The organism is Shewanella sp. FJAT-51649 (assembly GCF_019457435.1).
In the GTDB taxonomy this organism is placed as follows: Bacteria; Pseudomonadota; Gammaproteobacteria; order Enterobacterales; family Shewanellaceae; genus Shewanella; species Shewanella mangrovisoli.
Genome location: NZ_CP080411.1, coordinates 3,747,864 through 4,209,236, shown reverse-complemented (window position 1 = coordinate 4,209,236; position 461,373 = coordinate 3,747,864). Strand labels below are relative to the sequence as shown.

Genomic DNA, 461,373 nt, shown 5'->3' with positions numbered 1-461,373 from the left:
TGGGTTATACCCCCTACGTGGTGCCTGGACTCTTCCTACTTATCCTGCATCAAACCCTGTTGATTGGGACTGGGATCTTAGGCGCGGGTCAGTGGCGCAGCCGCAGCTATTGGCAGCAGGTTTCGCCGCTGCAATTGGTCTGTGGCCGCATTCTTGCCTTTATGTTGATTTATATGGTGTTTACCAGCTTTTATGTGGGGTATTGCTACCACTGGTATAAGGTGAGTATTCAGGCGAGTCTTGGCCAAGTGGCGCTCTGGTTGCTGCCGTTTTTATTGGCGACGGCCGCGGCAGGGGTTGCGATGAGCACCCTGTTTAGCCGCCGTGACCTACCGACTCAAGTATTGCTGCTGATTTCTATGCCGATTCTGTTCGTCTCAGGCTTTGTCTGGCCGATTGCTTTAATCCCCGAGCCTTTGGTACTGGGTTCGCAGATTATCCCTGCGGTGCCTGCCATTATGGGGATGTTAGAGCTGAACCAAATGGGCGCCAGCTGGGCGAGTGTGCTGCCAAAATGGTTACAGCTTTGGGGGCTGTTTGTGCTGTTTTTTGGCCTTGCGATTTTAGGGATTAAACGTCGTGCGCGGGCATTAGCTGAACTCAGTACCTCTTAGGCGGTGCTGTTATTCGTACCGACAAAACACTGATTTTTGCGTTTGTATTAAATTTGTTATTGGATATTAGGCAGATATAGATATAATCGTCCGGCAAAAAATTAAACAGGGGCCGTTTAATTTCGAAGCAGTTGCTTCATTTTTTTATCGCATCAAAAGGAAGATGAAATGCGTAAAATTACTTTACTCTCTTTGGCCATGGGTTCTTGTCTGTTGGCCGCCTGCGCCGCTAAACCTCCCATCGTTGCACAAGAAAAAACCGTTGAAATCGATGGTATCAACCTCGTTTTTGGCGGTAGCTACGATACTGAACGCAAAAATATTTCACTGTCTGTGAATGGCGACTCAGTGATGAAAGGGACTTTCCCTCCTTACACGCCAACCCAAAACCTTAGCGGTAAATACAAGGGTTACACCATCTCTAGCCAATGCTATTTCGGTTCAGTGTTAGGCAGCCAAGGTGGCGCATTTGGCGCGATTGCTGGGGTGATCCAAGCGACGAAATCCAGCTCGGGCGATAAATGCGACATGCTGGTTAACGGTAAAATCGTCGAAAGCCTTTACTTCTAAGCATCTCACACATCGCTATCTGGCCCCTGTATCTTGTATGTGTTCCCTTGCGGATAGTTGTATCGAACTCGGTAGGCTGTTTAAAAAAAAAAGGGAGTACCCAAATAAGCGAGGTACTCCAAGAAAATAATGAGGGAGAAAATACTGTTAGAACTTGTAGTCTAAGGTGAGATAAACCTGCTGACTGTTGTTAATTTCATTGCCGTTTTCTTCATAGTCTTGGGCTAAATAACGGTAGCCAAGATCCGATGAGAAATGCTCGCTCCATTTGTATTGCACGCCCACTTGACCGCCATACACAAAATCGGTTGCCGATTTGCCTGAGACCTTGTTGTCGTTGGCGCCAATGCTGACCCCGGCGAACAGATTAACGTCTTTATGCACGGGTAACAGGTAGTCATAGGACACTAACCAGCTGTACTGTTCCTGTTTGTACTTGTCGTTGGCAAAGTTGAACTTATCTTCCATATAGCCAAACGTACCGGTAATGCGGTGGTTTTGCTCAATCAGCATACCAACGCGGGCTTGGTAGCTTAGATCTTCGGTATCTTTATTGATCACACCTTCAATTTCATCGGCTTGATAACCTAAACCCATACCTGCGAAGTAATCGATTTCGACGGCTTGAACGCTGCTACACAGTAAGGCTGCACCTGCTGCCATCATCATGGTTTTATTTAGTTTCATCATGGACTCCTAAGACTGCTAAGTCGTTTTATCAAAATAATATCGGGTTGATGGAACATACTTTACGGCAACCCCTCGGAGGGGATAAGCCCATAACAGCGTGTCTCTTTGTCTCAAAAATCGCGACAATCGGAGCTGTCTCACAGTGATAAGTACAATATTTGCGCGCTTTATTCGGGGCGAAATCGTTTCACTCCATGCCTGCCTTTATCCGCTCAGTCCAGCTTTACCGTACAGAGGACACAGATAGGCAACTTAATGCCCTTATTGGGTTGTCTTCGACGCGGTTTTGGGGGAGAATGCGCGCCGCAAAAATAACCGGGGTATTCAGTATCCCGGTTATTTTCTTTTTGAGCGTATGGGTTTTAAACCAATTGAGGCCGGTAAACATCCGGAAATGATATGAGGTTCGTTTGAACCTACTTTACTGAGGACAATTCAATGGGGCTGTTGTTTACCGGATGTTCGGTAGTTGCCGTAAATCAAGCTGTTGCGTTTGCAATTCCACCTGCTGCAAAAGGAGGTTGGATATGAGCCAACAAAATCCAGGCTTAAAGCAAAGCCTTAGTCTGTGGCAAGTGGTGGTGATGGGATTAGCCTATCTCACGCCTATGGCTGTGTTTGACACCTTTGGCATTGTCTCCGAGATCACCTCAGGCCATGTGGCCACCTCTTACCTGCTCGCGTTAGCGGGGATCCTGTTTACCGCCTTTAGCTATGGTCACTTAGTGCGTAAATATCCCTATGCGGGCTCGGCCTATACCTATGCGCAAAAAACCTTTAGTCCGAATGTCGGCTTTATGGTGGGCTGGTCATCGCTGCTCGATTATATGTTTATGCCGATGATCAATATGCTGCTGGCAAAGATTTACCTTACGGCCATGTTCCCTAACGTCGAGCCGTGGATTTTTATCTTTGGTTTAGTCGCTGTGATGACGGTATTAAACCTCAGGGGCATAGATTTAGTGGCGAATTTTAATGGCGTTATCGTATTCGCTCAGATAGCCATTATCTTAGTTTTCATTGGCTTAATGGCCCACAGTCTGTCCCTTGGCGAAGGTGAAGGTGTGATTGCCAGTGTGCGTCCATTCTATTCCGAAGAGATAAGCCTTGCGCCGCTGTTTACTGGCGCGACCATTCTGTGTTTCTCTTTCTTAGGCTTCGATGGCTTAAGTTCCTTGAGTGAAGAAACCAAGGACGCTAAGCGGGTGATCCCCCGCGCTATCGTGCTAACTGCTTTGATTGGCGGCGTGATTTTTGTCAGCGTGTCCTATTTCTTACAGCTGTTTTTCCCGGATATTTCTCGCTTCCAGCAGTTAGATGCTGTGCTGCCTGAGATTGCCCTGTATGTGGGCGGCAATTTATTCCAGTCAGTGGTGCTAGTGGCAACCACAATAGCAGTATTGGCCTCGGGCATGGCCGCCCATGCGGGCGTGGCACGTATTCTCTACGTGATGGGTCGCGACAATATGCTGCCCAATAAAGGCTTTGGCTATATTCACCCCAAATGGCGCACGCCAGCATTTAACGTGATTCTGGTGGGATTACTGGCGCTTTCGGCGGTGTCCTTCGACCTCGAAATGGCACTGGCGCTCGTTAACTTCGGCGCGCTGGTGGCCTTTACCTTTGTGAACCTGTCGGTAATAGTGCAGTTTTATATCAAAGAGAAACGCAACCAATCCTTGAAAGACCACTTTCAGTACTTCGCCTTACCCTTGTGCGGCGCGGCGACTATTGGCGTGCTGTGGATTAACCTTGAGCCTCAGTCCCTAGAGCTTGGCTTAATTTGGGCGGCTATTGGGGTCTTGTACTTGGCGCTGCGAAGCCTGCGTTTACGCAAGGCGGTAGAGTTACAGAATTAGCCAATAATTTGAGCTAGAAAGTAAAAGACCCGCCTTGGCGGGTCTTTTGGTTTTTACAGTGTCGGCACGGTAAAGCTGAGGGTGGTCTTAACTTGCTTGGGCGTAGTGGTCACGATACTGATTTGACTCCCTGCAGAGGCGGTGAAACTGAGCGGTGTGCCTAAGCCATTCTTGCCAGTGATAGTGTTGGCTACCTCAATGATATCTGGCGTACCGTTACAATCGACGCAGAGCTCGATTTGAGTCTTAGCAGGCATAATTTGTTTGGCACTGTCATGCACAAACACCACAAACTTAGACTCGCTACCTGCGGCAACGGGTTTAATATCATTAACGCTCGCGAGTAACACACCGTCTTGCTGCACACTGATATAAGCTTGCGAACCAGACATGCTTAACACCAAAGCCTTACGCACATAGGTTTTGTTGGCTTGACCTGTACCACAGAGGCTGCCTTCACATTGAGGGCCGTTAAACTTGCCATCGGCGACGGGATAGGTCTCGCGGGCGAGGTTATCGAAATAGCGCTCGCCACTGTCATAGCTGAAGTTTTCATTATCATCACGAAACGCCGTTGGTAAGTCGCTAAAACCGCTGCTGTGGAAGGTTTCCACATCCATACCATTACCGCTACAGCGTGTTGCGGCGCCATTGAATAAACAAGCGTTTGCGATAGCGCCACCATCGGCACTATCAAACTGATTGTTGCCGTTAGTGTCGAAGAAGGTTTCGTGACCCAAGGCGTAGGCCAAGATGGTAATACGGTGATCTTGAGGGCGATAATCGCTGGATGTCCAAGTCACGCTACAGGCGCCATTTTGTGTCAGACAGCTGGGGGTGATTTGGCCGCCTTCGGTGGTGAAGTTCACCGTGGTATCGTCGGGCGCTGGGTTTCCAAAACTATCGGATAGTCTGGCGGTAATAGTCGCGGTTTCACCGTTATAATCGCCCGCTTCGGGGTTAAATATTGTCGTCGAAAGACCAAAGCCAAGCTGTTGTGGCAGGCCAGTATTAACGGTTAATTGCTCAGATTGGCTAGTGATCACTTCCTTGGTATCGGCATCCACTGCGCTAGCGACCACGCGAACTGGGGTCGGCACAGTACCTGAGAGCACACGTACACTAGCAATGCCTTGGGAGTTGGTCAGGCTCTCGGCGCTGGCGCTGCCATTGGCAAAACTTAAACCGCCGACCACAGTATCTAAACTAAAACTAACCTTTTGCTGGGCTGCGGGCTGGCCATTGGCGCTGGTGACTTTAAAGCTCACCAGTGATGATTCGCTCGACCCAGTTCCGCCAGCGCCTTTAATGCGAATTTGGTTAGGTTCTGCCGCTTCAAAGCTCAGGCTAGCTAAGGTTTGACGTTGTAGCGTAAAGGGGAAGTTCGCCGTCAGCGTTTGATTACCTACCACTGTGGTCGCGACGATTTGATCGTTACGCTCGCTATTACCGCTGCAACTGGTGTCTTGGAAGGTCGAGCTGGCATTACCCGATAGCGTCGTGACAGGCGTGTCTAAGTTCGCATTATTGCTGGCGGTACAGTCAGAGCTGAAACTGATGGATGATGGCGTCTGTACGCGAGTGATAGTGCCATCGCTGGCCTCTAACACTAAGCTTGCGGTCACGCCAAAGCTGCCGCCCGCGCTGATTTTATAGCTGCCATCGGCCTGCGCCGTTAACGTACTCGCCAGTTTACCTTCGGTAAAACTGCTGCCAGTAAAGGAGCCTAATTTTAAGGTACCGGCTTCGTTAACGGCATCTTTGCTGAGCACTTCATACAAGCTGCTGCTTTGTAGCGATTGCCCTTGATAATCCACTGTTACCGTTAAGGCATTGGCGCCTAACTCGGTGGCACTAGGGGTATAACTGACTTGGGCAATACCTTGGCTATTGGTTAACGCACTGGCTGGGGTTAAGGTAGCCGACCCCGCACTAAAGGTGACCTTAGCATCGGCAATGCCGTTACTCTCGGCATCGAGGAAAATGGCTTGCAGTTGTACGGCTTCATCCACTTTAAAGCGAGTCACTACATTCGCGCCGCTTTGAATACTGGCACTCAGTTTTGGGGCGATGGAGGCACCAGTACCGTCGATAGTGCCTGTAAATTCAAAGTTGCGAGTCGCCGATAGCGCTGTGCTTGAGTCATTTGGGGTGGTGGTTGCTGTAATAGTGCCAGCATTGATAAGTAAATCTGGATTACTCACAATCACAACGGCTTCACCGTTGCTATCCGTGAGTTTGCTTTCCGGTGTTAACGTCCCAAGGTCGGTCGTAAAGTTAACTCTCTGGTTACTGACCTTAGCCGAACCTTTGTTTAACTTGGCGACAGCACAAAAACCTGCGTCTTTAGGGAAACTTTGAAGTGAGGTAAAACTGCCACATTGACTACCCGATAGGGTTTTAAAGTCGATAGACAGTTTGTAAGTACCGTCACTGGCATCTGTGCCACCGTTATCTTCGTCAGAAGGGCCGTTACAGCCCCAAAGTCCAAATAAGCCAATAGAAAGCAAAGTAAGATTGCAAAACGTGTTGCTAAATCGCATAAGCAAACATCCTTGTTGGGCTGAGTTGTTAGTCTTGGATTTCGCTGCGTAGGTATTTAAACAGCTCTTTAGATGATTTGGACTCAGGGCCTTTTGCCAACTCTTTTGTGGCTTGGCGCACTAAGGTACGCAGCTTCTGTCTGTCCAACTGTGGATAATGTTCCACTAAGGTTTGAATTTCGCTGTCGCCTTGGCTCAGTAAACGCTCGCGCATTTTCTCGAACATTTGCAGCTTAGCGGTCTCGTTGTTGTTTTTGTTCAGTACGATAGCGAGCGCGGCTTTAATCGGCTCCACATCGACGTTACGCATCAACTTACCGATATATTGCATATGGCGGCGATAGGCTTCGGTCTTCGGCTTAATCTTATGAGCTTGCTGGATGCTGTCGTATAAGTGCTCGTCCAGCTCGATTTTATCTAGCTGGGTCTTGCTGAGCGACACCAATTCCATACCGACTTTTTGAGCAGCTTCGCAGTCACGCTTGTCCTCGGTTTTGCTGACATACTCTTCGTCACTGTCATAGGGTTGTTTAAAATGCTCTGAATCACCAACAATCTTCATATAGATAAAACCTCAGTTAAATAACGGCCTAATAATAACATCTCCCGCCAAAAATCGCCTAACGAAAGCGCGTGCGCCATGGCTGAGAATGACGAAATAAGCGCGCAATAAATAATGAGAATGGCATGGGTGTTTGTTATGCTAACGCCATTGCCGACAACGAAAGAGTAGCTTTGTGTCTTTGAACAGAATCGATAGTGAATTGGCCGCGCTGAAAGATGCGGTTGCCGTGGCCCTCGAATATGCCAATAAATTAGGGACAAATGCCGCCGAAGTGGCGATCAGTAAACAACAGGGATTATCGGTTTCAACCCGCTTAAAAGAAGTGGAAACGGTTGAATTTAATAAAGATGGCGCCCTAGGGATTACGGTTTATCGTGATGGTTGCAAGGGCAGTTCATCGACTTCCGATCTCAGCCCCGAAGCCATTGCTCTGGCGGTGAAAGCGGCTGACGATATCGCCCGTTACACCTCGGCCGACCCCTTTAGCGGTTTAGCCGAGAAAGCCTTAATGGCGACCGAGATCCGCGATCTTAAGCTTTATTATCCTGAAGAGATTTCTCCCGACGAATTAGCCCAATTGGCGATTCGTGCCGAAACCGCGGCGCTCGATGCCGATCCGCGCATCAATAACTCCGATGGTGCCAGCGCAAACGCCCACACTTCGGTCAAAGTTTACGGTAATAGCCACGGCTTCTTAAACGGTTATTGCAGCTCGCGCTACAGCTTAAGTTGCAGCGTGATCGGTGAAGACAGCGACGGCAGCATGCAGCGGGATTACGATTACACTATCGCCCGTAAATTCAGTGAGATGTTATCTCCCGAATCCGTTGGCTTGAAAACCGCACAAAAGACAGTGAGTCGTTTAGGCGCGCGTAAGATTGCGACTTCGCGTTTACCTATTCTGCTTTCGCCTGAAATCGCCACAGGGCTTATCGGCCATTTAGTCGGCGCGATCAGCGGTGGCAGCTTGTACCGTAAATCCAGCTTCCTGTTGGATGCGATTCACACCCAAATCTTCCCCGATTGGTTCAACATTGAAGAGCAGCCGCATCTGCTGGGCGCGCTTGCCAGTGCCAACTACGATAGCGAAGGTGTGGCGACACAAGATAGACGCATCATCGACCGTGGTATGTTAGAAAGCTATCTGCTGACCAGCTATTCGGCGCGCAAACTAGGCTTAACCAACACAGGCCATGCGGGCGGCATCTACAACTGGACGCTGGCGCACACGGGCCAAAGTTTCGATGAGCTAGTCAAAGGCATGGGCACTGGCTTAATTGTCACTGAGGTGATGGGCCAAGGCGTGAATATGGTGACGGGGGATTATTCCCGCGGCGCTGCCGGTTTTTACGTGGAAAATGGCGAAGTGCAGTTCCCCGTCGAAGAGATCACTATCGCCGGCAATCTAAAGGATATGTTCCGTGGGATTCAGGCGGTCAGTAAGGACTTCGATTTACGTTCGTCTATCCGCACTGGCGGGATTTTATTATCCGAGATGAAGGTCGCGGGTAACTGATTGAGTTGACCCAATTGAGCCATTAAGTCTAACGGTTCGGCGTTAACGGAATGAGCTTTAAACAAAAGGGCAAATGCGTTCGCATTTGCCCTTTTTGATTTTATGTCGTTCTACTTTTTAGAAGCGATAGCTAGCACCTAATTCAAATGAGCGACCCGAGCCTGCGACTTGGCCAAAGCCACCCGTACTATCGGCCTTAAATTCGGCAAGGTTGACACCACCCAGCGGTAGTTCGTAGTAAGTATCAAACAGGTTGTTGATAGCAAAAGTTAAACTCAGCTCTTGCCATTTGATACTGCTGCTTAGATTTAACAGCGAGTAGCTGTCGGTCTCATTTTCTAAACGGCGATCATCGACCTTATCCTTAGTCGCTACCCATTGCCATGACAGGCGGTTTTCCCAATCACCCAGCTGATTGCTGAGGGCTAACTCGGTTTGTAGCGGTTTGATTTGATAAAGCGGCTCGTTACCCTCATCGCGCTCGCCACGGGTGATATCGAGCTTACCTTGCATCTGCCATTTACCGCTGTCGGTATCGGCTAATAGGTAGTTCGCACTCAACTTAGCGCCATATAAATTGGCATCTTCGTTGGTGAATTTAAGGATATTGCGTTTACCGTTGGCTAGGCCAGTACGGTTAAAACTGCCAATCACCTCGGCATCAATATAGTCGGTCACTGCGCTATACCAAGCCGTGGTCGAGAATTGCCATGCATCGCCATTAAACTTATAGGCCGCACTCAGGGTATACGCCGTTTCGGGCTTAAGATCGGGGTTGCCCACATAGCCGTTACCGTCGCCATACCAGCCAATCATTGTGGTTGCCATCACGCCACGGCCCCAGCTGTAACGCTCATACAGGTTTGGCGCGCGGTTTTTACGGGCTAAGCCAAATTCCAATTGTTGTTTGGCCGATAGCTGATAACGCGCCAACAGAGTTGCATCGATAAGGTTATCGTCTCGTCTTCTATCCATAGCATTAAAGGCTTTTGCTGCCTCGGCATCCATATTCGGCATGCCCATCATGGGCATATTGCTGTAAGCCTGCACTTCGCCCGTATCTGTGGTGACATATTCATAACGCATCCCGGCAGACAACCACCAGAGTGGCGTGAGGTTTTGCTGCCATTCGCCATAAACTGCGGCGCGGCGGCGTTCACCGTCGTTGATATTGATATAGTCATTGGGGGCCATCATAGTGCCGGGCACCGCTGGCCAAGTATCATCGAGTTGATAGCTATAAAACTCCTGACCGACGAGTAGCGTGTTGTTATCGCCCATAGGTAAGCGCCAATGCAGTTGGTAGCTGTAATCGCTGCCCTCTGTGTTCATCGGCATCTTGCCGGTTTTTTCTGGGGTGAAGAAGCCCATTTCATGCTTCACACTGTGCCAGTTTAACTGGGCGCTAAATTCACCGTCGTTGTCTAAATCTCGCAGATAGCGGACTAGGGCGCCGTAACTCTTGTTATCCGTCATATCCATGTATTGGTTCAGAAAACCTTGGAACGGGATAGCCTGGTGCGTTAGCTTAATCGCTAGTTGTTGTGTGTCATCGCGCCATGCCGCCGTTAACGCATGGTTTTGAGCGCGATAGAGGGTATCGAGCACTTTATCGCCGTGACCATCCTGGTAACTATTGGCATCTTCATAGGCGCCTTGATAGCTGAGACTTAAGTCCTTACTGGCAATCCCAGCTTTAGCACCGAGTAAGAAGGCATCGCTGGTGCTGCGGTATCCCGATGAGATTTCGCCGCTTTCGAAGCTGAGGTTGTCGCTGTCGCTAAATTTAGGATTAAGGCTATTAACCTTAATCACGCCGGCGATATTGTCGCCGCCCGCACTGACGGGGGACACGCCCGCGACCACTTCTACCGAGCTGATTTGATTAGCGGAAACGTAGGAAAGTGGTGGGGTCATTTGGTTGGCACAGGAGGTGGTGATATCCGCGCCATCGACTAACACTTTAATGCGATCGCCCATCATGCCATTGAGTACGGGCAAGGCGGAAACGCCGCCCGCTTCGGAGAAATCGACGCCTTGGTCTTTCAGCAAGGCATCGGCCGAGCCTAAGGTGTTACGGCCAATACTTTGCTCGCCATGGACTTGAATACGTTCAATTTGAGTCTGATTTGTCTCGTCGGCCATGGCCTGTGAGGCAACCGAAGCGCCTAATGCTAAGGTCAGCGCGCTGGCGATTGCGGAGCATTTAAAGCTGTGGGGGATAGTTGAAGGGTGTGCAGCCATCGTTTTGTCTTCCATTCACTCGGATAAATTGCGCTGCATTATAAAGATCATCGAAGTGTGACAGGTGCGGCATATTGTCGCAGAGCTTATAAAGACAAAGCTGAAATAACGGCTCTAAGTGCTAGCTAGCGCCAAGATAAGGATAAAAAGCGGCGCGGTTTAACACGCTTTTGGATTAACCGAAGTGATTAAAGTAAATACGTTGGGTTTCCCCTTCGGCATCCATGGCGGCGAGTGCCTTAGCAAACTCATAGGCCTTCGAATCTTCGGCGAGTCTGTTGGGGCTGTTATCTGGGCTGACGGGTAAGTCTGCACGGTAGTTTGGGTTATGTTGCCCGCGAAAATGGCGGCTTTTTTTCGAAAACCCCAGATACATGGCCTGAGGCTGCTGACAGCAATTAGGGTGCAGCTTAAATTGGCTCATGTCTCGCTGTTTAAGGTAGTAGCTGATGGTGGCCTGATCGTAGATAAAAAAATCCCCTTGGCTGGCAAGCAGGTAATCTAGGGCCTTAGGCACATCGAGTTCGGGCGGTTTACGTACCGACATGGTCTCGGGCAAGCCGTTAAAGTCGTAGCTGCCGGGGGCGATTAATAGTGTCATCCCACTCTGGGACAACTGCTCTAACGAACTGATATTGGCGGCTCCCGCACGGCTAATGCCGATAGCGCGCTCCGATAGGCCATTAGGGATAAAATAGGCAAATTGGGCGCGCTCTTCACTAAAACTCAGGCCTGGATAAAAGTCGATATTACCGAGTTTTAGATCCCGCAAAATCCGCATCTTAGGCGCCCGCGTGATCCTGAGTTTGCAACCAATCCGTTCGGCGGCGGCTTGATAGATGTCGTGGTAAAACCCTTGGTTATTTGGGTCGTGCTCGATAAAGGGAAGGCGCTCACTGGTGCGATACCCCATGGTAATGATGCACTCAGAGCTTGAAAAAGCCTGCGCTAGGCTGGGGAAGAAGCTGAGTAACAAGAAAACGAGGCTAAGCAAAGGCCGATAAATAACTGCAAACTGCAAAATGATCTCCTTATCCCGTGATTACAAAGGGTAATCTTGCCGCCAATGGGCGAGCTAAAAGTACAACTAAGGTGAAGGCTTGTTAGCCTAATGTATTATTTTTATTGAATTAATCTATCATACTTTTTGATAATAAAAAGAGAGATTCTTTGCACTACTGCACAAACTCTGTACATCCTGTCATATTGCGCTATAGTGTCGCCGCAGGTCGGGTGAGGTGCATTTGGCCTGTAAATATTAACTGAGGAGTTCCTATGGCAAAGCTTAAAGAGACTAGCGTGCTCGAACATGAAAATGGTCGCGGCACTATTACCGACAACGCACTCAAGGCAGTGGTGACAAGTTCACTGTTTAGAATGCGAACCGAAAAGCCGAAAAAGGGCAAAGGATCTTATAACCGTAAAGCAGCAAACCGAAAGGGGTATCAGCACAGGGGCGATACCCCTTTCGACTTTATGGGAGTTTGCCTTGCTGGAGCTTAGTGTAGGCCCCTTAACTTTACTCGCGCTGATTTGTTCTCCCTTAGCTCTGCTCGATTTCTCTTTGATGCTTATCCTGTAAACCTCTTAACGCGTCATTCCTGAATTTAATCCTCGACTGATTAGCTCTGCCATTTACTGCCGATATCCTTCAATGCCTATCACTAGGTCGGTAACGATTGCCCATAAAAAAGCGAGCCCTTGACTATTAGTATTAATATCAAGGACTCGCTATTTATGTTTTTAATCCGGCTAATCGACTGCTGAGGGCAAGCGCTTATGTAGCACGCTTAAGCCGAGTGCTTAGGCCTCAATATCATCTTCTGCATCGGCGTCGACTAACTCAGCCCACAGATCGTGCTCGTCCGAGTGAGTGATCACGGCGCGAACTAACATGCCGGGTTCGAGTTCGGTTTCACCGTTGATAAAGACCATGCCATCGATTTCAGGAGCATCGGCGAAGCTGCGGCCAATGGCGCCTTCTTCGTCTACGTCATCGATCAGAATATCCATAGTGCGGCCAACGAAACGAGCTAAACGCTCGGCGCTGATCTCGGCTTGGACTTCCATAAATCTGTGGTATCTGTCTTCCTTCACGTCTTCGCTGATAAGTTCAGCGATTGTGTTGGCTACAGCGCCTTCCACTTCTGAGTACTTGAAGCAGCCTACGCGGTCGAGACGCGCTTCACGCAGGAAGTCGAGCAGCATTTCGAAGTCTTCTTCGGTTTCGCCAGGGAAGCCCACGATAAAGGTTGAGCGGATAACCAAATCTGGGCAGATTTCGCGCCAGCGTTGGATGGCTTCTAACTGACGGTCAACACGGCCTGGACGCTTCATCATTTTCAGGATGCGAGGGCTGGCGTGCTGCATTGGAATGTCTAGGTAAGGCAGGATTAAACCTTCGGCCATTAATGGGATCAGATCGTCAACCCATGGGTATGGGTAGATGTAGTGTAAACGTACCCAAGCGCCCATCTTGCCCAATTGGCGGGCAAGGCTAGTGATGTCTTGCTTCACAGGCATACCGTTCCAGAAATCGGTACGGCCGCCCTTGTCTTTACCGTAGGCAGAGGTGTCTTGGCTAACGACTAAAATTTCTTGTACGCCTGATTCAACCAAACGCTTGGCTTCATCTAATACGCTACCCGCTGGGCGGCTGTCTAAATCACCACGCAGTGCAGGGATGATGCAGAAGGTACAACGGTTATCACAACCTTCTGAAATCTTTAAGTAAGCGTAATGCTTAGGCGTTAACTTAACCCCAGTTTGTGGGATTAACGAGGTAAATGGGTTGTGCTCTGGTTTTGGCACGTACTTGTGTACATGCTTTAACACGGCTTCGTAGCTGTGTGGACCGGTGATTTCGAGCACGTCTGGGTGCACTTCACGGATTTGGTTTTCCTTGGCGCCTAAACAGCCGGTCACGATCACTTTGCCGTTTTCTTCTAGGGCTTCGCGCACCGCATCTAAGGATTCTTCAACCGCCGCATCGATAAAGCCACAGGTGTTGACGATAACCAGATCGGCATTGTCGTAGCTGTTGGTGACTTCATAGCCGTCGATGCGTAATTGGGTCAGAATGCGCTCTGAGTCCACTAGGTTTTTTGGGCAACCCAAAGACACGAAACCGATGCGATTCCCGGTAGCACTTTCGGCATTAGCTAAGTCAGCACTCGCTGCTTCTAATGTCTTGGCTGGGGTCTCAAGCGTGGTTGTTTGCTTAGGATTAAAAGTTTCAACTGTCATGGTGTCTCGCTGATGCTGATAAAAGAGCGCCGTAAAAAGAGCGCGGATTATACCTGAAGTGATTAAAAGGTACAGTGTCTTTGGGTGAAAAGTGTACAGCCAAGAGGGCGTTTCTACCAGTTGTGGCGCGGTAGAGTCCGCGGCTCTGTTATCCCGCCGCATTTCATCTTGGGCGAATGGCTTTAAGGTTTGAATGGCGCAGTGCACTGCCGCTCGGCGCCGATTTAAAAAATTTTCAAAAAAATTAACCCTTTTTATTTTTGCCCGCGTTTATAGGGGTAGTTTGCATGATGCGTGGCTATCGCAACGGACGACAAATCGGGCTGTTACATATTGGTACAGTGAGTCGTACTTTTAGCCGATAGCCGCCGCGTCAGAACCACGGCAGTCTCGCCTTAAATGATTTAGTTGGAGTTAACAATGAAGCATTCTCTTTTAGCTGTATTAATGGCTGGTGGTCTTTTTTCTGGCGTATTTACCGCGAAGGCGATGGCCGCCGACGTGGATTTTCCCCATGTCGAAACCATGGGCGTGAGCCAAATTCAGGTTGAGCCGGATATGGCAGAGCTTAATGTCGAAGTAGCCGTTACTGAGAAAGAGGCCAAGGCCGCCAAGGATAATTCGGATGTCGCAGTGGCGAAATTTATCGCCCGTTTAACCGCCGCGGGTATTACCAAGGAGCAAATCCAAAGCGCTAACTTAAATCTGCAACCGCAATATGTGTATGCCCAAGATAAGGCGCCCGAGCTGAGTGGTTATACCGCGAGTCGTCAAATCACAGTCACTATTAGTGATTTAGCCCGCTTAAATACCATTCTGGACTCCGCCTTAGAGGAGGGGATTAACAGGGTTAACAATATCGCCCTTAAGTCGAGCAAAGAGGCCGAGTATGTGGCCAAGGCGCGCCAATCGGCGATTGTCGATGCAAAACAAAAAGCCGAAAGCTTAGCCAAGGGATTTGGGGAGAACTTAGGTAAGGTATGGCAAATTCGTTATTACGATCAACGCCCAGTGCAGCCCGTAATGTTACGTATGAATGCTAAGGCCGATGCCATGGGAGCCGCCGAAAGCTATCAATATGGTCAAGTCACTATCGAAGACAGAGTCGAAGTGGTTTATAAACTCAAATAAAACCGCAATGTGGGTATGACTCTCTATCGCAATGGGCTGCTCAACTGAGCAGCCCATTTTTATATGCTTGGCCGTAAAGGCATATTCCACTTAGCGAACCGAATTGAAGAAAACACCTGCCCCATCTTTATCCTAGTGGACTGTTTATTGAATAAAATGAATTCACGCGTCTTGTACTCGTATCTAGGGCGGAATTGCGTGTATCGGTTCTTAGCCAACTGATATATCATGCGCCACCCTTAATTGCCTATGGCTCCTGTTTGCCGCTATGTCTTCTAACGCGCTTTATACCGATCTCTCCGGTTATTACGATCTCATGTGCTCCGATATCAACTATCAACAACAGAGTGCGAGTATCCATCGATTGCATCAGTTCTTAGGCAATAATGGCAAGCAACACCTCGATCTAGCCTGCGGCACAGGCCCGCATGTGCGGCACTTTATCGACCTTGGCTATCAGTGCCGTGGTCTGGATATTAATCAACCCATGCTCGATATGGCCATGCGCCGCTGCCCTGAGGCGCAGTTTAATCTACAGGATATGACCGCCTTTTATCTCGAGCAGCCAGTCGATTTAATTACCTGTTTTTTATATTCCATCCATTACAGTGCGGGCATCGAGCGCCTTAAGAGTTGTATTGCCAGCGTGTACCGCGCCCTGAATGACGGCGGGATATTTTGTTTTAACTCGGTTGATAAGCACCGCATCGATAACCGCTTATCGATTAAGCATTTTGCCGAGTTTGAGGGGCACCATTTTGCCTTTGAATCTGGCTGGCATTACAGTGGTCAAGGCGAAAACCAGTCATTAAATCTGAGTATTGCAAAGAGTTTGCAACCTTTTACTCAACAGGTTGATGTTGACGCCGATGCTGATACATCTGTGCATCAGACTGAGTTATGGCAAGACCAACACACTATGGTCGCCACCAGTTTTGCGGAGCTGCAAGCCTTACTCGCGCCATATTTTGAAGTGCATATCTTTGAACACGATTATGAAAAAATCGTCCCATGGGATTTAAGCTCAGGTAATGCGCTGTTTGTCTGTGTGAAGATTTAACCTTGGGTTGAAGGTGTTACAACTTTCTTACTTTCATCAGTCTTCTTTAGCTTATTTAGACTGTTGATGGTTTCTTTATAAAATCAAAACCAAAGTCAAAGTCAAAGTCGTGGGGCTTCACCCCACACCCGACCAAAAGGGGAAAAGCGCCTGTTCCCCTTTTGGATATCCCCCGGCGTCCCCAACGGAGTTGAAAGCCCCTTGGGCATTAAGCGTTCTTATGCTATCGCGTCAGACGCTCGTCCCTGATTCGACTGACGCTATCTCGGCATCCATGCCTCGCTCACGCAACGAACACAAATGCCCTGCGGCAACTCCGAGGGGAGGATGAACTTCTGTAGCCTTGGCGTTGGCTGTTAAGCTCAAAAGAGTTATGCCTGTCCCATCTTTCGTTAATCAATGTGTAAATCAATATCTTATCTATCTTTACTGATTTTTTGGTGATAGGTTTGAAATATTAAAAATTTTATGAACTAGTTAGGGGGAGTTTTTAATGCAAGTCAATGAAGAACAGGGCAATACCGATAACTCCGATTTGGATAATACAGTTTTCGATGCAATAAAGTCGATTAATAGCAATAAGCTAATTAATGAGTGTGACCGTTTTCTTGAATTGTTAAACACCCAATACAACAAGTGTGATGCTGATTCTAGAGAGGTGCACTTTATTGGAACAGTTGATGAATTAGATGAGGACGAGCTTGCGAAAGTGCTCCCTTTTACAAATTACACTTCTGGCTCATTAGTTGGGGAAAGGGTTATATTATTCAGAAGTCCTCTTTTTGTGTCAGTAATTAGAACGAGTAAGATTCCGAATGATCGAAAGATGGGAGATGCTATCAGGTTAATATCTCACGCTGGGATAGATAAAAAGGTTAGTGGTAACCCCAAGTCTTTTCAGTTCACAGGTGAGCAACCTTATTCATCATTTGAAGTATATAGTGTTATTTTTGGTTTTATTTTGCCTAAATCTATAAACTTTAGATTTGCTATTTATTTAAATTTTAAGGAGTTATTTGAAGACCGTGAACTGTTGGAATCTCTAGCTGACAGCCGAGAAAGATTGAAAAAAACTGCTTTTGAATACAAAAAGATTGCTGAAAATAGCGTACGTATCACTAGTGAAGGGGTTAAGGCTCGGGCAAATGAATATAATGAAATAAAAGCATCTATTTCCATTCAACTCGATGAGCGAGCAAGATTGGCCGATTCACTTAACGAGAATATGGTGATTAGGGATAGATTGGAACGTGAAATAGCTACCGCAAACTCGAAGCTTTCTACAATCGAACAAAAACTTAAAAATAGCCAAGAAACCACTGACAACTTTAATCGAGATTTGATCGAGATTAAGAGTGAGTTAGATATTAGTAAAGATGAACTAAAGGGGATTACCTCTAAAATTGAAGTCGAACAAGCTAATTTAGAAAAGCGACAGGCAATGGTTAGAAAGACTCAATCTGAAATGGATTCATATAGTTTAGATATGAATGGATTTTCAAAGGCGTCAAGAATGCATATTTGGTTCTGCTATGCTGTTATGGCAGCTTTGCTAAGTACACTAACTAATATCTTTTTTATGATATACAGCAATGCTAATGACTTGATTAAGTTTATTGATAGCACTTCTAATGAAACATCAACTTTTAGCTATGCAGTTAACAAAACTTCGGTTCTTGACATTTTACTTAGTAGACTTCCTGCGATTACAGCTACAACCCTTATTATAGCTACTCTCTCGACACTGCTGTTCTTTCTAGTGAAGCATATAATAGCTTTGCACACTGATAAAATGAATATGCTAAAAGCTTCTATTCTTACAGAGCAAGTTACATATTCCCTGGACTGTGATGGAATGAAAGATTCAGATATTAAAGAGTTAAAGCGCAAGTCGAAAATTGAACTGCTAGTAAAAATTTTTGGTTTGAATGGTGCTTCTAGTTCAAGTTCAGATGCAATTGATAGCAATAAACAAATTGATTTAATCGCCAAGGTTGTCGAAACTTTAAAGCTAAAAAGTTAACTTGTATTCAACAACTGAGAAAGATCTTGGAAAGATCGGACAGGCATAATTTGAGTAAAGATGAGACATGCATATTTTTCAATAAACCGCAGATAACACAAAAGCTGAAGGAGTTCACCTTCCCCTGCGAAGTTGCCGCGGGGCGTTGGAATAAATTGTGTGAGTCCGGTCATGGATGACCGGCTAGCTTTCGCAGGTGCAGGGACGCATCCTTCGGAAGCGATAGCAATTTATCCATAAGACCAAGGCTAGTACCTAATGCATGTAACTTCGCTAGGGGCGTCTTGGAGCATCCAAGGAGGATAGGACGAGCAGTCTTCCTTGGTCGGGTGTGGGGTGAAGCCCCACGACTTTGACTTTGCTTTGATTTTTCTCAGATTAACATTTCAGAATTGAGTTAAATTGACTCATACAAATAAATCCAAACCCAGTTTGAAAAACAAAAAAGGCGCCTAAGCGCCTTTTCTACATTCTGAGGTTAAGGAAAACTCCATACCTCATCGAAATCTGATTAAACAATCAGATCATACTCTTCCCGTAGGATCTTAATAATATCTGCCTTTGGATTTGCTGGCAGCGGGATTGCCGCGCCAGTCACCTTCTCGGCGATGCCGGTGTAAGTGCGCGACACTTGCATCATCGCCTCTAATGGTAGGGCATTATCACGGGCGAGGGCTTCGCGCTCTGGCATTCTGTCCTTGTTGAGCAGAATATCCGGATCAGGGAAATGATTTAACAGGAACTGACGGAAGCCTTCCTTAGAGTTTTCAAGGATTTTACCATCGCGGTAGGCGGCGCCGTCCCAAATACGGGATGAGTCAGGGGTGCCCACTTCATCCATATAGATCAGTTTTGAGTTGCCGTTTTTATCGGTCACATAGCCAAACTCGAACTTGGTATCTACAAACACTTGGTCAAGGTCAGCTAGAGCCTTTGAAATCACCTTAAAGCCATCTTTTAACAGCTTCTCGTATAGGTCGATATCTTCTACCTTTTCAAAACCAAAGGCTTGATAGTTGGCTTCGATATCGCTGCGGCTGATGTTCACATCGTCCTGTGCGGGCACACCGGGAATCCCAGTTAAGATACCTTTGGTCGAAGGGGTGATCAGTAAATCCGGCAGCTTTTGATCTTTCTCTAAGCCTTCTGGCAGTGTGATACCGCAGAATACGCGCTCGCCCTTAGAGTAGGCGCGCCACATTGAGCCAGTGATGTATTGGCGGCAAATGGCTTCAACCTTGATTGGGCGGGCTTTTTGGACTATCCAAACGAAGGGATGCGGAATATCTAAAATGTGGCTGTCGGCTAAACCGTTTTCGGCAAATAACTTAAACCAATGATTAGAAATGGCATTTAATGCCGCGCCTTTACCAGGGATGCCTTTTAATCCGCCTTCACCGTGGAAGATGCAGTCGAAGGCTGAGATACGGTCGCTAATCACCATAATGGCAAGCGGCGTATCTTCTGGCACATTGTAGCCCTTGGTTTGAATTAAACGGCGGCTGTCGGCGTCGGTTAGCCAGTAAACGCTACGTACCTTGCCGCTATGGACTGGGCTGTCGGTGCGGATGGGTAAATCGTTGTTTACGGCTAATACGGAATCAGCAAGACTCATGACGAGTATTCCTTTGGATAGAGAGTGTAGGGACGAGTTTTTTATTCGTTGCGGTGTGCATAAGCCGTAAATGCTTTGCCACCTTTTTATTATTGACCAATAGCTTATTGCTCAGTGCGCACAAGAGATTGGTGAGGTTAAAACGTAAAGCGAATAGGATATTTTCGGGCGATAGGCTGGAGAGAGAAGGTCGGGATAAGGGGTAAAAATAACACGCAGAGCAAGGTTGGCGCCAGAAGGAATCTGGTCTGTTCAAGCGGGGGAACCCCGTGCCATTTTGCTCGAAAAGGCTAACCATTAATCCGAGAGAACCTTGTTAGACAGCCGCGAAAAGTGGCGCCATTTTACCTTTATTCGCAAAATTTTCCACGGCTATTTATGCACATCTGTGCGGCGTGTCGGTGTAAATTTGGGCAGGGTTCAATGTGGCAGCAGAAAATACTTCCCATAAAACTCGAGCCGAGGAGCAGGGAAGTTGAGTTTAAAGTGTGACTTGCTAAGCCTTAGAATGGCATTAATCCCAATATAGGCATGCAGTTAGCTCAGTAAATCGGGGTAATATAGGTGGTCTGAATAAAGCGAGGGCTAAGCAACTATACCGCGTGGCCTTTTGCGTTAAGGCCCATTTTTTGTGAATTGAAAAACACAGTTTGCCCATCAGCCCTTAGCCTCAGGCTGGGTTGGCACACATAGAGGTAGTCAATGACAGATGTAAAAACGCCGATGATGGCGCGCGCCACTGCCGAGGGGGGGGATTTTTTCTCAAAGCAATTTATCGCCTTAGCCGAGAGCCAAACCCAGTGGCAGGATCTGGAGTTTGAAGAGTGTGAATTCCACTATTGCCAGTTTAGCGACAGCACATTCCGTAACTGCAAGTTTATCGATTGCCGTTTTGTGGGCTGTAATTTGAGCCTGCTCAAGGTGCCCTTAAGCCAATTTAACGGCGTGAGTTTTGAAGAATGTAAGTTGGTGGGCATAGATTGGACCCGCGCCGCTTGGCCGAGATTATCCTTTGCGGCGCCTTTTAGTTTTAGAACCTGCATCTTAAACGACTGCTCTTTTATGGGGCTGCAACTCGATGAAATGGTGCTCGAGGGCTGTAAGGCGCAGGATGTGGATTTCCGTGAGGGCAAGTTTAATCGCGCCAACTTTAGTTACAGCGATTTTCGCTATAGCTTATTCGGCCGCACCGAGTTGATGGAAGCGGATTTCTCCGAGGCGACCGATTACGATATCGATATTTTTAACAATAAAATCAAGGGCGCTAAGTTTAGCCGTGACGAAGCGATTCGTTTACTCAATGGCTTAGAGATCACCCTAGTCGATTAAGTTGCCATTTTACCGAGCTTGTTTTGGTCATTTTTTTAGATTTTTTTAGCCTGTTTTTTATCTCAAAATGTTGGCGAGTGGTTCCCCAAATGGCTCGCCAATTCTATTGATCCTATTCACGAATTTTTAGACCATTTTTAACTTTTAGTTGCCGCAGATCACACTCAACTTGCCTATGTGGTTTACCACAATATCCGCTTACCCCTTTAGGGATAACAATCACTCTGGAACAGCAAAATGCCTGCGTGCCCAAGGTCATTGGTGCAAGTGCATTGGCGTAAATAACTAAAAACCTGTGAGCGAATTTAGCCTTTAACCGCAGCGGTGACAAAAGCCTAAGTTTGCGTGTGCCAAGTGGCGCATTAGGGTGGATGAGTGTGATGGAGGTAACCATGATTGAGCTTAATAGGCGAACCTTTTTAAAGGGCGCAGGGGCCAGCGGTGCAACGTGCGCCTTGGCTAGCTTGTTGCCAGGCAGCTTAGCGGCGTTAGAGAACAAGCAGCTAAAGGGAATGGGCAAAGACATTGCCAGTATCTGTGAGATGTGTTCGACCCGTTGCCCGATTTCGGCGCGGGTGATTGAGGGTAAAAACGTCTTTATCAGCGGTAACAAGGCGGCTAAATCCTTTGGTGGTAAAGTCTGTGCCCGGGGTGGCGCTGGCCATAGTTTACTTTACGATCCACAGCGGATTGTGAAGCCACTTAAACGGGTGGGCGAGCGTGGTGAGGGTAAATGGGCCGAGATCTCTTGGGATGAAGCCTACCAACTGATTGCCGATAATCTCAATAAAATCAAACAGGCTCACGGCCCCGAAGCGGTAGCGTTTTCCTCAAAATCCGGTTCGCAAGAAAAACACTTATTCCATCTCGCTACCGCTTTTGGCAGCCCTAATACCTTTACCCATGCCTCAACTTGCCCCGGTGGTTACGAGATTGCCGCTAAGGCCATGTTTGGTACTAAGGTGAAGCGCGATTTAAGCAACTCCAAATACATCATTAACTTCGGCCATAACCTGTACGAAGGCATCAACATGTCCGAAACCCGCGGCATGATGGCAGCGCAAATGGATAAAGGCGCCAAGCTGGTGGTGTTTGAGCCAAGATTCTCCATCGTCGCCGATAAGGCCGATGAATGGTATGCGATCCGCCCCGGCACCGATGTGGCCGTCGCTTTAGCGCTTTGCCATGTATTGATTGAAGATAATCTCTACGACAAGGCCTTTATCGAGCGTTATGTGGAAGGGTTTGATGCCTTCGCCGCCGAAGTGAAAGCCTACACCCCTGAGTGGGCCGAAACCGTTTCCGATGTGCCCGCCAAAGACATTCGCCGCATCGCTCACGAATATGCGGCCAAGGCGCCCCATGCTGTGGTGGATTTTGGTCACAGAGCCACCTTTACCACTGAAGAGTTTGAAATGCGCCGCGCCTTGTACGCTGCCAATATTTTGATCGGCAATATCGAGCGTAAGGGCGGTATCTACCTAGGTCAAAAGCCTGGCGACTATAACAAGCTGGCGGGAGAAAGCGTGGCGCCCGTATTGGGTAAACCCGGCGTAAAAGATATGCCTAAGCCTGCGGCGAAACGTATCGACCAAGTGGAAGAGCAGTACGCCATGATGTGGTCGTCGGGCGGGATTTACCAAACCATCCTCGATGCGACCTTAAGTGCCGTGCCCTACCAATTACATGGCTGGGTAATGTCCCGTACCAACCCCATGCAAACAATGACCGATAGGGCACGTGTGGTTGAAGCCTTGAAAAAGCTCGACTTTGTTGCCGTGTGCGATGTGTATATAAGTGAAACCGCCGCCTATGCCGACGTGATTTTACCCGAATCGACTTACCTTGAACGCGATGAGGAAATCGCCGACAAGTCGGGTAAAAATCCAGCCTACTATGTGCGCCAACGCGTGGTGGAAACTCTAGGCGACACTAAGCCCTCATGGCAAATCTTTAAGGATATTGGCCTTAAGCTCGGGCTAAGTGAATTTTACCCTTGGGACAACATGGAAACCCTGCAACTGCTGCAGGTGAATCGTGATACCGCACTGCTACGCCGCATTAAGGAAGAAGGTTTTGTTAGCTTCGGTAAGTCCATCATGCTGCGCGAACCTAAGATGGTGGCCGAGTTTACTAAGGCCTACGCCAATGCCAAACCCGTCGATGAAGATGGCACCTACGGCAGTTTACTCAGCTTTAAAACCCCAAGCGGCAAGATTGAATTGACCTCAGCCAAGGTCGAAGCCATGGCACCAGGGCGCGGGGTGATTAAGTTCCGTGAAGTGCATTTGAAGAAAGCCGATGAGCTGTACTTTATCCAAGGCAAGGTTGCCGTGCATACCAATGGTGCGACTCACAATATCCCCATGCTGGCTAACCTGATGTCGGATAACGCCATTTGGGTGCATCCCGTTACGGCGGGCAAGTTAGGCATCAGCAATGGCGACCCAATTCGGTTAACCAGCAGCGTGGGTAGCGAAGAAGGCCACGCCTTAGTCACCCCGGGCATTCGTCCCGATACCGTGTTTGCCTATATGGGCTTTGGCTCTAAAAACAAAGAGTTGGTTAGAGCGACAGGTAAAGGTATCCACTGCGGAAACTTACTGCCCCATCAAACAGCCCCTGTGTGTGGCATGAATATTCATACGACAGGCGTCACGCTGGCAAAACGCTAATTGGAGGCTCAAATGACGAAAAGATATGTGATGGTGCACGATGAGAACAAGTGCATCGGCTGCCAAGCCTGTAACGTGGCCTGCCGCAGTGAAAACGGTGTCCCCGAAGGCGTGACTCGCTTACAAGTGCGTGTTGAGGGGCCTTTCGGCGAGATGCCACACCTGCACTTTAAGTATCACAGGGTGTCGTGTCAGCAGTGTGAAGATGCGCCCTGTGTGAAGGTGTGTCCAACGGGGGCTGCCTATGTGGGCGAGGATGGCATTGTCTCCATCCACGGCGATAAGTGTGTGGGTTGTATGTACTGCGTGGCGGCGTGCCCCTACAAGGTGCGTTTTATGAACCCAGAAACCAAAGTGGCAGACAAGTGTAACTTCTGTAAGGACACGCGTTTGGCCCGGGGTGAAGAGCCCGCCTGTGTGACTGTGTGTCCGACCGATGCCTTAGTCTTTGGCGATGCCAACGATCCACAGAGTGAGGTCGCTATGCTACTCAACACTAAGATCACTTACCAAGATAAGACCCATTTAGGCACCAAGCCTAGGGTATATCGCGTTCCTACCAAAAGAGGGGGGATTTGATTATGAACAATACTTGGGGCGATATGGCGCAATATGATCCCGTCACTTGGCATTGGATCATCGCCGTGTATCTGTTTATGGCGGGTTTATCCGCCGGAAGTTTGCTGATTGGTATCGGTTTGCGTTGGTTTAATAAGGAGCAAGCGCAGGGTGAGACCAGTATTCTCAAGGCCGCCGCCATTATTGGCCCTGTGGCCATTTGCTTAGGCTTGGCATGCTTAGTGTTTGATTTAACGAAGCCTTTCCACTTCTGGCTGATTTTAATCAACTACAACTTCCAGTCTGTAATGGCGATTGGTGTCTTAGCGCTACTGGCTTACTCACCCTTGGCATTTGCCTACGCGATTCTTGTGCTGCGTGGTGAACTGCCAAAGTGGGGCTTAGGTTTCCTCGTGCCTATTGCTAAGCTGCTGATGCCCTTTAGAAAGCTGATTGAAGTGCTGCTGTTTATCCTCGCGATTGGTGTAGGCGCTTACACAGGCTTCTTAATTTCGGCCATGAATGCCTATCCGATGCTGAATACCGCGGTATTGCCGGCGCTGTTTTTAGTCTCTGGTTTATCGGCGGGCGCGGCGGCTAATGCGGTGCTGGCGCTGGTGATGTTCAAGACCGATAGCCACGACAAGACCTTAGCTAAAATGCATGGCTTAGAGCTGCCAGTGATGGCCATCGAAATCATGTTCCTGTTTATGTTGTTCTGCGCCTTGTACTTTAAGGGCGGTGCGGCAGCTGCGGCGCTGGCATCACTCACCTCTGGCGTGTGGGCGAGCGTATTCTGGATTGGCGTGGTCGGGATTGGTTTTGGTATTCCACTGCTGTTTATGCTGTTGCCTGCCGCGACTCGCCATAGCAAGGGCGCGATGATCATGGTGGCCTGCGCCAGCTTAACCGGCGTGTTAGCCCTGAGACACTTTATTGTGTATGCGGGACAAAGTTATCTAAGTTAGTGCTCTGGTTAACGGTAATATCGATGGGATAAGTCACACATCCCCTGCAAGCAAAAAGCACCGATTATCGGTGCTTTTTTATGGCTGTGATTGGCAGCGATTGGAAGGGGGTTATTGCGGTAATTATTGCGGCAATAGCTCAATCACTGATTTCACCGTAAGCACTAAGGCGCTGATAGCGCAGAGGGCTAAGGTTGCCATCTTGGTCTTGTGTTTATCCACATTCCCCACCAGTTTGCCCGCCACTAAATAGCCTAAAAAGACCGAGGGCAGCAGCATCAGGGATAACCATAAATGCTTAACTTCGAGTAGGCCCGTCACCCCAAGAATGACTAGGGCTATGGTCGAGCTGAAGATAAAGAAGGCCGAGAGTGCGGCGCGAAATTTTGAGGCATCCTTACCCGCTAACAAAATCGCCATCGGCGGACCACCAATGGCGGCAATATTACCGAAGATCCCCGATACCACGCCCGCGCCAAACAGAGTCGCTTTATTCACTGGCAGGCTGAATTTATACAGGCTCAGCACCACGGCGACCGCCACAATGCCAGCAATCGCCAGACCAAGAATCGGCTGCGGCGCAAAGAGCAACAGGCTGGCACCGATAAAACCTCCGGGCACTCGACCAATCAGCGCATATTGCAAGCCGTTGAATTCTAAATGGCCGCGCTCACGCAGTAGGGTGAGCAGGGCGATGGAAAAACCCATCACAATCACTGGGGCTGGCACTAATTCGGGGTCGACAATATACAGCAGCGGACTCGCCACCACAGCAAGACCAAAGCCAATCAGACTCTGGGTGAGGGCACCTAAAAACACAATCACAGACGCAATGGCGAGCGTTTGTGGATCTATCAAGGAGAACATAGGATTCCATCAAAAACAAAATAGGGATCGTTACTCTAACCCATCAGGCAAGATGAGTATTAACGATCCCTAATAATTAGTTACGGCAGGATTATGGACGCCTGAGCGTTATTCCATATCTTCCCACTCGATCCCCATTTCGTCCATCAACCGTTTCGCTTCGGCGGGAATGCTGTCTGGGCTATCTTTCGACAGATCGGCATCATTAGGCAGAGGCTGGCCGGTGTAGGCATGCAAAAATGCTTCACACAAGAGTTCGCTATTGGTGGCGTGGCGCAGGTTGTTCACCTGACGACGGGTACGTTCATCCGTGAGGACTTTTAGCACTTTGAGCGGAATAGACACAGTAATTTTCTTTACTTGTTCATTCTTCTTGCCATGTTCAGCATAGGGGCTGATGTATTCCCCATTCCATTCAGTCATTGACTCACCTGTTATAACGCTAAATTCGGGGCAGATTTTAAACCCTTACAGATAACAGTCAAATTATTGCTACTATTTCTTAGTGATTGCAAACAGATTTCTTTATGTTTAGACGTCTAAACGTCTTAACGCCTATTGACGATGCCACTGGGCTTAGGTACATTTAGACGTCCAGACATCTCTTTGCGAACTTAGGAGTTCCCGATGACCGCAGGCAAATTAGTGACCGAACGTCAATTAGCCACATTAGCAGTGCGTCAGGGTATCGAAAGCGATACTCAGTATGGCGCTGTGGTGCCGCCAATTTACCTGTCGACGAATTACGCCTTCGATGGTCATAAAAATCCTCGCGAATTTGATTACAGCCGTTCCGGCAATCCTACCCGCAGCATCTTAGGTGATGCCCTAGCTAAGCTGGAAAAGGGCGCAACTGGTGTGGTGACTTGCACAGGCATGGCGGCCATTACCTTAGTGACTACGTTGCTCGGCCCCGATGATTTATTGGTGGTGCCCCACGATTGCTACGGCGGTTCTTACCGTTTATTCACTAACTTGGCTAAAAAGGGCCAATTTAAACTGCTGGTGGTCGATCAAACCGACGCCCAAGCGCTTGAGCAAGCCATCGCCCAGCAACCTAAGATGGTGTGGATTGAAACCCCTTCTAATCCTCTGCTGCGAGTCGTCGATATCGAAGCTATCGCGAAGGCGAGCCACGCCGTGGGCGCTTTAGTTGTGGTGGACAACACTTTCCTCTCGCCAATTTTGCAGCAACCACTATTACTGGGTGCCGATATCGTTATCCACTCCACCACTAAGTACATCAATGGTCACAGCGATGTGGTGGGAGGCGCAGTGATCGCCAAAGATCCTCAACTCGGTGAGACCTTACATTGGTGGTCGAACACCTTAGGCTTAACGGGGTCAGCTTTCGATAGTTATCAAACCCTGCGTGGTCTGCGTACCTTAGCCGTGCGTATTCGTGAGCACCAAAGCAATGCCCAGCGTATTGTGGACGTGCTGACGAGCAGCCCTGTGGTGAGCAAAGTGTATTACCCAGGCCTTGCGGATCACCCCGGCCATGCCATTGCTGCCAAGCAACAAAAAGGCTTTGGCGCTATGCTGAGTTTTGAGCTTAAGGGCGGCGAGGCCGAAGTGGTCGCCTTTTTAGATGCCTTAAGTTTATTCAGCGTGGCCGAGAGCTTAGGTGGCGTTGAGAGTCTTGTGGCCGTGCCCGCGACTATGACCCACAGGGCGATGGAGCCCCAAGCGCGTTATGAAGCTGGCATTAAAGACACCCTATTACGTTTGTCGGTTGGTATTGAAGATGCCGACGACTTAGTTGCAGATATTCAAGCAGGATTGGCCGCCGTCGCGGCTTGTCAGTAGAGGAATTCGAGATGGCACGTTGTCACTTACATAAATTTGGTGGTTCCAGCTTAGCCGATGCCGATTGTTATCGCCGAGTCGCCCATATTCTGTTAACCCATGGTCATAGTGATGATCTGGTGGTGGTGTCTGCCGCGGGTAAAACCACTAACTTTTTATATAAATTATTGTCCCTGCGCGATAGCAACCAATTATGGCAGGAAGAGTTACAAGTCCTTATCAGCTATCAGCAAGGCTTGATTGAGCAGCTGTTATCCAATGAGCAAGCGCGGGATCTGCGTGAGCGTTTAACCACGGATAAGGCCCAGTTAATCAGTCTATTATCTTTAGATTCCCGTAACGATTACCAAATTAGCCATGTAGTGAGCTTTGGTGAACGTTGGTCGGCGCGCTTAATGGCGGCGCTGCTGCGTGAATCGGGTGTAGCAGCAAGCCACGTGGATGCCTGTTCGATTCTCGTGGCCGACGAGGCCGCCGTACCGCAAATTCGTGTGCAAGAATCCCGTACCAAAGTGCAAACCTTACTGGCCGCGCATCCTAACGAGCGTTTAGTGATCACTGGTTTTATCTGCGCCAACGAGCGTGGCGATACCTTGCTATTGGGTCGCAATGGCTCTGACTTTAGCGCCAGCCTAATTGCCAGCCTTGCCGACATTGAACGTGTGACCATTTGGACCGACGTTGAAGGGGTCTTTAACGCCGATCCGAATAAGATCAACGATGCGAAATTACTCAAGAGCATGTCCCTCGCCGAAGCCGACCGCTTGGCGCGTTTAGGCTCGCCAGTATTACATTCACGCACCTTGCAGCCGCTGTTTAACACTGAGGTGAGCCTGGCCGTGCGCTCAAGCTACGCCTCCCATACCGACTTTACCCTGATAGCGCCGCACAGTTCCTCGGCGAGTGCGCCCGTGGTGACTAACCTGAATGCCGTGGTGTTATTTGGCTTTAAGATCGCGGGCGATGTGGCCAGTCTGCTTGAGCAATTAGTCGAGGCAGGGTTAACGCCACTGGCCCATTGGGTATCGGCGCATCAACGACTCGAACTTGCCTATACCGCTGAAAACCAAAAACAAGTACAAAAGTTATTGGATGCACAGGCCGAAGCCCTCGGCATTAAAGATCTGCAAATTAATACCGAACTCGGTTTAGTGGCGCTTGTGAGTGCCGACGCCGAGCATTATCGCCGCAGTTTTGCCCGTTTACTGAGCCGCGACGCTAAGCCCTTGTTCAGTGGTGACTTAAGTCTGGTGACCTTAGTGCCACAGTCGCAGGTTAATCTGCTGACGCAAAAAGTGCATCGCCGCTGCGCTGGTCCACGTAAACGCATTGGCGTATTGCTGCTGGGCGTAGGCAATATTGGCGAGGCGTGGGTGAAGCTGTTTAAGTCAGTTTCTCCCTCGTTAAATCAAGAGCTTGAAGCGCGTGTCGAACTCGTCGGTTTAGTGAGTTCCAGCAAAGCCCTGATCAAATCAACGGCTGTGGATTTGGAAAACTGGCAACAGGAATTCGATGCCGAGGCAACACCTTGGCAATATGAACACTTATTCGAACAATTAGAACAACTTAACTGCGACGAACTGATTGCATTAGACATCAGTGCCAGCGCCAGTTTAACCCTACAATACCCAGAGTTTTTCGAGCGCGGCATCCATATGGTCAGCGCGAACAAGCTAGCGGGTTCTGGCCCGCTGCCGTTCTACCGTGAGCTGAAGGAACAACTCGGTTATCGCCGTCTATTCTGGCGTTATAACGCCAGCTGCGGCGCGGGTTTACCTATTCAACACGCCTTAAACGATCTGCGTAATAGTGGCGATACGGTTGAGGCCGTCGGTGGGATTTTCTCTGGCACCCTGTGTTGGTTATTCGAGAAATACGATACCAGCAAACCCTTCTCGGAATTAGTGGTTGAAGCGCGTGGTTTAGGCATTACCGAACCCGATCCCCGCGACGATCTTTCGGGCCGCGATATGCAGCGCAAGCTGCTGATTTTAGCCCGTGAAATCGGTCTGGAAATCGAGCTTGAGGATATTGAGCTGCGCTCCTTAGTGCCAGCCCATTTAGCGGATATTCCACTGGAGCAATTCCTTGCCCGTATCGGTGAGCTAGATGATGAATTGCAGCAACAATATGGCGCGGCGGCCGAGCAAAACAAGGTACTGAGATATGTCGCCTCCTTGGACAATAGCGGTGCGGCACTAAAAGCCGAGGTGGGATTACAGTGGATTGATGCGAATCATCCCTACGCTAACCTGACGCCTGGGGACAATGTGTTTGTGATCCGCTCAGCTTTCTACCAAGGTAATCCGCTGATTATCCGTGGACCGGGTGCGGGCCGTGAGGTAACTGCCGCGGCGGTGCAATCGGATCTGACCCAGATCTGTCGCGATCTTCTGCAAGAATAGTGATAAATCCAGACACTTGAAGAACTTAAACCCCGTATCTTCAAGTTGATTTGGCCTATATTCATAGACTTAAAGGACTCATTCGAGTCCTTTTTTGTTGGCTAAAATTAGGTCTAGGATCTAAGTGGCAAACAAGGGATAAGAAAATGCCGATAAGGGGGATTTTTTGGCTTGACTTAACCGTCAGTTTCTCTAGTATATGGACATATAGACGTCCAAACGTCCATACGGATTAAACTACTGCATCAATAAGTCGTACCAGCGCGATGGAGCGTCGCACTCGGGCGGTTGAGGAAATACACATGGCTTTTCATCACGCACAACATTCACATTCGCTAAACCAAAGTTTGTCTGAACTTAATGGCGATATTAATGTTTCTTTTGAGTTTTTCCCGCCATCAACCCCCGAAATGGAACAGATCCTGTGGAACTCTATTCGCCGTTTAGAGCCGCTGAATCCTAAGTTTGTTTCAGTGACCTATGGTGCAAACTCGGGCGTGCGTGACCGCACCCATGGCGTGATTGAACGTATTCAAAAAGAAACCAATCTGGTTGCCGCACCGCATTTAACCTTAGTGGATGCCAGCGACGAAGAATTGTTAGATCTGGCGAAGCATTACTGGAAATCGGGGATCCGCGACATAGTGGCTCTGCGTGGCGATTTGCCTGCGGGCAGCCCAAAACCAACTCGCTTTGCGGCGGATTTAGTGCGCTTACTGCGCTCAGTGGCCGACTTTGATATTTCGGTCGCCGCTTACCCAGAAGTGCATCCAGATGCGGCTAATGCTCAGGCCGATTTGATTAACCTCAAGCGTAAAATCGATGCCGGTGCGAGCCGTGCTATTACCCAGTTTTTCTTCGATGTTGAATCTTACCTGCGTTTTCGCGACCGCTGCGTTGCGGCGGGAATTGATGTCGAAATCGTCCCCGGCATTTTGCCTGTGACCAACTTTACCCAGTTAAAACGTTTCGCGGGCATGACCAATGTTAGCCTGCCGAGCTGGTTGCATAAGCAGTTCGATGGCCTTGAAAATGATGCTGGAACCCGTCAGCTGGTGGGCGCTAACGTGGCGATCGATATGGTCAAAGTGTTATCCCGTGAAGGTGTTAAAGATTTCCACTTCTACACCCTCAACCGCGCCGAGCTGACCTATGCGATTTGCCATACCTTAGGGGTTCGCCCAAAGGCGGTATAACGCAGTCAACATCCATAAAAAACGCCGCTATTTAGCGGCGTTTTGTTTTTGGCTAATTCCTAAATCCTAAATCTTAAATTGGGAGAGCAGAGTCGTTAAGCGCATTGAAAGCTGCGCCAGTTCATCACCCGCCCGTGCGGTTTGCACGGCACTCTCGGTCGCGTTGGTCGCAATATCATTAATATTATTGACGTTTTTATTAATTTCCGCCGAAACGGCGCACTGCTCATTGGCGGCACTGGCGATTTGAATGTTCATTTGGCTGATGGTAGATACCGCTTGGGTAATGGCCTCGAGGGCAGAACCCGCCTCATGCACCAGTGATACGCAGCTCTGTGTAGTGGTCGTGCTGGTATTCATGCTACTGACCGTGGCCTTGGCACTCTGTTGCAACGTTTCTATCATCTGCTGAATTTCTGTGGTGGAAGCCTGAGTACGGCTGGCGAGTGTGCGTACCTCATCCGCCACCACGGCAAAACCACGGCCTTGTTCTCCGGCACGGGCGGCCTCAATCGCCGCATTGAGGGCGAGTAAGTTGGTTTGATCGGCAATATTGCGGATAACGACTAATACCGAATCAATTTGCGTGGTATTGCGCTCTAGCTCGTTAATGGCATTGGCGGCCTGGGCAATTTCATTGGCGAGCAAGCTAATGGTCGATATGACTTTTTCGACCAATAGTTTGCCCTGCTCGGTAGACTCGCTGGCATGGGTTGCAGCATCGGCGGCGTCGGTGGCATTGTGGGCGACCTCTTGCACTGTTGCCGCCATTTCGTTCATTGCGGTGGCAACCTGTTCGGTTTCGAGGTGTTGCCGATTCGCCATTTGCTGGGTTTCATGGGTGATGGCGGACATTTCTTCGGCCGATGTCGCGAGCAAGCTGGTCGAGTCTGATACTTGGGCCACAGTGGCGTGGATTTTCTCTGCGAACCGGTTAAAGGCCTGGGCAAGTTGGGCCATTTCATCCTTGCTCTTCACTTCGATACGACGGGTTAAATCGCCTTCACCTTCGGCAATATCATTGAGTGCGTCAGTGGTTTCGGCAATAGGGCGGGTAATACTCTTAGCGATAAACCACGCGATTGCTGTACCGATTAAGAAGGCTATGACTCCTATCATGATGAGTTTTAAACGAATATCGGACATTGCTTGCTCTGAATGGCTTCTGTCGAGCGCAATATCTAATACCCCGAAGGTTTTACCCGAATAGTCCTTCATTCCATGGCGATAGAGCGCAAAGCTCTTGCCATTTAAATCTATGGTGCGGATCACTTCGTCGCCTTGCATAACGCTCTTAAGTTCGCTGGCGGCGCTGGTGTCTGTGGTAAACGTGCCACCGAAGGGGACAAAGCCGCCATCTTTTGGAAGCAGAAGACTGATCTCGGCCTGATAAGCATTTTTAAAATGATCGAAGAAGGTTTGGCCAAAGGACATGCCAAATTCCACCGAGCCCGTATGCTGCCCTTGGTAATTCATCGGCACTAGCCCGCGGATCCCTAAGCCTTCCACGCCATATTCTAAGCCGCTAAGTGGTTGTTTTTGCGTGTTAGTTTCGACAATGGTTTTACGGATCGCTGTGAGGTCGTCACCATATTTCTCAGGGCGGTGCAGGCGTAAAAACGACGTGGCAGGCGGGGTGTGGAACTGAAACTGCTGCACGGCAAAATCTTGTTTCAGACGGGTAAATAGCGGCAATGTGCGTTGCAGTAATTCATCACGGTCGCGTGCGGCAAAGCTGCTTTGGATCTCGGGGGTTAAGGAGATTAATGTCGCCATCGCCTGCGCCCTTTGTCCCGATGAGGCGATATTGGCGACTGCGGTTTCGTACAGTTTGTGCAGTTCTCGCTGCTCGGACTCGCGAATTTGGCGACTGAATTCCGATAGCACCAGCGGCATGATAAAGCTCATCACCGCAAATAGTAGTAGGCTGATCCCTAACACTATCCTAGTGCTAATGTTTAAATTCTTCACAGTTAACCTCCAAATATCCGTATGCCTGCCTAATTATCTTTTTGAATATTATAGAGATACTGCTTTTTAGATTTGGGAGCGGCTTAGCCTTTTTCAGTTGTTTTCCGTTTTTTTGTAGATTTCGTGGCAGCGTGCACAGATCTTTTTTTCATGACGAATATTTACTTAGCCTGCTAACTAAGTATAATGCTTAGCAGGCTAAGTAAATGAGTAAGCATGATGCAGAAAGAATTAGAGCGATTGAAGGAATTATCCCTAGCGGAACATTTGGGCCGCTTGCACCGACTATGGCGCACCGTGGCGGATGTGGAATTAGCGCCACTCGGGTTAACCCATCCTCGCTGGACGGCATTGTGGAAGTTATTGCGTCTGGGCGACAACGTGAGCCAGAAGGTGTTGGCGGATGCGCTAGAAATTGAATTGGCTTCTTTGATGCGCACCTTGGGGCAGCTTGAGGAGCAAGGTTTAGTCGAGCGTCACTGCTGCACTAAAGATAAGCGCGCCCGAATCGTATCGCTAACGCCCGCGGGAAAGGACGTATTAAAGCAAGTCGAAGCACGGATTATTCAAGTGCGCGCTGAGTTGTTGGCAGGGATCAGCGCCAGCGAGCTTGGTGAGTTTGAACGCATCATTAGCCTAATCAGTGATAACGCCTTAGCCAAGTTGGCTAAGAGCACAGAAATTCTTGAGTGAGAAATAAGATGACACCGGATCAACAATTTGCCCGCCTCGTAAAAATCGCCATGCTCGGTTTTGTGGCTGTGTTTGGCTATTTTATGTTTGCCGACGCTATGATGCCCTTGACCCCACAGGCCATGGCAACCCGTGTGGTGACTAAGGTGACTCCGCAGATCAGCGGTAAGATTCAAACCATTAATGTGAAGAATAACCAAGTGGTCGCCAAGGGCGATTTACTGTTTCAAGTCGACCCCGCCCCCTTTGAGTTAGCCGTGTCTCAGGCCAAGTTGGCCCTAGAGCAAGTGCGTCAGGACAATGCCGAGTTAGATGCTTCCTTGTTAGCCGCCAAGGCGGAAGTAAATGCCAGTACCACTACGGCCCAACTAAAACGCCGCGAAGCCAAACGTTTAGATGCACTGTATGCCACCCATGGTGTGTCGCAGCAGCAACGGGATCAGGCCGATAGCGATGCGGATGCTGCTGAGGCTAATCTGTTAGCCGCTAATGCTCGCCTCGATAAACTCAAAGTCAGCCGTGGCCTCTATGGCGAAGAAAACCTCAGAGTGCGCCAAGCGAAAAATGCCTTAGAGCAAGCCGAGCTGAACCTGTCTTACACCCAAATTCGTGCCGACCAAGATGGGGTGGTGACCAACCTGCAACTCGAAGTGGGCAGTTTTGCCGCTGTGGGCCAGCCGCTACTCGCCTTAGTCTCTGATAAATTAGATATTATTGCCGACTTTCGTGAAAAGACCTTACGTGGCGTTAACGCATCTTATCCAGCATTAATCGCCTTCGACGGTGAGCCTGGCCGTTTATATCGCGCCCAAGTGAGCAGTGTCGACGCCGGTGTGAGTGCAGGGCAGTTTGATGCCAATGGCCGCTTAGCTGCGCCGCAGGAGTCGGACCGTTGGGTGCGTGATGCGCAGCGCTTAAGACTGCATTTAGTATTAGACGACAATGCGATGAACAACCTGCCAGCAGGTGCGCGTGCCACTGTGCAATTGCTGCCTGACAATACGCTGTTTAGCCTGCTAGCCAAGGTGCAGATTAAGGTCATTAGCCTGCTCCATTACATCTATTAATCTCAAGGCCATTCGCATGTTGTTACGCCACAACCCTTTAACCACCAATGATTTACGCCAGTGTTTGCGCATTGCCACTGGCGGCACCATTGGCTTTACCCTGTGTAAGCTCTTTGGGTGGAGTAATGGGGTGTTTTTTACGGTAACCCCAATGTTATTGCTGGGACTCGTCCCTGTGATGAGTGGCCATGCGATGCGGCAGTTGCTGGCCTCATCGGCCATGGCGGGACTTGAAGTCGGTCTGCTCGGAGGTTTCTTCGGTAGCCACCCCGGATTGATGACGCCGATTGTCTTTTTACTGTTTTTATATCGTTTTGCGGCTATGTCCCGCGGTAGTCTGTTTCTGTTTGGTGCCAATGGTGTGCTGAGTTTGAGCATTATGCTGCACTTTGCCAGCTATCCGGGCACAGATCTCAATGACTTAATCTTCAGTAATTTCTGGGCGACGGGATTGTCCGTGGTTATCGCCTATCTGATGACGGCACTCTGGCCGGATGTCGAGCCTCGTCCTGCCTACAAACCCGGCCCTAAGGCGCCGCACCGTATGCGCCACGAGGCTTTACTCGGTGCCAGTATTGCCACGCTCTCTTTCTTAGTGTTTCAGATTTTCGATTTGCGTGACTCTATGTCGGCACAGGCGACCACGCTGTTACTCCTGTTCCCTATGCATTGGAACGGGGCGCTGGATTATGCCCGCAAACGCGCGCTGGGCACTCTGCTTGGGGTGTCGTTTGGGGTAATGGTGCAACTCTTCCTCTACGACTGGTCAGGATTGCTGATCCTGATTGTGCCGCTGCTGTGGATTGGGCTTATGTTGTTTGCGCAGGCCCATGTGAAAGAGGCGAGTGGCTCAGGTGTAGGGTTTGGTGCCATGACCACCTTAGGGATTTTGTTTGGCCAATATTTAACCCCTGGTAACGACCTGATTTTTAGTGCGCTGTACCGGGTGAGCAGTATTTTTGTGGCGATTGTGGCGACGTTATTCCTCTGTTACCTGCTTCATAAGTTATTGAATAGCTTTGAAGCGACTCGATTTGGTTATTAATAACTTAATATTAGATTTTTTTAATACTTGTTCAGTGGAGATTCGAGGAGTAAGGTACAAACTCGTTTAGTGTGGGCTAAACGTGTGAACGCAAAACTCAAATTATCTCTTTTTAACGACCTAGGTTTAGGACTTGGCTATGCACTTGAGCCGTTTAAGTTCTATTCAAGGTATGTTCAAGGATAGAAAATGAATATTAAAATTAGAACATTAGCCAAAGGCATCGCGCTGATCTACGGCTGTGCCTTGACCTCTGTAGCCATAGCCAATCCAACCCCAGTCCCGCCAGCGGGACAACTCTGCGTGACCTGTCACGGCGCCGAAGGCGAGGGCATTGAACCCCTCGGCCCCCGTCTCGCTAGACTCTCGAAAGAATATATCAGCACCCAATTACAACATTTTCAGGCGGGTGTACGCCAAAACGCGACCATGATGCCGATGGCGATGACACTGCAAGGTGACGGCATCGACCAAGTGGCGAGTTACTTCTCCGCCAAATCACCTAAGACTGAGGTCAAGCCCGTGATCCGTGGTGAGCAGGTGACCTTTAGCGACGATACCGCGCGCTTAGCCTATCAAGGCGATTGGTCTCGCGGTTTACCAGCTTGCGTGACTTGCCATGGCCCCTCGGGTTTAGGCGGAGGCCTGTTCCCACGTTTAGCGGGTCAGCAGGCCAGTTATATCAAGACGCAACTCTTGGCGTGGCAAGCTGGCACTCGTAAGGGAGATGTGGACGGCATGATGGCTAATGTGGCTAACAAGCTGACTGCCGCCGAGGTGGATGCCTTAGCGAACTACTTTGCGAATTTGAAATAAGGAGCCGGCCATGAAATCTTCTGCCATCTTACTATTGGCCGCAATGGGCGTGCTAACATCTCAAGTGCAGGCTGCGAATGAGTTACCCGACAAACAAGCGCCATTGCCCTCAGTCCCTAAAAACCCTGATCAAACCTATCTTACGCCTAGACCCTTAAGTGCGATTCCCGAAGGTGCCTTCGGCGATAAAGTACGCTTGGGTTATCAATTATTTGTGAATACCCAGCAGCTGAGAGATAAGTATGTGGGTAACGAGCTAAACTGTGCCAACTGCCATATGGATGCGGGCCGTAAAGCGAATGCGTCACCGCTTTGGGGCGCCTATTTTGCGTATCCCGCGTATCGTAAAAAAGACGATAAAGTAAACACCTTTCAAGAAAGGGTACAAGGCTGTTTTAACTATTCCATGAATGGTAAAGCCCCCGCAGCGGGCAGCCCCGAGCTGGTCGCGCTATCGGCCTATGCCTACTGGTTAGGGATGAGTGGCTTGATGGATGCGGCTAACCTTGATGGTCCAGTGCCAGAACTTAGCGATGCCGAGTTGGTAAAAGGCGCCAAACGTGAGGATTTTCCGCTACCAGACACACTAGCCAAAGCCATGACAGTGGAGCAACGCGCGAATCTGCCTGGCCGTGGTTATCCTGAGATCCCCAAACCTGAACTTGCGTTCTCACCCGAGCGCGGCAAGGCCGTGTATACCGCCCACTGCCAAGCGTGCCATGGCGCCGATGGTCAAGGCCAAGCGATTGCGGGTGTTTACTCTCTGCCACCATTATGGGGTCCTAAGAGTTACAACTGGGGCGCAGGTATGCACAGGGTCAATACGGCCGCATTCTTTATTTATGAAAACATGCCCTTCGCTAAGAGTATTCAGCTGACTCACCAACAGGCTTGGGATGTTGCGGCTTACATTAACTCCCATGAACGGCCACAGGACCCCCGCAATAAGGGCGATGTGAAACAAGCGCAGGAGAAATACCATAACGACAACGATTACTACGGTGTCGAAGTCGATGGCAAAGTGCTTGGCACCGCCTCTTATCCGGTGTTTCCGAAAAAGTCTTAGTTGAGTCGCTTTGATTCACTGTTTGCGTGGTGAAATAAAGCGAGTGAATTAGTTACGCAGAAAGCCAGCAAGCATTTAGCTTTGCTGGCTTTTTTATTGGGTAAAATATGTTGGGGGATTTTACTTAAAGCTATTTAATATCAGAGTATTAGCCCCTATTGATTTAGCTTGTGAGCATCGGGTTAGTGTCAGCAGGCATGTCTCAGCATATAGGCTTGTCATGGCATTCGCTCACCGACTCGCAGCGAGTCCATCCGTGGATGCTCGACCGCCCCGTCCTTGGGGCGGACGGTCGTCTCGCTAATCACCATAACTCGCCTTTCGGGCATAAGTGTGGTCTGTTGGTTTCAAAACAGAGCTTGAATACATGAAACGTATCGAGGGAGTCGAACCCTCTCTACGTTTTCTAAGAAGCTGATTTACGCTGGTTTTTGGTCAAAGGAAACAAACTCTTGTTACACCTTACTGTATTTCCTAAGTAAGAGGAAATACCAAATGATATCCACCTCTTTTTTAACAAACCAAAATGCTTCTCGGTTAATAGGGACTCGATTTTTCAGGATGAAAAACGTTGATACCATACTGAGGTTGATGCTAACTTATTAGAATAATTAAATTATTTACTCAGCTAATTCCAATGTTCAACTCTATTCGTTGGTTTCTAGTAGAAGAGCGGGTAATGCACTGTTAGGTGTTCTTATGAGTATGATGTCACAGGTGGCAGCATTCTGCAGAGAGGTGTACAAGACGAAACTGCTTTGGACTATTGAATTTGAAGATGGATCTTTATTGCAGTGGTTTGAAGAAGATGGTTCACAGGTACTTCCATTTTGGTCTTCTGAATCCAGAGTAACAAAAGTGATTGAGCTGCTTAAAGATTTTGATAGCGGAGTACCGACTTCAATAGAACTCGATGAATTTGAAGCTGAATGGGTACTTGATTTGGTTGCGTCAAATATACGTATCGGACCAAATTGGACAGGAGAAAATCTTTCGGGTACTACGTTCGAAGCAAATGAAATGATTCGGCGTATCTATCGACAAGGAAAGCAAACTAGTAAAAACACCTAACGAGCGCATTAAGAGGCGGACATAAAAAGCTTGGCTTGTGCACGTTCCTCTCAAATTATAGCCAAGCATTTTGCCCCGTTTATGCGGGCGTTAGCTATACAGGGAGTTCTATGAGCGATCCGCAAAAAACTTGGGAAGAATATTACGCCCGAATCAAAAACAGAAAAATAGATGAAGCAACTCAATTATGGAATGCTGTTGTAAGCTCTGGAGCAAATGAGGAAACAGTTTTCGCTATGGATTTTTCTCATTTTTGTGACGTTTCATCGAAGTTAAATAAATTAGCCCAACAGCTCAGCGAAAACTATGAAATAGAGCTGAGTGAGGTTGACGAAAAAGGGTATCAATTCTTAACTGGAACAACTCGCCCTTATGGTAATGAATTGAGTGAAGAAGACTTCATAAACTGGGTATCTTTTATGTGTGACGTAGCTCAGTCATACACTTGCGTATTTTCAGAATTTTCTCTGGAAAGTCCAGAGCTTGGTTTAGTATGGTCAAATACAGAATTTGAATCGGAAAAGTACAGCTAACAAGCACATTAAGTGCAGGGACTGCTAAGTGCTTGCTCAGTTTCGCTTCGTTATTTTTGCAAGCTATTATCAGCCCCTTATGCGGGTGTTAAAGCATTCGTCTAAATAAAGACTTCATCTATTCAACATTCGGATGAACAATAAATTGAATTCAGCATGTATGAATCTGTGAATACACTTGCCACAGCTTAGGAATGCGGCTTACTGAGCTAAATGAATACACCAAATATGGTTTCAGTTAGATACCACTTGATGAATACAGCTAATTAAGGCCAATAAAGACCTAGGTGTTTATTGGCACGCTGAATCGATATTAGTGCCTTGATGATGGAATGATTATTCCAACGTTAATGAAAAAACAATTATTATCTCTGCGTTATAACTCCGATGCCATAAGGATTACCGTGCCTCAGCCATTACCCGAACCTCAGCTCGATGCCGAGCAGTTGTGCCCTTTATGCCAAGGGGCGAATCAGTGTGCTATGACTCTTGGTGCAGATATCAGTGACTGTTGGTGCACTAAGCAGGCGTTTCCAAAGTTGACTCAATTACTATCTGGCGATTTGGCGGTAGGTTTATCGACAGGCGATGCAGCGGGGCTGAGTGCCGATAAGTTAGCACAACTATTATCGCAGCCAGCGATGGCTTGTATTTGTGAGACTTGTTTAAGCCGGATAAAGCTAGTGCTAACTGCTTCAGTTACTTCAGAAGATAAAAACAGCCCATCGGGATTAGGCGATGGGCTGGGATATGAGGTGAAATAGCGATTAAGACTTATCGGTGAAATAGTCTATACGCACAGTCGTTTGTGCTGGTACGGGCTTGCCATGTTCAAACTTAGGGGCATAGCGCCATTCTTCGATCATTTTCAGTGTGGATTTCTCAAATAGCACACCGCCTTTGGATTCGAGCACTTCAGGTTTTTTCACAAATCCCATCTCATCAACAGTGAAGTTAAGGGTCACGTAGCCGCTTTTACCTTGTATGAGGTAGGACTTGGGGTATTTGGGTGTCGTACGAAACAGCGGTTGTTGTTCCTGAGTGTCGGCCCATGGGCGCATCTTGCCGATGGCGATACAGTGGGCGGTGGACTCTTCGCGTTTTCCTTGGCGTTCATAAAGTTCGACTAAATAAGCGTGGGCACTTAAGGCGTAGGGATGGCTAAACTTAAGGGCTTCAAACTGCTTAACCACTTCTAACAGTAATGGAATCGCCTTGTCATCATGCTTTTCAGCATATTCAACTGCACCCACTATATAGGTAGCTTTGACTCTGTCTAGGGCATTTTCGGGCAGGATCTCTTTGTAAGTTTCATAGGCCTCGAAGGCATAGTCCCTTACCTGAGCCGTGTACAATCCTGTATTGGTGAGGCGATCAAAGGTTGCTATCTTTACATCGGCCAACAGCTTTTTATTTGCTGTTTTTTCAGCAATTTCAATAGCATTTTCAAAAAGCTCTTTCGCCACGGTCAGTTTAGGTGAGGTTTCCGCTGCGCCGAGTAGCGGGTCGATAAGCTCAGCTGCATGCTCGCCGTAATGCTTTTTATAATTGCTTAATGCGAGTTGATATAACTCATAGGCCTTGGCCGTTTTCGCCGCATTATCTCCCTCAAAGAGATTCGGCATAGCCACCTTTTTTAGCGCGCCAGCCCAGTTCATGGCGAGGTTCGCTAAATCGACACTGTCCTTGGCATATTGAGCTTCGCCCAATTCAAAGGCCCTTTTGGCACTGGCTTCTATTTGGGCGTCATCACCCTGTTTGAGTGCAGCTTGGTAGTCACTGTAGGCTTGGGAAAAAGTGTTTTCCGAGGCATTTAAGGGTAACGAAGTACTTAAGGCTAAGGCAAATAGACTTGCTAAAGGCAACATTTTTCCGTCTAACATCTTGTATATCCTTATATTTAGTTCTATCGGATAGTACAAATGTTTCACTCTTGATACAAGCTTGTTTTCGCTCTGTTGGTCTGCAGGGGATTGTAGAAGGTAAGCATTTGCCTACCTTCTTACTTTGCTTGCTAGCTTGGCACTCTTTAGGCTGTACTTATTTAGCCACAAACTGCAAGCCAAACTGGCCTAAGTCGCCGTAGTGGAATTGGCAGTGCTGATTGAGTGGCAAATCTAATACCCCCGCATAGGAGCCTGTGATCACATATTGCCCTCGGGTTAAGCCAATTCCTTGGGCAGATAAGAAGTTGACCAACCAATAAAGCCCAGCTTTAGGGAAACCATTTGGATGAACCGCGGCTTTTTGTAGCGTCTCACTTGCTTGCTGTCCGCTTGCGGCGATTTCAACATTTAGGTCGAAATGGCTTGTTTCTATCTCGGCTGGTGTAAGCAGCTCAGGCCCTAACCATAAACCTTGATTGACTAAGCCATCGGCGAGGGCGTCGAAGTGATTGGCTTCGCTTGGGTTTTGATAACGACTTTTGATAAGTTCTAAGGCTAGGCGCGTTTTACCGAGGGCTGCGTCGATTTCGGCTTCCGAATAAGGCGTGGCTCGTGGTGATAAATCGCTGCCAATTTCAAAAGCGAGCTCGGGCTCGACACGGGCAAGCCCTTTGCTCGAAGGATAAAGCGGACACTCGGCGGTTTCGACGTACACATCTTGTTGATAGATAGGCGCTACCACGGTTTTTTCTGCGGTTGGGAGTAGGCACTTCCACCCCGCAATCGGGTTGCCTTGGGCGCTAAACTGCTGCGCAATGGTTTGCTGGATGGCAAAGGCCTGAGGGAAATCTTTTGGTCTTAGCGCTTCTTCCAACAGCGCACCCGCTTCACCCTTGGCGCGTCGCTGGACGAGTTCTTGTGCCGCTGCGTTAATCGACTCAAGCTGTGTTTTAGCGTCGGTCTGTGACATGTGTAATCCTAACTAACTTATTTAAAAGGCTTATACAGAGTGGTTTATGCCGCAATAACTGAGCGCATAAGGCATAAATCGACTCTGTAAATCCAATTTGAGCTAAAAGAGAAATAGCGCTCAATATACCTTTTTGTGCTGCTAAAGGCTTGATAAAACTTAGCTTGAAGTGCTCTGCATTTATCGTTGGGCAAGATTGATTTAGTGTCAGCTTAACTATCCAATCCGGCGGATAAGTTAATCGCTTTTTAGGCTAGATCTTAGCGCGCCTCAGTGCCAGAATGGCGTTCCTTTCTGCGGTACTACTGGGACTTTTCCGTGAATCAAAGCCACTCTGGATCCTTGGCAACTAACCATGCTCAATTAGGATTATTGTTTATTTCTGTCGCCGTGCTGTTTTGGGGCATGTTACCCATAGCGCTTAAGCTGTCGGGGAGTTTTATCGATCCTGTGACTTTGACTTGGTTCCGTTTTTTAGTGGCGCTCTTGGTTAGTATTTTGGTGCAGTGGAGTGCGGGGAGTTTGAAACAGTTTGCGGCGCTCGATGCCAAGGTTTGGCTCAGGCTTATCCTCGCCGGACTGTTTTTAATGCTTAACTATGTGTCATTCGTGTATTCCCTCGACTATCTGGCACCGGGGGCCGCGCAGCTTAATTTTCAAACCTCGCCATTTTTCCTCGCTTTTGGTGGCGTATTGTTTTTTAAAGAACGCTTGAATGCGGTGCAGCTCAGTTGTTTTGCCAGCTTAGCTTTAGGGATGTTGATGTTTTTCCATCCCTATTTAGATTTTTCCGCCACCGATAACCATGAGATCTGGCTTGGGGTGATGATAGTGCAGTTTTCGGCATTATCATGGACTACCTATGCGCTGCTACAAAAGTCACTGTTGAACCGTTTATCCCCCGCGAACGTACTCTTAGTCATCTATGCCCTAGGGATCTTTGCGATGGCGCCCTTTAGCGACTTTAGCCAGTTTACACAAATGGATAGCTTTGACTGGCAAGTGGCGCTATTTTGCGCCGCCAATACCTTGATTGCCTACGGTTGTTTTGGACAATCGATGAAGTACTGGCCGACGGCGCAGGTGAGCGCCATGCTGGCGTTAACGCCGGTATTTAGCTTTAGCGCCACAGCATTAGTGGTGAGTCTTGGTTGGTGGCCAGATGTATTTAAGGCCGATAAATTAGATGCGCTATCGCTATTCGGCATAGGTGTGATTATTGTGTCAGTGATGGTCGTGCAGTTACTGCCCATGTATCGCCAGCGCCGCGCACGACGTTTGCAACCCGCTTCACAGACTACTGAATAGGTACCCGAGTGATTACACGCCTGACCGATATGCAACTTGAACAGATCCGCGGGGTTATCTTTGATCTCGACGGTACGCTTGCCCATTCAAACCCCGATTTTAAAGGCTTAAGGGCGGCATTAGGTATTGGATCGGGTACCGATATTCTAGAGCATATCCATAGCCTTGAGACAACAATGGCCAAGATGCAGGCGCTCGAAATTGTCCATGACTATGAGCTTGAAAGTTCGCGTCAGGCGAGCTGGATTGAAGGTGCGCAGGCCTTGATTGCGTTTTTAAAGACGCGGCAACTGCCGCTGGCGATTTTGACCCGCAATATGCCCGAGGCGGCCAAAATCACCATCGAAAAACTCGGTATCGATATCCCTTTAGTGCTGACCCGTTACGATGCCGAGCCTAAACCTCACCCGCAGGGTATCCACTTGATTTGCGAGCAATGGCAGTTGAGTCCGGCGGATATCTTGTACGTGGGGGATTATCTATTCGATCTGCAAACCGCGCAAAACGCCGGTAGTCGCTGCGCCCTCTATTGCCCAGAAGAGGTACCGGACTATGCCCAAGCGGCGGATTTGCTTATCGCCAATTATCAGAGCTTTATCGACGCTTGGGCATTAGAAACTAAAGGCTAACTCAAGCGCGCTCGATCTAATCCCAATGTGGGGCAAAGTCAGGATTTGCGACCCTATGATTGCGATCCAGTTGATTGATTTGCTCGATTTCTGCTGGTGTTAAGTTAATGCTTGCGGCCGCTAAGTTGCTGCGAACATTGTCTCTTTGGGTTGAGGAGGGAATGGTGGCAAAACCTAATTGTCGCAACCAGGCTAACACAATTTGTGCGGGAGTGGCTTGATGCACTGATGCTAAGTTGACTATGGTTTCATCCTGCAGCACTGCGCCATAGGCAAATGGCATATATCCAGTTACTAATACATTGTGTTGCCTGCAAAAATCCGTCACTTTGCGATTGATGAGATAGGGATGCACTTCTACTTGATTGGTATAAATAACGCCTTCGCCTAAGATGGCAATCGCTTGCGCGAGTTGTGTATTGGTAAAGTTTGATACGCCAATGCGACGAGTCAGGCCTTTATCTAATACTGCTTTCAGCTCTGAGAGATACTCGACCATACTCGGCTCATCGCTGTTCAACGGCCAATGGATGAGTAACAGGTCAAGATACTCGGTTTGCAGCGCCGTTAGACTGTCGATAACGCTAGTCTCAAAGCGTTCCTTGGTCAGGTTTTCAGTCCATACTTTGGTCGTGATAAACAGTTCTTGGCGTGGGATCTCTGAGGCGTTAATCGCATCCCCGACCGCCTGTTCATTGCCATAAATCTGCGCCGTATCGATATGGCGTGAACCTTCTTCGAGTGCCATCAACACGGCATCGAAAGCGGCGTTATCTTTAAGTCTGAAGGTTCCTGTGCCCAGCATCGGCATAGCTGTCAGAGGCGCTTGGTTAGATGCTGTCGCATTGGTTTGAGTCATATTCTTCCCCTTATTCTGTGGATAGGGTAACTGTCGCCGATCGTGCTTTGTCGATAAAGAGGCTAAAGCACAAATGATTTTTGCTATTACCGCAACAATCGACTGCACTTAACGCCCTAATCACTTGCATATTTATAGTGTTAGCCGAGGTTGAATAAAATCGATAAAGGCGGAGATCCGCCGAGCAACGGTTGAGGTCTTGTAATAGACGGCATTGACTTGTTCCCGCTCTATGTTTGCGACTCGCTCGTTTTCAAGTAAAGGCAATAAACGTCCGTTAGCAATATCATCGCTGACCATAAACCCTGATAGGCAGGCGATGCCGTTACCCGCGAGGGCTAATTGACGCACGGTTTCGCCATTGCTTGCCCGCATAGTGGGGACGATTTGCTCCAATCCTTTGAGTGGCCATTGATTCAAGACCTTAGCGCCCGTAAAACCGATAAGGCTGTGATGGCTTAGCTCGCTGACATTTTTAGGTAAACCGCGTTTGGCGAGGTATTCCTTAGAGGCGACGATATGCAGTTTACTCTTACCTAAGGGCCTAGCGTGCAGGGTTGAGTCGGTGAGTTTTCCGATACGAATCGCCACATCGGTGCGCTTTTCAATCAAGTCCACAAAGCCTTCATTCGAGGTGAGTTCCAGCTCTATCTCAGGATAAAGCTGTTTAAACTCATGCACTAAGGGGACTATTTGATGTAGCACAAAAGGGCTGGCGGCATCGACTCTAAGCTTACCCTTAGGTTGTTTCCCTCGACTCATAAGCTCTTCTTCCGCTAACTGTATGGTTTGCAGCCCAAGCCTAACTGCATCGACAAACAGGCGTCCCTCATTGGTTAATTCGACTCGTCGAGTGGTGCGGTTTAGAAGGGTAACTTGTAGTTGACTTTCAAGTTTGGTCACGGCTCTTGAAACCCTCGCGACTTGAATATCGAGCGCTTCGGCCGCCGCGGAAAATCCACCACTATCGACCACTGTGAGCAGTATCTGTAAGTCATCTGAGCGAGTCAGCATGTCAGTCTCCAACGAGGTAATTAGTTACATTTATAGCAAAAATCATTTGTAAAAATCACTCTTTTTGACAATAAACTTTATCGTCAAGATAGCGCCATCTGAAGTTAAGCGAGCTGGTTTAACTTCAGCTCTATTAGCCCTTATCGAGCTTGTCGCTCGTTTAATACAGGATGGACGCCATCATGCCTTTAGCTTTACTCGCATTGACGCTAAGCGCCTTTGCTATTGGAACGACAGAGTTTGTTATTGTGGGATTAATTCCCACTATGGCGCAGGATTTACAGGTTTCTCTCCCCTCGGCGGGATTATTAGTGAGCCTCTATGCCCTTGGGGTAGCCGTTGGCGCCCCAGTATTAACGGCGTTAACGGGGCATTGGAATCGTAAACATGTGTTATTAGCGGTAATGACGCTATTCGTCGCGGGGAATGTGCTGGCGTGGCAAGCTCCGAGTTATGAAACTCTGATCGCGGCGCGGGTGATCACTGGTTTAGCCCATGGGGTGTTCTTTTCGATTGGCTCAACCATTGCCACGGGACTGGTACCAAAGGAAAAAGCGGCCAGCGCCATTGCGATTATGTTTACAGGACTGACCGTCGCACTGGTAACAGGAGTGCCCCTAGGGACTTATATCGGCCAGAGTTTTGGTTGGCAGTCGACTTTTTTCGCCGTTGCTCTGCTTGGTCTTATCGCTTTGATAGGCAGTGCATTCTTAGTGCCGAACAATCTTAAGCAGACCCGTGCTGCCAGTTTACTGACCCAAGCTAGAGTGTTGACCGAGCCAAGGCTGCTACTGGTATTTGCCATTACAGCAATTGGGTATGGCGGTACTTTTGTCGCCTTTACTTTTCTCGCACCGATTTTACAGCAGATCAGTGGCTTCGATGCGAGTGCGATAGGGGTGATCATGTTGGTGTATGGTGTCTCGGTCGCTATAGGCAACATCTGGGGCGGTAAGATGGCCGATAACATGGGGCCAATCAAAGCGCTAACTTATATTTTTACTGGGTTAGCCGCAGTGCTGTTTATCTTTCACTTTACGGCGTTAAACCCGATTACCGCAGTGTTAACCATACTCGTTTGGGGCGCTTTCGCCTTTGGTAATGTCCCAGGGTTACAGGTCTATGTCGTCAAACTGGCTGAAACCTATGCCCCAACCGCAGTAGATGTGGCCTCGGGATTAAATATCGCCGCCTTCAACATAGGGATTGCCTTAGGTGCTTGGGGTGGCGGACTGATTGTCGAGCAGATGGGATTAATGCAAACCCCATTGATTGGTGCGCTAGTGGTGATTGCGGCGCTGCTACTAACTCGCCTGAGTGGCTATTTGGATACTCGAACTGAGCCTGCTGATACGTCAGTCGATGGTGTTAAGCAATAGGTTATCGTTGCAATATGGGTTTGCTGGCCACAGTGCTTGCAAGCCCATTAAAGTATCTAGTGAATCTAATGCCCAGCTGTATTCGTAGTTAAGGCATCTTGTTTATCTTGCTTAAGCCCAAGGCGAATACTGTCGAGCAATGCCACTAACCAGCATAGCAAAAAGCCATAGAGCAGCTCATTGGCATTGGCCATGGTGGTTTGGGTTTGTTGGGTAATTTCGGCGGATATCACCCCGACATCTAGGGGGAGGGTACCATTTTGGATCTCTAAGGCGATCACTTGCGCTACTTGATAGATTTGCATAAGCAACAGCATAAGGCTGATGACAGCTAAGCAGAAAAAAACCAGCGCCGAACGTTTATGTTTAAGGTAAAAGTGGCCGCTGCCGGGGGCGATAAAGGCGGATAGCAGGCCAGCGGTGAGGGCTTTTTTCATCGAAATACACTAATTGTGTTGCTAAAGACTAAGCCGACACTAATAGACCTATTGGCTTAAGTGCAAGTTAATTTGCCATGGTGACTAACATTCTAATAAAGCCTGCAAACAGAATACAACCGACAAGTACCATGATTAATAAGGTTTTATCTTGGCGGCATGACTTAGCCAGTGCTGGAAGTGTGGGGTTAAATAGGTCGGCTATCAGTACTAAAAAATCCATTTAGTGTCCTTAAGTTAGGCATCCATCGATTGACTATTCCTGCTCGAAATATCAACTGGCCAGTAAAGTTTGAGCGGGAGCGATTTTAAGATAATAAAAAAGGAGCCTGGGCTCCTTTTTTAATGCGTTTGTTTAAATCTGCTTAACCTAACGACTTAGGTTTGGCGATTACTCTTCGCGTGGTTTACGTGGTCTACGCTCGCCGGCAGGCTTGTCTGAACGTGGTTTGCGGTCAGCAAACGGCTTGTCACCAGAGGCTGAACGTGGTTTACGCTCACCCATTGGACGGTCACCACGTGGACGACGGTCGCTACGTGCGCCACGGCCAGAGTCTACGAAAACTTGATCGCCAGCTTCACGGATGTTCAGTGGCTTGCCACATACGCGCACTTTCTTCAGGTGCTGCAGCACTTCTTTTGGCATGCCGTCTGGCAGGTCAACGGTAGTCACTGCGTCGTATAGTTGGATGGCGCCGATGTAACGGCTGTCGATGTTCGCTTCGTTTGCAATAGCGCCAACGATGTTGCCCACACCCACGCCATTGTCACGACCTACGTCGATAACGTAACGGCACATCTTCAGATCTGGGTTATCTTTTAACGCTTCAGCACTACCAAGGCTTGCTGGCATTGGACGTGATTCACGGCTACGGCGTTCACCGCGCTCGCCACGTTCAGCACCACGTTCGCTGCGCTCATCGCGAGTACGTTCTTGAATCGCGGGTAATTGCAGTGGGCGCTCCTGCTGAACTTGGTGCAGCAGAGCTGCAGCCAGCAGATCGGTATCCACTTCCAGTTGTTGACATAACTGGGCAACCGCTTCGCGCATAAAGTCCAGATCTTGAGTCATGGTTTGCGCTAACTGCTCACCTAAGCGAGACAGACGACGTTCTGCAACTGTCTCTGGGCTTGGCACTTTCATTGGCGAAATACGGCTGTTAGTTGCGCGCTCGATGGTGCGCAGCATACGCATTTCACGGCTGGTGACGAACAGAATCGCCATACCCGTACGGCCAGCACGGCCAGTACGACCGATACGGTGTACGTAAGCTTCAGTATCGTAAGGGATATCGTAGTTAACTACGTGGCCGATACGCTCAACGTCTAGACCACGAGCCGCAACGTCGGTTGCGATCAGAATGTCTAGCTTGCCGCTTTTCAGCTGTTCAACCGCACGCTCACGGGCTTGCTGGTTCATATCACCGTGCAGTGGTGATGAGGCGTAGCCGCGTGCTTCAAGTTTTTCTGCTAATTCAACGCATGAGTTACGGGTACGAACGAAGATGATGATACCTTCAGTATTTTCAACTTCTAATACGCGAACTAAGGCTTCTAACTTGTTGTGCTGAGACACTTGCACGAAACGTTGTTCGATAGAGTCAACTGTGGTGTGGCTCGCAGCGATGCTGATGTTAGTCGCATCTTTTAAATGCTTGTTGGCAACGCGCTTGATTTGTTCTGGCATAGTGGCCGAGAACAGTGCCAGTTGGCGTTGTTCTGGGGTGTGTTCCAGAATCCATTCGATATCGTCGATAAAGCCCATTTTTAACATTTCGTCGGCTTCGTCGAGTACCAGCGCTTGCAGGGTTTCCAGCTTTAAGGTGCCACGGCGCATATGGTCCATAACACGGCCCGGGGTACCCACGATAACCTGTGGACCACGCTTCAGGGCGTTTAATTGCTGATGCATGCTCTGACCGCCATAGATTGGCAGTACATGGAAACCTTTCATAAATTTCGCGTAGCTGCTGAAAGCTTCTGCTACTTGCACCGCTAATTCGCGGGTTGGCGCTAATACTAAGATTTGTGGAACAGCTTGGCTGGTCACTTTGTTGAGCAGGGGCAGGGCGAAGGCGCCAGTTTTACCTGTACCTGTTTGTGCCTGACCTAAAATATCTTTGCCAGCCATTAATGGGTCGATACTGGCTGATTGGATTGGCGTTGGGTTTTCGTAACCTAGCTCGTCAAGAGCACGCAACAAATTCTCGGACAAGCCGAGTTCACGGAAAGTTCTTTCACTGGATGACATTGGGTTGTAGCCTTGTGGATGCGCCCGGATTGGCGCTTAAGTTTCACAGACAGAAAATCAACCCCGTGTCGATTTCCCGCACCGAAAACGCCAGATTATAGCAGCATTTTAGCCGCTTTACCAAGTGACTCTGGGATAAATACAGGGTTTTGCGTGGATTTTTTGCCAAAACTGAGCAAGAAACGCGCCACTTCGCTTAATTTTTCAAAAAGTCGCCATTGAGTCGTAGGATTTTGAAGGCGGATTCCGTTACCGCCGCGAGAAACACATAGTCCAAAGTGTCGGGGGTATCTTCCGGGGTATGGTATTGCGGATGAGTGGGAACGCCAAAATAGAGCCAAGGGATCTTAGCTTTATGGAAAGGATAATGATCCGAGGCTCTCAGCCAATCTGTGCTCTGGATGCTTCGTCCCACGGGTTTGGGATGACTCAACTTAATGCAGAGGCGATTATTCGCGTTTAGCATGGGTCTAAGTTGCTGAAATTGATAGAAGTTGCGGCTACCCTCGAGGTAAATGGCGTAGGGGCGGCTCGGGTGGCCAATCATATCGAGATTGAGCATCAGTTCAAATTGCGCTTCTGGCATGCGCTGCTTGAGTTGCTCAACGAGGGCCGTACTGCCAAACAGCCCAGGCTCTTCGGCATCGGTCGCGACAAACATTAAGTTAATGTTGGGCAGGGAATCGGGGGCGGCGCTTAGCTGCGCTTGCCAGTGGGCGGCGAGAGCCAACAGGGCGGCAACACCTGAGGCGTTATCATCGGCGCCATGGTAAATCTTGCTGCCACTCATGCCGAGATGGTCGTAGTGAGCCACCACAATACGCCATCGATGAGTGGGTTGGCGTGCGGGGACTAACGCCACCATATTGCTTCCTGTCTCTTGGCTAAAAAGCGTGGCATATTCGAAGGGTACCTCGAAAGTCTCTCCCCAAGGAGTAAGCCCAAGTTGTTGAAACTGGCTGTGCAGATAGTCGCGTGCCTTGGCAGCTCCTTCGGTTTGGGTTTTACGCCCCATTAATTCTGCGGCGCTGAGGACTGTTACTGTTTGCTTAAGAGCTTCAGGCTCGGCCCAATTCAATCGAATTGCCTCAAGTGAGCAAGTGTATTCGGCGGGTTGATTGGCGCAGGCGGCAAGGCTTAAACACAAGCTAAGGATAAACAAGCGCAATAAGCTCAAGCCTATGCGGTGAGGCTGGGGGCAAGTGATTGCTGTGACTGGGTGCGCCAAATTGCCCATGGCTATCCTTAAAATTGGCAATAGGATGATCAATCCTAAGCCTAACAGGGATTTAGCTTGGCTGCATGGGCCGTAATGCTGAATTAGTCTAAGACGCGGATCTCGGGGGAGAGTGTCGCCTCTTGATGACGGCTTAAATGAAAGTGCTCCAAGCCAGAGACCAAATGGGTTCGTGAGCAAATAGTGACTTGAGCGTTTTTGGTGAGACCGCCTTGATCTAAGGTGGTGATCCGGCCATCGGGCAAGGCGAGTAGGCTACTATTGTCTGAGCTGTCTAACACTGTCACTTGTAAACGTGTGGGTTGACCAATAAGCGGATCGACAGCGGCGATAACCAGCGCCACAAGCGTTAACCCCAAGCAGGCAATCAGCAATACATTAGCGCGACTTAAGCTCGTCAAACTCGGGCGATGTGTTGGCAACATGTTCTCCTCGATTGATAACGGCGAATGGCTTGCCTGAGAGGGTTCTTATACAGCAATAAATTTTAATCACAGCGCCTTGGTGATGCCCAAGGCGCTGTTAAGCTTATCGCTATGACTGCTTGGCTAGCTTAGCATCCCGTTCCAGCAGCGGCTTTAAGAAGCGCGCGGTATGGGATGTTGGATGCTGCGCCACATCTTCTGGCGTGCCAGTTGCTAGAATAGTACCGCCACCGCCGCCGCCCTCAGGGCCTAAGTCGATAATCCAGTCTGCGGTTTTAATCACATCCAAGTTATGCTCAATCACCACAATAGTATTACCGTGGGATTTGAGGCGATGCAGTACATCGAGCAGCAATTGGATATCGGCAAAGTGCAGGCCCGTTGTCGGTTCATCCAAAATATACAAGGTCTTACCCGTATCACGCTTAGAGAGTTCCTTCGCGAGCTTCACCCGCTGGGCTTCACCGCCCGACAGTGTGGTCGCGCTCTGGCCTAAACGCACGTAGGACAAACCTACATCCATCAGGGTTTGCAGTTTACGGGCAATGGCTGGCACGGCATCGAAAAATTCCCGCGCATCTTCCACTGTCATTTGCAGCACTTCGTGGATGTTCTTGCCTTTGTAGCGTACCTCTAAGGTTTCGCGGTTATAGCGTTTACCCTTACAGGCGTCGCAGGGCACATACACATCGGGCAGGAAGTGCATTTCGACCTTAATTAAGCCATCGCCTTGGCAGGCCTCACAGCGACCGCCTTTCACGTTAAAGGAGAAGCGGCCCACCTGATAACCACGGGTACGGGATTCCTGCGTCGCGGCAAAAATCTCCCTGATAGGCGTAAAGATGCCAGTATAAGTGGCGGGGTTAGAGCGCGGAGTACGGCCAATCGGGCTTTGGTCGATATCGACCACTTTATCGCATTGCTCCATGCCGACGATGCGATCGTAGGGCGCCGGCTCATCGACAGTGGCACCGTTGAGTTGCTTATGGGCAATTCTAAAGAAGGTGTCGTTAATCAGGGTCGATTTGCCCGAGCCCGATACTCCAGTCACGCAGGTGAATAATCCCACAGGGATGGTTAAATCCACATTGCGCAGGTTATTGCCGCGGGCGCCATAAAGCTCAATCACTTGTTTGGGATCGTATGGCGTACGTGGGGTGCTGATATGGATATTGCGTTTGCCCGAAATATATTGGCCAGTGACGGACTCGTCGCAGGCGACAATTTTCTCTAGCGGGCCGTCGCAAATCACTTCGCCGCCGTGTACGCCAGCGCCGGGGCCGATATCGATAATATGATCCGCAATGCGAATCGCATCTTCATCGTGCTCCACTACGATCACTGTGTTACCTAAATCCCGCAGGTGGATTAAGGTCTGCAATAACCGCTCGTTATCCCGTTGGTGCAAGCCGATTGATGGCTCGTCGAGCACATACATCACGCCGACGAGTCCAGCGCCGATTTGGCTGGCGAGACGAATACGCTGCGCTTCACCGCCGGAGAGGGTTTCTGCCGAGCGTGACAGGCTTAAATAGTTGAGGCCGACGTTAACGAGGAAGCCTAAGCGATCGCGCACTTCCTTCAGTACCTTCTCGGCGATCTGTGCCTTTTGGCCGCTGAATTCGAGTTTGTCGAAGTATTCGAGGGCTTCACCTATCGACCAAACGGTAAGTTTTGGCAGGTTAAGATCGCCAATAAACACGTTACGGGCTTCTTCACGTAGGCGTGAGCCGCCACAGCTTTGGCAAGCTTGAGTGTTGATAAACTTTGCTAATTCTTCGCGCACCGCGTTGCTTTCGGTCTCGCGGTAGCGCCGGTCCATATTATTTAAGATGCCTTCGAAGGGGTGATTACGCACCACCACATCGCCACGGTCGTTGATGTATTTGAAGGCGATGCTGTCTTTGCCCGAGCCGTAGAGGACGATTTTTCTCACCTTATCCGACAGCTGTTCGAAGGGGACTTCGACATCGAACTTATAGTGGTCGGCGAGCGAACTCAGCATCTGGAAGTAATAGAAGTTACGTCTATCCCAGCCGCGAATCGCGCCGCCCGCAAGGGATAGCTCAGGATTAGTGATCACTCTGTCGGGATCGAAAAATTGTTGTACCCCTAAACCATCACAGGTTGGGCAAGCGCCCGCCGGATTGTTAAAGGAGAAAATCCGTGGCTCAAGTTCGGCCATCGAATAACCACAGTGCGGACAGGCGAAGTTAGCCGAGAAGATTAACTCTTCCGTTGCGCCTTCATCCATGCTGGCGACCACGGCAATCCCGCCGGAGAGCTCGAGCGTGGTTTCAAAGGATTCGGCGAGACGTTGCTGAATATCGCTGCGGACTTTAAAGCGGTCGACCACCACTTCGATGGTGTGCTTAACGTGTAAATCGAGTGCTGGTGGGTCGGTTAAGTCGCAGACTTCGCCGTCGATTCGGGCGCGGATATAGCCCTGCGCCGATAAGCCCTCGAGTAATTTTACGTGCTCACCCTTACGACCGTTGACTACGGGCGCCAGCAGCATCAAGCGGCTGTCTTCGGGCATTTCTAACACTTTATCGACCATCTGGCTTACGGTTTGCGCCGCCAGCGGTTGGCCGTGAGTCGGACAGCGTGGTTCACCCACGCGGGCAAACAACAGACGCAGGTAGTCGTAAATTTCGGTAATCGTTCCGACGGTGGAGCGCGGGTTATGGGACGTCGATTTTTGTTCGATGGAAATCGCCGGGCTCAAGCCTTCGATATGGTCGACATCGGGCTTTTCCATCAAGCTTAAGAATTGGCGGGCATAGGCAGAAAGAGACTCAACGTAACGACGTTGGCCTTCGGCATATAAAGTATCAAATGCTAGGGAAGATTTGCCTGAACCCGATAACCCTGTGATAACGATTAACTTATCCCTTGGGATAGTCAGGTTGATATTTTTGAGATTGTGGGTCCGTGCGCCGCGTATTTCAATCTTATCCATCTATCGCTCAAGTCTTATGCTTAAAAAAATGAGCCTAAGTATCGCACAGTTCGGCGGCCGAGTTTAGTCGATTCTGTGATCTTGCTGACATGCCGATTGGGCGCGGTTGTGGGGCTGGTATTGCTGATAAAAGGTGATGCAGTTAGCGGATTAACTAAGATTAATCCGTATAACGACTTTGAACTTACCCAAGTTCTGTAAGCATCGAGTTAACTATTTGTAGCCAATGGGCTTTTAGATAAGCCTTAAAAATAAAGGCCTAAGCGTACGCTAAGGTGCAAGCATCCGCATTGGCGCGGGGCAAAATCCGCTGTTTTACACTCACGGTATGGGCGGTTTTTCCTTTTGAGCAAACGCTTTTGGGTGTGTTAACATGCGCCCCCTAAAAGACTTCAATCCAGGGCAAAATCATGGGTAACAACGGACTTTCAGGAACCGAGAAAAAAGTCGCGTTTTCTTTAGCCAGCGTATTTGGTTTACGTATGATGGGCTTGTTTATGATCATGCCCGTCTTTGCACTCTATGGTCAGCATTTAGAAGGTTTTTCTCCCCTTTGGGTGGGGATTGCCATTGGTGCCTATGGCTTGACTCAGGCCGTTTTGCAGATCCCTATGGGGATTTTATCCGACAAGTATGGTCGTAAACCTGTCATCCTCGCTGGATTGGTATTGTTCGCCATCGGCAGCTTAATTGCCGCCAATGCCGATACCATTTATGGCGTGGTATTTGGCCGCGCCGTGCAAGGTATGGGAGCGATTGCCGCCGCCGTGTTGGCCTTAGCGGCGGATTTAACTCGAGATGAGCAGCGCACTAAGGTGATGGCCATTATCGGCATGTGTATCGGCGGCTCCTTTGCCCTGTCGTTACTCGTGGGCCCAATTGTGGCGCAGCATTTAGGCTTATCGGGTTTATTCCTGCTAACGGCTGGCCTTGCGGTACTTGGCATGTTGATTGTGCAGCTATTAGTGCCAAATCCGATTTCCCATGCACCTAAGGGCGATACCTTAGCGGCGCCCGCTAAGCTCAAGCGTATGTTGACCGATCCGCAGCTGTTTAGGCTCGATGCGGGGATCTTTATTCTGCACTTAGTGTTAACCGCGGTGTTTGTCGCCTTGCCGCTCGATTTAGTCGATGCGGGTCTGGTGAAAGAAAAACATTGGATGCTGTATTTCCCCGCGTTTGTGGGCGCATTCTTCTTGATGGTGCCGTTAATCATCATCGGGGTGAAGCGTAAGAATACTAAGGCAATGTTCCAAATTGCTTTAGTGATCATGATGTTTGCACTGGCTGCCATGGCTATTTTTGCCAACAACCTCTGGGTATTGAGCGTGGCGGTGCTGCTGTTTTTTACCGGCTTTAACTACCTTGAGGCGTCGCTGCCGAGTTTGATTGCAAAATTCTGCCCCGTGGGTGAAAAAGGCTCGGCCATGGGGGTCTATTCTACCAGCCAATTCTTAGGCGCCTTCTGTGGCGGTATGCTCGGTGGTGGTGCGTTTCAATTAGTCGGCGCCGTGGGCGTGTTTATCGTCGCGCTGGTATTGATGGGCGTTTGGTTATTATTGACCCTAGGGATGAAAAATCCTGTGCTGCTCAAGAGTTACACCTTAGAGGCTGAGGTTAAAGACAAAGCCCAAGCGCGGGATATGGCGTCGCAGCTGTCACAATTGATGGGTGTGGTCGAAGCGATTGTGGTGCTAGACGAGAAAGTTGCTTATCTCAAAGTTGACGAGCATTTCGATTTAAGAGAAGCCCGAGCTGTGTTAGGCTCTGCTCAATAATATGTGTTATTGCCGCGAGTTTTAGGGAAGCGGATTTTCCCTTGCGGCAACAATTATAAACAACATACTGAATTAATAGATTATTTAAAGAATCGCAGGAGATTTCAATGGCCAGTCGTGGTGTTAACAAGGTAATTTTGGTTGGCAATTTGGGACAAGATCCAGAAGTACGTTACATGCCAAACGGTAACGCAGTCGCTAACATCACAGTAGCGACCAGCGAATCGTGGAAGGACCAACAAGGTCAACAGCAAGAGCGTACTGAATGGCACCGTGTGGTTCTGTTTGGCAAGTTGGCTGAAATTACGGGTGAGTACCTGCGTAAAGGTTCACAGGTTTACCTCGAAGGTAAACTGCAAACGCGTAAGTGGAAAGACCAAAGCGGTCAAGATCGTTACAGCACTGAAGTGGTTATCGACCAAAGCGGTAGCATGCAAATGTTAGGCGGCCGCAATCAAGGCCAAAGTCAAGGTCAAGGCCAAGGTGCTCCTATGGGCGGCATGCAACAAAACGCGGGTTACCAAGCGGCTCCTGCTCAAACTGCGCCAGCGCAAAACCAATACGCGCCCGCACAGCAAAGTTACCAAGCACCTGCACAGCAGCCACAATCTGGCTACAATCAGCAGCCTGCTCAGCAAAGCTATGGCCAGCAACAGCAATCCCATGCTCAGCCACAGCAAGGTGGTTATGCGCCTAAGCCTGCTGCACCAGCCTATCAAGCACCAGCAGCACCTGCACAACGTCCAGCGCCACAGCCACAACAAAACTTCACCCCAGATTTGGATGACGGTTGGGACGACGATATCCCGTTCTGAATGACATAAAGTAATTATTGTTAACTAATTCTTAAATTGTTCTAGTTAACTAATTGGTTTTAAAAAATATAAATGAAAATTTAAGCCCTTTAAGTGTGTAAGCATTTGAAGGGCTTTTTCGTTTTATGTGACTTTGTGTTTTTATAAAATCGTATAACTTTAAAAGTTGTGAAGATAAAAGTTTGTAGCTACTCTTATTTTGTCAATAAGGGTGGTGCAATGAAAATAGAGCTAGTCACACACGAAACGGGCGAACAGATACCAATGATGCTGGATGATTCTGGTATGCCAGTTGTCTTACCTAATGAGTTTATTCTTGCCAGACGCTCCCTCAGTACAAATACATTGGTTCGGAATTTGAGAGAGCTTTCAGTGCTCTATCGCTGGCTGGATAAATCGAATTGTGACCTATCTACGAAATTGATGGCTCAGAACTCATTCAACGAAGCAGAATTAAGAGGTGGATTGGTCGAAGCGTTAAGAATTGATCAAGCCAATGGGCGTATAAATGTTGTAGCACCTAATACCTTCAATCAACGGTTAACGACTATCAGACAATTTATTAGTTGGTGCATGGATGTATTGATAAGTCAGTTGCCGTTGTCTTCCCTAGACTATGAACGTTTGAGAGAGCGAAAGTCATTTTTTCTAAAAATGCTGGATGGTAGCTTTATGTCTGCTACACCAATGAAAAAAAGTCTTCGTAAGGGGTTAAATGAGTTAGAGGTTGACTTCCTGCTTGCCGTGTTGCATCCCGATGCTGAGCAGGGATTTGGACGAGATCCTGCTGTAAAGTTTAGAAATTATGTATCTGTAGGGTTAATGTTATTTTGTGGTCTAAGGCCTGGTGAGTTGCTTAGCCTCAGGGTAGAAGATGTTCAAGTTGGTGCGATTTCGGCGATACAGGTTGAACGTAGGCCATCGGACCCCCTAGATGTAAGACGACCCAGGCCTCAAATAAAGCGTAATGGTAGACTTATTCCGATTGAGAGTCGGCAGTTTGCTTTTGCATTAAATGAGTACATTGTTACCTGGCGTGAAGTGCTTGAAAGCAAAAATAACTACGAATCAGACTATTTAATATTGAGTGATGAGGGAGCGCCCTTGTCACAATCCTCAATTACACAGTTTTTCCAGTTATTGCGAACGCAATATGTTGACCGTCTTCCCGAAAACTTAACGGCCAAGTCTCTTCGACATACATTCTCATCCCGGCTTGAGAGGGTTCTTAGAGCTTCAGGAGTGGATGAGCAGCGTAGACGAGAAGCGCTGGCCTTTCTGCGTGGCGATAGTAGTTTAGATTCACAAGACATTTATATTGCCCAAGAAGTGGAGGAGCAAGCGGTTAAGTCATTGAGGCGGTATCAGGCAGATATGATGTCCGAGAGGTAGCCAAAGTGAACACGAAATTATCGAAAACACAAGCTGTAGAGCAGTCTTGGTCTGAGAAGCAGGTCCTAGTTACTCGAGAGGGGAAAACAATTGATATATCAGGCGATAAATGGTTGCTCCCCATAGTGATTCGTGCCCACTCAACTCTCGATTTTGGCAAAATCTCAAATTTACAGCTGAGAAATGCGTTGAAGCACTATGTATCTGACCAGGTTAGGCGTATTTCAACATCCGCTGGATACAGCGTTTTTCAAGTTGTATGGAGGCTAGTTCTTAGGGATTGGGGAAAAGATAATCAACCGGAAAGTGCTAAAGAACATCTTATTGGTTTATTTGAGAAATCTATCAACATTCAGCGCTCTCGGCACAAACTTTGGACGATATATGAGCCAATTAGGTGGTATATCTGGTGTTCTGACAACATTTCAGATAGTACATTTTCAGATGCGTATGCGGCTGAACTTGAGGCAATGGTTATACCCGGAGGTCCAAAGGGCGAGGCAGTTAGGATGTCCGATCCCGATATGGGGCCATTACATAAATCATTAGAGCTCTCTCTTTTGATTGCTGCGCTAAAAGAAGACAAGAGCCTAGAGTTTGAGCATCTCCAGCAAAAGGTTGTTATGGCTTTGTCACTAGCTTTCGGCCGAAACCCTGCAAACCTGACATATCTGAGGGAGAGCGATCTCGTTAAGCTTGATCCATCGAACGAAGACCCCTGTTATATCATTCGGATGCCGCGTATTAAGAAGAGATTTGTTAATCCCCGCGATGACCTGATGGATGAATATTTAGATCCCTATTTCGGAAGAATTCTAGAAAATCTTGTCGAGCAAAATAACTTATTGCCTCTTAGCTTTAATGGTACAGACTTCTCTACCCCAGATAATCGACCTCTTCTAATAAAAATAAGTGGTAACCGCGTTGCCATGTGTTCTCTAGATTCAGAGAATATTTTCAATATGACGAGCGGTGATATATCTCGTTTAATTACAGCCTTTATAAAACGTCATAATATCATTTCCCCTCTTACTGGTGAATTAATGCATGTCACACCAAGGAGGTTACGATATACCTTGGCAACAGGCCTGGCGACAGAGGGAATCAGCAGGCGTGAGCTAGCCAGGATATTAGATCATACGGATACTCAGTATGTAGGGGTCTATTTTGATGTTGCGGGAACTGTAGTTGAGCATCTCGACAAGTCGATGGCAAAAGGATTCTCGAAGTACCTCAATTTCTTCAAAGGTAAGCTTATTGATAGTGATGAAGACGCTATCAATGGTGAGCGAGATGACAAGCACCTGACGTTTGTCGATGAGCAAAATCCAGATGATCAGTCTGATATTGGTGTGTGTGGGGAGTCCAGTGTCTGCCACCTTGATCCTCCTTATTCATGTTATTTGTGCCCTAAATTTCAGCCTTATCGTCATGCTGCTCATGAGCATGTCTTGGAATGTTTGCTGGCAGGCCGTGAAGAACGTTTAAAAAAATACGAGAATGCGCGATTGGGTATACAGCTTGATGAGGTAATCGCTGCGGTCGCACAGGTAACTCAGCTTTGTGAAGAAGGGGGCCAGAATGTCTGATGGTCGCTCCAATCGGAAGGCCAAGGTTATCCCCTTCATTGATCGTCTTGAGCGCGATAGAAAGGCAAATACCCAAGCTTTGATCGATAAAGCTAAGCTAATGAAGCTAGAAGGGTTTGAGTCGGTTTTTTGGGGTAATCCTGTGTGGCAAGTGAATGCTGGCCGCCTAGTCAAGCTTACGGGTAAAAACGCCAAAACTGCGTCGTTTGCTTTTACGCTTCCCCCTAAACTTGGCTCAGAACCTCTACGTCATGAATGGGAGGAGGTTGCCAAGGCATTACTGATTCTTCGATTCCACAGAAAACATCAATCAACACCCAATCAGCGTAACTTCATTACCGCTGTTGGGTATATCTCATTTGCAGCTAACCAACTGGGGCAGGAACTGACCAAACTCACGCCAGAAGCGCTAGACGATGCGTGTGGATTAATTTCAAAACACTACAGTGACACCACTGCCTACAGCCTTCACAAGCATGTTGCAGAGTTCGCTGCACACTGTGATGCTAATGGTTTGTGCAGGGTGATGTTGCAATACAAATATTCGAAGATGGTGCGCCCAGTTAATACTGGAGGTCTGAATCATAAAAGGCTGGATGATCCTGACGTTCTGGAGACCATATCCGAGAAACTTGTTGATCCTACCGTGTTTCGGGTTATCGGTGAGCTCTATTTGACGGTTCCAAAAGAACATAAATACAGATTCTATGTCCTGATATTGACTCTGCTTGCTTGTACTGGCCGCCGCTTTAGTGAGATTTCATTACTTCCGCTTCAAGAAGTTACGTTAGACGAAGACCAAAAAGCCTTCATAGAATATTTCCCTCGAAAGGCTAGTCTCGGTGATCTATTTACACCTAAAAGAAAACTCTACTTGCCGTCAGAGGTCGTAACAATAGTTAAAGATGTACTTGATGAGGTACGCGCGGCAACAGATTCGGTGAGAATTACCGCAGAGGAAATGCATCGTTCTCGCGGCCCCGACATTCGTTTTTTGAATAAAATTCCAGAGAAAAGAAAGTTATACATTGATGACCTGTTAAAAATGGGGATAAGCAGCAATACGATTTGTTCTACTGGATGGATTCGAAAGATTGGTCTTGTTTGGCAGGACCATGAGCGAGTGACCAAGCAAGGGAAAAAGCCCAATAACCCTATTTGCTACACAAATAAGGACGCTGTCAAAGCGTATTGTTTTAGAGACTTTTCTGAAAAACTACTACGAGCATTCCATATTGATCAATTTGGTAAAGAATACTATCTGAAAGATCTTTTATTTATTCGCTCATTGGGACTTTCTACTGGAAGCTATGCTCACTGGTTAGCTACAAGCTGTAGCCAGTCTATGTTCACCACATTTCTCCGTTATTTCCCTGCCCTTGCTGCTGAATACGCTTCCAATAGTATCGAGGTAGATTTTACCAGTCACCACTTCCGCCACACGCTCAATACTTTACTTGATGAAGGTGGGTTAAGTGATCTTATGCAAACCGAATGGTTTGGGCGAACCAATCCCAGGGACACCAAAGCCTATCAGCATACATCCCGAGAAAAACGTGCACTGATGCTCCGCGAAGATATCAAAAAAGGCTTGGTCGGTGGTCTATTGGCTGAGCAACTCAAAGTAGTTCCGGTAGAAGTGCAGGATACCATTCTTAAAGCACGCATTCAGGCTGTGCATGATGTCGGTACAGGTATTTGCGTCCACAACTTTTCTCAAACACCCTGCGAGCGCCATTTACAATGTTCGGCAGATTGTAAAGACTACGTGTGGGTCAAGGATGATAAGGGTAGGCTGGACGAGCAGAAGCGCCAATATGCCCTTACCGCATTGGCCCGAAAAAATGCTGAGAAACAGTTAAGTAGTAACAAGCCCAAAAAGAGCGCTGATTGGATAGCTCATAACGATAAAAAACTCAAAACGCTGGCTGTGCAACTGGCTGATAACGGGGTGGAGCACTTTGATCCCGAACAATATTTAAACGAGGTAGAGCATGGTTAAGCGCTTCAGACGCATGTCCGATAGTGACATCAATACAATCGTAGCTGATTTGGATCGCTGGGCACTTGGCGAGCTTGGAGCAAAACTCACCTGGGCTGTTCTAGAAGAACGTTTTGGCTTTAGTCGTCAGTCACTCCAAGCCAAATCTGAAATTAAAGCCGCTTATGACAATGCCAAACAAGCATTGTCGGGTGGTCTCGTGAAAACCAAAGCGCAGGCAACGAAAGAGGCGGAAGAGCTTCAGGTAGAGGTGGATCGCCTCAAAGCAGAACTAGAAGCCTACAAGCGAAAAGAAGCTCAATGGTTACGCCGCTGGCAGCAAATCGCCTTTCATGTGCGGCAAAAAGGCATACAGATGGCTAGCGTTGATCAAACTCCGCCAAAAGGGGGAGATCTTCCTTCAAATACTGAGGTAGCTCGAATATTACGTCCTTTCGACAAAAAAATGCCGCCTTCGGGAAGAACATAATGTTAACTATTGATGAGGTTTACTTTTGGAGTGGAAAGGATGATTTATTGAATAAGGAGTGTTTTCGAGTCTTATGAAAGTTAAAAATTCTGCGATTATCTATACGGGATATGATTATCAAACGCTGCAGGGAGTTAAACTGCTTGCGGAATGGCTTCATAGCCCTACTCAGTATGCCAGGGGTGGCATTTGAAGCCGACACAGATAGCAATGAAACACCTGAAGGTATAGATGATGTTGTGTGTGAACGACCAAATGGCATTAAAGATTTTTGGCAAGTTAAATTTACCCCTTCTCCTGAGAAGGATGAAAACTGCCTTACGTGGGATTGGTTGTTAAAAATCTCAGGTAAAACAGCTAGATCTCGTTCCATTCTTAAAAAGCTCTACAATGCCATTAATGCTGTGCCAGCTGAAAAGCTTGGGGATGTTGTTCTATTGACCAATAAGCGGCCGGACAGATCTATGGAATCCTGCCTGCGTGGTTCTAAAATAGACTTTAATCAGGTTGATGATGACTCACAACAAGAGATCATCCGACAATTAGGAAGCCACGAAGCCGCTATATTTCTTTTTTCGAAGTTGACCGTCCAACATAGTGATGGAGACTACCTTACGATAAAGCGTAGTGTTCGAGCTGAGCTTTTGAAGTTTTCCGACGATACAGGCGTTGAGCGGCTTGTCGCAAGAGCACGTGAATGGGCAATGTTTCAGAATAATCCTCCAGAAAATGGTTGGATTTATCTTCATCATGTTAGAGAAGTTTTATCGCCAAAAAGACCGGAGCCCATACCTGAAATATTCTCAGTACCTGAGGATTATTGCCTCCCTGATTCAGATTTTCACAATGATCTACTTGCTCGAATTAGCCGTTCAAAAGGCGAAGTCATTACGTTAACGGGCAAGCCTGGTGTTGGAAAAAGTACGTATCTATCGTTTCTATGTCAAGAATTGGAAGATCAGGAAATTCCGCTATTACGTCATCACTATTTTTTATCGTTGGTAGATACAACTGAAGACAGACTAAGCCCAAGAATCGTTGCTGAATCCCTGCTACATCAAATCAATAGCTTTCACAAAGAAGCCAATGCAAGTACATCTCATCCTGAAAACCTGCGTGATGCGCTGGTAACCTGCGCAAGTTATTACAAACAAAAGGGGAAACCCTTTGTAGTATTAATTGATGGGCTGGATCATGTGTGGCGAGACAATGCCAAAAATAAAAAGCCATTGGACGAAACCTTCAGACAATTGCTACCTACAACAGAAAACTTAGTGGTACTTGTTGGAACGCAACCAGTTGACGATGAATTACTCCCTCACACATTGCTTACTCACTCACCTAAGAATGAGTGGCACTGGTTGCCTGAAATGTCTGGAAATTCGATATACGAGTATTTAAAACTTCATATTGAATCTGGTCGATTATTCTTAAACTGTCATGAGGATCATGTGGATGAAGAAATTCAGAAAAGTGCCGGCGCGTTATTAGAAGCTACAAATGGCTATCCTCTGCATGTGATCTACTCATCTGAGTATCTGTCTCATCATGGATTAGCACTTTCTTCCTGGCAGATTGAGAAGCTTCCTCCATGCTCCGATGGCAATATTATTACTTACTATTCCGAGCTTTGGCGTAACCTAAATTATAGACAAAAGGATGTCCTTCACCTGTGCAGTGGTTTTCAGTTTGCGTGGCCGAGACAGGCAATTGGTACTGTTGTAAAAGATAATCACGAATATGCACCGAGTGTAGATGCAGTTGCACACATGCTGTCAGAAGGAGTTTGCGGCGTAAGGCCTTTCCATGAAAGTCTAGTGGTATTTGTGCGAAATCAGGAGGAGCATCAGGAGCGAATAAACGCATTACTGCCATGTGTCTGCGAATGGTTGAGTTTGAGCGCCCCACTACATCTCAAAGATAATTGGCTTTGGTCGAGTTTGGCTCGGAGAGGCGACTCTTCGGAGTTACGACAGGGTGTTACTCGAGACTGGGTACTTGATAAGCTTATTATTGGAATGCCGGTGAAATCATGCATTCGACTATTATCTGAGGCAGAAAATTATGCATTTCAGGATCTTGAGTATGCAGAGGCATATCGGCACAGAGCACTAAAAACTAGGCTTATCAACGGTCCTGAGTTTCAGACATGGGATTCCACTAACCTGGAAACGTTCTCTCTAGTAATCGCTGACCAGCCGTCTCTGAATGAAATAATCTCTGGACAAAATGAGTATTCACCAACCAAATTATCAATATTGGCAATTGCATTATGGTATAGAGGGGCTGTTGATCAAGCAGAGCTATTATCGCAGAAGGCTATTGATCGATATCGGGCTAGAACTAAACTTTTGTCTTCACGACACTCTCAAGATAACGAAGCTGAAGCTGCTATATTGATAAAAGCAGGAGTATTAACTGACAGCCTTAACTACGATTTGATTTTTGAAGCAGGAAACTTCTCTAATTGGCCCGATGGATATGTGGCTAGTTTTAGACGTGCATGCCGTACAAAAAAAGAGCTAGGCCTGCTCTTCAGGGCTTGGCAATGTTTACCCCGTAATTCAAATCATATCGGTCAAATCGAACTCGATGCAATTAGATTAAGCATTATAGAGGGGGCGGATATTGCTCGTAGGCCAGAATATAGCGCTTTTTCCTCACAGATGTTATCTCAGTTTTTAGATATATTCTCTAAGAAAAAATTTGCCAGTATTAAGACTCACCATTTTGATGGCCCGTCGGCAACAGTCTTCAAAGTTGAAAATACTGGCGGTTATCATAGCTGGTTTTTTTCTTCACTTAGTATCAGGTTAAGTGCGGAAGGCGACTTCTCTTGGTTACCAGTTAGTGCAACATCAGATCGAGCGGATGTGTCAGATCATTATGAATTTCTTAATGAGCTTTCAGATTTGATCGCAAATGAACTTTTAGCAGGGAACACATTAAACTTTGATGTAGTTTGTGCGATGTTTCCGTCGGGGCCAATATTAGATGATGTTCATTGGGAGACACGAAAAGCTGATATAGCTCTAAAGCGCGATTGGATTGAAATTGCGGCCGATTGTCACCTGATAACAACCAAATCTGAAGTTTCGCGTAATGAGTTAAAGCAAATCATTGACTCTGGTGTGTTCAGAGTTGACTGGCTGCGGTTATGGTATAAGGAGGTAGGTCTCAAACTGTTAGACGATGATGCAGTTGTACTGCTCATTGAACTCGAAGAGGATCGACAGTTAAATGAGCTAGAAGAAACAATTGAGAATTCTAATGCTTACCTTGAACTCGCTCAAATAGCATTCCAACACGATAATCTAGCCCTTTTTGAAAGGTGTTTGAGAAAAACATGGGATTTTGTGCTCGGTTACGGGCATCACAAAGATCCTACCATATTTGATGTTTTGACTGCTGTGGAATACCTTTCTGAAGCTGATCCTGATTCTGCGTTGGAAATATTAGAGCGTATATCATCGATAGTTTTCAATATATCCAAGTTTACCGACGGGGATGAAACTAGGCACTCTAAGCACTCTATATCTTCGTTGTTAGCAAGATTAAACCCACAATCAGCTGCTTCAGTTTATGAGCAGGAGCTCAGTGATGGCGAGTGGTATTATGCTGAAGAGACAATTTTAAGATTGCTTGAAAGGTGTGACTTTTCTTCGCCCATAACTAAACATTTATATCTGACAGGATTGCACTCGAGCTGTTACCAAATTCTTAGAGCAAAGATTGAACAAGGAAATCCACAGGCCTTTCATATCAGTGATGAAATAGAGAGCTTACTTGGTATTAAAGTTCAAAACATGACTGAAGATAAGCGTTCATCAACTGATGAGCTTGATGAAAAAATTTCGTTGCAGCCATCGGATTATCCGCCTGACAAGTTTGAAGAACTGACTGCGGCACTCAAGGGAAAACTCAGTACTGGTGAATTTTGGAAGACTTGGTACAAATATTGGTGTACTCAAGGTAAGGAACCTGATTTATTAAAGCTGCTCATTCCACAGGCATATAGTTTTATTGATCGTTTTGATGAAAAGCGATATTTGTTAGATCTTCTTTTTTTTAGCGCGAGAGAACTAGAAGGTAAAACGAAAGCCTTTGATCTTTTGGTTGCGGCTCATAAGGCAATGGGAGGGTGGTCTGATTGGTATGAGAGTTCAGAAAATAGTCTCAATCGACTTAAGATTGTTGCAGAACAATACCCTAAAAAAATCGACGAATTTATTAAATTAACAACATCACAACCGAATAATTGGAATGATAGGTTTGGCAAGTTAATTATTCCGAATGATAAGTTAGTTTTTTTGCTTTCTCATGGTGGCAGGAAAGATGAGGCACTTAAGCTTACGTTAGATATGGTTACAAGTTTAGAAGAGAGCGTCCGTAATCTTCAACTTGCAAAGCCAGCTTGGGATTGGCGTCGCGATGACTCTCTCGAAGAAGCGATGCTCAAAACTTTAGTTTCAAGGCTTAAGCTACCTATACCTTCTGTAAAACTATGGGTGATAGAACAGCTTTCACGACTTCTAATAGCTCAACATCCAAGAGTTGAAGAATTATTAAAGGAAGACTTAGCAAGTAGGAAGCAAGAGTCTGAGTGCGTAGAAGTATTGTGTGTATTTTTTATTGCGAAGTGTAAGGGGTATATTTGCCCAAATAATCTCGGAAACTACATAAAAGCAAGGTCCGTACTGTCAGATATAATATTATCTGAATTGCTACCTACCTCAGTTGAGCGCGGACAGTATGCTTATCCATTTGCTCCTTTTGTTATTTTGGATCATGACAATAATAGATTCGAGTATTATCAGGGAAGTCATGTTCCTCGTGTTTACTATTCTTGGCTGAAAAAAGAAACAAAAAGAACCAGTTTACCTTTAATAGAGCACTACCAAACTGAGTGGAACAATACATTCGAGTATCAACCATCAAAAGCAACAACCATTGATTACTTTTTTAGCGCTGATAGACAACGGTCTACTGGGCAATTCTATACACAAGCAAGTCATCGAGGTCGTTCCGCATATCTGAGAACAATAGACCTAGCCAAAGAATTTTACGGAATGCCTGATTCTTATGCGGAATATCTTTCCATACCAGCACTCCCCATTGAGCCTGCATATATGGATCTTCGTCCTCAAAAACCAAAATGGTTACCGGTTTGGAATAATCATAATTCTCCAAATGAAACTAATTTGATCAACTATGTTAAAGAGGGGTTATCTAATTTCAAACAGATAGATGACACTAATGACCTTTTAGCATTTTCATTACCTATAAGAATTGACGGCAATAATTGGGTTGATCTGACGGTTGTAAAGGTGACTACAGAAATTGATCTTACGCCTGATATACAGGTAAGAGAGCGCTCCGGTTGCTTGGCTGTTGGTGATCTTTTGAATAATGAACTGTCTTATGAATTTGATGATAGTCAGATGTCCGTAGTTCCTACAATGGCTGTCACTACGTTTCCGTTTATGAGGTATGGACATTGGCACTCCGATCTTGAATCACGAGGGTTCTACATTCCAAAATGTAACATTGATGGTAAAAAAATTGTTGGTTCATCTTCCGATGGTTTGTTTACTTACTTTGTCCATGAATCTCAAGTTGGTTTTTCATCTTTCTGGTATAACGATTGGCAACCTATTCATCCCAAAGGAATTCGTTCATTTTGTGGCTCTTATACCGTAGTAAACAAGGAAAGAATCGAAGAATGGCATAGCTCAAGTGAAACAGAACGTAAGAGTTGTTATTTATGTAAGGCGATTCTGCTTACAGCTGAAGATAACTTTAGGGAGTTTAATGAACAAGAGATTGAGTTTTTTATATGTTGATTTATATAACTCATATTGCACTGCTATATTGGCAAAGTTGTCGAAGCCTTGGCCGAGGTCATGTGATACTCAGATCTATATACTTTGTCGGATTTAGGAAGCAACACCAGCTTGACTGAAGCTTAAGCAGAGAAGCATTAACTTTCACATGTGAAAGTTATAGAGTAACAACTTAAGTCTCTGGTGTGAGCTAGTAAATATGATCCGCATGACGGATGGTCAGAGAGACGAGGTGGAGTTTGTCTCCACCTTTCTAAAAACTGCTTTGTCGCGAAAGTGGTTCAAGTAGAATCAATGGTGCCTTGAGGTCTCTCCTCAATGAGGCCTTCTCAAACCTTGGACAAGTTCTATAATTGTCGGTTTTCATACGGGGAAAAAACCTAATCGGCCAGGGATACCTTTAGAACCAACAAATTCAGTAAAATTCAATATATTTAAGGTCTCTAAACTTGGTTCTTCATTCTCTAAAATAAGAATCTGTCCTGGTTCGGTACGGTTTGCTAACCAAGCATAAAAGCGGTCTTTAACACTTTCATCAAGAAGTTCTTCGCCGTCACTGTTAGTTCCATGCTTGGGATCTTTATACGTCACTACTGGAGAGTCAATAATAGTAAAACCCAGATGTGGATGTCCGTTCACCATAGCTCTCTCCATTAATGCAACCATATAAGCTGTTAGAAAAATACCTCTCTTTCCTTTTCCATAGGATGTACGTCTACACTGATTAATATCAATGTCAGACAGGCTATCATCAAAATAAACAGAATCTACGCTAGGCACCCCCCAAGTATCTAATAGTGTTTTGATTCTTTTGCATAGTACTGTCGAACTTTCTGACATATTTCTATTAACAGTTTGCTTTTTGCGCTTACTTTTTTCTTTCATCTCAGCCAGCCGAATCTTAAGGTTTTCAACCCTTAATAAATCAGCAACCGCCATAGACAGTGTTACTTTACGATCTGAAAGAGTCTCTAAGCCGTACTTTATATTAAGACTTTGTGGCGATAGAAGTGCTTCTTGTTTTTGTTCATTTTCTAGAGCTTCTCTAGAATTTCTTTGCAGTGCGTTAGATATTTCATCAAGTCTTATGAGAACATCATTTAAAGCCTCCTTCAATCCATCACGTAATCCTGAGATTTTTTCATTCTCTGCATGTGCAGCTAAGCGAAGCATTGGTGTCTGAGTATCTTTATCTTTGTGACGTAACTGGTGTTGGATGTCTGTATAGCAAAGAGGACATGGTCGAATATCAAAACTATCAGCTATTGATGCGGCAGTTGATATAGCTTGTAGTCGTTGTTGATCGCTTACATATTTTTTATCAAGCAACTGAAATCTATTTTCTGCCTCTTTTAATGCTGCTAACTCCTGAGATAGTTGTCGCCTTTCTTTATCAATTATTAAGCGGTTATTTCTAAGCTCGGCAAGTTCGGAGGCATGACCTCTTATATGAGCTGTGATGACCCCAATCTCAGCTGTCACTTTAAGCAAACTTTCCTGAGCATCTTTCAGTGATAGGTCATTAGGTATGTCCGCAAGTAAGTTATTGATCTGTTGGTTAATTGCCTCGGCATGTCCTTTTGCAATATTCCGATCGTTTGTTGATGCAGGAAGAACCATTTCGGAATCATCTGAACCACTTAATATCATAGCTAGTGCAGACTTGTTTCGAGTTTTCAGATTGGTATCTTTACCTTCAAATGAAACATTGTCTAATGTTTCAATCTCATCAAATATGCTAACGCGACGAAGATCTCCTGCCGTCAAATTGCCAAGCTTTCCTGCCTTAATCAGTATCTTTACTCCTGCAGTTCCACACCATGTCTGAAGCAGGTCACTTATATTTTTTTCAATTGCAATTTCACCTTGAGGAGGATTCTCATGCAAGCCCTCATACACAGCTTCTTCACCATTAAGTAGGTCTCGAAATAATGTGAAATAGTCGCCATTGGATAGTACGATTTGAACTGCTGCCCTAGTATATCCATCCGAGAAGCCAACACCTTTAGGCTTTTGACCTCCACCAAAGCAATATCTAAAACATTCGACAATGTAAGATTTTCCTGTATCAGTGGGACCAAAAACTAAATGAGATTTTCCATTTAGTGTAAGTTTTGCCGGCACTTTTCCTGGCCCAGTCACCACCAATTCATGAATACTAATTGTCATAGAGCAGTTCCTTTGTTTGTTATTGGAAGGAACTCTGCGCCCCATAAGGTGCCGCGCATTCCAAATATTTTTTCGAGATTTTTCTCATCCATATCACCTAACGCAGACGCTACCCATTCACAGCGCTTGTATAATTCTCGAGAGTATTCTCCGCCAATCAGACCAACTAAGGCCGGACCATTCTCACCAAGCTGGAAACTAATACCACCATCATCAGCCTGTACATCAATGAATGACCGTTGCGCCATCAAATATAACCCTTCTTCAATTATCTCTCTCCTACTGGCGTATTCTCCACCTCGCAGCGGAACTGGCGTATGTAGGCTTTCTGGGCCGTTTAGATCTGCCGAATAGATTGCGGCATAATCGAAATAAACTAGGCGCTGTAAATCAACTTTTTTAGGATATAGAGCCATCAACAAATGCACCATTCTGAGTCCAAGCTCAAATGGAGTATTAAATACATCACTCATCTTCATCCACCCATTTTACTCTACCCTGATTTGCAAGATGGTGGCAGGTTCCTCCGAGGTCGCCTGCTTGTAATCGCCCACTTAAAGGGTTAGAGGTTACCTGTAATGTGTTTGCAGTATTTAAAACCTCTTTTAGTCTTGTGAGGCCATTCTCATGCGGATAATTTAAGGAGCTACCTATCCCTATCTCGACTTGGTTCTTCAAATCATCAAATGCTCCTGGAAGCTTGTCTCTACTAAAACGGTTAAGACCTTCCGCGCTGTAAAAAAGCATTCGCTGTGCTTTAAAATGTGATTGATACCTTTTAGGAATGTCAGTCAGATGAGATAGTTCAATGTGATCTAACTCCTGATAGACATCAAGAAGTGCTTTGACGAATTGATGCTCATTGGTGTCAGGATTTTTTGGCATAATTGGGTTGGGCTGTCGAGCAGGTAAAACGCCAAACATCTCCCAGTGTTTGCATGATCGAGAGTGTATTTCTAACAGATCAGCGGATGGCTTTACCTTGAAAACCTCAAAAGGAAAGTTCTGAATAAATAGATCTAGTTCTGGAGTGAGATCTTTTTTGAATGTTACGAAATTTCCAGACTTATCTTTCCATTCCTGAAGCATCCAAGCTTTAAACCTTTCAGGATTTAGCGTGTAATCAAGCAGTGAGGGACCAACTTTGAGCGCACATATATAGTAATTTAAAGGACGCGTGTATTCCTTGGAGAAGACGTACCATAAGAATTTTGCAAGGTCAGGAGCAAAAGCACTTGGAGATAGCGTTCCTGCATAGTATTTCCCCTGATACAGGTCCCAAGTATCCTCTTCAGGCAATTGATGTAAATAGCCGCACACGTCTCTGCCTTTATCACCCGCACCACCAAGTCGATGCACATGAGTGTATTTCCCTTCTACTTGCAATTGTCTGGCGCACTGTTCTATAAACATCTCCCACTTCACATCATTGAATAAAAGTAGTCGTTGTTCCGGTGTTGGTTGTTCCGGTCCTGGGTGATAGAAATGTGTGCTCATTAGTTTCCATCTATAAGCGCTAATAACAAATTGAGACTAAAACAAAAAATGCTCAATGTGAATAGTAACGGAAGATTTGAAAGCCTGAGATTACTTGGTTGAGCAATAGCACACATTAATGCTCCTAAGTTCAATTAGAATTGAAGTTCGAGAAAAAGTAGCTTCCCAAGTTTCTTGTTTTAATGTGGTACTTTTGAGTATTCAGGTCACAGCTTAAAACCGTGATGTGAACCATCCGGTAAGTCGACATGAAGGCGAAGTCTTCCTCCTGCTGATGCAACAAGCTGCTTCAGTCTCTGTAGGCTATCGATTGTGCAGTTATCAATGTGGCAGCCTGCATCAGCCCCGATACGTTCAAGTAACTCGATTAAATGGATATGGATTAGCTGTTTTGAAGCTGTTTCCTGAGCAGAATCAACGAGATTTTGAGGTTGCTCTGCAATAATATCTTCCAGTGTTCTGCCCATTTTTGCTCCTTTGGAGTTGAGCCGCAAAACTTTCACATGTGAAAGTTTTTCCTAGATCTTTATGTTTGGATAGTTTAACCCACTCATAAGTGAATCATCATACTTCTCATCCTATCCTTTGCTTAGGAAAACTTGTCTTTTGCACCTTAAAAGGGCAATTACAGAGTTTTATCCTTTTTGGTCCCTGTCATACTCTTTACTCACTGTCAGCTCTCGCTGGCTATAGCGGTAGCTGGCCCTAAACAGCAATACCTTACCCTCGGGAGGCTATCTCTCAAGGTACTCCTCCATAATCACAGGAGATAATTATGGCCCACTCGATATTCCAAGATCCAGTTGGCGTTTTGTTGATTAGGTGCTGTCGCCGAAAGTGTCAAGATGCTATCTTTACGCTTAGCGGCGAACACTCCATAGTTCTTGCTCAAATCGTTGACAATATTTGAGTTTAACTTAACAAAGTTGGCTTTTTTTACAATAAAAGGCAATACTTTTAATAGCTTGAATGGCTTTTGGCATAACTTTATGTGAACTGCCATTCTAATTTTCCTACTTTTACAGTGTAAATAATCGTTTTTTAAAAGCCCTGCCATATTGTGCAGGGCTTTTTGTTTATATATGGCTGTCTGTCCTTGAATAATTTTCTTTGCGTAGTTGTTAACAGTTGTTATGATTTAGGGTGGATTGTTTGGGTTCACTAAAGGACTCTAACTTTTGAAAATAAATTAACGTTATGACAATTACTAAAAGAAAGGAATTCTTCCATGGAAGATGTAATAAGTCAGGAAAGTAATCCATTAAAAAGTGATGAAAAACAAATAACAGTAGATAGCAATATTCAGAGAATTCCACTGTTTCACGTTTCTCTTGCTAAATTGACAATTATGTTTGTTGCCACCTTTGGTCTATATCAAATTTATTGGTTTTATAAGCAATGGCAGGCATTAAAAGAGTATTATGATTTAGATGCATGGCCTATTGCTCGATGCATTTTTACGGTATTTTATACACACTCTTTGTTCGTTTATGTTAATGAATATATTAAAGAAGATAATAGAAGCTATCGTTGGAATCATTCAGCTTTAGCGACAGCTTACGTTTTACTTATCGTAGTCTCTAGTATTCTTAATAAAATTGAAGTTTTACCAACATTTTTTATTTTAATTTCTATTTTTATACCTTTAGCAGTTTTGTATCCATTGTATGAAGCTCAAAAAGCAATTAACTTTGCGCTTGAACCTTTAGACTATGAGGATAATTCAAGTTTAACTTGGTTGAACTGGATCTGGATTGCTCTTTTGGGTTTCTATTGGGCTATGGTTATCTATGCATTAACTGTGTTAGTCAGACTTGCTTAATTTAGAATAAAACAGGCTTTAATTAAGCCTGTTCTGAATTGCCAATGTGTGGCAGTGTGACAGAGGAATATTTTTATAAAGTTAACAACGAGTTTTCCCTCATATACTTTCAAGCTCTAATATTATTTTTTCTTATTGATTCATGGTTTTGATATTTTTGGTACGGTGTAAGGTATTGATTTTGTGACTTAAAGCATTTTAGCGGCTATAGTAAAAAGTCAATTTATCAGTACTGAGGTAAGCATTTTCTCCGGTTAATGAACCCAATTGGGGGGAGAAAATGAATTTTTATGAATAATTTCAAGCGAATCCAGTTTAAACACCTGTGGCTATGGCTGCTATTTATCAGCGTGGCCTTCCCCTTAAGGGCGGTTGAAGCGCCGCTGTGGCCTGAGTCGGCCGATTTACCCTTAAGTCCGCGAGTACACACAGGCACCCTGGCTAATGGGCTGCACTATCTGTTGGTAAACAACAAAACTCCTGAACAGGCGGTTATCGTCCGTATGCGGGTGGATGTGGGATCTGTGGTGGAAACGGATGCCGAGCAAGGTCTAGTGCATTTTTTAGAGCATATGGCATTTAATGGCTCTACCGGACTCGCGGCGGGGGAGATGATCCCAACCTTACAACGCTTAGGCTTAAGTTTTGGGGCCGATACCAATGCGGTGACTGAATTCCAGCAGACGGTTTATCAGTTTAATTTACCGAGCAATAACCAAGATAAAGTCGATACCGCTTTGTTTTTAATGCGCGAAATTGCCAGTAACCTGTTGCTGGATCCCGCCCTTATCGAGCGTGAAAAGGCGGTGGTATTGTCTGAACTGCGTGAGCGCAGTAGCGCCGATTTAGAAAACTATCGCCACCAGTTAACCTTTTTAATGCCGCAAACCTTGCTGTCGCAGCGCTTTCCTGTGGGAGAGGCGACGAGCATTCAAAATGCGAATCGTGACAAGTTATTGTCTCTCTATCAGCGTTTTTATACGCCATCCCGCACCAGCTTAATTGTGGTGGGGGATATAGATGTTGATCGTATCGAGCACAAGATCAAACAGCAATTTACCGACTGGCAAGCCGCGCCGCAGGCTGTTGGGGTGAAGGCACAATCCATAGGCACGGTACAGGCTAAAACCACTGTTGAGGCGGCGGCATTTTTTGACCCAAGCCTGCAAACCTCGGTTTCCCTCGGGCTGTTAAAACCGCAAACCCCTAAGCCAGATACGATTGCGCTGCGTGAGCAGGAGATTTTATTAGAGGTTGCCCATGGTATTTTGTATCGCCGCCTAGAATCACAGTTGCTACACAGCCAAGGCTTATACGGCGTAAGCTTACAAATCGGCCCGCAATACGATATTGCCTACGGCACGCAAATGACCTTGGGGACGCAGGAAAACAACTGGCAGCAAGGACTTGCACTATTAGAGCAAACCCTGCGTCAGGCGCTGGAATTTGGTTTTAGCCAACAGGAAATTGACCAGCAACTTAAACGAATGCACAAGGGTTATCAGCTCAGTGCCGCTGGCAGTAACACAATCCACAGTGTCAATATTGCCGAAAGCCTAGTGAATACGGTGGCGAGCCGACGTGTGCCAGTGGAACCCGCATGGCAATTGGCGCTGTTTGAAAAGCTGATGCCAAGCATCACGCCGCAAAAACTGCAGCAGTTGTTTAAACAGGCTTGGGAAGGGACACCTTATCTGTATCTCACCAATAACAAACCCATTGAAAATGTTGAAAAACAACTCTTAGTCGCCTACAGCTCGAGCCAAAAGCAAGCCGTAAAAGCGCCCGAAACCAAGAGCATTGCGGAGTTTGCCTATAGCCAATTTGGTGAGCCGGGGCAGATTGTTGCCGATCAGCGCGATGTCGCAACTGGGATCCGTAAGCTAGAGTTTGCTAACGGTGTGCGCCTCAATGTAAAACCTACCCCCTTTAATCAGGGGATGACGTTGGTGAGTCTCAATATCGGCTTTGGCGAGGTGCCATTCCCTGAGCTAGATGGTTTGTCTTACCTGTTTAATAGCGCCTTTGTGCAGGGGGGGTTAGGGCTGCACGATTGGGACAGTTTGCAGGATATTTTTGCTGGTCAAGATATCTCGGTGGGCTTGAGTCTGCGTGAACAGAGTTTTGGCGGCGAGATCAGCACCAATGCTGCCGAACTTCGCACCCAATTAGGCGTGCTAACGGCTTACCTAGTCGATCCCGGGATGGATCAACAGGCCGAGCAGTTATTCCGTGAGCAAGTGATAGCCGAGCAGCAGAGCATTCATAGCAATCCGCAACTGGAGTTTTCGAATCAGTTTGCCCGTATTGCCCATAATGGCGACAAACGTTATGGCTACGGTAATCCAGGTGAAATCCTCAAGCGGCAGTTTGCTGAACTCGCGCCTAGCTTCCATTCTGCCGTTCAGCAGGGGGCGCTTGAACTGGCGATTGTTGGGGATTTTGATGAAGACAAAGCGATTGCCGAGGTTGCACAAACCCTAGGAGCCATTGCGCGACAGCCGATCCCTAAGGGGCAGACTATCGTACCTGTGTTTCCTAAAGTGCCAGCACAAATGAGCCTGACCCATTATGGTCAAGTCGATATGGCGGCACTCGCGCAGGTATGGCCGACGACGGATATGAGCAATCCCCGTGAGCTGGTGGGTTTAGGTTTACTCGAGCAGGTACTAAACATCCTACTCACTGAAAATGTTCGCGAAAAAGTCGGTGCGAGTTATTCACCCTCGGCATTTTCATACAGTGACTTAAACCCAACGGGTTATGGTTATCTTGGCTTATTTAGCGTGACAACTAAGGCTATGTTGCCTGAAGTGGCTAAGTATTACGCCGCCGCAGTTAAGCAAGTCAAAACGCCTTCGGGGATCAGTGAGGATTTACTCAATCGCGCCCGCCAACCTGTGTTGGAGTGGATGCATATAGCGCCGCAAAGTAATAACTTTTGGTTAGATTTGGCTTCAACCGCCCAAAGCCAACCGGAGCGTTTTGCTGGCTTTAACCAACGATTGGCACTGGTACAGCAAATAACCCCCGCCGAGTTAAGCCAATTGGCGCAGAAATACCTCAAAGATGATAAGCGTTTAACCATCGAAACCTTACCTGCACCCATCACGGCTCAGTGAGCGATTAAACCATAATCCCTCTGAAGATCTCCCTCCTGTGATACTCGTGTCACAGGAGGTTTGGTTTTATTGATCATTGCAATACCACTCGGTCGCAATTGGAAATCGCTGTTGTCGAAAATGCCACTCACGTTTAAGCCGCGCTCATATTAGGCTAAACGCAACTTTTTGCAGGGTGTTCATGTCATGTTTCGATATCTTTTATGTTGCTTTGGTTTAGTCCTAATGTACCCGACAGGGATAGATATGTACTTGGTGGGATTGCCACAAATCGCCAATCAACTTGGGGCAACTGAGGCGCAGCTGCACATTGCGTTTTCTGTGTATCTTGCGGGCATGGCGACGACTATGCTGTTTGCGGGCAGTTTAGCAGATAGGATTGGGCGTAAACCTATCACGCTCTTTGGTGCCTTACTGTTTGCGTTAGCCTCCTATTTTGCGGCGCGCTCGCAAAGCAGTGACCTGTTTTTAGTCGCTCGCTTTGTGCAAGGAGTCGGGGCGGGGTGTTGTTATGTTGTCGCGTTTGCGATTTTGCGTGATGTCTTAGACGATAAGCGCCGCGCTAAAGTGCTCTCAATGGTGAATGGCGTGACCTGCATTATCCCTGTGATCGCGCCTGTAATTGGGCATTTGATCATGCTTAGGTTTCCATGGCCGAGTTTGTTTTACACTATGGCGGTAATGGGATTGCTGGTGTTTGGACTATGTCTGTTCGTCTTGCGTGAGACTTATTCTAAAGCGTCATTTCACAGTCAAACTTTGCCTAGAGTACAAACTGAATCCTTTAAACAAGGCTTTTTTATCAGCCGCGTGGTCATAACGACCTTAGGCGTAACCACGATTTTAAGCTATGTGAATGTGTCTCCCATGCTGATTATGGGGCAGATGGGGTTTGACCGAGGTCAATATTCCAACACTATGGCGATGACTGCATTGGTAAGTATGCTGGCCTCATTTTCGACGCCCTTTTTGCTTAACCAGTTTAAAGAAAAATCGCTAATTTTGTTCTCTCAGACATTATTTGCCGCAGCAGCGCTGGTATTCATCTTGACCCAATTGGGCTGGTTGGGTCAGTTATTCAATCTGCTCGGTTTTGGTTTGGTATGTTCAGGGTTTGCGATTGGATTTGGGGTGACCATGAGTCAGGCGCTCAGTCCATTTGTGGCGCGGGCAGGGGTGGCTAGCTCATTACTGGGGATAGCCCAAGTCTGTACTTCGGCCTTGTATATTTGGGTGATGGGGCTGCTCGAAGTGAGTGCGATTAATATATTATTAGCTATCCTCGCCGTTGGAGCGCTGATAAGTATCACGCTAATGTTAGCTGTGCCTAAATTGTCGGAAATGGTAGCGAATGAGCAAATCCCTGAGTCGGCTTGACCTCAATCTGTTGTTTACTTTTCAGTTGTTATCGCAGGAGCGGAGCGTATCTAAGGCCGCCAAAAAGCTCAATGTGACGCCATCGACCGTGAGTAAATCGTTGGCGAAGTTGCGCGATTGGTTTGACGATCCGTTATTCATTAAAACGCCTCAAGGATTGCAGCTCACACCATTAGCCCAAAGCATGGAGCAGGACTTAGCCGATTGGTTGCAAATGGGCAAACAGCTCATGGGTAAGCGCGGGGATGATATGGCGAAAGGGCTCAGCTTCGAGCTGATGCTTGAGTCTCCTTTGTCGCTCATTATGCTTAATCAGTTAACGCAGGCCATTTACCTGCACTACCCAGATGCAAAAGTGAAGGTGCGTAATTGGGATTATGATTCACTCGAGGCCATCATTCGCGGTGAGGCCGATATGGGGTTTACCGGTCGAGAGAGTCATCCCCGCTCGAAGGAATCCCTTGATTTATTGCCTTATTTTATTGATTTTGAGGTTTTATTTACCGATCTCCCTCGGGTGTACTTACGCCGCGATCATCCCGCTTTACAAGAAGAGTGGAACATAGATACTTTTCTTAAATATCCGCATATCAATATCTTGTGGGAAAAGAGTGAAACCTGGGCCTTGGATGATGTACTTATCGAACTTGGGTTAACTCGCAATATAGTGCTGACCTTAGCCAGTTTTGAGCAGTCACTGTTTGTCGCGGCAGAGCCTCACCACAGCATGATGGCGGTAGCGCCGCAATATTGTGAGCAATATGCTCGTCAATTACACCCTGATTTAGTGAGTCGCCCGATCCCGATAAGTGGCGAATATCTTGATAAACTCGCCATTCCTTTTACCTTAATTTGGCATAAGAGAAACAGCCATAACCCCAAAATCACTTGGCTGCGAAACAGGATAAAAGCCATTTTTCAGCCACAGACGCAGAATTAAAGCTGATATTTACCGTGTTTACTTTATTGAGCAATGTCTAACTGCTGGCACAAAGGTTGTTTGGAGAGCATTAATTGTTGGTGCCGCTGACGGGGATAAATTCTATCTCGGTATGCTGCAGGCGTTTATAGATATCAATATCGAAAGTTCGCCGACGGCCCTGATTGTCGGTTAAATATTGCTCAGTAGTGGCTAGTATCACAGCATATTCAATTCACATGCTTAAACAACATAGGCTCATCAGACGATACCGCCTTTGTCTTCAATCTTATTTGTATCAATTAAACGCCTAAAAAATGTGATTTGTATCAACTTTGGCGTTGTTGCTGAAATGTTTGTTAAGTTATTGAGTTTGTGAAATATTTGTTTTTGTTTTGAGTGGAAATTGCCATTGTTGTCATTGTATAACTGCGTAGACTGAACTGAATTTTTTGTCTGCTAATGAGGGATACGATGCTTAACAATCAACTAAAAGGATTCGCGGTTTTGACTTTCGCCTGTTTGGGCGTGACCGCTTGTGGTGGCTCCGATAATAAAAAGGATGAGGACACCTCGAAGACCGATACCTATGTGCAATTTTACAATGCTTCGGCTGGAAGTACGGCTACCGCACTGAAGATTGGTGATAAAACCTATGAGAGCGTGAACTACGCCGATACGATGCCAAGGTTCACTTCAACGCCTGGCGTCAGTGCCGTCGAGGTGATGGGTAAAGATGCATCGAACAAGGATATCTCGCTCTACAAAGAGGACATCGATTTAAAAACAGCGACAGACCATTTCTTTGTCTTACATGGGGATTTTGCCTCGCCATCGCTGCTGAATATCAATTACTCCCGCACTGAGTTAGATAAGCAAAACGCCGAAGCGGACAAGAGTAAAATGCAGTTATTGATCGCCCATACGGCGATGAATGCGCCTGCTTACGATGCCTATATTGCTAAAGCTGACCAAAGCTTTGCCGATGCGGTGATGCTTGGCAGTGTCTCCTACGGTGAGGTCTCAACACCGCAGATTTTGGATACTGGGGATTACAAGGTTTACCTCGCACCAGCGGGAACCACTAATGTGAGCTACACCACGGCAAGCATTAACTTTAAGACTAAGGTGCCCTATAAGTTGATTTTACGGGAAAGCTTTGGCGCTTCGGATGCCAAAATCAGCTTAGATAGCGTCGATTCGACCACCAATGTGCGTAATCATGTCGCCCTCGAAAGCAGCGTCGATTTTAGGGTATTCAATGGCTTGGCAACGCACAATGTCGATGTCAAAGTCGTGAGTAATAAACAAGAAGCGCTATTTAGCAATGTGGCTCCCTTTGGCGTGACTGCTTATCAAGGCGCTGAGTTTAATGACTTTGGCGTGAGCGTATTTGACCATACTAGCCAAGCCAAATTGCTCGACAATGTGTTGATCACCCTTAATCAGGACGATATCAAAACCATCTTCATCTACGAGCAAACTACCGAAGAAGGTAGCCAAGTGAAGGCGATGGAGATGAAACAAACGCAAACGCCGAGTCCCTACAGCTTTAAGTTTGATATCGTCAGTTTTGCCGACAAGAGTAACCTGACGCTGTACTTCTTAAAGGCGAACGACACCATCGAAACTGCAAGCTATAAGATCAGTGCGGTTAACCCTACGGCGCCGCAGTCGTTAGTGGTGCCAAAAGGTGAGTATTCCATCAAGGTGATCGCGGTGGAAAATGGCACTAAAACCGTGGTTTATGCATCAGAGATGATGGATTTTAATAACGAAGATAATGTCACTATGGTACTGAATAAGGACGCTTCAACCAGCTTTGGCTATAACCTCGTTAAGCTTTAATCGCTTAGGCTGGGTTCAATAGATTGGGCAATAAAAAAGCACTACCAAGGTAGTGCTTTTTCGTATTATGCGGCGTTATTCCGACAGTTTTAACTCTTGGCCAGGCTTAATAATGCTCTTGGCATTCAGCTGGTTCCATTTCATTAAATCCGCGAGTTTCACTTTGTTTTTACGCGCGATTTTATCTAACGAGTCACCGGACTTCACCTTGTAAGTGCTGGCTTTCGCCGCTGGCTTGTCAGCGGTTTTACTGCTGGTTTTAGCCTTTGCCGCTTGAGACGTTGTTTGAGCTTTGCTCTGCTTTGGCGTCTCGGTCGAGGTGTTATCTTCGCTGCTCATCGGCGTTAGCAGGGTCAACTCTTGACCGATTTTAATTCTATCGGAGCTGAGGTTGTTTGCCTGTTTTAACTCTTTGACTGAAATGTCAAATTTCGCGGCAATTGTGCCTAGGCTATCACCGGATTTCACAATATAGCTCTGGCTGTCGTAACGTTTCTGCGCGGACAGCTGGTGCTGATTCTCTTGATATTGGCCGATGTTTTCAATCGGTAGGGCGATTTGGTATTTGCCCTTACTTGGGATCACGCTTTGACGATAACCTGGGTTATAGGTTTTAAACTCCGCCTTAGTGAGCCCTGCAGCATTGGCGATTTGGCTTATTTCAACGCCATTGGGAGCAGGTAAACGCTCTAAAAATGGGCGGTTGGCAATCGGCATCACCTTGAGATTGTAATGGCTAGGTGCGCGGATAATTTGAATAAAGGCGAGCCACTTAGGCACGGTTTGTACTTGGCGCGCTGGAATATTCAGCGACCAGAAATCCGTGGGTTTGCCCTTAGCTTTGTTTCTATCGATAGCGGCTTTGATCACTAGCTCGCCACTGTTATAACCTGCAACGGCGTTGATCCAGTCGTTACCTAAGGTGTCGTGCAAGTGCTGCAAATAGTCGAGCACGGCATCGGTCGAGGCCAGTGCATCTTTACGGCCATCGTAGGCCGAGTTGATGGTGAGGCCAAAATTACGTCCCGTCGCAGGGATCATTTGCCAGAGTCCGGCGGGGCCATTTGCTTGAGCGAGCGGGTTATAACCACTCTCAACAATTGGCAGGAGTGCCAGTTCGAGCGGCATGTTGCGGGCTTCGAGTTGGCTGACAATATAATATAAAAATGGCTCGGCGCGCTGGGTCACCTGAGTCATAAACTTTTGCTTATCATCGAAAAAGTTACGCTGCTTGCGGACTTCGGCATCGTCATGCACATCAATAGTGCGGGCGTGTTGGATTTTTTCCCACACATCGGTATAGCGCTCGTCGATAACGTCCGTTTCAACATGCTGAGGTTGTGCTGTGTGTTCGCTATTGCCTTCGGCTTCTGGCAAGGCTGCGGCGTATTCCGTAGGCGAAGTTTGCGCCGACGTGGTTGCACAGCCACTGAGCTGGCCCATCAAGATGGCGACCACGAGCGCAGCTAAGGCATGGGGTTGGCGAAAGGTTTTCCGCATGATTGTCCTGTAATCTGTGATGACTTGGTATTCCATGATTTGGCACATGCTAATCTGTTTTCGCATTTGTGAATAGCTTTGCTGGAAATTTGACCACTTAGGTCACATTTAGATTTAGCCTCAAATGGGCTAAGATAGCGGTGATTTTTCATAGCAGTGGGTTACAGAGTGCAGACGTTAGCGCAGTTAAAAGCGGGACAATTACAAGGGATTACTCGTTTACAATTGGTTGAGAACTTAACCGAATTTCCGCGGGAGATCTTCGACTTAGCCGATACGCTCGAGATCCTCGACTTATCCAATAACCAGCTCAGTTCACTGCCCGAAGATTTACCTCGCTTAACCCATTTGAAGATTTTGTTTGCTTCGAATAACCGCTTTGAAGTGCTGCCAGAGGTGTTAGGCCAGTGTCCGAAACTGGAGATGATAGGCTTTAAAGCCAATCAAATTCATTCGGTACCTGAGGCGTCATTGCCCTTGCATACCCGTTGGTTGATCTTAACGGATAACCAAATTACCGCCTTACCGGAGCGTATGGGGCAGTTGTATCGTCTGCAAAAATTAGCCTTAGCGGGCAATCGCTTAACCTCGCTGCCTGCATCCATGGCCCAATGCCATAACTTAGAGTTAGTGCGTTTATCGGCAAATGCCTTAGCCGCGCTGCCGAGTTGGTTGCTTAAGCTCCCCAAACTTACTTGGCTGGCGTTTGCGGGTAATCCCTTTAGCCATACGCTGGTCGATCCCCATGCCGATGTGGCCAGTGTGCCCAATGTGACACTAGCGGACATTGAACTCGGAGAAAAACTCGGTGAAGGTGCCTCCGGTATTATTTACCAAGGACGTTGGTTAAATCCTGCAATGGTTGCCGCAACTGGGTGTGAGCAGATCGCGGTGAAGTTATTTAAGGGTGAGGTGACCAGTGACGGTTATCCTGCCGACGAATTGGATTGTTGTTTAACCACGGGGGAGCACCCAAATCTTATCAAAGTATTAGCACACATCAGCCAACAGGATCAGCTAGGGCTAGTGATGGCGTTAATTCCCCAAGGATTTTATAACTTAGGCTTACCGCCCTCCCTCGAATCCTGCACCCGCGATACCTTTAAGGCGGGGACCGAATTCAGCCTTAAGGACATAGTTAAGATAGCCTTGCAGTTGGCCGAGACTCTCGCGCATATGCACGCCCAGCATATCAGTCATGGGGATGTGTATGCGCACAATATGATGATTAATCAACAAATGTCACTGCTGTTCGGTGACTTCGGCGCCGCCTCAAACTTAGCAAAATTATCTACATCGGAACGGGATGCCATGCAGGCCATTGAGGTGCGGGCGCTGGGCTGCTTGATTGATGATTTATTGCCCTTTGCCGGTGCTGATAGAGCTGACGCGCTGCGAGCTCAATTGCAGCAGTTAACTGATTTATGTATGCAACCTGAGTTATCTTGCCGTCCAGCTTTTAGCGATATCGCGAAGTTATTAGCCAGATTGTGGCAAGCTCAAGCATGCGAAGTGTAGGAAAACTCAAGGGGTGGTTCCATTGGTGAAAACCGATGTAGAGACATTACAGCAAGAGCGATGGTATCTCATCAGCAATGGAGAGCTGGCATTATGAGTTCGATTTCAAAACTGTTTTGGCTAAGCCTATGCTTAAGCGCGTTGCTCTCTGTATCCGTTTGGTTGGGATTTGGGGATAAGTTATGGCAGCGGGAACTGCCCGTTGACCAAACTACGCCGCCCAACACCGCGCAGCGTTTCGAGTTTACTGGGACCTTACCCGCCCACACTCAGCTCGAATTAGTGGGTTATTACACTTCCTCCGTGTGTACCCGCAAAGAAATCCGTTTCCCGAGTGGTGATATTGCCAACCCCTATCGCGCTACGCTGAATAAGAGTTCGGTTCTGCGACAATCCCTCGATACGACCGATAATGCCAAACCTTTCAATCTGACGTTAGCCCTGCAAGGCGGTGGAGATTGCGACTGGCAGTTAGAGGATTTAGTCCTAGACCTTACCCTGCTGCCAAGTCATCCCATCTGGCAAAAGGTGAAGTCATTAAAAGATGACTATTTACATACGTCACCGCTATTAACATCGAGCGAACCCGCAACTAAAGCCTCACCCCATGATGGGTTTTATTTGAGTCAGGAACTGACTATCGAGCCCGTGCTTGCTGGCAGTGAGGAAGATACCTATCTGGTAGCGGCGTTGCCGCTTAGCCTCAATCCCGTGTATTCCCCTGTGGTGATTTACAGCCCCAAGACCGACAGCCCCTTTGAGGTAAAGCTTAAGAGTAATCTGCAATCGAGCAGCCGTTTATGGTCAAGCGCGGCGACACAAATGGTGCGTTTCGATAAGGAGGCCGTGCTGCGGGTGCAGTTTAATCCTGAAATTCTGCCAGATTATCAAGTGAATGTGTGGCGACAGCCCGAGCAGATCTCGGTTCATTATCCCGATGGCACTGAGTATCGTTATCCACGTGGGGATGTGCACCTCTATGCCTATGGTAAGCCTGAATCTATGCTCAATACCTTAAGTGCGAGCACCAAGGCTGAAGATAAGCGATTGTTAGCGCAAATTTATTGGGCAGGTCATGCGCTGGCGAAGGATGAAGAAAAAGCGCGCAAATTCTACCGAGAGGCGGCCGAGGGCGATGACTTGATTGCTATTCAGTGGATGCAATCACAAGCTGCCTATGCGGGCGAGGTTGAGCAGAGCCGTTATTGGCTACAACGCGCGGCAAGGCTTGGAAATATGGAAGCTAAACTGGAGCTTATTCGTCAACCACTTGAGGTTATCCTGCGTGGTAAATTGAATACAGCCGAAGCAAAAAGCGTGGAAGTTAAGGCTTGGGAACAATTAAATGTCTTAGTTGATCAAGGTGTGCCAGAGGCCATAAGTATGATGGCGTTGTACCAAGTATTACCTTGGTCGCCCTACCATGATGCAACGGCGGCATTAGCCAATTACCGTTTGAGTGTGCAAGCTGACCCCGCTTTGGCCCATAGCGCCGCCAGTGATTACTATTATTGGCTCGAGGATTTTGCACAAAGCCAAGAGTTTTGGCAGATTGCCGCCGAGCGCGATCTCTATGTTGCCGCCGAGTATGCGGATATTCTGTTAAAACCCGATACGTGCGATGCGTACCAAGCGCGCATCTGGCTCGAAAAAGTGGTTTCGCAGGGTGATAAACAAGGCATGCAGCGGGGCGTGTTGGGTCGTGCCTATTTTCAGCTTGCGAGCCTACTCGATGAGGGCGAAGGGGGTAGCGTTGAGCCAGAGCGTGCCCTTGCGCTCTATCAGCACAGCATTGAACTGGCTAAATCCTTTACGAATGATTACGAAGCTAAGGCCAAGGCTAGAGTACAAGCGTTGGAAAAGCTTTGAGAGTCATGTCTGTTTTAGTGTTTGAACTTGGGATAGTCTAGCCCTATCAAAGCTTTGATTATCGTTTATCCCCATGTCCAGCTATGCCTGAAATGGCCGCTAACACGTGCAATCTAGACTACTTTGTTAGCGGCTGTATTCTGTTTTATCGATAGGACCCGATTAGGAGCCCGTTATGTCCGCATTACCCCATGATTACACGCATATTTATCTTGAACAGCCCGGCGAGCCTGAGGTGATGCAGCTGACACGCTCGCCATTGCCCGTACCGAGTGCAGGCCAAGTCTTAATTCGTAACCGCGCCGCCGGGGTGAATGGACCCGATATCAAACAAAGGATGGGAGTATATCCGCCACCACCTGGAGCATCTTTGATAATTGGACTAGAAGTCGCTGGGGAAATTTGTGCCTTAGGCGAGGGTGTGACCCAATGGCAATTAGGGGATAGGGTTTGCGCCTTAGTGCCCGGCGGTGGCTATGGCGAGTACAGCTTAACCTATGCCGAGCATTGTTTACCGATCCCACAGGGCTTTTCTGAGATGCAAGCGGCGGCGTTGCCCGAAACCTTTTTCACTGTGTGGGGCAACCTCTTTATGCGCGCGGGACTCAAGGCGGGTGAAACCGTGTTGATCCACGGTGGTTCGGGGGGCATCGGCAGCACGGCGATTTCCCTTGCCAAACATCTTGGTGCGACCGTGATTGCTACCACGGGACAAGATGCCAAGCGCGACTATTGTGCCGGATTAGGCGCCCATCTGGTAGTGAATTACAACACCCAGAACTTCGTGGAAGAAGTCATGGCCTTTACCCAAGGTAAGGGCGTCAACGTGGTGTTTGATATTGCTGGTGGCGACTTTATCAACTTGAATCTTCAAGCATTAGCGCTAGATGGTCGCATGGTGTCTGTATCGACCCAACGTAGCGGCAAGGCAGAGGTGAACATTCTGCAGTTGATGGCCAAACGTATTGTGTGGACGGGATCAACCCTAAGGCCGCAGAGCGTTGCGGCAAAAGCCGAAATCGCCAAGCAATTACGTGAGCGGGTTTGGCCTTTACTCGATAGCCAGCAAATCGTGCCGCATATCTGTGCCACCTTCCCACTGGCCGAGGCGGCCAAGGCCCATGCACTGATGCAGTCGGGAGAACATAGAGGCAAAGTCGTATTAACCTTGTGATCCCGCCTAGCTACATCTGTGTAAACGCACTCGCCTCAATCCTTTGATGGAGGCGGGCTGCCGAATTAAAACTTGCTGTGATGTTTTTTTAGACTAAAGTCGTTAATGACAAAATTTTTTAGAGACTTTGGCCGAAATTAATGCGTAATAAGTGAAAATTTCATGGTATGAGGCATTGATTATCGGAAATATTCTGTAAAAATACCCAGTTGAAAACGTCAGAGACTTTCCGGCGCGATTCGTGGATCAAAGCAAGCGACGCTTCGCTTATTCAGACTAAAAAACTCATAGTGTATGTGTTGATTTAAGGGTATTGGCATATATGTATAACACAGCAAAGAAACAGGTTTGGTATGGTGAGCTGAGAACATCGAAGGGCACCGCGATTGTCGTCCATGACAACCAGCTGCCAGAGGCTTCCCCTGGACGAATCTACCTCTACAATACCGAACGTGATGCTATTGTTGAGTATGTAGAAGACATCGTAAAAGTGAACCTACATGACTTAGATGATGCAGCGGTAAAAGCGGCTGAAGCTAAGTTTAGCGGCGCATGGAAAGCAGCTCGAGCTCAATTTATGGGCAAGCATCAAGCTCGTATCGATCTGAACAATGTGAAAGATTCAGGCCCTGTTCGTAAGGCTAAAGCCGAAGTTGAGCCTGAAATTGAAACCGATGCCATTGGCGCCGATTTTGATGAAGATTGGGGCGATGATTTCGACGATTAACACTGAGTTTGCCTAGGGCAAATTGAGTTAGGGTAAGGAATAAACCACTTTATTCCTTACCAGCTTTTCCTTCCTTTATTCGACAAACTTATCCCCAAACGCACTCATTTTAGCCTTCAATATCAAATTGATAGCGGCTGATATGATGGTAGATTTTCCCAGGTACTAACCAAGCGTCATCACCCAATTGGGGCTGATTCGGCGAGTCAGGCAATTTTTGCGGCTCAATACACACGCCTTGATACTGATCCAAGCTTTGTTGGTTTCGCCCTAGGGTTCCCGCTAAAAAGTTAGCGCAGTAGAGCTGCACGCCGGGCTGATTGGTAAAGACTGTCATGGCACGACCACTGACGGGGCTCGATAGGCAGCCAAAGCGGCGCAGCGCGCCATCGGGATTATCCAGCAGATAACAATGATCATAACCCTGGGTACTGGCCAGCGCCGGATCTTGGAGTTTGTCCCCAAGAGTAACGCCCTGAGTTAAATCGAAAATACTATTTTTAACCTCGGCAATCCCCGTAGGCACGCCCACCTCATTCATGGTGAGGTAGCGCGTAGCATCGATTTGCATCCGATGCTGATGATTATTCGCCAGACCATCTAGGTTGAAGTAGGAATGCTGCGTCAGACTGACGGGGCAAGGTTTATCCACCGAGGCGAGGATTTCCACATAGAGATTATTGGCGGCGAGGCGATAGTCTAACTGGACAGTGCAATTGCCGGGGAACCCCATGTCGCCATCTGGGCTGACTAACGATAAACGCACACCGTCGGGAAGTTGGCCTAAGTGCCAGTTTTTTCGATTAAAACCTTCGCGGCCACCGTGCAAGCAGTTACTGGCCTGATTGATATCCAGTTGATACTCTTGCCCTTGATATTGCAGCTTGCCCATCGCAATACGGTTGGCAAAGCGCCCAGCGATAGCGCCGAGGTGGGCGTTTTGAGTTAGATAATCTTCGGCACTGTCGCAGCCAAGCACGATATTGGCACGCTCTCCCTGTTTATCGGGCGTCCAAAGTGAGCGAATAATGCCACCTAAACTGAGCACTTCTAAGGCGATGATGCCATTGTCTATCCGCACACGTTCGATTTCACCGCCGCGGGGATCGGTCCAAGGATCTAGTACACTGAAACGCACCATTTAGCTTCCCTCTAATGTGATTTAACCGCTTGATTTTGCCTCTTAAAAACAACAAATACCATAGGATTCAAGGTTGAATTCGTATGGTATTTGTCTGGAAGAATGGATAGAGGGTGATTGACGGATTAGCTGTCGATGCGCCCCGCGCCAGCACTCGCCGAGCAGAGATACACTGTGGCATCGATTCCGGTCTGCTCATAAAATGCATGCTCGACCGCCGATACCACGGCATCGGTGAGTTCGTGATCCACTAAGGCGACAACACAACCGTCGGTCATGCGAATGCCGCCACGCTCTCCAATCACTTGGCTGACGATATCTACCAAAGTGTCAAATTCGGGCAACGTCACCTCAAAATCATCCCGTAGAGATTGATGGGACTGTGCCATTAACAAACTGAATTTAGATAGATTATTTTGCTCTAGCGCCCGAGCGGCACTCTGGGTGCGCTTGTTTTCGGTGACAACGTGTTTGGCACGGCGATACAGGGTGTCATCCAATTGATCTTTAGCACTTTCGAGCTGGCGCATGTCGAGGTGGCGCAGGGCATCGAGGCCAAAAAAGTCGGCGGCCTGTGCGCATTCTTCGCGGCGTTGTTGATTTATCGCCGCTAAGCGTTGTTTCTCGATATGGGCATCGATAATGATCAGGCTAAGGTTTTCAGGGATCGCAATAGGTTCGCTATCCAAATCCAGACAATCGATGAGCAAGGCATGATCCGGTTCGCCCATGGCGCAGACCATATGGTCCATAATGCTGCAAGCTAATGATACATAACGATATTCACCGCGCTGAGCAAGCTGTGCCACCGCCATAGGAGATAGATGCAGTTGGCTGCTGTCGCTGATAGCAGTACCAAAGGCGACGACTAAGGCGCCGGAGGAAGACAGACCCGCGGCTAGCGGCACATCGCCCACGACCGCTAAGTCTAACCCTTTAGCGATAAGGCCAGTATTGGCCATGGCCACCGTCAGGCCCTTGAGATAATTGACCCAGCCATCTTCGGGATTGATTTCAGTGTCTTTACCGAAGCTCCATTCTTTGATTTGTCCAGGGAAGGCGTCGGCAACGGCGCGAAACTTATTGTCCTCTCGGCGTTTTACTGCAATGACCGTATGAAAATTAATGGCGGCGGGCAACACGAAGCCGTCGTTGTAATCCGTATATTCACCGATCAAATTCACCCGACCTGGGGCTTGGTATAAATCATCGGCTTTAGTGCCAAAGGTTTGGACAAATAACTTAGTGGCGCGCTGCGCAGGGTTCGACATGCTGGGAAGACTTCCAAAAAAGCTGGGCTAAATTGCGTTCTTGTCTTCGATTTATATCACGACTAACTCAGTGTTGTAACTGAGATTTTGTAGGGCATAGACGATAGTCTTGTCAGGGAAAATCGATACAGAACAAGCAACCAATTATCTCCCGCTATCGCATACTTGCAATTGGTTGATTTTGATTGCTTTTAACATTTAGAGGGGAGGAATAAGTTGGCTCAGGAGGTTTGCTTTCCTGAGCCAACATCAGCTTAAATAAGATGAGTTTTATTCATCACTAAAATCAGTGACTGCTGAACTAAAGCCTATTCAGCAACACCATTTTTAGGCGAGGGCAGAGCCTTGTTTTTGAGTCTCTTCCTGAGCTTCGGTATCGGCCTTAGTTTCAGAGTCTGGTAATAGCTCATGAACCACATGGTCGACAAAACCCGCACCCGCCGCTTCGTACAAGTTATACACACTGTGCACGCCTGAGCTTCTCAGTGATGCGGCATCATCGCCGTATTGCACAATGGCGCTGAGTTTGCCTTGATAATTTAGCTTCTTGAGCTGCTCAACGGCGAACAGATTCCCCGCATGGTGTGGCATCGCCAGCAGAACTAACTCAAGGTTTGGTGCTCTATCGAGCTTCTCCCAAAAGTCGGTATCCGAAGCATCCCCTTGCACCACGTTGCGGCCATTGGCGCGGTGTAAATCGACCAATTCCTGCTTGTGTTCAATCCCGAGGATTTCACCGTCGAAACGGGCGCGCAGTTCGTCGTAGGCACCGCTACCAATACGACCCATACCTAAGATTAAAAAGCGTGGATTGCCAATAGCAATCGGCCTGTCTTCTGGGTGCAGTGGTGGCTTCTCGAGTCGTACCAGACGTTGTTGGAATCGTTGGTAAATATTCCCCACCGCCGTATTGAGTGGCGCGGCAAATAAGAAGCTGAAACTTAAGGCAACGGCGATAATCACCAGCCATTGTGCTGGTAGCCAACCTTTGCTGGTGGCGACCGCTGCGACGATAAGGCCGAACTCAGAGAAGTTACCTAAGTTAAATGAGGCCAGCATAGAGGTGCGCGAACGCAGTTTAAATCGCGTCAGAAGGTAGACGAATAACAGGATTTTTAACGGCACTAACAGCACTAATAAGGCCGCGAGCACCACATCGGATACCGTAGGTAAGCCATTGAGGCCAATGGTTAAGAAGAAGGCGACAAGGAAGAGTTCTTTAAAGTAGAACAAGGATTTAGCCAGCTCGGAGGCCTTTTTATGCCCTGCGAGTAAAATACCTATGATAAGCGCGCCAAGATCCGGTTTAAGCCCTACAGATTCAAACAACCAAGCGCCGACAACCAGCGCCATCACTAATCCGAATAACACTAAGAGTTCGCCGTGACCAACACGGTCGAAGGCTTTGTAAATCAGTGGTTTTGCTAGAGGTAACAGCAATAACGCCAGTGCCCAAACCGATGGAACAGCGCCCTTAGAAATGGTTAAGAAGATGACGGCAAAAATATCCTGCATAATCAGGATACCAATGGCAACACGGCCATAGAGGGACTGCACGTCACCTTTATCTTCCAATACCTTAATCGCGAATACCGTACTGGAGAAGCTGAGCGCAAAGGCGATTAATGACAGTTGTGCAATGCCTAAACCATCGAGTTGGCTAAGGCCAATAAAGCCGAAGATTTTGAGGATAGGAATAAACAGCACCATGGAGAGCACTAAATGTATGCTCGACCCGGCCCAGACTTCGGCCTTAAAGAGGCTGCGAATATCCAGTTTAAGACCAATGGCAAAGAGTAATAAGGTGACCCCGAGGTTAGCGAGTTCTTGCAGCAGGGGCAGGCTTTCTTTCTCAATACCAAAAACAAAGAGTACAAAGCCTGCCACTAAGTAGCCGATCAGGGGAGGCAGCCCTATGCGGCTAACCAGCATGCCGCAGATAAGTGTAATGATGAGAATAGCCGGTTCCATAATGCTCCAATCTAAAAAGTCCACGTTAAACAGGGATTGTATAAGAAATCGATGACAGCGTGATAAAAAAGCGGACTTTTAATGAAAAAAGTCCGCTTTTTATTGGTTTTACGCTAAAACGGCGCAGAGATAAATTGGCGTTTTAGCTGAGATTATTTCACTAAGTGATCTAAATGGGCGGCAAATTCCTTCGGTCCCATAAAGCCAGTCACTCTTAAATCTTCCCTCTGCTCGCCTTGCTCGTTAAACATCAGCAGCGTCGGTAGGCCCAGCACATTGTATTTCTCTAGCAGTGCCACATCCACGGCATCGCTCTTAGTCACGTCGGCCTGTAATAACACTATCTTGTTCATTCGCACTAACACTTCGGCGTCCTTAAAGGTGATGGCCTCAAACTCTTTACAGGCCACACACCAATCGGCGTAGAGATCCAGCATCACTGGCTTACCCGCAGCGGTCGCTGCGGCGATTTCACGGTCTAAATCTTCAATAGATTTAATGCGTTTAAAGCCGTGCTCCTGTTCGGTTGTCGCCACAGTGCCCATTGGCGCATGGGTAAAACCAAAGTGCCCCATAACCGCTTGGAAACCGTAGGAGAAACTGGCCAGCAGTGTGAGCGTGAGCAGCACTGAGCGCACGGTTTGTTTCCAGTTGAAGGCACTGAGTTTGTTTTGGTGCATCAGATAACCGGTGAAGCTAATGCCCCAGAGCGACCAGAGCACATCGGAAACCACACCCGTCCAAATACGACCAAGCATCACAATCGATACCGCAATCAGGAGGAAACCGAACACGGTTTTAATGATGTTCATCCAAGCGCCAGCGCGTGGCAGTAACTTACCACCCGAGGTACCAATGATGAGTAGCGGCACGCCCATACCCATGCTCAGCACGTAGAGCGCGAGGAAACCTTGCAATAAATCACCGGTTTGCGCCACATAGACCAGGGCGCCTGACAGCGGGGCCGTTGTACAAGGTGAGGCCACTAATCCTGAGATCACCCCCATCAAAAACACGCCTACTAAATTGCCGCCCTTTTGATTGTTGGAAATCGAGTTCATCTTCTCCTGCCAGCTAGAAGGCAGTTTGAGATCGTACAAACCGAACATGGATAAACTGAGTACAAAGAATAGGATAGCTAAAAAGATCAGCACAGCGGGATGTTGAAGCGCCGCTTGATATTTCATCCCCGCAGAGGCAACCACTAGACCTAAAATCGAGTAGGTGATCGCCATACCTTGCACATAGGCCATCGACAGGGTGAAGGCCTTGGCGGTCGAGAGTTTTTGCCCTTGGCCAACAATAATGCCCGATAGGATCGGATACATGGGGAAGACGCAAGGCGTGAGCGCCAGACCAATCCCTAGGCCGAAGAAGATCACTAAGGTCCAGAGCAAACTGTCGTTAGACAGCATCTGGCTTAGGCTATCCTGCTGGGTAATAGGTTGGCTTGGGGCGCTGCCTGTTTGCTTAGCGTCAGCAGTGGCGGCAGACTCAGTATTTTCGCTGCTGTCTGTACCAGTCGCGATTTGGCCATCATTGGCCGCGACGGCTTTTAGGGTGACATCGCGCTTGGTCGGTGGATAACAGAGTTTGCCCTCGGCGCAGCCCATAAAGGTCACGCTTAAGGTGCCGTTATCATCGGCTTGTTTCAGGCCCACGGGAATATCGATATAGGTGTAGTACACCTCTTGCTCACCGAAATATTCGTCGTTGTGGGGTTTGCCCTTTGGCAGGTCGATGGTGCCAAGTTCGGCGCCATTGACACTAAACTTAAGCTTATCCCGATACATGTAGTAGCCGTCGGCAATCACCCAATTGAGGGTGACCTTATTGCCTTCCTGCTTAAAATCGAAGGCAAAGGCTTGATCGACAGGCATTAACTCTGGCTCACTTTTTAGAAAACCGAAGCTATTAGCGAAGACATTGCTACTTTGAGTTAAGGGCGCAAGCAGCAGTAATGCGGTGAAGATAAAGCTAAGTAGTTTTTTCATGGCTGAGTGTTATCTTTTATCCAATCTAAATAGGCTGGTAGCCCGTGAGTGACGGGTACGGCAATAATTTCAGGCACTTGATAAGGGTGGAGTTGAAGCATAAGCTGTTCTAACTCGGCATAGCGGCTTTGTAAACATTTAATGTGTAAGCTAATTTCTTGCTCCTCACAGATTTTTCCTTCCCATGCATACACTGAGCGGATCGGCGCCGAGATATGCACGCAAGCGGCGATACGCGCTTCCACTAAGGCGTGGGCGATGCGCTTTGCCTGAACTTCATCTGGGCAACTGGTGCTGACCACTAAATACTGAGCTTGCATAGTGTGAGGTATCGTCCCTTAACAATCTTAAACTTCGCTTAAGCCTATTAGGCTAAGCTACTTTACGTGCTTTTATGGTCTCATACATTAACCGGGTAACAAAAGAGTGAGCTAAATATCAGAAGTTTCACTCCTTTACAGACAGCTCCTGCCGAATGACTTGAATTAAGACCGGATAGCCCCCATTTAGTTTTCAAGTAAGCGAGATAAATCTGAGGTCGGTATGTTTTTAATCCTGTTTTTATTATTTGTGCTGATCCCAGTTGTCGAACTGTCAGTGTTAATCCGCGTGGGCGAAGTGCTCGGCACTTGGACTACTATTGGTCTGGTATTATTCACCGCCGTATTGGGTGTGTCCCTCGTGCGTAGCCAAGGGCTGAGCACGCTTATGCAAGTACAGCAAAAACTCACGCGAGGCGAGGCGCCGGGGCAGGAAATAGTCGAAGGCATGATGTTGGCTATGGCGGGGGTATTGCTGGTTATCCCAGGCTTTGTGACTGATTTTATTGGCCTACTGTTACTCACTCCCTTAACGCGTCGCCCGATTGCCGCCTTAGTGTTTAAGCGTATGCAGCTGCGGGTAGTATCCGGTTTACAGGGCGGAATGCACGGTGGTTTTGGTGCAGGCCCATTTGGACCGCATTCCGGCTCGCAATCGAATCCATTTGGGCAGAATCCCTTCGAGCAACATACACACTCCGACGGCAATGTGTACGAAGGAGACTTTGAGCATAAGGCTGATCCGAGCGATAAACGTCCCGAGAGTCATCAATTAACGGATAGAGACGGTGACGCGAAAGTGCATGAGCCTAACGACACTCAGCCCAAAGATCCAAAATCTTAACCATTGATCCTGACAGATTAAGCCGTTACTCACGCAATATTCTACAAGCTCCCACTGGTGCAAACCTCTGGGAGCTTGTTTTTATGCGCGTTGTCGCAATAGTTGTAGTGGGTAGCTTAAGTCGGTTTGCTTCAACTTAGCGACGTACTATAGTAAAGCTCGAACATATTATTCATGGAGGTTGAATATGAGTCTGACTAAGTTAAAGCTGATTTCGGGATTGTTGTCTGTCGTAACTTGCTCGCTGATTACCTATAGCGCAGTCGCAGGCCCCTTAGATCCTAATTGCGACCCTGAAAAAGTCGCCAAGAATGCGGCGGTTAAGGCGACTACGGGCGTGAGCGGACGTTGTACACCAGAAAAAGCCGCCGAACGTACGGCGAAAGATGCTAAAGATGCCGTTGGTGATGCCAAGGATAAAGTCACTGATTCGGTCAGTGATAAGGTCGATGATATCAAACCCGACGATAAGTTATCCGACAAAGCCGCCGATGCGCTAAAGCAAGACAAGCATGATAAAAAAGAGGGGGTCGATGCCAAGAAAGTAGTGAAAAAGGTCGTCAACTAACGTCTAACGCTATCGTCATCCGCCCTTACTGCGCCTAGATTTTTGTCGATAACCAAGATGAAATCTGGGCGTTTTTGTTTTTGAGGTTAAGTGGTTAATTTAAGGGAAGAAAGGGCCAATCGATGAGTCATACCACATCGATCGGCCACGCCGGGAAGCGTTTAGGGGGAGTGGCGGGCTAGTGATGCTCGCTCGCCACCGCATTCGGTTTGATATTAAAGGCCAGGCTGTACATCACTGGCAGCACAATAAGGGTCAGCAGCGACGCAAAACCTAAACCAAAAATGATAGTGATCGCCATCGAGCCGAAAAAGGCGTCTGGGATCAGCGGGATCATCCCGAGCATGGTCGTGATCGCTGCCATCATCACGGGGCGTACACGGCTGACACTCGAATCGACTAAGGCGATATAGGCTGGCTTGCCTTCGTCAAGTTCTAGGTTGATTTGATCGACTAACACAATGCCGTTTTTAATCACCATGCCCGATAGACTCAGCAGCCCCAGCAGTGCCATAAAGCTAAAGGGCGCGTCGAAAATCAGTAATCCTGCTGAGACACCTATCAAGGCCAGTGGCACGGTAAACCAAATCACTAAGGGTTGGCGTACCGAGTTAAACAGGAACACTGTGATTAAAAACATCGCCAAGTAGCCCAATGGAATCGAGCTAAATACCGCAGTTTGGGCTTCGCCAGCGGTCTCATACTCGCCGCCCCATTCGAGGTGATAACCAGCGGGGAGACTGATGGCTTCAACCTTATCCTTCACTTTACGCAGGACAGAATCGGCGGTCTCATCGCTGCCCAGTTTAGGATCGGCCAGAACCGCTAACATCCGCATCCGGTCACGACGTTTCACTAAGGGGTTTTCCCACTGGGTTTCAAACTGGCTCACTACTTGGGTTGCAGGCACAAAGGTGCTGTGCTCACTACTCCAGATTTGCAGTTTCCACAGGCTGTCCGCCTGCAAACGCTCTTCGGCGGGGGCACGGGCAACGATGGGCAGTAAATGGCTGGTTTCGCGGTAAAGGCCAATCTGTTTGCCGCTAAAGTTAATTAACAGCGCATTATCCAGATCCTGTTTACTGATCCCGGTTTCCCTCGCCTGCGCATTTTGCAGCTGTGGGCGGATTAACGGCACTTGGTTGCGCCAATCATGGCGAACGCCATCCATACTCGGCTCAGCATGGAAAATCGCTTCGGCTTGAGCGCCCAGAGCACGCAGCACTTCAGGATCATCACCGTAGAAACGCGCCTCAATCTTCGCGGCCGGAGACGGACCGTTTTCCATATTCTTGAATCGATATTGCGCCTGTGGGAATCGTTGATTTAGCTGTTTTTCTAACTCAGACACATAGACTTTGAGCGACGTTAGATCCTCCATCTCGATGATCAACTGGGCAAAGGCGGGGTAACCTTTTTCCGGTTGATAGGGCAGGACGAAACGCTGCGCACCTTGGCCAATCACTGTGGTTAAGTGTTTAAGGCCACTGTGTTGCTCCTCCGCTTGCTTGAGTAGCAGCTGCTCAATATCGGCGGTAAAGCGTTCTGTACCTTTGATATCCGTGCCTTCAGGCATCCATATATCGACAAAGAAGATTGGCGTGTTAGACGCTGGGAAGAACACATTTTTGATATGACCAAAGCCAATCACCGCAGTAACGAGCATGGCGCCGACCAATAAAATGCTGGCTATTCTAAAACGTAGGGCAAAGGTTAAACTCGCGCGGTATAAGCTGAAGAACCAACCCTTGTAAGGATCCTGCTCTTCATCGTCTGCTGGGGCGTCTTTAAACAGCAAGTGACAGAAGAAAGGTGTCAGGGTGATCGCGGTAATCCAACTGATAAATAAAGAGATCATCAACACTTGGAACAGCGAGCGACAAAACTCACCCGCGGCATTTTGCGATAAACCAATCGGCGCGAAGGCGATAATCGCGATCACTGTGGCGCCAAGCAGCGGCCACTGGGTTTGCGTCACAATTTGTTTAGCGGCTTCGAGGCGAGTCTTACCCCGGCGCAGGCCAATCAAAATACCTTCCGTCACCACAATGGCGTTATCGACCAACATACCAAGTGCAATAATCAGGGCGCCGAGGGAGATCAGTTGCAGCTCAATACCCAGTACTTTCATCACGATAAAAGTGCCGAGAATCGTCAGCAGCAGGATTAAGCCCATCAGTAAGCCTGAGCGCAGGCCCATAAACAGCAGCAGTACGGCAATAACGATGGCGATTGATTCTAATAGGTTGATCAAAAAGCCATTTACAGTGTCATCCACCGCCAGGCTTTGGTTATAGACCGTATCTAAGTTCATCCCAATTGGGCGTTGTGACTCCAACTCGGCAAGGCGCTCACTAACGCTTTTACCTACTTCGACTACGTTGACGCCACTCGAAAACGAAATCCCCAAGGAGAGGGCGGCTTCGCCACGGTTGTGATAGAGCACATCTGGGGTTTCATCGTAATCTTTTTCTATATGGGCAATGTCGCCAAGATAGATAAGCTCGGTGCTGCCGGGCGGGCTGACGATCAGACGCGCAAGATCCTGCACACTGCTAAATTCGCCCGTGGGATGAATGCGAATACGATTATCGCCAACCACTAAACTGCCCGCATTAGAAACCACGTTCTGATTGTTAATCAGGCCGTAGATATAGCTTTGATCTAACCCCAATGCAGAGAGTTTTTGTTGTGATATTTCAATCACTACCTGTTCGGTAACGCTGCCCGCGACAGAGACTTTTTTGACCCCAGGTACCAGTACCAGTTCGCGGCGCAAATAGTCGGCATAGTTGCTTAATTCGCGGTTGCTATAGTCAGGCCCTGAGAGATTAAACAAAATGCCGTACACGTCGCCAAAGTCGTCATAAACCTTGGGCGTACTAGTGCCGGGAGGCAGTTGTCCTGCGGTGTCGTTCACCTTACGACGCACCTCATCCCACACCTGTGGCAGGCTGGTTTTATCGTAGGTTTCTTTGATCTCTATTTGGATCTGCGACAGGCCCGCACTATTGATTGAGGTCACGTGCTTAACCGCATCGAGTTGCTGCAGTGCATCTTCGAGGGGAAGGGTGACTTCTTCTTCCACTTGCTCGGGTGAGGCCCCCGGATAGGCGGTGATCACTAGGGCTTCTTTAATGGTAAATTCTGGAAATTCTAATTGCCCAAGACCGGTAAAACTCACACCACCGCCCACGAGCAGCAGTAGCACAAACATCCAGCTAATCACTTTGTGGCGGATGGAATACTCAGCAATGTTCATGAATTACACTCCGCGTTGCCAGCGTAGTGGCTTCACTTTCATTCCGTCGGATAATTGGGATACCCCCGCGCTGACAATCAAGTCACCTTTGTTGATGCCGCCTAAGACTTCAATGCCTTCGGTGGTGACTCGGCCTAAGGTCACTGCCGTGGGTTTAACTTCGCCCGATTGCGCTTGATAGACCCAGACTTGAACTTGGCCATCCTGATCGCGTTTATCGATGGCGGTCACTGGCACTATGGCCGATGCGGTTTGATCTAGGGTTTTCACTAAGGCGAGGGTTAACTCGGCGCTCATGCCCGGAAGTAATTGAATATCTTTGGGTTGGGGTAAGGAAAACACCACTTCATAGGCCTGAGTGCCTGGGGTCACTTGGGTCGAGTATTCCTTGAATTTCGCGTCAAACTCCATCCCTGCTAATGCGCTAAAACGCACCTTAGCGGTAAAGTTTTGCTGCTGAATATAGTTATTTAAGCTCGCCGCCATCGCCTCGGGGACTTGAATGCTGACATCGAGCAAGCTGTTGTTTTGCAGTGTTAAAATCCCTTGGTTGGCCTGTACGATTTGGTGGTTATCCACTAAACGTTTGGCCACAGTGCCACTAAAGGGAGCGATAAGCTTGGTATAACTCAACTGGTCGCGGGCGGCGGCCAAGGCCGCTTTGGCCGATTTAAGTTGCGCTTGGGCGCTATCAAACTCGGCTTGGGAAATTAACTTGCGCTTGAGGAGTTCGGTTTTACGCTGAAAATCCGCCGCCAAGAGTTCATGCTCGGCTTCGCGGGTCATTAAATTGTTATAGGCATCCCTGTCGTCGAGCTTAGCCAAGAGGCTGCCTTGGCGGATCTGTTGCCCTTCCACTAATGCGAGATCTGTCAGCTCGCCTGAAATCCTAAAGGATAACTCGGCGCGGCTATTGGCACTGACGCGCGCAGGAAATGTCCTAAAATCTCCCCCTTCGAGCTGCATCACCTCAAAGAGTTTAACCGGACGAATAGCACTCGCCTGTACTGAGCTTTCCGCGGGGGTACAGGCCGTCAGTAGGGCAGGCAACAAAGCCGCCAAGGGGAACAGTCGATATGATTTCATGGTAGGGGAGTCCTCGATAACAATTTATCAGCATTTCAGGGGCGCGAAGATAACAGCTAAATTTGTTGCAATAAACGGGATACTTTGGGATTATGAATCCCACATAATGAGATTGAAATTAAGTTAAAGATGAAGACAGAGGACTTAGCGTTATTTCACCGCATAGCCGAAACCGGCAGTTTGATCGAAGCTGCTGATTTGCTTAACTTACCTAAATCGACCGTGAGTCGCCGCTTGCAGGCGTTGGAAGATGAACTGAATATCAAGCTATTCCACCGTCAGAGTCGTTCGATGACGCTCACCTCCGCGGGGAGCCATTTTTATCAACGCTCGTTAAATATCTTGGCGCAGCTCGATGAAACCCTGTTCGAGATGACCAATGATGATGCCGAGATCAGCGGTCATCTGCGGATCCAAATGTTCCCTATCCACAGTATGAATGTGTTGATGCGGGCGATTTTCCGCTTTATGGATTTACACCCAAGATTGACGGTGGAAGTGATTAATAGCGCCGAATCCGTCGATATGGTGAAGAATAACCTCGATGTGGCCTTTGTGGTGGAACCCGCGCTAGATACCTTAGACCTAGTCGTGCGGCCTATCTTCACCACGGATCTGCGCTTCTATGCCAGCCCTGAATACCTCGCCGAGCACGGTACGCCGAGAACTCCGCAGGAGATTGAGTCCCACAATGTGTCTTTGTTTAGGCTCTCAAATGGCAAAATCTTCAATGAGTTATGGATTGGTGCCGAGCAGGAAGTGAGAGTGAGAGGCAATTTTTGCTCTAACAGTGTCGAAGTCGCGGTGGAGTTTGCCCTGCAGGGGCGAGGCATAGTGTATGCCCCGACCGAAGTGGTGGCCGAGTATGTGGCAGCAGGGCAGCTAGTGACCCTGTTACCCGAGATTGACCCACATCCTGGTGAATGTTATTTAGCTTATCCATCAAGACGTTATGTTAGTCTTGCCAGCCGTCGATTTATTGATTTTATCTTGCAAGAACTCGCGCCTGGCGGCGTGCCCACCAATATGAGTCAAGAGGGGATCGCCACTCGCCGAGTCTGTAAGGCCTCCGAAGAACCCTTCCTGCAAAATGATTTACGCTTTCGCCAAAAAAGCACGTCTTAAATCGCGTCGGCGGTCGTCACCTTAGCGGGTTCGCAAATGCGCTGTGCCAGATAATAACAAGCAATCCCCATCAAGAGGTTGGTGATGGGGAGCGCGAGCAACAAGCCTTTCACCCCATCGATATAAGACCCCAGCGCCGCCAGCGGCAGCATCAGCAGCACTAAGCGGCACAGGTTAATTACTAACGAGCTCATGGGTCTGTGGTACGCATTGAGCGCCGTGGCAAAGATGATCACTATGCCGAGCGGGCCATAGGCGCAGGGTAAGACCAGAATATAAAAACTTAACCACTCTAGCACCTGCGGATCGGTACTGAATAAATGGGCAAGTGGCTGGGCGAAAAAAGCCAGCGGAATATAGAGTAAGGTTTGGAATACAAAGATAAATTTAAGCGATAATAGCAACGCCTGTTTCGCTCTTTGAGTTTGGCCTGCCCCTAGGTTTTGCGCGATAAACGGCATTAGGCTCGACGAGAGCGCCATCACCACAATCAAGAGCACCGACTCTAAACGGGTGCCCGCACCAAAGGCCGCGACGGCACTGTGGTCGATATGCGCCAGCATCGCCATAATCACTGCATTGGCGAGTGGGTTGATTAAATTCATCAGAGCTGCGGGCTGGGCGATATGGGCGAGTTTACTCCAGTTGGCGCGCATTCTATCTATATCAAATGCCGCCCATTCCAACATATTGCGCTTAATAATCAACAGATAACCTGAGAGCGACAGGGCTATCAGCCAAGAGAACAGGGTTGCAATCGCCGCGCCTTGGATCTCTAAGCGCGGGAAGGGCCCAATGCCGAAGATTAATAAGGGGTCGAGAATTAAGTTGATGATCGCCGCCAGCGCCATAATCATCGCGGGGGAGCGAGTATCCCCGGTCGAGCGCAGGCCTTGATTGCCCACCATCAGTAGCACCAACAGCGGCGCGCCCACATACCAATACACCATATAGTCGTGGATCAGCGGCAAGCTGGTGTCATTGGCGCCAAGCAAACTAAAGAGCGGCTTAATAAAAATGCTACCTAGGGCGGATAAGCTGGCGATCAGGATAAAGGTCAGCAGCAGTGCATCGTGCAAAAACACCTTGGCACGTGGGGCATTGCCTGAGCCAATTAGCCTGCCAAGGTTGGTTGAAACCCCTGCACCAATCCCAATGGCAATGCTGGAAATAATCAAAGTCACCGGAAAGGTAAAACTGATCGCCGCTAAGGCCTCTGTCCCTAACTGACTGATGAAAAAAGTGTCAGCGAGGCTAAAACCTAGAATGGTCATAATGCCAATCAAGTTGGGGAGGCTCATGTTGAGCAGTACACGACCAATTGGCGCGCTAAGCAGCCCGTGTCTGTCTTTCATGGGGAAAATGGTGCCTTGTTTGCGAGCGGAGGCCGAATTCTAGCAGGATTGTGCCCGCTTGAAAAAACTGACATCAAAAATTTGAATTTTTTTTTGTAAAGGCACTTGGATCTGACGCGGGCTAACCCCATATCACAGACATCAAAGGGGACGGCGAAAACGCTTCCTCTTTTTCATCACAAAATCGCCTCGATTGTTGGGCATTAAATCATTAGGAGAGTTCATAGATGAATATTCGTCCATTACATGACCGCGTAATCGTTAAGCGTTTAGAAGTTGAATCAACTTCAGCGGGTGGCATTGTATTAACCGGTAGCGCCGCTGAAAAATCGACTCGCGGAGAAGTACTGGCAGTAGGCAACGGCCGTATTCTCGAAAATGGCACTGTAAGACCACTGGATGTGAAAGTAGGTGATGTAGTGATCTTCAATGAAGGTTACGGTGTGAAGAAAGAAAAAATCGACGGTCAAGAAGTCTTGATCCTGTCAGAAGCTGACCTGATGGCCATCGTAGGTTAATCCACGACATCAATTCGACATTCCAATTAATCATCAAAAATTTAAAGGATACTCAATATGGCAGCTAAAGAAGTTGTATTTGGTAATGACGCACGCGTAAAAATGCTGGCTGGTGTAAACATTCTGGCTAACGCAGTAAAAGTGACCTTAGGCCCTAAAGGCCGTAACGTGGTATTAGACAAGAGCTTTGGCTCACCACTGATCACTAAAGACGGTGTGTCTGTTGCAAAAGAAATCGAATTAGAAGACAAGTTCGAAAACATGGGCGCGCAAATGGTGAAAGAAGTTGCTTCTAAAGCCAACGACGCCGCCGGTGACGGTACCACTACTGCAACCGTTCTGGCACAAGCCATTGTGACTGAAGGCTTAAAAGCCGTTGCAGCGGGTATGAACCCAATGGACTTAAAGCGCGGTATCGATAAAGCCGTTGCAGCAGCCGTTATCGAGCTGAAAAACCTTTCTCAAGATTGCGCCGACTCAAAAGCTATCGCTCAAGTAGGTACTATCTCTGCTAACTCTGACGAGTCAATCGGCCAAATCATTGCTACTGCAATGGAAAAAGTCGGTAAAGAAGGCGTGATCACCGTTGAAGAAGGTCAAGCACTGGAAAACGAACTGGACGTAGTAGAAGGTATGCAGTTCGACCGTGGTTACCTGTCTCCATACTTCATCAACAAGCCAGAAACTGGCAGCGTTGAATTAGATCACCCATTCGTACTGTTAGTAGACAAAAAAATCTCTAACATTCGCGAACTGTTACCAATCCTTGAAGGTTTGGCAAAAACTGGTAAGCCATTACTGATCGTTGCCGAAGATGTTGAAGGCGAAGCCTTAGCGACACTTGTTGTGAACAACATGCGCGGTATCGTGAAAGTGGCAGCGGTTAAAGCACCAGGCTTTGGTGACCGTCGTAAGGCAATGCTGCAAGACGTAGCGATTTTAACTGGCGGTACTGTAATCGCTGAAGAAATCGGCTTAGAGCTTGAAAAAGCAACCTTAGAAGACTTAGGTACTGCTAAGCGTGTTGTGATCACTAAAGACAACACCACCATCATCGATGGTAACGGTGAGCAAGCGCAAATCGAAGCGCGTGTTAGCCAAATCAAGCAACAAATCGAAGAATCAACTTCAGACTACGACAAAGAAAAACTGCAAGAGCGTATGGCTAAATTAGCTGGCGGTGTTGCGGTAATCAAAGTCGGTGCTGCTACCGAAGTTGAAATGAAAGAGAAAAAAGCTCGCGTAGAAGACGCGCTGCACGCAACCCGTGCTGCGGTTGAAGAAGGCGTGGTACCAGGCGGCGGTGTAGCGCTGGTACGTGTAGCTTCTAAGATTGCTGACGTTGAAGTGGCTAACGAAGACCAAAAACACGGTGTGGTTATTGCCCTACGTGCAATGGAAGCGCCACTGCGTCAAATCGCAACCAACGCAGGTGAAGAAGCCTCTGTTGTGGCTAACACTGTGAAGAACGGCAGCGGTAACTACGGTTACAACGCGGGTAACGACACCTACGGTGACATGTTAGAAATGGGTATCCTTGACCCAACTAAAGTGACCCGTAGCGCACTGCAATTCGCAGCGTCTATCGCAGGCCTGATGATTACCACCGAAGCAATGGTAGCGGAGCTGCCAAAAGCTGATGCGCCAGATATGGGCGGAATGGGTGGAATGGGCGGAATGGGCGGCATGATGTGATCCTAGCTGGTTAAAATCGTTTATAGCTGCGTTACTTTGTTACTCGTGTAGAAAAACACTACACGTCGCAACAAAAAGCCTTGCTCTAAAACGATTTTTCCTGCGCTAGATTAGCAAAACATCTGCGGTCTCTAGCTTAATCGCTTAAACCCAAATAGTGATAAAAGAAAATGAAAACCCCGATACTGGCAACAGTATCGGGGTTTTGTTTTTGGCGCTGATTGCGCCAGAGTGCCTGATAGTTTCTTTTTGTATTTGTGTTGCTAATAACGTGCAGCATCGCTGCTAAGTTCAATATTTCCTAATTGCCTGCCGCAGGCTTTTGCACTGTTACACCAGTGACACGCCGTACTGATGTTTAAACAAGAGTCTCCCTGTAGGTTCTACTAAAACATTCATGTTTTAGAAGGTCAATGGTGCAAAAATGCTATATCTGGTGCAACGGTTTAGATTAGTTTTTGCATCCGAAGCGGGGAGAAGAGTTAAATCAAAGTCGTGGGGCTTCACCCCTGATTATTTATCAAGAGTCGACCAAGGAGGACTGCTCGTCCTATCCTTCTTGCCTATTGTTTTCACATTAGCCAAGACGCAACTAGCGAAGTTACATGCAGGACTTCGTGCTTATTCGAAAAGAGCTATATTTAGTTATCAAAAATTAATGGCGATCAAATTCTATAAATGCAAACAGCTTTAAATTTTTATGAATATGCTAAAAAACATACAAAAGTTTTTTATTTTTTGTTAGCATTGAGTGTAGATTTTTAGGACGAGTAAGTATTCACGGATGATACGAAAGATTACCCTTCTTTTGGTTATGGTGCTGTCTGTATTTTGTGGTGCAGTGCAAGCAAAAGTCATCTATAGATTTAACTCATCTTTGGATATTCAGCGTCAATACACGACTCAGATTATTCGTGAACTCAGTGAGAGTGAAATCGAAGTCATTGTATTTGATTCCAATTTGCAGCTTTTGTCACATAAGATTGTGACTGGAAATATGCCCGCAAATCTTTGTGCAGACAAGATTCTCACTGAAGACGTGACACGTTTTGGTCATGCTTATAAGTATTGGTTTAGCGAGCAGTTGCAGTACTGTGAAATTGACCCGAAAGCATTCCCCTATTCATATAATGCTGTCATTTCTGAACAATATATTGAACCCAGCATTATTGTTTTACATATTCCAAATGATATTGCCGCAGATCTTGAATTACCTGAGGGACAACTCATTCAGTATATTTTTCAGCTAATACCTATAGCTGAATTTTCGTCTTTATACCCTGCAATTTCAACACGGTTAACGAAGAACGGAACACTCGTTGTGAAAGAGGGTAAATACACCTTCCAATTATTATTACTTTCTAAAGGAGATATGAAGTGATACAGGAAAATAAACTAAGCAAGGTCGCAATCTGTGTAGGATTCGCTTTAACATCCAGTTCTGCTATGGCTGCAAACAGCTGGTTATCACGTGTAAACACTGTTACTGAACAGCAAGAAAAATCCATTGTTTCTGCTAATCATATGCAAGCTGTTTCAGCAATGAGTTCTGATTCATCGAATGCTGTTTTCGATATTACTGTATCTTTGCACAATAATCCCAAAGGTAATGAGCAGAAGGCTTACGAAGAGATTTTAGGTTATTTTGCAGATGGGGTATGTGAGCAATCCAATGGTGAGCATAAGCTCGGAAAAATAAGTATCTTCAGAGAAAATAAGCATAGATCTAAGTCGGATATTATTTGGGGCGATCGTGAATGGCCGCGTGCCAATACAGCGGGTTTTGGCGCCAATGGTATGCATATTTGGTTTGGTGATGTGTTCCCTAATGGGGCGGGACAAGGTAAAGACCACAACATGCTCACCGATCCCCTTGGAGCTGGCTATACCTTAGCGCATGAGTGGGGACACTATGCCTACGGTGTATATGATGAATATAAAGGTAATGCTGTTTCTGGGGCGGCAAATGCAACGCTCAGCACAGATATTGCCACTGATTCCATTATGAGTAATCAATGGCAAGCGAGAAACGGTGATATGAAATGGTTGAATCATTCGACCGCCAACAATATTGGTGATGTTAACCGTACCGCACAGGGGCGAGTCTATGGAAAGAGCGCTTGGGAAGTACTCACTCAGGATGTGAAAGATGACCCTAAATCTGGTCGAAAAACAGCCCAGCCCACTCGCACTCGATACACCACGTTAGCGAATAATGCACCCGATGCTAGCAACCCAGTCAAAACTGAGTTACCTGCAGCTCAGTCTAGCTGCCGTGATCAGCTGAAGTTTGTGTGGGTGGAAGGTGATATCGATATGCAGATCGTGATGGACAGATCGGGTAGCATGTATGGTTCGCCGATTAATAACGCAATTCAAGCGGCGAAAACACTTGTAGATGCTACCGCAGAAGGCAGTACTGCGATGGGATTGGTGTCCTTCTCCAGTCGCTCAAGCGTGAAGCAAGATTTTGCTGTGCAACAAATTCCTAAGCCGGATACTGGTATTAAACAAGCTCTGAAAGCCGCAATTGATAATATCTATGCCAGCGGTTCAACTGCACTATTCGATGGTAGCTCCCTTGCTCTTGATAATTTAATGACTTACCAAACCGCTGCTGCTAGTGGTGCTCCCGGTGTTGTTTTCGTACTCGCTGATGGTGACGACAATGACTCCATCAAAACAGAAGCTTCAGTCATCACTGCCTATCAAAATGCGAATGTGCCTATCTTTAGTTTTGGTTATGGTTCAGCTTCGCCTACAGGTCCTTTAGTGACTATGGCGAATGCAACGGGTGGGAAATACTTTTCTTCACCTACGACACTTGCGGAAATTATCGATGCGTTTTTACAAGCAAATGCCATCGCCACTGATAATCAAAACTTAGTGTCATCAACGGTTAATGTGGCAAATAATGCGAGCGCTACTCAGGGGATTCATATCGATTCTGGTTTAGATAATGTGAACATTTTCGTAAACCATAAAGGTAATGCCTCAGACCTACAACTCATGCTAAAAGACGCCTCAGGCAATCATGTAGCTGGAGTGTCGTTTGAGTGCGTGACGGTATCAGGCGGACAGTCTTGTTATGTCAATGTGCCTAATAGCGTTATTGCTTCGCTCGGTCATGGTGAATGGCAACTTGAGTTGAGCAATACAAATGTCAATCGTTCACTGGACGCGACAGTCAATGTGAGTGCAGAACCTAGTCTTGCGGGGAGTTATACCGTATCAGTTGAAGGTTTTGCAGGTAATGCAGTTACTTATCCAAGTCCGATGATTTTAACGACGGCGCTAACCAAGGATAAACTGATCACTGGTGCTAACGTTCTGGCGACCATCAAGGATCCGATGGGCAACACGACAAATCTGGAAATGTTTGATAATGGGCAAGGAGGTGATGCGGTCGCTGGTGACGGTATTTACTCAGCAGTTGCGCCATACAATCAGAATGGTATTTACCAAGTTGAAGTGAATGTTGATAACAAGGATAGCAAGGCGAGATATACCGCCACAGGATTATTTACACCAACATTGGACGGCTCAGAGCCAGTCCAAGAAGCGCTACCAACCATCACAGAGAACTTTGTACGTATTGCGAAAACTTCATTAGTTGTTAGCGACGTGCCCTATTATGACAGTGATGACAGTCATCATACTGCAATAAAACTCGAGACGACGAATGCAGGTATCAATGGAGTGATTGACCGTGCTGGTGACCTTGATTTCTATGTCTTAGAAAACATCGATATGAGTAAAGATCTCGTGGTGCGCGTGACTGATGCTAGCTTAGGTATGAAGCCTAAGTTAACTGTGTACAAATCAGACGCGTCTACGGCAATAGTGGATAATGTCACCCTAGCAACAAATCCATCCGCGACAAATTATGTGTTCTCAAAGTTAGCTAAGTCTGAATTGGAATCGACTCTATATGTTGTTGTTAGCCATGAAGATGACACTGCGGCTACGGGGGGATATCAAGTCAGTGCGGGTGAACCGTTAAACACTGACGTTCCGCCAAATAATGCGCCAGTGGCTAATTCAGATACAGTGACTATTTGGTCTGGCCAAAAAGTGACTATTTCACCATTGGCCAATGATACCGATGCTGATGGCGATACTGTTGTTATCGAGAGCGTGACGACGGGAGCAACTAAGGGAGCTGTTGCGATTTCAGGTAATGTTATCAACTATGACTCAGGTAGTGCTTTTGCAAATGAAACACCCGGTTCAACTGTATTAGACAGTTTTGGCTATATCATTACCGACAATAAAGGTGGCTTTGCAGAATCAACCGTTGATATCACCATCAAAATTAATACACCACCCACAGCGATGGCTGATGCTGTCAGTGTGAATGAGAATGCAACTGTTACCATCTCCCCATTAACCAATGATACTGATGCTGACGGTCATACTTTTACCCTCACAGCTAAACAAGCTAGTTTGAAAGGTAAACTGACAGATAATGGCGATGGTACGTTTGTCTATGATCCTAATGGTCAGTTTAACGGCTTGGCAAAAGGTGAAACAGCCAACGAAGTATTTAGTTACACCATCACCGATGAAATTGGTGCAACAAGCACGACGGAAGTGACCATTAGTGTTGTGGGTATTAATGAAGCACCTGTTGCTGTTGCTGACACAGCAGTAACGACTAAGTCAGGGAACATACAAATTGCCTTACTTGCAAATGACACTGATGCTGATGGGGATACGCTTACTATCACAGCAATCAATGTTGGCGCGTTAAAGGGTAAAGTTACCAATAACAATGATGGCACAGTGACTTACAGCCCTAATGGACAGTTTAGTCACTTATATCAGGGGCAATCCGCAACCGAGACTTTTACTTACACTATCTCGGATGGGGATGCAGAAATGACAGCCTCTGTAACGGTAACGATTAATGGCGAAGGCCAAGCGCCTGTTGAACCTGAAAAAGAAGGTTCATCAGGTGGTAGCTTGTCGTGGTTTGCATTACTACTCGCCCCATTCGCATTCATGCGTCGTCGTGTTAAATAACACGTATTAGTATGCCGCCAAAAGCAAGCTTAACCGCTTGCTTTTTTATTGCTTGAAATTTGATTTTGGGGTTCGGGCTTCTGTTTCAATATAAAGGTCAGTCAGAAGGTGTCTGAGGCGTAATCGAAATTTTGGTACCTATGATTAACAGTCATTTATTCACTATTGCTGATATAAAGCCTTTATCTTGGCTTTTATTTCTTCTCTGATTTTTTTATGCAGGGGATTTTTAATTTGTCGTTTGTGATACACCAAATGATAGGGAATTAAATCGGTATTAATGGGACAAGTTAATATTTGCAGATTTAATTTCGCCGCCCATTGTTCGGCAAAGGAGCGGGCGATAACGGCAATTGAATCACTCTGAGAAATATTCAAGGCAATGCTGGCAATCGAATGACAGATTAATGCCATTTTGCGTTCTTCAATGGGTTCGTTGGCAAAGAGTTCGAAGCCGCGGATCTTTTCCCACGTGCCGCTATAAAACACATGATCTTCACGATAAAAGGCGTCTTTGGTGATGCTTTGCTGAATCCGTGGATGGTCTTTTCGGCAAATCACTACTAAGGGCTCTAAGAGAATTTCCTCCACCATAAATGCACTGTCTCGAGTCAACATACTATCGACAATAATGTCGGTTTTCTCTTGGCGTAGGTGTTCAAACAGCTGGTTTTTCTCCGGTGGAGATTCTTGCAAGTTAATGTTATCAATAGGGAATAAGGTGTTGATCAGCGACTCATTACAGTAAACATTAAACTGCTTTCGCATATTCATCGCATTTTCGATAATACTGACAGCTTGACGAAATGCGGGGATAAGTTGCTGCCCTTTACTGGAGAGTTCTATGCCTCGTCCTTGCTTGATAAACAGATTTTCACCGTAGAGTTTTTCTAGTCGTTTAATGGCCGCGCTAATCGCGGGCTGGGTCAATTGCATACGTTCGGCAGCCTTGGTATAGGATTGGCACTCTGCCACCACTAAAAATGTACGTACTAAATTTAAATCCATAATCTTCAATTCATAAATTTGATTTATGTATCTTAAAACATTTTGATGATTGTTTCTTATACAAATTAGGACTAGCCTGAGTGAGATGTTTATTTTTTGTGAGATGAGATAACCACCCACCCTTAAAAATGGAGTCTTTATGAGTACAGGAAAACAAAGGCGCTCAAATAAGTTTGTGCTAAATGCCTGCACATTGGCTTTGAGCGCTGCGTCAGTGACAGCTTACGCTGCAGACAAACCAAACATACTAGTGATTTTTGGTGATGATGTGGGTTACTGGAACTTAAGTACCTACAATCAGGGAATGATGGCATATAGCACGCCCAATATTGATAGCATTGCGGCAGAAGGTGCCAAGTTTACTAACTTCTATGCCCAGCAGAGTTCTACCGCGGGTCGTAGTGCCTTTATTACTGGTCAAATGCCAAAGCGGACAGGCCTGAGCAAGGTGGGATTGCCGGGGGCGAAGGAAGGGATAAGTGAAAAAGACCCAACGATTGCTACCATGCTCAAAGAGTTAGGCTATGCCACGGGGCAATTTGGTAAAAACCACTTAGGCGATCGCGACGAGCATTTGCCCACTAACCATGGTTTCGATGAGTTTTTCGGTAACTTGTATCACCTCAATGCCGAAGAAGAGCCCGAAAACGTCGATTATCCTAAAGATCCTGCCTTCCGTAAGAAGTTTGGCCCGCGCGGTGTTATCCATTCCTATGCCGATGGCAAAATCGAAGATACAGGTCCACTGACCCGTAAGCGTATGGAAACCGTCGATGGTGAGTTCCTCGATGCCGCCGAAGGTTTTATTGAAAAACAAGTTAAGGCTAAAAAGCCCTTCTTTACTTGGTTTAACACCACGCGTATGCACAACTTTACCCATGTGCCGCCGGAATATGCGGGCAAAACTGGTGCGGGTTTCTATGCCGATGGTGTGAAACAGCATGATGATCAAATTGGTCAACTGCTGAAGAAGATTAAAGATCTGGGCGTAGATGACAACACTATCATCATCTACACCACAGATAACGGCCCTATGATCAACCTGTGGCCAGATGCGGGTATGACGCCTTTCCGCAGCGAGAAAAACACTGGATGGGAAGGGGCATTCCGTGTACCGGCAATGATCAAATGGCCGGGCCATATTAAGCCTAACACCACCTTCAATGGCATGATGTCGCTGGAAGACTTCTTCCCAACCTTAGTCGCAGCAGCTGGCAATGACAAAGTTAAAGACGAGTTGCTTAAGGGCAAGAAAGCGAATGGAATGTCCTATAAAGTGCATTTAGATGGTTATAACCAGTTGCCCTACTTGACGGGTAAGGCCAAAGACTCTGCTCGCAACGAGTTTGTTTACTGGAGCGACGATGGTGACTTGCTCGCGATACGTTATCAGCAATTTAAGTTCCACTTTAATGTTCAAGAGCATGAAACGGGCTTGGATATTTGGCAACAACCTTTTACACCATTGCGCGTACCTAAAATATTCGATCTAAGTATCGATCCCTTTGAACGTGGTGACACAGGGATGGGCTACAACATGTGGCAGTACGAGCGGTCTTATTTGATGGCACCTGCAATAGAAAAAGTCGGCGAAGTGATGGCGACCTTTAAAGAGTTCCCTCCTCGTATGGAAGCTGGTAGCTTTGTGCCTAAGTAGTCGTTATTGCTAGGTATGCAGTGGCGCTCTTCGGAGCGCCATATTTAATAAAGGAGTATGAATGACTAAAAGCACGATGCAGGCATCAACACAATTGGGGGTTGTGCCGTTAAAGACCGCCTATAAAGACTTGAGCGATAGCAAATCGGCTTACCAACGTCGTTTCCACGTGATGGCAAAGCCCGGTGGGGCGAAATGTAACATCGATTGCCAATATTGTTTTTATCTCCACAAAGAAGGTTTATTGCATCAGCCTAAGCAACCAGAGATGGATGATGCGACCCTCGAAGCCTTTGTTAAAGGTTATATCGAAAGCCAAGATGGCGACGAAATCGTATTCTCATGGCAGGGTGGCGAGCCGACCCTGTTAGGCGTGGACTATTTTCGCAAGGTAGTTCAGCTACAGAAAAAATATCGGCCCCTAGGCGTTAACATTGAAAACGATCTGCAAACCAACGGCATTCTATTAAACGATGAATGGTGCCAGTTTCTTGCCGAGCATAATTTCCTCGTGGGGTTATCCATCGACGGTCCCGAAGAACTCCACAACAAATATCGTGTGACCCGCAGCGGCAAGCCCACCTTTCATTTAGTGATGGCCGCGGTCGAAAAGCTCAAACAATACAAGGTGCGTTTTAATGCCTTAGTGACGGTTAACCGCCACAACGTAAAGTACCCGCTCGAAGTTTACCGCTTTATCACCAAAGAGTTGGGTGCGACCTATATCCAGTTCAATCCTGTGGTCGAACCCAGCGATTTTAAAACCACGGCGCCACAGTTTTGGAACAGCAGCATGATTCCCTCGGTCGGCAGTGAGCTGGCGAAACCTGGGCATCCTATGTCGGTAGTGACGGATTGGTCAGTCGATGCCGATGATTGGGGCAAGTTCCTCATCGTCACCTTTGAAGAGTGGATCAACAACGATCTTGGCCGAGTACTGGTGAATTTGTTTGAGACGGCGGTCGCCCAAGTGATGGGCAAACCGGCGCAGCTTTGTATTACCGCTGAGTTTTGCGGTAAGGGCTTAGCCATTGAGCATAATGGCGATGTCTTTAGCTGTGACCATTACGTTTACCCCGAATATAAGATTGCCAATGTGCACGAGCGCCCCTTAAATGAAATGGCGTTCTCGACCCGGCAATTAACCTTCGGCTTAGCCAAGCGAGATTCGTTACCCCAATACTGTAAACAGTGCCCGTATTTAAAACTCTGTTGGGGCGAATGCCCTAAAAATCGCCTGCTGAAAACCCCAGATGGGGAAGAAGGGCTCAATTATCTGTGTCCAGGGATTAAAGCATTTTTCGATTATTCGTTGCCGATTCTCACGGGATTGGCCGTATTGCTAGGACAACCACATGGAACCAATGGCTAACACACAAACGCGTGCCCACGGGGATATTCTCGCCTTAATTGAACAGGTTGAATCTCAAGTCGTTGGGCAACGCACAGTGATCCGCAGTCTGATTTTGGGCTTACTTTGCAGCGGCCATGTGCTGCTTGAGGGTTTGCCCGGAACGGCAAAAACCCGCTCAGTTAAAGCCTTGGCCAATGCCTTGGCGATTTCCTTTGGCCGGATCCAGTTTACGCCGGATCTCTTGCCTTCCGATGTGACTGGCACTGAGGTGCTCCACGAGGCTGAGGGTAAGTCGACACTCAGGTTTCAGCAGGGGCCAGTGTTTAACCAAATTGTGCTGGCCGATGAAATTAACCGTGCCCCTGCCAAGGTACAGGCGGCGCTGTTAGAGGCAATGGCCGAAGGCACTATTACCGTGGCGGGGCAAACCCATGTGCTGCCCGAACTCTTTATGGTACTGGCGACACAAAACCCCATCGAGCAGGAAGGCACCTATCCGCTGCCCGAAGCGCAGATGGACCGTTTTCTGATCAAAGCGTCGGTGGAATACCCCACAAAAGAAGCTGAGCGTGACATAGTGCGCCTCGTTCGCAGTGAGGAGAACGGCGTTTTTAGCGCCGACAAACCACAAACTATCACAATCGATCCCGCCAGTATTCTCAAGGCGCGGCAGCAAATTGCGGCCGTGACGCTATCGGATATGGTGGAGAACTATATTATCGATTTAGTGATGGCGACGCGCCAGCCGGAGCAATATCCTCAGTCCAATTTAGCCAGTTGGCTGATGATTGGCGCCAGCCCACGGGCATCGATTGCGTTGGACAAATGTGCCCGCGCCTTGGCTTGGCTCAATGGCCGTGACCATGTGCTGGTGGACGATGTGCGTGAGGTGGCGATTTTAGTGTTGAGCCATAGGTTGAGCCTCTCCTACGAGGCATTAGCGGACGGAGTCAATCAGCGCGATCTGGTGCACGAACTGCTCGATGTGGTCAGTATTGGATAACGGCTATGGCGCTCGCATCTCTGGCCGCATCCGCTCGATCTCAGTCGTCCCTATCCTCAGCTAAGCAAGAGGATCCCCGCATCTATGCCAGTTTGCAGCAACTGGTTAGATTGCAGGGTCAGACGACGCAAATCAAACTGCTTAGCCTGCGTTACTCTCGGGCGCATCTTTCTGGGCGTTATCAATCGCACCAACGGGGACGCGGGCTGAACTTTGAGGAGCTGCGCCACTACCAACTGGGTGATGATATTCGCCAAATGGATTGGAAGGTCACCCAGCGCACGGGTAAGCCCCATGTGCGCAGTTACACCGAAGAGAAAGATCGCCAAGTGATCCTCTGTGTCGACCAACGTAGCTCCATGTATTTTGGCTCGGTGAGCCATATGAAATCCGTCGTGGCCGCCGAGATTGCGGCCTTAATGGGCTGGCTCGCGCTGGCCAATAATGACAGGGTTGGGCTGTTGATATCTGCGACTCAGCAGCTGCATTGGTGCTCGGCAAAGCGTGGTACGGCGCATTTTTTAATGGGATTAGATAGGCTTATCCAAGCCAATCATTCCCTGAGTGCGGCGAGCCGAAATAGCAAACGGGTAAGCTTCGCCCAGTGGATGCAAATCTTAAGTCAGCGCCGCCTCAAAGCCGCAACGCTAGTGATTGTCAGCGACTTTGCCGATGCCGATAACCAATCCCTCAAACAGTTAAAGTACCTGCAGCAACATAATGACGTGCTGTGTATTTTTATCTCGGATCCGATGGAAACCCATGTGCCCGAGGACAGTGTCAGCAGCACTTGGGTGGTGGGTGATGGCCAATATCAGTTGGCATTACAGAAGGGGCAACAAACGGCCGAGGTAAACAAGGCGCTACAAAAACAATATCTTGAAAAACAAACCCAACTCAAAAATCTGATGGCGATGCAGCGTATGCCTTTTATTGAAATCGGCACTCAAGGCGATCATCTGCTGCAACTGGCTCGTACCCTGAGTGATATCCAATGATGGCAATCTTACTGCTTGGCGCAACTCAGTCTCCTCCTAGCAGCTACATGCTCAGGGAGTTAAAAGATGTGGCTCAGCCTGATCCTGTGAGCTGGTGGCCACAGACTCTAGGTTGGCAGATATTACTGCTGATGTTGCTGCTGTATCTGGGTTATCGACTGTATCTCAAGGGGATTTTCTGGTGGCGTAACCGTTACCGCCAAGAGGCGATAACGGCCTTGCAGAGTCTGTCGGCGGAGGATCCGCATTGGCCGACGCAGATGATGAAGATTATTAAAATCGTGATGGTTTACTTGGAGCCGAAAAACGCCTCCCTCTACGGTGCTCCCTTGCTCGATCAGATGGGGCGCTACCATGCAAAAGCTCACTTAGCGAACGATGAATCGTTTCAGCAGTGGCTAAAATGCCTTGAAGATCCTCATGCCGCTCGCCCTGAGTTTAGCGCTGTGCGCCAAGGGCTAAGCCAGTGGTTAAGCGGGCATCAATTGCCGGAGGCTCGCCATGGATCAGCTTGAGTTTGCCTATCCTTGGGCGTTTATCCTGTTGCCGCTGCCCGTGCTGGTGTACTGGTTTGTGCCCGCATATCGTAGCCGCGAAGATGCGATCAAAGTGCCGTTCTTTACCGAAATCCTACGGGCATTGAACGAGACTCCCAAAGTTGCCGCTGGCCTGCTTAGCCCAAAACATTGGCAGCGGGGCATGCTGATCCTCTCTTGGCTGTTGATTGTCACCGCATTGGCTAAGCCCAGTATCCTCGGCGAAGTGCAAACCCGCGAAGCCTTCGGGCGGGACGTCCTGATGTTGGTGGACTTGTCTGGCTCCATGGATGAGGCGGATTTTACCACCGCCGATGGCAATACCTTAACCCGCTTAAACGCGGCAAAAAACGTTTTAAAAATATTTATCGCCAAACGCAGTGGCGATAGATTTGGACTGATTTTGTTTGGGGATGCCGCCTTTATCCAAACGCCATTTACCGCCGATCAGCAGGTGTGGTTAAGCTTGCTAGAGGAGGCGCAAACGGGGATGGCGGGGCAGAGTACCCATCTTGGCGATGCGATTGGTCTTGGTATTAAAGTGTTCGAGCAAAATCCGCAACCATCGGAGCAGCAGGTGATGATAGTGCTGACCGATGGTAACGATACCGGCAGTTTTGTCGACCCCGTGGATGCCGCCAAGATTGCCGCCGCAAGGGGCATCAAGATTTACACTATCGCCATGGGCGATCCGACCCATGTGGGCGAGCAGCCAATGGATATGGAGGTGGTCCAAAGGGTGTCGCAGCTCACTCAGGCGCGCGCCTTTATCGCCATCGACCAAGCGGAATTGGATAAGGCGTATCAGCTGATCGATAAGCTGGAGCCGCAGCAATACAGCAGCGCCAGTTTCCGCCCGAAAATTACCCTGCATTACTACCTGATTGCCATCGTACTCGCCCTGCACTTGTTGATTTTCAGTTGGATGACGCTGCGGCAAATGTTTAGTCGCGCCGAGGTGGCCAATGAGTGATTGGCATTTAGAACTGCAAATGTTGGCGCAGTTTCATTTTATTCGGCCACTCTGGTTATTAACCCTCATTCCACTCGCCATTGTGCTGATGCTGCGCTGGCGCCGGGATGATGTGCAGCAGCGGCTGGTGTTTTTCCCCAATCATTTACGCAGTGCGCTCACGCTGAATCAAGGCGGTTGGCGCAGTCAATTACCGTTGAAAATCTTAATGTTATTGCTGTTATTGGCGGTGATTATCTGTGCGGGACCGACCTGGGAGCGCGAAGCGTCGCCCTTCGGCGAGGATGATGCCGCGCTTATGGTGTTACTCGACAGCAGTGAGAGCATGAAACAGCAGGACGTGGCACCGGATAGACTCAGTCGCGCTAAACATAAGATCTTGGATTTAATCGCAGCGCGAAGCGGCGGTAAGACGGGGTTGATGGTGTTTGCGGGCAGCGCCCATGTGGCTATGCCCGTCACCAGCGACGCTAAGGTGTTGCAGCCTTACCTTGAGGCGATCAGCCCTGAGGTGATGCCGTTATCGGGCAAGGCGGCGCAAGCAGCATTGAGTCAGCTCGCTGAGCAATTACCCGCGAATGCGGGCAACAGTGTTTTACTGCTCACCGACGGCGTTGACCAACTCACTATCGATGCGTTTGAGCGGTATTTTACCGAGCAGTTTGAACAGCCTCCCTATCAACTGTTGATCTTGGCGATCGGCGATCCCGATATTCAATCGCAGGTGCCGGTGGACTTTGACTCCCTTGCCAACTTGGCCGATAGCACGGGCGGTAGTCTGTATCGTCTAACGATAGATGATGCGGATATTCAGGCACTTGAGCGCAAAATTGAGCGCTTTAGCATGCTCAATAATGACTCCAGCATGCCTTGGTTAGATGAGGGCTATTGGTTGCTCTGGCCCTTAGCCTTGCTCAGTTTGCTGTGGTTTCGCCGGGGCTGGTTGGTGAAGTGGAGCCTAGTGTTAGTGTTAACGCTACCGAGTATTGCGCCGCAACAGGCCTATGCCGAAATCACCGTTTCTAAGGCGGCCACCGAAACCCAAGTGACACAAGTCACCATTGCCGAGCGGAGTTGGCAATGGTGGTTGGATTTGTGGCTAACGCCGGATCAACAGGGCGCGCTCTGGTTTAATCAGGGCGAATTTGCCAAGGCGGCAGCGGCCTACCATTCGGTGCTCAACAAGGGGATTGCCTACTACTATGGCGGTGAGTATAAGCTTGCCCATTCGGCCTTTATGCAGGTACAAACCGATGTTGGCGCCTATTATGCCGCCAGCGCATTAGCGCGGCAGCGGGAATATATCGCGGCGCGTAAGCTCTTGAGGACGCTGGCGAAAAAGCAAGATATAGCTCCCGAGCTAAAAGCCGATATCGAGCATAATCTTAAGGTTATTGAGGGACTTATAGATGAAATCAATCAAGCGAGTGCCTCCCAAGCCAACAGTATGGACGATCAGGAAACCTCCATCGAGTTGCCGGACGATCAGCCGCAGACCGCCGACGGCGCTGATGAACAAACCTCGCAGGATAAAATGCAGTCGCAAAATCTGACGGCGGAGCAGATGCTAGGCGATCCTAAATTGGCTGAAGTCTGGCTTAAGCGAGTCGAGGCCAATCCCGAACAATTTTTGCGGGCGAAGTTTCAGCTGCAAAATCTGCAACCTAAGGGCGAACAAGGTACCGATAACGCCAAGGGAGGATTGCAGCCATGAGTCATGCAATCAGTGCACTGAGCCGCGACAAAACGCTATCTGGCAGCAGAGTGCGAGTGCCGATAAGGCCTGTCATCGACGGTGTGAGATTGATGGCCAGAAGAGTCATCGCTTTGATGTTCATCAGCTTGATACTGAATGGTTTGCTGCTCGCAACCCATGCCCATGCGCAGATGGACGATGCCCTACCAACCGAGCCGGCCACAGCGGTCAAAGTGAAGGCCTGGTTGGGTGAAAAACCGGATGGAACTGAAAAGCTATGGGCGCCCACGGAGCAGATCTTGTTGCAGATTGAGGTGTCGACCAATCGTTGGTTTACCTCGGGCACTCAGATAAAGGGCATTGAAATCCCCAATGTGTTAGTGAAGCAACGCAATACCTTTGCCGTTAACTATACCGAGCAGGAAGACGGCCAAACTTGGTCACGGCAGCGCTGGGAAATCGCCCTCTATCCACAAACCAGCGGTGACTTTTCCGTGCCAGAAGCCACAGTGATTACTCAGGTGGCTGGCGTCAATGGCGACAAACAAGCAGTTACGCTCACAACGCCTGCAATGGGATTTCGGGTGGCTCTGCCCAGTGCCGAACTTGGGAGTCATAAAGCCTGGTTTGCGGCATCGAATGTCAAAGTGCAGCAGGAGTGGAGCCTAAATGAGGCTGAGGTGCTCAAGGTGGGTGATAGCCTAGTGCGCACCATAGACATTGAGGCCAATGATTCACTATCTGTGTTGCTGCCCAATCTTATGTCTGCGCAAGCTTCTCCCGATTGGAAGCTGTATCCCAGTTCGCCCGAGCTTGTGGATAAACAAAGCCGCGAGGGTTATGTGTCGAGCCGAATCGATAGTCAAACCTATGTACTGCAACATGGCGGCGATGTGAGCTGGCCCGAGTATCGGCTCTGGTGGTGGAACACCCAAAGCGGCCAGTTGGAGCAGATAGTGCTGGAAGGGAAGACGATTAAGGTCAAGCATACCCTGAGTTCTTGGTTGAAGTACCACGCATGGACATTGCTTACCCTGCTGTTAAGCGCGGCGGTATTGGGGTTATTGATGCGCTGGGGGAGAGCGTATTACCAAACCCATCCCATTCCTGTGTGGTTAGTGTTTTACCGCGCTCTGCGCCGCGGTGAGTGGCAAACCTGTAGGGCACTCTTGTACCGACGCTTACGTCGGCGCAAACACTTACTGTCGATGACAGCGGTATCGACAGAGCCAGATTGGCAAGCTGCGGCTTTGAGGCTACAAACCCATTCGACTCGTCGGGCTGATTTTATCTACCTGTGGAAGCGCATTAAGCGAGCCAGAATGGGATTGGCCTTACCTAAGGCGCTCGTCGCATTAGAGAAGCAACCCTTCCTAACCGAAAAAGTACCAGCTGGAAAAGCGTTATCTGAACCCAAAGCCTCTGAGTCATAGAGGGACATTACAGATCGTAATAAGGAGATACCCTGTGAGAATCATACGACTATACCGCAATTGGATATTGTTACTCGTTAGTATGTTGCTGGTGGGGCAAGCTTACGCCGCCCAGATTGACCCGTTGGCATCCTGGAACGATGGTAAGGCCAAGGCGGCGATTACCCAGTTTGTGCAGCAAGTGACGGATAAAAACTCCCCACATTTTGTGCCAGAGGCCGAGCGGATCGCGACCTTCGACAACGACGGCACCCTATGGTCAGAGCAACCTATGTATTTTCAGGTGTTGTTTGCCCTCGATCGCCTCAAAACGCTAGCCCCAAGCCATCCCGAATGGCAAACCGAGGAGCCCTACGCCAGCGTGCTTAAGGGCGATGTGAGTAAGCTGCATACCGAAGATCTGATCAAGATTCTCTATGCGACTCATACGGGCATGACTACAGATGAGTTCGATGCCATTGTGAAAGACTGGATTGCCACGGCCAAGCACCCCACCACAGGGAAAAAGTACACCGAAATGGTGTTCCAACCTATGTTAGAGCTGCTGGATTACCTGCGCGCTAACGGCTTTAAGACCTTTATCGTCTCCGGCGGCGGCACTGGTTTTATGCGGGCTTGGGTGGAAGGCGTTTACCATATTCCCCCCGAGCAAGTGGTGGGCAGCACCTTTGAGACCGAGTTCAGCTTGGTTGATGGTAAGCCAACATTAAAACGCATGCCAAATTTCTTGGTGAACGACGATAAAGAAATGAAAGTGCAGGAAATATATGAACGTATAGGCCGCAGACCCATAGCCGCTTTTGGTAACTCGGATGGCGACCTAGCCATGTTGCAATGGACCGCCGCTGGTGACGGCCTACGCTTACCTATGTACATCCACCATACCGATGACAAGCGTGAGTGGAAATATGACCGTGATTCCCATATTGGTCAGTTAAACAAAGGCTTAGATGAGGCAACCGCCAAAGGCTGGCCCATGGTCGATATGAAAGCCGATTGGAAGCGTATTTATCCCTAACGTCTCACATTGGCAGATGGGTTCTTAGACTCATTGCTTGAAAAAGTTCGCACTGAATGGGTTTATCCAATCGGGATAAACCCATTGTTTTTTGCGCCAGTGATTTTGAGCATCCACCTAAGGAGTATGGCGTGAACGCGCTATCTTCCCTAGAGTAGGCTAACTGAGATTGGATAACACAGGGATTGAATAAATGAATGATAAACAATACGAGAAAGGGTTAGAGGTGCGCCGCGCTGTGATGGGCGATAGCTTTGTCGATAATGCCTTGAGCAGCGCGACGGATTTTACGCGTCCATTACAGGAGTTAGTGACGGCAAACTGTTGGGGCGAGGTTTGGGTGCGTGAGGGGCTTTCTCGGCAAACTCGCAGTCTAGTGACCATAGCGACCCTCGCCGCATTAAAAGCGCCGACCGAATTGAAAGGCCATGTGCGCGGCGCATTGCGTAACGGTTGCACTGTGGAAGAAATCCAAGAAGTGCTTTTACATTCAACCCTGTATTGCGGTATGCCATCGGGCATTGAGGCCTTTCGGGCGGCAAAAGAAGTGATTGAAGAGTGGCAGGCTGAGCAGGCCAAGGTGTCGGGGCAGTCTTAATGTTTGCCCCCTGTGGCATGTATCCTTGAGTCATCGGGTGTCGAACCATCACCTGATGTGTGCGTACTTAGGATATTGCCAGAACGAGGGGATGCTATTCGCTCGATGTTCAATGTTCGAATTTGGCCTGAGTTTTTGGGTGTCGATTGTGACTCACGCTCAGGCCAACGCTTGTTAGAGTCGTGGATCCGCCGACTGACTCTCCACTTGGCCGATAACCGTGATGTCACTCAAACTCGACAGTGTACCCCACTGCTGAATGGTCATCATGCCTGTGATTTCCTGTGCGGTGAAACTGAGGCGTAGTCCGTCTTTGTGGTAATCCTGCGGCAGATTTTTCGGCAAGATTTTCTGACCGTTGTCGGCGATGATGCCCCAAAATCCACCTTCTAAATTCATATATCTTACAGTGCCTTGCAGCATTACGCCTTCTCCTTGTGGTGAAATACTTGGCTTGATAAAACCTTTGCCGGCAGAACTATGAAGCTGCGGACTATCGCGCTTATCCACAGTGACCGTTTTTTCCTCGGTGGTCACTTTTTTGGGCGTGTCAGTTTGAGCTGCGCTTGTTTGTGCAGTGTCCGTTTTGGCAGTGTTTTGCGCGGTGGGTTTGTTCACATTCGGCGGATTTTGCGCCTGAGTCTGCTCTTGGCAACCGAGCAACAATACGGGCAATAGTAGTGCTAATAGGGGAGTATGTGGGCGCATCTTGCTTCCTCGTTGTCACTTTTAGCCACTATGGCATGTCACAACACTCTAGCAAAGATTGTCCGCGAGGGGCGATAAGGTTTTTATATCTTTATGTAACAGCGTGGGATAGGAGATAAAGGTAAAGCGAACATCGCTTTACCTTTTTTAGCCCGTGTGCAGGGAGATATTACTTTTGTAGCTGTGCCTTGGCGGCTTCAACCTTAGCGAAATCGAGACCTAGCTCGAGTACGGCTTCTTTGATTAACGCAGGATTTTGCATTACCAACGCCATCAGTTGCTGCAGTTTTTCGGGCGGGATCCCAAGCTGACCAATAATGCCCATCGCCATGAGAGGATTATCGGTTAACGCTTGAAAAAGCTCGTTAATTTTTGCATCAGTGACATTGTGTTCTTTTAAGATGGCAATAATGGGATTCATTGCAATACCTTGTCGAAGTTAACAGAAAACGGCGGCCATTTTATCACAGTTACGCCTAAGTTGTGGTACGGCCGTAACGTCACGGCTTAATTGCTGTTTACCCCGATACCGCATGGATTGCCCTAAACCGGTATTTTGATAATCCTTTCATAAATTAACAATCGTTAATCTATTTTGGCGATTCCAATCATCGATTTTAATCATTTCATATAGTTAGCGCGCATCACTACACTTTCTGACATCGATTGTGGTGACGGTTTCATGCATTACCCGAGATTTACACAACGAGACATGGGGTTGATGTTTGCCCTAATGCAGCAAACAAACGACACACATCTGTGCAGGCAGATATGTCCTTAACGAGAAGAAATAGGTAATTATCATGAAGAAAAGCACTATTCCAAGCTTGTCAGCGCTGACTTTGGCGATGTCGTTGGCATTTGGTGGCACCGCTATCGCACAAGAGCAAGTCACGGGTAATCAATTTTGGTGGCCTGAACAGCTAAATTTAAGCTCGCTACGTCAAAATGCAGTTGAATCAAATCCTTATGGTAGTGATTACCACTACGCCGAAGCCTTTAAATCCTTAGATCTCGACGCCGTTAAAAAAGATATCAAAGCCTTAATGACTGAATCTCAGGATTGGTGGCCATCGGACTATGGTCATTATGGTCCTTTCTTTATTCGTATGGCGTGGCACAGCGCGGGTGTTTACCGGATTTTTGATGGCCGCGGTGGTGCCGCCGGTGGTCAGCAACGTTTCGAGCCATTAAATAGCTGGCCGGATAACGTGAACTTAGATAAGGCGCGTCGCCTACTGTGGCCCATCAAACAAAAATACGGTAGCAAGATTTCGTGGGGCGACTTAATGGTGCTTACGGGTAACGTGGCGCTGGAGTCTATGGGCTTTAAAACCTTTGGTTTTGCCGGTGGTCGTGTCGACGACTGGGAAGCGGAACAGGTGAACTGGGGTTCAGAGAAAGCCTGGCTCGATAGCAAACGCCGCAATGAAAAGGGCGAACTGGCTAAGCCTATGGGCGCGACCCAAATGGGCTTAATTTATGTTAACCCTGAAGGACCGAATGGTGTGCCAGATCCATTAGCCTCGGCGAAGGAAATTCGTGACACCTTTGGCCGTATGGCGATGAATGATGAAGAAACCGTGGCGCTGATCGCGGGTGGTCATACCTTTGGTAAGGCACACGGCGCGCATGATCCCTCTAAATGTGTCGGTGCCGATCCCGCCGCTTCGGGGGTTGAGGCACAAGGTTTAGGTTGGAAAAACAAATGCGGCAAAGGGCACTCGGAAGATACAGTTACCAGCGGTTTAGAAGGCGCTTGGTCTGTTAATCCAACGGCGTGGACTATGCAGTATTTAGAAAACCTCTATGGTTTTGATTGGGTACAAACTAAGAGCCCAGCAGGCCATATTCAGTGGATCCCTAAAGATGGCAAAGGGGCTAACTTAGTACCGGATGCCCACGATAAATCCAAGCGCCATGCGCCAATTATGTTCACTAGCGATATCGCGTTGAAGGAAGATCCAAGCTATCGCGAAATCACTACCCGTTTCCTTAAAAATCCAAAAGAGTTTGAGCTTGCCTTTGCTAAGGCGTGGTTTAAGCTTACTCACCGCGATATGGGACCCAAGGCAAGATACTTAGGTGCCGATGTACCAGCAGAAATGTTGATTTGGCAGGATCCGATCCCAGCCCTTGATCACCCAGTAATCGATAACGCCGATATTAAAGCCTTAGGTAACAAAATCTTGGCTTCTGGCTTAACTGTCCCCGAATTAGTGAGAACCGCATGGGCGTCGGCCAGCAGCTTCCGCGGTACCGATATGCGTGGTGGTGCAAACGGCGCGCGCATTCGTTTAGAGCCTATGATGAACTGGCAGGCGAACAATCCTAAAGAGTTAGCTAAGGTGCTGGCTAAATTGGAGAAAGTTCAAAAGGACTTCAACGGTTCACTGAAAGGTGGCAAGAAGGTTTCTTTGGCCGATGTGATTGTTCTCGGTGGTAGCGTGGCGGTCGAAAAGGCTGCGAAAGAGGCGGGTGTGGCTGTATCTGTGCCATTTACTCCAGGACGTATGGATGCGACTCAGGCGCAAACCGATGTGTCATCCTTTGCGGTTCTTGAGCCAACGGCCGATGGTTTCCGTAACTATTATTCGAAGGACAGCAGCCATTCTCCCGCCGAGATGCTGATTGAACGTGCGAACATGCTCAATCTGACCGTGCCGGAAATGACTGTGCTGGTGGGTGGTTTGCGTGCCTTAGACGCCAACAGCGCAGGCGTGAAACACGGGGTGTTTACCGATAAACCTGGCACCTTAAGCAATGACTTCTTCGTTAACTTGCTCGATATGTCGACCAAGTGGAGCAAGTCAGAGAAGCAAGAGGGCATCTACGAAGGGCAAGATCGTAAGAGCGGTAAATTGAAATGGACCGCAACCCCCGTCGATTTAGTCTTCGGTTCGCACTCAGAGCTGCGCGCCGTGTCTGAAGTGTACGGCGCCCAAGATGGACAAGACAGATTCGTGCAAGACTTTATCAAAGCCTGGAATAAGGTGATGAACGCCGATCGCTTCGATATCTAAGCGGCATTGACTCTGGGTTTCTTGCCCGCGAGTTCAGCTCTTATAAGTCCATCCGTGCCCTGTGCATGGGTGGACTTTTATCATTCTATCCTCACTTAACTTGAAATGAGTTTTCGCTGAAGACCTCGCTTGTTGGCCTTAGGCGTTTCCTTATGCCGCTTAGCCAAGTAGTATCGGGGGAAATCTCTTCACAGTGAAACGAATATGCTCTCAACATCTCACCCCCATTTGGCAAGGCCGCAGCGCCGCTCACATAAGCCCATTAGTTTGGGGCTGCGGCAACAGGGTTTTTCCGGTGTTCAAGTCTTGTTGATGATACTGGTGACCATAGTGCTCACAGTGGGGATTACCTTTTTTGTAGTTCGCAGTTATATCTTCCCTAAACCGTTGACGCCTGTGAGTTTATCAACCAAAGAAGAGGCCAAGCTTGAGGATAAACTGAGTCAGTTAGGTTGGCAGCCAGAGCGTAAGGCCTCGACTCAGGCAAAGGCTCCGACTAAGTCGTCCTCGAGTGACGATTTACAACCCGAACCCTACCGCGAGCGCGCTGAAGATCGGCAAGTGAGTTTTAGCGAGCGTGAAGTCAATGCCATCATTGGCCGCAACCCTGACTTTGCCCAGCGTATTGCCATTGATTTCTCAGATAATTTAGCCAGTGCCAAAATCCTCGTGCCGATCCCTAGGGACTTTCCTGTGATGGCGGGGGAGATTTTACGGGTCAATGCCGGACTCGATATCCATCTCGATGCCAATCGGCGCCCGAGTGTGTCTTTGGTGGGCGTAAGCTTGATGGGAGTGCCTATTCCTAACGCTTGGCTAGGCAATATGAAGAATGTGAATCTTGTCAGTGAGTTCGGCGACAGAGGCTTTTGGAATGCCTTTGCCGATGGCGTCGAAGATATTCAAATTCGCGAGGGCGAGTTGTATATCAAATTACGCCCCTAAACCGTTTTATATCTGTCCCTTTGCATAAAGTCGAAGGGACAAAAACGATAACAGCTTGTTAGACTTGGATAAAAATCATCCCAAAGGACGTATTCAATGCAGCATCACACCACAGACTCTCAGGCGATAGCCGTTAAGGGATTACGCTACGGCCGCGGTAATGAATTGTTAGTGGTTGAAGATTGGCAGTTAATGCCTGGGCAGCATTGGGCGATTTTTGCGACCGACAGCTATAGCGGCTCACTGCTTGGGCGAATATTGGCGGGGGATATTCAGCCCGATGCGGGGCAAATTACCGGCTTGCCCGCGCGAATTGGCTGGGTGTCACTCGGTTTGCAACAGGCGCTGCTGGAGCGGGAATTAGAAAAGGATGAACTCGATTACGGTTCGACGGTCGAGTCACTGGTGCTGGAATGCTGCCTTCACGATGAACACTTGGCACTTATTTTACAGAAAGTCGAATTAACGCATTTAAAGCATCGCGGGTTTCGGCAGTTATCGACCGGTGAAACCCGGCGGGTGATGTTGGCGCGGGCGCTGGCAACTGAGCCCAACTTACTGATTTTAGATGACCCCTACGCAGGGCTTGATATAGAACATCAACTTAGCCTGTCGCAGCTGTTGGTGGAGGTTGCTAAACATACGCAGCTACTCATTATCACCTCACGCCAAGAAGAATTGCCGCCCTGTATTAGCCATGTGGCGCTGTTTAATAGCGATATGCTCAAATCGGGTCAGCATGTGCATCAACTGAGCGCGCCCATGTCGATTGAGCAGTGGCATACACATCCTGTGATGGCGCAGCTTAATGCGCTTTCGGCCAGTCGCAGCGCCGAACTTTTGGCATTGATGGAGCGTCAACGCCACAATGCCGAGGCCTTTGATCCCATAGTCGACATTAAAAACGGCAAGGTCGAATATGTCAGCGGCTTGATTTTTAAAGGAGTGAATTGGCAGATTCGTGCGGGTCAGCATTGGCAAGTACGAGGCCCCAATGGCTGTGGCAAGAGCACTCTGCTCGGGCTGATTTTGGGCGACCATCCCCAGTGCTACAGCAATGACATTACCCTCTTTGGCCGGCCCCGTGGCAGCGGCGAGAGCATTTGGCAAATTAAACAACGGATTGGCATAGTGTCGTCGGCATTGCATTTACAGTACCGCGTCAGTTGCTCGGCGCTCGATGTCTTGTTATCGGGCTTTTACGATTCCATTGGCCTGTATCACAAGCCCACTAAACCCCAATTGGATCTGGCCAAGGAATGGTTAGCGATATTGCATATGAGCGAGTTTGCCAGCACAGGTTTTAAAAAACTGGATTACGGCCAACAGCGGCTATTGCTCATAGGTCGAGCCTTGATTAAACAGCCGTTATTATTGATTTTGGATGAGCCATATCAAGGGCTCGACTTTATCAATCGCACTTTAGTGATGCGGGCTTTGGACATGATTGCCGAGCACCATCTTAGCCAATTGCTGTATGTCTCCCACCATAGGGAAGATGCTTTACCCGCCATCAAAAACTTTGTCGATTTTATCAAGCAGGATGAAGGTTATTCGGTGGAGGTGAGTTATGGAGCTGATTCATAAGCGATTTCATCTTTCGAACTAAAACTCATCATTTCTATGAACAAAACTGTGATGACTCCCTCGGTTTAGATGCCCTAAATGACAATAATAGTTTTTGGCGTACGCCAAAAACTATTCGAGGTGAACAGACTATTACTTTCTGTGCACCGACATTTGCCCTGAGGTGCAATCACAGATGCCAAGACCCAAAAAGTGCCGTCAATTATCGAGTTGCGTGCCCTGTAGCCTGTTTAAACCTAATGGCATACTAGCGGCTAATTTATCCCAAATCCTTTTAGCTGCCGATGAGTTCGAAGCCCTAGAACTTGGCGATGTTCAGCGTCTGAGTCAGCTTGAGGCTGCAGCGCAAATGGGGATCTCACGGCAAACCTTTGGTTATCTACTCGCCAGTGCCCGTAAAAAAGTGGCGACCGCTGTCACTCAAGGGCTGGTGCTGAAGTTACCTGTTTCAAACGATAAGGACCCAGTATGATTATCGCCCTTCCTATTAGTCGTGGACGGCTTGCCAGCCATTTTACTAAGGCGCAGCAAGTGAGCTTTTACGATGAAAATCATCAGCTTTTACTTTCTATCCCTAATCCCGCCCTTGGCGGCAATTGCCAAGATAAAAAAGCCTTGTTAGATGCCATTCGCGCCCAGAAAACCGATATTGTGGTGGTGCAACATATTGGCGAGCGGATGTTAGGTAAATTGCTTGATGCCGGGATCAGCGTTAGCCAAGGGGATAATCAACTCTCGATAGTGGCTCTGCTCGCCCTGAGTCGGGACGTGAACTTGCGTTTAACTGCGGCATCACAGGGGCGTGCATCCCTAAAACATCTAGCCAAGGGCGGATGCTGTGGTACTAAAGGGGGCTGTGGTTGCAGCGGTAAAACCACTAACGCTAAGTTAAGTCCGGCAACGATGGGATTATCTTGCTTGACGCCGCCAATCTCTGACTCGCCCATTCAGTACAGTGGCTTTAGACAGTTACAAAAATAGCGCTAACCTAAGGCTGGTTCTCATCGATTAATCCATAGGGGCGGGCAATCGCCCCTTTGAGCTCGCCGAGGGAAAACACCTTCGAAAAACGCCCAAAACTTTTGCCGTAAAATACCGTTTCTACCACCGGCAAACTAAAGACATGGTAGCTGGCGGCAATCTCACCTTGGGCTTCACAATCGATATACGCTAGCACCATTTGGGGAAACTCCCTCGCCAACAAATCCGTAATCTGAGGCTTTAGGGCCTGACACACGCCACAGCTTGGCGCCCCAAAGAGGAGTAAAACTGCCGCATATTGCTTTAGTAGCGCGTCGAGTTGCTCGGACGTTTCAATGGTATGGATTTGGGCGTTAGGCATGGAGTGTCCTGTGGAATACGGCTTACAAACTGATGGGGATAACCATCCCAAGGTTACTACACTACAACGGCTAAATGAACTCAGAGCTGACAGGTGAAGCATAAGCAGTGCTGAGCTTTTCAACTCAGCGACTTAGTTTTTATTTGGTGTTGAGTCAGAGCCGGTATATCGCCTTCATGCATATTAAAACAAAGACTTACTGCACCACTGGCGCTCGCAGGGGAGCCCATCGCCATCACCGTCCATTTGCGTGTTCGGACAGTTCTTGATGTAAAACGTGGCTTCGGCGCAGGAGCGCATATGGCTGCAATGAGTTTTACCTGCCTCGCAGCGAAACTGAGCCTGAGGTGCTGACTGAAATTGAGTTTGAGGCTCATACAGGGGCGTTGTTTCTACCTCTGTGTCATTAGGTGCCTGAGCAATCTCAAATTCGGTATATTTTTTAAAACCAAATATCCCGATGCCAAAGATTAATAACAGTGGCAGCAGGGTATTTGATAGGGAGCGACTCGGGGGATTTGCATTGCGGCGTGGGCTTTTACTGGTGTTAGCTAAGACGGCGACCCCTTCGATAGAGGCCTTGATGGCTTTCACTTTGCCATCGTTTTGTACTTCGGTGCGATACAGAATGCTATCGCCAACCTGAGGTTTTCTCGCCATGTGTTTAAGCACGGTAATATGGATAAAGACGTCTTTACCCTGTTGTTCAGGTTGAATAAACCCGAACCCTTTTTCATCGTTCCAACGAACTAAAATGCCTCTTTCCATGAGTTTGCTCTAAGTGCTTATTTTACGTTCTTTATATGTGGGATTGACCTTAAGGTCAATGGTGATATTTGAGATGTGACAGAGATTATTGCACTAGCTTGTTGGCTTTTTTAACTACATACATGGCTTGATCCGCATAGTTGATCAGGCTCTTGGCATCGGTGCCGTGGCAGGGATAAATGGCCGAGCCTATGCTCACTCCGATGTGCAATTTATGTTTATGGATAATGTAGGGTGCCGTGAGTGCCTGGGTGATTTTGCGGATCAAAATGGGCACACTTTCCTCATTGGGTAAGTGTTCCAACAGAATCACAAATTCATCACCGCCTAGACGAGTGATGGTATCGATTTGCCGAATGCTACCTGTGAGCCGTTTGGCAACTTCCTGCAATAACTTATCGCCGACATCGTGGCCAAATTCATCGTTGACTGGTTTGAAGTTATCTAAGTCGAGAAACAGAATGGCAAAGATCCCATCGGATCGCTGCGCATGGACGATCGCCTGCTCCAATTTGGTATGGAATAACACCCGATTAGGAAGATTGGTGAGGGCATCGTGGTGGGCAATGTGGCGTAAATGTTCTTCTTCGGCTTTGCGCTCCGAAATATCGGTTATCACAATCACGAAGTGAGTCAGTCGGTTGTGCTCATTCCTTACCGTGTTTATCCGCACACTTAAGGGCAGATAACCCGATTCGGTTTCCTTGATTAGTTCACCCTGCCATTGCTCCCCCGGTTGTAGCAGATTGCACATGGCCTGATAGGCATCTTCATTCGGATGACCCGTATTAATAAAGCGTGAGGCATCTTGATGTAAACTCTGCTCAGTCAATCCGGTTATATCGGTAAATGCCTGATTGATAGAGATAATGCTCATCAGCGGATCTGTGATTATGATGCCGTCCGTGCTGGCATTAAACACGGTTGCGGCCAGTCTCAGTTTATCTTCGGCCTGCTTACTGCTGGTCAAATCCATAAAATAGGCGACACCTTCCTGGGTGCTGCTATTTAAAAAGCTTGCACCAAGCATGACGGGCACATGGGCACCCGTTTTGCTAATAAGCTGTTTTTCATACTGATGACAGTGGCCAAGTTCGATAAGCTCGGCGATTGCGATGTTATCCCTCGCCTCAAACTCTGGTGGCGTGAGTGAGCGCCAGTTGATCAGACCCGCGGCTAAGTCTTCACGGTCAAAACCTAACATATGGAGAAAATGATCATTGGCATCGTGGATGGTGCCATCGAGCTGCCATGAAATAATGCCTATGGTGTCGGAATTTTTAAGGCTGCTAAATCGTGACTCGCTGATTAATAGTTGTTTTTCAGATTTTGCAATGTTGCGGATGATCTGCCTGCTGACCAAAATACCTATGCTGATAAAGAGTAAGACGACTCCTAAGCTGATTAACCAGGTAATGCGTTTTACCCAGCGAGCGCCTTCGCTAAGCACTAAGGAGAATTCAATTTCTAAACTGAGCAGTTCTTCATTTAACTGGATAAGCTGCTGCCGATATTGGCTAAGGTCTGGTGGACTGCCTCCAAATTGGGAAACCTCATCGTGCATCGAGTCTGCCAATAACATCATAGTGTTAAATCTTTCGTCGGCGAGGGTCCAAATCTCTACTGCCCGTTGCATATAATGAGTGCGGTTAAAATGCCGAAAAAACCAAATTAAAGACTCAGTATCTCTTTCATCATTCAAACCTTGGATAAAGCCTTCTTTGGCCTTTAACTCATCGATTGGCGAGGCGAGTAAGGCCTCGCGAGCTTGCCTGTCGCCTAGCATCACAGCCGTTGCTGCAAGATAACGTTGATAGTCGACTTCGTTTTTGTTGTAGGAATAGTGGATAAGGTAAAACGTGGCATCTTTTTGCGCTTTGGCCCAGAGTCCTTCGCCCCTGACATAGGTGCGCACCCCATCGAAAATATTGCCCTGAATATAGACGAGGACGACGAGGGTGATGCAGATCCCGATAAACATGCCAATAATCAACAGTACCTTAGCGACGGTAGAGCGCGACTGTTGCTGCAATGTACCTATGAGTTGCCTTAACTTGCCACTCATCCAGAACTCCTAGCGCCACGGCTGGGTTGGCGAGGAAAAGATAGGCGCATGTTAAGTTGAAGATGGTTATTAACCTGTTGGTTTTTCATCTGTTCCTTGGATAGTCTTTATCGCAGTACGCGATAGTGGTCCCCATAATTAACTAATTTTGTCTCCCTATTTCGTAGAATTAAGTATGACTGTAGCAAAGGCTAAAGCACTTTCAAGTTAACCAAATGAAATACTGTAATTTATAAGCGAGTTATCTATTGTTCGTGGGCAATGCTTTGGTCGATTTCAGTATGGGCCTGCTGTTTGTAGCGTTCGAACAGACCTTCCTGCTTCATTTGTTTGAGGGTCGCGCTGAGTTTCACTGCCAGTGGTTTATGGCGTTTATGCAGGTAACCGAAGCTGATGAGTTCCTCCAACTCACCCACGGGGTGAATTTTACTGTGTTGGAATTCAGCATGTTGCAATACGTTTTCCCCAATCGCTTCGGTATCTATGTAGATATCGATTCTGTCTCGCTGCATCCGGCGAAAGGAATTGATGGGGGAAGAGGAAGTGGTTAGCCGATCCGCTGGCACCAGTCCCTCAAGTTTCTGCTCGATATAGAAAATTCCTCGATAATATTCAATTCGGTAGGGATGATTGAGCAGTGACCCCCAGTCCGTTAGTTGGATATTGGGGTTGATGGCATAGGCGGTGAGTTTACTTTCGAGTATGGGTTCTTCTACACGAATTAAATTCTTATATTTCAACCCGTAGGCAAATACTCTGGCGGGTTCCCCATCGACTTTCCCTGTATCGGCCATCATGCTGGCGCGTATGGGCGGAACCACTTGATAACGAAATTGATAACCTAGGCGAGCAAAGGCCTCGGTATAAATTAATTCGCCCCAGCGAAAATACAGGTTATCGGAGGGATCTTCATAAAACGCCATGGTGATAGTGGGCAGATTGCCTGTGGTGAGTGTCTCGGTGTTGGTGTTGTCGTTCGCCTTAATTGGCAAGCACAAGGCTAGACTCAATGATATCCCCAGCAGCATCTTTAACAGATAAGCCATGTTTCCCTCGGCGTGACTAGGTGTCTCCATACGGCATCCTTAACCTTTTTAATTGCTTAAAGTATAGCTAGTCCTACTTTTTCGGTTCAGGGATTTTTACCTCTTGTCGATTGCCTCCATGGCCGAAGCAATGGCGCGAGTGGCGCGAAGTAGGTAATAACTGTGATCTCGATACGGACATTTTGTCCTTTTGCTCATAATAACGTGCGATATGGCACATAAATTTGAAACATAACTGCTGGCGGTGATTTTTTATTCAGCAGAGTTTGAGCTCGATCCGCTTTTTATCTGTGAAGACAGCGTTAAATCCGCGTCATCAATTCGTTGACTCGGGAAGGAAAAATGAAGCCGCTCCAGACAGTAGCAGGAAAGCGAGCCAAGGTTTATTTATCAGGTATTTGGTTATTACCCCTCTGTGGTTTATCAAACCAAGCCATGGCCGACAGCGCGGATAATATCGAGCGTTTAGAAGTGCGTGGCAGGCAAATTAATACCTTAGGCCATAGTACTTCGGCGTCGGAAGGGATAGTGGGTGCGGCGGAAATCGAGAGTCGCCCGCTACTGCGCACGGGGGAGATCCTCGAGTTTGTCCCAGGGATGATAGTTACTCAGCACAGTGGTTCGGGTAAGGCGAATCAGTATTTTCTGCGCGGCTTTAACTTAGACCATGGCACAGATTTTAATACTCGTGTCGAAGGTATGCCGGTCAATATGCGGACTCACGGCCATGGTCAAGGTTATACGGATCTTAACTTTTTAATCCCTGAGCTATTAGGGGAAATCCGTTATGCCAAAGGGGCTTATTATCCTGAAGTGGCGGACTTTTCCGGCGCGGGTGCGGCGCAAATTCAGCTAGCCGATGAACTCGCTTATCGCCAAGTTGGGGTGACCTTAGGGGAATACGGTTATCAACGGCTGGTGGCCACTCAGGATATGAAGACCGAGGTCGGCCGATTTATTTTAGGGACAGAATTACAGGCTTACGATGGCCCTTGGAGTGATATTAAGGAAGATGTCAGCAAAATCAATGTGGTAGGCCGCTATCTTGCCAAGCTTAATGGCGGGGACTTTAGCCTCACTATGATGGCCTACGACAATAGCTGGAATTCGGCGGATCAAATTCCGGCGCGGGCGGTGGAGTCTGGGCTGATTGATTTTTACGGTTCACTCGACACCGATGTGGGCGGTGAGGCCAGTCGTTACAGCATTTCGGCGAATTATGACGCCGGTAACTGGCAGGCCAATGCCTATGCCATACGCTCGACCATGGATCTGTTTTCAAACTTTACCTACTTCTTAAACGATCCCATCAATGGCGATGAATTTGAGCAGGTCGATGAGCGCACCATTTGGGGCGGCGATGTTAAACGCGACTGGCAGATGAGTCTGGCGGGGACACAAATCAATTACAGTCTAGGTGCCGATGTGCGCTACGACGATATTGGTGCCGTGGGTTTATATAACACTAAAGCACGGGAACGCCTCAGCACTGTGAGGCTCGATGAAGTGCAGGAACTCTCTACGGGATTATTTGGCAAGCTAGAGTGGTTGCCTGCTGACCAATGGCGTTTAAATTTAGGCTTGAGATATGACTATTTCGATGTACAGGTGGATAGTGATAATCCTCTCAACAGCGGCGATGCTTCCGATGGCATGTTGAGCTTAAAGGTGGGCGCTTCCTACCTAGTAAACGATAATCTGGAACTCTACATGAATGCGGGGCAGGGATTGCATTCTAACGATGCCCGCGGTGCAACCATTAAGGTCGACCCTGTCACGGGCGATCCGGTTGAAAAGGTCGATTTGTTGGTGCGCTCCAATGGCGGTGAGTTTGGGGTCAAATACTATGATCGCGACTTTATTAACTTCTCGGCGGCGCTTTGGTATTTGGAACTCGACTCTGAACTACTCTTCGTCGGCGATGCGGGCAATACCGAACCCAGCCGTGCCTCTGAGCGTTACGGCGTTGAAGTCACAGCCTATTATTGGCTTAACGATGACTTGAGCTTAGATATGGAACTGGCCTGGACCCGTGCCCGTTTTACCGAAAATGAACTCGATGAAGGCAAATATGTCGATGGTGCAGTGCCCTTTGTTGGCAGTGCGGGCATTACCTATCGTCCCGATTGCGATGGTTGGTATACCAGTGTCAGGCTGAAATATTTAGGTGAGCGAATTCTCGATAGTTTTGATGAACATAAAGCCGATGACACCACCTTAGTGAACCTGGCCCTGGGTTATCAGTTATCGGGCTTCGATACTAAACTCGAGCTATTGAATATATTTGATAGCAAAGACCACGATATCGATTATTTCTACGAGTCTCGCCTAGCGGGTGAGTCAGCTGAAGGCGTGGAAGATTTGCATTATCATCCCGTGGAGCCGCGCATGGTGCGGGTGAGTGTCAGTTATCGTTTCTAATTTGAGTGACCATTCTCGAGTGACCATTGCTAGCACCAGTCTATACGCTAAGCTTATTCCGCAACGAGGATAAGCTTAGCGTTTTCTATTCTGTTTACTGCAATCATTTCGACATCTTGCTGCAATAAAAACGCCATTAAAATCACGCCAGTTCGTCATATAAAGTATTGAAAATGTGGGCGCCTCTTAAGGGAATACCCTCATACACTCAATAATAAAATCGGTGATGAACGTGATGAATATTAAACGGATCGCTGCAGCTATCTCCTGCAGTTTAATGACGGTTGTAGCCCACGCTGCAGTCTTACCCGCAACCCAAACTGACAGTCAGTGGTTTAAAGACAGTGCAGCCAATGTTGCGGCTAAAGCGCAGGTTGAAACCAAGAAAACAGCTAAAAACGTGATTCTTTTTGTCGGCGACGGCATGAGTATTTCAACCTTAACTGCCGCCCGTATTCTGCAAGGACAGCAGCAAACGGGTAACCAAGGCGGTGAAGAAAACTTCTTAAGTTTCGAGCAGTTTCCCCACACGGCGTTAGTGAAAACCTACAACACTAACCAGCAAACGCCCGACTCCGCAGGTACCATGACCGCCATGGCGACTGGGGTAAAAACCAAAGCCGGTATCATCTCGATTTCTGACACCAGTTTACGTGGTAACTGTTTGTCTTCTAAAGGTAATGAACTCGTTTCTCTGGTCGACCTTGCCAATGCCAAAGGCTTATCGACCGGGATTGTCACGACTGCCCGTTTAACTCACGCGACGCCTGCTGCGACTTACGCTAAATCGCCAGAACGCGATTGGGAAGGTGATTTTAACCTGCCAGCCGAAGCCGTTGCGAATGGCTGTACCGATATCGCCAGCCAACTGGTAATGCGCGATGAGGCCAACTCACTCAGCGTGGCACTGGGTGGTGGTCGCAGCTACTTCTTACCGAAAGAAGTCACTGACGGTGAGAACAAAGCTGGTAAACGTAAAGACGGCAAAGACCTGACTAAAGCGTGGGTCGAAAACTTCAGCAAAGCGGCTTACGTGTGGGACAAAAAAGGCTTCGATGCTATCGATGCCGCCAATACCGATCACTTACTTGGCCTCTTTAACCCATCCCATATGGAATACGAAGCGGACCGCGCCGATGACGTTGGTGGTGAGCCATCACTTTCAGAAATGACCGCGAAATCCCTCGAGATTTTAAAGAAAAACGATAAGGGCTTCCTGCTGATCGTGGAATCGGGTCGTATCGACCATGGTCACCACGCGGGCAATGCTAGCCGCGCCTTGACCGATGCGGTTGAGTTATCTAACGCCGTGAAAGCCGCAGTAGATGCAACCAGCAGCGATGACACCCTCATCATGGTAACGGCTGACCACAGCCATGTCTTTACCATTGCAGGCTACCCAAAACGCGGTAACCCGATTTTAGGTTTAGTCCACGATGTGGATGGTTCGTTAGCCCTCGCTAACGACGGCAAGCCTTACACTACGCTGGCCTACACCAACGGCCCAGGCGCTGTGGTTGGCGTGCGTGACGACTTAACCTCAGTCGATACTCAAGATAAAGACTTCATGCAACAAGCACTTATCCCAATGGAAAGTGAGACACACGCCGGTGAAGACATCAGCTTACACGCAATGGGTCCAGGTTCGAATCTGGTACAGGGCGTGATTGAGCAGAACGTGATCTTCCACATTATCAACCAAGCCCAGCAGCTTGGCGGCACTAAGTACTAATAGGTCGGCTGCGACCTACAGTTCTCACTTTTGGAGTTAAAAATGAATAAGAAATTACTGGTACTCGCAATCTCTGCCATGCTGGGTTTAGCCGCATGCGGTAGCGATGGTGACAACGGCGCGGCAGGTACGCCGGGTTCGAATGGTTCTAACGGTTCCAATGGCAGCGACGGTAAAGACTGGACCGCAGTCAACCAATGGTATGTCGATGCACAGGCTCGCGTGACTAAGGCCGATGGCCTGAGCGTTAACAACGATGTGGGCGCGGCGAAAAACGTGATCCTATTTGTCGGCGATGGCATGGGTGTCTCGACTATCACTGCGGCGCGTATTTTAGAAGGTCAATTAAAGGGCAAAACGGGTGAAGAAAACTCTTTATCTTTCGAAACCTTGCCTTACGTCGGTTTATCTAAGACCTATAACGTCGATGGTCAAACACCAGATTCTGCGGGCACTATGTCGGCGATGATGACTGGGGTGAAAACCGATGTCGGCGTGATTTCACAGGCCGAAGGCGTAGTGCGTGCTAACTGCGCATCGACCAAAGATCAAAACTTAGTGACATCACTGGAACTGGCCGCCATGGCGGGTATGTCTACTGGTGTGGTGACTACGGCGCGTTTAACCCACGCAACGCCTGCGGCAACTTATGCCCACGTGCCAGAGCGTGACTGGGAAGCCGACTCAAACCTGCCTGCCGAAGCCGTGACCAATGGTTGTAAAGACATCGCCGCGCAAATGCTCGACTTTAACTATGGCAATGGCTTAAACGTGATGATGGGCGGTGGTCGCCGCAGCTTTATCCCCAAAACCTTGATTGATCCAGAAGGTAAAGCGGGTAAGCGTAACGATGGTCGCGATCTGACTGCCGAATGGTTAGCTAAGTACACTAATGCTGCCTACGTTCAGGATAGAGACGGCTTCCTCAATGTGGATGTGAAGAGCACTGACCATTTATTGGGTCTGTTCAACTCATCCCATATGGAATACGACTACGACCGTACCGAAGCGGGCGTAACGGGTGAGCCATCGCTCGCAGAAATGACTGCTAAGTCGATTGATATTCTTAAGAAAAACACCAAAGGTTATGTGCTGATCGTCGAAGCGGGTCGTATCGACCATGCGCACCACGCGGGTAACGCCGCTCGTGCCCTGTACGACACAGTTGCGCTTTCAGAAGCAGTCCGTGTTGCGATGGAAAAAACCTCGGCAAACGACACTCTGTTAATGGTGACGGCTGACCACAGCCATGTGTTCACCATCGCAGGTTATCCGACCCGTGGTAACCCAATCCTAGGTCTGGTGAAGAGTAACGATGCGAACGGTATCGCCGAAGTGACTAACTCAACCGATGCTAACGGTTTACCTTACACGACAGTAGGTTATGCCAACGGTATGGGTTATGCGTCATTAGCGACGGGTGGCGATGAGCGTTATAACTTCCCAGTGGATTCAGGCCGTAAAGACTTGAACTTTGTGGATACGCAAAGTGCTGGTTTCCATCAAGAAGCGTTAGTGCCATTAAGCGATGAAACCCATGCGGGTGAAGACGTGGCGATTTTTGCCCGTGGCCCCAGCTCGGATCTGGTCCAAGGTACGGTTGAACAAAACCATATCTTCCACGTGATGAACCGTGCGGCAGACTTAGTCGCGAAAGCGGAAGCTGCAATGGCGGCGAAGTAAACCAAATGCCGATGGCGGGCTGTCCTGCCATCGGCATTTATCTAACTGTCTGTAAAGACATTAGTCAGTAATGCGAGTTATAAAATTAGCGTGTAAGTGAGAAATAACATGAATAAACTCCTCTTAGTCACTCTGGTATCGACGTTAGCCTCCCCTGTGATGGCCTTAGCCACTCCCGTTAGCGCTGCTTCTGCCAATCAGGCCAATGCACAATGCGCAACACTTGAGGCCAGCCATTTAAAAGCCCAGTACCAAGTCACCAATGCTAAGGGGCAAAGCTGGCAGATGACCCTGCTAAGAGACGGACAAGATTTTATTATTCAACGGGATAACACCACATTTGAACAATGGGCACCCAATGGCGAATATGTGCGTTATTTCCCCGTTGAAAAACGCTCAGTCACCTATCGCAAGGGCGACTTAAGGGCGCTAAATATTCAGCACGACCGCGAGCAGTTGTACCATGTAGTGTCTCCTGCATTGCCTGCTAACTTGGCAAAAACTGAGCTAAAACAATTGCCTTGTTTTGCGGCTCAAGGCTTCGAAGGTAAGGTGAATGGCATGGACAGCCAGCTCGACTGGATTGCCAGCATTGAGCTGCCACAGCAATTTAATTTAGGTGAAGTTTTAAGTTATCAGTTGCTCAAGGTTGAGCCTTACAGCCACGAAGCATTTGCTGCTTTAACCCAGAATTATCAAGACATTGATTTTGCCGATGTGGGCGACAGTGAGTCCGACCCCTTTATCGCTAAGATGATCAACCAAGGCTTTATCGAACACGGTAGCAGTGGTTTTTATAACAGCGAAGGCCATGCCATTGAGGCGCAAGGCGGCCACGGCAGTCATTCGCACTAATCCAGCATGTTGGTTTTCACAAAACGCCCGCATTCGGGCGTTTTGTATTTTTGGGCCGGGCGCTGCAATAATTTACTATTCGAGCCAAGATCTCGGCGGCTAGAATGAGTAGTATCTAAAGTTGTCTTTGCCGAGTGAGATTAAGCTTGCCCTATGAGCCGTGTGACTCCCGTTGAAAATATCAATTACTGGCGCCATCCCAGCCTCTCGGGCATTGAACTGAGTCAGGCGGAATTTACGCATTTCAGTTTTGATAAACACGTGCATCTGGATTATCACTTAGGCGTGGTGACTCAAGGGGCGCAGCAATTTATCAATAAAGGCAGTCGTTATCAGCTCGGGCAACATGGGTTATCGACCCTCAATCCCGATGAAACCCACGATGGACAAAGCCGCGACGCCGAAGGTTATCGGGTTAAGGTGATGTCGATCCCCGTGGAGTATATGAACAGCATTAGCCAAGAGATGGGGCTCAAGGCCCATTTCTTTAATGCGCCCATGGTGGATGATCCCGCGTTATATCAATACTTTATCCAGCTACATGATGTGCTTATCCAAGGTCAATGTTCTGAGCTTGCGGCCGAGTCGCACCTACTGAACTTTATGCAGCTGTTATTGACGCGCCACCCCACGGGAATGCTGAATTTAAGGCAGGATAGGGGCTTATCATGGCAACAGCTAAATCGCATCAAACAGAAAATTCACGATGAGCCGTGGCAAAACACCCAGCTCGAGGCGTTGGCCGATGAGGTTAACTTGAGTAAGTTCCAGTTTTTACGCCAATTTAAACTGGCGACTGGGATGACACCCCATGCCTACCTGAAGCGAGTGCGATTAGAGTTAGCGAAAAAGTCCTTAACCCATGGCGCCTTAGTGGTAGATGTGGCGCAGCAGTTAGGCTTTTTCGACCAGAGTCATTTAAATAAGGCGTTTAAGCAGGCCTTTTTACTCTCACCCGTCCAATTCCAGCGGCGCATGCTTTAATACCATTGGTATAATTTGTCTCGGTAAATTAGCCGCGTGCAATTTCTTACAATGCAGTTGCAGCAGGCTTGGGCATACTGGCGTTCTTATCTGTTTTTGCGGAGCCCTATTGATGGATGTATCCCTGTTAGTCACCTTAGCCGTTATTCACTGCGTAGCCTTAGTCAGCCCTGGGCCGGATTTTGCCATTATGGTGAAGATTGCTACGTCGCAGCCGCGAAACACCGCAATTGCCACGGCGGCGGGAATATCGGTGGCGATTTTAGCCCATACCATTTTGAGTTTAACTGGCGTCAGCTTAGTGATTAAAAGCTCCCATACTTTGTATCTGTTAGTGCAATTGCTGGGTGCTTCGTATTTGGCGTGGATGGGATTTGGCGCGCTTAAGGCTGCGGTGTCTTTTTTCAGTAAACCCAAAACCGTATTGAACGGCGAGGGCGCAGATCCCTCTGGATTTGAAACAACATCGGAAACCAGCGTTGATATGCCCACTGCGGGCGCGGTAAACGCCTTATCACCCAAACAGGGTTTTATGAGGGGGCTTTATACCAATTTATTGAATCCTAAAGCCTTAGTGTTTTTCTTAACCTTGTTTTCCGCCTTGATCACCCCGAGCGTGACACCCGTGACTAAATTCGCTGCCGCGTTAATGTTATTTGTGTTGTCACTGCTCTGGTTTGGCTTTCTGGCGCTGATGCTCTCTAAAGCTAAGGTGCAGCAAAAGCTGCAACGACTCACGCCTATCATCGATGGGGTGATTGGGGTGATCTTTATGTCGGTGGCGGTGGCGATAGTCTCGAGTTTGCTGTTGGCTTAAGGTGCTGCGAGCGAGGCTATGATTCGACTCACAGCACATCAGCATGGGGGGATTGTGTGTGTTTATCCCTCCTTAGCTATGGTATCCTTGCTAAGTCTTAATTTGGATGTTTTTGACTTTAAAGGAATAAATCATGTCTTGTCGCCCGTTTTATCAAGGTTTTTCAGCGGTTAATCGACTCTCGCGTTTAGGGCTTTATACGGGCTTGCTGCTAGGGAGTCTTAGCACTGCACCCCAGGCTCTGGCTGCCTTAGAGGCGGAATACGTGCCGCAGGTGCAAGCTTTGATTGATGCGGCCAAGGCGGGTGATCGTCAGGCGATTGCCGAGCAAATCTCTTATCCCCTCCAGCGGGAATATCCGCTCCCCGATGTGCAAAATCCACAGCAATTGCTGACGAGATTTCAGCAAGTCTTTGATAGCAAGTTGCTGAGTCAAATCGCCAATTCGACCACAGAGAGTAACTGGGAGACTATGGGCTGGCGCGGCATCATGCTCGATCACGGCAGTGTCTGGTTGGATTTTGATGGCAAAATCTCGGGCATTAATTACCAAAGCCCAGAGGAAGCCAAGTTAAGGGATGAACTGATCGCGCAGCAAAAAGCGATGCTACACGAGAGTGTACGCGAGTTTGCTAGCCCTGAGCTGGCGTGGGAAACCGCGCGATTCATCATTCGTGTCGATGCCCTCGACCGTCAGCAATACCGTTATGCCGCCTGGGCAAAGGGCAAATCCATGAGCGAGAAACCTGATTTAGTCCTCAAAAAGGGGAAGTTAGTTCTCGATGGTAACGGCGGTAATCATTCCTTCCAGTTTAAAAGCGGCCCCTATCTCTATGTCTGCGATGTAATAGTGCTGAGCGCCGAAGAAAGACCCATAGGTGAGCTGTTGGTTTACAAGAACGACCAACTGCTGGTGCAGGAAGCCGTGGTTAAAGCGCTATAGCCTAATCGAGCCAATCAGTTAAGGCTGATCTGGGAGGGAATTCTGGATTAGCTGTACTGTCTTTTTATCAACACAGGATTAAGGTTTGTTGTCATGATTAATCCCACTAAAATCGCCATTATCAGCAGTGCCATAGTGCTGTTGTTTTTACTGACAGAATGTCGCCAAAAAGAACAAATTCCCCTGTGTGGCCACGTCGAAGGTACGCCAATCGATACTAGTTTTGATGGCGGCCTCGATAATAACGACCGCACTCTGACATCAACCAATTGTTTAAAAATCAAAGCGCTTTACGATAAAAGTGATCGTCAGACGAAATGGTTTAGCAGTTCGCCTTCCATCGCCGTGATGAACGCCTTGGGTTATCTTAAGCAAGATGATGCCAACAACAGTGGCGATAGCTATGCGATGACGTTTAACGTGCAGGAGGAGTTTGTATTTGGCCCGAGCCGAGGGGAATATGCCCTGTTTCGTCAGGACGGTAAAGGCGTCATCTTACCCGGCACCGAAGCGGCAAAGGGTAATGAGGCGAAGGTTGGCGTCGAGGGTCAGTTTGACCGCTGGTGCCAAAAATTGGCTTCACTCGAGTTTGCCGATAAAGATAATTGGCGCAGGCCAACGGAGCAGGAGTTAAACACTCTCTATGGGTACGGCGAGAGTCGCGCCGCCTATCAACGTGCGCAGTGGAGTTCGACGATTGACTCTTGGTCTAGCACTGTCAATGAGACGGAATTCGTGGCCGGCATTATCTCTGTCGCCCCTAGCGGCTATAGTTCTCGCAGTTATGCCAATAGTGCCAACTATGCCGTTTGTGTTGCCGCGTTTTGAATACTAAAGAGAGCTTGAATAAGCTCTCTTCTCGTCTCATTTAATCAGCCTTATTTAATCAACTTAATCAGCGCCTTAAATCGGTCGCCTTGGGCTTCGTGTTGCAGTTCAAATAACAGTGACTCCACATTGGTGAGAGTGGCTCCCTTGGCTGTCATCATCTGGATGCCCAACTGTTTATTGTCAACGCTGCGGGAAGAAACAGCATCGGCAACGAGGTGCACTGAGTAGTGCTGGTCGAGCAGATCGCGGCAAGTTTGGTACACGCAGACATGGGTTTCTATCCCCGCGAGCAGCACCTGTTTGCGCCGAGTTTGGGTTAGTGCATTGGCAAATTCATCACAATACCAACCGCTAAAGTGCTGCTTGGCAATGGGCGAGCCAGTTCTTTCGAGCAAGGTTTTTAGCTCTTCTGTGGTCGAGCCAAGTTTTGCAGGTAATTGCTCAAGCCAGAGGATGGGGATTTCAAACAGTTGTGCGCCTTGGATAAGCGTACTCAACTGCTGATGAAGCTTGGCTGAGTTATCCATGATCTGAGCGAGCTTTCCCTGCACATCGACGATAACGAGTACACATTCTTCGGGTTTTAACATCGGGCGTTCCTTCTGCGCGGGTGGAATAAAGGCATCGTTTAGCGATTGCTCTGCTTATTTTGTGAATTGTTTGTTTTTTGCACTGTTAGTAAACCCTAATTGGGCAGCCTCACCAATAGGGCAAAGGTCGAATATGGCGTGCACTTAAATTGCTCACTAAAAGAGTGCGTCGCCCTCACGCTTGCACAAGTCTGGTGCATTTTTAATCGGTTAATTCAGGCGTATTCTTTATTATTTATTTAAAATCAATAAATTAAAATTTTGGCCTGATGATTGAATTATCTTGGCTACAAGTTAATAACAATCGCGTTTTTTGGAGGTCAGGATGAAACTAGTCAGCGCTATCATCAAGCCATTTAAATTGGATGATGTCCGTGAAGCTATCGCCGGTATTGGTATTGAGGGGATGACGGTGACCGAGGTTAAAGGTTTTGGCCGTCAAAAGGGGCACACAGAGTTGTATCGTGGCGCCGAGTATCAGGTGGATTTTTTGCCAAAAGTAAAACTAGAAATTGCCACTAAAGCAGAAAATCTCGACATGCTGATTGAGGCGATTACCAGTGCGGCTCATACGGGAAAAATTGGTGACGGAAAGATTTTCGTTATCGACTTAGAACATGCCATCCGTATTCGTACGGGTGAACTCGACACTGAAGCGCTATAGGGGGCGGAAGATGGAAGAACTAACAAAATTAGGCGTGACAGTCTCTGAACTGCGCTTTGCACTCGACACCTTTTATTTTTTGATTTCAGGCGCTTTGGTTATGTGGATGGCGGCGGGTTTTGCCATGCTCGAAGCCGGCTTAGTGCGCTCTAAAAATACCACCGAAATTTTAACTAAAAACGTGGTGTTATACGCGATTGCCTGTGTGATGTATCTATTGATTGGCTACAACATTATGTACGTCGACAATGCCGAAGGCGGTTGGTTGCCTTCACTCGGTACGCTGATTGGCTCACAAGCCGACGATGCAAACCATGCCTTAGAATCTGACTTCTTCTTCCAAGTGGTGTTTGTGGCAACGGCGATGTCGATTGTCTCTGGCGCCGTGGCGGAGCGAATGAAGTTATGGGCTTTCCTGTTCTTCTCCGTGGTGATGACAGGCATTATCTACCCCGTTGAAGGCTACTGGACTTGGGGTAAAGGTTTTATCTCTAGCTTAGGCTTTGTGGACTTTGCGGGTAGCGGTATTGTGCACATGACAGGTGCTGCTGCGGCTATCGCTGGGGTGTTACTGCTCGGTGCTCGTAAGGGTAAATATGGCCCTAACGGCCAAGTCAACCCTATCCCAGGCTCTAACCTGCCAATGGCAACCTTAGGGATGTTTATCCTGTGGATGGGCTGGTTTGGTTTCAACGGTGGCTCACAATTAATGGTTTCAGATGCGGCCAACGCTAGCTCTGTCGCTAAGGTCTTCGTAAACACCAACACCGCGGCCGCTTTTGGTGCTATCTCTGCCCTAGTTGTGTGCAAAATGATTTGGGGTAAAGCGGACTTAACCATGATCTTAAATGGCATTCTGGCGGGCTTGGTGGCGATTACTGCGGATCCGCTGTCGCCTTCGCTGCTGATGGCAGGGGTGATTGGTGTGGTGGCTGGTGGTTTAGTCGTGTTCTCTATCGTGGGTCTGGACAGAATCAAGATTGACGACCCAGTGGGCGCGATTTCTGTGCACGGTGTTGCGGGTTTCCTCGGTTTGATGTGTGTACCCTTATCGAATGCCGACGCGACTATCACAGCGCAATTAACTGGCGCAGCGATTATCTTCGCATGGGTATTTAGCGCATCGTTTGCGGTGTGGTTTGTACTCAAGATGACCATGGGCATCCGTGTTACAGAGGAAGAAGAATATAACGGTATGGATGCGTCTGACTGTGGTATCGACGCTTACCCAGAGTTTGTGACTGTCAAAAGTGCAGGCTAACTGGTGTTGATATGACTTGATGCCTCTCAGGGATAAGAGGATAGTAAAGCAGAGCCAAGTGCTCTGCTTTTTTTATGGGTCTTCGGCTGCCATGCTGATACCACAAGGAGCGAATGATGCGCTTAATCTTTGATCTCACAGTAAAAATCAGACGTACCTGCTTGCTTGGGGGCATTTTGAGTACACTCTTAGCCTTGCCCGCTTTTGCGGGGCAAGTCGTAGTGACTCGCTCGGATGAGCCTTTCGATGCCTTTGCGGTGCGCGACCAAGTGCTAAAAGATTATGAATGGCAGGAATCCTTGAGAAGACAGGAGCAAATTCAAATTCTGCAGGCCTTGCCACTCGGTTGTATCGCGCAGGTAAAGCCTTACCGCTACTTTACTTGTGGTCAGGATAACTACCGCCCTTATCGTTATCAGCAGCAGGATGTGTATATCAAGGTTGACCCTCCGGTGCAGCGTTAACCCTTAAGCTGCCGCAATCCTTTGTGGCAGGCCGTTATTTTTTTGTAACCATTTTATGACGTCTTTTTGGCCAAGTGTAATAAGCTCAAATAGGAGCCTTATGGTCTGGGGGACATCTCATGATACAACTGCGCACCATCTCTAGCGGCATTATCTGCTCATTATTACTTTTACTCTTATGGGGTTGCAGCTCGACAGCCCCAAAACCTAGTGATGATGAAATCGATGCCTTATTTGCAGATTCGTTATTTAAATCAGTCAGTAATATTCCGAGCGTTGAGGATATTTTTAGCCTTCCACCTTCTGTGGCTGCCGATGTCAGGCGAGCCTACGACCGTTACAGCTTATCGACTAAAAACCCCGTCGCGGTGCATGAATGGTTAGCCAGTTATATCAATGCTAACCAAGATGGCGGCCACAGCGATTTTCACTATCAAGATAATTTGACTCAAACCGCCAGCGAAACCTACGCCCAGCGCGCGGGGAATTGTATGTCGTTGGTGGTGATGACATCGGCCTTAGCGGATGTGTTTAAAATTGGCACTGAGTTTCAAGATATTGCGATTGAACCCGTGTGGGACAAACAGGGCGAGTTTTATCTGATCAACGGCCATGTCAATCTACGCTTGCTACCCGCCGAGAGCGTACACACAGTGTATGTGTCGGCCCATGCGATTCTGGTCGACTTTATGCCCGAGCGAGCTCTGCGAGGCTACAACAAAGTGCAAATCAATCGCCAGACCTTAACCAGCATGTTTTATAACAATATGGCCGCCGAATCCTTGGTTGAAGGGGATTTAGACCGCGCCTATGCGCTGATTAAAGCGGGCTTAAAATCTGGACACTTTATTCCTGCGCTCAACACCTTAGCTGTGATTTATCGCCACAAGGGCGATGAAAAGCGGGCCGAACAAGTCTATCGCTATGCACTCAAATACGATGCCGATGATATGACGACGCTTTATAATTTGGCGGTGATTTTAGGTGATCAAGGCCGTTTAGAAGAGTGGGCACAGGTCAATAAAGTGCTGGAGTTAGCGCGTATTCGTAATCCTTATTACTACTACGATATGGGCGAACAGGCCTATGACGAACACCAATACAGCGAGGCGCTCGCTTGGTATCAAAGAGCCGTGGATAAAGCCGATTATCGGCATGAGTTTTTCTTTGGCCTGTCACGCACCTATTGGGCGCTGGGCGATGAAAAACGTGCCAAACTCAATATGGAAAAAGCGATGGCTCTAAGCCGCGAAGCCACAGATAAACATCGCTATCAGGCAAAACTGCAGGCCATGCAGCAACATTAATCCTTTACTCAACCTCCTTTGTTTGCGTTTAACTACTGGCAAAGGAGGTTTTTTATTTCCGCTTTCACCACCGTTTGCTTCCAGCCCCAACACTCGTTTGGCTTTAGTTTGCATATCACATTGAAATATTTGAATTTGTATTTTTTAAAAATATGTTAAAACAATACGTTATAGCTGATTTCTTGAAATGGAGACAACTTGGTTGCATTAGCGGCGCAGACTGGATAAATTGAACTCAGTATTGCAGTTGAGATCCCCTATTGCAGCGATAAAAATAGCCTAAACACGAGAGTTGGAGCAGTAAATTATGTATTACCAAAATGATGACGTTCGCATTAATGAAGTCAAAGAGTTACTTCCACCAATTGCGATTCTAGAACGATTTCCTGCCTCCGAAAATGCTGCTGCAACTGTGTTTAACGCCCGTCAAAGCATTCATAACATTCTTGCCCGCCAAGATGATCGTTTGTTAGTGGTCATTGGTCCTTGCTCAATTCACGATCCTAAGGCCGCATTGGAATATGGTCAGCGACTGGTTGCGCTCAGAGAACGTTATCAAGATCAGCTCGAAGTGGTGATGCGTGTTTATTTTGAAAAGCCACGTACTACAGTGGGTTGGAAGGGACTCATCAACGATCCTTATATGGATAACAGCTTCAAACTGAACGATGGTTTGCGTACCGCGCGTAAACTCTTGGTCGATTTGAATGACTCTGGCATGCCTACCGCGGGTGAATTCCTCGATATGATCACCCCGCAATATGTGGCGGATATGATGTGCTGGGGCGCGATTGGTGCGCGCACTACAGAATCGCAGGTGCACCGTGAATTGGCCTCGGGGTTATCTTGTCCTGTAGGCTTTAAAAATGGCACCGATGGCACGATTAAGGTGGCAATCGATGCTATTGGCGCCGCGAATGCGCCGCACCACTTCTTATCGGTAACCAAATTTGGCCATTCGGCGATTGTGTCCACCAAAGGTAATCCCGATTGCCATATCATTCTGCGTGGCGGCCGTGAGCCAAATTACAGTGCCAGCCATGTTACGCAGATCAGCGAACAACTGAAAAAAGCCAAGCTGGTCGATAACATTATGATCGACTTTAGCCATGCCAATAGCAGCAAACAATATCAACGCCAGATGGATGTCGCGAACGATGTGGCCGAGCAAGTGGCCGCGGGTAATAAGGCGATTTTTGGTGTGATGGTTGAAAGCCACTTAGTGGAAGGGCGTCAGGATCTGATTGAAGGCCAAGCGTTATGCTACGGTCAGAGCATCACGGATGCCTGTATTGGTTGGGACGATACCGAGCGTTTACTCGCAGTGTTAAATCAGAGTGTTATCGAACGTCGTCAGCGGGTTTAATCGGGTTTAAGACCAAAAATAAAGGCGCTATCCCGGCGCCTTTATTTTTATTATTTCTTGCTCATTTCGGCTAAGTATTCGTTAGCTTTGGCCAAGCTACCAAAAGCAGCAATCAGGTTATTTCTGCCTTTGTCCTGAATTTCTGGATTGCCTGATTCGATCATCATCCACACCCAAGTTTGGATCAGTGGTAATGGCGGGTATTGAACTTTAGCTGAATCCAACATAAAGCATCCTTTGATCTTGATTTATTTGAGTTATCTTTAATGTTATCGCAGAACGAGTGCGGAACTAGCTTGTACACACGGATCTGCGGCCAGATGTTTGCAAATCCTGCTGCTTGAAATCTTTAGTCCGAGGGACATTTTGGGTAAAACCGACAAAATAATCAACAGTCGAACCCTTGATGTTCTGGCCTATTTTAGCGGTTACTGTTCTGATAAAGCCAAGCTTGTTTCAGAATTTTTTCACCTTAATATTCGCTTTGCCAACTCTCTGAGCGTAAGTCGTTAGCATGACATTTTTATTTCGGTAAGCCAGAGATATTTTGCCAAGCGGGCCGCTTTTTGTCTGTCAGAAAAATCTGATTGATTTTATTCAAACTTTCCTTGTTTGGTTTCGCCTTAACGTGCGCCATGCTGCTACAATTGAGCGACTTTGGCAAAGGTTTAGACATATGCGCCCAACACTGTATTTTGAAGGTCCCATCGATAAGCTCAATTGGCATGTGGTTAAGTTGCTCTGGCCTTATTTGCTCGAATACAAGGGGCGGGTGGCGCTAGCCATGTCTTGCCTTATCGTCGCTAAGCTTGCCAGCGTGGGTTTACCTTTTATTCTGAAAGACTTAGTCGATACCTTAGATGCCAATAAAACCGCGCAGGCCTTGAGTGTGCCCATCGGTTTAGTTTTAGCCTACGGCGCAGTGCGGCTATTAACAGTGATCACGGGTGAAATCCGCGACACCCTATTTGGCCGTGTCACAGAGCGGGCCATTCGCCGATTGGGCCTCGCGGTGTTCGACCACCTGCATCGACTCGATTTGGATTTTCACTTAGAGCGGCGCACGGGCGGTTTGTCGAGGGATATTGAGCGCGGCACCAGTGGCGTGAGCTTCTTGATGCGCTTTATGGTGTTTAACATAGTGCCGACCCTGCTAGAAATCGCCATGGTTATTGGTATTTTCTTTTTTAATTATGGCATTGCCTTTGCCGCTATCACTTTTACCTCTGTGATGGCCTACATTTGGTTTTCGGTGGTGGCGACTGAGTGGCGCACCGAATACGTCCGTGATGCGGCCAAGGCCGACTCACTCTCCAACACCCGCGCCATCGACAGTCTGCTCAACTATGAAACCGTGAAGTATTTTAATAATGAAAAGTATGAATCGGATCGATATGACCAAGCCTTAGACCAATGGGAAGTGGCTAAACGTAAGAATCGTTTATCACTATTTGCTCTCAATGGTGGCCAAGCGCTGATTATCGCGTTAGCGATGACGGCGATGATGGCGTTAGCCGCCTATAAGGTGACTAATAATGAGATGACCTTAGGTGACTTTGTACTGATCAATGCCTTTATGATGCAGCTCTTTATGCCGCTCAACTTTTTGGGATTTGTCTACCGTGAAATCCGCGGAGCCCTAGCCAATATCGAGCGGATGTTCAGTTTGCTCGATAAGCACCCTCGCATAGTCGATAGACCCGATGCCCTAGACTTTGAGCCGAAGCGCGGCGAGCTCAGTTTTGAGCATGTTAGTTTCAGCTACGATGACAGACCGATACTGCGCAACGTCAGCTTTAAGGTGGCGGCTGGGAAAAAGGTTGCGGTGGTTGGGGATAGCGGCGCAGGTAAATCTACGCTCATCAAATTGCTCTTTCGTTTTTACGACGTGGAGCAAGGGCGCATTTTGATTGATGGGCAAGATATTCGCCAATTAACCCAGGATGCATTGCGCCGCGCCATTGCCATAGTGCCACAGGATACAGTGTTATTTAATGATTCCTTAGTGGAGAACATTCGTTATGGCCGTCCTGATGCGACGGATGAAGAAGTGCGCCATGCCATCAAACTCGCGCATTTAGAGCATTTTATTGCGTCGCTCCCCCAAGGTTGGGATACCAAAGTGGGTGAGCGGGGCTTAAAGCTCTCGGGTGGGGAGAAACAGCGCGTGGCCATTGCGCGGGCGATTTTAAAAGGCTCTCCGGTGTTAGTGTTTGATGAGGCTACATCCTCCCTCGATAGTCGCTCGGAACAGGCAATTCTGTCGGCACTGCGCGAGGTCGCCAAAGGGCATACCAGTTTAGTGGTGGCGCATCGGTTATCGACCATAGTCGACGCCGACCAAATCGTGGTCTTAAGCCAAGGGGAAATTGTCGAGCAGGGGAATCATCAGTCTTTACTGGCTCAGGATGGTCTCTACGCTAAGTTGTGGCGCATACAAAATGAGCAACAACAGCTTTCGGTAGAAGTGTAACAGCGTTGGGACAATTCAGTTTTTATTCAGGTTCGGCTCTCTATACTCGAATCCAAGCAAATAACGATAAGAGGTGCTTGGCATGGAAAATATGGCATTAAGAGTCAATATTGAAGGCAGAGAAGAGAAAGTAAGCACAGATTGGTTTGCGATTATGGCAACCCTTAAAAAGCGCGGTGTAGATTATGATTCGCTACAACGCATTCACGCAGAGTTAAACGCAGGCCTTAAAGTGACCACAAGACGTTTAACGCTAGCAAAAATGAATCAAGAACTTGAATTAGCAGGGATTATTCGTAGAACTAATGAATATAACGCGGATGTTCGTGGCCTGAATTAAGCGATGAGACAAACGAAATAGGGAATAGGGAATATAAGAAATTATATTCCCTTTGGTTTTCCAGCCTTCCAACCTTCACATAACAGATTGAATTTGGTGGTCGATTCGTCAATTTTAGTGAGTCGAATCACTTGGCCTTCACGAAAACACACTAATTCGCCTTCGATCTCAGTCAAGCGATTACAGCTCTTACAGCTTGTGCTGGCAGTTTTACTGTCTGGCATATGGCTTACAAAGCTTGCTTTCACAGTGTTTCCTTAACTTAATATGCAGTTGTTTAATCTCAAGCGTGTATCACGGATCTTACCCCTTTTGTGATACGCGTTCAAATTACCTTTTGCTAAATTAACTTTAGACGAAAGTCGTACAAAATGCATACAATGTCAAGTTAACTATTGATTGATATGGGAATAGTACTTATCCAGCGAAACCGACAAGCCACTCTCGAGCACAATCCTCACATGGGACGGCTTGAGTTGCCTAGGCTCTGTCACGCCACAGGAGTGGGCGATCAGGGCTAAATCGTGGTGTAGGTTATGGTTATAATTAGCGACCCGCGTTGATTTATCTCTAGGATCAAGACCTTGTTGCAACTTCTTATTGTGAGTCGTGATGCCCGTCGGACAGGTATCCTTGTTGCATTGCAGCGCTTGAATACATCCGAGGGCAAACATATTGCCACGGGCCGAGGCGATAAAATCTGCACCCAAGGCCAGTGCCCAAGCAACCCTCGATGGTACTATGAGTTTGCCTGAGGCGATCACTTTAATGCGTTTACGCAGCCCTCGCTGAATTAAGATATTGACTAATATGGGTAAACTCTCTTTAAGGGGCAAGCCCACATAATCCATTAAGGGTTGAGGGGCGGCGCCCGTGCCGCCGTCAGCACTGTCTAAGGTAAAAAAGTCGGGGGCAGAGGCTTCGCCACGGCGCTCAATTTCATCGCAAAAATCTTCGAGCCATTGCACGTCCCCAAGTACGGCTTTAATGCCGGTGGGTTTACCCGTGACCTCACGTACTCTGGCAATCATATCCAGAATATCGCCCACATTTTTAAACTCGATATGGCCATTGGGGCTAATGGAATCATGGCCCTGCGGGATACCGCGAATTTTGGCTATCTCCTCGGTGACTTTTATCCCCGGCAAGATACCGCCCTTGCCTGGTTTGGCTCCTTGGCTCATTTTGATTTCAAACATTTTAACTTCGGGATGTGCGGCGATTTCTTTGAGCTTGTCATCGTCTAAATGGCCGTGCTCATTACGTACACCGTATTTAGCGGTACCAATTTGAAAGACTAAGTCGCAGCCACCTTTTAAATGGTAAGGGCTTAAGCCACCTTCTCCGGTATTTAACCAACATCCCGCCTGTGCTGCGCCGTGGGATAAGGCGGTGACGGCAGGGCGTGACAGGGCGCCGAAGCTCATGGCGGAGATATGGCAAATGGCCTTAGTGGTGTAGGGCTCGCGGCAATGGGGGCCAATGGTTTGAGGCAGAATTGGCGTGATATCTTCATCTTGAGTAGGAAAGGCGGTATTCATAAACATGATGGCGCCTGTGCTGTCTAGCGGGCGCGTCGAGCCAAAGGCGATGGTTCTGTCGACGTTTTTCGCGGCTCGATATACCCAGCTTCGCTCGGCGCGGTTAAAGGGCAATTCTTCCCTGTCCTGTGCGAAAAAGTATTGTCTAAAAAACTCGCCTTGTTTCTCAAATAAATACCTAAAGCGACCTATCACAGGGTAGTTGTGGCGCACGGCCTGTTTGGTTTGTAGCTTGTCGGCGATATACATATACACAATCGCCAGAACGACAAAGCCCACTAGGATTAAAAATAGCCCTGAGAAGAGATCCAGTCCCCACATAAACCAATTCAATTCTTGCATCTTGTTATCCTCTATTCGTGTCCATAACGGGTGGAGATAAGGCTCGCCGGCTGTCCATCATGGATGGAGAGTAAAAACAGCTGGCTGTAATCATCTTCAGCTATGGTGGGGATTTCTGGGCCGCCAAGAGCCTTGATGATCAGTGGGACGGTATTGGAATGCCCCGCGATTAAGCTGTTATCTTTCACGGCATGTACTTGTTCAACGATTTGCTGGATATGGGCTTCGAGTGGTTTTTCGGCTGCGACTACAGTAATAGGCAGATGCCGCTCCGAAGACATAGGCAACAAGGTTTGCTGAGTTCTTTGATATTGGGTCGCGATCAGTTGCGAGATCTGCGTCCTTTGCAAGGCGCTAACCAGCGCGAGGGCACGTGCATGACCATCATCGGAAAGGGACGGATCGCCTGCTGGAGCGTCGGCTTTTTCGGCATGCCTTACCAAAATAATCAATCGATTATCGGCAAAAGCTTGATTGATGGGGCTGAGTCCTATGCTGGTAAAGAGTAACAGGCCTAACAGTAGAGTGTGTGATAGCCGAAGTTTATTTAAGCGGATGGTTCGCAAGGAGTGAGTAACCACTGCTAGCCATTGGGGAGTTGCCATGCCGTATATCCTTATCTGATGAGCGCATGCAAGTGTGACGCTGAGGCGAATAGATTCATTATGGGTATCATTGCCTTAGATTGTGATGGTACTGCAATTGAGAAAAATACTAAAGTTGCTCAAATTTTGGTCGATAATAGAGTCACCCCAAATTGAATGGATTTTGTATCATGGAAATTAACAACCCTGCACAGGTACAGAGCGCTTCTTCGTCCCACCGCAAGTATGCCGAAAACGTGCCTGCCAATGCTGAAAAGACGAAAAATGTGGAAGCAGCATCTAAGCAAACTGCACAACAAACCAGTAAGCAGTTAATGAATCAGGCGATTCTGTCGGCGCAGGAAGATGTGAGTTTAAAATCCGGTGATCAATCCATGGCGTTACTTTATCGCGCGGCAATTGAAGCGATAAACAAAGAGTTAGCCCCTTCGATGGGCGAAAATGCCATTCAAACCGCCTATGACAATAACGTCGATACTTCCCCCGAAGCGACTGCCGATCGGATTGTGAGTTTTGCAACCCAGTTTTTTAGCATTCACCAACAGCAAAATTCAAATATGAGTTTGGATGAGCAGCTCGACAGTTTTATGAGCATTATCGGCGGCGCTATCGACAATGGTTTTAAGGAGGCTCGAGATATTTTGTCTGGCCTTAAAGTGTTGCAAGGGGATATTGCCGATGGCGTCGATAAAACCTATGGTTTAGTGCAAGAAGGATTGCAGGCCTTTAGGGATAGCTTCAATAAGAAACCTGATGAGGCGCAAACGGCTAGCGCATAATGTCCCGCGCTTAGTACTCTATCTTGTTGCCATTTCCCTTGTTTTAAGCCCCTTGCAATAAGGGGTTTTTGTTGCGCAGATAACAGTCTATGCTAGGGATCTATTTAACGTTTTGCTTGAGGGCGAGTTATGTGGACTAGGGGACGGGTTATCGAACGTATTGATTGGAGTGATAAATTATTTTCGCTGCGGATAGCGGCCGAACTGGCGCCCTTTATTCCGGGTCAATTTATTAAACTCAGCCAAGTACAAGATGATAAACGTGTCGCTAGAGCCTATTCCCTCGTGAATTCCCCCGATAAACCCTATGCCGAAATCTTGGCTGTCGCCGTAGAAGAAGGGCTGTTATCCCCACAATTACAGAATCTTGCCATCGGGGATGAAATTGAGATCACCCCAACCGCCACAGGCTTTATGACCTTGGATGAGATCCCTAAGGGAGCAGGGCAAGGTCGGCACTTATGGTTGTTAGCCACGGGGACGGCCGTGGGGCCATTCTTATCTATGCTAGATACGGCCGAGCCTTGGCAGCGTTTCGAAAAAGTCGTGCTTGTCTATGGTGTCCGCGAAGCTAAAGACTTAGCCTACCTCGATAAAATAAAGGCTTATGCCGCGCAATATCCTGATCAGTTTATCCTGTGTTTAACCGTCACCCGTGAAAAGGTCGACGATGCACTGCAATGCCGTATTCCCGATGGTCTCGTCTCGGGCGAAATTGAGCGTAAAGTGGGGTTAACTATCAATGCTGCGGATTCGCAGGTGATGATTTGTGGTAATCCGGGGATGATCAGCGGCGCGCAGGCTGCGTTGCTCGACAAGGGATTAGCTAAAAACCTACGCCGCGCACCGGGACAAATTACCGTCGAGAAATATTGGTAGTGTATTGAGTGTTTGTGATAAATAATTTTTATTAATCGTTTTAATGTCAGTCATATAGAAGGATTTTTTGATGAAGTTGCTCTGCTCCCTCGCTTCACCCTATGCTCGCTGTGTTCGCACATTAATCCGTTATTTAGGGATTAAGGATATCGAAGAAGTCTTAGTCAACCCGATGGAAAACACCGCCGAGCTGCTCGATGTTAATCCGCTTGGACAGATCCCTTGCCTCATCACCAACGATGGCGTACCTATCTTCGATAGCGAAGTGATTATGCGCTATTTAGACGCCGAATTAGGTGAGCAGCAGATGTTTGGCGGCCAAGTGAATAACTGGGTATTGCAATGCCAATATTCGATGATCAAAGGCCTGATCGATAGCGCGGTAAAATTGCGCCAAGAACAAATGCGTGAAGAAGAAGGGGTCAGATCGGCCTTTTGGACATCACGTTTTGAGCAAGCGCTGCTGCGCGGTTTGATGCAAATGGAACATCAGAGTGTGATTACTCAGGCAACGATTCAGGCACCGCAATTAGCCTTAATCTGCTTATTAGATTATGTGGATTTCAGACATCCAGAGCTCGATTGGCGTAAAGTGGCTCCAGCGACCTCGCTCTGGTTTAGTGAGATGCGCGATCTCCCCGCGTTTGTGGAAACTCGCCCAGCGTAAAAGGCACTAGTGGTCTGTTGAGCGGCGGCCTCTATGGGTCTCACGGCGATTATGTTCACCAAACGCGCCGTAGAGATCCTTTGTTATGCCGTAATCGACTCTGCGATCGTTACCCGTTTGGCGTCTATCATCATAGTGTTGATAGCGGCACTGACAATTGGCCATAGTGCATTCTTCCATTGGGAGTTCAGGGGCTTCCTTTGAAAGGAAACGTTTTCCTTTGAGCTCATCTACCTGCTCACAACAACTGCCGTCATTTTCGATGCTGACGCAATGGAAGCGCCTTTCTTGTCCTGCAAGCCGTTGATTTTTCTTTTTCGCGTTATCCATGAGTTTGACAAAATGCTTGCGCTTTTTAGGCCCCCGTTTGAGCACCATAAACGCGAGTAGCGCTATCACGACGACAAGCAGCAGTAACGCGCCTAACATAACGCCTCCTCATGTATTTTAAGCGAATTAAGGTTCAGTTTAGTTTGGTTTGAGATAATCACCAGTTTTAAGTTTAATTTCATTAAAAACAAAAAGTTAATCAAACTATTGCCCTAGTTCATTTGATCTATTACTCTTGCGCAACTGATAACTATTATCATTAATAGTCTTAAGAATTGACTCACGCTTGATGTCATCATTTTGAGGAGAAATCGCTAATGAAATGGGTAACTTGTGCCGCTTTACTTGGGTTAATGTCGGTTGCGCAGTCTGCACATGCGGATGAAAAATTAACGGTTTATTCATATCGCCAAGCGTTTTTGGTTGAGCCTATTCTGAAGCGTTTCACCGATGAAACTGGCATTGCTGTGAATGTGGTATTTGCAAAAGACGGTATTGCCGAGCGTATCGCCCGTGAAGGCCGTTTATCCCCTGCGGATTTAGTGTTAACTTCAGATTTCTCTCGCTTGGTCGAATTAGTCGACAAAGACCTGACGTCTCCCGTGAAAAGTGAGCAGCTCAATCGCAATATTCCCGCGCAATACCGCGATCCCGATGGACAATGGTATGCCTTAACGATGCGTGTGCGTAATCTCTATACGGCAAAAGATCGCCTCGGCCCACAAGCCATCAGCTACGAAGAGCTGGCCGATCCTAAGTACAAAGGCAAGATCTGTACTCGCAGTGGTAAGCATCCTTACAATATAGCGTTAGTCGCGTCTATGATCGCCCACCACGGTGAGGCCGACACTAAGACTTGGTTGCAAGGTGTGAAAACCAACTTAGCACGCAAGCCCCAAGGTAACGATAGGGCGCAGGTGAAGGCCGTTAAAGAAGGCTTGTGTGATATCGCCATCGGCAATAGCTACTACTACGGCAATATGCTGCAAGACCCTGAGCAAAAGAGCTGGGCAGAGGCAGTAGCGATTAACTTCCCGAATCAAGCCGATCGCGGTGCCCATGTGAACGTGTCTGGTATGGTGCTGACTCGCCATGCGCCGAATAAAGACAATGCTATCAAGTTGATGGAGTTCTTGTCTGCGGATGTGGCACAAAAAGCCTATGCCGAAGTAAACATGGAATATCCGGTGAAAGCCGATGTCGCGCCTTCAACCTTAGTCGCCTCCTGGGGTGAGTTTAAATCCGATCAATTACCGATTTTCAAGCTGGCGGAATACCACCAAGCGGCAGTGAAATTGTTAGACGAAGTTCAGTTCGATCTCTAGTTGAGCGGTTATAGCGACTAGAAATAGTAAAAGTGAAAAGTGCGCCTTAATTGGCGCACTTAGGTTAAAGGATCCACATGATTTTAGGATTAGCCAGAAGCTGGTCGCTTACTGGTTATGCCATAGCCGCGCTACTGGTGTTACCCCTCTTTGCGTTAATTCTTCAGGCGGCGCAGCCCGATGAGGCCGTCTTTGGTCATCTGCTCTCCACTGTACTACCCACCTATATCTCCAACAGCCTATGGTTGATCCTGTGGGTGAGTATTGGCTCACTCTTGCTGGCACTGCCCTGCGCTTGGTTGATGGCGCGCTGTGAGTTTGTCGCTAGGCGTTATCTGCAATGGGCCTTATTGCTACCCTTGGCCATGCCCGCCTACATAGTCGCCTACGTGTATACCGATTTACTCGATTACGCAGGCCCTGTGCAAACCTGGCTTCGCTCAGTGTTTGGTTGGAGTTCGCCGCAGGATTACTTTTTCCCCGATATCCGTACCTTAGGTGGCGCGGCGTGTGTGTTGTCGCTGGTGCTCTTTCCCTATATTTATCTGTTGGCGCGCACCGCGTTTATGGAGCAATCCCTAAGCTTGGCCCACGCTTCGAGGATTATGGGCTGCTCGCCGTGGCAGAGTTTTTGGCGTTTATCCTTACCTATGGCAAGGCCCGCTTTGGCCGTGGGCGTGGCCTTAGTGGCGATGGAGACCGCGGCGGATTTTGCCACAGTCAACTACTTTGCCGTACCCACCCTGACCACAGCCGTGTACGACACTTGGTTGGGTTATGGCAATTTGACTGCGGCGGCTAAGCTCTCGGCCATTATCCTCTTGGTAGTGTTTAGTCTGATTGGAATGGAACGTTTTGCTCGCCGTAAACAGCAGTTATTCCAAAAACAGTCCCGTATTCAAGCCAGCGATTTATATCGGCTATCACCGATGCAAACCCTGCTTGCCCTCGGTTATTGCATCACCTTGTTACTGCTAGCCTTTATACTACCAAGCGGCATTTTGCTCTCCTATGCCATCGATTATTTTGAGCAGAGCTGGGATCCGATTTTCTGGCAATTGAGCATGAATAGCTTGAGCCTTGCGCTTATTACTAGCCTAGTGTGCTGCGCGATTGCATTGATATTGATGTTTATTCGCCGCGTGAGCCCAAGGTCGAGCGATGCGCTGCCATCACGCTTGGCCTCGACTGGCTATGCCTTGCCTGGCACAGTGCTGGCGATTGGCGTGCTGGTGCCGTTAACCCTGCTCGATTTTGCGATTAATGACGTAGCCGATTGGTTGGGGATGACTGGCCCTGGGCTCCTGCTTACCGGCAGCACGGTCGCGCTAGTCTTTGCCTTTTGTGTGCGCTTTGTGGCTATTGCGATTGGCAGTGTGGAGACCAGCTATAAACGCATTTCGCCCTCACTGGACATGGTGAGCCTGACCTTAGGGCAAAGCCCAAGACGACTATTGCAAAGAGTGCATCTGCCGCTGCTCACTAAGGGCTTATTTGCCGGGGCGCTGCTAGTGTTTATCGAAAGTATGAAAGAATTACCGGCGGCATTGTTGCTGCGGCCCATAGGGTTTGAGAATCTCGCCACTTATGTATTCCAGTTTGTCTCAGACGAAAAGCTTGAACATGGCGCCTTGCCCGCCATTGTGATTGTACTCGTGGGTTTAGTCCCGCTGATTTATTTAAACCGTTCCTTGGAGCAAGATAGCCGATGACCAGTACCCTCAATCTTCATCAAGTTCATAGTGATTATCAGGGCCAACAGGTACTCAAAGGCTTAGATTTAACCCTTGCTCAGGGGGAAATCCTCGCGTTGTTAGGCCCAAGTGGCTGCGGTAAAACCACTTTGCTGAGGGCGGTTGCAGGATTGCAGGCTATCAGCCAAGGTGAGATCCAAATTAATGGCAAGACGGTCAGCGGTGCAGGGCAATTTGTGCCGAGTGAGCAACGGGGAATCGGGATGATCTTCCAAGACTATGCCTTGTTTCCCCATTTGACCGTTGCCGAGAATATTCTCTTTGGCGTAGCAAAATTAACGGCTACGCAGCGCAAGGCGCGCTTGGATGACATGCTTGCCCTAGTGAAACTCGAAGGTTTAGCCAAGCGCTATCCCCATGAGTTGTCCGGCGGGCAGCAGCAGCGGGTGTCGATTGCCCGCGCGCTTGCTTATGAGCCGCAATTACTGTTACTCGATGAGCCTTTTTCGAATATCGATGCCCAAGTGCGCCACAGCATGATGGCGGAGATCCGCAGCATTCTCAAACAACGTAATGTCAGCGCGGTATTTGTGACTCACAGTAAGGACGAGGCCTTCGTCTTTGCCGATACCTTGGCCATTTTTAACCAAGGTGTGATAGTGCAGCATGGCCGCGCCGAAGACTTATACGCTGCGCCTAATAGCCGCTATGTGGCGGATTTTCTGGGTAGTGGCAACTACTTACCTGCCGAAGTGCTTGATGGCCATAGTGTTGCCACTCCGATTGGCGAGTTGCGCAGCCTGACGCCCTTGTCGCAATCCCATGCTTTCAATGGCCAAGTGTTTTTGCGGCCACAGCAATTGGCGCTCAGCGCCGATGATGCGGGTGTGGGGACGATTACCGAGCGGCGCTTCCTCGGGGCATTTTGCCATTACTGGGTGAAAGTCGAGGCGGCGTCCCACGCCCATTATGTCGAAGTGCGTAGCCAAATCATGCAGTTGAATGTCGGCCAGCGGGTGGGATTAAGCACTGAGCCGCATTCCTTAGTGCTATTTGAATCTTAAGCAGACCGCAGAGGATATGTCACTGTATCAGCATAAAGTATGACATTTTTGCTTACGTTTAACTTGGGCAAAAAAACGCTAGATTGCTGATATTTTCAGCCTTCCTTGTTACCTTAATTCCTCCAGAGTGGGAGGAATTATGATAAAAACAATAAAATCAATTTGTACCTTAGTCACAGTGGCGACAGCAATGTCGTCATCGGGAGTGTTGGCCATGGATAGGATCACGGGTAAAGCCTTTGCGACGCGCTCAGAAGTGTATGCCACCCATGGGATGGCGGCGACTAGCCAACCGTTAGCGACACAGGTGGCGATTGATGTGTTAAAACAGGGCGGCAGTGCTGTGGATGCGGCGATTGCGGCTAATGCCATGCTGGGCTTAGTCGAGCCTACAGGCGCTGGGGTTGGTGGCGATTTATTTGCCATTGTCTGGAGCGCTAAAGATAACAAGCTCTATGGCCTCAATGCTTCGGGCCGTAGCCCCAAATCCTTAACCCTAGAGAAGCTTAAATCCCTCGGATTAGATTATTTACCGCCTTTTGGGCCGCTGCCCGTGTCGGTTCCCGGTGCGGTAGATGGATGGTTCGAGCTGCACGATAAGTTCGGCAAACTGCCGATGGCCGATAATTTAGCCCCAGCGATTCGTTATGCCCGCGAAGGTTTCCCCGTTTCTGAGCTGATTGCCTATTACCTTAATGGCAGTGGTAAAAAACTCGGTCAATTCCCCGGTTTTAAAGAAACCTATATGCCCAATGGCAAAATGCCTGCGGTAGGGGAAATCTTCAAAAATCCCGCCTTAGCAAACACCTACGAGAAAATTGCCAAAGGCGGCCGCGATGCCTTTTACAAGGGCGACATTGCCAAGAGCATAGATAAATACATGAAGGCGCAAGGCGGTTACCTCAGTTATGAAGACCTCGCCAGCCATACTAGCGACTGGGTTGAACCCGTATCGGCCAACTACCGTGGCTACGATGTGTGGGAACTGCCGCCCAACGGGCAGGGGATTGCTGCACTACAGATCTTAAAAACCATGGAGCCCTTCGATGTCGCGGCCATGGGCTTTAACAGCCCCGAATACGTGCATTTATTTGTAGAGGCCAAAAAACTCGCCTTTGCCGACCGCGCGAAATTCTATGCCGATATGGCCTTTAACAAAGTGCCAGTGAAGGAATTGATTTCGCAAAAATACAATTACGATCGCGCCAAACTTATCGACTTAAACAAGGCGGCTAAGAGTGTCGATGCGGGGAATCCTGCGCTGCAACATGGGGATACTGTGTATCTCACCACTGCTGATAAAGACGGCAATATGGTGTCGCTGATCCAGAGTAACTACCGCGGCATGGGCTCGGGTATGACGCCACCGGATCTCGGCTTTGTATTGCAGGATCGCGGGCAGATGTTCGATCTCACCGAAGGTCGTTTCAACACCTACGCGCCGGGTAAGCGTCCCTTCCATACCATTATTCCCGCCTTTGTGACCAAAGACGGTAAACCTTGGTTGAGTTTTGGCGTGATGGGCGGTGCAACGCAGCCGCAAATGCACGCGCAGATCATTGTTAATCTGATTGATTTTAAAATGAACTTGCAAGAAGCGGGCGATGCCCCCAGAATTTTGCACACAGGTTCGACCGAGCCTACGGGCGAGGTGATGAATGACGGTGGCTATGTAAGCTTAGAATCAGGCTTCCCCGTTGAAACTCGCCGTGAGCTAATTAAGAAAGGCCATGTGCTACGCGATGGGCTCGGCGATTTTGGTGGATATCAAGCCATTGGTTTTAATACCGAAACGGGCGTTTACCGCGGCGCCTCCGAGAGCCGTAAAGATGGTTATGCCGCAGGTTACTAAGGCATAATTCGCCTTTGGCGTAATGAGCGCCGAAGCTTGCGTAAAACGAATTGACGAGGCGTAATGGCCTCGTCAATTTTTATATTCCAGTCTACAAACGTGTTTACATTACAAAGACGGACAAACTGTGCGTTACTTAATGTCATTTTCAGGTAAAGTTGCGGATAATATTGCCGAAAATGAATCGACAAAAGGGTGATAACCAGATGGATATTCAAAATATGCCGCGTGAACAGTTGGGTGTGTGTGCAGAGGGAAACTTACATAGCGTCTATTTGATGTTTAATGCGAGCGACAACGATAACGTTGAATCGCAATTGCGTCCCTGTATTGCCAACGTTGCGCAGTATATTTATGAGTTGACGGATCAATACTCCGACAGCGCATTCAATGGTTTTGTGGGCATTGGTGCCAACTATTGGGACAGCCTCTATCCCGATGCTCGCCCCGAAATGCTCAAGCCATTCCCTGCAATGCAAGCGGGCAACCGTGAAGCGCCTGCGATCGAATACGATCTGTTTGTGCATATTCGCTGCGACCGCTACGACATTTTGCATTTAGTCGCCAACGAAATTAGCCAAATGTTCGAAGACTTAGTCGAGTTAGTCGAAGAGGAACGCGGCTTTAGATTTATGGATAGCCGCGACTTAACAGGCTTTGTCGATGGCACTGAAAACCCGAAAGGGCGTCATCGTCAAGAGGTTGCCTTAGTTGGGGATGAAGACCCTGAATTTAAGGGCGGCAGCTACATTCACGTGCAAAAGTACGCCCACAACTTGAGTAAATGGCATAGATTACCGCTTAAAAAGCAAGAAGATATTATCGGTCGTACTAAGCAAGACAACATCGAATACGAGTCGGAAGATAAGCCATTAACCAGCCATATCAAGCGGGTCAACCTCAAGGATGACAACGGCAAGTCGATTGAGATTTTGCGCCAGAGCATGCCTTACGGTTCGCTCAAGGAGCAAGGGCTGATGTTTATTTCAACCTGCCGCACCCCAGAGCACTTTGAGAAGATGCTCCACAGCATGGTGTTTGGCGATGGTGCGGGTAACCACGATCACTTGATGCACTTTACCAGTGCCTTGACGGGGTCTTCTTTCTTCGCCCCAAGCTTAGATTTTTTGATGCAGTTCGATAATTAAGCCTTTGTAAACCGCGACTCAACGCACTGAGCCTTAAAGCCTCAGTGCGTTTTTGTTTGTGGGCTTAACTCGCCGTCGTCCACTTGCTGAGATCCTGCTGCCACTGCTGGGCGGTAAAATCGATAAAGGCGCGCACCAGCGCTTGTTGATAACTGCGGGAGAGGTACACCGCCCAGAGGGTTTGCCCTGGCGCCGTGTATTCGGGGAGCACTTCTTGCAGTTGGCCGCTGGCGAGATAGGGATTAGCTAAGTCACAGGGCAAGTAGGCAATGCCATGCCCGCGCAATGCGGCGCTAACCAGCACTCCCATTTCATTCGCCATCAGATTCCCCATTGGTTTAATCAGCTCACTCTGTTGCTCCTTGAGTAGCTGCCAGTGTTGCTGCGAGCTATGAATAAGGCAATTATGGCTGAGTAGATCGTTAGGGACGGTTAGCGGCTCGGCTTGAGCCAAGTAACTGGGCGCGGCGCACAGCACGGCATCTATGCTCATCAGTTTGCGGGCAATCAAATTCTCATCGGGCTGCTCGGTATAGCGCAGTGCCACGTCCACCCGCTCATCCACCAACTGGGCAAAACTGTCCGACATTAACAGCTGAATATTGACCTTAGGGTGCAATTTTATAAAGCGATCGACCACATCAAACAGACTGTGCTGCCCAAGCCCGACGGGCGTAGCGATGCGAATACTGCCAACTAATTCGGTGTTATGACTATGGGCGCGGCTTTCCATTGCGGCGACTTCGCTCAGCACCCGCTGACAATATTGCAGGGCTTCTTCCCCCTGCAGAGTGAGGCTGACGCTGCGGGTCGTGCGGTGCAATAAACGTAAACTCAGCCACTGCTCAATTTCTTGAATATGACGTGATACCTGTAGGCGACTGAGATCGAGGTGTTCTGCGGCCTTAGTAAAGCTGCCACAGTTGGCCACTTCGATAAAGCTGCGCATGGCGGCGATTTTATCCATTAGTATCTCAATCTGAAACAATCATGCTCATTTATCGATATTTATCACGTGAAGTGTCGCAAGTAAACTGGTCTCAATTTAAATCAGTAGCGAGACTTATCAAATGAAAATTGCAGTATTAGGTGCATCAGGTTGGATTGGCGGAACCATTTTTAACGAGGCGCTGAGCCGTGGTCATGAAGTGGTTGCCTTAGTGCGTGACCCAAGTAAGCTTGGCGAAACAGCAGCAGAAGTGCGTAGTGTTGACCTGACTCAGCCATTGGAAGCCGACACATTTGCGGGTGTCGATTTAGTGATTGCCGCAGTGGGTGCGCGCGCCGAGCAGAATCACGGCTTAGTGGCAAAAACGGTCAATAATCTATTAGCCGTGTTGCCACAGGCAAAAGTGCCACGTCTACTTTGGGTCGGTGGTGCGGGGAGTTTAGAAGTGGCACCGGGAGTGACCTTGGTTTCAAGTCCAGACTTCCCGCCTGCCTATAAGGATGAAGCCTTGGCTCAAGGTGAGGCATTGAAGGCATTTCGCGCCGCCAATACTATGGTTAACTGGACTTTTGTCAGTCCAGCGGCAGAAATTTACCCAGGCGCCAGCGAAGGTCCTTACCGTTTAGGCGGCGATAGCTTCTTTACCGATACGAATGGTCAGAGCAAGATTTCAGTGGCCGACTACGCCAAAGCCATGCTCGATGAAGCGGAAAACGCGGCGCATCCTAATCAAAGGATCAGTGTGGCTTACTAAGGCTATAGACTCTGGTCGACGACTAATGTCGATGAGTTAAGGTCAATAAGCTAAGGTTTGTGAGCTCGGGGTGACGAGTCTTTGTTCCAAGCAAGCGTCATTCAAGCCAACAGATAGGTCTTATGCTGTAACGTAATCGGGACACTAGCCCTGAAATGAGGGCAATGTTGGACTGAAAAGCGTACAGATAAAAGAGAACAGGTCAGCAAGCTGACCTGTTTTTTTATTCTGCGTAGTTGAATAAAGATTTGATGGTTTCCAAGGTATCGGCGATATCTTGGATGCTGGATGGACAAATAAAGATAGTATCGTCTCCGGCAATGGTCCCCAAAATCCCTTCTGGCTTACCGATGGAATCCAATAAACGGGCAATTAATTGCGCGGCGCCAGGGCTGGTGCGAACGACAATCATGGCTTGGTTATGGTCAACATCGAGCACTAAGTTCTTTAACGGGCTGCCTGCGGTAGGCACGCCTAGTTCGGCGGGTAAGCAATAAACCATCTCCTGCTTAGCGTTACGGGTGCGTACTGCACCGAACTTGCTGAGCATCCGAGACACTTTCGATTGGTTAATATTGCTAAAGCCTTCTGCTTGTAAAGCGGCGACAATTTCACTCTGGGAGCCAAAGCGCTCCTCTTTTAAAATCGCCTTAAAAATTCTAACAAGGTCATCCTGATTCTTGGTCGTTTGCATAGTCTTATTCTTTATTCAAAAAAACAGGCGTATTTTGAATAGTTTTGGTCAAAGTGTCAACAAATAACCATTATGACTGAATAAAAATGCAATTCACGGATGGCTAGATAGCCGTGTTGTCGGTATTGATATTGAACTAGAGTAAATATTCAACATTGGAATGCTCAGTTTCGCTAAAACTTTGTCTCCACGACTAAGGGATAATTGAAATTAACGTGACATTCCAGTAATGTGACGCCAACGGAAATTAGATCCATGTCACACATATCCGAGAAATAACGGAGATAACTATGAAAGTTGCTGTACTTGGTGCTGCTGGTGGTATCGGCCAGGCTCTCGCCCTACTGTTAAAAACTCAATTACCTGCGGGTTCTAAACTGTCTCTATACGATATCGCACCGGTTACTCCGGGTGTTGCGGTTGACTTGAGCCACATCCCTACTGCGGTAGAAATCAAAGGTTTTGCTGGTGAAGATCCAACGCCTGCACTGGAAGGTGCTGACGTTGTTCTAATTTCTGCTGGTGTTGCGCGTAAGCCTGGTATGGATCGTTCAGATCTGTTCAACATCAACGCAGGTATCGTTCGTAACCTGATCGAAAAAGTGGCAGTAACTTGCCCTAAAGCCTTAGTGGGTATCATCACTAACCCAGTAAACACTACTGTTGCTATCGCAGCAGAAGTGTTGAAGAAAGCCGGTGTTTACGACAAGAACCGTCTGTTCGGTGTGACGACTCTGGACGTTATCCGTTCTGAAACTTTCATCGCTGAATTAAAAGGCTTAAACGTTGCTGACGTTAAAGTGAACGTCATCGGCGGCCACAGCGGCGTGACCATTCTGCCATTACTGTCTCAAGTTGAAGGCGTGACTTTCTCTGATGAAGAAGTCGCTTCTCTGACCAAGCGTATCCAAAACGCGGGTACTGAAGTGGTTGAAGCTAAAGCCGGTGGCGGAAGCGCGACTCTGTCTATGGGTCAAGCGGCTTGCCGTTTCGGTATGTCTCTGGTTCGTGGTCTGCAAGGCGAAGCTAACATCGTTGAATGTGCTTACGTTGACGGCGGCAGCGAGCACGCTGAATTCTTCGCTCAACCAGTGCTGTTAGGCAAAAACGGTATCGAAAAAGTACTGCCTTACGGTGAAGTGAGCGCATTCGAAGCTAACGCCCGTGATTCTATGTTAGATACGCTGAAAGGCGATATCAAACTAGGCGTTGATTTCGTTAAGTAATCTATCTGGATTATCAAAAAACGGAGCCTAATGGCTCCGTTTTTTATGCGCTAAAATTGAGCCCCTACTTGGGGCAAAACTACTTAGGCAGTTGGCATTGATTGTCACAGCGCGCCTTGCCCGTCAGTAAGTAAGAGATGCGGTATCTGTGCTTGGCGAACCTCAGGTAGCACCAGTCCGCAACGGGTTTAATGAGAGGCAACCGTAGCATCTGCACCCAAGGGCGCGTACCCGTTAATCCCCAAGCTTTGCAGGTGACATCGAGCCCAAGCAAAATCTCCCCCGTTGCCGTTTCACCATGAAGAATGGTGTTGGCATACTCTTTATCGATATAGCCGAATCGAGCGCCAAAATGCTCGGCATTAAGATCCACAAGTTCGATGCGATCATCGGGGTCACGCGCTTTAAGCTGACGCATTTCGGCGCGACATAAAGGGCAATTGCCGTCGTAAAAAATTCGCAGTTCCATAGGGCTTCCTCGATTAAGCTGGCCTCGAGTATACGCGGGCGCCATCATTTTAGATCTAAATCATGCAGCCTTTAATGCCTTTATGATTAGGCGCAAGACAATAAAGACAGTAACATTCTGCGTATTACACTGTTTTATTGATGATTTAGCTAACTAGATTTGCCCTGTATTGAACGCACAAGCCCGTACTCGGCAAATAACAGGATGGATATGACAGCTCCCATTATTATCACTGGCGTGGGTAAACGCATTGGCTACGCCCTTGCGAAACACTTGCTCGCCCAAGGGCACAAGGTGATTGGCACTTATCGCAGCCATTATCCCAGTATCGATGAGTTGCAGTCTTTAGGCGCGACCTTAATCCAATGCGATTTTTACGATAATGCGCAGCTCCAAACCCTGATTGAGCAATTGAGTCAATACCCCAAAATCCGCGCTATTATCCATAACGCTTCTGACTGGCTGCCAGACAACAGCCCAAGCCTTGCCGCCCATGAAGTCATGCAGCGGATGATGCAGGTGCATGCGAGCGTACCCTATCAAATGAACCTAGCCTTAGCCTCGCAGTTGCGTGCTGGGGGCGAGGGCGAGATTGGCGCCAGCGATATTATCCATTTCACCGATTATGTGGCCGAAAAGGGCAGTGCCAAGCACATGGCCTACGCGGCCAGCAAGGCGGCGCTGGATAACTTAACCTTATCCTTTGCGGCACAATTAGCGCCCGAGGTCAAAGTCAATGCGATTGCTCCGGCGATGATCCTCTTTAATCCGAGCGATGATGAAGCCTATCGGCAAAAGACCTTGGCTAAGGCTATCTTACCAAAAGAAGCAGGAAATCAAGAGATTATCGCATTGGTGGATTATCTGTTGGCGAGCCGCTACGTCACAGGTCGCTGCCACAATGTCGATGGTGGGCGGCATTTAAGGTAAAAAAGAATCTAGATTTTAGGTGCTAGCACCTTCTTTATTCAAAACTCCCATTCTCTACTTGGGGTGATAATAAAGGGTAAGGGCACATCCCAATACTCGCAGGGCAGGGCTGTCACTTGCTGGCAATCATGGGCGTAACCCATGGGCAGAGGTTTACCTTTGCTATGCCAATTGGCTAGCGTTCTGTCGTAATAGCCGCCGCCCATGCCCATACGATTGCCTTTGATATCAAAGGCAACCAGCGGGGTAATCACCACATCCAGTCGCTCAATTGGCATAACGCTACGCACATCCAACTTAGGCTCTAAAATACCAAATTGATTCGGCTGCATTGGCGAGTCGGCGTGGTAATGCAAAAACAATAATTGCCCCGCATTAAAGGGGTGGAGCCGTGGCAGATAGGTGTGAATGCCCTGCTGCCAAAGTGCTTCGATAAGCGGAGCAGTTGCTAGTTCGCCATCGTGGGTGAGATACAGCGCGACATGCTGGGCATTTAGTGCGCTCAGTTTTTCGAGCATTCGCCGACTGGCGGCAAAGCTTGCCTCTGCCTGCTGCTCTGTCGAAAGCGAGCGGCGAGCTAAGCGGATCTGTTTACGCAATTCGGCGCGGCTTAGAGTTGGGCTTAGCGATTGGGTATCAATTTCAGACTGAGTGCCGTGTGGCCCCTTGACTGTTGGGGCTGATGTGTTCGAGACAGGTGAAGTGATAGACATAAATAAGATGCTCCCCAGAATGCCGCTACCGGTGTAGCCCTTGAACCGTAGGTTCAAGGCGGGTAAATGATTACCTCCTAAGGCTTCTCGGTACGAGCCGAGCATGCTCAATGTCAGTAAAGCATTCACCCTGAGATCAAAATTATCGGCACAGGGACATTACCAGTTGGCCTGCACCCCAGGGAGCAAAAACGGTATTGAATCGCTAAAATCTTGGCTTAAAAAGTATAGGCCAGTTTAGCCATTCACTGTGCAACTCTTATCAGATAGATGGTGCTTGGCACCGAGTGGCACAGTCTAAATCTATTTGGTTGAACGCTCAACTAAGGCGTTTTCCAAGGTTGACTGCAATAGGCTGATGCGGTCATCCATTTGTTTCATATAGTGCTTATTCTTTTGCTTTTCTTGGTACAACTCGTGTCCAATATTCAGCGCCGCCATAATGGCAATTTCTTCGCGGCTTAAGCTATTAGTGCGATTTTTTAAGGTGGTTAGCTGTTGCTCAACCCCTTGCGCCACAACACGTAAGGCATCTTCCTGACCTTTCGGGCAGGCGATAGAGTAGGTGCGCCCTAGCAGGGTGATTTCAACTGCACTATTACTCATTCGAAGATGATCCTTTCGTTGGCGTCGATAGGGCGGACTATATAGGGCTGATATTAAAAGTGCAAGGTGAGGCGCCGATGGATTGCACATTCGCCGTTTTGTTTGCTGCTTGTGTGAGCAGTTGCCGGAATTTTTATCTTCGCCCCCAAGAATGCCGGATCAGAGTTGGTTCAAGTCTTTATCTCTGCTAGCATTGCTGCTGGAAAATTCTGATTGGAATCTGATATGGCGACCCCTCCTTCGTTACGCATCGACAGCTTAAAAATCGCCCTCGATGCGGCTGAAATTGGTCAGCATCCCGTGGAAGTGCACGGTGCCCTTGTGGGTTTAATCTGCGGTGGCGTAGAGCAAACTGGCGATCTGTGGATTAAACCTTTATTTGACCTGATGAATGATGGTCAGCCTTTACCGGCGCCTCTGCATCAATTGGTGTGTGAGCTATTCCAAGACTCTGTCGCCCGTTTAGGTGATTTTGAGTTTGGCTTTATGCCACTGCTTCCCGAAGAGGAAGAGCCGTTAAGTCAACGGGTTGAGGCCTTATCCCTGTGGACGCAAAGCTTTTTAACCGGCATCGCGATTATCCAGCCCAAGCTGAATAAAGCCTCGGCCGAAGTACGTGAAGTGATTAAAGATCTGGCCGAGATCGCTCAGGTCGAATTCGATGTGGCCGACGATGAAGAATCGGAAACGGCTTATATCGAGTTACTGGAATTTGTGCGTATCGCCGCCATTATGTGCTATTCCGAGTTTGGCCCAGAGCCAAGCCACGGTGAAGGCGACGATCCAGCGGTGATCCATTAATCACTAAAGAGAGAGGCGGAATCATTCCGCCTTTAATGAGTTTCAAATCTAACATCCTGATGGCGAAACGCTTTTAGCCATGCCATAGCTTGAATGAGAACCCCATGACGGTAGCAGAGCACATGGATAATTCAGTTCAAAATGTCGATATTGCCATTGTTGGTGGCGCCATGGCGGGGGCGACCCTGGCGCTGGCCTTAGCGCGTTTGTCTGGCACTGAAAAACCTTTATCTATTGCCTTAATCGAGGCGCATCTTCCCGATAACAGCCATCCCGGCTTTGACGCTCGCTCCATCGCCATTGCCCATGGTTCCATCTTCGAGTTATCCCGTTTAGGTTTATGGCCGAAACTGGCGCATTTAGGCACGGCGATTAAGGATATCCACGTATCCGATCGCGGCCATTTTGGCATGACGGAACTCAACGCCAGTCAGTTTCACTTAGATGCGCTGGGCCAAGTCGTCGAGCTTGAAAGGGTCGGCCAATTGCTGTTTAGCGAGCTGCACAAAACTCAGGTTAAGCTCTACTGCCCAGCAAAACTGTCAGAGTTAATTCCCGATATCGACAGCCACATGTTGGTGCTGGATTCCGGCGAGCGAATTTGTGCCAAGTTGGTGGTCGCCGCCGATGGTTTGCAGTCTAAGGTGCGCAGCAGTTTTAATCTGCCCATCACCCAAGTGGCGTTTGAGCAAACCGCGATTATCGCTAATCTGCAAATCGATAAGCCGCATCAGCACTGGGCCTACGAACGATTTACCGAGACAGGCCCCTTAGCGCTATTGCCGATGGCAGATAGCCAAGGCCAACCGCGTTTATCCCTCGTCTGGGCACTCGACGATAGCCGTGCCCAAGCGATGCTTACAGCGCCCAAGACCGAGTTTTTAGCTGCATTGCAGCAAGCCTTTGGCTATCGCGCCGGGCAGTTTATCGACGTTAGCGAGCGCCATGCTTATCCGTTAAACCTGTCCTACATGCCAAGGCCGATTCACCATAGATGCGTATTTATCGGCAATGCCTCCCAGACTCTGCACCCGATAGCGGGGCAAGGGTTTAACTTAGGGCTTAGGGATGTCATCAGCCTGCTTGATGTGCTGCAACGCGCGCTGGCGCAGGGTGAGGATATCGGCGGTGTCGCCGTCACCCATGGCTATTTGCAGGCCCGAGAGGCGGATAGAAACAGCACTATTCGCAATATTGAATTTTTAGTCCGTGGCTTCTCTAACCAATATTGGCCCTTGGCCCTTGGGCGTAATCTGGGATTGCGTCTGTTATCTTGGTTCCCGCCACTGAAAACCCCCGTCGCGCAGAAGGCGATGGGCTGGAAATAATCATTACTGGTATCGCAACGCGAAAAGGATGTACCCATGTTAAGTTCACAAGCCTATGACATTGCCATTGTGGGTGGCGGCATGGTGGGACTCGCCACCGCGATAGGATTGGCGCAGGCCAACTTGAATGTCGTCGTGATCGATGCCCAAAGCACTCAAGCCGTGAGCGGTGAGCCAAGGCTTAGGGTCAGCGCCATCAATAAGGCGAGCCAACGTTTGCTCGAGCACCTCGGCGCTTGGCACTATTTAGATGCCAGCCGCGCGACGCCCTATCAAAAAATGGCGGTATGGGATAAAGATGGCTTTGGTAAAATCGCCTTCGATGCCAGTAGCATCAGTGAACCTAGCCTTGGCGCCATTATCGAAAATGATGCCATCAGCTACGCCCTCGCCAAGCGTGCCAGTGAATTTGACAATATCTCCCATATCGAAAACCAACGCATAGAGCGTATCGCCTTTGGTGAACGTGAAGCTTGGTTGACCTTAGCCAATGGCACCGATGCCGAAATCGAAAGTGTTAGCGCCGCACTCGTGATTGCCGCCGATGGTGCTAATTCTTGGGTGCGCGAACAATGTAAGATCCCATTAACTTTCTGGGATTATGGTCACCATGCGATCGTGGCGACCATTCGCAGCGAAATGCCGCACCTTGCCACCGCCCGCCAAGTCTTTTTGCAGGACGGCCCGCTGGCCTTCTTGCCCTTATATGAAGAAAACCTCTGCTCCATTGTCTGGTCAGTGCCGCCAGAGCGCGCTAACGAGTTACTCGAGATGGCGCCAGAGCAGTTCGAGCGTAATCTCACCGCCGCCTTCGATGGCCGCCTCGGGATCTGTAAGCTTGAGAGTGAACGTCACGCCTTCCCACTGCGGATGCGCTACGCCCGCCATTTTGCCCGCCACCGTTTAGTGCTCGCGGGGGACGCTGCTCACACCATTCATCCATTAGCTGGCCAAGGGGTAAACCTAGGCTTCCTCGATGCCGCTAGCATTATCGAAGTCATCGGTGAGCTACACGATGCGGGTAAGGATATTGGCGATTATGCCCAGCTGCGCGCCCTTGAGCGTTGGCGCAAGGCCGATGCGATGGAGATGATTGCGGCGATGGAAGGTTTTAAGCGTTTGTTCGAGGGGAGCAATCCTCTTAAAAAAGCCATTCGCGATCTGGGACTCAACCTGGTTGATAATGTCGCTGGGCTGAAAACAGTGTTCATGCAACAGGCCATGGGCAATAAGTCCTCACTCCCCAAGTTATGTCGCTAGCCTCGGTTGCGCTAATGTAATCATAATTGCTGATAATATCAGCAATTTGGCTGCAGGCTGCGCAAATATCGCTTTCGTATGTAAAAAAATTACATGTTGAAGATGAGAAAATCTAATGACACTGGCTTCGGATTAGAAAAATCTCCTGTATACAAATTTGTGACGCAAGGTATAATTTCGCCGCATTTTAGACCCTAGTACTTATACCAATCACGATAAATATCTGATCAATTCAGAGCGAATCAGGCGTTGCAGTGACAGACGCATTGAGACCGAAAGAACCCCTTTCAAATTGATGCATCGTGGAAGTGAAATGCCGATTAGCCAGATATTTAGCCGGATTTGTATCACCCTACGCTAGGCAGAGACCTGAAAAAGGCCGCAAAAAAGGGATAACAATGGCTAATAAAACTGTTCTGTTTAACAAGCACTTAGAATCAAACGCTAAGATGGTCGACTTCCACGGTTGGGATATGCCCCTCAACTATGGTTCACAAATCGAAGAACACCACGCCGTGCGTCAAGACGCAGGTATGTTCGACGTGTCCCACATGACTGTGGTTGATGTGACCGGAACCGACGCTTGTGCATTCCTCCGTAAGTTGCTGGCAAACGATGTGGCCAAACTTAAAGTTCCTGGTAAAGCCTTATACGGCGGCATGTTAGATGACAATGCCGGCATCATCGACGACCTGATCACTTACTACCTGACCGACACTTTCTACCGTGTTGTCGTCAACAGCGCGACCCGCGAAAAAGACTTAGCGTGGATCGCCAAACAATCCCAAGGTTTTGATGTCACTGTGACTGAGCGTCCTGAGCTGGCGATGATCGCCGTTCAAGGTCCTAACGCTAAGGCCAAAGCCGCAGCCGTATTCAGTGCCGAGCAAAATGCCGCTATCGAAGGCATGAAACCTTTCTTCGGTAAGCAAACCGGTTCTCTGTTTATTGCCACCACAGGTTACACAGGTGAAGTGGGTTACGAGATCATCGTGCCAGAAACTGAAGCCGAAGCCCTGTGGCAAGCTCTGTTAGATCAAGGCGTTAAACCATGTGGTTTAGGCGCTCGCGATACATTACGTCTCGAAGCTGGTATGAACCTCTATGGCTTAGATATGGACGAAACCATCAACCCGCTGGCCGCCAACATGGGCTGGACCATCGCATGGGAGCCAACTGACCGTGACTTTATCGGTCGTCAGGCACTTGAAGCCCTGCGCGATGCGGGTACCGACAAATTAGTCGGTCTGGTGATGGAAGAAAAAGGCGTGTTACGCCATGATATGCCAGTATTTTTCACCGATGCAGCGGGTGTTGAGCAGCAAGGCGTGATCACTAGCGGTACTTTCTCGCCAACATTGGGCTATTCTATTGCGATGGCGCGTGTTCCTAACTCGATTGGGGATACGGCGGAAGTCGAAATGCGTAAAAAGCGCGTGGCTGTTAGAGTAGTAGCGCCAAACTTTGTGCGCAACGGTAAACAAGCATTTTAAAAAAACGGAACAAGGAACAAGAACAATGAGCAATATTCCGACAGAACTGAAATACGCCTCTTCACACGAATGGATCCGCAAGGAAGAAGACGGTAGCTACACTGTGGGTATCACTGAGCATGCTCAAGAGCTGTTAGGTGACATGGTTTTCGTTGAGCTGCCAGAAGTAGGCGACACTGTGACTGCAGGCGACGACTGTGCAGTGGCAGAATCAGTGAAAGCGGCTTCTGACATCTACGCGCCAATCTCTGGTGAAGTGATTGCCGTCAACGAAGCACTGGAAGATTCTCCAGAGCTCGTAAACAGCGACGCTTACGGCGAAGGCTGGTTCTTCCGCGTTATGCCTTCTGATGAATCAGAAGTTGACGCTCTGCTCGATGCAGAAGGTTACCAAGCTGTCATCGACGAGGAATAATCGTCGACGCTAACGAAGCCCCAAGGGGCTTCGTTTGTTTTAGCGCAAGTTTGACATAACAATAGCCCGTTTATCAGTACCCTACAGTTCTGAGCTACGGCAAATCTGGAACAAGGTTTATCATGACCAAGCAAACCCTCACTCAGTTAGAACAGCACGATTTATTCTTACGTCGCCATATCGGCCCGGATAGCAGCCAACAACAAGAAATGTTGAACTACGTTGGTGCTGAGTCTCTGGACGATCTGACGGCGCAAATCGTGCCTGAGTCGATCCGTTTAAGCCAAGAGTTGAGCATTGGTGATTCCTGCGGCGAAGCCGAAGGCATTGCTTACATTCGTGGTTTAGCCAAACAAAACCAAGTCTTCAAAAGCTACATTGGTATGGGTTACTACGGTACCCAAGTGCCTAATTTGATTTTACGTAATGTCTTCGAAAATCCAGGTTGGTACACGGCGTACACGCCCTATCAGCCAGAGATCGCCCAAGGCCGTTTAGAAGCCATTCTAAACTTCCAACAAGTGTCGATGGATTTAACTGGTTTAGATTTAGCGTCAGCATCACTGCTGGACGAAGCGACTGCCGCTGCCGAAGCGATGGCGCTGGCGAAGCGTGTGTCTAAAGCCAAAAAAGCCAACATCTTCTTCGTAGCCGATGACGTATTCCCACAAACCTTAGACGTAGTGAAGACTCGCGCTGAGTGTTTTGGTTTTGAAGTGGTGGTAGGACCTGCCCATGAAGCGGTAAACCACGAACTGTTTGGTGCCCTGTTCCAGTATTCAAACCGTTTCGGTCAAATCACTGACTTCACTGACTTATTCGCCGAATTACGCGCGAAAAACGTGATTGTGACTGTCGCTGCCGACATCATGGCCTTAGTGTTACTCAAGTCACCGGGTGCTATGGGCGCCGACGTGGTCTTCGGTAGCGCGCAGCGTTTCGGTGTGCCGATGGGCTTTGGTGGTCCACACGCGGCCTTCTTCGTGGCCCGTGACGAGCACAAACGCTCTATGCCTGGCCGTATCATCGGTGTGTCAAAGGACACCCGTGGTAACCGCGCACTGCGTATGGCGATGCAAACTCGTGAGCAACATATCCGCCGCGAAAAAGCCAACTCAAACATTTGTACCGCGCAAATTCTGTTAGCGAACATGGCGTCTTTCTACGCCGTATTCCACGGCCCACAAGGCCTGAAAACCATCGCATCACGCATCAACCGCTTCACCGATATCTTAGCCGCTGGCTTACAAGCTAAAGGCGTGAGCTTAGTGAACAACACTTGGTTCGATACCATCAGCATCAAAGGCTTAGACGTTGCAGCAGTGAATGCTCGCGCGCTGGCTGCTGAGATGAACCTGCGTTTCGATGCTGACGGCATCGTTGGCGTGAGCTTAGATGAAACCACTATCCGCACCGATATCGAAGCCCTGTTCGATGTGATTTTAGGTGCTGGCCATGGCTTAGACGTTGCCGCGTTAGATGCGCAAATCGTGGCGCAAGGTAGCCAATCGATTCCGGCCTCTTTAGTGCGTCAAGATGCCATCCTGAGCCACCCAACCTTCAATCGCTACCAAAGCGAAACCGAGATGATGCGTTATATCAAGCGTCTCGAAAGCAAAGACTTAGCACTGAACTACTCAATGATTTCATTGGGTTCGTGCACCATGAAGTTAAACGCTGCGGTTGAAATGATCCCAGTCAGCTGGCCAGAATTTGCTAACATGCACCCATTCTGCCCACTGGACCAAGCCAAGGGTTACACTCAACTGATTGAAGAACTGTCTTCATGGTTAGTGAATGTCACAGGTTACGATGCCGTGTGTATCCAACCTAACTCTGGCGCACAGGGTGAATACGCGGGTCTGTTAGCGATTCGTAAATACCACGAGTCTCGCGGCGAAGCCCACAGAAACATCTGCTTAATCCCACAATCTGCCCACGGTACGAACCCAGCATCGGCGCAATTAGCCGGTATGCAAGTGGTCGTGACTGCCTGTGACAAGCAAGGTAACGTGGATTTAGAAGATCTGAAGGCCAAAGCGGCTGAAGTGGCAGAAAACCTGTCATGTATCATGATCACTTACCCATCGACCCACGGTGTGTACGAAGAATCTATCCGCGAAATCTGCAACATTGTGCACCAGCACGGTGGTCAAGTGTACTTGGACGGCGCCAACATGAACGCCCAAGTTGGCTTAACCTCACCAGGCTTTATCGGTGCCGACGTATCGCACCTTAACCTGCACAAAACCTTCGCGATTCCACACGGCGGCGGTGGTCCAGGTATGGGCCCTATCGGCGTGAAAGCGCACTTAGCGCCGTTCGTAGCGGGTCACGTAGTGGTGAAACCTGGCCGCGAAAGCGATAACAACGGTGCAGTATCGGCAGCGCCATACGGCAGTGCTGGCATTCTGCCAATCAGCTGGATGTACATTAAGCTGCTCGGTTCAAACGGCCTGAAAAAGTCGACTCAAACCGCGCTGTTAAACGCTAACTACGTGATGAAGAAGCTGTCTGAACACTACCCAGTACTGTTCCGTGGCCGTAACGATCGCGTCGCGCACGAATGTATTATCGACCTGCGTCCAATCAAAGAAGCCTCTGGCGTGACCGAAATGGATATCGCTAAGCGTCTGAACGACTACGGTTTCCACGCGCCAACCATGAGCTTCCCCGTTGCGGGCACGCTGATGATTGAGCCAACCGAATCTGAGTCTAAGGTTGAACTGGACCGCTTTATCGACGCTATGGTGTCAATCCGCGCCGAAATCGCGAAGGTGGAAGCGGGTGAGTGGCCAGCGGACAACAACCCGCTGCACAACGCGCCACACACTATGGCCGATATTATGGATCCAGCATTTGATTCACGCCCATACAGCCGTGAAGTGGCCGTGTTCCCAAGTGCCGCAGTGCGTACTAACAAGTTCTGGCCAACCGTGAACCGTATTGATGATGTGTACGGCGACCGTAACTTGTTCTGTGCGTGTGTGCCGTTATCAGACTATGAATAAGGATAATTGCTGCTTAGGCTCGCTACTGCGGCGTTGAATCTCAGCTTTCGTGCTCATTGACAGGAGTCAACTCCGCGCGAAAGCTTTCAATCCGCCTTGTATTAGCTTCGCCAGCAACGCAATTATGGACATACCAAAGCGAACCCTTAGCGGTTCGCTTTTTTATTGGTTAGTTTTAACTCTGCAGAGTTCAGTGCTGCGAATGGGCTATTTTGTGGCTTCTGGCAACTGTACTTCCCAATTGCCTGCCGCAGGCTTTCGCACTGTTACACCAGTGACTCGCCGTGGATACTTCCCTGTAGGCTCTGCTAAAACATCCATGTTTTAGAAGGTCACTGGTGCAACAATGCTGTATTTGGTGTAACCGTTCTATTTAGAGTTATTAGACTATAAATTTATTCTAAAAATCATTTTTTAGAATATTTTAAACTGATTCTATCAACATCAGTCATAAACCTTTCCATATATTCTTCGTCAATATCATTATTATCTGGATTTAAACGTTGTTTCAACAAATAACGTAGGTCTTTAATAATTTCATCTTTGTTTGAAAGTATTAGTTTTTGGTCTGAACCGATTAAGACCATCCAAATGACATAGAAATCTTGTAGTGTCCTTTTAAATATTGCTACATCATTTATATTGAGGAAGTCATTAAATGATTCTTTTGTTGTATTGCCGCCTAACATATCGTTCAGTAAATCAATCAACATTTCTGTCTTTGTTATTGAGCGAATAAACTCATCTTTTTCAACCTCAACTCTACTTAATCCAGTCAAGAAATCACTTAAGTATTGCTTGTCTTTAACTCGACATGTAATAGTTTTTTGTCTTGAGAAAAAGCCAATAACCTCTTTTGCATCACCTCTAAAATGCATATATGATAATGTTATTAATAACTCTTCATTTAACATTCTGTCAGGAACCTTTACGTTTAACTCTCTAAGAAAAAACCAATTTGAATTTTTCCCCTTAGCTATATCTTTAACCTTCTGTATTACCTCTGGGCTAACCATCGAATTCCACATTTCGAAGGAATTAGGCTTTATAGGGTATGGTTTATAGTTAAGCCTAATAAACAAGTCTATGGGATCGAAGTTCTCATTTTGCATTTCATCAATAACAATTATGTCAACCACAAAGTCTAATATTCTATCTTGATAGACAGAGTCTAATGAACTGAAATTTCTGCCTTCAATTCCATCTAAAATTTTCATGCCTTTCAGTTTGAAGTTGTTGTTTTTTGAGTATGAAACCTTTCCGTTTTCATCCAAATAATTTTCACCTAGAAAACCTATTATTGATAATAATCTTTGCTGACCATCAACAACTTCTTTTACACCATTTTTTCTCTTGAAAACGAAGATAGGCGGGAGGTTAATTCCTAACAAAATGCTCTCGATAATTGAAGATGCCTTAAGTAATGAAATTTTTTCTTGACGTTGATATGATGGTCTCAATAAGTAATTTGATGATTTTATATCATGACGAATTTCATCTATATCTATTGAAGTCGGGTTTGGTCTGTGCAAGCGTAGATTTGCCAATTCATCAAGAGATTTTTCTACTGCTTCGGCGGACTGTGATTTGGTTTTTAATATTGCAGAAAACTCACCGTCTCTTATGTATTTTTGGAAGTCTATGTTGCATTTTTTAGAAAAATAACCAGCAGTTGTAATGTGCCTGTTTATTGTGTTTGCATAATAATGTGCAAATTCTAATGGGTAGGAATCTATATTCGAGTCGATATATTTTTTAAAGTCTAAATTGTTTATTTCGTAATCTATCCCTTCAATATTTAATACTGACAATGCCCAAAATAATGTTTCAAATATTATTTTTCTATTAGAATAGATTGAAAGCTCTTCGGCAGCATGTATATCTATAACTTTATTTATTATTTTCAAAAAAACTTGATACTCTTGATAAACATCATCACAGTTATTAACTGTGAAGTCATATAGAATATCCATGATCATTGTTCGTTCGCTGGAGCCAGCATATTTAGCAATGGGGAATTGATGAAGTATTCGATACTTCCTAATAAGTTCTAAGTTTTGTGATATAATGTCATTTTTATTACCTTCGATGTAGTTTATGCTTGGGAAAAAGCACTTGTTGAAACTCTCGAAAAAGCTTATGTCAGAATTTAATTTATCTTTGAAATAGTCAGTGAACTCATCTGTGTCATATTTGGCGTTGTCAAGTTCTGCTCTGGATAATGGGGTTATTCCAGTGTTATATCTTCTGAAAATTTCCTTTTTTACCATATCAAGAATTTCATCGCTTAAATTTGGATGGTCTATTACTTCAAATTCAAAAACTCTAATGTTAGAATCAAGAAAAGTTCTCTGATACAGCTCCGGTAATTTATTAAATGAAAATTTTGACAAGTTATTTAGAATTGTCAGGCCCTTGCTTGATAATGAAAAGTCATTTTCTTTGAACTTTTTTAATGTTTCAAATCGCTGTCTGCCATCAATTACCTCTACAGTTGCCCCCGCTTTGAAAAAAACAAGAGGTGGAATTTCTGTTCCTAATATAACGCTTTCAATAAAAAAAGTTTGCTTCTGATTATCCCAAACATAATTTCTTTGGTAATATGGCGAATAGTTTATTCTTTTTAAGTTGCGTTCGCTTAGCAAGGTTTTTACAGATAAGCTACGGTTAGTTATCTTTAATGATTTTTGAAAGACTTCTCTAAATCTATCAGCAGTAATTGTTTTGTCCATTTAGTAACTATCCTTATTGATGTTTATCACTTCACTTGTCAGTATTTTAAAGCAAAAAACCGAGCTGTCATCGTAAGTTATTATAGATCTTTCTATTTTTATCTTTTCGTCAAGTAAATATGTCTGATATACAAGTAGTTCATATATTACTGAGTATAGGAATTTTTGAAAATCTTCTAGGTTAATATTTATTCTATTGTTTTTTATATCGTTTGAAGTATATATTTTTAAGTTTACATCATCTTCAAAGTATATTCCAAAAATAATGCTTAAATCTTTTAGTTTTTCTTCGATTTTTTCAGATTCATCTTCGACATCATAAAATTTTGAATAATGTTTTCCGAGGAACTCTCTGATAAATTCATATATTATCGCAAGTGAATCATCATTTTGAGTGCTTTTTAATTCTTTAAATATTGGTGTATTTAACAGTGGAACATGTTTCAGCAGATTGTATCTAAGAATGTGAAATCTAGATTTTTCACCAAAGAATGTATGTGAGTTATAATAGATTAATAATAACTCATTATCAGATAGTTGAGATCTTATTATTTTTGCATAATAAAATTTCTCTTCGTTATCTAAGCATATGGCTTCATCAACTGTTGATATTATTCTGTATAATGTTCTAAAATATCTAGATAAATCGTCTCTTTTATTGTTATAAGTTGCTGAGAATGAATTGACTAAATTTGATCTTTTGTCCTGATCTTGAAATTGTGATTGACTATAATGAGAAAATATACTCTCTGTTAATTTACAAAAAAAACCACCATCTCTACTATCTAGGAACTCTCTTGTTTTTAAATATACATTAATTAATGAATAAAAACTTGATTCAAATTGTTGTATTCTAGCTGTCTTTGCTTGCTCTTCATATACTCGCCTATTAAGTTTTAATTCCTCTCTATTTAGTTGGAATTCTGAAACCTGTTGGTTTAGTGCGTTGACCTGTAGATCAAGTGCTGTTCTATTATTCTTGAAATCACTTCGTTGCTCTGTTAATGCTTTGTAGAATAAAAATACACCAGCTAAAGACCATAATGAACCTACCATTCCACCTACAAAATCACCGAACTGACCAATTTTTTCTGAGTCAATGCTTTTTGTGCTATCAAATTTGTAATCTTGCCATAGGAATGCAATAATTATACTGATTGTTAAAAATATTCCAGTAACAATTATTGCTGATATTATTTTGTCACTTTTAAATTTTTCCAGTAAACTCATAGTAATATCCGTTATTAAATTGTGTTAACTGTTTCTTTCTATATCGGTTTGAATTTCATTTTTTTTCGTGGAGTATAAATTAGTTCATTTTTCATTTTTATATCCTTTTATATCTTTCCATTGCTTTTAAGGAGTTTTGAATTTTTTAAGTATTTTTAACTTTACCTGATAAATTCATTAATATTACTTTTTAGTGATGTTGTTGATAGTTAGTTGTCAAATTTGAGGTAATCATTTCCCTACCTCGCTTTTACTTAGGCATCTTTGGGCGACTTGGTAGATGATGGTGTCGACTTGTTGCTGGGTAAGATCTTGGGTTTTCAGTTTCGGGATCGTTCCGACTAATTGTTTGTGGTTAAGGATCGGGAACGGTGGTTTCGATTGGCTTGTGACATACCAGCCGGGGAATACTAGGGCTGGGGTGGCGGCGACGGGGGAGCCTGTGGCCTTGGTTAACCATTGGCTGACCCACTTAGCCTGACGTTCGGCCTGTTCTATGGGTTTGGTTTCTGTCCACGAGGGGAAGTTTAAGCGCCCGTCTTTGTAAAATACTTCATAGCCTTTCTTACCAGAACTAGAGCCAGAGCTTGAGCCATTGTCATTGGTTTGGCGTAGGTCTTTATTGCGCTTATGGCGGCCTTTGGTTTCAATCGCGAATACGCCATTTTTGCCGATGACGAGGTGGTCGATATTAAAGCCGTCGGCTTGCACATCGTGAAACACTTGATAACCCAAGGCTTGAAGGCCAATCAGTTCATTAGCGGTGGCGATTTCGGCCGTATGTCCTAGACGTAATTTGGTGAGTTTGGAAAAGTTTTTCCACGTTTTAAAGCTGCAATAGCTTAAGCCCATTAACGCCGAAATACTTAACATCCAAGGGAATTTACCCGCAGCGATATGTGCTTGAATGCTGTTGAGTGCAAAGGGGAAGCAAAAAATCATTGCTCCCATCATCATGTAACCCATTAAATCTAATTGCAGATCTTGGATTTGCTTTTGTAAGCCATAGGCAGGAATGCGGGTTAACTGCTCGCGATCAACGGGTAGGGTTAGCGTCGCATCGCGGTATCGAAGAAACACATGCAACACTCCTGCTCCAACAAACAGGCTGGATAGAATAATTACAACGGATAATAGGTTGCTGCCGAAATCTGCCATTTACATCCTTGAAATAGAAAGGTTTATCGTTAATTCCATAACGCACACATGATGGATGTGCTTGATACCTTGGTGGCAGAGGAGGCTGTTAAGAGTGGGGCGGCATGGTACAGATTGGCTGCTTTGTCCTTAAATAGCGTGCTCGATAGTGGCGTTCGAGTGTGGCTCTGCATTTCCCTTAGTGGTCACACTTTAACCCGCGCTATGCGGTTTAATCAATGCGTTTTATCACAAAAGCTTATTTTAAATAATGACTTGTGAATATCTGGGGATATGAATTGGTGGGAGTTTTGGGGTTACTTAGGGCAAATAAAAACGGCCAATAGAATTGGCCGTTTTTATTATCCATTAAGTCGTTGGTGCTTAACGGTAAAATGCTTCTACTGTGCCTTTGATGGTTAACAGCAGAGGTTGACCGCGACGGTCTAAGGATTTGCTTGGTACTTTAACCCAGCCTTCGCTGATGCAGTATTCTTCAACATCGAAACGTTCTTTACCATTCACGCGGATACCCACATCGTATTGGAAGACTTCAGCTACATGGTGGCGGCTGCGTGGGTTAACCGAAAGACGATCCGGTAATGCGGGTTGTGAAGTTGTGTCAGTCATGGTCGTTATCTGTAGTGAACAAAAAGTGCGTTATTGTAGGCAATCCCACCGCCTTGCTCAAGGATTGTTGTTGTCAGTCTGTGACGCCTAAGCCGCTATCTTGGGCGAGCGGCACTTAGCGTATGTTGTTGCATAAGCCTGTATCGTCTTTTGTTCGCACGCGGCGCAGGGTAAACTCTGGCGGTGTTGGCTTTAAGGGGTCGCACTTAACCTTTACGACTTAGCGCGCTCCGTTATTCACCCATATTCAACTCAAGGCCCGATAGTTAACTTGCCATGCATGATGATATTAGTATTCCCTTGCCATCCCTTATCCATCGCATCGGCCGCGAGGCGGTTAAGCGGGCGCAGGCGATTGCCGTGCAAAAGGGCTGTGAGCTTAAGCGGATTCGCCGTTCCCGTAATTGGAGCATTACAGGGCAGGCTATCGCGATTCAAAGCTGTTGCGCCGAGTTAAAAGCACAGAGTGATATTACCGAATTTGCCTTTATGATCAAAAAGATCGACAGCGGCTTATTACAACACGCCGATAAGCTTGAACCGCTCGGCGCAAAATTGGTTCGCCTGATCAACCAAAACCCCGCCATTACCTTGGGCGAACTGATGCAGCAAACCCAATGCACTATGAGCGAGGCACGCCTTGCCCGCTTCGAAGCCGAACTCTAATGCCGAGCTTTGATGTAGAGCCCATATGCCGAGCTCTGAGCTTAGGCGGGAGCATTAGCAGGTAGCCACTAAGAAAAAGGCCTCAATTGCTTGAGGCCTTAGGTGGTTAAAGATAGCGATTTACACCGTATCGACTATCACTGAATCGACTTACGCCGAGGTGATGAACACCTAATCGACTTACGCCGCCCGCCAATATCACGTCTTAGGCATTAAATCTTAAATTGACCCACGAGTTTGCCGAGGTTAAGTCCTTCCTGTGACACGGTTTGGCTCACGTTCGCCGCCTCTTCGCTGGAGTGCAGCAGCTCATTCACAATCTCTTGAATGGCGAACACATTGCGGTTGATTTCTTCGGTGACTGAGCTTTGCTCGGTCGCCGCCGTGGCAATTTGGGTACTCATATCGTTGATGGCGGTTACTGCCGAGGTCACTGAGCCTAAGCTTTCGGAGATGGCGCGGGACGAATCCACCGAGCGTATACAACTCTGCTGACTCTCTTCCATGGTTTTAACCGCTAAGCTCACTAGCTTGTGCAGCTCAGATAGCATCTCGTTGATTTCTAATGTGCTTGATTGAGTACGGCTGGCTAAGTTACGCACCTCATCGGCCACCACGGCAAAGCCGCGACCCTGCTCACCAGCGCGGGCAGCTTCAATCGCGGCGTTTAATGCCAGCAGGTTGGTTTGCTCGGCAATGCCGCCGATCACCGAGAGCACGCTATTAATTTTTTGCGACTGTTCACTCAAGGATTGAATGTTGCTGGCGGCATTATTGATTTGCGCCATCAGCGCCGAAATCTCCTCTAACGAGGCATCGACACAACGCTGGGCATTGGCCACATCGCCCGTGGCGGCGTGGGTCGCTTCGGCCACTTGGGTGGTATTTTGCGCCACTTCACTCGCGGTGGCAGACATCTCAGTAATGGCGGTAACCACTTGATCCGTTTCATTGTTATGGCTGATAAGCTGGCGCGACATCACCTTGGTTTGGTCATGAATTGCATTGGCTGCGGTTTTAACCTTAGCGGTGGCATGGGCCACATCGCCGATAATGGTTTGCAGTTTATCGACAAACAGGTTGAAGGAGCGGCCGAGTTGAGCGATTTCATCGTCGCCCTTCACCGCAAGGCGCTTGGTTAAATCGCCTTCGCCTTTGGCGATATCGTTTAAGTTATCGGCCATGTTTTTAATCGGTGTGACCATCCGCTGGGCGGTCACTAAGATCACGGCGGCGGTAATGGCTGCTAATAACAGTGCAATCAATAAAATCGCGTAGGATTTATCGATCATCTGCTCGGTGACTGTGGTGCGGTAATCCTCAACCACGGCATCGATATCGTCGATATAGGCGCCAGTGCCGAGCATCCAATCTGTGCCTGGGATCATCATGGAGTAGCCGATTTTTTCGATTTGCTCGTTGGTATTGGGTTTTTGGAAATAGAACGAGAAATTACCGTCACCGTTTTTGGCGGCATTGAGCAGACCGACAATGATCTTGGTGCCGCGGGGATCGGTCATATCGATTTTATTCTGCCCCTCGAGGTTGGGCATGACCGCATGGAACAGGTTTTTACCTTGTGAATCGTAAATAAAGAAGTAGCCCGAACTGCCAAAGCGAATATCACGTAGGGCTTGGTTAACATTGCCCTGTTCTTTCAACGATAGCTGGTATTGCACTATGCCTGCGGCGATTTGGGTGGCTTCTTTGATTTGGGGTTTTACGCTCACCGATTAACTTTTCTCTAAATGTGGTGACCTCATCGGCAAGCGCCGATTGCTCGACATGGTAGGAAACTGTCATCAGTACAATGAGGGTCAGGATCAACGGGAACAATGCGAGTAGGAGCAATTTGTTACGTAAACTGAAATTAGACATGTTCAACAACTCCGGGATAAGCCGCTTTATTATTGCAGGGCAGTATAACGAATCCCCAATACTCTTAAGTGCTTAAGTTAACAAAAATCTAATGTAACCGACAAAATTGTTGAATGGTATTTGACTTAAGGATGAGGGCGACAGGCTGAGTCACTTCGTTGATCTTAATCAAGGCCTAAATAAGCCAATGCGCTCATTATATTAGCTAATCTTTATGCATAGGCGGTGCTTGTATGAGTGGATCAGCGGTGCGACGCAAGCTCAATTAAGACGTGCAACTAAAGGCAGGACTGTGACGAATCAAAGGCTGATAACCCTGTTAAAAATCTGCATTGGCCTTGGACTGTGCCTGATTATGCTTGGGATTTATCTGCATAACTTTAATCAAACCGTTGAAGCTATGGGCGTAAAAGGCATTATTATCAGCGCCGTTTGCGTTGCCGTTGGTATGGCGTTATCCCTGCCGACAAAGATGTATCTCACCTTTTTACTGGTTGAGCGTGAGGCGGATAAGCAAGGCAGTGCTGAGCATTAACCCTTGGCTAAATCACAGTGAATGCCGCAATAAATCCTACTCTGCTGCTTGCAGCCCATAGCATAAAAATCCCGCTGGTGTTTTTTTAACATAATTAACCCAAGACTAATGGGCGAAAAACACCGATAATTCCCCCCAGACGATAGCGCCCAAGGGCAATGCTGTGCGGTAACGAATGCGATTACCGCGTTTGAGCATATTGAGTGGAAAAATTCTAATGGAAATCAAAGTTAATTTTCTCGACAACCTGAGACTCGAAGCCAAGTTCGACGATTTTACGGTCACGGCCGATCAGCCCATCCGTTATAAGGGCGACGGCTCGGCGCCGAGTCCCTTCGATTATTTCTTAGCTTCTTCGGCGCTGTGTGCAGCCTACTTTGTGAAGGTATATTGTAAATCCCGCGATATTCCAACGGACAATATCCGCCTGTCGCAAAACAATATTGTCGACCCTGAAGATCGCTACAACCAGATTTTCCAGATCAATGTCGAATTACCCGATGATATTTCGGATAAAGATCGCGAAGGTATTTTGCGCTCTATCGACCGCTGCACAGTAAAGAAAGTGGTGCAGACTGGCCCAGAGTTTAGAATCGAAACTGTTGAAAACCTCGATGCCGACGCCAATGCCATGCTGATGGGCCACCCTGGCGATGACAGCAGCACCTATATTTTGGGTAAAGACTTACCGCTAGAGCAGACCATTGCCAATATGACCGGCATTTTGGCTGAGCTGGGGATGAAGATTGAGATCTCCTCGTGGCGCAATATCGTGCCCAATGTGTGGTCACTGCATATCCGTGACGCCGCATCGCCCATGTGTTTTACCAATGGCAAAGGCGCAACCAAAGAGAGCGCGTTGTGCTCGGCACTCGGTGAGTTTATCGAGCGTTTAAACAATAACTTCTTCTATAACGATCAATTCTTTGGCGTTGAAATCGCTAACAGCGAGTTTGTGCATTATCCGAATGAAAAATGGTTTGCCCTAGAGGAAGACGACGCCCTGCCAGCGGGCTTGTTAGATGACTACTGCCTCGAGATTTATAACCCCGATGAGGAGCTGTGTGGCTCGCATCTTATCGACACTAACTCGGGCAATAGTGACCGTGGCATTTGTGCGATTCCTTACAAGCGTAAATCCGATGGTGAGACAGTGTATTTTCCATCGAACCTGATTGAAAACCTGTTCTTAAGCAATGGCATGAGCGCGGGGAACAACATCAAAGAAGCCGAAGTGCAGTGTCTATCTGAGATCTTCGAGCGCGCGGTGAAACGCCAAATCATCGAGCAAGAAATCGTACTGCCAGACGTGCCAATGTCTGTGTTAGAAAAATACCCAAGCATTCTTGCGGGCATTAAGGGCTTAGAAGAGCAAGGCTTCCCTGTGGTAGTGAAAGACGCCTCCTTAGGCGGTCAGTTCCCTGTCATGTGCGTGACGCTGATGAACCCGAAAACCGGCGGCGTATTCGCCTCATTCGGTGCCCACCCAAGCTTTGAAGTGGCATTGGAGCGCAGCCTGACCGAATTGCTCCAAGGTCGCAGCTTCGAAGGCTTAAACGATGTGCCAAAACCGACCTTTAATAGCATGGCGGTGAGCGAGCCTGAAAACTTTGTCGAGCACTTTATCGATTCTACGGGAGTGATCTCCTGGCGCTTCTTTAGCAGCAAGCATGACTATGAGTTCTGCGAATGGGATTTTTCCGGCACTAACCAAGAAGAAGCGGACCGCTTATTCGGCATTTTAGAAGAGCTGGGTAAAGAGGTGTATGTCGCCGAGTTTACCGAATTAGGCGCATCGGCTTGCCGTATTTTAGTGCCTGATTACTCTGAAGTTTATCCAGTTGAAGACCTGATTTGGGATAACACCAACAAGGCGCTGGATTACCGTGAAGATATTCTGAATCTGCATTCCTTAAGCACTAAGCAATTGGTCAACCTAGTCAATCGCTTAGAAGAAAGTCAGCTCGATAACTACACCGATATTCGTACCCTGATTGGTATTGTGTTTGATGAAAACACCGTCTGGGGTAAGTTGACGATTATCGAACTTAAGATCCTGATTTATTTGGCACTCGGCGCGCATGAAGAGGCGCTAGAATTAGTCGGTGAGTTCCTGCAATTTAACGACAATACCGTGAAGCGCAATCTGTTCTTCCAAGCCATGAGCGCGGTACTGGAAGTGACGCTAGATGAAGACCTTGAACTCGAAGACTTTAGCCATAACTTTACCCGCATGTTTGGCGCGGAAGTGATGGAACAAGTGGTCGGCAGTGTTACTGGTAAAGTCCGTTTCAGCGGGTTAACTAAGACCAGCATGCAGCTCGAAGGGATTGAGCCACATTTACGCTTAATCGAAAGCTATAAGAAACTGCACGCCGCCCGTAAGGCCAAAGCGGCGCAATAATCGCAACGCATAGTGTGTGAAGTACATAAAAAAGCGAACCTAGGTTCGCTTTTTTATTGGTGATTTATCGGGTCGATGCAACATCAAGCACTATTGGCGATAACGCGGTTTTTGCCATCCCGCTTGGCTTGATAGAGCGCGGTATCGGCGCGTTTTAGGGTGTCTTCATAGGATTTATCGCCCGCTTCTATGCTGGCGACACCAATGCTGACGGTGGCAAATAATCCCTTTACCGAGAGTTGCTGCAATGCCTTAAAGCAGCAGTCACAGAGATATTCGGCAAACACTATGGCTTGGTCATGGTCAACCCCAGGCAGGGCAATCACAAATTCATCGCCACCAAAACGGTAGGCGCTGTCGGTTTTGCGAAATTGTTGTTGGCAGGCTTCGGCGACTGCCATGATAACGCGGTCGCCCGCTTGGTGACCCAGTTGATCGTTGATCCGTTTTAGGTGGTCCAGATCTAAGACTAAGATCGATGCCGGAATGCGGTGGCGGCTAAAAGTGTCGAAGAGTAGCTGTAAATCACGGTCTAAGCGACGGCGATTATAGAGCCCTGTCAGTTGGTCGGTATCACTTAACTGTCGCAGTTGTAATTCCAGTTTATGACGCTTGGAAATATTACTGGCGACCCAGAGGACGACGGGTTCGTTATTCACCAGAAAATCTAACGCCTGAATGCGCCCCTCAAACCAGATGGGTTGCGATGGTCCTTCATCGGGTAAGCCTTTGACATCCTTGTTACTGAGCTCATATTCCTCGATCAGTAATTTACGGCTATCTAAGGCTTGCTGAATAATGTTGAGGTAGTAAGTGGTTTTTTCGTCGTTGAGTACATCGCTCAGGTAAAGGCCGACTAATCCACTGCCGTCGTGGTAATAACGCGCATCTTTACCGCCAAACACGGCAACATAGCGGCCGCTTTGGGACAGGATAAACGCCGGATCGGGTAGCGCGTCCAGCACTAAAGCCATTTGCTCAATACTGACCATCAAACAAGCTCCCCACAAAGGTTATCTGACTTATTCAAGGCTTTGACACTTGCTAAGAATGTCATCATTCGCCATTCAGTCTATGGTAAGAATTTAGCTTTTTTTATGGCGAAAACAAACCTTAACCACATGGTATTCGTGTTTATGTTCGACTGGTAGGTGAGAAGCAAGCAGGGCACAGAGGATTAATTAAATTGGACTTAGGGTGTAGACTCTAGCCCGTATCAATTTAATGAGGGATGAGTATGCGCACGGCTGATGATTTTATTCAGTATTTAGAACTTGAGCAGCATGTTGAGGGCGGTTATTACCGTTCTTCCTATCGCTCAGAATCGGCCTTCGATCCGAGTCGTCAGCTATGGAGCAGTATTTATTTCTTACTGAGAACCGGCGAAGTGTCGCATTTTCATCGACTCACGGCCGATGAAATGTGGTATTTCCATGCGGGTCAATCGCTGACGATTTATATGATTTCCCCTGAGGGCGAGCTGACTACGGCGCAGTTAGGGCTGGATTTAGCCGCGGGCGAAAGACCGCAGTTTTTAGTGCCTAAGGGCTGTATTTTTGGCTCGGCGATGAATCAAGATGGATTCTCGCTGGTGGGCTGTATGGTATCACCGGGTTTTACCTTCGATGACTTTGAATTGTTTAGCCAAGAAGCTTTGCTGGACATGTATCCACAGCATCAAGATGTGATCCACAAACTGAGTCGGCCAGAGCCGAAATAGCGCAGTTAGATCATTGCATTATCATGCAATGAGTTGTTCGTTGCATGGATTTAGTAGCCGCATGCCACGCATTAAGGCATGCGGCTTAATCAGGTTAAGCGCGAATAATGTGGGTCACTTGCACCATGGCATCCCGCGCCGATTGGCTGACGCCTGCGAGTTGAAAGAAGCCGTGGATCACCCCTAAATAGCGGCGGCAATGGGCATTGACGCCCGCATCTAACAGGTTACGGAATAGCTGTTCGCCCTCATCTAACAGGGGATCGAATTCGGCGGTAATAATATGGGTTTCGGGCAGGCCTGCTAAATCCTGGCTTCGCAGTGGGCTGGCTTCAACATCGGTTCTGGGGTGCCAGTCGAGGTACATATCAAAGCCCGTGAGCAGCGTATCGCGAGTGATGATGTACTTAGCGCCATTGTCGATATAGCTCTGGCTCTTGGCGGTCGCATCCAACATCGGATAGATAAGCACTTGTTTTTTAGGTAACCATTGCCCTTGTGCTTTTAACCGCAGGCAAGTGACTAAGGCTAAATGGCCGCCAGCGCTGTCGCCCATCAGGGTGATATTGGTGTTATCGCCGCCCCATTGCTGGCAATGTTGCTGCACGAGATTGGCGGCATTGAAGGCATCGTCATGGGCGGCGGGGTACACATGCTCTGGGGCGAGACGATAGCGGACCGCCACCACTAACGCGCCGGAATCATTGGCAATTTTACGTAGTTGTTGATTGTGGGTGGCGATGCCACCACTGACAAAGCAGCCGCCGTGATAGTAAATGACCACGGGTAAGTTGTTGTCCACCGAGGGCTTAAATAGCGTTAACTCTATGCCCTCAAGGGATAAGGTTTTAACTTCAAACACCGCTTCCGGCTCACCTGCCAATACTGTGCTGGCGATATACCCTTGGCGTCGCTCCTCAAGGCTCTGTTCGCGCACCGAAGGGCAACCTGCGGCGATAAACTCGCTCACTAATTGTTTAATTCCGTCTTCTAAATAGAGTTGGCTCATGTGCAGTTTCCCTGAATATATTCGGTGAGCGCTTATCGCCCCTTGTGGTCGGCAAAGTGTATCGGCTCAATCTCGAAAAGGGTAGTGTGTATTGGGTGATATGGTATTAATCCCAGCTATTTCAGTAGATTAAAGAGTGTTAATTGAGGCGTTGCTGATGTTTTTCTACTTCAATGAATTGAGCTCCACCCAATGAATACGGTTGCAGGGGCAGGCTTTAGTGGTGACGAAGGATTGAGCACAATCTAAAAATGTAAGAAAATTACCGCTCGCCAGCCTTGGCGTGTTATTGCTATTTCACTTGTCTTCCAGCGGTAAGGATTGGACGTGGCTAAATCAGCTAAAACCCTGCAACAACGCATGGGCATTGTCGCCCTCACTTGGCCGATTTTTATCGAAACCTTGCTGCAATCCTTACTCGGGATCAGCGATATTTTTATGCTGAGCCATTATTCCGACAATGCCGTCGCCGCGGTGGGACTCACCACCCAATTGATGTTTTTTATGATGGTGATGTCCATGATGGTCAGCACGGGCGCCAGCATTCTGATCAGCCAAAATAATGGTGCGGGGCAGACGCAGCAGGCGACCGATATTGGCGTGGCCAGCGTGGCCTTAAGCTTAGGCTTAGCCGTGATTATGGGCACATCGATGTTTTTCGGTGCCCACGGCATTATCAGTTTATTTGCGCTAGAGCCAGAAGTCGCAGGCTATGGTAATGACTATCTGCTGATCTGCGGCAGTTTAAGCATAGGGCTGGTGATGAACATCGCCTTTGCAGCCATCTTACGTAGCTACGGCTTTACCCGCTCGGCCATGTTAGTCACCTCCAGCACGGGATTGATGAATGTGCTCGGTAACTATATTGCCCTCTATTCTCCCTTTGGTTTGCCAGTTTATGGGGTGACTGGGGTGGCGATTTCGACTGTCACCAGCCAGATTATCGGTGCCTTGATTATGCTGGCGGTGATCCTCCATAAAGGCATCCCACTGCCGATGTTGCGACTTAAGTTATTGCCGCGCAGTACCTATTGGAGCGTGATGCGCATAGGTTTGCTTAATGCGGGTGAAATGCTGTCCTACAATGTGGCGCAGATGACCATCATCTATTTTATCAGCCAGATGGGCACTCTCTCGCTGACGGCCTATACCTATGGCTTGAATATCAGCCGCTTTATTTACTGTTTTGCGGTGGCGCTCGGGCAGGCGGCGCAAATTCAAACTGGTTATTACGTCGGTAAACAATGGTTCGATGAGATAACGCAGCGGGTGCAAAAGTATTGCTTGGTGGGCTTTATTACCTCCCTCGCCATAGTGTTAGCCTTTTATTGGCAGCGTTTTACCATAGTGGGCTGGTTGAGTGAAAACCCAGAGGTCATTCAACTTACCGCACTCTTGCTTTTAGGTTCCATCGCGTTGGAAACCGGCCGAGTCTTTAATCTGGTGATTATTTCGGCATTAAAAGGTGCGGGGGATGTGGCGTTTCCGGTGCGCGTTGGCCTGTTTAGCATGTGGGGGATTGGCGTGCTATTGGCTTGGTTCTTTGGGCTGCACTTAGGTTATGGCGTACTTGCCGCTTGGCTTGCCGTTGCGGCCGATGAATGGGTACGAGGCTTGATTATGGTGCACCGTTGGCGCTCGGGTCGCTGGCAGCGTTTTACCCGTATTCCGCCAGCAACCTCAGCTTAAACCTAAAAGGCTAACCCTTATTGGTTGCCCCATTTGCCCGATTGCAGCAGTTCATTTTTAAATTGTAGATACCTTGGATGCCCTGCATCGGTTTCGATTTCCATTGTACTGTAGGGGGCAAAAATAGCCCCTGGAATTTGGCATCCATTGGTGAGGACGTCCTCTAATGAGGGCATAAAACATTCTTTAAACGGATCAAAATGGATTCTATAACTGGCATAGCCCCGCGCAACAAAGCGTTCGGTAATGGTTTTGAATAGCTGTCCAAAAGGCGTGTCGAGCCTCTGTGGCGTGGAGTAATAAAAGCCTTGCCCGTACCAGTAAAGTAATAAAGCGGTACCCGCATCACAGAGTGGGTGTTCGATAATCGCTCTCACCATATCGGGATCATGATCATCCCAATTCAAGTTGCCCGCGACAAAATGCAATTCCTCCATGCTTTGTAAGTCACTGATACAGATGATGTGTGTCACCGCTTTGCCAAAGTAGGCGCTGTACTCATGTAAAGCGTCATAATCGGGATCGGCGAGCAATTGGGTAAGTCGTTGTTGATTGGCGATACAGCCTAATTCGGCGCATTCATAGGCGCGGATAAATTGTTCTTGGGTTAATAACTTAGCCACGGGCGTCCTTGGGATTGTTAAATAATGACTCTCGCCAGCCCTGATAACCGAGAGCCAGCGAGAAAGAGTGAGGATGTTAGGTGCTAAGCTTGCTGTTGCAGCAGGGTACGACAGAGCTTAATAAAGTCGGAAGAGGTGACAATCCCTAATACTTTCTTATCGTTATCTACTACGGGTAAGCAGCCAAGTTTGTTGTCGATAAAGTATTCCACCACCACGCTCAAGGGCTCATCGGCGGTTAAGTGCTGGCAGTCTTTGTCCATCACAGTGGCTATGGGGGTGTAGCGTTCCTTGCGATCCAATGCGCCTTGGCCGTATTTGTTCAACATAGACAATACGCTGGCGATCATCTTCTTATGGGTGAGCACACCGACTAAGGTGCCGTCGGTTTCAGATATCACAGGTAAATGGCGCACGCCGCGGGTTTGCATTAAATGGTGGGCATCTTTCAGGCTTGCACCATCGCTGATGCAGATGACCTCAGTGCTCATAATGTCGCTGACTTTCATCCTATAAATTCCTTTTTTAACAATGCGCTAAGAAGTAGTGATCTTAGGCGCTATTTGCATCTGAGTCGATGTTAGCAGCTTAGTGATGCTCTGTGCCAGCACTGTACAAATAAAGAACGCTATTCAGTATAAGTTGATGAATTAAAAGAAATCATAAAAGGCTGACAAAGATGTCACAAATGTGTAACAGTGATGTCTCACAATCGGGGCCTCATTAGACCTCATACCAGTGAAACCTCATTTTTAAAGGGAATAATAATAATGAAACGAACCGTGACTCGTCGTGATTTTCTAGCAATGTCAGCCAAAGGTATTGGTGCCGCAGTGATCTCCTACGGCCTAATGGGGTGTAGTGACAGTGATGATGATAACTCTGTGCCCGCACAGTTTTTACATGGGGTTGCCAGCGGTGACCCAGCGCAGGATGCGGTGATCCTCTGGACCCGTGTGACGCCAGATTCTGCTGGGGATGTTAAAGTGAGCTGGCAAGTCGCCAGTGACGCGGCATTCTCACAATTAATGACCACTGGGGAGATGGTCACTAATGCTAACCGTGATTACACGGTCAAAATCGATGCCCGTGGTTTACGTGCGGGACAAACCTATTTTTACCGCTTTATGACGGGCGGAAAAACCTCCGAGGTGGGCAAGACCCGCACTTTACCCGAGGGCGACGTGAGTTCGGTAAAACTCGCCGTTATGTCCTGCGCTAACTTTCCTGCTGGTTATTTTAACGTGTATGAACTGGCTGCGGCGCAGGATGACCTCGATGCTGTGGTGCATCTGGGTGACTATATCTATGAATATGCCCGTGGTGGCTATGCCAGCGAACATGCGGCAGAGCTTGGCCGTGAAGTGTTACCCGCCAACGAACTGCTGACGCTTAGCGATTATCGTACCCGTTATGGCCAGTACCATACCGATGCCAGCCTGCAAAAACTGCACGCGAAAGTGCCATTTATTACGGTATGGGACGACCATGAAGTGGCAAACGATACTTGGCGTGATGGTGCCGAGAACCACAACGAAGGCGAAGGGGACTTTGCGGTCCGTAAAGAAGCCGCACTACAGGCTTACTTCGAGTGGCTGCCGATCCGTCCATGGCGCGAGGGTAACCATGAGGAGATCTACCGCAGCTTCAGTTACGGTAACTTAGTCGACTTACATATGCTGGATACGCGCGTCTTGGCCCGCGATAAGCAGCTCGATTATGCCGATTATATGGATGCCAGCACGGGCGCCTTCGATGGGGAGCGTTTCCTCGCCGATGTGACATCGACCACGCGCACCATGCTAGGCTTAACCCAATTACTCTGGTTACAAGGCACTTTACTGCAAGCCACGGGTACTTGGCAGGTGTTAGGACAACAGATCCTGATGGGCAAGATGTCTCTACCTGCGGCAATCGCTACTCAGCAAATGAGCATTCCACAATATGCCATGCTTGGGGCGCTGGCAAAGTTAGCCGCCCGTGCGGCGGCAAACGATCCAACCCTAACAGCCGCGGAATTGCAGTATTTACAGGCCAATCAAGCATTGTTAACGCCAGAGGTGATTGCCCTGCTGCAACTGCCATCTATTCCCTATAACTTAGATGCATGGGATGGTTATGCCTATGAAAGGGAAGTGATTTTAGGCACGGCTAAATCGAAAAATCACAACCTAGTGGTGATTGCCGGTGACACCCATAATGCCTGGGCGAATGAGCTTAAAGATGTCAACGGCGATACCGTTGGGGTCGAGTTTGCCACAAGCTCGGTATCATCACCTGGTTTGGAATATTACTTAAATCTACCAGCAGAACAGATCCCCGCGACCGAAGCGGCGATCGTCGAGTTGGTGCCAGATCTTAAATATACCAACCTTAAAGATCGCGGCTTTATGACCTTAACCTTCACTAAAGAAGCGGTGCGTAGCGACTGGCATTATGTCAGCACGATTCTGGCGAAGGAGTTTGAAGAGTCGACCAGCCGCAGCTACAGCGCCATGACTAAGGTCGGTGAGCACGTTATCAACCCTGTGAGCTAACTTAAGCGCCAAACTTAAGCTCCAAACTTAAGCTCCATTCTTTGCTTTGAGCCTGTGCTCGTTCCTTGTTGGCCACCTTTGGGTGGCCTTTTTTGTACGCTTTTTGTTAGTTCCGTCCTAAAAATGCAAAATAAACGGTCGTTCACCTGCAACTTATGACTATAACTGCAGCACGGCGGTTTTTTTTGGTATAAAATTCGCTCCCAAAATTCGGCGGCTGCCTACACTTGCTAGGACTCTTATGAAGAGAATGCTGTTCTCGTGTTTTGGACGCCGAACAGACCTTACTAGGTAAAAGCGCTCGCTTTAACACCTAAAACAATAATTAAGATGGGGATCGGTGTCATGTCAGAAAAATATTTCGTTACCGCACAGCAACTGCTCGAAGATTCATTTCTATTAGCTTCACAGGTTTATGAGAGTGGATTCCGCCCGCAGTTTATCGTGGGTATTTGGCGTGGCGGTGCTCCAATTGGGATCGCGGTACAAGAGTTTTTCGACTTTAAGAAGGTTGAAACCGACCATATCGCCGTGCGTACCTCGTCTTACTACGGTATTGGTACCGACAAGCAAAGCAAAGAAATCAAAGTACATGGCCTGCATTACATTGTTGAAAATGCGAATGCTAGCGATAGCTTACTGATTGTGGACGATGTGTTTGACTCTGGCCGCAGCATCCACGCGCTGAAGGAAAAGTTAAGCCAACTGATGCGCTTAAACATGCCGCAGGATATTCGTATCGCTTGCCCTTATTACAAGCCAAAGAATACCGCTGTGCCTTTAAAGCCTGATTACTATATCCATGCCTCTGAAGACTGGTTAGTGTTCCCACACGAAGTGACAGGCTTAACGCCGGAAGAAATTGCCGAAGGTAAGGGCGATTTAAAAAATATTCAGCATCTTTTTAAGTAAAAAGAATTTGTTAGTAAAAAGCGTTAGCAATCTTTGCTAACGCTTTTTTGTTTCTCGGTTTTGAAATAGAGCCTATTTATTCGGCCTATAAATCCATGCAGTTGGCATAGTAAGTGACGGTCGCTGGCCAGTCCGAAAACACGCCAATCACGCCCACATCTTTGGCGAGCACATCGAGCAGCTCGTAGGTATCACCTTCATTATCAATGGCATCGGTAATGCTTTGATAATACCAACCGCCGCCATCTTTCAATAATCCTGAGCGCTCTAAGCTCCAAGTGATAATCTTAAGTCCCGCTGTTTTCGCGGCTTTGGCATATTCCGATGGAATGATTTTTTTATCCGCATCTAAGGTCACCAGCACCCAGAGTGGCGGCGCGACAATCTCTACGCCTTGGGCTTTCAGCTCAGCCATTGAGGGTGACCAGCTGGAGGAGTCCTGTGGGTCAAAACCCGTGTGAATATCGTATCTATCATCTAGATATACCGCTTGCTTGCCAAACTCGGGAGCGTTAGCAATCCAGTATTTTACATCTTCCAAATTAAAGGATTGGGGGAAGACCTGCGAGGCATCGACGCCCGCCGCGGTATATTCGTCGAGCATCTTCTGGGCGTACTCCTGCTGAGTAAAGCCATCGAAGGGCATAGCCACACTAGCGGCCTTTAGCTCGGGTGTCATTTTGACGCCAGCCTTTTTAAACATCTCAATACTCTCGGCGTGGGTCATTAGGGTGCCATTGCCCGCATAGAGATCGGTGCGCCACTTAGGCGTGGCATTTATAAATTCCTCGACATTGGTCGCCTTTGGATTCTCGCCCTCCATCTTACCCTTTAACATTTTAAATTCGGCGAGGGTGATATCGCTGGTGCAGCAAGTTGCTGTGGCGGCGACGCCATTGGCGGTATCGGCGGGGGTAAAGGGGACTGAACATTTATTGGCAAGTTCGGGAATGGCCAAAATGTTGGTCGTGCTGGCGAGATCGCACTGGGAATGGCGACAGACTAAGGCTTTATCGGCGGTAAAAGTCACATCACACTCGACAATACCCGCGCCAGAGTCAATGGCTGCTTGGTAGGATTCTTTAGTGTGTTCAGGGAATTGCATCGCCGCGCCGCGATGACCAATGGCAAAATCGCTACGGTAGAAATGGTCGGTTTCGCACTGGGCTAAACGGGTTTTTAAGCTGCTGTCCTGCATTTGACGCACCAAAAACAGTGGTCGCTCACCGACTTGGGCGGGCACCAGTTTGGCGGGCGGTGTGGTGTCGTTATCTTTGTTATCGCTGTTGCAGCCTGCGAGCAGAGCCGTACTGGCGAGCAGCATGCAGAGTGTTACTGAGGAGGTATTCATCATCTTTCCTAAATTATGAATTACTTATTAATGGGTTCCCTCATACTCTAAAATTGCTATATGACTAAATAAGCTCAGTTTTATGACTAAAACAAGAAAAGATACCGTCCGCCAGCCGCTTTTACGCTAGCTTGATACTGAGCTTAGGACTAAGATTAGGGCGAAAAATTATCTAGCATGCCCCGTTACTTTTGGGATTCTTACGGCTGTGTGAAAGTGCTAAGTATGAAAATTTTCTCGCAAGCGATCTTTCTGTGCCGAAATCAAGTAAACTGCGCTCCTTTTGTTTTATGATGGCGTTTGTATCGCTTGATAAGACAAACGTGGCAAGCATCATTTAGGAAATAGAGCAGAATGAGCAAGGGTAAAAAATACGATTTTCGCGTCACTCAAGCTGAAAATGGTTGGAAGACGGAAATCACCCGTCGTATGACGTCGACTAAAACAGTAGTGTCGAAAAGCCATGACGGTTTTGCGACCGAGGCCGAGGCACAAGCTTGGGGTCAAGCCGAGCTGCAAGTGTTTTTAGGCACGCTGGCTGAGCGCAACAAGCGTCGCTCAGAGAAACAGGCTAAGGCCAAATTAGCGGCGGCTTTAGCGGCAGAAGCGGCAACCGATGCCGATGATTTTGATGATGAAGACGAGTTCGGCGAAGAATAACTCGCCCGAAGAATACATCTCAGAAGACATCTCGAAACAAAATCCTCGAAGGCAAATTGGCTTATAAGCCAATAAGCATTCAACAAAAAAGCGGACCAGAGGTCCGCTTTTTTGTTGTCTCACTTAAGGTATTCCCTTAAGTGAGCATTAGGCAATGGGATTAGCCTTGAATTTTAAAGCTACCTTGCATAATCGCCCAGTGGCCTGGGAAGCTGCAGAAGAACTGGTAAGCTTCAGTCGCGCTCATGCCTGCGGTGCTAAAGGTCACAGAAGTTGATTCACCGCCACCCACTAAACCAGTGTGGGCAATAACACGGGTATCACCGGCTTTAACGTAAGCCGCATCGGCGCCAGCGCCCATACCATCGGTCGCAACGGCAGACATATCAGCGGCTTTAGTTAATACCCAGTTGTGGCCCATAGCTGCTTTGGGCAGAGTGCCAGTGTGCGTTAGTGTGAGGGTCACTTCCTTACACGTTGCAGGAACAGACAGCTCTTTAGTGTCAAATTGCATAGCGTCAGTCGCAGCAATCTTGAGCTCACATTCGTTAGCACTCGCTTGGCTGGCGACGAATAATCCTAGGCCGAGTAAGCTAGCGCTAGTCATATTACGTAAAGTGGTGCTTTTCGCTTTCATCTGGTACTTCCTCATTCTGAACAAGGTGGGTCGAGCCGTTTTGGCTCGAACATGCGCTTGCCAGCATAGGCTGAATTCATTAAATGGGAATGAATTCGGTATGTAAATTATGTATATAGTACTTTTGAATGAAAGAGGTTGAGTGCGACAATTTGCCGCACTCATGGGTTAACGTTGGACTTCGTGGCGATAGGGAATCGCGCGCTGGGCGCCTTCACGGGTAACGGTAATGGCCGAGGCGGCATTGGCAAACCCTACGGCCGCGGCAATTGACATGCCTTCACTTAAACCCACCACTAAGGCGCCATTAAAGGTATCGCCCGCGGCAACCGTATCTATAGCTTGCACGGTAAGCGCCGGAATTAACCCGGTAAAACCGGCACTGCTGATAAACGCGCCTTTACTGCCTAAGGTTATGACGACAGTTGCAACGCCCTGCTGATGTAGCCATTGGGCGGCAAGCTCGGCATCTTCTTCGTTATTGACCTCAATGCCTGTAAGTGCTTCGGCCTCGGTCTCATTGGGAGTAATGATGTCGACCCATTTGAGGTAATCCAACTCCTGACTGGTTGCAGGCGCAGGATTCAGCACTGTGGTAATACCGAGGCGCTTGGCGGTTTGCAATGCGTGGTGAACCGTCTCCATCGGCGTTTCGAGCTGGATCAGTAAGAATTGGGCATTGGCAAACAGGGCGTAATGCTTCTCTAACTCGCTTGGGGTGAGATCGGCATTGGCGCCCGCGGCGATCCCGATGGAGTTCTCCCCATTATCGGCGACAAAAATCAGCGCCGTGCCCGTACTCATATTGGCGACTTGGGTAATACCTTCGGCCTTAATGCCATCCTTGAGCCAGCTTGTACGCATGTCATTGCCGACACTGTCTTGGCCTAGATGGCAGATAAATGCCACTTCCGCATCCCCTTGGCATAAACGGGCACAGGCTACCGCCTGATTGGCCCCTTTGCCACCGTGTTCCAAGCGATAGGCTCGGCTCATTAAGGTTTGGCCGGGAACGGGCAAATACTCAAAATTCATCACATGATCGGCATTCGCACTGCCGATAACGAGGATCTGGCTCATGGAAGCGTTACCTTAAGTTTATCTGCGATTGAGATAGGTTGGTGTGTAGGCCGCTAAGCTGTCAACTAACAAGTCAACAAAACCCTGTCTATCAATGCCGAAAAGCACAGTTGCATTGGCGGGTTTGCCCGTCAGTTGATAGCGGTCGACTACCGTCATCCCCAGTGTTAACTCGCTTTGGGTTTCAATGCCGACCCAGCAGTCTTGGGCATCAAACAGCGCGGGGTTAAGTAACCAAGCGATAGTGCAAGGGTCGTGCAGCGGCGCACCGACAAAGCCCCATTTAGGATCTCTATGGTAAATCATAAAGAAATCCAACAACTCGGCGACACACTTAGCCACGGGATTCGGAATGGCGCGAATACGTTCGATATCTTCATCCATGATCTGTGCCTGATGGGTAACATCGAGGCCGCACATGGTGATGGGAATACCGGATTTAAAGACGATATCGGCCGCCTCTGGGTCGACAAAAATATTAAACTCGGCGGCGGGTGTCCAGTTACCAACCCCGGCGGCACCACCCATTAACACAATGCGCTCAATCTTGGCGTATAACTCGCCATGGCTGGCGAGTAGCAGTGCGATATTGGTGAGCGGCCCAGTAGGCACTAATGTTACTGGTTTATCGCTTTGGCGGATTTTCTCGGCCATCAGCTCGACCGCATTCACTGCTTGAGGTTGAAAACTCGGTGCAGGCAATGCCGGGCCATCGAGCCCCGTTTCACCGTGAACGTTATCGGCAATCATCAACTCACGGCTTAAGGGTTTAACCGCGCCGCCCGCGACCGGAATATCGCTGCGATTGAGCAGGGTTAAGATCCGCAGGGCGTTATTGAGGGTTTTATCTGGGGTTTGGTTGCCGGCGCTGGTGGTCACGGCCAGTGGGGTTAGCTCTGGATGGGCGAGGGCTAAAATGAGCGCGATAGCATCGTCATGGCCGGGATCGCAATCCAAAATAATCGGACGACTCATACTGTTACTCCTTTAAACAGCGGGAATGGAAACGTAGAATAGCATGCTCAAGTTTGCAGGCTAGGATGTGGCCGAGTCTTTAGGGCAAACTGTGAGCTTTTTCTGATTTCTATCAATAAGCTGCTACAATAGCGCCCCGCTTTAGGCAGAATCAAGTTCTCTAATGCCTTACCGATCATGGAATGATAAGGAAGTTCTGGCGTGTTGATGAATCGCAGTCAATTAACCTCGAGTGCACCCACGCGTTTTTGGGGTTGGTTAGCAATACTCTTGACCTGTATCCCTCTCCTTTTTATGAGTGTTGCCGCGCTGTTCCTCTGGGAAGGGGCGCAAAAGTGGTTTTTGGTCAATCAGTTGCTGGAGCGTGGCGATGTGGCCATAGGTCGAGTGATTGAAACCGCCTATCGCAGCGAGCGCAGTTCGACGGGCGTGTATAACCAAAGATTGATTTGCTTGGTTGAGTATCGCACCGCCGAAGGCAAGCTGGTCCGTCAATGGGAGCTAGATGGCGTGAATTGCCAAGCGACCTATCAATTACGGCCGCCGCAGGGCGACACCCCTGGCGCATTAGTGCCCAACTACGGACAAAGTGTTGTGCATTATCTTCCCGAGGCGCCAACACAGGCGAGCGCCGATCTCGAATTAACCCGCGATCGCGCCAAATTGGACTTCGGCTTTGGCATCGCAGGTATATTAGGCAGTTTGCTGGTCGGTTATTTCTGTTTGACGCTATTAAGGATCCGCTGGGCCGAGTCCCGTTATGTGCCAACACCCAAGCGGTTAGGGCAGCAACAGGATTACACCGGGATTATCAGTTTGCTTGAAACCTATCGCCAGCATCCTGCTGCGAATATCCTAGTCTGGGAAGCGGCTGAGCATATAGGTCATTGCCCTGAACACTATCCGCGTTTGGTCGATTTATTCGAACAAATGCAAACTTTACCGAGCAAAAAAAAGCTGGAATCCGTAGATGAATCTATTGCGATGATAAGCTTTTATCGCTTGAGTTCATTAGGATTTCACGACTTAGCGCTGGCGATGCTCGCCCGTAGTAAACAGACGCTGTCGGCTAAAACCTTAGCCAGCTTTGTGCTGATGACGCGCACTAAGCAGTTGCCCTTTGCGTTGGAATTAACCGCAGAAAAGTTAGCGGTATTGAAGGCGCTGTGTGAGGCCAAAGCGCTCAAATTCGGCTTGGCGGATGAAAAGCAATGCCACGTCGATTTTACTGTGCACCTCGATTATTTACTCTACTTAGTAACATTAGTGCTCGACAATACCGCACTGAACCGCCAAGTGGGGCAGGCTATCGGCCCAGTTCAACGGTTGATCTTAACAGCCTTAAAACAGGCAATGCCATTTGACGCGCTCAGCCAAGACTGTGCGCAGACACTGGATAAACAAATTCAAGTGCTCTTAACCCGTTTAAATACGACTCAGGGTTTTGAATACGAACTCAAGCTGCTACTCGAGTCGATATCAGGCAAATTAGCACAACCCAATCAGCAACCCGCGTTTTCAGTAACCAAAGTATCAGCAACCAAAATTTCAGCAAATACAGGGAAATAAGTAATGCAGTCTTATCCTATATCACGCCCCTTGGCATTGGTGGCCGCCTTAGTGGCGTTACAATTAACCGCCTGTAGCCAGCCTAAGCCCGTAGCCGTAGTCGAAAATGAAAAGGAATCCTTGCTGCAATTTGATAACGGCAAGCTTATCCAGTTTAAGGAAGAGGCAAATCCGAATTATCGCCATATTCCCTGCGATTTACCCGCAGTTGAGACTGTGGTGACCAACAGCACGGCCTTCGCTGCATTAACCAAGTCTGGTGAGGTGATCACTTGGGGCGATAGTTTTGCCGGTGGCGATAGCCGTGAGGTGACAGAACAACTTAAGCAAGTGAAGCAAATTGTCCCTGTTAAAGATGGGTTTGCTGCGCTGCGCCAAGATGGCACTGTGGTCTATTGGGGCAATGCGGGCAAGTTGAGTCTGGACAAGGCATTGCAAGCGCGCATGACCAATATCACTAAGTTATTCGCTAACCGAGAGGCCGTAGCCGCCCTCGACGCCAATGGTAAGGTGCATACTTGGGGCTACGGGCCTTACGGCGGCAATAGTTTGCAGGTGCAGGATGAGTTAGTCGATGTGGTCGATATCTTTGCTAAAGGGCGCAGTTTTATTGCCCTGAAAAAAGACGCCAGCGCCGTAGTTTGGGGGGAGGTTGAAAGTTCGACCAATATGAAGAAGTTGCAGTCGCAGCTGACGGATATTAAACATATCGAATATTTTCAAAATACCTATGCCGCCTTAAAAAAAGATGGCTCAGTGGTGAGTTGGGGCTGGCGCAGTGATGCTTATCCTATCCGCAGCGCGCTTAAGGATGTGGTGAGTCTCACGGCAAACAGTTGCGCGTTTGCGGTGTTAAGTCCAACGGGTGACGCGCATTTCTGGGGCGATGGCATTAACTGTGGCGTCGATTGGATTAAGAAAACCGATATCACAGGCGTGAAAGAGATTATCAGCGTCGGCCCGGGATTCTTGCTACTGCGTGACAACACTACGCCGCAAATTCTCGCCGACGATACGGATTACGCCTATCTGTTTGGCTTTCATCAGGCTCAAGAGATCCTCGACAAGTATTGGCAGCAGGGCAGCAAAATTACCCTAGGCAAGTCCTCCTTTGCCTTTACGCGCCCCGACGGCAAAGTGGTACCCGTCGGTTATCGGGCAAACCTTAAAAATGTCGAGCAACTGATTGAACGCATTCCGCGCCTCACTTGGTTAGCGCAGGCAAATGATGGTTTTGTGGGGATCAGTGAAAAGGGAGAATGGGTCTCTTGGTCGATGAATCTCGGAATGTTTGATAAATCGCCTGTACAACCTGCAGATTCCTTGGTGGTTAAGCCGCTGGAATTTACCCTCGCTGCCCAATGTGAGACCCCGGAGCAACGTCAGGCGATTTTGAGTCAGGCAAGGCCGCAGCGGAAAATCAATTGGTCATTTGAATAATTCATTGTTGGGCATGTAGGGCATACCTCTGCTGGTGAAGATCCATTCACCAGCTTTTTTAATCCCTCACAGCCCCTATCTTCAGCTGCTATTTACTGTTTTACAGTTGTTATGACTGTATAAGTATCATTTTGTTTCGTTTTTTAACTGTTATCTTATTTACATCTTCGCTAGAATGCTGGATGTTTTCTATGCAATTTCATATGTCGTATTAACCCATAACAATGCGATACAAGGATGATAATAATGAAATGTATACCCCATATGCAGATGAGGTTATGGCAGGGTGCGAGCGTATTGATGCTATGCAGCCTAATCGGCTCCGAATCCGTCGAGGCGAAATTGGATATGCCTCGCCATGAGAGCAGTGCTTCCCATTCACATGTGCTTCCCGTCTTTAGCCAGCAATTAGGATTTAACCTGCCTGAGGGGTGGCGCAAAGCCTACCACGAAGAACGTGCGGGTATGTTTATGGCGGAATTTGTGCCGGAGCAGGAGGCGCTCAATCAATGGAGTGCGCTGTTTTGTGTGCAAGGCTTTAAGGATATGGCCGAAAGCGTGAGCCCGGAGCAGTTTTTAGATGCGATGGCCGAGACTTACCAAGCCTCCTGTGACGGTGAGGTGGTTTACCAAAAGCTGGGGGATACCCAAGTGGATGGTCACGACGGATTTCAAGCGATTCTCGGTTGTACCACTATGCCGAATGTCCATGGCGCAACTCAATTCAATCCAACGGCCTTTACCTCTCATCCCCAGGGCGAAATTGGTTATTACACTGTAGTGAGTGGCGACAAGGATTTGTATTTGCTGCATAAATCGATGCGTGGTGAGGTGTTTTCTGCCGATAAACCTCCTCTACAAGCGGCCAACAGTGCCGACTTTATCTCAGCCTTGGCGCCCTTTTCCTTAAAGTAGTTGTCAGTCGATAGACGGATGATCATGGACTTTCATCCGTATAGACGTCTATAATGCGCGCGCTCAGGCTTGATATGCCACGAGCCTTGTTGGGCGTTAACTGGTTTTTTCGCCCTATGAACCTCATTTTTAGTCAACCTTCTGTGGTGCTTGCGACGCATTCGTCGCGAGATAATCGGGAAGCCAGTGAAATTCTGGCACTGCCCCCGCAACGGTAAAAGGTGAGAGACGACCGCATTCGCAAGGTAGCTCAAGGTTAGCCAGAGAATCGAGTGTGCAAAGGTCAGTTTCGCGTTTATCTCTCGTTGAGATAGACATAGCCTAAGTCCGGAGACCGGCCCTAAAGGTGTTTTTGAGATTTCGGTGGGCAGATCTCAAAATGCGATAGTGACTGTCAGTATTTGTTACTGAATCAACGGTATCGTGGCGCCAATGCCCCGTTTTCCTTGCAGGAGTTAAAGGTAAAATGGGAACACATCCAACTAAAATCGCGCTGCTGATCGGCAGCCTTTGCAGCTTTTCTGTTATCGCCCCCGCCGTGGCGGCCGATGATGCCAGCGTCGCCAAAGTCGATGAGCATATTGTCGTCATTGGCCGTTCAGACAAGACCCCCTTAAATATTGCCGCCAATGTGAATGTGATTGATGCCGCTGCGATTGAGCAGAGCGGCGCAACCAGCTTGACCGAAGTCTTACGTGGTCAAAGCGGTATTCAGCTGTCCGACAATAACATTGGTACTAGCTTTGCGATGCGCGGCTTTAGCGCGAGCTCTGCGGTTAATAACACGCTGATTTTGCTCGATGGTCGTCGCTTGAATAATATCGATATCGCCGCACCTAGCCTGAATGCGATTCCACTCAATTTAATTGAGCGTGTTGAAATTCTATCTGGCAGTGCCGGCGTGCTCTATGGCGACCAAGCGGTAGGCGGGGTGATCAACATTGTGACTAAATCGCCTGAGAATACGGGCGGCAGCGTGCAATTATCCGGCGGCAGCTTTAATACCTACGAAGGTCGCGGCGATGTGTCGGGCGCCATCAATAAAGATTGGCACTATTTCCTGACTGGTAGCTACAACCAAGGCGATAACTATCGCAAGCATAATGCCAATGAAACTGGCTCTATCTTAGGCCGTATTCAATATAAAACCGCCACTGATTCTTTCTTCGTTGAAACCAGCTATTACGATGATGACCGCGAGAATCCAGGTTCGTTGACGGTAAAACAGTTCAAAGAAAATCCACGTCAGTCTTCTAATAGCAGCGAATATGTTCATGAGATGACCACGGCGGTGCGCAGCGGTTATCAGCATCAGCTTAACCAAAACTGGGCCTTGGCGGCGGATCTGGATTACAGCGATACCTTAGTGAGTTCATTAAACTGGGGGGCGGGTAGCCATAATACTCGCTCGCTGCTGATGTTTAGTCCTAAAGCGCTCGCAACCTACAGCACTCGTCAAGGTGAGCTAAACCTAGTCACGGGTTTGGATATCAGCCGCGGTAAGGCCGAGTTTGACTCTATGGCGCGCAGCAACGTGCAGGAAATGCAGAGTGCTTACCTGCAAGCCACAGTGCCATTAAGCCACACCTTAAGCTATGTGGTGGGCGGACGTTATGCGCGAGTGACCGACGATCTGGTCGATGGCAATGTCTATCCAAACGGTATCGATTTAGATGAAGATGCGACCGCATTCGAGTTCGGTTTAAATTACCGTCCGAGCGCCGAGCACAGATTCTATCTGCGTGGTGATGAAAACTTCCGCTTCGCTAAGGTCGATGAGCAAGCTTACACCCCGAAAGATGTGTATGGCTTAAAGCCGCAGACGGGGCGTTCCTATGAGGCGGGTTGGGATTGGACTGTTGCTAGCCAAAGCCTACGCGTCAGCCTATATCGCCTCGATTTAGAAGATGAAATCGTCTTCGACCCAAGCGCTGAAAAACCTGTTGGTGGCAGCTTCCAAGGCGCCAACGTCAATGCCGATGCTTCACGCCGCTATGGCGCGAGTGCCGATTGGGATTGGCAGGTCACTCAAGCCCTAACCCTAGGCTTGGAATATAACTATATCGATGCCGAATTTACCGATGGGGTGAATGATGGCAAGCAATTGTCTTGGGTGGCTGAGCATACGGGACGCGGTTATGTCAGCATGGATTTTGCCGAGCATTTCCAAGTGTTTGCCGAGGCGATTTACACGGGTGATCGTTTTATCGAAGGCGATAACGCTAACGAGGGCGATAAATTATCTAGCTATGTTTTAGGTAATCTGGCCCTGAACTATACCCGTGATGCTTGGTTAGCGAGCCTGCGTATCGATAACCTGTTTGATAAAGAGTATGTTAGCTCGGGTTATTACGGTGGCATTTGGGGTGATAGCTATTACGCTGGTCGCGGACGTGATATTCGCTTGACTGTGGGTTACCGCTTCTAAGCTTGAGACTAATCGTTAATCTATATAAGGCCAGACTCTGTCTGGCCTTATTATTTCTGTTGTTTGGCTATACGCAGAGAAAAATCCATTTTCTCGGTGTATTCTTTATAAGTTCGCCCTATATTCAGATAGCCTAAGTCGTTGCTTGTGCTGTAGATCACTGCATCTAAAGCATAGTCACAATTATTCTACGACTTAGGGCTGAAATTCTTTGTAGTTTGGGTATGATGTGAGCGGTATTCGAATCATCTTATAGCAAATTAACAGGTGTAAAGTGTCTTATGACAGATCTTGAGCAACAGGTTTTTACTCAAGTGAGAGCCATCATAGCGAATGAAGAGCAAGTGATTGGTCGCCGTGGGATCTTAATTCCACTCAAAAAAGCGATCCTTGCCGAAGGCGACATTCGTAATGTGATCGATATTATTTCGAGCGATCCCGCATTAGCTGCTCATATGTTGATGCGCAGTAATTCGGCGCAGGCTTCAGGCGTCGTAAATCCTAAATCTCGTTCCTTAAAAGACGCCCTGATCCGTTTAGGCCAGGTTAATATTTATCGTTATGCCTTCACCTTCTACTTGAAAGAACGCCTCGATGAACTCCCCCAACCCTATAAGAAGTTGGTGCAAGGTTATTGGAAACTCACGGAGAATATTGCTACCGATGCGGTCGACAGCCTAGTCGATATGCCGGATGTTGAAGTTGACCCTGATGAAGTACAAACCTTGGCGCTGTTTAGCGTGTTCGGGCAAATCATTGCCTTAACGGCCTTTGCATACTTAAATGCCAGCTCTGAGCAATCTTTCCCGTTAAGCGTGATTAAGTCATTGATTGATAATCAGCAGCAGACCTTAACCATCGAAGCCTTTGAGGCTTTAGATCTCGATCAGGATCTGCGCCAAGAGTTTATGATCGCCCATAATCTGCGCCAGACCCGTAATCAAAATTCTCCCGGGTTGATTCTACGTCGTGTGCTCTCGATGCGCGGTATGTTACTCAACCCGCTTTAGGCATGTGCCTTTAATAAAAAAGCCTGCGATTGCAGGCTTTTTTTATGCTGTTTTTACGGCGCTAATTGGATTTTTGCTGACGCGCTAAGCCTTCGCTGGCCACCAGTTGCAGCCAGTTTTGCACTAAGGCTGAGTTCGCGCTGTGGCGGCGATAGGCACCAAATAGTGGGCGTTTTAAGCCTTCTTGGCCGAGTTTGACTGAAGCTAAACTCAAGCCATGTCCCTCATTGATTGACCAGTTGGGCAGGGCCGCGATACCGTCCTTACAGGCGATGCGTTGCAATAACATCATGGTCAAATCGCAGGTTTTTTGCTCGCCCGCCTCAACACCAGCCGGTTCTAAAAAGTGGCGGTAAATATCTAAACGCGCCAGTGGCACTGGGTAGCTGATAATGGGTAAGCGAGCTAATTGCTTAGGCGTAACATAGGCTTCTTTCGCTAAGGGATGATCCTTGGCAACCACTAACTTCACTTCAAAATCAAACAAATGCTGATAGGCGAGCGAGTGCCCCGGCACGGGATCTGAGGTCAGCACTATATCGAGTTCGCCCATCTCCAAGGCATTGAGCGAATCGAATAGATGACGGCTCGACAGATCTAACTCGGCCTGCGGATGATCTTGCCTAAATTGCTCCATCACTGGCATTAACCAGCGAAAACAGCTGTGGCATTCAATCCCGACTCTGAGCTGATTGGTCTCTGTCTCTAGGCCATTTTTCAGATCCGTTTCCGTTTCTAACACCTTCGGCAGGATCTCCTCGGCGAGGTGCAACAGCCGTGCGCCTTCTTGAGTAAAGGAGAGGGGTTTGCTTTTACGCACAAAAATGGGCGAGTTAATTCGTTGCTCTAACTCCTTAATTTGATGGGAGAGAGCCGATTGAGTGACAAAACGTTTTTTGGCTGCGCCCGCCAAGCTGCCACTTTCCTTCAGTGCCATTAAGGTTCGCAGATGTCTTAGTTCGATCATGATCACTCCAAGTGAATTTCGCTCATGTTGTGCTTGAAATCAATTCGGTTGCTGGCATAGAGACTATCACAATAAACTTCTAGACGTCCAGACGCCCATTGTGATTTATCTAGGCTTAAATGCGAAAAATTGCCAAGAAAACACCATCAGCTGGGTGCTAGTGCCGAATATGGCTTATCTCAAATAAAGGAAGATATGGTATGCAATTAAACAGTCTTGGTTTTCCCCGTATCGGGCGTCGTCGTGAACTGAAATTTGCCCTCGAAAAATACTGGCGTGGTGAGAGCACTCAAGCTGAACTGCATGAGGTGGCCAAGGAGTTACGTCGTACCCATTGGCAATGGCAAGTGGCCGCAGGGATCGAGCAAGTGCCAGTGGGTGATTTTGCCTTTTACGATCAAGTGTTAACCCTGAGTGCGACCCTTAACGCTATTCCAGATCGCCACCGCGGCGAGGGCGCTATCGATCTTGATACCTTATTCCGCGTTGCCCGTGGCCGTGCGCCAACTGGCACCGATGCGCCAGCCTCTGAAATGACGAAGTATTTCAACACTAACTATCACTACTTAGTGCCAGAGCTTAAGCAAGACCAAGTGTTCTCTATCGCCTATGAGCAGTTTTTTGATGAAGTGGCCGAGGCACAGGCGCTGGGTTATCAAGCCAAGCCCGTGTTGTTAGGTCCTGTGAGTTACTTGTATCTGGCCAAAACCGTGGGTCAGGATTTCGATAAACTCAGCCTATTGCCCAATCTGTTAAAGGCCTATGCCGACATTCTTGCGCGTTTTGCCGCGCAGGGCGTGACTTGGGTACAGCTTGAGGAGCCAATCCTAGCACTCGAATTAACCGCCGATTGGCAAGCGGCGATTAGCGAAGCTTATCAAGCGCTTAAAACGGCTCAAGTGAAGATTTTACTCACCAGTTACTATGGCAGCATTAGTCATCATCAGGCGCTGGTTTCCGCGTTGCCGGTGGCGGGTCTGCACCTCGATTTAGTGACTGCCCCTGAACAATTGGCCTTGTTTGCCAATGCCTTAAGATCAGATCAAATTCTCTCAGCGGGTGTAGTTAATGGCCGTAACGTGTGGGCGGCAGAGGTTGACCTGATTGTCGAGCGTATCGGCAGTGTTGCCAGAGACTTAGGTGCGCGCCTATGGATTGGCACTTCCTGTTCACTGCTGCACAGCCCTGTGGATTTAGAGGTAGAGACAACCCTCACGCCAGCGTTACGTCAGCAGCTCGCATTTGCTAAGCAAAAGCTGTTGGAACTGGCCAATGTGCGCCAATTGTTACAGGCTCCAGAGTCTGTTGCCGCCAAAGAGATAGTTAACACCTGTTTGGCACGCCGTGAGGCTAAGGCACAGGCTGCGGATGCAAAAGTGATCGCCCGTGTCGCTGCGCTCACCCAAGCTGACTATGAACGTGTGAGCGAATTTACTGAGCGCCAAGCGGTACAGCAGCGCAAGTATCGTTTGCCATTGCTGCCCACGACCACGATTGGCTCATTCCCACAAACGCCCGCCATTCGTGGTTTACGTAGCCGCTGGCGCAAAGGGGAGTTAAGCGATGCCCAATATACCGAGCAGTTGCAGCAAGTGACCCGCGATACCATAGACCGTCAGCTCAAACTCGGTATCGATGTGCTAGTTCATGGTGAGGCCGAGCGTAATGACATGGTGGAATACTTCGGCGAGCAGCTCGAAGGCGTGGGCTTTACCAAAAATGGTTGGGTGCAGAGTTATGGTTCTCGCTGCGTTAAGCCGCCGTTGATTTATGGTGATGTGAGCCGCCCTAAGGCCATGACGGTTGAGTGGGCCGAATTCGCCCAAAGCCTGACGGACAAACCCGTCAAAGGTATGTTAACGGGCCCGGTGACGATTCTACATTGGTCGTTTGCCCGTGAAGATATCAGCCGCGATACCATTGCCACCCAATTGGCGCTGGCAATCAGAGATGAAGTGGTGGATTTACAAAATGCGGGTATTGGCATTATTCAAATTGATGAACCCGCCTTCCGCGAAGGTCTGCCATTAAAGCAGAGCGAGTGGCAAGCTTACTTAGATTGGGCGGTGAATGCCTTTAAACTGAGTGCAGCGGGTGTTGTGGATGAAACTCAAATCCACACCCATATGTGCTACAGCGAGTTTAACGACACGATCGCCGCCATTGCCGCCATGGATGCAGATGTGATCACCATCGAGACCTCGCGTTCACGCATGGAACTGCTCAACGCCTTTGAAGATTTTGAATATCCAAATGAAATTGGCCCAGGCGTTTACGATATCCATTCGCCAAATACGCCAAGTGTGGAGGCCATGGTGCACCTTATCGAAAAAGCGGCGCAAAAAGTGCCTGTGCGTCAACTCTGGGTTAACCCTGATTGCGGCCTGAAGACCCGCACTTGGGATGAGGTTGAGCCCGCGCTGAAGAACATGGTTGATGCGACCCGCGAACTGCGTCGCCGCCTTGGATAAGCGCTTGTAATATCCGCAATTAATGCCTCTTTGGCATAGCGTAAAAAATAGGGATACCTTAGGTATCCCTATTTTTATTGGCGATTTGAAAAGGCATGTTGGAATGCGAACTTGAGCCTACTGTTTAATGGTGCTTATTCGTTAAACATCATCTCTGGGACATGCTCAGGTACCACCAATTCGCCTGCGGTGAGCTTGATAATCTCCTCGACACTCACACCTGGCGCACGTTCTAGTAGATGAAATTTGCCTTCTTTGATTTCGATAAAGGCTAAGTCTGTCAGTACTTTTTTGATACAGCCCTTACCCGTTAGCGGCAGGGTGCACTCGGTTAACAGCTTAGATTCACCTTGTTTTGAAGCGTGGGTCATGGTCACAATTATATTGTCGGCGCCGGCGACAAGATCCATGGCGCCGCCCATGCCTTTAATCAGTTTTCCAGGGATCATATAGGAGGCGATATTGCCCTGAGTGTCGACCTCAAAGGCGCCTAATACGGTGAGATCCACATGGCCGCCACGGATCATCGCAAAGGACTCGGCGGAGTCGAAGAGGGCGGCGCCCCTTGCCATAGTCACGGTTTGTTTTCCTGCATTGATTAAGTCGGCATCGACCTCTTCCATGGTTGGAAAAGGCCCCATCCCTAGGAGGCCGTTTTCGGATTGCAACATTACTTCAATGCCTTCGGGAATGTAATTTGCCACCAGTGTGGGGATACCAATGCCGAGATTCACGTAATAGCCATCTTTGAGTTCTTGGGCGACGCGCTGGGCGAGTTGTTCTCTTGAAAGTGCCATAACTAAATCCTATTTGCTGGAGGGGCGGGTAGTCAGTTGTTCGATACGTTTCTCGAAGCTGCCTTGGATAAGCCGATCGACATAGATGCCGGGCGTATGGATTTCATCGGGATCTAATTGACCCGGCTCGACAATTTCCTCCACCTCCACCACGGTTATCTTGCCCGCTGTGGCGGCAAGCGGATTGAAGTTACGGGCGGTTCTGCGAAAGACTAAATTGCCGAAGGTGTCGGCCTTCCAGGCTTTGACTATGGCAAAGTCGCCTGTAATGGACTCTTCAAGAATATAATGGCGCCCATTGAATTCTTTGACTTCTTTACCTATTGCCACGTCAGTGCCATAGCCGGTTGCGGTATAAAAAGCCGGAATGCCCGCGCCCGCCGCTCGCATTTTTTCCGCCAGCGTGCCCTGCGGCGTGAGTTCGACTTCCAGTTCGCCAGACATCATCTGCGCCTCGAAGTTAGCATTCTCGCCCACATAGGAGGCGATCATTTTTTTGATCTGTTTATCGAGCAGTAAGATCCCAAGCCCGTATTCCGTGGTGCCGCAGTTATTGGAGACGACGGTCAGGTTTTTGGTGCCCTTGTGTTTGATTTCTTTGATGAGATTTTCAGGAATACCGCAAAGGCCAAAGCCGCCCGCGATCACCGTCATTCCATCTTCGAGTCCCGCTAACGCATCGGCGTAGCTGGTAACCACCTTATTCAATCCAGACATGGAGTGCTCTCTTACGCTTGCTGAAAGTGTGGCGCTTACTATTACCCAATTTCTCGGGCGCTCCTATGGTACTAAGGTGCCAAATAAAACCGCGGCCAATTGCCATATTCTAGTGACATTGAGTCTGGGGCGTTGAGGATGGGCGCCCCGCTATGCCTGTGTTCAAAGCATGGGTAAAAGACTGTGACTGGATTTTAAAGCATCGGGAGACAAGCAATATGGCGGTTGAACACACAAGCTTAAAAGGCAAGGTAGGGCTGATCACCGGTTCCACCAGTGGAATTGGATTAGCAACGGCCCATGTGCTGGCGGAGCAAGGTTGTCATCTGATCCTGCACGGATTAATGCAAGAGGCCGAGGGGCGGCGCCTCGCGGCGGAGTTTGCCGAGCAATATCACATTCACACTTACTTCAGTAACGCCGATCTGCGGGATCCCGAGAGCATTCATGCCTTTATGGATGCTGGCGTTAAGACATTGGGCAGTATTGATATTTTGGTGAATAACGCCGGTATTCAACACACTGAAAATGTTGCGCATTTCCCGATTGATAAATGGAACGACATTATCGCCATTAACCTGTCCTCAGCCTTTCATACCATTCAACAAGCCGTGCCTGCGATGGCCGAAAAGCGTTGGGGCCGAATTATCAATATCGCCTCGGTGCATGGCTTAGTAGCCTCGGTCAACAAGGCGGCCTATTGTGCGGCTAAACACGGGATTGTCGGCTTAACCAAAGTCGTGGCTATCGAGTGCGCCGAGCAGGGGATTACCGTCAATGCGATTTGCCCTGGCTGGGTGGATACGCCGCTGATCAACAAGCAGATTGAGGCCATCGCCAGCAATAAGGGCTTAAGCTACGACGAGGCTAAGTACCAGCTCGTCACGGCAAAACAACCCCTGCCAGAGATGCTCGACCCACGTCAGATTGGCGAATTTGTGCTGTTTTTATGTAGCAGTGCGGCGCGGGGAATTACGGGCGCATCGCTGGCCATGGACGGCGCCTGGACCGCGCAATAGGTTAACGCAATCGTTTTTAGCTCAACAGGTTAGTATTACTTTAGCGTCTACTTCTAAAGACCCATATCCGTTTTAAGGCGATTCACCTAGGTTTAGTTTGATGTCTATTTTCAAACAAAAATAACCTTAAAGGTGATAACAATGAAATGGAACAAATCGTGTCTCGTCGCCCAATTTCTACTCCTTGTAATTGGGCTTTTTTCATCTCTGACGTACGCCGGAAGTTGGCAACAGAATGTGGCCATTGGTGGTTTTAACAAAGTACATATCTACACTCCGGATACTGACTCTAAGGTGGGCGACGGTAAGGCCTTGATGTTAGTGCTGCATGGCTGCGTGCAACCCATCAACAACTATCTCACGGCCAATCTTGAACAGGCCGCAGAGGCTCACGGTATGGTCATTGCCGTACCCGATGCGATGAATAAGGCGGGCTACAGCTGTTGGTCCTATTGGCAGGGCAGCATTAATCGGACATCGGGGGATTATAAAAATCTGATTAATTTAGCCAATGCCTTGTCGGGTGATGTAAACCGTCATATCGACCCGACTCAGGTGTATATTGCGGGGCTGTCCTCGGGCGCGGCGATGGCAATGCAAACTGCCTGCGTGGCACCCGATGTGTTTGCTGGGGTGGCCTCAAGCGCGGGGCCAAGCATAGGGACGAGTTCGAATGGGGCGATCTCTACCTGTGAAACCGTATCCACATCTACCTTTAAATCACGCTGCGAATCCTACGCGGGTAGCTACAAGAGTTATTTGGGGACTCAGTTAGCCGTGATTGGTCATGGCAAGGCCGACACTACGGTCAACACTTGCTATAACCAGCAGAATGCCGATGGTTTTGCCACGGTTTATGGCGTGACTAAGTTAAGCGGAACCAATGCGTTATCTGAAGGCGCTGGACATACGGCATCGGAAACCCTATGGAGCAACAAACGGGTGGCAATGTTGTGGTTCGATGGCTTAGATCATTCATGGTCAGGTGGAGCGGGCGCATCGGGTGATTATGTGGCCGACGACAGCATTAACTTTGCCACTTATTTGGGGAAGTTTTTCGCCGACAATAACCAGAGAGTAAACCGCAATGCCTTGCCTACCCTTGCCAATGTCACTGGTGCGGATAACGCGGGCGTGCTGACTGTTTCTGGCATGGCTAATGATAGCGATGGGTATGTCGCGCAGGTAACTATGGGCATTTATTTGCTTGACGGTGCGGGCCAAAGCTTGATTGGCAATGTGAGTACCACAAGCCTTGGTAGCGACGGCAGTTTTCAGCTATCTAGCCAGAGCTTAAGCGATGGTCTGTACAAGCTGGTGGTACAAGCAAGTGATGATGTGTCTGCGCTTAGCGCGCCAGTGGAGTTAACCGTACGTGTTGGGCCTGAGCCTGCAAATGCTGCGCCAGTACTGAGTAATATTCAGGTGAGTGTTTCAGGACAATGCGCATCGGTGACGGGCTCGGTTATCGATGCAAACCAAAATTTAGCCTCGGTGACCGTTGGTTTTAGTTCTGGTCAGCAAGTCAGCGCGAGCATTAATGGCACTCAATATAGCGCTCAAGGCTGTAATTTACCGGGCGGTGCGAATCTTGCGACCGTGATTGCGATGGATAGCACGCAACTCTCTAGCCAAGACAGCATTAACTTTACTATCGATGCGGGCGTGACGGGGGATTACAACACCCATATTAATCTTGGTCATATCACTTGGGGTGTAGGTTATTCCGCTTGTTATCTTGCCTTCGGTACAGGGCAATTTACCATGCGCGAATATGCGGTGGGCAGCTCGCAATGTCAGTGGGTTGCCGATGGCAATACTAGCTGCGCGGGGCCTTCGCAGGCATGTACTGGTAGCACAGGTGGTACCACTGAGCCTACAGATAGCGACAGCGATGGCATAAGTGACAGCATAGATAACTGCCCCAATGTCGCTAATGCGGATCAGGCGGATAACGATGGTGATGGTATCGGCAATGTCTGCGATACCACGCCAAATGGCGATACTTATCAATGTACCCAAGTCACGGCGACAAACTATGCCCATGTCACGGCGGGGCGCGCGACCAGCAGTGGCGGTTATGCCTACGCTAAAGGGTCGGGTCAATTAATGGGGCTTTATAACACCTTCTATAGCAGTACTTTGGCCAATACTGCTGCCAATTACTATGTGGTTGGTAGCTGTCCTAACTAAGTGAAGGTTGATTAGGGGAAGGCCCTAACTGGGTGATCTAGGCTTGATAACAAAGGCGAACCTTATGGTTCGCCTTTTTGCATTGGCTTGGGTGGATGGATGGCGGGAGCGGCTGCTGACAGCAAATAGCGCATTATCCTGTAAATTCTCACCAATGCCCTGCATAGCACTATTCAGCGAAAGCCGTCTTAAATGATAAGATAGGCACCAGAATTTTTATGAGGTGAAAACTCACCTAGTGAAGACGTGGCAATTTTGACCTAACGCGCCGCGTGATGAATGCGGTTATTCGATTTATTTATTTGATTATGTTAGGTGTATTTCTATTCTGTCGTCCTAAACGGGGCGTACACCCTTATAGATTTGAGCATTACTGGAGACAAAACTCATGACAAACGCGAATGTGGATGCCACGCAGTTAACGACTAAGCCATCACAAGATGGTTTTTATATGCCCGCCGAATGGGCGGCGCAGCAAGCCGTATGGATGATTTGGCCATATCGTCCTGATAACTGGCGCTCTGCAGGTGCTTATGCTCAAGCGACCTTTGCTAAGGTGGCCGATGCCATTGGTGGTGCAACTCCCGTTTATATGGGTGTACCTCAGGCCTTTTTATCTGAAGCTCAAAAAGTGATGCCTTCCCACGTGACTCTAGTCGAAATCGACAGCAACGACTGTTGGGCTCGCGACACTGGACCTACTGTGGTGGTTAATGCCGAGGGCGAATGCCGTGGTGTGGATTGGGGTTTTAATGCTTGGGGTGGTCACAACGGTGGTCTGTATTTCCCATGGGATAAGGACGAACAGGTTGCCGCACAAATGCTCAAGCAACATGGTTTTGCCCGTTATCGTGCACCGCTAATCCTCGAAGGTGGCTCCATCCACGTCGATGGTGAAGGCACCTGTATGACCACGGCCGAATGTTTACTTAACGCCAACCGTAACCCAGACCTGACGAAAGAGCAGATCGAAGCCTTACTGCGTGACTATTTGAATGTTAAGCAGTTTATCTGGTTGGAAGAGGGCGTTTATATGGACGAAACCGACGGCCATATCGACAACATGTGTTGTTTTGCGCGCCCTGGTGAAGTGATCCTGCACTGGACCGACGATGAAACCGATCCACAATACCCACGCTCGAAAGCCGCGTTGGACGTGTTGCAAAACACGGTTGACGCCCAAGGTCGCAAGTTAAAAATTCACCTGTTGCCACAACCGGGTCCTCTGTATTGCACCGAAGAAGAATCAAGAGGCGTGACAGAAGGCACTGGCGTACCGCGCACTGCGGGCGAGCGCTTAGCGGGTTCTTATGTGAACTTTTTAATCACTAACGACCGTATCGTCTTCCCACTGCTTGACCCTGCAACCGACGATATCGCCGCGCAAAAACTGCAGGAAATTTTCCCTGAGCACAAGATTGTGGGTGTGCCCGCGCGGGAGATTTTATTAGGTGGCGGCAATATCCATTGTATTACCCAGCAGATCCCTTCTGGAAAGTAAGTACACCAAGGAGAACAGTATGACGCTTGATGTCACTGTTATTGCACCACAATTGGTTTTCTGCGGGAGGGCGTAAAATGTTTGAAGTGACTGAAGTTTCCATTGCCGAGCTGCGTGAAGCGCTCGAATCCGGCCGCACGACTGCGGTTGAGTTGGTGAAATCCTATTTGGCTCGAGTGGCGGCTTACGATGGCCCTGCCACTGAGACTAAGCTGAATGCGTTAGTGGTGCACAATCCCGATGCGCTGAAAGAAGCCGAGGCTTCCGATGCGCGCCGTGCCCGTGGCGAAACCTTAAGCCCGCTCGATGGTATTCCTTACACCGCTAAGGACAGCTATTTAGTGAAGGGATTGACGGCGGCGTCTGGCAGCCCAGCATTTAAAGATTTAGTGGCCCAGTACGATGCCTTTGCCGTCGAGCGCCTACGCGCCGCGGGTGCTATTTGCTTAGGCAAAACCAATATGCCACCGATGGCGAATGGCGGCATGCAGCGTGGTCACTATGGCCGCGCCGAAAGCCCTTACAATGCGAACTATCTGACGGCGCCCTTTGCTTCGGGTTCATCCAACGGAGCGGGCACAGGTACCGCGGCAAGCTACTCGGCGTTCGGTCTTGCCGAAGAGACTTGGTCGAGTGGTCGTGGCCCTGCGTCTAACAACGGTTTGTGTGCCTATACGCCGTCTCGCGGCGTGATTTCGGTGCGCGGCAACTGGCCATTGACCCCAACCATGGATGTGGTCGTGCCTTATACCCGCACTATGGCGGATATGCTCGAAGTGCTGGATGTGATTGTGGCCGATGACCCTATCACCCGTGGCGACCTCTGGCGCCTACAACCTTGGGTTCAAATTCCTAAAGCGTCTAGCGTTCGCCCAGAATCCTATCTGGCACTCGCCGCCAGCGCCGACACCCTTAAGGGGAAGCGTTTTGGCGTACCGCGCATGTACATCAACAAAGATGAACTAGCTGGTACCAGCGAAAACCCAGGTATCGGTGGGCCAACGGGACAACGCATCCATACTCGCCAATCGGTTATCGATTTGTGGGAAGCGGCGCGTAAAGCCCTAGAAGCTGCTGGTGCGGAAGTGATTGAAGTCGATTTTCCGCTGGTGTCTAACTGTGAAGGCGACCGCCCCGGCGCGCCGACCGTGTTTAACCGCGGCATAGTGACGCCCCAATTCCTCCATGATGAATTATGGGAGCTTTCGGGTTGGGCGTTCGATGAATTCCTGCGGGCGAACAACGACCCTAAACTCAACAAGCTTGAAGATGTGGTGGGACATTTGATATTCCCCCATGACCTCGGCACCTTGCCAAACCGTGAGGGTGATTTAGCGGCGGGCATGGAAGAGTATGTCAACATGGCCAAACGCGGCCTGAAATCCTATGACCAGATAGACAGTATTCCCGATGGTCTGCGTGGCTTAGAAAAGACCCGTAAGCTGGATCTCGAAGACTGGATGGACGGACTTAAGCTGGATGCCGTGCTGTTCCCTACCGTGGCCGATGTCGGCCCCGCCGATGCCCATGTGAATCCGGCCTCCGCCGATATCGCTTGGAGCAACGGGGTTTGGGTGGCCAACGGTAACCTCGCGATTCGCCATTTAGGCGTGCCGACAGTGACTGTGCCTATGGGCGTAATGGCCGATATTGGCATGCCAGTAGGATTAACCTTTGCGGGCCGTGCCTACGATGATAACAACCTGCTGAAGTTTGCCGGCGCGTTCGAGTCGACGGGCAACAAGCGTATGATTCCGCCGCGTACACCGCCGCTGAATCAATAAGCTCTAAGCCGTAAGACTGAGAAATACAAAACGGGATGGGTAACAATACCCATCCCGTTTTTTTCGCGTTAATCTCTCATGCGTTATTTATCAAACCTATTCCAGCGTTAGGATTCTACTTTTACCATGTACCGCACTATCGAACTCATGCCTTTTGGTGTACTCAGAGCTAAAGGAAGGTCCAAAGTTTGGCAAACCTCATTGTCGATTCCCTACCTCGGGGGAGACTTTCAGCTGGTTATTCATGGTGATGTTAATGGACCTTCGGCCAGTCAACGCACGGCCCTCACATTACTTATCGAGCCAAGTGAGACGTTGCGCGATGAAATATCGACTAAAGTGGTCGAGTTTATTCATGCATGTAATATCGTGCCTGTTGAGTTCAAGGTTGATGTTGTCACTGTATGGTCATTGCTCACTCCTGAGCTGATTGAGGTTCACACTAGTCACGAGTACGCCTATGGTGAGGGTGAATTGGGAACTAATGCTATATCAATTGGTTACCTTACACCTTGGACGAATGAACAATTAATCCAAGTGCCATTTTTAAATGGGAAAATTGGCGTGATTTATAGCGAGTAATTTGGGGCATAGCTGTATTTTTTAATGATGTCTACCCGCTAATGACTACTTAAAAATAAGCACCTACAAGCATATCTTGGGTGTAGGTGCTTCGAGGGAGAGTCTGAATAGGCGAGCTAGCGAGTGTTAGCGATTATGGGCTCAGCTAAAAACGCGGCAATCATACGGTAGGTCGCAAGGCATTCCTCCGAAACCAAATCCTGCAGCAGCATATAGGCGTGGATCATGTCTTCAAATTGATGGTGCTGCACTTGCACACCAGCCGCCGTTAAGGCGTTGGCATAGGCAATGCCCTCATCCCGCAATGGGTCGCAGCCCGCGGTAAATATCAAGGTGCTGGGCAGTTTGGCGTTGAACTCGCCATGTAAGGGGGAAGCTTGTTTAACGCGCTCGGCATCCTTAGCCACCTCTTGAAAATACTGCTCGAAGTACCATTGCACCCTAGGGGTTTCGAGCAAGAAACCTGCACCATTACTCTGATAGGAAGCGCTCGCCATGGTGTAATCCACGCTGGGATACACCAAGATCTGCTTGGCGATATTAAGCCTGTTGTCGCTGAGGCTACGTTGGCTAAGGCTAGTGCAGAGCGCGCCACCGGCACTGTCGCCCATGATGCTGACACCTTGTTGGTATTGCACCTCAGTTAGCACGTTTTGATAGTGGCGTAGGGCGTATTCGCAGTCTTCAAGTCCCGCCGGATAGGGATGTTCGGGCGCGAGGCGATACTCCACACTGATCACCACACATTGAGCTATGCTGGCAAGGTGACGACAGATAGGGTCGTACAGCTCCACACTGCCGCACATATGGCCGCCGCCGTGAAAATGTAACACTACGGGCAGCGTTTTGCTGGGCGCAGGGCTGTAAACTCGACAACCAATTTCCCTGTCGCCATGCTGCGCATCCTTCACTTGCCATGCCTTATCGGCGATATAACTTACCTCAGGTTTAGCGCTCATCAGGGCCGCGAGTTTGTTCAAGTTTTCCCGCAGCAGCTGTGGGCTGTATTGAATATTTTGCTGTTTCGCGAGGGCGATATTCTGGTTCGCTAATTCAAGAAAATTCGTCAGCTTTGCTGAAGCGGTACCGCGTGGGGAAACTTGCATGCTTACTCCTTAGCTTGTCCGGTTTCGGGGAGAAAATAGCTGCCAACAAACACTGTGGCGCTTAACAGAGTGATCAGCACAAACGAGGCGAAGTAACTGCCCTGGTTGATATCCACAAGCTTGCCAAACAGCCAGAGCACTATGGTCGAAATCAGATAGCTGATGGACCAAAATAGGCTAAAAATCACCGTGATTTTTTGACTGGTCATCTTAGGTAGCTCGTGGGGAATCGAGACTAAAGCGGTGACGGGTAAAAAGATGCAAAAGCCTAAGACGATGGCGCACAGGGTTTGCAGCCAAGGCGCAGAGCCAAAGGAGAGCCCTAACACAGTCAAGAAAATCAGCAGGCCGCTGAGGCGAATAATCGGTAGGCGCAGGGGCTGTTTACGGCTGTAGAGTATCCCCGCTATGGTGCCGACAATCCCAAAGCCAATCACCCACTTACTCTGGCTGATGCCCGCCAGCGGATAAAAGGTAAATAGGCAAATGTAAAAGGATAATAATCCCGAGTAGGTGAGGGCATAGGCCCAGTTAAAGCCGTCTTTTAAGCCATCGAGATAGGAGTATGAGGTGATGGCATCTTGTTGTGCATTGGCTTGATGGCTGGGGACCTGTTCGTACTTCACCAATAACCACAGCAGTGCCAGTACCAGACTGGCAATGGAAAACACCAACAGGCTTTGTTGCCAACCGCCGCTGATGGCGTTGATGCTCGGCATGCCCCAAAGCACGATAGCCGTGCCCACATTAAAGGCCACCGCGTTTAATCCATTGATCACAGGGCGCTCTTCTGGGGCGAACCAGTGCATCACAATCGGGTTGAAATAGACAATCATAAAGGCGCCGCCCAGCCCCATTAAAAAGCGGCTCACCAGCAGTAACTCATAGTTTGGGGCGTAGGGTGTCATGATTCCTGTGACTATCAATAATGCCGCGACTAAAAACGCATACTTCACCCCAAATTTGAGGGTGAGATAGGCCGCGGCAAAGGTGCCGACAATTTTGGCTAAGGTGACGGCACCGCTCAGTAAACTGGCGGAGGCATAGCTCTCGATATGCATCGAGGCCATGATGTTATTCATACTCGCGGTGCCGCCAACCCATGCCATTGCAAATAAGACGTAACTGGTAAAAACCAAGCCTTCTACGAGATATTTATGGGTAATTTTTATCGGCATAGTTGTTTAAAACCTCGAGTCAATATTGGCCGTAGGTTAGCCGATGGGGGGGGATAAATAAGTACTACCTTAGTGCACCGTGCTGTTATCAAGTGTTTAACAATTTGTTTGTCTAGTGTAGTTTGGCTGGGTGTATACAGGTTGATTGGGGAATATCTTGCTGGCGTGGTTGTCTGTTGATACTTGGTGGATCAGCGTTATATCGATTGCCTATTTGGCTGTGCTGTTTATTGTCGCCCAATGGGGGCAAAATCAGGCGATAGATCAATGGCGTAAACGGCCTTGGGTGTACAGTTTATCCTTGGGTGTGTGTTGTACTTCGTGGGCGTTTTACGGCACGGTTGGGCAAGCGGCGACCACGGGTGCTTGGTTAGCGCCCATCTACATAGGTTCGATAATCTGCCTAGTATTGGCGTGGCCTATGTTGATGCGCACATTGCAGATCATCAAAAGCCAAAACCTGACCTCGATTGCCGACTTTATCGCCTGCCGCTTCGACCGCTCGCCTAAAATCGCCGCCAGCGTTGCTATGGTGTCGCTCTTTGGCACTATTCCCTATATCGCGCTGCAACTGAGGGCGATAAGCACCAGCTTCGACCTTTTAACTGGCACCTTTCAATCTGGGATCAGCACTGCGTTTATTGTTACTATCGTGTTGATTATCTTTAGTATCTTATTCGGTACACGGCAGCTTTCGGCCAGTAAACAAAATCAAGGCTTGGTACTGGCGATAGCCTTTAGCTCTATCGTAAAACTGTTTGCGCTCACCATGGTCGGGTTGTTTGCGACTTTCTATGTGTTTGATGGCTTTAGTGATTTGCTCGCTCGAGGTCAGCATTTGCCGCCGAGTTCTGAGGGGAATTCACTCTATTTTGTGCTGTCACAAATTCTGCTGGGTGCCATTACCATCTATGCGCTGCCACAGGAATTCCACATGATGATGATTGAAAATCATCATGCCAAAGAGTTAAAAGCCGCCCGTTGGATGGTGCCCCTGTATCTGTTGCTGATTAATGCCTTTGTATTGCCTATCGCGCTTGCGGGGCAGATTAGCTTTCCCGGCGGCAGTGTCGATGCCGACACCTACGTGCTGACCTTACCACTCTTCTATCAGCAGGCTTGGCTGGGGGTCTTGGTGTACATTGGCGGCCTTGCGGCGGCAACGGCTATGGTGATTGTGGCGGCGATTGTACTCAGCACCATGATTTCGACCGAGATTTTGACCCCGCTGCTGCTGAGATTGCCGAAATTTAGCTCGCAACAGACGCCGCAGCTCGCGGGGATATTGCTCAATTTACGGCGGATATCGATAGCGGCGATTCTGCTATCGGCCTTTGCCTTCGAGCGTTATATCGATCAGCAGAATCACTTGGCCAGCATTGGCTTATTATCCTTTGTGCTACTGTCGCAGTTCTTTCCCGCCGCCGTAGGGGCGCTCTATTGGCGCCGCGCCACCACCCAAGGTGCCTTTTGGGGCATGTTGATGGGCAGTTTAGTCTGGCTTTATACCTTGCTGCTGCCCGCGACCTTCCCCGATGCTCTCTGGGTCACTCAAGGGTTGTTGAATATTCCATGGCTAACCCCAACCGCGCTATTTGGTCTAACAGGGCTGGATAATATCAGCCACGGCCTACTGTATAGTTTGCTTGCGAACGTCGGTTGTTTTGTGCTGATTTCGTTGCTGAAAGAGCAGAGTGTGGGGGAAGTGCTTCAAGCCGATGTGTTTGTTAACCGCAAACAGGTGGCGCTGGAACGGCACCTCTCGGTTGAGGATCTGGCGAGCCTATTACACCGCTTTATCAATAAGGAAGAAGCCGACGCCCTGCTGGCTAGGGCGAAGGTACTTGGTTCTGAATTGCAATTAGCCACACGGCGCGAGGAGCTGGTGGATTACACCCGCCTTAAGTTGTCGGGGGTGTTAGGGTCTGCCTCGACGCGGATGGTGATGAATGCCGCCTCACGCTCGCAGCAGGTGCCGCTGGAGGATGTGGTCAGCATAGTCGATGAGGCCAACCAGATCTTCGAGTTTAACCGCGAACTGCTGCAATCTGGGGTCGAAAATATCGAACAGGGCATTAGCGTGGTCGATGCCGATATGCGTTTGGTTGCATGGAACAAACGTTATATTGAGTTGCTTGATTATCCTAAAGATTTGGTAAAAGCTGGCATACCGATAGAGAAGCTGCTGAGGTTTAATATCGAGCGCGGCATCATTGTAGGCGATGAGGCTCATGAGCTGGTGGAAAAGCGCCTTGTCCATATGCGTAGCGGTAGTCCACATCATTTTCTGCGCACTATGCTCGATGGCAAAGTGCTGGAAATCCGTGGTCAAGCCATGCCTGGTGGTGGCTTTGTAAGTACTTTTACCGATATTACCGACCATATTCAGGCCGAAAAAGCCCTGCAACTGGCTAACGAAACCCTCGAAAAGCGGGTCGAAAGCCGCACAAGGGAGCTCGCTAAAGCCAAGGCCGAAGCAGAGGCGGCCAATAGCAGTAAGACGCGGTTTTTAGCGGCGGCGAGCCACGATTTAATGCAGCCCTTTAACGCACTTACCCTGTTTACCGAGATGCTTAAACAGCGGGTGACGTCGACCGAACTCAAGGATCTCGCCACCCATATTGAAGCCTCCTTAAATGTGGTGGAGAGCCTGTTATCCGATCTGGTAGAAATCTCCCGCCTCGATAGCAGTAGCCTTAAAACTGAGCAGAGCCAGTTTGCGCTCAACGATTTACTCTCGACCTTAGTGAATGAATTTAAAGTGCTTTCCGCCGAGCAGGGCATCGATTTTTCCTATCAGTTTTCCTCCTGCCTAGTGCAAAGCGACCAACGTTTACTGCGACGGATTATTCAAAACTTCCTCTCCAATGCGTTCCATTATTCCCCGGCTGGCGCGGTGAATCGGCAAACGCCGCTGCCGCTCAATGCCAGCGCGGCTCTGCCTAAGCTATCACAAGCCGATTTTGTGCCTAAGGTGCTGCTGGGAGTGAGGCGACTCGAACATAGCCTGCTTATCCAAGTGTGGGACAATGGCCCGGGCATACCTCAAGATAAACAGCAGGCGATTTTCGGTGAGTTTGAGCGCCTCGAACAAACGCGGGAGATCCCGGGGCTTGGGCTGGGGCTGGCGATTTGCGATCGCATCGCTAAGTTGCTCGGGCTTAAGATTAGCTTGCACTCCGAGGTGGGTAAGGGCACCTGTTTTAGTGTTGAAGTGCCGCGCGTCTTCGCTCAGGCCAAACCTAGTAATGTGGTTAAACTACGCAGCGAAGAGGAAGGCGCAAACGATAGCTTTAATATCAGCGTGTTAGTCATAGATAACGATGAGTTAATGCTAAAGGCCATTTCCTCATTGCTGTTAGGCTGGGGCTGCCATGTACTCACTGCTCGAGATAAAGCCAGTGCCGAGCAGCAACTGGCGCAGCAGGTGTTGCCTAAGCTTATCATTGCCGATTACCACTTAGATGATGACCAAAACGGTGTCGATCTGGTGCAAAGCTTGCTCACTCATCCTGTGTTTAGTAGTCAGCGTCCGACCTGCATTATCTGCTCGGCAGATCCGTCTGAGTCCGTGCGGCAACACACCAGCAGCGCACAGTTCAGTTTTGTGCGTAAACCCGTTAAGGCCACCGCCTTAAAACGATTGATTAAGCAATTGTCATAACTCGGGACTCGGTGCGTATGGCTTAATAAATACGAATAAAAACAGTGGCTCAGTGCCACTGTTTTTCTTGAGGTTTGGATTCTGCGGGCATAGTTTAGTTAGGCGCTGATCTGCGGTTTATCGTTGCTGGTTATCATCAGCTGTTGGAAGACTAAGCCCGCCTGAGTGCGGTTGTAAACTTCGAGTTTGACCAGTATTGCCGACACGTGTTTTTTAACTGTGGTCTCTTTAATATCAAGGTCATAGGCGATTTGTTTGTTTAAGCGTCCATTGGCAATGCTGGCCAGCACTGTGTACTGCTGCGGGGTTAATTGCGCCAGTTGCTTCGCTAAACGTTGATGCTCGGCAGCGGTTTGCTGATCGATATTGATATCCGTGTGTTCCGGTAGCCAGACTTCCCCTTCGAGCACTGTGGCAATCGCGGTAGAGATCTGGGTTAAGCTGGCAGATTTGGGGATAAACGCACTGGCGCCAAAGTTAATGGCCTTACGGATAATCTCGGGCTGATCATCGGAGGACACCATGATCACTGCGATATCGGGAAAATGATTCTGTAGTAGGGTTAAGCCAGTAAAGCCCTCATTGCCGGGCATATGTAAATCGAGAAAGATCAGTTCAATATCAGGATTATTCTCAACGAGCGTAATTAATTCTTGAAAATTTTCCGCTTCCAATACTTCCGCTGTATTCACATTCTTGAGAACAGCTTGTGTTAAGGCTGTACGAAATAATGGATGATCATCAGCAATGGCGACTTTTATCTGAGGCATAATCCGTTCCCTTTATTTTTTTAACCCAGTTTAATCCTATTGGAAATTAATGCTAGATAATATTTAAAGCCGTTAAATTAATAACCGACTCATGGGAGTCGGTTATTAATATGCGTCAATAACATTATATTCTAGAAATTATAGCCAACGGTGAGAGAGATAGTCTCTGGATCGCCATAATAACCAATTAATGTATTGTCACCGCCTAAACCTGGAATATATCCGCCATTACCATCTGGGGTGACGAAGGCATAGTTACCGACCAGATATTCTTCGTTAGTGACGTTTTTCCAATGCAGACCCGCGTGCCAATGGCCGTCGTTGCTGTACCAGTTTAAGCCGAGGTTGAGCAGGCCATAACCGTCTTGGCTCAACAGGTTATTTACTACGGCTAAGTCATAGTCGCTGCGATAGTAATAGTTACCGTTGGCCACAAAGCTGCCGATATCCGTGTCGATATTGTAGCTAAATCCAACGTTTGCCGTGGTATCTGGGGTGTTAGTGATAGTGTAAGTATCGCTGATATCGATGCGGTTTCCATCGGCATCGTAGGAGATGACTTCCTCGAAGCTGGCATCGATTAAGCCTAGAGTCGCGAACAGATTCAATGACTCAGTCGCAGCGTATTCCACTTCGAGTTCTAGACCCGTGGCCGTCGATTTACCAATGTTGCCTAGACGTTGGTTAAGATCGGACGCGTTTTCACCGGGTAATACGGTCACGAACTGTCTGTCTTTGTGGTCTAAGTAGAAGGCGGTTGCGTTAACTCGCAGCCTGTCAAACCATTCGCTCTTCATACCCAACTCATAGGAATCAACGACTTCTGGGTCTACTGCGGGTTCTGGACCCGTTGCCCTTGGGTTAAAGGTGCCCGACTTGAAGCCCTGTGAATAGCTGGTAAAGAGCATCATATCGTCGCTGAGTTGGTACTCTAAACCTAAGCGTGGATTGAGTTTCGACCAGGTTTCTTCATCATCTAACACCTTAGGAATACTGGCGTTGATGGCATCTTCATCGCGAACATATCCTGGTACCCAGCCTGTTTCGGGATAAAGCGTCGTGAACATGATGCCGTTATAGACAGTGGCATCCTTCGTTTCGCGGGTATAACGCAAACCGGCGGTCATCGACAATTTATCTGTGATGTCGTAAGTGCCTTGAGCGTAGGCGGCGTAGCTTTCACTGTTGTTGCAACCACGAACTTCACGCGTTAGACCACCGTAAGCTTTGTAATATTCATACAGGATGGAATCGAACATCCCGCAGGAATCGCCTTTAAAGTAATAAAGGCCTGATACGAGTTTCAAATTATCGCCGTCGTAGTTAGCTTGGAATTCCTGACTAAATTGCTCGTCATCATAGATAGCAGGAACGTCCAAAATACGCAGACTGGTGTTGTCAAAGTCGATGTTGGTGGGCGAATAGCTCTCACGGGATGAGGTGACTGATTTCAGTGTCCAGTCATCGTTCAAGCCGTATTCAATGGTCAGTCCCCAACCTTCGGTTTCCACCTTGTTCCAAGTTGGCATGCTGGTGTAAGAGTCGTATTTGCTGTCTGGCACTGGGGCATCTGTCAGGACACTGGGGAGCATACGGTAGCCGCCCTTTGAATTCGACTCATCTTTGGTCTTGTCGTAGTTGAGGCGCATAAACAGGTTGTCGGTTGGCGTGTATTCTAAGCTCACACGCCCCGCCATAACATCTTTGTTATAGTTTTCAGTATCTTGACCTGGTATCGCTGAGGTAATGAAGTCACCATAACCATCGCGATTTAAGCTGGCGAAGGCGCCGCCAATATACAGCTTGTCATCAATTAAAGGTAATTGACCCGCTATCTTGTAGTCTTGCTGGTTGTAGCTGCCGACGGTGGCATTGAGGTTTAACTCAGCGTCACCGCTCATCTTCTTAGTCACGTATTTGACCGCGCCGCCGATGGTATTTTTACCATAGAGGGTGCCCTGTGGGCCGCGCAGTACTTCGATACGTTGCACATCGAGGATATCGAGCACCGCGCCCTGTGGGCGGGCGATATACACATCGTCGATATAGATACCGACGCCGGGCTCATAGCCCCAGAGCGGATCTTCCTGACCTACACCGCGAATAAAGGCCGTGAGGGTAGAGTTAGTGCCGCGACTGGATTGCAGCGTGGTGTTGGGTGAAAATTGCTGGATTTCAGTCATCACACTGATGCCATTTTCCGCTAAATCGTCAGCACTGACCGAAGTCACTGCAACTGGTACATTTTGCAGGCTCTCAATGGACTTACGGGCGGTGACTTCAATGCGTTCTAAGGTGGCTTGCTTCTCCCCGGTGCTATTTTCATCCTCAGCAACAGCATATTGTGCTGCCAATGCAGATGAGATAGCTAAAGCAATGCAACTCATTTTGATAGTATTCTGTTTCATACAGATTTCCCGTTGTAGTATTTATTTTTTAAAGGTTGGTACTTACTACTATTTTTTTTGATTCACATTGACTCTATAGTAATTATTTAAAATTTAAATCGGTACTATAGTAGTATGTGTTTTTAAGTCATTGTTTTTATTTTTATACCGATACGCTTGATATCGATACTCAAGGTTTATTTATAATTAAACCCTATATTCCCCAAAGATTGATTATTTCTGGCATGCTGCTGATAGGTGCTTTTAGTAAAAAGTCTCCCGTGTTGCCGCCATTTTTAATATCTGGATTAACGGCAATGCCATGGCCCATATTATTTATTTCGACTAACGAAATAAGGTTATTGCCACTCGTATCGGACCAAGTGCTAACACTATAGTCGGCGTATTGTTCGACTCTTGGTGTTTTATTCGCTTGGGTCAGTGCGACCCACTGGGCCGAGAGTTGTTTGGCATTTTCAGGATTCACCACCACATCGTTTTGCCCGGTCCACACGGTTAAGGCGGGCCAGTGTTGTTGGTTCGGATGCACCTGTTTGGCAAAACTCACCAGTTCTTCAACAGACTCTGCTGGGCCCTTTTTCATGCAGGAAATGGCTTTGGTGAGGTTGTCGGCACAGGGGTAAGGCAGGCCTGCGATCACTGCGCCTGCGGTGAATACATCGGGATAATTCACCAGTGCGGCGCTGGCCATGGCGCCACCGGCGGACAGACCAATCACATAGACACGCTTCGCACTGGATTGGGCTTTGGCTTTGGCTATCATGTTTTTCAGCGATAGCATCTCGCCGCTATCCACCTGAGTATCCTGCGCTGAAAACCAGTTATAACAACGCTTTACATTGTTTTCAAAACTCTGTTGTGGCACAAGTAGGCTAAATTTTTTCTCTTTGGCAAGGGCGGTTAAACCGCTATTGTTGGCCAGTTCCACGCCATCCTGCACACAGCCGTGCAGCAGCACTACGAGCGCATCTTGGCCTGGGCCTTCGGGCGATAAATAGGAGGCGGTTAACTCACCGGGATTGGCGCCAAATTCGCTAAGTGCCTGATACTCACTTTGGGCATAGGCGGGGGTGAATAACAGTGCGCTGAGGCAAGTGGCGATGAGTGTCAATTTGCGCATAGGAGTGCTTCCAAGTTCATGATAGTGAGAACTTGCTGAATTTTGCGGCGCCTGACAATGGCACTTTAGTTCCAGAGCCTGATTACCTCTTTATGCGGCTGGTACAAATACGTCAGGCAAAACTTGAATATACCCGTCAATAAGGCCTAACTGCTAATGTGCATCCGAGGTTGGCGGTGTATTTGACCCTCCTAGGTTGCCCCAATCACCTGTATCTAAGTATCTTGCGAGCAAACCTGTCAGGTTCAGTCTGATGGTGGCGTGGATATTTTGATGGGCGAAGTAGTCATTGCGCATTCAAACTCAACCATAGGCGCCTAAACTTCGCGCTGCCTGTGATGGGCGGTTTCATGTTCATTCACCTTATTCCTTGGGGTTCCATTTTCTGGGCAGTAACCTTCCAGTTATTTTTCTCGCTCCAAAGCGTACTCACCAGTACAGTTTTTCCATCTTTCTCCCCTTCGATGAGTTACACGATGAAGAAAACGATGATTACGCTGGCAGCGCTGGGCACCTTGGCACTGGGCGGCTGGAAATACTGGCAGGAACAACAATGGGTCACAACCGACAATGCGTATGTCAAAGCAGACGTAACGCTGGTTTCCCCAGAAGTCAGCGGCCGAGTCACCAAGCTATTTGTGCGCGACAACCAGTGGGTGAACGCTGGCGATCCACTGTTTCAGATTGATGACCAGGACTATCAGGCGAACGTCAACATCTCTCAGGCGGCCATTGAGGTTGCTCAGTCTGCGCTGGCCAACAATGCCTCACGAATGCAGTTGCAAAAAGTCAGCATTGAACAGGCCAAAACGGCGATAGAAGCCGCGAGCGCCAATGCACAATTTCAACATTCCGAACGCCAGCGCTTTCAGAAACTTTTGCGCTCAGCATCGGTAAGCCAGACCGCCTTTGATAACCAGAACACCAAAGCGATCAACGCGCAAGCGACGCTGAAAAATGCTCGGTTAGCCCTTGATGCCGCCCATCAGCAGCTCAATACGCTGGCCGCTGAACGCGAACAACTTAGCGCTCAGCTCAATCAGGCGCAGTCCAAACTGGCTTTAAATACCATTGCGTTGCAGCGCACCGTAGTCAAAGCGCCAGTGGACGGTTTCATCGCCAATCGCCAGGTGCAGGAGGGCAAGTTTGTGCAGCCAGGCATGGGGACCATCACATTGGTGCCAGAAACTGTGTGGCTGAACGCCAACTTTAAAGAAACACAGCTCAGTCACCTAGTCGCAGGTCAGGCAGTTCATGTGCGAATCGATATGTATCCCGATATTGTGCTCGAAGGCCGGGTTGACTCGATCACGCCTGCCACTGGTGCTCAGTTCAGCATGATTCCACCGCAAAACGCCACGGGAAACTTCGTTAAGGTGGTGCAGCGCGTGCCCGTCAAAATCACCCTGACACTGCCTGAATCACTCAAAGGCCGAGTTTATCCCGGCTTATCTGCGGTGGTCAGTATCGCGCTCGGTCAATAAGGTAGCAGGAGAATGACCATGCAACGCAAAGGTTGGCTAATCGCCCTCATTCTGTTGGCTATGTTACCCGTAGGGATCGGCTCGGCACTGTTCAAAGCACTCGCCGCAGAGATGGCCGCCAGCAACGGATTATCCGGTGATGAACAGAGTTACCTCAATATCGCGTTTTCCGCTGCACAGCTGGTCGCGTTACTGGCCGCCCCGTTTACTGTTCGCCACTTCACGGTCACTCGCACCTTGCGTGCCAGCTTGCTAATGGCCGCTCTGTGCCAGATGGTTTTCGCTTTTACCCACCAATCACCCTGGCTGCATGGCGCGACTTGGGTCGTCTTGGGCTTCTGCGTCAGTATCATCACGCTGACGATTAACCTGCTGATTTTGGATCAATACGGCTATCGGGCCATGACACTTTTCACTGCGTTGGTGCTGACTTGCTCAACCCTGCTGCCGCTGGGCGGATACCCCTGGTTCTTAACCTGGCTGGTCACGCAGGTCGAATGGCAGTGGCTTGCTTATCCGCTCGCCGGGTCATTGTTACTGGCAGCAGCCATCAGTACAAAATTTTCCATTCGTCATCCCTTCGCCCGAACTAAAAAATCGCACTTTCTCGCTTATGCATGCAGCGCATTAGCGCTCACGTTGCTGGTTTACCTGTTGATGCGTGGCAGCTATTACAACTGGTTTGATTATCCGGGATTTGAATATGCGATGTTGGGCTTGATTGTCATTGCGCTGCTGGCCATGTTGTTTATGCAGGCCAGCCAGAACAGCGGCCATACCAGCAGCCGCACACTGCTGACCAACCTGCACAACAATGTCTTTATGTATAACGGCTTTCTTGCCGGATTCGGCGTCACCGCCAGTGGCGCCCTGATGATGCTGTTTCTCACCAATGTGATGCACTACAGCCATGAAACTGCTGGACAGATACAACTGCCTTCGTTACTTGCCATGATTGTCGGCATGATGATCAGTGTCGCAGCCAGCAATCAACGCCGCTTTCCAAGTGACATCATTACGCCCATCGGTGTTGTTTTGCTGGTGATCTCGGTGGTGATGTTCAGTCGCTTACCCGCGTATGTCGGGCCAGATCAAGTGCTGTTGCCCATCTGCTTGCGTGGCTTAGGGGTCGGCTTACTCAATGTCTCGGTGACCATCGCCATGTTGGCCCATTTTCGTCCCGAGCAACGCCCCGAAGGCATCAGCGTGTTCTATATCTGCCGCACATTGGGGGGCTTATTGGGTTCGGCGCTGTTTACCCGCTTGTTGCAGATAACACGCACTGAATCTATGACTGATCTCACTCGTGATATCGGTGCCGAACCGGCCGCATTTTACGCCCACTCAACCCAGCAACTGCTGTTATCGCAAGGGCATCTGCCCTCGGCGCCAATCAGCGCGTCATTGATGCAACAAACCATCAGCCAGCAAGTGATTGTCTCTGCGCTGGGCAATACCTTTCTGTGGTTCGTTGTCGCGGTTGCGGTGATGGCCCCGGTGATCCTGATTGGGAAGAAGATGGTGAAAAAGCAGTCGAAAGCAGCTTAACAACCCGGCCATCGGGGGTCACATCAACAGGTGTTTCTGCGCTTCCGAGGCAAAATGGCTGCTGAGGTAATCAATCAGCAGCCGCACCCGGCGCGGAATGTGCTGACGATCATGATAAACCAGATTAATCGGCACACGCCGGCGGTGTTGCTGGTTAAACAACGGCACCAACTGTTGGTCCTTCATGGCTTGCGCCAGTTGAATGTCTGGTAACAACGCAACACCAAAACCCTGCGTGGCCAAGGTCAGTGCCATCTCCGGTGAATCGACGACCGTCATATTTGCCCGCCCAAGGTCGAGCTTACGTGTCGGGGATTCAAACCACCAGAACTTGTACTCATCCTGCGACATCTCACGGAAGATCAGTCGGTGTTGTAACAGATCCTCCGGCATTTGCGGCGTGCCAAATTCAGCTAAGTAATCCGGACTGGCGTAGTAGTCGGCGTACATCGCACCAATCTGCTGCGCCACCAGATTGCTGATCACTGGCTGACCAAGCTGCACCAACAGATCAAAGCGGCGTTTGGGAATGGTGCGCTCCACCACTTCCTGAGCATGCAGTTCCAACTCAATTTGCGGGTATAGACGGCAGAACTCTCGCAGTAACTGACCCAAACATTTGACCATCGGCGATACGCACAAAAGGCGTATTTTCCCCGCCATTTCCTGTCCGTATGCCGACATTTCCTGATCCAACACCTCGACGTGAGTCAACACATCACGACTATGAGCATGAAAGATTTCGCCCGCTTCGGTCAGGGTAAAATGCCGTGCGCTGCGATTGATCAGTTTCACATTGTAATGTTCTTCCAGCTCTTTGATTTTGCGACTGACGCTTGATTTGGGCAGCGAGAGAAAATCCGCCGCCTGCGTAATACCGCCCAGTTGCACCACGTGCTGAAACAACGACAGTGAGTCCAGTTTCAACATGCGAGTACTCCTGATGCATCGCTGACAGTTTGATGACGGTGGGAGTGAAGAAAGTGCTCAACCACCCGCTCGATATGCAGGTGAACCTGAGCTTTGTCTGGCTGAGATAGGCCCAACAGCGCGGTAGTGGCTTCTAGTACGTTGGTTTGTTTTTTCAGAGTTGAAGGGCGCATTGCGTAGTTTCCAAGCTGTACTAGGTAGTGCGATTTTGTAAAGTATAGCGCTTGGCTGTTGATAAATCAGCGAAAAAAGATGCCTTCGCCAAGGTCAATGATGCGCTATTAGTGTCATCGCCAGTGCGTTGTGGTGGATGCCAATAAAGCTGGGTGCAATTACCCATCGCAAACGACTTAAGTTCATTTGCGGGAATTGTTACAGTCGTGTTCTCTGTTTCAAACTTCTACACAGATATTTGCAAATCTTTACCTGATATCGACATTTCCTTCGTCTACTGCGCTGAGCTAACTCTATATACTGATTGCACTATTTTTCCTCCCGCAAGATGCACGCTTGCGCCCATTGGCATTGATGGACACCTAGATTCAGATGAGAAAATCCTCAAAGCGTAAACTGATATTGATCTTAAGCGGTTTAGTCCTCCTTGGGGGCGGCGCTTATTTTCTGCTGCATAAACCCGAGGCGGCCCCAAGCTATGTGACTGAACCCGTTAGGCGCGGCGACATTGAAAACTCGGTGCTCGCCAATGGCATGTTGCAGGCCTCCAAGTTGGTGAGTGTGGGCGCGCAAGTCTCGGGGCAAATTCAGAGTTTGCCTGTGGATCTTGGCCAAGAGGTGAAGAAGGGCGACCTTATCGCGCAAATCGACAGCCTTGCCCAGCAAAACAACCTGCAAAATGCGCTGGCTTCCCTTAAAAGCATTAATGCCCAGTACCGCGCTAAGCAGGCGCAAATACGTCAGGCAAAACTCGAATACACCCGTCAGCAGGAAATGCTCGCCGATAAGGCCAGCTCCCGCGCAGACTTTGAAGCCGCCGAAGCCACTTTGACGGTTTATCAGGCCGAGCTTGAGCAGTTACAGGCGCAAAAACAACAGGCTGAGATCAATGTCGATAGCGCCAGAATCGATTTAGGTTATACCAAGATCACCGCGCCTATGGATGGCACAGTCGTTTACTCTGCAGTTGAAGTAGGCCAAACCGTTAACGCCAATCAAACTACGCCAACCATAGTCGAGATGGCGCAGCTCGATACCATGACAGTTAAGGCGCAGATCTCCGAGGCCGATATCGTCAATGTGCATCCGGGGCAGGCGGTGTACTTTACGATTCTCGGTCGTCCCAACCATCCGTACCGCGGCACCCTAAGGGCAATTGAACCCGGTCCCACCTCCATGGATGGTGACGATAGTAATATGAGTTCCAGCGATTCGGACGCCATCTATTACCACGGCTTATTCGATGTCGAAAACCCCGACCGTACCCTACGCATTGGCATGACGGCGCAGATCTCAATTGTGCTCGCCAAGGCCGATGATGCGCTGTTAGTACCATCGCAGGTGCTGCGAGCCCAACCGCGGGATAAAGCGGTATCGGCAAGCGATCGCAAATCCCGTGGGCCGCAGTATCAAGTGCCTGTGCTGGTGAATAACCAAGTGCAATATGTGGATGTGACTGTCGGTATTAATAACAAAATCAATGCCGAAATCCTGTCTGGCCTGAACGAAGGCGACCAAGTGGTACTCGGAATGCCCGCCGACGGTTCGACCATGAAGTTCCGTGGCCCACCAATGAGGTTTTAAGCGTGAGTAAGCCATTATTGGAAGTCTCAGCTTGCTACCGCAGTTTTCAGGCGGGTGAGCAACAACTGACTGTACTCAAAGATATTAATCTTTCCATCGCCCGTGGTGAGATGGTCGCGATTGTCGGCGCCTCGGGGTCGGGTAAGTCGACCCTGATGAATATCTTGGGCTGTTTAGATAAACCCTCAAAGGGCTCGTACTTTATCGATGGTCAAGATACCTCGCAGATGGACGTGGATGAACTGGCAAAGCTGAGGCGTGAGCATTTCGGCTTTATTTTCCAGCGATATCATTTGCTTGGCGATCTAAATGCCGTGGGTAACGTCGAAGTGCCCGCCGTGTATGCGGGTAAAGATCGTCTCGAGCGTCGGGAGCGGGCGGAAAGCTTGTTATCGCGCTTGGGTTTAGGTGAGCGCCTCGACCATAAGCCGAATCAGCTCAGTGGCGGCCAGCAGCAAAGGGTGAGTGTGGCGCGGGCGCTGATGAATGGCGGCGATGTGATCCTCGCCGACGAACCGACGGGCGCCTTAGATAGTCACAGCGGCGAAGAAATGATGCGGCTGTTGCAGGAGCTGCACCGCGAAGGCCAGACCATCATTATCGTGACCCACGATATGCATGTGGCCCAGCATGCCGACCGTATTATCGAGATTAAGGACGGGGTGATTATCAGCGATGAGCCTAATCCCGCCTCAAATATCGCGGCTGCGCCTAAGACCGAAGTGATCCCCGCCAAGACTAAGGCGCGCGCCCGCGTGGCGGCATGGGACAGATATGCCGAAGCCCTGAAAATGGCGTTGCTGGCGATGTCGACCCATAGATTGCGCACCTTTTTAACTATGCTGGGGATTATTATCGGTATCGCCTCCGTGGTCTCTGTGGTGGCGTTGGGGGAAGGCTCGCAGCGGGAGATCTTAAAGAGCATTAGTTCGATGGGCACCAATACCATAGATATTCGCCCCGGCTCAGGTTTTGGCGATAGGCGCTCGGCAAGGGTACGAACTCTGACCGCAAGCGATGCGAATGCTCTGAAAAACTTACCCTATGTCGATAGCGTCACTCCGAGTATTGGCTCGAGTGCGACTGTGCGTTATGGCAATAAGGCGGTGACGGCGACTGTGAATGGCGTGGGGCCCGAGTTCTTCCGGGTTCGAGGCTATGAGCTTGCCCAAGGACAGTTTTGGGACGATGACAGTGTTAATGCGTTAGCCCAAGATGCGGTGATCGACGAAAACACCCGCAAACAGCTGTTCCCTAACAGTAGCGGCGCTATGAACTCTGCCATTGGAGAAGTTATTTTCCTCGGGGATTTACCGGTGCGGATTATTGGTGTTACCCAGCCTAAGGAAAGCGCCTTTGGCAACAGCGATGCCCTCAATGTGTGGGTGCCTTACACTACGGTCTCTGGCCGTATGGTGGGCAAAAAATACTTAGATGGGATTACCGTGCGGCTCGATGAGTCGGTGCCGAGTAATGCGGCGGAGCAGGGCATTATTAGCCTGCTGAAGATGCGCCACGGCACGCAGGATTTTTTCACCATTAACACGGATACCATACGCCAGAATATCGAGAAAACCACCGCAACTATGACGCTATTAATCTCGGCGATTGCAGTGATTTCCCTCGTGGTGGGCGGCATTGGGGTGATGAATATCATGTTGGTGTCGGTGACTGAGCGCACCCGTGAGATTGGCGTTCGTATGGCGGTCGGAGCGCGTCAGAGCGATATTCTGCGGCAGTTTTTAATTGAGGCGGTGTTGGTTTGTCTGTGCGGTGGTGCGCTAGGGGTGGCTTTAGCCTATTTGATTGGCGTGGTGTTTGCCCAAGCGGGAGGCAGTTTCCAGATGATTTATTCGACGACTTCTATTATTGCCGCCTTCGCCTGCTCTACCTTAATCGGGGTGTTGTTTGGCTTCCTGCCCGCTCGTAATGCGGCGCGTTTAGACCCAGTTGATGCCCTAGCGAGAGAGTAACTGAATGAATAATCAAGTTTTAACGCATCAAAATGAATTAAGCCGCCGTGTCGGTTCAACGCTCAAGCTCAGCGTGATTGCCATCAGCATAGCGCTGCTCTCGGGCTGTGGCGCGCTGATGCGCTCCGACTTTGAGCCGCCAGCTTTACAGGTGCCTGAACAGTGGCAGCATACCCAAGTGAATACTCAAGTCAGCCTAGACCCTTGGTGGCAGAAGTTTAATCAACCAGAATTAAATCAGCTGATTAGCCAAGTGCTTAGCAGCAATAATGACCTTACGCTCGCTACTTTAACCTTGCAAAAGGCGCGTTTACAGGCGGGGTTAGCGCGGGATGATTTATATCCACAGCTCAGCTCCAATAATACGGCGTCTGTGAATAAACCGCTGGAGGGAGGCAGTTCGAGCAAGGCATTTCAAGCGAATCTGTCGGTAAGTTATGAGGTGGATCTTTGGGGCAAAGTGTCGGCCAATATCGATCAAGCCCAGTGGACAGCGCTGGCAAGCCTCGAAGATAGGGAGAGCACGGCGCAGAGTCTCGTCGCGACGACGGCGTCGCTCTATTGGCAGATTGGCTATTTGCATCAACGGATTGAACTGAGCAATAAGAGTATTGAGCACAGTCGACAAACGCTGGCGTTAACCCAGCGCCAATATGCCTCGGGTGCCGTGACAGAGCTGAATGTGCTCGAATCCCAACGCAGTTTAGCGGGGCAAGAGGCCTCCCACAGCCAACTGCTGCAACAGTTGGTTGAAGCCGAAAATGCGCTTGCGATCTTACTCAATCGCGCTCCGGGGCAGGTGGCGTTTGAGATCAAGCAATTGCCGGATAGCGCGATACCTGAGATTGGCGTCGGCATTCCCGCCGACTTGGTCGGCCGTCGTCCCGATGTGAAGGCTGCTCTATATCAATTGCGCTCGGCGCTGGCCAGTAAGGATGCGACCTATGCCAGTTACTTCCCAAGCTTGAGTTTGACCGGCAGCGTGGGGGAGTCGACCTCAGAGCTAAAAGAGTTATTGCGCAATCCCGTGGGGAGTTTAGGCGCTGGCTTAGTGCTGCCCTTTTTGCAATGGAATCAAATGCAAATTAACAATGATATTGCCGATATCGACTACCAGTCGGCTATCGTCAGCTACCGTAAAACCCTCTACAGCGCCTTCGAGGATGTAGATAACGCCATCTCGGCTAAGCAGCAATACGCCTACCAAGGTGAGAAACTTGAGCAGCAATTTAGCGCCGCCGCCCAGGCCGAAGCCATTTATGAGAGCCAATATCGTCATGGCGCTATCGGCATTCAAAATTGGATCGATGCGCAGGAGAATCGCCGCAGCGCCGAGGCCGCATTGCTGGAGAATCGCTATAACCAATTAACGGCTCAAGCGACGCTCTACCAAGCCCTCGGTGGGAGCGATATCGCGCCGCCGTTAGCGGATAACTAATTGAATAATTGGTAAATAAAAAACCGCGATGCCTTAGGCTATCGCGGTTTTTTATTATCTCGCTTTTATCTGAATGCGAGTCGTGATTAGCTGCGCAGAATATGCAGTGGCAGGCTTAACATATCATCGCCGGTGCCCGCTAAGTGCCAGATGATACCGACCAAGGCGGCGACTGTGACCAGATACCAAATGGTCGAGAAAATCTGCCCATATCTGTCCAGCGGTAACAGGTGGCTTTGATGGCGGGTACGCCACTCGAACACTATCTCTAAGCTACCGATAAGTAATAGGAAACCGAGCAGGGCAAGGCCCAAGGTATAGCTGATATACACCCCAAAGGCGGCGCCAATCACACAGGCGATTAAGCCCATGATGCTGTTCATCGAGAAGCTAATGCTCTTTAAAATATGGCCGCCATCAAGGGGTAAAATCGGCAATAAATTAAACAGGTTAAGTAGCGCGTTAAAGGCCGCTAGCCCCGCAAAGAAGACATTGTCCGTCAGGTGATAAGCGATAAGCGAGCCCACCGACATCAACAGGCCGAAGGTTGGGCCCATAATCGAGATGACCACATCCTGCCAGCGGGTATTAATCTTTTCATCGCTCAGCGCGAGTCCGCCCATAAAGGGGATCAGATATATCCCTTTGGTTTTCATCCCAAAATACTTCATCGCGCGGATATGACCGTATTCGTGGAAGACCAAACAGGCGATAAGCGCCAAGGCAAATTGGAAGGAAAACAGCCAAGAATAGGCCGCCACACTCGCGCCCGCGAGCACCACTTTGATCACTTTGGCACTCTTGAGCAGCTTAAAGCCGAGGGAGGCTAAGCCGACAAAACTGATTTTTTGTGGATTAGTCACAGGGACTTCAGGGGTTTGGCGCTCGATATCTTTCTCGGTGCGAGTGCCTTGGGCCATCACTTCCTCATCGACCAGCAGGCGGTAATCGAATCTAAAGGGCTGCCACACCACGTCGGTCTCGAGGCGGACTTGGATTTTGTGTTCTAAAACCTGTGTTTCGCCGGTATCGCTGGCCAATTGGCTCTGGTGCTGAGTGAGTTCAAACTCATGGACTTTGAGGCCGCCATTTTCGACCGATGCGGCTTTTTGTGAGACTAAGGTATTGTCCCAAAAGAGTTGTTGCCAACCTGCGAGTGAGCCTTCCAAACGCAGCGATTTGCCTAAGCAGTCAATCTTAAGTAGTTCCAATTTAGGGTCCGTTTGTATGTGTATCCGAATGATGCCCAGCGATAATTTGGCATATAAATATCAATCGCTTTGGGCAAAACGGCCTGAGCCGTGTGTGACAAATTATGCCTGTGAAATGTGACTGAGGATATTAGCTTTTAGGATCATCTTGGTTTTTATTGTGATCCCAGACGATTTATTCGAGCCGTGTTAGTCATCTAAGCTGCGGACGATTTCCATCCCTTGGGCCAAGGTAGTGAAGGCTAACTTGGCGACGCAGCACTGGCCTATGGCATTGGCGTGCTTTTGTACCCATTTGATAAAGTCGGTAAGCGGCAATTTTTGCTCTTGTTTGAGTAGCTTAGGCAGCTCGCCTATGGGATCTTCGTGAATGGTGCTTGGGGTCGCGCGGATCAGATATTGGTTACCGAGACTGTCGAGTAACAAATCCGTATCGATAAATTGATGCTGATACAGGCAGGCAAGTTCTAACCAATCCCGTTGATGGGCAAGGTAAAGTAGTTCGTCATTTTGAGTGAGTTTGACTACCGCAGGCCATTCAATGTCTGCCATTTTCACTTGAGTCATGCGCAATCCCGTAGGCGTTTTTATGTGCTTAGCCTTTAAGCCGACAGAGTCTGTGCTAAAGAGCCGTATTGAGGTCAGTATGCCACCGACCGAGGCGAAGATGAAAGGCGTTAGGGGATTTTCTCTGGCAAGCCTACCTAATGAGTGGAGCACGGCGAGTGGTAAAGCATTAAGGCTAAGAGTTCACTCAGTGGAATGAACCCTTAGCGGGTGTTGATGATTGCCCTGTTAATGGCTTGCAGCTTGCGCCTTAGGTTTAGCGTTGTAATCGAAATGAATCTCTTGATTCAGATTGGTTATTGAGCAAGTGCCATGTTCGCGGGTGGTTCTGTGATTGGCTTGACCAATATGGAACTCGGCATTGAGGAACACATGCTTAATCACATCGATACGGTATTTGTCATAGTAGCTTTCGACCTCCAGCTTTAGGCTGTCGAACTCTAATTCTTCGCGGGAACGTTCACCTAAGATGCGATTCTTCTCGTCGAGCATCATCTTGATCTGTTCGATCATGATAGGGTCGTTCTGCCATTCAGATTTCGGCGGCAGCTTTTTCAGGCGAGCCTCGATATCCAGAGTGGCAACCACCATGGCATGAACGCTCTCCTCTAGCTGCTTAAGGTTTTGTTTGAGTTCGCCCTGCTCCATGGCGCAGAATACTTCGGTTTTGGTGCCCGCTGTTGCGCCAATCACGACGGCGGTAAGGCCTTTTTCGGCATGCGCTACACCACCGACTAAGTCACCACGGCGGCCGCTTTGATCGCTGACGGTGAGCGTGCCTGCGGTTTTGGTATTGCTGTGCAGTAATTGCTTAGTGATCAGAATATTACCCTTGGCAGTCAATTGGGAATATTGCACAAACTGGGCGCTAATTTGCCCCTGAGCCGTGATATTGGTGGAGAACTCATTGACTCTGACTTGGCGACCGATAACGCCCTTGCTTACCGTAATATCACCATCTGCCTCGAGGGTCGCCGAATCGACAAAACCCATCACGGTAATATCGCCTGAGCTTTTGACCATCATGCCTTCGTGCACATCACCTGTGATTAAAATACTGCCCTTAAAGTTGATATGGCCGGTACTGATATCCACATCTTTCAGCTGAAGTACATCGTCGACATTCATGCCGGTTCGGGTTTCAACTGGTTGGCCAGCCACTGTGGCGATCAGTTTATTGGGATCTTTAGGATGGAAGTCAGTACCAGTACCCGGTTGTAATACCAGATCTTTTCCCGGCTTTTGTTTAAGGACTTCGCCCCTAATGTTGTAGCCGGGAGAACCTTCAGTCGCAGGATGTTTGATCATCAATAGATCGTTGGGTTTGACCATAATCATGGCGCCAAGGTTGCGCATATCCACAGTGCCGTCTTCCCGCTCCTGCGGCTGTAATAGGCGTTCACGGGCGAGGGATACCTTGCGTTCCAATACTGCATTTTCGCCATTTATTGCAGGTTTACCTTGGGCGATTTCACTCTGGCAGCTTTCACCCGGCTTTAACTTGGTCATTTTTTGCAACAAAGCTTGGATCTTAAGCTTGCTTAACCCCATGCATACATTGTCTTTTTTGAGCTGTGTAAGGATTTCGGGCAAATCGACGGCTTTGCCACCCCAAGGAGCGGTTAAGACCATAGTGGCTTGCATCTTATCTTGGCTGAGCTCGATTTTTACGCTGCCATCACGGCGTTCTGCCAATACGGCAAATAGCTCGTATTTACCATCCTCTTGATGGCAAAGGGAGTTGGTTTGCGCGATCACTTTGTCTATCGCAGGCTCGAGTGGGAATAGGGTGGCAAACTCAGGTACGGACAATAAACGCATCACATCATCACGGGTAATAGGACCGTGTTCGTTCGGAATCAAACGTAATTCCGCCTTGGTTTTATCGCTGCTTAGCTCAAGAAGTTCAGGGGCCAACATAGAGCACTTCCTATCCATTTGTTTTATTTTTGTTTTAGTAGCCACCTGAGTATAACAGTAGAAACTTTGCTCAAAGAAGCCTTTTCGGCGCGAAAAAACGTAAATGTTGATGTTTTGTGGCGTGCAGTCTATTTGTTGATTTTTAAATAGATTTTTATTTGAGATATTACCGATAACTTAGTGTTATCTTTGGTTTTTTGCGGAGGATTTAGCACGGGGATAAAATTAGCTGACTTTTGGCTTTAACAAAAAATCAAACTTTACAACTGTGCTCACTATGCTAGGGAAGAGTGCTAAAAGGTAAAGCACTCGGTAATTCAGCGCTTACTGCATTTGATACCGTTCACAAAACCATGAAAATCTTATCTAGATAGCGGCCAGTGCTCGGCTGCGAATCACTACTCTTTGAGGCATCATTCTTAAGGGGATAAGGTTTCTATCCGGGCGGGGGCTCATTAAAAGCTTAGAGTCATCTAAGTTTGGGCAAAGGTAAGCTAGGTGCTTTGCTTTAATTTGTGGGGTTAGGACTAAATCGTGAGGTTAGGATTCAAAATTCTATGGCTTAACATTTGATTACCCTTTTCTACTCACAGATTGCCCCCCATGAGTCCGCTCAAATTGGGGGGCTTTATTGCTTGGCCATGTCGGCTTTTCTATGGGAGATTCAAAAGTCGTCAGCCAAACTTCAAGCTCACCTGAGTCTGATAAACATCCCATGTAAGAGAAACACATGCCGCTATCTATCATGTTATTGGCAAATTGAATTGCCTCTTCAAGAGAGCCTTCTTCCTTGTTATGGCTGAAGGTTTCATCGTCCCACACCCAGTTAATAGGCGCCCCATCTTCATCACAAGCAAGGTATCTTACGTTCTTATAACCTTTGCTAGCTGCTGTTAATGAATCCAAAAAGGATTCTCTGATTTCTGAGAATCTCTTTTTAAATTCTTCAATGCCTAAATCTTTACTAATAATGTGCTTCATACTTGTTCGAGAAGTTAACGCCCCGCTAAACGGCGAGCGTAAGCGAGTCCAGTGCAGGCCACGCTTTTTGTGGCCGGAGTGTACTTGACTACTTTGTTAAGCATTGAAGTACGTTGCTAATTCTTGCTGTGACCAACCACCACGGCCGGGTTTACCAGGAGTACCAGCGAACCCTGGACGGCCTGGCTTACCTGCAAATCCTGGTGTACCTGGAGTACCACCCATTCCGGGCCTACTTGGCAAATACCCTGTTGAATTGCGGAGAAAGCCTAAGGCTTGGTTGCGGCTATCGTATAGGACCCCGTCCTCAAACCAACCAACGTGCTGGCCGCGGAGTGAATAGACATTTTCTCCGTTTATCCATGCCACAACTTGCCCACGATTATTACGGAAACAATCAATATCAAGAATTATTGATGCTTGTCCGTTTCTACTAAACATCCAATCTGACACGTTACTCTCCTTGATGCTTAACGCCGCATTCTGCGGCTTGTCCGCTGCAATGCTTTGTTATGAGTTTTTTATGCTCTTAATTAAGTTTCCTATCTGCTCCATACCATCAAAAGTGCTAGGCAATTTTTCTGGGTCAGAAAGGACTCCGCTAAAAATAAGACTTTCGAACTTATCTAAGGCGCTTGAATCCTGCTTCTTCATCTCAGAAGAATATCCAGTGTAACTCTGAATAAATTGGCAAAGCGTTTGTCTCAGTTCGATTTGCATTATCTGCGCTTTTACTGATCTATGATTAAGAAGTATGACCCTGAAGAAATAGATAAGAATTATTTCTATGGAAATTACAGGGATAAGAACAAGCAAGTGCTCAATTCCTAAAGTATTTCCCTTATAAATACCTGTTACAGCCAAAACTATCTCAGTGACCAATGGAGCTAAGATAAGCAACCCCATACCAATTAGTGACAAGAATAACCAAAAGGCTTCTTTAGCCTTTTTTTCTGCCAATTGAGAAAACCCTTGGTACAGACCTACGAAATTAAATCCGATTTTATACTCTTCTAGTTTGTCCTTTAATGCCTTGGCAGCTGCCTCTTTGGATGAGATTTCACCATCCCATTGCTCTTTTAACTTTTCAGCTTCAAGCTTCTTTTGTTCGAATTCTTTGAAGACACCTATATTCGCGTCATTAATAAAATCTTTCGCAATATTTGCTGGCATGACATAAGAGGCATATATTATCTGCGACCTCACATCGCCATCCATTTCTCCAACATCATTCTCAATTTTATTTTTAAGTGACCTTAGCTCCATGCCCAGTTCTTTACCCGGCCCAACAAGAAAGTCAAATTCACATAGAAATCGATAGGCCATGCAGTAGATATGATCGATATGTGTAGGTTTTGACTGATCAAAGTCCCTTAGCCACTGAAGAAACTGATCACCAATATGCTTAATATTGAAAGTGCACCTTTCGTCCCAGCCTTCTGGCGATTTATATATGTATCCAATTATTGCTCTTGAGATCGACAAGCGCGTTGCTCTTGTTTCATCTTCTATATGTGCAGCTTCAGCTTTACGAAGAAAGCTTGCTAGAACTTTCGCATTGTCTTCATTCTTAAAGAACATCAATACTCCATTTATCTACGAGTAACTCATAACATTTTATTCATGCGCGTTTATCTTGTTGGGTCAGAGAAAATGCGCACAGTTAACTATCTGTATGCAAAGAACTTATCAGCTTTCTGCCGCTTTTCATATAAGTAATCCATCTGGAAAAACGCGCATGCGCGTTTTTCAACCCTATTAACTAAAAGCCAGCTACTATAGTTAATTGATTTTATAACGTTTTATTTGTTGCGAATGGGGTTAATGCGCACTGATATTGTCTTCAAATCATTCAAAAATACCTAAATGTGACTGTATACCCATACATTATTAGTCGATTTATCGCAGGGCCAAACATAGGCAAATAGATGAGAATTTGTATCGCAACAGGAGTGAGAATTTTCGATTGAGCTAACGAGCCGAAACACGGGATGGAGCATTAGCTTTTTAGTCAGATGAACAGTTCAATGGTAATTAATGCTATTTAAGAGATGGCTGCGTTAACTTGTTTGTTGGGGTATTTTTGATTTCAAAATGGGCGTATTTGATAGGGACGGCGTTATCTTCGTCATTCTTAACGAGTCTTTATTCCTTGGTGCATCCTAGAGTCAAATTAAGGATGCCCCACACACAATCGAGCGGGGCTGAATATTAGGCCTGTTGGAAGGAATAGAGTTTGTACTTGTTATTCTCTGCTGGCACGGTTAATTGGCCGAACTCGGCGGCGATGGTGTCCGAATAGGGTAGGTGGCGGTTAGCGACGATTTGCCAAATCCCTTTTGATTGCAATTGTTTGGCGCTATCGGCCACAAAACTTTGGGCAATGCTGGTGGTGCTGGCAAGGCCATCATGGAACGGTGGGTTGGAGATAATACCGTCGAATTTTCCACTGGTTTGCGCCAGTCCATCGGAGGGATAAACCTTGGCCGTCATGCCGTTTGCCGCCAGCGTAAGTTCGCAGGAGGCCAGCGCCATGGCATTGATATCAATACATTCTAGCGACAGTGTCGGTTGTGCCTTTAACAGTGCAGCGGCAATCACACCGGCGCCGCAGCCAAAATCCAGTACTCGGCCAGAAAGCGTTGGCAGATGCGATAGCAATAGCTCTGTGCCTTGGTCTAAATGCTTTTCACTAAACACGCCGACTAAGTTGCAGATGGTGATATTACCCTGCGGAGTGGCGAGTTGATATTGGCTGGTCCAATCGCTGAGTTTAATCTTGGGCACGGTATCGATTAGGCTGCTGCCAAAGAGTAGGCAATGGCGCGCGTTATCGAGTTTAACGCCGGTGGCAAAGTATTTCGGCAGCAGTTTGACTAAGGATTTAACCCCGCCTTTATTCTCACCCACGACTAAGAGTTGACCATCGGCCACTAAGTGCTGAGCGGCCAGATTAAACAAATAGGGTGCTAATGGCTTAGCTTTAGGAAAGTACACAATCACAGTGTCGTACTTTTCCTGGTGGGGCAGTTGATGGCCAAAATAGCAACGCAGTTTGGCATTGGCCTGTGGCGCTAAATGCAGGTAATGGTGGTAATCCAAGGCGAGGGCATCGACGGACTGGGCGACATCGAGCAGTGCTTTGGGCAATGAGTCTGCCTCATGGTTTAGCACTAAGACTTTATGTTGGCTCAGGGTTTCCTGATTGCGGATAATGACTTGCGATGGATTCGTTAACACTGCATGGCTACCGTAAAAAATAAGTGCGGGCATTATACCCCTTATTCGGCTACGAGCCAGCCTGCATGCCGCCGACTTAAGGGATGTTGCAACACTGCGCTCACTCGAACGGTGCGAAATGAAAGCCAATAAAAAAGGCAACTGTGTAAACACGGTTGCCTTTTCTCTGTTAGCCAGTGCGATATTCGCGTGGGCTAACTCTTATCCCTAGCCAATAGCAGCAAATTAGCCCTGAGGCTGCACTGGTGCTGGAGCTGGAGTAGATACCTGTGCGGGGGCTTTTGGCTTTTTAGGCTTAGGTAACAGGCTAAAAATCTTATTGGCGATATCTGTGTTGTCTTGATGACCGTTAAATAACTCAGAGGCTGGGCCTGCGGCAAAGACTTGCACGTCAGTCCCCGTGTGGCCGCCGGTCGTCCAACCCGTATCGGTGCGTTTATCAATCACATGGCGAATCGCAACGGCCATGGTATCTAAGCCCTGCATTCTGGCAACATTTAACTTCGCCACTTCTTCTTCGGTCAATTCAAAGCCTAAACCGCGGGATAAGTCGGCTTGCCAAGTATCACCGCCAAGGGCTGCTTGAGCTAAGGTATCTGAGCTGGCCGAGATATTACGCAGGATCTCTGGATTCCAGTTGTAGTTACCATCGGCGCCAATCGATAACCCGCCGGTGTTATGGTCGGCGGTGATCACCATTAAGGTATCGGGATTTTGGCGTACGAATTGCTCGACGACTTCAATCGTATTGGCAAATTCATCCATTTCACCCATGGCGGCGGCGATATCATTGTTGTGTCCCGCCCAATCGATAAGGCTACCTTCGACCAGTAGCACAAAGCCTTGCTCATTTTGCGACAATAAACTGAGGGCTTTTTGAGTCAAGGTGCTGAGTTTTTTAGCATCTTTTTCATCTATGGCCCAAGGCAGTTGCACTTCGGCAAACAAACCTAAGACCTTAGGCTGGGTAATGCTGGCCAGATCGTCAAAACGGGTAATATGTTGATAGCCCTTGGCGGTGAACTGGGCTAACAGCTCTGGGGGAAAGTATTTTTGCCCGCCACCTAAAAACACATCGGCGTTGGTTTCAAGATAACTTAATGCCAGCGCATCGTAATTTTTACGGCTCTCGTTGTGGGATAAGAAAGCCGCTGGCGTGGCATGGTTGATTTGCGACGTGACCGCTACGCCCGTGCTCAAGCCTAAGGTTTTGGCCTTTTCGAGTATGGTGGGCAATGGCTGTTTTTGCGTATCGACCGATATAGCGCCGTTATAGGATTTGACTCCAGTCGCTAAGGCGGTCGCGGCGGCGGCCGAGTCGGTCACATAACCGCTGACACTAGCAGGATAAGTGCTCGCCATGCCAACCAATAAACGGTCGAAGACGGTTTGTTCGACTTCTTCGGTATCTGGATTGTCTTTGTAATAACGATAGGCACTGGTGTAGGAAGGCCCCATGCCGTCGCCAATCATGATCACAATATTCTTGGGGCGTGAGGGGGCTTTAACTGGGCCAGTCTCATTCGCTCCTGCTTCAACTGCCAATGCAGAGGTGGAGAGCCATACACTCATACCAAGCAATAACAGTGGCGCTTTGGTGAAACTCATATCAGATCCCTAGAAGTCGTAGGCGCTCTGTGGGCGCCTTCAATGAATAATATTATCTTGTAGGTGTACAAGCTTACTGGGCAAGACGGGCTTCGATGGCATCGAACAGCATGCCAGTGATGTCCACATCGAATGCCGCTTGGATTTCACGGATACAGGTTGGGCTAGTGACGTTAATCTCGGTCAGCTTGTCACCAATCACATCCAGACCCACAAAAATCAGACCGCGTTTTTTCAGCTCAGGGCCAATGGCGCGGGCGATTTTCCAATCAGAGTCCGATAACGGCTGGGCAACACCGCTGCCGCCTGCAGCCAAGTTACCGCGGGTTTCGCCTTTTTTCGGAATACGCGCTAAGGCGTAGGGCACGGGCTCACCGTCGACCACCAGAATGCGCTTATCTCCCTTGGTGATTTCAGGAATAAAGGCCTGCGCCATGGCGTATTGGTTGCCATATTGGGTTAAGGTTTCGATGATCACCCCAAGGTTAGGGTCGTCCTGCTTCACGCGGAAAATCGAGGTGCCGCCCATGCCGTCTAATGGCTTGAGGATAATGTCGCCCTTGGCTTGGTGGAACGCGCGGATGCGGTTGGCATCGCGGGTCACTATGGTCTCTGGCGTAAATTCGCTAAACCATGCGGTGAATAGTTTCTCGTTGGCATCGCGCAAGCTTTGCGGTTTATTCACAATCAGCACGCCTTGCTCCTCAGCGCGCTCTAGCATGTAAGTGGCGTAGATAAATTCGGTATCGAACGGCGGGTCTTTACGCATTAACACCACGTTCAGCTCGCTTAGCGGCGTGTCTTGGGCGTCGCCCAGTTCGAACCATTTATTGGCATCATTGATAACCTTTAATGGACGCATATTGCCCATGGCAACACCGTTGACCATGGCGAGGTCGGCCATTTCCATATAAAACAGTTGGTAACCCCTTTCCTGCGCCGCCATTAGCATGGCAAAACTGGAGTCTTTCTTAATGTTGATCTCACTGATGGGGTCCATCACTATGCCGAGTTTTATCATTAATCTGTTCCTTATTGATTGCCGTCGCAGGCAAAAAGCATTTATGGAGTAGCCAGTAATCGATTCGCCAGCCAGTGTTACCCGCTGGCGTTTAACCATTTTAGATTTAACCTAAGTCACCGAATCTAAGTTGCAGCGCGGTAATCGCCGTGAGTGAGGCGGTTTCGGTGCGCAGCACTCGGGGGCCGAGTAACACATCGGTAAACTGGTAGGTTTCCGTCATGGCTATTTCTTCCGCCGATAATCCCCCTTCGGGGCCGATCAGCAGGCGTACACGGGTATGGGATAAGTCTAAGCCATTGATACCGTGCGCCGCCCTTGGGTGCAAGTTGAGTTTGAGTGCGCTGGTCGGTTCGCTGCACCATTCCTGTAATTCCATGGCGGGGCGAACGATAGGCACTTGGCTACGGCCGGATTGCTCACAGGCGCTGATCACAATCTTTTGCCATTGCTGAATTTTCTTTTCGAGACGCTCACCATTGAGCTTGACGCCGCAGCGGTCAGAAAATAGCGGTGTAATGGTATTCACCCCTAGCTCAACGGATTTTTGAATGGTGAACTCCATCCGATCGCCGCGGGAAATCACTTGGCCTAAATGCAGGTTGAGGGGTGACTCCGATGGATTAGCCTCACAGGACAACACTTTTACCGTGACCGACTTTTTACCCGCATCGACAATTTCGGCAAGATAATCATTACCATCGCCATTAAACAGGCTAATGTGCTCACCACTGCCCATACGCAACACTTTGCCTATATGGGCTGCGCCATCCTCATCTAAATTCAGCTGTTGATTTACGGCTAATGGCTGAGGTTGATAAATTCTTGGAACTCTCATTGTCGACCTTATTCGGCTAATTGTTGGCGCAGTGGCGGCGCATTGCAGGCATTCTGCACAAAGGGATTATGATTACCTTGGATCTGCGCTATGGCGTTATCGCGTTTGCATTCAATAGTATCAACTGGATAGCTTTTATCCCATGCTTTGAACAATTTTAATTGCTGCGAGGCGATTTTAAGGCCGTAGGTTTGCTGCATATACAGGTAAGTGCGGGCTATTTTGCCTCGGGCATTAGCGGGCGGCTGGGCTTGGCGATTCTTAAAGTCGATGACCATAGTGCATTGACCATATTGGTCGGCCTTACCGTTCCATTGGCTAAAACGGAAGTTGCTGCGATCGCCGTTCACTTCACCAATCGCGGGCACCAGATTGTGCATGTCCGCTTCCATTTTATTGAATTCTTGACTGTTATCGGCGCAGTTTTTACGGCCGCCCTTTTGCCAGCATTGTAATTGGTGACCAAACTCCCATGCAGGGACTATATGTTCCCACTCGATGCGGTTGGCGCGGGTCTCTTGTTTACGCACTTGATAGCCGCAGCTGTTGAGATCTGGCTTCCAGGATTTGCCCTTTATTTGGATATCACAGCCACAATAAAAACTGACCGCGGGCAAGGTGCCCTGACGGCTGCCTTTGTATAAAGATTGGGACAAGACCTTGGCTTGACTAAAACTATTGGGGTGTGAAGGAGAGGCGTGGACTGAGGCCGAAACCGCCAGCCAACTGAATAGGCACAGCAAGGCTTGCCGAGACCTTAAGGCTATCTTGGTGTTGTTCAATATTTATCCCAAAAAGTAATCTGTACTACGCGAGCCTGTGGCTCGTCTCTTATGTCTGAATGGTAAGGGAAATACCGCGCCTTATGCAAATCGCTCGTACTTTTGGCCAAGGATTTGGTGTATGGCGGATTATTCGGCGGCTTCGGTAAAGGTGAGGTGGGTATGACAGCGTTTACACAGATAACGGGTTTCACCACGCAGCACTTTATTGTGGCGACGGATGCTCAGCCTAACTGGGCCGCAGGCGCAGCGGTACTCAAAGTCTTTCCCTTTAACCGACTGAGTATCGAAACTGTGGGTGGTATTGGGGCTCACTTTAAACAGTTTGAGCATGATGGATTGCCACTCGCGGCCATGGGGCTTGGTTTTGCCAAAGAGTTGAAAGCAGAGTAAATGACTGATTTCGTGGGGCACCACTTCGGCTAAGAAGGCTTCGCTATTCTCCCTGAGTAATACGGGATTAAAGCGCAGGCGATTCTGTTGCAAATGCGCCGTGCCAGCACTCCTGCCCCGCAGGGTAAATTGGGTCAGCGGCCGCGCAAATGGACGCTTAAAGTAGATTTCCGCCTGCTGATAACAGTCTTCGATGCGTACCAGAATTTGTTGCTGCAGTGGTGTCAGTGGCTTTGGCTGGCGTTGGGACGTGTTGGCTTTCGCCGTATTGGCCGCAGTCGATGTGGTGATACTCGCGGGTGAGATGGCTTTACGGCGCAGGCTATTGAGTAGGGATCTCGGGTTAAACATAGACTTAGGCGTTAACTCTTATTCGGCAAAGCATCAGGTAAACAATATCTCTCGCTATCGCAAGGCATCGATTAGGATTTTACGAGCCCAAAAACCTTATTCAAGGTGGCTCGACAAGCGTTTGGGCAAGCGTTCGCATCATAACCAACGCTTGCCGACAATACCAGTATTGTGCCTGTTACAGGCTCGCAGCGGCCTGCATCACCATAGTGCGTACTTGCTCGACAATGGCTTGTTCGGTGGCGTTGTCGTAGCCCTTCACCCTTGGGGTGTGGATATGGCCAACCTTGGCAGGGCTATTGAACTTTTGCTGTAACACAATGGCGCGGTAGGATATCTCATTAGAGAGATAACCACCGCCAGAGCCTTCGACCGAGGTTTCACTTTGCAGCTCGCTTAGGGAGCTGGCATTAAATTCGCCTCGCGCTAGAGTCGTCACTGTATGGTTGTCGTTAACTTTCCATTGGCCGTCTTTGACCTGCATGGCGGCGACGGGCAGTGAAAATTCAACAAACTCAGGGCCGATAAAGTCTTTACCGTTGAGTTTTGGGGCGACAGGCGCAGTTTGGCTCCCTCCTGTGTACAGATTTTGGTTATCCGGCGCGGCGGCGCTACGGTTACGGCCCGGGAAGCGTTCAATATCAAAGTCATTTCGACCCATGCTGACGGTAAAAACAAACTGGGTTTTAGGATCGCGATAAATTGGGCTGAGTAGCGACTCGATAATGCCTTGGTCAAAATCCTCGAAGCGCACTGGGATCATCGCGGTTTCGATTTGGGCTTTTTTGCCGTTGATATCAAACCTAAAACCATCGAGGGCGAGGGCAACCAAACCCGAAGGATTACTCTGGCTGATGTCTTTATCGAGGAAGAAAGGGTCGAATCCCGTCAGGAAGATTTTCACCTGCACATCGTCATCGTATTGGATATCGCTGAAACCGCGAGATGCCTTTTCGACGGCGCTGGCTAAAATCTGCTGTTGCCAATCGGCCATTTTGAAATTAGCGCTATTACTCTTGATGCTATTTAACATTGAGAGCCGAGCCCAATAGAGGGATCTGTCGTCAAAGTGCCCTGACTGCACATCACGCACCGCCTGTTGCCACAGTCTGTGTCCTTGGCGCGCGGCAAGTTGGGTTGCATCGCGCTCATTCTTTTGTGCAGATAATTGATTAGCCAAGCCTTCATCCAAGGCTTGATAGCGATTGACCACCTCAGCCATGACTTTTTCAGCGGTGGGAATGCGGGAAACTTCCACATCTCCTAGGAGTTGTACTGCAGCTGCGGTTTGCACCACTGTGCTGGCGAGGATAAAAGCGAGACTGGGCTTTAACATTGGCGTTTCCTTTTTATTTTAATCACTTATTTTGCTGGAAAAGGGCGATGTTCCTAAGGCGTTCTGGTTTGCTTCATCCTAGAGCGGATGTAACTTATGCCAAAAAGTCACAATGATTGCTTTGAGTATAAGAGTTTACCTAAAGTGATTCGAGGATCTTATTCCTGTTTTGTATATAGATGTTATCTAAGTGGCGTTTTTAGGTTGTGAGTTCGTTTCGTTGACTGCAAGCATTGGCAATCTCTCGCTTTAGCTGCGTGCCTTTTTTCTGCCACAATTGGTCAGCAGTTTGCTAGGGAAAGCGGGCCGAGACAGTGGTAACCTTAACGCCTTATTTTCATGGATTTATTGCCTTGAGCAAGGGGACGTTATGCGTGCATTAGCCTTATCGGCTGTGTTATTAGTGGCATCGATTATCGGAATGCCTGCGGAAGCAAAGGAGTGGCAAGAAACTCAGAGTTGGAATACTCACTTTACGGAACATAAAACCCAAGGCGTGGTTGTGCTCTGGAACGAGAATAAACAGCAGGGTTATACCAACGATCTTAAACGGGCGAACCAAGCATTTTTACCCGCATCGACCTTTAAAATTCCCAATAGCTTGATTGCACTCGATTTAGGTGTGGTTAAGGATGAGCACCAAGTCTTTAAATGGGATGGACAGACGCGGGATATCGCCGCCTGGAACCGCGACCATGACTTAATTACCGCAATGAAATATTCGGTTGTGCCTGTTTATCAAGAATTTGCTCGCAAAATCGGCCAAGCACGTATGAATAAGATGCTGCATGCCTTCGATTATGGCAATGAGGATATTTCGGGCAATTTAGACAGTTTTTGGCTCGATGGTGGCATTCGGATTTCGGCCATCCAGCAAATCGAATTTTTACGCAAGCTGTACCATAACAAGTTGCATGTCTCGGAGCGTAGTCAGCGTATCGTTAAACAAGCCATGCTGACCGAGGCGAATGCCGATTATATTATTCGGGCGAAGACTGGTTATTCGGTTAGAGTTGAGCCGAAAATCGGTTGGTGGGTGGGTTGGGTCGAACTCGATGATAATGTGTGGTTCTTCGCGACCAATATGGATATGCCAACCTCGGATGGTTTAGGACTGCGTCAAACCATTACGAAAGAAGTGTTGAAACAGGAAAAAATTATTCCCTAGAAGTGGTTAGCGGCGCATTTTAGTGAAATAGCCGTCATATAAGCTGTAAAGTTATATGGACAAAATGCTCATGCTCGATGCGCTTATACCTAATGGCTCATATTTCATTCAGTCAGGCCAAATCGACTTAAGCTCTGTGCGTTAACCTTCAGCCTGAGCACTAGCATTTTATTTCTAAACGCAAAAAGCCTAGCCAATTCGCTAGGCTTTTTGTTATCCCTGAAAATAGCTGTTCACAATGGTGGTGTGAGTAAAGGCGAGGCGTTGTAATGAAAGGAGAAGACCGCTGCGATAAAGCGTCTAGCCCATCAAGGATTGCAGGCTTTCTTGGCTACTAAAGCGTTTGACGAAAAAGTCCAAGAAGGCACTGATATTAGTGGCTAATTGGCGGCGGCTGGAATACACCCCGTAGACCTTAAAGGGCTCAATCGGCCATTCTTGCAGTATGGGCACCAGTTGACCATTCGCCAATTCCGTCTTACAGGCGGAGTTGGATAGCATGGCAATACCAAAGTCATCGAGGGCTAACTGCTTGACCATTATCGGGCTATTAACCCTAACCTTACGTTGAAAATTTACCATGGTCTTACGCGCCCCTTTACCTAGGGGCCAAATGGGCGCAGAGCGTGATGTCCCGAGTAGGATGCCACTGTGTTCGCTTAATTCCTTTGGCGTTGCAGGCGTGCCTCGGGCTTTTAAATAGGCTGGGCTTGCCACGAGAATCGGTTGGCGCTCAAACAGTAATCTTGCAACAAGATCAGAGGATTGCAGTGGCCCATATTTGATAGCTATGTCATATCCTTCACCCACTAAACCGATATCGTTGTCGGTAAACTGGACATCTAATTCCACATTGGGATATAAACGCATGAATCCGCTACAGAGGTTAGCGATTAATTCTTGGCTAAAAGAGACTGGAATAGCTATCCGTAATGATCCTGACACATCATCATGGGTACTCTCGATAACCGCCTTGGCCGCTTCCACCTCATTGCGAATGGAATCACAGTGTTGATAAAAGAGGGCCCCGACTTGAGTCAGGCTTAAGTTGCGGGTGTCGCGTTGTAATAATCGCACGCCAAGTTCTTCTTCGAGCTGCGCGATTTTGCGACTTATGGTGGATTTTGGGTGGCCGGTTTCACGTGCAGCTTGGGAGAATCCCTTCGCTCTAACTACGGCTGCAAATAGCATCATACCGTTTAAATCTGGCATGTTTTTCCCACTGTCTCATATTTGGAACATAGCGTCTTATGCAGTTTAATGGCATTTGGCGGGATAACAAAGTTATATTTATTGGCTAAAAATTTTCAGAGGCTAAAGCAGAGGATCTTTTGATGACCAGCAATAATCAGCCCACACACATGACTCAAGCCCAAACGCCCGATCCGCTTTTTTTACAAGCCGAGCATTTGGCAAAAGATTTTTCTCTGTTTCCTAAACACAGTAAACAGAGCTTATCAGAAGAAATTAAAGGTCTTTTAAACGATGATGCCATTCAGGCAAATTTAAAAGACTTGGCATCGTTAGATGTCGATGGTTACGTCGCAAAAGTGATCCAGCCGACCCAAGATAAAGGTCGTCCTGGTGCGAAACGTATCATTGCTGACCTGAAAGGTCGCTTGGTTACCGAAACTCACTTGGGCTCTTTCTACAGCGCTGAGGTCGAGCTGAATTTCGGTTCACGTACTCGTCGTATCGGTTTTATTGCCCAAGAGCGTACCACGGCTAACGGCGCCTGGATGCCTGAGCATCACTACGCGGCCTGTAAAGCAATTCGTCACTTTGCCGAATTGTCTATGCCTATCGTTTACCTCATCGACACCCCTGGGGCCGATGCGGGCGAAGTGGCCAACAGCCAAAACCAAGCACATTCTATTTCTAAGGCGATCGCTGAGAGTGCCAACGTTGACGTGCCAACAGTCGGTATCGTTATCGGTGCGGGTTACTCGGGCGGCGCGATTCCATTAGCGGCTGCTAACATCCTGTTATCGCTGCGCGATGGTATTTTCAACACCATTCAACCACAAGGTCTGCAAAGTATTGCACGTAAGTACAATCTGTCATGGCAGGAATGTGCTAAGTCTGTGGGCGTGTCTCCAGAAGAGCTTTACACTGCGGGTTGTATCGATGGCATCATCGATTTCTCACCAGGTGATCGTGACGAGCGTCAGCACAATTTACGCCGCGCTATCATCAGCAGTATCGAAGCTGTTGAACGTGCAGCCATCAACTTTGTGCGTGAATCTAAAGATTTACGTGAGCACTATGACCGTAGTTTAGCGCGTTTCCTTAACCCATCTAAAAACCTGATGGCGTTAGAGTTAAACGCAGAGTTGGCTGTGGCAACAAGCCCAACTAACCATCACAACCTGTTTGGTAGTGCTTACCGTTACCTGCGTTATTTAACGCTGCGTAGCCGCATTCATTCAATCTCTCAGGAGCAATACGGACGTTTGTCACGTGTTAGCGTGCCTGAAGGTGACTTGTTAGCTCGTATCCAGCAAGAGCAAGACCGTGTATTCCAAGCTTGGTTATCAAGCCCTGATAAGCTGGTTTACGATGAAGATCTAAACAAACTGTGGGCGAACTTTATTGCTAAGCGCGATGAAGTATCTACCGAGCGTAACATGCTGACGCGTTTGATTTTGGGTGAACCAAAAGAGAACTACAAAAAAGCACGCAAGGCGCTGTTATTTAACATCGGTTGGTCTCTATATCACCGCTGGAAGAGCAATGCGGCAAACAACTTCAAGGGCTTAATCCAGCACCTTGAAAATCTGCCAAAGTCAGTGACTCAAGCCAAGTGGCCTGAACTGAATCAACTGACTGTGCTCGATGTGGTTGTGAACGACGAACTGCGTGAAGACTTCATTTGGCAATGTCATAACATCCTGATCTTTAACTCACTGTACGACAACGTTGTGGGCAGCTTAGCGTCTATCGCGAAAGAAGCCATGATGGCGAAGAGCTTGTCGCGCAATTCAGTGAACAACCTGCTGCACAAGTCAATTGACCATGCGCTGTCGACTCAGGATACCGCTAACGATAAAGCGAAATTCTACAAGTGGCTTAAGTACTTTATGGGCCAGTCTAACCGTGCTGACTTATTGGTGCGTGTAGAGCAGTGGAAGAGTGTGGGCTTCCCACAACTTAACGACAGTTTATTCGTTATCCTGACTTACTTCTTCGAGCGTTTACTGCCTGAATACTTCGACAGTGAAAGCGATAACAGCAAGTACACTGGCGCGATTAACCCTGTGCGTATCGGTCGTCGTAAGGACTTCTGGAACCGCTTGACCATGGGTTATCAGGACTTACTGATCCAAAAAGTATTACGTGACGAAAAACGTACCGGCAAGATGACATGGGAAAATGTGATTAAGCAATTCTTCACTCATTTTGAAGAGATTAATGGCGACAAAATGTCGGCCAACTTGCTTAACTTCCCAGGTTTCCGTCTCTCAATCGAAGATGCGTTAGACAAAGGCATTCGTCCTTGCGGTCTGATCACGGGTATTGCTGATTTTAAAGAAAAAGGTCAAAAAGTCCGTGTGGGTGTGGCTGTGTCTAACACCGCATTCCAAGCTGGAGCCTTCGACATGGCGAGTGCCGAGAAATTCTCTGCGCTGCTGATCGAGTGTGCTAAGCGTAAGCTACCTGTTGTTTGCTTTATCAGCTCAGGCGGTATGCAAACGAAAGAAGGTGCAGCGGCACTGTTCTCAATGGCTGTTGTGAACGACCGTATCACTCGTTTCATCCGTGATAATGAATTGCCAGTACTGATGTTTGGTTTTGGTGACTGTACCGGTGGTGCGCAGGCGAGTTTCGTGACTCACCCATTAGTGCAAACCTATTACCTGTCTGGTACTAACATGCCATTCGCGGGTCAGATGGTGGTTCCAGCTTATTTGCCTTCGACTTCGACACTGTCTAACTACTTGTCGAAAGTACCAGGTGCAATGGCGGGCTTAGTCCACAACCCATTCAGCGAAACCTTAGATAATCAATTGGCGAGCATCGATCCTCTGATGCCAATGCCAACGGCGAAGATCAATGACGTGATCATCAACGCCCTATCAACACTGGTTGTTGAAGCGCCTGTTGAAGAAGAAGTGATTGTTCAAAACGACCCTCGTAAGTTAATGAAACCAATTAACAAAGTATTGGTTCATGCCCGTGGTTGTACCGCTGTTAAGCTGATCCGTAAGGCTCACGATAACGATATCAACGTGGTATTAGTGGCGTCAGATCCTGACATGACCGCCGTACCTGCGGATATGTTGAAAGACTCAGACAAGTTAGTCTGCTTAGGGGGTAACACCTCTGACGAAAGTTACCTGAACGCTTACTCAGTACTGAAAGTTGCCGAATACGAGCAAGTTGACGCACTGCACCCAGGTATCGGCTTCCTGTCTGAAAGCCCACAATTTGCGGCATTGTGTGTGAACAATGGCGTTAACTTTGTTGGTCCTAGCGTGCATTCAATGACGACTATGGGTAACAAGTCGAACGCGATTAAGACTTCACAAAGCCAAAACGTACCAGTAGTACCAGGTTCACACGGCATTCTGACGAACGCTGAGCAAGCGGTGAACGTGGCCAATGAAATTGGTTACCCAGTGCTGCTCAAAGCGGTACAAGGTGGTGGCGGTAAAGGTATTCAGGTCGTTAAACGTCCTGAGGATATGATTGGTTTATTCCAAAAAACCTCTACCGAAGCGGCTGCGGCCTTTGGTAACGGTGACCTGTACTTAGAGAAATATGTAACCTCACTGCGTCATATCGAAGTGCAGTTACTGCGTGACAAGTTCGGTAACGCTAAGGTGCTGGGTTTACGTGACTGTTCTGTACAACGTAACAACCAGAAAGTGGTCGAAGAATCTGGCTCAACTATGCTGCCAGAAGAACTGAAGAAACAAGTGCTGGATTACACCCGTGCTTTAGGTGATGCGACCGATTACATGGGCGCAGGTACAGTTGAGTTCATCTATAACTTAGATGCGAACGAAGTGTACTTCATGGAAATGAACACTCGTCTGCAGGTAGAGCATCCAGTAACGGAAGCGACTTCTGGTATCGATATCGTGAGCGCGCAGTTTGATATCGCTGCGGGTCGTTCAATCGAGAACCTCGAGCCGAAAGAAATCGGTTATGCGATGGAAGTGCGTGTGACTGCAGAAAAAGCCGCCCTGGACAGCCATGGTGTACTCCAACTGATCCCAAATCCTGGCAAGATCACCGAATGTGTGTTCCCAGATCATCCAGATGTGGAAATCATCTCGATTGCCGCAGCGGGTAAAGAAGTATCGCCATACTACGACAGCTTAATCGCTCAGGTGATTATGCGCGGTGAAAACCGTGAAGACGTTATCGCGAAACTGCACGCTTACTTAGATAGCGTAGTACTCAAAGGTATTGCGACTAACATTCCATTGCTGAAACTGATCCTAAGCGATGGCACCTTCAAAGAAGGCGTATACGACACTAACTACCTGCCACGCTTTATGGCTGAGCTCGACATTCCAGCGCTGATCGCTGAAATGGAAGCTGCTGCCGAAACCGTGGGTGTAGACACTGAGTCACTGCGTGTTGGTGAAAGTAACGAGCTGAAAGTATTAGCCCAAGGCGCAGGTATCTTCTATACCTCTCCAGCGCCAGGCGAACCTGACTTCGTGAAAGAAGGCGATATTGTGACTGCAGATCAGACGCTTGCGTTAACTGAAGCGATGAAGATGTTCTCTCAGGTCAACTTAGCTGGCTTTAACCGTCAAGGCGCTGTGTTGTACCCAGAAGATAAGAAGTACCGCATCGAGCGTATTCTGAACAGCAATGGTCAGCAAGTATCTCAAGGTGACTTACTCTTCGTGGTTTCGCCCGTAGAAGACTAATCAGTAAAGCAGACCGCTTAAACGAAATACCCGCCCATTGGTGGGTATTTTTTTATCCTAATGAATGCCGCATAGACAAACCTTTAGGCTATTTCCATACTCAAATTAGGGCTTATTGGTATTATCTTAATATCGCGTATACACTTTTTTGACTTTGTCTGATTGATAGCGGGTCGAATCGAGAGGTGCCATGGGTTGCAGATACTGGGTTTTACTCCTCTGTTTATGCTCTCCATTATCTGGAAATGCCGAGCGTTTGGCCTCAACTTACCTCAATGCTGCTGAAGACGCTAACCATGCGACCCAGTTGGTGCGTTATTGCGTCGACCCCGATTGGTTGCCCTACGAAGCGATTCGTGATGGTCAACATGTTGGGATTTCGTCGGATTATATTCGTTATATCGAAGCCCATTCGGCGTTAAAGTTCAGCTTGGTTCCCACGACATCTTGGACACAAACCTTAGATTTCCTACAAACGGGGCGCTGCGATTTAACCCCGTTACTCAATAAGACGGCGACTCGAGAGCAGTTTTTACATTTCAGCCATGTGTATTTTCGCTCCCCCAATGTTTTAGTGTCGCTCAAGGAACAACCCTTTTTACAGGGCTTTGAAAACATCGGTTCACGCACCTTGGCGGTGCCCGATGGCTATCGTCTTGCCGAGTATATTCAGCATTACTATCCCAATGTCCACACCATTAAAGTGGCGAGCGAGCCTGCGGGGCTTGAGGCCGTGCTCGAGAAAAAAGTTGACCTCTTTGTCGGCTCGATGTTTTCGGTCAATGCCTATATTCAACAGACGGGATTCAATCATCTTAAAATTGCCGGCTGGGGCGGCCCTGAGGATGAACTGCGGGTCGGAGTGAGCTTAGGGCATGAGGCGTTGCTGCCGATCATCAATCAGGTATTGGATAATGTGGATGAACTGGAGCGGATCCGGATTTATCAGAAGTGGAACAATATCACCATTATCGATGAAACTAACTATCTGCTTATCTATCAGGTCATTGCAGGCACTTTGTTGGTGATATTTTTACTCGCGACTCGCACTTATGTTATCAGCCGTTACAATCGACGTTTAACCGATAAAAACCAGCAACTTGAGGTTTTGCGCCTGCAATTAGAGCAAAGTAATGCCGAGCTTGAATTTTTATCCACCCATGACCCACTCACTAAACTCTACAATCGACATTACTTTAACCGCCAGTTTGTTCACGAACATCGCGCCGCTGTCTCCATGGAAGGCGCTATTTGCTTGGTGATGTTAGATATCGATTTTTTTAAAGAGATCAATGACACCTTAGGCCATGCGATTGGGGATAAAATTTTAATGGAGTTGTCCTCGGTGTTGCAGCACTGCGTGCGCGAAAGCGATGTGGTGGCGCGCTGGGGCGGGGAAGAGTTTGTGATCCTCTGCCATCAAACATCGCTCGATGCCGTTAAATCACTGTGTCAGCGGATAGCTCACGCCATCAAAGATTATCATTTCAGTGGTGATGTGCGGCTCACCTGTAGTTTTGGGATTGCCAAACTTGCGGTCAATGAGCCCATGCAGTCATGTTTTGAACGGGCAGATAAGGCGCTATATCAGGCAAAAGCGTTGGGACGGGACCAAATTTGTGTGGATGAGACGCACCTCTAGTACGTGCCGAGCGTGATGAATAGACTGTATTCCTCAGTACATAGCGGATTTCATTCAGAAATCGGCTATTTATCCCAGAAAACCTGCGTCATCGAACCGATTTTAACGGGAGTATTGCCTATAGGCGCATCGTCTGAGGGCTGGAATTTTGCGATTATTGAACCGTTAAAGCATGGGAAAACATCAATATCAGTAAAAACACGCTTATTTTTAAGGTTTTTAGTAATTGATTGATAAATGAGCTAAAAATTTTTATTTAGTTGTTTTCACATATTTTTCTTATTTTTTTTTAATTTTTTCCGCGACTTTATCGTGAAAAATTGCAAGAGCCATTTGCGAAGAGCGGGGTTCCAATTTACAATATGCGCCTAAAATAATCTGATGTGCGGTGTGTCGGTGGTTTGTCGCATACTCCGTCTACTTCTTAAACTAATCATTAAAGTTGAATCATGACCGAATTATCCAAATACAGAAACATTGGTATCTTCGCTCACGTTGACGCGGGTAAAACCACGACCACCGAGCGTATTCTTAAGCTAACCGGTAAAATCCATAAGTTAGGTGAAGTTCACGACGGTGAATCAACAACAGACTTCATGGTTCAGGAAGCTGAGCGCGGTATTACTATTCAATCAGCTGCTGTTAGCTGTTTCTGGAAAGATCACCGTTTCAACGTTATTGACACCCCTGGACACGTTGACTTCACAGTTGAAGTTTACCGTTCTCTGAAGGTTCTTGACGGCGGTATCGCTGTATTCTGTGGTTCTGGTGGTGTTGAGCCGCAATCAGAAACTAACTGGCGTTATGCTAACGAATCTGAAGTTGCTCGTATCATCTTCGTAAACAAGTTAGACCGTATGGGTGCTGACTTCTTACGCGTTGTTAAGCAAACTAAAGACGTTTTAGCTGCTAACCCACTGGTTATGGTTCTGCCAATCGGTATTGAAGATGAGTTCAAAGGTGTTGTTGACCTGTTAACTCGCAAAGCTTACGTGTGGGACGATTCTGGTATTCCAGAAAACTTCACTGTAACTGACGTTCCAGCAGACATGGTTGACCTAGTTGAAGAATACCGTGAAATGCTGATCGAATCTGCTGTTGAGCAAGATGACGATCTGCTGGAAGCTTACATGGAAGGCGAAGAGCCATCTATTGAAGACCTGAAGCGTTGTATCCGTAAGGGTACTCGTACTATGGCATTCTTCCCAACATTCTGTGGTTCTGCGTTCAAGAACAAAGGTATGCAACTGGTTCTAGACGCGGTTGTTGACTACCTGCCAGCTCCAGACGAAGTTGACCCACAACCTTTAACTGACGAAGAAGGTAACGAAACTGGCGAATACGCTATCGTTTCTGCTGACGAGTCATTAAAAGCATTAGCGTTCAAGATTATGGACGACCGTTTCGGCGCCCTGACTTTCGTACGTATCTATGCTGGCCGCCTGAAGAAAGGTGACACCATTCTTAACAGTGCAACTGGTAAGACTGAGCGTATCGGCCGTATGTGCGAAATGTATGCAAACGATCGTATCGAAATTGAATCAGCTGAAGCTGGTGACATTATCGCTATCGTGGGTATGAAGAACGTACAAACTGGTCACACTCTGTGTGATGTTAAGCACCCATGTACTCTGGAAGCCATGGTGTTCCCAGAGCCAGTTATCTCTATCGCAGTAGCGCCAAAAGATAAAGGCGGCAGCGAGAAGATGGCTATCGCTATCGGTAAGATGATCGCTGAAGATCCATCATTCCGCGTAGAAACTGACGAAGATTCAGGTGAAACCATCCTTAAAGGTATGGGTGAACTGCACTTAGACATTAAAGTGGACATCCTGAAGCGTACTTACGGTGTTGAGCTGATCGTGGGTGAACCACAAGTAGCATACCGTGAAACCATTACTCAAATGGTTGAAGACCAATACACCCACAAGAAACAATCTGGTGGTTCAGGTCAATTCGGTAAGATCGAATACATCATCCGCCCAGGTGAGCCAAACTCTGGCTTCGTGTTCAAGTCTTCAGTTGTTGGTGGTAACGTTCCTAAGGAATACTGGCCAGCAGTTGAGAAAGGCTTCGCGAGCATGATGAACACTGGTACTATCGCTGGCTTCCCAGTGTTAGACGTTGAGTTCGAACTGACTGACGGTGCTTACCACGCAGTTGACTCTTCAGCAATCGCGTTCGAAATCGCTGCTAAAGCGGCATTCCGTCAGTCTATTGCTAAAGCTAAACCACAACTGCTTGAGCCAATCATGAAAGTTGACGTGTTCAGCCCAGAAGACAACGTAGGTGACGTAATCGGTGACTTAAACCGTCGTCGCGGCATGATCAAAGACCAAGTTGCTGGTGTAACTGGTGTTCGCGTTAAGGCTGACGTTCCGTTATCAGAAATGTTCGGTTACATCGGTTCTCTACGTACAATGACTTCAGGTCGTGGTCAGTTCTCTATGGAGTTCTCACACTACAGCCCATGTCCAAACAGCGTTTCGGACAAAGTTGTTGAGCAAGTTAAAGAGCGTAAAGCTGCTGAAGCTAAGAAGTAATTCTTAACTTCCTCTAATAGAAACCGCTGCTAAGCCTAGGCTAGCAGCGGTTTTTTTATGGGTGAAATTTAAGAATAAATGCAGCGTTAGTTGGCAGACTAAGGCTTAACCCTAGTTCAAACTTAGGGGCAGATTTAGCGCAGTGCTTTCTGTTTACTCAATTCCAATAACGCATTGGCCGCAGGGGTTAAAGGCAGATTTTGTCGCCAGATAAGGGCTAAATCCCAGGTCATAGCCGGTTGCATGGGTCTAAACACTAACTTGCTGGTACTGAGTTTTTGGCAAATAGGTTCGGGTAAAATGGCCAGTCCCATATCGGCCTCTACCATGGCCGCGAGGAAGTCCCATTGGCCGCTTCGAAACGCGATATTGAGTTGCACTCCCGCCTTACGACTCAGGCGATTGATTAGCTTAGCCAAGGAAAAATCTTCGTTATAGAGAATAAAGGGATAGGGCTCAAAATCCTGCCAGCTGAGGTGTGATTTAGCGGTAAGTGGATGCCCATCGGGCAAACAAGCGAGAAGGGGATATTTGGTCAGAGGTTGGTTAACCAACTCGGTCTCATGGGTGGTTGGCAGCGCAGTAAAGGCGATGTCTAAGCTGTTATTCAGCAGCGCCTGTTCACAACCAAACCCGCCGTATTCATACATTTGCAGCTCAACGCCGGGATAGCGTTTCCGGTAACTGGTCAGCAGCCCGATAATTAAACTGCTCATCATAGGGCAGACGCCTAATCGTAACCGTCCAGTCTTAAGTCCGCTTAAGTTGCTCATGTCCTCCTGCAATCTATGCCATTGCCCGAGAATTTCCCGTGCGCTGTGCTCAAACAGTTGTCCTGCTTGGGTCAGCTCGACCTTTTGATTGTTACGTATCAGCAGCGTCTCTCCTAAGCTCTCTTCGAGCCTTTGGATGATCTTGCTGAGCGTCGGCTGGGTGATAAAGCATTTTTCCGCGGCTCGAGTGAAGTTTTCCGTTTCGACGAGGATCAGAAAACATTGCAAGGTCTTGATTGGAATATTCATGCTTAAATGGAATCCATGGTATGGCGTTAATTCATTTTACTGATGATGGCCTAAGTATTACTTTGAGCTCGTTAACAGAAAAGGGAAATAACCAATGAAATCCACATCGAGTTTATGGGTAGGTGCTTTGTGGCAGGCAGCGATGCCTGAAACAAAGAATGTGCAAACAGCTAAAGCGGTGCAAACCAGATTAACGGCTCCAGCGGGTGATTTGCATAAAGCAAAACAACAAGTAAACCCAGCCTAGGCTGGGTTTTTACTTTTCAATAGTTCGCGCTCTCTTCCCACTCATTTTCTTTCCCTCATCTCCTATCTTATTGCACTGTTGTTTAGTCCTTGCATTTCACTTTCTGCGTCTAACTCTTCAGTTTTAGCTGCGCTCTTAACACAATGCTTTAAATACTTAGCGGGCAAAGCTTAGTGCTGAGGTGTTATTGCTGAAAATAAAAAGCCACTGGCTTAGCAGTGGCTTTTGTGGGCAGGGAAGTGCTGTGTTATTGATTTGAGAACTTGTTCTCGACTAAAGGCGCCTTGTTTTCTGCCTGTGCCACGTGGCACTGGGTGCAGAAATAATTATGGCCATTGAGTGTGCCTTTATCATCGATTACGTGGGATTTCGCCACTGGTGTGGCTTTCATCCGTGGGGCTTTATCCCAGCTGTGGCAGGTTAAACAGCCATTCTTATCCATAGTGATTTTGTAATCATCCTTATGGGGAATGAGCGGTGGCTGGTCGGTAAAGCTGCGCTCTAACGCCTTGCCACGACTTGGGTAGACGGGCATGGCATCGGCGGGGCGAATATCCGTTACCGCGCTATCGCCGGCGAGGGATTTAATGTTTACGGGGGTGGCTTGCGTGTCTGCTTGTTGGCCTGAGCAGCCGCCGATGGCTAATACAATCGCAGCTAAGGTGAGTATTTTTTTCATTGGTCATTCTCCGCCTTGGGGGCAATGTGTTGACGAATTGATGAAGTGGTTGATGGCGACTGACAATCGGTCGAATCGCCTGGACTAAGTTGGGCCTGAGTGGCCGTAAAGCGTGTTTGATAGCGAAATACGCGTTGTGCGCAGACATCGATACAGCGGCCGCATTGGGTGCAGTCTGGGCTCGTGATCACCGGGTTTTGCCCTTTTAACGCTGGCTTTAATACCTGGCGCTCGGGGCAAACGGCAAAGCAGTCCATGCAGTTATCACAGGCACTGGCTTTGCTGGCGACGATTTTGATGGGGCTCCATTTGCCGATTAAGCCAAACAGGGCGCCTGTTGGACACAGGTGACCACACCAAGCGCGCTCGGCGATAAACAGATCCAGCAGAAATATCGCCGCTAAGATCCATAAACCACTGAGACTGCCAAATAACACGGCGCGATAGACTAAGGGGACTGGGTTAACCCATTCCCAAATCAAGTTACCCGTGAGCAGTGGCAATAACAGCACGAGTGCCAGCAGGTAATAACGTAAATTGCGCGGTAACTCGCTGGTGCGAGGAAGGTTCAATTTACGTCTGAGCCAGCTTGCGGCATCGGTAACCAGATTGACTGGACACACCCAACTACAAAACACCCGGCCACCGGCGAGGGCATAAAACAGCATGACCAAAGCTGCGCCTATCAGTAGACTAAGCTCGGGAGTATGCCCGCTTGCCAGCATTTGTAAGCTCACCAGTGGATCGGCAAAGGGAATGGTATCGAGCAGTAAACTGGCCGATAAATTTCCCTTAAAAAGCCAAATTCCTAAAAGTGGCCCCAGTGCAAATAGGCCTAATAAGCCAAATTGCACTGCGCGGCGTAGCAGCAAATATTTATGTGCGCCAAACCAACCGAGTTCTGCAATGGCTGCGGCATGTTCGCCTTGCATGTGAGCCTTAGCTTTTGAGTTCACCGTTTGGTTATTCATAGACTTGTTACTCATAACGTCAGCCCCTTATTCAACATTTCTAAGGTGGTTTCCTCGGTGTTGATATAAGTGTCATGCGCAGCCGCTTTACCGAGTGCCAGAGTTGTCGGTAACACCTTAATCGCGGCCGTGTCGAGCACGCAGGCATGCTCGCATTTACCGCAACCCGTGCAGGTATCGCTGTTGACTGTGGGTAAAAACATGGCGTGGTGATCGCTATGTTGATTGCGTTGGCGTTCTAAGGTGATAGCGTTGTCGATTAACGGACAAACCCGATAACAGACGTCACAACGTAATCCCTTAAAGTTAAGGCAGTTTTTCTCATCTATCAGTACCGCAACCCCCATCTTAGCACCACTAATTTGCTCAAGTTGAGGATCAAGCGCACCCGAAGGGCAGGCTTTGATGCAGGGAATGTCCTCACACATTTCGCAGGGAACGCGTCTTGCGGTAAAGAACGGCGTGCCAGTGGCAGCGCCATCGAACCAGCGTGCCAGCGATAGGGTATCGTAGGGGCAAGCCTCGACACACAAACCGCAACGCACGCAGGCGGAGAGAAAATCACTTTCTTCAAGGGCTCCCGGCGGTCTGCAAGCTTGGGGGGCGAGTTGGCCTTGGCTTTTTGCCGTGGCCGTCAAGCCTAATCCCACGAGCCCCATCACGCAGCCGGCCTTAGCCGTCGCTGCCAAAAATTGACGACGGTTGACTTGCTTGACTGTGAATGGACTCTTCACTTGCTGACTCACCTTAGCACTCCTTAATCGCTTTCAAATACGCTTATCGCTATCAAATGAGGGCTTAGGCCTTCATCACTTTTACGGGACACTTCTTAAAGTCAGTTTCTTTTGACAGTGGATCGGTCGCATCCAGAATCAACTTGTTAACTAACTGACGCGCATCGAAGAAGGGCATAAACACCACGCCGCGTGGCGGTTTGTTACGGCCTTTGGTTTCGACACGGGTTTTGACCTCACCACGGGGGGATGCGACTAGCACTTCATCACCACGTTGCAGACCACGGGCCTTAGCGTCTTCAGGATGCATAAAGATTTGTGCATCGGGGTAAGCGCGGTACAGCTCAGGTACACGGGCGGTCATCGAACCTGTATGCCAGTGTTCGAGTACACGGCCGGTAGACATCCACAGATCGTATTCTTCATTTGGCTCTTCTGCCGCAGGTTCGTAGGGCAGGGCGAAAATCACCGCTTTGCCATCGGGTTTGCCGTAGAACTTGTAGCCTTCACCTGCCTTCACATAAGGATCGCTACCTTCCACGAAACGGCGCAGGGTTTCCTTGCCCTCAACCACTGGCCAACGTAGGCCGCGGGTTTCGTGGTAACGGTCAAAGTCGGCTAAGTCATGGCCATGGCCACGACCGAAGGCGGCGTATTCTTCGAAAATGCCTTTTTGTAGATAGAAACCAAAGTGTTCACTTTCGTCGTTTAGGTCGCCCTTACAATCGGTAGTCGGGAACTTGTTGATGACACCATTGGCAAACAGTACTTCATAAAGGGTCTTGTCAGCGTATTCAGGCTTTTTAGCGATAAGCTCTGCGGGCCAGACTTCAGACACTTTAAAGCGTTTTGAAAACTCGACTAATTGCCACAGATCCGATTTAGCTCCCTCAGGCGCTTTAACCTGTTGATGCCACATATGGGTGCGGCGCTCGGCGTTACCGTAGGCGCCTTCTTTCTCAACCCACATGGCGGTGGGCAGAATTAAGTCGGCGGCCATGGCGGTGACGGTTGGGTATGGGTCTGATACCACGATAAAGTTTTCTGGGTTACGGAAACCGGGATAAATTTCATCGTTGATATTCGGACCCGCCTGCATATTGTTGGTGCACATGGTCCAATAGCAGTTGAGCTTGCCATCTTTAAGCATGCGGCTTTGCAGCACGGCATGGAAGCCAGGTTTTGGCGGAATCGTGCCTTCTGGTACCTGCCACAGTTTTTCTGTAATGGCGCGGTGTTTATCGTTAGCCACTTCCATATCCGCAGGTAAGCGGTGGGCGAAGGTGCCGACTTCACGGGCGGTACCACAGGCCGAAGGTTGGCCCGTTAAGGAGAATGGGCTGTTGCCTGGGGTGGCGATTTTACCTGTGAGTAAGTGGATGTTGTAGAGCATGTTGTTTGCCCACACGCCACGTACGTGTTGGTTGATCCCCATGGTCCACAGGCTCATGACTTTGACCTTAGGATCGGCATAGGCCTTAGCTAAGGTTTCTAATTTTTCAGGCTCTACCCCACTCATTTTCGCCGCATATTCCAGCGTGTAAGTGCTGACGAACTTAGCGTATTCATCGAAGCTGATAGGGCTAGATTTACCATTGCCCGGGTTTTTGGCTTTCTTCTCTAACGGATGATCTGGGCGCAGACCATAACCGATATCATCCACACCAAGGGCAAACTTAGTATGTTTAGTCACAAAGTCGGTATTCACGGCTTTGTGTTGGATGATGTAGTTAGCGATAAAGTTGAGGATCACTAAGTCTGACTGTGGGCGGAACACCATAGGGTTGTCCGCTAAGTCGAAGCTGCGGTTCTCGAAGGTCGATAGCACATGTACGCGGCAGTCTTTGTGGCTTAAGCGGCGGTCGGATAAGCGTGCCCACAGGATCGGGTGCATCTCAGCCATGTTAGCGCCCCAGAGCACAAATTGGTCGGCGGCTTCTAAGTCATCGTAACAGCCCATCGGCTCGTCGATACCGAAGGTACGCATAAAGCCACCCACGGCCGATGCCATACAGTGACGGGCGTTAGGGTCGATGTTGTTGGTTAAGAATCCGGCCTTATGTAATTTAGAGGCGGCATAACCTTCCCAGATGGTCCATTGGCCCGAGCCGAACATACCGACTGAGGTTGGTCCTTTAGTGGCGATGCTGTGTTTCCACTTAGCGGCCATAGTATCGAAGGCGACATCCCAACTTACTGGGGTAAACTCGCCTTCTTTGTGGTATTTACCGTCTTTCATCCGCAGCAGTGGCGTGGTTAATCTGTCCTTGCCGTACATGATTTTCGACAGGAAGTAACCCTTAATACAGTTCAAACCACGGTTAACTGGGCTTTCAGGGTCGCCCTTAGTGGCGACGACTTTACCCGCTTTAGTTCCGACTAATACGCTACAACCCACACCGCAAAAACGGCAGGGGGCTTTATCCCACTTAATGCTATCTGACTCGGCGGCTTCGACCATTTTCACGGGAAGCGTGACGCCAACGGCCGTGGCAGCGGCAACCGCTGCGTTAGCCTTGAGAAACTCGCGGCGGCTAATGCTCATAGTGTTTCCTCACTCTCTTGTTCTAAGGGTTCTACTTGGTGGTAAATCAAACTGGTGGATAACACGCCGGACAGGGCATTGATGGCTTCAACATTGTCGAGAATGGCTTTTTGGCTATTCCCTTCGAGGGTAATAACGAACTTGCCCTCGGGTGAAATGGCGTGGATATCGCAGCCCTTTAACGCTGCAATATCGGCCTCAACCTGTTGTAAGGCATTAGGGGCGGCATGTACCACAAGGCTGGTGACATGGTATTCCTGACTCATAGCGGTACCTTTATCTTGAGATTCACTCAGTTGCCGCGATAACAATCGCTACAACTAAATGTGGATAACTGTGAGTCTAGACCTGATAAAAAATGTGGGTATACCTCACAAGAGGTATTGGCGGGGATAATCGATCGGGATCAAAGTTTTGCGCGTGATCTAACTCTCAGTTTGAAATTTACACAATCCCTATCCCTTTGGAGAGGGAGTCTGCAAGTGAGTTTCGCGGGGGAGTTCGGCCTATAAGTATTGCCATTGCTTGAGCAGGATGAGCGCGGGATTAGCATTACCTTCGCCTAAGTCGGCAGCGCCTAAGGCATTGTCATAGTGGATTTTTCCATTGCCTGTCGCCGTGATGGATTTGCCCCTCACCGAGCCGAAAATTTCAGGGCCGCCGGGGAGATTGACCTTAGATTTGGGGGCGTAGAGCGCGGCATAAATCGGCACATTACCGCTGACGGTGACATCCTTATCCGAGCCAGAAAAAATAGACAGTGGCGGCTTGTTGCTGTCGGTTAGGGTTTGTCCCTTAATGTTGTTACCGTTGTTTGTCCCCGCCGTAAAGGCGACTTCACCGCCCACAAACAACGTAAGGCTAGAGCCTGGGGCAATATTCAGCTGATTCGATCCACTCATCTTAAAGTCACCATTGACTATCAGGGTGACATCGCCGCCACTGATATTAAGCACCCCATCGCTGCTCATGACTAAGCTGTCGAGGTTAAATACCGGGGTGTTACTGCCGAAGATGTTCTCCGATGTGGGGGTAAGGCTCGGGAAATAATCACCTTTCCAGCCGAGTTCGGTCTTACTCGAACCAGTGGGTGTGATAGTGACATTGGCGTTGGAATCAATAGTGCGGGCGCCGTTATTGGGCATCTTAAAACCGCCCATCACAGCGCCAATATCCAATGGGTCACAGGATTTTGCTGGCACGGGCGGTACATTGGGGCGCGCGTTGACTAAGTTGCCAATCTGGCTGTCCTGATGAAAGTTGCCGTCGCCGCCATATTGCAGTGTGCCATTCACTTGGGCCTTGGGCGCCATGGCGGCATTGTTATTGGCTTTGACCGAACCTTCGACCGTGCCGCTATTGGCCAAGTTAAAGTTATTGCCCGCCGCGACATTCCCGCCTATGGTGCCTGTGCCAAGGGTGACATCATTATTGGCTTGAATGCTACCGTGGATATCCGACGAGCCGGTTAGGGTGACGCTGCCCGTAGCGCTAACATCGCCGTAAATTGGCGCGTTGCCCGTGAGCGTAATATTGGCATTGGGCTCAATGGTGGTGACATTGCCTTTGCCATGTTGATTAAGTTCACTGCCACCTTGGCCATTACTGATGCTATCGCCATAGGCTCCTTTGCGGGAGTCATAGCCATCGATGCTACTGCTGCCAGTAAGGTTTAAGCTCTCGCAGGACACAATCGCATCATTGAAAATCGTGTTTCCGTGACTGCCCTGTAGTGTGAACTGGGCGTTGAGTTTGGCCTCGCCTTCTAAATGATTGCCACGACTGTCGAGGCTAAGATCTGCTCCGGTGATTTGACCATTTTCGAGGGCATAGCTGCTGCCTTCGAGGCTGCCATCGGCTTCGGCGGGGAGTTGCTGATACAGGGTTTGCAGACCTTGATTGGGCGCGCGCTGCAGCTGAGTCTTGAGTTGGTTGTAGCTCTCGTGCATTCCCTGTTCGGCTAATAACTGCGCATTGACTTGCTTTTGAAAGTTACCACTCAGTCGCTCTTGTACTAGGTTATCCCTAAGTGACGTGACCACCAGCAAACTCGCTAACAGGCTGAAGACCAAGACGATAAGTAATACCGCGCCATGTTCCTTATTGCCTAGAGCTGGTCTTAGATTGTCCATTATGGCTTCCTTGCTTTATGGGTTCTGTTGGCTGTTGAGGGCTTGTCGCCATAGGGGCTTACGCAGGGCGATATCGAGCTGGATCCCTTGACCATATTGCGCGGGGAGTTTTTCAGGCTTGAGTACTACTGTCACCAGTTCGCCATTAAGCGCAAAGCTGGTCGCTTCTAGCCCCGTGAGTAATACCTGGGCGCCATCGCCGTCGTCACAGCTCAGATTAGGGGCGTCAAAACGGTAGGTTTCGTTGTAATCGCTGGTTTTGCTGGTTCCTAAGCAAGTTAAACTCGGCTGGGCTGGGGATGCTGCAACTGCGAGCACTAATTCATTAGCGCTGAGGGATACGATATTTGATGCGCGTTTGATGCTCTTGCTGAGGCTGAGGGTGGCGTACCTCAGCGCATCGGCTGCGTTTTCGAGGCGCTTGCTTTCTTCAACCGTGGTCTTGAGTGGAGTGAAAAAATTGACCACGGCCAGCATAATAATCAGCCCAAGCACCATAGCGATCATCAGCTCTGATAAGCTAAAACCCGCTTGCCGTTTCTTCGCGCTTAAGGACATTGTTACACCTGACATAAGTGCGGAAAGCTGGCGTTGAGGCTCACACTGTTATTGTCCTCAATGCGACCGTCCTGCCAAGTGACAGTGATGGGCATAGTGTCTTGATAAGTGTTGGGTAGCACTAAGGTGTAACCGCTGGGCATATCTTGGCTGAGGCTGGCCCTAAAATTGACATCCTCAAAGCGTGCGGGTTGGCGCTGAATATCGCAGATCCTCGGCCAGATCCTTTCAATGGCATTCTGCGCTTGAATAGTGGCGACCGTATATTGGAAGCTGTTGGTCGCATGCTGCAATGAAGATAGCTGAGCTTTGCCGAGCGCCAGTAGCGAAGTGACCGAAACCACTAACGAAATCAGCACTTCGGTCATGGTAAAGCCTCGTTGTTTATTACTCAGTGCAACTATGCGCATGCCGCCTCCTGTAAATAACTTTGCCCGCTTGGCAATATGCACAGATTGAGCGTTTCGCCTTGAGTGTTTTCGAGGCTCATCTGGGTTTTGGTGGTGTTGCCTGTCGCATTGATATTGAGGGTGTTAAAGCCATTGATGCTGACGCCGCGGTTAGATGGACTAAAGACCTTAAGTTGTTTCTGATTGCTGATGACCAGCCAGCGCCCATCTTCTGTCGCTTCCAGTGTCACCGCCTGATTGCGCTTGATGGCTTCGCCACGGGCGAATTTATAACTGGAGATCAATTCATTGGCCGTGCTGGTGAGGCTTTCTCTGGCGATCAGATCCCGATAGGAGGGCAGGGCTATGCTCGCCAAGATACCTATGATGGCGATAGCGACCAGTAATTCGACTAAGGTGAACCCCGCTGTCGTGCGATTTGTCATCTTAGTGGGTCCAGCAATGGGTTGCGGGGGCGCGTACGCCTTTATGGTCGAGGCTTAAGGTGCCGCAGGCATCCGACTGACGGCTTGTAGGGACGGCCTTGAGGCTAAAACCTAATTTATCCGCCGTGGGGGTGTAGCTGAAACTGTAATAGGTACTGTTGGTTAAACTCTGCGAAGCGGGATACAGGCCGTTGCGGGAATAATGGCGCTCTAGCGCTTGGGCGCTACTGACGAGATATTGCTGCGCATCGAAGCGTCGACCTTGTTTTAAGTACTCATTAAACGAAGGAATCGCAATGGCGGCAAGAATGCCAATAATGGCGACGGCGATCATCAGTTCAATCAGGGTAAACCCTTTACGTAAAGCGCTCATCCACCCCTCCCTGTGTTATTGAACTGAATAGAATCGTCCGTGATTACGATGGCTATCTTGTTGTTTTAATTATTTTGACAACGTTGTCATATTAATTTGTTGGGATTTTCATCGAAATGCAATCACTGAGTGAAAATTCAACAGCATTTGCAATCGATAGTATGAGAACGAAGAGTATTAAGTGCTGTATTTGATATGGAGATCACATTTGAGCTGAAGATTAATAGCCCGTCAGCTCCATATAACCTGTGCCGCTATGGCTGCCTTTAAGCTCAATTGGGCCTTCCCAATACTGGGTGGATAACGCCATGGCACTATTGGGATTTAAGGGGGAAATGCGGATGTCGATTTGCTCGCTTGGGATTTGCACTTGCCAGCAGATCGGGTATTTCCCCGTGCTGGTGGTTTGCCACTCGAGTGGGGTCATTTTTATCCCATCTGGGGTATCGCGGGAATTGATGTTGCGGCCGGTGCCATCGGCAAACATTCGTCTGGCGCTGTAAAAGGCCGATTGTGCTTTATCGGAGGATTGTTCCCTGAGCTGAAATAGCATCAACGCCGAACCATCATCTAACCTAAGGGCAAACCAATCCCAGCCCTGCTGGCTCTTGGTTATAAACTGCGAGCTCCATTCTCTATCAAGCCAGCCTTGGCCTGTGACTTTTTCGACGCGGTTTTCCATTCGGCCATTGATCTTGATATGGCGGGTGATTTCGCCATGAATCGTGATAAAGGGTTGGCTGTAGTAGTAAGAGGCGACTTTGCCGTCGCGACTCTTAATGCTGTAACCCTTATCCCCTTGATATTGCAGTGGCGCTTGGCTGTTAAGCTCTAGTTGATAACTAAAGTCGTCGGTTGCAACGCTCAAGGTTGCTGGGAATAAGTCCTTTGACTGACTACGCCATTGCCAATTATCTAGGCGAATTTGGTAGGGATCTGCGCTCACTCCTGCAAGTGATGGATGTGCCCGCGACCATTTTTCATGGGCGAGGTGAGAAGTGCTGGAGGTGAGTGCACTATGGGCAAAATAAAGCTGTTCAGTCGCCCAAGTGGATTTAGGATTAGAGCCCACGTTTTGCGATTCACTGTGCTTAGGTTTTAGCGCTACCCTAAATTGCGTCCATTGGGCACCAAGTTGCTCACCATTCTCAGTGGTTAAATTGGCGGTGAGATACCACCATTCTTGACGAAAATCCTGATGGGCGAGGTGATCTTGAGGAAATTGAAAGCGGTTTCCTGGCGTCACCTTAGTAAAGCTTTGGCTATCTGCACTTGCTTGCCCAAGCATAGACCCCATGGATTGAGGCTCGGTCGTTGCAGGCGCATTATCGCAGCCGCTTATTGCCGCAAGCAATAAGCCACCTATGACGCTCTGCAAGATAAAGCCTGCGCTTGTGCTGAGCTTAAATCGCGTTGCAGACGCTAATGCATTAACGCGCCAAGCCTTGGTTTGATGTACGCGTGCGCTCATAGGGTTTCCTGCTGCAAACTGGCGATTAAGGGCCTGCGGGTTTGCCAGTAAAGCGGTAAGAGTACGGCTGAGGTGCAGGTTACTAAGGCAATGAGGATAGCTTTTCCATAGGCAAACCAATCCCAAATCATCTTGATTGTCCAGCCGAAGGCCTGCAGGGTGATTTTATCAATCAATAAATAGCCGAGCAGTGCGCCTGTGGGCATGGCCATCAGGCAAGTGATGACCACGACCAGCAGCATTTGGCTGAACACCATAGTCCGCAGCTTACTGCGACTCACCCCGAGGGAATACAGTCTTGCCAATGGTGCTTGTCGGGATTGAGTTAACATCAAGCAGGCGCTAAATAGTCCTATGGCTGCCACCAGCAAAGTTAAGCTATTGAGCACTAAGGTGATTGAGAAGGTGCGTTTAAACATGGCAATGGCCTGAGCCTTGATCTTGGCTTGGCTGTAAATTTGCGCCTGTGCTAAGCCCAATGTAACGGCCAATTGCCCTTGCAGTTCATCTAGCTCTGCCTCGCTGAGTTTGCGCTGAGTCGCTGTGGTTTGAACTCCCGGCTCGACAGAGTGGAAACTGGCCGCAAGGCTAATGGGTAACACGGGTAGCTGCGCCTGTCGCCACAGCTTATGGCTGATGATGAGCTCATTGCGGGTATTGCCGTGGTCGTAATAAATCCCCGCGATTACCACGGGATTGTTGGCGGTTTTGTCCAGCACGTTTAACGCCAAACTATCCCCGAGTTGCAGTTGATACTTAATGGCCATAGGTTCGCTGACTAACACGTAATGTCCGTCGAAGTAGGTTTGCCAGAGAGCAGGCAAGCTTTCTTTGAGCGTGCTGGTGTGTTGAATCGATGCATCATCGCGGCTAATCAGGTTGACGGGTATGGTTTGCACCGCTCCTTGAGTAGAGACTTCCGCCTCCACTTGCCATTGCTGATATAGGCCACTCAGGCGGGGATCTTGGCGCAACTTATCACGCACTTCGGCCATATGATTGGCGCTGGGGCGCAGGTATAAATCGGCATGTAGACGGGTTTCTAACCAACTTCTTAGGGTTTGCTCGAAGCTACCGACTAAGGTGTTCATCGACACATTGGCGCTTAGTGCCAGCAGTATTGCCATCATGGCGAGGGACAATGGCGCGATAAGTTCGCGGGTTTCGGCGAGGAGATATTGCTTAAGTCCGGGGCGAGTCAATGGCAGCAGCAAGCTGACGCCCCAATGCAATACTTGCGGTAATAGCAATGGAATCGCGACGGCGACCATGCCCAACAATACCAAACTGGTGTTATAGCTTTGGCTGAAGGGCATGAGTATTGCGGCGAGCGTGAGCAGGCCGCAGGCTAAGATAAACTGCCTGCCATGGGTTTTGTTGTGGGCCTGCGTTTGCTGATAACGATTAGCGCCTTGGGCAAGGGATTGGCGGGTTAAGTCAAAATACAAGGGTAAACAGGCTGCTAGGGCGGCAACTAAAGTGAGGGCTATCGCCTCGGCCAACCAACGCCATTGCCAAATCCCCGGCAATAAGTGGGCACCGTAGAGCTGCTCTAAGGTCATAGCGACCATAGGTTGCAACCAATGACTGAGCTGTAATCCTAGGATAAATCCCATTAGCGAGCCTAGCACCACCAACAGCAGTAATTCGCCAAGTAGGGCAAACATGACTTCGCGCCGCGCTAGGCCCTGTTGCAGCAATTGGATTAATAGACGTTGGCGTTTCATCAGGCTGTAACGCACGCCGTTATAGGCAATAAACAGCCCGACCACAAAGGCTAACATGCTCATCGCATTGAGGTTTAAATGAAAACTGCGGGTAAGCGCCATCAAGGCTTGGCCTTGATCCTGTTGACTGTAACTGGCGCGAAGCGGCGTAATCCCTTGGGTATCGAGCCGCTGCTTTAAGGCAGGGAGCTTATCCCTGTCACTGAATAGGGCGATATAGCTGAGTTTGCCTTGCATTCCGAGTAAGCTTTGGGCGAGGGAAATATCGGTCAGAATTGCACTGCCCAGTCCCCAGCTATCATCGATACTGATGACCTTAAGCTTGTCGGGCGCAAAAGATGCGGGCGCGAGGGCGAGTTGACCATTGGGTGCAATTTTATTGGCAAGGCTCTGACTCATGACCACTATCGGCTCACCACTCATTAAATCGGCGAGCGGCAGCGCTCCCATCGACATCCTTGGATTGGCTTCTTGCTTTGTGCTGGTGTCGTGCTTTTGTCCCTCTTTTGGGCTTAGGCTCGCCGTCAACGCGGCGACGATATCGCTGCCTTCAATTTGCCAAAACTGACCGTTCATGCCCGCCACTCTGCCACTGACAACCGCAAGGCTTTGGCTGATGCCCGCTTGCCTTAGGCTGAAATACACGGATTCGTCGAGGGTTTCTTGACCTATGGGCGCGCTTAAGAGCACATCGGCCCGCTGGCTCAAGAGTTCTGTGGCCTCACTGTAGCTGCGAATAGCATTATCATTGGTGGCTTTAACCCCGATAAGCAAAGTCACGGCGAGGGCAAGCCCGAGCAAAATCGCGCCCGCTTGCAGCGGCGCGTGGCGATAATGGGCGAGAAAGACCCTTAATACCCAATAGATCCGCAGCCATGTGCGGTTTCTGCTTGGGGTTTTGTTGCCACTTGCCTTAGGGGTTAATGCTGGACTCATCATCGAGTTAACCGGAGATAGACACAGAGGCGTGGGAAAGATGCCAGCGTTTGTGCATAAAGGCGGCGCATTCTTCACTGTGGGTAACCATTAAGATGCTGGTTTGGCTTTCTTTGGCCAGTTCGCACAGCAGTGACATCACCTGTTTACCCGATTCATCATCGAGATTGCCCGTGGGTTCGTCGGCCAGCAGTAAACTCGGATTGTGGGCTAAGGCTCTGGCGATAGCGACCCTTTGCTGTTGCCCGCCTGAAAGTGCCTCTACCTGCCGATTGAGCAGCGAAGCCAGCCCCAATTTGTCGACGAGATAATCGCACCAAGGATTCCAACTGGCGCCGTTGAGATTGAGTGAAAAACCTATGTTGTTTCTCACATTGAGTGGCGTCAGCAGATTAAATTGTTGAAACACCACACCTAAATGGTTGCGCCGGAACTCGCTCCAGTGTTTGTCTTGCCAATCTTGGGTGGATTGATGATTCAACACTATCTGGCCGCTGTCTGGCGTTTCAAAGCCTGCGATCAAATTTAACAGTGTGCTTTTGCCGCTGCCGCTGGGGCCCGTGAGTGCGATGGTTTCGCCACGATGCAAGGTTAAATCGACGGCTTGCAGTACGGTATGGCGCTGCTCGCCGTCGCGAAAACTTTTACTCACTTGGATAAGTTTGGCTACTTCTGACATTTATCCTTCCACTCTGACAACATTTAGCCCGACTAAAGATAAAACATTTTATCTTCTGATAGATACTGCTATTTGGCCCTTAAGGTTCACTTTGCATCGATTCAGACTTAGGTTTTATGCTGTTTAAATTTTCTGCAATTGTGGCGTTTAGCTCGCATTCTGTGAGCGAATGGGCTTGAGCTATTTTTGTGTTTGTTGCATGCTGTGCGCCCTGTTAAATCGATAGCGGACTATCGATTTAACAATCCGTTCGGATGAAGGTAGCAGGAGAGTGGGGAATTAACCCCACACCGACGAGGCAACTTTGTTTTGGGATGTGTCCCGAACCAAAGCACTCTTTCAGGTGCCGCAAGGCGTGGACTGTTACTGGACGAGCCTCTGGAGAGACTACCGATTGCGTTAAGTCGCGATAATAGGTGGCGCCGAAGGCGAAAGTAGGTGCGTCGATGGATGCATTCTGCGAAACGCTCAGGCAAAAGGACAGAGGAGAGGATGACTGCACAGTCCCTGTCGTTTGTCTTTTGGACGCTTTCCCTGTCTTTATTGGCTGGGTGATGGTCTTTCTTTAGGCTGGCAGCGGTGTGTCACAGCCATTTCTTTTCCTCCTCCTTTATTAATTTAGTTGTTTAATAATTGAGGAATATCATGAGTTTTCAAGCTTTACTCAGCAGCCTGAACGGTATCGTTTGGGGACCCGTTACCCTGTGTTTACTCGTGGGGACGGGCATCTATCTCACCTTGCGTTTGCGGCTTATTCAAGTGTTTCGTCTGCCTATGGCGCTTAGCCTATTGTTTAAACCTGCGAAAGGACACGGGGATCTCTCTTCCTTCGCCGCCTTGTGTACGGCGCTGTCCGCCACCATAGGGACGGGCAATATTGTTGGGGTAGCCACCGCAATCAAGATGGGCGGCCCTGGGGCATTATTTTGGATGTGGCTGGCGGCCTTCTTCGGCATGGCGACCAAGTATGCCGAATGTATGTTAGCGGTAAAATATCGCACCACCGATGCGCGCGGGCAAATTGCAGGCGGCCCCATGTACTACATCGAGCGGGGTCTGGGCCTACATTGGATGGCGAAGTTGTTTGCCCTGTTTGGCGTGGGGGTGGCGTTCTTCGGGATTGGTACTTTTGCCCAAGTGAATGCGATTAGCGATGCCCTGACCATTGCCTTTGAGGTGCCGACCTGGGCGACGGCATTGGTGCTCACCCTGTTAGTCGCGGCGGTGACCTTAGGTGGGGTGAAGCGTATTTCCAACGTGGCGCAAAAGTTAGTGCCAGCGATGTCGATTGGTTATGTGCTGGCTTGTGTGTGGATTTTAGTGAGTTTTGCCGAATCGATTTTACCCGCATTGCAGTTAGTGGTGGAGTCGGCCTTTACGCCTGTTTCGGCGGCGGGTGGATTCTTAGGCGCGACTGTGGCGCAGGCGATTCAAATGGGGATTGCCCGCGGGGTGTTTTCCAACGAGTCTGGCCTTGGTAGCGCCCCCATCGCTGCCGCGGCGGCGAAAACCAATGAGCCGGTCGAACAAGGTTTAGTCAGCATGACGGGCACCTTTTTCGATACCATCATCATCTGCACTATGACGGGACTGGTACTGATTATCACCGGAGTTTGGAGCGGCGATACCGCAGGCGCAGCCATGACCAGCGCGGCCTTCAGCCTAGGTGGCTCGGCGGCTATCGGTCAGTATTTAGTGACTATCGCCTTAGTCTGTTTTGCATTCACCACTATTTTAGGTTGGCACTACTATGGCGAGCGCTGCTGGTACTATTTAGTGGGCGAACGCGGGCTGCGTGCCTATCAAATGCTGTTTTTAGGCCTGATTGCGGTGGGGGCCTTTATCAAGCTGGATGTGATCTGGTTATTGGCCGATACGGTCAACGGTTTAATGGCGATCCCTAATCTGATTGCGATTATTGGATTAAGGCATGTCATTATTGCTGAAACCCAAAGCTATTTTGTTCGGACACTCTCAAACCGTACATTAGACCCAATTTATTAATGTTGTGAAAACAATATATTAGTTCACATTATTTTAACTTTAAGATTGTCGCCACAAGGTTCTTCGTTTACTTTATAAGGGCTACCCAAAAATGGGTGGATTAAAAACGGGGGCTTTGAGGCGACGCCATGGATAAAAGTAAACTTCGTACCTTCCGCAGCAAAATTCTATCCCATATTGCGCTGCCTTTAATTCTTATCATGACGGCCGTTTACGGCATTAATGCTTGGTTTAATTATCTTTCTGCCGAGCGAAAGCTATACGATTCCTTAGCCCAGGAGTCCAATCATTCCGCCTATCGCCTACAGTTGCTACTCGAACATGCGCAGGCGAATACGCAAGGAGTTGCCGATTTTATTGGGTTTATCTCCAATAAGGAGGGCATTAATGATAGTGAGAAAATCAAACGGGTACTCACTAATCGCATTGAACGCAATCCCGATTTTTATGGCTCAGCAGTTGCGTTTAAACCTTATACCTTCCCCGATAAAAAACTCTTTTCCCCCTATGTTTACCGCGATGGCAACAACTTCCATTACCTAGATATTGGCGCCGAGGGTTATGACTATACCGATGGCTCTTGGGATTGGTGGTCAAAAGCCATTAATCAACCCGGAGGCTATTGGTCTAAGGCTTATTTTGATGAGGGCGCAGGAAACACTTTGATGGTGACTTATTCGGTGCCTTTTGGCCCTGAAAATGATTACTTTGGGGTGGCGACCGTCGATTTGGCGCTTGATAAATTGCCTGAACAACTTGGTGTGCAGCCAAGCCAATTAGTGGTACTCGATGATCAAGGGCGGCTGATTTTCCACAGCGATAAAGAGAAAGTGCTTGCCGTGACCTCCGCCGAATGGCTCGATAGAAATACCCGTCGAAACAGTGACTTTTGGACATTATTAGACAAGGGGCTAAACGGACAAGCGCGCTTTATCGATGATAAGAGCACAGTGTATCTCGCCAGTGTTGCTTCGGTCGCTAAGCTCAAATGGCGCGTCATTGTCATGGTGCCCGAACATCAGCTGTTTGCAACGTTGCTGGATGATGTGGCGTCCGTGGTGCTTAACCTCAGTTTATTAACCCTATTGTTATTACTCACTTGCTACATCGCCGCTAAACGTTTGACTCGGCCGCTTGAGGCGCTGGAGTCGGGCATTTTGGCCTTCGGTCAGGGTAAAGCCCAGCAATTAGCGATCCCCAAAGGCGCGGTGAGTGAGATAGTTACCTTAAGCAGCACCTTTAACCAGATGGCGGAACTCCTCGCCGAGCGTGAGCAGGCGATTTTAGATTCCCGCGGTAACCGTTTCGCGCGGCTGATCGATGGCATGAGTGATAAGTCCTTCTATTGCTCGCTCGACCCTTCAGGGCAGTTGGCGCAGGTGAGTGAGGGGGTCACTAAGGTCTTGGGCATGTCACCTGAGCTGCTCAAGCGTAAGTATCAAAGACTGTTTACCGCCAATCCATTAAATGAAAAAAATTGGGAATACACAGATTTAGCCCTGAAGGGGGAGAACGTTCCTTCCCATCAAGTCGAGCTGCTCGACGCGAGTGGCCACCCACGTATGCTCGACCTCTTTATGCAGCCCTTGGTTTCGGATACGGGCGAGCTGATGTCGGTGGAGATGTTATTCACCGATGTGACCGAACAGTTCTCCGCTGCCACTTGGTCTAATGCCGTACTCGAAGCGGCGCCAGAGGCGATGCTGATCGTCGATCAGATGGGCTCAATTGTATTCACTAATACTCGCTGCCAAATTCTCTTTGGTTACGATGCCAACAGCATGTTGGGGCTACAGGTGGAGTCACTCTTGCCTGAAGCCATGCGTAGCAACCATGCCCGCGACCGCCTGCAATTTTTGCGTGAAGGCCGCGATCGCCCCATGGCCAATGCGCGCCATGTTAGGGCGCTTAAGGCCGATGGCGGGGAGTTTGTCGCCGAAATCGCCTTGAGTATTTTACCTGCCGATCATGAAGGTCGCAGACAAGTGGCGGCATCGATTCGGGATATGACCCAGAAATTAGCCGTAGAGCAAAAAATCCGTGACAGTGAACTAAGGTTCCGCGGCCTAGTGACCAATATTCCTGGCGCCGTCTATCGTACGCGCATCGGCGATGTCTGGGTGATGGAATATGTCAGTGACAACATTGCCGATATTACAGGTTTTGCGGCGAGCCAGTTTATTGAAAACCGTCAACGCACCTTTGCCTCGCTGATCGTGGAAGAAGATCGTGAGCTATGCCATCAACATATCGATAGGGCGCTGGCGCAGCAGGAAACCTTTGAGGTGGAATACCGCATCCGCCATCGTGACGGCAGCATTCGCTGGGTGCATGAAAAGGGCAAGGCGAGTTATACCGAAGAAGGATTCCCACTGTGGTTTGACGGCAGTATTGACGATATCACCGAGAGCAAACTGGCCATGGTTGAGCTTGAGGCATCGCGCCTGCAACTCACCAATATCACCGAATCTATCCCTTGTACTGTGTATCAGTTGCGCTGGGTTTCTCCTGCGGATCGCACCTTTACTTTCCTCTCCGGCGCGGCATTTCATATGCTGGGCTTACACCGCGAAGATTTACTGAAAGACTTTAATATCATTGCCGAGCGGATATTTGATGAGGAACGCCCCGAGGTGGTGCGTGCCTTAGCGGGTAAGAGTGAGGACAAGTTGCAATGGGTGCGAGAGTTCCGTTATCGCCATCCTAACGGCAGTATTCGCTGGATGGAGGCGGGAGCGAGCGGTCACTACAACGACGATGGTGCCATTATTTGGAATGGCTACGTGATGGATATTACCGAGCGTAAAGCCATTGAAGAAGAGTTGGCAGTTAGCGAGGCGCACTTTAAGGCGCTATTTGATGGCTCGACCATTGGCATAGTGAACGTCGATGCCAAAGGCGTGATCCTCGACTGTAACGACCAATATTGCGAAGACATGGGCCAGACCCGAGAGTCACTCTGCGGTGTGCCTATTTTCGATGTCTTAAGCCTGCAGGATAAAGAAACCGCTAAGGCTCAGTTTAGAGAATTGGCCGAAGGTAAAGTCGACCACTATCGCGGTGAACGTAGCTTTATTCGCCCCAATGGTGAGCCACTGTGGATGACGGTCAATGTGTCGGCACTGTTTGATAGCCAGAAGCAGTTCGAATCGGCCGTGGTCAGTATGGTCGATATGACAGAGTTGAAACTACTATCTGACGAACTGTTAGTGGCGAAAGAGGAGGCTGATGCGGCGAGTAAGGCTAAGGGCGATTTCCTCGCGAATATGTCCCATGAAATCCGCACGCCGATGAATGCCATTATCGGTATGTCGCAACTTTGTTTGCAGACGGCGCTGGATAAGAAGCAGAAAAACTATGTGGAGAAAATTGAGCGTGCCTCAAAATCCTTACTCTCTATCATTAACGACATTCTCGACTTCTCTAAAATTGAAGCCGGCAAGTTAGATATCGAATCTGTGCCCTTCCAGCTCGATACTATGCTCGAAGATCTCAGCGATATGTTCTCCGAGAAGGCGGCCCATAAACAGCTTGAACTGCTGTTTGCGGTGGCGCCCAATGTGCCTAGGCACTTGTTCGGTGACTCGCTGCGCTTAGGGCAAGTGCTGATCAACTTGATGAACAACGCGATTAAGTTTACCGAGCGCGGTGAAGTCTTGTTATCGCTCAACTTAGTTGAGCAGCAAAATGACGATGTGGTGCTGCGCTTTAGTGTGCGCGACAGCGGTATTGGTTTAACCGCAGATCAGCAGGCCAAACTGTTTAAATCCTTTAGTCAGGCCGACACCTCTACAACGCGCAAGTACGGCGGTACGGGCTTAGGGTTGGCGATTTGTAAACAGCTCGTCGAACTGATGGGCGGCACCATTGGGGTTGAAAGTCAGTTCGGCCACGGCAGTACCTTCTATTTTACCGTTAAGTTGCAGATTTCCAGCGGTCAAAAGCTAACGGTCGCCCAAGAGCTTGAAGGCATGCCGATTCTGGTTGCCGATGACAATGCCACCGCCCGCGACATTATGCGTACCACCTTAGAAAGCATGGGCTTTCGGGTGGATACGGTGCGCTCCGGCGAAGAGGCTGTGACCCGTTGTATCCAGCAGGAATATGCAGTCGCCCTGATCGACTGGAAGATGCCAAACCTCGATGGCATAGAAACGGCTAAACAAATCAAGCAGCAGGCGAAGAAAGCGCCGCGGATCTTGATGGTGTCGGCCCACGCCAACCAAGACTTCTTAAGCCAAATTGAAGAACTTGGCTTGGCTGGATATATCAGTAAACCCATTAGCGCATCTAGGTTGCTCGACGGCATTATGAATTCCCTCGGCCGGGCGGGGGTTCTCCCCGTGAGACGCCAGAGCGAGAGCATCGATCCTAAACTGTTATTGCCGCTTAAGGGTAAGCGCATCCTCTTGGTTGAAGACAATGAGATGAACCTTGAAGTGGCCACTGAGTTTTTAGAGCAAGTGGGGATTATCTTATCCATCGCCACTAACGGCCAGATTGCGCTCGATAAGCTGGAGCAGCAGAGCTTCGATCTGGTGTTGATGGACTGCCAAATGCCGGTGATGGACGGTTATCAGGCCACGCAGGCACTTAGAAAGCGGCCCGAACTCACCGAGCTGCCTGTGGTCGCGATGACGGCAAATGCGATGGCTGGCGATAAGGAAATGTGTTTAAGAGCGGGGATGAACGACCATATCGCTAAGCCGATTGAGGTCAACCTGCTTTACCAAACCCTATTGAAATATTTAGGTGGCAGCGGGTCGCTGGCTGATAACACTGAGCCGAGTCAACTAGTTGATATTCCGGTTAAACCTATCAACTTAGATTCTGAATCTGTGGTGAAATGGCCCGAGCATCCTGAGTTGGATATCGATAGGGGCTTACAATTAGTTCAAAACTCTACCCGTTTGTATCAAAGGATCTTCGATCGTTTCGTTACCAGTCAACGTAATGTGGTGGATCTCATCAATAAAGCGCTCGCCAATGACAAACGTGACGATGCCGTGCGGATGGCGCATACCTTGAAGGGGCTCGCGGGTAACTTAAGCTCTAGCAAGCTGGTGGAATTAGCCCGCCAACTAGAGTTGCACTTAAGTGAGAAGAGCGAATACCAAACTGAGTTAGACCAAATCCAAGCGCTAGTGGCGTCGATTTGTGATGCCATTGAGCGGGTCAAGCCTCAGTTTGAGGAGTCAACCACATCGACGAGTGAACAACTCTCGCCAGAGGCGCTAGTCACCGCCTTAAAACAGCTGCGACAAAGCCTAGAGGATGCTGACTCAGATGCGGTGGCGCAAATCGATGCGTTAAAACCTCAGGTGAGTAGCAAGTTATGGCTGCAGCTCAGCCCAGCCCTGACTATGATTAATCAGTATCAGTTTGATGAAGCTGTGGATTTGATTGATGAAGTGCTTGCGGAATTAACCTAAAAACCGGTCAAGAGAGTGCGGTATTGGCCATTGATAAGCCACAGGATAAGGTGAAAGTGTTGATGGATAAGGCAACAATATTGGTCGTCGATGATACACCGGAAAATATCGATATTTTAGTGGGCATACTCGGTGAGGATTATAAGGTCAAGGTGGCGATTGATGGACCAAGAGCGCTCGCCCTTGTCGCCAAAACCCTGCCGGATTTGATTTTACTTGACGTAATGATGCCTGGCATGAACGGCTATGAAGTCTGTAAGCTGCTTAAGCAGGAGCCTTTAACTTGCCATATCCCGGTGATTTTTGTGACCGCCTTGTCTGAGGTGGCCGACGAGACTCAAGGGTTTGAACTCGGCGCCGTCGATTACATCACTAAGCCTGTGAGTGCTCCCGTGGTAAAAGCACGGGTGCGAACCCATCTGGCGCTGTACGATCAAAAACGCCTGCTAGAGCAACAAGTCAAAGAGCGCACCCAAGAGTTAGAAGAAACTCGTTTCGAAATTATCCGCCGTTTAGGCCGCGCCGCCGAATACAAAGACAACGAAACGGGCCTACACGTTGTGCGCATGAGCCATTATGCGCGGCTTCTGGCAATAAAATTAGGCTTACCGAGTACCTTCTGCGAACTGTTGTATAACGCGGCGCCCATGCATGACATCGGAAAAATCGGCACGCCCGATGCGGTGCTGAAAAAGCCCGGTAAGCTTGATGCCGATGAGTGGGAAATCATGCAGCAACATGCTGCCATTGGTGCAGAGATCATTGGCGAACATGGTGATCCACTGCTGCAAATGGCGCGGCGCATCGCCTTAACCCACCACGAAAAATGGGACGGTTCGGGTTATCCTAATGGTTTGTCTGGGGAAAATATTCCGATAGAAGGCCGGATTGTGGCGATAGCGGACGTTTTCGATGCGCTGACTTCGCGCCGTCCTTATAAAGAGCCTTGGACAATCGAAGCCACGGTCGAGTTACTCGAAAGCCAAGCGGGCAAACACTTTGACCCTAAGCTGGTGGAGGAATTTAAACAAATTCTGCCCGAGGTGGTGGCGATTCGAGACACTTATATCGAACATTAAACAAAAAAGGCGCCTAGGGCGCCTTTTCAATACGACTCGCTTAGAAGCTAGGCTTCTTCGAGCGAGTAGGGTAATGCTTGAATGCGTAAGCAGGATTGCTCATCGTCGGCAAAGCGCAGCTTGGCATCGTTCTCGGTATCGTTTGCCAGCACAGCGGTGAGTAGTACTTGATTGCCACGCTGTACGAACTCAATAATTTGCCCGCCCTTGCGATAGCCATCTTCCAATTCGATCTCGAGAGCACTTTCCAAATTGATGTCTGAGGAAGTCGTGCCGTGGATAATGTAGAGCGCGCGCTTGTTACCGCCACGGTATTTCATCCGAGCCACAGTTTCTTGGCCCATGTAGCAGCCTTTGTTAAAGCTGATGCCGTTGATAGCCTGTAGGTTACACATCTGCGGCACATATTGGTTAGCATGGCTTGGCGCTAGGTTAGGGTAACCTGCTGTAATTTCTAAGGCTTGCCAAGCGCTGGCATCAAATACTGTGTGCTCGCCAACTAAGGCCGTTGCCGCGTCTGGCTGCAGAACCAGAATAAAACGATCCGCATCCTTTAAAATGGCGCCATGTTCGACCAGCGTCTGTTCTTCAGTGATTTCACCAAAGTGTTGGGTCATAAATTGTGTTGCCTGTTCGCCTGCTACGCCGAGTAAAGTCCACTCCGCCGTCGCATTGGTCAGGGTTGCCTTGCTAAACACCGCATATTTTTGCAGTTGCGGCAGATCGACCTCGATAGTCTCCCTTGGCAGCAGCATCAACAGCGCCTCTTGGATAGCAAAGGTGCGGAAGCTGGCGATCATCTTACCCTTAGGATCGCAATGTGCGCCCCAGCGCCATTGGTTGGCTTCGAGTGAGCTAATGTCCGTGGTCACTTGGCCATGGATAAAACTGCGCCCCTGTTCACCGACTACTTTGATGAGGCCGAGGTGGGATAGGTTGGCGAGCATAAGTGGAGGCATGGAGGCGTCCAGATCCCAAGTGGGTGTCGAAACTGCAATAGTCATAGCGGAGATCCTGAAAATGAAGACGATGCAAGAGGCTAGATTGTAGCGGAATTAAGCGGCGCTCAAAAGCATAAGGCGCACATATCTTGAATGAAATGTGCGCCTTATAAATTCACTCAAGCTGAGTGCTTAAGGCATTAGAACAATACGCGGGTGCGCAGTGTGCCTTCAATGGCCTTAAGTTCAACCAGTGCCTCTTCGGCTTGGTGAGTATCGACTTCCATCACCACATAACCGATTTCTGCAGTGGTTTGCAGGTACTGAGCGGCAATGTTGATGCCTTTTTCAGAGAAGGCTTTGTTGATTTTGATTAGCACGCCAGGACGGTTTTGGTGAATGTGCAGTAAGCGCGAAATGCCTTTGTGCATTGGCAGCGACACTTCAGGGAAGTTAACCGCAGATACGGTCGAACCGTTGTCAGAGTATTTAGCTAACTTACCGGCAACTTCGATACCGATGTTTTCCTGGGCTTCGGCAGTACTGCCACCCACGTGCGGAGTCAGCAGCACGTTATCTAAACCACGTAATGGGCTGATAAATTCATCATCATTCGATTGTGGCTCGACGGGGAATACGTCGATGGCCGCACCCGCAAGGTGACGCTCTTTAAGGGCGACCGTTAGGGCATCGATATCGACCACAGTACCGCGTGAGGCGTTAATAAATATGCTGCCTTTACGCATGGCGGCAAATTCGGCGGTGCTGATCATATCTTTGGTTTGCGCCGTCTCAGGGACGTGCAAACTGATCACATCGGACTGTGCCAGTAACTGTTCCATCGAATGGATTTGCTGGGCATTGCCTAATGGCAGTTTGTCTTCGATATCGAAAAACACCACGCGCATGCCTAAGGTTTCAGCTAGGATACCGAGCTGTGTACCGATGTGGCCATAACCTATCACACCTAAGGTTTTGCCACGGACTTCGTAACTGCCAGCGGCCGTCTTCATCCAGCCACCACGGTGAGCGATAGCATTACGTTCAGGGATACCGCGCATCAGCATGATGATTTCGCCTAATACCAGTTCAGCCACGCTGCGAGTATTAGAGAATGGTGCGTTAAATACTGGGATACCGAGCAATTCGGCGGTCGCCAGATCCACTTGGTTAGTACCGATGCAGAAACAACCAATCGCAATCAGTTTTTCGGCACGCTTCAATACCTCAGCCGTTAATTGGGTACGGGAACGAATACCAACAAAGTGAGCATCTTTGATGGACTCGAGCAGGGCTTCATCACCTAAGGAGGCTTTGTGATACTCGATATTGGTGTATCCAGCACGTTCAAATACATCGACCGCAGATTGGTGGACGCCTTCCAACAACAGGATCTTGATCTTATCCTTGTCCAGCGAATGTTTCGCCATGATATGGGTACCCTCTAATTAATTGAAATAGTTCTGTGTGATATGCTGACAACCTTGGCCTTCCAAAGTAGCACTTTTTTTGCTCACTGTGGAGGGCTAGATGGCTAAAGTTAATATTCTAGAATTAGAACAATATCGCATAAGAGGAAGGAACATTGAATAACAAAATCATTTGGTGCGGTATTTACCTCTCAGTTTTAATATGGTCGGCGATAAAACCCGCAGATCCATTCACTTGGTGGCTCGAAGCCTTGCCAGCATTAGTGGCCGTGCCCTTGCTCTTTTTTACCCGCAAGCGTTTTCCGCTGACGCCCTTAGTGTATTTTTTGGTGCTAGTGCATTGCTGTGTGTTGTTTGTTGGCGCGCACTATACCTATGCCGAAGTGCCACTGTTCGACACGATTGCCCAGTGGATGGGGACCGAGCGTAACAACTACGACAAGGTCGGGCATTTTGCCCAAGGTTTTATTCCGGCCATGTTAGCCCGTGAGATTATGCTACGTAATCAAGCCGTTAAACCTGGAGCCTGGTGTGCCTTTCTCGTCACCTGCTTTGTGTTGGCCTTCAGCGCCTTCTACGAACTGATTGAATGGTGGGTGGCCGCCGCGACGGGCGAAGGCGCTGAGGCCTTCTTAGGTACTCAAGGTTATGTGTGGGATACCCAATCGGATATGTTTTTAGCCTTGATAGGGGCCATTGTCGCACTAATCAGTTTGTCCCGTGTTCAGGATAAACAAATCGCAAAACTAATCGGCCAAGCTTAGGCCCAAACACTTACCGAAAAATCCCCTCTAAGGCTTCCTTAGTGGGGATTTTTTATTTTTTAGGTGATCATATTAAGGCTAAGTCGATTTATCAACGCTATTTAGTGGTATTCATTGAGGCTACAGAGCTGAAAACTCAGATTGTCGGCATACTTCTGCGGTTGATTTAGAGAGAAGAGGGCAATTTTGTTGGGTTGCTCATAAAAGAGTCGTGTGCACGATAGAAGTATCTCACTCTTTATTTGCCATTTTCAGTCGGTTTATATCAAGCTAAGTGTCATTTTTAGGTGGGAAACGGCTATAGGATGCTTTTTGTTCTCTAAACTCGAAAGCTAAGGTTTTTATTTCACTTCATCTGGCTCGGTTTCGGCGGAAATTTGTGTTTTCCGGTCGGATAACTGCTGTATCGCCTGAGTGTTATTCGAGGTTAAGCCATTAAAATGATCGTTAATTTTATTGAGTTGGCTGATGTATTCAGGATCATCTTTTTCTTTATGTTGCCAGTAACGTTGGCGTTCTAATTTTTGCAACTCGCTGGTTCTTAGGATTTCGAAATAGCTGTTTTCCTGTTTTAGGCGGTACAGCTCGGCATCGAGCAATTGCAGCAGTTTTTCCTTAGAAATTGTTTGGCTATTGAGCAAGGCTTGCAGCGGGTCGACAGGCGTTTCTCGCTTGTCTGAATCGGTTTCAGTGGTGATGCCAAGCTGATACTCAATCTTATGTTGGCTATAATCCTGTGGGCAGGCAGTTTGGCTAAAGACGATCTTATCGTCCTTGCGACATTTATAGACGGTATTTGCAAGCGCAGTCGTAGGGAGTAGCACGCAAATAAGAGTCACTATGAGTCTTGCCATTCGACGACAGATCCTTTGTGTACGCAATAATGAATAACGTTACTGTATTGGTGCAATGCCAGATTGTGATTGGCGCTTGCGTCCTTGTTAAACTCTAGCAGTTATCAGATTAAGAGGCTGGAATACTTGTTACTCATAGTTAACAACCGTGAATACTATGGCGTAACTTGAAGAATAAAACCAGTTTTTTGACGATGGAATTTTTTTGACGCTCAATAGATTGAGGCGAGTTTACACAGAGCTGCACAAACAAAAAAGGAGCCTAAGCTCCTTTTTCTTGCGCTAAAACGCTTAGCGGTCGAAGCGCAGGTTATCGATAAGACGCGCCTTACCTAAGTAAGCGGCGGCCAAAATCACCAGTGCTTGGTCCGTAGTTTCCGCATTGGCCAGGGTAGTGGCATGGCGAACTTCTAAATAATCTGGGGTAAAGCCTGCGGCGATAAGGCTCGCTTTGGCTTCCGCGGTGACTTGTTCGATGCTCACGCCTTGCTTAATGCCTTGTGCCATGGCATCGATAGCTTTTTTCAGCGCCGGCGCCGCGGCTTTTTCTTCCGCCGTCAGGTAGCCATTGCGTGAACTCATGGCTAAGCCTGAGGCTTCACGAATGGTATCCACACCGATAATTTCAATCGGCAGTGACAAGTCTTCAACCATAGTGCGGATCACTAAGAGTTGTTGATAATCCTTGTTGCCAAAGAACGCCACATCGGGCTGCACTATGTTGAACAGTTTGCAGACTACAGTCGCAACGCCACGGAAATGACCAGGACGACTGGCACCGCAGAGTACATCGGAAATTCCCGGTACTTCAACATAGGTTTGCTGCGCCAAGCCTTTTGGATAAATAACCGCAGGCGTTGGGGTAAATAGCAGCTCGGCACCCGCGGCCGTCAGCGCTTGGCTGTCGGCCTCTAAGGTACGCGGGTAGGCATCGAGATCTTCGTTCTGCCCGAACTGCATGGGATTAACGAAGATTGATACGACTACATGGTCGCATTTCTTCGCTGCTTCTTTCACTAAGGTGATGTGTCCCTGATGGAGATTGCCCATGGTAGGCACAAAGGCGACGGTCTCGCCCTTGGCATGCCATGCCCGCACTTGAGTACGAATATCATCGATATGGGCGCTAGTGATCATTAACTCTTACCTTGCAAAAACTTGAAATAGTCGTCTGTGTGCTTAGCACTATTTAGCTCAATGAGTGCTAGCACGCTTAGTTGAACGTGTGATCAGCACTTGGGAAGCTGCCATTGGCCACTTCTTCAATATAAGCGCGTACTGCCGAGCGGATTTCACCCGTTTGCTTAAGGTAGTTCTTTGAAAAACGTGGGATATAACCACTCGAAATACCGAGCACGTCGTGCATTACTAGGATCTGACCATCTGTCGTGGCACCGGCGCCGATGCCGATCACTGGGATAGTTAATGCTTGAGTGATGGCGGTGGCAAGTGATGCCGGAATACATTCAACTACTAACAGCTGTGCGCCAGCGGCTTCTAAGGCCTTGGCTTCATCGAGAATGCGCTGGGCATTTTCAGCATCGCGGCCTTGTACTTTAAAGCCACCAAAAACGTGTACCGATTGCGGGGTGAGGCCCAAGTGGGCGCAGACAGGAATACCGCGTTCGGTCAGTTTAGTCACGGTTTCGAGTAACCAGTGACCGCCTTCCAGCTTGACCATATTGGCACCCGCCTGCATGAGTGCAGTGGCGTTTTCCATGGCTTGTTCTGGCGTGGCATAACTCATAAATGGCATGTCGGCGATCAGCAGTGAGCGCTCGATACCGCGACGCACACAACGAGTGTGATAGGCGATTTCGGCTGTCGTGACGGGCAGGGTATCATCGTGGCCTTGCAGAACCATTCCCAAAGAATCGCCGACCAGTAGCACATCGATGCCTTCGCCGTCGAACGCACTGGCAAAGCTGGCATCATAGGCTGTCAGAGCGGTGAATTTTCTACCTTCCTGTTTGTATTTCAACAGGGTTGAGCTAGTAACTTTAGACATATGGGTGATCTTCAAACCAAATAGAAGTGGTGTTATAAGCTAACTGGGGGCTGACTTCAATGATCATTGCCCAGTAGTTGTAACTCGGCCAAGAATTTTTCACTGATAAGGCTGCGTAGCGGCGTTTTACAAGGTAACACCAGATCCGGTGCTATGGCCGCCAAGGGCACTAGCACAAAACTACGCTCCTTCATGCCGTAGTGTGGCACTTTGAGTCTGGGCTCATCGATAATGGCATCGCCATATAAGAGTAAGTCGAGATCTAAGGTTCTTGGGCCCCAACGTTCTTTACGAACACGGCCCTGAGTGTTTTCAATCTCTTGCAGTGCATCCAACAGGTCGATGGGCGCCAGAGAGGTCTCAAAGCTGGCAACGGCATTGATATAGTCGGGTTGCACTACGTCCCCCATGGGGGCGGAGCCGTAATAGGGCGATACCTTGAGGCTTTGATTTTCAGCCAAGGCGGACAAGGCCGCAACGGCATTGTCCAGCTGAGCTTTAGGATCTTCAAGATTAGCCCCGAGGGCGACAAAAACCTGAGTCATTATTCGGCGGCTTTGGCTTTCGCGGCACTCGGGCGACGGCGACGGCGCTGTGGTGAATTGCGGTTACGGTTACCCGCCGCTTTGTTACCACTGCGGGCGATATTCAAACGCTCGGTCTCATCCGCTTCAACAAACTGTTGCCACCAAGCGGCACTCTTGGCGACATTGCCACCTTCGACTTCGCCTCGCAGTAACAGCAAGTCGTAGGCCGCTCTAAATTTAGGGTGCTCTAGCAGTTTAAAGGCGCGAGTGCCTTGGCTGCGATCGAAACGTAATTGCAATTGCCAGATGTCTTTGGCAGGCGTGCTAAACCGACGCGGAATGCTGATGGTTTGGCATTGCTGCTCAATCACATCACCCATGGCGGCAAAAAACGCATCGTATAAAGTCAGGCCGCTCTCGACCGCGATATCTTCGGCGCGTTGGCGCAATGGATACCAGAGGATCGCCGCATAGAAGAAGGACGGGGTGACAGGCTTATCTTCGTTCACGCGCGCATCCGTGCTCTTCATGATGGCTTGCACCATCTTCATCGCAGGGCCTTTAGGCGCATCTTTTAATTGGGCATCGACTTGCGGGAAGAGCGGCGCGAACAGCTTATATTCCTGCATCATCTCAAAGTTGGCCATGGCTTTGCCTGCGAAGAAAAGTTTGAGCACTTCTTCATACATGCGGGCGGCCGGAATGTCCTTAAGCAGTGGCGCTAACTGTTTGATAGGTTTAGCGGTCACTTCTTCAATCGCCATGCTGAGCTTAGTGGCAAAACGCACAGCCCTGAGCATACGCACTGGATCTTCACGGTAACGGGTTTCGGGATCGCCAATCAGCCTTAAGGTGCCGGCTTTAAGATCTTCCATACCGCCGCCATAGCTGCGGATAGAGTAGTCGCTGATATCGTAATAAAGGGCGTTGACGGTAAAATCGCGGCGCTCTGCGTCTTCATCGATTTCGCCATACACGTTATCCCTGAGCAAACGCCCTTCGGCATTGGCTTTGGAAATCTTTTCATTGCTGTCGCCGTGGTGACCACGGAAGGTGGCAACTTCAATCACATCGCGGCCAAATACAATATGGGCGAGGCGGAAGCGGCGTCCGACTACGCGGCAATTGCGAAACAGCTTTTTAATTTCTTCCGGCGTTGCATTGGTAACCACGTCGAAGTCTTTCGGTTCGAGTCCGAGGAGTAAATCCCGTACGCCCCCACCGACTAAATAGGCCTGAAAACCTGATTTATTCAATCGGTATAATACTTTAAGTGCGTTTTCGCTGATCTGCTTACGGGAAATCGAATGCGCATCCCGAGGCACGAGCGATAAGCTTAAGCCGCCTGAAGTGAGTTCTGGCGTTTGGGGTTCAATCTGAGCTGGAGTCGGAGCGGTCGTTTTAGGCGCGTCTTCAAATAGCTGCTTGCAGAATTGGCTGATACGGCGAAAAATGGGACACCTCGGAATGTATCTGTTATGTGATTAAAAATCTGGCGGCTATGATATACCAATTGCGCACCGATGGGTATATCGCGATTTTTGAGCTATGCCACGACTTAGCACAGCTAAAACGATGCTTTTTGGCCGCAACTCGCCCCACGGGGATTAAGGCGCTATCAAGATTTCCCGCTGCTTCGGAATGGCCGACAGTTGAAACTGCGCCACCGCTTGGGCCAGCATTTGCGGCGCCGCTGTCGGCTCCACCGGCGCTTGGCCTAAAAAGGCGAGGGCGGCATTAAGGCTTGCCTGCGGATGCTGTTTGTCGATAGCCTGCGCATGGTTTTGTTTCGACAGCTTAAATCCCGGCGTCAAGCAGGCCAAGGGTAAATGCAACCACTGCGGCGCGCTTAGGCCAAAGGTTTGATACAGGCTTAATTGGCGACAACTGGCTTCGATTAAATCATAGCCCCGTACCACTTCGGTAATGCCTTGATAGGCATCATCCAGCACCACAGCGAGTTGATAGGCGTACAGGCCATCGCTGCGTTTGATAATAAAATCTTCGGCGGCAAAGGCATGGTCCACTACGACTTTTCCCATCAGGTTATCGCTAAATTCGGCTACTTGTTGTCGATTGACAATGCGAATTGCGCCCGATTGATGCGGCGTGGCTAACTGATGGCAGCGTCCATCGTAAATCCCGCCCATGGCTTGGATCTGTTTACGACTGCACTGGCAAAAGTAGGCGTTATCTTCGGCGAGTAACTCGTCGAGCTTGGCTTGATAGGCCTCGGTGCGGGCACTCTGGTACAGCACAGTGTCATCCCATTCGAAACCGTAGGCCTCTAAGGTTCGTAAAATATCATCGGCTGCGCCCGGGACTTCCCTCGGAGGATCAATATCTTCAACGCGAATTAACCACTTTCCCCCCAATGAGCGTGCCCGCAGATAACTGCCAAGGGCGGCGATCAGTGAGCCAAAGTGCAGCGCGCCCGAGGGCGAAGGGGCAAAACGGCCAACATAGGGATGTAAAGCGGGAGTGGTGGAAGAGTGAGTCGCCATCATAGAAATGTGCAGGAATAACCAGTCAAAGTGGCTGTATTTTAGAGGGATACAAATAAAAAAGCGAAGTGAAACGAAGGATGTTCATGCAAGACGCACAAACAAGTAGGCGGGGAAATCCCCGCCCGAGATGGCCGATTAACCCGCCATTTGCTTCTCTTTGATCTCTGCAAGCGTTTTACAGTCGATACATTGATCGGCCGTTGGACGCGCTTCGAGACGGCGAATACCAATTTCGATACCGCAGGTTTCACAGAAGCCAAAATCGTCTTCTTCGATTTTTTGCAGGGTTTTCTCGATCTTCTTGATCAGTTTACGTTCTCTGTCACGGGCACGCAGTTCGAGACTGAACTCTTCTTCTTGCGCTGCACGGTCTACAGGATCAGGAAAGTTTGCTGCTTCGTCCTGCATGTGACTCAGAGTACGGTCGACTTCCTCACGCAACTGATTGCGCCAAGCTTCAAGAATGATCTTGAAGTGACCCAGTTGCTTAGCGTTCATATACTCCTCACCCGGCTTTTCCTGGTAGGGACTTACACCTGCGATAGCGAGTACGCCAAGTTTTTTGGTGCCTTCAGGCATAACGCATCTCCTGTCATCATTTGCGTTGTAGGGCGTCCTTAAGAACGGCCGCTATCTATATCAGAATCTTCACATTGAGGCAAATTTTTCATTTCACCTTGGCAGAATTTTTTGATTGCCTTCGCTAATTGAAATGAAAATGCATTTTACTGAATCTTAACATCATACTCGGACTGGACAAGCGTGGGCTAGATGTATCTCACTCGCAGAAATCTCACAGCGATAAGCTAAGACTTCTACTCCCGATAAAACAGCCTTTTTCAACAGGTTAGCATATTCAGGGTCGATATGCGCCGCGGGGGCCACGCTGTGAATGTCTGTGTGTTGCACCACAAATAGCAAGACGGCTCTGTGACCAAGGTTGGCCATGTGCATTAATTCCCGCAGATGTTTTTGGCCGCGAAGACTCACTGCATCGGGGAAATAACCTTGGCCATCCTCAAGCAAAGTACAACTTTTGACTTCAATATAGCAGGCGGGTTTTTGAGCAGCCTCAAGCAAGATATCGATGCGGCTATTTTCATCGCCGTACTTCACTTCGCGACTTAAGCTGTCGTAGCCTGCGAGTTCGGTGATGACACCTTTATTAAGCGCCTCCTCGACTAGGGCGTTGGCATTGCCCGAATGAATGCCAATAAGGCCGCCCGTTGGCGTGGTCATTAACTCCCATGTATGGGCATATTTACGTTTAGGATTATTAGACGTCGAAAACCACACGGTTTCACCGGGGAACAGGCAGTTACGCATTGAGCCGGTATTGGGGCAATGCAGGGTGATTTCAGTGCCGTCTTCGAGTTGAACATCGGCGAGAAAACGTTTGTAGCGCTGGAGCAATTTTCCCGATTTCAGTGCTGGACTAAAGTGCATGCTATAACCTGTAGCGAGGTGATTTGGGCGCCCAAGACTAACAAATTTCGCAAATGTTTACAGATTTTACCTCGGTAACTTAGGCCGATGGCTTTCAGTCCTTGCCTGCTAGCAGTAAACTGCCGCCAACCCCGTTGTACTTTGTATACCCCAAAAGCCTGAGGATGCAGGAGCTCTCACCTCAGCTTGCATGGGTATAAGCGCAAGAACAAATTAAAATAAGGACCCCTCATGAGTGAACTTAAAGTGACTGAAGTGATGAGAGTTGAGTTAACCAAAGATACCCCAGCTGCCCATTGGGGCAAAGCCGATGTGACCTTCAATGCCGAAGGCGCATTAGTCCACTTAGGTGGCGGTGATGAGTTGCGCCAAATTCAAATGGCGGCGCGTAAGTTACGTAATCAAGGGATCAGCACGGTTGCCTTAGCGGGCGCTCTTTGGGATCTGAATAGCCAATGGGTCTTCGCCCAAGGTTTTGCTACCGCTAAACCCGGCTATAAGATCCAATGGTGCGGCGATGACGCTGTACAAGCCGAATTACAACGTCGCTTAGAAGTGGCGACATTTGCCCGTCAACTGATCAACGACACCCCTGAAAATCTGTCGCCAGTGAAATTGGCGCAGCAAGCAGCCAAATGGTTAGCCGATATCGGTGGTGCTAAGGTGAGCTACCGTATTATTGAAGGTGAAGCATTATTAGAAGAGCAGTGGATTGGGATCCATGCCGTAGGCCGTGGCAGTGAGCGTCCACCAGCGATGTTAGAGCTAGACTTTAACCCGCTGTCAGCCGATGCCCCAGTATCTGTTGCCTTAGTCGGTAAAGGGATTACCTTCGACTCAGGTGGTTACAGCATTAAAGCCTCTGAAGGCATGCTGGGTATGAAGTGCGATATGGGCGGCGCCGCCACTGTGACCGCCGCTTTAGGTTTAGCGATTAAATCGGGTCTGAACAAACGCGTTAAGTTATTCCTCTGCTGCGCTGAAAACCTGATCAGCGGCCGTGCCTATAAGCTGGGTGATATCCTCACCTACAAAAATGGCGTGACAGTTGAAGTGGTAAACACCGATGCTGAAGGGCGCTTAGTGCTAGCCGATGGTCTGCAAGCGGCTTCTGCGACGGGCGCTCCTTTTATTATCGATGCGGCAACCTTAACTGGCGCTGCTGTGATGGCGGTGGGCTCTAACTACAACGCTATTTTCTCGCCACAGACTGAAGTGTTACAACTTGCGCAGCAAAAAGCCTCGACTGTGGCTGAGCGTGTATGGCCATTGCCATTGGATCCTTGGCACAAAGACATGTGTCCATCGGCCTATGCTGACACGGCAAACAGCCGCCCTGTAAAAGGCGGTGGTGCTGGTGGCGCTTCGAATGCTGCGGGCTTCCTGTGGCGTTTCGTTTCACCAGAAGCCAAATGGTTACACGTGGATTTAGCGGCGGCCTTCGAAGATTCGGCTTCTGCACTATGGGGCGCTGGCGCGACCACCCATGGCGTGCTGACCATCAGTGAGCTGATTAAAGGCTAAGTTTGCGAGTAACGCTTCTTATTGTATGAAAACCGCCTTCGGGCGGTTTTTTATTGCATAAAATTAAAGGGTGGGCAGTATGAGTGTTTATATGTTTATTTTATGATTCAGCGTATTAGCGGTTGGCTATGGCCATGGCTTGGGCAATTTATCGGGATGACTATGCTAAGGATACGTAAAGCGACGCAATTAGATGCTAAGGCCTGCTGGGATATCCGCAATGCGGCGATTAATAAAGGCTGCGCCGGATTTTATGCTCAAGATGACTTACAGATTTGGACCCAGGGCGAATTGACTGAATCTTTTCGTCGTATGGTGGGCGCACATTTTTATGTGGCTGAAATCCTCAATGAAACAACCCAAGAACCGACTGTGGTGGGTACCATCATGCTGGATGAACCCTATGCTCAAGTCGAGGCGCTGTTTGTCTCCCCCGAGGCGATGGGCTTAGGTGTTGGCAGGTCGTTACTGCAATTTATTGAAACAAAAGCCTTTAATCTAGGCCTTGCCCAATTGCGATTAGAGTCGACTTTAAATGCGGTCGAGTTTTATCGCCGCTGCGGCTTCGGCGGTGAAGGCCTAGAGGAAGACGCCGTCTATTGCTCACCCCGTGGCATCGCCTTGGATTGTCGGGTGATGTATAAAAACATAGGGCGCTTAGCTGCTCGCCGTTAGCCGAGCACAAGGAAAATCTGGGCTGAATAGCTTCGAAGGATTATTGAAGTTGAATTAACTGCTAAGGCTTAACGCAAGATGGGGTTGCTGGTATACCCAAGAAGGTAACAAACAGATCAAGCATGGATGTGGAATTAACTTCTAGAACTTGTTTGGAGGGGTTGCTGACATACTCAAGGGAATCAACAGATCAAGATGGGGGAATTAACTCCCAAGAGTATGCCAACTATCGTTCTTTCGCCTGAAATCCCGATGCCAATAAGATTAACTTCAATGGCTTAAATCAAGCTTAATCTATTGCTCAAAAAGGCTTTATTTCATTAGCCTTTAGTCAAACGTTCACTCTATCTCAGTTCGCCTGCGGGCTATTCAGCTGCTGGCGTTTTTCCATTAAATCTTTAATCAGTGGTGTGAGGATCAGCTCCATGGCGAGTGACATTTTGCCGCCCGGCACCACTAAGGTGTTGACCCGCGACATAAAGGAGCCTTGGATCATGCTCAAATAATAGGGGAAGTCGACGTTGTTGATACCGCGAAAACGGATCACCACAAAGCTTTCATCTAGGCTTGGAATATCTTTGGCGCTAAAGGGGTTAGAGGTATCGACCGTCGGTACCCGTTGGAAGTTGATATGGGTTCGGGAAAACTGCGGCGTCATATGCTTAATGTAATCGTCCATGCTGCGCACAATTGAGCCCATGACTTTTTCGCGGCTATGGCCTCGCTCCGAGGTGTCACGGATGATCTTTTGGATCCACTCTAAGTTGACGATAGGCACCATGCCGATCAGCAAATCCACATGCTGGGCCACGTTGGCATCGCCCGTGACTACGCCGCCATGTAAGCCTTCGTAATACAACATATCGGTGTTTTCAGGCAGTGGACGCCATTGGGTGAAGGTGCCTGGCATTTGGTTGAAGGGCACAGCTTCATCGAAGGTATGTAAATAGCTGCGGGTTTCGCCTTGGCCTGTGGCGCCGTAATCGCGAAAGCATTGCTCTAGGCGGGCAAAGTTGTTGGCCTCGGGGCCAAAGTAACTCAGGTTGCGATTCTCAGCCTGGGATTTACGGATCATCACTTCCATCTCTGCACGGGTAAAGTGATGAAAACTATCGCCTTCTACAAAGGCTGCGTTGATCCCGAGTTGGCGAAAGATATGACTAAAGGCAGTAGTAGTAGTGGTGGTTCCTGCGCCGGATGAGCCTGTAACTGCAATAATCGGATGTTTTGCTGACATTTTTTCTACCTAGCTAGGAACCTAAAGAGCCGCTCATTGGGAGCGATAAACCGTATAAGCTATTTATACGGCACAGGGATACTGGTGGTCAATCTTGCCGTTTTGCCACTTGGTCGGCGTGGCGAATGGCAAAGGATTCATCGTCCTCGCTGTATTCCAAGACGAGTTTTCCTTGTTTAAGTGCTTGTTGGCATTGCGCTATTGCTGCTGATAGCTCTTGCTCATCTAGGCTGGTAAAACTACCATCCTCCACTTGGCCTAAAAGATATTCGCGGATCAAATTGGTTAACGTCTCTTTGGGAAGCTGGAGTAAAGCATCGTAGGGGATAAGCATTCGGGGTCCTTAAGGTGCCGATGAAGCATCATTGGCGAGTAAAAAGTCTAAAATGCGCCGCTCTAGATAATAGCGTGGCTTCCAAGGCGTACCACCCTCAATAAAACCGACATGGCCGCCATGGGCATGTAATTCATATACCACATGTTCAGAAAGCTGGCTGGAATGCGGGATAACGGCGTCCGTCATAAAGGGATCGTCCTTGGCGTGCAAGATCAGCGTCGGCTTAGTGATGCACTTGATAAAGGGTAAGCCGCTGGCACGGGTGTAATAATCTTCAACACCCAAAAATCCATGGAGCGGCGCGGTGACTTTATCGTCAAAGTCATAAAAAGTATTGAGATGAGCAATTTGCATTGGGCTCAATGCCATCGCGCCCGCCAGATCGGGGTCAGCGAGTTTTTGATTGACCTTATGTTGTAACTGTTTGATTAAATGGCTTTGATACACTTTTGAAAAACCATTTTCTAAGCGCTTGGCACAGGCCGATAATTGCAGCGGTGCCGACACGACTACGGCGCGACTCAACAGGCTATGCTCTTGATATTCGCCTTGATATTTGGTCAGCACATTGCCGCCTAAGCTGTAACCCACGGCCAATAAAGGTGATTGCGGATACGTTTGTTGCAGCAGGCTTAGGCTAAACTGCAAATCGTCGGTATCGCCACTGTGGTAACTGCGGGCGAGGCGATTGGTTTCCCCTGAGCAGCTTCTGTGGTGGTGAACCACAGCGGCTAACCCTTGCTCTTTGCAGGCTTGCAGAATGCGTCTGGCATAATGGGACTGGGCACTGCCCTCTAACCCATGAATGATGACCACAATGGGTTTGCCGATTTCTGGCCTTGCTTGCCAATCTAAATCGATAAAATCGCCGTCGGGAAGCTCGAGTCGCTGCCGCTCAAGCACAGGTTTGGCCACTTTAGTAAATACGGGCAGAATAGTTTGTACATGGGGACTTTTGGCCCACCAAGGCGGATTAAAAACGTTTGGCATGGGATCTTATCTTGATATCAACTATTGCTGAAAATTAAAACGTGTGTTTAATTTATATTCGCGGTCATTGTAGCACAATAATTTAACACTAAGCGTCTTGGGGAGACATTGATGAATAGACGTACCTTTTTACTGGGCGCGTTTGCCGGTACGGCGGCGATTGCCTTGGGGGTGAATCTCTACTCTCCCGAATTCAGCCTCCCCGATGAAGGCGAAGGAAAAGACTACCGTTTGTTATTCGGCGTGTTGTTACCTGTGATGCTCGATGGGGCCTTGCCCGATGTGGCAACCCATAAATTGGCGGCGCAAAATCGCACCTTAGATGCCATTAAACATTCGATTGATGTCTTGCCTGACGAGCAGCAGACTGAGTTATTCGAACTGCTGGATATGCTGGAAAATCGTCTTGGTTTACTGCTGCTGACCTCGAGTATGACGCCACTCTTGATGCGTTCACCCAGTGAATTAACCCAAATGTTGGAAACCTGGCGCCACAGCTACTTTGCGTTATTGCAAACGGCTTATTTAGGCTTGCGGGAATTAGTGATGGCCAGTTATTACGCCTGTCCAGAGCATTGGAGCCGACTCCACTACGCCAAGCCTGAATTGTTCAAATAGGCTGAATTTATAATAATAACAATAATGTAAGAATGGAGTATTCCAAGTGGCAATCATAGATCCCATAGTGACAGGCTTAAATTCCGGTTGGTTACATACCGACGCCAGTCAACTGCAAGAGAACCAGCAATTTGAAGCCGATGTGGTGATTGTAGGGACGGGCGCAGGCGGCGGTGTGGCGGCGGAAATCCTTACCCAAGCAGGACTCAGTGTGATCATGATTGAAGCGGGACCGCTTAAATCCTCCAGTGACTTTAATATGGAAGAGCGGGTCGCTTACCCTAATTTGTATCAACAGGCGGCCGCGATGAAAACCGCCGATAAGGCGATTGGTATTTTTCAAGGTCGCGCCGTGGGCGGCTCGACCACCATCAATTGGACCACCTCCATCCGTACCCCGAAGGAAGCCTTAGCTTTTTGGGCACAGCATAAATCCGTTGCCGGACTCGATCCCGAAGCCCTTGCCCCTTGGTTCGAACAGATGGAGCAGCGGCTCAACATTCACGAATGGAATTATGAACCTAACCGCAATAATGGCGCCCTCAAGCAAGGCTGTATTAACCTAGGTTGGGATTACACTGTCATTAAGCGTAACGTGGCGGGCTGTTGGAATACCGGTTATTGCGGCATGGGTTGCCCAGTTAATGCCAAGCAATCTATGCTAGTCACGACGATCCCGACCGCATTAGATAAGGGTGCGCAGCTTGTTAGTCGTGCCAAAGTCGTTAAGATTGAACACCATAATGGCCTGGTATTTGCCCTCAAGGCGCAGGCGCTTGATGTTAATTTACGGCCGACCTCGGTCGAGCTGTTATTTAAAGCCAAATACTATATTTTAAGCGCTGGTGCTATCCATACGCCGACCTTGATGATGCGATCTGAGGTGCCCGATCCCTATCAATTATTAGGTAAACGTACCTTTTTACATCCCACAGTGCTCTCGGGCGGCGTATTTGCCGATGCGATTAATGCCCACAGCGGTGCGCCGCAATCTATCTATTCCGATGAGTTTGTTTGGAAAAACGGCGCCGATGGTGAGTTAGGCTACAAGCTTGAGGTGCCGCCGGTGCATCCTATTTTGATTGCCTCTAAGACCATAGGTTACGGCGTGAGCCATGCCGAATTGATGGCGCAGTTTAATCAGCTACAGGTCACTATCGCCTTGATCCGCGATGGTTATCATCCCGATAGCCAAGGTGGGCAAGTGCATCTCACCCCAACGGGCTTTGCCTTGGATTATCCGCTTACCGAGGCCTTTTGGCGTGCGGCGCGGCGGGCATACGCCAGCATGGCCGAGTTGCAATTCTCGGCGGGGGCATTAAAAGTGCTGCCCATCAGTGATGGCATGCCATATCTGTCGTCATGGAAGGAGGCAAAAGAGAGCATTTCGCAAATGGATTTAGCACCGCTGCGCACAGTCGTTGCCTCGGCGCACGTGATGGGCGGTTGCCCCTTTGGTGAGGATGAAAAGCTCTCTATGGTCAATAGCTATGGTCAGTCACATTATCTGGATAATCTGTCGGTGATGGACGGCTCAATCTTCCCGACCAGTCTCGGGGCCAATCCCCAGCTGTCGATTTATGGCATTACCGCACGCAATGCTACGGCGCTGGCGCAAAAGCTCACCGATGGCCGCGAGCCGCAATAGCGTGGAGTCTTTATGGGAACTGTTGAACCCTTGGAGGGTGGCTGTTTATGTGGGGCGATTCGTTATCGGATTGAGGGCAAGCCCTTCGACGCCGATTATTGCCATTGCTGCATGTGCCAAAAAAGCATTGGGGCCGTGTTTGGTGCTTGGATGGATTTTAAGTTGCAACAGGTGACTTGGATTAAGGGGCAAGTGACTGAGTTTGCTTCATCTGAGTGTGTGAGACGTGGTTTTTGTGCCCACTGCGGCTGCTCGCTGACCTACAGGCACACTGAGTATCCCGATTATCTCACCCTCACGATCGCAAGCTTAGATGATCCTGAACTGGTGCAGCCTAATTACCATATTTATACCGATGAGCAGCCAAGTTGGCTCAAGATTGAGGATAACTGTCAGCGTTATCCTCAGGCTCGTACTAAGTAATGTTCGGTCTATTAAGGCGCGATAAAATCCAGCGAATTTACATCGGCTGCGGATAGGCCAAATAGGGCGAGGTAATTGACGAGATTGGTTTGTTGGCCTGTCGGCGATAACCCATTGACGGCATTTAGAATCGTGCGCTGTGCCTTACGTTCCATCATCAGCTCAACATCGAGCATCTGCTGGTATTCTTCCTCATTCAGGCTGGCCTTGGCGAGACGGCGCAGACGACGATAGGGCGTGAGAAACTTTTCATCCCAATCCCAAACCGCATTGACCAGCTGCTGCCACTGCTCGGTCGAATACTCTCTCGGGCCCGCCACATCGCTGGTGAGATCTAAATACTGCGCCAGCAGTAAGAGATTCACATTCACTTGGCAGTTATCCTGTAGCTCGAGGCAAAGCTGCTTATTTTGCCCGTAGCTCATATCACACCAATGCCAAATTTGACTGTCTAGCGGGGTTGCATCCGACATACTGTTTCCTTGTACGTTAGGCGATAAAGGGTCAATTACTGGCCCATCAGCTCAAGTTCCATAGCATCAATTTCTTCTTGCAGCTCAAGCCATTGCATTTCACTTTCTTCTAGCGTTTGTGTCAAGCTGGTGCGCTCACTGAGTACCGACGTGAGTTTGGCTTTATTGTCCTGATCATAGAGCTCGCTATCGGCCAGTAGATGCTCCAACTCGGCGAGCCGTTCACTGAGCTTTTGCTGATCGGTTTCAAGCTTCGCCTGCTTGCGTTTAAGTGGCGACACCTTTTGGCGCAGCTCTGCCTCTAACCGCTTTTGCTGTTTCTTATCGACGGCGGGCTTGGCATCGTCACCATTAGCGGTGGAATTTGCACTGGCGGCCTTAGCGGCATCGAGTAACCATTGGTGGTAATCCTCTAAATCGCCATCGAAAGCCTGCACTTGGCCTTGATCAACCAGATAGTAATCGCTACAGGTTAAGCGCAGTAAGTGACGGTCGTGCGATACAATAACCATTGCGCCTTCAAAGGTTTGCAATGCCATAGTAAGTGCATGGCGCATTTCTAAATCTAAGTGGTTGGTCGGTTCGTCGAGCAGTAATAGGTTAGGGCGCTGCCACACTAATAAGGCCAACACTAAACGCGCTTTCTCGCCCCCCGAGAAGGGACGAACTGGCGATAACGCCATATCGCCATGGAAGCCAAAGCCACCGAGGAAGTTACGTAATTCCTGCTCACGAGCATTTGGCGCGAGGCGCACCAAATGTTGCAGCGGCGTATCGTCCAAGCGTAAAAATTCGATTTGGTGCTGGGCAAAGTATCCGATATTCAGGCCGGGATTTGGCTCATACAATCCGGTCATCGGTGACAGTTGTCCCGATAAAAGTTTGATTAGTGTCGATTTACCCGCGCCGTTACGCCCTAAGAGGCCAATACGGGCACCGGGGACTAAGTTCAAATGCACACGGCTTAAGATTTGCTTGTCGCCATAACCCACAGCCACTTGTTCCATTTTAATCAGCGGATTGGGCAGGGCTTCAGGCGGGCGAAATTCCATATAAAACGGGCTATCGGCCTGAGATGGCAATAGCTCAGTCATCCGCTCCAGCGCCTTTAAGCGGCTCTGTGCTTGCTTGGCTTTACTGGCCTTGTAGCGGAAGCGGTCGACGAAGGACTGCATATGCGCCCGTTCTTTTTGCTGGCGCTCATAGGCGACCTGTTGCTGCGCCATACGTTCGGCACGGATGCGCTCAAAGGCACTGTAGTTGCCTTTGTAATAATTGAGTTTTTGATTCTCGACATGGACGATTTCATCGACAATCTCGTCGATAAAATCCCTATCGTGGCTGATTAAAATCAGCGTGCCTTGATAGGACTTAATCCAACCTTCGAGCCAGTACATGGTATCTAAGTCTAAGTGGTTGGTCGGTTCGTCGAGCAGCAGTAAGTCTGAGCGGCACAGCAGCGCTTGGGCAAGGTTGAGGCGCATCCGCCAACCACCCGAAAAGCTTTTCACTGGGTTGTTTTGCTCGGCTTCGCTAAAGCCTAAGCCTGCCAGCAAGGCACCTGCGCGGGCACGAATAGCGTAGCCGCCAATGGCATCGATTTTTCCGTGCAAGGTGGCAATGGCATGGCCATCATTGTGTTCCTGCGCGATATGCAAATCGGCCTCAAGCCGGCGATATTCTTTATCACCATCAAGTACATACTCAAGTGCAGAGATTTCCAGCGCGGGCGTTTCCTGGGCTACGGTGGCGATTTGCCAACCCGAAGGCATGCTGAACTCGCCTTTGTCTAAGCTCAGGTGACCCATAATTAATGCCAGCAGTGAGGACTTACCCGTGCCATTGGCGCCGACTAGGCCGACCTTATGGCCGGGATAGATGGTCAAAGAGGCTTCGTCGAGCAGGGTTTTGCTGCCACGGATTAATTGCGCTTGGTTGATGCTGATCATTAACTACAACTTGGTCATATCATGAATGAGTAAGGGCTGTGATGATAGCGTACAAGCCGATGGCAAACCACAACTTAGGCCGAGTTGCTGAGGATTTCTTACACTTTTTACAGCATCTTTTTGGCGAATGTGGTGGCGGCTTTTATGGCGCTCTTATGATGAGTGGTAAAGCGAGTGTGCGGCCGATTTGGCAAATCCTTCTTGAGTGAATCCCACAAGATGCTAACGCCTGCTCATATCTTATGGCATCACAACTTGGTTTAAAGGCTGGCAATAGCTGGGCACTGTGGCAAAATAGCCGCCAATTTCAGACTCACGCTTTGGGTTTCTCAAACGAAGCGTAGTCATCTTCTGATTCAACTGAGCTGGTCAGTGCATAAAGGTATTAGCATGACAACCAAAATCAAAAAGCGCTTTGTAGCTGGCGCAAAATGCCCTAAATGTGGCGCCAAGGACAGCATTCTGCTGTTTAAAGAAAACGGTATCGAAACCGTAGAATGCACCGACTGTGATTACCGCGAACAACAAACCGATATTAAAGTCACCGAAAAAGCCACAGGTGCCGTGATTGGGGTGTTTAAGCCTGACTAGGCTTGGTGTGGCTTATTACTGTTAAAAGCAAAACTTCGAAAGTACCTCTTACTCGCTGTACAGGATTGTCATTGTTTCCCCTGTGACACGCCATAAACTCCTCCCTGAGGGCTCGACGGCGGCATCCATGCCGCCAACGGTCACAGTTGCAACAATGACAATCTTTACGACCATTGAACTGTTTATCTGGCTAAAAGCTTTTGCCCCAAAGTGTGTTTCGCCTCGTTAGCTCAACCGAAAATTCCCACTACTGCTGCCAAACAAATTATTATCAATTGCCCATGTTTTGCCTTACCAGAAATCGACTAACAATGTTTGGGTATACAGTCATATTTAAATATAGGTATTTTGGGATGCTTTTAAGACAAGAACATCGCGCACTAATTCCATCTGCAATAAGTAAAACTCTATAAAATCAACCGACTATAGTAGCTTGCTTTTAGTTAATAGGTTTGAAAAACGCGCATACGCGTTTTTCCAGATGGTGTATTTGGCAGAAAGCTGATAAGTTCTTTGCATACAGATAGTTAAGCGTGCGCGTTTTCACTAGTCCAACGAGGTAAACGCGCATGCGCACTAATAAAATGTTAAATGTCTATGAGTAAGTATCCAGTTTTAATCGGCGGTGTGGGCCTAGTTAAAGGTCGAATCAAAAACATTGGCCAAGCAATGGTTTCGGTCTGTGATGAGGTTAAGCCGTTAATTGAGCAAACGGATGCGTTTGATGCTATGCCGTTCAAAGAAATAAATATGGTAATTCGTTGGGCCGAGGAAAGTATCAATGAGCCAGAAATTGGCCCTTTGCGCAAATCGAAGCAGAGCTTGGAAGTTGCAACCACCATTAGCTTGCGTGAAGGAAAGTTTGTGGAAAATGACCCTGAGCAGCTCAAGTCACTGGTCAAAGCTGAGCTAGGCAAAGTGCTTAAGGCTATAGAGGTAAAATATGGTTTGTGCCAAATCCACATTTAACAAGGCAAGTCAGCATCGCACCTTTGGTGCTGGACTCGCTAACGCTCGCCGCTGCTTGCGGCGTTATATGCCATGAATAGAATCGACGCCATCACGAAGATTGAGGCCTCTTTGAAAAGCTGTGAACCTCAAGTTATTACTCCTAAAGGAAGGAGCTATGAGGAGTATGTCAAACAGCTTTCGGAACAGTTGCTTGAATCTGTCATTGACCCAGTTTTAGTTGAAGTTACGTCGACAATAATTGAAGGTGGTGATTTCGAATCATATAAATCCGCGACCGTTTGGGGAATAGCTAGAATAGGCATTAATTGGTTGATAACAATTGAAGGGGAGCCGGAGTTTGCGCTTGCATTTGGAGTGGATCCTTTAGACTTGAAAATGCATGGTTGCTCTTCAAGCGATGTTTTAGCGGAATGGTGCAGCTAGGCATATAACAAGCTGTTGAATAGTGGGCAAAATTCAGTTGGCTGATTTCGCTCCGCTCAAGATTATAGCCAACTAAATTTTGCCCATTAACAGGGCGTTATCTCCTTAGAAATTTTAATCCGAAACTGAAGAGTTAGAGCAAAGGGTCTATGTTGCTTTTGTCCCAAAGTATGCTGCGTAAGGCTTTTAAATCTACAGGTTACGCTATATCCAAAAAGGTGAGCCATGGTGATTAGCGAGACGACCGTCCGCCCCATGGATGGGGCGGTCGAGCATCCACGGACGGACTTGAACAACATCCTTGTTTAAAGGCCAGTTCGCCATCCATGGCTCTCGTTCATAAGCACAGAAACCCTAGGTTTCCATTCACCGTGACTGTGAGTGAACATCATGGCAAGCATGTATTCATGGGCATCAGCAGCCTACCGTTCCATTTTTTCGAATGTTTAGACCGTGATTTCGCGTTATTCATTTGCAAATTTCCTTGTTATTCTGCCTCCATCAGCATTGCCACTGTTTGACTCAGTCACTTCTAACCCAAGTGATCGTGAGTACACAGGCTAATGCCTTATGAGTTAGGAGCATAAAATGAAAGTCTTAGGTCAGTTTTCTGCTAAACCTGCGATGGATGGTGACGGGGTGAATATTCGCCGTGTGGCGGACTTTGTCACGACCCATTTTGATCCGTTTTTGATGATGGATGAGATTAAATCCGATGATAAACAGGATTTTATCGGTGGCTTTCCGCCGCATCCGCACCGTGGAATGGAGACCTTTACTTACATCCGCAAGGGCGGGTTTGAGCATCGCGATCAGATGGGTAACGTCAAAGCGATTCGTGCTGGCGATGTGCAGTGGATGAGCACGGGTTACGGTGTGGTGCATTCCGAAATGCCGCTGGCCGATGCGCTTAATGGTCTGCATGGCTTCCAAATTTGGGTCAATATGCCTGCCAAGGACAAACTGCGCCCCGCGACTTATCAGGATACGGCTTCAACCCCTAGCGTTGAAACCACGAACGACACAGGCGCCACCCTTAAAGCCTTGGCGGGGGATTGGGGATTTGCGGGTAAGAGCGCGACCAGTGCCACCATTCAAGGATTAGCGGGCGAGGCGGCGATTGCCGACTTGATGATTAACGCCAATGGTGAGGCTCAGCTCGATTTATCTAAGCATGAGTTTGCCGCTCTCTATCTTTACCAAGGTGGCTTGAGTAAGGGCGAAGGCTCACAGTGGTCATTCAATGAAGGCGAGTTTTTAGTGCTCGATAGCCAAACGCCATTGCAGCTCAAGGCCGATGAACGCGGTGCGGGCATGTTACTGTTTGTAGGTAAACCTATTCGCGAAAAAATCGTTCAAATGGGGCCGTTTGTGATGAACACCCAAGCGGAAATTCAGCAGGCGATTCGCGATTATCAAGAGGGGCGTTTTGGCAGCATTGCTTAAATCTCCCTTGCTTTAAATATTGACTCCTGCTTGAAAAACACTGTTAGTTCAGACCTTGTTTTTCCGTAAGTCACACCCACTAAGCCCTGCCAATGCAGGGCTTTTTGTTGGCGCACTTCTTATTAATGACTCTCTTTAAAGTAGGCAATAAAGCCTGCTTTGGGGGTTAAGAGAAAGACTTCAGGAAAAGGGCGCGCTTTATTGCTACAATAGCCGAGCTTTGGGATGGTGCGGATAAGACTGAGCACGGCAAGTTGCCAACTTAGACTGATTGCACGAATGGCTAAACGCCCCGAAGCGATAAGCGTATTTAATCAGTAACACTATGCAATTTCAGTGACTTGCCTGAGTTTATGCCAGCGCGGGTTACCCACCACAGGATATTCGCCTTGAGCAATTCAGACACTCAGCCTTCAATGGCTTTCTCGACTCTTAAGCTAAAACCCGAACTGCTTGAGAACCTTACCACTATGGGCTATCACGAAATGACGCCGATTCAGGCGCAGAGTCTGCCAGCCATTTTAGCGGGCGAGGATGTGATTGGTCAGGGTAAGACTGGCTCGGGTAAAACGGCGGCCTTCGGTTTAGGTCTGTTGAACAAGTTAGATGTGAAGCGTTTTCGCATTCAAACCTTAGTGCTGTGTCCAACCCGCGAACTGGCTGACCAAGTGGCGCAGGAGATCCGCACACTGGCACGTGGTATCCACAACGTAAAAGTGCTTACCCTCTGTGGCGGCGTGCCCATGGGGCCGCAAATTGGTTCGCTCGAGCATGGCGCCCACATTATCGTCGGAACGCCAGGGCGGATTGTCGATCACTTAGAACGTAACCGTTTAGATTTAAGCAACTTAAGTATGCTCGTCTTGGACGAAGCCGACCGTATGCTGGAAATGGGCTTTCAGCCACAGCTCGATGCGATTATCGAGCAGTCGCCACGCGAGCGCCAAACCCTGCTGTTTAGTGCGACCTTCCCCGAGCAAATTCAGTCGATTGCTAAGCAAATTATGTACGACCCAGTGATGGTGAAAGTGGCCGTGACCCACGAAAAGAGCACCATCGAGCAGCATTTCTACCACTTGGATGACGACAAGGCGCGCATGCAGGCGCTGCAATTATTGCTGCTGGATCGTAAGCCCGAGAGCGCCGTGGTGTTTTGTAATACCAAGCGCGAAACCCAAAAAGTGGCCGATGAACTAAGTGATGCTGGCTTTAGCGTTATCGCCCTACATGGGGATTTAGAACAGCGCGACCGGGATGAAACCCTGCTGCAATTTGCCAACAAGAGTGCCTGTGTGTTGGTGGCGACCGACGTGGCTGCCCGTGGTTTAGATATCGATGCACTGGACGCGGTATTTAACTACCACGTGGCCTATGATACCGAAGTGCATATTCACCGTATTGGCCGTACCGGCCGTGCGGGCAGTAAGGGCGCAGCCTTTACCTTCTTTGACGATCAAGACGGCTACAAGATTGCCCTGTTAGAAGAGTATTTAGAGCGTGATATTCAGAGCGAAGCCTTGCCATCATTAAGTTTGCTCGGCACAGCGCCCAATGCGCCAACCATGATCACCCTGCAAATCGATGGCGGTAAAAAAGAGAAGCTTCGCCCCGGCGATATCCTCGGTGCCCTCACGGGAGAGAATGGTATCGAAGGCTCGCAGGTCGGCAAAATCCTTGTAACCGACTACCGTGCCTATGTGGCGGTGAATCGCAAAGTCGCTAAAAAGGCGCTGAGCAAAATCACCAGCGGCCGCATTAAAGGTAAATCCTACCGCGCGTGGTTAATGAAATAACCCGCAGTTCAGTGATTAAAAAGCGAAGCCAAATGGCTTCGCTTTTTGGTTTATGGCCTGGGGTTAGAAGTTATAGGTGACTCCCAGCATCAGGTTGCGCCCCATTAACGGTGCATAATCCTTGAGTAGGGAAGTATGGGGGCGGGCCTCCTGATTAAGCAGGTTGGTACCTTTGAGATAAACCAAAATATCGCCGCTTGAGGTGTACCAGCGATAAGTGGCGGCCGCATTCACTAGGGCATAGCCTGCGGTTTCGGTCTCATTGTCGGCGGTGTCGGTTTGGCGGGCATAGCCTATGGCGCCTAACTCTGCGTGCCACTGCTGCAGATCGAAGTTTAATGTCGAGCCGACACGCATCGGCGATATTTGCGGTAAGTTGCCGCCATCGACGAGTTTGCCGCGGGTGTAGTCGCTAAAGAGCCCGAGTGACCAGAGATCATTAAATGGTATCGTTGCCTGCGCCTCGATGGAGTAAAGATCCGCATCGCCTTGAGTATATTGATAAACCGGCATATCGCCTTCTTCATCGCTGTTGACCAGATCCGAGGCAACCAGTCCGGTATTGCGCTCATAGTAGAAGTTGTTAACTCGGTTATAGGCGAGGCTGAGTGAACCTGTCCATGCACCGTCCAGCTTACGCAGCGTGAGGTCGATATTGTTGGCGATTTCCTTATCGTTACTGCCGCTGTTGGCGACGATTTGGCCATTCTCTAGGCTAAATTGCGACCCTAGCTCAAAGCTTTGAGTGGCATCGTGTGGCCCGTAGCTGTAAAGCTCTTCGGCGGTGGCCGAGCGTTCGGCGCGGGTGAGTGACAGCCCCAGGTTGTATGATGGACTAAAGTCCCACACCAGGCCCGCAGACAGCGTCACATTATTATCTGTTAAATCATTAGGTTGATACTCTTGCTCACCATTAAGCGTGTCGAGCGGCATGCTCTCGGGCGCGAGGCGGTAATGCTCGAGGCGACCGCCGAGTTCAAAACGAAAATCCCCCAGCTTACGTTCTTGCACGATAAAGGCGGCGAGAGTGTCCGTTTTACTGTCGGGGGTCAGGGCTTCGTCGCCTTCCACCGCAAAGTCACGGTGCACCGCATGCAGCCCCAGGGTGCCTTGCCATTCGCCCCAAGGATGATTGTTTAGGCTTAAACGTGCTTCGCTCTGCTTGTTGAAAAAGGTGGTGCCAGCAATGCCATCTTCTTCCTCGGCGTGTTGATAATCGCTATAGGCAGCGTCGAATTTTAACTTACTAAAACCAGCAAAGGGGTCGAGTAGCCCGCTATGTAACTGCCAAGCGGTTTTTTGTAAGTCGATGGTTATATTGGGGGCATCGGCTTCACCACGGCTAGGGATGCCGTAGTTGGATTCGGTGCGAGCGCCGGAGACGCTAACAAAACCCGAATCCCCCGTATAGCCAACACCTGCGGCGTAATCATCGAGTTTGAGTTGGCTATTGGCTAAGGTACCGTGGGTGGTCGGCATATCGGCAATGGCATTACCGGGAATGTCGACATCCTCGGTTTTTCTGTGTGTGCCATCCAGATGCCAGTTGAACTGGCCATTACCGCCGTTGAGTTCGCCATTATAGGTTTGGCCATTATTGGCGCTGTCGTAGCGAGCGCCAAAGTGCCCTGTCACTTCATCGACTGGGGTTTCGCTGTAGCGGGTATCGACCACATTGACGACACCGCCGATGGCGCCATTGCCATAGAGTAGGGTGCCCGGACCGCGAAGAATTTCAATCTGCTGCGCCGAGGCGGCCTCGGAGGTCACGGCATGGTCCGCCGAAACGGTAGAGGCATCGCCAACCGACAGGCCATTTTCAAGCACTTGTACTCTGGGGCCGCCCATGCCGCGGATAATCGGCCGACTGGCGCCCGCACCAAAGTGAGAAGCCTGTACGCCGGGGAGTTTTTCTAAGGTGTCGCCCAAGGTGGGTTCAGTGTTGAGCTTGAGTTGATCCTCGGTCAATACGCTGATGGGCGTGGTGCTTTCAAGGGCCGAACGGGCGAGTGGCGAGGCGGTTACCACGATATTTTCCATCGGGGTTTGGCTCAGCGTCACATCTTGAATGAGCATGCCTGTCGTTGAGCTAATCTCTTGATCGCTATGTTTAAAATTCGCATGACTCACGTGTAGGTGCAGGTGACTATTATCGGCAACCTTGAGTTGATACTGGCCTTGGGCATCCGTGGTAGTGCTGTTACCGCCGTCAACACTGACGCGGGCATTGGCGAGTGCGTTACCTTGTTGATCAGTAACTTGGCCTTGAAGCTCTGCGGCCATAGCCGATGAACACACGCTCGCGACCGCAAGCGCTATTGAAGATAGTGCAAGTTTCATTGTGCCTTTCCTTGTAGATAAGCAAAAAATTAATTTTTAAGTTTTTGAATTTGCTTTCTAAAAGGGAGGGGCGCGCACATCAACATGGCGGATGTGGGCTAAGTTGGGGGCTTGATAGGCGGCGGTGGCACGATGATCGGCATGTTGCAAATCCAGTGGTAGCACGGGCATAGATGCCGGACTTGCACTGGTATCATGGCCAAAATCGCAGACAATACAATGGGTGTGCTCATGTTCCAGACTGTGTTCGGTGTAATGGGTCAGCGCAAAGCACTGGGTAACCAGTAGCCATACACTGAGCAGCAACCAAGGCCACTTTTTATGAGTCCGAAATTGATGATAAGCCATTATTGTTATTGGTTAAGGTTCAGCCGTTAGTCTTATCGGGAAGCGCATATCCCTGTTGAAATAAGCTAAAGCATGCGCCTGCGTCAGGCAACCTAGGTCGCTGATGCAGGCCAATTCGCTTTAGCCTTATCTAATCCACAAACTGACCTTAATTGATTTACATTGACCGAGTCTAGTTAACTTTTAGTTATAAAACTGGTTCAGTGGCAATCCAAGGTAAAAATCGCTTGCTGGCAGTGGCGGCACTTAAACTTGTAAATTGCCGGGTTGCCACCCTTTTGGTAGCTAGATAAGAGTTTTTGCCATAGGGCATGGTTTGGCAGGTATTCGGCTAAAAAGTCTTCTAAAGCTTCGCCCTGCAAGGCTTGTAAATCGGCGAGTTCGGCATCGCCATGAAACTCGCAGGCATCATTACAGTGGGATTGCCAGACTTCCTGTTGCCAAGAGACATACCCCGGCGTTCTTTCCGCCACTTCTTTCACGATGGCGAGATCCAGCCCCGCGTCGAGCAGCGGGTAATCGTCGACAAAATGGCCATTAAATTTGTCTGCGGCGCTGCCATCGGCAACGCACCAAGGGCAAATCGCTTCAACATTGTCCCTGCAATACATTCCTGAGCTGCAGATAAATCCCCGTGCTTGGCCGCAACATTCGCAGGTCGTATCGCTTGAGATCACGGCGCCAGTATCGAGGGGATGAGGGTGATAGGTAAACTGAGGGAAATCCATTTCAACTCCTAAGTGAAGAATAACGCAATTAAATAGCCAAGCGATTATCATCAAGCTGCGTGGTTAATTCAACTGTTTATTCAATGAGATAAGCACTTAGTTGGTACTCGCAGCGCCACTTAGTTAACGCTAATTCTGTTTTTTACTTGGCTATCTGCTTGGTCTTTGCACTGTTATTGGCATCTTTTTGCCATGGGATGATTAGGGCTTAATTGCAGTAAATCCCAACGGTTGCCATAGAGGTCCTCGAACACGGCAACGGTGCCGTAATCCTGCTGCTGCGGCTCACGAATAAAGCGGATCCCAATGGATTGCATATAGTGATAATCGCGCCAAAAATCATCGGTATTTAAGAACAGAAACACACGGCCGCCGGCTTGATTACCGATAAAGGGTTCTTGCTCCGGTTTAGAGGCCTTAGCTAACAATAAGGCGGTGCCACTGGAGTTGGGCGGGGCAACTACGACCCAACGTTTATCTTGCTCGGGTTGATAGCTGTCTTCAATCAACTCGAATTTGAGTTTATTGACATAAAAATCAATCGCCTCATCGTAATCTCTTACGACGAGTGCGATATGGACAATGGCTTGTTTCATCTGGATTTCTCGACTTTTGCTGTCTTATAGACCGCTATTGTAATGGCTATCGCTGCGATTAGGGTACCGCTGTGATGGACAATCAATCTGTGACTCAAGTGAGTGGCTTACTTTGGCCACTCACTTGGAGGCTTGTTTAAAAACGCAATTTAACAGCTCATTGTTAGCGCTCTTTTAAGAGTTAAGAGCTAAGGGCAGGGCAATCTAAATTGATCTGAGAGTGCATTGAGACGGCTGAGTAACTCGGGGGAGAGGCTGACCTTTAAGCTGTCGATATTCTCTTTCAGCTGGTATAAGTCCGTGGCACCAATGATGTTTGAGCCAACAAATTTACGCGAGTTAACAAAGGCTAACGCCATTTGCGCGGGGGAGAGATTAAACTCGCGGGCTAAGTCTACATAAGCTGCGGTGGCATCGAGTGCCATTTGCGATCCCGTGTAACGGGCGAAGCGTTTAAACAGGGTTAAGCGCGCGCCTTCTGGCCATTGGTTATTGCAATATTTACCGCTTAAGGCACCAAAGGCCAAGGGCGAGTAAGCCAGCAGTGGCAACTCTTCGCGATGGCTGATTTCACTCATGCCCACTTCAAAGCTGCGGTTGAGCAGGTTATAGGGGTTTTGCACAGTCACAATGCGCGGCAGGCCGTGTTTTTCTGCCAGTTGCAGATACTTCATTAGTCCCCAAGGGGTTTCGTTCGATACGCCGATATAGCGCACTTTACCTTGGCGAATCACTTCGGCGAGGGCTTCGAGGGTCTCGAGGATTGGCGTTTGCTGCTCAATCTCTTGTTCGTCGTAAAATAATTCCCCGAAGAAGTTGGTATTGCGGTCTGGCCAATGCACTTGGTAGAGATCGATAGTATCGATTTGCAGGCGTTCGAGTGAAGCATCGACCGCTTGATGGATATTGTTCCAGCCCAGCGCCATATTTTTGCGAATATAGTCACTCTTGCCGCCGGGTGCGGCAATTTTAGTGGCGATCACTAGGTCATCACGGTTGCCACGGGCCTTAATGTATTGGCCCAAAATGCGCTCGGTTTCCCCTTGGGTTTCCGGCTTGGGCGGCACAGGGTACATTTCCGCAGTGTCAATAAAGTTGATGCCACTGCCGATGGCGTAGTCTAGCTGTGCGAAGGCTTCGGCTTGGGTATTTTGTTCACCCCAAGTCATAGTGCCTAAACAGATTTTGCTCACCTCGAGATTAGAATGCGGTATGCGTCTGTATTCCATCTATTTCTCCTACGGAAACTATCTTAGTCCGAGGCTATCAAGCTTTTGCTGTAAAGCAAAGGTTAATAGGGCGTCAAACATTTTACTGCAGTAAAAATAACCAATGCCTAAAAGCCGGGCGTTGCAGCAGGATTGCGGGGCGCGCAGATTGGATTGCACATGAATTCATCACTGACTCAAGGTTTTGAACCTTTGTGTTAATTCTGGGCTGAAAGGGGAGATTTTTGTCAGTTTTTATCTAGTTAAGTCAAAACTAAATCAGAAATGCAGGAATTATGAATTATTTGTTATAAAACTACATTTGCAACTTTAGGCTGTAATCGATGTGAATCTATGTCACAAAATGGCGCGAATTTACGTATATTACTTACGAAATTGCGGCGGAATGTGACGCCAATATCGGATTATCTGTTAACAAACATCTACCCTAAATTTATCTAAAAATTTTCATGGTTGATATTTGTGATGGCAGATTTTTCAAACCAAGTTATAACGATCAAAAAAGGCCTCGACTTGCCGATTTCGGGTGAGCCTAGGCAGATCATCGAACCCGGTAACAGGCCATCCCAAGTGGCTCTGTTGGGTGAGGAGTATGTTGGCTTAAAACCGACGATGTTGGTGGAAGTCGGCGATAAGGTCAAAAAAGGCCAACCTTTGTTTGAAGATAAAAAAACAAAGGGCGTGCTATTTACCGCTCCCGCCAGTGGTGAGATTGTTGCGATTCACCGTGGTGAACGTCGGGTGTTGCAATCCGTGGTGATCCGCTGCAATGGCTTAGACGCCGATGAGCAGATCCGTTTCGATATCCACACCGATTTACAGGCACTATCTGCGGATGTGGTGAAAGCGCAACTGGTTAAGAGTGGCCTGTGGACGGCGCTGCGTACCCGTCCTTTCTCCCGAGTTCCCGCACTCGATAGCAAACCCGCAGGCATTTTTGTGACGGCTATGGATACCAATCCTCTCGCCGCCGATCCTCGTTTGATTATTGCCGAGCAGCGCGATGCCTTTAAGGCCGGCTTAGCGGTACTGAGTCATTTAACCGAGGGCAAGGTTTACCTCTGCCAAGACAAAGACGAAGCCTTAGTCGGTGCTGATTTGCCTAAGGTTGAAGTGCGCCGTTTTACTGGGGTGCATCCTGCTGGATTAGCTGGGACTCACATTCACTTTACTTTGCCCGTCAGCATTGAGCGTCAGGTGTGGCATATCGGCTATCAAGACGTTATCGCCTACGGCAAGCTGTTCCAAACCGGTGAACTCTATACCGACCGCGTGGTGGCGCTGGGTGGCCCGAGCGTGCTTAACCCGCGTTTACTGCGCACTCAGTTAGGGGCAGAGCTGAGCGCCTTAGTGGCCGACGAAGTTAAACCCGGTAACAACCGTGTGGTATCAGGCTCAGTGTTATCAGGCCATACCGCGAGGGGCGTGCATGACTTTTTAGGTCGCTTCCACAACCAAGTATCTGTGCTCGCCGAAGATGCGCAGCACCAAGTATTGCCTTGGGTCCGTGGCGGTTCGGACAAGTTCTCTATCACCCGTGCGGTGACTTCCCGTTTATTTGGCCTGACCAAGTCCTTTGAATTTACTACGCATCAAGGCGGCTCTCACCGCGCCATGATGGCCTTTGGTCAGCTCGATCGCGTTATGCCATTAGATATTTTACCCACTCTGCTAGTGCGTGACTTAGTGGTACGAGATACCGACGAGGCGCAGGCCTTAGGCGCATTGGAGTTAGATGAAGAAGATTTAGCCCTGTGTACCTTTGTGTGCCCCGGCAAGTATGACTTCGGTAAAGAGTTACGTGCCTGTCTAGATGTTATCGAGAGGGAAGGTTAATGACGACACAACCTAAAAAACCTGATTTACAGGAAGACTACTACGCCACGGGGAAATCGATGAAGGGCTTTGTGCGCTCATTGGTGATCGCCAGTGGTCGCAGCACTAAGGGACAAGTACACGTACGTGACGCCATTGACGTAAAACGTACCATGACCTTAGTGGGCCTTTGTTTATTACCCGCCATTTTATTTGGCTTATATAACGTAGGTTTACAGGCACAGCTCGCACTAGCAAGCGGCTTAACGACGCCTGAAACCTGGAAACTCGCGCTATTTAACGCCGTAAGCGGTGGCTTAAGTGCCGAGACAGGTGTGATTGGCCTGTTCCTCTATGGCTTAAGTTTTTATCTGCCGATTTACTTAACGGCCTTGCTGACCAGCCTGTTTTGGGAAGTGGTGTTTGCCAAGGTGCGTCGCCAAGAATTGCACGAAGGCTTCTTCGTCACAGCCTTGTTATTTACGCTGATTTTACCTGTTTCGATTCCACTTTGGTTGGTAGTGATGGGGATTAGCTTTGGGGTGGTGATTGCCAAAGAGCTGTTTGGTGGCATGGGATACAACTTCCTTAACCCCGCATTAGCTGGTTTGGCGTTTATCTATTTTGCCTATCCTTCTGAAGTATCAACCGTTAAGCAACTGGTTGCCGTGGATGGTTTTTCTGGCGCGACAGCTTTAGCGCAAGCCGCTGCGGGTAAGCTGCAATTTGCCGATTACGCTTGGTACAGCGCCTTTAGCGATCCTAACTGGTGGAATAATTTCTTCGGCTTTACCGTGGGCGCGATTGGTGAAACCAGTACGCTTGCTGTGTTGCTCGGTGGGTTATTACTGCTTATCACCCGTTTAGCCGACTGGCGCATTGTGGTGGGTGTGATGCTGGGCATGATTGCCACTGCAACCTTGTTCAATGTTATTGGTTCAAGCACTAACCAGATGATGGCAATGCCTTGGACATGGCACTTAGTCACGGGCGGCTTTGCTATCGCGATGATGTTTATGGCGACCGATCCGGTAACGACCTCTTATACCCGCCAAGGCAAGTTTGCCTACGGCGCGCTGATTGGTTTTATGACAATCCTTATCCGTGTGGCTAACCCCAAAATGCCAGAAGGCGTGATGTTAGCCATCCTGTTCGCGAACCTGTGGGCGCCGCTGTTCGATTATCTGGTGGCCCGTGCCAACATCAAAAGGAGAGTAAAACGTCATGGTATTTAAGAAAGATACTGTGGTGGGGACCATGATCTTCACCATCACGCTCTGCCTTTTGTGCTCCTTTATGATCACCGGCACCGCAGGCGTATTGAAAGAGCGTAAGCTCGCAAAAAAACGCGATGAGTTACAACGTTATGTGTTGATGGCGGCCGATGTGAATATTGGCCAAGGCAATGAGTTTAGAGATATTTTTGCTAAATCCGTTAAGCCATTATTGATTAATCTCGACACAGGCAAAGTGGACTCTGATGCCAATGTACTCGACTTTGACGAGCGCATGGCGGCGATTAACCCAGAAACCTCAAGCGCCCCTAAAAAGGATATCGCCAAAATCAAGACCCGCGCCAACGATGCCCGTGTGTTTAAGGTGTTCGATGATAGCGGCAAGTTATCCAGCGTGGTCGTGCCTTTCTATGGTAAAGGACTGTGGTCGATGATCTACGGTTACGTGGCCGTTGAGCCTGACTTTAATACTATTAAAGGCATGGTGGTTTACGAGCACGGTGAAACCCCAGGTATCGGTGACTTTGTGACTGACCCACATTGGTTATCCCTGTGGAAGGGTAAACAACTCTTTGATGAAAAAGGTAAGTTTGCGATGCGCCTCGTGAAAGGCGGTGCCAAAGAGGGGGATGTGCACGGTGTTGATGCTGTGAGTGGCGCGACTATGACTGGCCGTGGCGTGCAGCGCGCAATGGAGTTTTGGTTTGGCGTTGAGGGGTTCCAAACCTTCTTCAACCAATTAAAAGCATCGGCTGAGCAAGGTGAGTTGGGAGGTGCAAAATGAGCAACAGTTTATCCATGCGGGACATGCTAGCAGGCCCTGTATTTGCCAATAACCCAGTGGCGATGCAAGTGCTGGGCGTATGTTCGGCGCTGGCGGTGAGCAACTCCATGCAGACGGCCGTGGTGATGACACTGGCGGTAACCTTCGTTCTGGTGTTCTCTAACCTTATCATCTCCGCCATTCGCAACTTTATCCCTAACAGTGTGCGGATTATTGCCCAGATGACGGTCATTGCCTCCTTGGTGATTATTGTCGATATGGTGTTGCAGGATGTGGCTTACGAGCTGTCTAAGCAACTATCTGTATTCGTTGGGTTAATCATCACTAACTGTATCATCATGGGCCGCGCAGAAGCCTTTGCGATGAAGTATCCACCTCACTTAGCCGTGGTCGATGCCGTGGGGAACGCGGCGGGTTATGGCTTGGTGCTGATCAGTGTGGCCTTTGTGCGTGAGCTGTTAGGCACGGGCAATCTGTTTGGTCATAGCGTGTTGACTACGGTTGAAAACGGCGGCTGGTACTTACCTAACGAGATGTTTAAGTTGCCACCAAGCGCCTTCTTCCTGATTGGCCTGCTGATCTGGAGCATTAACGTGATCCAGCGTAAACGCGGTTAAGGAGCGGATATGGAACACTATATTAATCTGTTTTTACAGGCCACATTCTTAGACAACATGGCGCTGTCGTTCTTCCTCGGTATGTGTACCTTCTTAGCCGTGTCTAAAAAGGTGTCGACCGCCTTCGGCTTAGGCGTTGCGGTTATCGTGGTGATGACCTTAGCCGTGCCCTTAAACCAACTGATCTATGTGAAGGTGTTAGCACCGGGCGCATTGGCGTGGGCGGGCATGCCTGGCATCGACTTAAGTTACCTGCAACTGATCACCTTTATCGGTGTGATTGCGGCCTTAGTGCAAATCCTTGAAATGTTTTTAGATAAATACATTCCAAGCCTGTATGACTCCCTCGGGATCTTCCTGCCACTGCTCACCGTAAACTGCGCGATTTTTGCCGGGGTGATCTTTATGGCTAACCGTGATTACAACTTTGCCGAATCGGCAGTGTTTGCCATGGGCTCGGGCACAGGTTGGGCGCTGGCGATTGTGATGCTGGCAGGGCTGCGTGAGCGGATGAAGTTTCATGCGATTCCTGAAGGCTTGCAGGGGATTGGTATCACCTTTATTACCACAGGGTTGATGGCACTTGGCTTTATGTCTTTCTCGGGGATCTCGCTGTAACGCGTGGCTGAGAAAGTGAAACCGCATTCTGTTTAGAAAAAGGGTTATCGAATGGAAATGGCAATAGGTATAGGCATGTTCACCTTAGTGGTGTGCCTACTGGTGATAGTAATCCTTATCGCCAAAAAGAAATTAGTGACTACCGGTGAGATCACTATCGGGATTAACGACGATGCCGAGAAAAGCATTAAAGTTGCCGCGGGTGATAAACTGCTTGGCGCCTTAGCGAGCAAGAATATTTTTATTCCCTCGGCCTGTGGTGGCGGTGGTACCTGCGGCCAGTGCCGGGTGAAAGTCAAATCGGGCGGTGGTGATATTCTGCCAACAGAACAAGGGCATATCACTAAAAAAGAAGCCAAAGAAGGCTGTCGTCTCGCTTGCCAAGTGGCGGTGAAAACCGATATGGAACTTGAGCTAGAGGAAGAAATCTTCGGCGTGAAGAAGTGGCAATGTGAGGTGATCTCAAACGATAACAAGGCCACGTTTATCAAAGAGTTACTGCTAAAGCTGCCCGAAGGTGAAGACGTGCACTTTAAGGCGGGTGGCTATATTCAAATTGAAGCGCCAGCCCATGTGGTGAAGTACGCCGATTTTGATATTCCGGCTAAGTACCGCGACGATTGGGAAAAATACGGCCTGTTCGACTTAGTCTCCACCGTGAATGAAGATGTGCTGCGCGCCTATTCGATGGCGAACTATCCCGATGAAAAGGGTCGCATTATGCTTAACGTGCGGATTGCCACGCCACCATCGGCCAATGTGCCACCGGGTAAGATGTCTTCTTACATCTTTAATCTCAAGGCGGGGGATAAGGTGACCATTTCTGGCCCATTCGGTGAGTTTTTTGTGAAGGATACCGATGCAGAAATGGTATTTATCGGCGGTGGTGCGGGCATGGCACCGATGCGCTCACATATTTTCGATCAGCTAAAGAGTAAAAAGACCAAGCGTCAGATGAGCTTCTGGTACGGTGCTCGTTCGACCCGTGAGGTGTTTTACCAACAAGATTTCGATGCATTAGCGGCTGAAAATGACAACTTTGTCTGGCATGTGGCGCTGTCGGAGCCGCTACCTGAGGATAACTGGACGGGTTACACAGGCTTTATCCATAATGTGATTTACGAAAATTACCTTAAACATCATAAGGCACCAGAGGATTGCGAGTACTACATGTGTGGTCCTCCAATCATGAACTCCTCGGTGATCCGTATGCTCGAAAGCCTAGGGGTTGAGCCTGAAAATATCCTGCTCGATGACTTTGGTGATTAAGCAGTAAGTGGAATAGAAAATCGCGTTAGGCACAGCTAGTACAGCTGAGTCTAACGCGATTTTTGTTTATTGCTTATTAGCGTTTTTATGTTCAAAGCCTCTAACAATGACGTATGCGATAAGTGCAAATATAAATACGATAAGGTACATCCATGCAATACTTTGTAATGTTTCAATAATCGTCCTATAAATCTCAATAGTCCAACGTTCTAGTGTTAGCTGAAGAATCTCTACATCTTTATGTCGAGCGGTAATATAACGCTCTAAATCATAAATCCTAACGCCACCTGAAATGCCCACAACATATGTGGCAAAAATGATGTATTTTTGCCAAGCGGCACTGATTGAATCTTGAATAATTCGAGAAAATATTTCGCCCAATGGTTTTTTGAAAATTGAAACAACCAGAAATGAAACGGTTATAGATAGTGCAAAGGTAATAAACAGTAATGTAAAAAACATGCTCTCTCCTTAGAACAGATATTTAAACCGAAAACTTTGCCAGCCATTTAAAATCAACAACATAATCTGCTTTAGGTTTGCGTTCAAGCAAATAGCTAAAAAGACAGGACAAGCATGGATCTTTGGGGATTAATAGTTTGTACTGTTGCTACTGGAGTTCACCTTCCCTGCGAAGTCGCCGCGGGACGTTGGAATAAATTGCGTGAGTCCGGTCATGGATGACTGGCTAGCTTTCGGGGTACAGGATGTACCATCGGAAGCGATAGCAATTTATCCATAAGACCAAGGCTAGTAATCAATGCATGTAACTTCGCTAGGGGCGTCTTGGAGCATCCAAGGAGGATAGGACGAGCAGTCCTCCTTGGTCGGGTGTGGGGTGAAGCCCCACGACTTTGACTTTGCTTTTAAAAACTCAGCCTAGGATGTCATTGCTAATTCCAAACACAGCACTACTAAAAAAACTTGTGATAAGCTGGCCGCTTTCTAATCTGGCAGTATTTGCTAATTAAGTTAAGGATAACCCATGCGTTTGAGTGTTATCGGCTCCCTGCTATCGGGGTTGTTATTACTCCCAAGTGCCAATAGTGTTGGTGAGTCGTTTGAAACTGCGATTGTGTCGGAAAGCGTGCAAGGCGGTCAGTCAGTTAAGCTTGAAAGCCAAACTGCATCCTCGGAATCTAAGCTTGGGGAGATTAAGAGCTTAATCCAAGCGGCGATAATAGATTCGCCGCAGCCATTTAGTGGTAGCGTTATTCTGCTTGAAGAGGGGAAACCACTGCTTGAATTACAAAAGGGCGAAGGTATCAACCAAGATTCGCGCTTTGTGATGGCATCGCTCTCTAAACAAATTACTGCAATCTTGATATTACAGGCGGTTGATGCGGGGAAACTCGATTTAAATCAAACGCTAAATCATTACCTTTTTGGCGATCTTGACGCGGAATCTAAGGCGCTAAAAGCCATTGATGCGAATGCCAATGCGGGGGCTTTGAATCCCAACCGTTATGATGAGCGCATTACTTTGCACCAACTGCTGAACCATACATCGGGTGTCGATAAACTGGGTAAGCACAATCGGTTCGTTCCTGGTAACCAGTTTGAATATTCCAATTTGGGTTATTCATTGTTGGGACAAGTACTTGAGAAGGTGAATCATCAATCCTTTACCGAGCAGGTGGTACAATTTGCTGCGCGATACCAACTTAATGGCCTAAGTGCTGAGCTTGGCAGTATTGAGGCGATTCATGCCAAAGTGCCTAGCTTGGCGGTGGGATTGCAGGAAGGCGAAGTGATTGCCCCTTCTGAGCTGGTGATTGATGAAGCGTTATTGCCCGCAGGGGGATTGATTGCCTCGCCAGCCACTTATGCCGCCTTTCAGCAGCAATTACATGCTGGTAAGTTGTTAAGCCCTGAAAGTTATCAACGGATGACCACTGCCTATATCGAGCTGCCATTTTTATGGCCGAATATGCGCTACGGTTATGGGATAAGGATCAATAAGGACAATGACTTAGTCGAATATAGTCATACGGGTTATGTCTCGGGTTATATGTCGATGACGCTGCATTATCCCGAATATAATCTGGACTTAGTCATGCTGGAAAATCTCTCCTTAAACCTTAACGACCGTAACCGGGTATTTGAACTGCATAATCAAATACGTCAAATCATTCGTAGTCATTTGCTGCTGACGACATCATCTCTGCATAAGGTTTAAGTCTTACCACTGTGTCGACTTAATAGCCGTGAAGTTGGCGGGAGTACCGCCAACGCTTTGTTGACTCTGATGTAACCGCTAACGCTATGACTTCGAAAGAATAAGGCTCCACGATTTGTTAATTGGAGCCTTATTCTGGTTTCTTTCGTTGGATGGGTCGCTTTGTATTACCAAAAAGGGGTTCTTAGTCGCGCCTTAACTGCCGCAAATATTGGCACAAGGCTATTCATTCAGTTCGGCGTGCAGTGGCAATAGCATTGGGATCTCGCAGGCGTCGTGGCCAGTATTGCCAAGTGGTGTGCTCAAGTAGTTAAACCCTAAGTGTTCGTAGAGTTTTAGGGCTTCTTTGAGTAATGCGGTGGTTTCGAGATAGCAGCTTTGATAACCCGATTCACGGGCGAACTCGAGGGCCTGCAGCGCTAAGCGCTTGGCTAAGCCTTTACCGCGGATCTCGGGCATAAAGTACATCTTTTGCAGTTCACAAATGCCTGCATTATTAGCCAGTGGCGCAATCCCTGCGCCGCCAACGACTTGGCCTTCATGTTCTATCACCCAGTATTTGGCGCCCGGCTGCGAATAGATTTGGCTTAAACAATCTAAGGTTGGGTCAGCCACGCTATAGCCTTTATCTGCAGTTAAACCATATTCGGCGGAAACCGCGCGGATCACTTGGGCAATGGCGGCATCATCGGCGGCGGTCGCTTCACGGATAAGGCAACCCGATTGTTGTTTGGCTTTGTGTATGGCTTGGTTGTATTGCATTAGGGCTTGCTCGATTTGTTGGATTTGGTCAGGGGTAAGCTGCGCTAAAATTTCTTGAAAGAGTTGATTCTGTTGGATATCTAACTTCGCGAGCAGCTTTTTACCCGCAGTCGTGAGTTGCGCGACAAGGCAACGATTATCCCGTGGATGCATTTGACTCTGGGCGAGGTTTTTATCGACTAAGTGTTTGATTGCTCGGCTGGCATTGGATTTATCTATGCTCAGCTTACAGGCGAGTTCCTTAATGGTTTGCGGTTGATTGCCTATCTCAAACAAGGCGTGGGCCTGTACTGGGGACAGAGGTAAATCGCCAAAGGCCGCATTGAGCATGCCTAAGTGTCTGACCATATAGCGGGAAAGGTGTCTCAGTTGGCTAGATGAGCCGGGATCATTTGCCATAGTCGGATTGAATGCCATCAGGGTTAACCAAAGTTGAGCCATGCAAGCACTTGTGCGGGCAGGCTGTGGCTCAGTTCGAATCATTTAGTTGCAAGTTACAACGAAATTAGCGGGCTTTGCTCGGCTTTGCAATATTTCATTAACAAAATTTAAGGGTAAAGCTCAGGATTTAAAAAGGGCGCCATGGCGAGGATAATCGCTTGGGTATAATTGCTCTCACGGGTGGCGTGGCCGTGGGTGAGTAGGCCTATCGCGCCGCCTTTTTGTTTGATGTTGACCGTATTAAACAGTCTATCCATCACATGACCCAACTCTTCACCCGCCTCAAGTGCTTGATAAACCTGCATAGGTAGTGGCAACAGGGCGCCTCGGCCAATGCTCAAACGAGCTTGGTGGGCAATCGCAATGTAGGCGAAGGTCGCAGGACCGAACTCGAAACAATCGACGCCGCCTTCCATCGCAAAGTAATAATCCGCTTCAGCATGTTGTTGGCAGTAGTTAACGCGATTGACTGCACCTTGGCGGGTGTCGCTATCTGTCATGGGCTGCGCGGGGACGCCTGAGGGCGCATCCATGCCTTGAGTTTGGATCTCATAGTCGGGGAAGAGCTGCGCCATGGCATGGGCCGCCGCGTTTATTTTGACGGGGTTTTTCGAACCGACGATCACTTTGATAATGTTTTGTTGCATATAAGTTATTTATTTTGGTTTTTAATGTGGACGCTCGTTTGAATCATTGCTTAAATGGTCGGAGGTGTCTCGCCTCTGGGTTTTCTATTTTGCCATATTCATCGCCTTGGCTCAGTAAAAAAGCGAATGCATGGGGAGCAAATAGCCAGAGTCGAGCATCAGGAAGCGACATACGACTATTGCTCCTTCAGTCAATTAGCTGATTTAAGCAGTAAAGCTATGTCATTGAAGGAACTAAAATTAAGAGATAATAATAATGAAATTCAACAAACTCATGATCGCGATGGGGATGGCCTGCGGCGTTATGCTCACAGGCTGTAACGACAGCGAAGATAGCACTCCACCTACCGAACCTGAAACCCAACTACAAACCTTTGCTCCCAACGGCTTACTCAAAGCCAATATTCGTCGAACTACCTACGGTGTGCCCCATATCCAAGCCGATAACCTAGAAAGCTTAGGTTTTGGTAGCGGTTACGCGCAGGCGCAGGACAACCTCTGCGTGCTCGCCGATGGTTTTATTAAGGCCAACTCTCAACGCTCTATGTACTTTGGCCCCCATGCGTCGATTGATTTCACCACAGGGCAGCCCACCGCCGAAGACAATGGCAACTTAATCTCCGACTTTGCCTATAAAGCCTTAAAAATCCGTGAGCAAGCCGAAGCCAAATGGCCGCAGTTTAGCGAGCGTTCTCGTGCATTAATCCAAGGTTTTACCGCAGGTTATAACCAATACCTTGCCGATGTTGAGGCGGGTAAACAAACTGCCGAGCCTTTCTGTGGCGGTCAGCCGTGGGTGAAGCCCATAGTGCCAGAGGATGTGGTTACTTATCTGTTTTCCATCGCCCTTTTACCCGGCGCGGCTAACTTCCTCGATTTGATTTTCTACGCTAACCCTGGGGATGGGCAGGAGTATATGCCGCGCATCGTCGGGCCTGCACCAAGCCAAGAACAAACCGCGTTTGTCAGCGATATGCAGTCTAAGTTGCTTGCCCGTGCGGCGCGCATTACCACCCCCGAGACCAATCCGAGGGATTTAGGCTCTAACGGTTGGGGTCTGGGTAAAGACAAGACTGAAAATGGTCGCGGCATGGTGCTAGGTAATCCGCATTTCCCACATACGGGCAACCTGCGCTTCTGGCAATCACACATTACCATCCCTGGCCAATTGGATATGATGGGCGGCTCGCTGGTGGGTATGCCAGGCCCTATCAACATCGGGTTTAACAAAGACTTAGCTTGGACTCATACCTTCTCTACCGCTGAACATTTTGTGATGTATAACCTCGAGCTGGTCTCTGGCGACAGATTGCAGTATCTGTTCGATGGGCAGCCGATGCCGATCAATAAAGAGACTGTGTCTATCCTAGTGAACGCAGGCCCCGCTGGCATGTTAGTGGCAGAAAAGGATATTTACACCACGGCAAAAGGACCTATGGTCGAGGCGCCGCCTTCGCTCGCGCCTTTTGGTTGGGACGATGGCAGTGCCTTTATGATCCAAGATGCCAACATGGCGACGATGGATCCGGTCGATCATTGGCTCGCCATGAACTTAGCGACCAATAAAGACGAATTCCAACAAGCCTTTAAAGACTACGACGGGGTGATTTTCAACAACACTATGTATGCCGATAAAGAGGGCAACGCCTTCTATATCGACGACTCGACCGTGCCCGGTTTATCCGAGGCCGCCGTGGTAGTGCTAAAGACTTCGCCCGATATTAAGGCGGCAAAAGAGCAAGCAGGCTTTACCATTCTGCCGGGGAATACTTCGTTATTTAGCTTTAGTGGCCCCACGCCCTATGAGCGTGCGCCTAAGCTTGAGCGCAGCGACTTTGTGCAAAACTCCAATGACTCCTTCTGGTCTACCAACTTAAATGAGCCACTGACTTACTTCTCGCCCATGTATGGTCCAGAAGCAGGGCAATTATCGCTGCGTACCCGTATGGGCTTAACCCTGATGCAGGATGCGGCGGGCAGTGATGGCAAGTTCAATCTGGAAGAGCTCGAAGCCGCGGTATTGTCGAATCGCAGTTATTTAGCTGAGTTGGTATTGCCGGATTTGATTGCCCAATGTGAGGCGCAGGGCAGTACGCCTGTAGTGGTATCTGCGAGTTTATCTAAGGATCTCACCTCTGCCTGTGCAGCGCTCAAAGCCTGGAACGGTAAGCAAGATAACGACAGTAAAGGCGGCGCCTTACTGCGTGAGTTTGCCCATCAGTTCAGCCAAAAAACCATGTTGACCAAGGAATTCGACCCCGCGAATGCGGCGACCACGCCTAATACGCTTACCACAGACGGTAGCGCATTAGTGGCGCTTGCCCATGCGGCCTTGAATCTTGAAGCCGCGGGTTTTGCCTTAGATGCACCATTAGGTGATGTGCAGTTTGTCGAGAAGTCACTCCCCGATGGCACAGTCAGCGGCGCGCGTTTACCTTGGCCTGGCAGCCATAACGCGGAAGGTGGATTCAACGTGTTTTCGACGAGCTTATCGGGAGATGACACTCTGATCCCGCAGCATAAGTACGCACCTTTGATGGACGTTGTTACGGGTAAGGCGATGACCTCAGGCATGACGGCCAAGGGTTACCAAGTGCGTTACGGCTCAAGTTGGATGATGGCGGTCAGCTTTACCGATGAGGGCCCTGTCGCACGCGGCATACTTACCTATTCGGAGTCGAGCAATATTCTGTCGCCTTCCTTTACCGACCAAAGCAATCTGTATTCCAGCAGTAAGACTTTCCGTCCTTTACTGTTTAAGGAAGCCGATATCGCCCCTGCGGTGATTTCGACGACAGAGCTGACGCTGCAAAAAGCCCTGTAATGGCTGAGTTGTCGTGAATAGATGGGCTCACTTAGGTGGGCCTTTTTTATTGCTCAGAGCTCGCTGTTTCAAAATGTAAAAATTTAACAATTTGCACAGTGATCTCGATCAAGCTTTTATAGGGCTTAATTGAAGCTGGTCGCATTTAATGCATTTTTGCGACTTGATGCGGTTTTGTGGTTTTTATCGACAAACTGGCCGTGTCAACGCTTAGGTGCAGGGGTGAATTAACTGTACGTTATTGGTGTTTTGTGTGATCTTTTTGCTGCGATATTGAAAATTTATTACGTAAATTCATGGATCTAGATCGCAAACTCAGTTTTATTTGAAATTTCATTACTTAAAATGGTGTTAGATCAACTTTTGCTTAAGCTTTTTCGCTATCCTTACGCCGAATTTTTTATGCGGTATCACCGTAAGGTAATTTTAATATGCAAAAAGATGCGATAAGTGTTCTCGAAACACCTCAAAGCACGCAAGAAAGCACAACAAGACACTTACCATGGACGCGCCAAGACACCACTTGGATGCTAAGTTTATTCGGCACCGCTGTGGGGGCGGGCATTCTATTTCTTCCTATCAATGCGGGCATGGGCGGTTTTTGGCCATTAGTCTTGATGGCCATCATCATCGGCCCAATGACCTATCTCGCCCACCGCGGCCTGTCACGTTTCGTATGTTCATCGAGTATTCCCGGCAGTGACATTACCCAAGTAGTTGAAGAACACTTTGGGATTGGCGCGGGCAAGGCGATTACGCTGCTGTATTTCTTAGCGATTTATCCCATTGTGCTGATCTACGGTGTGGGGATCACTAACACAGTTGACAGCTTTATCGTCAACCAGTTGGGCATGGCCTCACCACCACGTTTCCTGCTGTCTGGCGTGTTGATTTTCGGCATGATGGCCGTGATGGTTGCTGGTGAGCAATTTATGCTGAAAGTGACTCAGCTGCTGGTCTATCCGCTGGTGGGCATTTTGGCCTTTATGTCCATCTATCTGATCCCAGAGTGGAAAATGGATGCGCTGCAAGTCGTGCCAGACACCGGCGCCTTTTTAGGTACTGTATGGTTAACCATTCCTGTATTGGTGTTTGCCTTTAACCATTCTCCGGCGATTTCGCAATTTTCGGTTTCCCTTAAGCGTGACCACGGCGTCAACGCGGCCCGTAAGGCCGATGTGATCCTGCGTAATACCTCGATGATGTTAGTCGGCTTTGTGATGTTATTCGTGTTCTCCTGCGTGTTATCGCTGTCGCCAGAACAGTTGGCCGAAGCGAAGGCGAAGAACCTGCCGATTTTATCTTACCTTGCGAACGTGCATGACAGTGGTTTTGTCAGCTATTTCGGGCCATTCATTGCGTTTGTGGCGATTGTGTCTTCTTTCTTTGGCCACTATATGGGCGCGACTGAGGGCATGAAGGGCATTATCGTTAAGCAGCTGCGCTCAAGTAACAAGCAAATCAGTGAGAACAAGCTGAACAAGTTTATCTTAGTGTTTATGTTTGCCACGATTTGGGCCGTTGCGATTAAAAACCCAAGTATTTTGGGGATGATTGAGGCGCTGGGCGGCCCGATTATTGCGGCGATTTTGTACTTAATGCCAATGTATGCCGTGTATAAAGTACCGGCGCTGAAGGCTTACCGTAACCGCATCAGCAACGTGTTTGTGATTATCGCGGGCCTGCTGGCGATGACGGCTATTCTGTTTGGCTTGTTAAGCTAAGCTTGGAATTAAAAGCGGTTTGAAACGAAAGGATCGGGTGATGCCCGATCCTTTTTTATTACTTTTCTTCGTACATCAGATAGTAACTCTGCTTCATCCCTAGCGCTTGGTAGGTTTGCTGAGCAGCGGTATTTTCCTGCTCCACATAGAGACGGAAACTCGCGGCGCCACCATTGGCCTCGGCCAATTGTTTCACCTCAGCATAGAGCTTGCCATAAATCCCCTGACGGCGATTCTGTGGGCGAATATAAACGCTTTGGATCCAGTAATAATCTTTGGCGCGCCAGTCGCTCCACTCGAAGGTAACCATCAGCGAACCGACAATGTCGCCATCGATTTCGGCTACCAGATAAAAGCCTTTCTCAGGGTGATTCAATAGGGTATTGACGCCTTTAATCAGGGTCGTTTCGTCTAAGGCGAGGCCTTCGGTTTCCTGTGCCATTGCCTGATTAAATTGAACTAGGGCGATGAGATCTTGCACTTTGGCTTTACGGATCAACATATAACAACTCCTCGGCGGTTAGTACCTCTACCGCTCTTGTGTATGGGGATGACGCTTAAGCATCGGCTTTTATTCGGCGGCACACTTTAGCACGGAACCGTTTAGAAGAACGAGTGAACAGCGTTTCAAATCCTGCTTTAATCACGGCTAATTTTTGTACGACTAAAGTCTAATCTGCTAGGCTTGAATAAGGTTTTCACCCTAAGGGAGTGGTGCGATTATGGCATTCGTAAAATCAACTCGTCGCTTTAAGCCCAAATTTTTACAAGTCTATGAAGTGCAAGAAGATCTTAAGATGAATCATGCCATGCACTTTGTACTTACCTTAATCACCTTTGGACTATGGGGGCTGGTTTGGTGGTATTTGATCCTCAAATCGCAGGGGGATAATCAGTCACTCTTCAGCGGTTTTGACGATGACTATTGGAGCTACCTTATTGAGTGCGAGCAGCCGCCCGCATCCCTTTATCGCCAACGTTTTGCCGCCTCAGTCAATTCGGTGCAATTTGAGGCCTAAGCTTTGCCTTAGCTGGATTTTGCAGCGGTTGGCATCAACGTGATATAGATCATCCTTAGAATTTTATCCCTTATGTTAGACTCGGCGGCTGGCTAAGTTAAGTTAGTCCCGCCAAGGATAAGGCTCAGCCCTATCATCATTTCAAACTCAAGGTTATAAACATGTCAAAACAAAGGTCATCAGCCCTAGGCCGGATCTGGTCTTCCTGGATGTCAGTGCCCCTGTGGCTGCAAATTTTCGTTGGTATGGTGTTGGGGATTGCGGTGGGCGTCAGCTTAGGTGAGCAGGCTTCTTACCTGAAACCTATTGGCACCCTGTTTGTGAATACCATCAAGATGCTGATTGTGCCTTTAGTGTTTTGTTCATTGATTGTCGGTGTGACTTCAATGGAAGACACCGCCAAAATGGGCCGAATTGGGTTTAAATCCTTTGCGTTTTACCTCTGTACCACCGCGATTGCGATCAGCCTAGGTTTAGCCGTGGGCTATGTGGTGCAACCCGGGGCGGGCGTGCCTTTACTGCAACACGAAGCGGTACAAACGGCGAAAGAAGTGCCTTCGGTGATGCAAACCCTGATTGATATAGTCCCTACCAACCCTGTTGCCGCCTTGGCGAGTGGCCAAATCCTGCAAGTCATTGTGTTTGCCGTGGCCCTAGGGATTGCCTTGGTCTTGATTGGCGACCATGGTAAGCCTGCGATCAAGGTATTTGAAAGCCTTGCCGAGGCCATGTATAAACTCACCGATATGGTGATGAAGCTTGCGCCTTACGGGGTATTTGGCTTGATGGCATGGGTCGCGGGCGAGTATGGCATCGACATGCTGTGGCCGCTGATTAAAGTGATTATTGCCGTATATATTGGCTGTATTATCCATGTGTTAGGCTTCTATAGCATAGTGCTGCGCCTATTTGCCAAGCTGAATCCACTGCATTTTTTCAAGGGGATCAGCAATGCGATGGCGGTGGCATTTACCACCTCAAGTTCGGCGGGGACCTTACCTGCAAGCATGAAATGTGCGAGCGAATATCTCGGGGTAAATAAGAAGATCTCTAGCTTTGTGCTGCCCTTAGGCACCACCATCAATATGGATGGTACGGCTTTATATCAAGGCGTGACCGCGCTGTTTGTGGCGCAGGCCTTTGGTATCGATTTAACTTGGGTCGACTATCTAACGATTATTTTAACCGCGACCTTAGCTTCAATCGGTACTGCGGGTGTGCCGGGTGCGGGCTTAGTGATGTTGACCTTAGTGCTCTCGACCGTGGGCTTGCCCTTAGAAGGCGTGGCCTTGATTGCGGGGATTGACCGTATTCTCGATATGGCGCGCACCGTGGTAAACGTCTCTGGCGACTTAGTGGCGACGACTGTGATTGCTAAGTCGGAAGATGAGCTCGATGTTGAGCATTACAATGCCGACATGGTGCAGAGCGCTATGATTGCCGAGCAAAATGCCGCGAGTGAAAACGCCGCGACGAAAAGCTAATTCATCGAGTAATAAAAAACCGCCAACTAGGCGGTTTTTTATTATCGAAGCGAGCTTATTTAAGCTGGCTTAAGACAAGGACGGGCTTATCGTCGCTGCTAAGCAGAGTTAAACGACCTTGCACTAACTTGGCCTTAGCGACCAACGGCAGGGCTTGCATCACTTTATGCTCCTGCTGCATCAGCGCATCGACGCAGGCCTTCATCGTGCTGCCGCCAGGAATGATTTTTAGCGCCTGTCCCTGCTGGCTGTATTGGCCAAAGAAGTTGTTGCAGCTGTTATTGCCAGAGAGTTTACCTTCATCAGCGAAGGTGATTTGCGCAGGGCTGTAATCCACTGTGGGTTGCCCTTGAACGGCTTCAATATGCCAGCTTCCCTGTAATGGCACTGTGTCCTGATTGGCAACGTCAGTGCTCTGACATGCGGTTAAACCAAAAAGTAATGCGCTTAATAGAAATGTTTGTTTTAACATTGTCTCAGTTCCTTTTTCCGTATTCATGGCCATAGTGTACAAGTTTAGCGGGAGATAAAAAGAGGTTTATATGACAGATACCATTAAAAGCACTATGAATTTATTGAAGTTTTTACATTGGTTAGGTGTTTTGATGTTAGTTTGTGGACTTGGGATCTATATGTTGACCCAATGGAGTCTAGAAATCAGCGGTATGTTACTGATCTCAAGCCTCATTGGTTTAGGACTCGTATTGATGTCACCCTATCCCGTGGTGCTGTTTATCCAATGGGCGAAGCGTCAGGATGAGCTTCCTAAAGATTAATCCCGCGTAAAAGCTAGAGCTCGGCCGAGTCGGCGGCGGGATTATCATACTGCTCGGCATCGAATTTGGGCGCTTGATTTGCTTGGTTTGCTTCAGGCTCTGGCTGCATGGATTTGAGTTTGCAGCGCGCATCTTCCATCATAGGCGCTAACTTGGCCGTCGATTCTGGGGTAAAGAAGCTGTAACTGGCATCGAGTTTTAGATGGGGGTTTTGTTGTTCTAATTGTTTTTCGACCCGCTTCATAATGTGCAATATATCGCGTTCGCTATCGACGAAAGCTAACACCACAAATTGAGTCTCACTGTAATGGGCGGCCACATCGGCGGTGCGAATAGTATCTTGGACCAAATTGCCCAGCAGTCTATGGTGTTTCTCTTCTAAAGTATTTTCCGACGAATTTGCTTCAGTTAACTCGAAGAAGACGATTCCCGCATGGGCGCCAAAACGTCGTCCTAGATTGAGTTGCCTAGGCGCCATCATCATAAAACCATAATGGTTGAGCATGCCGGTCTCTTGATCGCGCATCGATAGGGATTCAATTCGATGGTTTTGGCATAACAGGGATAATTCCTGCTGCAGCAAAATTTGGAAGGGCTCGAGCATGGCGCTGTTGCTCGCGGGCTCGACCATATGGGGATTTAACACGCACAGTGAACCAAATTGGCTGCCGTCGGGCCAAGCGATAGGGCGGGAGAGAATATGTTGAATACCATCGAAATCCCGTGGCAATTCATCGAGCATAAAACGGCCGAGATTAAGATAGTCTCCTTCCGCCGGACTATGTTTAAGTTGTTCAAACAGGGGGAAGTCGCTCGCAAACAAAGTGCCTGAGGTAAAGAGTGGCGTTTCGCTCACTGAGCTGACAATCACTTCAAAACCAGATTGAGTCATTTGCAGCACAAACACACTGGTGGCGCTGTAATAGCTTTTAATCAACTCGCATTGATGCATCCAGCGACCGAGATTGACTTGCTGGTGGTCACTATCGAGCAGGCTGACATTGGGGTTGATGGTTTCGGGCAACATGGTGGCGCCTAAAGGGCAAAAATATGCCTTAAGTTTGGGAAACAACAGGATAATTTGCAAATCAATGGGCTAAAAAAACATCAGTTTTTATGCATCTATTATTGGGATGATTTAGGACTCCTGTATACTGGCGCGCCGCCAGCCATATTACTCGCCAAATTGAGTTTAGATAATGACAGTAAATATACGCCCTGCTACGACACAAGATATTGATTCTTTAGTTTTATTAGAAAAAACCTTCCTCAATGATGAACTGGCGTCTTCGGCAATGGGCTTGGAGGGGCAAGCCTTTGGCCGTAGTGAACTGACCGAATTAGTCACTCGACATTGGGTGGTGGTGGCCGAGGATAAAGGGCGGATTATTGGTTATGTGATTGCCGGGCGTTGGGCCTTTTTCGAAACTTGGCCAGTTTATCGCACGCTCCTTAATCGCTTAGCTAAGGCCGAGTGGGATGGCCCTAAGTTAACAAAGCAGAACACTTGTCAGTATGGCCCCATTTGGATAGATGAACACTATCGAGGTCAGGGGATTTTTGAAGCTTTGGTGAAGGGGATTTATCAGCAACTTGCCCCTCATTTTGCCTATGCGGTGACCTTTATTGCCGAGGAGAACGAGCGTTCCTTTGCCGCTCATACTCAAAAAGCCACAATGCAAGTGGTCGATTTCTTTACCGTTTCGGCAAGAGATTACTATTTAATGGTGGCGCGCACTCAAGCTTAGTGAACATCCAGATTGACACTTGTTCTTGCTTGGAAACTCAGTATTTAGTGCATATCGTTATGAGGAATACTCTGTATCGACTATGGTTAGAGAATACTAATCAATATAAATGCTGCTATGAAGTTTGAGCTACGCCAATTTCTTGATAGAAGTTTTCTCATTTCGATACGTGAATCCTTTATCGCGTTACTGCCTTTTATTTTGATTAATTCGTTTCTATCCCTGATCATTGCATTACTCGACATTGGCATGCCGACTTGGCAAGGCTCTGCATTTCATCAGGGAATTAGTTTTTTTTCGGTGCAACTTTCAAAGATTTTTCCATTACTTGCACTGATTTCTTTGTCCTTTCACTTCGCTAAATATCTACAGCTGTCGGCGATTGTGGTGTGTTCTTTGTCGCTCAGTATTTTACTCGCCATTAATGCCCAAGATACAGGTAATGTATTTAATCTCGATTATGTACGCGCCATTTTGGCGGATCCGCGGATTGCGGTTTTGCCAATTATCTCTGCCTATTTATTACGTTTTTTGAGTGCATGGAAGAGGCTGCAACTGATAAAGGCTAAGGCGCTGAGCCGTTACTTAAAGCAACATTTAAATTTATTTTTCCCGATAGTGATTGGTTTTATTGGCCTGTTCGCCGTTGTTGCCGAAGCTTCAATCTTTTTAGAATGGTTATTTGCCCCATTTATCGAAGGGTTGCAACAAGCGAGCCTCGGCGTGCAACTGTTTATGCGGATCCTGCTCACCCATGTGCTCTGGTGTTTTGGAGTGCATGGCGATAACGCCTATCTACTGCTGATTGGCGTCGATAATGGCTTAATGCAACTGGTACCGCATTTAACGGCGAGCCAGTTTATGGACTTATTTATTCTCTATGGCGGTAGCGGTGCCACTCTATCGCTGATCATTGCCATTTTTATTGGCGCTAAAGACAGTGCCACTCGGCATATTGCGAAAATTGCCACGCCCTTTGCGATTTTTAACATCAATGAAATTCTGATTTACGGCCTACCGATTATCTTTAATCCGCGCTTATTAGTGCCGTTTATCCTGTCGCCGCTGATTAATTTTATCTTAGCTTACAGTGCTATCCATGTTGGGATCTTAAGCTTTGAGGGTCACAGTTTCCCTTGGATCACGCCGCCATTGCTCAACGCTTACATTGCCAGCGGCCACCTGAGTGCGGTGTTTTTCCAAGTGTTATTGATAGGACTTGGGGTATTGATTTATCTGCCCTTTGTACGACGTTTCTCCTTGATGTCTGAGCACTATGAGTTTGATAGTGAATTAATCAAACGTGTGCAGTTTCAAGCAGATATAGACCGTATGACGGAGCAGCATTATTCACAGCAGCAGTCCGAATCACTTAAGGCTGAATTGAACCTCGAGAAGACCATCAAAGAAGTCTTGGCGGGGGAGTTGCAACTACACTATCAGCCTAAAATTGCCTTAAGCACTAATCATGTTGTTGGATATGAGGCGCTTATTCGCCTGAAGGATGAGCATGGTAAGTTAAAGGGGCCGTATTTTATTGATGCCTTTCAGCGTGCGGGTTATTCCCATATCATCGACCGCTTTGTGATTAATACAGTTGCAGAGGATCTCGCTCGCTGGGAATTAGAAGGTTTTTACCCAAAAGTGAGCATCAATATCGACCCAAACAATATTACCGATCCCCAATTGTTGGCGACCATGAATGAAAGGTTAGGCTGCGTCGCCAACCGAGTCGAAATTGAGATGTTAGAATCGGCCTTTATGTTGGATTTAAATCGTATCGATAACAGCATGAAGCAGCTTAAACAACATGGGTTTAGCTTTTTCTTAGATGACTTCGGTACAGGGTTTTCTAGCTTAAGTTTACTGAGTCGGATCAATGTCGATGGTATTAAGCTCGACCGTAGTATTTTGGCCAATACCAGTGAGCCCAAAGGGCGTACCTTGTATCTGCAAATCTGTAAGCTTTGTAATAGTTTAGGCTTTAGTTTGATTGCCGAAGGGGTTGAAACCCTTGAAGAGGCCGAGTTTGTTAAAGCGGCAGGGGGGAGTTATGTGCAGGGCTGGTTATACGCCAAGGCGATGCCAGGGCCCGAGGCTAAAGCCTTTTGGTTGGAGAGAAATAGTGAGTGATACCTTGGTCAGCAATCTGCTGACGACATACGCCAATGCCAATTTGTCGGCTTGGGATAATTTGCGAGTCTTGCTATCCGAGTGCGAGTTGCAGCGATGTACAGCCCGTGGATTTGAAGTCGATTGCGACGACAGTCGCCCCCACTATTGGCTGCAGATTGAGGATAGTTGGCTCGATTGCGGCAGAACCAATGCCTACAGCGCGGCTATAGAACGTTTAACACCTGAGGCCGTTCAAGGTGCAAGGATAATCAGTGTGCAAGACTGTGCACTGTTATCCGCCGCGCAGATAAACCTGCTGTGTATGCAAAACGCCCATTTTGACCACTGTTAATCCGAGTTATAGGATTAACCATTCTCCCGTCGGATAATTCCCTTGATAGCCAAAAGGAAGCCGTCCTTGTAAGTACCAGGCTAAACGTTCTTGGGTAAATTCTGAGAGTGTTGCATCGGCTAACAGTAAAGTGGCTAAGGTATCGGCATCATCTGAGACTAGTGCGCAAATCTCAGCAACGGGCACTATTTCCCAGGTTTCCAGATAGGCGGCTTTAGCGATTTGGGCGACAAGTTCACTGGCGACTTGGGGCTTTAATCTGTCGGCTTGCTGATGGTCGCTAACGCATAAGCTTTCATAGGGTTCGGAGTAGGGCGGTTCGAAAAAACGGTCTGGATCCTTTTCAAGATAAGTGGTGATTTCTTCAAGGTTGCCTAAGGTTTTTGCCCTTGGCTCGCTATGGCCCACCTTGGTCGCCCAAGAACAGGATTGGAGTTGTGCAATTAACGGCTTCATTGAGTCCCTGTCTTTTGCCTATAGTGAAAGCCATCTTGCTGATTATGATGGGGTTAGGCAATACATCCTAAGCATAAAAAAACCGCCCTAAGGCGGTTTTTTACAAGCGAAAGCATGAGCTTAATGCAGATTACAGACCAGCATCGGCGCGAAGTGCGTCAGCTTTATCCGTCGCTTCCCAAGGGAACTCGTTACGGCCAAAGTGACCATAAGCGGCGGTTGCTTGATAGATTGGGCGAGCTAGGTTCAGCATTTCAGTCAGGCCGTATGGACGCAGGTCGAAGTGTTGACGGACTAACTTGATTAAGACCTCTTCAGACACTTTACCTGTACCAAAAGTCTCAACGCTGATAGACGTAGGTTCAGCCACACCGATAGCGTAAGACACTTGGATCTCACAACGGTCCGCTAGGCCTGCTGCAACGATGTTTTTCGCTACGTAACGGGCAGCGTAGGCCGCACTACGGTCAACTTTTGATGGATCTTTACCAGAGAAAGCACCACCACCGTGACGCGCCATACCACCGTAGGTATCTACGATGATCTTACGACCGGTTAAACCACAGTCACCCATTGGACCACCGATAACGAAACGGCCAGTTGGGTTGATGAAGTATTTAGTGTCCTTGTTCAGCCATTGTGCTGGCAGAACTGGCTTGATGATGGTTTCCATCACGCCTTCGATCAGATCCGCTTGGGCGATGTCTGGGCTGTGTTGGGTAGACAGTACGATCGCATCGATACCAACAATTTTGTTGTCTTCGTAAGCGAAGGTGACTTGGCTTTTCGCATCTGGGCGTAACCATGGCAGAGTGCCATCTTTACGCACTTCTGATTGGCGCTTCACTAATGCGTGGGCATAGGTGATTGGCGCTGGCATCAGAATGTCAGTTTCGTTGCTGGCATAACCAAACATTAAACCTTGGTCGCCGGCACCTTGTTCTTTTGGATCGGCACGGTCGACACCTTGGTTGATGTCTGGAGACTGTTTACCAATCGCATTTAATACTGCGCAAGAATCGGCATCGAAGCCCATATCTGAATGGACATAACCAATTTCACGAACCGTTTTACGGGTCAGCTCTTCAATATCAACCCAGGCAGAGGTGGTCACTTCGCCACCTACTAATACCATGCCAGTTTTGACATACGTTTCGCACGCAACACGTGCTTTAGGATCTTGGGCCAGAATCGCATCTAGCACAGCATCAGAAATCTGATCTGCAATCTTATCGGGATGACCTTCTGAGACCGACTCAGAAGTAAACAAGTGCTTTGCCATAGTAGGAAAATCTCGTCGTTAGCAATCAAACGTGTAGAAGCATCTACATCTAGACGGCTATTTTAGTGGAATTTCCCTTGGTTGACACCCCCTAAACTAAATATTTGTGTGTAAAGTGAGGTAAGCCCCAAATCGGGCTGAGTTTGCGGCGCTGGAGTTTCTGCTCTAACTCAATGAATTGATAGTGGTATGTGGTTTTTGTTCCAGATGAGCTGGGTAAGTTGTCGCTGAGCTAAGCTCAAACCAAGGTTGTAGCCTTATCGCTATGGGGTGCAATGTAATAAAGGATATAACATATTTGAATTATTGTATTACAAATGTGTTTAATGTGTTTTAAGATGAATTCGCCTAAACCTTCAAAGGTGTAATCCACCAGACTGGACAGTGGAATGCAATTTTCGTTTGCGTCGCTTCGCTATGTAGGGGAAAATATGCGTCCAAATTGCCCGCTAGACCCCACAAATTAAGCAGGAGAGAGCATGTCTTCCCGTAAAGTACTCGCCAACGCAATCCGTGCGTTAAGTATGGATGCAGTTCAAAAAGCAAATTCAGGCCACCCTGGCGCCCCAATGGGCATGGCAGATATTGCTGAAGTGCTGTGGAATGATTTCCTTAAGCACAATCCGAACAATCCGAAATGGGTAGATAGAGATCGTTTTATCCTCTCTAACGGTCACGGATCTATGCTGATCTACTCTTTATTACACCTGACTGGCTACGACCTGCCTATCGATGAACTGAAGCAATTCCGTCAGTTACATTCAAAAACTCCGGGTCACCCAGAATACGGCTACACCCCTGGTGTTGAAACCACCACTGGCCCATTAGGGGCGGGGATCAGCAACGCTGTGGGTATGGCGATTGCAGAAAAAACCTTAGCGGCACAATTCAACCGTGAAGGTCACGATATTGTTGACCACTACACATACTGCTTCCTCGGCGATGGCTGCTTAATGGAAGGTATTTCCCACGAAGCTTGTTCTCTGGCAGGTACCTTAGGCCTAGGCAAACTGATCGCATTTTGGGATGACAACGGCATCTCTATTGACGGTCATGTTGAAGGCTGGTTTACCGATGACACGCCAAAACGTTTCGAATCATACGGCTGGCACGTGATTGCTAACGTTGATGGTCACGACAGCGATGCGATTCGCGCGGCTATCGAAGCAGCAAAAGCCGTGACCGACAAGCCAACCATGATCTGCTGCAAAACCATTATCGGTTTTGGTTCGCCAAACAAATCTGGCAGCCACGATTGCCACGGCGCGCCATTAGGTGATGCTGAAATCGCAGCGGCCCGTGAATTCTTAGGCTGGCCACATGCGCCATTCGAAATCCCTGCTGACGTATACGCAGGTTGGGATGCGAAAGAAGCCGGTAACGCCCGTGAAGCAGCATGGAACGACAAGTTTGCCGCTTACGCTGCTGCTTACCCAGAACTGGCTGCCGAATACGAGCGCCGTGTGCTGAAAGGTGAATTACCAGCCGATTTCGAAGCTAAAGCGCAAGCCTTTATCCAAGAATGCCAAGCGAAAGGCGAAGGTATTGCGAGCCGTAAAGCGTCACAAAACGCGATTGCCGCTTTCGGTGCGGTTCTGCCTGAACTGTTAGGCGGCAGTGCTGACTTAGCGGGTTCTAATCTGACCTTGTGGGCAGGTTCTAAAGGTATTCAAGAAGATCCAGCAGGTAACTACGTGTACTACGGTGTACGTGAGTTCGGTATGAGTGGCATCATGAACGGTGTGTCACTCCATGGTGGTTTCATCAACTACGGCGCGACGTTCATGATGTTCATGGAATACGCACGTAACGCAGTACGTATGTCTGCACTGATGGGCATTCAAAACATCTTCGTTTATACCCATGACTCTATCGGTCAAGGTGAAGATGGTCCAACTCACCAACCAGTTGAGCAATTAGCTAACCTGCGTATGACGCCAAACATGGCGGTATGGCGCCCATGTGACGCGGCTGAAACCGCAGTGGCTTGGAAAGCGGCTATCGAACGTCGTCATGCACCAACATCGCTAGTATTCAGCCGTCAAAACCTGAAGGCTCAAGCACGTACTGCAGAGCAATTAGCGAATGTGGCAAAAGGCGCTTACGTACTGCAAGACTGTGCAGGTACGCCTGAGTACATCCTGATTGCGACCGGTAGTGAAGTGCAATTAGCGGTAGAAGCAGCAGCTGCGCTGACCGAGCAAGGCAAACAAGTTCGCGTGGTTTCTATGCCATCAAACACTGAGTTTGATAAGCAAGATGCCGCTTACAAAGAGTCTGTACTGCCAAAAGCTGTGACTAAGCGTATCGCTATCGAAGCGGCACATACTGACTTCTGGTACAAGTATGTTGGTTTCGAAGGCACTGTTGTTGGCATGACCACTTTTGGTGAGTCTGCGCCAGGCAACGTGCTGCTGAAGCATTTCGGTTTCACCGTTGAAAATGTGCTGAATGCTGCAAAATCACTAGGCTAATCGCTTAGGTGATGAGATTACCGACAAAAGGTTAAACTTTTGAAAGGTTAATCTGTATAATGCGGCCTGCAATCGTTTGCAGGCCGTTTTTGTATATGCAGTATTGTTAAGAGGAAATAAAGACCTCAATGATCCGAGTCGCAATCAATGGTTATGGTCGTATTGGCCGCTCAATCCTTCGCGCTTTATATGAGTCCGGAAAACGTCAGCAAATACAAATTGTCGCAATCAACGAGTTGGCTAAGCCTGAAGCCATCATTCATCTGACCCAGTACGACACTACTCACGGTCGGTTTCAGCCCAGAGTCAAATTAGTCGATGATCAGATGCTGATCGGCGATGACGTCATCAAAATTCTCCATGAACCGGATCCAGCCAAGTTGCCTTGGGGTGAGATGGACATCGACATCGTCTATGAAGCGACAGGCGCCATCTTAGATCGCAACAGCTGCGAGGCCCATATCCACGCAGGCGCCAAACAGGTCTTAATCAGTCACCCTTCTTCTGCCGATGTTGACGGCACTATCGTTTACGGTGTGAACCAAGACTTACTGCGCGCCGAGCATACCGTGGTCTCCAATGCTTCTTGTACGACCAACTGTATCGTGCCCGTCATCGACGTGCTGGATAAACACTTTGGTGTGAAAAGTGGCGCGATTACGACTATCCATTCGGCGATGAACGATCAGCAAGTGATTGATGCCTATCATGATGATTTACGCCGCACCCGAGCTGCGGGTCAGTCAATCATCCCCGTCGACACTAAACTTGCCCGTGGTATCGAGCGGATTTTGCCGCACATGAAAGACAAGTTTGAGGCGATTTCGGTGCGCGTTCCCACGATCAACGTTACTGCTATCGATCTTTCGGTAACATTAGATAAAACAGTGGATATTGCGACCGTCAATCAAGTGTTAGAATTGGCGGCCAATGGACGATTTAACGGTATCTTAGGCTATACTGATGAGCCGCTCGTATCCTGTGATTTTAACCATGATCCGCGCTCAAGTATTGTCGATGGCACCCAAACTCGGGTGAGCGCAGGACAGTTGGTTAAACTGTTGCTGTGGTGCGATAACGAGTGGGGCTTTGCAAATCGTATGCTAGATACCAGTTTGGCGATGATTGCAGCTAAACAAAGCTGAAGATAAGAATTTATACCAATGGGTTAAGCCTAGTGGCCAATTCGACGGGATGTCGAGTGCCGAGTAGCTACTAAGCTAACCGATTGATGCAAAAACCAGTTTGTTTTTTTGATTATAAAAGGAAGCGTTACCATGGCAATTATCAATATGTCAGATTTAGATCTCCAAGGTAAGCGAGTGCTTATTCGTGAAGATCTCAATGTGCCAGTCAGCAACGGCGTCGTCACCAGTGATGCACGTCTGCGCGCCTCTCTTCCCACTATCGAATTAGCCCTTGCCAAAGGCGCTGCGGTAATGGTGATGTCTCACTTAGGTCGTCCAACCGAAGGTGAATACAACAGCGAATTCTCCATGCAACCTGTGGTCGATTACTTGGCCAAAGCTCTGTCTTGCACCGTCCGTTTAGCGACCGACTATTTAGACGGCGTTGAAGTTGCGGTAGGCGAAGTGGTTGTGTTTGAAAACGTTCGCTTTAACAAAGGCGAGAAGAAAAACGACGAAGCCCTGTCAAAGAAAATGGCGGCCTTATGTGATGTGTATGTGATGGATGCCTTCGGTACCGCTCACCGCGCAGAAGCGTCAACCAATGGTGTTGGCTTACACGCTCCTATCGCCTGTGCAGGCCCATTATTAGCACAAGAATTAGAAGCGTTAGGCAAAGCCTTAGACAACCCAGCGCGCCCATTAGTGGCCATCGTTGGCGGTTCTAAAGTGTCGACTAAGCTGACCGTATTAGAAAGCTTATCTGGCATCGTTGACCAATTAGTTGTGGGTGGAGGTATCGCCAACACCTTTATCGCTGCGGCGGGCCATAATGTTGGTAAGTCACTGTATGAAGCTGATTTAATCGATGAAGCTAAGCGCTTAGTGGCGAACGCCCAAAGCCGCGGTGGCGACATCCCTGTGCCTACCGATGTGGTTGTTGCGGGTGAGTTTAGCCCTACAGCTGCCGCGACCTTAAAAGCGGTCAATGAAGTGGGCGATAGCGACATGATTTTCGACATCGGCCCCGACAGCGCCGAAGCGTTAGCGAAAATCATTGAGTCTGCTGGCACTATCGTATGGAACGGCCCTGTGGGCGTGTTCGAGTTCGACCAATTCGGTGAAGGTACTAAGCGTATCGCACAAGCTATCGCTGATTCTAAAGCTTTCTCTATTGCTGGCGGTGGTGACACCTTAGCGGCGGTTGACAAGTATGATATCGCCGATAAAGTCTCTTACATTTCTACTGGTGGCGGCGCTTTCCTTGAGTTTTTAGAAGGTAAAGAGTTACCGGCTGTAGCTATGCTAAAACAACGCGGTGCCTAATATTGAGTTAGGTATTGCGCCATCGCGGCAGGGTGCTGCGATGGCACTAAAACTTGATAAAAAAATTATAAAAAACCGCTCATTCTCTTAAGACGACTAAGTTGTTCTTGAGTGATTGAGCATAAAAATCCATCCAAACGATAGCGACCTCGGTGACCTAACGTTGATGTGACAGTCACCCTATTATTGGAGTTAAAAAATGGCGTTAATTTCCCTACGACAACTACTCGATCACGCGGCAGAGCATGGATACGGTGTGCCAGCGTTCAACGTAAACAACCTTGAGCAAATGCGCGCCATCATGCAGGCCGCTGAAGCTACAGACAGCCCAGTTATCGTGCAAGCCTCTGCGGGTGCACGTAAATATGCGCGTCCACAATTCTTAAAATACCTGATGACGGCTGCACTTGAGCAGTATCCAGATATCCCAGTCTGTATTCACCAAGACCATGGTACCGATCCTGATATCTGTCAGCGTTCTATCCAATTAGGTATGTCATCAGTCATGATGGACGGTTCATTAATGGCCGACGGTAAAACCCCTGCTTCTTACGAGTACAACGTTGATGTGACTCGCAGAACCGTAGCATTCGCCCACGCTTGTGGTGTGTCTGTAGAGGGTGAAATCGGTTGTTTAGGCAGCTTAGAAACCGGTACTGCCGGTGAAGAAGACGGTGTGGGCGCAGAAGGCGTATTAAGCCACGACCAACTGCTGACCAGCCCAGAAGAAGCGGCACGCTTCGTTGCTGATACCCATGTTGACGCGCTGGCGATTGCGATTGGTACTAGCCACGGTGCATACAAGTTCAGCCGTAAACCAACGGGTGATGTTCTGCGTATCGACCGCATCAAAGAAATCCATGCCCGCATTCCTAACACTCACTTAGTGATGCACGGTTCATCTTCAGTACCTCAAGAATGGTTACAGATCATCAACCAATACGGTGGTCAGATTCCTGAAACTTATGGCGTGCCATTAGAAGAAATCGTTGAAGGTATCAAACACGGCGTGCGTAAAGTGAACATCGATACCGATTTGCGCTTAGCGTCTACCGGTGCGGTACGTAAATACTTGGCCGAACACCCAAGCGAGTTCGACCCACGTAAGTTCCTGAAAGCCTCTATGGAAGCGATGGCAGACATCTGTACTGTTCGCTACGAAGCCTTTGGTTGTGCGGGTCAAGCTTCTAAGATTAAGCCTTTGTCTTTACAAGCAATGTACAAAGCTTATCAGTCAGGTGCTTTAGACCCTAAGATCAACCTGTAAGGCTTAAAGCATGTTTAAAAGCCCGCTGATTAGCGGGCTTTTTTATGCAAAAAACCGTTGAATTTTCATTTTTTAATCGTAAATGTTAGTATTGCGCAGATTTTTTAGGGGATAAAACGCAACAGGAACGGATAAACATGAAGAAAGTACTGACCGCAGCGCTATTAATGACTGCGCCATTTATGGCTAATGCGGGAGCCGATTTTGTAAAAGGCGACAAGACATTCGCAGGTGAAGCCGAGTTAGGTGCAACCTTAACCACAGGTAACACCGATACCTCATCCTATAAGGGCCGCTTAAGCCTAAAACACGAACTGGGTGACTGGGAAAACCAATATCTTTTAGAAGGTTTGTACAAAGAAGATACGGGTGAAGTGACAGCTAAACGTTATTTAGCGGGTGCTCAAGGCAACTATAAGATGACAGATCGCAGCTATCTGTTTGCCAACGCTAACTACGAAGTTGACCCTTTTACCGGTTATGACTACACAGTATCAGGTGCTGCGGGTTATGGTCACAGACTCTATGACACCAGCAAGACCTTCTTGGATGTGGAAATCGGTCCCGGTTACATCTATCAACGCCTCGATTCAGAGCAAGCCCTGCTAGAAGGTACAGATTCGAATGACAGCGTGGTTGCCCACGGCGTGATCAACTTCGAAACTGAAATCACTGAAACCTCAAAATTCCAGCAACGTTTTGTGGCCGACTACGGCGATAAATTAGATGCGCGTTCAGAAACCTCGCTGACGGCCAATATTATTGGCGCCTTGGCGATGAAGTTTGCGATTATCGTGCGTTACAACAGCGAGCCGCTGGATGATAAAAAGAGCACTGATACCGAAACAAATATGACCTTGCTCTATTCGTTCTAATCAATGTGATTGATATCAATAAAAAAGCACCGAGAGGTGCTTTTTTATTGGCTGTTTTTGGACTAACTTGAAACAAAGTTAGTTAATTCTTTATTAGTTATGTCTGTAGTTATACAAAAATTAATGTTGTAGATGCCCTTGGTTATCGGGAAATGCATAGAAAGTTGCGTTTTGTCAAAATTTACAGAGCCCGAGCTATGGTAATTTTCGAACTAATTTCCCTTGCAGAGATCAACTTTGATGAAATTACAGCGGTGGTTTAAAAACAGTGGAGTGGTGCTCGCTAGCCTATTCTGCGTTGCAATATTGAGCGGATTCTCACCAGCAGTTTGGGCAATGACCGAAGGAACAGAACGGCTCGATTTAACCGCTGCATCAGTGGGGTATATTGCCGTATGCGTCTTCGTGCTCGCCTATATTTTGGTGATGGCCGAAGAGGCGCTGCACCTGCGTAAATCCAAACCCGTATTGGTCGCAGCCGGCATTATTTGGGGCATGATAGGTTTTGTGTATGTGCAAAATGGCATGTCGGAGGTTTCCGAGGCAGCCTTTAAGCACAATCTACTGGAATACGCCGAGTTATTACTCTTCCTATTAGTGGCGATGACTTATATCAACGCCATGGAGGAACGTAACTTATTCGATGCGATCCGCGGTTGGTTAGTCGGACGGGGATTTAGTCTGCGAACCGTGTTCTGGCTGACGGGGTTTATGGCGTTCTTTATCTCGCCAGTGGCCGATAACTTAACCACTGCATTATTGATGTGTGCCGTGGTGATGAAGGTCGGCGCGGGGCAGCGCAAATTTATTACGCTGGCGTGTATCAACATTGTGGTTGCGGCGAATGCGGGCGGTGCCTTTAGTCCCTTTGGCGATATCACCACCCTGATGGTGTGGCAAAAGGGCTTAGTGCACTTTGCTGACTTCTTCCATCTGTTTATTCCCGCCTTGGTCAACTTTGCCTTGCCTGCGGCGATTATGAGCGTGTTTATTCCACGTTATGTGCCAGAGCCAGAAAAAGAGCAGGTGTACACTAAACCCGGTGCGAAACGTATCGTGGCGTTATTCCTGCTGACCATTGCGACGGCAGTGTGTGCTCATTCCTTCTTCGGCATGCCACCTGTGCTTGGGATGATGACGGGTCTGGGCTTCCTACAGTTCTTTGGTTATTACCTGCGTAAGACCTTCGACAAATCCGTTGCCCGTGAGCGTGCAAAGGCGGAATTACGTCAGGATAAACAACGACTACAACAACTTGGCAGCGTGGTGCCCTTCGATGTGTTTAGCCGGATCTCCCGCGCCGAATGGGATACCTTACTGTTCTTCTACGGTGTGGTGTTATGTGTGGGCGGCCTTGGCTTTATGGGGTATTTGAGCTTAGTGTCTGAGGCACTGTATTCCCATTGGGATGCAACTTATGCCAACGTGGCTATTGGTCTGTTGTCTTCGATTGTCGATAATATTCCAGTGATGTTCGCCGTATTGACCATGAACCCAGAGATGGCCCTCGGTCAATGGTTACTGGTGACCTTAACCGCGGGCGTTGGGGGTAGTTTATTATCCATCGGCAGTGCGGCCGGGGTTGCCTTGATGGGACAGGCTAGGGGGATTTACACCTTCGGCGCCCATTTACGTTGGACACCTGTGATCGCGCTTGGCTATATTGCTAGCATTTTGGTACATATGTGGCTCAATGCTGCAATGTTCTAAAAACAAATGAAACACTATGTATCGTCGTTTGTTTTTAGCATTAAATGTTTTATTGATGTGTTTCACAGATTATTCATCTGACCATGTTAGGTGGCATTAAGATCACTGCGTTGTTTTAGCTCGAATTGTATACTCGGTCTCAAGTAAGATGATGAAAGAGGCCGAGATGCAAATAGGCGCTTGTTGGTTTAATGCACAGGAACAAGTGCTGGTTGATTCGGCTTCAGGACGCAGCTGGTTATTGAGTGCGGATGAATTTCAAATACTTTCTCTGCTGAGTGCACAGCGCGGCAAAGTCGTTTCGCGCATGGAGTTACAGCAGGCGATTCGGCCGCAACTCAAATTGTCTATGCGTGCTGATGACTTGCTCAATAGCACCATTCGTCGCTTAAGGTTATTTCTCGGTGACGATGCGGCGCATCTATTAGTTAATGTTGCTAATCAAGGTTTTATCCTTTACGCCACCCCTAGAAAACAATCTCGTACCGAGCTTAATTCGCCGCTTTTTAAACTAGGTATGCCGCAGTTTATGTTGCTGATGCTCTTGACCTTGGCAACGCTGTTTTGGGTTGGCTCTCGGATCTCCCATCCCACGAGCATCGCGCCCAATTATGCGACGCAATTACCTATGCATAATGGTGATTTGTCAGAGATCCAATTCTATACGGGGCAGCCGACGGACCATTCGATGAAGCCATTAGTCGACCACTTTCTGGTGCAGGTTTCGGCTTGTGCCATTTTCCCTTGGCAATCCATCGCCGCCACTATCTCAACGGACCAAAAGTTTGTGAGTCTAGTGCTAAAAAATGAAGATGCCGATGGGCTGAGATTCGAGACCATCAAGATGATGTCCGAGGATTTTAATGCCGATGTGATTGATGAGTTATGGCTAAAAATGGTGGGGATCTGTGCTTAAATTTTCTGATTTAACGGCGAAAACCCATAGGTTTCGTTTATGGCATGTAGTTGGAATAATTGTGGTTTTATCCAGTATAGTGCTGGGCACTTACGCCATGAGCTTTAACAGTAAGCAACTCAATTTGAGTTGCCAAGCTAAGCTGTACCAATCGCCTTTTATGGCCGAATCTCTGCCTGCCTTTAGCCAAAGCTTAGCCCTCGATGTGGCGATAGAGGCTAATCACGCTAAGTTAAGTTATCGCTATGCACAGGATGGGCAAGACTTGGCTGCGCTGATTTACCGCGGCAAAGTCAGTGCCTTAGAGCCTGGCACTATGACTTATAAGCTGAATTTAGACCAAGCCAATTTAAAAATGGACCTACTGCAAACCGAAGTGCCCGACTTAATGCGTGCCGAGGTGCGAAAATCCCGCCAAGCCTTATTTGAGCAGGGCAGAATGAGTTTCGATATGCAGATTGTGGATATGGATACCTTAAATGATTTCGTGTTGATTAAGTTCTATCCCAGCGGGCATTTGTGGGCTTGTAGGAGTCATTAATATCAGCAATAAAAAGGCATCCCATTGGATGCCTTTTTTTGGGCGCGATGATGGGATTACTGCGGTGTGACTTGGACTAATGTCAGTTCATTATTGGCTTTAGCACCATAGATCTGAATGGCGACCTTGATTTGGGACACGGCGCCACTGGGGTCCTGTTGCTGCCAATCGAGACCCGCGATTTCAAACTGATATTGGCCATTCTTGACTTCGGTCAGTTGACCCGAACATTCCCCTTGGCTCTGACAGCGATAGCTTTGGGTCACATGCCAGCGTTTCCATGCCTTAGGATTGGACGAGGCTTTATCCTTATTAGGGAAACCAAAGTAATAAATGTCATAGCTCTTGGCGGCGGTAATCGCCGCTTGGTTAGCATCGGTTAATGAGAACACTAAGCTGCCAGTGTTGGAGTCAAACTGTTCTACCGCCAGATTAATCTGGGTGGCCTCATCGATACTTACTGTGGTTTCGACCGGCGGTGGTGGCGGAGGCGTGATCTCCTCGGATTTATCATCGTCACTACCACAGCCAACAAGGGCGAGTGTACCTAGGGTTAATGCGAGTAATGGGTATTTCATCACTGCCTCCTTAATTGAAGTGGCCAGTGTGGCACGTGGTGCATTCCATATCGGTTTTAACACTTGCCGCCGAACCTAAGGTACTGGTGCTGCCGTGGCAGACTTGGCAATCCTGCGCTTCCAGTGAGGGTTTACTGCCGGGGAGGGCGCCAATATTCTCGCCCTGATAGGCACGGTTTAGCAGTTCAACCAAGTAATAGGCCATAGAAGCCGATAGGCGATAGCAGCGCTCACCCTTCTTGGCGAAGGGCAGGCCAGAAGCCCGTGACCAATTACTGATGGAGGAGTGGCACAGCACACTCATGGCTTTCGATGAGCTACCTACAAGGGCGGTTTTTTCCGCTGTCGAGCCGATACCTGCAACGAACTCAGGGGTCGATAGTGGCAAGGTGGTGTTTTCATAGTAACGGAAGGTATTGGCGATAACCGCGCTATTCTGGCCGTTAATATCATCTAAGATGTTGACTAACATACCAATAGCGTTGAGGTTACCACAGAGTGTGCCTTGGCCTGTGACCCCAGCAAAACCATACCCCGCAAGGGCGGTGGGAATGGTTTTAAATTTGTCGGCATCGGCACTATTTGATTGCGCTAGCATAGTGATAACCGAATGAAACACTTGGTGCATACAGCCGCCACCCGTCTCGTAGGCAAGTTTTGCGGTTGCCATGGCATCGAGTGGCACATATTTGAGTTTTTCCCCGAGGGCTAATTGATATTGACCGTCGGCATTGGTCGCCGCAAATGCTGACGTACCCATTAAAGTTGCGCCCGCAGCCGCCGTGCTGATACCGATAATGCGAGTTAATGCTTGGCGTCGATTAATGCTCATCATGAATATCCTCTTTTATTAATTGCTTTTATTTATCAATCAGTAACCATTGGTTGATGACATCATTCTAGAAACTACAGCAATAAATAGTGTGATTTGAGGCCGGGGATATTTGGTCTCCCCAAATCGCTGGCGGTGGGAGAAGAACAATCGTTTTAGCCGATGCTTGCTAGGTGGTTTTGTGGTTCTGCTCGATTTCAATTTGCGGTAACGCACATTATTTGTGGCATTTATGTAAATTTACGCGGATTTATCACTAAGCTAGGGGGCTGCAAATACCATTTATCGCTGTGAGCTGAAGCAGATTTTTGTTCTATGCTCATTTACCTGCGGGGGAAGCTCACGAAAATTAATTATTTAGCCCCTTGGGTTAACGGGATCACAGTAATCATTAGCAGGCTTGCATAGACTTAATTCGATGATTTTATCGGTTGGAGTTTGAATTATGCAGGTGGGGGGCTGTTGGTTTGACCGTGAGCGGGGCTTACTCGTCGAACAGGCTCGTGATGAATCTTGGCACCTTCCCCGTGCCGAGTTGCAAGTGTTGAGCCTGTTGGTTGAACATCAAGGCAAGCTGGTCTCCAAGCATGAGCTGAAGACTGGCGATGGGGCGCATCCTCCTCTGACTGACACTTCGTTAGCGCGGGCGGTCTTTATGATCCGCTCTTTCCTCGGGCCCCAATATGAGGGGCTGATTGAAACCGTCAAGGGTCAAGGCTATCTGCTGCACTGTACCCAAGGGCAAAAGCTAAAAAGCTTGCGCTATCCTAGGCTGCAATCCTTACCTTGGTGGAGTGTGTTGCTGGTTTTTGGATTTATGCTCGCGATTTCAGGTTTTTATCTTAGCCGCATCGACCACAGCGTGCCGACGCAGCCTTTGCTCTCCACCGATTTGCCCCTAGCCTCGGGTCAACATATTCGGCTGCATTTGTATGCCAACTCGAAAACCAACAATACCCTATTGTTTGAGTTAGGCGACCGCTTAGGCCAAGGGTTGAGTCGCTGTGGTCATAGTGATTGGTCCGAAGTGTATTCCTCTCTCTCCCACGATAAACAGGTGCTCAACATTACTATGCGGGGTTATAAACTCGGGCAATCGGTGATCCGCAACTTGAAGATCAGCGACTTTAGGCGGCCGAAAGAATTTATCGATGTAAACTGGCTTCAGGAGGTCGGGATCTGTGGCTAAGTGGCTCAAGTGGACGATAAATCTGACTATACTCTCGGCGCTAATCGTCGCCTGCGGGGTGATTTACCTGCAATCTGTCTCCAATAAGGCGGTGATCTTAAATTGCAGCTCAGAACTCTTCGACCGCCATACGCAACAAGTGGATGAAGGTAAATTCTACTTATTGGTCGATGTCTTAATCTCGGCGGGCAATGCGCAGATTAATTACCGTTATTTTAACCTCGATGGTTCAAGCGCGGGCGCGATTCTGATGCAGGGTGAGGTCAAGAGCATGGAGCTGAACCGCATGACCTACAATGTTTCAGTTAAAACCAAGACGGAATCCGAAGATATAGATAAAAAGTCTTGGCCCGAACATATGAAATACCTTTCCTACATCAGCAGCCTGCATTTTAGTGAATCTGGTCGACACAATCTCAGCATAGAGGTGCTCGATAGCGACACGAATCAAGACTATGCCGTTGTCTTGTTTCAACCGAGTAACACTGTTTGTGGCTGTCGAATCGTTAATAGCCGAATTTAATCAGTGAATTTGCTGCGCTTTCGGTTTAGATTATATTTTCCATGGTGTTAATGCCGACTCTTCCATCTCAATCATAAGGTTGTTGTGTTTAAGATACGTGTCAAACAAGAAGAATCCCTGTCGATTAAGTTCAGCCATCAGATGGAAAAGGGCGATAATCGTCAGCTCGATCTCTATTTCTTTTTACCAAAGGAAATGGGCATAGGCGCGCACACTTTAAACGAAGAAGAGTATTACCACAGCGCGATTGTGGGACGCCGCTCTTACTACTCCGAAGGGCTGCACTTGCCACTGGTGCAAGGGCGTTTCGCCAGTATGAACCGCCGTACTGTGGAAGAATTCCGGTTGTACTTAAACCTGTTTGCCTACCAGTTTGCCGTCGCGGTGGAAAACGATGTCAAAGAACTCAATCGAATCGCCGATGTGGAACACTTCTATCTGGCGCTCGATGAGCTGTGCGAGCAGGTGACGCAACTGCTGAAAAAGTTTCGCCGTAATGAGCCGGGCGATCCTAAATGGAAATCCTATTTCGAGAATGCCGATAACTATCTTTCCTGGTTCTGCGAGCAGCAACTGCTAAAAGTACTTGCCCATGCTACCCGCACCAGCGATTTTGCCGACATCCAAGAACGAGTCTTGACCCTGTGCCGCACCGAATGTGCTTATCGCGATGCCAACAACTATAACTCGGCGCAGACTAAGCAAGATCCCAACCGAATTTCGAATAAAATGCTGTTATTGCGGCGCTTAATTCAGCAAGGTGTGGTACTCAAAGAAGAGTTAAAACCCTTAGGCATTGGCCTTAAGAAGTTTACGACTGGGCTGGCGACCGCATTGGTGATGTTGGTGGTATCGGCGCTGATTATCGAAGCGCAGGGCGTCTTTAGCGGCTTTACCATAGCGCTAGTGCTGACGCTGGCGGTGATTTACGGATTTCGTGAAATCTTTAAGGACGATGTGCGTAATGCCCTCTGGCGCTTTATTCAGCGTGGTCGGCCGCGTTGGAGCCGTATCTTAAGGGATACCACCAGTCAGTCGGTGATCGCTAAGCAATTAGTCTGGCTCGAATTTATGCGGCAGCAGGATTTGCCTGAGAAGGTTAACGAAATCCTAAAACAACGGCATAGCCAGAATAAGGTCGATGCCGAAGTCCTGCATTATAAGATTGCCACTCGGGTAAATCATGGCGAGTTTCAGGCGGGATATTCGACCATACAAGAGCAAGTGAACTTCAGTTTTGTGCCCTTTGCCCGCTACTTAGAGCGGGGCAAGGCCAAGATTTATAAGGAACTTGAGGGCAAGATCAGCCATGAGTCGGTCGAGCGTCGTTACCAAGTGAATCTGATTTTAGTGCTGCGGGACGGCCGCGAAGAGCCTGAATACGCGCGCTACAAAATCACCATGAACCGCTCGGCCATTATCGAGATCACCCAAAGTAAGTTACCCGATTCCTTTAATCCGCCCGCTAAGGCTGACGAGTAAAGGCCTGGCCGATATTCTGATCGTTATTCTGCTTCGCCCGTTTGAGCGCCACCTCGGCATTACTGAGGTATTGCTCTAGGCTTTGTCCTTCCTGATAGCTGGCAATCCCAATGCTAATCCCTTCACCTAAGCCATTGCTGTTGAGCTTTTCTATGGTATTGAGGGCGAAGTGATGCGCCGCCGTGGCATCGGTATCTGGCAGTAACAACAACAGTTTACCGAGTTGCCAGTGAAGGATTTGGTAATGGGTAGGGATTTCGAGCAAGAGCTGCACTTCCACTTCCTGCTGACGTGTCTCGAGTTGGTCGATATCACTCATATGGCTGAGTAAACCCTCGGGGTTGATATCCATCACTAGCAGGCTTGAGTGGTTGCGGCTTTGGGGGGAAAGCGATGCAAAATAGCGTTCTAAATCGGCAAGATGCTGCAAAATGGTGCTGCGGTGCGGCACAAAGCTGCGCGGCTCTGCGCCCCTTAGACTATCGGCGGCTTGCTCTAAGGTACAGATGATATAATCAATCTCACCGTCGGCGGCCACATGGCCCTTTAAGGTGGCCTGTAAACAATTTGAATGGCGCAGATTGGGCGAGCAGAGGATCTGCCCTTGCCATTGACCTTGCATGCTGATTTGGGCAGTGATCCGCTGCCACTGGTTACCTAGGTCGTTGGCGAGCAGTGAGGCTAAATCATGATTCAAATCGCCATTAAGCTGCATCAGCTGATCGAATACCGGATTGATTTTTATCAGCTTACCATTGGCATCTGTCAGCGCTGTGGCCACAGTCGTATCGCAGAGTAAGTCGCTTAAGAAGGCTTGATTCTGGCAATCGATCATGGCGCTAATATCTTCAAGGGAGACTAACAGATGCGGTAAGCCGCGCCCTAATCTCGGCGCTTGGCGTACACACACGCTAAGTCTTGAGCCCTTGTCATTATCTAGCGACAGCTTGCCTTGCCATTCACCCTGTCTATGCACTTGGTCGAGCATTTGTGCGTGGGTCAGGTCGTCGAGATTCAGCGCACGTTGCAGACTACGATCTGTGAGTTCATCCTGTGGCACTTGAGTCGCTTCGGCCGCCTTGGGGTTGGCACTGATAATCCGTGCCTGCTCATTGGCGAGAATAAAGCCGATATCATTGTTAAATAGTGCATTGGCCACATCGATACTGTATTGGCGCGAGCGATACTGCAGGCGATACATATGGCTGAGTAAGATCACCCAAGCGGCGAGTAAGGTCAGGATTAACGCGGCGATGATAACGATGTTTTGCCATTGGGAAAACTTGGAGGCGATATCAGCATTACGAATATAAGAGAGTAAAAAATACTCACGGCGCAGTTCGGGCTGATTGGTTAACTCGACTTTGAGGTACACGAAGGTGGCATCTTCACCATGGAATTGGCCAAAGTTGCTCATCGACATTTCCCGCCATAGCGCCGGATAACTCTGGCGCAAACTGGCACCTAAGGTATCGGGAATATGGGTTAGGGGCGCCAGTTCACTCACACCCGCATAGAGTAAGCCTTGGGTATCTAGCACTAACATCGGTGATTTATTGCTTGAAAATGCAGGCTTTATCGCCTCTAGCATCTGCACAATCGAGTTGTAGGTAATCAAGTAACCTAGCGAGCTTTGATCGGGTTTCTCAAGCCAAGTCATTTGATACATGTAGGGTTCGAGCATGCCATTGAGGGGCACAAACTCTAAGGGCGAGGTAAAGACTTCTTTGCCACCTAAGTTGCGGCTCGAACCTAACAGAGCGGCGGGCAGCGCGTCCTGACTAAAGTTTAAAGGTGTTGCAAACTTATAATTACCTTGGGGATCGAACAGGGCAATGCCGAGCAGTTCGGGAATATGCTGCACTAGCTCCTGCCAACTTTCCTGCAATTTCTGCTGAGACGAGGCCGTTGGATTTTTGAGGTACTGCTTGAGTAATTCGTCTTTGGCAAATAGCTGAGTGCGAAACTGCTGAAAGGTGACCTTATCCGTGATCAGCGTGCCTATGGTTTGTAATTCACTGTATCTTTGGGTTGCCCATTCTTCTTGTAACCGGCGTTCACCTAAGGTAATGATTAAGTTGGTTAAAATAATCATACCTATCACCAGCATCGATAACTGGCTCGCGACAGCCAACAGGCGTTGGTGAGACCAATGCAGCCCTTGGGTCAATGAAAGTAATGGCGCGAGTGGGTGTAGGCTAGGGTTCTTTTTCAGCATGGGCCGATTTGGGGTTGATTAACTGTTAATTAGGCTATGTTAACACGAATGAAATGTTACGACAGTGGCAAGTTGCTCGGCGACTCTGTTATCCCGAGCAATGCATCAACCCAACAGCTATTCTGCGGATCAATTAACCGAGCGCGCCCAGCACTCTGTGCTTAAACTCGCAGCCCGAGGCGAGTACTTGTTCGCGGCAAAGATCGATGTCGACCCCTTCAAGTCCCTCAATCGCCGAGACTTGTACCCGCTCTATATAATGAGGGGCGAGGGCGATAAAGGCGTTCACTGCGGCGTAGGAGCCCGCAAGTTTTGGACGGCAATGTTGGTTATAGGCGGCCTCATTGTCGGCGTTGAGGGAAATGGATAATCCATCCACGCACTCCGCTAACTCGGGCAGAATGTTGCGCCTGTGAACTAGGTTGCCTAACCCATCGGTATTGACCCGCACACGGCCGCCAAGGCGTTTGATTTCCTTGGCAACGGCCAGCAGGGTCGGCAGATTCATCGTCGGTTCGCCGTAACCGCAGAACACATATTCCTCAAAGTCTTCCACCTTGCCTAACAGCGGGATGATTTCCTCTGGCTTGGGCTGGTGGGTCAATGCCAATTGATACTCGTGAATTTGTTTACTGCCATTATGTTTCGGGCAGAAGGCGCAGCGTAGGGTGCAACGGCCGGTGATATTCAGGTAACGACTCCTGCGAATATCATAGACTAAGGTTTCGTTGGCGCAGGTTTCATTGGTGCACACTTCCGCCGTTGTGTTGCCATTGGCTAAGGTTTCAGTGGCTTTGAGTGGTGCAGGGTGGATTGAAGCAGAATGTGAGTTTGGCATCCGATCTGTTTTCATACTATCGACTTTATTGGCATCTTGGCGGTCACTTAGGTTGAGTGTAACGAATGCGATCCTTGATAACTGCCACCTAGATCGCACAACGCTTTACTCGTCAGGGCAGGCTAGAGATAAAAAAGAGAGCCTAGGCTCTCTTTTTTATGGGGTTAGGATGATGACTGTACGACCACTAATCCTGTTTATAGTCAGGTGCATTAAAGGCATCTAAGGATACCTTGTGACTCTCATTGGTCGGTAAATGCCTTTCCTGCGATGTTTTTGGACGCCACCACCAGTGGTAAAAACGGCTAGAGGTACGTTTAACATCATCGAGAATGATGTACAGCAAAGGCACCAAAATTAGGGTCACCACAGTCGAGAACAGGATACCGAAGGCGAGGGAGGTCGCCATAGGGATCACAATCTGCGCCTGTAAGCTGCGTTCAAGAATGATAGGCACAAGACCGACGAAGGTGGTTAACGAGGTCAAGATAATTGCCCTGAAACGATAGCAGCCAGAATCTACCGCCGCTTGTCTGACCGATTGCCCTTGCTCCCGCGCCCGGTTAACAAAGTCCACCAGAATCAAGGAGTCGTTTACCACTACCCCTGCGAGCGCGACGATACCACAGAGACTCAAGACGCTCATGGCAAGGCCTTGGATCAAATGTCCAAACAGGGCACCGATAATCCCGAAGGGGATGACTGACATAATGATCAGCGGCTGGCTGTAAGACTTGAGCGGCACCGCCATTAAGGCATAAATGGTAAACAGCGCAAAGAAGAAGCCCTGCATTAGACCGACCATGGCATTCTGCTCATCCAAACTGCCGCCATCGAGGGTGGTTTGGATTTTCGGATACTTGGCCTGTAACTGCGGTAGGAAATCCTGTTGGATCTCATTCACAACCTTGGAAGGCTCCACCTTGTGTTTGTTGGCATTGGCAATAATGGTAATTGCTCGCTTGCCATCGACACGGGTGATTGAGGCGTAGGATTCGCCTTTTTCGACTTCAGCAACGGTTGAGAAAGGCACCGACTTGCCCTGCGGCGTGCGGATCAACATATTCTCGAGGTAGCCAACGGTACGGCGCTGCTCTAAGGGGTAGCGCACCATGACTTTGATTTCTTCTTTATTACGCAAAATACGTTGTGCTTCATAACCATAGAAACCATAACGGACTTGGCGTGCTAAATCTGACAAGGTTAAACCCAGCGCTTCGGCCTCGGGGCGGATCTTTAAACGGATCTCATGGCTACCCGAGGAGAAGTTATCGGCAATGTCGTACACGCCTTCGTAGGTGGCGAGCTTTTGCTTAAGCTCACGGGCGGCTGCGGATAACTCTTCGAGATCGCTCGAAGTCAATCTAAAGGAGATGTCACCACCGCCTCCGCCGTTACCGCTGGCGTTGAAATCGAGCTTTTTCACCGACAGTAACTCGGGTAATTGTTCGCGCCACGCGGCGGCAATCGTCTCGCCATCCACATCCCGGTCTTCACCTTTGGTGAGTTCGGCAAAGATAAAGGCGGAGGTGCGCGAGCTCATGTTGATAAAGCTGTGCTTCACCACTTCGCTGCCGTTGTCCTTCTCCATTTTGGCGTTCATCTTGTACAGGGCTTCTTCAATATCCTGTACCACCTTGAGGGTGTTTTGCTCTGAGCTGCCTTCATCCATCTCTAGCTGTACTTGGATAAAGTCCGATGGAATATCGGGGAAGAACACCCAGCGCACTTTGCCGCTGGCGACTAAGGCTATGGATAAAATCAGCACACCGATAAAGGCCGCGACTACGTTGTAGCGATGTTGGATACAGCGCTCGAGAAAGTTGCGGTAGCTGTGGTGAATAAAGTGCTGAACGCGATTGTTAAATCTGTCCTTGAAGCGACCAAAGAAACCCGTGGGTTCCCCCGGTTTTCTAAACTTCATGTGGGCTAAGTGCGCTGGCAGGATAAATTTAGATTCCACCAGTGAAAATGCCAGACACATGATGACCACCATGCCGATGGATTTCCAAATAATCCCCATGGGGCCAGAGACCATCAACATAGGGATAAAGGCGGCGATGGTGGTTAACACCCCGAAGGTGGCGGGCATAGCCACTTTTTGCGCACCGCGGATCACGTTATCAATCGAGTGTCCGTGCCGTTCGACCTCGCTGTAGGCGCTTTCACCTATCACAATTGCATCGTCGACCACTATCCCCAAGACGAGAATAAAGGCGAACAATGTCAGCATGTTGATCGTCATGGAGAAAGGTTCCAACGGCATGATCAGCATAGTGCCGAGGAAACACACGGGTAATCCCATCATCACCCAGAAGGCGAGTTTGAGGTCGAGGAACAGGGCTAAAATCACAAACACTAATAGGGCACCGTAAAACATGTTCGACATCATCATGTTTAAGCGGCCCTTGAGGTAGTGGGTTAAGTCTCCCCAAGTGTCTAATTGTGCATTGGCTGGCAAGGTGGCACGGCGTTTCTCGACGTAGTCTTTAACCTGTTGAGCAATGTCGAGGGCGTTTTGATCGTTCACGCTGGTCACTTCGATAATCGCTGCAGGCTTGCCGTTGAAGCGGGTGTACTCTAAACGTTCTTCAAAATCATCCTTAATGGTTGCCACTTGGGGCAACATCACCCGGCTACCATCGGTGCGCGTGGTGACGACAATATTGGCAAAATCATCACCGGTATAGGCTTGGCCTTTAGTACGCAGCAGAATGTCGCCATCTTCGGCGCGGATCGAACCGCCCGGCAAGTCGATAGAGGAGTTTTGCACCGCCAAGGCGACTTGCGAGAAGGTTAAGCCGTATTCCCGCAGTTTATCTTCCGAGACTTCGATACCGATTTCATAGTCGCGCACCCCTGTGACTTTCGCACGGGTCACAGAAGGGAGTTGGGTCAAATCATCACGTACCGATTTGGCCAGTTCCTTCATATCGTGCAGCGACATATCACCGTAGACCGACACCCAAATCACGTTGTTTTCGGGTTCGATTTTAAAGATTTGCGGTTTTTCGATGTTCACCGGGAAGGTGGAAATGGCGTCCAATCGCAACTTGGCTTCGTCGAGTACGGTTTGCACGTCGTAGTCATCTTCGACTTCGACCGTGATGGCGCCGACCCCTTCACTGGCAACCGAGGTAACTTTTTTAATGCCGTTGATATCTTGGATGGCTTCTTCAATCTTAATGTTGATGCCTTCTTCGATTTCCTGCGGCGCAGCGCCGGGATAAGCAACGGTAATGCTCAATAAGTTAAGGTTAAAAGAGGGGAAGACCTCTTTATTAATCAACACTGTGCTAAATAGACCGCCAATCAGCAGCGCCCACATTAACAGATTGGCCGCCACGCTATTGCGGGCAAACCAGGCTAAGATCCCTTTTTGTGTATCCATTAGTTTACTCCAGCGGCCGCAAGACTCGACTCAGGAGCATCTTCCTTAGGTGTGGGTGTCTGCACTGGCTTGGTATCTTCACCTATGATTTTGACCAACTGGCCATTCGCCATATTGCTAAAGTGAGTGATGGCAACGCGCTCACCGGTTTTTAAACTGTCCTTGATAAACACATTTTCAAGATCGCTACGCACCACATTCACATGGCGCATCTCGACAATATTTTGCTCGTTAACCAAGGCAACATGCTCATTACGCACCACGTGGCGAGGCAATTTGACTATGCCATCGACGGTGCGCCCCTTAATTACGGCGTTGACAAAGCTGCCGTATTTCAGCGGTAAACTGCCTTGGGTTTTGTGCTCACGCAGGTAAGGGTCTTTAATCTCTGCCACGAGGTAAACCATGCGGTTATCGGCATCAATCACGCCTTCGCTACGAATAATATTACCCATCCAAGTGTTTTCCTTACCCGCCAAAGAGGCGCTTAAGGTGACTTGGGTATCGGGGTGATCGACGGATTCTAGATAGGCTAAATCATCGTTAGAGATAGGCAGACGAATTTCGGCAATGCTAGTGTCGTATAGCTCGCCTAGGTTAGTGCCTAATGTAACGTACTGACCTAAATCGACATTTCTTGCTTTGATAATGCCATCGAAGGGGGCGCGAATGACTGTACGCTCTAAATTACGCTGCGCACGCGCGAGGGCGGCTTGCGCATATTTCACGTTGGCTTGCTCTTTTTTCAGCTGTGGAATACGTAACCCCAGCTCTGGCGGTAAGCCTTTGTCGTAACCTTTAAATTCGATTTTAGCGACTTCGCCACGGGCGATTTCTTCATTCAGTGCCGCAGTTGCCTGAGCCAAGGTGGCTTCGGCTTGCATTAAATCGGCTTCGTAATCCGAAGGTTCGATTTGGGCTAATTGGTCGCCTTTCTTCACTATGCCACCGGCCACAAATTGCGGGGAAATGCTCAGCATCCGCCCTTGGACTTCGGTGACCAGTTGCGTCTTATATTTAGGGGTAACCACGCCGTAGGAAGGAAGATTAAGCGATACTGTTTGCTGCTCAACCTGAGTCACATCCACGATAGGCACGGGCATTTCTTCGGGCTTTTGTTCGGGGGCTTCCTTGGTTGACATCAGTGCTATTGCGCCAACAACAAATAACAGCAGTATAAACAGAGGAGATAATCTCCTGAGTAAAGTTTTCATCATATGATTGTTACATCCGTGCTAAATCGCTTAATGCGCCTAAAATATCAGAGTCAGGCAGCGCAATAAATTTATTTTTGTAAATAAAATGTGTCTAAAGGTGATATCGAATGGCGTAGGGCTTATCGAGTTTGGTGACTTCCCGAGTTACCACCTTAATTTGTTGTGATTAGAGAGGCTTGGAGGTTGTGAGTTCCATCATAGTCACAAGGGCGTTGTGCCATCCGCCCATAAAAAAAGCCGCATTATGCGGCTTTTCTCGTACCTGTATTATTGCTTCTTACGTGCAATTTTACTGGCCTTTTTAGCTGCTTCTTTTTTGCTGGTTCGCTTCGCGGCTTCCTTGGCTTTTACTTTGGCCTTTTTCTTGGTCGGCACGCGCGCCTCTTTATGTTTAGGACGCAGTTCCTCAATGATGCGGCGTTTAAGCGGCTGCTCGATATAACGCTCAATCTTACCGACAATCCGCATATCGTGGGCTTCGGCCAATGAAATTGCCGTTCCTTTTGCACCCGCGCGGCCAGTACGACCAATACGGTGAATGTAACTATCGGCAGAACGTGGCATGTCGAAGTTAATCACATGGCTGATATCGTCGATATCGATACCACGGGCGGCCACATCGGTCGCGAGTAACACATTCACTTCACCTTTGGTAAAGCGGCTTAAAGCTTGGAAGCGTTTCTTCTGTTCCATGTCGCCACGCATAAAGGCGCAGGGAATACCAGCTTTAAGCAGTTGGCCTTCGAGGCTAGAAACCACATCGCGAGTCTTCACGAATACGATGGCGCGTTTAACGTCTTCCTGCTTGAGCAGATAGCACAGCAGAGCAATCTTATGTTCTTTATCGTCGGCAAGGTGGATCCATTGGTGGATCTTGGCCTTCTCTTTACGCGGTGCGTCGACATCGATTTCGATAGGATCGTTAAGCACTTCGCGGGCAAAACGGATAACGCCGCTGCCTTCGAGGGTGGCCGAAAACAGCATATTTTGCTTACGACCTTGGGCTTCGAGGGCAATGGCTTTCACCACGGCGGAGAAACCCATATCGAGCATGCGGTCGGCTTCGTCGATGATCAATATGTCGACCGATTCCGCGCTGAATTTGCCTTTATCTAAATATTCCATCAGACGGCCAGGCGTCGCGACCAGAATATCGATATTGTCTTTTAGGGCTTCTTCCTGCGGGCCATAGGGCACACCGCCTGTGATGATGGCGATATTCAGCCCTTGGCCTGTGGCTAAGTGGCAGGCATAGCGGTGAATTTGGCTGGCTAACTCGCGGGTTGGGGTCAGGATCAAAATTCGTGCATGGCCAGAATAGCGACGGGGAAAGTCGATTAAGTGTTGCAGTGCTGGCAATAAGAAGCTGGCGGTTTTACCTGTACCCGTCGGGGCGCGCGCCAAAATATCCCGCTGCTCGAGGGCATGGGGCAGGGTTTCTTGCTGGATGGTGGTGGGCGACAGGTGCCCCATGGCTTTAAGTGACTCTAATAAGCTAGGGTCAAGCTGAAAATCTTCAAATTGCATGCGCGGCGTCTCGACGAATAATAGCCAAGCATTATAAAGGTTATAACCGTTAACTTAAATAATTTAATCGGAAGTGGCTTTACTTTTACGCGGTTTGGCCGATGCAGTACGGGTCTGTCTACTTCAAGGCCGTTAACAGTTGCCGTTGGGAGTGGATTTTACCGTACTCGATTGCATTTGAAGGCAGACATTTTGCAAAAGATGTATAAGATAAAGAGAATATTGTAAAAATATTGGCTTTTGTTGAGAGAGTTCGAAGGATTGATGGGATGTTAGCTGGAGTCTTAACAATAAATTGTGCTGATGGTTGATGAGCGTCATCCCATAGTACCCAAGTGTTAGCCCTGCTTGGATTAGCGTACAAAATGTTGGTTACGATTAGGTTTTACGTTTCTAAAACATGGGCTTGGAACATATGGCTTTTGATTGGTTATCGCAGTTTTTTATTTTTTCCCACGACAGCCTATTGCTGAATGTCTACTACAATCCCCTGTTAGTCACTATATCCATTCTGATTGCGATTTTTGCAGCCTTTATGGCCTTTCAGGTGACGACTCAAGCGGCGCAGAGCCAATCGAGAGCACGCCAGCAGATCATGCTACTGACAGGAAGTTTAGTCCTTGGTGGCGGTGTCTGGTCGATGCATTTTATCGGTATGTTGGCCTTCGATTTATGTTCGCCCGTGAGCTATGACTTTGGCCTCACTGCGCTATCCTTATTGCCCAGCATAGGTGCCTCATGGGTGGCGCTTAACCTGCTGTCTAAACCGAGTTTTCAGTTTTCTCAAGTCTTGCTGAGCGGCACCTTAGTGGGTGCCGGAATTGGCACTATGCATTATGTGGGAATGGCGGCCATGGAGATGGCGCCATTGCTGCGTTACGACCCATGGATTTTTGCCCTGTCGATTGTGGTCGCCGTGCTATTAGCCATTATTGCGCTGTGGGTTCGTACTGGGTTGAATCAGCTTATTTCCTCCAATATGAGCACCATTACGAGTAATTTTATCGCCAGTATCGTCATGGGATTAGCGATTTCGGGCATGCATTACACTGGCATGGCGGCGGCGCGTTTTGTTAGACCCGAAGGTTTGGAACTGAGCCAGCAGACCTCGGAAATCTCATTTTATCTTGCGCTCGGCGTTTCGGTGATCACCACTGCAATTATCTGCTTAGTGCTGATTGTGAATGTGATCTTTAAGTATAAAGACCTGTCTTTACTCGCAAAATCCAATGAAGACCGCATGCGCGCTATGATGAATACCGCCGTCGATGGCATTATCACTATCGATGGCCAAGGTATCATAGTGAATGTGAACAAGGCGGTGACCACTATTTTAGGTTGGTCGCCTGCCGAACTGCTTGGGGCGAATGTGAAAAAAATCGTCCCAGAGGCGATTCGGTCGCACCACGATGGCTATTTAGCTAGGTATGCTAAGACCCGCGAAGCGCAGATTATTGGCACGGGGCGAGAGGTCGAAGCGCAACATAAGGCGGGTCATTTAGTCCCGGTGCGCCTGAGTATCGGCCATGTGATGCAGGGCAAAGCCCATTATTTTGTCGGCTTCATCTCCGATCTCAGCCAACGCAATGAGATGGAACAAGAGCTTAAAAATAATGAGGCCAAGTTTCGCTCGCTGATCACCAATATCCCAGGCATTGCCTATCGCTGTAAAAGCACCGAGGGCTGGCCCATGGTATTTATCAGCGACGCGGTGCAGAACATCACTGGCTATCCCGCCGAAGACTTCGAACTTCCCCATCCGAAACGTTTCTTCTCGGATCTCTATCATCCGGATGATATTGAAACCATTTACGCCCAAGCGCAGCCACCGACCTTTTCGATGGAATACCGCATTATCCGCGCAGATGGCGGGGTACGTTGGCTGTTCGAGCACGGCAATTACATCCTCGATGAAACCAGCAAAGAGGTGTGGATTGACGGCTTCCTGATGGATATCACTGAGCGTAAGGAGATGGAGCAGGACTTAGTGACGGCAAAGAATAATGCCGAGCAGGCGGCAGCGGCACGCGCGGCGTTCTTGGCCAATATGAGCCACGAGATCCGCACGCCAATGAATGCCATTATCGGCTTTAGCGATATTCTGTTGGAGTCGGTATTAGATATTGAGCAGCAAAAACAGCTCTCTACCATCAATCGCTCCGCCAAATCCTTGCTGCACCTACTCAACGATGTGCTCGATAGCGCCAAGCTCGACAAGGGCAAACTAGAGTTAGAAAGTCGAGTATTTTGCTTAACCGATGAAATCGATACTGTGATTTCAACCTTGTGGTTGCAGGCGAAGAAGCAGCGTTTATCCCTCGAGGTCGATGTAGCTCCGACGATGGCGGCAAACTTTATCGGCTCGCCGGAGCGTATCCGCCAAGTGCTGATCAATTTGATTGGCAATGCGGTTAAATTTACCTGCGAGGGGACGGTGACGGTCAGAGTCTTCCCACAAGACACGACCCAAGACACGACCAAAGTCACCTTCGAGATTATCGATACTGGAATTGGTATGTCGCCTGAGCAGCTTAATCGGGTATTTGAAGCGTTTGCCCAAGCCGATGCCTCCATGAGCCGCAAATACGGTGGCACAGGGCTTGGGACGACTATCAGTAAGCAGTTGGTCGAACTGATGGGCGGAGAGCTCTCCGCCGAAAGTACCTTAGGTCAAGGCAGTACATTCCGCTTTACCATTCCCTTACAACCTAGTTCAGAGCCGCTATCGAACCAGCGCACCGACAATGGAACATTACCGCCACTGACGCTACTCGTTGTCGATGATATTCAACAGAATATCGATCTCCTGTCCGTATGGTTAACCCGTCAGGGGCATAAAGTGATCACTGCCCGCGATGGTGAACAGGCGCTGCTGCGGATGCAAAAAGCCGACATCGATATCACCTTGATGGACCTGCAAATGCCGGTAATGGATGGATTAACGGCGGCGAAGATGCGCCGTGAGCAAGAGGCCGCATCTCAATTACCCCATATGCCAATCATTGCGTTAACCGCGAGTGTGCTCGAGCAAGACAAGAGCGCCGCCGAGCAGGCTGGTATGGATGGCTTTGCCAATAAGCCCATCGATTTTGCGCTGCTGACGCGGGAAATTGCCAGAGTGTTGCAACTTAATCCGCCTCAAGCCGAGTTTGAATCTTTGCCGCCAGTTAGCTCGCTATTAGTCGATGAAGCCAAGGGCGTGAAATTGTGGGGTTCTAAACCCCTATTTATCAAAGAATTGATGAAGTTTATTGCCCAATGGCCAGAGAAAAGCCAAGCGTTGCAACAGGCAATGAGTGAGCAAGATACGGCAACAATTAAACTCTTAAGCCATAGTTTGAAAGGGGTTAGCGGTAATCTGGGTCTGCTGCAATGGATGGCGCACTTTGGCCAGTTAGAGCAGTTGGCGCAAGCTGAGTCACCCTCACGTGAAGCCATGGAGGCCATAGTTGCTCAGATTAGCGACTCTCTCGTCGAGATTGGGGATTATATCGAGGGCACTACAGTGCCTGCGGCCAGCGTATCCGTTGCCATCCATGCGAAGACTGGCGATCCCGCACAATTGTTAACGCATATTGATGCCTTGCTGGCATCGATTGCGCACCATAGTTTTGAAGAGTCTGATCTTGAAGCGCTCACGGCTCGTATTGATGAGCATCTGCGCCTTCATGTGGCCATGATTACCGAAGCCTTAGACAACTTTGATTTTGATATTGCACATAACGAATTGACCGAGTTACGGCGTTCTATCACCGCGAATAAGGAGTAGCAATGCAGTCTACATCTGAACATAAGAAAACCTTATTGTTGGTGGATGATGAGCCCGTTAACTTACGGGTGCTCAAGCAAGTTTTACATCAGGATTACCATCTTATCTTTGCCAAAAGTGGCGAAGAGGCCCTGCGCCTCGCGCAAACTGAGCTGCCATCGCTGATCCTACTCGATATTATGATGCCCAATATGACGGGGCTAGAAGTCTGTCAGTTGCTGAAAAATATCCCTGAGACCCAATCGATCCCGGTGATTTTTGTTACCGCTTTGAATGATGAGCATGATGAAGCGGCGGGCTTTGCCGTGGGTGGGGTAGATTATATTGTGAAGCCGATTTCGGCCACCGTAGTCAAAGCGCGGGTGAAAACCCATTTATCCTTAGTGCAGGCCGATGAATTGCGCCGCACTCGCTTGCAAGTGATCCAACGTTTAGGTCGCGCCGCCGAATATAAAGATAATGAAACTGGCACCCATGTGCTGCGCATGAGCCATTATTCTAAAATTTTGGCCTTGGCCTACGGCCTGAGTGAGGCGCAGGCGGATGATTTATTGCACGCGGCACCCATGCACGACATAGGTAAAATCGGTATTCCCGACAGCATTATGCTCAAACCGGGTAAGTTGACCGATGAAGAGTTCGCCATTATGAAAACCCATCCTCATATTGGTGCCGAAATTATCGGTGAGGCGGATTCCGAGCTGCTACGGTTAGCTAAATCCGTCGCGCTGACTCATCACGAGAAATGGAACGGCACAGGTTATCCTAATGGATTGAAAGGCGAAGCCATTCCATTAGAGGGACGCATAGTCGCCCTCGCCGATGTGTTTGATGCGCTTACCAGCAAACGTCCCTATAAAGAGGCTTGGTCAGTTGATAAGACCATGGACTATATCCATGAGCAGAGCGGGGTGCATTTCGATCCTGAGTTAGTGCGGTTATTTACCGACAACTTAGACAAAGTGCTTGAGATTAAAAATAAATGGATAGATAGCTGATATTAGATCCGCTACAAAAGATAAGGCTCTTGATGCGAGCCTTATCTCTCACACCAATTAAAGTTTTAGATAAAAATCTTTCGTTATTTCAATCGTTTGCTCGGTATAGCGGCCATCTTCCCCACGTAGGGTGAGCTCTGTGCGCTGACAGGGTTCATCCTGACTTTGAGTCAACAGAGTCCTAGCCAACAGCAGCAAGACGCGATTGGCGGCCTTATTCTCCACGCTTTTTACCCTCACTTCCTTTACAAGATAAAGTTGAGTCTGATGCAGGCAAGCTTTAAAGCGCGTCAGACTTTGGATGGGGAGGATCAGGCTGGCGTGGCCTTCATGCGACAGGCACTGACTTATCGCCTCGAGTAAGGGCGTAAAGCCTAAGGTATCAGTGTGGCGCGCCATCGCCCTGTGTTGCTCATTTGCCTTGGGGCCATGTTCGAAGTAGGGCGGGTTGCAGATGATATGGTCGAAATATTCTTGATACTCAGCTTGTTGGCAAACGTGCTGAATATCGCCATGAATGAGCTTACATCTATCTGCCCACGGACTTTGCGTCATATTGTATTGGCACGCCGCGGCGGCTTTTTCTTCCAACTCGACAGCGGTGATTTGCCCTTGGCTACGCTGCGCCGCCATTAAACTCAATAATCCACTTCCCGCACCAATATCGAGAATGTGCTTGGCCTGCGACAGCGGAGCCCATGCACCTAATATCACGCCGTCGGTGCTGACGGGCATGCCGCAATTAAGATCGTCAATGTGGAATTGTTTAAAGGTAAATGCCATTGGATATCAGACTATCGAGTGAATTAATGGGGGGCGATTTAAGATTGCCGCTATTTTAAAGGGCCGTTCGCGCTTTAGCTAAGATTTTTATGGTTTAGTGAAATAAGTCTATTCTTCCATTTAGATCTGGTTTTTGTGTTTTTTATGCTGTTTTGAGGCGAAGTTCACTTAATTAACGGTTTAATTTATTACCTTGGTAACGCATTGTTAGCAGTTAATTAGCATTGAGGTGGTTTTTTTCTTAAAAACAACCTTGATTGTTGTATTGGTTTTTGAATTCTGTTATTAGTTTCGCCCCCATTTTTAATCAATTTTATGATTAACGGATAGGTGAACGGGTTTTTAGGTGAATAAATCGGCAGTGAAGCCAATTTTTAGTTCATTTTTGTTTATAAACTCAGCAGATATCGCACATATTTACCACGGAATTGTGTAAACATAGATTTACACTCCGAATGGGCTTTGTTTTAGCTATGGCTAATCGACACATAATCACTTAAGTTTATTAAAAACAATAAGACAAGATGGGGCTTTCCGTGCAAGACAATCAGATGAGTATCGGGGATACATTGGGCTTAGGTTTTATGACCTTCGCGTTTTTTTTGGGGGCGGGTAACTTAATTTTTCCACCCTTTGCGGGTATGTTGGCCGGGGAGAATATGCCCCTTGCCATGTTAGGCTTTCTCATCACTGCCGTAGGTTTACCTTTAGTCGGGCTCATTGCTGTTGCTAAGGCTCAAGGTAAGGTTATGGCAATGCTGCCAGTGTTTGCGGCAACCGCTTTGGCTATCGCAATTTATATCATTATTGGACCAGCGTTTGCGGCGCCGCGTACCGGTCTTGTGGCCTATGAAATCGGTGCTAAGCCCTTTATCGACAACACTACGGCGACCATTATGCTTGGCAGTTTGTCGCTTAATTTGTCGCAACTTATCTACACCCTGTGCTTCTTCACTGTGACTATGCTGCTGGCATTGTTCCCCGGTAAATTACTCGACAGCGTCGGTAAAGTATTAACTCCTATCCTGTTGTTATTACTGGTCGGTTTAGCCCTGTCTGTGGTGTTTTTACCCGCAGGCGATGTAGGCGTGGCCGTGGGTGACTACCAAAACCATCCGCTGACCAAAGGTATCCTCGAAGGCTATAACACCATGGATACCCTAGCGTCTTTGATGTTCGGTATGTTGATTATCGATCTGCTGCGTAAAAAGGGGATTGACCAGCCTAGCGCGCAGACTAAATACTTGATCCGCGCAGCCTTTATCGCGGCGGCAGGTTTGGCCTTTGTGTATGTGTCACTGTTCTTTTTAGGTGCGACGGCGGGTGATATTGCCGTGGGCGCGAAAAACGGTGGCGAGATTTTAACTAACTATGTGACTCGTGAGTTTGGCAGTTTAGGTACTGTATTGCTGTCTACTGTCGTGACTCTAGCCTGTTTAACCACAGCGGTCGGTTTAGTGAGTGCCTGCTCAGAATTTTTCAATGAGCTGATGCCAAAGCTGTCTTACCGTTTCTTAGTGGTTCTACTGAGCGCCATCTGTGCTTTGATCGCAAACGTTGGTCTGTCGCAGTTAATTACTATCAGTATTCCGGTGTTGATGGCAGTTTACCCTGTGGCGATTGCCTTAGTGGCGGTGACCTTCTTGACCGAATACTTCCCGCGTCCGCAGTTTGCCCATCGCGCGGCACTGTCGGTAGCCTTGCTGTTTGGTATTTTCGATGGGATGAAAGTCGCGGCGAAAAGTCTCACTGGTGAAGACGGTAAAGGCGTGACTGAAGCGGCGCAAAGCTTTATCGATCTCGTCAGTGGTATGTCTCCAACGCTGTCTATCCTACCGCTGTATGAAGAGGGCATGGCGTGGTTATTACCAACACTAGTGGTGATTGTGCTCTGTTTAATCATTCGTGGTAGCGGCGCGAAAACAGTTAGCGCGGCATAAACAAGGCGCTGCCAGAAGCAGAACAATTGAGTTAATATCAACGGCGTACCTTTAGAGTGCGCCGTTTTTTTATGGAGTTTTTGTGGCTAAAACCTATCAGTGCGATCCGCTTATCGATGCCTTTCTCGATGATCTTTGGTCCAGCAAGGGCTTAAGTGATAACACCTTGAGTGCCTATCGCACCGATTTACGCCATTTTGACCGCTACCAACAGGGCCAAGGCCTGCGGTTAATCGAGGTGGGGCAAGCCGATGTGCGTGCTTATTTAGCCTACCGCGTCGAGCAACAATTTGCCCGCACCAGTAGTGCACGTTTGCTGAGCAGTTTACGGCGTTTTTACACCTACTTACTGCAGACCAAACAGATTGCAGGCGATCCTATGGCGTTAATTGAATCGCCTAAATTGAGTCGGCAGTTGCCCGATTCCTTAAGTGAGTCTCAGGTCGATAGATTGCTGGCCGAGCCCAATGTGGACGACCCCGTTGAGTGCCGTGACAAAGCCATGCTCGAACTCTTATACGCCACTGGATTACGGGTGAGTGAGCTGGTGGGACTCACCATGGAGCAGATGAGTTTGCGCCAAGGTTTAGTGCGGATTGTGGGTAAGGGCGGTAAAGAGCGTTTAGTGCCCATGGGCGAGCTGGCCATTACCGAGGTCGAGCGTTACTTAAGCTTTGCACGGCACGAACTCTTGGGCAATATCCAGTCCGATGTGGTATTCCCTTCGAAGCGGGCACAGATGATGACAAGGCAAACCTTTTGGCATCGAATTAAGCTCTATGCGAGCCGTGCTGGCATCGAAACTGAGCTTTCGCCCCATACCCTGCGACATGCCTTTGCCACCCACTTACTTAACCATGGCGCCGACCTGAGGGTGGTACAATTACTCTTAGGCCACAGTGACTTATCGACCACTCAAATTTATACCCATGTGGCTCGAGCGAGATTACAAGAGTTGCATCAACAACATCATCCTCGAGGTTAAGTTAGATCCTTCACAAAACCGTGGATGGTCGAATTTAGTTACAGTATAAATTTGCATTCTATCTGGCTTGTCTGTAACTTTTTGCCCCCATACAAGGTCTAATAAGCAGACCCATATTTCGCAGTAGCGATTTACTTAATAGGAAGTCCCATGAAGTTGACCCGAGCATTATCTTTAGTTACCGCGCTTGTTGTAGCGCCTCTGGCCAGCGCCGCTACGGCGACCACTCCCGACACCGCTGCGATTAAGCAAAAACTCAGCGAGATGTTAGACGTTGAAGTGATTTCAATGCAGGACTCGCCGATTGAAGGTTTATACCAAGCCATGACCAATCGTGGTGTGCTCTATATCAGCCGTGATGGCACAAAACTGTTCCACGGTAATTTGTACGATCTCGATAAGGGGATGAAAAACCTGACTGAAGCTGCACTTGCTGGCCCGCGTTTAGAGATGATGAAGCCGCTTGAAGATCATATGTTGGTATATAAGGCCAAGGATGAAAAACACGTAGTGACGGTATTTACCGATGTAAGCTGTGGCTATTGCCGCAAGTTGCATAGCCAAATGGCCGACTACAACAAGATGGGCATTACCGTGCGTTACTTAGCCTTCCCACGTGCTGGCGTACCATCTGCCAATGCCGATGAAATGCAAGCCATCTGGTGTGCTAAGGATCCATTAAAAGCCATGACAGAAGCCAAGGCGGGCCAAAAAGTGTCTGCCGCGACCTGTGATGCCAAAATTGCTGAGCAGTATGAGTTAGGCACCAGCTTTGGTGTTAACGGCACGCCTGCAATCGTATTGGAAGATGGCAGCATGATCCCAGGATATCAACCACCTGCGGATTTACTGCGTACCTTAGAAGCGCGCAAATAATCCCGTTTCGGATAAATTTATCCCATTAAAGGTGAGCTTAAGGCTCACCTTTTTGTTATCTTAGCCCCATGATTGCTTAAGAGTTTGCTCCCTTGAACCATAAGATAGTCCGTCGTCCAACCGTTGATGATAGCCATTTACCCGCTCACCTTCCGCCGTTATTAAGACAGCTTTATGCCCGCCGTGGTGTTATGCCCAACGAGTGCGAGCTAGTACTTAAAGGCCTGTTAAGACCCGATACTATGAAGGGCTTGGAGCAGGCCGCTAAGTTGATTGCCGATGCGATGCAGCAGGAGAAGTCGATACTGATCGTCGGCGATTTTGATGCCGACGGCGCCACTTCGACCAGTGTGTGTTTGTTAGCACTACGGATGATGGGGGCGAGCAAGGTCGATTATCTGATCCCCAACCGTTTCGACTACGGTTATGGCCTAAGCCCTGAGATTGTCGCCGTGGCGGCATCCAAACAGGCAGAATTGCTTATCACAGTGGATAACGGCATCTCCTCGATTGAGGGCGTAGCCGCCGCCAAGGCCTTTGGCATGCAGGTGGTGATCACCGACCATCACTTACCCGGCCATGAGTTACCAGATGCTGACGCCATAGTGAATCCCAACCAGCCCGGTTGCCAGTTTGCCAGTAAATCGATTGCCGGCGTCGGGGTTGCCTTTTATCTGATGACGGCGCTTCGGGCAGAGCTGCGCGCTCGTCATTGGTATCAAGCCCGCGGCATTGCCGAGCCAAATCTTGGCACTCTGCTGGATATTGTTGCCCTTGGCACTGTGGCCGATGTGGTGTCGCTCGATGCTAACAATCGTATTTTGGTTGAAGCGGGATTGGCGCGGGTGCGCAGCGGCCGTTGCCGCGTGGGTATTACCGCTCTACTCGAAGTGGCGAAACGTAATCCCGCTAGGATTGTCGCCTCGGACTTTGGCTTTGCGGTAGGGCCTAGGCTTAATGCCGCCGGCAGACTGGATGAAATGGCGCTTGGGGTTGAAACCCTGCTGTGCGAAGACATCATGTATGCAAGGCGGATGGCGGCAGAACTCGATAGCCTCAACCAAGAGCGACGTGAACTTGAGGTGGGGATGCAGCAAGAGGCGCTTAAAAGTCTTGAATATCTAAAGCTTAATGAAGAGCAACTTCCGTGGGGCATAGCCCTCTTTCAAGAGGATTGGCACCAAGGGGTTATCGGTATTCTTGCCTCGCGGATTAAAGATAAATACCACAGACCCGTTATCGCCTTTGCCGACGCGGGTAATGGCGAAATTAAAGGCTCGGCGCGCTCCATCAAAGGTTTGCATATGCGCGATCTGCTGGAGTTGGTGAACTCTCGCCATCCTGGGCTTATCAGCAAATTTGGCGGCCATGCAATGGCAGCAGGCTTAACCTTAAAGTCAGGCGGCTTTGCAACCTTTGCCAAAGCCTATGATGATGCGGTGCGTGAACTATTAAAGCCTGAGCAGCTCACAGGTGAGCTTTGGTCCGATGGCGAATTAACGCCTACTGAACTTACCCTCGAAATCGCCCAGTTACTCCGTAATGCGGGGCCTTGGGGTCAGTCCTTCGAGGAGCCATTATTCGATGGCTATTTTAAGATTATCCAGCAGCGGATTGTGGGGGAGCGCCACCTTAAATTAGTGCTTGAAACCCCATGTAGCACAGTGATGTTGGACGCGATTGCCTTTAACGTGGATTTACACACCTGGCCTGATGCGACAATTCAGCATGCGCGCATCGTCTATAAGCTGGATGTGAACGAATATCGCGGTAATTTCACCCTGCAGTTGATGGTCGAGCAAATCGAGCCAATGTAGTCCGTTATTGCGTGGAAGAAAGGTGAAAAGGAGTTCAGTTGAAGCCGTTATCGGATAAAAAAATTCGTCAGTTACTCAAGCGCTTTGCGTGGATATACGCGACATGTTTGAGTATTCCCTTTCTGTCGGCGCTTTTGACGACCAAGGAACAGGGCCAAATGCTGATTATTGGTATTTGGCCTGCCGCTTCGCTGCTTTACTTCTTGGCTTATCGTCATCTCGCCCATTTATTCAAATATGAAATCAATCGCCACTTGGCATTTACCAACCATGGTGGTGGCACTCTGGCGGGCGCCTTGTATTCGTTAGCTAAATTAGTGTTATTTGCCATGGCTTTCATGTTATTGGTAAGCGTCAATAACAGCTAAATCGAGGCAAGTGATGGAATACCGGGTCAGTACAGCGCAAACGGAAATGGATTTTGATGTTATCCATGGTTTTATTGCCAACAGTTATTGGGCGCAGGGCATGCCGCCAGAACTCTTGCGAAAGGCGCTTTGCAACAGTTTATGTTTTGGGGTGTTTGATGTGGATAATCAACAGCTTGCCTTTGCGCGACTGATTACCGATAAAGCCACCTTTGCCTACCTTGCCGATGTGTTTGTCCTCGAATCTCACCGCGGCTTGGGGTTAAGTAAGATGATGATGGCAGCAATTATGGAGCATCCTGATCTGCAAGGATTAAGGCGCATAATGCTCGCCACCCGCGATGCCCACGGACTCTACGCCCAGTTTGGTTTCAAAGCGGTCGATACACCAGAAACCTTAATGCAAATTAGGCTTGAGAATACTTACCTGTAGAACAGGATTGTTAACACTAAAACAAAAAGCCAGCATCAGCTGGCTTTTTCGTGAGGGGAATAATCGTTAACGATTAGGCCGCTTTAGTTTCTGTGGTCTCGGTACTGTCATCGCTATGGCGAATTAAGTAATCAAACGCACCCAATGAAGCATTCGCGCCGCTACCCATGGCGATAATGATTTGCTTGTAAGGTGAGTTAGTCACGTCACCTGCGGCAAATACACCTGGAATAGAGGTTTGGCCGCGCTCATCAACGATGATTTCGCCGCGAGGAGTCAAATCCACAGTGCCTTTTAACCATTCAGCATTGGGCACTAAACCGATTTGTACGAAGATACCAGCCAGCGCGATATGGTGGTTTTCACCGGTCGCACGGTCGGTGTAGTTCAGGCCGTTAACACGGGTACCGTCACCAGTCACTTCAGTGGTCATCGCTTGAGTAATGATATGGATATTACCCATAGAGGCCGCTTTACGTTGCAGTACGTCATCGGCGCGCAGTTTGCTATCAAATTCGAGTACTGTGACGTGCTCAACTATGTTCGCTAAGTCGATTGCCGCTTCGATACCTGAGTTACCTCCACCGATCACTGCAACACGTTTGCCTTTAAATAATGGGCCGTCACAGTGTGGGCAGTAGGCTACGCCCTTACCACGGTATTCTTTCTCACCGGGGACATTCATTTCGCGCCAGCGGGCACCCGTTGCCAGTAGTATGGTACGGCTGCGCAGTTTAGCACCGCTTGCCAGTTCGAGTTCGAACAAGCCATCGCTCGCCAGTTTAACGGCTTTCTGGTTATCCATGATGTCGACTTCGTAGTCACGAACGTGGGCTTCAAGGTTAGCCACCAGTTTTGGACCTTCAGTCGCTTTTACCGAAATAAAGTTTTCGATACCTACAGTTTCGGCAACTTGGCCACCGAATTTATCGGCAACCACACCAGTGCGAAGACCTTTACGGGCAGCGTAAATCGCAGCTGCAGCGCCAGCAGGGCCACCACCGACGACTAAGACTTCGTATGGAGCTTTTTGGCTGAGTTCTTCAGCTTTACGGCTGGCAGCGCCAGTATCGAGTTTATTTAAGATCTCACCAATGCTGATTCGACCCGCGGCAAATACTTCACCGTTTAAGTACACAGACGGTACGGCCATGATGTTGCGGCTGGCCACTTCATCCTGAAACAGGGCGCCGTCGATCATCACGTTGGTGATGTTCGGGTTGATCGCGGCCATCATATTCAGCGCCTGAATCACATCAGGGCAGTTTTGGCAGGTGAGTGACACATAGGTTTCAAACTCATATTTGCCAGGCAGATTACGGATCTGTTCAATGACATCATCGCTGAGTTTGATTGGGTGTCCACCCGTGTGCAGCAGGGCTAACACGAGTGATGTAAATTCGTGACCCATAGGCAGACCAGCAAAGCTAATCTGAGTATTGAGATCGGTGTTAACCACTGTCATCGCTGGCGTACGAGAGCCTTGAGCTTCTTTGATGCTCACTAAAGAGGAAAGGCTAACGATGTCATTGGCTAAGCTTTTTAATTCTTGAGACTTCTTGCTTTCATCTGCTGACACGACAAGTTCAACTGGTCTCTTGAGGTTTTGCAGATAGGTTTGCAGTTGATTTTTTAAATTCGCATCTAACATGATGACTCCAAAATCCTTGAAAATGAAATAATTGAAAACGCGAGGGGGCCAACCTAGAACCTTGCAGGGGGCGGTTCTCTCTTCCTATTTGGCACCGCAGTAGCGTTGGCTGCATTTACTCACCCCAATCGCTTAGATACTAAGCTCATGGGGATTCGTGCAATTGCCGTCTTACTGCGCTGCCAACTAGCTTGAGATACTAGGTTGGCGGGGTTGACTCTTGTTAGGCTAGATTAGATTTTGCCTACTAGGTCTAAAGATGGTGCTAAGGTTTCGTCACCTGGTTGCCATTTAGCTGGGCAAACTTCGCCATCATGAGTTGCAACGTACTGAGCGGCTTGGATCTTACGAACCAGTTCAGACGCGCTACGGCCGATACCTAGGTCATGGATTTCAGCAACTTTCACTTGACCTTCTGGGTTGATAACGAAAGTACCACGCAGTGCTAAACCTTCTTCTTCGATCATCACACCGAAGTTACGGCTGATCACGCCAGTAGGGTCAGCCAGCATTGGGAAGTTGATCTTCTTGATGGTGTCAGAAGTATCGTGCCATGCTTTGTGAGTGAAGTGAGTGTCAGTAGAAACTGAGTAAACTTCAACGCCCATAGATTGTAACTTAGCGTAGTGATCCGCCATGTCGCCTAATTCAGTTGGGCAAACGAAAGTGAAGTCTGCTGGATAGAAGAATACAACTGACCATTTACCTAACAGATCTTGTTCAGTTACAGGAACGAACTCACCATTGTGGTAAGCAGTGGCTTTGAATGGTTTGATGGTGCTGTTGATAATTGACTGAGTCATTTTATGCTTCCATTTAGTTGATTATGGTGAATTAAGTACGAGTCACTTAACTTGTGCCCCGTTGATGTGAAGCATATTACCCAGCCCAGAATGATAAATATAACGCATAAAAACTATCATTCTAATCGATTTTGTCGAATTAAGCAGGTTTGAGAGGCAGGATTAATCGATTTTGCAGTACTGGCGCGTGTTGGCGGCTAATTGATTGTTTACTTTAATGAAGTGGTAAAAGAGCAGGGCAATAAAAAAGGGATATCGACGATATCCCTTAATCTAGCATTCAAACCAGCTATAGACTCGGTTTGAGCGTCACAATATCGCGTTAGTTTTGCGCCTTAGGCTGAGTTAACCAAGTGCTGAGCAGGCGCACGCCATAACCTGTGGCGCCTGCAGGCACCACGGCGGTATCGGTGGCAGTTAATGCATTGCCAGCGATATCGAGGTGAGCCCAAGGTTGCTCACCCGCAAAGCGTTTGAGGAACATAGCGGCAGACGATGCTCCCGCGCTGCCTTCTTTACCGGTATTCTTTAAATCGGCGATGGTGGATTTCAGCTCATCGTCGTAGGCTTGATCTAACGGCAAGCGCCAGACTTTTTCACCCACCTGTTGACCCGCAAAGGTGAGTTGTTGCACCAGCGGCTCAGAATCGGTAAATAATCCTGCATAAACGCTACCCAGCGCGCCCACTTTCGAGCCTGTGAGGGTCGCCACATCGACGATAATTGAAGGGCGGTAATTCTCACGGGCATACCAGAGACCGTCGGCTAACACTAAACGGCCTTCGGCGTCGGTGTTGAGCACTTCAACCGTGAGGCCTTGGGCGGTTTTAATCACATCGCCAGGGATCATTGCATGTCCCGACACCATGTTTTCCGCCATCGGCATAATCGCGACTAGGTTTACTGGTGCCTTTTGAATGGCCATGGCCTTGACTGTGCCGAGCACGGTTGCAGCGCCCGCCATATCGGACTTCATTCGCGCGATAGAGGTGCCTGTGGCCTTGATATTGTAGCCGCCAGAGTCGAAGGTAATGCCTTTACCAACCAGAGCTATAGGCGCTTCTTTGCTACCGGGCCAGTGGGCGACGACCAACTTAGGTGGGCGCTCGCTGCCTTTACCCACCGCGGCTAAGGCGCCGAGGTTTAAACGTTCAATGTCTTTGGCTTCGAGTACTGTGACTTTTACACCGAGGGATTTAAGTTTACGCGCCTCGTTCGCAAAGCTTTCGGGATACATGATCCCCGCTGGCGCATTGGTGAGATCCCGCGCTAAAAACACACCCGCTTCGATAGCTTGTAGATTCTTATGGTGTTTTTGGTTTTGGCTTAAGTCATCAACCCCGATTTGATAGTTCTTCTCGGCGCGATTGCTGGCTTTAAATTGAGTGTAGCGGTAACTGCGCAGCTCAATGCCGTGGGCCAGTTCTGAGCCAAACAGCGGCGCGTTACTCAAGCCTTGGGTCAGCACACGCACTGTGGCTTGAGGCACGGTTTCAAGCTTGGCGGCAATATTGCCACCTAACGTGTTGATTTCACCCGGTGTTAAGGTCTTAGCATCGCCAATCCCAACCAATAACACCCGCTTAGCGTCGATTTCGCTAGGGACAAGGATTTCTAAGATTTCACCGCGTTTACCCGCAAAACTGTTGTCGGCGACCGCAAGGTTGAGTTGGTCTTGAGTCGATTGGGGTAAAAAATCGAGACTATAGGTTATCGAATCAGCACTTTGGAACAGCACTAATGTGTCGGAATTGAGTGAGTTACGAGTGTCAAAACTAAAGGTTTCGGCGTTAGCATTGAGAGAGTTAAGGCACGCCAGCGCCATAACGCTTAACAAAAATTTATTCTTATTTTTCATGGTGACAGCTCATATCAATAGGGAGTGAGAAGCATAGCAAAGCTGAGTCTTAGGGTTAACTAATTTAAGCCATTTGACTGAGATTAATCTTAAATCCAAGGGCCAAAGCGAGTCAGTGAACGTTCAAGGGCAAAATCCAGTTGTTGTGACAGGGATTGCGCCTGACTTTTCAGCGCCGACGCGCCCAAAGATTGTGGTGTTTGGCTGGCAAAAATCACCCAGTTGCCCCCGCTGGTGAGGCAGGCATGCACGTGGGCAAAATGGTGCTGCAGATCGGCGAGCAACTCGCGATTTTGGCTGTGTTCCTTCCAGCAGTTCAGCACTAAATAACCGTTGGGTTTAATCAGTTGTGTGCACTGCTGAAGAAAAGTAGGCGAGAGTTGCCCAGTGTCGACCCCTTTAGCGCTGTAGATATCGGCAAAAATCACATCGACCTTTTTATGCTCGGCCGATGCCATAAAGGCGACGGCATCTTCGTTGATGAGATTAAGCTTTTTGCCAATCGGTAATTGAAAGTAACGTTTGGCAAGTTCAATCACCGCCGGGCGAAGCTCAACTGCGGTAAGTTTAATTGCGGCATCGAAGCGGCGCAGGGCATGAATGAGGGCGCCGCCGCCAAGGCCGAGAACGATGGCGCTTTTCGGTTGGCAAAATAACAACACCAGTAGCATGCCTTGCACATAGGTATGTTGTGGGATGTGCGGGGCGGTTTTAAGAATTTTGCTCTGCTCATCGTTGTCGCCAAAGGACAGCACGCGGGTATCACCATAGTCGAGCACGCGGATCGGCCCTAGGGCATCTTGGGTTTCGTGTAGCAAAGTGGCGTCGGCCATAGTACTTATTACTCTATTTGCGTTGGGCTGATTTGGGACTCTATAACTGCTGGTGCAAAAAAGTTAGAATTCAGCTGGTTTCGTTTTTTAAGTGGCTATTATGACAAATCAAATCCTGCTTGCCTGTATTTATCTTGCGGTGTTTCTCTTTTTGCAGCGTGCCTTAACTCAATGGGTGAAAAAACTCTCATTGATGAAGCAGGTGAGTGCCGCCCGTACCAGTCTTGTCACTCGGTTTATTTCCTATGTGATGTTTTTTATCACTTTGTCTTTGATGGCGGTATCCCTTGGCTTGGGTTATCAGGACGTGTCGCTGTTTGTCTCCTCCGCATTTGCGGTGATGGGCGTCGCCTTAGTCGCTCAGTGGTCGATACTGAGTAATTTAACCGCCGGTGTGCTGATTTTCTTTGTGTTCCCGTATCGAATTGGTGAACGTATTCGGGTGGTGGATAAGGATGAAGATATCAGTGGCGTGATTATTGAAATCGCGCTGTTTCATGTGCTTATCCTTAGGGACAATGGCGATACCATCACTTATCCCAACAATTTGATGCTACAAAAAGCCGTGTTGAAGCTGGCCGATCAGGCGCCGCTTGCCGAGCGCCAAGCATTGCTGGATGGCAAAAAGAAACTCGACCTCGAGTAACTATTCTCCTTTATGTGCGCCGCAGCAGTACATTTATTAGCAAACTGTTGTCGGCGCGTCATGAACTGATGAGATTTATTATCTTCCCGTGAGCTTTACTCGCTTGAAGCTTTTTCCATAACAAAATCAGCGTACTTGCTTACATTCACTCCCTTTTGTTTACCTAGGTTTGTGCCCCGTCGCACGGTTTAGCCCTGTCTAATCCTTAGAATTCGTGTTTTTGTTTTTACCAAGGGAACGAATCGAATGAAATCTAAACTCTTAGCCGTGACGATTGGCGCGCTGTTAACCACACAATTAACCGGTTGTATGGGACAAATGGGTCTGAGCCAAATGGTGACTAAGGGCAATTTAAGCGCGGTGGATAACCGTTATGGTCGTGCTGGCTTATTTATTCTATTAAGTCCTGTGTATGGTCTGGCTGCAACGGGCGATTTGTTTATTGTTAACACGATTGAGTTTTGGACGGGTAAGAACCCGATCACCGATAAATCCCCTGCGGTCGTTGATATGCCTGTGGACGCGATTTTTAAGGTAAATCCCCATGTGAGTGATGAGCTGAAATCGGCGCCCGTTAAACTGACTCAGGCGCAAATTGCCTATCCCGATGAGCACACTGTGACCATGACCTTAGCCTACGAAGATGGCAGCTCTCAGTTATTGTCGGGCCGTAAATCGGGGGATGATGTGGACTTCTTTCTCGACGAGACTTTTATTGCCCGCGTGAGCAACCAAGAGCTGGTGGCCTATAGCCAAAGCCGTTTACAAGGGCAGATAAGCCCTGAGGTGTAAAGATTTAGAGGCTTTAGCTCTCAGAGCTAAGCATTTGGCTAAGCCAACCCATTAATTACGATTGATTAATGAGTTGGCTTTTTTCTTTCGTTTTATCTCATCTCAATACACGTTGAAAAAACGCCACGGATTGTTGATACATTTGCAGCGCCAGCGCGGGATCGTAGCGTTCACCCTCATCACGCATAAAGGCATGCTGAGCATTAACCTCTAACCAACTGAAATTGCGGTTTTTAGCCATCAATTGTTGGTGGATCAATACCCGACCTTCGGGCGATACATGGGGATCTTGCTTGCCAAACACTAACACTAATTCCCCTTGAATATCGCCGCTGCGACTCAGTGAGTCATTGCCATAGGCACAGGGCAGGGTATTGGAGTGAATGTCGGTCGGATAGAGGCAAAACGCCCCCAAAATCTCGGGATTGAGTGCGGCGCGGTAGGCTAAGTGGCCGCCAATACACACGCCCATACAGCCAACCTTACCGGTGCAATAACTCTGCTGACGGGCAAAATCGATAAGGGCTTGGGTGTCGCTGTCGTGCTGCTCTAAGGGCTTGGCAAATTTATCGGCATTGCCTTTATCTTTACCCACATCGTCGTAGGCCAGCACTGTGCCTATCGGATTAAGCTCATGGAAGACTTCTGGCACTAACACCACAAAACCATGGCCAGCGAGGATAGTCGCGGTGCGGGCGATGGGCGCGGTTTGCTGAAAAATCTCAGAATAGAAGAGGATGCAGGGGAATTGCCCTGGGGCATCTGGGCGATAGACATAAGTGCGCATCGGCCCTGTGGGCGTGTTGATATCCTGAGTTTGCTGAGTTACTAACATATTTAGTTTCCTCTGTGAGGCTTCAATGTTGAAGCCTCACTTTAGCAGTCAGGTATGGTTCTGTCAGTTAAAACAGTTCGTTACCAGAGCGCTCGCCCGCGAGTAGGGCTTTGACGTTGCTCAGGGTTGTGTGGGCAATCGCGCCCAGCGCTTCTTCGGTGAGGAAGGCTTGGTGACCGGTAAAAATCACGTTATGGCAGGCGGATAAACGACGGAACACATCGTCCTGAATGATTTGGTTCGACTTGTCTTCGAAAAACAATTCTTTTTCGTTTTCATACACATCAAGCCCTAAGGAGCCTATCTGGCCGAGCTTTAAGGCTTCCATCGCATCGAAGGCATTGAGCAGGCCGCCGCGGCTGGTGTTGATCACCATGACGCCGGGTTTCATCTTGGCAAAGCTGTCTTTATTCAGCAGATGGTGGTTATCGGCGGTTAATGGGCAATGCAGGCTGATAATATCGCTATTGGCGTAAATGGTGTCCAGATCCTGATATTCCACATTGAGCGCTTCTACCGCAGGATTTGGGTAGGGGTCAAAGGCTATGACTTTACAGCCAAAACCGAGCAAGACCTTAATCGTGGCGACCCCAATCTTACCTGTGCCTATTACGCCAACGGTTTTGCCAAACATGTTAAACCCGACTAAGCCTTCGAGGGAGAAGTTCGCATCACGGGTGCGTTGGTAGGCCTTATGGATTTTGCGGTTTAGGGTCAGCATCAAGGCGACTGTGTGCTCGGCTACAGATTCGGGCGAATAGGCGGGCACATTGACCACTTGCATGCCTAAGCGTTTGGCGGCGACTAAGTCGACATTGTTAAAACCCGCGCAGCGCATGGCAATGATTTTAGTGCCACCTTTGGCAAGCTCGACCAATACTTCTTCACAGAGGGAATCGTTTACAAAGGCGCACACCACCTCAAAACCTTCGGCAAGCTTAACGGTTTGCATGCAGAGGCGATAATCGAAATACTCAATTTGCGCACCAAATGCGGCATTTGTACGGTTAAAATGCTGCATGTCGTAGTGTTTTGCGCTAAAAAATCCAATTCTCATTTCAATCACCTAAAGGTTATATTGTTACTGGCACTGAGTGTATGTGACTCGGCGACATTTGTCCTCTGGTGTTGAATTTACCCCGCAAAAAGAGTGAGCTTTGTCATCAATTGCACAAAAAATCATAAAAAAAGCGAGCCCCTGACGGCTCGCTTGTACTGATAAGCTTGAAGATTCAAGCTGGGCTCTCATGGTCGTGCTATGTGAGCCTTAGGTTAGTCCCTTAACCTAAAAACGTTTGATATTAGTGATCTTTCGCGTATTTCGCGGCAGATGCACCCGCGATACGGCCGTAGGTCACGATATCAGAGATGGCGTTACCACCTAAACGGTTAGCACCGTGAACACCACCAGTCACTTCACCCGCAGCGTATAAACCTTCGATAGGTTTACCGGTTTTATCGCTCTTCACTTCGGCTTGAGTATCGATAACGATACCACCCATAGTGTGGTGAACCGCTGGCGCGATTTCTAAGGCATAGAAAGGCGCAGTCGCGATTTCACGTGGCAGGTTTGGACGTTCGAATTGAGTGTCTTTACCTGATTTCACAAAACCGTTGTAAGAAGTGACGGTTTTCGCTAGTTCAGCGGCGGGCACATCGAGCTGTTTTGCTAAATCTTCGATGGTTTTACCTTCTTTAACGATGTTCAAGTGAACATAGCCTTCGATGGCTTTTAAGCTCTTACGGATAGAGTCATCGAATACGAGGTAAGCGCTTTCGCCTTTCTGTTGCAGAATCGCAGCAGACGCTTTATCACGGGTAGTGATTTCGTTCATAAAGCGGTTACCGTCACGGTTAACCACGATAGCACCGTTACCACGTACCGCTTCGGTGATCATCACACCACCAGCTGGTGAGTAAGTTGGGTGAGCTTGGATGTATTCTAAGTCACGAGTTGCGGCGCCCGCTTGCAGCGCAACGTCTAAGCCGTCACCGGTTGCACCTGGGTGGTTAGTCGCTTTAAAGCCTTTTAACTTAGGATCGTACTTAGCGACGCGGTCGTTATTTTTCGCAAAACCACCGGCAGCAATGACGACTGCATCGGCTTTGATCACATAGTAGCCAGTGTATTCACCTTTCACTAAAACGCCGGTCACTTTACCGCTTGCATCTTCAAGGATGCGAACAACACGGCTGTTTAAACGAATATCAGTACCACGTTTAACGGCGTTGTCCCACAGCACTTGTGCAACGTGTGCACCCACACCCGCACCACCGGTTGGACGGTGACTACGGTTAACGCTTGCGCCACCCATGCGACCCACGTCAGTCATGTCGGCACCCATAGAGGTTAACCAATCGATAGAGTCTGAAGAGTTGTTGGCTAGAACTTTCACTAATTCAGGATCGTTGATGTTACGGCCACCTTTCATGGTGTCGTCGATCATGATTTGTTTCTTATCTTCGATACCTAACTTAGCCTGTGGCTTAGTTTCTGCAGCGTTCATACCGCCGGCAGCCAGTTTAGTGTTACCACCTGGAATAGGTTCTTTTTCTAACAAAATTACTTTTGCGCCAGCATCACGGGCTGAAACGGCGGCAGCAAGACCTGCACCACCTGAACCGATAACCACGACATCTGTGGTTTCTTTTATGCCAGCGGCGATGGCTTTATCTTGAGCCGCTTTGTCTGCATCAACAGGTACAAACTTACGTTCCCACTTGCCGCCAAATGGCATGTCGAAGCCGAAGCTGTGGCAAGCATCACAGTAAGTGACTGATTTTTCGTGGCCTTTGTGGCAGCTAGTACAAGCGATTTCACCTATTAAGTGAGATTTGTGCGGAGAAACTTTATCTTTTGGCGCTGCTGCAGCCAGTTCTTTTAAATCACCGTGGCAGCTAACGCATTGGGCATTTTCATGGGTCAGGTTGTCGTTGGTCACGCCACCTTTGTCTGATACGTGGCAGCTATCGCAGCCGCCCATTTCACCGTGAAAATCGGCTAGTACTTCTGGCGCGGCATAGGCTGTGCCTGCCATTGCACCAGAGATCAGCATGGCTAGTGCTGTTTTTTGAATCTTTCTTGTGAACATAATCGTTCCTCCGCCGTACATTTCATCTACTTAATAAGGGTTATTCATCATGGCGTGATATTTATATTTTACGTAGCTCACGCGCTTTTAGAGTATTCTCCATGAACAAAGTTACCACTATCTAAAGAGGTATATGCGTGCTTAGGTCACATAACGATTGTTACAGTGAAAATTACATAATTGAAATGTGCAATATGGCTGAAAATATTAACGAAATTGAAGTTAATCACTCAGTGAATACGGTATAACTTGCGTGAGTTAACATATTTTGATGGGCTAAATTATCATTGCTGAATTATTGTGGGAAAATAATGCGTTGTACGGGTGATTTATTTTAACGTGCTAATTTATATGTTTATTTTCGGTTTGATTATTTAGTGTAAATATTCGAATATTTATCCTGTGAGTATTCAGTAAATAATCAAATCTCACCAGTGTTTTTTGAGAAAATATAATATATTTTTTCCAAAATGTTACTTGAGTGGTGCTAAGGGGTTAAATCTATGGCAAGGCAGCAGATGTCTGAAAAACGTTTTTGGGTACAGCGGCTGAGTAAAACAACCCTAAGAGCTTTACATATATTGGGGATTGCTGGAGCGGGCGGCGGAATATTACTTTCCGTTGAGAAATCCCTATGGCTCAATTATTGGTATCTGGCGATGATTACTGGCAGCATATTGATGTTGTGGGAAATTATTCGAGATTGGCGTTGGTTAATTCAGCTCAAGGGGGTGTTAACCCTCGGGAAATTAGGGCTGCTTTGCCTGTTTGTGCCGCTTGCCAACTACAAGCCAGAACTGTTTATCTTAGTGTTATTTTTATCTGTGATAGTATCCCATGGCCCATCGGGGCTAAGGCACTATTCGATTGTGCATCGCAAACAGATAGACACTAAAAAAGAGATAAAGGGATGACACACGCCACACTCAGCAACGCCTCAAGCTTAATTACCCAGTTTCCATGGCCTGAGCTTACTGGGCTTAAAGTATTGGATTTAGCCTGTGGTTCGGGCCGAAATGGTCTATGGTTTCTCTCCCAAGGTTGTGAAGTGACCTTTATCGACCAGGATTTGAGTGCCTTAGCCAAGCTGACTCACGACAAAGCACATCAATGGCAGTGGAATTTAGAAGACGGCAGCGCGCCTCCGTTACCCCAAGAGTCTTTTGATATTGTATTAGTCTTTAATTACTTACATCGACCACTGTTTCCACAAGTCGCTGCGAGCCTAAAGCCCGGTGGGCTGATTGTGTATGAGACCTTTACTTGGCAACAGGCGCAAATTGGTCGACCTCGCAACCCTGATTTTTTACTCTCAGAGAACGAACTGCAATCCGTATTTGCTAACTGGCAACCTTTGCATTACTTTGAAGGTCGGTTAAGCGATGCTGCAGGTACTGAAAGTGCCAAGGCGCAGCTGATCGCTCGAAAACCCTAGACGTCACCCCATCGCTGGGCGGCTGACCATATCAGTATTGAAGAAGCGTAAGAGGCCAGGATGTTCCCGTATCCAGAGCAGTATCGTGTTGCCACGCCACCTTTAACCACGGCGCTGATGGTGGCTTGGGCGCTGTTGAGTCACAGCCTATTAGCCGATGCCAGCCCTTTTGCCTTGTATCCGTTATTTATGTTGTTTCCCGTGGTGATTGGCCTGCATCTGAATTTGATTTGGCTGGCCAAGGGAATGAGTCGGCTGGATCAATGTTTCTATGCCTTAGTGCATATTCCACTCGCGTTTGTGGTGTGGACATTCACCATTATGCATGTCAATGGTAATGCCTTTTCTTAGGGCTGAGTCGGGTAGAGTCTCAGGTTAGCCCGCTTAAATGGCAAAACTTCATTCAAATGTCTTAAACAAAAAAGCGCCCCGAACTTCGGGGCGCTTTTTTATCAATCTCTTGCGGGTGCTATTGCGAGCGGATTAGGCCGTCGTGTTGATATTGTGGCCGGTATTTCCCACGGGTTGAGGTGCGGCTGCGTTAATTAAATCAACGGCAATTTGACCTTCCGCCTTTTGCTGCTCTTTGGCTAACTGCGCCACTTTAACGCCAACGGCACCATTTTCTAAGTTAGGCGTGATAGCTTGGGTGTTCAGTGAAATAGACATAACTAACCTCAATTGAAAGCTGAGTCTTTGTATCGGCAAGCTCAGGTTTTACTTTAGTCCTTTATCCCGAGTTTGCCAATCCAAAACCCAGCTAATGCTTATGCCGTTTTATTCGCTTTTGCCGTGAGCAACTTGCGACTGAGTACTATGATGGCAGTCAAGCCCAATGAGCCTAGAATTAATCCCAGCGCCAGCCCTACACTCTGCAGCGCCGTGGGATCTAACACTAGCGCGACACCCATACCAAACATCATCACACCGGACATCAGCTTGAGTGCTTGACCTTCTTTTTCGGTTAGTTTGCGTTTACCTAAGGTCGCACTAAACACAATCACAATAATTGCCAGTGGGATCACATAGACGATATTGTATAAAACCAAATACATATAGCGCTCGATGTCCGGCAGGTTATGCATGGATAGCACACTGGTATAAATCATCGGGAAGCCCGCAGTACAGAGTAGCTCGTAGGCGTTGGCTAAAATGGCCAGCACGGTTGAGCCGACAATCAGCGCGCCTAAGCTGCTGGAGTTCGACAGCTTGCCCATACGTTTGATAAGGCTAGTGCGGTTTTCCGCCGACATTGACAGGGTGACGTCGCCTTTTGTGAAGAAGTAATCCTTCACGTTTATCGTGCCTGCGATCAAGGCTAAGATCCCTGCGGCTAAAATGATCATCCCGCCATCGCTGCCCGCGCCTAACAATTGGAAGATGTTTAGCCAGGCTGTCATAAACAGGAAGTAAATAAAGCCTGAGAAGAACACGAAGATGCCGCCGACTAACAGCATACGGCTGCGGCTCTTAGCGTTAACCATAATCGACAATAAAAACAGCAGCACGAAGAAGGCGCAGGGGTTAAAGGCATCGACGCCCGCCAGCACTAAAGTTAGCAAGGGAAGTGACATGGTCTCGGGCGTGACTACACCCACAAGTGGTAATTCAACGGGCTGCACTTCGGCTTGATCGTTACTCGCAAGGCTGGTGGCATCACAGGTGCCTTCGCCAGAGTCGGTTCCACAGGTGCCAAACAGGGGCTCACTATTGGTCGGCGCTGCAGCCGTTGTTCCTGTGGTTGGCATATCCGCTTCACTCAGCTGGCCGCCAAGGGATAAATAACAGTTCTTCAAGCGATTCACTAAAAACTCACCGGTCACCGCCTCGCTGGAATAACCGACAATGGCTTTCTCGCAGCTGGCCATATAAGGCACAGAGCGAGCCTCTGTCGTGGTTTTGGAGGCGATATTTTGCCAAATATCCTGCACGCCAGGGGCCGAAACCATATGGGATTCGAGTTCTATCCAAGGGTATTTCTGCGGCAGTGAGTCGATAAAAGGATGGGCCTCGGCGCAGTGCGGGCAGGTTTTCGACCAAAAGAAGTAGAGCTTGATCTTCAGCTCACCTTGGGCGTTCACATAATGCCAAGTTTGGTCCGGGTTATGGGTTTCTTCGGCCCAGCTTGGTGTGCTCAGCATTGCCAGAGCAAGGGAGCATAGCAGAGCGAATTTGGTTAAGTATTTAGTCATGGCGCCTCCACAATCGTGGGGTTATAGGTATTTAAACGGTTCTCTGACTACTACTCTACTGAATTCAATCCCCTTGATTAAATTGAGCATTAAGAAATGTTAGTTAACTCGCGATTAGCTGTTTTTTGGGAAGTTAGGCAGGTTTATGGGAAGGGCGATTCGCGGCAGATAACTAAAAAGCACCCTGAGGTGCTTTTTAGACGATAGTGACTGTTGTCTTTTGGGCTTAGTTTAACGCCACGCCATTAACACTCAGTTTTACATCGATATTATTGCGTGTGGCGTTGGAGTATGGACAAACTTGATGGGCATGACGTACTAAGGCTTCGGCCTCGGCTTGGGGAAGGTCAAGATTCACCTCTAGGGCGACGGTTAAGGCGAAGCCTCCCGCATCATTGGCACCAATGCCAACTACTGCGCTGACTGGCGCTTCAGTAATGGCCACTTTGCCGATTTTGGCGACGTGTAAAACCGCATTAGAGAAACAGGCCGCATAACCCGCTGCAAACAGTTGCTCAGGGTTGGTTGCCAATCCACTTCCGCCCATCGCCTTTGGATAGGCAAGCGCAACATCGAGTAAACCATCATCGGTACTGACTTGGCCTTGGCGACCGGCTCTGGCGGTAGCTCGAGTTTCATATAATGTTTTCATATTTCGTTCCTCATAGTGTCAAAGATAATTTAAGTTGTGCGCAATTTAATTGCGATAAACTATAGTTCGATTTTTACCCTGAATGCAAGTATATTGTGCGCAATATATTTAAGTTTTTTGGTAAGACTATGCCTAATTCAGAGTTAACATCCTTAGATAAAACGTCGGATACGGCGGAAAATACCCAAGCAGACAATGCCTTATGTTTAGAAAATCAGGTGTGTTTCTCTCTTTACAGCGCAGCCAATGCCATGGTGCGCGCCTATCGTCCTATGCTCGATAAGTTGGATTTAACCTATCCCCAATACTTGGTCATGCTAGTGTTGTGGCAGGAGCAGGGGATCAGCGTGAAGACCTTAGGGGATAAATTGTTCCTCGATTCGGGTACGTTGACGCCTCTGTTAAAACGTTTAGAGTCGAAGGGATTGGTGAGCCGTGGACGCAGCGACCAAGATGAAAGGGTTCGGGTATTGTCTCTGACAAGTGCCGGGCAGGCGCTAAAGCTTGAGGCGAGTGAGATCCCGCATCTGATGCGCTGTAAAATCGGTGCTGAAATAGAAGATCTTAAGGCGCTTAAATCCATGTGTGACAAAGCCTTAAAGCAATTGCACGCCAGTATCGAATAGTGTGAAAGCCAATCTGTGATAGCAAGGGAGTGGAACATGGATAAACGCACCATCAAGGCGACGGGATGGATAAAGCCGATATGAGTTCATACGATATTGCAATTATCGGTGGTGGGATCAGCGGTGTCGGTATCGCCCAATACGCGGCTGCTGCGGGGTATTCGACCCTGCTTATCGAAAAAGGTGAGATTGGCGGCCAAACCTCGGCCAATTCCAGCAAGTTGATCCACGGTGGGTTGCGATATCTTGAAAGCGGGCAAGTGAACTTGGTGCGCAAATCCTTGCAGGAGCGGCGCCATTTGCTCGACTTCGCGCCAAGCTTAGTCAAAGCCGTGCCTTTTTATATTCCCGTCTATCAAGACAGTCAGCGTAACCCTTGGACGATTCGGGCGGGCTTGAGTCTGTACGCGCTACTCAGTGAATTTGATCCGCTTGGCCGCTTTGTATCTATTCCCGCCGTGCATTGGCATCGTTTTAACGGGCTTAAACTCCAAGGTTTGAAGGCAGTGTTCCAGTATTGGGACGCGCAAACCGACGATAAATTGCTGACCCAAGCGGTGGCCCGTAGTGCCGAGGCATTGGGCGCCCATGTGTATGCCGAGGCGGAGTTTTTACAGCTTAATCACCTGGGTGAGCAGATTGACCTGAGTTTTCGCCATCGCGGCGAAGTGCAACAGATTGACGCTAAGCTGGTGATAAATGCCGCCGGTCCTTGGGTGAATGAGGTGATAGCAAAGGTGTCACCGCCACTGGCTGGGGTTGAGCTGGATTGGGTGCAGGGCGCACATTTGCTGCTGGACTTACCCGCCCCCGACGGCATCTTATATTTAGAATCTTGCTTCGATAAGCGGGTGATTTTTGTGATGCCTTGGTATGGTCAAATGCTAATTGGCACCACGGAAACCGAGTTAACATCCTTAGATTCACCGCCCCAAGTAACTGAGTCTGAAATTAATTATCTCTTAGGCATTTATCGGCACTACTTTCCACTGTCGGCCTCGATTGATGAACTCAAAACCAAGATAGTGCAGACCTTTTGCGGCGTGAGGGTATTACCTAAGCAAGCGAGCTCTGCCTTTGAGCGCCCAAGGGATACCCTAATGCAAACCTCAGTTTCTCACCCGAGATTACTGAGTCTCTACGGCGGAAAGCTCACCACTTTTAGGAGCACCTCGGCCGAAGTGCTTGAGTGGGTTGAACAAAAACTCGGAAAACGCACTCCCATCGCCGATATAGATAGCCTGAGATTAAGTTAATCTGAGCTGGACTATCGGCCAATGCTGCACTTCAAGGTGATTTTTCGGCGCAAAAACGCTAAAGTGTGGCGCTTTTTGACTGGGGCCTTAATGTGTTTGTTATGCTTCAGTTGTCATCCAAATTTCACTCGCCATCTCAATAGATAAGATAGACGGGCACTGCTGTGGGTACGATGCTGTGAGTACATTAGTACAATGTGGGTATTTTGAACGAGGCCAATGCCAATCCTGTCGCCATATTAAGCTCCCTATGGCGCAGCAACTGGCGGCCAAAACCCAAGAATTGCAGCAATTGTTAGCGCCTTTTGTCGATAACGCCGAACCGCAATTTTTACCACCGGTTGTGGGTGACAGCAGCGGTTTTCGTAACAAGGCGAAAATGGTCGTCTTGGGCGCAGCCCATGCCCCCGTGTTGGGGATTGTCAGCCCCAGTGGCGAAGCGGTGAGCCTATGTGACTGCCTGTTGTATCCTACTGATATGCAAGCCTTACTCCACCGTTTAGAGCGCTTTGTACAGCAGGCGGGCATTCCGCCTTACCGTGTCGATAAGGCCAAGGGCGAGCTTAAATTTATCCTACTGACGCGCAGCCAAGTGCGTGGCGAGTACATGCTGCGGTTTGTGCTGCGCTCGCGGGACGCTATCGCCCGTATTGAGCGTGAATTGCCTACGCTGATGGCGGAATATCCGCAGATCAAAGTCGTCTCAGTCAATTTGCAGCCTATTCATATGGCTATCTTGGAAGGTGAAGAGGAGATTTTCCTAACCGAAAACACTCGCCTCGAAGAGCGCTTTAACGATGTGCCTTTGTTTATTCGTCCCAAGAGCTTTTTTCAAACCAATCCGCAGGTGGCGGCAAAGCTGTATCAAACCGCCCGTGAGTGGGTGGCCGACTTTGCGCCAGCTTCCCTTTGGGACTTATTCTGTGGGGTAGGTGGCTTTGGTTTGCACTGTGCAGCTAAAGATATCCCTCTGACAGGGATTGAAATTGAAGCCGAAGCCATTGCCTGCGCTAAGATGTCGGCGCAGTTGATGGGATTGGATAAAGTAGAGTTTATGGCGCTCGATTCCACCGACTTTGCCAAGGGCGAGGCGGCGCAAACGAAGCCTGAGTTGATTATTGTCAATCCACCGCGCCGCGGGATTGGTGAGTCCCTGTGTCATTCCTTAAGTGAGTTTGCGCCTAAGGCGATTTTGTATTCCAGCTGCAATCCTAAAACTTTAGCCAAAGATCTCGGCCATATCCGTGGCTATCGGTTAACTAAGGTGCAGTTGTTCGATCTTTTTCCTCACTCTGATCATTTCGAAGTGTTAGCCTTATTAGTCAAAGACTAAACCTCTGCACTCAATTACTCGGCGTCAGTTTCGGCTTTAGGCGTTAAGGCATCGTCCCAGCTGATGCTGATTTCGGCGCCGCCTAAGGCCTGTGAGCGGCTTAACTCCAGTGTGCCATAATGCCAAGTGGCGATTTTCTTGACGATATACAAGCCTAAACCATAGCCACTGGTATCGCTCTGCTGGCTATCCCGCTCGAAGGCTGCTACCAGTTTTTTGCCTTTGCCTTCAAATCCCGGACCATCATCTTCGACACTGATCCGATTTATGCCTCGTTGCTGATGGAAGTGGACATGGATATCATACTGGGCGAAACGCATAGCATTTTGGACAAGGTTTTGAATCGCAATCGTCATCGCAATCGGGTCGAAGTGGGCCTGCTGCGCCTCATAGTGAAACACAATATTAAACTTAGGCTGGTAGATAGCATATTTGTGGGCCAATTTCTCCATAAATAATTCAATGGATTGTGATTCTTGGCTGAGGGTTTCTTCCTTATGCTCTAGGCGAGCAAAAGACAGATAATTTGCTGCAAGTTGTTCAATATCATCGATATCTTCATTTAAGCGGTCAGCGTAATTAGCATCGATTTGTGGCCGAATAATTTCCAGTGCAAAGCGCATTCGCGCAAGAGGCGTGCGTACCTCGTGGGAGATGGTGCGGGATAGCTCCTTGTGCATCTGGATAAAGTCGACGATTTGGTGGCTAACACTGTTAAAAGCCTTAGCAAGCGGGAAAATTGCCGAATGTTTATGGATGTCCTGAGGCCGTTTACGCGGGGCTTGGCCAAATTCGATAGCCGCCTGCTGCAAATGGTTAAGATCCCGAAATACCGGCCAGATCCACCAGAGTGCAACCAAGCAGAGTGATGAATATAAGCCCAATAAAATCAAACTCGTATTGCGCTCCTTAGGTACAGGTGTTTGCACTGGGCCTAGCACTAAGATATGGCTGCTATCCTTATCGAGGCGATAATAATAGAGCTCATTACTGCTATGGCGCAGGGCGATTGTCGCCCCCTGTTGCAGTGAGGATTGCAAATTTTCAGGTAGCGAGAGAGAGGCAACGGGAATGCGCTTTATCTTAGGTAGTTGCTCATCATAATTTTGCAGTAGGTCGTCGACGTCGATTTGGTAGTTGTATTCGTCGTGGGCGAAATGCTCGGCGAGCTGACCAAAGCTCCAGATCACGATTCCGCAGGACAGCAGTAAAAAGATAAACAAGCGGTAGAACTGAAATTTCATTTGGATTAGGTCCGACCTTGGGTTGGCAAGTAATTGAATAAATAACCTTTCCCATGAATAGTCGTTATGGCCAGTCCCGGTACATTCAGCTCATCTAAACGTTTACGCAGGCGGCTGATTTTTAAGTCGATAGCCCTGTCTAAACCATCATATTCGCGGCCCACGAGTTGCTCGAACAAAAACTCTCGCGACAGCACTTTGCCGGCGTGCAGGGCGAAGATCCACAGCAGTGAAAACTCCTTAGTGGTAAAAGATAAGGCTTCATCACCCAGATTCACTTGCTGTAGGTTGGGGTCTAAAAATAGGTCGTGTAACTTAAGTTTACTGCGGCTACTGCTGGATTGCTGTTTGCGCAGGTTGGCCTTAATCCGCGCCAGCAGTAAAGGCGGCACTACGGGTTTGAGCAAGTAATCGCAGGCGCCAAGATTTAATCCCCGAATTTGGTCGGCATGATTATCGAGCGCCGTCAGGAAGATAATCGGGCAGGGATAACTCGCCGCTAACTGTGGGTAAATACTAAAACCATCTTGCCCTGGCAGCATGACATCGCAAATGATCAGGTCAAACTCATCGGTATCCCGGCGGATCAGCGCGTCTTCGGCATTATCTAAATGGATAAGCTTGTAACCTTCTTGGGTTAAATAAGTGCAGACCAGTTCGGCTAGAGGTTGGTCGTCTTCAATTAACAGGATTTGCGATAAGGGTTCAGGCATTGGCGCGCTTGTCATAATAAGTTCCAGTTCAGTCCACGACGTCTTCTGGGGTTGGCGGGTTCAAACTTAGCGACTTTGACTAATGCTGTGGTCACTAAGCTATTGTTTTTGGGATCCCTGAGTTCGAACAAGGTATCTTTCGCTAAGGTCAGTTGTATTTGGTATTTAAAATCGAGCCGATCTTGAAAGCAGGCGATAGCAACGGTTTCTGTCGTGAGCCATACACAGAGTGATTGCGGAATATCCGATTGATATTCAATGAGTAAGTCTAAGTGGCAGTCGGGCTTTTCTAGTGTCACTGCACAGGTATTTGGCGTGATCCTCAGTTCGTCGGCGAGGCAAGATAGGCTGACGAAACAAGCAATCATTAAGCTGCAATAGGTGCAGTAGGTGAGCCACAGCGAATTGGAATGGTATGCCTTAGAAGTCATAGCTAATTCCAACAAATCCAGAAACATAGCCAGCTTTATCTATCAATACGCTGTCAGTGATTTCTTGTCCTAACCAAGTATATTCGAGTATAGCCACAAAATTAACGCTGTCGAAAATGGGCACATTGACCACGCTGCGGGCATGGTAATTGATGGCGGCTGAGGGTTGATATTTGGTTCGCAGCGGGCCTTCTTCCTCTTTAGTGAGCTGATAGTAGTAGCCGACGAGGTTTTCACTCTTGCGAATTGCCCCAATCTCAAAGCCGAGCGCCCCCCATGAAAACGCCTGACTGCGTTTGAGTCTAAGCTGGATCTCGTTACCTTGGTGAACGCCGGTAATATCGTGGAAGTAACCTAGGCTGATATCGAGATAGGGCGTCACCCAAGTGGCATTGAGTCCACCTAGGTAGGAAAGATTGCGTTCAATTTCCTCGAATTTGACGACTTTAGGATTGATGGGCTGCTTCACTGGGGTATAACCTAAAATATCACTCAGTAATAGTTTATTCAGTCCATCGAATTCGTAGAAAAAACCGTCCTCATTAAAACGTGTCTGTAGGTCGACAATAAAGCTTTCTGACTCGTACAGGCTGTAACCTAAGGTGAAGTTTTCGACATAAAAGTTCTTACCGTAGTAATACCAAGTGGGCAGTATCCAAGTGTTGATATTTTCAACTTTTGCCCTTGGGTTTTCGAGTGCGCCATAACCTGCGGCAAGGGAAATCTGCCAGTCTCCGGCGGAAACTGTTTCAATTTCTTTAGCTTGCAGTGTGGTGCACCAACTCAGTAGTAGTACGAGTGGTAAACATTGTTTTCTGACGTTAACTGTCACTTCTTAGATAATCCCCAATGTTGTTTAAATGCATTGCTAAACCGCATTAAGACGAGCCTCAGCCTATCATTTTGTTCACAGAATTTAAGCATAATTATTCATTGTGCTACAAAATGCTACATCTTTGTCGGTAAGCTTTTGTGTAATCAGTGTGTTTTTGTTGTGTTAATAAATTGTACAAAATGCTACGTAAAAGTGTTGCTGTTTTCTCCTGCTTGAATGCTTAGATGGTTGGCCGCTAGGCAGCTTGTCCGTGATAAACGGCTTGCGATAACAATAATGGAGAAAGCAAAGTGAAGCTTAAAATACTAACTTGTACTATTGCTGCCGCCCTTTATGGTGCTGGTGCTATGCAGGCTGCTGCTAGCATAGGCGATGTACATCAACTTAAAGGTTTGCAGTTAACACCAGAACAAATTGCAAAGTTAAATGCCCCCCAAGCCGAGATCGATGATTCGGCACAAGGGGTTGGACTCAACCTTCAAATTACACCTCAAGCTAACAAATTCGAATATGAGGAAGGTTTGACCGGTGAGCAGATCTACATCGTTCGCTTAAACCAAAAACCACTGGCACAAGTGAGTACGGAATTGTTTGCTAGCAGCAACGCCAGCAAAACCGTTGCGAAATCGTCAAGCCAAAAATTATTCGTTGCCGGACAACCCGCAAGTAGTGCAGTAAAGAACTACCGTAGCCGTTTACTCGATAGTCAAAGACAAGTGATTGCCGATATTCAATCGACCGTCGGTGCGCGCCAAGTTCGCCAACAATTTACCAATGCGGTGAACGGTTTCTCGATGGCGATGACACAGGAAGAGGCGCAGCGTGTGTCTCAATTAGCCAATGTATCTTCGGTACGTCGCTCGAAAAACTATGAGCTATTCTCGGATGCGGGCCCTGAGCTTATCCAAGCCGATAAGATTTGGTCGGGTGAAGCGACAGAGGCCGTGCCTTACAAAGGTGAGGGGATTATTGTTGGTATCGTCGATACCGGGATTAACTCAGATCACCGCTCATTTGCCGCTGTCGGTGAAGATGGCTATAAGCACAGCAACCCTTGGGGTGCCGGTAACTACGTAGGTGACTGTACCAAGAGCGGTTTCGAAACCATGTGTAACGACAAGTTAATTGGCGTTCGCTCATACCCAGTTATTACCGATAACTTTACCAGCGGTGTTTATGGTGCGACTCGCCCTGCCGTGGGTGAAGACTATCAAGGCCACGGTTCACACGTTGCTTCTACCGCAGCGGGTAACGTGCTGCTGGATGTCGATTATGTTAGCCCAGAAGGTGGCAAAGCCGTTTCCGATGGCGCTGTAATTAAACCGAATCTGTTCCCACGCATGAGTGGTGTTGCTCCCCATGCGAACATCGTCGCTTACCAAGTGTGTCATCCGGATAACCAGCTGAATGCAGGTTGTCCAGGTGAGGCGCTGATTGCCGGTATTGAAGATGCGATTAACGATGGCGTTGATGTCATCAACTTCTCCATCGGTGGCCAAGATTCAAACCCTTGGGTAGATGATGTGGAATTAGCCTTCTTATCTGCTCGCGAAGCCGGTATTTCTGTCGCAGTGGCGGCGGGTAACTCAGGCCAACCAGCGGGTTATAAAGAATATTTTGGTCTGATTGACCACGCATCACCTTGGTTAATGAACGTAGCGGCCAGCACCCACGCTCGTGAAGTTGAAATCACGACTAAGCTGATTGACCCTATGGGCGGCAGCGAAACGCCAAAATGGAGCGAAATTGTCGGCGGCGCGATCAACGCGGCACCAGTCACGGGTATGGTGGTTAACGCTAAAACCTTTGGTGATGAATACTGTGCTAAACCTTTCCCTGCCGGTACCTTCGACCTGAAAGATGGCGACGGTAATCCAACCGACGTGATTGTGGTTTGCAAGCGTAACAGCTTATCAGACACCGCTGGTATTGCGCGTTCCGTGAAGGCGGACAACATCAAAGCGGGCGGCGCCGATGGCATGATCATGTATAACTATGCGAACGGCGATGCGCTTGTGCCTACGGCTTCTTACTCTATCCCAAGTATCCATATTACTAAGGAAGAATGGGACGGTCGTTATGATAACGGCATGGCGGGTTATGGCTTAAGTGATTGGCTGGCAAAAGGTAACTACCACATGCTGACCATTTCTGGCACGACCATCGAACGCACTATCGACCCAGAGCGTGCAGATTGGTTAGCGGCATTCTCCTCTCGTGGCCCAAGCCCATCGACGCCTGAAGCTTTAATCCCTGCGGTTGCGGCGCCTGGCGTGAACATCTATGCGGCCTTTGCCGATGAACATCCATTTAGTGGTTCACCTGCATCGGGTGACTTTGCCTTCTTAAGCGGGACTTCAATGGCATCGCCGCATGTGGCGGGTTCGATGGCCTTGTTACGCCAAGCTCAGCCAAGCTGGAGCGCGACTGAAATCCAATCGGCATTGGCGATGACGGCTGAAAACAAAGTGCAATACTATCGCTTGGATGACAAGAATGGTGATGTGGCTTTAGCCTCAACTTACCGTGCGGGTACTGGCCGCATCAACGTGGCCAATGCGGTGAATGCGGGCTTTGTGATGGATGAAACCGTAGAGCGCTTTAAAGCGGCGGATCCACACAATGGTGGCGCTGTTCATAAGCTGAACATCCCACAATTAGTGAACTTCGAATGTAAGCCTAAGTGTCAATGGATCCGTACCATTAAGGCGACTAAAGACGGTACTTGGAGTGTCACTAACGGTGATGTGATCAACTGGAGCGTGGATTCACGTTCACAGTTAGTCCAAAACGGTGTGTCTATTAAGGTGTCACCAAGCGAGTTTACCTTAGCGGCGGGCGAGACCATGGATATCGTGGTTGAAGCATCAATCATGGATACCCAAGATTGGTTTAGTAACGCCGAAGTTGAGCTGCATTCAAACCTGATCTTCACCGAAGCGAGCGGCAAAGCCTCAGAGGCGCACTGGCCTGTGGTCTTTAAATACGACAAAAACGGCATGCCAGGACGTTTAAGCGCAGTGGCTCATCGTAATGATGCCAATGCTGTGATCAAAGGTATCGATTTACCTGAGGGCGACAACATCCATGGCCGTATTTTCAGTCCAGTGAAAGCAGATGTGAAAACCGTGGTGCTGCCAAAGGATGACGATGGTAACTTCCCTTGGGCAAGCAATACCGATTTAACGATCCCGATGGATCTGCGTATTGACGAAGCCACCCATGTGGAACTGATTGATGTACCAGCGAATGCGCGCCGTTTAATCGTTGAATCCTTCGGTACGACTCAGTCAGATCTCAGCGCGACTTTAGATAAAGGTAACCTGATCGTTTACGTCGGTAAGGACTATAACGGTAACGGTAAGGCCGATCCTTTCGAAGAGTTGCTTTGCGTGTCTAACCACATCCAATACAACAACTTCTGTAACATTAACCAACCAGAAGAAGGTCAGTATTGGGCGTTGTTCTACAACCCAAGAAAAGGCTCAGCGGCGAACAACTATCACAATGCACTGGAAGAAACCTTCCAATATGCGACGACAGTTGTAATGGACCAAGTTGCCAGCGATATGAGTGTTGAAGTACCTGCGAGCAATGGTCGCGATCCTGTTGATATTAAAGTCAATTGGGATATGCCAGAGATGAAAGAAGGTGACGTGTATTACTCGTTACTGGACTTTGGAACCTCAGAGGTGAACGCGGGTAACATTGGTAAAGTCGCCTTTAAACTCGAGCGCGGCATCGATGATGTGCACTTAGACGCCACCCAAACGGCGGCGGTAGCGGGTGACCAGATTCCATTTACCTTCGAGGTACAACCTAACGATACCGGTGTTGACCGTGCATTTAGCATAGTTGCGAACATTCCGGCTGGATTAAGCCTGCGCCCTGAAGATGTACTGACTTCTTCGAGCGCCATCGTTAAGGATGTGAAACTGGAAAATGGCAAGCTGACTATCAGTGGTATTCAACCCGATACCCGCGATCTTGAGCCACGTTACAACGTCACCACTAACATTGATGACGCTATGTGCCGTACGCCAAACTTTGGTAACAAGAAACCGGGCGGTTATGTAAACTTAGAAGAGTTTGCTATCTACCCCATCTTCAGTGGTTTTGCGCCAGTTGAGTATGGTTCTAATGGTAAAGCGTTGAGCGGTAAGGATAATAACATCCTATATCGCAACGGTATTACCTTACCGATTAGCACTGTGTTTGGTGGTACTTATGATCGTTTCCACCTGTATAACAACCAAGACCAAATCAACATCTATAAACAAAACTCACTGGATATTCGTGGCCACGGTATTGTGTCCCTATTCCAAGGGCAGCCATTCTTCTATCCGTACCATGACATCTTCCCGTACAACAGCTTCCCATACGCTGCTATCGGTATGTTGTGGCGTGGATTTGGCCTAGGTGCCGGTGCGACTCAAGATATTCTGAGTGCGCCATTGGTTAATACATCAACTGAACGTGCGGGTATCTCTATCGCGAGTACTCAAACCGGTTGGGGTATCTTGGAATACGATAATGCTCGTTCTTACAAGCCATTAGGATACGATGCAAACCGTGTTTACCAGTGGGAAGAGAAGGACGATAGATTCGACTTCGAGCTTATCTTCAACGTGAACACCCGCTTCGGTGACGGTGAGTACGAGATGATGATGGCCTACGACAATATCAACTTTGGTTCACAAGATGGTCGTGGTTCTATCGGTCTGCAAGGCTTCCAAGGCGGTCTATATGCCTATGGCCCACTGCAGAAATACCTCGGTGAGCAATACGCCTTCGATAACCTGAAGGACAAAGTCAGCAATGGTCTCGTGATTTGTTACGACTACGTTGGCCCAGAGTCATCACAATTTGAAGTGACGGCTTGGACGACAGTTAAAAACACCGCAGCTGGCCAAGTGTTGACGGTTGATGCGGTTAGCCAAGTCGATGGTATGGCTGATATCAATATGAGCCACAGTGTAACTGTGCCATCTAACATCAGCATTGGTGCGATTGCCGACCAAACTATCGCGGAAAACACGAGCTTAGAAGGTCTGAAGGTTGTGTTTGCCGACGAGCAAAACAGCGTGAACAAGATCACCGTAACGGGTGAGCACATCAGCGCTGTAGTGAATGGCAACACTTCAGGTTCAAGCATCACTATTACACCAGAAGCTAACTTCCACGGCGACGTAGAAGTCACAGTGACTGTGAGTGATGTGGAAAACCCAACCGATGCAGCGAGCACCAGCTTTATGCTGACCGTTGAATCCGATGGTGTTGAACCGACTGCGCCTGTAACACCGACAACACCAGAAACACCGTCTGAAGAAAGCAGCGGTGGTGCATTAGGTGGTTTATCTATGCTACTGGCTCTCGGGGCATTGATCAGAAGAAAAACTCACTAATCATGGGTTTGACTTCCTAGTCAATTGATATTTATCCTGAATTTAGGATGCCGGCAAATGGATTTTGCCGGCTTTTTTGTTTTGTGATTCTATTCGAAACGACAGTGTGATGGTTCAATCCATACCTACTCTGGTTTGTTGTATTTCGGTTTCTTCTCTCTGCTTACCATCCTGATATATCTCATTACTTCATTGTTTTTGATACAAAAAATAACAATTAAAACAATGTCTAAAATTTTGGCTTAGTGTGATTCTCTAATTCTTCGTTTGTAATCGATATGTTTTGTTTTTATTTGATGTTTTTCAAAGATAAATACTGAGTCACTATTGTTTGTTTGCCAAAAGTTTCCTATTTAGCCTTGTTTTTTGTGTACAAAATGTTACGTCAAAGTGCTGAGTGTTTTAATTCGTTGGTGTTTAGATTAGGGCGCCACCAGGCAGTTAGGTCGTGTGATAAATGACCAACTACAACAATAACGGAGAAGCAAAGTGAAGCTGAAGTTAATAACTTACACTGTTGCTGCCGCCCTTTATGGTGCTGGTGCTATGCAGGCTGCTGCAAGCATTGGCGATGTACATAAGAACCAAGTACAAAAAATTAAAGGTTTGCAGTTAACATCTGACCAGATCAACCAATTAAATGCCGAGCAAGCCAAAGCGCAAGTGGGTGAGCAAGGTGTGGGTGTCAATATCCAAATCAATCCTCAAGCGAACAAGTTTCAGTATGAGGAAGGTTTGACTGGTGAACAGGTCTATATCGTTCGATTAAACCAAAAACCTTTGGCGCAGGTAAGTGCTGAGCTTTTAGGCACTGATAACGCTTCAGCAAGAACGGCAAAAGCCTCAAAATTATATGTTGATGGTCAGCCTGCAAACCGCGCAGTACAAAAATACCGTGCGCAATTGTTATCTAATCAAAAGCAAGTGCTGGCTGATATTCAGTCACATGTAGGTGCGCGTCAGGCGCGTCAACAGTTTACCAACGCAGTAAACGGTTTCTCTATTGCCATGACACAGGAAGAAGCACAGCGTGTTGCTGACCTTCCTAATGTTGCCTCCGTTCGCCTGTCAAAAACCTATGAATTACAGTCAGATGCTGGCCCTCAGCTGATTCAGGCTGATAAGATTTGGACTGGAACTGCAACCCCAGACGGCCTGCCTTACAAAGGTGAAGGCGTTATTATGGGGATTATCGATACCGGTATTAACACGGATCACAGATCATTCGCGGCAATCGGTGAAGATGGTTACAAACATGACAACCCTTGGGGCGCTGGAAACTACGTTGGTGACTGTACCAAAGTGGGTTTCGAAACCCTGTGTAACGATAAGTTGATTGGTGTGCGTTCATATCCTGTGATCACTGATAACTTTACCAACGGTAATTTCGGTGTAACCCGTCCTGCAGTGGGTGAGGATTATCAAGGTCACGGTTCACACGTAGCTTCTACTGCTGCCGGTAACGTACTGTTAAACGTTGATTATCTTGCTGGTGTTAGTGACACCGAAGCCTCCGATGGTCGAGTGATCAAAGCGGGGTTATTCCCAAGCATTAGTGGTGTTGCACCACACGCGAACATTGTTTCTTACCAAGTTTGTTACCCAGACAACCATATAGGTGCAGGCTGTCCTGGCGAAGCGCTAGTAGCGGGAATTGAAGATGCCATTAAAGATGGCGTGGACGTCATCAACTTCTCTATCGGTGGTCAAGAGTCGAATCCTTGGGCGAGCGATGTTGAGCTGGCCTTCCTTGCTGCCCGTGAAGCCGGTATCTCTGTTGCCGTTGCGGCGGGTAACTCTGGTCAATATGGTGGTGCAGCCGAATACTTCGGCGCAATTGACCACGCTTCTCCGTGGTTATTGAATGTTGCGGCAACGACCCATGATCGCGTAATTGATATCACCACTAAACTGGTTGACCCTGTTGGTGGTTTAACCACTCCAACGTGGAGTGAAATCAGCGGCGGCGTGATCAACAAAGAATCGGTGACTGGCCGTGTGGTAATGGCAAGAAACTACAGTGACGAATACTGTGCTAACCCATTCCCTGCAGGCACTTTCGACTTGACTGATGCCGATGGCAATCCTGTCGATGTGATTGTGGCCTGTCGTCGTAACGACACAAAAAGCACCACAGGTATTGCCCGTAGCGTGAAAGCCGACAACGTGAAAGCTGGTGGTGCAGACGGTATGATTCTGTACAACTACGCAGCGGGTGAAGCGATTGTTCCTGCGGTATCTTACTCAGTGCCTTCAATTCATATCACCCAAGAAAACTGGGGTACGTCCAGCGGCAGCGGTCTATATGGCTGGTTGAACAAAGGCACGGGCCATACCCTGACGATCACCGAGACTGAAATCGAGCGTAATCTCAACCCTGAAAAAGCCGATTGGTTAGCGGCATTCTCATCACGCGGCCCAAGTACTTCGACGCCAGAAGCCTTGATCCCTGCGGTCGCAGCCCCTGGTGTGGATATTTTTGCCGCCTATGCCGACGAGCATCCGTTTGATACCACTTCTCCATCAAGCGACTTTGCTATGATCAGTGGTACTTCTATGGCGTCGCCACACGTGGCAGGTGCTTTGGCATTGCTCCGTCAAGCGAATAAGGATTGGACTGCAACAGAAGTGCAATCTGCTCTGGCGATGACAGCGGAAAATAAAGTTCAATACCGCCGTCTGAACGCTGCAACAGGTGATGTTGAACTTGCTTCAACCTACCGCGCCGGTACTGGCCGTATTAACGTGAAAAATGCCGTTAATGCTGGCTTTGTGATGGATGAAACCATTGATAACTTCAAAGCGGCCGATCCTAACAATGGCGGTGTAGTACATAAGCTAAACATTCCACAGTTAGTGAGCTTTGAATGTAAGCCTAAGTGTCAATGGATCCGTACCATTCGTGCAACGAAAGATGGCACTTGGAGCGTGACTAACGGTGATGTGATCAACTGGCACATGGATTCACAGAGTCAAGCTGTGCAAAATGGGGTTACCATCAAGGCTTATCCAAGCGAGTTTACGCTGAAGGCCGGTGAAACCATGGATATCGTGGTTGAAGCGTCAATCATGGATACCCAAGATCCGTTCAGTAATGCTGAGGTTGAGCTGCACTCAAACTTAATCTTCACTGAAATTAGCAATAATGCGTCAGAAGCCCATTGGCCAATCGTCTTTAAGTACGACAACAATGATATGCCATCTAGCCTGCAAACTACGGCACATCGCAATAACGCCAGTGCAGTGATTAAAGGTATTAATTTACCTGAAGGTGATAGCATTCATGGTCGTATTTTCGAGCCTGTAAAAGCAGAAGTGAAAACCGCAACTCTGCCAAAGGATGATGAAAACACCTACCCATGGAATCTCAATCCGGATCCTAGCGCAGATATCACAAAGCGCGTAGACGAAGCGACCCATGTTGAAATGATCGATGTGCCAGCGGGTAGCCGTCGTCTGATTGTTGAAACTTTAGGTGGGGTAGATTCTCCATTTAATGGCGAATGGGATAAGGGTAATATCCTTATTTACGTAGGTAAGGACTATAACGGTAACGGTCTCGCCGACCCATTAGAAGAAACTCTATGCGTGTCTAACGACGGTGTATATAACAACTTCTGTAATATTAATGAGCCAGATGAAGGCACCTATTGGGCTATTTTCTATAACCCAAGAAAAGGCAGTTCTTCTAATAACTATAACGCAGGCGTAATGGAAACCTTCCAATATGCCGCAACGGTAGTGAGTGACCAAGTTGCCAGTAATATGGGCGTTGAAGTCCCTGCCAGCAATGGCACTGATGCTGTAGATATCAACGTAAACTGGAATATCCCAGAGATGGCTGCGGGTGATGTGTATTACTCCTTAGTTGACTTTGGTACTTCTGCTGTTAACGCGGGTAACATTGGTAAGGTGGCCTTTAAACTGAACCGTGGTGTGGATGATGTGAATTTAGACACTACCCAGACTAAGGCGTTAATTGGTCAACAATTACCATTTACTTTCCAAGTTCAAGCGAACGAGTCTGGTGCAGATCGTGCATTTAGTATCGAAGCTACCATTCCAGAAGGGCTAAGCCTGAAAGCGGAAGATGTGTATAGCTCTTCAAGTGCGATTGTTAAAGATATTAAGCTTGAAGGTAAAAAGCTGACCATCAGCGGTGTTCAGCCTAATACTTTAGGTGACTACGCTCACTACAAGATCACGACTAACGAAACTGATCCACTATGCCGTACGCCAAACTTTGGTAACAGCAACCCAGGTGGTTACGTAGACTTAGAAGAGTTCGGTATTTATCCAACAATGAGTGGTTTCCAGCCTACAGTCATTAATCCTGCAACCGGTAAGGCAACAACTGGTAGCAATAATATGATCAACTATCAAACAGGTGTGAAATTGCCAATCAGCACCTTGTTTGGTGGGGAATATACGGGTTATCACCTGTATAACAACGCAGAAACCATGAACATTTGGAATAACAATAGTCTGCAAATTTTGGGTACGGGTATTATCAACCTCTATGAGAGTGAGAAGATATTCTTCCCTTGGCATGATGTCTTTCCGTATAACAATGCTCCATGGGCAAGTATTGGTGTGTTGTGGCGTGGATACGACTATAGGGGAACCGTTCAAGATCTACTGAGTGTGCCTTTAGTGCTGACCAGCAGTGAAATTGCTGGTATCACCATGGGTAGTACCTCTTCAGGCTGGGGTATTATTGAGTACGATAATGCGCGTTCTTACAAGCAGTTGGATCGAGATTCTCAAGCTGTTTGGCAGTGGGAAGAGCGTGACGATAGATTCGACTTCGAGCTGCTGTTCAACGTTAACACTCGCTTTGGCGACGGTGAATACGAACTGATCATGGCCTACGATAATATCGACTATGGTAGCCAAAATGATCGCGGTTCTATCGGTCTACAGGGCTTCAAAGGTGCTGTCTCTAGACTAGGCCCTGCGGGCGGTTACAAAGGTGAGCAATACGCTTGGAATGGTCTTAAGGATAAGATCCACAACGGTTTAGTAGTGTGTTACGACTACGTTGGCCCTGAGTCATCTCAATTTGAAGTGACGGCTTGGACTAAAGTCACTACAAATGCACCAGGTAAAGCCTTAACTGTGGATGCGGTCAGTCAGATTGATGGTATGGCGAACATCAGCATGTCACGCACAGTCACAGTACCAAGTAACATCACTGTGGCTCGCATTGCTAACCAAACGATTGCTGAAAACACTCGCTTAGAAGGCTTGAAAGTCATTTATGCCGACGAGCAAAACAGCGTAAACAAGATCACCGTAACGGGTGAGCACATCAGCGCTGTGGTGAATGGCGACACTTCAGGTTCAAGTATCACGATTACACCAGAAGCTAACTTCCACGGCGATGTAGAAATTACAGTGACTGTGAGTGATGTGGAAAACCTAACAGATGCAGCGAGCACTAGCTTTATGCTGACCGTTGAATCCGATGGTGTTGAACCGACTACGCCACCTGTGACTCCTGACCCAGACACCAATAAGGATAGTGGTGGTGCTTTAGGTGGTTTATCTATGCTACTGGCTCTCGGGGCATTGAGCAGAAGAAGAAAAACTCACTAATCATGGGGTTAACTTCCTAGTCAATTGATATTTATCCTGAATTTAGGATGCCGGCAAATGGATTTTGCCGGCTTTTTTGTTTCTATGGCGTAGATCTCTTTCGCTGTAACAGTATTTCCTTTTCATCAAATTGTCTTTTTAATGGCATAATCTCGCTTACTTTATGCATCGAAAGGCAAAGCATATGCTGCAGATATTCTTACGTTTTTTAACCCTTGGGCTGATGAGTTTTGGCGGACCTGCGGCGCATATCGGCTATTTTCGACAAACCTTTGTCAACGAACTCGGTTGGCTCGATGATAAACGCTATGCCAGCTTAGTGGCTTTAAGCCAATTTATGCCGGGACCCGGCTCGAGTCAGGTCGGTTTTGCCATTGGTTACCATAGGGGGGGACTGCTCGGCGCCATAGCCGCCTTTGCCGGATTTACCTTACCTTCCTTTGTATTGATGTATCTGCTGGCCGTAACCACAGCTGCTTGGTTAGGTAACGATTATATGCAGGGCATAGTCCATGGCTTAAAGCTGTTGGCTGTGGTCGTGGTTGCGGACGCTGTGCTGGCGATGTTCAGCCAGTTTTGCCAACGCAAAACCGCGCGCTTATTGATGCTTGGCAGCGCCGCTAGCATACTGATTTTCCCATTCTTGTGGACCCAAATTGCGTTGTTAATCCTTGCCGCGGTTTTAGGCTTATCATTCTTGAGTGCAACCGAGAGTGAGTCTCAAAAACCTGAACCCATTCGTTTGAACTACCTGAGCTTAGGCATATTTATCGCCTTGTTTGTGGGGAGCTTTTTTGCTTTAGAACTTGGTGTTGAAGCTGGGAGCTTTGGTGAGTTTTATCGCGCTGGCAGCTTAGTCTTCGGTGGCGGTCATGTGGTGCTGCCGTTGCTTGAGACTGCGGTCGGCGATTCTCTGAGTAGCGATCGCTTCCTCACTGGCTATGCCTTTGCCCAAGCCGTGCCTGGGCCTATGTTCACCTTTGCGACCTTCCTTGGCGCCGAAATGATACTTGAGAATCCCTTTGTCGGCGCGGCTATCGCAACTCTAGCTATCTTCTTGCCGGGATTTTTATTGATGCTGGTGGGCTTAAAGAGTTGGCATGCAATTGCCGCCAGACCCAAGATTGCCGGCATGCTTGCCGGTGTCAACGCCTGTGTGGTGGGATTACTTGCGGCGGCGCTATACCAACCCGTGTTTACTCAAGGGGTGTTATCTGGTGTAGATATGGCCATAGTCTTGCTCGGTTTTGGTGCGCTAAAGCTCTTCAAACCGCAGATGCTGCTATTGGTTTTAGGCTTTAGCCTGTGTGGTATCGGATTGATATTACTTGGTTAAGCGAATGACTTCCTAAAGTTGGCGCCTGAAATTAATACGATATTTGTTAAGTTAAACGCAAAGATGTTGCACTGTTTTGGCTATACTTCAAAAATATAAAAAAATATAAGCTCGATCACCCTGGAGTAAGCAAGCATGTCGAATTTAAGCCTGCGTAATAAACTACTGCTGTTGTCTTTGTTCCCCCTAATCTTGACCTTATTAGTGCTGATGACCGTTTCTTACTACGTCGAGCAGGAATCTCTCGCGGAAGAAGTGGTGACCTTTAGAACTAAATTGGTGGGCGAACGTAAACAACAAATCAAAGAAGCGACCGAAATTGCTGCAGGGATTGTGCAATATCAACTGTCATTGAAAGACCAAGGCAATGTGAACCAAGCTCTGCGTGATATTCGTTTTGGCAGCGCGGGTTATTTTTTTATTTATGATTCCCAAGGCAAAAACATTTTCCACGCCTTAATGCCTAATCTTGAAGGGCAAAACAAAATCGATATGACCGACCCTCGCGGTACTAAGATCATCGTTGGTTTGCTGGATGCGGCCAAACGTGGCGACGGTAATTTTTCCTATTACTATCAAAAACCCAATACTAACGAGCAAATCGAGAAGATTAGCTATGTGATGATGGTTCCAGGTACTGACTGGATGCTAGGTACAGGGGCTTATATCGACGATATCGAAGCCGTAGTCGAGGATTACCGCCAAACCGTGACCGAACAAATGGCCGATAAGTCCTTCATGATCTTATTAATTGCCTTAGTGCTGACGGGGATCACGGCCTTTATCATCATGGTCGCCGCCCATCGTATGGTGGTGCCGATTAAGAATATGGCGGACAGTCTGAATGATATCGCTAAGGGTGAAGGTGACTTAACCAAACGCTTAAGCGTGAAGGGCGAGGATGAAATTGCTCAGTTAGGTCAAGCCTTTAACTTGTTCGTCGATAAGCTGCAAACCATTATCGGCGATGTGGCAAACGCCACGGCTAAGGTGAAATCCGCCGCCAATGCGATTCACGACCAAACCAAAGTGATGTCGAGCCAGCTGCTGAGCCACAATAACGAGACAGACCAAGTGGTGACGGCCATTACCGAGATGTCGTCCACCGCGAGTGAAGTGGCACAAAATACCACCCAAGTGGCCGAGGCGACTCAAGCTGCGACGGGTGATGTGGCCAATGCCCAGCGCTGTGTCGATGCCTCGCTCGAAGAGATTGCCGGACTTATGTCGCAAATCAATAATGCTGCGGGCAGTATTAAATCCTTAAGTGAGCAATCGCAAAAGATTAACAGTGTGTTGTCTGTGATTGGCGGTATTGCCGAGCAAACTAACCTGCTGGCCCTTAACGCGGCGATTGAAGCGGCTCGCGCCGGTGAGCAAGGGCGAGGCTTTGCCGTAGTGGCCGATGAAGTGCGTAATCTTGCCAGCCGTACTCAGGCAAGTACCTTAGAAATCAACGAAATGCTCTCTGAGCTGCATAAGTTAGTCTCGGTCGCAGTTAAAACCATGGACGAGAGCCAGCAGAGCTGCGTGCGCTCGGTGGATTCTTCCCGCGCTATTTCCGAGAGCTTAGGCTCTGTGACATCGGCGGTGACCGCGATTAATGATATGAGTACTCAAATTGCGACAGCGGCGACCGAGCAAAGCTCTGTGACCGAGGAAATCAACCGTAACGTTTATGCCATCCAAGAGATCGTTAACGAGCTACTGCATTCCAGTGAAGATGCGGCCAAGGTGAGTCAAACCGTGTCTCAGGAAGGGATTAACCTCGGTAAATTGGTGGGGCAGTTTAAGATTTAACTCATCTACTTAAACAAGTTAATTAAATTCGCGAATAAAAACGGGAGACATTGTCTCCCGTTTTTTATATCCAGCGATGGGTCTATCCCTTGCGGGGCTAGCTGCGTAAGCCTTAAGCTGGTTCACTCTCGTTTGCTGTCACCTTTTCCGCCCTGACCGCACAGACCTTATATTCGGGAATATAAGCCACAGGATCTAAGGCATTGATGGTGAGTTTATTCGCTGCGGCCTCCACAAAATGGAATGGCAGGAACAGCACACCCGCTTGGGCGCGTTTAGTCACAAAGGCATCGATCTCAATCTCTCCGCGACGGGTAGTGAGGCGAAGTTTATCGCCATTGTTTATCCCCAGTTGCTCCGCATCATAAACCGAAATCATCACCTTAGGCGCGCCGAGTAAATCCAGTCCTGGTGTTTTACGGGTGAGTGTGCCCGTGTGGAACTGCTCCAACAGCCGCCCCGTTGAGAGCGTTAGCGGATACTCGTTGCAGGGCATCTCGGCGGGAAGGCGATAACTGACAGGCGTAAATAAGCCTAAGCCTCGAGTGAATTGGCTCTGGTGCATAATCGGTGTTCCTGGATGGGTTTCATCTGGACAGGGCCATTGAATCCCTTGGGAGATTTGACCCTCTGCATTGGCACTTAATCTGTCCCAACGAATGCCGCGATACTGCGGAGTAAGTTCGTTGATTTCGCGCCAGATGGCCTCTTCGTTGGCATAGTCCCAGCATGCGCCCATGGCGTTAGCGACGGCTTGCACTATCTGCCAATCGGGCAAGGCTTCACCCGGTGAGGCGAGTGCCTGCTCGAGCCGCTGTACACGACGCTCGGTATTGGTAAAGTGACCGCGTTTTTCCACAAATGCGGCGGCGGGCAAGACCACATGGGCAAGCTCGGCCGTCTCGGTTAAAAAGATATCCTGCACCACCAGAAACTCGATTTGGCTCAATGCATTAAGCACATGGGCTTGGTCGGGGTCGCTCAGTACGGGATTCTCGCCCATCACATACAAGGCTTTAATTTTGCCCTTGGCAATATCGTGCATCATATGGGTTGCGGTGACGCCAATTTCCCCGGATAACGGCGTTTGCCAATGGTTTTCGAAGCGTATTCTGGCATGAAGATCCGTGACCTTTTGGTAACCGGTAAAATAGTTGGGTAGGGCGCCCATATCGCAGGCACCTTGGACATTGCTCTGGCCGCGAAGTGGGTTAATGCCCGCGCCTGATACACCAATATTGCCGCAAAGTAGCTGTAAATTAGAGATGGCGGTGACGTTATCGTGCCCCGTTGTATGCTGAGTGATGCCCATGGCGTAGTAAACCGCGGTCTTTTCGGCTGTGCCTATGGTCCGCGCGAGGCGGGCAATGTCTTCGGCTTTTACGCCCGTGATAAGCGCTGCATTTTCGAGGGAGTAATCCTCCTTGGCTAACTCTGCATAGAGGGCCACAATGCCTTCGGTGCGCTCGGCAATATAGGCTTTATCCTGCCAATCGTGGCGAATAATTTCCGCCATAATGGCGTTGAGTAGCATCACATCCGTGCCCGGCCTATGGGCAACATACAGCTCGGCCTTTTCGGCAATGCCAACCCGCTTTGGATCGGCGACCAGTAAACGCGCGCCGTGCTGCATCACCGCCTGCTGGATTTTTGAGGCGATAATCGGATGGGCGCAGGTGGTATCCGAACCTAAAATAAAGATGACGTCCGAGTCCTTAATGCTCGGAATATCATTAGTCATGGCGCCGCTACCAATACTCTGTTGCAAGCCTGTTACCGTCGATGAATGGCAGAGGCGGGCGCAGTGATCGATATTGTTGGTGCCAAGAACGCTGCGGACAAACTTTTGCAGCACAAAGTTATCTTCGTTGGTGGCCTTGGCCGAGGCGAGACTGGCGAGGGCATTGCTGCCATCTTTTTGTTTTATCTCGGTTAAGCGTTTTGCCACATAGGCGATGGCTTCGGGCCAGCTACTCGGTTGTAGCTCGCCGTTTTTACGGATCAGTGGCGTAGTGAGGCGTTTGTCGCTGTGAATAAAATCGAAGCCAAAACGTCCCTTAACGCACAGCATGCCTTGGTTAACGACCGAGTCCTTATTGCCTTCGATATGGCGAATGCGATTGGCGTTGGGGTCGATTTTAAGATCTAGACGACAGCCCACGCCGCAGTAAGTACAAATCGTCGAGGCGGTTTTTAACTCTGTGCTATCGCCTTGGCGTTTATCTCGGGCATCGACCAGTGCACCCGTCGGACAAACCTGTACACAGTTACCACATTGCACGCAGTGGCTATCGGCCATGCTTGCACTAAAGCCGACTCTGGGGGCTCTTCGTTCTTCAGTAGAACTGATGCTCTGTGGCAGTGCTTGGTAGGAGTCATTCGCAAATTGAATCGCGCAGTGGCCACTCTGCTGCTGACACACATCGACGCACTTACCGCAGCTAATACAGCGGTTGGCATCGAATTGAATAAAGGGCGCACTCTTATCCACACTGAAATGCCGTGCATTTTCAGTGGCTAAGCTTTTGGCCTCGACACCGTAATCCGTGGCGTAATCCCTCAGCTTACAGTCGGTATTGGCCTGACAGGCGCACTCGAGACAACGTGCCGCCTCTTGCATGGCTGCATCGGCGGGAAAACCTAGCTCAACTTCACTGTAATTCAGCAGCCGTTGCAGCGCCGTGAGTTCGGGCATCTTCAGGCGGGGCTGACGCGGCGTATGGGGATAAAGCGTTGACCCTGCTTTTGAGCTTGTTTCGGTTTGCTTAAGGGTACTTGGAATGAGGGCGCTGGGAATGGTTTTGACCGAGTTAAACTCATGGGCATGTAAATCGCAGCTAAGGCCTATTTTTAGCATCTTATCAATAGCGATTGCCGCTTTGCGGCCATCGCCAATCGCGGCTACGGCGGTCGCGGGGCCACGGCGGGCATCGCCCATCACAAACAGTTTTTCGACTCCCGATGACATGGTTTGCTCACAACCAATTAGCGTGTTCCAGCGGCTCAGCGCCAGTTCACCCTGGCTGAGTTGCCCCATAGGATCCTGCATAAAACTCAGATCCGGCGCTTGGGATACGGCGGCGATAACGGTATCGAAGGCCTCGGTAAAGGTTTCTCCTGTGTCTACTGGCGCGCGTCTGCCCGAGGTATCGGCTTCACCGAGCGCCATTTTGCTGAAGGTGACAGCTTCTACCTGTCCATTGGCATCGCCATGATTTTCAATGGGATTGGTTAAAAAATGAAATTTTACGCCTTCGACTTCGGCCTCGTGTACTTCGTAGGCTTCGGCGGGCATTTCGGCGCGGGTACGGCGGTAGATTAAGGTGACATCGCAACCTTCACGCACCGCGGTGCGGGCGCAGTCGATGGCGGTGTTGCCGCCGCCAATCACGGCGACTTTTTTTCCCAACTTCAATTGTTTGTCGAGGCAATGGTCCTTAAGAAAATCCACCCCAAGGTAACAGCCCGCAAGCGCTGAGCCTTTGTAGTTCATCGGTACCGCTTTTTGGGCGCCGATGGCGAGGCACACAGCGTCGAAATCGGCGACCAGCTGGGCTAAGTGAATTTCATGGCCGAGGCGAGTATCGGTATGAATGGTTAACCCATTACGGCACAGCAGCTCGATTTCTTTATCGAGAATCGCCTTAGGTAAACGGTATTCGGGGATCCCGTAGCGCAGCCAGCCACCCGCCTTGGGCATGGCTTCAAATATCTCAACATTATGCCCTTGGTTTGACAGGTAATAACCCGCGCTTAAGCCCGCTGGGCCCGCGCCAATAATGGCAATTTTCTTACCTGTGTCTGCAAGGCGTGGTGGTTGATAACTGCCACCTTGTTCATCGTCGGCCAAGTCTAAATCGGCGGCGTGGCGCTTAAGTTGACGAATGGCAATGGGGTCATCAACGAGGCCGCGGCGGCATTCGCTCTCGCAAAACGCGGGGCAGACTCGGCCAATCGACAGCGGCAGCGGCAGGGTGTCTTTAATGACTTTAATGGCTTGGGTATGGTCGCCTTGGGTAATGTGGTACAGGTAACTTTGCACATCGACGCCCGCGGGGCAGGCTTGCTGGCAGGGAGCCTCACAATCGGCAAAGTGGTCACTTAAAATCGTGCTCAATGCGGCTTGGCGCTGTTTGGTCAAATATGCCGATTGGGTGATGACTTTTAAGCCCGCTTCGGCGGGCGTTTCACAGGCTTTAACACAGCGCAGGCTGGCATCGATGTTTTCAATTTGCACTAGGCAGAGGTTGCAGTCCTGTTTATCGGCATGGGGAGCCGTGCCCAATTGCCGTGTGGCGTCCGTTGGATCGCACAGGCTCGGAATGGCTATGCCCGCCTTACGGGCCGCCTGTAATAGGTTATCGTTCGGCTCGGCCGTGACGCTGTGATTGTCGATGTTAAGTTCTATCATCCCAAGGCCTTTTATATTTGTAGGGTGCTTGCTGCATTGGCGTAAAGCGGCAGGCTTAAGGTGGGTTTGAGTATAACTAGAGCGCTTTAGAAGACGCTTATGGGCGGGGGAAGTTTGACGCTAAATTGCCGTTGTCATCACAAACCTGTAGCAGACTGTGCGCTGATGAAGGTTTGCTGGTGGAAAGTTGTGATTTGCTTGGTCTTTTATATTTGATTTATCTGTATCTAGCTTAATCCTTTGAGGTTTTTAGTGATTATCACTGTTTTGTTTGCTCAAATTTATGTTTGATCGAGGCGTTAAACGGGTTATTTCATGTAGGATCACAGTCTTAACTCGGCTTTGTCTGTTAATCTGCTAGCGCCAGCGGTGCTTTTTAGGCTGATAAAATCGCCCTGAAGTGTCAACACGCCCTAGGTTTACAGCCGTTGTTAGGTTAAAATGCGCGGTTGCAAATACTGTTAATCGCCGCCTCCTTTGATGGAAAATCCATTGAAACGGCAAAAATAAAGCGAAGTTGAAAATCCATGTTTGAAGTTAATCCAGTAAAATTCAAAATTAAGGAGCTTGCAGAGCGTACGCAGCTTCTTAGGGGGTATCTTTGACTACGATGCTAAGCATGAGCGTCTAGAAGAAGTCAGCCGTGAACTTGAAAGTTCTGAGGTGTGGAACGAGCCAGAACGTGCTCAAGCCCTAGGTAAAGAGCGTGCAAGCCTCGAAGCCGTTGTCAAAACTATCGATGATATGGACGCAGGTCTTGAAGACGTTGAAGGTCTGCTAGAACTTGCCATCGAAGAAGAAGACGAAGACACCTTCAATGAAACCACCAAAGAGCTGGATTATTTAGAGAGCCGTTTGGCCGAACTCGAATTCCGCCGTATGTTCTCTGGTCAACATGATGCCTCCGATTGTTACTTAGACATTCAATCGGGCAGTGGCGGTACTGAGGCACAAGACTGGGCCAACATGGTACTGCGTATGTACCTGCGTTGGGGCGAAGCCCACGGATTCAGCCCTGAACTGATGGAAGTCACCGACGGTGACGTCGCCGGCATTAAGGGCGCGACCATTAAATTCACCGGTGAGTATGCTTTCGGTTGGTTACGTACCGAGACGGGCGTGCACCGTTTAGTGCGTAAATCGCCATTCGACTCATCGGGCCGACGCCATACTTCTTTCTGCTCGGTATTCGTTTACCCAGAGATTGATGACGATATCACCATCGATATCAATCCTGCTGACTTACGTATCGACGTATACCGCGCCTCGGGTGCGGGTGGTCAGCACGTTAACCGAACCGAATCTGCGGTACGTATTACCCACTTACCGACTAACACGGTAGTGCAGTGCCAGAACGACCGTTCACAGCACAAGAACAAAGATTCGGCGATGAAGCAGTTAAAAGCCAAACTGTTCGAATTAGAAATGCATAAGCAAAATGCGGAAAAGCAAGCCGCCGAAGATGCCAAGTCTGACATCGGTTGGGGCAGCCAGATCCGTTCTTATGTATTGGATGATTCCCGTATTAAAGACTTACGCACTAGCGTGGAGACGCGCAATACCCAAGCGGTACTCGATGGCGATCTGGACAAGTTTATCGAAGCCAGTTTGAAATCAGGGCTGTAATTAATTCAAAGGTATAGACGAGAAATAAGATGACTGAACAAGTACAAGATGAAAACAAACTGATTGCCGAGCGTCGTGCCAAGCTAGAAAGCATTCGCCCGAACTGCAGCGCTAATGCTCACCCTAATACTTTCCGTCGCACCCACAAAGCGGCTGAGTTGCAGGAAAAATACGGTCAAAACACTAAGGAAGAACTCGAAGCCTTAGGTTTTAAAACCAGCATCGCTGGCCGTATCATGGCAAAACGTGGCCCATTCCTGGTGATCCAAGACGTGTCTGGTCGTATCCAAGCTTACGCTGAAAAGGGCGTTCAAGCGGATCTGAAAGACCGTTACCAAGGTCTGGATATCGGTGACATCATCGGCGTAACCGGTCAGTTGCACTTGTCTGGTAAAGGCGATCTGTACGTGAACATGGAAGAGTACCAACTGCTGACTAAAGCACTGCGTCCTCTGCCAGAAAAATTCCACGGCTTAACCGACCAAGAAACCCGTTATCGCCAACGTTATGTGGACTTAATCGTTAACGAAGAATCTCGTCAAGCCTTCGTCATGCGTTCAAAAGTGGTTGCGGCTATCCGTAACTTCATGATCAAAAAAGAGTTCATGGAAGTTGAAACCCCTATGATGCACGTGATCCCAGGCGGCGCTTCAGCCCGTCCATTTATCACTCACCACAATGCGCTGGACATGCCAATGTACCTGCGTATCGCGCCAGAGTTATACCTCAAGCGTTTAGTGGTCGGTGGTTTTGAGCGTGTATTCGAAATCAACCGTAACTTCCGTAACGAAGGTCTGTCGCCACGCCATAACCCAGAATTCACTATGATGGAATTCTATATGGCCTATGCTGACTACAAAGATCTGATGGACTTAACCGAAGAGCTGTTAAGCTCTATCGCGATTGAGTTATTAGGTAGCGCGCAAATGCCATACGGCGAGCACACTGTTGATTTCGGTGGCCCATACGCTCGTCTGAGCATGTTAGAAGCGATTCAGAAGTACAATCCTGACAACGCGACTATTCAAGCCATGACCTACGAGCAAGTGAAAGATCTTGAATTCATGCGTGAACTGGCGATCAGCCTAGGCATCAAGATCGAGAAGTTCTGGACCTGTGGTCAGCTATTAGAAGAAATCTTCGGTGAAACTGCTGAATGGCAGTTAATGCAACCGACTTTCATCACTGGCTACCCAGCGGACATTTCGCCACTGGCACGTCGTAACGATGACAATCACTTCATCACCGACCGTTTTGAATTCTTCATCGGTGGCCGTGAAGTGGCTAACGGTTTCAGCGAGTTAAACGATGCTGAAGACCAAGACAGCCGCTTTAAAGCGCAGGTTGACGCGAAAGACGCCGGTGACGACGAAGCCATGTTCTACGATGCCGACTACATCACTGCACTGGAACACGGTTTACCACCAACAGCGGGTCAAGGTATCGGTATCGACCGTTTAGTGATGCTATTCACTAACACTCACACTATCCGTGACGTGATCCTGTTCCCAGCGATGCGCCCACAGGCCTAAGCCTGATTGGAGTTGTTGATTAAACACCAACCCCAGCATTTAGCGAACAATAAAAAACCAGCCATTAGGCTGGTTTTTTATTGGCCAAAGAATAATGACTATTTCGCCAGTTTACATTCTTGAACGTTTTTCATGCCTTCGGTATCAGAAACCGCTTTTAATCCTGCTCCACCAACAAAGACACCCATCTTGATATATTGCTCGAAGAAGTAATTTTTACCTCCTTCGGTTTTTACCGTTAAATTGTTTTCGCTGAATTCAGATTCAGTCGACAACATTTGTTCACCCGGCTCAACTTCCTTAAAGAAATAAACTTTGTTAGCCGACTCTCCAATGAGATCACCGTTAATATAGATATTTTTCTTTAGTGCCTGTCCAACAAAGCTATTACGGTAAACATAAATACCACTTTTATTGTCTGCTGGTTTTTGGAATGTTTTTAATTTTGCATCTTCTTCTTTTGAGGCCATTGGTACTGTTGCGCAGCCAGAAAGGAATAGGCAAGCAGCCAATATTGGCGTAAGCAGTTTTTTTAACATCATCAATCCCTAATTTTGAAATAATAAAAACCAGTGGTGTCCACTGTAGACATCAACTCGTTATCAGGAATAGTGTTGCGTAGGGAGAAAAAAACATCATCCTGACACGAGTAAAGGTTACCGCATACGGTTAATTGCCAGCCTGAAAATGTTTTTAAATCAGTAGGCTAAATGTACTGTTCCTGATGTGGCGAAATATAACTTAAGTTGTATCAATGGGCCATTGGTTTGTAGCTTAAATTGATGGAATGTGTATTTTTGTGAGCTTGGTGAGAGGAGCTTTAGTTGGGGGAATCTTCTACTGGTTTCTATTTGAGCTATCGAGTCGTCCATACCAATATCACATCTTGGTCAATTCAATATGAAATGGTATGGACAACTTCTTTAGTGATGATTTATTGATAGGCGCCGCTGGCATAATGTAGCTCATAGCTATGGCTATATATTTCGAGGATATTGCCAAAGGGATCTTCCATATAAATCATGCGATAGGGTTTCTCGCCCGGATAATAATATCTCGGTTCCTTCATACGTTTCTTACCGCCAGCGGCGACAATTTTTTCGGCAAGTTCTTCAAGGTTGGGATCTTGCACGCAGAAATGGAATACGCCGGTTTTCCAATATTCAAAGTTGTTCTCAGGGTTCACTTGATTCGCAAATTGGAATAGCTCGACGCCAATTCTGTCGCCCGTCGATAAATGAGCAATTTTAAAAGAACCCCAATTAGGACCAAATACATCGGTGCACATCTCACCGATAGCCGAGTTGTCTTCAATAATTTCAGTTGGCGGCATGATCAGATACCAGCCGAGTACCTCAGTGTAAAACTTAACCGCTGCTTCGAGATCGGGGACCGAAATACCAATATGCGAAAAGGTGCGTGGATAAGGTGTATTCATATTAACTCCTAGTGCGAATGTTATGTGCCCAAATGCCGAATCATCACAGCTTCAGTGGCGATGGAGTCAGTTTATGGTGTTCGATTAACAATTAAAAATTATCAAATTTTCTTATTTTGATAATTTTTGTTTATTATTGATGGCGAAATGATCGATAGAGAGTGCATATGCTGAATCAACAATGGCTGCAGACCTTCGTGACCCTGATCGAGGTCGGGCACTTTACTCTGACGGCTAAAAAGCTGTTTATGACTCAACCAGGCGTTAGCCAACATATTAAAAAGTTGGAAGAACAAGTGGGTGTGTCCCTGATACTGCGACAGGGCAAGCGTTTTGAGTTGACAGAAGCGGGCAGCATTCTCTATCAACATGCCCGTGAGTATCGACAAGCCGAAACTGAGCTGTTAGCGCGATTGCAAACAGACGAACCCTATATTGGTGAGTGCCGTTTGGGCTGCTCGGGGGCGATAGCAAGTTTGCTCTATCCGCATTTTCTAGAGAGACAAATTCAGTATCCCAGTTTGAATGTGATGCTAGAGGCGGCGCCGAACCAACGCATAGTGTCGGGCATTTTAAATAACCAGCTCGATGTGGGCATAGTCACTAAGCGCACAGATGACGCTGAACTCAGTTATCAAGCCATAGGCTATGCGGAGTTAGCCTTAGTGCTGCCAAGCCAGTATCAAAGTATGCCGTTAGACAAAGAACGCCTTGAACATATTGGTTTTATTGATCATCCCGATGGACAATATTATCTGCAGCAAGTCCTCAGGACCAATTTTGGCGACGCTGAAGCGACACTCAATGCCTGTGGGAGTCAGCGACACGCGAGTGGCATTGCCCAGCAGATCCCACGCAGGGGTTATGTTAATCAGCTCAATCAAATCTTACTGCCAGTCGCTAAAGGCATTGGTTTTACTGTGCTTCCTTTGAGTACGGTCAACGCCTTTATACCTAGGGAGAGTCTATGGGCGGTAGAACTTGAGCAAAAAGTGCAGGAGTCGCTGTATTTAGTGCATAAAAACACTCGGCCTTTGCCTTCTCGATTTGAGGCATTTATTGAGCTGGCGATTCGTCTGATAGCTAACGAGTAACAACTAAAAAGTCTCTCCTAATCGCAGTTGTTTAGATGGTCATACTGAAAGTGACATTGTTTTTAGTGTTGATAATTGCTGATTGAATTTTTATTGGTATTAAGTACTTAATTAACGAAATTTTTAGTGAATGAAAATTCAGAAAATTTCTGCAAATTTAGGCTAAAAAGTGCTGATATTACTGATAAAAGTCGATGGTGATTCTATTCCTTTTTCCACAGACCTCTTATACTTAGCTTCAACCTTGTGCGTAGCACATTCGACTTATTTAACGACTCAGTGAAATCTACATGAAGATCCCTTCTCTGCTTGGTAGTTTTATCTTGGTATGCAGCAGTTTAACTGTTGCCGCGACAGCGCATTCTGCCGATTCGGCCTCTGTCACTACAAAAAGCACCGCCACGGCGAAAAAAGCCCCTGTAAAACAGCAGGAAGTGGCCGCCAATAGTGCGCTGGTGGTGGATCTAAAAACCAATGAAATTCTCTATTCCAGTAATCCCGATGCCGTAAGGCCGATTGCTTCTGTGACTAAGCTGATGACCGCCATGGTAACCTTAGACGCTAAGTTGCCTATGGATGAAAAGCTTGCCATCAATATCAACGACACTAAGGAAATGCGCGGTGTGTATTCTCGAGTGCGTATCGGCAGTGAAATCAGCCGTAAAGATATGTTATTGCTGACATTAATGTCATCAGAAAACCGTGCAGCGGCGAGTCTTGCCCACCATTATCCCGGTGGTCATAAGGCTTTTATTAAGGCGATGAATGCTAAGGCAAAAGCCCTAGGCATGAAGAATACTCGCTATGTGGAGCCGACTGGGCTGTCAGAGAAAAACGTTTCGAGTGCCCGCGATCTAGTGGTGTTGCTCAAGGCCAGCGAAGGTTATCCGATGTTAGGTCAGTTAAGCTCGACCGAAAAGAAAACCGTCACCTTTGGCAAGCCAAAGTACAGCCTCGACTTTAGAAACACTAACCGTTTAGTTTATAAAGATAACTGGAATATTCACCTCACTAAAACTGGCTTTACCAATGAGGCTGGCCATTGTTTAGTGATGCGTACCGAAATGGCGAAACGCCAAGTGGCCTTTGTGGTGCTTGATGCCTATGGTAAATACACCCATATGGCGGATGCCAACCGTTTACGTAACTGGTTAGAAACTGGCAAAGTGACTCCGATCCCTGCCGAAGCTAAGCAGTATAAAAAGCAGCGTAGCCAGCAGCAGTTTGCCAAAGTCAGCGAGACCTAAGCAGGCGTTAGTTGCTTATCCACTCAACAAAAAGGCCAGAATCGTTCTGGCCTTTTTGTTGGTATGGCCTAGCACTTTTGTTGTAGAGGATTGATTGGCTTAACTAAAAAACAAGCAATCATCCCGCTAAGGGGGCGTTGTGTGGTGATACGCCGTATTATTGGCGGGATTTTTCTCTCAAGGATGATATGCGTGTGGCGTTAATCTTAAAAAAACTCCAGTTGATCTATGTGCCCTTTATACTGCTCTGCCTGCTATTTGTCTCAGGCTACAGCTTGCTCCATTGGTTGTTGATTATCGAGTTCCAACTGCTGAGGATTGACGAATCGATTATCAATTTCTGGCTGCCGCTGTTATTGCCTTGGCCCTTGCTGTTTTTCTATTTAAGGCCGAGGCTCAAGTTATTCCGCTTTACCAAGAGTAATAGCCGTTTTATCTATTTTGTGATTGCCGTGCTGTTGCTGGCCGTGCCCACTATCGTGGCACAGGAATACCTCAATAGCGCAACGGGCAAGTTGACTCAACTCGAGTCCATCAATGCACTATTGCACCAGCCGCAGACCAAGTATTACCAATTAAATCAGTTTTATATCGATAAAAAACACATAGGCGTGCAGCGTAATATTGAGCCCATAGGTAAGGGCAACAGTGAGCTGCGCATGAGCCTGTATATTGCGATGCCGATTTTCGCTAAACGTAATGAGAGTTGGCGGGTCGGTGCTAAGGCCTTGGCATGGTATGGCAAAGTTTATGAGAAAACGATCAGCAATCGACTCGAACAGCATGAGAAAGAATCGCTATTTCAGGAGTTTATTCATCAGAGTCAGCAGGAGTTTAATGGCTTAAACCCGGATGACTTTGTCTATCTGGACCGTATAGGCCCGTCAAGCCGCTACACTCAGCTACTCACCGCAGCCCAAAAAAGCTCAGTCTACTTCGAGGGTTATCAAACTGTCTTGATGCCTGTGAATCAGCCCTTCGAGGCGCGCAATGGCCATAAACTGGCATGGATTATCGGTTGGTTAAGCTTTGGGGTCATTCTGTGGTTGTTGATGAGTCTGATGCTAAAACTGGATGAGACGCAGGCGTCTAAGCCCATGGCTGCACAGCTGAGTATGGAAAAACCTAAGGCAGAGCTCTATGGCTTTTTGGCCGAATTTAAACCTCGGCAGGGCTTTGTTATCACACCTATCTTGCTCTATATCAACACCTTGATATTTGTATTGATGGCCTTTGTCAGCCAGCACGTTATCGCCTTACCAAACAGTGTGTTACTCGATTGGGGGGCAAATCTTCGTCAGTTGGTGCTTGAGCAGCAAGTCTGGCGTTTAATCAGCAATGTGTTTTTGCACGGCGGCCTGATGCATTTAGTCTTTAACTTATACGGGTTGTTTTTTGCGGGGATGTTTTTGGAGCCACTGCTGGGCAAATGGCGTTTACTCTGGGTTTATTTGTGCTGTGGCTTAGTGGCGAGCATGGCCAGCATTGGCTGGTATGAGGCGACGATCAGCATAGGTGCCTCGGGCGCCATCATGGGGCTATTTGGGGTGTTGATCATCTGGATATGGTTGGGTTTATTGCCCTTGGCGGACAATATGCCGCTCGCCCTGAATCTAACCCTATTCGTTACTGCAAGTCTTGTGATGGGACTCTTTGGCGGCGTGGATAATGCCGCGCACCTTGGCGGTTTTGGTTGTGGACTGCTGCTTGGGAGCTTGCTACGCCCAAACAAGGTGTAACATCAGGTCAATAAAAAGCCGAGGAAAATCCTCGGCTAATGGGGTTTACTATTGAATGTAAGCGGTATTTAGGCGTGCTCAAACATCAGGAAGAGGTACACGATAAACAGCACTATATGGGTCGCCCCATGGAGTGCATTGGTTCGACCGCTGCTAAAACTGACTTTGCAGACCATTAAACTGGTGGCCAATAGCACCATATCCGCCGCAGATAGGCCTAGGTGGACTTCTTGGTCGATAAGAGATCCAATAATCAACACCGCGGGTACGGTAAGCGCAATAGTGGCGAGTACTGAACCAAAATAGAGGTTCATCGCCCGCTGCAGTTGATTGTTGAGTGCAGCCTTAAAGCCACCCACGGCCTCTGGCGATAAGATCAAACAGGCGACAATAAAGCCACCCAGTGCTGGCGGCGCCCCGAGAGAGGCCACGCTGTAATTAATTGGCATCGCAAGGGTTTTGGCGAGCAGAATCACCACCAGCAAATAACCAATCAACAGCACTGTGTGGTAGATATTGCTGCGCAGTATGCCGTGATGCTCTTCGTGGTCCTCGTGGTCGGCATCGACAAAGAAGTGGCTATGGCTCTTGGTTTGGATCACTAGAAAGATGCCATAGAGCAAAATCGAGATGATGATCAGCATCCAAGACATGGGCTTGGACATGCTGCCAATGGTGCCGCCCTCGGTAAAGTTAGGTAACACTAAACAGAGTAGGGCGAGGGGAATAATCGCCACTAAATAGGATTTCACCCCATCCAAATTAAAGTGCTGGGTATGATAGCGCCAACCGCCAAGCAGCAGCGTGAAGCCAACTAAGCCGTTGATAATTAACATTACCACGGCAAACATGGTATCCCTTGCCATCACGGGATTTGGCTCGCCCGTTAACATCACCGAAGAAATCATCACGACTTCGAGCGAAATCACCGACAGGGTTAAAATTAAGGTGCCATAGGGGTCACCGAGCTTGATGGCAAGCGCGTCCGAATGACGCACCACGGAGAAAATCGCCCAAGTCACTACTCCGAGCAGGGCGAGTGAAACGGGAATATAGGTTGAAAGTGCTGTGCCATCGGCCAGCAAGCTATCGCCACCCGTTTTAAAGAATACTAAAGTGAGTATTCCGAGCAGCAGGGCAAATTCGTCTTTGATAAATGTCTTCATAGGCAGTTGATCCAAAGCGGAAAAAGGCCGTTAGTATAGACATTGGTTATGGCACACTTTGCATGAATAATCCTTTAGATTTGGGGTTAGGCATAAATTTTTGAGCGAGATCGCTTTTTTATTCCAAACCCCAGTTCTTGATTAATACCTTTGACTTAGCCGATGTTGCGAGCAGATTTAGGCAAGCCGCATGCTGGCTAAGTCAATGTCTTAGCCATGGTGCTCGGTATTGATCAATTTGCCGAGCTGATCGTAATTATTCCAATCCCCCGCTTGGCGATCGGCAATATAGCTACCCTCACTGCGTTTTTCGCCATTGGGCCAAAATTGTTGCCACAAACCTTCTTTACGATCCCGCAAAAAGCTCCCCTGTTCGGCGAGTTTGCCATTGGTGTGGTAATAGCTGGCATCGCCTTCCTTCTGGCCTTTTAACCAAGTTTCAGCCAGTTTAGGCTTACCATTTTGGTGGTATTCCCTGCGCTCGCCGTCGAGCTCGCCTTTAGTGTATTGGGCTTCGAGTTTGAGCTGGCCGTTGCTGTAATACTCTTTGCTGCTGCCCTGTTGTTGATTATCTAAAAACTCGCTGCTGGCGGCTAAAATGCCATCCTCATACCAGCTTTCCCACAGTCCCGTTTGCTTGCCTTTATCCATAGTGCCGCTGAGTTTGAGCTGGCCATTGTTAGGATAATATTCGGCATAGGTGCCTGTTTTATCGTTGTTATCAAAGGTTTCTAAGCGATAAACCACTTGCTTAAAGCTGTAGTACTCGCTGGTGCCATGGCGTTTATTGTCCTTCCAATGGGTTTTCTGGCTGATATTGCCCTCGGGGATTGCACCGTAGGTTGGATCTTTGGCTTCGTAGCGGTAATCAATCCAGAGACCGGTTTTTTGATTATCTTCATATTGACCTGTTACGCGGCGGCGACCTTGATAATATTCGGCATAGTCGCCATTGAGTTTGCCGTTAATAAAGCTCTGTTCTTTCTGTTTTTGCCCCTGTTGATATTGGATCCACAGTCCTTCTTTAACGCCGTTTTGATAATCTCCTTCCTCATTGAGATCGCCATTGTAGTACCAGCGACTAAAGTGGCCATCGAGGGGATAGCTATTGCTGTTATCTGGTTTTGTGCGGGCGTAGTGGGCGAGTTCTCTGGGCTTGCCATTGTCGTAAAAGGATTCGTACTTACCAACCCAAGCGCCTTCGATGCGCTCACCGCGTTCATTCACAGAGCCATCTTCATAGTAGGATTCGGAGCGGCCAGTGAGTTTGCCATCGACATACACATCTAAGCTGCGTAGTTGGCCATTGGTGTGGTAACGGCGAAATTCTCCGTCCCTTTGACCAAGCTTCCACACCTCTGCGGTTTGCAGTTTACCGCCGTTATAACGCTCAAATAATCCATCCTTTAAGCCCATGTTGTAGCTGCTTTTTTCGATAAGATTACCGTCCGCACCATAACGCTCAGATGGGCCATGCAAGGGGTATTGACCATTATCGGCCAGTTGCGAGTCCTGATAGGTTCGCAGCTCTTTAAGTTGGCCGTTGGAATGGAAATACTTTTGCGTGCCAGCGAGCATATCCTGCTTGTAGTTCAAATCGCTGGTCAGTACGCCCTCGAGGTTAAAATACTGCTGACGCCCCTCTAGCACATCGTTGAGGTATTGCTCCTCCACTTGGAGTTTGCCCAGCTCATTAAATTGCTGACACTTACCATGGCGCTGTCCCGCCTGATAGTGGCACAGGCTTGCAAGTTCGCCACTGGGATAAAAGGTGCGTTCTTCACCCTCGAGTTTATCGAGATTAAATTGGCTGACACTGGCCTTAGTGCCATCGTCGAAAAAGGTTTCCCATAAACCTTGGCGGCGACCGTCGGCATCAAAACGCCCATTAACGACCACTTGGCCCTCGGTATTCTGCTCGAGATAGGGGCCAGATAGTTGGTTATTGGCGTAGGTTTGGCTTTGGGAGAGGGTGCCATTTTCATAAAAGCTTTCCCATTTACCGTGGCGAAGGTTATCGAGGTAGCTTTCCTGCGCCTGTAATTTGCCACTCGGGAAGAAACGTTTGACCTGGGACTTTTGGCCATTTTTATAGAGGGTGCTTTGGCTGACATGGCCCGTGGCGCTAAATTCCTTCCATTCGCCAACCGGAACTCCTTTGGCAAATTGCTGCTCCTCGGTTAGGGCACCATCTAAGTCGAACAGTCGCCAGGTGCCATCTTGGTAACCCTGTTGATAGTTACCTTCGACGATTCGGCTGTTATTACTATGAAAAACCTGCCATTTCCCATTCGGTATCCCCTGCGAAAATTGCCCTAAGGTATAACCTTGGTTATCGCGGACAATGGCAATATCACCATTTAAGGGCATGCCCGTGGCGAGATTGTAATAGCTGGGAATGCCGTCCTGCTGGCGAATTTCGACCATCATGGAGGAGAGGTTTTGCGCCGCCTGTGCATGGACGCCGACTAGGCTAGTTGCGGCAATGGCGAGGCTAATAAGGCGAAATGGCGTGTTGTACATGCTGATCCTTTGCTCTGGGTCTTAGGGCCGCACAATGGCGGCCAGTATAAGAATCCTAACGTTTATAATACGTTAATGCTGTGCACTTTGGCTGAGTGCACAGCGAGTTAGTGTACGCGAATGGCGTTAAGCTAAACAGCTTACAGCCACAGGCTTGAGTTAATAAAAAGGAAACACGCTATCTTCAACGGGTAAGACGGGCGGCGGTGTTTCCTGATTTAAAAATTGGCCGTGATTGTAATGATTAATCACCTGTATCGAGCCATTATTCTCAAACTGGTATTGCTTACCATGCAAGTTACCTTGGTCGTCATAGTTGGCTATTTCGAGCACATAATCCTCGGGGGTACGCAATTCCCAGTGGCCGACTTGCTTACCCTTGTCGAAGCGACCATGCCAAGAGCGTCTTTCAGGATTCGGCCTTGGGCGATATTGGAATTCATTATCGGTGAATACCCAATCGCCTTGGCGCAGGTCATTACGATATTCGCCTTTTTCATACACTTGGCCATTACTGGCGTAACGCTGGACTAAACCATCGGGCTTGCCATGTTTAAAGTGCATAGATTCAAGCAACTGGCCTGAGTTGGCCTTGTTGAGGTATTCACCGTGGAGCTCGCCATTATCATCATGGCTATAGGTGAGGGTGGCGTCATCTTGATATTTCTTCCAAGTGCCTGCTTGTTTGTCCTTGGCATACTGGCCTTGCTCTACCAGCTGACTTTTGCCTGTGGCTGGCTCTATTTTTACCGTCTCATAGGCGCCTTCACGCTTACCCGCCTGATAATATTCACGGGTGAGGGTAATGACATCGTTGTAGTCGAAGGATTTGATCTGTAAGCCATTCAATTGCTTATCGAGTCGCTCCTGGCGTTCGATTAACAAGCCTTTTTTAAAGGTTTCAGAGAGCGACCCGTTTTTGAGTTTGTCCTCTTCGTGAGTCTCAATCAATTGGCCATCGCGATAGTGCTGCTGTTTGCGATAAACCCAGCGATTACCTTGGTATTTGCTGTCGGTAGTGCGTTTAATCTCGCCCTTGTCATCGTATTCGATAGCCTGGATGACATCGCCCTTATCGTTGGTGACTTCCTTTAAATTGAGCTGGCCATTTTCAAAATAAGTGAGCTGCTCACCGACCTTAAAATTCTGTTGATATTGAAAGTGCTGCTCTACCTTGCCATTGTCAAAATAGCTAAAGTAGTCGCCGTGTTTTTTATCCTTAAACCACTCTTGGGTGGAGATGACTTGGCCATTCAGCCCCCAAGTGGTCTCTGTGCCTTGCAGAAGGCCATCAACCTTATGCTCCTCACGGTTGAGTTTGCCTAGATTAAAATATTGGCTGACACAGGTGGGGTCATGGCAGATTTTGGCGGTGACTTCACCTTCGGGACTAAAATTTTCGCTGATACCGACGGCTTGGCCATCTTTATAGGTGGTTTTGTTGCGGATATTGCCGCCATTCCAATAACCCGTTTCTTGGCCTTGTTTTACACCATTTTCATAGTGCGACTCAGTATATAACTGGCCCGTGGCAATGTACTTTTTGATTAGGCCATCGAGCTGACCTTGCCCGTTGCGAAAGCCCTGTTCATAGGGGTTTCCATCTTCGAAGTAACATTGATAAGGCCCGCGAAATTGCTCGCTAGTGAGTGCCTTACCGATATTTTTATCGGCGATGGCCGTTGAGCAGAAAAGCCTATTCTTTTCTTTGTAGTAAACCTCGACCTTATAGTAGCTATCAGTCAGATCAACGGGTTGCTCAAAATAGTACAGCGCTTTTTTCTCATCTTTGATGACATTCCAATGGGCATCGAGTAATACCTTCTCTGCATTGGCATGGGTACTGATGAGGGCGAGTGCTCCTAGGAGCAGTTTTACAGTAAATGGACGCATAACCGCTCCTTAAGGCAAAGGTTTAAAGGTGAATTCATAGGGAATATCGACGGAATCTTGGGAGATAGTCATATAACTCACCTTAGCGGCGGCGCCTGTAACACCTAAATAGCGGCCATCTAACAGCACCTCATCAATCCTATACTCAGTCTCTTCGGGCAAACGAATCGTTAGTGGCTTGCCTTGAGCATTCTCGACTCTGATGTAATTGGGCAAATCTTTACTCGGCTCCTTGCCATAACCCGTATCGGTCAGCCAGGTTTGCAAATCGATTAACCAAGGGCGCTCGGTGACTGATTGCGGCAAGGTTTGCCAGTGGATATCGCCCTTGCAGTGGATAGTGCCTTGAATGCGCTTATCGTAGAAGTACTGGCGCACGCGGTCGGGTGTCATCAAATGGTAAGCCGCGCCTTCGGGCCCATTGGGCACAAACTGCCAAGTTACCGCCTGTGTGCCTTCATTAAAACCTTGTGCTATTTCGGGCTTACAGGCCGTCGCTAATGCGGCAGACATGGGGATATATAAGTTGTGACCATTTTCAGTCGCCGTTTTTATATCCTTCACCGCACTGATTTCAGGCTTGGACAAGGCTAGCTTATCCGAGAAGGAGTCGCCCATACTGACGCTGCCAAACTCGCTCAGGGGATTGGCTAGATTTTGGTTGTACTCAGCTTCGGGAACAAAACGGATCTGCTTGCTTTGGCTGAGTTCTGGCTGGGGTTGACTCGTCACTAACACTAGGGTTTTAGGGATCTCGTCTAACTTAAGCAGCAGTGCGCTGGTCGTCTGTTGATGGCTCTCATCGGCACCAGTCAACTCCGCGAGCAGTTCTTTATCGGTCAGGGTGAGCCACTCGGGATATTTCGACTCGGCGCGGGCATGGGCCATTTTGCCTGTTAACTGCTGAAGGCTGAGGTGGATCTTGTGGCTGTCGCTCTGCTTGATGACCACTTTAAAGAGCTTAGCGTTGGCATCTAGGGGCTGAATCGTGATGCTGGCATCGCCAAAGGTATAGGGCGCTGCGAGCAGTTCATCCCAGGATTTTTCGATGATGTTATTCGCCTCGGGGACTAAGGTGAGCTTAGCGCTGATATAGCTCATCCGCTTGAGTTTATCGGCGGTGTTATCCCAACCCGTGGCGATAATATTGGTCGACGACTCAATGTTGCGGCTGAAATTAACCGCCGCCCCCGTGCTGTGTTGCCAGAAGTTTAGATCTAACGCTTTTCCGCTCTCATCAAAGGCGGTGATATCCTCATAGCGCATATTGCCGACCACATATTGCGGGCTCATGGCATGCACAAAGCGCAGTTGGATCTCCTCGGGAGTATCGCTGCCCCAGTCGCCAATATTATCAATAATCCCTTGGTGATCAGCTAATAAGGATTGGATAAATGCCTTGTCGGTAGGCTTATATTCCCGCGGTACATCGCTGATGGGATAAAGCTCCTTTTGCTTATCATCGATATCCCGCTCGGCATCGTAGTTGTCATCGGCATACCAAAGCAGGCTCATCACATCGGGGCGATCCTTAGGCGCCATAACGATGCGCTGGACAAAGGTTCTACCCCGCTGTTCATCCTGTTTAAATAGCGCCATGCTCTCCAACCAACCGGTTTTACGGTTAAGCTGGAACTTGCCGTAGACCTTAAGGTTACTGTTTTCGCCCTGTTGCTGTTTGTTCTGTAACACCGCCAGCAATCTATCGTCGCTCACTTGCTCAACCGTCCAGATTAACCGCTCATCCATGGGGGCGCTGGTGCTATAACCCACGCGGGGCTCAAGCTGCACGGGCAGGGTAGGCGATTGCTCAAATAGGGACTTAAGGCTCGTCCAGCGGTTAAATAGCTCGGCGATATCCTTCTGATTTATCTGGGTAACGGGCATGAGCCGATTGTTGTCACCATTTTTCAGCTCGAGATTAAAGCCCGCTTGAATGATGGAGGTGAGCTCTTTGCCACTGTTTTTTGGATCGATATTGCTGATGGGGATAGGCAGGGCGTGATCGCTTAATTGCATCAGGCTCGGCTGAACGAAGAAGTGGGCATCATTGGTCAATGGGGTGGCTAAGCTGGTCGCTTTACCCTGAGCATCCTGCAACTGGTAATTCAGTAGCACGCGCCCCTGCATGTTCTTTTGGGTTTCGATACCGTCATTGATGCTGAGGGTCGAAATCACCTGATATTCGCGTGCGCTGGGGATGCCCCCCGATTTATTGGAGCCTGCGCTATCGCACGCCGTTAACCCAACCGTGAGCGTGAGAGTGGTACAAATTACTCTGCATATCCCTATAGCCATCTGAACTCCATTGGCAACTTATGTTATTGAAATGTAAATCTATTAATCCGAAAATTGGCGACATTATACACAAAAAAGCCCCTAGGAAATAAAAAGCACATGCCAATCTGGGGGAAAGATCAGTCGTAAGTTTGCATGATGAATATCGGCCTAAGGCGAGAAAGCCGATTGCCCTAATCAGGCTTCATCCTTTACTCTTGTTAACGCCGCTAGATAACTCACAAGCTAGGGAAGACAAACCTGTGGTAGCTTGTTCAATGGAGAAAGAACGATGAGCCCACAACCCAAGTCCAACAATAACGCGCCAGCTGCCCAGCCTATCCCGCAGGAGGCCTTCGATTGGTACGATGAATATGCCCACGGCATCATCGACCGCCGCGAGTTTATGGCTCGCCTCGCAGGCCTTGTGGCACTGGGGTTTACCATGACAACGCTCACTGGCGCACTCATGCCCAACTACGCCTTAGCCGAACAAATCTCCTTTAACGATCCCAGTATTCAAGCCAGTTATGTGAAGTTTCCCTCCCCTGAGGGCTATGGCGAAGGTCGCGGTTATTTAGTGATGCCAACTTCTATGCTGATTCCCGGCAAAGAGGCGGGCGATCCTAAGACTTTGGATCCCACCAAAAAAGCCGCTGTTGTATTAGTGGTGCATGAAAACCGTGGCCTGAATCCTTATATCGAAGATGTGGCACGCCGCTTAGCGGCCAAAGGCTATATCGCCTTTGCCCCCGATGCGCTTTACAGCCTCGGCGGCTATCCCGGCAATGACGATGCTGGCCGCGCCATGCAAGCCAGCCTCGACAGAGCCAAAATCGAGCAGGACTTTATCGCCGCAGCCCGCTTTCTCAAGGCGCATCCCCAGTGTAATGGCAAACTCGGCGCCGTCGGTTTCTGCTTTGGCGGCTACATAGTCAATATGCTCGCCGCCAGCATTCCCGATGAGCTAGCTGCGGGCGTGCCTTTTTATGGCACCCCAGCAGCGACAGAGCTACGCAGCCGAGTCAAAGGCCCGCTAATGTTGCAATTTGCCGCTTTAGATCAACGGATTAACGACACTTGGGCCGAGTACGAAACCCAATTAAAGGCTAACAAGGCCGAGTATATTGCCTACCTCTATCCCAATGTGAATCATGGTTTTCATAACGATTCCACCGCCCGTTATGATGAGCCAACCGCCGAGCTCGCATGGGCAAGAACCTTGGATTTTTTTGGGAAGTACCTACAAGGTTAGGGATTGCCGAACGGCAATTGAGAAACGTTTTATTTGCGGTCTATCGACCGAGGTAAACCAAAGTCGTGGGTCTTCAACCCACACCCGATGATATTGCTGGTTCGCTTTGTGGAGCGAATTAGCAATGTTATTGCTGTAAAGTGATGGTGCGACTCATTGCCTGCCGCAGGCTTTTGCATTCTCTTACATTAGTTACACCAGTGACACGCCGTGCATACGTCCCTGTAAGCTCTACTAAAACATCCATGTTTTAGAAGGTCACTGGTGCAACAGTGCCACTTCTGGCATTCCCATTGGCAGTGGAGTTGTGGGTTTGCTCATAAATGCTACGCGCCAAAATTAGGTATCACTTAACTACTTAATTTGTAATGTGAAAGTGGTAGACAGATATTAAACAGAACGTTATCTTAGGTTTTTAACAAGGATGAAACTTAATCGTGACCTCGGTTAAGTTCACTTGCATCAGGAAGATGTATCTTTATCTCGCAAGAAACGCCTCCTGAACAATCCTTCACCTATCATCGTTGGCTAATGACTGTTAGCCAAGTGCGGTAGCTATGGAAAGCTTTGTCCGTTCAATGTTGGGAATTCGATGTTTGTAGCCTCGTTTATGAAGCGAATCAAAATAATGAGTTCCAGTAACTGCCTGATGTAGAAGACAGCACATCACTTTTACAAATCTAATTGCTTTTAGCTGGGGAATTTAATGTCTAATGCCTTAAATACATTTAAACGAGCAATCAATGATGCAAGAGCTTTGATCGAATGCTACGACGAACTAAATGTAAAACAGGAATCACAAGCATTGGGGGCATTAAAAAGAGCCGCTTTGATCATGACTATGACGGCTTGGGAAACCTATGTAGAAGATGTTGCTACAGAACTTTTCAACAACAAGTTTGGTGCACTAAAAGGGTGTCAAATTGGAAACTTTATGGAGCAGCAGTTTTCTACCCGCTTGAAAATGTTTCATAACCCAGACTCTGCTAAAACAAAGCAAATTTTTGAAGAGTTTTTCGGGATTGATGTTACAGAGCATTGGAAATGGTCGAATTATATCCCTAAACAAGCGAGAGAAACTCTAAATGCTTGGCTTAAAAAGCGTGGAGATGCGGTTCATCGTGCACAGGTCGAAATAGGAGCCCCTCAGATTATTAAGCGCGATGAAGTGGATAAATGTATTCGATTTATAACCGAGTTAGTGACTGCTACAGATAAAGCATTGGGTTCAGTTTAGTTAGGGTAGTGTGAGCAGCGATGAAACTAGTACTCCAGATTACCTTAGGGATTTTGCTAGCGAGCTTGGTTACTTTGTTAGTTCGAATTGGCTATCTAAGCTACGTCGAATATCGGGTTAAGCAAGAAATAAATGAAATCGCGTTACAGCAGCAACAGCGAGAAAAAGCTCGTCTACAAGCTGTAAAAGAACGTCAGCTTGCTGAATACCAAAAGCAACAAATTGCAATGCAACAGGCTGCGGAACAACGACGTATAGCACAACAAAACGAAGCCGCCCGCATACGTAAAGCCGAAGCATGGCGCAAATATTATATCGTCCCCGAAGACTGCAAAAACTATAAGTCAGATGAGCATATGGTCAACTGCCTAAACCATAAAGCCGACGCTAAAGCAGAATTTGATAAGGCGTATGATTCAGAAGTGTTAGTACTACCGTAATGAATTGATTTTATGTGAAAAATAAAGCCTTCACATTTTAAAGTCATAAAGATACGGTAGTTTATCTCTAGTGTGTAAATATTAACTGTTAAGGAAATTATATGGCTGAGTTAGGGGTTGCAGAATTCTCGATGATTGCCGTAACAACTGGGAATCCTAAAAAAACAAAAATTCGTAAGATTGTTAATCGAGAACCTTATGCATTTTACAAGGATTACTATTTGAATTTACGAACGGCTATTAAGTCATTGTTTACACAGAAAAGACATATTTCATACTTGTTCGACATTTCAAGGAAACAGTCAAATCCAACAAAGAAAATAAAGTTTGAGAGAATTTCAAATGTCTTTAAAAATTGGCAGTCAGGGAAAAACATTACTGCAGACACTCCATTAAAGGCGTCATACTTATATTCTAATACTGAAATCAATTGTAATCCTGAGCTTAATGTTGTTCTTAATGGTCAACCTAGACTTGTTAAGTTGCATTTCAATGAGGCCGAGAAAATGACTAGGGAGAGAGCAAATATAATCTGCGTACTTATGCAAGAGGCAATCAATGATCCAAGATACGAATATAGTGTTCTTGATTTGACAACAGGTAATGAGTTTATGTTTGATGGGGATTACGATAAAACAATTTCTCGTATATATAATGAAATCACTTCTCTTGAAGTTGAATGGGCTAAATTTGCTTGATAATTAAATTTTTGCTCAGGAATTATATTAATTTTGTTGAGAATGTTGTGCTGAATATTCGCCATGAAAGTGTAAAAATAAACACTGTATATGCATAGCTTTTTGAATGTGAAAGTTAACTCTAATGCTACAGAAGTTCACCTATCCCCTGCGAAGTTGCCGCGGGGCTTTGGAATAAATTGCGTGAGTCTCGGCATGGATGCCGAGCTAGCTTTCGGGGTACAGGATGTACCATCGGAAGCGATAGCAATTTATCCATAAGACCAAGGCTAGTCTCTAATGCATGTAACTTCGCTAGGGGCGGCAAGGGGAGATGCAAGAGGGGGATTGCTGTTGATCCCCTTCTTGCCCTGGTGTGGAATGGAATTCCACGACCTTTTCGGTCGCAAGACCGATCTTAGATCTCAAACCGCGTTAGCGTAAGTCCGATCCTGATTATTCAGGGTCATAATCCAACACTGGCGCTAGCCACTTCTCCGTTTCACTTACTGTCATCCCCTTACGCTTAGCGTAATCCTCCACCTGATCGCGGCCAATATTGGTCACGCCGAAGTAGCGGGATTTCGGGTGGGCAAAGTACCAGCCGGATACCGCGGCGGTGGGGAACATGGCGTAGCTTTCGGTAATGTTTAAGTCGATGGTTTCATTCGGCTTTAACAGTTCCCACAACAGGCCTTTTTCGGTGTGATCCGGGCAGGCGGGGTAACCCGGTGCGGGACGGATCCCTTTGTATTTCTCGCGAATTAAGGCTTCGTTATCGAGCTGCTCATCGGCGGCATAACCCCAGAATTCCTTACGTACGCGCTCGTGCATCCGCTCGGCAAAGGCTTCGGCCAGACGGTCGGCTAAGCATTTGAGCATAATGGCGTTGTAGTCATCGTGGTTGGCCTCAAAGCGGGCAATATGCTCGTCGATACCATGGCCAGCGGTGACCGCAAAGCCGCCCATATAGTCGGCAACGCCACTGTCCTTTGGCGCCACAAAGTCGGCCAGACAGAAGTTATCGTTGCCCACACGCTCAAGCTGCATCCGCAGGTGATGGGTGGTCATTTCGACTTCGGTGCGAGTCTCGTCGGTATAGAGCTCAATATCATCGAAGCCGACGGTATTGGCGGGGAATAGCCCAATCACGCCCTTGGCGGTGAGCCATTTTTCGTCGATGATTTTTTTAAGCATCGCCTGACCATCGGCGAACAGCTTTTGCGCCTCAACGCCCACCACTTTGTCGGTTAAGATCTCGGGGTAATGGCCGTGCAGCTCCCAGGCGCGGAAGAAGGGCGTCCAGTCGATACGGTCGACTAAGTCGGTTAATGGATAGTCTTCAAACACTTGGCGACCCAGCACATTGGGTTTGAACGGGGTGTAGTTTGCCCAGTCGTGCTGACAGCGGTTTTCGCGGGCAGCCTCTAGCGAGACGATTTCCTTACGCTTGGTTTGCGATAAACGCTTAATGCGCATCTCTTCGTATTCGGCGTAGGTCTCATCAATAGTCGCTTGGCGAGTTTCGTTGCTGACTAGCTTGCTGACCATAGGCACGGCGCGCGAGGCGTCGGCAATGTAAATCGCGCCATGGGGATAATGGGGCGCAATCTTCACCGCAGTATGGATTTTAGAGCAAGTGGCGCCGCCGATAATCGCCGGAATGGTAAGGCCTTCACGGTGGAAGGTTTTCACATTATGCACCATCTCATCGAGGCTTGGTGTGATAAGCCCGGACATGCCGATAATATCGATATTGTGCTCTTTTACGGCCTCGAGAATGCGTTCCACCGATACCATCACGCCTAAGTCGAACACCTCAAAACCGTTACAGGCGAGCACCACGCCGACAATATTCTTGCCGATATCGTGCACATCGCCCTTAACCGTGACCATCAAAATTCTGCCGTTAGATTGGCCTTCGACCTTCTCTTGCTCGATAAAGGGGTTGAGGTAGGCCACGGCCTTTTTCATCACCCGCGCCGACTTCACCACCTGTGGCAGGAACATTTTACCCGAGCCAAACAGGTCACCGACGATATTCATACCATCCATCAGTGGGCCTTCGATCACATCAAGTGGTCGTGAGGCAAGCTGGCGCGCCGCTTCGGTATCTTCGTCGATAAATTCGGTGATGCCTTTGACCAGCGCATGGGCGAGACGTTGATTCACCGGCCATGAGCGCCATTCTAAGTCTTCCTTCTTGGCGGCACTTGAGCCATCGCCACGGAATTTTTCAGCAATCTCAAGCAATTGCTCGGTATTGTTTGAGCCTTCAACTGGGCAAGGCAGGTTGAGCACGACGTTCTCGACCTTATCCTTAAGCTCGGGGTCGATATCATCGTAAATCGCTAACTGACCCGCGTTAACGATACCCATGTCCATGCCGACTTTAATCGCGTGGTACAGGAATACCGCGTGGATCGCCTCACGCACTGGGTTGTTACCGCGGAAGGAGAAGGACACGTTCGACACCCCGCCGGAAATCATCGCGTGGGGCAGGGTGGCCTTAATCTCTTTAATGGCTTCAATAAAATCGACGGCATAGTTATCGTGCTCATCGATACCCGTGGCGATGGCGAAGATATTCGGGTCGAAGATAATGTCTTCGGGTGGAAAGCCGACCTTATCGACCAGCACGCGGTAGGCGCGGGTACAGATCTCGACTTTGCGCGCCTTAGTGTCGGCCTGACCTTGCTCGTCGAACGCCATAATAATCGCCGCGGCGCCGTAGCGTTTCACTAGGGTTGCCTGCTCGATAAACTTTTCTTCGCCTTCCTTCAAGGAGATAGAGTTAACAATGCCCTTGCCTTGAATACATTTGAGGCCTGCTTCAATTACCTCCCACTTAGAGGAGTCGATCATAATCGGCACCCGGCTGATATCCGGCTCAGAGGCGATAAGATTTAAGAACTTATGCATCACCTCCACGCCATCGAGCATGCCTTCGTCCATGTTGATGTCGATGATCTGCGCGCCGCTTTCTACCTGTTCACGGGCAACATCGAGCGCCTGCTCGAACTTACCTTCTTTGATCAGTTTTAAAAACTTGGCCGAGCCAGTCACGTTGGTACGTTCGCCCACGTTCACAAACAGGGTTTGGGCGTCGATAGTGAGCGGTTCCAAACCCGAGAGACGGCAGGCGACGGGGATCTCGGGCAGTACCCGTGGTGCAAACGGTTCTACGGCTTCGCGAATAACCTTAATATGCTCGGGCGTGCTACCACAGCAGCCGCCGATAATGTTGAGCATGCCTTCGCGGGCCCATTCTTGAATAACGCTCGCCATATCCTCTGGGGTTTCATCGTAACCGCCAAACTCGTTTGGCAGGCCCGCGTTAGGGTGCGCCGAGACATAACATTCGGCGATGCGCGACAGTTCTTCAACGTAGGGGCGCAGCTCTTTAGGGCCGAGGGCGCAGTTAAGGCCGATGGATAAGGGCTTGATATGGCGAAGGGAGTTATAAAAGGCTTCGGTGGTTTGTCCGGTAAGGGTTCGGCCTGAGGCATCGGTAATGGTGCCTGAGATCATCACCGGTAAACGCGCGGGCGAATTTGCCCCAAAGAGTTCATCGAACACTGTTTCTATGGCAAATAAGGCGGCCTTAGCGTTTAAGGTATCGAAGATGGTCTCGACCATAATGATATCGGCGCCGCCCTCAATTAAGGCGCGGGTCGATTCGCAGTAAGCGGTCACTAACTCATCGAAGTGGATATTGCGATATCCTGGATCGTTAACATCGGGACTGATAGAGCAGGTACGGTTAGTGGGCCCTAACACACCGGCGACATAACGTGGTTTCCCCGTGGCTTGCTCGATTTCATCACAGGCCTCGCGGGCGAGGCGCGCACCTTCGCGGTTAATTTCGGCGGACAGCGACTGCATGTCGTAGTCGGCCATGGCGATAGTGGTGGCGTTGAAGGTGTTGGTTTCAATAATATCGGCACCGGCTAATAGGTAGTCGATGTGAATTTGTTTGATAATGTGTGGCTGCGTGAGCACTAAAAGATCGTTATTGCCCTTAACGTCGGTATGCCAATCCTTGAAGCGCTCGCCACGGTAATCCTCTTCCTCAAGCTTGTAGCCTTGGATCATAGTGCCCATGGCGCCGTCTAAAATCAGAATGCGCTTTGACAACTGGTTGCGAATGTCTGCCAGTGTTTGGCTGGCTCGATGGAGAGATATCGCCATAAATGATTACCTTTACTACAGCTAAGTTGAGTCCAAAGTACGCAATCGGGTGACAAATTGCATTTTATTATTGAATGTCGTTCGTTATATTTTGGACATTTATACGTATAGACGTCCATAATACGCGACATCGGATTGTCAGGGCAAGGCTAAAGTTGGTATAGCATAGGCGAGATAAGGCAGATAAAAACGCTAAAAGGAAAGATCAGATGAAGCAGCTCAGGTTATTACTGTTACGCCATGGAGAATGCGAGGGCGGGGCGATTTTGCGAGGCCGAGTCGATGTGCCACTGAGCGAAAAGGGCTGGCGGCAGATGTCGGCGGCGGTGGCGGCGCAGGCGACTGTGTGCCACGGCATTTATAGCTCGACCTCGAGGCGCTGCGCCGAGTTTGCCAAGGCCTTTGCGGCTGAGCTGCATTCGAGTGCGTCTGTAGGCATAAGTTTAGATGCGCCCGCGCCGTCGATGCTCAAGGTCAACCTGCTGGAGGAGTTACAGGAAATAGCCTTCGGCGATTGGGATGGCTGCCTGCTCGATGACTTATATCAACGCGACGGCGAGCGGATGGCGGCCTATTGGCAGAATCCCTGGGAGGTGACGCCGCCTAATGGTGAAGCCATGGCAAGTTTCGAAGCTCGTATCGATGGCGCGATAGCACAAATCCTTGATAAAGAGTTTGCCCTGCTGGCGATGGATGATGAACAAGCCCATGGGGAGTTTAATGCCAGTGCACCTGCAGCCAATATCTGGGTGGTGACCCACGGCGGGGTTATTCGCCACTTGATGTCAAGGGCGCTGGGGGCGGTGAAAACCTTAGGTTTTTACAGTCAGCTCGCCTTACCCGTGGCGGCGGTGGTAACCATTAATGTGCTCGAGGATGAGCAAGGTAAAAGATACTGGCGTTTAGACTGGCCATCGGGCCACTGTGAGTAGCTTGCAAGCATCAGTCATCGGATGATGAAAATTTTCTGATTTAAACAGCATTGCCTAATGGGCAAGATATAGGATAATGCTTTTCCCTGACATTTGAGCCAGATAACGAACCCAGTACGTTAAGCCCAAAGGTCGCAGAAATAGGTGTTGGGAATTTTGTGCGATTGAGTGCTATTGCTTAAAGGCAACAGTGCTTAAGCGCGCCGGATAACCCAAACATAATAGGGAATCGGGGAGCTGCCCGTCAGTAGCCCGAACTGTACCCGCAACTGTGAGTAGTCGAAGCGTTTTGTGTCTTCCCTACGAGTCAGGATACCTGCCTATTTCTGTTTTCGCTGCGTGCAGCCTTAGTTCTCGAGCGGGTAACTCGAGGGAGCAGAAGATGACATTAATGAGTTTCGCCCTGTTAACCCAAGTGGCTGCAGGCACAGATAACACCAATCAATATTCATGTGGGAGCAATCGTTAGTGATGCACTCCACATCGAGCCTTGCGCCCTTAGCGCCCGCTGCGACTTCCGCCAATATGGCACTTAAGGTCAGCCAACTGAGCTGGGCGATTGAGGGAAAAACCATCCTCTCGGAGATAAGCTTTGCCTTGCCGCAGGGGGAAATGCTCGGGCTGATAGGCCCCAACGGCGCGGGTAAATCCAGTTTGCTGCGCTGTTTATACCGCTTTATTCGCCCTGCCAAAGGTCATATCAGTTTGTTTTCGCAGGATATTAGCGAGCTGTCGCCCAAGGCGTTTGCCTGTAAAGTGGCGGTGGTGCAGCAGGATACGCCGCAATACTTCGACATGACCACAGAGCAATTGGTTGCCATGGGACTCACGCCGCATAAGGGGATGTTTGATACCAACTCCAGCGGCGATGGTGAAAAAATCGCTAAGGCGCTGGAAAAGGTCGGTCTGAGTCATAAAGTGCATCAACAATACGATCGTTTATCCGGCGGCGAGAAGCAACGCGCCCTGATCGCCCGCGCCATAGTGCAGCAGCCGCAATTGTTGATTTTAGATGAGCCGACAAACCACCTCGATATCCGCTATCAAATTCAAATCTTAGAGCTAGTGCGAAGCCTTGGGATCAGCGTAATCGCCTCGATTCACGACTTGAATTTAGCCAGCGCCCTGTGCGACCACTTATTGCTGCTGGACAAGGGGCAGGTGAGTGCCATGGGCACACCAGCTCAGGTTCTAACCGAGGAACGTATCGCCGAAGTCTTTGGAGTATGCGCCCAAGTGACGCCCCATCCACAGCATGGTAACCCCTTGATTAATTACTTTTATGGTTATCAAAAGCCCAAGAGCGATGCAGCGGGCGCGGCGAGTGACTCCCACGCAGCTTCGGCTCAAGAGCTACCTCCTGTGGCCTGCGCCTGCCATAACCCTAGCGCGCCAAACGAGGTCTTACAAAGAGCTGCATTGCAAAATGAGAGCGTCGAGAACACGCCATGATAGACACACTTAAACTGGTGACCATGAATTTTTTTAGCCACATTTTTACGCCGCTCACGCGTCAGCAATGGCTCATCTTAGGCTTGGCGGGTTTTGCCCTGCTTACCCCCATCGCCGCCGCGAGTTTTGGTGCGGCCAATATTAGCTTCTTAGATGTGCTGCAGGTGTTTATCAATAAACTCAGTCACTTGTTTATGGCCGATGAGGCCGTGAGCACCAGCAGCATGACAGAGCGGATTGTGATGGAGCTGCGACTGCCACGGATTATACTCGCCTTTGTGGCGGGGGCGGGGCTGTCCTTGGCGGGCAGCGTGCTGCAAACCGTGACCCGCAATCCCCTTGCCGATCCTTATCTATTCGGCATTAGCTCTGGCGCCTCCTTTGGCGCCGTGGTCATGCTGACGCTATTCACAGGTTCTGGCCTGTTTGGCAATGCGGGCACTATCGCCAATTCGGGGATTTTTAGCGGTTCAGGGACTTTTGCTGGGCTCTTGTGGTTTAGCTTACCCTTCGGCGCCTTTATTGGTGCCAGTCTGTCGGTGCTAATCGTGCTGGCGTTAGCTGGATTAGGCCTTAAGAGTCAGGTAGAACGCATGTTGCTCTCTGGGGTGGCGACCTCCTTTATGTTTAGCGCCTTAACCAGTTTATTGCTGTACTTTGCCAGCCCGCAGGCTACCGCATCGGTGTTATTTTGGAGCCTTGGCAGTTTTGCTAAGGCCAGTTGGTCGCTGCTGGTGCTGCCGTCTTTAGTGGTGCTACTAAGCTTTTTTATTATCCTCGGTTGGAAACGCCAAATTATGGCCCTGCAAGCGGGGGATGAAACGGCCCACACCTTAGGGGTGAATGTGCCTAAGCTGCGCCTCAATATGTTGCTGCTCTGCTCGCTTATCACCGCGATTTTAGTGGCGACCTGTGGCGGCATTGGCTTTGTCGGCTTGATGATCCCGCACACAGTTCGTTTGTTATTCCCCGGTCGTCAGCCCATCTTACTGACGGCGCTGGTGGGCGGCCTGTTTATGGTGTGGATTGATGTACTCGCCCGATGTTTGCTTGGTAATCAAGAATTACCCGTGGGGATTATTACCGCTGCGATCGGTAGCTTCTTCTTTTTGCTGATTTTGCGTCGGCGCAAGCTATCGAATTAGCATGGGTCTTATGGATTGCCGAAATTTAGTACTAAGTGCGTATGGCAAATTGCAGCAGGATGCTTCGTAGTTGTTGTTCTAGAATGTGTTAGCGAACGTACTCGCAAATGAGTTATTAGCAGCGGATCTATCATTGGATCCGACATTGCCACTGGAGTGTGAATGCCTCAATCTGTCCCGTTATTTCAAATCGAGCCTGTGAGTAAAGCGCAGGATCAACTCATCCAGCAAAAGATCGATCTTAAGACTAAGCCGCCCGGCGCTCTGGGGCAGTTAGAGTCCTTGGCGTTGCAAATTGCCCGCATCCAAGGGGCTAAGCAGTTGCAGATAGTTAACCCGACTATGTTGGTGTTTGCCGGAGATCATGGGATTGCTGCCGAAGGCGTGTCGATTGCCCCGAGTGAAGTCACGCGGCAGATGGTGCAAAACTTTGCCCATGGCGGCGCGGCCATCAATGTGTTTTGTAGTCAGTTAGGCTTCAATCTCGAAGTGATTGATTGCGGTATTTTAACCCCAGTTGAAGATGCCGAAGGCATTATCGACCAACGCCTTGGCGCGGGAACGGCCGCGATTCACTTAGAACCTGCCATGACGTTAGCCTGCGTGGATAAGGGCTTTGCCATGGCGCAGGCGTTAATCGAGCGTCACCATCAGGAGGGCTGTAACTTGGTCGCATTTGGTGAGATGGGTATAGGCAATACTTCGTCAGCGGCGGCAATTATGGCGGCCATTATGCAACTCGATGTGGCCGACTGTGTTGGCCGTGGTACGGGCATCAATAGCGAGACCCTAGAGCGTAAACAGATGCTTATCGAACTCGCGCTGCTGTTACACCAGAGTGCGATGACAGGGCCTCGGCAAGTGCTGGCCTGTTTGGGCGGCTTTGAAATTGTGCAAATGACGGGAGCCATGCTCGCCGCCGCCGAGCGCAAGATGCTGGTCGTGGTGGATGGTTTTATTGCAACCGCAGCGGCTTTGGTTGCCGTGAATATCAACGCGAATGTGCGGGATTATTTGATTTTTGCCCACCGCTCCGAGGAGCAAGGTCATCAGCGCATGTTGGAACATTTAAAGGCTAAGCCCTTGTTATCTTTAGGGCTGCGATTAGGCGAAGGCACGGGCGCTGCCTTGGCATTGCCGTTAATTCAAGCCGCTGTAAATTTTTACAATCAAATGGCGAGTTTTAGTGATGCGGGGATTGAGGCTGTTGTATGATGTGCGCTGCTAAGTAGCTTATTTAAAATAATAACTTTTAGCTGACCTTTTTAATCTTAAACCTTGCAGCAAGTGTTAATTCACTAAGGATGCTTTATGTCAGAACGCGAAAGCTGGCACAAAGAGATAGATTTGTTTTTAGTGGCCATGGGCTATTTTACTCGCATTCCTATGCCCAAATGGGTTGAGGTCGATGCCGACAAGCTCAATAAAGCCAGCCGTTACTTTGGCTTAGTGGGCCTGCTGGTGGGGCTACTCAGTGCCATCGTGTTTTGGCTCACCCAAAACTGGTTGCCCGCCGGCGTGTCTGTGCTGCTGTCTATGGTCACGGGCGTGCTGTTAACGGGTGGTTTTCACGAGGACGGTTTAGCCGATACCTTCGATGGTTTCGGTGGTGGTTGGACGGCAGAAGACAAGCTACGGATCATGAAAGACTCTCGCCTAGGGAGCTACGGCGCCTTGGCTTTGATGCTCGTGCTGATGCTCAAGTGGCAATTATTAGTGGAACTCGCACTTTATGACCCTGTAGTTGCAGGCTCAGCGATGATAGTCGCCCATACTGTGAGCCGCGTAGTTGCCGCCAGCCTTATCTTTACCGAGAAATATGTGCGCGACGATGAGTCCAGTAAATCCAAGCCGTTAGCGCAGCATCAAGGCATTAATGAACTGTTTATTTTGATCGCCAGCGGCGTGTTAGTGCTGCTAGTGCTTAAGGGCATTGCCGCGCTGTCACTGTTACTGGTGATGATAGGTCTGCGCCGTTTGATTGTGGTGATCTTTAGACGCCAAATCGGCGGCTACACGGGTGATACCTTAGGCGCGGCGCAGCAGATCTGCGAAATCGTCTGTTACTTCGTGCTGCTGGTTGTGGGTAGCATACTGTGATCCATTTAGTGCTAGGCGGCGCGCGTAGTGGCAAGAGCCGCTACGGCGAAGCCTTAGTGCGCCAGTATACCGCCCTCGGATTCGATGCCTGCTATCTGGCGACGGCACAGGCGCTCGATGCCGAAATGAGCAGTCGCATTCGTTTACATCAGGATGGACGTGCTAAGGATGATATTGACTGGCAACTAGTCGAAGAACCCTTGGCATTAACCGCCAAGCTCAAACACTTAGCCAAACCCGGCCGAGTGATTCTGGTAGATTGTTTAACGCTTTGGCTCACCAATCAATTACTTGCACAAAGCCCCGAGGCAGAACCCGCTTCAACGGAATCGGACTTTGCCTTGGATTTTGCCCGCTCTCGCCATGAGCCTTTAGAACACTGGCGGCAGCAGCACGCCGATTTTATCCAGACCTTAAGCACCCTTGAGGGCGTAGTGATTTTAATCAGCAATGAGGTCGGCTCTGGCATTGTGCCCTTGGGTGAATTGAGTCGTCAGTTTGTCGATGAGGCGGGTTGGTTAAATCAGGCCGTTGCCGAGGTGGCGGATAATGTGACCTTAGTGGTGGCGGGTCTGCCATTGGTGCTTAAATCGAGTTAAGACAAAGTATTGTCGACGCATTCTTAGGAAGGGAGCGAACCACCGATTCCCCTTTAGTCAATTTTCCTCTGTTGAGTGACGTTCTTGCCCATGAATTCAAATAACACCTCCAGCCCTACTTCAGCCTTGTCGCAAAACGAGTCACGAATAGCAGCTCAGCATTCTGGCGCAAAAGTGCTTATGGTGCAGGGGACAACCTCGGATGCAGGCAAAAGTACGTTGGTGGCGGGGATTTGTCGTCTGCTCGCCCGTGAGGGGGTTAAGGTCGCGCCTTTTAAGCCACAGAATATGGCGCTCAACAGCGCCGTCACCATTGATGGTGGCGAGATTGGCCGCGCTCAGGCGCTGCAAGCCGCAGCCTGTTTTCTCGCGCCGCACACGGATTTTAATCCCATCCTGCTTAAGCCAAGCTCGGACACGGGCGCGCAGATCATAGTGCACGGCAAAGTCTTAACCACCTTAGAGGCCTCGGCCTTTTTCGGGGAAAAGTCTAAGGATTATAAAGCCATGGCGCTAAATGCCGTGCTGGAATCCTTTGCCCGTTTAGGTCTGCAATACCAAACGATTGTGGTTGAAGGGGCGGGAAGCCCGGCGGAAATTAATCTGCGCGAAGGTGATATCGCCAATATGGGCTTTGCCGAGGCGGTCGACTGCCCGGTGATCATTATTGCCGACATCGACAAAGGCGGGGTGTTTGCCCATTTAGTGGGCACCTTAGCGCTATTGTCTCCCTCCGAGCAGACTAGGGTAAAAGGCTTTGTGATCAATCGTTTTCGTGGCGATATCAGCTTATTGCAGTCTGGTCTCGATTGGCTCGAGGCCCATACGCAAAAGCCCGTGTTGGGCGTGTTGCCCTATTTGCATGATTTGCATTTAGACGCCGAGGATGCACTTATCGAGTCGCCCACTAAGCAGGTACAAAGCCGTTTTAAGGTGCGGGTATTAGTGTATCCCCGCACCAGTAATCATACGGATTTTGACCCGCTTAGACTGCACCCGGATATCGATTTTGATTATGTCTCGCTCCAGACTCAGGCCTCAGCACCGACGCAGGAGATTACCGCCGATCTGCTGATTTTACCCGGCAGCAAGAATGTCCGAGCGGACTTGGCTTTTTTGCGTGAGCAGGGCTGGGACAAACAAATTGCTAAGCATTTGCGCTACGGCGGTAAGTTGCTGGGGATTTGCGGCGGCTATCAAATGCTGGGTGAAAGCATTGCCGATCCCATGGGGATTGAAGACGCGCTCGGCGTGAGCCAAGGGCTGGGATATTTACCCATTACCACCGAATTTAAGGCCGAAAAGCAGTTACGTAGTGTCACAGGCCAGTTAGCGCTGCAAGGGCAACAAGTAGAGGTGAAGGGCTATGAGATCCACTGCGGTGAGTCCGAATATCTCACGTCCAGTGATGCCGCCAAGAGTGCGCCATTACGCTTGAAAAGTGAGAGTGCTTGCGATCAACAGGCAGAAAAGTCTTTTGCCGATGGCTGTTTAAGTGACGACGGGCAAGTGCTCGGCAGCTATTTACATGGGCTATTCGACAGCCCAGAGGCCTGCCAGCTTGTCCTTAACTGGGCTGGGTTGGAAAATGCTCAAGCGATTGATATCAATGATATTCGCGAGCAACAGCTGGACCGTTTGGCCGATGTATTAGCCAAGCACCTCGATATGCAAAAACTCGCATCCATTATAAATGCATAAGTGTTAGCAGTAGGAAGAACAGAAGATCATGACAGTAGAGAACGAAAAACAGCTCGACAACGAGCAAGCGCAAATCAAGGCTGAACGCCATAAGGCGCGCCAGCAAAAAGTGAAGGCGGGTGTGGACGCTAAAATTGCCGCCGCCCAAGAAGAAAAAGGCATTCTGCTGGTGCTCACAGGCAATGGCAAGGGCAAGTCGACCTCAGGTTTTGGCACGGTTGCCCGCGCGGTCGGACATGGCAAAAAAGCGGCTGTAGTGCAATTTATCAAGGGCACATGGGAGTGCGGCGAGCGTAATTTGCTTGAAGGTGCAGGCGTGGCCTTTCATGTGATGGGCACTGGCTTTACCTGGGAAACCCAAGACAGAGAAAAGGACACAGCCGCCGCCCTCGTGGCGTGGGAAGCCGCCGAAGCCTTGCTCCAAGACGAGAGTATTGATTGCCTGATGCTCGATGAACTGACCTATATGGTGAGTTACCATTACCTCGATGTGGAGCGGGTGCTCACGGCGCTGAAAAACCGTCCGCCGATGCAGCATGTGATTATCACTGGCCGTGCTTGCCACCGCGCGATTATCGAACTGGCGGATACGGTCAGCGAAGTGCAACCCATTAAACATGCCTTCGAAGCGGGCATTAAAGCACAGCCGGGATTCGACTATTAAGCCGAGCGGCTAAGGCGGATGGGTGACACCGCGAGCCGCCCTTTAAACCCAATTAGGGCTGTTGTTCCTCGGTAAAATCCGTTAGCGTCTCTATCGTTAGCGTTTTTATCGATAGCGTGAGTAGCATGGGTAACTCAAGGATGATGCGATGAATAAACGTATTGTGATTTGTGCCGACGGTACTTGGAATCGGCCAGAGAAAGACCTGAAGGTGGATTTTCCCACCAATGTGCTGCGTCTAGCGCGGGCTATCAGCCCGATGGCGGCCGATGGAAAACCCCAGCAGGTGTTTTACGACTGGGGCGTTGGCTCCTATTACGATCAAGCCATCGGCGGCGCGACGGGGCGTGGGCTGCACAAAAATATCATGGATGGTTACCGCTACATAGTGCAGAACTACTCCCCCGGTGATGAGATCTATCTGTTTGGCTTTAGCCGAGGCGCTTACACAGTGCGCTGTTTGTGTGGTCTTATCAATAACTGCGGCATCCTCAAGCGCCACGATGCGAGGCTGATTCAACAAGCCTTTGACCACTATAAAAAAAGCAGTGCACCCTTTGCCCCAAGCGGCGATAAATCCGTTGAATTTAGACAAAAGCATAGCCACGAATCGCGGGAGATTAAGTTTGTCGGCGTGTGGGATACTGTGGGCGCCATGGGGATCCCGATTTCGTTCCTCGGCTTATTCGAAGATAAAGACGAGTTTTACGACACTAAGATTGGCCGCAATGTGCGGGTTGCCCGCCATGCCTTGGCGATAGACGAACACCGCAGCGACTTCGAGCCTACGATTTGGCAACTGCGCGACAATATGGATATGCAGCAGGTCTGGTTTGCCGGTGCCCATAGCAATATTGGTGGCAGTTATCTGCCGGATAAGGATGGCTCGCTATTGTCGGATAATGCGCTCGCGTGGATGATGGCAGAGGCTGAGCGGTTTAATTTGTGCTTAGAGCCGCACCTAGCGGCGAGTTTGCACCCCAATCCTTTGTCGACCTTACACGACTCGCGCCGCAGTTTTTACCGAATTAAGCAATCCTATTTGCGCCCAATCGACCCTAACGTCGCGCCCGTGTTGCTGCATCGCTCGGTGAAAACGCGCTGGGATCGAGACCCTAAATATCGGCCTAAGAATCTGCAGACCTACCTTGATCAGTACGGCTGGCCAGAAGAATTCATCGATTAAATCATAAGGAATATCATGTTAATGCGACGCTTTATTGCCCTCGGTCTGAGCTTGGCGCTGTTACCCATAGCGGCGCTGGCCGAGCCTGCAAAACGTATTATTGCGCTTTCGCCCCATGCGGTTGAAATGCTCTACGCCATTGGCGCAGGGGAGTCGATTGTGGCCGCGACAGATTATGCGGATTATCCCGAAGCGGCGAAAAAAATTCCCAGTATCGGTGGTTATTATGGGATCCAGATTGAGCGGGTATTAGAACTTAATCCCGATCTGATTGTGGTGTGGGATACGGGCAATAAAGCCGAGGATATCAATCAACTCAAAAACTTAGGTTTTAAACTCTATAGCAGCTCCCCAAAGACACTTGAGGATGTCGCCAAAGAAATTGAGGAATTAGGTGAGCTGACGGGGCACACTGAACAGGCGAGTCGAGTGGCGGCGGATTATCGCAGTGAGTTGCTTCGATTACGTAGCGAGAATGCGGCTAAATCCGAGCCAAAGGTGTTTTATCAGCTGTGGTCGACGCCCTTAATGACGGTCGCGAAAAATAGTTGGATCCAGCAAATCATCGGTGTTTGCCATGGCAAAAATGTTTTCTACGATGCGGCGAGTGATTATCCGCAGGTGAGTTTAGAAAATGTGTTACTGACCTTGCCCGAGGTGATTTTACAGAGCGAAGAGGAAGGTAATGTCAAAGGGATTGATTGGAGCCAATGGGCCGAAATCCCCGCGGTTAAAAACCTGCATATTTATCAATTAAATGCCGACTTATTGCACCGCGCGACGCCCAGAGCGTTACTCGGAGTAAAAGCCGTATGTGATGCCTTGGATAAAGCACGTTAGCTAAAGCGTGTAACTAAAGTGTGTAACTAAAGCGCGTTAATAGTCTATTGCAGCATGGAATGCGCGTAAGGGGGGATAAAGATGTCGACACCAATCAATGTCAGTGTAGATATCAGTTCAGGCGCCAATTCAGAAATCAGTGATAAGGGCACACTTGTGCTGCTGTGCGGCAAGATGGGCGCGGGGAAATCGACCTTGGCTCGTGAACTGGCCAAGGGTGAACACTGCGTGCTCATCAGTGAAGATGAATGGCTAGCGAATTTATATCCAAATGAAATTAAAGACTTTGATGCCTATATTCATTAAGCCGCTACTGAAGCGCCATATTGAGGCACTGCTGCTGGCGGGATTAACTGTGGTCATGGATTTTCCTGCTAATACCCTCAATCAAAGGCGTTGGTTGCTGGGCTTGAGTCTCGATACGGGGGCGGCCCATCGACTGATTTATCTAAAGCACAGCGATGAGTTATGTCTGAGTCGCCTTGCCCTGCGCCGCCAAGCAGAGCCAGAACGCGCCCAGTTCGATACCGAAGCCGTGTACTGGCATGTTAGCAGTTTCTTTCAAGCGCCCACGGAAGAAGAGGGCCTTAATATTGAAATCCTTGAGTCATCAGACTGTTGAGTAATGAACTATGTACCAAGTGATAGAGCAAGTGGCGTCGGTTGAAGATTTTATCCGTTTACGGCAGATTTCGGGCCTAAGTCCTCGACCTTTGGCGGGCGTCGTCAAGGCGCTGCCAAAGAGTTTATACGGCGTGCAAATTAACTGTGGTACCCAAACCGTGGGTATGGGGCGGGTTGTGGGGGATGGGGCGATTAACTTTGAGATCGTCGATGTGGCTGTGGATCCTGAGTATCAAGGCAAGGGGCTTGGCCGATTGATTATGCAGCATATTATGGCCTACCTAGACCGTGAGGCTTTTACGGGGGCTTATATCACCTTAATGGCCGATGTGCCTGAACTCTATGAAAAATTTGGTTTTAAATTCAGTAGTCCCGCCAGCGAAGGCATGTATCTGGTGAAATAGGTGCAGGCCTGCATACACAACAAAAACAATAGGATCCCTTAAAGATGAACACGTTACTGATTTGCTTATTTATCGCTATGTTATTGCCTTACTTAGCTAAAGGCCCAGTCGCATGGGCAATGGCCAAAGCCGGCGGTTATGATAATCATCATCCGCGAACTCAACAGGCGCAATTAACCGGATTTGGTGCGCGGGCACTCGCTGGACATCAAAACGCCTTCGAATCCCTACTGATTTTTGGTTTGGCCGTAGTGACGGTTATCGCCACGGGCAAAGTCACTGCGACTGCCGAGTGGTTGGCGGTTGTGCATATTGTCGCGCGGGTGGCGTATCAGATCTTGTATCTACTGAACAAAGGCACATTACGTTCACTGTCTTGGTTTGTGGCGATTTTCAGCGCCTTTGGGGTCTTCTTCCAAGCCTTTTAACGGCCAGGTGTGAGTTTACAGTGATGTGAGTCTCTAAGATCGACGGAGTTGAGATGAGAGTAGTGGATACTGAGAATCGAGCCTGGTTTTTGTTTGAACATGAGGGCGAACTTTATCTGGATGCTAACTGCAGTATGAGTGCATTTGGTTATCACTACTTGATCCCATTAAATGAACAGGAATCTGCGCGCTATCGTGAGATGGGGCGAGCATACTTAACGCAACTCGCCTACAACATTCATTATTCGGTGCCGATTGCTGAAAACAGCCGCTCAATTTATCGAGGCAGAGATAAATCCAGAGAGTTTGAACCCTTATCTCGTCGTGCAATCCAGCTATGGCGGGAAAGGGGTCTCCAACAACTTAAGACAGCACTCTAGCTTAGGCTTGGCTTGCTGTGTCAAAAATCACAATTGATGAATTTATCGTCGACTTTCTGACATTAGTTAAGCAGTACATGATTTATTGTCACTTAAAAAACTATGTCAAATAATCGCTCATTTTTAATGGTTAATAGCCAATTTTGACGGCTAGAAGCTGACTTTGGTCTCAAATAGCTAAATTGATGTAATTAAAGGTTTTTGTGTTTTTGTATCCTATTGAATAATGGTGGTAATCTGACAATTTTAAGCCATTAAATTGACAGTTTTTTTTATGAAAAACCTCAGTTATATTGCAGTTGTTGATACAATTGTTGAGGTTTAAAAACCATGTTACGTCTAATGACCTATGGCATTGTCGCCTTTGCATCTTGGTTTATTTATCAGGATGTTTCCGACCATTTTGGAATGGAGACCTTTGATAAGGTCTTGGTGGAGAATGTGCAACATAAGGTAGAGGCTCGAAAGGCAAAAGCAGCGGCGGAGCTATATGCTCAGCAGCTTAAGCGTCAGGCCGCAGCCGACTGCCAAACGACAAACGCATGCACTCAATAACGGCGATGTATCATCTTTGTTCTTGCTGCGCATAAGTAAGAAGCTGTTCGCCACAGTGTCAGACTAGAGGGGCAAATAATCCTATTTGCCCCTCTTGGGCTTATGAGCCCTAAAACCAACTAAAGCAATCTTGTTAGAGCTGCTGTTTGTTCACTGGCTACTTTTGTGTGGCGCGGTAGTGGTCGAAGTTTTCGATATAGTCTTCGAGATTGGCGTCGATCATCTCTTTGTAGCGCTCGATATAGTAATCCATCATTTCCTGTTTTTTGGCCTGCATTTGTTCTTTGGATTCAAAGCTGGTGGAACCAAACCAAGCGTTGTAGCGGGCGACGGCCCACATAAAGGAAGCACTGACCTCACCGGTTTGGATCTCGGTATTTTGGTTTTGCTGGTTCGCGAGCTTAATCATCTCGGTGGCACGTTCGTAAAAGGCTTGTTGGTTATCAGACATCAGCAATTCCTATTGTTGGGCAAAGTGAAGAGGGCGTTGAGTGCATCGCCCTTTAGGCTGTTACTAATAACCCTAAGGTATTTTGTGGTTGAGGGACAGTCGTGCGCTTCACAGAATCCGTTGATATCACACCAAAAGGCGGCGCCGAAATGAAATATGGGATAGGCGTAACATTTTTCACTGCTTTGGCGAGCGCCTTTGCCGTAGATGCTTGTTGCTACGCCAGTCAGTGGGCTTGATACAAAGCTCGCCATTTAGAGCTCGCCCTAGTTAGCAGCAAAACTCCACATCGCTTGGATAAGGCCATTGGATACTTCAAAGACCACCATGACTTCAAAGGGCTCCTCGCGGATGCCGCTGATCCGTTCGTGATCGACCACCTTATTGCCGACCACCATACGATTGAGGATCTCGGCGTGCAGATGCGGCAAGTTAAAACGTTCATTCTGATAGAAATCACTAAAGGCGGCCTTGCCTCGGATCACGGGCTCTGTGGCGGGTGGGCGATAAATACAAACATCGTCGCTAAAGAGTGCGACAAAGCTTGTAAGGTCGCGTTGGTTATAGGCGACTAACTGGGCTTGCACTAAGGCTTCGGCTGTTTGTTCTGCAATCTGAGGCATTTGCTGGCTCAAGCTATCTTCCTTCAAAATAGGGGCTGAGTCTGATAAGAGACG

General features: G+C 48.6%; 373 protein-coding genes, 1 other RNA gene, 2 pseudogenes and 3 riboswitches (1 of these 379 cut by a window edge). Of the genes and pseudogenes, 212 read left to right on the top strand and 164 right to left on the bottom strand.

The window, feature by feature from the left end; genetic code table 11:
• Together K0H59_RS18385 and K0H59_RS18380 are read left to right on the top strand one after the other, a co-directional pair.
• On the top strand, window positions 1-614 hold the 3' portion of the coding sequence (locus tag K0H59_RS18385; protein WP_220053973.1) for an ABC transporter permease. 538 nt of this gene lie to the left of the window's left edge; 614 of the gene's 1,152 nt are visible here — the last part of the coding sequence; its start codon lies beyond the left edge, outside the window; its stop codon occupies window positions 612-614.
• Window positions 615-782: 168 nt separating this feature from the next.
• Entirely contained in the window at window positions 783-1,184 is a 402-nt protein-coding gene (locus tag K0H59_RS18380) for a hypothetical protein (protein WP_220053972.1), read from the top strand.
• A 147-nt stretch (window positions 1,185-1,331) separates the two neighbouring features.
• On the opposite strand, the gene K0H59_RS18375 is transcribed toward K0H59_RS18380, so the two are convergent.
• Window positions 1,332-1,871, bottom strand: a complete 540-nt coding sequence (locus tag K0H59_RS18375; protein ID WP_220053971.1) for a porin family protein — start codon at window positions 1,869-1,871, stop codon at window positions 1,332-1,334.
• A 530-nt stretch (window positions 1,872-2,401) separates the two neighbouring features.
• Between K0H59_RS18375 and K0H59_RS18370 the strand changes: the two genes are divergently transcribed.
• Entirely contained in the window at window positions 2,402-3,733 is a 1,332-nt protein-coding gene (locus K0H59_RS18370; RefSeq protein WP_220053970.1) for an APC family permease, read from the top strand.
• A gap of 53 nt (window positions 3,734-3,786) precedes the next feature.
• Here K0H59_RS18370 and K0H59_RS18365 read toward each other — a convergent pair whose 3' ends face one another.
• Complete coding sequence (locus K0H59_RS18365) at window positions 3,787-6,276, bottom strand: Ig-like domain-containing protein (RefSeq protein WP_220053969.1); 2,490 nt, start codon at window positions 6,274-6,276, stop codon at window positions 3,787-3,789.
• Between the two features lie 28 nt (window positions 6,277-6,304).
• A complete protein-coding gene (gene yjgA / locus K0H59_RS18360; protein ID WP_011625015.1) occupies window positions 6,305-6,838 on the bottom strand; it encodes a ribosome biogenesis factor YjgA in 534 nt (177 codons plus the stop codon).
• A gap of 175 nt (window positions 6,839-7,013) precedes the next feature.
• Between yjgA and pmbA the strand changes: the two genes are divergently transcribed.
• Entirely contained in the window at window positions 7,014-8,357 is a 1,344-nt protein-coding gene (gene pmbA, locus K0H59_RS18355) for a metalloprotease PmbA (RefSeq protein ID WP_220053968.1), read from the top strand.
• A 117-nt stretch (window positions 8,358-8,474) separates the two neighbouring features.
• Here the strand turns inward: pmbA and K0H59_RS18350 are convergent, their stop codons facing one another.
• Together K0H59_RS18350 and K0H59_RS18345 are read right to left on the bottom strand one after the other, a co-directional pair.
• Entirely contained in the window at window positions 8,475-10,616 is a 2,142-nt protein-coding gene (locus K0H59_RS18350; RefSeq protein WP_220053967.1) for a TonB-dependent siderophore receptor, read from the bottom strand.
• 160 nt (window positions 10,617-10,776) lie between these two features.
• Window positions 10,777-11,595: a substrate-binding periplasmic protein gene (locus tag K0H59_RS18345; protein WP_408733583.1), complete on the bottom strand. Its 819-nt coding sequence runs from the start codon at window positions 11,593-11,595 to the stop codon at window positions 10,777-10,779.
• 281 nt (window positions 11,596-11,876) lie between these two features.
• Here K0H59_RS18345 and K0H59_RS18340 point away from each other — a divergent pair, with 281 nt between their 5' ends.
• Window positions 11,877-12,104 (top strand): ribosome alternative rescue factor ArfA, encoded by a 228-nt coding sequence (locus K0H59_RS18340; protein WP_086902221.1) that lies wholly within the window; start codon window positions 11,877-11,879, stop codon window positions 12,102-12,104.
• 300 nt (window positions 12,105-12,404) lie between these two features.
• Here K0H59_RS18340 and rimO read toward each other — a convergent pair whose 3' ends face one another.
• Window positions 12,405-13,847 (bottom strand): 30S ribosomal protein S12 methylthiotransferase RimO, encoded by a 1,443-nt coding sequence (gene rimO, locus K0H59_RS18335; RefSeq protein ID WP_011718402.1) that lies wholly within the window; start codon window positions 13,845-13,847, stop codon window positions 12,405-12,407.
• 420 nt (window positions 13,848-14,267) lie between these two features.
• Here rimO and K0H59_RS18330 point away from each other — a divergent pair, with 420 nt between their 5' ends.
• The 3 genes from K0H59_RS18330 to K0H59_RS18320 all read left to right on the top strand — a co-directional run bounded on the left by K0H59_RS18330 (window position 14,268) and on the right by K0H59_RS18320 (window position 18,061).
• Window positions 14,268-14,978, top strand: coding sequence for an oxidative stress defense protein (locus K0H59_RS18330; RefSeq protein WP_220053966.1), 711 nt, complete (start codon window positions 14,268-14,270; stop codon window positions 14,976-14,978).
• A 268-nt stretch (window positions 14,979-15,246) separates the two neighbouring features.
• Entirely contained in the window at window positions 15,247-16,038 is a 792-nt protein-coding gene (locus K0H59_RS18325; protein ID WP_220053965.1) for a class I SAM-dependent methyltransferase, read from the top strand.
• 493 nt (window positions 16,039-16,531) lie between these two features.
• Window positions 16,532-18,061, top strand: coding sequence for a hypothetical protein (locus tag K0H59_RS18320; RefSeq protein WP_220053964.1), 1,530 nt, complete (start codon window positions 16,532-16,534; stop codon window positions 18,059-18,061).
• Window positions 18,062-18,572: 511 nt separating this feature from the next.
• On the opposite strand, the gene K0H59_RS18315 is transcribed toward K0H59_RS18320, so the two are convergent.
• Complete coding sequence (locus K0H59_RS18315) at window positions 18,573-19,676, bottom strand: phosphoribosylaminoimidazolesuccinocarboxamide synthase (protein ID WP_023267761.1); 1,104 nt, start codon at window positions 19,674-19,676, stop codon at window positions 18,573-18,575.
• A 702-nt stretch (window positions 19,677-20,378) separates the two neighbouring features.
• Here K0H59_RS18315 and K0H59_RS18310 point away from each other — a divergent pair.
• The 4 genes from K0H59_RS18310 (at window position 20,379) to nrfD (ending at window position 25,206) form a co-directional block, all read left to right on the top strand.
• Window positions 20,379-21,005 carry a pentapeptide repeat-containing protein gene (locus K0H59_RS18310; protein WP_220053963.1) on the top strand — a complete coding sequence of 209 codons (627 nt, stop codon included), beginning with the start codon at window positions 20,379-20,381 and terminating at the stop codon, window positions 21,003-21,005.
• A 392-nt stretch (window positions 21,006-21,397) separates the two neighbouring features.
• Window positions 21,398-23,680 carry a thiosulfate reductase PhsA gene (gene phsA / locus K0H59_RS18305; protein WP_220053962.1) on the top strand — a complete coding sequence of 761 codons (2,283 nt, stop codon included), beginning with the start codon at window positions 21,398-21,400 and terminating at the stop codon, window positions 23,678-23,680.
• A 12-nt stretch (window positions 23,681-23,692) separates the two neighbouring features.
• Window positions 23,693-24,259: a 4Fe-4S dicluster domain-containing protein gene (locus K0H59_RS18300; protein WP_088210069.1), complete on the top strand. Its 567-nt coding sequence runs from the start codon at window positions 23,693-23,695 to the stop codon at window positions 24,257-24,259.
• A 2-nt stretch (window positions 24,260-24,261) separates the two neighbouring features.
• Entirely contained in the window at window positions 24,262-25,206 is a 945-nt protein-coding gene (gene nrfD, locus K0H59_RS18295; protein WP_220053961.1) for an NrfD/PsrC family molybdoenzyme membrane anchor subunit, read from the top strand.
• Between the two features lie 123 nt (window positions 25,207-25,329).
• On the opposite strand, the gene K0H59_RS18290 is transcribed toward nrfD, so the two are convergent.
• Window positions 25,330-26,073, bottom strand: coding sequence for a sulfite exporter TauE/SafE family protein (locus K0H59_RS18290; protein ID WP_220053960.1), 744 nt, complete (start codon window positions 26,071-26,073; stop codon window positions 25,330-25,332).
• A gap of 108 nt (window positions 26,074-26,181) precedes the next feature.
• The gene (gene metJ, locus K0H59_RS18285; protein WP_011718393.1) at window positions 26,182-26,496 is read right to left on the bottom strand and encodes a met regulon transcriptional regulator MetJ; all 315 of its coding nucleotides are present in this window, start codon (window positions 26,494-26,496) and stop codon (window positions 26,182-26,184) included.
• A 222-nt stretch (window positions 26,497-26,718) separates the two neighbouring features.
• Here metJ and metB point away from each other — a divergent pair, with 222 nt between their 5' ends.
• The 3 genes from metB (at window position 26,719) to metF (ending at window position 31,483) form a co-directional block, all read left to right on the top strand.
• Window positions 26,719-27,882, top strand: coding sequence for a cystathionine gamma-synthase (gene metB / locus K0H59_RS18280; RefSeq protein ID WP_220055636.1), 1,164 nt, complete (start codon window positions 26,719-26,721; stop codon window positions 27,880-27,882).
• Window positions 27,883-27,893: 11 nt separating this feature from the next.
• Window positions 27,894-30,287 carry a bifunctional aspartate kinase/homoserine dehydrogenase II gene (locus tag K0H59_RS18275; RefSeq protein ID WP_220053959.1) on the top strand — a complete coding sequence of 798 codons (2,394 nt, stop codon included), beginning with the start codon at window positions 27,894-27,896 and terminating at the stop codon, window positions 30,285-30,287.
• Between the two features lie 302 nt (window positions 30,288-30,589).
• Complete coding sequence (metF, locus tag K0H59_RS18270; RefSeq protein WP_011624168.1) at window positions 30,590-31,483, top strand: methylenetetrahydrofolate reductase; 894 nt, start codon at window positions 30,590-30,592, stop codon at window positions 31,481-31,483.
• Between the two features lie 66 nt (window positions 31,484-31,549).
• Here metF and K0H59_RS18265 read toward each other — a convergent pair whose 3' ends face one another.
• On the bottom strand, window positions 31,550-33,454 hold the full coding sequence (locus K0H59_RS18265) for a methyl-accepting chemotaxis protein (protein ID WP_220053958.1): 1,905 nt from the start codon (window positions 33,452-33,454) through the stop codon (window positions 31,550-31,552).
• 219 nt (window positions 33,455-33,673) lie between these two features.
• On the opposite strand from K0H59_RS18265, the gene slyA reads away from it, so the two are divergent.
• From slyA to K0H59_RS18225, 8 genes are all read left to right on the top strand, one after another.
• Window positions 33,674-34,147, top strand: coding sequence for a transcriptional regulator SlyA (slyA, locus tag K0H59_RS18260; RefSeq protein WP_086902296.1), 474 nt, complete (start codon window positions 33,674-33,676; stop codon window positions 34,145-34,147).
• A gap of 8 nt (window positions 34,148-34,155) precedes the next feature.
• Window positions 34,156-35,214 (top strand): HlyD family secretion protein, encoded by a 1,059-nt coding sequence (locus K0H59_RS18255; RefSeq protein WP_088210075.1) that lies wholly within the window; start codon window positions 34,156-34,158, stop codon window positions 35,212-35,214.
• A 16-nt stretch (window positions 35,215-35,230) separates the two neighbouring features.
• Window positions 35,231-36,259 carry a DUF2955 domain-containing protein gene (locus K0H59_RS18250; RefSeq protein WP_011624164.1) on the top strand — a complete coding sequence of 343 codons (1,029 nt, stop codon included), beginning with the start codon at window positions 35,231-35,233 and terminating at the stop codon, window positions 36,257-36,259.
• Between the two features lie 189 nt (window positions 36,260-36,448).
• Window positions 36,449-37,075: a c-type cytochrome gene (locus K0H59_RS18245; protein WP_220053957.1), complete on the top strand. Its 627-nt coding sequence runs from the start codon at window positions 36,449-36,451 to the stop codon at window positions 37,073-37,075.
• A gap of 10 nt (window positions 37,076-37,085) precedes the next feature.
• On the top strand, window positions 37,086-38,141 hold the full coding sequence (locus tag K0H59_RS18240) for a c-type cytochrome (RefSeq protein ID WP_220053956.1): 1,056 nt from the start codon (window positions 37,086-37,088) through the stop codon (window positions 38,139-38,141).
• A 699-nt stretch (window positions 38,142-38,840) separates the two neighbouring features.
• Complete coding sequence (locus tag K0H59_RS18235) at window positions 38,841-39,212, top strand: DUF2750 domain-containing protein (protein ID WP_086902208.1); 372 nt, start codon at window positions 38,841-38,843, stop codon at window positions 39,210-39,212.
• Window positions 39,213-39,322: 110 nt separating this feature from the next.
• The gene (locus K0H59_RS18230; protein WP_023267745.1) at window positions 39,323-39,745 is read left to right on the top strand and encodes a hypothetical protein; all 423 of its coding nucleotides are present in this window, start codon (window positions 39,323-39,325) and stop codon (window positions 39,743-39,745) included.
• Between the two features lie 350 nt (window positions 39,746-40,095).
• Window positions 40,096-40,509 (top strand): cysteine-rich CWC family protein, encoded by a 414-nt coding sequence (locus tag K0H59_RS18225; RefSeq protein ID WP_408733566.1) that lies wholly within the window; start codon window positions 40,096-40,098, stop codon window positions 40,507-40,509.
• Between the two features lie 3 nt (window positions 40,510-40,512).
• Here the strand turns inward: K0H59_RS18225 and K0H59_RS18220 are convergent, their stop codons facing one another.
• Together K0H59_RS18220 and K0H59_RS18215 are read right to left on the bottom strand one after the other, a co-directional pair.
• Window positions 40,513-41,628, bottom strand: a complete 1,116-nt coding sequence (locus tag K0H59_RS18220; protein ID WP_220053955.1) for an energy transducer TonB — start codon at window positions 41,626-41,628, stop codon at window positions 40,513-40,515.
• Between the two features lie 157 nt (window positions 41,629-41,785).
• Window positions 41,786-42,601, bottom strand: coding sequence for a hydratase (locus K0H59_RS18215; protein ID WP_088210080.1), 816 nt, complete (start codon window positions 42,599-42,601; stop codon window positions 41,786-41,788).
• A gap of 318 nt (window positions 42,602-42,919) precedes the next feature.
• On the opposite strand from K0H59_RS18215, the gene K0H59_RS18210 reads away from it, so the two are divergent.
• Window positions 42,920-43,909, top strand: coding sequence for a DMT family transporter (locus tag K0H59_RS18210; protein ID WP_088210081.1), 990 nt, complete (start codon window positions 42,920-42,922; stop codon window positions 43,907-43,909).
• An 8-nt stretch (window positions 43,910-43,917) separates the two neighbouring features.
• Window positions 43,918-44,538, top strand: a complete 621-nt coding sequence (locus tag K0H59_RS18205; protein WP_088210082.1) for an HAD family hydrolase — start codon at window positions 43,918-43,920, stop codon at window positions 44,536-44,538.
• Window positions 44,539-44,554: 16 nt separating this feature from the next.
• Here the strand turns inward: K0H59_RS18205 and dkgB are convergent, their stop codons facing one another.
• Window positions 44,555-45,397 (bottom strand): 2,5-didehydrogluconate reductase DkgB, encoded by an 843-nt coding sequence (gene dkgB / locus K0H59_RS18200; RefSeq protein WP_176399832.1) that lies wholly within the window; start codon window positions 45,395-45,397, stop codon window positions 44,555-44,557.
• Window positions 45,398-45,529: 132 nt separating this feature from the next.
• On the bottom strand, window positions 45,530-46,411 hold the full coding sequence (locus K0H59_RS18195; protein ID WP_220053954.1) for a LysR family transcriptional regulator: 882 nt from the start codon (window positions 46,409-46,411) through the stop codon (window positions 45,530-45,532).
• Between the two features lie 182 nt (window positions 46,412-46,593).
• Here K0H59_RS18195 and K0H59_RS18190 point away from each other — a divergent pair, with 182 nt between their 5' ends.
• Window positions 46,594-47,790, top strand: coding sequence for an MFS transporter (locus K0H59_RS18190; protein ID WP_220053953.1), 1,197 nt, complete (start codon window positions 46,594-46,596; stop codon window positions 47,788-47,790).
• A gap of 65 nt (window positions 47,791-47,855) precedes the next feature.
• Here K0H59_RS18190 and K0H59_RS18185 read toward each other — a convergent pair whose 3' ends face one another.
• The 6 genes from K0H59_RS18185 to uvrA form a co-directional block, all read right to left on the bottom strand.
• A complete protein-coding gene (locus K0H59_RS18185) occupies window positions 47,856-48,227 on the bottom strand; it encodes a DUF6677 family protein (RefSeq protein ID WP_220053952.1) in 372 nt (123 codons plus the stop codon).
• A 67-nt stretch (window positions 48,228-48,294) separates the two neighbouring features.
• Window positions 48,295-48,450 carry a hypothetical protein gene (locus K0H59_RS18180; protein WP_220053951.1) on the bottom strand — a complete coding sequence of 52 codons (156 nt, stop codon included), beginning with the start codon at window positions 48,448-48,450 and terminating at the stop codon, window positions 48,295-48,297.
• Window positions 48,451-48,618: 168 nt separating this feature from the next.
• Window positions 48,619-50,478, bottom strand: coding sequence for a DEAD/DEAH box helicase (locus K0H59_RS18175; protein ID WP_011718375.1), 1,860 nt, complete (start codon window positions 50,476-50,478; stop codon window positions 48,619-48,621).
• A gap of 196 nt (window positions 50,479-50,674) precedes the next feature.
• On the bottom strand, window positions 50,675-51,715 hold the full coding sequence (locus K0H59_RS18170) for a M28 family peptidase (protein ID WP_220053950.1): 1,041 nt from the start codon (window positions 51,713-51,715) through the stop codon (window positions 50,675-50,677).
• Window positions 51,716-51,798: 83 nt separating this feature from the next.
• Window positions 51,799-52,140 (bottom strand): hypothetical protein, encoded by a 342-nt coding sequence (locus K0H59_RS18165; protein WP_220053949.1) that lies wholly within the window; start codon window positions 52,138-52,140, stop codon window positions 51,799-51,801.
• Window positions 52,141-52,249: 109 nt separating this feature from the next.
• On the bottom strand, window positions 52,250-55,102 hold the full coding sequence (gene uvrA, locus K0H59_RS18160) for an excinuclease ABC subunit UvrA (protein ID WP_220053948.1): 2,853 nt from the start codon (window positions 55,100-55,102) through the stop codon (window positions 52,250-52,252).
• Between the two features lie 410 nt (window positions 55,103-55,512).
• Between uvrA and K0H59_RS18155 the strand changes: the two genes are divergently transcribed.
• From K0H59_RS18155 to K0H59_RS18125, 7 genes are all read left to right on the top strand, one after another.
• Window positions 55,513-56,880, top strand: coding sequence for an MFS transporter (locus K0H59_RS18155; protein WP_088210090.1), 1,368 nt, complete (start codon window positions 55,513-55,515; stop codon window positions 56,878-56,880).
• Between the two features lie 107 nt (window positions 56,881-56,987).
• Window positions 56,988-57,695, top strand: a complete 708-nt coding sequence (gene ssb, locus K0H59_RS18150; protein WP_126511989.1) for a single-stranded DNA-binding protein — start codon at window positions 56,988-56,990, stop codon at window positions 57,693-57,695.
• A 219-nt stretch (window positions 57,696-57,914) separates the two neighbouring features.
• Entirely contained in the window at window positions 57,915-59,087 is a 1,173-nt protein-coding gene (locus K0H59_RS18145; protein ID WP_089072043.1) for a site-specific integrase, read from the top strand.
• Between the two features lie 5 nt (window positions 59,088-59,092).
• Window positions 59,093-60,676: a site-specific integrase gene (locus tag K0H59_RS18140; protein ID WP_220053947.1), complete on the top strand. Its 1,584-nt coding sequence runs from the start codon at window positions 59,093-59,095 to the stop codon at window positions 60,674-60,676.
• The gene (locus tag K0H59_RS18135; protein ID WP_220053946.1) at window positions 60,669-62,678 is read left to right on the top strand and encodes a hypothetical protein; all 2,010 of its coding nucleotides are present in this window, start codon (window positions 60,669-60,671) and stop codon (window positions 62,676-62,678) included. Before K0H59_RS18140 ends, K0H59_RS18135 begins: the two co-directional genes overlap by 8 nt.
• Window positions 62,671-63,147, top strand: coding sequence for a hypothetical protein (locus K0H59_RS18130; protein WP_032471333.1), 477 nt, complete (start codon window positions 62,671-62,673; stop codon window positions 63,145-63,147). The genes K0H59_RS18135 and K0H59_RS18130 overlap by 8 nt, the downstream gene beginning before the upstream one ends.
• Before the next feature lie 182 nt (window positions 63,148-63,329).
• Complete coding sequence (locus K0H59_RS18125) at window positions 63,330-68,990, top strand: ATP-binding protein (protein WP_220053945.1); 5,661 nt, start codon at window positions 63,330-63,332, stop codon at window positions 68,988-68,990.
• 363 nt (window positions 68,991-69,353) lie between these two features.
• On the opposite strand, the gene K0H59_RS18120 is transcribed toward K0H59_RS18125, so the two are convergent.
• The 4 genes from K0H59_RS18120 to K0H59_RS18105 form a co-directional block, all read right to left on the bottom strand.
• The gene (locus K0H59_RS18120; protein ID WP_220053944.1) at window positions 69,354-71,159 is read right to left on the bottom strand and encodes a hypothetical protein; all 1,806 of its coding nucleotides are present in this window, start codon (window positions 71,157-71,159) and stop codon (window positions 69,354-69,356) included.
• Window positions 71,156-71,632, bottom strand: a complete 477-nt coding sequence (locus tag K0H59_RS18115; protein WP_220053943.1) for an ABC-three component system middle component 2 — start codon at window positions 71,630-71,632, stop codon at window positions 71,156-71,158. The genes K0H59_RS18120 and K0H59_RS18115 overlap by 4 nt, the downstream gene beginning before the upstream one ends.
• Window positions 71,625-72,656 carry an ABC-three component system protein gene (locus K0H59_RS18110; RefSeq protein ID WP_220053942.1) on the bottom strand — a complete coding sequence of 344 codons (1,032 nt, stop codon included), beginning with the start codon at window positions 72,654-72,656 and terminating at the stop codon, window positions 71,625-71,627. The genes K0H59_RS18115 and K0H59_RS18110 overlap by 8 nt, the downstream gene beginning before the upstream one ends.
• A gap of 206 nt (window positions 72,657-72,862) precedes the next feature.
• Window positions 72,863-73,123, bottom strand: coding sequence for a hypothetical protein (locus tag K0H59_RS18105; RefSeq protein WP_000533826.1), 261 nt, complete (start codon window positions 73,121-73,123; stop codon window positions 72,863-72,865).
• Between the two features lie 761 nt (window positions 73,124-73,884).
• On the opposite strand from K0H59_RS18105, the gene K0H59_RS18100 reads away from it, so the two are divergent.
• The 4 genes from K0H59_RS18100 to yidZ all read left to right on the top strand — a co-directional run bounded on the left by K0H59_RS18100 (window position 73,885) and on the right by yidZ (window position 79,917).
• A complete protein-coding gene (locus K0H59_RS18100; protein WP_220053941.1) occupies window positions 73,885-74,478 on the top strand; it encodes a hypothetical protein in 594 nt (197 codons plus the stop codon).
• Window positions 74,479-74,768: 290 nt separating this feature from the next.
• Window positions 74,769-77,600 carry a pitrilysin family protein gene (locus tag K0H59_RS18095; RefSeq protein ID WP_220053940.1) on the top strand — a complete coding sequence of 944 codons (2,832 nt, stop codon included), beginning with the start codon at window positions 74,769-74,771 and terminating at the stop codon, window positions 77,598-77,600.
• 186 nt (window positions 77,601-77,786) lie between these two features.
• Window positions 77,787-78,977, top strand: a complete 1,191-nt coding sequence (locus K0H59_RS18090) for an MFS transporter (RefSeq protein ID WP_220053939.1) — start codon at window positions 77,787-77,789, stop codon at window positions 78,975-78,977.
• Complete coding sequence (gene yidZ, locus K0H59_RS18085; RefSeq protein WP_220053938.1) at window positions 78,952-79,917, top strand: HTH-type transcriptional regulator YidZ; 966 nt, start codon at window positions 78,952-78,954, stop codon at window positions 79,915-79,917. The genes K0H59_RS18090 and yidZ overlap by 26 nt, the downstream gene beginning before the upstream one ends.
• Before the next feature lie 70 nt (window positions 79,918-79,987).
• Here the strand turns inward: yidZ and K0H59_RS21310 are convergent, their stop codons facing one another.
• Window positions 79,988-80,119, bottom strand: a complete 132-nt coding sequence (locus K0H59_RS21310) for a hypothetical protein (protein WP_254915663.1) — start codon at window positions 80,117-80,119, stop codon at window positions 79,988-79,990.
• Window positions 80,120-80,370: 251 nt separating this feature from the next.
• On the opposite strand from K0H59_RS21310, the gene K0H59_RS18080 reads away from it, so the two are divergent.
• Window positions 80,371-81,744, top strand: a complete 1,374-nt coding sequence (locus K0H59_RS18080; protein WP_220053937.1) for a DUF4397 domain-containing protein — start codon at window positions 80,371-80,373, stop codon at window positions 81,742-81,744.
• A 75-nt stretch (window positions 81,745-81,819) separates the two neighbouring features.
• Here K0H59_RS18080 and K0H59_RS18075 read toward each other — a convergent pair whose 3' ends face one another.
• The gene (locus K0H59_RS18075; RefSeq protein WP_220053936.1) at window positions 81,820-83,244 is read right to left on the bottom strand and encodes a LysM peptidoglycan-binding domain-containing protein; all 1,425 of its coding nucleotides are present in this window, start codon (window positions 83,242-83,244) and stop codon (window positions 81,820-81,822) included.
• Between the two features lie 168 nt (window positions 83,245-83,412).
• Between K0H59_RS18075 and K0H59_RS18070 the strand changes: the two genes are divergently transcribed.
• From K0H59_RS18070 to K0H59_RS18055, 4 genes are all read left to right on the top strand, one after another.
• Window positions 83,413-84,762 (top strand): leucine-rich repeat-containing protein kinase family protein, encoded by a 1,350-nt coding sequence (locus tag K0H59_RS18070; protein ID WP_220053935.1) that lies wholly within the window; start codon window positions 83,413-83,415, stop codon window positions 84,760-84,762.
• Window positions 84,763-84,855: 93 nt separating this feature from the next.
• Entirely contained in the window at window positions 84,856-86,631 is a 1,776-nt protein-coding gene (locus K0H59_RS18065; RefSeq protein WP_220053934.1) for a sel1 repeat family protein, read from the top strand.
• Window positions 86,632-86,806: 175 nt separating this feature from the next.
• On the top strand, window positions 86,807-87,805 hold the full coding sequence (locus K0H59_RS18060; RefSeq protein ID WP_220053933.1) for an NAD(P)H-quinone oxidoreductase: 999 nt from the start codon (window positions 86,807-86,809) through the stop codon (window positions 87,803-87,805).
• Between the two features lie 322 nt (window positions 87,806-88,127).
• The gene (locus K0H59_RS18055; protein WP_011718360.1) at window positions 88,128-88,532 is read left to right on the top strand and encodes a hypothetical protein; all 405 of its coding nucleotides are present in this window, start codon (window positions 88,128-88,130) and stop codon (window positions 88,530-88,532) included.
• 109 nt (window positions 88,533-88,641) lie between these two features.
• Here K0H59_RS18055 and K0H59_RS18050 read toward each other — a convergent pair whose 3' ends face one another.
• The 5 genes from K0H59_RS18050 to cutA all read right to left on the bottom strand — a co-directional run bounded on the left by K0H59_RS18050 (window position 88,642) and on the right by cutA (window position 95,229).
• Window positions 88,642-89,673 (bottom strand): aldose epimerase family protein, encoded by a 1,032-nt coding sequence (locus K0H59_RS18050; protein ID WP_220053932.1) that lies wholly within the window; start codon window positions 89,671-89,673, stop codon window positions 88,642-88,644.
• Between the two features lie 125 nt (window positions 89,674-89,798).
• Entirely contained in the window at window positions 89,799-90,944 is a 1,146-nt protein-coding gene (gene galK, locus K0H59_RS18045; protein WP_220053931.1) for a galactokinase, read from the bottom strand.
• A gap of 327 nt (window positions 90,945-91,271) precedes the next feature.
• A complete protein-coding gene (locus K0H59_RS18040) occupies window positions 91,272-92,915 on the bottom strand; it encodes a cation:proton antiporter family protein (RefSeq protein ID WP_220053930.1) in 1,644 nt (547 codons plus the stop codon).
• Between the two features lie 152 nt (window positions 92,916-93,067).
• The gene (locus K0H59_RS18035; protein WP_220053929.1) at window positions 93,068-94,909 is read right to left on the bottom strand and encodes a protein-disulfide reductase DsbD; all 1,842 of its coding nucleotides are present in this window, start codon (window positions 94,907-94,909) and stop codon (window positions 93,068-93,070) included.
• Window positions 94,906-95,229: a divalent-cation tolerance protein CutA gene (gene cutA, locus K0H59_RS18030; protein ID WP_220053928.1), complete on the bottom strand. Its 324-nt coding sequence runs from the start codon at window positions 95,227-95,229 to the stop codon at window positions 94,906-94,908. The genes K0H59_RS18035 and cutA overlap by 4 nt, the downstream gene beginning before the upstream one ends.
• A gap of 223 nt (window positions 95,230-95,452) precedes the next feature.
• On the opposite strand from cutA, the gene K0H59_RS18025 reads away from it, so the two are divergent.
• Both K0H59_RS18025 and K0H59_RS18020 read left to right on the top strand, forming a co-directional pair.
• A complete protein-coding gene (locus tag K0H59_RS18025; RefSeq protein WP_220053927.1) occupies window positions 95,453-96,073 on the top strand; it encodes an FxsA family protein in 621 nt (206 codons plus the stop codon).
• Window positions 96,074-96,260: 187 nt separating this feature from the next.
• On the top strand, window positions 96,261-96,641 hold the full coding sequence (locus tag K0H59_RS18020) for a hypothetical protein (RefSeq protein ID WP_220053926.1): 381 nt from the start codon (window positions 96,261-96,263) through the stop codon (window positions 96,639-96,641).
• Window positions 96,642-96,819: 178 nt separating this feature from the next.
• On the opposite strand, the gene K0H59_RS18015 is transcribed toward K0H59_RS18020, so the two are convergent.
• Together K0H59_RS18015 and K0H59_RS18010 are read right to left on the bottom strand one after the other, a co-directional pair.
• Window positions 96,820-99,903, bottom strand: coding sequence for an efflux RND transporter permease subunit (locus tag K0H59_RS18015; RefSeq protein WP_220053925.1), 3,084 nt, complete (start codon window positions 99,901-99,903; stop codon window positions 96,820-96,822).
• 3 nt (window positions 99,904-99,906) lie between these two features.
• Complete coding sequence (locus K0H59_RS18010; protein WP_220053924.1) at window positions 99,907-100,989, bottom strand: efflux RND transporter periplasmic adaptor subunit; 1,083 nt, start codon at window positions 100,987-100,989, stop codon at window positions 99,907-99,909.
• A 129-nt stretch (window positions 100,990-101,118) separates the two neighbouring features.
• Between K0H59_RS18010 and K0H59_RS18005 the strand changes: the two genes are divergently transcribed.
• Window positions 101,119-102,114: a LysR family transcriptional regulator gene (locus tag K0H59_RS18005; RefSeq protein ID WP_220053923.1), complete on the top strand. Its 996-nt coding sequence runs from the start codon at window positions 101,119-101,121 to the stop codon at window positions 102,112-102,114.
• Here the strand turns inward: K0H59_RS18005 and K0H59_RS18000 are convergent.
• On the bottom strand, window positions 102,111-103,469 hold the full coding sequence (locus tag K0H59_RS18000; RefSeq protein WP_220053922.1) for an MATE family efflux transporter: 1,359 nt from the start codon (window positions 103,467-103,469) through the stop codon (window positions 102,111-102,113). The genes K0H59_RS18005 and K0H59_RS18000 overlap by 4 nt on opposite strands.
• Before the next feature lie 227 nt (window positions 103,470-103,696).
• Here K0H59_RS18000 and K0H59_RS17995 point away from each other — a divergent pair, with 227 nt between their 5' ends.
• The 4 genes from K0H59_RS17995 to K0H59_RS17980 all read left to right on the top strand — a co-directional run bounded on the left by K0H59_RS17995 (window position 103,697) and on the right by K0H59_RS17980 (window position 110,707).
• Window positions 103,697-103,987 carry a co-chaperone GroES gene (locus K0H59_RS17995; protein ID WP_011071021.1) on the top strand — a complete coding sequence of 97 codons (291 nt, stop codon included), beginning with the start codon at window positions 103,697-103,699 and terminating at the stop codon, window positions 103,985-103,987.
• Between the two features lie 57 nt (window positions 103,988-104,044).
• Entirely contained in the window at window positions 104,045-105,682 is a 1,638-nt protein-coding gene (gene groL, locus K0H59_RS17990; RefSeq protein WP_011718348.1) for a chaperonin GroEL, read from the top strand.
• 784 nt (window positions 105,683-106,466) lie between these two features.
• Window positions 106,467-107,063, top strand: coding sequence for a hypothetical protein (locus tag K0H59_RS17985; RefSeq protein WP_220053921.1), 597 nt, complete (start codon window positions 106,467-106,469; stop codon window positions 107,061-107,063).
• Window positions 107,060-110,707 (top strand): Ig-like domain-containing protein, encoded by a 3,648-nt coding sequence (locus K0H59_RS17980; RefSeq protein ID WP_220053920.1) that lies wholly within the window; start codon window positions 107,060-107,062, stop codon window positions 110,705-110,707. Before K0H59_RS17985 ends, K0H59_RS17980 begins: the two co-directional genes overlap by 4 nt.
• A gap of 162 nt (window positions 110,708-110,869) precedes the next feature.
• Here K0H59_RS17980 and K0H59_RS17975 read toward each other — a convergent pair whose 3' ends face one another.
• On the bottom strand, window positions 110,870-111,715 hold the full coding sequence (locus tag K0H59_RS17975) for a LysR family transcriptional regulator (protein WP_220053919.1): 846 nt from the start codon (window positions 111,713-111,715) through the stop codon (window positions 110,870-110,872).
• Between the two features lie 139 nt (window positions 111,716-111,854).
• Here K0H59_RS17975 and K0H59_RS17970 point away from each other — a divergent pair, with 139 nt between their 5' ends.
• From K0H59_RS17970 to K0H59_RS17925, 10 genes are all read left to right on the top strand, one after another.
• Window positions 111,855-113,372: an arylsulfatase gene (locus K0H59_RS17970; protein WP_220053918.1), complete on the top strand. Its 1,518-nt coding sequence runs from the start codon at window positions 111,855-111,857 to the stop codon at window positions 113,370-113,372.
• A 61-nt stretch (window positions 113,373-113,433) separates the two neighbouring features.
• Window positions 113,434-114,744, top strand: a complete 1,311-nt coding sequence (locus tag K0H59_RS17965) for an anaerobic sulfatase maturase (protein ID WP_220053917.1) — start codon at window positions 113,434-113,436, stop codon at window positions 114,742-114,744.
• Window positions 114,728-115,729 carry a MoxR family ATPase gene (locus tag K0H59_RS17960; RefSeq protein ID WP_220053916.1) on the top strand — a complete coding sequence of 334 codons (1,002 nt, stop codon included), beginning with the start codon at window positions 114,728-114,730 and terminating at the stop codon, window positions 115,727-115,729. The genes K0H59_RS17965 and K0H59_RS17960 overlap by 17 nt, the downstream gene beginning before the upstream one ends.
• Before the next feature lie 5 nt (window positions 115,730-115,734).
• Window positions 115,735-116,727 (top strand): DUF58 domain-containing protein, encoded by a 993-nt coding sequence (locus K0H59_RS17955; protein WP_220053915.1) that lies wholly within the window; start codon window positions 115,735-115,737, stop codon window positions 116,725-116,727.
• On the top strand, window positions 116,724-117,242 hold the full coding sequence (locus K0H59_RS17950; RefSeq protein WP_220053914.1) for a DUF4381 domain-containing protein: 519 nt from the start codon (window positions 116,724-116,726) through the stop codon (window positions 117,240-117,242). The genes K0H59_RS17955 and K0H59_RS17950 overlap by 4 nt, the downstream gene beginning before the upstream one ends.
• Window positions 117,229-118,236 (top strand): VWA domain-containing protein, encoded by a 1,008-nt coding sequence (locus K0H59_RS17945; RefSeq protein ID WP_220053913.1) that lies wholly within the window; start codon window positions 117,229-117,231, stop codon window positions 118,234-118,236. Before K0H59_RS17950 ends, K0H59_RS17945 begins: the two co-directional genes overlap by 14 nt.
• Window positions 118,229-119,950 carry a VWA domain-containing protein gene (locus tag K0H59_RS17940; RefSeq protein ID WP_220053912.1) on the top strand — a complete coding sequence of 574 codons (1,722 nt, stop codon included), beginning with the start codon at window positions 118,229-118,231 and terminating at the stop codon, window positions 119,948-119,950. Before K0H59_RS17945 ends, K0H59_RS17940 begins: the two co-directional genes overlap by 8 nt.
• Window positions 119,947-121,365 (top strand): hypothetical protein, encoded by a 1,419-nt coding sequence (locus K0H59_RS17935; RefSeq protein WP_220053911.1) that lies wholly within the window; start codon window positions 119,947-119,949, stop codon window positions 121,363-121,365. Before K0H59_RS17940 ends, K0H59_RS17935 begins: the two co-directional genes overlap by 4 nt.
• A gap of 34 nt (window positions 121,366-121,399) precedes the next feature.
• The gene (locus K0H59_RS17930) at window positions 121,400-122,383 is read left to right on the top strand and encodes an HAD family phosphatase (protein WP_220053910.1); all 984 of its coding nucleotides are present in this window, start codon (window positions 121,400-121,402) and stop codon (window positions 122,381-122,383) included.
• A gap of 193 nt (window positions 122,384-122,576) precedes the next feature.
• Window positions 122,577-122,981, top strand: a complete 405-nt coding sequence (locus K0H59_RS17925; protein WP_220053909.1) for a carboxymuconolactone decarboxylase family protein — start codon at window positions 122,577-122,579, stop codon at window positions 122,979-122,981.
• Between the two features lie 174 nt (window positions 122,982-123,155).
• Here K0H59_RS17925 and K0H59_RS17920 read toward each other — a convergent pair whose 3' ends face one another.
• Entirely contained in the window at window positions 123,156-123,689 is a 534-nt protein-coding gene (locus K0H59_RS17920) for a hypothetical protein (RefSeq protein ID WP_220053908.1), read from the bottom strand.
• A gap of 169 nt (window positions 123,690-123,858) precedes the next feature.
• Window positions 123,859-124,110 carry a DUF2999 family protein gene (locus K0H59_RS17915; RefSeq protein ID WP_007650566.1) on the bottom strand — a complete coding sequence of 84 codons (252 nt, stop codon included), beginning with the start codon at window positions 124,108-124,110 and terminating at the stop codon, window positions 123,859-123,861.
• A 382-nt stretch (window positions 124,111-124,492) separates the two neighbouring features.
• Here K0H59_RS17915 and katG point away from each other — a divergent pair, with 382 nt between their 5' ends.
• The 5 genes from katG to K0H59_RS17890 all read left to right on the top strand — a co-directional run bounded on the left by katG (window position 124,493) and on the right by K0H59_RS17890 (window position 130,225).
• Window positions 124,493-126,712: a catalase/peroxidase HPI gene (katG, locus tag K0H59_RS17910; RefSeq protein ID WP_220053907.1), complete on the top strand. Its 2,220-nt coding sequence runs from the start codon at window positions 124,493-124,495 to the stop codon at window positions 126,710-126,712.
• 204 nt (window positions 126,713-126,916) lie between these two features.
• A complete protein-coding gene (locus K0H59_RS17905; RefSeq protein WP_220053906.1) occupies window positions 126,917-127,657 on the top strand; it encodes an arginine N-succinyltransferase in 741 nt (246 codons plus the stop codon).
• Between the two features lie 96 nt (window positions 127,658-127,753).
• Entirely contained in the window at window positions 127,754-129,244 is a 1,491-nt protein-coding gene (locus K0H59_RS17900; protein WP_220053905.1) for an ATP-binding cassette domain-containing protein, read from the top strand.
• A gap of 175 nt (window positions 129,245-129,419) precedes the next feature.
• Window positions 129,420-129,716 (top strand): DUF134 domain-containing protein, encoded by a 297-nt coding sequence (locus K0H59_RS17895; protein WP_220053904.1) that lies wholly within the window; start codon window positions 129,420-129,422, stop codon window positions 129,714-129,716.
• Window positions 129,713-130,225: a NifB/NifX family molybdenum-iron cluster-binding protein gene (locus K0H59_RS17890; protein ID WP_220053903.1), complete on the top strand. Its 513-nt coding sequence runs from the start codon at window positions 129,713-129,715 to the stop codon at window positions 130,223-130,225. The genes K0H59_RS17895 and K0H59_RS17890 overlap by 4 nt, the downstream gene beginning before the upstream one ends.
• Window positions 130,226-130,232: 7 nt before the next feature.
• Here K0H59_RS17890 and K0H59_RS17885 read toward each other — a convergent pair whose 3' ends face one another.
• The 4 genes from K0H59_RS17885 to K0H59_RS17870 form a co-directional block, all read right to left on the bottom strand.
• Window positions 130,233-130,586 (bottom strand): thioredoxin family protein, encoded by a 354-nt coding sequence (locus tag K0H59_RS17885; protein ID WP_220053902.1) that lies wholly within the window; start codon window positions 130,584-130,586, stop codon window positions 130,233-130,235.
• 183 nt (window positions 130,587-130,769) lie between these two features.
• Entirely contained in the window at window positions 130,770-131,354 is a 585-nt protein-coding gene (locus tag K0H59_RS17880; RefSeq protein ID WP_220053901.1) for an excalibur calcium-binding domain-containing protein, read from the bottom strand.
• Window positions 131,355-131,439: 85 nt separating this feature from the next.
• Window positions 131,440-133,419, bottom strand: coding sequence for a sensor domain-containing diguanylate cyclase (locus tag K0H59_RS17875; RefSeq protein ID WP_220053900.1), 1,980 nt, complete (start codon window positions 133,417-133,419; stop codon window positions 131,440-131,442).
• A gap of 245 nt (window positions 133,420-133,664) precedes the next feature.
• On the bottom strand, window positions 133,665-134,495 hold the full coding sequence (locus K0H59_RS17870; RefSeq protein WP_220053899.1) for a hypothetical protein: 831 nt from the start codon (window positions 134,493-134,495) through the stop codon (window positions 133,665-133,667).
• A 312-nt stretch (window positions 134,496-134,807) separates the two neighbouring features.
• Here K0H59_RS17870 and K0H59_RS17865 point away from each other — a divergent pair, with 312 nt between their 5' ends.
• The 8 genes from K0H59_RS17865 (at window position 134,808) to K0H59_RS17830 (ending at window position 144,728) form a co-directional block, all read left to right on the top strand.
• Window positions 134,808-136,886, top strand: a complete 2,079-nt coding sequence (locus K0H59_RS17865; RefSeq protein ID WP_258405859.1) for a TonB-dependent receptor — start codon at window positions 134,808-134,810, stop codon at window positions 136,884-136,886.
• A gap of 235 nt (window positions 136,887-137,121) precedes the next feature.
• A complete protein-coding gene (locus tag K0H59_RS17860; RefSeq protein ID WP_088210392.1) occupies window positions 137,122-138,618 on the top strand; it encodes an alkaline phosphatase in 1,497 nt (498 codons plus the stop codon).
• A gap of 42 nt (window positions 138,619-138,660) precedes the next feature.
• Window positions 138,661-140,301 carry an alkaline phosphatase gene (locus K0H59_RS17855; protein ID WP_220053898.1) on the top strand — a complete coding sequence of 547 codons (1,641 nt, stop codon included), beginning with the start codon at window positions 138,661-138,663 and terminating at the stop codon, window positions 140,299-140,301.
• 108 nt (window positions 140,302-140,409) lie between these two features.
• Complete coding sequence (locus tag K0H59_RS17850; RefSeq protein ID WP_088210133.1) at window positions 140,410-141,156, top strand: hypothetical protein; 747 nt, start codon at window positions 140,410-140,412, stop codon at window positions 141,154-141,156.
• 153 nt (window positions 141,157-141,309) lie between these two features.
• Entirely contained in the window at window positions 141,310-142,140 is an 831-nt protein-coding gene (locus tag K0H59_RS17845) for an AraC family transcriptional regulator (protein ID WP_088210134.1), read from the top strand.
• A gap of 112 nt (window positions 142,141-142,252) precedes the next feature.
• Window positions 142,253-142,957, top strand: a complete 705-nt coding sequence (locus tag K0H59_RS17840; protein WP_220053897.1) for a LysE family translocator — start codon at window positions 142,253-142,255, stop codon at window positions 142,955-142,957.
• 133 nt (window positions 142,958-143,090) lie between these two features.
• Complete coding sequence (locus K0H59_RS17835; RefSeq protein WP_220053896.1) at window positions 143,091-143,900, top strand: hypothetical protein; 810 nt, start codon at window positions 143,091-143,093, stop codon at window positions 143,898-143,900.
• Between the two features lie 93 nt (window positions 143,901-143,993).
• Entirely contained in the window at window positions 143,994-144,728 is a 735-nt protein-coding gene (locus K0H59_RS17830) for a DUF1566 domain-containing protein (protein ID WP_220053895.1), read from the top strand.
• 50 nt (window positions 144,729-144,778) lie between these two features.
• Here K0H59_RS17830 and K0H59_RS17825 read toward each other — a convergent pair whose 3' ends face one another.
• The gene (locus K0H59_RS17825; protein ID WP_220053894.1) at window positions 144,779-145,321 is read right to left on the bottom strand and encodes a hydrolase; all 543 of its coding nucleotides are present in this window, start codon (window positions 145,319-145,321) and stop codon (window positions 144,779-144,781) included.
• 325 nt (window positions 145,322-145,646) lie between these two features.
• On the opposite strand from K0H59_RS17825, the gene K0H59_RS17820 reads away from it, so the two are divergent.
• The 5 genes from K0H59_RS17820 to aroG all read left to right on the top strand — a co-directional run bounded on the left by K0H59_RS17820 (window position 145,647) and on the right by aroG (window position 150,383).
• Window positions 145,647-145,985: a P-II family nitrogen regulator gene (locus K0H59_RS17820; RefSeq protein WP_011624095.1), complete on the top strand. Its 339-nt coding sequence runs from the start codon at window positions 145,647-145,649 to the stop codon at window positions 145,983-145,985.
• 10 nt (window positions 145,986-145,995) lie between these two features.
• The gene (locus K0H59_RS17815) at window positions 145,996-147,246 is read left to right on the top strand and encodes an ammonium transporter (RefSeq protein ID WP_011718316.1); all 1,251 of its coding nucleotides are present in this window, start codon (window positions 145,996-145,998) and stop codon (window positions 147,244-147,246) included.
• A gap of 116 nt (window positions 147,247-147,362) precedes the next feature.
• Entirely contained in the window at window positions 147,363-147,710 is a 348-nt protein-coding gene (locus tag K0H59_RS17810; RefSeq protein ID WP_220053893.1) for a hypothetical protein, read from the top strand.
• A 119-nt stretch (window positions 147,711-147,829) separates the two neighbouring features.
• The gene (locus K0H59_RS17805; protein ID WP_220053892.1) at window positions 147,830-149,017 is read left to right on the top strand and encodes a lipopolysaccharide assembly protein LapB; all 1,188 of its coding nucleotides are present in this window, start codon (window positions 147,830-147,832) and stop codon (window positions 149,015-149,017) included.
• Between the two features lie 307 nt (window positions 149,018-149,324).
• Window positions 149,325-150,383 (top strand): 3-deoxy-7-phosphoheptulonate synthase AroG, encoded by a 1,059-nt coding sequence (gene aroG, locus K0H59_RS17800; protein WP_220053891.1) that lies wholly within the window; start codon window positions 149,325-149,327, stop codon window positions 150,381-150,383.
• Between the two features lie 50 nt (window positions 150,384-150,433).
• Here aroG and K0H59_RS17795 read toward each other — a convergent pair whose 3' ends face one another.
• Window positions 150,434-150,610: a hypothetical protein gene (locus K0H59_RS17795; RefSeq protein WP_011624090.1), complete on the bottom strand. Its 177-nt coding sequence runs from the start codon at window positions 150,608-150,610 to the stop codon at window positions 150,434-150,436.
• 449 nt (window positions 150,611-151,059) lie between these two features.
• On the opposite strand from K0H59_RS17795, the gene K0H59_RS17790 reads away from it, so the two are divergent.
• Both K0H59_RS17790 and K0H59_RS17785 read left to right on the top strand, forming a co-directional pair.
• On the top strand, window positions 151,060-152,856 hold the full coding sequence (locus tag K0H59_RS17790) for an ABC transporter ATP-binding protein/permease (protein ID WP_220053890.1): 1,797 nt from the start codon (window positions 151,060-151,062) through the stop codon (window positions 152,854-152,856).
• An 82-nt stretch (window positions 152,857-152,938) separates the two neighbouring features.
• On the top strand, window positions 152,939-153,196 hold the full coding sequence (locus K0H59_RS17785) for a hypothetical protein (protein WP_088210143.1): 258 nt from the start codon (window positions 152,939-152,941) through the stop codon (window positions 153,194-153,196).
• A gap of 41 nt (window positions 153,197-153,237) precedes the next feature.
• Here K0H59_RS17785 and K0H59_RS17780 read toward each other — a convergent pair whose 3' ends face one another.
• The 3 genes from K0H59_RS17780 to K0H59_RS17770 form a co-directional block, all read right to left on the bottom strand.
• Window positions 153,238-153,444 (bottom strand): hypothetical protein, encoded by a 207-nt coding sequence (locus K0H59_RS17780; protein ID WP_011718310.1) that lies wholly within the window; start codon window positions 153,442-153,444, stop codon window positions 153,238-153,240.
• 144 nt (window positions 153,445-153,588) lie between these two features.
• The gene (locus K0H59_RS17775; protein ID WP_220053889.1) at window positions 153,589-155,079 is read right to left on the bottom strand and encodes an FMN-binding glutamate synthase family protein; all 1,491 of its coding nucleotides are present in this window, start codon (window positions 155,077-155,079) and stop codon (window positions 153,589-153,591) included.
• 11 nt (window positions 155,080-155,090) lie between these two features.
• Window positions 155,091-155,684, bottom strand: coding sequence for a phosphoglycerate mutase family protein (locus K0H59_RS17770; protein WP_220053888.1), 594 nt, complete (start codon window positions 155,682-155,684; stop codon window positions 155,091-155,093).
• 170 nt (window positions 155,685-155,854) lie between these two features.
• Here K0H59_RS17770 and K0H59_RS17765 point away from each other — a divergent pair, with 170 nt between their 5' ends.
• From K0H59_RS17765 to K0H59_RS17755, 3 genes are all read left to right on the top strand, one after another.
• On the top strand, window positions 155,855-156,463 hold the full coding sequence (locus tag K0H59_RS17765) for a DUF5610 domain-containing protein (protein ID WP_220053887.1): 609 nt from the start codon (window positions 155,855-155,857) through the stop codon (window positions 156,461-156,463).
• 129 nt (window positions 156,464-156,592) lie between these two features.
• Complete coding sequence (locus K0H59_RS17760; protein WP_220053886.1) at window positions 156,593-157,342, top strand: ferredoxin--NADP reductase; 750 nt, start codon at window positions 156,593-156,595, stop codon at window positions 157,340-157,342.
• A 70-nt stretch (window positions 157,343-157,412) separates the two neighbouring features.
• Complete coding sequence (locus tag K0H59_RS17755; protein ID WP_011718305.1) at window positions 157,413-158,009, top strand: glutathione S-transferase; 597 nt, start codon at window positions 157,413-157,415, stop codon at window positions 158,007-158,009.
• Window positions 158,010-158,015: 6 nt separating this feature from the next.
• Here K0H59_RS17755 and K0H59_RS17750 read toward each other — a convergent pair whose 3' ends face one another.
• On the bottom strand, window positions 158,016-158,438 hold the full coding sequence (locus tag K0H59_RS17750) for a hypothetical protein (RefSeq protein ID WP_220053885.1): 423 nt from the start codon (window positions 158,436-158,438) through the stop codon (window positions 158,016-158,018).
• A gap of 218 nt (window positions 158,439-158,656) precedes the next feature.
• Here K0H59_RS17750 and K0H59_RS17745 point away from each other — a divergent pair, with 218 nt between their 5' ends.
• The 5 genes from K0H59_RS17745 to K0H59_RS17725 all read left to right on the top strand — a co-directional run bounded on the left by K0H59_RS17745 (window position 158,657) and on the right by K0H59_RS17725 (window position 165,422).
• Window positions 158,657-159,664 (top strand): Fe(3+) ABC transporter substrate-binding protein, encoded by a 1,008-nt coding sequence (locus K0H59_RS17745; protein WP_220053884.1) that lies wholly within the window; start codon window positions 158,657-158,659, stop codon window positions 159,662-159,664.
• Between the two features lie 77 nt (window positions 159,665-159,741).
• A complete protein-coding gene (locus tag K0H59_RS17740) occupies window positions 159,742-161,376 on the top strand; it encodes an iron ABC transporter permease (RefSeq protein ID WP_220053883.1) in 1,635 nt (544 codons plus the stop codon).
• Entirely contained in the window at window positions 161,373-162,422 is a 1,050-nt protein-coding gene (locus tag K0H59_RS17735) for an ABC transporter ATP-binding protein (protein WP_220053882.1), read from the top strand. Before K0H59_RS17740 ends, K0H59_RS17735 begins: the two co-directional genes overlap by 4 nt.
• Window positions 162,423-162,561: 139 nt before the next feature.
• Window positions 162,562-164,274 (top strand): gamma-glutamyltransferase, encoded by a 1,713-nt coding sequence (ggt, locus tag K0H59_RS17730; protein WP_220053881.1) that lies wholly within the window; start codon window positions 162,562-162,564, stop codon window positions 164,272-164,274.
• 206 nt (window positions 164,275-164,480) lie between these two features.
• Entirely contained in the window at window positions 164,481-165,422 is a 942-nt protein-coding gene (locus tag K0H59_RS17725; RefSeq protein ID WP_011624076.1) for a Dyp-type peroxidase, read from the top strand.
• Window positions 165,423-165,486: 64 nt separating this feature from the next.
• Here the strand turns inward: K0H59_RS17725 and K0H59_RS17720 are convergent, their stop codons facing one another.
• The gene (locus tag K0H59_RS17720) at window positions 165,487-166,389 is read right to left on the bottom strand and encodes a LysR family transcriptional regulator (RefSeq protein ID WP_011718298.1); all 903 of its coding nucleotides are present in this window, start codon (window positions 166,387-166,389) and stop codon (window positions 165,487-165,489) included.
• A 103-nt stretch (window positions 166,390-166,492) separates the two neighbouring features.
• On the opposite strand from K0H59_RS17720, the gene K0H59_RS17715 reads away from it, so the two are divergent.
• Window positions 166,493-167,125 carry an NAD(P)-dependent oxidoreductase gene (locus K0H59_RS17715; protein WP_011718297.1) on the top strand — a complete coding sequence of 211 codons (633 nt, stop codon included), beginning with the start codon at window positions 166,493-166,495 and terminating at the stop codon, window positions 167,123-167,125.
• A gap of 223 nt (window positions 167,126-167,348) precedes the next feature.
• On the opposite strand, the gene argR is transcribed toward K0H59_RS17715, so the two are convergent.
• A complete protein-coding gene (gene argR / locus K0H59_RS17710; RefSeq protein WP_011624073.1) occupies window positions 167,349-167,819 on the bottom strand; it encodes a transcriptional regulator ArgR in 471 nt (156 codons plus the stop codon).
• Between the two features lie 290 nt (window positions 167,820-168,109).
• On the opposite strand from argR, the gene mdh reads away from it, so the two are divergent.
• A complete protein-coding gene (gene mdh, locus K0H59_RS17705; RefSeq protein WP_011718296.1) occupies window positions 168,110-169,045 on the top strand; it encodes a malate dehydrogenase in 936 nt (311 codons plus the stop codon).
• A gap of 79 nt (window positions 169,046-169,124) precedes the next feature.
• Here the strand turns inward: mdh and K0H59_RS17700 are convergent, their stop codons facing one another.
• On the bottom strand, window positions 169,125-169,514 hold the full coding sequence (locus K0H59_RS17700) for a thiol-disulfide oxidoreductase DCC family protein (protein WP_220053880.1): 390 nt from the start codon (window positions 169,512-169,514) through the stop codon (window positions 169,125-169,127).
• Between the two features lie 210 nt (window positions 169,515-169,724).
• On the opposite strand from K0H59_RS17700, the gene folM reads away from it, so the two are divergent.
• Entirely contained in the window at window positions 169,725-170,444 is a 720-nt protein-coding gene (folM, locus tag K0H59_RS17695) for a dihydromonapterin reductase (protein WP_220053879.1), read from the top strand.
• Window positions 170,445-170,482: 38 nt separating this feature from the next.
• Here the strand turns inward: folM and K0H59_RS17690 are convergent, their stop codons facing one another.
• From K0H59_RS17690 to K0H59_RS17680, 3 genes are all read right to left on the bottom strand, one after another.
• A complete protein-coding gene (locus K0H59_RS17690; RefSeq protein WP_220053878.1) occupies window positions 170,483-171,157 on the bottom strand; it encodes a 5-formyltetrahydrofolate cyclo-ligase in 675 nt (224 codons plus the stop codon).
• Window positions 171,158-171,164: 7 nt separating this feature from the next.
• A non-coding RNA gene (gene ssrS / locus K0H59_RS17685) (6S RNA) lies at window positions 171,165-171,345 on the bottom strand.
• 115 nt (window positions 171,346-171,460) lie between these two features.
• A complete protein-coding gene (locus K0H59_RS17680) occupies window positions 171,461-171,763 on the bottom strand; it encodes a cell division protein ZapA (protein WP_011718292.1) in 303 nt (100 codons plus the stop codon).
• Between the two features lie 225 nt (window positions 171,764-171,988).
• Between K0H59_RS17680 and K0H59_RS17675 the strand changes: the two genes are divergently transcribed.
• The 6 genes from K0H59_RS17675 to gcvP all read left to right on the top strand — a co-directional run bounded on the left by K0H59_RS17675 (window position 171,989) and on the right by gcvP (window position 180,071).
• Entirely contained in the window at window positions 171,989-172,564 is a 576-nt protein-coding gene (locus K0H59_RS17675) for a UPF0149 family protein (protein WP_011718291.1), read from the top strand.
• A 104-nt stretch (window positions 172,565-172,668) separates the two neighbouring features.
• Window positions 172,669-173,892 (top strand): 2-octaprenyl-6-methoxyphenyl hydroxylase, encoded by a 1,224-nt coding sequence (gene ubiH, locus K0H59_RS17670; RefSeq protein ID WP_220053877.1) that lies wholly within the window; start codon window positions 172,669-172,671, stop codon window positions 173,890-173,892.
• 36 nt (window positions 173,893-173,928) lie between these two features.
• Complete coding sequence (locus K0H59_RS17665) at window positions 173,929-175,152, top strand: FAD-dependent oxidoreductase (RefSeq protein ID WP_220053876.1); 1,224 nt, start codon at window positions 173,929-173,931, stop codon at window positions 175,150-175,152.
• Between the two features lie 398 nt (window positions 175,153-175,550).
• The gene (gene gcvT / locus K0H59_RS17660; RefSeq protein ID WP_220053875.1) at window positions 175,551-176,645 is read left to right on the top strand and encodes a glycine cleavage system aminomethyltransferase GcvT; all 1,095 of its coding nucleotides are present in this window, start codon (window positions 175,551-175,553) and stop codon (window positions 176,643-176,645) included.
• Between the two features lie 25 nt (window positions 176,646-176,670).
• Window positions 176,671-177,060 (top strand): glycine cleavage system protein GcvH, encoded by a 390-nt coding sequence (gene gcvH / locus K0H59_RS17655; RefSeq protein WP_011071083.1) that lies wholly within the window; start codon window positions 176,671-176,673, stop codon window positions 177,058-177,060.
• Window positions 177,061-177,182: 122 nt separating this feature from the next.
• Complete coding sequence (gene gcvP, locus K0H59_RS17650) at window positions 177,183-180,071, top strand: aminomethyl-transferring glycine dehydrogenase (RefSeq protein WP_220053874.1); 2,889 nt, start codon at window positions 177,183-177,185, stop codon at window positions 180,069-180,071.
• Between the two features lie 407 nt (window positions 180,072-180,478).
• Here gcvP and K0H59_RS17645 read toward each other — a convergent pair whose 3' ends face one another.
• From K0H59_RS17645 to K0H59_RS17630, 4 genes are all read right to left on the bottom strand, one after another.
• On the bottom strand, window positions 180,479-182,803 hold the full coding sequence (locus K0H59_RS17645) for a DUF262 domain-containing protein (RefSeq protein ID WP_220053873.1): 2,325 nt from the start codon (window positions 182,801-182,803) through the stop codon (window positions 180,479-180,481).
• Window positions 182,804-184,033: a putative phage abortive infection protein gene (locus K0H59_RS17640; protein ID WP_220053872.1), complete on the bottom strand. Its 1,230-nt coding sequence runs from the start codon at window positions 184,031-184,033 to the stop codon at window positions 182,804-182,806. It abuts the gene before it with no gap.
• A 231-nt stretch (window positions 184,034-184,264) separates the two neighbouring features.
• Window positions 184,265-185,191, bottom strand: coding sequence for a nuclease-related domain-containing protein (locus K0H59_RS17635; protein WP_220053871.1), 927 nt, complete (start codon window positions 185,189-185,191; stop codon window positions 184,265-184,267).
• Window positions 185,192-185,554: 363 nt separating this feature from the next.
• Window positions 185,555-185,800, bottom strand: coding sequence for a DUF3297 family protein (locus K0H59_RS17630; protein ID WP_011624059.1), 246 nt, complete (start codon window positions 185,798-185,800; stop codon window positions 185,555-185,557).
• Between the two features lie 276 nt (window positions 185,801-186,076).
• Between K0H59_RS17630 and K0H59_RS17625 the strand changes: the two genes are divergently transcribed.
• Window positions 186,077-186,466, top strand: coding sequence for a ribosome recycling factor family protein (locus K0H59_RS17625; protein ID WP_220053870.1), 390 nt, complete (start codon window positions 186,077-186,079; stop codon window positions 186,464-186,466).
• 212 nt (window positions 186,467-186,678) lie between these two features.
• Here the strand turns inward: K0H59_RS17625 and K0H59_RS17620 are convergent.
• Window positions 186,679-188,344: pseudogene (locus K0H59_RS17620) on the bottom strand (methyl-accepting chemotaxis protein).
• Between the two features lie 292 nt (window positions 188,345-188,636).
• Here K0H59_RS17620 and K0H59_RS17615 point away from each other — a divergent pair.
• Window positions 188,637-188,879, top strand: coding sequence for a hypothetical protein (locus K0H59_RS17615; protein WP_220053869.1), 243 nt, complete (start codon window positions 188,637-188,639; stop codon window positions 188,877-188,879).
• A gap of 217 nt (window positions 188,880-189,096) precedes the next feature.
• Complete coding sequence (locus K0H59_RS17610) at window positions 189,097-191,283, top strand: OsmC domain/YcaO domain-containing protein (protein WP_220053868.1); 2,187 nt, start codon at window positions 189,097-189,099, stop codon at window positions 191,281-191,283.
• An 83-nt stretch (window positions 191,284-191,366) separates the two neighbouring features.
• On the opposite strand, the gene K0H59_RS17605 is transcribed toward K0H59_RS17610, so the two are convergent.
• The gene (locus K0H59_RS17605) at window positions 191,367-192,275 is read right to left on the bottom strand and encodes a GGDEF domain-containing protein (protein ID WP_220055634.1); all 909 of its coding nucleotides are present in this window, start codon (window positions 192,273-192,275) and stop codon (window positions 191,367-191,369) included.
• A gap of 245 nt (window positions 192,276-192,520) precedes the next feature.
• Between K0H59_RS17605 and K0H59_RS17600 the strand changes: the two genes are divergently transcribed.
• Window positions 192,521-193,003, top strand: coding sequence for a cupin domain-containing protein (locus tag K0H59_RS17600; protein WP_220053867.1), 483 nt, complete (start codon window positions 192,521-192,523; stop codon window positions 193,001-193,003).
• Between the two features lie 94 nt (window positions 193,004-193,097).
• On the opposite strand, the gene K0H59_RS17595 is transcribed toward K0H59_RS17600, so the two are convergent.
• Window positions 193,098-194,012: an alpha/beta hydrolase gene (locus tag K0H59_RS17595; protein ID WP_220053866.1), complete on the bottom strand. Its 915-nt coding sequence runs from the start codon at window positions 194,010-194,012 to the stop codon at window positions 193,098-193,100.
• Between the two features lie 327 nt (window positions 194,013-194,339).
• Between K0H59_RS17595 and K0H59_RS17590 the strand changes: the two genes are divergently transcribed.
• Window positions 194,340-195,701, top strand: coding sequence for an MATE family efflux transporter (locus K0H59_RS17590; RefSeq protein WP_220053865.1), 1,362 nt, complete (start codon window positions 194,340-194,342; stop codon window positions 195,699-195,701).
• A 17-nt stretch (window positions 195,702-195,718) separates the two neighbouring features.
• Here the strand turns inward: K0H59_RS17590 and K0H59_RS17585 are convergent, their stop codons facing one another.
• Window positions 195,719-196,324, bottom strand: coding sequence for a DUF4274 domain-containing protein (locus K0H59_RS17585; RefSeq protein WP_220053864.1), 606 nt, complete (start codon window positions 196,322-196,324; stop codon window positions 195,719-195,721).
• An 83-nt stretch (window positions 196,325-196,407) separates the two neighbouring features.
• Window positions 196,408-196,833 carry an HPP family protein gene (locus K0H59_RS17580; RefSeq protein ID WP_011624048.1) on the bottom strand — a complete coding sequence of 142 codons (426 nt, stop codon included), beginning with the start codon at window positions 196,831-196,833 and terminating at the stop codon, window positions 196,408-196,410.
• Window positions 196,834-197,094: 261 nt separating this feature from the next.
• On the opposite strand from K0H59_RS17580, the gene K0H59_RS17575 reads away from it, so the two are divergent.
• Together K0H59_RS17575 and K0H59_RS17570 are read left to right on the top strand one after the other, a co-directional pair.
• Window positions 197,095-198,861: an alkaline phosphatase gene (locus tag K0H59_RS17575; protein ID WP_220053863.1), complete on the top strand. Its 1,767-nt coding sequence runs from the start codon at window positions 197,095-197,097 to the stop codon at window positions 198,859-198,861.
• A 345-nt stretch (window positions 198,862-199,206) separates the two neighbouring features.
• Entirely contained in the window at window positions 199,207-199,773 is a 567-nt protein-coding gene (locus tag K0H59_RS17570; protein WP_011624046.1) for a phosphoribosyltransferase, read from the top strand.
• An 85-nt stretch (window positions 199,774-199,858) separates the two neighbouring features.
• On the opposite strand, the gene K0H59_RS17565 is transcribed toward K0H59_RS17570, so the two are convergent.
• The gene (locus tag K0H59_RS17565; RefSeq protein WP_220053862.1) at window positions 199,859-201,124 is read right to left on the bottom strand and encodes a glycerophosphodiester phosphodiesterase family protein; all 1,266 of its coding nucleotides are present in this window, start codon (window positions 201,122-201,124) and stop codon (window positions 199,859-199,861) included.
• A gap of 354 nt (window positions 201,125-201,478) precedes the next feature.
• Here K0H59_RS17565 and K0H59_RS17560 point away from each other — a divergent pair, with 354 nt between their 5' ends.
• Window positions 201,479-201,784, top strand: coding sequence for a DUF3622 domain-containing protein (locus K0H59_RS17560; RefSeq protein ID WP_011625141.1), 306 nt, complete (start codon window positions 201,479-201,481; stop codon window positions 201,782-201,784).
• 160 nt (window positions 201,785-201,944) lie between these two features.
• On the opposite strand, the gene azu is transcribed toward K0H59_RS17560, so the two are convergent.
• The 3 genes from azu to rihA all read right to left on the bottom strand — a co-directional run bounded on the left by azu (window position 201,945) and on the right by rihA (window position 204,476).
• Window positions 201,945-202,421, bottom strand: a complete 477-nt coding sequence (gene azu, locus K0H59_RS17555) for an azurin (protein WP_011718270.1) — start codon at window positions 202,419-202,421, stop codon at window positions 201,945-201,947.
• A gap of 168 nt (window positions 202,422-202,589) precedes the next feature.
• Entirely contained in the window at window positions 202,590-203,501 is a 912-nt protein-coding gene (gene rbsK / locus K0H59_RS17550) for a ribokinase (RefSeq protein WP_220053861.1), read from the bottom strand.
• An 18-nt stretch (window positions 203,502-203,519) separates the two neighbouring features.
• A complete protein-coding gene (gene rihA, locus K0H59_RS17545; RefSeq protein WP_220053860.1) occupies window positions 203,520-204,476 on the bottom strand; it encodes a pyrimidine-specific ribonucleoside hydrolase RihA in 957 nt (318 codons plus the stop codon).
• A gap of 207 nt (window positions 204,477-204,683) precedes the next feature.
• Here rihA and K0H59_RS17540 point away from each other — a divergent pair, with 207 nt between their 5' ends.
• The 5 genes from K0H59_RS17540 to K0H59_RS17520 all read left to right on the top strand — a co-directional run bounded on the left by K0H59_RS17540 (window position 204,684) and on the right by K0H59_RS17520 (window position 211,838).
• Window positions 204,684-206,045, top strand: a complete 1,362-nt coding sequence (locus tag K0H59_RS17540; protein WP_258405928.1) for a DUF3592 domain-containing protein — start codon at window positions 204,684-204,686, stop codon at window positions 206,043-206,045.
• A gap of 3 nt (window positions 206,046-206,048) precedes the next feature.
• Window positions 206,049-207,485 (top strand): hypothetical protein, encoded by a 1,437-nt coding sequence (locus K0H59_RS17535; protein ID WP_220053858.1) that lies wholly within the window; start codon window positions 206,049-206,051, stop codon window positions 207,483-207,485.
• Between the two features lie 246 nt (window positions 207,486-207,731).
• A complete protein-coding gene (locus K0H59_RS17530) occupies window positions 207,732-208,400 on the top strand; it encodes a hypothetical protein (protein ID WP_011718265.1) in 669 nt (222 codons plus the stop codon).
• Between the two features lie 127 nt (window positions 208,401-208,527).
• A riboswitch (cobalamin riboswitch) is annotated at window positions 208,528-208,758 on the top strand.
• Window positions 208,759-208,866: 108 nt separating this feature from the next.
• A complete protein-coding gene (locus tag K0H59_RS17525; RefSeq protein ID WP_220053857.1) occupies window positions 208,867-210,828 on the top strand; it encodes a TonB-dependent receptor in 1,962 nt (653 codons plus the stop codon).
• A gap of 281 nt (window positions 210,829-211,109) precedes the next feature.
• Window positions 211,110-211,838 carry an HDOD domain-containing protein gene (locus K0H59_RS17520; protein ID WP_011718263.1) on the top strand — a complete coding sequence of 243 codons (729 nt, stop codon included), beginning with the start codon at window positions 211,110-211,112 and terminating at the stop codon, window positions 211,836-211,838.
• A gap of 61 nt (window positions 211,839-211,899) precedes the next feature.
• Here K0H59_RS17520 and K0H59_RS17515 read toward each other — a convergent pair whose 3' ends face one another.
• Window positions 211,900-212,805, bottom strand: coding sequence for a LysR family transcriptional regulator (locus K0H59_RS17515; protein ID WP_011624035.1), 906 nt, complete (start codon window positions 212,803-212,805; stop codon window positions 211,900-211,902).
• Between the two features lie 200 nt (window positions 212,806-213,005).
• On the opposite strand from K0H59_RS17515, the gene metE reads away from it, so the two are divergent.
• Entirely contained in the window at window positions 213,006-215,276 is a 2,271-nt protein-coding gene (gene metE, locus K0H59_RS17510; RefSeq protein WP_220053856.1) for a 5-methyltetrahydropteroyltriglutamate--homocysteine S-methyltransferase, read from the top strand.
• Between the two features lie 134 nt (window positions 215,277-215,410).
• Here metE and K0H59_RS17505 read toward each other — a convergent pair whose 3' ends face one another.
• Together K0H59_RS17505 and K0H59_RS17500 are read right to left on the bottom strand one after the other, a co-directional pair.
• Complete coding sequence (locus K0H59_RS17505; protein WP_220053855.1) at window positions 215,411-216,073, bottom strand: 3-oxoacid CoA-transferase subunit B; 663 nt, start codon at window positions 216,071-216,073, stop codon at window positions 215,411-215,413.
• A 9-nt stretch (window positions 216,074-216,082) separates the two neighbouring features.
• A complete protein-coding gene (locus K0H59_RS17500; RefSeq protein ID WP_220053854.1) occupies window positions 216,083-216,790 on the bottom strand; it encodes a CoA transferase subunit A in 708 nt (235 codons plus the stop codon).
• 152 nt (window positions 216,791-216,942) lie between these two features.
• Between K0H59_RS17500 and K0H59_RS17495 the strand changes: the two genes are divergently transcribed.
• From K0H59_RS17495 to K0H59_RS17475, 5 genes are all read left to right on the top strand, one after another.
• A complete protein-coding gene (locus K0H59_RS17495; protein ID WP_309304152.1) occupies window positions 216,943-217,809 on the top strand; it encodes a 3-hydroxybutyrate dehydrogenase in 867 nt (288 codons plus the stop codon).
• Between the two features lie 141 nt (window positions 217,810-217,950).
• Window positions 217,951-220,002 carry a PHB depolymerase family esterase gene (locus K0H59_RS17490; RefSeq protein ID WP_220053853.1) on the top strand — a complete coding sequence of 684 codons (2,052 nt, stop codon included), beginning with the start codon at window positions 217,951-217,953 and terminating at the stop codon, window positions 220,000-220,002.
• 388 nt (window positions 220,003-220,390) lie between these two features.
• The gene (gene aguA, locus K0H59_RS17485) at window positions 220,391-221,503 is read left to right on the top strand and encodes an agmatine deiminase (protein ID WP_220053852.1); all 1,113 of its coding nucleotides are present in this window, start codon (window positions 220,391-220,393) and stop codon (window positions 221,501-221,503) included.
• A gap of 77 nt (window positions 221,504-221,580) precedes the next feature.
• A complete protein-coding gene (locus K0H59_RS17480; RefSeq protein WP_220055632.1) occupies window positions 221,581-223,287 on the top strand; it encodes an amidase in 1,707 nt (568 codons plus the stop codon).
• 126 nt (window positions 223,288-223,413) lie between these two features.
• Complete coding sequence (locus K0H59_RS17475; RefSeq protein WP_220053851.1) at window positions 223,414-223,869, top strand: hypothetical protein; 456 nt, start codon at window positions 223,414-223,416, stop codon at window positions 223,867-223,869.
• A 116-nt stretch (window positions 223,870-223,985) separates the two neighbouring features.
• On the opposite strand, the gene K0H59_RS17470 is transcribed toward K0H59_RS17475, so the two are convergent.
• Window positions 223,986-224,975 (bottom strand): alpha/beta hydrolase, encoded by a 990-nt coding sequence (locus K0H59_RS17470; protein ID WP_220053850.1) that lies wholly within the window; start codon window positions 224,973-224,975, stop codon window positions 223,986-223,988.
• Window positions 224,976-224,977: 2 nt separating this feature from the next.
• Window positions 224,978-226,153, bottom strand: a complete 1,176-nt coding sequence (locus K0H59_RS17465) for a CynX/NimT family MFS transporter (RefSeq protein ID WP_220053849.1) — start codon at window positions 226,151-226,153, stop codon at window positions 224,978-224,980.
• Between the two features lie 145 nt (window positions 226,154-226,298).
• On the opposite strand from K0H59_RS17465, the gene K0H59_RS17460 reads away from it, so the two are divergent.
• Entirely contained in the window at window positions 226,299-229,817 is a 3,519-nt protein-coding gene (locus K0H59_RS17460) for a PAS domain-containing hybrid sensor histidine kinase/response regulator (protein ID WP_258405858.1), read from the top strand.
• Between the two features lie 98 nt (window positions 229,818-229,915).
• On the opposite strand, the gene K0H59_RS17455 is transcribed toward K0H59_RS17460, so the two are convergent.
• From K0H59_RS17455 to K0H59_RS17445, 3 genes are all read right to left on the bottom strand, one after another.
• Window positions 229,916-230,587: a response regulator transcription factor gene (locus K0H59_RS17455; protein ID WP_220053848.1), complete on the bottom strand. Its 672-nt coding sequence runs from the start codon at window positions 230,585-230,587 to the stop codon at window positions 229,916-229,918.
• Window positions 230,588-230,718: 131 nt separating this feature from the next.
• On the bottom strand, window positions 230,719-232,995 hold the full coding sequence (locus K0H59_RS17450; protein WP_220053847.1) for a TonB-dependent receptor: 2,277 nt from the start codon (window positions 232,993-232,995) through the stop codon (window positions 230,719-230,721).
• A gap of 193 nt (window positions 232,996-233,188) precedes the next feature.
• Window positions 233,189-234,115, bottom strand: coding sequence for a PHB depolymerase family esterase (locus tag K0H59_RS17445; protein ID WP_220053846.1), 927 nt, complete (start codon window positions 234,113-234,115; stop codon window positions 233,189-233,191).
• Between the two features lie 476 nt (window positions 234,116-234,591).
• Between K0H59_RS17445 and K0H59_RS17440 the strand changes: the two genes are divergently transcribed.
• Entirely contained in the window at window positions 234,592-235,599 is a 1,008-nt protein-coding gene (locus K0H59_RS17440) for an HlyD family secretion protein (RefSeq protein WP_258405857.1), read from the top strand.
• 18 nt (window positions 235,600-235,617) lie between these two features.
• Window positions 235,618-237,147 (top strand): MFS transporter, encoded by a 1,530-nt coding sequence (locus K0H59_RS17435; protein WP_220053845.1) that lies wholly within the window; start codon window positions 235,618-235,620, stop codon window positions 237,145-237,147.
• 18 nt (window positions 237,148-237,165) lie between these two features.
• Here K0H59_RS17435 and K0H59_RS17430 read toward each other — a convergent pair whose 3' ends face one another.
• Window positions 237,166-238,077, bottom strand: a complete 912-nt coding sequence (locus K0H59_RS17430; protein ID WP_088210190.1) for a LysR family transcriptional regulator — start codon at window positions 238,075-238,077, stop codon at window positions 237,166-237,168.
• On the bottom strand, window positions 238,071-238,250 hold the full coding sequence (locus tag K0H59_RS17425; protein ID WP_220053844.1) for a hypothetical protein: 180 nt from the start codon (window positions 238,248-238,250) through the stop codon (window positions 238,071-238,073). Before K0H59_RS17425 ends, K0H59_RS17430 begins: the two co-directional genes overlap by 7 nt.
• A gap of 373 nt (window positions 238,251-238,623) precedes the next feature.
• Between K0H59_RS17425 and K0H59_RS17420 the strand changes: the two genes are divergently transcribed.
• From K0H59_RS17420 to K0H59_RS17410, 3 genes are read left to right on the top strand one after another with little or no spacing between them, the layout of a single operon-like run.
• Window positions 238,624-239,835, top strand: coding sequence for an efflux RND transporter periplasmic adaptor subunit (locus K0H59_RS17420; protein ID WP_220053843.1), 1,212 nt, complete (start codon window positions 238,624-238,626; stop codon window positions 239,833-239,835).
• 2 nt (window positions 239,836-239,837) lie between these two features.
• A complete protein-coding gene (locus K0H59_RS17415) occupies window positions 239,838-241,808 on the top strand; it encodes a MacB family efflux pump subunit (protein ID WP_220053842.1) in 1,971 nt (656 codons plus the stop codon).
• A gap of 4 nt (window positions 241,809-241,812) precedes the next feature.
• Window positions 241,813-243,246, top strand: coding sequence for an efflux transporter outer membrane subunit (locus tag K0H59_RS17410; protein WP_220053841.1), 1,434 nt, complete (start codon window positions 241,813-241,815; stop codon window positions 243,244-243,246).
• Between the two features lie 86 nt (window positions 243,247-243,332).
• On the opposite strand, the gene K0H59_RS17405 is transcribed toward K0H59_RS17410, so the two are convergent.
• Both K0H59_RS17405 and K0H59_RS17400 read right to left on the bottom strand, forming a co-directional pair.
• The gene (locus K0H59_RS17405; RefSeq protein ID WP_088210194.1) at window positions 243,333-244,457 is read right to left on the bottom strand and encodes a site-2 protease family protein; all 1,125 of its coding nucleotides are present in this window, start codon (window positions 244,455-244,457) and stop codon (window positions 243,333-243,335) included.
• Window positions 244,458-244,646: 189 nt separating this feature from the next.
• Window positions 244,647-245,024 carry a DUF4144 domain-containing protein gene (locus K0H59_RS17400; RefSeq protein ID WP_011624010.1) on the bottom strand — a complete coding sequence of 126 codons (378 nt, stop codon included), beginning with the start codon at window positions 245,022-245,024 and terminating at the stop codon, window positions 244,647-244,649.
• A gap of 22 nt (window positions 245,025-245,046) precedes the next feature.
• Here K0H59_RS17400 and K0H59_RS17395 point away from each other — a divergent pair, with 22 nt between their 5' ends.
• Complete coding sequence (locus K0H59_RS17395) at window positions 245,047-245,223, top strand: hypothetical protein (protein WP_220053840.1); 177 nt, start codon at window positions 245,047-245,049, stop codon at window positions 245,221-245,223.
• Window positions 245,224-245,252: 29 nt separating this feature from the next.
• Here K0H59_RS17395 and K0H59_RS17390 read toward each other — a convergent pair whose 3' ends face one another.
• The 11 genes from K0H59_RS17390 to K0H59_RS17345 form a co-directional block, all read right to left on the bottom strand.
• Entirely contained in the window at window positions 245,253-246,944 is a 1,692-nt protein-coding gene (locus K0H59_RS17390) for a DUF342 domain-containing protein (RefSeq protein ID WP_220053839.1), read from the bottom strand.
• Between the two features lie 573 nt (window positions 246,945-247,517).
• Window positions 247,518-247,925 (bottom strand): hypothetical protein, encoded by a 408-nt coding sequence (locus K0H59_RS17385; RefSeq protein WP_220053838.1) that lies wholly within the window; start codon window positions 247,923-247,925, stop codon window positions 247,518-247,520.
• A gap of 96 nt (window positions 247,926-248,021) precedes the next feature.
• Complete coding sequence (locus K0H59_RS21385; RefSeq protein WP_408733582.1) at window positions 248,022-248,366, bottom strand: 4-fold beta flower protein; 345 nt, start codon at window positions 248,364-248,366, stop codon at window positions 248,022-248,024.
• A 69-nt stretch (window positions 248,367-248,435) separates the two neighbouring features.
• Window positions 248,436-249,506, bottom strand: a complete 1,071-nt coding sequence (locus K0H59_RS17380) for a hypothetical protein (RefSeq protein ID WP_220053837.1) — start codon at window positions 249,504-249,506, stop codon at window positions 248,436-248,438.
• A gap of 630 nt (window positions 249,507-250,136) precedes the next feature.
• Window positions 250,137-251,165, bottom strand: a complete 1,029-nt coding sequence (locus K0H59_RS17375) for a methyltransferase (RefSeq protein ID WP_220055629.1) — start codon at window positions 251,163-251,165, stop codon at window positions 250,137-250,139.
• Window positions 251,166-251,390: 225 nt separating this feature from the next.
• Window positions 251,391-252,773 carry an alkaline phosphatase gene (locus K0H59_RS17370; protein ID WP_220053836.1) on the bottom strand — a complete coding sequence of 461 codons (1,383 nt, stop codon included), beginning with the start codon at window positions 252,771-252,773 and terminating at the stop codon, window positions 251,391-251,393.
• A gap of 73 nt (window positions 252,774-252,846) precedes the next feature.
• Window positions 252,847-253,794: a glutathione synthase gene (gshB, locus tag K0H59_RS17365; protein WP_023266854.1), complete on the bottom strand. Its 948-nt coding sequence runs from the start codon at window positions 253,792-253,794 to the stop codon at window positions 252,847-252,849.
• Window positions 253,795-253,900: 106 nt separating this feature from the next.
• Window positions 253,901-254,632: a 16S rRNA (uracil(1498)-N(3))-methyltransferase gene (rsmE, locus tag K0H59_RS17360; RefSeq protein ID WP_220053835.1), complete on the bottom strand. Its 732-nt coding sequence runs from the start codon at window positions 254,630-254,632 to the stop codon at window positions 253,901-253,903.
• An 8-nt stretch (window positions 254,633-254,640) separates the two neighbouring features.
• The gene (gene endA / locus K0H59_RS17355) at window positions 254,641-255,417 is read right to left on the bottom strand and encodes an endonuclease EndA (RefSeq protein ID WP_220055628.1); all 777 of its coding nucleotides are present in this window, start codon (window positions 255,415-255,417) and stop codon (window positions 254,641-254,643) included.
• Between the two features lie 126 nt (window positions 255,418-255,543).
• Entirely contained in the window at window positions 255,544-256,158 is a 615-nt protein-coding gene (locus K0H59_RS17350; RefSeq protein WP_220053834.1) for a SprT family zinc-dependent metalloprotease, read from the bottom strand.
• 178 nt (window positions 256,159-256,336) lie between these two features.
• Window positions 256,337-257,494 carry a hypothetical protein gene (locus tag K0H59_RS17345; protein WP_220053833.1) on the bottom strand — a complete coding sequence of 386 codons (1,158 nt, stop codon included), beginning with the start codon at window positions 257,492-257,494 and terminating at the stop codon, window positions 256,337-256,339.
• A gap of 370 nt (window positions 257,495-257,864) precedes the next feature.
• Between K0H59_RS17345 and blaOXA the strand changes: the two genes are divergently transcribed.
• On the top strand, window positions 257,865-258,662 hold the full coding sequence (blaOXA, locus tag K0H59_RS17340) for an OXA-48 family class D beta-lactamase (RefSeq protein ID WP_208660096.1): 798 nt from the start codon (window positions 257,865-257,867) through the stop codon (window positions 258,660-258,662).
• A 300-nt stretch (window positions 258,663-258,962) separates the two neighbouring features.
• On the opposite strand, the gene K0H59_RS17335 is transcribed toward blaOXA, so the two are convergent.
• On the bottom strand, window positions 258,963-259,874 hold the full coding sequence (locus tag K0H59_RS17335) for a LysR family transcriptional regulator (protein WP_011621492.1): 912 nt from the start codon (window positions 259,872-259,874) through the stop codon (window positions 258,963-258,965).
• Between the two features lie 122 nt (window positions 259,875-259,996).
• Between K0H59_RS17335 and K0H59_RS17330 the strand changes: the two genes are divergently transcribed.
• From K0H59_RS17330 to fusA, 3 genes are all read left to right on the top strand, one after another.
• The gene (locus tag K0H59_RS17330) at window positions 259,997-264,550 is read left to right on the top strand and encodes a biotin carboxylase N-terminal domain-containing protein (protein ID WP_126511888.1); all 4,554 of its coding nucleotides are present in this window, start codon (window positions 259,997-259,999) and stop codon (window positions 264,548-264,550) included.
• 190 nt (window positions 264,551-264,740) lie between these two features.
• On the top strand, window positions 264,741-266,192 hold the full coding sequence (locus K0H59_RS17325) for a diguanylate cyclase (protein ID WP_220053832.1): 1,452 nt from the start codon (window positions 264,741-264,743) through the stop codon (window positions 266,190-266,192).
• Window positions 266,193-266,641: 449 nt separating this feature from the next.
• On the top strand, window positions 266,642-268,735 hold the full coding sequence (gene fusA / locus K0H59_RS17320; protein WP_088210209.1) for an elongation factor G: 2,094 nt from the start codon (window positions 266,642-266,644) through the stop codon (window positions 268,733-268,735).
• 134 nt (window positions 268,736-268,869) lie between these two features.
• Here the strand turns inward: fusA and K0H59_RS17315 are convergent, their stop codons facing one another.
• On the bottom strand, window positions 268,870-269,757 hold the full coding sequence (locus K0H59_RS17315; protein WP_088210210.1) for a LysR family transcriptional regulator: 888 nt from the start codon (window positions 269,755-269,757) through the stop codon (window positions 268,870-268,872).
• 94 nt (window positions 269,758-269,851) lie between these two features.
• Between K0H59_RS17315 and K0H59_RS17310 the strand changes: the two genes are divergently transcribed.
• A complete protein-coding gene (locus K0H59_RS17310; RefSeq protein ID WP_220053831.1) occupies window positions 269,852-270,004 on the top strand; it encodes a hypothetical protein in 153 nt (50 codons plus the stop codon).
• Between the two features lie 247 nt (window positions 270,005-270,251).
• Here K0H59_RS17310 and napB read toward each other — a convergent pair whose 3' ends face one another.
• From napB to K0H59_RS17245, 13 genes and pseudogenes are all read right to left on the bottom strand, one after another.
• Window positions 270,252-270,683, bottom strand: a complete 432-nt coding sequence (gene napB / locus K0H59_RS17305; protein WP_086902827.1) for a nitrate reductase cytochrome c-type subunit NapB — start codon at window positions 270,681-270,683, stop codon at window positions 270,252-270,254.
• On the bottom strand, window positions 270,680-271,669 hold the full coding sequence (napH, locus tag K0H59_RS17300) for a quinol dehydrogenase ferredoxin subunit NapH (RefSeq protein ID WP_220053830.1): 990 nt from the start codon (window positions 271,667-271,669) through the stop codon (window positions 270,680-270,682). The genes napB and napH overlap by 4 nt, the downstream gene beginning before the upstream one ends.
• Complete coding sequence (gene napG, locus K0H59_RS17295; protein WP_220053829.1) at window positions 271,666-272,400, bottom strand: ferredoxin-type protein NapG; 735 nt, start codon at window positions 272,398-272,400, stop codon at window positions 271,666-271,668. The genes napH and napG overlap by 4 nt, the downstream gene beginning before the upstream one ends.
• A 52-nt stretch (window positions 272,401-272,452) precedes the next feature.
• A complete protein-coding gene (napA, locus tag K0H59_RS17290; protein WP_220053828.1) occupies window positions 272,453-274,933 on the bottom strand; it encodes a nitrate reductase catalytic subunit NapA in 2,481 nt (826 codons plus the stop codon).
• Window positions 274,930-275,199, bottom strand: coding sequence for a chaperone NapD (locus K0H59_RS17285; protein WP_220053827.1), 270 nt, complete (start codon window positions 275,197-275,199; stop codon window positions 274,930-274,932). Before K0H59_RS17285 ends, napA begins: the two co-directional genes overlap by 4 nt.
• A 240-nt stretch (window positions 275,200-275,439) precedes the next feature.
• Complete coding sequence (locus tag K0H59_RS17280) at window positions 275,440-277,065, bottom strand: collagen-binding domain-containing protein (protein ID WP_220053826.1); 1,626 nt, start codon at window positions 277,063-277,065, stop codon at window positions 275,440-275,442.
• 15 nt (window positions 277,066-277,080) lie between these two features.
• Window positions 277,081-277,623: a PilW family protein gene (locus K0H59_RS17275; protein WP_220053825.1), complete on the bottom strand. Its 543-nt coding sequence runs from the start codon at window positions 277,621-277,623 to the stop codon at window positions 277,081-277,083.
• A 2-nt stretch (window positions 277,624-277,625) separates the two neighbouring features.
• On the bottom strand, window positions 277,626-278,033 hold the full coding sequence (locus tag K0H59_RS17270) for a prepilin-type N-terminal cleavage/methylation domain-containing protein (RefSeq protein ID WP_220053824.1): 408 nt from the start codon (window positions 278,031-278,033) through the stop codon (window positions 277,626-277,628).
• Window positions 278,024-278,458, bottom strand: coding sequence for a GspH/FimT family pseudopilin (locus tag K0H59_RS17265; RefSeq protein WP_220053823.1), 435 nt, complete (start codon window positions 278,456-278,458; stop codon window positions 278,024-278,026). Before K0H59_RS17265 ends, K0H59_RS17270 begins: the two co-directional genes overlap by 10 nt.
• A 1-nt stretch (window position 278,459) precedes the next feature.
• Window positions 278,460-278,831, bottom strand: a complete 372-nt coding sequence (locus K0H59_RS17260) for a type IV pilin protein (RefSeq protein WP_220053822.1) — start codon at window positions 278,829-278,831, stop codon at window positions 278,460-278,462.
• 220 nt (window positions 278,832-279,051) lie between these two features.
• The gene (locus K0H59_RS17255; protein WP_220053821.1) at window positions 279,052-280,302 is read right to left on the bottom strand and encodes a lipocalin-like domain-containing protein; all 1,251 of its coding nucleotides are present in this window, start codon (window positions 280,300-280,302) and stop codon (window positions 279,052-279,054) included.
• On the bottom strand, window positions 280,299-282,968 hold the full coding sequence (locus K0H59_RS17250; protein ID WP_220053820.1) for an ABC transporter permease: 2,670 nt from the start codon (window positions 282,966-282,968) through the stop codon (window positions 280,299-280,301). Before K0H59_RS17250 ends, K0H59_RS17255 begins: the two co-directional genes overlap by 4 nt.
• Window positions 282,969-283,122: 154 nt before the next feature.
• Window positions 283,123-283,644: pseudogene (locus K0H59_RS17245) on the bottom strand (ABC transporter ATP-binding protein); the annotation flags it as partial.
• Window positions 283,645-284,012: 368 nt separating this feature from the next.
• A riboswitch (glycine riboswitch) is annotated at window positions 284,013-284,138 on the top strand.
• Between the two features lie 151 nt (window positions 284,139-284,289).
• Between K0H59_RS17245 and K0H59_RS17240 the strand changes: the two are divergent.
• The 3 genes from K0H59_RS17240 (at window position 284,290) to K0H59_RS17230 (ending at window position 292,159) form a co-directional block, all read left to right on the top strand.
• Window positions 284,290-285,648, top strand: coding sequence for a sodium:alanine symporter family protein (locus K0H59_RS17240; RefSeq protein WP_086902837.1), 1,359 nt, complete (start codon window positions 284,290-284,292; stop codon window positions 285,646-285,648).
• 128 nt (window positions 285,649-285,776) lie between these two features.
• Window positions 285,777-291,080, top strand: a complete 5,304-nt coding sequence (locus K0H59_RS17235; RefSeq protein WP_220053818.1) for a PAS domain S-box protein — start codon at window positions 285,777-285,779, stop codon at window positions 291,078-291,080.
• 62 nt (window positions 291,081-291,142) lie between these two features.
• A complete protein-coding gene (locus K0H59_RS17230; protein ID WP_220055627.1) occupies window positions 291,143-292,159 on the top strand; it encodes a two-component system response regulator in 1,017 nt (338 codons plus the stop codon).
• Between the two features lie 47 nt (window positions 292,160-292,206).
• Here K0H59_RS17230 and ygfZ read toward each other — a convergent pair whose 3' ends face one another.
• Both ygfZ and serA read right to left on the bottom strand, forming a co-directional pair.
• Window positions 292,207-293,163, bottom strand: a complete 957-nt coding sequence (ygfZ, locus tag K0H59_RS17225) for a tRNA-modifying protein YgfZ (RefSeq protein ID WP_220053817.1) — start codon at window positions 293,161-293,163, stop codon at window positions 292,207-292,209.
• Window positions 293,164-293,300: 137 nt separating this feature from the next.
• Window positions 293,301-294,530 (bottom strand): phosphoglycerate dehydrogenase, encoded by a 1,230-nt coding sequence (serA, locus tag K0H59_RS17220; RefSeq protein WP_011718210.1) that lies wholly within the window; start codon window positions 294,528-294,530, stop codon window positions 293,301-293,303.
• A gap of 155 nt (window positions 294,531-294,685) precedes the next feature.
• On the opposite strand from serA, the gene K0H59_RS17215 reads away from it, so the two are divergent.
• Entirely contained in the window at window positions 294,686-295,294 is a 609-nt protein-coding gene (locus K0H59_RS17215; protein WP_011718209.1) for a DUF2238 domain-containing protein, read from the top strand.
• A 341-nt stretch (window positions 295,295-295,635) separates the two neighbouring features.
• Here the strand turns inward: K0H59_RS17215 and K0H59_RS17210 are convergent, their stop codons facing one another.
• The 8 genes from K0H59_RS17210 to sfsA form a co-directional block, all read right to left on the bottom strand.
• Complete coding sequence (locus K0H59_RS17210) at window positions 295,636-296,148, bottom strand: DUF4124 domain-containing protein (RefSeq protein ID WP_220053816.1); 513 nt, start codon at window positions 296,146-296,148, stop codon at window positions 295,636-295,638.
• Between the two features lie 291 nt (window positions 296,149-296,439).
• A complete protein-coding gene (panC, locus tag K0H59_RS17205; protein WP_220053815.1) occupies window positions 296,440-297,285 on the bottom strand; it encodes a pantoate--beta-alanine ligase in 846 nt (281 codons plus the stop codon).
• Between the two features lie 76 nt (window positions 297,286-297,361).
• Window positions 297,362-298,156, bottom strand: coding sequence for a 3-methyl-2-oxobutanoate hydroxymethyltransferase (gene panB / locus K0H59_RS17200; RefSeq protein WP_011718202.1), 795 nt, complete (start codon window positions 298,154-298,156; stop codon window positions 297,362-297,364).
• A gap of 56 nt (window positions 298,157-298,212) precedes the next feature.
• Entirely contained in the window at window positions 298,213-298,701 is a 489-nt protein-coding gene (gene folK, locus K0H59_RS17195; RefSeq protein ID WP_220053814.1) for a 2-amino-4-hydroxy-6-hydroxymethyldihydropteridine diphosphokinase, read from the bottom strand.
• A complete protein-coding gene (locus tag K0H59_RS17190; protein WP_011718200.1) occupies window positions 298,701-300,008 on the bottom strand; it encodes a polynucleotide adenylyltransferase PcnB in 1,308 nt (435 codons plus the stop codon). The genes folK and K0H59_RS17190 overlap by 1 nt, the downstream gene beginning before the upstream one ends.
• Window positions 300,009-300,290: 282 nt before the next feature.
• Window positions 300,291-301,187 (bottom strand): tRNA glutamyl-Q(34) synthetase GluQRS, encoded by an 897-nt coding sequence (gene gluQRS / locus K0H59_RS17185; protein ID WP_220055626.1) that lies wholly within the window; start codon window positions 301,185-301,187, stop codon window positions 300,291-300,293.
• A 138-nt stretch (window positions 301,188-301,325) separates the two neighbouring features.
• On the bottom strand, window positions 301,326-301,769 hold the full coding sequence (gene dksA, locus K0H59_RS17180; RefSeq protein WP_011718198.1) for an RNA polymerase-binding protein DksA: 444 nt from the start codon (window positions 301,767-301,769) through the stop codon (window positions 301,326-301,328).
• 162 nt (window positions 301,770-301,931) lie between these two features.
• Complete coding sequence (sfsA, locus tag K0H59_RS17175) at window positions 301,932-302,636, bottom strand: DNA/RNA nuclease SfsA (protein ID WP_220053813.1); 705 nt, start codon at window positions 302,634-302,636, stop codon at window positions 301,932-301,934.
• A 231-nt stretch (window positions 302,637-302,867) separates the two neighbouring features.
• On the opposite strand from sfsA, the gene pepB reads away from it, so the two are divergent.
• Both pepB and K0H59_RS17165 read left to right on the top strand, forming a co-directional pair.
• Window positions 302,868-304,160, top strand: coding sequence for an aminopeptidase PepB (gene pepB, locus K0H59_RS17170; protein WP_011718196.1), 1,293 nt, complete (start codon window positions 302,868-302,870; stop codon window positions 304,158-304,160).
• 162 nt (window positions 304,161-304,322) lie between these two features.
• Window positions 304,323-304,835 carry a GNAT family N-acetyltransferase gene (locus tag K0H59_RS17165; RefSeq protein ID WP_220055625.1) on the top strand — a complete coding sequence of 171 codons (513 nt, stop codon included), beginning with the start codon at window positions 304,323-304,325 and terminating at the stop codon, window positions 304,833-304,835.
• 349 nt (window positions 304,836-305,184) lie between these two features.
• Here K0H59_RS17165 and K0H59_RS17160 read toward each other — a convergent pair whose 3' ends face one another.
• From K0H59_RS17160 to K0H59_RS17150, 3 genes are all read right to left on the bottom strand, one after another.
• Window positions 305,185-306,072, bottom strand: coding sequence for a phosphoribulokinase (locus tag K0H59_RS17160; RefSeq protein ID WP_011621530.1), 888 nt, complete (start codon window positions 306,070-306,072; stop codon window positions 305,185-305,187).
• Window positions 306,073-306,160: 88 nt separating this feature from the next.
• Window positions 306,161-306,406 (bottom strand): YheU family protein, encoded by a 246-nt coding sequence (locus K0H59_RS17155; RefSeq protein ID WP_220053812.1) that lies wholly within the window; start codon window positions 306,404-306,406, stop codon window positions 306,161-306,163.
• 9 nt (window positions 306,407-306,415) lie between these two features.
• The gene (locus K0H59_RS17150) at window positions 306,416-307,399 is read right to left on the bottom strand and encodes a hydrolase (RefSeq protein ID WP_220053811.1); all 984 of its coding nucleotides are present in this window, start codon (window positions 307,397-307,399) and stop codon (window positions 306,416-306,418) included.
• Window positions 307,400-307,510: 111 nt separating this feature from the next.
• Here K0H59_RS17150 and K0H59_RS17145 point away from each other — a divergent pair, with 111 nt between their 5' ends.
• From K0H59_RS17145 to K0H59_RS17135, 3 genes are read left to right on the top strand one after another with little or no spacing between them, the layout of a single operon-like run.
• A complete protein-coding gene (locus tag K0H59_RS17145; protein ID WP_011718192.1) occupies window positions 307,511-308,017 on the top strand; it encodes a hypothetical protein in 507 nt (168 codons plus the stop codon).
• Between the two features lie 46 nt (window positions 308,018-308,063).
• Window positions 308,064-309,665 carry a GMC family oxidoreductase gene (locus K0H59_RS17140; protein ID WP_220053810.1) on the top strand — a complete coding sequence of 534 codons (1,602 nt, stop codon included), beginning with the start codon at window positions 308,064-308,066 and terminating at the stop codon, window positions 309,663-309,665.
• A 12-nt stretch (window positions 309,666-309,677) separates the two neighbouring features.
• Window positions 309,678-310,088, top strand: coding sequence for a GFA family protein (locus K0H59_RS17135; protein WP_220053809.1), 411 nt, complete (start codon window positions 309,678-309,680; stop codon window positions 310,086-310,088).
• A gap of 11 nt (window positions 310,089-310,099) precedes the next feature.
• On the opposite strand, the gene K0H59_RS17130 is transcribed toward K0H59_RS17135, so the two are convergent.
• Both K0H59_RS17130 and K0H59_RS17125 read right to left on the bottom strand, forming a co-directional pair.
• Entirely contained in the window at window positions 310,100-310,561 is a 462-nt protein-coding gene (locus K0H59_RS17130) for a TIGR02444 family protein (protein WP_220053808.1), read from the bottom strand.
• A 35-nt stretch (window positions 310,562-310,596) separates the two neighbouring features.
• Complete coding sequence (locus K0H59_RS17125; RefSeq protein ID WP_220053807.1) at window positions 310,597-312,510, bottom strand: ABC transporter ATP-binding protein; 1,914 nt, start codon at window positions 312,508-312,510, stop codon at window positions 310,597-310,599.
• 390 nt (window positions 312,511-312,900) lie between these two features.
• Here K0H59_RS17125 and K0H59_RS17120 point away from each other — a divergent pair, with 390 nt between their 5' ends.
• From K0H59_RS17120 to dbpA, 5 genes are all read left to right on the top strand, one after another.
• Window positions 312,901-313,101: a YheV family putative zinc ribbon protein gene (locus K0H59_RS17120; RefSeq protein ID WP_011071175.1), complete on the top strand. Its 201-nt coding sequence runs from the start codon at window positions 312,901-312,903 to the stop codon at window positions 313,099-313,101.
• Window positions 313,102-313,698: 597 nt separating this feature from the next.
• Entirely contained in the window at window positions 313,699-314,070 is a 372-nt protein-coding gene (locus K0H59_RS17115) for an Imm39 family immunity protein (RefSeq protein ID WP_220053806.1), read from the top strand.
• Between the two features lie 72 nt (window positions 314,071-314,142).
• Window positions 314,143-314,496 carry a hypothetical protein gene (locus K0H59_RS17110; RefSeq protein ID WP_220053805.1) on the top strand — a complete coding sequence of 118 codons (354 nt, stop codon included), beginning with the start codon at window positions 314,143-314,145 and terminating at the stop codon, window positions 314,494-314,496.
• Between the two features lie 588 nt (window positions 314,497-315,084).
• A complete protein-coding gene (locus K0H59_RS17105) occupies window positions 315,085-315,942 on the top strand; it encodes a pirin family protein (RefSeq protein ID WP_088210241.1) in 858 nt (285 codons plus the stop codon).
• 416 nt (window positions 315,943-316,358) lie between these two features.
• Window positions 316,359-317,735: an ATP-dependent RNA helicase DbpA gene (gene dbpA, locus K0H59_RS17100; protein ID WP_088210242.1), complete on the top strand. Its 1,377-nt coding sequence runs from the start codon at window positions 316,359-316,361 to the stop codon at window positions 317,733-317,735.
• A gap of 63 nt (window positions 317,736-317,798) precedes the next feature.
• Here dbpA and K0H59_RS17095 read toward each other — a convergent pair whose 3' ends face one another.
• The 5 genes from K0H59_RS17095 to K0H59_RS17075 form a co-directional block, all read right to left on the bottom strand.
• On the bottom strand, window positions 317,799-320,075 hold the full coding sequence (locus K0H59_RS17095; RefSeq protein WP_220053804.1) for a TonB-dependent receptor domain-containing protein: 2,277 nt from the start codon (window positions 320,073-320,075) through the stop codon (window positions 317,799-317,801).
• Between the two features lie 57 nt (window positions 320,076-320,132).
• Complete coding sequence (locus tag K0H59_RS17090; RefSeq protein WP_258405855.1) at window positions 320,133-320,381, bottom strand: hypothetical protein; 249 nt, start codon at window positions 320,379-320,381, stop codon at window positions 320,133-320,135.
• 242 nt (window positions 320,382-320,623) lie between these two features.
• On the bottom strand, window positions 320,624-321,151 hold the full coding sequence (locus tag K0H59_RS17085; RefSeq protein WP_220053802.1) for a CbrC family protein: 528 nt from the start codon (window positions 321,149-321,151) through the stop codon (window positions 320,624-320,626).
• Window positions 321,152-321,324: 173 nt separating this feature from the next.
• A complete protein-coding gene (locus K0H59_RS17080; RefSeq protein WP_220053801.1) occupies window positions 321,325-321,747 on the bottom strand; it encodes a VOC family protein in 423 nt (140 codons plus the stop codon).
• A 188-nt stretch (window positions 321,748-321,935) separates the two neighbouring features.
• Entirely contained in the window at window positions 321,936-322,976 is a 1,041-nt protein-coding gene (locus K0H59_RS17075; protein WP_220053800.1) for an NADP(H)-dependent aldo-keto reductase, read from the bottom strand.
• 465 nt (window positions 322,977-323,441) lie between these two features.
• Here K0H59_RS17075 and K0H59_RS17070 point away from each other — a divergent pair, with 465 nt between their 5' ends.
• The 6 genes from K0H59_RS17070 to nqrF are packed head-to-tail and all read left to right on the top strand — an operon-like array spanning window position 323,442 to window position 329,314.
• Window positions 323,442-324,812 carry a Na(+)-translocating NADH-quinone reductase subunit A gene (locus tag K0H59_RS17070; RefSeq protein WP_220053799.1) on the top strand — a complete coding sequence of 457 codons (1,371 nt, stop codon included), beginning with the start codon at window positions 323,442-323,444 and terminating at the stop codon, window positions 324,810-324,812.
• Complete coding sequence (locus K0H59_RS17065; protein WP_220053798.1) at window positions 324,812-326,026, top strand: NADH:ubiquinone reductase (Na(+)-transporting) subunit B; 1,215 nt, start codon at window positions 324,812-324,814, stop codon at window positions 326,024-326,026. Before K0H59_RS17070 ends, K0H59_RS17065 begins: the two co-directional genes overlap by 1 nt.
• Entirely contained in the window at window positions 326,016-326,810 is a 795-nt protein-coding gene (locus K0H59_RS17060; protein WP_220053797.1) for a Na(+)-translocating NADH-quinone reductase subunit C, read from the top strand. Before K0H59_RS17065 ends, K0H59_RS17060 begins: the two co-directional genes overlap by 11 nt.
• Window positions 326,807-327,427: an NADH:ubiquinone reductase (Na(+)-transporting) subunit D gene (locus K0H59_RS17055; RefSeq protein ID WP_011071186.1), complete on the top strand. Its 621-nt coding sequence runs from the start codon at window positions 326,807-326,809 to the stop codon at window positions 327,425-327,427. The genes K0H59_RS17060 and K0H59_RS17055 overlap by 4 nt, the downstream gene beginning before the upstream one ends.
• Before the next feature lie 9 nt (window positions 327,428-327,436).
• A complete protein-coding gene (gene nqrE, locus K0H59_RS17050; RefSeq protein ID WP_011621548.1) occupies window positions 327,437-328,045 on the top strand; it encodes an NADH:ubiquinone reductase (Na(+)-transporting) subunit E in 609 nt (202 codons plus the stop codon).
• Window positions 328,046-328,096: 51 nt separating this feature from the next.
• Window positions 328,097-329,314, top strand: a complete 1,218-nt coding sequence (gene nqrF, locus K0H59_RS17045) for an NADH:ubiquinone reductase (Na(+)-transporting) subunit F (protein WP_220053796.1) — start codon at window positions 328,097-328,099, stop codon at window positions 329,312-329,314.
• A 66-nt stretch (window positions 329,315-329,380) separates the two neighbouring features.
• On the opposite strand, the gene K0H59_RS17040 is transcribed toward nqrF, so the two are convergent.
• A complete protein-coding gene (locus tag K0H59_RS17040) occupies window positions 329,381-329,776 on the bottom strand; it encodes a hypothetical protein (RefSeq protein ID WP_086903758.1) in 396 nt (131 codons plus the stop codon).
• A gap of 523 nt (window positions 329,777-330,299) precedes the next feature.
• Between K0H59_RS17040 and K0H59_RS17035 the strand changes: the two genes are divergently transcribed.
• Entirely contained in the window at window positions 330,300-331,493 is a 1,194-nt protein-coding gene (locus K0H59_RS17035) for a serine hydrolase (protein WP_220053795.1), read from the top strand.
• 222 nt (window positions 331,494-331,715) lie between these two features.
• Here the strand turns inward: K0H59_RS17035 and K0H59_RS17030 are convergent, their stop codons facing one another.
• Window positions 331,716-332,696: a GNAT family N-acetyltransferase gene (locus tag K0H59_RS17030; RefSeq protein ID WP_258405854.1), complete on the bottom strand. Its 981-nt coding sequence runs from the start codon at window positions 332,694-332,696 to the stop codon at window positions 331,716-331,718.
• Window positions 332,697-332,803: 107 nt separating this feature from the next.
• On the bottom strand, window positions 332,804-333,343 hold the full coding sequence (yjjX, locus tag K0H59_RS17025; RefSeq protein WP_220053793.1) for an inosine/xanthosine triphosphatase: 540 nt from the start codon (window positions 333,341-333,343) through the stop codon (window positions 332,804-332,806).
• A gap of 256 nt (window positions 333,344-333,599) precedes the next feature.
• Between yjjX and K0H59_RS17020 the strand changes: the two genes are divergently transcribed.
• A complete protein-coding gene (locus tag K0H59_RS17020) occupies window positions 333,600-336,167 on the top strand; it encodes an acylase (protein ID WP_220053792.1) in 2,568 nt (855 codons plus the stop codon).
• A gap of 431 nt (window positions 336,168-336,598) precedes the next feature.
• Entirely contained in the window at window positions 336,599-337,891 is a 1,293-nt protein-coding gene (locus tag K0H59_RS17015; RefSeq protein ID WP_011718165.1) for a serine/threonine transporter, read from the top strand.
• Between the two features lie 58 nt (window positions 337,892-337,949).
• On the opposite strand, the gene K0H59_RS17010 is transcribed toward K0H59_RS17015, so the two are convergent.
• Window positions 337,950-338,393 carry a GNAT family N-acetyltransferase gene (locus tag K0H59_RS17010; RefSeq protein ID WP_220053791.1) on the bottom strand — a complete coding sequence of 148 codons (444 nt, stop codon included), beginning with the start codon at window positions 338,391-338,393 and terminating at the stop codon, window positions 337,950-337,952.
• A 220-nt stretch (window positions 338,394-338,613) separates the two neighbouring features.
• Between K0H59_RS17010 and K0H59_RS17005 the strand changes: the two genes are divergently transcribed.
• Together K0H59_RS17005 and K0H59_RS17000 are read left to right on the top strand one after the other, a co-directional pair.
• Window positions 338,614-338,910 (top strand): DUF4234 domain-containing protein, encoded by a 297-nt coding sequence (locus K0H59_RS17005; protein WP_220053790.1) that lies wholly within the window; start codon window positions 338,614-338,616, stop codon window positions 338,908-338,910.
• Window positions 338,911-339,071: 161 nt separating this feature from the next.
• Entirely contained in the window at window positions 339,072-340,394 is a 1,323-nt protein-coding gene (locus K0H59_RS17000) for a dicarboxylate/amino acid:cation symporter (RefSeq protein ID WP_086903751.1), read from the top strand.
• A gap of 55 nt (window positions 340,395-340,449) precedes the next feature.
• Here K0H59_RS17000 and K0H59_RS16995 read toward each other — a convergent pair whose 3' ends face one another.
• Window positions 340,450-340,866, bottom strand: a complete 417-nt coding sequence (locus K0H59_RS16995; protein WP_011718162.1) for an META domain-containing protein — start codon at window positions 340,864-340,866, stop codon at window positions 340,450-340,452.
• A 70-nt stretch (window positions 340,867-340,936) separates the two neighbouring features.
• Between K0H59_RS16995 and K0H59_RS16990 the strand changes: the two genes are divergently transcribed.
• Entirely contained in the window at window positions 340,937-341,170 is a 234-nt protein-coding gene (locus K0H59_RS16990) for a hypothetical protein (RefSeq protein ID WP_086903750.1), read from the top strand.
• Window positions 341,171-341,183: 13 nt separating this feature from the next.
• Here K0H59_RS16990 and K0H59_RS16985 read toward each other — a convergent pair whose 3' ends face one another.
• Window positions 341,184-342,197, bottom strand: coding sequence for a GGDEF domain-containing protein (locus K0H59_RS16985; protein ID WP_220053789.1), 1,014 nt, complete (start codon window positions 342,195-342,197; stop codon window positions 341,184-341,186).
• Window positions 342,198-342,369: 172 nt separating this feature from the next.
• Here K0H59_RS16985 and K0H59_RS16980 point away from each other — a divergent pair, with 172 nt between their 5' ends.
• The 3 genes from K0H59_RS16980 (at window position 342,370) to K0H59_RS16970 (ending at window position 345,385) form a co-directional block, all read left to right on the top strand.
• Window positions 342,370-342,918 carry a GNAT family N-acetyltransferase gene (locus tag K0H59_RS16980; protein WP_220053788.1) on the top strand — a complete coding sequence of 183 codons (549 nt, stop codon included), beginning with the start codon at window positions 342,370-342,372 and terminating at the stop codon, window positions 342,916-342,918.
• 117 nt (window positions 342,919-343,035) lie between these two features.
• On the top strand, window positions 343,036-345,051 hold the full coding sequence (locus K0H59_RS16975; RefSeq protein ID WP_220053787.1) for an EAL domain-containing protein: 2,016 nt from the start codon (window positions 343,036-343,038) through the stop codon (window positions 345,049-345,051).
• A complete protein-coding gene (locus K0H59_RS16970; protein WP_220053786.1) occupies window positions 345,044-345,385 on the top strand; it encodes a hypothetical protein in 342 nt (113 codons plus the stop codon). Before K0H59_RS16975 ends, K0H59_RS16970 begins: the two co-directional genes overlap by 8 nt.
• Before the next feature lie 6 nt (window positions 345,386-345,391).
• On the opposite strand, the gene K0H59_RS16965 is transcribed toward K0H59_RS16970, so the two are convergent.
• Both K0H59_RS16965 and metK read right to left on the bottom strand, forming a co-directional pair.
• Window positions 345,392-345,841 carry a hypothetical protein gene (locus K0H59_RS16965; RefSeq protein WP_220053785.1) on the bottom strand — a complete coding sequence of 150 codons (450 nt, stop codon included), beginning with the start codon at window positions 345,839-345,841 and terminating at the stop codon, window positions 345,392-345,394.
• A 130-nt stretch (window positions 345,842-345,971) separates the two neighbouring features.
• On the bottom strand, window positions 345,972-347,123 hold the full coding sequence (metK, locus tag K0H59_RS16960) for a methionine adenosyltransferase (RefSeq protein WP_011621567.1): 1,152 nt from the start codon (window positions 347,121-347,123) through the stop codon (window positions 345,972-345,974).
• A 479-nt stretch (window positions 347,124-347,602) separates the two neighbouring features.
• On the opposite strand from metK, the gene tkt reads away from it, so the two are divergent.
• From tkt to K0H59_RS16920, 8 genes are all read left to right on the top strand, one after another.
• Window positions 347,603-349,597 (top strand): transketolase, encoded by a 1,995-nt coding sequence (gene tkt, locus K0H59_RS16955; protein WP_086902638.1) that lies wholly within the window; start codon window positions 347,603-347,605, stop codon window positions 349,595-349,597.
• 128 nt (window positions 349,598-349,725) lie between these two features.
• Window positions 349,726-350,742, top strand: coding sequence for an erythrose-4-phosphate dehydrogenase (gene epd, locus K0H59_RS16950; protein ID WP_220053784.1), 1,017 nt, complete (start codon window positions 349,726-349,728; stop codon window positions 350,740-350,742).
• A 132-nt stretch (window positions 350,743-350,874) separates the two neighbouring features.
• On the top strand, window positions 350,875-352,050 hold the full coding sequence (locus K0H59_RS16945; RefSeq protein WP_011627115.1) for a phosphoglycerate kinase: 1,176 nt from the start codon (window positions 350,875-350,877) through the stop codon (window positions 352,048-352,050).
• Window positions 352,051-352,249: 199 nt separating this feature from the next.
• A complete protein-coding gene (gene fba, locus K0H59_RS16940; RefSeq protein WP_011621571.1) occupies window positions 352,250-353,317 on the top strand; it encodes a class II fructose-bisphosphate aldolase in 1,068 nt (355 codons plus the stop codon).
• Between the two features lie 137 nt (window positions 353,318-353,454).
• The gene (locus K0H59_RS16935; RefSeq protein ID WP_011718152.1) at window positions 353,455-354,192 is read left to right on the top strand and encodes a YdiY family protein; all 738 of its coding nucleotides are present in this window, start codon (window positions 353,455-353,457) and stop codon (window positions 354,190-354,192) included.
• A 240-nt stretch (window positions 354,193-354,432) separates the two neighbouring features.
• Window positions 354,433-355,902, top strand: coding sequence for a sodium:proton antiporter NhaD (gene nhaD / locus K0H59_RS16930; RefSeq protein WP_011718151.1), 1,470 nt, complete (start codon window positions 354,433-354,435; stop codon window positions 355,900-355,902).
• A 166-nt stretch (window positions 355,903-356,068) separates the two neighbouring features.
• Window positions 356,069-356,818 carry a helix-turn-helix domain-containing protein gene (locus tag K0H59_RS16925; protein WP_088210266.1) on the top strand — a complete coding sequence of 250 codons (750 nt, stop codon included), beginning with the start codon at window positions 356,069-356,071 and terminating at the stop codon, window positions 356,816-356,818.
• 61 nt (window positions 356,819-356,879) lie between these two features.
• The gene (locus K0H59_RS16920) at window positions 356,880-357,359 is read left to right on the top strand and encodes a hypothetical protein (RefSeq protein ID WP_254915673.1); all 480 of its coding nucleotides are present in this window, start codon (window positions 356,880-356,882) and stop codon (window positions 357,357-357,359) included.
• A gap of 56 nt (window positions 357,360-357,415) precedes the next feature.
• Here the strand turns inward: K0H59_RS16920 and K0H59_RS16915 are convergent, their stop codons facing one another.
• Together K0H59_RS16915 and K0H59_RS16910 are read right to left on the bottom strand one after the other, a co-directional pair.
• On the bottom strand, window positions 357,416-357,937 hold the full coding sequence (locus tag K0H59_RS16915) for a hypothetical protein (protein ID WP_088210268.1): 522 nt from the start codon (window positions 357,935-357,937) through the stop codon (window positions 357,416-357,418).
• Window positions 357,938-357,947: 10 nt separating this feature from the next.
• Window positions 357,948-358,769, bottom strand: coding sequence for a cytochrome C (locus K0H59_RS16910; RefSeq protein ID WP_164717971.1), 822 nt, complete (start codon window positions 358,767-358,769; stop codon window positions 357,948-357,950).
• A 445-nt stretch (window positions 358,770-359,214) separates the two neighbouring features.
• On the opposite strand from K0H59_RS16910, the gene K0H59_RS16905 reads away from it, so the two are divergent.
• From K0H59_RS16905 to K0H59_RS16895, 3 genes are all read left to right on the top strand, one after another.
• Window positions 359,215-359,958, top strand: coding sequence for a helix-turn-helix domain-containing protein (locus tag K0H59_RS16905; protein ID WP_011718146.1), 744 nt, complete (start codon window positions 359,215-359,217; stop codon window positions 359,956-359,958).
• Window positions 359,951-360,481, top strand: a complete 531-nt coding sequence (locus tag K0H59_RS16900; RefSeq protein ID WP_011718145.1) for a hypothetical protein — start codon at window positions 359,951-359,953, stop codon at window positions 360,479-360,481. The genes K0H59_RS16905 and K0H59_RS16900 overlap by 8 nt, the downstream gene beginning before the upstream one ends.
• Before the next feature lie 84 nt (window positions 360,482-360,565).
• Window positions 360,566-361,963, top strand: a complete 1,398-nt coding sequence (locus K0H59_RS16895; protein ID WP_011718144.1) for a hypothetical protein — start codon at window positions 360,566-360,568, stop codon at window positions 361,961-361,963.
• On the opposite strand, the gene K0H59_RS16890 is transcribed toward K0H59_RS16895, so the two are convergent.
• From K0H59_RS16890 to srmB, 5 genes are all read right to left on the bottom strand, one after another.
• The gene (locus K0H59_RS16890; RefSeq protein ID WP_220053783.1) at window positions 361,947-364,181 is read right to left on the bottom strand and encodes a PAS domain-containing protein; all 2,235 of its coding nucleotides are present in this window, start codon (window positions 364,179-364,181) and stop codon (window positions 361,947-361,949) included. The genes K0H59_RS16895 and K0H59_RS16890 overlap by 17 nt on opposite strands.
• 133 nt (window positions 364,182-364,314) lie before the next feature.
• Complete coding sequence (locus tag K0H59_RS16885; protein WP_220055624.1) at window positions 364,315-365,019, bottom strand: TatD family nuclease-associated radical SAM protein; 705 nt, start codon at window positions 365,017-365,019, stop codon at window positions 364,315-364,317.
• Between the two features lie 187 nt (window positions 365,020-365,206).
• Window positions 365,207-368,410: an efflux RND transporter permease subunit gene (locus tag K0H59_RS16880; RefSeq protein ID WP_220053782.1), complete on the bottom strand. Its 3,204-nt coding sequence runs from the start codon at window positions 368,408-368,410 to the stop codon at window positions 365,207-365,209.
• Window positions 368,410-369,627 (bottom strand): efflux RND transporter periplasmic adaptor subunit, encoded by a 1,218-nt coding sequence (locus K0H59_RS16875; protein WP_220053781.1) that lies wholly within the window; start codon window positions 369,625-369,627, stop codon window positions 368,410-368,412. The genes K0H59_RS16880 and K0H59_RS16875 overlap by 1 nt, the downstream gene beginning before the upstream one ends.
• A gap of 267 nt (window positions 369,628-369,894) precedes the next feature.
• Window positions 369,895-371,154, bottom strand: coding sequence for an ATP-dependent RNA helicase SrmB (srmB, locus tag K0H59_RS16870; protein WP_011718139.1), 1,260 nt, complete (start codon window positions 371,152-371,154; stop codon window positions 369,895-369,897).
• Window positions 371,155-371,554: 400 nt separating this feature from the next.
• Here srmB and K0H59_RS16865 point away from each other — a divergent pair, with 400 nt between their 5' ends.
• Complete coding sequence (locus K0H59_RS16865; RefSeq protein ID WP_220053780.1) at window positions 371,555-374,923, top strand: MHYT domain-containing protein; 3,369 nt, start codon at window positions 371,555-371,557, stop codon at window positions 374,921-374,923.
• A gap of 2 nt (window positions 374,924-374,925) precedes the next feature.
• Window positions 374,926-375,921 carry a two-component system response regulator gene (locus K0H59_RS16860; protein ID WP_220053779.1) on the top strand — a complete coding sequence of 332 codons (996 nt, stop codon included), beginning with the start codon at window positions 374,926-374,928 and terminating at the stop codon, window positions 375,919-375,921.
• 57 nt (window positions 375,922-375,978) lie between these two features.
• On the opposite strand, the gene K0H59_RS16855 is transcribed toward K0H59_RS16860, so the two are convergent.
• Complete coding sequence (locus K0H59_RS16855; protein ID WP_220053778.1) at window positions 375,979-376,704, bottom strand: tRNA1(Val) (adenine(37)-N6)-methyltransferase; 726 nt, start codon at window positions 376,702-376,704, stop codon at window positions 375,979-375,981.
• Window positions 376,705-377,228: 524 nt separating this feature from the next.
• Between K0H59_RS16855 and brnQ the strand changes: the two genes are divergently transcribed.
• The 6 genes from brnQ to K0H59_RS16825 all read left to right on the top strand — a co-directional run bounded on the left by brnQ (window position 377,229) and on the right by K0H59_RS16825 (window position 383,123).
• Window positions 377,229-378,644 carry a branched-chain amino acid transport system II carrier protein gene (gene brnQ / locus K0H59_RS16850; protein ID WP_176399838.1) on the top strand — a complete coding sequence of 472 codons (1,416 nt, stop codon included), beginning with the start codon at window positions 377,229-377,231 and terminating at the stop codon, window positions 378,642-378,644.
• 82 nt (window positions 378,645-378,726) lie between these two features.
• Window positions 378,727-379,629: a site-specific tyrosine recombinase XerD gene (gene xerD / locus K0H59_RS16845; RefSeq protein ID WP_220053777.1), complete on the top strand. Its 903-nt coding sequence runs from the start codon at window positions 378,727-378,729 to the stop codon at window positions 379,627-379,629.
• A 150-nt stretch (window positions 379,630-379,779) separates the two neighbouring features.
• On the top strand, window positions 379,780-380,505 hold the full coding sequence (gene dsbC, locus K0H59_RS16840) for a bifunctional protein-disulfide isomerase/oxidoreductase DsbC (protein ID WP_220053776.1): 726 nt from the start codon (window positions 379,780-379,782) through the stop codon (window positions 380,503-380,505).
• A 92-nt stretch (window positions 380,506-380,597) separates the two neighbouring features.
• Window positions 380,598-382,322, top strand: coding sequence for a single-stranded-DNA-specific exonuclease RecJ (gene recJ, locus K0H59_RS16835; RefSeq protein WP_220053775.1), 1,725 nt, complete (start codon window positions 380,598-380,600; stop codon window positions 382,320-382,322).
• Between the two features lie 38 nt (window positions 382,323-382,360).
• The gene (locus K0H59_RS16830) at window positions 382,361-382,690 is read left to right on the top strand and encodes a hypothetical protein (protein WP_220053774.1); all 330 of its coding nucleotides are present in this window, start codon (window positions 382,361-382,363) and stop codon (window positions 382,688-382,690) included.
• 13 nt (window positions 382,691-382,703) lie between these two features.
• Complete coding sequence (locus tag K0H59_RS16825) at window positions 382,704-383,123, top strand: GNAT family N-acetyltransferase (protein ID WP_220053773.1); 420 nt, start codon at window positions 382,704-382,706, stop codon at window positions 383,121-383,123.
• Window positions 383,124-383,196: 73 nt separating this feature from the next.
• Here the strand turns inward: K0H59_RS16825 and ahpF are convergent, their stop codons facing one another.
• From ahpF to K0H59_RS16805, 4 genes are all read right to left on the bottom strand, one after another.
• On the bottom strand, window positions 383,197-384,774 hold the full coding sequence (gene ahpF, locus K0H59_RS16820) for an alkyl hydroperoxide reductase subunit F (RefSeq protein WP_220053772.1): 1,578 nt from the start codon (window positions 384,772-384,774) through the stop codon (window positions 383,197-383,199).
• Window positions 384,775-385,007: 233 nt separating this feature from the next.
• Entirely contained in the window at window positions 385,008-385,577 is a 570-nt protein-coding gene (gene ahpC / locus K0H59_RS16815) for an alkyl hydroperoxide reductase subunit C (RefSeq protein WP_011718128.1), read from the bottom strand.
• A gap of 322 nt (window positions 385,578-385,899) precedes the next feature.
• The gene (locus K0H59_RS16810; RefSeq protein WP_220053771.1) at window positions 385,900-387,435 is read right to left on the bottom strand and encodes a leucyl aminopeptidase; all 1,536 of its coding nucleotides are present in this window, start codon (window positions 387,433-387,435) and stop codon (window positions 385,900-385,902) included.
• 89 nt (window positions 387,436-387,524) lie between these two features.
• A complete protein-coding gene (locus tag K0H59_RS16805; protein WP_220053770.1) occupies window positions 387,525-388,268 on the bottom strand; it encodes a spermidine synthase in 744 nt (247 codons plus the stop codon).
• A 100-nt stretch (window positions 388,269-388,368) separates the two neighbouring features.
• Here K0H59_RS16805 and K0H59_RS16800 point away from each other — a divergent pair, with 100 nt between their 5' ends.
• Both K0H59_RS16800 and K0H59_RS16795 read left to right on the top strand, forming a co-directional pair.
• Window positions 388,369-388,914, top strand: coding sequence for a mechanosensitive ion channel family protein (locus tag K0H59_RS16800; protein WP_011718125.1), 546 nt, complete (start codon window positions 388,369-388,371; stop codon window positions 388,912-388,914).
• Window positions 388,915-389,160: 246 nt separating this feature from the next.
• Complete coding sequence (locus K0H59_RS16795) at window positions 389,161-389,706, top strand: DUF3332 domain-containing protein (RefSeq protein ID WP_220053769.1); 546 nt, start codon at window positions 389,161-389,163, stop codon at window positions 389,704-389,706.
• Between the two features lie 97 nt (window positions 389,707-389,803).
• Here K0H59_RS16795 and K0H59_RS16790 read toward each other — a convergent pair whose 3' ends face one another.
• The 3 genes from K0H59_RS16790 to fccA all read right to left on the bottom strand — a co-directional run bounded on the left by K0H59_RS16790 (window position 389,804) and on the right by fccA (window position 393,633).
• Complete coding sequence (locus K0H59_RS16790; RefSeq protein ID WP_220053768.1) at window positions 389,804-390,541, bottom strand: dienelactone hydrolase family protein; 738 nt, start codon at window positions 390,539-390,541, stop codon at window positions 389,804-389,806.
• 67 nt (window positions 390,542-390,608) lie between these two features.
• Window positions 390,609-391,598, bottom strand: coding sequence for a lactate dehydrogenase LdhA (gene ldhA / locus K0H59_RS16785; RefSeq protein ID WP_220053767.1), 990 nt, complete (start codon window positions 391,596-391,598; stop codon window positions 390,609-390,611).
• A gap of 244 nt (window positions 391,599-391,842) precedes the next feature.
• The gene (gene fccA / locus K0H59_RS16780) at window positions 391,843-393,633 is read right to left on the bottom strand and encodes a fumarate reductase flavoprotein subunit FccA (RefSeq protein WP_220053766.1); all 1,791 of its coding nucleotides are present in this window, start codon (window positions 393,631-393,633) and stop codon (window positions 391,843-391,845) included.
• 503 nt (window positions 393,634-394,136) lie between these two features.
• Between fccA and K0H59_RS16775 the strand changes: the two genes are divergently transcribed.
• Genes K0H59_RS16775 through K0H59_RS16765 form a run of 3 tightly spaced genes read left to right on the top strand, consistent with a single transcriptional unit; the run spans window position 394,137 to window position 395,419 of the window.
• Window positions 394,137-394,547, top strand: a complete 411-nt coding sequence (locus K0H59_RS16775) for a hypothetical protein (RefSeq protein ID WP_011718121.1) — start codon at window positions 394,137-394,139, stop codon at window positions 394,545-394,547.
• Window positions 394,544-395,068, top strand: a complete 525-nt coding sequence (locus tag K0H59_RS16770; protein WP_220053765.1) for a bifunctional 2-polyprenyl-6-hydroxyphenol methylase/3-demethylubiquinol 3-O-methyltransferase UbiG — start codon at window positions 394,544-394,546, stop codon at window positions 395,066-395,068. Before K0H59_RS16775 ends, K0H59_RS16770 begins: the two co-directional genes overlap by 4 nt.
• A 60-nt stretch (window positions 395,069-395,128) precedes the next feature.
• Entirely contained in the window at window positions 395,129-395,419 is a 291-nt protein-coding gene (locus K0H59_RS16765) for a hypothetical protein (protein ID WP_220053764.1), read from the top strand.
• Between the two features lie 132 nt (window positions 395,420-395,551).
• Here the strand turns inward: K0H59_RS16765 and K0H59_RS16760 are convergent, their stop codons facing one another.
• The 3 genes from K0H59_RS16760 to K0H59_RS16750 form a co-directional block, all read right to left on the bottom strand.
• Complete coding sequence (locus K0H59_RS16760; RefSeq protein WP_011718119.1) at window positions 395,552-395,737, bottom strand: hypothetical protein; 186 nt, start codon at window positions 395,735-395,737, stop codon at window positions 395,552-395,554.
• A 98-nt stretch (window positions 395,738-395,835) separates the two neighbouring features.
• Window positions 395,836-397,260: a cytochrome C biosynthesis protein gene (locus K0H59_RS16755; RefSeq protein ID WP_220053763.1), complete on the bottom strand. Its 1,425-nt coding sequence runs from the start codon at window positions 397,258-397,260 to the stop codon at window positions 395,836-395,838.
• 226 nt (window positions 397,261-397,486) lie between these two features.
• Window positions 397,487-397,912, bottom strand: a complete 426-nt coding sequence (locus tag K0H59_RS16750; RefSeq protein ID WP_220053762.1) for an organic hydroperoxide resistance protein — start codon at window positions 397,910-397,912, stop codon at window positions 397,487-397,489.
• A 128-nt stretch (window positions 397,913-398,040) separates the two neighbouring features.
• On the opposite strand from K0H59_RS16750, the gene ohrR reads away from it, so the two are divergent.
• The 3 genes from ohrR (at window position 398,041) to rlmC (ending at window position 401,127) form a co-directional block, all read left to right on the top strand.
• Entirely contained in the window at window positions 398,041-398,538 is a 498-nt protein-coding gene (ohrR, locus tag K0H59_RS16745) for a hydroperoxide resistance transcriptional regulator OhrR (protein WP_088210287.1), read from the top strand.
• A gap of 80 nt (window positions 398,539-398,618) precedes the next feature.
• Window positions 398,619-399,794 (top strand): glycerol-3-phosphate dehydrogenase/oxidase, encoded by a 1,176-nt coding sequence (locus tag K0H59_RS16740; protein WP_220055623.1) that lies wholly within the window; start codon window positions 398,619-398,621, stop codon window positions 399,792-399,794.
• A gap of 178 nt (window positions 399,795-399,972) precedes the next feature.
• Window positions 399,973-401,127 carry a 23S rRNA (uracil(747)-C(5))-methyltransferase RlmC gene (gene rlmC, locus K0H59_RS16735; RefSeq protein WP_220053761.1) on the top strand — a complete coding sequence of 385 codons (1,155 nt, stop codon included), beginning with the start codon at window positions 399,973-399,975 and terminating at the stop codon, window positions 401,125-401,127.
• Between the two features lie 14 nt (window positions 401,128-401,141).
• Here the strand turns inward: rlmC and K0H59_RS16730 are convergent, their stop codons facing one another.
• From K0H59_RS16730 to K0H59_RS16715, 4 genes are read right to left on the bottom strand one after another with little or no spacing between them, the layout of a single operon-like run.
• A complete protein-coding gene (locus K0H59_RS16730; RefSeq protein ID WP_220053760.1) occupies window positions 401,142-402,371 on the bottom strand; it encodes an ATP-binding protein in 1,230 nt (409 codons plus the stop codon).
• Window positions 402,372-402,376: 5 nt separating this feature from the next.
• Window positions 402,377-403,099, bottom strand: a complete 723-nt coding sequence (locus tag K0H59_RS16725) for a response regulator transcription factor (RefSeq protein WP_011718112.1) — start codon at window positions 403,097-403,099, stop codon at window positions 402,377-402,379.
• A complete protein-coding gene (locus tag K0H59_RS16720) occupies window positions 403,096-403,515 on the bottom strand; it encodes a DUF3019 domain-containing protein (protein ID WP_011718111.1) in 420 nt (139 codons plus the stop codon). The genes K0H59_RS16725 and K0H59_RS16720 overlap by 4 nt, the downstream gene beginning before the upstream one ends.
• Window positions 403,505-404,347 carry a MipA/OmpV family protein gene (locus tag K0H59_RS16715; protein WP_011718110.1) on the bottom strand — a complete coding sequence of 281 codons (843 nt, stop codon included), beginning with the start codon at window positions 404,345-404,347 and terminating at the stop codon, window positions 403,505-403,507. The genes K0H59_RS16720 and K0H59_RS16715 overlap by 11 nt, the downstream gene beginning before the upstream one ends.
• A 293-nt stretch (window positions 404,348-404,640) precedes the next feature.
• Here K0H59_RS16715 and K0H59_RS16710 point away from each other — a divergent pair, with 293 nt between their 5' ends.
• From K0H59_RS16710 to K0H59_RS16695, 4 genes are all read left to right on the top strand, one after another.
• The gene (locus K0H59_RS16710; protein WP_220053759.1) at window positions 404,641-409,755 is read left to right on the top strand and encodes a S8 family serine peptidase; all 5,115 of its coding nucleotides are present in this window, start codon (window positions 404,641-404,643) and stop codon (window positions 409,753-409,755) included.
• 489 nt (window positions 409,756-410,244) lie between these two features.
• The gene (locus K0H59_RS16705; protein ID WP_220053758.1) at window positions 410,245-415,353 is read left to right on the top strand and encodes a S8 family serine peptidase; all 5,109 of its coding nucleotides are present in this window, start codon (window positions 410,245-410,247) and stop codon (window positions 415,351-415,353) included.
• 184 nt (window positions 415,354-415,537) lie between these two features.
• Window positions 415,538-416,689, top strand: coding sequence for a chromate efflux transporter (gene chrA / locus K0H59_RS16700; protein ID WP_220053757.1), 1,152 nt, complete (start codon window positions 415,538-415,540; stop codon window positions 416,687-416,689).
• Window positions 416,690-416,824: 135 nt separating this feature from the next.
• Window positions 416,825-418,489, top strand: a complete 1,665-nt coding sequence (locus tag K0H59_RS16695; RefSeq protein ID WP_011718105.1) for a methyl-accepting chemotaxis protein — start codon at window positions 416,825-416,827, stop codon at window positions 418,487-418,489.
• Between the two features lie 112 nt (window positions 418,490-418,601).
• Here the strand turns inward: K0H59_RS16695 and fdhF are convergent, their stop codons facing one another.
• On the bottom strand, window positions 418,602-422,900 hold the full coding sequence (gene fdhF, locus K0H59_RS16690) for a formate dehydrogenase subunit alpha (protein WP_220053756.1): 4,299 nt from the start codon (window positions 422,898-422,900) through the stop codon (window positions 418,602-418,604).
• Between the two features lie 527 nt (window positions 422,901-423,427).
• Here fdhF and prfB point away from each other — a divergent pair.
• A protein-coding gene (gene prfB / locus K0H59_RS16685; RefSeq protein ID WP_161629216.1) for a peptide chain release factor 2 occupies window positions 423,428-424,526 on the top strand; the annotation gives its coding sequence in 2 pieces (ribosomal slippage) (window positions 423,428-423,502 and window positions 423,504-424,526; 1,098 coding nt in all).
• 29 nt (window positions 424,527-424,555) lie between these two features.
• Complete coding sequence (gene lysS / locus K0H59_RS16680; RefSeq protein WP_011621622.1) at window positions 424,556-426,058, top strand: lysine--tRNA ligase; 1,503 nt, start codon at window positions 424,556-424,558, stop codon at window positions 426,056-426,058.
• Window positions 426,059-426,156: 98 nt separating this feature from the next.
• Here lysS and K0H59_RS16675 read toward each other — a convergent pair whose 3' ends face one another.
• The gene (locus tag K0H59_RS16675; protein WP_041412771.1) at window positions 426,157-426,597 is read right to left on the bottom strand and encodes a DUF2846 domain-containing protein; all 441 of its coding nucleotides are present in this window, start codon (window positions 426,595-426,597) and stop codon (window positions 426,157-426,159) included.
• A gap of 395 nt (window positions 426,598-426,992) precedes the next feature.
• On the bottom strand, window positions 426,993-427,496 hold the full coding sequence (locus tag K0H59_RS16670) for a lactoylglutathione lyase family protein (protein WP_099456919.1): 504 nt from the start codon (window positions 427,494-427,496) through the stop codon (window positions 426,993-426,995).
• A gap of 167 nt (window positions 427,497-427,663) precedes the next feature.
• Between K0H59_RS16670 and K0H59_RS16665 the strand changes: the two genes are divergently transcribed.
• The 3 genes from K0H59_RS16665 (at window position 427,664) to K0H59_RS16655 (ending at window position 431,576) form a co-directional block, all read left to right on the top strand.
• Window positions 427,664-428,590, top strand: coding sequence for a LysR family transcriptional regulator (locus K0H59_RS16665; protein ID WP_220053755.1), 927 nt, complete (start codon window positions 427,664-427,666; stop codon window positions 428,588-428,590).
• A 290-nt stretch (window positions 428,591-428,880) separates the two neighbouring features.
• On the top strand, window positions 428,881-429,837 hold the full coding sequence (gene pbpG, locus K0H59_RS16660; RefSeq protein WP_011718099.1) for a D-alanyl-D-alanine endopeptidase: 957 nt from the start codon (window positions 428,881-428,883) through the stop codon (window positions 429,835-429,837).
• 188 nt (window positions 429,838-430,025) lie between these two features.
• On the top strand, window positions 430,026-431,576 hold the full coding sequence (locus K0H59_RS16655) for a rhomboid family intramembrane serine protease (RefSeq protein ID WP_220053754.1): 1,551 nt from the start codon (window positions 430,026-430,028) through the stop codon (window positions 431,574-431,576).
• 68 nt (window positions 431,577-431,644) lie between these two features.
• Here K0H59_RS16655 and K0H59_RS16650 read toward each other — a convergent pair whose 3' ends face one another.
• The 4 genes from K0H59_RS16650 to K0H59_RS16635 form a co-directional block, all read right to left on the bottom strand.
• Window positions 431,645-432,742, bottom strand: a complete 1,098-nt coding sequence (locus tag K0H59_RS16650) for a calcium:proton antiporter (protein WP_220053753.1) — start codon at window positions 432,740-432,742, stop codon at window positions 431,645-431,647.
• A 210-nt stretch (window positions 432,743-432,952) separates the two neighbouring features.
• Entirely contained in the window at window positions 432,953-435,265 is a 2,313-nt protein-coding gene (locus tag K0H59_RS16645; protein ID WP_220053752.1) for a toxin-antitoxin system YwqK family antitoxin, read from the bottom strand.
• 159 nt (window positions 435,266-435,424) lie between these two features.
• Window positions 435,425-437,158 (bottom strand): toxin-antitoxin system YwqK family antitoxin, encoded by a 1,734-nt coding sequence (locus tag K0H59_RS16640; protein ID WP_220053751.1) that lies wholly within the window; start codon window positions 437,156-437,158, stop codon window positions 435,425-435,427.
• Window positions 437,159-437,167: 9 nt separating this feature from the next.
• Window positions 437,168-439,456 (bottom strand): hypothetical protein, encoded by a 2,289-nt coding sequence (locus tag K0H59_RS16635; RefSeq protein WP_220053750.1) that lies wholly within the window; start codon window positions 439,454-439,456, stop codon window positions 437,168-437,170.
• A 271-nt stretch (window positions 439,457-439,727) separates the two neighbouring features.
• Here K0H59_RS16635 and K0H59_RS16630 point away from each other — a divergent pair, with 271 nt between their 5' ends.
• From K0H59_RS16630 to K0H59_RS16615, 4 genes are all read left to right on the top strand, one after another.
• Entirely contained in the window at window positions 439,728-440,690 is a 963-nt protein-coding gene (locus tag K0H59_RS16630) for a dienelactone hydrolase family protein (protein WP_220053749.1), read from the top strand.
• Window positions 440,691-441,396: 706 nt separating this feature from the next.
• Entirely contained in the window at window positions 441,397-441,927 is a 531-nt protein-coding gene (locus tag K0H59_RS16625; RefSeq protein WP_220053748.1) for a HEPN domain-containing protein, read from the top strand.
• A gap of 20 nt (window positions 441,928-441,947) precedes the next feature.
• A complete protein-coding gene (locus tag K0H59_RS16620) occupies window positions 441,948-442,367 on the top strand; it encodes a hypothetical protein (protein ID WP_220053747.1) in 420 nt (139 codons plus the stop codon).
• A gap of 101 nt (window positions 442,368-442,468) precedes the next feature.
• Window positions 442,469-443,065, top strand: coding sequence for a hypothetical protein (locus tag K0H59_RS16615; protein ID WP_220053746.1), 597 nt, complete (start codon window positions 442,469-442,471; stop codon window positions 443,063-443,065).
• Window positions 443,066-443,500: 435 nt separating this feature from the next.
• Here K0H59_RS16615 and metH read toward each other — a convergent pair whose 3' ends face one another.
• Window positions 443,501-447,235, bottom strand: a complete 3,735-nt coding sequence (gene metH, locus K0H59_RS16610) for a methionine synthase (protein WP_220053745.1) — start codon at window positions 447,233-447,235, stop codon at window positions 443,501-443,503.
• Between the two features lie 209 nt (window positions 447,236-447,444).
• Here metH and K0H59_RS16605 point away from each other — a divergent pair, with 209 nt between their 5' ends.
• The 16 genes from K0H59_RS16605 to K0H59_RS16535 all read left to right on the top strand — a co-directional run bounded on the left by K0H59_RS16605 (window position 447,445) and on the right by K0H59_RS16535 (window position 460,245).
• Entirely contained in the window at window positions 447,445-448,167 is a 723-nt protein-coding gene (locus K0H59_RS16605) for a histidine phosphatase family protein (RefSeq protein ID WP_220053744.1), read from the top strand.
• 179 nt (window positions 448,168-448,346) lie between these two features.
• Window positions 448,347-448,506: riboswitch (cobalamin riboswitch) on the top strand.
• A 132-nt stretch (window positions 448,507-448,638) separates the two neighbouring features.
• Window positions 448,639-449,619 (top strand): ABC transporter ATP-binding protein, encoded by a 981-nt coding sequence (locus K0H59_RS16600; RefSeq protein WP_220055622.1) that lies wholly within the window; start codon window positions 448,639-448,641, stop codon window positions 449,617-449,619.
• Complete coding sequence (locus tag K0H59_RS16595) at window positions 449,616-450,764, top strand: iron ABC transporter permease (protein WP_126511807.1); 1,149 nt, start codon at window positions 449,616-449,618, stop codon at window positions 450,762-450,764. The genes K0H59_RS16600 and K0H59_RS16595 overlap by 4 nt, the downstream gene beginning before the upstream one ends.
• A gap of 162 nt (window positions 450,765-450,926) precedes the next feature.
• Window positions 450,927-451,979, top strand: a complete 1,053-nt coding sequence (cobT, locus tag K0H59_RS16590) for a nicotinate-nucleotide--dimethylbenzimidazole phosphoribosyltransferase (protein ID WP_220053743.1) — start codon at window positions 450,927-450,929, stop codon at window positions 451,977-451,979.
• Window positions 451,980-452,075: 96 nt separating this feature from the next.
• On the top strand, window positions 452,076-452,864 hold the full coding sequence (locus tag K0H59_RS16585; protein ID WP_011621638.1) for an adenosylcobinamide-GDP ribazoletransferase: 789 nt from the start codon (window positions 452,076-452,078) through the stop codon (window positions 452,862-452,864).
• Entirely contained in the window at window positions 452,861-453,463 is a 603-nt protein-coding gene (gene cobU / locus K0H59_RS16580) for a bifunctional adenosylcobinamide kinase/adenosylcobinamide-phosphate guanylyltransferase (RefSeq protein WP_220053742.1), read from the top strand. The genes K0H59_RS16585 and cobU overlap by 4 nt, the downstream gene beginning before the upstream one ends.
• A gap of 90 nt (window positions 453,464-453,553) precedes the next feature.
• The gene (locus K0H59_RS16575; protein ID WP_220053741.1) at window positions 453,554-455,164 is read left to right on the top strand and encodes a cobyric acid synthase; all 1,611 of its coding nucleotides are present in this window, start codon (window positions 453,554-453,556) and stop codon (window positions 455,162-455,164) included.
• Between the two features lie 28 nt (window positions 455,165-455,192).
• Window positions 455,193-455,828 (top strand): cob(I)yrinic acid a,c-diamide adenosyltransferase, encoded by a 636-nt coding sequence (gene cobO / locus K0H59_RS16570; RefSeq protein ID WP_011718082.1) that lies wholly within the window; start codon window positions 455,193-455,195, stop codon window positions 455,826-455,828.
• A gap of 148 nt (window positions 455,829-455,976) precedes the next feature.
• Window positions 455,977-457,014 carry a DUF2235 domain-containing protein gene (locus K0H59_RS16565; RefSeq protein ID WP_220053740.1) on the top strand — a complete coding sequence of 346 codons (1,038 nt, stop codon included), beginning with the start codon at window positions 455,977-455,979 and terminating at the stop codon, window positions 457,012-457,014.
• A gap of 15 nt (window positions 457,015-457,029) precedes the next feature.
• The gene (locus K0H59_RS16560; RefSeq protein ID WP_220053739.1) at window positions 457,030-457,854 is read left to right on the top strand and encodes a cobalamin-binding protein; all 825 of its coding nucleotides are present in this window, start codon (window positions 457,030-457,032) and stop codon (window positions 457,852-457,854) included.
• Window positions 457,855-457,935: 81 nt separating this feature from the next.
• Entirely contained in the window at window positions 457,936-458,160 is a 225-nt protein-coding gene (locus K0H59_RS21350) for an AAA family ATPase (protein ID WP_309304149.1), read from the top strand.
• Complete coding sequence (locus tag K0H59_RS21345; RefSeq protein ID WP_309304148.1) at window positions 458,144-458,476, top strand: AAA family ATPase; 333 nt, start codon at window positions 458,144-458,146, stop codon at window positions 458,474-458,476. Before K0H59_RS21350 ends, K0H59_RS21345 begins: the two co-directional genes overlap by 17 nt.
• Window positions 458,477-458,486: 10 nt before the next feature.
• Window positions 458,487-458,882 carry a GNAT family N-acetyltransferase gene (locus K0H59_RS16550; protein ID WP_220053738.1) on the top strand — a complete coding sequence of 132 codons (396 nt, stop codon included), beginning with the start codon at window positions 458,487-458,489 and terminating at the stop codon, window positions 458,880-458,882.
• Between the two features lie 44 nt (window positions 458,883-458,926).
• The gene (locus K0H59_RS16545; protein ID WP_011718077.1) at window positions 458,927-459,310 is read left to right on the top strand and encodes an MAPEG family protein; all 384 of its coding nucleotides are present in this window, start codon (window positions 458,927-458,929) and stop codon (window positions 459,308-459,310) included.
• A gap of 53 nt (window positions 459,311-459,363) precedes the next feature.
• The gene (locus K0H59_RS16540) at window positions 459,364-459,690 is read left to right on the top strand and encodes a hypothetical protein (protein WP_088210315.1); all 327 of its coding nucleotides are present in this window, start codon (window positions 459,364-459,366) and stop codon (window positions 459,688-459,690) included.
• 330 nt (window positions 459,691-460,020) lie between these two features.
• The gene (locus tag K0H59_RS16535; protein ID WP_088210316.1) at window positions 460,021-460,245 is read left to right on the top strand and encodes a hypothetical protein; all 225 of its coding nucleotides are present in this window, start codon (window positions 460,021-460,023) and stop codon (window positions 460,243-460,245) included.
• Window positions 460,246-460,402: 157 nt separating this feature from the next.
• Here K0H59_RS16535 and K0H59_RS16530 read toward each other — a convergent pair whose 3' ends face one another.
• Both K0H59_RS16530 and K0H59_RS16525 read right to left on the bottom strand, forming a co-directional pair.
• Entirely contained in the window at window positions 460,403-460,696 is a 294-nt protein-coding gene (locus K0H59_RS16530; protein WP_011621652.1) for a DUF3144 domain-containing protein, read from the bottom strand.
• Between the two features lie 266 nt (window positions 460,697-460,962).
• The gene (locus K0H59_RS16525; protein ID WP_220055621.1) at window positions 460,963-461,319 is read right to left on the bottom strand and encodes a nuclear transport factor 2 family protein; all 357 of its coding nucleotides are present in this window, start codon (window positions 461,317-461,319) and stop codon (window positions 460,963-460,965) included.
• Window positions 461,320-461,373 lie beyond the last annotated feature (54 nt).

Bases quoted from the DNA above. Each gene is read 5' to 3' on its own strand.
- K0H59_RS16720 (WP_011718111.1), bottom strand. From the start codon at position 403,515: ATGACTTCTAAGGCATACCATTCCAATTCGCTGTGGCTCACCTACTGC.
- folK (WP_220053814.1), bottom strand. From the start codon at position 298,701: ATGACTCAGGTTTTTGTCGCCCTCGGGGCTAATCTTGAAGATCCTAAA.
- K0H59_RS16985 (WP_220053789.1), bottom strand. From the start codon at position 342,197: ATGTTGCCCGAAACCATCAACCCCAATGTCAGCCTGCTCGATAGTGAC.
- K0H59_RS16550 (WP_220053738.1), top strand. From the start codon at position 458,487: ATGTACCAAGTGATAGAGCAAGTGGCGTCGGTTGAAGATTTTATCCGT.
- K0H59_RS21385 (WP_408733582.1), bottom strand. From the start codon at position 248,366: ATGTTTAGTAGAAACGGACAAGCATCAATAATTCTTGATATTGATTGT.
- K0H59_RS16795 (WP_220053769.1), top strand. From the start codon at position 389,161: ATGAAATCTAAACTCTTAGCCGTGACGATTGGCGCGCTGTTAACCACA.
- K0H59_RS18215 (WP_088210080.1), bottom strand. From the start codon at position 42,601: ATGTCACAGACCGACGCTAAAACACAGCTTGAGTCGATTAACGCAGCG.
- ygfZ (WP_220053817.1), bottom strand. From the start codon at position 293,163: ATGACTATTGCAGTTTCGACACCCACTTGGGATCTGGACGCCTCCATG.
- K0H59_RS17495 (WP_309304152.1), top strand. From the start codon at position 216,943: ATGCCTGTGTTCAAAGCATGGGTAAAAGACTGTGACTGGATTTTAAAG.
- mdh (WP_011718296.1), top strand. From the start codon at position 168,110: ATGAAAGTTGCTGTACTTGGTGCTGCTGGTGGTATCGGCCAGGCTCTC.
- ohrR (WP_088210287.1), top strand. From the start codon at position 398,041: ATGCCTAATTCAGAGTTAACATCCTTAGATAAAACGTCGGATACGGCG.
- serA (WP_011718210.1), bottom strand. From the start codon at position 294,530: ATGGCGAAACATTCGCTGGACAAGGATAAGATCAAGATCCTGTTGTTG.
- K0H59_RS17070 (WP_220053799.1), top strand. From the start codon at position 323,442: ATGGCAGATTTTTCAAACCAAGTTATAACGATCAAAAAAGGCCTCGAC.
- K0H59_RS18155 (WP_088210090.1), top strand. From the start codon at position 55,513: ATGGGTAACAACGGACTTTCAGGAACCGAGAAAAAAGTCGCGTTTTCT.
- K0H59_RS17440 (WP_258405857.1), top strand. From the start codon at position 234,592: ATGAAGAAAACGATGATTACGCTGGCAGCGCTGGGCACCTTGGCACTG.
- K0H59_RS17965 (WP_220053917.1), top strand. From the start codon at position 113,434: ATGACTAAAAGCACGATGCAGGCATCAACACAATTGGGGGTTGTGCCG.
- groL (WP_011718348.1), top strand. From the start codon at position 104,045: ATGGCAGCTAAAGAAGTTGTATTTGGTAATGACGCACGCGTAAAAATG.
- K0H59_RS16615 (WP_220053746.1), top strand. From the start codon at position 442,469: ATGGCTGAGTTAGGGGTTGCAGAATTCTCGATGATTGCCGTAACAACT.
- K0H59_RS18175 (WP_011718375.1), bottom strand. From the start codon at position 50,478: ATGTCATCCAGTGAAAGAACTTTCCGTGAACTCGGCTTGTCCGAGAAT.
- K0H59_RS17345 (WP_220053833.1), bottom strand. From the start codon at position 257,494: ATGTTAAAGCCCAGTCTCGCTTTTATCCTCGCCAGCACAGTGGTGCAA.
- K0H59_RS16565 (WP_220053740.1), top strand. From the start codon at position 455,977: ATGAATAAACGTATTGTGATTTGTGCCGACGGTACTTGGAATCGGCCA.
- K0H59_RS18275 (WP_220053959.1), top strand. From the start codon at position 27,894: ATGGCACGTTGTCACTTACATAAATTTGGTGGTTCCAGCTTAGCCGAT.
- K0H59_RS18235 (WP_086902208.1), top strand. From the start codon at position 38,841: ATGAGTATGATGTCACAGGTGGCAGCATTCTGCAGAGAGGTGTACAAG.
- K0H59_RS17280 (WP_220053826.1), bottom strand. From the start codon at position 277,065: ATGGACAATCTAAGACCAGCTCTAGGCAATAAGGAACATGGCGCGGTA.
- K0H59_RS18300 (WP_088210069.1), top strand. From the start codon at position 23,693: ATGACGAAAAGATATGTGATGGTGCACGATGAGAACAAGTGCATCGGC.
- K0H59_RS16695 (WP_011718105.1), top strand. From the start codon at position 416,825: ATGTCGAATTTAAGCCTGCGTAATAAACTACTGCTGTTGTCTTTGTTC.
- K0H59_RS16825 (WP_220053773.1), top strand. From the start codon at position 382,704: ATGGAATACCGGGTCAGTACAGCGCAAACGGAAATGGATTTTGATGTT.
- K0H59_RS16665 (WP_220053755.1), top strand. From the start codon at position 427,664: ATGCTGAATCAACAATGGCTGCAGACCTTCGTGACCCTGATCGAGGTC.
- K0H59_RS18365 (WP_220053969.1), bottom strand. From the start codon at position 6,276: ATGCGATTTAGCAACACGTTTTGCAATCTTACTTTGCTTTCTATTGGC.
- K0H59_RS18225 (WP_408733566.1), top strand. From the start codon at position 40,096: ATGAAAAAACAATTATTATCTCTGCGTTATAACTCCGATGCCATAAGG.
- K0H59_RS17265 (WP_220053823.1), bottom strand. From the start codon at position 278,458: ATGACAAATCGCACGACAGCGGGGTTCACCTTAGTCGAATTACTGGTC.
- K0H59_RS18145 (WP_089072043.1), top strand. From the start codon at position 57,915: ATGAAAATAGAGCTAGTCACACACGAAACGGGCGAACAGATACCAATG.
- K0H59_RS17865 (WP_258405859.1), top strand. From the start codon at position 134,808: ATGAAGCCGCTCCAGACAGTAGCAGGAAAGCGAGCCAAGGTTTATTTA.
- K0H59_RS18100 (WP_220053941.1), top strand. From the start codon at position 73,885: ATGGAAGATGTAATAAGTCAGGAAAGTAATCCATTAAAAAGTGATGAA.
- K0H59_RS18025 (WP_220053927.1), top strand. From the start codon at position 95,453: ATGTTTTTAATCCTGTTTTTATTATTTGTGCTGATCCCAGTTGTCGAA.
- metJ (WP_011718393.1), bottom strand. From the start codon at position 26,496: ATGACTGAATGGAATGGGGAATACATCAGCCCCTATGCTGAACATGGC.
- K0H59_RS18380 (WP_220053972.1), top strand. From the start codon at position 783: ATGCGTAAAATTACTTTACTCTCTTTGGCCATGGGTTCTTGTCTGTTG.
- K0H59_RS16525 (WP_220055621.1), bottom strand. From the start codon at position 461,319: ATGCCTCAGATTGCAGAACAAACAGCCGAAGCCTTAGTGCAAGCCCAG.
- K0H59_RS17255 (WP_220053821.1), bottom strand. From the start codon at position 280,302: ATGAGCGCACGCGTACATCAAACCAAGGCTTGGCGCGTTAATGCATTA.
- K0H59_RS17600 (WP_220053867.1), top strand. From the start codon at position 192,521: ATGCGCACGGCTGATGATTTTATTCAGTATTTAGAACTTGAGCAGCAT.
- K0H59_RS16975 (WP_220053787.1), top strand. From the start codon at position 343,036: ATGAAGTTTGAGCTACGCCAATTTCTTGATAGAAGTTTTCTCATTTCG.
- fdhF (WP_220053756.1), bottom strand. From the start codon at position 422,900: ATGATAGAACTTAACATCGACAATCACAGCGTCACGGCCGAGCCGAAC.
- K0H59_RS18075 (WP_220053936.1), bottom strand. From the start codon at position 83,244: ATGCGGAAAACCTTTCGCCAACCCCATGCCTTAGCTGCGCTCGTGGTC.
- fba (WP_011621571.1), top strand. From the start codon at position 352,250: ATGGCGTTAATTTCCCTACGACAACTACTCGATCACGCGGCAGAGCAT.
- K0H59_RS17520 (WP_011718263.1), top strand. From the start codon at position 211,110: ATGACAGATCTTGAGCAACAGGTTTTTACTCAAGTGAGAGCCATCATA.
- K0H59_RS17270 (WP_220053824.1), bottom strand. From the start codon at position 278,033: ATGCGCATAGTTGCACTGAGTAATAAACAACGAGGCTTTACCATGACC.
- K0H59_RS17885 (WP_220053902.1), bottom strand. From the start codon at position 130,586: ATGCCTAACGCCCAAATCCATACCATTGAAACGTCCGAGCAACTCGAC.
- K0H59_RS18020 (WP_220053926.1), top strand. From the start codon at position 96,261: ATGAGTCTGACTAAGTTAAAGCTGATTTCGGGATTGTTGTCTGTCGTA.
- K0H59_RS17570 (WP_011624046.1), top strand. From the start codon at position 199,207: ATGTCAGAAAAATATTTCGTTACCGCACAGCAACTGCTCGAAGATTCA.
- K0H59_RS17395 (WP_220053840.1), top strand. From the start codon at position 245,047: ATGTGCTTAGCCTTTAAGCCGACAGAGTCTGTGCTAAAGAGCCGTATT.
- epd (WP_220053784.1), top strand. From the start codon at position 349,726: ATGATCCGAGTCGCAATCAATGGTTATGGTCGTATTGGCCGCTCAATC.
- K0H59_RS17810 (WP_220053893.1), top strand. From the start codon at position 147,363: ATGCGCTTAATCTTTGATCTCACAGTAAAAATCAGACGTACCTGCTTG.
- K0H59_RS17525 (WP_220053857.1), top strand. From the start codon at position 208,867: ATGGGAACACATCCAACTAAAATCGCGCTGCTGATCGGCAGCCTTTGC.
- K0H59_RS17235 (WP_220053818.1), top strand. From the start codon at position 285,777: ATGGATAAAAGTAAACTTCGTACCTTCCGCAGCAAAATTCTATCCCAT.
- K0H59_RS17275 (WP_220053825.1), bottom strand. From the start codon at position 277,623: ATGTCCTTAAGCGCGAAGAAACGGCAAGCGGGTTTTAGCTTATCAGAG.
- pepB (WP_011718196.1), top strand. From the start codon at position 302,868: ATGAGTGAACTTAAAGTGACTGAAGTGATGAGAGTTGAGTTAACCAAA.
- K0H59_RS17155 (WP_220053812.1), bottom strand. From the start codon at position 306,406: ATGCTTATCCCCTACGATGCTTTACTCCAGCTTCCCAAAGAGACGTTA.
- K0H59_RS16765 (WP_220053764.1), top strand. From the start codon at position 395,129: ATGTTCCCGTATCCAGAGCAGTATCGTGTTGCCACGCCACCTTTAACC.
- K0H59_RS16935 (WP_011718152.1), top strand. From the start codon at position 353,455: ATGAAGAAAGTACTGACCGCAGCGCTATTAATGACTGCGCCATTTATG.
- argR (WP_011624073.1), bottom strand. From the start codon at position 167,819: ATGCAAACGACCAAGAATCAGGATGACCTTGTTAGAATTTTTAAGGCG.
- K0H59_RS17915 (WP_007650566.1), bottom strand. From the start codon at position 124,110: ATGAATCCCATTATTGCCATCTTAAAAGAACACAATGTCACTGATGCA.
- K0H59_RS16770 (WP_220053765.1), top strand. From the start codon at position 394,544: ATGACACACGCCACACTCAGCAACGCCTCAAGCTTAATTACCCAGTTT.
- K0H59_RS18135 (WP_220053946.1), top strand. From the start codon at position 60,669: ATGTCTGATGGTCGCTCCAATCGGAAGGCCAAGGTTATCCCCTTCATT.
- napB (WP_086902827.1), bottom strand. From the start codon at position 270,683: ATGAAAAAAATACTCACCTTAGCTGCGATTGTATTAGCCATCGGCGGC.
- K0H59_RS17125 (WP_220053807.1), bottom strand. From the start codon at position 312,510: ATGATCAGCATCAACCAAGCGCAATTAATCCGTGGCAGCAAAACCCTG.
- K0H59_RS17400 (WP_011624010.1), bottom strand. From the start codon at position 245,024: ATGACTCAAGTGAAAATGGCAGACATTGAATGGCCTGCGGTAGTCAAA.
- tkt (WP_086902638.1), top strand. From the start codon at position 347,603: ATGTCTTCCCGTAAAGTACTCGCCAACGCAATCCGTGCGTTAAGTATG.
- K0H59_RS16600 (WP_220055622.1), top strand. From the start codon at position 448,639: ATGCACTCCACATCGAGCCTTGCGCCCTTAGCGCCCGCTGCGACTTCC.
- K0H59_RS17900 (WP_220053905.1), top strand. From the start codon at position 127,754: ATGCAGCATCACACCACAGACTCTCAGGCGATAGCCGTTAAGGGATTA.
- K0H59_RS18370 (WP_220053970.1), top strand. From the start codon at position 2,402: ATGAGCCAACAAAATCCAGGCTTAAAGCAAAGCCTTAGTCTGTGGCAA.
- K0H59_RS17455 (WP_220053848.1), bottom strand. From the start codon at position 230,587: ATGCCTCAGATAAAAGTCGCCATTGCTGATGATCATCCATTATTTCGT.
- K0H59_RS17260 (WP_220053822.1), bottom strand. From the start codon at position 278,831: ATGAGCGCTTTACGTAAAGGGTTTACCCTGATTGAACTGATGATCGCC.
- azu (WP_011718270.1), bottom strand. From the start codon at position 202,421: ATGAAAGCGAAAAGCACCACTTTACGTAATATGACTAGCGCTAGCTTA.
- K0H59_RS16885 (WP_220055624.1), bottom strand. From the start codon at position 365,019: ATGCCAAACTCACATTCTGCTTCAATCCACCCTGCACCACTCAAAGCC.
- galK (WP_220053931.1), bottom strand. From the start codon at position 90,944: ATGTCGAACCCTGCGCAGCGCGCCACTAAGTTATTTGTCCAAACCTTT.
- K0H59_RS17960 (WP_220053916.1), top strand. From the start codon at position 114,728: ATGGAACCAATGGCTAACACACAAACGCGTGCCCACGGGGATATTCTC.
- K0H59_RS18245 (WP_220053957.1), top strand. From the start codon at position 36,449: ATGAATATTAAAATTAGAACATTAGCCAAAGGCATCGCGCTGATCTAC.
- K0H59_RS17820 (WP_011624095.1), top strand. From the start codon at position 145,647: ATGAAACTAGTCAGCGCTATCATCAAGCCATTTAAATTGGATGATGTC.
- K0H59_RS17665 (WP_220053876.1), top strand. From the start codon at position 173,929: ATGTTAAGTTCACAAGCCTATGACATTGCCATTGTGGGTGGCGGCATG.
- K0H59_RS17595 (WP_220053866.1), bottom strand. From the start codon at position 194,012: ATGAGCCAACTCTATTTAGAAGACGGAATTAAACAATTAGTGAGCGAG.
- K0H59_RS16755 (WP_220053763.1), bottom strand. From the start codon at position 397,260: ATGACTAAATACTTAACCAAATTCGCTCTGCTATGCTCCCTTGCTCTG.
- K0H59_RS17330 (WP_126511888.1), top strand. From the start codon at position 259,997: ATGACCAGCAATAATCAGCCCACACACATGACTCAAGCCCAAACGCCC.
- K0H59_RS16675 (WP_041412771.1), bottom strand. From the start codon at position 426,597: ATGTTAAAAAAACTGCTTACGCCAATATTGGCTGCTTGCCTATTCCTT.
- aguA (WP_220053852.1), top strand. From the start codon at position 220,391: ATGACAAACGCGAATGTGGATGCCACGCAGTTAACGACTAAGCCATCA.
- gluQRS (WP_220055626.1), bottom strand. From the start codon at position 301,187: ATGGCGACTCACTCTTCCACCACTCCCGCTTTACATCCCTATGTTGGC.
- K0H59_RS17040 (WP_086903758.1), bottom strand. From the start codon at position 329,776: ATGTTTTTTACATTACTGTTTATTACCTTTGCACTATCTATAACCGTT.
- K0H59_RS17010 (WP_220053791.1), bottom strand. From the start codon at position 338,393: ATGTTGATCCGTAAAGCCAAAGTGCAAGATCTCATCGCCCTAGTTCAA.
- K0H59_RS17475 (WP_220053851.1), top strand. From the start codon at position 223,414: ATGTACCGCACTATCGAACTCATGCCTTTTGGTGTACTCAGAGCTAAA.
- K0H59_RS17150 (WP_220053811.1), bottom strand. From the start codon at position 307,399: ATGCCAAACGTTTTTAATCCGCCTTGGTGGGCCAAAAGTCCCCATGTA.
- nqrF (WP_220053796.1), top strand. From the start codon at position 328,097: ATGGAAATGGCAATAGGTATAGGCATGTTCACCTTAGTGGTGTGCCTA.
- nhaD (WP_011718151.1), top strand. From the start codon at position 354,433: ATGAAATTACAGCGGTGGTTTAAAAACAGTGGAGTGGTGCTCGCTAGC.
- K0H59_RS16875 (WP_220053781.1), bottom strand. From the start codon at position 369,627: ATGATGAAAACTTTACTCAGGAGATTATCTCCTCTGTTTATACTGCTG.
- K0H59_RS17490 (WP_220053853.1), top strand. From the start codon at position 217,951: ATGAAATGGAACAAATCGTGTCTCGTCGCCCAATTTCTACTCCTTGTA.
- K0H59_RS16880 (WP_220053782.1), bottom strand. From the start codon at position 368,410: ATGGATACACAAAAAGGGATCTTAGCCTGGTTTGCCCGCAATAGCGTG.
- K0H59_RS17240 (WP_086902837.1), top strand. From the start codon at position 284,290: ATGAGTTTTCAAGCTTTACTCAGCAGCCTGAACGGTATCGTTTGGGGA.
- K0H59_RS18010 (WP_220053924.1), bottom strand. From the start codon at position 100,989: ATGAAATCATATCGACTGTTCCCCTTGGCGGCTTTGTTGCCTGCCCTA.
- K0H59_RS17165 (WP_220055625.1), top strand. From the start codon at position 304,323: ATGCTAAGGATACGTAAAGCGACGCAATTAGATGCTAAGGCCTGCTGG.
- pbpG (WP_011718099.1), top strand. From the start codon at position 428,881: ATGAAGATCCCTTCTCTGCTTGGTAGTTTTATCTTGGTATGCAGCAGT.
- K0H59_RS16760 (WP_011718119.1), bottom strand. From the start codon at position 395,737: ATGTCTATTTCACTGAACACCCAAGCTATCACGCCTAACTTAGAAAAT.
- K0H59_RS18220 (WP_220053955.1), bottom strand. From the start codon at position 41,628: ATGTTAGACGGAAAAATGTTGCCTTTAGCAAGTCTATTTGCCTTAGCC.
- cobO (WP_011718082.1), top strand. From the start codon at position 455,193: ATGACAGTAGAGAACGAAAAACAGCTCGACAACGAGCAAGCGCAAATC.
- K0H59_RS17110 (WP_220053805.1), top strand. From the start codon at position 314,143: ATGAATAGAATCGACGCCATCACGAAGATTGAGGCCTCTTTGAAAAGC.
- K0H59_RS16670 (WP_099456919.1), bottom strand. From the start codon at position 427,496: ATGAATACACCTTATCCACGCACCTTTTCGCATATTGGTATTTCGGTC.
- K0H59_RS17080 (WP_220053801.1), bottom strand. From the start codon at position 321,747: ATGAAACAAGCCATTGTCCATATCGCACTCGTCGTAAGAGATTACGAT.
- K0H59_RS18310 (WP_220053963.1), top strand. From the start codon at position 20,379: ATGACAGATGTAAAAACGCCGATGATGGCGCGCGCCACTGCCGAGGGG.
- K0H59_RS17410 (WP_220053841.1), top strand. From the start codon at position 241,813: ATGAATAATCAAGTTTTAACGCATCAAAATGAATTAAGCCGCCGTGTC.
- rihA (WP_220053860.1), bottom strand. From the start codon at position 204,476: ATGAGTCGTCCGATTATTTTGGATTGCGATCCCGGCCATGACGATGCT.
- K0H59_RS17105 (WP_088210241.1), top strand. From the start codon at position 315,085: ATGAAAGTCTTAGGTCAGTTTTCTGCTAAACCTGCGATGGATGGTGAC.
- rsmE (WP_220053835.1), bottom strand. From the start codon at position 254,632: ATGAGAGTTCCAAGAATTTATCAACCTCAGCCATTAGCCGTAAATCAA.
- K0H59_RS17775 (WP_220053889.1), bottom strand. From the start codon at position 155,079: ATGCAAGAATTGAATTGGTTTATGTGGGGACTGGATCTCTTCTCAGGG.
- K0H59_RS16990 (WP_086903750.1), top strand. From the start codon at position 340,937: ATGACAGATACCATTAAAAGCACTATGAATTTATTGAAGTTTTTACAT.
- K0H59_RS17925 (WP_220053909.1), top strand. From the start codon at position 122,577: ATGAATGATAAACAATACGAGAAAGGGTTAGAGGTGCGCCGCGCTGTG.
- K0H59_RS17750 (WP_220053885.1), bottom strand. From the start codon at position 158,438: ATGTTAGGCGCGTTACTGCTGCTTGTCGTCGTGATAGCGCTACTCGCG.
- fccA (WP_220053766.1), bottom strand. From the start codon at position 393,633: ATGTTCACAAGAAAGATTCAAAAAACAGCACTAGCCATGCTGATCTCT.
- K0H59_RS17000 (WP_086903751.1), top strand. From the start codon at position 339,072: ATGTCAAAACAAAGGTCATCAGCCCTAGGCCGGATCTGGTCTTCCTGG.
- K0H59_RS17760 (WP_220053886.1), top strand. From the start codon at position 156,593: ATGTGGACTAGGGGACGGGTTATCGAACGTATTGATTGGAGTGATAAA.
- K0H59_RS17160 (WP_011621530.1), bottom strand. From the start codon at position 306,072: ATGTCAGCAAAACATCCGATTATTGCAGTTACAGGCTCATCCGGCGCA.
- yjgA (WP_011625015.1), bottom strand. From the start codon at position 6,838: ATGAAGATTGTTGGTGATTCAGAGCATTTTAAACAACCCTATGACAGT.
- K0H59_RS17135 (WP_220053809.1), top strand. From the start codon at position 309,678: ATGGGAACTGTTGAACCCTTGGAGGGTGGCTGTTTATGTGGGGCGATT.
- K0H59_RS16545 (WP_011718077.1), top strand. From the start codon at position 458,927: ATGAACACGTTACTGATTTGCTTATTTATCGCTATGTTATTGCCTTAC.
- K0H59_RS17725 (WP_011624076.1), top strand. From the start codon at position 164,481: ATGGATATTCAAAATATGCCGCGTGAACAGTTGGGTGTGTGTGCAGAG.
- K0H59_RS21345 (WP_309304148.1), top strand. From the start codon at position 458,144: ATGCCTATATTCATTAAGCCGCTACTGAAGCGCCATATTGAGGCACTG.
- K0H59_RS16725 (WP_011718112.1), bottom strand. From the start codon at position 403,099: ATGACAAGCGCGCCAATGCCTGAACCCTTATCGCAAATCCTGTTAATT.
- K0H59_RS16540 (WP_088210315.1), top strand. From the start codon at position 459,364: ATGAGAGTAGTGGATACTGAGAATCGAGCCTGGTTTTTGTTTGAACAT.
- metE (WP_220053856.1), top strand. From the start codon at position 213,006: ATGCAATTAAACAGTCTTGGTTTTCCCCGTATCGGGCGTCGTCGTGAA.
- K0H59_RS16575 (WP_220053741.1), top strand. From the start codon at position 453,554: ATGAATTCAAATAACACCTCCAGCCCTACTTCAGCCTTGTCGCAAAAC.
- dksA (WP_011718198.1), bottom strand. From the start codon at position 301,769: ATGCCTGAAGGCACCAAAAAACTTGGCGTACTCGCTATCGCAGGTGTA.
- K0H59_RS18230 (WP_023267745.1), top strand. From the start codon at position 39,323: ATGAGCGATCCGCAAAAAACTTGGGAAGAATATTACGCCCGAATCAAA.
- K0H59_RS17795 (WP_011624090.1), bottom strand. From the start codon at position 150,610: ATGTTGGATTCAGCTAAAGTTCAATACCCGCCATTACCACTGATCCAA.
- K0H59_RS17745 (WP_220053884.1), top strand. From the start codon at position 158,657: ATGAAATGGGTAACTTGTGCCGCTTTACTTGGGTTAATGTCGGTTGCG.
- K0H59_RS16750 (WP_220053762.1), bottom strand. From the start codon at position 397,912: ATGAAAACATTATATGAAACTCGAGCTACCGCCAGAGCCGGTCGCCAA.
- K0H59_RS18170 (WP_220053950.1), bottom strand. From the start codon at position 51,715: ATGGGCAATTTGGCGCACCCAGTCACAGCAATCACTTGCCCCCAGCCT.
- ggt (WP_220053881.1), top strand. From the start codon at position 162,562: ATGATAAAAACAATAAAATCAATTTGTACCTTAGTCACAGTGGCGACA.
- K0H59_RS17115 (WP_220053806.1), top strand. From the start codon at position 313,699: ATGAGTAAGTATCCAGTTTTAATCGGCGGTGTGGGCCTAGTTAAAGGT.
- blaOXA (WP_208660096.1), top strand. From the start codon at position 257,865: ATGCGTGCATTAGCCTTATCGGCTGTGTTATTAGTGGCATCGATTATC.
- K0H59_RS18250 (WP_011624164.1), top strand. From the start codon at position 35,231: ATGTTGTTACGCCACAACCCTTTAACCACCAATGATTTACGCCAGTGT.
- fusA (WP_088210209.1), top strand. From the start codon at position 266,642: ATGACCGAATTATCCAAATACAGAAACATTGGTATCTTCGCTCACGTT.
- K0H59_RS17840 (WP_220053897.1), top strand. From the start codon at position 142,253: ATGGATGTATCCCTGTTAGTCACCTTAGCCGTTATTCACTGCGTAGCC.
- K0H59_RS17825 (WP_220053894.1), bottom strand. From the start codon at position 145,321: ATGTTAAAACCCGAAGAATGTGTACTCGTTATCGTCGATGTGCAGGGA.
- uvrA (WP_220053948.1), bottom strand. From the start codon at position 55,102: ATGGATAAGATTGAAATACGCGGCGCACGGACCCACAATCTCAAAAAT.
- K0H59_RS16595 (WP_126511807.1), top strand. From the start codon at position 449,616: ATGATAGACACACTTAAACTGGTGACCATGAATTTTTTTAGCCACATT.
- K0H59_RS17480 (WP_220055632.1), top strand. From the start codon at position 221,581: ATGTTTGAAGTGACTGAAGTTTCCATTGCCGAGCTGCGTGAAGCGCTC.
- nqrE (WP_011621548.1), top strand. From the start codon at position 327,437: ATGGAACACTATATTAATCTGTTTTTACAGGCCACATTCTTAGACAAC.
- phsA (WP_220053962.1), top strand. From the start codon at position 21,398: ATGATTGAGCTTAATAGGCGAACCTTTTTAAAGGGCGCAGGGGCCAGC.
- dsbC (WP_220053776.1), top strand. From the start codon at position 379,780: ATGAAGTTGACCCGAGCATTATCTTTAGTTACCGCGCTTGTTGTAGCG.
- K0H59_RS16855 (WP_220053778.1), bottom strand. From the start codon at position 376,704: ATGGCATTTACCTTTAAACAATTCCACATTGACGATCTTAATTGCGGC.
- K0H59_RS17445 (WP_220053846.1), bottom strand. From the start codon at position 234,115: ATGCGCAAATTGACACTCATCGCCACTTGCCTCAGCGCACTGTTATTC.
- K0H59_RS17785 (WP_088210143.1), top strand. From the start codon at position 152,939: ATGGAAAATATGGCATTAAGAGTCAATATTGAAGGCAGAGAAGAGAAA.
- K0H59_RS16640 (WP_220053751.1), bottom strand. From the start codon at position 437,158: ATGCGTCCATTTACTGTAAAACTGCTCCTAGGAGCACTCGCCCTCATC.
- K0H59_RS17675 (WP_011718291.1), top strand. From the start codon at position 171,989: ATGGCGACCCCTCCTTCGTTACGCATCGACAGCTTAAAAATCGCCCTC.
- K0H59_RS17635 (WP_220053871.1), bottom strand. From the start codon at position 185,191: ATGGCAGATTTCGGCAGCAACCTATTATCCGTTGTAATTATTCTATCC.
- K0H59_RS17315 (WP_088210210.1), bottom strand. From the start codon at position 269,757: ATGAATATTCCAATCAAGACCTTGCAATGTTTTCTGATCCTCGTCGAA.
- K0H59_RS17645 (WP_220053873.1), bottom strand. From the start codon at position 182,803: ATGGACAAAACAATTACTGCTGATAGATTTAGAGAAGTCTTTCAAAAA.
- K0H59_RS17945 (WP_220053913.1), top strand. From the start codon at position 117,229: ATGGATCAGCTTGAGTTTGCCTATCCTTGGGCGTTTATCCTGTTGCCG.
- K0H59_RS17625 (WP_220053870.1), top strand. From the start codon at position 186,077: ATGCATGATGATATTAGTATTCCCTTGCCATCCCTTATCCATCGCATC.
- K0H59_RS17715 (WP_011718297.1), top strand. From the start codon at position 166,493: ATGAAAATTGCAGTATTAGGTGCATCAGGTTGGATTGGCGGAACCATT.
- K0H59_RS17835 (WP_220053896.1), top strand. From the start codon at position 143,091: ATGTCTTGTCGCCCGTTTTATCAAGGTTTTTCAGCGGTTAATCGACTC.
- K0H59_RS17920 (WP_220053908.1), bottom strand. From the start codon at position 123,689: ATGCGCCCACATACTCCCCTATTAGCACTACTATTGCCCGTATTGTTG.
- K0H59_RS18165 (WP_220053949.1), bottom strand. From the start codon at position 52,140: ATGTTGCCAACACATCGCCCGAGTTTGACGAGCTTAAGTCGCGCTAAT.
- K0H59_RS16775 (WP_011718121.1), top strand. From the start codon at position 394,137: ATGGCAAGGCAGCAGATGTCTGAAAAACGTTTTTGGGTACAGCGGCTG.
- K0H59_RS16730 (WP_220053760.1), bottom strand. From the start codon at position 402,371: ATGAAATTTCAGTTCTACCGCTTGTTTATCTTTTTACTGCTGTCCTGC.
- K0H59_RS18340 (WP_086902221.1), top strand. From the start codon at position 11,877: ATGGCAAAGCTTAAAGAGACTAGCGTGCTCGAACATGAAAATGGTCGC.
- katG (WP_220053907.1), top strand. From the start codon at position 124,493: ATGAAGAAAAGCACTATTCCAAGCTTGTCAGCGCTGACTTTGGCGATG.
- slyA (WP_086902296.1), top strand. From the start codon at position 33,674: ATGCAGAAAGAATTAGAGCGATTGAAGGAATTATCCCTAGCGGAACAT.
- ubiH (WP_220053877.1), top strand. From the start codon at position 172,669: ATGACGGTAGCAGAGCACATGGATAATTCAGTTCAAAATGTCGATATT.
- ahpC (WP_011718128.1), bottom strand. From the start codon at position 385,577: ATGACTCAGTCAATTATCAACAGCACCATCAAACCATTCAAAGCCACT.
- K0H59_RS17145 (WP_011718192.1), top strand. From the start codon at position 307,511: ATGAATAGACGTACCTTTTTACTGGGCGCGTTTGCCGGTACGGCGGCG.
- K0H59_RS17500 (WP_220053854.1), bottom strand. From the start codon at position 216,790: ATGTCTGGATTGAATAAGGTGGTTACCAGCTACGCCGATGCGTTAGCG.
- K0H59_RS18040 (WP_220053930.1), bottom strand. From the start codon at position 92,915: ATGGAACCGGCTATTCTCATCATTACACTTATCTGCGGCATGCTGGTT.
- K0H59_RS17690 (WP_220053878.1), bottom strand. From the start codon at position 171,157: ATGTCTATCACTTCACCTGTCTCGAACACATCAGCCCCAACAGTCAAG.
- K0H59_RS16980 (WP_220053788.1), top strand. From the start codon at position 342,370: ATGACAGTAAATATACGCCCTGCTACGACACAAGATATTGATTCTTTA.
- K0H59_RS16800 (WP_011718125.1), top strand. From the start codon at position 388,369: ATGACAAATCAAATCCTGCTTGCCTGTATTTATCTTGCGGTGTTTCTC.
- K0H59_RS17425 (WP_220053844.1), bottom strand. From the start codon at position 238,250: ATGCGCCCTTCAACTCTGAAAAAACAAACCAACGTACTAGAAGCCACT.
- K0H59_RS18315 (WP_023267761.1), bottom strand. From the start codon at position 19,676: ATGAGTCTTGCTGATTCCGTATTAGCCGTAAACAACGATTTACCCATC.
- K0H59_RS16740 (WP_220055623.1), top strand. From the start codon at position 398,619: ATGAGTTCATACGATATTGCAATTATCGGTGGTGGGATCAGCGGTGTC.
- K0H59_RS16655 (WP_220053754.1), top strand. From the start codon at position 430,026: ATGCGTGTGGCGTTAATCTTAAAAAAACTCCAGTTGATCTATGTGCCC.
- K0H59_RS16790 (WP_220053768.1), bottom strand. From the start codon at position 390,541: ATGTTAGTAACTCAGCAAACTCAGGATATCAACACGCCCACAGGGCCG.
- K0H59_RS17540 (WP_258405928.1), top strand. From the start codon at position 204,684: ATGAATCGCAGTCAATTAACCTCGAGTGCACCCACGCGTTTTTGGGGT.
- K0H59_RS17830 (WP_220053895.1), top strand. From the start codon at position 143,994: ATGATTAATCCCACTAAAATCGCCATTATCAGCAGTGCCATAGTGCTG.
- K0H59_RS18375 (WP_220053971.1), bottom strand. From the start codon at position 1,871: ATGAAACTAAATAAAACCATGATGATGGCAGCAGGTGCAGCCTTACTG.
- K0H59_RS17905 (WP_220053906.1), top strand. From the start codon at position 126,917: ATGCTCTCAACATCTCACCCCCATTTGGCAAGGCCGCAGCGCCGCTCA.
- K0H59_RS16620 (WP_220053747.1), top strand. From the start codon at position 441,948: ATGAAACTAGTACTCCAGATTACCTTAGGGATTTTGCTAGCGAGCTTG.
- K0H59_RS17020 (WP_220053792.1), top strand. From the start codon at position 333,600: ATGAAATTCAACAAACTCATGATCGCGATGGGGATGGCCTGCGGCGTT.
- K0H59_RS17740 (WP_220053883.1), top strand. From the start codon at position 159,742: ATGATTTTAGGATTAGCCAGAAGCTGGTCGCTTACTGGTTATGCCATA.
- K0H59_RS17335 (WP_011621492.1), bottom strand. From the start codon at position 259,874: ATGCCAGATTTAAACGGTATGATGCTATTTGCAGCCGTAGTTAGAGCG.
- K0H59_RS17895 (WP_220053904.1), top strand. From the start codon at position 129,420: ATGCCAAGACCCAAAAAGTGCCGTCAATTATCGAGTTGCGTGCCCTGT.
- metH (WP_220053745.1), bottom strand. From the start codon at position 447,235: ATGGCGATATCTCTCCATCGAGCCAGCCAAACACTGGCAGACATTCGC.
- K0H59_RS17095 (WP_220053804.1), bottom strand. From the start codon at position 320,075: ATGAAACTTGCACTATCTTCAATAGCGCTTGCGGTCGCGAGCGTGTGT.
- K0H59_RS17870 (WP_220053899.1), bottom strand. From the start codon at position 134,495: ATGGAGACACCTAGTCACGCCGAGGGAAACATGGCTTATCTGTTAAAG.
- K0H59_RS17470 (WP_220053850.1), bottom strand. From the start codon at position 224,975: ATGCAAGTTTCCCCACGCGGTACCGCTTCAGCAAAGCTGACGAATTTT.
- K0H59_RS18185 (WP_220053952.1), bottom strand. From the start codon at position 48,227: ATGAAAAAAGCCCTCACCGCTGGCCTGCTATCCGCCTTTATCGCCCCC.
- K0H59_RS17325 (WP_220053832.1), top strand. From the start codon at position 264,741: ATGGGTTGCAGATACTGGGTTTTACTCCTCTGTTTATGCTCTCCATTA.
- K0H59_RS16915 (WP_088210268.1), bottom strand. From the start codon at position 357,937: ATGAAATACCCATTACTCGCATTAACCCTAGGTACACTCGCCCTTGTT.
- metF (WP_011624168.1), top strand. From the start codon at position 30,590: ATGGCTTTTCATCACGCACAACATTCACATTCGCTAAACCAAAGTTTG.
- ahpF (WP_220053772.1), bottom strand. From the start codon at position 384,774: ATGTTAGATGCGAATTTAAAAAATCAACTGCAAACCTATCTGCAAAAC.
- chrA (WP_220053757.1), top strand. From the start codon at position 415,538: ATGCTGCAGATATTCTTACGTTTTTTAACCCTTGGGCTGATGAGTTTT.
- K0H59_RS16890 (WP_220053783.1), bottom strand. From the start codon at position 364,181: ATGCTGAAAAAGAACCCTAGCCTACACCCACTCGCGCCATTACTTTCA.
- K0H59_RS18055 (WP_011718360.1), top strand. From the start codon at position 88,128: ATGTATAACACAGCAAAGAAACAGGTTTGGTATGGTGAGCTGAGAACA.
- K0H59_RS16865 (WP_220053780.1), top strand. From the start codon at position 371,555: ATGGGCTTGGAACATATGGCTTTTGATTGGTTATCGCAGTTTTTTATT.
- K0H59_RS17350 (WP_220053834.1), bottom strand. From the start codon at position 256,158: ATGTTTAACCCGAGATCCCTACTCAATAGCCTGCGCCGTAAAGCCATC.
- K0H59_RS18095 (WP_220053940.1), top strand. From the start codon at position 74,769: ATGAATAATTTCAAGCGAATCCAGTTTAAACACCTGTGGCTATGGCTG.
- K0H59_RS16625 (WP_220053748.1), top strand. From the start codon at position 441,397: ATGTCTAATGCCTTAAATACATTTAAACGAGCAATCAATGATGCAAGA.
- metK (WP_011621567.1), bottom strand. From the start codon at position 347,123: ATGGCAAAGCACTTGTTTACTTCTGAGTCGGTCTCAGAAGGTCATCCC.
- rbsK (WP_220053861.1), bottom strand. From the start codon at position 203,501: ATGAGCCAGATCCTCGTTATCGGCAGTGCGAATGCCGATCATGTGATG.
- K0H59_RS17850 (WP_088210133.1), top strand. From the start codon at position 140,410: ATGAATAAACTCCTCTTAGTCACTCTGGTATCGACGTTAGCCTCCCCT.
- K0H59_RS17530 (WP_011718265.1), top strand. From the start codon at position 207,732: ATGAAATGTATACCCCATATGCAGATGAGGTTATGGCAGGGTGCGAGC.
- K0H59_RS17015 (WP_011718165.1), top strand. From the start codon at position 336,599: ATGCAAAAAGATGCGATAAGTGTTCTCGAAACACCTCAAAGCACGCAA.
- K0H59_RS17450 (WP_220053847.1), bottom strand. From the start codon at position 232,995: ATGAAACAGAATACTATCAAAATGAGTTGCATTGCTTTAGCTATCTCA.
- K0H59_RS16995 (WP_011718162.1), bottom strand. From the start codon at position 340,866: ATGTTAAAACAAACATTTCTATTAAGCGCATTACTTTTTGGTTTAACC.
- K0H59_RS17975 (WP_220053919.1), bottom strand. From the start codon at position 111,715: ATGGATTTAAATTTAGTACGTACATTTTTAGTGGTGGCAGAGTGCCAA.
- K0H59_RS17805 (WP_220053892.1), top strand. From the start codon at position 147,830: ATGATACAACTGCGCACCATCTCTAGCGGCATTATCTGCTCATTATTA.
- K0H59_RS17430 (WP_088210190.1), bottom strand. From the start codon at position 238,077: ATGTTGAAACTGGACTCACTGTCGTTGTTTCAGCACGTGGTGCAACTG.
- K0H59_RS17515 (WP_011624035.1), bottom strand. From the start codon at position 212,805: ATGATCGAACTAAGACATCTGCGAACCTTAATGGCACTGAAGGAAAGT.
- K0H59_RS16905 (WP_011718146.1), top strand. From the start codon at position 359,215: ATGCAGGTGGGGGGCTGTTGGTTTGACCGTGAGCGGGGCTTACTCGTC.
- K0H59_RS17735 (WP_220053882.1), top strand. From the start codon at position 161,373: ATGACCAGTACCCTCAATCTTCATCAAGTTCATAGTGATTATCAGGGC.
- K0H59_RS17370 (WP_220053836.1), bottom strand. From the start codon at position 252,773: ATGAGTTTCACCAAAGCGCCACTGTTATTGCTTGGTATGAGTGTATGG.
- K0H59_RS17535 (WP_220053858.1), top strand. From the start codon at position 206,049: ATGCAGTCTTATCCTATATCACGCCCCTTGGCATTGGTGGCCGCCTTA.
- K0H59_RS16605 (WP_220053744.1), top strand. From the start codon at position 447,445: ATGAAGCAGCTCAGGTTATTACTGTTACGCCATGGAGAATGCGAGGGC.
- K0H59_RS18115 (WP_220053943.1), bottom strand. From the start codon at position 71,632: ATGAGTGATGTATTTAATACTCCATTTGAGCTTGGACTCAGAATGGTG.
- K0H59_RS16645 (WP_220053752.1), bottom strand. From the start codon at position 435,265: ATGTACAACACGCCATTTCGCCTTATTAGCCTCGCCATTGCCGCAACT.
- K0H59_RS18060 (WP_220053933.1), top strand. From the start codon at position 86,807: ATGTCCGCATTACCCCATGATTACACGCATATTTATCTTGAACAGCCC.
- K0H59_RS18000 (WP_220053922.1), bottom strand. From the start codon at position 103,469: ATGAAAGACAGACACGGGCTGCTTAGCGCGCCAATTGGTCGTGTACTG.
- dkgB (WP_176399832.1), bottom strand. From the start codon at position 45,397: ATGACTCAAACCAATGCGACAGCATCTAACCAAGCGCCTCTGACAGCT.
- K0H59_RS18240 (WP_220053956.1), top strand. From the start codon at position 37,086: ATGAAATCTTCTGCCATCTTACTATTGGCCGCAATGGGCGTGCTAACA.
- K0H59_RS17390 (WP_220053839.1), bottom strand. From the start codon at position 246,944: ATGTTGGCCCCTGAACTTCTTGAGCTAAGCAGCGATAAAACCAAGGCG.
- K0H59_RS17875 (WP_220053900.1), bottom strand. From the start codon at position 133,419: ATGAGTGGCAAGTTAAGGCAACTCATAGGTACATTGCAGCAACAGTCG.
- brnQ (WP_176399838.1), top strand. From the start codon at position 377,229: ATGGGGCTTTCCGTGCAAGACAATCAGATGAGTATCGGGGATACATTG.
- K0H59_RS17075 (WP_220053800.1), bottom strand. From the start codon at position 322,976: ATGGAATACAGACGCATACCGCATTCTAATCTCGAGGTGAGCAAAATC.
- K0H59_RS17420 (WP_220053843.1), top strand. From the start codon at position 238,624: ATGAGAAAATCCTCAAAGCGTAAACTGATATTGATCTTAAGCGGTTTA.
- K0H59_RS17385 (WP_220053838.1), bottom strand. From the start codon at position 247,925: ATGAAGCACATTATTAGTAAAGATTTAGGCATTGAAGAATTTAAAAAG.
- K0H59_RS16630 (WP_220053749.1), top strand. From the start codon at position 439,728: ATGAGCCCACAACCCAAGTCCAACAATAACGCGCCAGCTGCCCAGCCT.
- K0H59_RS18325 (WP_220053965.1), top strand. From the start codon at position 15,247: ATGTCTTCTAACGCGCTTTATACCGATCTCTCCGGTTATTACGATCTC.
- K0H59_RS17060 (WP_220053797.1), top strand. From the start codon at position 326,016: ATGGTATTTAAGAAAGATACTGTGGTGGGGACCATGATCTTCACCATC.
- K0H59_RS18105 (WP_000533826.1), bottom strand. From the start codon at position 73,123: ATGGGCAGAACACTGGAAGATATTATTGCAGAGCAACCTCAAAATCTC.
- K0H59_RS17310 (WP_220053831.1), top strand. From the start codon at position 269,852: ATGAAATCCACATCGAGTTTATGGGTAGGTGCTTTGTGGCAGGCAGCG.
- K0H59_RS17035 (WP_220053795.1), top strand. From the start codon at position 330,300: ATGCGTTTGAGTGTTATCGGCTCCCTGCTATCGGGGTTGTTATTACTC.
- K0H59_RS16860 (WP_220053779.1), top strand. From the start codon at position 374,926: ATGCAGTCTACATCTGAACATAAGAAAACCTTATTGTTGGTGGATGAT.
- K0H59_RS17380 (WP_220053837.1), bottom strand. From the start codon at position 249,506: ATGTTCTTTAAGAATGAAGACAATGCGAAAGTTCTAGCAAGCTTTCTT.
- K0H59_RS17790 (WP_220053890.1), top strand. From the start codon at position 151,060: ATGCGCCCAACACTGTATTTTGAAGGTCCCATCGATAAGCTCAATTGG.
- K0H59_RS17630 (WP_011624059.1), bottom strand. From the start codon at position 185,800: ATGACTGACACAACTTCACAACCCGCATTACCGGATCGTCTTTCGGTT.
- K0H59_RS18195 (WP_220053954.1), bottom strand. From the start codon at position 46,411: ATGCTGACTCGCTCAGATGACTTACAGATACTGCTCACAGTGGTCGAT.
- K0H59_RS21350 (WP_309304149.1), top strand. From the start codon at position 457,936: ATGTCGACACCAATCAATGTCAGTGTAGATATCAGTTCAGGCGCCAAT.
- sfsA (WP_220053813.1), bottom strand. From the start codon at position 302,636: ATGCACTTTAGTCCAGCACTGAAATCGGGAAAATTGCTCCAGCGCTAC.
- K0H59_RS18050 (WP_220053932.1), bottom strand. From the start codon at position 89,673: ATGGTGCGTTTCAGTGTACTAGATCCTTGGACCGATCCCCGCGGCGGT.
- K0H59_RS16910 (WP_164717971.1), bottom strand. From the start codon at position 358,769: ATGAGCATTAATCGACGCCAAGCATTAACTCGCATTATCGGTATCAGC.
- K0H59_RS17575 (WP_220053863.1), top strand. From the start codon at position 197,095: ATGAAACGAACCGTGACTCGTCGTGATTTTCTAGCAATGTCAGCCAAA.
- K0H59_RS17580 (WP_011624048.1), bottom strand. From the start codon at position 196,833: ATGAAAGTCAGCGACATTATGAGCACTGAGGTCATCTGCATCAGCGAT.
- K0H59_RS18080 (WP_220053937.1), top strand. From the start codon at position 80,371: ATGCTTAACAATCAACTAAAAGGATTCGCGGTTTTGACTTTCGCCTGT.
- K0H59_RS16535 (WP_088210316.1), top strand. From the start codon at position 460,021: ATGTTACGTCTAATGACCTATGGCATTGTCGCCTTTGCATCTTGGTTT.
- K0H59_RS16560 (WP_220053739.1), top strand. From the start codon at position 457,030: ATGTTAATGCGACGCTTTATTGCCCTCGGTCTGAGCTTGGCGCTGTTA.
- K0H59_RS17130 (WP_220053808.1), bottom strand. From the start codon at position 310,561: ATGTCGGATGCAACCCCGCTAGACAGTCAAATTTGGCATTGGTGTGAT.
- K0H59_RS17680 (WP_011718292.1), bottom strand. From the start codon at position 171,763: ATGAGTAATAGTGCAGTTGAAATCACCCTGCTAGGGCGCACCTACTCT.
- K0H59_RS18190 (WP_220053953.1), top strand. From the start codon at position 46,594: ATGCCTTTAGCTTTACTCGCATTGACGCTAAGCGCCTTTGCTATTGGA.
- K0H59_RS18065 (WP_220053934.1), top strand. From the start codon at position 84,856: ATGAGTTCGATTTCAAAACTGTTTTGGCTAAGCCTATGCTTAAGCGCG.
- K0H59_RS16585 (WP_011621638.1), top strand. From the start codon at position 452,076: ATGTCAGAACGCGAAAGCTGGCACAAAGAGATAGATTTGTTTTTAGTG.
- K0H59_RS17605 (WP_220055634.1), bottom strand. From the start codon at position 192,275: ATGGTCAGTATTGAGCAAATGGCTTTAGTGCTGGACGCGCTACCCGAT.
- ssb (WP_126511989.1), top strand. From the start codon at position 56,988: ATGGCCAGTCGTGGTGTTAACAAGGTAATTTTGGTTGGCAATTTGGGA.
- K0H59_RS18120 (WP_220053944.1), bottom strand. From the start codon at position 71,159: ATGACAATTAGTATTCATGAATTGGTGGTGACTGGGCCAGGAAAAGTG.
- K0H59_RS17995 (WP_011071021.1), top strand. From the start codon at position 103,697: ATGAATATTCGTCCATTACATGACCGCGTAATCGTTAAGCGTTTAGAA.
- K0H59_RS17985 (WP_220053921.1), top strand. From the start codon at position 106,467: ATGATACGAAAGATTACCCTTCTTTTGGTTATGGTGCTGTCTGTATTT.
- K0H59_RS17465 (WP_220053849.1), bottom strand. From the start codon at position 226,153: ATGCCGATAAAAATTACCCATAAATATCTCGTAGAAGGCTTGGTTTTT.
- K0H59_RS17720 (WP_011718298.1), bottom strand. From the start codon at position 166,389: ATGGATAAAATCGCCGCCATGCGCAGCTTTATCGAAGTGGCCAACTGT.
- K0H59_RS17935 (WP_220053911.1), top strand. From the start codon at position 119,947: ATGAGTCATGCAATCAGTGCACTGAGCCGCGACAAAACGCTATCTGGC.
- K0H59_RS18005 (WP_220053923.1), top strand. From the start codon at position 101,119: ATGAAGACAGAGGACTTAGCGTTATTTCACCGCATAGCCGAAACCGGC.
- nrfD (WP_220053961.1), top strand. From the start codon at position 24,262: ATGAACAATACTTGGGGCGATATGGCGCAATATGATCCCGTCACTTGG.
- K0H59_RS17565 (WP_220053862.1), bottom strand. From the start codon at position 201,124: ATGAATACCTCCTCAGTAACACTCTGCATGCTGCTCGCCAGTACGGCT.
- K0H59_RS17845 (WP_088210134.1), top strand. From the start codon at position 141,310: ATGAGCCGTGTGACTCCCGTTGAAAATATCAATTACTGGCGCCATCCC.
- K0H59_RS16925 (WP_088210266.1), top strand. From the start codon at position 356,069: ATGCAAATAGGCGCTTGTTGGTTTAATGCACAGGAACAAGTGCTGGTT.
- K0H59_RS17700 (WP_220053880.1), bottom strand. From the start codon at position 169,514: ATGGAACTGCGAATTTTTTACGACGGCAATTGCCCTTTATGTCGCGCC.
- K0H59_RS17940 (WP_220053912.1), top strand. From the start codon at position 118,229: ATGAGTGATTGGCATTTAGAACTGCAAATGTTGGCGCAGTTTCATTTT.
- K0H59_RS18130 (WP_032471333.1), top strand. From the start codon at position 62,671: ATGGTTAAGCGCTTCAGACGCATGTCCGATAGTGACATCAATACAATC.
- K0H59_RS17210 (WP_220053816.1), bottom strand. From the start codon at position 296,148: ATGGCAAGACTCATAGTGACTCTTATTTGCGTGCTACTCCCTACGACT.
- K0H59_RS16650 (WP_220053753.1), bottom strand. From the start codon at position 432,742: ATGAAGACATTTATCAAAGACGAATTTGCCCTGCTGCTCGGAATACTC.
- K0H59_RS18090 (WP_220053939.1), top strand. From the start codon at position 77,787: ATGTTTCGATATCTTTTATGTTGCTTTGGTTTAGTCCTAATGTACCCG.
- K0H59_RS18110 (WP_220053942.1), bottom strand. From the start codon at position 72,656: ATGAGCACACATTTCTATCACCCAGGACCGGAACAACCAACACCGGAA.
- napH (WP_220053830.1), bottom strand. From the start codon at position 271,669: ATGAGTAACAAGTCTATGAATAACCAAACGGTGAACTCAAAAGCTAAG.
- panB (WP_011718202.1), bottom strand. From the start codon at position 298,156: ATGTCTAAAGTTACTAGCTCAACCCTGTTGAAATACAAACAGGAAGGT.
- K0H59_RS17435 (WP_220053845.1), top strand. From the start codon at position 235,618: ATGCAACGCAAAGGTTGGCTAATCGCCCTCATTCTGTTGGCTATGTTA.
- K0H59_RS17250 (WP_220053820.1), bottom strand. From the start codon at position 282,968: ATGATGAGTCCAGCATTAACCCCTAAGGCAAGTGGCAACAAAACCCCA.
- K0H59_RS17230 (WP_220055627.1), top strand. From the start codon at position 291,143: ATGGATAAGGCAACAATATTGGTCGTCGATGATACACCGGAAAATATC.
- K0H59_RS18015 (WP_220053925.1), bottom strand. From the start codon at position 99,903: ATGAACATTGCTGAGTATTCCATCCGCCACAAAGTGATTAGCTGGATG.
- lysS (WP_011621622.1), top strand. From the start codon at position 424,556: ATGACTGAACAAGTACAAGATGAAAACAAACTGATTGCCGAGCGTCGT.
- K0H59_RS18330 (WP_220053966.1), top strand. From the start codon at position 14,268: ATGAAGCATTCTCTTTTAGCTGTATTAATGGCTGGTGGTCTTTTTTCT.
- K0H59_RS17285 (WP_220053827.1), bottom strand. From the start codon at position 275,199: ATGAGTCAGGAATACCATGTCACCAGCCTTGTGGTACATGCCGCCCCT.
- K0H59_RS17890 (WP_220053903.1), top strand. From the start codon at position 129,713: ATGATTATCGCCCTTCCTATTAGTCGTGGACGGCTTGCCAGCCATTTT.
- K0H59_RS17065 (WP_220053798.1), top strand. From the start codon at position 324,812: ATGACGACACAACCTAAAAAACCTGATTTACAGGAAGACTACTACGCC.
- K0H59_RS17005 (WP_220053790.1), top strand. From the start codon at position 338,614: ATGGCATTCGTAAAATCAACTCGTCGCTTTAAGCCCAAATTTTTACAA.
- K0H59_RS18035 (WP_220053929.1), bottom strand. From the start codon at position 94,909: ATGAAAAAACTACTTAGCTTTATCTTCACCGCATTACTGCTGCTTGCG.
- K0H59_RS17765 (WP_220053887.1), top strand. From the start codon at position 155,855: ATGGAAATTAACAACCCTGCACAGGTACAGAGCGCTTCTTCGTCCCAC.
- yidZ (WP_220053938.1), top strand. From the start codon at position 78,952: ATGAGCAAATCCCTGAGTCGGCTTGACCTCAATCTGTTGTTTACTTTT.
- K0H59_RS18255 (WP_088210075.1), top strand. From the start codon at position 34,156: ATGACACCGGATCAACAATTTGCCCGCCTCGTAAAAATCGCCATGCTC.
- K0H59_RS18290 (WP_220053960.1), bottom strand. From the start codon at position 26,073: ATGTTCTCCTTGATAGATCCACAAACGCTCGCCATTGCGTCTGTGATT.
- gcvT (WP_220053875.1), top strand. From the start codon at position 175,551: ATGGCTAATAAAACTGTTCTGTTTAACAAGCACTTAGAATCAAACGCT.
- K0H59_RS16945 (WP_011627115.1), top strand. From the start codon at position 350,875: ATGGCAATTATCAATATGTCAGATTTAGATCTCCAAGGTAAGCGAGTG.
- K0H59_RS17815 (WP_011718316.1), top strand. From the start codon at position 145,996: ATGGAAGAACTAACAAAATTAGGCGTGACAGTCTCTGAACTGCGCTTT.
- K0H59_RS17770 (WP_220053888.1), bottom strand. From the start codon at position 155,684: ATGGCAACTCCCCAATGGCTAGCAGTGGTTACTCACTCCTTGCGAACC.
- K0H59_RS17030 (WP_258405854.1), bottom strand. From the start codon at position 332,696: ATGGCTCAACTTTGGTTAACCCTGATGGCATTCAATCCGACTATGGCA.
- K0H59_RS16805 (WP_220053770.1), bottom strand. From the start codon at position 388,268: ATGGCCGACGCCACTTTGCTACACGAAACCCAAGATGCCCTAGGGCCG.
- gcvP (WP_220053874.1), top strand. From the start codon at position 177,183: ATGACCAAGCAAACCCTCACTCAGTTAGAACAGCACGATTTATTCTTA.
- K0H59_RS17955 (WP_220053915.1), top strand. From the start codon at position 115,735: ATGGCGCTCGCATCTCTGGCCGCATCCGCTCGATCTCAGTCGTCCCTA.
- K0H59_RS17860 (WP_088210392.1), top strand. From the start codon at position 137,122: ATGAATATTAAACGGATCGCTGCAGCTATCTCCTGCAGTTTAATGACG.
- napA (WP_220053828.1), bottom strand. From the start codon at position 274,933: ATGAGCATTAGCCGCCGCGAGTTTCTCAAGGCTAACGCAGCGGTTGCC.
- K0H59_RS16810 (WP_220053771.1), bottom strand. From the start codon at position 387,435: ATGAAAAATAAGAATAAATTTTTGTTAAGCGTTATGGCGCTGGCGTGC.
- ldhA (WP_220053767.1), bottom strand. From the start codon at position 391,598: ATGAGAATTGGATTTTTTAGCGCAAAACACTACGACATGCAGCATTTT.
- dbpA (WP_088210242.1), top strand. From the start codon at position 316,359: ATGGCTTTCTCGACTCTTAAGCTAAAACCCGAACTGCTTGAGAACCTT.
- yjjX (WP_220053793.1), bottom strand. From the start codon at position 333,343: ATGCAACAAAACATTATCAAAGTGATCGTCGGTTCGAAAAACCCCGTC.
- K0H59_RS17085 (WP_220053802.1), bottom strand. From the start codon at position 321,151: ATGGATTTCCCTCAGTTTACCTATCACCCTCATCCCCTCGATACTGGC.
- folM (WP_220053879.1), top strand. From the start codon at position 169,725: ATGACAGCTCCCATTATTATCACTGGCGTGGGTAAACGCATTGGCTAC.
- gshB (WP_023266854.1), bottom strand. From the start codon at position 253,794: ATGATAAAACTCGGCATAGTGATGGACCCCATCAGTGAGATCAACATT.
- K0H59_RS17755 (WP_011718305.1), top strand. From the start codon at position 157,413: ATGAAGTTGCTCTGCTCCCTCGCTTCACCCTATGCTCGCTGTGTTCGC.
- K0H59_RS17640 (WP_220053872.1), bottom strand. From the start codon at position 184,033: ATGAGTTTACTGGAAAAATTTAAAAGTGACAAAATAATATCAGCAATA.
- K0H59_RS16965 (WP_220053785.1), bottom strand. From the start codon at position 345,841: ATGAAGCCGTTAATTGCACAACTCCAATCCTGTTCTTGGGCGACCAAG.
- K0H59_RS17055 (WP_011071186.1), top strand. From the start codon at position 326,807: ATGAGCAACAGTTTATCCATGCGGGACATGCTAGCAGGCCCTGTATTT.
- K0H59_RS16635 (WP_220053750.1), bottom strand. From the start codon at position 439,456: ATGGCTATAGGGATATGCAGAGTAATTTGTACCACTCTCACGCTCACG.
- panC (WP_220053815.1), bottom strand. From the start codon at position 297,285: ATGATCACTAGCGCCCATATCGATGATATTCGTACTCAAGTGCGGGCA.
- K0H59_RS17950 (WP_220053914.1), top strand. From the start codon at position 116,724: ATGATGGCAATCTTACTGCTTGGCGCAACTCAGTCTCCTCCTAGCAGC.
- K0H59_RS18320 (WP_220053964.1), top strand. From the start codon at position 16,532: ATGCAAGTCAATGAAGAACAGGGCAATACCGATAACTCCGATTTGGAT.
- K0H59_RS18180 (WP_220053951.1), bottom strand. From the start codon at position 48,450: ATGGATTTTTTAGTACTGATAGCCGACCTATTTAACCCCACACTTCCA.
- K0H59_RS17855 (WP_220053898.1), top strand. From the start codon at position 138,661: ATGAATAAGAAATTACTGGTACTCGCAATCTCTGCCATGCTGGGTTTA.
- K0H59_RS17120 (WP_011071175.1), top strand. From the start codon at position 312,901: ATGACAACCAAAATCAAAAAGCGCTTTGTAGCTGGCGCAAAATGCCCT.
- cobT (WP_220053743.1), top strand. From the start codon at position 450,927: ATGCCTCAATCTGTCCCGTTATTTCAAATCGAGCCTGTGAGTAAAGCG.
- K0H59_RS17560 (WP_011625141.1), top strand. From the start codon at position 201,479: ATGAGCAAGGGTAAAAAATACGATTTTCGCGTCACTCAAGCTGAAAAT.
- K0H59_RS17610 (WP_220053868.1), top strand. From the start codon at position 189,097: ATGGAAATCAAAGTTAATTTTCTCGACAACCTGAGACTCGAAGCCAAG.
- K0H59_RS17880 (WP_220053901.1), bottom strand. From the start codon at position 131,354: ATGGAAAGAGGCATTTTAGTTCGTTGGAACGATGAAAAAGGGTTCGGG.
- K0H59_RS18350 (WP_220053967.1), bottom strand. From the start codon at position 10,616: ATGGAAGACAAAACGATGGCTGCACACCCTTCAACTATCCCCCACAGC.
- cutA (WP_220053928.1), bottom strand. From the start codon at position 95,229: ATGCAAGCTCAGTATTTAGTGGTCAGCACCAGTTGCCCAGATGAAGTT.
- rimO (WP_011718402.1), bottom strand. From the start codon at position 13,847: ATGACAGTTGAAACTTTTAATCCTAAGCAAACAACCACGCTTGAGACC.
- K0H59_RS17505 (WP_220053855.1), bottom strand. From the start codon at position 216,073: ATGGCACTTTCAAGAGAACAACTCGCCCAGCGCGTCGCCCAAGAACTC.
- K0H59_RS16530 (WP_011621652.1), bottom strand. From the start codon at position 460,696: ATGTCTGATAACCAACAAGCCTTTTACGAACGTGCCACCGAGATGATT.
- K0H59_RS17970 (WP_220053918.1), top strand. From the start codon at position 111,855: ATGAGTACAGGAAAACAAAGGCGCTCAAATAAGTTTGTGCTAAATGCC.
- gcvH (WP_011071083.1), top strand. From the start codon at position 176,671: ATGAGCAATATTCCGACAGAACTGAAATACGCCTCTTCACACGAATGG.
- srmB (WP_011718139.1), bottom strand. From the start codon at position 371,154: ATGCAATTTGAAGATTTTCAGCTTGACCCTAGCTTATTAGAGTCACTT.
- aroG (WP_220053891.1), top strand. From the start codon at position 149,325: ATGTATTACCAAAATGATGACGTTCGCATTAATGAAGTCAAAGAGTTA.